This window comes from Sorangium sp. So ce1504 (genome assembly GCF_051521635.1).
GTDB classification, from domain to species: Bacteria; Myxococcota_A; Polyangia; order Polyangiales; family Polyangiaceae; genus Sorangium; species Sorangium cellulosum_B.
The window spans coordinates 4041029-4502401 of record NZ_CP150365.1 but is presented as its reverse complement, the minus strand read 5'-3'; the positions used below and the strand labels follow the sequence as shown (position 1 = coordinate 4502401).

Below are 461373 nucleotides of genomic sequence, written 5' to 3'. Positions count from 1 at the left end.
CGCAGGCGCGCGGCCGCCCCGGCGCGAAGCCACGCCGCCTGAGAGCGGGCCCGGCCCCCTCGCACCCGTTCGGCCGGCGCCCGCGTCAGAACCGAGGGCCGGCCTTCGCCCGGCGTCGCGCGGCCCGACCTCGCGGCCGCGGGCCATGGGGTATAAATGAGCACCAGAGAAGAGACGACTGCGGAGCCGTGCGCAAGCCGAGCTGACGCTTCTATCTTTCCGTAGGTCAGCGTCTCGCGAGAGCGCATTTCCACGCCGCGGAAGCGGCTTGTTAGTGTCGTTGGCTGCCGTCAGCGAAAGATGCAGGATGCCGTCGCTGACCGCAGCGTTTTCGCCGGTAAACTGCGCGAGATTGCCGTCCCAGCTGTGGGTCATCAGCTCCCAGCGAGTGAGATCGATGGTGTCGAACGGATCTTCCCAGGCGAGCTCGAAGCTGCCATCCCCAGCGCCACCTCCAGCGGCGCCACCCGTGCCGCCTGCAGTTGCGCCGCTCGTCCCACCGGAACTTGCGCCGCCCATACCTGCGCCGCCCGTACCACCGGCGCCACCGGTCGTGGATATCTCTGGCGGCATGCCGCCAGTGCCACCGGTCATGGGGCCGGCAGCAGCCCCACTCGTCGCCGTGTTGGGGGGAGCTCCACCAGCGGCGGGGGAGGAGTCCTGATCCGGCGAGTCGTTGGAGCATCCCGAAAAAGCCAGGAGCGCGAGCAAGGCAAGGGCTGATCGACTTTGCATGCCGAGCGAATACTCAGCCGCCGCACGGCGAGCATCAAGGTTTGTGCTTTTTCGCAGCCTGAACGCCGATTCGCGGAGCAGCGGTGCCGGAAACGATGGGTCTGGGTGCGCGAGCTACCCGGGATCTCGGCAATCGTGCTGTGCGCTCAACGGTTCCAACCTGTCGGCGAGTAGTTTCCGGGTGCCTGGGTCGAGGAGCGCGCCGGGCGCCATGCCCAGCAACTCTCTGATCACCTGGTGACAGCGCGAGTAGCTGCCGAACCCGGCTTCGAGCGCCGCATGAGTCAAGTGGCTGCAGCCCTGTTCGAGCAGCTCGAGGAGCTTCAGCGTTTGCAGCCGGTTCTTGTACTCCGTCAAAGACAGGCCCTGGTCGCGGCGAAATTTGCGGCTCACATCGCCGCGGTTGCTGGCCAGGCGTCGCGCCCGGTGTGCGTCGAACGCGGTCTGCGAGCCGCTGTAGAGGATCGCGGAACCCGGGCCGCCAATCATCTCGGGGACGGCCATGATCCCGCCGTCGAGGTAGTCGATGCCATGGGACGCCGACACCTGCGCGAGATGGCGGAGGACGGACTGATTCATCGCGAGGTGTACCGCGTGGTGCCACCCAAGGTCGAGTACTCGCTCACCGAGCACGGCCGCACGCTCAATGAAGCCCTCCGCCCGCCGGGCGCCTGGGGCACCGAGCGGATGAAGCGCCTCGAGGCCGGCCAGCGATGATCTCGCCGGGATCTGGGCAAGAGGGCTCGGAGATCGCCGCCATGTTGATGCTGTCGCGATTTCTGCCTTCGGGAAGCGAGACATCCAGGCTTGACGACGTCCACGGACCGCCGTCACGACTGCCTCGTCGAGAGCTCAGTCAGCGCGTCGGAGCCTCAAGCCGGACGGCCCGCCGTCGAGGCCGCGGCCTCGAGGCTCTGCGCGAGCAGCTGGGCGACGGCGCGCGCATGGGGCTCGGCGAACATCGTCATGTGATCGCCGGGCACCCAGCGGATATCGACGCCGGCGCAGGCGTGCTTGCCCCAGCCCCAGGCCGGGTCGTCCGCCGCGCGCGCGAAGAGGCCAAGGTCCACGAGAGGGTCGAAGCGGCTCGGCTCGGAGGCTCGCAGGAGCACGATGCGATCCACCGTCACGTGGGCTGGATCGTAGCGGCCGTACGCGAGATCGCTCGCCTTCATGACCTCCGCGATGCCGCGCGCGCGATCGGGTCCCGCGTCCGTGGGCAGGACGCCAGCAGCCCCGAGCCGGCGCGCCAAGAGCTCGAGCTGCGCCTCCGGGCTCCTCGCCCGGAGTTCCTCGTCGAGCGAGCGCAGCGCCTCCGAGGACATCGGCTCGAAGAGAGCGAGGATGGCCGTGAGCCAGCGGGCATGGTCCCACCGGAAGCCGATCCAGTCGCTCTCGGCAACGGGCGCCGGGACATCGAGGATCGCGAGCAGGGCGACCTGCTCGCCTTCGCGCTCGAGCTGCCGGGCCATCTCGAAGGCGATGGCGCCGCCGACGGAGTGGCCACCGAGAGCATAGGGGCCATGAGGCCTGAACGCGCGGATCGCGGCGAGGTGATGAGCGGCGAGCGCCTCGATGGTGGCGAGCGGCTGCGACTGCCCGTCAATGCCGGGGTACTGGAGGCCGTAGAAGGGCTGATCCGCGCCGAGGTGCCGCGCGAGCGCGTGGAAGTAGACGACGTTGCCGCCGGAGCCGGCGACGCAGAAGAAGGGCGGGCGCCCGCCGTTCGGCTGGATGGGGACGAGGGGCGTCCAGGGGCGCGCACGCGCGGGCGCGCGCAGGGCGCTCGCGACGCGCTCGACCGTCGAGCCTCCGAACAGGGCGGCGAGCGGGAAGGCCTGCCCGAACTCCTGCTCGATGCGCGCCGTCAGCAGCGTGGCAAGGAGCGAGTGGCCCCCGAGGTCGAAGAAATCGTCGGTCGCACCGACGGGATTGACGCGGAGGACCTCGGACCAGATGCGCGCGAGGCGGAGCTCGACCTCATCGCGAGGAGCGACCCATGCACGGCCGGTCGGGGCCGCGAGCCCCTCGGGCTCCGGGAGCGCGCGCCGATCGGCCTTCCCGCTCGGCGTCAGCGGAAGCGAGCTCAAAGGGACGATCACCGCAGGGACCATGTAATCAGGGACGGTGGCCCTCATGAACTCGCGCAGATCACCGACATCGCAGCCGTCCCGCGGGACGACGTAACCGACCAGCCGCTTGCCGCCGGTCGCGTCGTCTCTGGCGGCGACGGCCGCAGCCTCGACGCCAGGATGGCGGGCCAGGACGGCCTCGACCTCGTCGAGCTCGACACGAAAGCCGCGGATCTTGACCTGCGCGTCCGTGCGGCCGAGAAACGCGATGTTGCCGTCGGGGAGATACCGCGCAAGGTCGCCGGTGCGGTAGAGGCGAGCGTCGGGAGCGGCGGAGAAGCGATCGACGAGGAACCGCTCCGCCGTGAGCTCTGGCCGGTCGAGATAGCCGCGCGCGAGGGCGGCGCCGCCCACGTAGAGCTCGCCGGGGACGCCGATCGGGACGGGGTGCCCCGCAGGGTCGAGGAGGTAGATCCGGGTGTTGTCGATCGGTCGGCCGATCGACGGCAACTCCGGCCATGCGCTGGCCGGGCCAGAGAGCGTGAGCGCGGTCACGACGTGCGTCTCCGAGGGACCATACTGGTTCTGCAGCACGCAATGGGGGAGCTTCTCGAAGAAGCGGCGCACCGCGGGCGTGATCCGGAGCTGCTCGCCCGCGACATAGAGCTCGCGCAGGCTCTCCGGGGTCGGGGCGCCGTGGTCGACGGCCACCGCCATCTGCTGCAAGGCCACGAAGGGGAGGAATATGCGGGCAACGCGGTGATCCGCGATGACCCCGAGCAGCGCGAGCGGATCTCGGCGCGCCGGCTCCGAGATGAGGACCAGGGTGCCGCCCGTCCAGAAGGTGGCGAACAGCTCGAGGAAGGAAGCGTCGAAGCTGATCGGCGCAAACTGCAGGGTGCGGTCGCCCGAACCGAGCGCGGTCTGGCGGAGCTGCCAGGCGAGGAGGTTGACGAGGGGCCCCTGCGGCATCGCGACGCCCTTGGGAGTCCCCGTGGAGCCCGAGGTGTAGAGGACATAGGCAAGCTGATCCGGTGAGGCCTCGTCGTCCAGGTCGTGATCGGGCTCGGCCGAGAGGAGGTCCTGGGCGGCGTCCATGCACAGCGCCTCGGCGCCGTGGTCCGGCAACAGGTGGAGAAGCCCCGCGCGGGTGACGAGCACGCGGACGCCGGCGTCGGCGCACATGAAGCGCAGTCGCTCCGCAGGATAGCTGAGATCGAGCGGGACATAGGCCGCGCCGGCCTTGAGGATCCCGAGCACGCCGACGATCAGCTCCGGCGTCCGGTCCAGGAGCAGGGCGACGCCGGTATCGCGGCGGACCCCGAGCCGGTGCAGGCGACGCGCGAGCTGGTTGGCGCGGCGGTTCAAGGCGTCATAGGTGAGCTCCTCCGCTCCGAAGACGACGGCGGCGGCGTCCGGGGTCCGGCGCACCCGCGCCTCGAAGGGCGCCACGATGGAGCAGGAGGGGCGCTCGATCGCCGTCGCGTTCCAGTCGTCGAGGAGCTGCCGGCGCTCCCCGGGGGTGAGCATGGGCAGCTCGGATATCCGCCTCGCGGGGTCCTCGGCCATCGCGGCGAGCAGCACCTCCAGGTGGCCGGCCATCCGCCGCACGGTCTCTGCCGCGAGCAGATCGCTGCGGTACTCGATCCGACCGAGGATCCCCTCCGCGCGCTCGTCGATCTCGATCATGAGGTCGAACTTCGCGGTGCCTGTGTGGACGCCGAGGCGGTCGAGCGTCCACCCGAGCGGGCCTGCCGCGAGCGGCGGCTGGGAGATGAACGCCACCTGGAAGAGGGGATTCCGGCCGGCGTGGCGCCGAGGATGGAGCGCCGCGACGAGGGCCTCGAACGGGAGCGCTTGATGCTGGAGGGCCTCGAGGCTGAGGCCGCGGACCCGCCGCAGGAGCTCGCCGATCGTGGGATCGCCGGAGAGGTCGGCGCGGAGGACGAGGGTGTTGTCGCAATAGCCCATCACGCGCTCGAGCTCCGGCCGGCCGCGCTGCGCGATGACCGTGCCGAGCGCGAGATCGCGCTGGCCGGTGTAGCGATGGAGGAGAACGTAGATGGCGGCGGTCACGGTCATGAAGAGCGTGACCCCCTCCCTGCGACCGAGGCGCCTCAGGGCCTCGGTGAGGTCGCTCGAGAGCGCCATGCACGCGCGCTCTCCGCTGCAGCGCGGGGCGCTCGGGCGGGGCCGGTCGAGCGGGAGCTCGAGCTCGGGCAAGCCGCGGAGCCGCTCGATCCACCACGGGAGCTCGACCTTCGCGGCCCGCTCGGCCTCGGCCCGCTGGTAGGCGACGAAGTCCGCGTACTGGGCCGGGAGCTGCGGCCACGGCGGCGCCGTCGCGCCGCGGGAGAGGGCGTCATAGGCCACCTCGAGCTCCGCGAGCAGGACGCGGTACAGGGAGATGCCATCGACGATGAGATGGTGAAGGACGAGGTGGAGCTCCTGTTCGTCGTCGGCGAGGCGCACGAAGGTCGCTCTGAGGAGGGGAGGTGCCCCGAGGTCAAAGGAGAGCCGGGCTTGCTCTTCGGCGAGGCGCTGCGCCGCAGGCGCACGGTCCGCCGGAGGGACCGCCCGCAGGTCGACGACGCGCAAAGAAAAGGAAGGGGTGCGAACGAGCCGCACCGGCCGACCCTCCCTCTCGACGAACGCCGTGCGCAGGATCTCGTGACGGCGGATGAGCTCGACCAAGCACCGCTCGAGGACGCCTTCATCGACGGGGCCGCGCATGCGGATCGCGCAAGGCTCGTTGTAGAGCGGCTCTCCGGCGTGGAGGCGGTGCAGGAACCAGATCTGCTCCTGGCCGGGGGAGAGCGGGAGCTCGTGCTGCGGCGCCGCGAGAGCGGTGGCGTCGTCCGCCGGGCGCGCCGCGAGCTGGCTGCCGGCGTCTTCCTCCCGGAGGGCGTGCTTTGCGTCGACGTGCTCGGCGAGCTCGGCGATGCTCGGCGCGCTGAAGAGCGCATCCACCGAGAGCTCGACGCCGAGCGCGCTCCTGATCCGCGCGGCGGCCTGGATCGCGAGCAGCGAGTTGCCGCCGAGATCGAGGAAGTTGTCGTGAACGCCGACCTCCGCGCCGAGGATCTCCTTCCAGATGGCGGCCAGGGCGCGCTCGGTGGCGGTGCGCGGGAGATCCGCCGGATCGATGCCAGTGTCCCCTGCGGGCGCGAGCTCCGCGGGCAGCGACGCCCGCGAGAGCAACGCCTGGCGATCGAGCTTGCGGCTCACCGTGCGAGGGAGGCAGTCCATCGCGTGGAAGGCCGAAGGGATCATGTAGGCGGGCAGCCGCGACGCGAGGAAGCCGCGCAGCTCCTGCGGAAGGTTCGACGAGGGCGTCCGGGGTACGACGAAGGCGACGAGGCGGCGCGAGCCGTCGGCGTGCTCCGGGGCGACCACCGCGGCGTCGCCCACGAGCGGGTTCTCGGCCAGGATGGCCTCGATCTCCTCCGGCTCGACGCGGAAGCCGCGGATCTTGACCTGATGGTCGGCGCGTCCGACGAACTCGAGGTGTCCATCGGCGCGCCAGCGCACGAGGTCTCCTGTCCGGTAGAGGCGAGCGTGCGCTGCTGGATCGAAGGGGCTCGTGATGAAGCGCTCCGCCGTGAGCTCTGGCCGGCCGTGATAGCCGCGCGCGAGGCCGGCCCCGCCGAGGTAGAGCTCCCCTGCGACCCCTCCGGGAACGGGCTCGCCCGCCGGACCGAGCACGTGCGCCTCGACGTGCGGCATCGGGCGCCCGATCGGGACCTCGGCGCCGAGCTCGTCGACGGCGGAGAGGTCGCAGGTGATCGCGACGACCGTAGCCTCGGTGGGCCCGTAGGTGTTCACGAGGCGCGGGGACGGCCCGCAATGCGCCTTCCACGCGAGGACCCGCGCGAGCGACGCGCGCTCGCCGCCGATGATCACGAGGCGGACGCAGGGCGGCAGCTTCAGGCCGGACGCGGTGAGCTCGGCCGTGAGCTGGTGCCAGTAGCCGGTCGGCAGATCGAGGACGGTCAACCCGAGCTCCGCGCAAGCCGCGACGAGCGCGGGCGCCGAGCCGATCATCGCCTCGCTGCGCAGCACGAGCGTGCCGCCGGAGGTCAGGCTGGTGTAGATCTCCTCGACGGCAGCGTCGAAGCTGATCGCGGCGAACTGGAGGACGCGATCGCCCGGGCCGATGCCGTACTCGACGCATGCCGAGCGCGTGAAGCGCGACAGCGCGGCATGCTCCACGACGACGCCCTTCGGTTGGCCGGTGGATCCCGACGTGTAGATGACGTACGCGGCCTGGCCGAGGCCCGCGGCGGCGGCCGGCGCGGCGGTGGGACGAGCCTCGATGGCGGTGCGGTCGGCGTCGAGGCACACGACGTGCGCCGCTTGCGACGCCAGCCGGCAGGCGAGCGCTTCCGACGTGAGGACCGTCACCACGCTCGCGTCCTTGAGGATGTAGGCGCGACGAGGCTCCGGCTCGGCGGGGTCGATGGGGACGTACGCACCTCCCGCCTTCAGCACAGCCAGCATCGCGACGATCTGCTCGATCGAGCGCTCCAGGCAGATGCCGACGAGCGCCTCGCGGCCGACGCCGAGCGCGGCCAGGTGGTGCGCGAGCTGGTTGCTGCGGGCGTCGAGCTCGGCGTAGGTGATGGAACGGGCGCCGGAGACGACCGCGATCGCGCCCGGAGCTCTCTCCGCCGCTCGCGCGAACAGGTCGTGGACGCAGGCCGCGTCGTCGGAGGCGCCACGGGGGTGGGCAGCGCCGTTCTCGCCGGTGCGCGCCGGGCGCGCGCCGCCTGGCCAGAGATCCCCTGCGGGCGCGGCGAGCGTGGTCCGTGGCGCCTCCGCGCGACGCGCGCGCGAAGGCGGCGTCCAGTAGGCAAGATCCTCCTCGAACCTGCGGCGCAGGTAGGGATCGAGCGCGTCGCTGGTGCCCGGCAGCCCCTGCTCGACGTCGCCGACCGCGGCGGCGTAGCGGGAGATGCGGAGCGCGAGCGCGTCGCGGCTCACGAGGGCGGCCTCCTCCCGGGCTCCATCGCACGCCGCCGCGAGCGCCGCGTCGAAGCGTCCCCCGAGCCACGCGGCGGCCGGGCGCAGGGCCGACGCATCTCCGCGGCTGCTCTCGACCGCGGCGAGGAGGAGCGCGTCGGTCGTGGCATCCCCGAGGAGCGCGCTGCCCCAGTAGAGGGCGGTCGACCGGTCGTCGAAGGGCGTCGCGGCATTCCCCGCGCGGGCCCGCACCCGTGCGGCTGCTTCCTCGAGGCGGCGGGCGATCGCTGGCGACGCGCACGTCTCGGCGAGGAAGCGGTACAGGCTCCGGTCCGCGTGCAGCGCGCCCGAGCCGAGCACCATGTTCAAGGCCTCGGTCGGGCCCTCGAAGATGCGCCATGGGCGCGCGTCGCGGTACATCTGCGGCACGAGGTTGCTCTCCTCGTAGCCGCGCGCCCCGAGGAACTGGACGAGCTGATCGACGGCCCAGCCTAGGGACTCGGCGCCGGCGTTCTTGCAGGCCATGTACGCCTCGGCGGGGACGCTCCGGCCCGCGTCGCGCAGCTCGGCGATCCGCGTGGCCAGCGCCTCCACCGACGTGATCCGGGCTGCGAGCTCGCTCATGCGGGCGAGCGTCACGGGGTTGTCGAGGAGGTTGCCTGTCAGGATCTGCCGCCGCTCCGCGTAGCGGAGCATGAGCTGCGCGCAGCGCTTCATCCCGCCGACCGCCATCCCGCCCAAATAGAAGCGGATGAGCATCATCGTGTCCCGGGCTCCCTCCATTCCGCCGCCCGGCGCGCCGAGCATGTCGGCCGTGGTCACGCGGACGCCGTCGAGCACCACCGTGTTCTTGGTGAACCCGCGCAGCCCCAGGGTGAGCGCCTCTGGCCCAATATGGAGCCCGTCCGCGCCCTGGCGGACGATGAAGCCCGTCAGCCCACGAGAGCGGCCGCGCTCGTCGAAGAGCTGGGCATAGACGTGGATGACGCTGGCGGCGGAGCCGGCGCCGACCCAGAGCTTGCTGCCGTGGAGGCGCCACGCGCCCCTACCTTCCGGGACCGCCCTGGTCTCGATGGCGCGGAGGTTGGAGCCCGCCCTGGGCTCGGTCATCGCCACCGCGGCGAAGACTCGGCCGCACGCGACGAGCGGGAGGAACTCGCCGCGCACGGCCTCGGTCGCGTGGTGGCCGATGGTGTGCGCGCCGAGGATGCTGTCCAGAACGACGATCGCGAGCGTGAGATCGATCGCCGAGAGCTGCTCGAGGACGCGGAGGGCGTCGCCGCAGCGGAGGCCGAGCCCGCCATAGCACTCGGGCACCTGCATGCCGAGCAAGCCGCGGTTGCCGAAGTCTAGGATCACGTGCGGCGGGATGCAGCGCCGCTCGTCGATAAGGCGGGAGTTGATCCGCCGCTCGGCGTAATCGCGCACCCACCGGATCAGCTCATCCGCGCGCCGCCGGCTGGTCTCCGGAGAGGCAGCCCAGGGCTCGGGCTGTACGATGTTCGAGTGCTGCTCGACGTGATGGAAGGTGTCGGTGTGCATGTGCAAACTCCCTGCGAAGGCGCGGCGCCTCGTGCGCCGGTCGGAAATGTCTCCTGGTCAGCCGATCCGCTCGTGGGGGAAGTGATCACTCCGTGAGGATGCTCTCGGGGCCGGCGATGACCGGGGTGTAGTCACGGCTCGCGAGGAACTCCGGCCGCGGCGTCGCGACCGGGTGAGCTCGATTGAGAACGCTGTTGTACGTGACCAGGATGAGGCACCGGTCGATCGGCGTGATGTTGTTGCTCGACCCATGTACGAGGTTCGGGTGGAACAGAAGCACGGAGCCGGCGGATCCCACCGCGGTCCGTACGGGGTAGCGAGCCGCGAGGTAGCGCACCTGCTCGCGGCTCAGCACGTACTTGAGGTCCGCGGTCAGGTTGTGGATCCACGCCGGTTCGCCCGCGTAGGCCCCGCCTTGGCTCGCGGACGGGCGCACCTCGATGACGCCCTCGCGGTGCGAGCCGGAGAGGAACATGAGCGGGCCGTTCGCCTCCGTGTTGTCGTCGACCATGACAGCGACGTTGACCAGCCGGGGCTCGGGCAAGCCGTCCTCTTCACGCCAGAAGATGAAGTCCTGGTGCCAGGGCCAGAGCTCGCCGGCGAACGCCGCCTTGAGGTTGATCTTGAACTGATAGACGAACACCTCATCCGCCAGGATCTGGCGGCACGGCTCGACGAGACGAGGGTGGCGGATCAGCCTGGCGAAGCTCTCGAACGTCTTGTGCTGGCCGTGAACACCGCGCACGGTCTGCCCGTCCCGCTCGAGGACGCGGCGCGGCGATTCCTCGGCGAGCGCGACGCGGGCATCGGCCCGGATGCGCCCGAGCTCGGCGTCGGACAGCACATTCGGGATGATCACGAACCCGTCTCGATTGTAGGCGTCCAGCTGAGTCTTCGTGAGCTTCATGAGGATCTCCTCCAGTGGTCATGGCCGTCATCAAAGCGACGGCGAGCCGCAGATACAGCGTCGTGGAACAATGCGACGCAGCGGTGAGCGCTTGTGCGGTCATCCCCTGGCGCACGGCGATGCTGCTGTACCCGGTAGACAATGCACTTTGCAGGCCAATCGCGTATTCGCGCTCACAGAGCGCCGGCCGTGTCCGGCGCCCGTCGGTGGTCCCGGAGGTGGAGGGCACGGCGGAGCGCGGAAGGCGCCGGGCGCGGAGCGCAGGTCCGCGGAAAGGCTCCGCTTTAGGGCGCCGCGCCCATGGGGCGCCGTCTCCGTGACACGTCACGGGATCTATCGCGCTGCCGCCGTGACATGTCACGAGGCCTGTCACGCTGCCGCCGTGACATGTCACGAGGCCTGTCACGCTGCAGCCGTGACATGTCATGGGGCCTGTCACGCTGCCGCCGTGACATGTCATGGGCGCCGAGCCTGGGCCGGCGTCCATCTCGAGGCGCACCCTGGGAACCAGGCTTGTCGCGCCGACGCTCGCGATCATCGCGTGATGGGGCCCTCACGAGAGGCCGGCCCCTGGCCGCTCGGCCGTGAGCGCCGCGGCACCACCACCAAGCGACCTCCGCATTGCTCGAAGGGGATGTTGCCTCGCAGGAGGTTGCGACCGCGGGTATCCGATCGAGACCGGGATCTACGCCGCTGGCGAGCTCCTCGACGGCCCGTTCTTCGCCGAGCCGCGCTGCCGGGGCCTCAAGGCCCGGCTGAGCATGTTCAGCGACAGTACCTACTTGTTTGTTTGATACACACCTTTGGTAAGGATCGAGCGGGCGCAGTCATGACGCAAAGGAGTTCGATGGCAACGACAGCGAGACGTGGTCCGTACATCTGCGGCATCGACGCCGCGATGGACGTGGTGTCAGGCAAGTGGAAATCGCTGATCCTGTGGGAGCTGAACAATCACGGCACCCGCCGCTTCGGCGAGCTGAAGAGTGGCCTGCCGGGCGTCAGCGAGAAGATGCTCATCCAGCACCTGCGCGAGATGGCGGAGGACGGACTGATTCATCGCGAGGTGTACCGCGTGGTGCCACCCAAGGTCGAGTACTCGCTCACCGAGCACGGCCGCACGCTCAATGAAGCCCTCCGCCCGCTGGGCGCCTGGGGCACCGAGCGGATGAAGCGCCTCGAGGCCGGCCAGCGATGGTCTCGCCGGGATCTGGGCAAGAGGGCTCGAAGATCGCCGCCGACTTCCCGGCAGCTACCTCGGTGATCATCGAGGTCCTCGCGCCGGGCGTCGCGATCAGCGCGGCGGGATGGTTCATCTTTCGGCGCTATCGGCCCGAGGCCGGTCAGCGATAAGCTTGCCTCGACGCGCCGACCGGAAGCGCTCCGGCGCGAGATCGGTGACGCCCTCGCCGAGGTGCGCGGACCACGATCTGTGCCAGGCGTTCACGTATGTTCCTCCGGGCGTGCAAGGCGCACAGGCCCGCTGCTGGCTGAAGTCCATCGCCAATCCCCCCACGGCCTTCACGGGGATGGTGTCTGGTCGCATCCTCCGGGAATATCCGTGAACGCGTGGTGATCACCCGTGCGTGGCATGGTCATCAACCCCGGCGAAATGAGGGCGAGGCAGGACATCCATCGTATGGTCAATGGATAGCAAGAATAGAACGACGTGCCTCTCTCGTGTTTTTATGCGCCTTTGGGCCCTGGCGCCTTAGGCGTTGAATTCTCCGCTCTACCGCTGCGCGTGGACGCACCTACGCACCGCCTGCGCGACGACGGTCCGTGAACAGGCGACGCGTCCCACGGATGCCCTCGACGCATCGCTCAGAAGTGCGATGCGGTAGGGCGCCCCGCGGATGCCCGCAAGTCGTTCCGTGCTTGCTCGGCCCGGGCGCCCAAAGTCCTGTGGGGGGAGCCAGAAAAAAGAGCGCCCATTCGACGGCGGGGGGGAAGCCGTCACGGGCGCTCTGCCGTGGTTATCTAGCAGGACACGGGCCAGGGCCCATCCGTACTTGTTTCAAGGACTTGCCCGTAAGGGAGCCCCTGAAGTTTTCGATCCTGAGATGGTCGCTTGCAGACCTGGCGGATGCGCTCGCGCCGCGACCCCAGGGTCGTGCGGCGGCGGTCCAGCGCGATCACCGCTCGTCGTCGTCGCCCGGATCTACGTCTTCCGACGCCTCGGCCTCCGTCTGGCCCTCGTCTGCCGCGCCCTCGCCTTCCACGCCGGCCTCGCCTTCCTCCCCTTCCCCCTCGCGAGCAGCGGGCCGGGCGGCTGGCGGGGGATGCGCAGGACGGGGAGCGTGCCAGGGCTCGCCGAGAGGGGTCGGCTTTCCGGGCGAGGTCACGGTTCAGCGCTTGAGCCCGGTCCGAGCGAGCCCCTCCACGAAGTACCGCTGCGCGAACAGGAAGAGCACCACGAGCGGCAACATCGCGAGGGATGCGCCCGCCATGAGCACGGCCGGCTCGCCGCCGTAGGCGTTCTGGGTGCCGGCGATCATCTGCTGGATGTTCATCTTCTGCGGAGAGGTGATGTAGACGAGCGGCCCGAAGTAGTCGTTCCAGGCGGCCTTGAGCCCGAGGACCGCGAGCGTGGCGACGGCCGGCCCGGCGAGGGGGAAGACCACCCGCGTGAACGTCTGGAAAGGGTTCGCGCCATCCAGCGTCGCGGCCTCGATGAGCTCGTCCGGAATGCTCGCGAAGTACTGCCGCATCAGGAAGATCGCGACCGCGCTGCCCGTCGCGCCCGGCACGATGAGCGGATAGTAGGTGTCGATCCAGCCGATCCGGGCGAAGCCCACGAACTGCGGGATCAACGTGACCACGCCCGGCAGCATCATCGTCGACAGGAGCGCGGCGAAGATCGCGTCACGCCCAGGAAAGCGGAGCTTCGCAAAGGCGTAGCCGGCGAACGAGGCGGTGAGGAGACCGCCGAGGGTGGAGGGGACGGCGATGAGGAGCGTGTTCCAGGTGCCGCGGAGGATGTCGATCTCGGCGAAGGCTTGCCGGTAGTTGGCGAGCGTCGGGCGGGCCGGGATCCAGCGGATCGGGACCGCGTAGATCTCGTCCGCCGGCTTCACGCTGGTGCTGATCATGAACGCGAAGGGCGCGAGCACGAAGACGGCCACCAGCGCGAGGACGGCATAGGAGAGGAGCCGGAGCGCGCGGCGCTCTCGGGACCTCCGGCCGCTACTCATCGTGCACCCAGCGCCGGGCGAGTCGGAACTGGAGCACGGTCACGATCATCACGAGCGCGCCGAGCACCCAGGCCATCGCCGACGCATAACCCATCTGGAAGTACTGAAAGCCGGTGAGGTAGAGATAGAGCATGAACGTCGCCGAGCGGAACTCCGGGCCGCCGCGCGTCATCACGTAGACCTGATCGAAGCTCTGCAGCCCGCCGATGACGCTGGTGACGGCGATGAAGAACGTCATCGGGCTGATGGCCGGCAGGGTCACGTGCCGGAAGCGCTGCCAGGCGTTCGCCCCGTCGAGCTCCGCGGCCTCGAGGAGCGATCGCGGCACGCCCTGGAGCGCGGCCAGGAAGAGGACCATGTTGTAGCCGAGCCCGCTCCAGATCCCCATCACGACGAGCGCGGGCTTGACCAGGCGCGGGCTCGAGAGCCACGCGGGCGGGTCGGCGACGCCGAGGGCGCGGAGGTACGTGTTGATGAGCCCGTAATCGGCGTTGTAGATCCACTTCCAGAGCAGCGCCGCGGCCACGATCGAGCACACGGAGGGGATGAAATAGACGGTGCGGAAGAACCCCTCCAGCCTGAGCTTCTGGTTCAACAGGAGCGCGAGCAAGAGGGAGATGGTGATGCCGATCGGGATGCCGAGGAGGTAAAAGGCCGTGTTGGCGAGCGTCCGCCAGACGAAGAAATCCCGGGCGAAGAGGCGAGCGTAGTTATCGAGGCCGACCCAGCGCGGCGGCGTGAGCACCTCGAAGCGGGTGAAGCTCAGATAGAGCGACGCCAGCATCGGGCCGAGCGCGAATACGACGAAGCCGAGCACGGGGACCGCCACGAACGCACAACCCCATCGCGCCTCGGCGCGGGCGCGCGGTATCTGCTTCTTCAACGCGCTGCCTCCGGTCCGGGGTTGTTCTCCCGCATGGTTTGCTCGACGACCGGCGCGAGGGCCGGGAGCAGCTCGCGCGCGCGCCGTTCGCCGCGCCAGACCTGGGGGATGAAGCTCGAGAAGACCTCGTGCCAGAAGGCGTTGGGCAGCTCGGTCTCGGGGCTCGGACGGCTCGTCTCGGCGGCGCGCAGGAAGACCTCGGCGTGGGCCGGCCGCTGCCCGGGCTGGAGGAAGGCGGCGGTCGCGGCGACCGATCGCTGATTGGGCACCTGGAGCCCGGATCGGGCCAGCTCGCGTTGTCCCTCGGGGCCGGCCAGGTACTCGATCAACGTGAACGCCTCGGCGATGCGCCGGCTCGCGGCGCTGACGGCGAGCCCCACGGAGCCCGACCAGCTCACCGAGGTCATGCCCGGCTTCGGGACCGGCACGGGCGCGACATCCCAGTCGAAGCGCATCCGGCGATAACGCGGGACCATCCAGCGACCATCGATGTGCATGGCGACGAGCCCGGCCTCGAAGAGCTCGCTCTGCCCGGCGCCGCCGCTGCGGGCGAGGTTGGGCGCCACGTGATGGCGGAGGGCCAGATCCGCGCACCACTGCACCGCGTCCATCGACACGTCGGCGTCCATGAGCCACCGGCGCGGCGGCGCGTCCACGATCTCGCCGCCCGCGGACCACACCGCGGCTTCATAGGGATATCCGCTGATCCCCCAGTGCTGGACATACCCTTCGCGGTACGTGAGCGCGCGAAAGGCAGCGATGGCCTGGTCCCAGGTCATCGGCACCTCGGGATCCGGCGCGGGGACGCCGCGGCGGCGCAGCGCGTCCTTGTTGTAGTAGAGCACCGTGGGGCCGATGTCCTTCGGCAGCGCGTAGAGGCTGCCCTCGTGGAGGACGCGGCCATTCCAGCGGTAGCGGTCCAGGGCGGTCGGCCAGATGTCGGCGAGGTCGAGGGTCCGACTCTCCTGCACGAGACCGTCGATGTCGCGCAAGACGCCCTGACTGACCATCTCGCCGAACGCGCCGTCGGGCACGTAGAAGACATCGGGCGCGCGCTTCGCCACGATCATCAGCCGGAGCTTGTTGAGGTAGTCGTAGCCGACGCCGGGCACCTGCGTGTACTCGACGTGGATCTCGGGGTGGATCCGCTCGAAGGCGGCGAGCGCCGACCGCATGATGGCCCGCTCCTCCGGCATCCCCCAGCCGACGAAGGTGATGGTGGTGCGCGCGACGTGCGAGGGGGGATCGGCCTTCGAGGCGCATCCGGCGGGCGAGATGGACGCGCACCAGACCACGAGCCAGAGCGCGCGACGGGCCACCTCAGACCCGCTCCTCGGTGCGCGGATCGAACAGGTGGACGTGCTCCGGCGCGGCGGCCAGCGTCACGCGCGCGCCGACGGCCGGCGTCGTGCCGCGATCCAACCAGCGGGACACGATCGCGGCGTCGCCGACGCGCAGGTGGACGTACGACTCGAACCCCATCGCTTCGACCACCTCGACATCGCCCTGCACGCCGAGCGACGCGCCGGCGGGCGCCGGGCCGAGGTGCTCGGGCCGGACGCCGGCGATCACCCGGCCCTCGCGGTGCTCCGGCGTCCTCGGCAGCGCGAGCCGCACGCTGGGCGCCGAGAGCACCGAGGTCGGGCCGTCGAGGCGGAGCTCGACGGGGATCAGGTTCATCGGGGGTGAGCCGATGAACGTCGCGACGAAGACGTTGGCCGGCCGGTCGTAGAGCTGCTGCGGGCGGTCGTGCTGGAGGAGCGCGCCTCCGCGGAGGACGGCGATCCGCTCCCCGAGGGTGAGCGCCTCCGTCTGATCGTGGGTCACGTACACGAGCGTCGTCCCGAGGCGACGATGCAGGCGGCGCAGCTCGGCGCGCATCGAGCTGCGCAGCGCGGCGTCGAGGTTCGAGAGCGGCTCGTCCATGAGCAGCACGCCCGGCTCGCGCACGATGGCGCGCCCGATGGCCACGCGCTGCTGCTGGCCGCCCGAGAGGGCCCGCGGCTTGCGCTCGAGGAGGTGATCGATCGCCAGCGCGCGCGCCGTGGCCTCCACGCGGCGCTTCACCTCGTCGCGCGGCACGCGGCGGAGCGCGAGCGAGAACGCCATGTTCTCGAAGCACGTCATGTGCGGGTAGAGCGCGTAGCTCTGGAAGACCATGGCGACGTCGCGCTGCTTCGGGGGCACGTCGTTGACCACGCGGCCGCCGATGGAGAGCGTCCCGCCGTCGACGTCCTCGAGGCCCGCGATCATCCGGAGCGTTGTCGACTTGCCGCACCCGGAAGGCCCGACGAGCACGAGGAGCTCGCCGTCCTCGATGCGCAGCGACAGGTCCTCCACGATGGGCGCGCTCCCCTGGTAGCGCTTGTACACATGCTCGAACGCGATCGCGGCCACGCTTCCGCCTCCTCGGCGCCGCTGCTCGTGAACCGCGGCGTGGGCGAGATCAAGCTGCCGGGCGGGCGCCGCCTTCGCGTCGCCGGGCGAGCACCCAGCTGAACGCCGAGCCAAGGATCTCGGCCAGGTCCGCGACGTCGTGACCGCGCGCGACGAGCTCTTCGGTGATCACGCTGCCAATGTAGACGGCTCCGCCGGTGACCAGGATGCGCATGAAACCTCCTAACTTTGTGGCCGGGGGTCACGCTCCGCGACGTAGCGCGCGAGCGCGTCGTCGAGCGACGGCAACAAGAGCCCGCGGCCGCTCCCGAGCGCGCTGTACCGCGGGCGCAGCGCGGCCAGGCCGAGCGCGCGGCTCGGGCAGCGCACGAGCCGCGTCGCGGGGACGCGCGCGAGCGCCGCGCTGCGCGAGGCGAGCTCCGCCCAGCTCGTGGCGTCCCGGTTGGCGAGGTGCCAGATGCCGCGCTCGCCGTCGATCAGCAGATCGAGGGTCACGTGCACGAGATCCGGGACGTAGGTCGGCGATACGATCACGTCGTCGGCCGCGTGGAAGCTCCGGCCCTCGCCGAGGGCACGCAGCGCGGCGCCGACGAAGTTCGCTTCGTCCCAGGGACCGAAGAACGCGGCGGTGCGCACCACCAGCGCCTCCGGGAGGATCGCCAGGACGTTCCACTCCGCCGTCGCCTTGCTCCGGCCGTAGACGTTGAGCGGCCGCGCGGGATCGGTCTCCACGTACGGCGAGCGCTGCGCGCCGTCGAAGACCAGATCGGCCGAGAAGGTCACGAGCCGCGCGTCACGCCGGCGACACGCGATCGCGAGCACGGCGGGCCCCAGCGCGTTCTCGCGCTCGCAGCGGTGCGGCTCGCGCTCGGCCTCGTCGACACGCACGAACCCCGCCGTGTTGACGACGGCCCACGGGGCGAACCGATCGAGGGCGCGCTCGACCGACGCGGGATCGGCGATGTCCATCTCATCGCGCCCGATCGTGCGATGGGGCAGGCCGCGCAGCGCGCACAGGCGCGCGAACGCGCGGCCGAGCGTCCCCTTCGCGCCGGTGATCAGGATGGGCGGGCCGGCGGCGGCAGCCTCGGGCGCGGGCGCGACGGCCGCGACCGGACCGTACGTCAGCCGCCCCGGGCGCCGCCACCAGCCCGGCGCGGCGAGCACGGGATGATCGAAGCGATCGCCGCGCGCGAGCGCGGAGACCAGCCGCGCGAGCGCCGTGGACCGCGGCTCGGGGCCGCGCACATCGAACACGCCCGGCTCGTAGTGCCCGCGCTCCTCGGTGACGAGGCAGCTCCAGTCGAAGCAGCCGAGCAGCGACCACGCGGTGACCGCGCGCACGTCCGCGCCCGCCGCGCGCGCCGCCTCCGCGGCGCGGAACGCCTCGACCAGCCAGCGAAGCTGCTCCTCGCGCGGCCCGCCGAGGTGCACCTCGCTGATCGCCACCGGCCGGCGGTAGCGATCCCAGACCTCCTGGAGCCGCGCGCGGTGCCCGTCGATGCCCTCGGCGACCGCGCGCACGGCCTCGACATCGGCATACGCGTGCTTGCCGTTTCCGCCGTGCGACCAGGCGGGGTAAGAGGCCAGCCGCTCGTCGAGGAATCGCTCGCTCGTGATGTAGTAGTTGATGCCGAGGATGTCCGGCGGACATGGCTCCTCGACGAACCACGCGAGCTCGGCGGGCGAGGCGCCCCACCCGAGGAGCAGCGGAAACAGCGGGTGATCGCCGTTCACGCGCCCCGTGAGCAGATCGAAGCTGAGCCAGCGCCGGTGATTCTCGTGCTCGGCCTGGTAGGCGAGCAGCGGCGTGCTCGTCGTCTTGCCGACATCCTCGGTCTGGATCAGGCGCGCGCGGGGGATCACCTCCCGGATGGCGCGCATGGCGAGCGCGATCGCGCGGCACTCGGTGAGCAGCGCGCGCACGAACGTGCGCGGATCGCGGCCGTGCGGGTACCAATGCCCGTAGAGGCCCGAGAAGCGGGCCGTCGTGAGCGGCTCGTTCACCGGCGTCCAGTCGGTGACCCACGGATAGCGCTCGGCCGCCGCGCGGGCGAAGCGGGCGAGCCCCTCGGAGAAGCCCGGATCGACGAGGCTCGTGTAACGCGGGCCGCTGCCGTGGTGGACGAGCCCGATGATGGGCCGCACATCGAGCGCCCGAAGCCGCTCGATCCGCGCGTCGGCCCAGCCGAAGTCCAGGCGCTCCGGCCGATCGGGAGCCGTCCGCTCCCAGAGCACGGGCATGCGCAGCGCCTGGATCCCGAGCGCGGCGAAGTGATCGAGATCATCGAGGCGGCGCGCGTGCCCGCTCCGATCGATCTGGTGGTGAACCACGTCGCCGACGCGGTTGACCGTGCACTCCACGCCGCCCCAGATCTCGAGGGGCGCCCTCGCCTCGTCCGCCATGGTCAAGCCGCCTTGGCCGCGGCGAGCTGTCGGTTCGGCACGCCGGCTAGCTTGGCATAGAGGGTGAGCGCCTGCGCCACCACCTGGTCCATGTTGTAGTAGCGATAGGTCCCGAGCCGCCCGGCGAAGTGGACACCGGGCGTCTCCTTGGCGAGCTCCTCGTACCTGCGGTAGAGGGCCGCGTTCTCCGGCCGCGGCACGGGGTAATACGGATCGCCCTCGCCCTTCGGGATCTCGTAGACGATGCTCGTCTTCGGGTGCACCTGGCCCGTGAGGTACTTGAACTCGGTGACCCGGGTATAGGGGTTCTCGTTCGGATAGTTGATGACCGGCGCGTCCTGGTACCTCTCTTGATCCTTGGTCTCGAAATGGAACTCCAGGGATCGATACGGCAGCTTTCCGAAGCGATAGTCGAAGAAGGCGTCGACGGGGCCGGTGAAGATCACCTCGCGATGAGGGATCTCGCTCTGCATCTCGCGAAACGAGGCGTTGAGCAAGATCTTGATGTTCGGGTGATCGACCATCCGCTCGAACATGCGCGTGAAGCCGTGGAGCGGCATGGCCTGGTAGGTGTCGGTGAAGTACCGATCGTCGCGGTTGCTCCGCACCGGCACCCGCGCGGTCACGGCGGCGTCGAGCTCGGACGGGTCGAGTCCCCACTGCTTCCGGGTGTAGTGCTTGAAGAACTTCTCGTAGAGCTCGACGCCGACCTTGCTGACGATCACGTCCTCGCTGGTACGGATCTGCTCGCGTCGCACGGCCCGGGAGGCGAGGAACGCCTCCACCTCGGGCGCGCTCAGGCGCAGGCCGTAGAGCTGGTTGATGGTGTCGAGGTTGATGGGGATGGGGACGAGCTGCCCGTCCACCCAGGCGCGCACGCGGTGCTGGTACGGGCGCCACGCGGTGAACTGCGAGAGGTACTCGAAGACCTCCCGCGAGTTGGTGTGGAAGACGTGGGGGCCGTACCTGTGCACCAGGACGCCGGCGGCGTCGTGGTGATCATAGGCGTTGCCGCCGATGTGCGGGCGGACATCGCAGAGCACCACCTTCTTGCCCGAGCCGCGCGCGAGCCGCTCGGCGAGCACGCAGCCGGCGAAGCCGGCGCCGACGATGAGATAGTCAAACATCGGCGCCCTGCCGCGCCGCCGGGCGCCGGCCCACCCTCAGCACGCCATCGAGGAGCTTCTCGATCTTCGACCATGTCGCGTCCCACGATCCCTGGGCGAGCAGCGCGTCGGCCCGCGAGAGCCGCGCGGCGTGATCCTCGGCGAGGTACGCCTCGACGGCGGCCACGAAATCGCCCGCGGTGTCGGCGATGCGCGCGAGGCCGAGCTCGCCGTAGGGCCGGACGACATCGCGGATCGACGTGGAGACGACGGGCTTGCCGCCCGCGAGGTACTCCGGCGTCTTGGTGGGGCTGATGAAGCGCGTGGCCTCGTTGCGCGCGAACGGAAGGAGCGCCACGTCCCAGCCCGCGAGGTAGGCGGGCAGCTCCTCGTAGGTCTTCTTGCCTAGATAGTGAATGTTGGGCGCGCGCGGCAGGCTCGCCGGATCGATCTTCACGACCGGACCGACGAAGACGAGGTGCCACCCAGGCCGGGCGGCGGCCACGCCGGCGATGAGATCGAGATCCATGCGCTCGTCGATGACGCCGAAGTAACCGAGCCGCGGGCCTGGAATCGTGGCCTGATCGGCGGGCGGCGCGAGCGGCCGGCGCGCCGCCGAGAAGTGGGCGATGTCGACGCTGCTCGGGAGCAGGTGCACGTTCGCGTGCAGCGCCCTCTTGGACTCGTAGAGGCTGCGCCCTCCCGTGAAGACCACGTCGGCGCGGCGGAGCAGCTCGGCCTCGTGATGCTTGAGCGCGGGCGGCGCGCCGGCGAACGCGGAGAGCTCGTCCATGCAGTCGTACACGACCGCGCTGGCCGCGAGGTGCCGCGAGAACAGGAGCGCCATCGGCGTGTAGTACCAGAGCACGTGATCGTCGATGCCGAAGCGATCGAGCATGGCGTCGACGAGATCGCGCTGTAACGCGTGGATCCGCGCGTCGTCGAGGCCTGGCGGCAGGTGCGGCGTGACGACGCGCACGCCGTGGCGATCGACGTGCGCGGCCTCGATCCGCGGCGGCCCGTCGCTCCACACCGGCTCCTCGAAGAAGAACACGCGTCGCGTGCGCGCGCAGCGCGAGAGGAGGTGCTGCGGGCGCTGGAAGACGAAGCTCCAGCGCAGGTGCGAGAAGCAGACGACGTCCGGCCGCCGTTTCGGGCTCATGCTTGTCCTCCTCGATGGCGGCCGCGGCGCGGCTGATGTGCACGAGCGTGCCGCCTGGGAGGGGCAATACAAGGAACGTACCTAACGGGAAGTACGTGTCACGAACAGCAGAGCTCGCGAGCGAGTGCTCACGCCCTCGAGATGAGCACCTCGGGGTGAACCCGGATCGGGCGTCGTACGCCCGCGCAACGCGCTCGGCCACGGCGCAACCGGATCCGCGCTTCGCGAGGATCACCACCGCGCCGCCGAAGATGGCCCGCTCGATCGCCCGAGGGCCACCTCCATCGCGGAGCTCGGCCGCCTTTCAGCCATCCGGTTTGGCGAGGCTCCGTTTGAACATCACTCCTCCCCGGCGATCACCTCGTCCATGATGATGCCTTCTTGGCGCGGGCCGGCGCACTCCGCGAGCTCCATCGGGTCGGGGTGCACCTGCCCGGCGGCCCGGCCGCGCGTGGCGGCGGCGATGGCGTCGATCAGGAATTTCGGCGTCCGATCGGCGTAAAGCAGCCCGTTGGCCTCCTGGTAGGTATCGGTGAGCTGCGTGTAGCAGAAGCCCGCGAGCAGCGGTGTCGCGCGCACCACGGCGAGGAGGCGCTCGTACGCCCGCTCCAGCGCCGCTGGGTTGTCGGCGGAGGTATATCCCCACGTGCCGGGGCGGCGGAGCGCGATACCGCCCATCTCCGAGAGCACGATCGGGTGCTCCAGCTTGCGCGAGTGGCCGTCGAGCACGAGCACGCGGCCGCCCGGACGCTCGCGCCGGAAGAGCCGAGGGCGACACTCGCCGCCGTCGTAGCGCTGGGCGATCCGGGCCGGATCCGGATCGTAGTCATGAATACCGATGATGTCGGTGGCCACGGCCTCCCAGCCGTCGTTGCCGATCACCGGGCGCGTCGGGTCGAGCGTCTTGGTGAGGTGATAGAGCGCCTTGACCCCGTGCCGCTCGCGCGGGCTGTCCGGCAAGTTGGGCACGCCCCAGGACTCGTTGAAGGGCACCCAGGCGATGACGCACGGATGGCTGAAATCGCGGTTGATCGCCTCCGTCCACTCGCGCGTCAGGCGCTCGATCGAGAGGGGCGTGAAGCGATAAGCGCTCGGCATCTCCTCCCACACGAGCAAGCCCAGCCGATCGGCCCAGTAGAGATAGCGCGGATCCTCGATCTTCTGGTGCTTCCGTGCGCCGTTGAACCCCATGGCGCGCGTGAGCTCGATGTCGCGCCGGAGCGCGTCGTCGTCGGGCGCGGTCATCCCGGTCTCGGGCCAGTAGCCCTGATCGAGCACCATCCGGAGCACGAGGGGCCGCCCGTTGAGCACCACGCGGTCGCCCTGCACCGCGATGGATCGGAGCGCGGTGTAGCTGTGCACGCGATCGATCGTCTCGCCGTCGCGGGTGACGAGGTCGATCTCGGCCTCGATGAGCGTGGGTGACTCCGGGCTCCAGAGCAGCTGGTTGCGCGAGTCGTCGATGCCCGGATCGGAGAGCGCGATCCGGCGGTGGACCTCGCCGAGCACGACGGCGTAGCTGTCCTCGGCGAGCAGCGCGCCGTTCGCGGTGAGGCGCAGGCGCAGCCGCAGTCCGTCCCGGCGCTCGCCGCCGATCCGAGCGTAGAAATCGAGCTCCCATCGGTCGAGGCTCGACTGCCAGCGGAGCGCCGCGATCGAGCTCGCGGGCACGCACTCCATCCACACCGTCTGCCAGATGCCGGTCGTGCGCGGGTACCAGATGGAGTGCGGTTCGATCTGCCAATCCTGCTTGCCGCGCGGCTTGGCGAGGTCGAGCGGATCGTCCTCTGCGCGCACGACGATCTCGACGGCGCGCGCCGAACCGACAAGGTCGGTGATGTCGACGCTGAAGGGGGTGTAGCCGCCGGCATGATGCGCCGCGCGGCTCCCCGCGATCCAGACCGTCGCGTCGTAGTCGACGGCTCCGAAGTGCAGCATCAGCCGCTCTCCACCGCGGAGCTCCGGCACCGCGATGGTGCGCCGGTACCAGACGGCGCGGAAGAGGCCGCGCGCACATACGCCGCTCCGCGGGGTCTCCGGCGCGAAGGGGACCTCGATGAAGCTCTCCCAGGCGACGTCGGCGGGCTCCCGGAAGCGCGCCTCGGGATCGAGCGCGAAGCTCCAAGTACCGTTGAGTGATTCCCACCCGGCGCGCCGGAGCTGCGGCCGCGGGTAGCCATGCGCGCGCCCGCCGGCGATGGAGAGGTCTGCTCCGGGGGACGGCTCGGCGGTGACGGACGGGCGGTTCATCCTTCGAGGTGCTTCCTTTGCTGTACGGCGGGGCAGACCTTACAGCGCCTAAGACGTCACGCCATGCCGCCAGCGCGAGTTTTGATCCGCGCGGTGGCGCAGATCTCGCCGACGCACGAATCACCGGACAATAACCGTCTCTCCATGAGTCCGCGAATTCCGGCGTTCCGAGCGGGCCCGGCGGCAAGCGGGCAAGTGGCCTCGAACGGTGGGCTGGATCTGACAGGGAAGCTGCTTGCCGCGAGCTGGTCGAGCCTCACTCGGCGTAGACGGCCACCGTCGCGGTGCACGAGGTGTTGCCGACGCAGCCGGCGCGGAAGGTGTAGTAATCCGAGAGCGCCGCGACGTGCGTCGTCTTCGGCATCTCGGAGCAGCCGATCGTCTCGGCGGAGTCCACGGCGACCTGGACGCCGTTGCGATCGAAGAGGCGGATGTACGACATCCCCGAGCGGCTCGCCCCGTAGAGCACCGCCGCGCAGGTGCCGAAGGAGATCGTCTCTCCGGCGGTGAAGAAGTACGCCTGGTCGACGTAGTTGGTCGTGGCGTAGTTCGTGCTGCTCCTCGAGTACGAGAAGGTGCCTTTGCCGCGCGCGATCGCGACCGTCCCGCTGCACGAGGAGAAGCCGTCACAGCCGGCCCGGATCTGGAAGGGCCAGCCCGTCGACGACGTCGTATAGCGGATCTGCGCCGAGATCGACCCCGAGGGGCCGTCGTTCGCCGAGGCCACCTGCACGGGCGACCCGGAGCTCAGGTCGAAGAGGCGGAGGAACGTGTCGCCCGAGGAGCTGGCGCCGACGATGCCGGTCGTGCCGATCATCACGCGCCTGCTCGGGTTGATATCGAGGTTGAAATTGGCCGTGTTCACGGTGGCGTTGTTGGTCGCGCTCCGGCTGAAGGAGAAGACCGATATCGCCTCCTCCGCCTCGCCCACGAAGAGGTGTCGCGTGGCCTGCGCGGTAGCTCGATCGGATTCAGCGTACCGCCAAGCACAGCCGTAGCAAAGCCCTTGCCTGGCACAGAGAGAGCCTTTGCACCCCATTTTTGCGCGGCGCTCGCCCCTCGTCGGGGGGACGCGAGGCTCGCGCTGGCGCTCGGACCCGCCAGCAGTGGAGGCTCTTCCCTCCACCCGCCAGCGCGACGAAGTAAGCGCCGACGCGCTGCCCGCCGCGCAAGCCGAACGCGCGGGTGGACAACGCGATCACCCGACCAGCGGGCGAAGGAAGTCTTCGAGCTGCTCGAGCGTGCCGGAGGAAGCGCGCCATCCGATGTAGCCGTCCGGGCGGACCAGCACGAGCGCATCGCCGTCGACGTCATAGCCGGCGCGCGCGTGCCCGTCCGTGTCGACGAGGGCGCGCCGACCGGCTGGCTCCCCCGGCTGCACCACGGCGCGCGCGTGCACGGCGGGGCCGTACCGGGCGTTCACCCGGGCGACCGTGTCCCCGTGAGCCGCGCCGAAGGCGAGCAGCGTGAAGTGCGGGCCACGGAACACATCGAACAGGCGGACGGGCGCGCCCTCGGCGTCATGACAGGGCGCATCGGGCGCTCGGTCCCCGGCGAGGACGCGCGCCGGCGCGCCGTGATCGCCGCGGGCCTCGTCGCGGGCCAGCGAGCTCCCGCGGTAGCTGATGTCGAGCTGCTGCGTCTCCGGGCCGCGCCGCACCTCGCCCGGGCTTCCCTCCGTGGTCCGGCGATGCAGCCTCGAGGTGAGGCCGAGCATCGCCGCGGCGACGGGAAGCCGCTCCTCCTCGTAGGTGTCGAGCAGCGCCGCGGGCGCTCCCGCCAGCACCTGGCCGAGCTTCCAGCCGAGGTTGTAGGCGTCCTGGATGCCGGTGTTCAGGCCCTGCCCGCCGGCCGCGGGGTGCACGTGCGCGGCGTCGCCGGCCAGGAACACCCGGCCGGCCCGGTACCGGTCCACCATCCGCACGCTGGGCCGGTAGAGCGACAGCCAGCTCGCGTCGTGCAGGCGGACATCCGAGCGCCCCGTCCGCTCGTGGAACAGCCTCTCAACGGCCTCCACCGTCAGCTCGGGCGCCTCGTCGCCGTCGATCGGTATCAGGATCTGGAAGCGCTCGGTGCCGGGCAACGGGCACAGCGCGACCGGGCCGCCGCGCGCTTTCGGCCAGGCGTGCCAGCGCTCGCGGTCCAGCCCGTCGGCGCGGACGTCGCCCACGAGCGCCCGGTCCGCCTCCAGCGTCTCCCCCTGAAAGCCGACGCCGAGCGCGCGCCGCACGAAGCTGCGCCCCCCGTCCGCGCCGACGAGGTAGCCGGCGCGGACCCGCTCCGTCTCGCCCGCCCGGATCAGCGTGGCGGTCACGCCGTCGCCGTCCTGCTCGAAGCCGGTCAGCTCGGTGGCGAGCTCGACACGGACGCCGTGCTCCGCGAGCCGGGCGCGCAGGATCTCCTCCGTCCGCCATTGCCCGAGGAGCAGGATGTTCGGATAGGGCACGTCCGGCGTCGTCGCGCGGCGCTCGAACATGGCCCAGTCGCCCAGCACCGCGCCGCCGTCGTAGGCGCGGATCAGCGGGTAAGGGGCTCCGGCGGCCATCGCCGCGTCGACCACCCCGAGATCGTCGAGGACCTCGAGGGTGCGCGGCTGCACGCCTTTCCCGCGAGAGCCGGCGAAATGGGCTGGTGCCTTGTCGACGATGCGGCACGCCACGCCACGGCGGGCCAGATCGCACGCGAGGGTCAGGCCGGTGGGCCCCGCCCCCGCGATGAGGACATGCGTGCTCAGCGACGGATTCATTGGCTGTCTCCTGTCAGGTGAAGTCACCCCATCTTGGAAGCTGTCGCTTGCCTCGTCAGCTTGTGTTCTGCCAGCATGGATCCATGCGCAAGCGGGACGCCGCCACGCCGAGGAAACAGCCGACGCAGGACCGGTCGCGCGCCACGGTCGAGGCGCTCCTGCAGGCGACGGCTTACATTCTGGTCCGGGACGGGTACGCGCGGCTGACGACGAACCGCGTGGCCCAGCGGGCCGGGGTGAACGTCGCGTCGCTGTACCAGTTCTTTCCGGGCAAGGAGGCGCTCGTGGCCGAGCTCCACCGCCGGCACATCGAGCAGGGCCGCGCGGCCGCGGCCGCGGTGCTCGCAGCGCATCAGGGGCAGTCGCCCGATCGGGTGGTCCGGACGATCGTGGAGGCCGGCATCGCCGCCCACGCCGTGGAGCCCGAGCTGCACCGCGTGTTCCTGGAGCAGATGCCGCGCATCAAGGCGACCCGGTCCGCGGCGAGCGAGGGCTTCCTGCTCGAGGAGGCAAAGCAGCTCCTCTCGGCGTGGGGTTGCCCGGCGCCGGACGTGGAGCTCGCGTGGTGGATCACGCAGACCGCGGCGCACGCGGTCGTGCATCAGGCGATCGTCGAGCGGCCCGACGACCTGCGCTCCGGCGCGCTGGCCGAGGAGCTCGTGCAGCTGCTCGAGCGCTACCTGCGCGGGAAGCAGACCCCAGGGCCCCGCGCCGGCGCCGGGCGGGAGGACATGTGATCTCGCCGAGGGCGCCGAGGGCGACTGCCCCGCGTAGCCTCCGCGCGCTCAGCCGGGCGAGACCATCTCGTCGTAGCCGCGGCCGCTGAACTGGAGGAGGCAGACGCCGTGGCCGAAGGGATCGGCCAGGCGGAGCATGCGCCCCCACGCGGCCACCTCGATCTCGGCTTCGGGGACCGCGCCTGCCTCCTGCGCGCGGCGCGCGGCGGCCTCGAGATCGTCGACCACGAAATCGAGGTGGACCGGCGTCCAGTGACGCCGGTAGTCGCGCGGGGACGCACCGGCGGCAGGCTCGCTGCCGGCCGGCTTCACCAGGAGGTAGATGGGAGCCGCCGCGCCGAGGAGCTCGACCCCGGAAGCACCAAAGCGCCGCCCGACGCGCAACCCGAACGCACGCGTGTAGAACGCGATGGCAGGATCGAGCGCCGGCACATCGATGTTGACGAGCAGGTCGGACATGCGATGAGGATAGCAGCAGGGCACGTCGCGACCTAGCATCCGGTTCACGGCCGCCTCTCGGGTGATCGCCATTCGGGGAGCGCGCCCGCGACCTCGTGAGGGTGTTCCACTCGGATTCGCTCAGAGGGGTGCCTCGTCCAGGGCCGCCTCCGCGATCTCGTCGGAATACAGCTCCGCAAGAGCGGCGAAGCCGGGCTGACACGCATCCATCAACGCGCGTCGCTCTCCGGGCGCGAGCTCGCTGAAGCGCGAGCGCGCCGGACGCACGATGCCCGCCATGCGTTCGATCCAGACGTCATCTACGTCGACGCCGATGAACTCCATCAGGCGAGCGATGGTCGGGCGCGGCGCTCGACCGAAGTCCTCGTAACGAAGCGTCAAGAGCCGCCCGGGCCCGACGCCCGAGAGCTCGTCGAGCCCCGTCACGATCTCGCCGGACCAATAATGACCGCACAGCGGCAGCGGCGTCTCGTAGCGCAGGAAGGCCTCGCGATCGAAGCGCTCGGGCAAGAACGGGAGCAGCTCCTCGGGCACGTCGTCCACGTACGCGCGGTCCCTCGATTCCCACGGGTCGACGCCGAGGATCTCGGTCAACTGAACCGCGATCAACGCCATGCGAAACCCGAGGTGACGGCTCATCGAGATGGCGCAGGTGCGGCCGTCGCGCACCAGATGTACGAAGCGCGCGTCGGGGAAATTCTTGAGCAGCCGGCGAACCAGCCGCAGCGAGCCCCCGGAACGCTCGACCCACGTTCGCTTGCCGAAGCGGTGAGCGAGAAACCCGAACACCTGCTGATAGTGCTGGCCGACCGCCGCCGCCGGCAGGGTGGCGACGAAGCGCTCGAGGTCGTCGAACAGCGCCTCCGGCTCGTCGCACAGATGCGGAAGCGCGGTCTCCAGGATGGCCGGCACGCCCGGTACGCCGCCGAAAGATGGGAGCGCCGCCGGCCGATACAGCACCTCGTCCATCATGACGTCGTGGCGCCGCATCGTCGCCAGCTTGGGCTGGACGCCCGCGACGATCCGCCAGAGCTCGTCCGCGCCGATCGGATGGTCGGGGAAACACAGGGAGATGCGTCCACCGAGGTCGGTGGCCAGCGAGAAGAACTCGGAGATGCTCAGCAGGTCCGGATGCCGGCGCACGAGGTTTGACAGCATGGTCGACCCACAACGCCCCGTCCCCACGATGAAGAGCGGCCCTGGCGCGCTCATGTCAGCGTGCCACCGGGAGGTTCTTGCGGGTCTCTTCGAGGACCTGAAAGTACCACTGGCAGAGCTCCACGAGGGGCACCTCGGCGTACGCAAAACGCTCGCACCCCCGGAGCGCCGCGTCCGTCCGGATTCGCTCGAAATGCTTGTGACCGATGATGTACGAACCGTAGAAGTCCATCCGTTTGTCCAGCTGCTGATCGAGCCAGGAGAAGTCGTCACGCCGGTCGATGAAGATGGGCGCGTGCATGCCGAGCAGCTCGAACATCGCGCGCACCGTCGCGCCGGTCTTCCATGGGGTTGGATGCGTCAGATGAAACACACCCTCACATGCGTCCTGGAGGGCGATCGCGACGGCCTCCTGGACGACCGCATCGACCGGAACGAGGTTCAGGTCGCCATCCGGGTGGACCCGCATCCGCACGGGGGACCGCGAGAGCAAGCCCTTCTGGGTGCGCTCGATCATCCCGCGGAACTGCACGAGCTGGCGAAAGAAGCCATAACAGCCCGAAAACGAGGTCGCCCCGAGCGTGCGGCTGTGCCCCACCACGATGCTGGGACGAAAGATACGAACGCGCCCGTTCGCCCAGGATGTGACGAGCGTCTCGGCGTCGATCTTGCTTTGCTCGTAGTGGTTGTTGGTCGCGTTGCCGCGGCTCTGCGCCTCGGGGATCGACCCCGTCGCTCGCCCTGCAACGTACGCCGTGCTGATGTAATTGAATGTCCCCGCCCCGAGCTGCCCCGCGAGGGTGAGGACGCGGCGGGTGCCTTCGACGTTGGTCGCCCTGATGACGTCCACGTGACGATTCTCATATTGCAGCGATGCCGCCACATGCCACACCTGCGCGACGCGAGCACCGATCGGCTCGCGGATGCCGCAATCTTGCTCGACGACGTCACCGGCGACGACACGGCACCTGTCGAGCTTCGTGAGCACATCGGTCGCTTCGTAAAGCCTTGCAGCATGGTGGATGGACTGGCGGAACCTCTCGACCGCCCCGGTGTCGCCGGGTCGGACCAGCGCCACGATGTCGTCATCGGTCCGCCGCAGCAGCTCCAGGACGAGCGCGCCGCCGATAAACCCGGTCGCCCCGGTCACGAGATGCGCTTCCTTCATGGCGGACAGGGAGCGTATCGCGTGGCCAAGGCGAGCGGAAGGGCCCCTGCCCTCAAGCCGTCATCGCGCTCTGGGCCACCCCGTCCGGGCGCCCTGCCAGGAGCAACCTCGACGCCGGCCGCACGATCTCCTCGATCGCCCGCGCGGCCGCCTCGCCGCGCGCCGCGGCGCCGAACCGCCCGTGCGCCGCGAGCTGCGCACCTCCCGCGCTGTCGCCTCCCCCGAGCTCCGCGCGCCCGAGCCCCGCGAACACCTCTTCCACCGCCGCGCGCACCCGCTCGCCGCCCGCGCGGATCGCCCACGCCACCGTGCCCCACGCGAGCTCCGCGTGCCGCGCTTCGTCCGCGGCGATGATCGCGAGCGCGCTCCGCACCGCCGGGTCCTCCGCGGCGCCGAGCTCCTCGGCCGCGATCACCGCCGCGATGGTCTCTCCGATGCATCCCTCCTTCGCGGCGCGCGCCGCGATCGACGCGAGATCTGCCTCGACCTCCACCCGCCCGTCGAAGGGAAACGCGCCCGGCGCGATCGCCTCGCCCGCATAGGCGCTCGCGAGGGCAAAGCAGAGGCGCGCGTGGCGGGCCTCGTCGAGCGCCGCGCGGTGCGCCTCCTCCACGAGATCGGCCGGCGCGCCCGCGGCGAGCAGCTCGAGCGCGAAGCGGCCGAACGAGGCCACGGACGCGTGCTCGAAGAGCGCGTCGCGCGTCCACGCCGCGGCCAGCGCCGCCCGCAGATCCGCGGCGAGATGATCGATCCGCGGCGCGACGGCCTCCGCCGCGCCCCACCCGGCGCTGCCGCGGGCGCGGACGAACGGCGCTGTCCGCGCCGCCTCCTCGACGAGGTACGGGCGCCCCTCGCACATCGGGATGAAGTACGCCTCATAGCAGCACTGGCCGCCCTGCAAGGCTCCATCGCTCTTGACGCTGTGCGATCCGAAGCCGGACCGATTGAGGATCTCCTGCGCCTCCGGCCGCGAGGGGCACGCGACAGGCTCGCTCCCGCCGGCACCTCCGCCGCCCCCGGCTCCCCCCTCGCCGCCAGCATCTCCGAGGCCGTCAGCATCGTCCTGCGGCCACGCGAAGCAGGCCACCTTGGAGACGGGCTCGGGATCCTCGGGACAGCTGCTATAGGCAGTGATGCAGCCGGCGGCGCCCCCCGCGACGGGGAGCGCGAGCAGGGCGAAGAGGCGATGGGCAAGCGTGCGGCGGAAGGCATGTGCGGTGTTCATCGGGCACCTCGTGGATGAAGAGCAGGTCTGGACGCGCGTGCACGACGCATGCCTCCACCGAATTCAGGCCAACTTCGAGCTCCCGCGCCGGCAGAGTATGGTCGGGCAGTCATGGGGGTGGCGGGCCCGAAGGCGGGGCCCCTCCTGAGGCCGGCCCCTCCACTCCTGTTCATGCATCGTCGCCAGACTGGCGGGGAGAGCCGCGGACTCCCGGGCAACCTGGCCAGCTCCCTTCGCGCACGCCACGCTCACGCAGCTTTACGCCCTCTCGCGGATAGGGCACGTCCCTTTCCATGGAGGAGCCTCGAACCCCGACCGACGCGCAGCCCCCCGCCCCCGAGGCCGAACCGCCGGAGTCGCTCGAGGCGCTCGTGCCGAAGCGCAGGCTCTGGCCGGTCTTCGCGGTGCTCGGCCTCGTGATCGCGGCGGCGGGCCTCCTCGCCTTCCGCTCGATGACGGCGACCGATCCGCTGCGCATCCTCGTGGCGATCGATCTCGACGGGTACTGGTGGGAAGGGTCGCAGCCCGCGGCGAGGCTGGCCGACGAGCTCGGCGAGCACCTCGCGGAGCTCGGGTTCGATCCCGTGAAGGGCGGCGACCCGAAGGTGATGAAGGCGCTCGAGAGCGCGAAGGACCCGAAGGAGGCCGCGAAGGCGCTCGGCGCCGGCTTCATCATCGAGGCGCGCCTCGCGCCCGAGATCGTGGAGCACCCCATCAAGGAGGGTTACTTCGAGCTCCGGGTCGACGCGCCGGTGACGCTCACGTTCCTCGACAAGGGCACATCGACCGAGGGGCGGATCCGCGGCTACTCCGGGGCGACGAAGAAGGACCGCGCGATGGCGCTGCTCGCGAACTCCATGGCCTCTCAGGCGCTCGACGCGGTGATCGCGCAGCTCATGGACCACCCCTCGGTGCGCGAGATCACGGAGGGTTCGGACATCAAGCTGCTGGAGCGGCTGGCGTCGGCGCGCAGGTTCGTGAAGGACCGCGCCGCGAACCTCGACCGGGCCGCCGGCGCGTACGCCGCCCGCGCGAAGGAGATCGAGGCCGAGGAGCAGGGGCGCGTGACCTTCCTGTCGCCCCAGGCGGCGGAGGACCTGCTCGTGGGCACGGCCGAGGGCGGCTATTTCGTCAAGACGGCCGATGTCTCGGTGTTCCACTCGGTGAGGTCCAGGGACCTCGCCCGCAGCGAAGCGCTGGAGACGCTCGAGTGGCGGCCGCTCGATCGGCCGGCCGTCCCCACGACGGATCCCGGCGCGGTCAAGCCGATGTGGAGGGGGTATCACGTGTACTCGTATCCGTCGTCGCAGCGCGACGGCGACCGGGTCGCGCTGGTGGAGGACTTCTTCGGCTGGGCGAAGACGATCACGGTCGTCGACCGATCCGGGCAGAGCAAGCGCGTGCGCGTCGATCCGGAGCACCGCTTCGTCGACCCGAAGCTCGCCCCCGGCGGCAGGTTCGTGGCGGTCTACGATCGCCCGGAGGCGGGCGCGCAGGCCGATCTGATGGTGCTCGACACCGACGGCGGCAAGGAGGTGTTCGGCCTCCACACCGAGAATGAGTCGCTCGGCGGGTTCGCGTGGCTCGACGAGACGAGGCTCGCGTTCGTCTACGTGCCCGACGCGTCGGAGGGCGACGCGCCGCACCTCGCGGTGGTCGACGTGGGCAAGCAGCCGCTGTCGATCGAGCGCCCGTTCCGCGCGAAGCCCGGGGAGGATCTGCGCAACCCGGCGGCGTCGAGCGACGGGACGAAGATCGTGTGCGTCGTCGACGGCGACGAGCCGGGGATCGCGGTCATCGACACGGCGACGTGGCGCCGGAAGGTGTACGCGGCCCCGGGCGGGGCTTCGTGGCCCGCGTTCTCGCCCGACGCCGCGCGCGTCGCGTTCGAGACGCGGGGCGCGGGCGGTACGGACATCGCGGTGCTGGCGCTCTCCACGGGCGAGATCAAGAAGCTGACGGTGGGCTCCGCGACGGAGCGGGTGCCGCGGTTCTCCGCCGATGGGAAGCGCGTGCTGTTCGAGGTGCGGTACCGCGACCCGGTTTTCCCGCAGAAGCGGTCGATCTCGCGCATCGCGAGCGCGGCGGTCGAGCCGTGAGCGCGCCCCGCCTCCCTCCGCAGCACGGCGCCTGCGCCCCGCAGAACGCCGGCGCCCCGCCGCCGGACGCCGCCGCTCCTCCCGGCGAGGAGAGCGCCGCGACCGCGATGTTCTACCGCATGTCGGCCGAGCGCCTCCGCGCGCGCTGCCTGTGGAGCGGCCTCGCGCTCGCGCTGTCGGCGCTGGTGCCGTACGAGGTCGCCTACGGCCACGGGATCTTCGTGTGGAGCGTGCTCCCCGAGCTCGCGCCCGCCGCCCAGGTCGCCGCGCTCGCGCCCGCGATCGCGGGCCTGTGGCTGCTCTTCCTCGGCGCGCGCACCGCGCGGCGCGCGGGCCTGCTCGTCGAGCGGCCGACGTCGCGCGCCATCGCCGTGCTCGCCGCGTTCGTGGCCGTGAACGTCGCCGTGTGGATCGGCCGCCGGAGCTCGGCGTGGGACATGCTGCCGCTGCCGGACAGCCTGGTGACGCGGCCGGCCCCGTTCCTCGCGGTCTTCGCGTTCACCGCGGCGGGCGTGGTGCTGCGCTTCCACGCGCGGACGCGCAGGGGCGGCAGCGCGCTGCTCATCGCGTCGCTCGCCGCGGCGCTCGTCTTCTACTTCTGGCCGTCCCGCGGCGAGATCCCCGCGCAGACGATCGCGCGCGCGGCCGTGCTCGTCGCGACGCTGCCCGACGCCCGCTTCCAGCTCGGCTACGGCATGGTCCTGCTCTTCGTGCTCGGCCCGCTCGCGATCGCCCTGCTGGGCCTCGCGTACGCGCGCAGCGTGCCCCGGCGCGAGCACCCGGGCCTCGCGATCGCGGCCGTGTGGGCCATGCCCGGCCTCATGCTGCTCTTCGTGTACCGCGCGTTCCTCTCGGGCGGCTGGGGCGTCGAGGCGGGCACCGTCGCCTTCTTCGCGCTCCTGCTCGCCGCGGTCGTGGCGGCGCTCGCCTCCGCGATCGAGGTGCTCGCGCTCGGCGTGATGGTGCCCGAAGCCGAGCTGGAGCCAGGCATCGGGGCCAGCGCGGGCGGCGCCCGGCCGATCGTGGCGGCAGGCGCGGCCGCGGCCTCGGTCGCCGCGCTGCTGGGCGCGCTGCTCGTGCTCGGCCGCCCCGCGCCGAAGGGCGTCGACTGGAGGCTCGGCGCGCCCACGGCCGAATGGGACCGGGTGTACGGCGAGCTCTTGCCGAGCTGGGAGCGCGCGCGCATCGCCCGCGACGCGCACGCGCGCAGCGGACGCGCGCAGGGCACGGGCGCGGAGGCGCAGGTGCTGACCAGGGCGCGCAGCCGCGAGATGCTCGCGGTCGCCAGGGCGCAGCCCGACGGCGAGGACGTCGCCGCGGCGCTCGCGACGCTGGCCGCTCAGGTGGACGATCTCGAGCTCTCCGGCCGCGCGTTCGGCCGGCTCGTCGCCGAGGCCAACGACGCAGCGCGACGCGCCGGGCTCGGGTACTACCTCGACGCGGCCGTCAATCTCAGTGTCTCGGCCGACGGCGCCACGCGGCGCTTCTACACCACGCCTTACCGGGTCAGGGAGGTCCACGCCTACCGCGTCGGCGACGACCGCTTCGCGACGCTCCTCGTGGAGCCGATGACGGGCGAGCGCCGTGTCCACCTCGGCTTCTCGCGCGACCAGGATCCCTTCGCGCTCGTCCTCGGCTCCGAGGTCCGGTCCTATGCCGAGCGGTTCGATCAGGAGGGCGCGACGTGCCACGCGGCGGCGGACGGCGCTCACGCCGGCGCCCTCGCGCGCTGCGACGCCGCGCTGGCGAAGCTGCGCGAGCGCCTGGGCTCCACGCTCGAGCGGGCCGTGCTCGCCGGCACCGAGCGGCACGAGCTCCAGCACCAGATCGACGGCCCTCACCTGCCCCTCTCGCCCGCGGTGACCGAGCTGCTCGCCGGCTTCTCCGACGAGGCGCAGGACCGCGTGAGCCGCGAGCTCTCCGCGTACATCGCCGAGATGACGGCCGGCGACGCGCCGCCGCAGCTCACGCTCGTGCACCTGTTCCCCTTCGGCGTCGTGGCCCGCGGCGGCGCCGAGCGCCGGGTGGCCACGCTCGTCCTCGAGACGCTCTCCGGGAAGAAGCTGCGCTTCGGCGCGCGGGAGGTCGACCCAGACACGTACGCGCAGGCCTTCGAGGAGCAGGTCAGCCGCGGCGACGACGAGCTGCGCGAGGCCGCGCGGCGGGGCTACCGCGAGCACTTCGGGGTGGATCTGCAGGAGCCCGTGCGGGAGTGACCGCCCCTCTCGCCTGGAAGCGCCGCCGCGGCAGCCAGCCCCGCTCGCCTGTGCGCCTCAGGGCAGGACGCGCGTCCCCCGCGCCGCCGACAGCGCCGCGCCGCCGGCCCACGGCTCCATCCGGTCTCCCAGCGAGGCGCGCACCTTCGCGACCTCGTCCCGCGTGATGGCGGGCGCGCTGTTCCCCCAGCTCGACCGGACGTAGGTGAGCACCAGCGCGACGTCCTCGTCCGACAGCGTGACGCCGAGGTTCGGCATCACGTCGTTGTAGAGCGCGCCGTTCACCTCCATCGGGCCGGCGGCGCCGAGCAGCGTGATCCGGATCGGCGTCTCCTTGTCCTCGAGCAGCCATGAGGAGCCGGTGAGGGGCGGATAGCGGCCCGGCTTCCCCTCCCCCCTGGCCTGGTGACAGTTGGCGCACGAGCGATAATAGATCTTGCCGCCCTGGGCGAGGTCCTCGTCCGGGACGCCGGAGGCCGCCACGCCGCCCGTCGGCGTCCGGGCGTCCAGCTTCCGGAGGACCATCCACGGCAGCGCGAGCACGCCGAAGGCCACGATCAGCATGATCACCACGACGTGCGCCGTGCTCTGCGCTCCGTCTCGAGCGTCGTCGCGCTTGCTTGTTGGACCCACGGGGTGCTCCTCCGCCGCAGGTGAAGCGCACACGTCCGCGGCCGTCAAGGATCCCCTGACGCCCGCGGACGCGCCTCGGCTCGACGCGACTACGCGGTCGCCGCGGCCACGGCGACCGCGGCGCTCTCGCTCCTCGCGGCGGCGGCGCGCGGCGCCTTCTTGCGGGTGACGCTGCGCCGGCCATCGATGCTGACGGGCGCGTCCCCGTCCACCGTCACGCGGCGCACCACGCGGACCTGATCGCCGTAGTCGTTGATCGCGTAGTGCTGCGTGGCGCGGTTGTCCCAGACCGCCACGTCGCCCGCGGCCCAGCGCCACCGGACGGTGTTCTCGAGGCGCGTGACGTGCTCCTGGAGCACCTGGAAGAGGTGCGTCGAGTCGTGGGACGAGACGCCGAGCAGCCGCTTGACGAAGTGGCCGAGCACGAGCGACCGCTCCCCGGTCTCCGGGTGGACGCGCACGACGGGGTGCTCGGTCTCGTACACGGTCGACGTGAACACCTCCTGATAGCGCCGCACGTCGTCCGCCGACGAGCTCGGCTTCCGCGCCTGGTAGTCGTACTCGTTGCTGTGGACCGCCCACAGCGTGTCCGCGAGCGCGCGCAGCGCGGGCGGCAGATCCTGGTACGCGGCGACCGTGTTGGCCCAGACGGTGTCGCCACCGTACGCCGGGATCACGAGCGCCCGGAGGATCGAGGCCCTCGGGTAGGCGTCCACGAACGTGACGTCGGTGTGCCAGGAGTTCGCGCGCCCGCCCTCCCGCGAGTCGAGCTCATGGATGGTTTCGGTGCCATTGACCACGGGCACCGTCGGGTGCGCGACGGGCTTGGCGCCGAACAGCGTGGTGAGCGCCTCCTGCGAGCCGTCGTCGAGGTGGTGCTGGCCCCTGAAGAAGATGACCTTGTATCGCAGCCAGGCTTTCCGGATCTCGCTCACGGTGGCGGCGTCGAGATCGCCGCTGAGGCGCACGCCGCGCACCTCCGCGCCGATCCGGCCAGCGACGGGGACGATCTCGAGGACACTATTGCTCTGGTTCTGTGTAGCGCTCATGCGGAGTTCTCCTCGTGGCAGAGAAAGCGAAAAGGGTGCTGGGATGGCGTCGCGGTGCGGTGGTCGGCCATCGACCTGTCAGCTCAGTGCGACGCCGGTTTGTGTGCGATGGCGAAGAGCCGCTTCCCCTCGAGCCGGATGCCCTCGGGCGTCCGGAAGGCCTCGAGCTCGCGCTGGATGTCCTCGATGGCCTGGCTGCGCAGCGACTCGGGCAGGTGGCCGAGGAAGTTGCCGAACGAGCTTGCCTGCGAGAAGGCGATGGCGGCGCGCCCGTCCGGCTGATGGTGCACGTTCTCCTGGGCCTCGATCTTCTGCACGGTGAAGCCGGCGCCCCCGAGCAGCCCGGCGAGCTCCACGGCGGTGACCCAGTGGGGCGTCCCATCCCGGGACTCCGGATAACGCGCGTAGGGCTCGCGCGAGAGCACCTCCCGCTTGATGGCCTGCAGGCGGTTCGGGTGATCCTTCGCGCCCGTGGTGAGCCCGATCCGGCCCCCCGGCTTGAGCAGGCGGTGGATCTGCCGCAGCGGCTCGGTCTTCTCGGGGAGCCAGTGGAAGACGGCGTTGAGGTACACGACATCGAAGCTGCCGGAGGGGAGCCCGTCGAGCGCGTAGGCGTTGCCGACCTGGAAGGAGAGGTTCGCCTTCGCCTTCTGCTGGGCGATCTCCACGCGCAGCGGCAGCGGGTCGATCCCGAGCACCTTCCCGGTCGGCCCGACGAGGCCGGCCACGTGCTCTGCGAGCAGCCCGGTGCCGCTGCCGACGTCGAGCACGTGATCGCCGGGGCGGACGCCGAGCTCGGCGATCAGCCGCTTTCCATGGCGGAACTGCCGATCGGCGCTGCGGACCTCGTAGTCCTGCGCGAGCTGGGGCGTATCGAAGACGAGACTGAGACCACTCATGCGACGGCTCCGTGAAAAGGTTGTTCTCGGGCGCGCTCGGCGGGGTGACGGCCCGGGCGGCGCGCCGCCGCGGGCCCGGGCGGCGCGCCGCCGCGCCCTCCGTGCCGGGTCGCTGCTCCGACGCGCGTCGTCGTCGTCGTCGGCGTCGGCGTCGGCGTCGGCGTCGGCGTCGGCGTCGCACGCGCCGTGCCAGGCATTTCCACGCGTTTCGGCCGGACTTCGCGCGCCAGGTGCTGCGTCACGAGCACGCGGTCAGCAGCGCCTGCTGCCGAGGCCGCACCGCGCCCGCCGCGACCGCGCGAGCATGGCGCCAGAGCGGCGCAGGAGCGCGGCGGACAGGCCATGCCGGGTGTCCAAGCCGTGAACGATCCGGCGCTGGACGCGCGGTGTACAGCAAGAGTGGACCATTCGATAGGTTCACCTCTTTCAGAGGGCGCCCTGCCCTCATCGGGCTCTGTCGCCTCCACCGCTTCTGTCCGGCCGATCGTCGATTGATCGACGTTCACATCCCTGTGAACGCAGACGACCGGTGACCGGATGAAGCGCGCGGCGCGGGGGCGATGCGCGATGCGGCATGGCGAAGGCGTGACTCCACGCTCCCAAGCGCTCCTCTCCTGTGGCAGACTGCGCGCATGCTTTTTCATGTCGTGAGGAACGGTTCACTCGTCGGCGCGCTGCTGCTCGCGGCGGGATGCAGCTCGGGCGGCGGGCAGGCGCAGCCCGAGGGCGAAGGGGGGTCGGGCGCCACGGTGGGCAGCGGCGGATCGGGCGCGCAAACGAGCGGCGCAGGTGGCGCCGGGGGCGCGAGCTGCGCGGAGTTCGCGATGCCCACCGACGTGGACTGCGCTGCGCCGCTCGACGGCGTGCTGCCGGTGGACCTGCGCTGTACGGGGCTCTACGGGAACTTCGACCAGCGCGAGCTCGCGTGCGGTGTGCTCGAGTACAAGCCTGCCGTGGAGCTCTGGAGCGACGGCGCCGAGAAGCGGCGCTTCGTGTCGATTCCGAAAGGGCAGCAGGTGGACACGAGCAATCCGGACGCGTTCATCTACCCCGAGGGGACGCAGTTCTGGAAGGAGTTCAGCGTGACGGGCGCGGGCGGCGCGCAGCGCCTCGCGGAGACTCGCCTCCTGCGCAAGACGGCCGCCGGCTGGGTCTACACGAGCTATGTGTGGTCCGAGGACGAGAAGCAGGCGATCCAGATGCAGAACGACTTCGGCGTGACCGATCTCTACGGCACTGGCCACACGGTGCCGAACCGCGATCAGTGCAAGGAGTGCCACGTCGGACGCGTCGATTACGTCCTCGGCTGGGACGCGCTGATGCTCGGCTCTGGCGCCCAGGGGATCTCGGCCGAGACGCTGGTCGAGCTCGGCGTGATCGCGGACGCGAGCCATCTCGCCCTCACGATTCCTGGCAACGAGGTGGAGCGCCAGGCGCTCGGCTACCTACACGCCAACTGCGGCGTGAGCTGTCACAACGACCTGCCCGATGCGGCGGCCCACGATACCGGCCTGTACCTGCGGCTCGAGGCGAGCGAGCTCGGCGATGTGATGGCCACGGACGCCGCCCGGACGGCCATCAACAAGCGCCCCGCGGAAAACGCGAAGTACGAGGGCCTCACGAACCCCGACCCGGCCAACTGGTACGACATCCGGCCGGGGGACCCGTCGCGCAGCTTGCTTGTCGCCCGCCAGGTGCTCCGCGGCTTCGAAGGGCAGATGCCGCGCATCGGGACGCACAAGGTCGACGAGACGGGCGTGGAGGTGGTCTCGCGCTGGATCCAGGAGATGAAGGAAACCTACCCGCCGCCGGGACCCTAGTACGGCCTCGCCCAGGTCAGTCTCCGGTTGCGTGCAAGGTAGTTCCGAGCTGCCCGGCCCCGTGGAGCGCGCCTCATCGGCGTTAACCAAGCTCGTTCGGTCACGCTCAGGGCACGAAGCCTGCCCCCCTCCACCCTCGGTCACCGGCGTGAACGTTTACGTGAACGTAAACGTAAACGTTAGGATGTAGGAGAACGCGGCGCGAAGCGTGGTTAACGCCTATGCCACGGGGCGAGCAACGGGAACGATGTGCGGGATGCCAGGAGGGAGGCGGAGCGCCCTGGGCACTTCTGACGCCTGAGGGTGCGTGGCGGAGGGCGCTGATGGCGCCCCCCGAGCCCCGAATGTCGTGAGGCCGGCAGCTCGGATTCCCGCCGACCTCAAGCGTTCGCCAGGATCAGGTCGGTCCCGGGGCGCCGTCCGCGATCCATTTACGCAAGATCTCGAGCTGCGCCGGGCTGACCGTCGGCCCCCCCGTGCTGGGCGGCATCACGCCCGAGATGCACTGCGCCGTGGAGGACTGCTGGCAACCCGCGGCTTCCGCCTTGCCGGCGGCCTTGAGGTAGAGCCAGCTGTGGTCGGGGTCGCCCGGGACGACGAGCTTGAACTGGCCACCGCCGCGGGAGGCGACGTTGACCAGACCGTCGACGATCTCCTTGGAGCTGAGGCGGCCACCGAGCGACAGCCCCGCGTTGGGGCCCGACTCGGCGTGGCAGCCGCTGCACAGGTTCGTCGCGCTCTCGAAGATGGGCCGCACCTTCTCGTGGAAAACCCCTGACTCCACCGGCAAAGGCGCATTGGGATCCCTGACATCCTCAGGGTCCAGGTTCTCCTTGATGATCTTGATCTCGGTATCCATCTCGCGGCACTGCGCGACGAGATCGTCCTTCAGCTTCTGATCGGTCGGCAACATCCCCTTGGCGCGCCGGTACTTCTCCCACACGTTGTCGATCCAGCCGTGGAGCTTCCAGAACATGTAGTTGTCGATGTTCGCGTTGGTGTTGTTCACACCGTGCGTCGTGTTGCCCGGCCGCGCCCACTTGGCGTGCAGCACGAAGTGGAGACCCACCCACGGCATGTTGGTCGCCCCCGCCAGCTTCTGCCCCACGTTGCACTGAAGCCAGAAGCCGAGCTCGCCTTCGTCCTTGAACCTCGCGAGGTTCTCGGGCTTGTCGATCTCATCGCCGATTTTCCCGGCTTCGAGGGCGGCCGCGTCCCAGTTCTTCCACGCGGAGCGCCACTGAGACGGCACATCTTCCGCCTTGGTTGGGAACTTGGTGAAGCCCGTGAACTGCTCTTTATGATTGGGCCAGAGCTGCTGCAGCGCCTGGATCATGTGGCGGTGGAACACAAGGAACTGATAGCCGTCGCCGGCGCTCTGACAGTTCTGATCCTGCGGGACCAGCTGCTTGAACTTGCAGATGCCCACCTTGCTCCCGGCGCCCCCGAAGTTGCAGGCGCGGATCGCGTGCCACTCGACGTGAGCGTCCTGCCACCTGTTTTCATACATCCAGTCCAGGACCTGGGGCTGCACCGTCGTGTCGACGATGTCCGGACTGTTGTTGCCGGGCGGAAAGAACTCCGCCGGGCCGTCCTTCATGTTGGGATCCGAGTCGCTCGGGTGGGGCATGTACCCGCTCACGCAGTGGTCGTACGCAGGATGGTCGTCCGGACCGCCGCCGACACCGGCACCTCCTGTGCCCGCGCCCGAGCCCGAATCCGCGCCCGTGCTCGCCTGCGAGCCCGCACCGGTGCCCGTGCCCGCGCCCGTGCCCGCGCCTGAGTTCACGCTCGATTGCGAGCCCGCGCCGCCCGTCCCGCCCGTCGCGTCGGGTCCTCCCGCGCCGCCCTCCGACGCGCCGCTCAACGAGTTGCCATCGTCACCGGCGCACGCGCTGAGCAACAACGCGGCCAGCGCGGCGAGCGTGGCCAGGCCCCGCCGGGATGTACGGAGGTCGGTTGCAGAACCCTGGTGCAGGTCGATATATCGCATGTCGCTCTCTCAGGCTCTCAGGCCGTTAGGCTCAGTCCGTCAGGCGCAACCCGCCTCACCTCGGGCAGGTAACACCACTCTACCAGCGCCACGCGAACTTCGTCAACGGTGTTAACGAATGTACTGTACTCGTGTATTTATAAACCTTGTGAACGCTCACAGGCAGGCTGTGCAGTGAGGGCGGCCGATTCGACGCGTGGTGACTCGGTGGCCAGGCCATCGGCTTCAGATGTCGAGTCGAGCGAGGCGACTCGCTAGCGCCGGTGTCTCAGCGGACGTGGATATCCGGCTTCGGCGCCGCAGCCATCCCCTCCCCGATATGGAAGCTCGGGTGAGGCGGCTGGTTGTAGGCGCCGTTTTGCCACGAGATGGCAACGCGGTACTGCGGATCGTGCATCAAGGTGTAGATCCGGTTCGTCGCGACCTGGTTCGTGGTGAAGATGCGGATGGAATCGCCGCAGCGGAAGATCACCTCTTCACGCCAGTCGCCCAGGATATCGGCGCTGAGCGTCGGCGAGCTCTTCGTGCCGTTGTTCGAGGCACACCCGGCGGCCGTGAAGTTCCCCCCTTGGCCGTCGGCCTGGCGGATGCCGTTGCCGTCGAGGAGCTCCCGGCTCGGGTCCGCGTCCCACCAGATGAGGAAGTTGCTCGACGCAGGGCGGCTCCCGACGCCATCGCCGTCCGAGCCGCGCAGCAGCTCGCTGTTGTTGACCCACGCCTCGCTGCCAGGGCTGCGCGGATCGACATCCGCCGCCACGCCCCGGCCAGGGCCCTCCTCGCCGCCGTTGCCTGGCCCCTTCCAGACGACCTCGCACGTGCGGGCGTCGCGCATGGCGTAGGCGGGCGACTCGCTGCCCTCGTACGGCTGGAACACCTCGAGACCAGGGCGCGACGGGATGTGATCCGTGACGTGCAGCGCGTCGCCGTGAGCGTAGTAGTCCACCGCGCAGAGGCCCGTGCCGTCGTTGTCGAACGTGGCGCCCCCGTTGATGATCTCCTGCTGCGGGTCGTCGTCCACGTTCGCGACGCTGATGGAGTGGCAGCCCTTGCCGCCGAACGCCTCGTTGGCGCGGCTAGAGCTGGAGTCGAACGTCCAGAGGCTCGAGAGCGCGCCGTCGCGGTAGTTCCAGGCCGAGAGCGTCGTGCGCGCGTAATAGCCGCGCCCGAATACAACGCTCGGGCGCCCCGTGTCGTCGAGGAACGCGATGGTGCCGACGAAGCGGTCGACGCGGTTGCCGTAGCACTCGTTGTTGCCCCAGCTGCACGGGTCGCCGCGCCCGACCTTGAACTCGGTCGTTGCGAGCTCTGCGCCGGTGTCGCCGGCGAACACGGTGAGGTACTCCGGGCCGGTGAGGATATAGCCGTCGTTGTTGCGGTAATCCTTGGAATCGTCATCGCCGGCCGCGGGCCCCTTGCTCAGGTACTCGCCCCTCCCATCGCGCGTCCCCGGCGCCGTCTTGACGGCCACCTCCGCCTTTCCGTCGCCGTCGAGATCGTACACGAGGAACGGCGAGTAGTGCGCTCCGGCCCGGATGTTCACGCCGAGATCGATGCGCCAGAGCCGTTTGCCGTCGAGCGAGTAAGCGTCGAGGTAGGTCTTGCCGGTGCGGCCGGCCTTCGAGTTGTCCTGGAGGTTCGACGGATCCCACTTGAGGATGATCTCGTAACGCCCGTCGCCGTCCACGTCTCCCACGCTGCCATCGCCGCTCGAGTACGTGTAGCCGTCCCCTGCGGGCGGCGGTGTCGTCGGGATGGACAGGGTTCCATCCTTCCACACGGGCGCGGACTCCGACTCGCCTTGCTCGACGCCGCCGATGACGGCGCGCACGGTGTAGACCGAGCTCGGAGAGCCGTCGCGGTCCACGAGGTTCGTGGAGTCCGCGAGCGGCGCGGCGTTGACCTTGGCGCCGTCGCGGTAGACGTTGAACGCGATGTCGTCGGGGTCGTAGCCGAACAGGCGAAAGCCCACGTACGTGCCGCCGTCCGTGGGCACGGCCACGACACCGCGGTCGAGGTCTTCCATCTGCGCGAACCCCGTCGGCCCGCCGGCGCCCGCGCCGCCGCCCGAGCCGCCGCTGCCGGTCGCGGCGCTGGTCGCAGCGCCGCCGCTGCCGGACGCAGCGCTGGTGCCCGCGCCGCTGCCGCTACCGCTGGACGCCGCGCCGGTCGCGCCGCCGCCCGTCCCGGCGCCCTCCCCGCCGGCGCCGTCCGAGCCGGTTCCGGGTTCACCGCTCGATCCGCATGCCAGGTGAGCGGCGGCGAGCGAAAAGCAAATCAAGAAAATAGGTCGTCTCATGCATACCTCGCGCGGCCCCTCATCGTCCGGTCGGCGCCTCGCCTCCCGGCCGTGAGCGGAATGGTGGCCTCGTTTCTCACCCAGGTTGTGAGAGCAGGACGAAGTCAGTCACAAGAATTGCATGGGACGCACGATTTCTCGGGCATTGAAAATTTACCGCCCCGCACCTTAGGACAACGGGCTCGACTGGCCCGAGCCCCATCAGGGCAGCAGGAGCTCGCGCTCGAACGGCTCGTCGCGAGACCTGTCGTGGCGGGGATGGGGATGGCGCTGCTGCCGTGAAGGCGCGCGCGGCGCTTCTGCAGCGGTTTCCGCCCACCTCTGCACCATCCAGAGCACAGCGGCAGCAGAGCGGCGGTCTCCCGCACAGGAGACGGGCCCAGATCGGCGTTTTCGGCGCGCAAGCGCACTCCGGTGCGCTGAGCACCGAAAACGCCGAGGTGGGCCCGTATCCGAAGCGGGTGACCGCCGCTCTAGCCCTGCCGGGCGACCGTGAGGACGCGGAACGTCTGGTCGGCGGCGGCGCCCGGCTTGCGCCGGGTGCCCCACCCCACCGCGGCCCGGTAGCTCCCGAGCAGCCCGGACGCCTCGAGCCGTCCCTCGTCCACGGCGACCGGCCGCTCCGCCTCCGGGGCCACGTAGAGCGCGTCCACCGGGCAGTAGGCCTCGCACATGAAGCACGTCTGGCAGTCGCCCTGCCGGGCGATGACCGGCGCGCCGCCCGGGACGCGCTCGAACACGTCGGTAGGGCAGACCTCGACGCAGAGATCGCACCCGATGCACCGGGCATCGCTGACGAGCTCGATCATGGCGCCTGCGCCTCCGCCGCGGCCGCGCCGATCGACGCCGGCGCGGCGGACTCGGGGCGCACCCACACGTGGTCCAGACCGCCGGTGATCAGCCGCCGCTGCTGCGCCGGATCGAGCCCGGGATGGTCCGTGTGTTTGTGCATGCCGCGCGTCTCGGTGCGCGCGCGCGCCGCGTTGAACATCCAGCGCGCGGTGGCCACCATCGCGGCGCTCTCCCGCGCCCGCACGGCCCCGCGCACCGCCGCCCCGGGCGAGGCCTGCCGCACCTCCCGCCACAGCCCATCGAGCCTGTCGAGCGAGGCCGCGAGCCCCCGCGCGGTGCGGAAGAGGTTCTTGTCGTACGGGAACACCTCGTCTTGCACCGACCGGATCACCCCCTCCGCGTCGAGCGGCCTCGTCCCGCCCGCCGCCGGGAGCGCGGCGCGGCCGGCCCCCTCGACGACCCGCCGCCCGGCGCGCGGGCCGACGCTGCGCGCGAACAGGGCTGCTCCCTCGCCGGCCCACTGGCCCGAGGAGATGGCCCACGCGGCGTTGTGGCTGCCGCCGCCCGTGAATCCGCCGCAGATGAGCTCTCGTGTCGCGGCGTCTCCGGCGGCGTAGAGCCCCGGCGCCGATGTGGCGCAGCCGTGACTGGTGATGCGGATCCCGCCCGTGCCGCGCACGGTGCCCTCGAGCCGCAGCGTGACGGGGAACCGCTGCCGGAAGGGATCGATGCCGGCGCGATCGAAGGGAAGGAAGAAGTTCGGCTGGGCCGTGCGCATCCACGCCTGGAGCGCCTCATCGGCCTTGTCGAGCCGGGCGTAGACCGGCTGCGTGAGGAGGGTCTCCGCGATCACGGACCGGCCGCGCCGCGAGCCGGCCCCCTCGATGACGCGCCCGTCCTCGTAATAGAACGTCGCCCAGTTGTAGAAGAGGGTCTTGGTGACCGACGCGAAGGCCGGGGCGATCGCGTAGGCGTTGGAGAACTCCATCCCTGACATGTCGGCGCCCGCCTCGGCGGCCATCAGCCCTCCGTCGCCGGTGAGGACGTTGGTGCCGAGCGCCTTGCTCAGGAAGGCGCAGCCGCCGGTGGCGATGACCACGGCCCCGGCCCTCACCACCCACCTGTGCCCGAGCTGCCGGCAGATGCCGGCCGCCCCGGCGACCACGCCGCTCGCGTCGACGAGGAGCTCGATCGCGGGGCTGTGATCGAGGATGCGGACGCCCGCGAGCTTCACCCGCTTGCGCATGAGGCGCATGTACTCGGGGCCTTGCAGGCTGCGGCGGACGGGCTGCCCGCTGTCGTCGACAGGAAACGGATAACCCCAGGTCGCGAGGTCGTTCACGCTGGCCCACGTCTTGTCGAGCACGCGGTCCATCCAGCCGCGGTCCGCCAGGAAGCCGCCCAGCCCCTCTCGGCTGGCCTTGGCCGCCTCGCGCATCTCGGGGACCGGGGGCACGTACCACACGCCGACCCCCGAAGGCGCCGTGGCGCCGCTGCTGCCGCAATACCCCTTGTCCGCGAGCACGACGCGCGCGCCCTTCGCCGCCGCGGCGAGCGCGGCCCAGGTCCCGGCGGGCCCGCCGCCCAGCACCAGGACGTCGGCCTCCAGCGCCAGCGTGTCGCTCCCGTCGAGGACGCGTCCGACCTCGCCCTCAGGCTCCAGTTCCTCGCTCATGATGGGAAGGCTCCCTTGTTCAGGCCAGCTGCCTTGTCCGCCCCTCTTCACTTCACTGCGATTGCAGCCGACATGCCATGGCCCGTTTCCCTGCGTCGAGCCGGCGGGCGGTGCCCTCGTTGCTGGCGAGGCACCAGGGCCTGCTGCCCCGGTGCTGCTCCGGGCGCACCTCCGCGGGCCCCGCGCGCGCCTCCGGGCGCACCTCCGCGGCCCCGCGCGCGCCTCGACCCCTGGGCCGCGGCTACTGCAGCCGGAAACCCATCGCCAGGAGCGCCGCCAGAAAGAGCAAAACCGCTGTGTTCGCCGGGTGAGAGGAGACCCGTACGGGCGCGGGACCGCTTGCGGTTAGCCGATCGTGGCCCAACGCCAGACTTATGAAAGTTTCCACTATAGCTATATCCGGACTCGGCCTCGCTGCGCTGGCGACGGGGTGTGGCAAGGAGGAACGTGCGCTCGCGGAGGAGCGCCCGGCACAGCCCGCCATGGTCGAGCGGCAGCCCGCCGAGCCGCCGCTCGTCGCCACCGAGGTGCCCGTGCCTGGCGATCTGCCGGCGTTCGTCGTCACCGGGCCTCTCGGCGCGTGTCCGCGGATGGTGTTCCTTCACGGCATGTGCGGGCATGGGCTGGGCTACGTGCAAGCTTTCGCGAGGGCGGCGCGGGAGCACGGCGGTGTGCTCGGGCTCCAGGGCAACGTGCCCTGCGGCGCCGGCGGGGTGTTCAGCAAGTACTCGCCCGACGCCGAGGAGCAGGACGGCCGCATCCGGAGCGCGCTGGCGGTGTGCGGCGGCGAGGCGGAGGACCTCGTGGTCATCGGTTACTCGCAGGGTGCCTATATCGCGGAGCGGCTCGCGGAGCGGTGGCCGGAGCGGTACTCGCGGCTGGTGCTGCTCGGCGCCCCCACCACGCCCTCGGCCGCGCGCCTCCGGGACATCCGGGGAGCGGTGATGATCAGCGGCGAGCTCGACGCCACGTACCGCATGAAGGAGGGCGCGAGCGGGCTCCTCGCCGCGAAGATACCGGCGGTCTACCGGGAGATGCCCGGCGCGCACCACGGAGAGCTGCCGGACGCCGAGCGGGTGATGGACGAGGCGCTCGACTGGCTCGACGAGAACGCGCGGCCCCGCCTATGACCGGGGGCCCGGCGCGCGTGTGTTATGGATCTCGCGCAGAGCGTCGAGCGCGCGCCCTCCGAGGCGCCGCGGGGCGTGGCAGGCAAGGAGAGCAGCCGTGGAGCGAAAGAACTATCCTGCGCTGGGTGATCCGGCGGGTCCGTACGTTCATGCCGTCGAGCACAACGGCCTTCTGTTCCTTTCAGGGCTGACGGCCTTCGGCTCGCCCGCTCAGAAGGGCAGCGTGTCCGAGCAGGCAGAGGCGATCTTCTCCCAGATCGCGAGCATCGCGCGCGCCGAAGGGGTCGGCCTGGACGCGATAGCCAAGGTGACGATCTTCGTCACGAGCCTCGACGAGCTCGTGGCGTTGAGAGAGACCCTGTTTCGAATCTATGGCGCCGCGCTGCCGGCGAGCTCTCTGGTCCGTGTCGCCGGGCTCTTCTCCCCTGATCTGACGATCGAGGTGGAGGCAGTGCTCGCCCTCTCTTGAGCGCCTGTCCGGCGGCGCGGGCCGGGATCACACCGCGGGCGCCGCGCCTGCCGCGCGGGAGCACCCCTCGACGTCCTCCCAGAACGTCGGGTACGTCTTCGCGACGCAGGCCGGATCCTCGATGGTGATCCCCGGCCGGCACAGCCCCAGGATCGCGAAGCTCATCGCCATGCGGTGGTCGCTGTAGCTGCGCACGAGCGCGGGCGTCAGCGGCCGAGGCTCGATACGGAGCCAGTCGTCGCCGTGGGTCACCTCCTGGCCCAGGCGGCGGAGCTCCGCGACCGTGGCGGCGAGGCGGTCCGTCTCCTTGATCCGGATGTTCGCCACGTTCCGGATCGTCGTCGGCCCCTCGAGGAGCGGAGCGATCGCGGCCAGCGTCATCACGGTGTCCGAGATGTGGTGCATGTCGACGTCGATGCCGCGCAGGCGCCCGTCGCTGCGCACGGTGGTGGCATCGGCCTGCCGGCTCACGCGCGCGCCTGCCTGCTCCAGGAGCTCGACGAACCGGTAGTCTCCCTGCAACGCCCCCTCGGAAAGTCCGGGCACGGTGATGGCGCCGCCCGCGGCCGCGGCGAGCGCGAACGGATAGCTCGCGGACGACGCGTCGGGCTCGATCGGGTACGCCCGCGGGCGGTACCCCGCGGCGGGATGGACCGTGAACCCGCCCGCGGCCTCGTCGATGCGACCGCCGAAATCCGCGACCATGCGCCGCGTGATCTCGACGTAGGGGCGACTTACCAGCTCGCCGGCCACGCGCAGGTCGATGGCGGCGTCGGCGAAGGGGCCTGCCATCATCACCGCCGAGAAGTACTGGCTGGAGCGATCGCCGCGCATCGTCAGCGTGCCGCCCTTCAGCCGGCCGCCCCGGATCCGGAGCGGCGGGCACCCGGTCGCGCACTCCACGTCCGCCCCGAGCTGCCTCAGGCCGTCGACCAGATCGGCGATCGGCCGCTTGGCCATGTGCTCGTCGCCGACCAGCACCACCTCGCCCGGCACGAGGCACGCGAGCGCCGCGAGGAACCGCACCGTGGTGCCGCTGTTCCCGATGAACAGCTCGCGCCCCGGCGCGCGCAGCCGGCGCCGCCCTCCCTTCACCACCAGCGTGTGCGGCCCGGCGTCCTCGATCCCGATCCCCAGCGCTTCCAGGGCGGATCGCATGTGCCGCGTGTCGTCGCTATGGAGCACCCCCTCCAGCGTGCTCTCACCGTCGGCGAGCGCAGCCAGCACGAGCGCGCGGTTCGTGATGCTCTTCGAGCCAGGGACCCGCCAGATCCGATCCGGCGGCGAGGACAGCGGGGTGATGGGCAGTGGACCGGCAGGGATCATGGGGGCGGCGGACTATAGCGGGGCGCATCTTCGTGCGCCACGGGCTCATCGCGCCGCGCGACGGAGCCCGGATCACACGAATCTGCGCGGCGCCGCGCCGCCGCGCCTCACTGCGGCGCGTACGCCTGGAACTGACCGCCCACGTGCAGCAGCGCCATGAAGTACAGCATGCCGTCGTAGTAGCGGTACTGCCCGCTCGGGGGCTCGAGGTCCCAGAGCGCCTGGACGAAATCGGCGGACCGCGGGCCTTTGGCCGCCAGGCTGGCGGCCGCGTTCATGGCGACGAGCCCCGAGGAGTGGTCGGCGCTCAGCGCCTCGCCGTCGAGAGAGAACTGGTTCCCGTACTCCGCTCCTTGCGCCTCGAAGAACGCCTGGATGCGATCGCTGAGCTCCTGCTGGCGCTCATCCTTCGCCCACCACGCCCAGTCGACGGACCAGTTCATCGCGGTGCGCCACGCGTCGAAGCGGAAGTCCACGGACTCGGGCTTCCACGACGCCGCCTTGGGCGTGCCGTCGAAATTCGCGTAATCGGGCGTGAGCCCCGTCTCCGGGTGGGCCGCGAGGTGGAAGTAGCCGCGGCTCACCTCGGCCGCCTCGCTCCAGAAGGCGCGGTCCGCTTCCGGACCGTACTTGGCCCAGATCTCGTAGAAGGCCGGCAGGTGATACGACGGATCGGTGTGGTCCCCGTTGGTCTCGAAGTTCCCCGTGTCCGGCGTGAAGCGGATCTGGTGGTTCTCGGTGTTGAAGAGCGTCGACCCGGTCGTCGTGCGCGTCTCCCCGTTCCCGAAGGACTCCCCGGTGATCTCCGGTCGGTTCTTCATCAGGTCGAGCAAGCGATCCGCTTCCGCCCGGTAATTGTAGATGCCCTCACCATTGCCCCAGCGCCCCGACGCGAAATAGAGCGCCGTCGCGAAGTACTCCTCGCCGTCCGGCGCCGGCATCTCGTCCAGCGGGGTGCCGTCGAAATTCATCTGCCACGAGAAATACCCGTACGCCGGGTGCGTCTCGTCGGCGTGGAACATGTAGGTCTTCGCCCAGTTCCAGAGCGCGTTGAACTCCGCCTGATGGTCTGTCTGGACGGCGATCATCATGCCGTAGCTCATGCCCTCCGAGCGCACGTCCTCGCTCGCGATGTCGCGGATCTGCGCGAGCGGGCCGTTGTCGTTCTCCTCTTGCGCGAAATAGACGGCCTCTTCGGCCGGATCACCCTTGAAGAGATGGTCCCAGGCGGCCGCGATCTTGGCATTCACCTCGTCCTGCGTGCGCCCGTTCTCGACGAAGAGGTTGCGGTACTCCCCCGTATCGACAGCACCGCTCCCGCCAGGCGTCGACGCGCCGCCCCCGCCGTCGCCGCCCCCGCCCCCACTCCCGCCTCCGCCATCGGCAGAGCCGCCGGTCCCCCCTGCTCCGCCCGTGCCCGAGGACACGCTCCCTGCACCGCCGGAGCCACCGTCGTCATCCCCGCACGCGACGGCCGCCAAGAGCAGACCCACCGAGAGAAACCGCAGCGAATTCCGATTCATAAGATAGACCTCCTGTGACGAAGCCCAGCGTGATCCCCGTGGATCGGGCACCGTTCAGGCCGCCTCGCCGTGCATGACACGCCATGATCCGACGCGCGCAACAGCGCCGCGGCTCGGTTGCGAACACCCCAGCTCAGGACGAACGCTGTTTGACAGTGATGCTCACGACCGCAGACGCGAGAGCGCCCGGGGCGTCACGCGATGAACAGTGACCATGGAATAATCTGGGCTCTCTGTAAAGACAATTCACACACCGCTTTCCTCGCCCCAATCACCGACCGCCGCCCACGACATGGTCGCGGTCGATCGCGCCAGCCCGAACCTCCCAGTCCGATCGAGCGCGATGACGCCCCCGGTGATGTCGAGGCGCTCCGCCAGGTGCGCGATGATCCCGCTCGCCGCGTCGACCGCGCCGATGCCCGCGCGCATCCGCTCCACGGCCGAGTGCGCCACGGCGAGCCGGATCATCCCCTCGCCGTGGCCGGTCGTCGACACGGCCCCGGCCTCGTCGTCAGCGTACGTCCCTGCCCCGATGAGGGGCGAGTCCCCCACCCGCCCGACCCGCTTGTTGACCGTGCCGCCCGTGCTCGTCGCCGCGGCGGTGAGCCCGCCCTCGTCGAGCGCCACCGCGCCGACCGTGTTGCCCGCCCAGGAGGTCGCGCGGATGCCTTGCTGGGCCGCCGCGAGCGCCTCCCGGGCCGCCTCCGTGACGAGCGCCGCCTCGCCCACGGGCGTGAACCCCTTCATCCGCGCGAACCGCGCGGCGCCGTGCGCGGCGTACAGCACGTGCCGGCCGTCCTCCAGCGCCGCGCGCGCGATCGCGATCGGCTCGGCGAAATCCGAGAGCGCGCAGACCGCGCCGGCCCTGAGCCCGCGGCCCTCCATGATCGACGCGTCGAGCTCGATGTGGCCTTCCTCGTTCAGGACCGCGCCCGTACCCGCGTTGAAGAGCGGATCGTCCTCGAGGACGCGCACCGCGCGCTCGACCGCGTCGAGCGCGCTCCCTCCCTCGGAGAGCACGCGCGCTCCCTCGCGCGCCGCGCGGAGGCACCCCGCCGCATGCAGCGGCCGCCGCTCCGGAGCGACGTTGCCCGCGCCGCCGTGGACCAGGACGGTGCGCCGCCCGCCGCGCCCGCCCAGAGAATGGATGACGTGCTTCACGATCGTGGCACCCTACCGCGGCGCGCGCCCGGAGGTCCACGCCCACCCGACGCTCACTCGGGCGGGAGCGCGCTCCGCTTGGCCTTGAGATCGTAGGCCATGCCGCACGGCAGCGCCGCGACCACCGGCGCGACGCTGAGCTCTCCAGCGACGAGGTCCTCGCACCGAGACCCCGCCGTGGGCACGAACTCGAAGGACATCGTCGCCTTGAACCCCGCGACGTCATCCCCTCTGCCGCCGAGCTGCCCGAGCGCCCGGTCGCGGCGCTCGACGGAGCACGGCGGCCCCGGCGGCGCGTCGCCCGCGCGCATGTCCACCACCACGCGCCCGTCGATCGAGAAGCTCACCTCGTCGTCGTCGATGACGCCTGCGATCACGCTGGCGCCGTTGTTCCAGTAGAGGGCGCCGTCGCCGCGCGCGAGCTCGACGTCGAACTCCCACAGGCGCTTCGCGCCGAGCGCCCCCTCCCCGCACGTGTTCGCCGTCTGCGTCCCGACCACGTGGAACGCGCCGAGCGCGGCTCCCAGCTCCGGCGCCTCCCGATCCCCGAAGGCGTCGGCGCACGCTGGAAGCAGGGGCAACGCCGGCAGCAGCGCGAGCAGCAGCATCCGCATCGAGCCCGCGTACCAGACGGGCACGGCGCAGGACAAAAAAGCGCTCGCGGGCAATGGAAATAAAAACGGGTCGGGTGCTTCACTCGCACCCGACCCGTCCCGTGGGCCTCTACCGGAGGCCTTCTGGACCCCGCTTGATCCCGCCTGTGCGGCGCCCACCCTGTCCCATCGCGACGAGCGTTCAGCCCCGAAGCGCCGGTGAGAATCGTTGCCGGAAGACCTGAGTCTTCCTCGATTCCCTCTCTGCCGGCCTCGCGGAGGTCGCGATGGCAGTCAACAGGTTATCGAGCGCCGGACCTGGCCGAGCGCGGTAGCGTTTTGCAAGGCCCCGATGACCCTGCGTCCACGCTCCACGAGGGTCAGCCGTTCCCAGCCTCCGGTATAGAAGAGCCACTGGTACTGTGCATGGTGTCCATCCCTCCTCCGGCTTGCCGGCACCCCGCGCCGGATCGAAAGAGATCGTCCGGCATGGCAAGGGTGTTCGATTGCGGATCAGCGGAGAGCCCGCCGATCTGGTGTCGACCCCAGCACCGTGGTGCTCCACGGCAGGACCATCCTGGAGCTGATGCTCCGTCCGAGGCCGAGGACCAGCGTATCACCGCTGTTCAGGCGAGCAAGGGGCTCACGCACCGAAACATCGAAAGCGATTCTCTTCCATTCCATCCATGTCCACCCACGGTCCGCCTGGTCCCACCGCTCCCACCGCGTCTCGCAGCGCAGCCGGGCAGGCGTCGTTCGACGGCGCACGGCGCACGGCGCACGGCGCACGGCGCACGGCGCACGGCGCACGCGGGCAAGCAGGCGTCACCGGAGGAGCAGCCAGGCAGGGCGAGGTGCAAGGCGCGTCTCGGCAGGACGAGGCGCAGCGCGCTCCAGCGAGACGACGTGCCGGACGCAAGCGCGCAGCTGCCGGAACAGGTCCGGTGGAACGACGGCGAGGACGTCGCGCGGCGGGCCGGCGCGCCGTGACCGGGCCCCGCGCGCGTCAGACGTGTGCGAACCAGCTCGCCTCCTCGCCCTCCGGCAGCGCCGTGGCGAGGACCGCGAGCATCGCGTCGATCTCTTCCTTCGTGTGGACCCCGCTGCGCAGGATGGCCGCCGGGCCGTCGCCCCCGGGCACCACGACCGACTCCACGGCGAGCGCGGTGTTGACTCCGTAGCCGTAGGACGCCAGCGTCACGACCGCGGTGGCTTCGCGGTCGTCGAGCAGCCGGCGGATCGTCAGCGTGCGGCGCACGCGCTCGCTGTCTTCGGCCCACGACGCGAGCCACGCGCGCGCCGCCTCGTCGAGGCCGACGAGCACGAGCTGCGCAGGAGGCAGCGCGTCAGGATCGGCCGCGGCGACGGCGGCGCGGTGGAAGCCCCGCACCTCCCGGCACCAGAGCGGCGGCGCGCCGTCGACCCGCACGAGAAAGCCGTAGGGGCCTCGGGCCCCCTCTCGCTCCGAGCCCCCCGAAGAAGCGGAAGAGAAACTGTCGTTCGACACGAAGGGAGACGATACACGAGCTCTGCTCGGCGGAGGAAGCCCGCTCAATTGCGCAGCACGTCGAGCCGACACGGCTCCGCCCCGGTCACACCGGTCACACGCACGCCACCTGGGTACGCCCACCGATGCCCATGGCGCCCACAACGAGAGCGCCACACTCCTGGGATTTCGGCTAAGGTGGCCCCGCCTCCCCCGTGGAGCCCGTCCGGGACGGGGTGCGTCCTGCACCTACGGCGTCTCCCCGGCCGACGGGCTCCGGCCCGCAGCGACGGGTCGGGGCGGCAGCAGCGCCCGACGCCGGGCGCGCTGCCGCGGAAGGCCGGCGAAGAGGCCCGCCGGCGCATCCCGCGTCACCTCGATCCCGATCCGAACCGCAGGCAATGAAGCTCACGTCACAACAAGTCATCGAGATCGTCATCGCGCTCTGCGCCTACTTCGGCGTCGCGTTCGCGCTCAACTGGTTCGCCCCGTCGCGGCTCCGCATGCTCGCGCGGTACAGCACGGTCGCCGCGGGCGTCGCGCTCTTCTTCCATGGTCTGGACCGGTACATCGACGAGCACGCCCGCGCCGTGGACATGGCGAAGGTGGCGATCGCGATGGGCGCCGCGCTCTGCGTCTTCTACGAGACGCACCGCGAGGGGATGCGCCGGCCGATCGCGGAGCGCTGGAAGCGGTTCGCCGGCGTGGCGCTCGGTGTCGCCGCCATCATCGCGTACTTCAACGGCTTCCGCTTCGGCTATCCCAAGTATTACCACCGCTGGGATCAGTTCCATTATTACATGGGGGCCAAGTACTTCCCGGAGATGGGGTACGACGGCCTCTACAAATGCGCGCTGATCGCGCAGGACGAGCTGGGGCTCGTCACGTACACGAACGAGGACACCGGGCGGCAGGTCAAGCTGGACATGTCGAAGGAGGTCCGCCACCCGGACAAGAAGATCCGGAACCTCGGTGGCGACAACCTCCTCATGCCGGCGAGCGAGGTGCTCAGCACGCCCGAGATGTGCAAGGCGCACTTCTCACCGGAGCGCTGGGACGCGTTCAAGGCCGACGTGCAGTTCTTCCGGACAGCCTCGGACAAGGGCTACTGGGAGGACATGCAGAAGGACCACGGCTACAACCCGCCGCCGGTCTGGACGATCATGGGTAAGTTCTGGGCGGACCTCCAGCCGGCCAGCACCCGCTACCTCCAGTTCCTCGCCAGCTTCGATATTTTCTATCTGCTCGGGATGTTCGCCGCCCTCTACTGGGCCTTCGGGTGGCGGGTCTTCGCCGTCGCGGCGATCTTCTGGGGCTGCCAGTCGTCGGCGCCGTTCTACTGGACGGGCGGCGCGTTCCTCCGGCAGGACTGGCTCTTCTACCTGGTCCTCTCGGCCTGCCTCATCCGGAAGCGCTACTTCAAGCTCGCGGGCGCGAGCATGGTCTACGCGGGCCTCCTGCGCATCTTCCCGGGCCTGCCCGTGATCGGCTGGCTCACCGTCGCCGGGATTCACCTCGTCCGCCACAAGCGCATGGCGAGGTCGCACGTGCAGGTGCTGATCGGCGGCGTCCTCGCGGCCGCCGTGCTCATTCCGGTGAGCATGAAGGTCTCGGGCACGGACTCGTACCGGCAGTTCTACGAGCACACGCTCAAGGTGCACGACCAGACGCCGCTGACGAACCACATGGGCCTCCGCGTGCTCGTCGGCCACGAGCCCGGCACGGGCGTCGAGTCCGGCCGCATGAAGTACACGAAGGATACGAAGCTCGTCGATCCGTTCGAGGTCTGGAAACGGATGCGCAACGAGCGCTACGCGAAATACCGCTGGATCGCCTATGGGATCATCGCCGCGAGCCTGGCGGGCTTCGTCTACGTGTGCCGGCGGGTCCGCTCGCTGTGGGTGGCCCAGTGCCTCGCCCAGATCTTCGTCATCCTGCTCTCGCAGCTCACCTGTTATTACTATTCATTCATGATCTTGAGCGCGCCGCTCACCCGGGTGAAGCGCCAGATCGAGGTACCCCTGTTCGGCCTGGCGGCGCTCAGCCAGTTCATCTGGATCACGTTCAACTACAACGACGACAAGTACACTGCGCTCACCGCTGTCTCACTCGCCTTCTGCTATTACCTGCTCTGGATCTTCTCGGGTAAGACGATGCCGTGGGCGCGGCAGCCCGAGCCGGCGAGCGAGGACGGCGGAAAGCCGACGGCCCAGCAGGCCTGAGGCGCTCGCCTCCTGCTGGGTCGCCACGGCAGCGCCTCCCATGCCTGGAAACAAACGATGACAGAAGCAGAGCGAGAGCATCCCGACGAGCGAAGCGACCTCCAGGGAGACGAGGCCCGGCCCAGCGATCCTGGGGCGGCGGCCGACCGCGGGAACACGCCGGCTCCGCCGCGCGGCGACGACCGGGCGGTCCACGCTTTCCGGAAGGTCCCGCGGACGGGCGTCATCTACGTGACGACCGAGGCCGCGCGCCTCGGCTTTAACCCGGGTCGGGACTCCGCGTCCGCGGGTCCCTCCGAGGCAGGCGCCGACGAGGGGACGGACGGCTGGTGCAACCTCGGGCAGGGCCAGCCGGAGACGGGCCCGCTCCCGGGCTCGCCCGCGCGCTGCGCGGCGGTGCCGATCTCCGGAGACGACCAGGAATACGCGCCCGTGGCCGGCCTCTGGGAGCTGCGCGAGGCGATCGCGTCGCTCTACAACCGCGCGTACCGGCGGGGCATGCCGTCGCGCTACACGGCCGAGAACGTGGCGGTGTCGGGCGGGGGTCGCATCGCCCTCACCCGCGCCGCGGCGGCGCTCGGGCAGATCAACCTCGGCCACTTCCTCCCCGATTACACCGCCTACGAGGAGCTGCTCGACGTCTTCCGGCTGTTCTCGCCGATCCCGATCCTGCTCGAGGGCGAACGCGGCTACTCGTTCTCCGTCGGCGACCTGCGCCGCGAGATCCTGGGCCGCGGCCTGAGCGCGATCCTCGCCTCGAACCCCTGCAATCCGACCGGGAAGCACGTGCGCGGCGAGGAGCTCGCCGCCTGGGTCCGCACCGCGAAGGAGCTCGATTGCGCGCTCTTGCTCGACGAGTTCTACTCGCACTACATCTACGGGATGGGCGACGTCGCCCCGATGGAGAGCGCCGCGCGCTACGTCGAGGAGGTCGACCGCGATCCGGTCGTGATCTTCGACGGCCTGACCAAGAACTGGCGCTACCCCGGCTGGCGCGTCACCTGGACGCTGGGGCCGCGCGAGGTCATCGAGGCGGTGGCGAGCGCCGGCAGCTTCCTCGACGGCGGCGGCTCCAAGCCGATGCAGCGCGCCGCGGCAGAGCTGCTTACCATCGAGCACACCCGCGCCGAGACGACGGCCATCCACCGGACGTTCTCACACAAGCGCGAGATCATGCTCGAGGGGCTGCGCAGGATCGGCGTCACGGTCGACGCGGAGCCCGAGGGCACGTTCTACGTCTGGGGCTCGGTCGCGGATCTGCCCCCGGGGCTCTCCGACGGCTACGGCTTCTTCCGGGCGGCCCTCGGGGAGCGGATCATCGTCGTGCCGGGCGAGTTCTTCGACGTCAACCCCGGCAAGCGCCGGGCGGGGCGGCCGTCGCGGTTCCGTCACCACGTCCGATTTTCTTTCGGCCCGAGCGAGGACGTCCTCGTCCGGGCGCTCGGGCGGCTAGAGCGCATGGTAGGCGAGCGTCGCCGGGCCTGACACCGGCGGCGCCGCGCAGGGGAGCGGGAAGACGGGGCCGAGCGCCAGGTCTTGTCGCGCTGCACGTCTTCCGACATGGTGGGGGAGCGCGTGGCCAAAGATCCGTGGAGTGATTGGAACGACGACGACCCCGGTAACTTCCAGCCGGGCGATACGATCGGCCCCTACGAGCTGCTGTTCCCTGCAGCCGTGGGCGGCATGGCCGCCGTGTGGGCTGCGCGGCTCAGGCGGCCCAACGGCTCCGTCCAGATCGTCGCCGTCAAGCTGCTGTCGGACGCGATGCGCGGGGATGACGACGCGCGGGCGATGTTCCTCGACGAGGCGTGCACCGCGTCGCGGATCCTCCACCCGAACGTCGTGCACATCCTCGCGTACGGCGAGGTCCGCGATCGGCCGTACCTCGCGATGGAGTGGATCGACGGCGCCCCGATCGCGAAGATCTTCTCGAACCAGAAGGCGAAGCGCGCGCTCTTGCCCCTCGGCTGGGTGCTCCACGTGATGATCGACGCGTGCGCCGGGCTGCACGCGGCGCACGAGGTCCGCGACGACACGGGCGAGCTCCTCAACCTGATCCACCGCGACGTCACGCCGGAGAACGTGATGGTGACGTTCGACGGCATGGTCAAGGTCGTCGACTTCGGCGTCGCGAAGACGCGGGCGCGCGCGCAGACCAGCCGCGTCGGCGCGATCAAGGGCAAGACCGGGTATTTCTCGCCCGAGCAGGTCATGGGCGGGGCGCTCGACCGCCGCAGCGATCTCTTCTCGATGGGCGTGCTGCTCTACCTGCTGGTGACGGGCCACACGCCGTTCCGCGGCAAGGGCCCGCTGGAGGCGATGCAGCAGATCGCCAACCGCAACCCGCAGCCGCCGCGCGAGATCATGCCCGAGGTCCACCCGGAGCTCGACCGCATCATCATGCGGGCGCTCGCCAAGAACCCGAACGAACGGTACCAGACGGCCGCGGAGCTGCGCCGCGATCTCGAGCAGGTGAGCGCCGCGGTCCGCGAGAGCTACACCGACAAACAGGTGGGCCAGCTCGTCCGCGATCTGCTCCCCGGGGTCGCCGAGGCACGCAAGGAGCGGATCGATCAGGCGCTCGACGAGCTCGACCGGATCCTCGCCGAGCGCGCCCACCCTCAGAAGCCGCAGGCCTCGCGCCCCGAGGACGCGACCGAGGTGATGCTGCGGCGCATCTCCATGCTGCCGATCCTGCAGGACGGCCCGGAGGCGACGGAGGGCGGCGGCGCGGCCGACGCGGCGCCGCCCTCGTCCCCGGCAGGCCCCGCGAGCTCGCGCATGTCGGGGCCGGCCAGCTCGCGCATGTCGGGACCCGCGAGCTCGCGCATGTCGGGACCCGCGAGCTCGCGCATGTCGGGGCCGGCCAGCTCGCGCATGCCGGCGCCGACGAGCCCGCGCCGCGCGAACGCCGACCCGATGCGCAAGTCGAATCCGGACGCGACGCGCAAATCGACCCCGGATGCGACCCGCAAGTCGAACCCCGACGGCGCAGGCTCGCCGCTCGATTTCCCAGCGGGGCTTTCGCCGCTGCCGCTGCTCCCGCCGCCGCTGCACGTGGGGCCGCCGGTGCCCCCGGGGCCGGCGGCTTACGTCGGTCCGGCGGCGCACGCGAGCGGCCCCACGAGCGCTGTCGCGTCCGCGCCCGAGCGCCGCGCGTCCCCTCCCGCGAAGGGCTCCTTCGTCCGCATGGCGTTGCTCGCGCTGATCGTCCTGGGCGTGGTCGCGGCCGTTGCGTTCCTGCTGCTCGCGCGTTCCGGCCGCATGCCGCTCGGCGGTGTGGTGGTGCCTTCCGCCAGCCCCAGCGCGTCCGCACCGACGGTGCAAGCGCCCGATGCCGGCGCCGATGCCGCGGCGACGCCGAACGCGGCAGCGACGGCGTCGACGGTCGCGAGCGACGCCGTCGCGGACGCCGCGGCCCCGACCGATGCAGCCGCAGCCGAGCTGATCGCCGACGCGGCCGCCCCGGCCGACGCGTCCGCCCTGGCCGACGCGGCCGCGGACGCCGCGGTGCCCGCCGATGCAGCCACCCCCGGGCAGCCGGCGTACGTCCCCGGCGCCGCACCCGCGCCGGGGACGCCGTACCCGGGCTCCTCGGTCACCCCTGCGCCGCGCGTCCCAGGGCCTCTGCCCACGCCGTCCGTCACCGGGTGGCCTCCGCCACGGCCCGCGAGCCAGCCCGGACTGCCGGCGACTCCGCCCGCCTCCACGCTGCCGCGCGGGCCCGTCCCCGGCCAGGCGCCGCCGCGGCCGCGCCCCGCTGCGCCCCCCCTCGACCTGGCGCCGCGGTAGCGCCTCCGGACCGGGCGCGGCTGCCTCCCCCGCAGCCCGCGCGGCCGGCGCATCGCGCTCAGTCCTCCTTCGGCTTCTCCGGCTGCGCCTCGCCGGGCGGCGGGGGCGGAGTGGCGCGGGCCGCAGCTTTCTTCAGCGACGACTCCGCGAGCGACACCAGCATGGCGAGGTTCACCGGCTTCGAGAGCAGGAAGATCGCGTGCCGTCGCAGCGCGCGGATGCGAGCCTGCTGCGACTCATCTGCCGTCACGACGAAGACGGGCGTGTCGCGGTTCAGCGCTCCCTTGGCCGAGAGCGACTCGAGCACGCTGAAGCCGTCGATCAGCGGCATGTGCAGATCGAGCACCACGAGATCGAACTTGCGCGCGGAGAGCCGGCGCAGCGCCGGCGCCCCGCCGTTCGCCTCCTCGACGTCGCCCAGCGTACGGAGCGAACGCGCAAACATGGCCCGGATCGCGGCGTCGTCGTCGATGACGAGGATGCACGTCACAGCGTCATGCTCGCACGGCCGCAGAAGCGCTGGAAGCCCGCCGCCAGCCCCCGCATCGCCCGGAGCGCGCGTACGCAACCGTGCGCAGCGCCGGTCTCCAACTCGCGGCGTCGCCTCCAGTCCCGCGGCTGCTTCGCGCCCCCGCGTCCGCCTGCGCTCGGCGTGACCTCGCGCGCCACGCGATCGGGGCGACGAACGCCCGGCGCGCGCAACGCAGACGGACGCGTCGCCAGCGCAGATCCCGTGTTCAGCGGTCCTGGTCGAGACATGGACGCCACGTACGGGCTGCGGTAAACGCGGAGCTGGACGTCATCGACCCCGCGCACCGCAAAGGAACGATCCCATGGGCAAGTTCACCCTCACACACGAGATCAACTGCAACCTCGAGACGTTCTGGAAGCTGTTCCTGGACAAGACATTCAACGAGGAGCTCTACAGGAAGGAGCTCGGCTTCCCCGAGTTCACGATCACGGAGCAGGTCGAGACGGCGACGGAAATCATCCGGAGGTCGGCCGGGAAGCCGAAGATGAATTTGCCCGGCCCCGTCGAGAAGCTGCTCGGCTCCGGGTTCCGCTACACCGAAGAGGGCAGGCTGAACAAGGCGACGAACGTGTGGACCTTCAAGCTGACGCCAAGCACCCTGGCCGACAAGATGCGGAACGAAGGCGTGGTGCGCGCCGAGGCCATCGGCGACAACAAGGTGCGTCGGATCGCCGAGATCACGATCGAAGCGAAGGTGTTCGGCGTCGGCGGCATGCTCGAGAGCAGCGCCGAGAAGGAGCTGCGGCAAGGGTGGGAGGTCAGCGCGGTCTTCATGAACAAGTGGATCGCCCAGGGCAAAACGGCTTAGCCGGGCCGGTGGCGATCGGCTGGCCCCTGCCGCGCACCGCCTGGGGCGCCTGACGCCGGCGCTGCCCGACGAACGGACGGCGACGCCGACGAGAGGGGGACGAGAGGGGATCGCGAGCGGCCGTCTCGCGGCCTCCATCCCGCGAACAAGCGAGGGCGCACCCCTGCACGTCCAGGGTCAAAGCGGGAGATCTGCGGCTCCCGCTCTTGCTGTGGTGGCGTACGGGAACCAGGGCCACGGCATGGAGCACGTCGTCATCATCGGTGCCGGCTTCGGCGGCCTCTACGCGGCGCGGGCGCTCCGGCGCGAGCCGGTACGGGTGACCGTGATCGACCGGCACAACCATCACACGTTCCAGCCCCTCCTGTATCAGGTCGCGACGGCGGGCCTGAGCGCGAGCGACATCGCCACGCCCATCCGCCACGTGCTGCGCAAGCAGAAGAACACGAGCGTGATCCTCGCCGAGGTGAAGGCGATCGATCCCGTCCAGAAGCGGGTGATCTTCGAGGACGGCGAGCTCGGCTACGACAAGCTGATCGTCGCGGCCGGGGCGTCGCATTCGTACTTCGGGAACGACGCGTGGGCGGCCGTCGCGCCCGGGCTCAAGACCATCGAGGACGCGCTCGAGATCCGCCGGCGCGTCCTCCTCGCCTTCGAGGCGGCCGAGCGCGAGCCCGATCCGGCGCGGCGGAGCGCCTGGATGACGTTCGTGGTGGTCGGCGCGGGCCCGACGGGCGTCGAGCTCGCCGGCGCCCTCTCGGAGCTCGCGAGGCACACGCTCAGGCGCGAGTTCCGGCACATCGATCCGAGCAAGGCCCGCATCCTCCTGCTGGAAGGGGCCGGGCAGGTGCTGCCGTCGTACGTGCCGGAGCTCGGCGAGAAGGCGCGACAGCAGCTGGCCGCGCTCAACGTGGAGGTGCGGACGAACTGCCGCGTCACCGACATCGACGAGGAGGGGGTCTCGATCGGCGACAAGCGGATCGAGGCCAGGACCGTGCTCTGGGGGGCCGGCGTGGCGGCCTCGGCCATCGCCCGCACCCTCGGAGCGCCGCTCGACCGGGCAGGGCGCGTGCTGGTGGCGCCGGACCTGACGGTGCCGGGTCACGAGGACATCTACGTGATCGGCGACCTCGCGTCGCTGAAGCAGGAGGACGGGACGCCCGTGCCCGGCGTGGCGCCCGCGGCGATCCAGGGAGGGCGCCACGCCGCGCGCTGCATCGCGCGCACCCTGCGGGGGCTGCCGCGGCTGCCGTTCCGGTACAACGACCGGGGATCCCTGGCGACGATCGGGCGCGCCGCGGCGGTCGCCGACTTCGGCAAGCTGAAGCTCTCCGGGTTCCTGGCGTGGCTCGCGTGGCTGTTCGTCCATATCCTCTTCCTGATCGGCTTCCGTAACCGCTTCCTGGTGCTGTTCTCGTGGGCCCTCTCCTACGTGACCTACCAGCGCGCCTCGCGGTTGATCACGGGCGAGATCCCGCCGCTCCTGGAGGACCATCACGCGCCGGAGCTCGAGGCGCGCATGGACGGTGGCGCCGTGAGGAGGCACCAGCCGATGGAGCCCGCGCGCACGCGCGCATAGGCGGCGCCAGAGAGCACACACGCCGCCCGCCGGCGTCCTGCGCTCGTCTGGACCTCGGCGACGGAGCTGCGTTAGCGTCATTGATCATGACGACCCATCCCGGACAGGGCGCCTCGACGCACCCGTGGCGAGCGCTCCTCGCCAGCGCAGCACCTCTCGCCGCACTCCTGCTCAGCGCCCCCTCCGCCTTCGCGCAGGCGCCTCCTGCTGCGTCCTCGCCGCGCGCAGGCGCCCCTGCCGGCGCCGAGCCGCAGCCCGCGCCCCACGGGGCCCCTGCGCCGTACGGCGCGCCTGCCCCGTATGGGCAACAGCCCGGCTACTACCCGCCTCCGGGATACGCCCCGCCTCCGGGATACGCCCCGCCTCCGGGATATGCCCCGCCTCCGGGATACGCCCCGCCTCCGGGCTACGCCCCGCCTCCGGGATACGCCTCGCCTTCCGGCTCGTATCCGGTTGGCCCGAGGATCATGAACTACGAGGAAGGGCAGGCCGTCCCGGAAGGTTACCGCGTCGAGGAGAGGGCGCGCCGCGGCCTGGTCATCGGCGGCGCCGTGACGTTCGGCGTCACCTACATCCTCTCGGCGATGGTCGGGCTCGTGGCGGAGAGCGCTGACAGGGCGAGCGGCGGAAGCGGCGAGAGCTACCTCCCGCTCTACATCCCGCTCGCCGGCCCCTTCATCACCGTCGGCACCGCCGATGCGAAGGGCGGCGGCGTCTTCGTCCTCATGGTCGACGGGCTGGCTCAGGTCGCCGGGGCCGCGATGTTCATCGGCGGCCTCGCCGCGCCGGAGAAGAAGCTCGTCCGCAACGACGTCGCCCTGTCGGTGAAGCCGATCGTCACGGGCGACACCGTCGGGCTCGGCGTCTCCGGCTCGCTCTGAGCGCGCGCCGCCCGCGGCCCGGCGTCACGGCACGACGGGCGGCGTCTCATCCATCGTCTTGACGGCGCGCTTGGCCCTGCGGCGCACGTCGACGTGCAGCGACTCGTCGAAGTTGATGGCCGAGAACGCCGCCCGCGCCTCGATGTTCTTGCCGAGCGCGGCGTACGCCTCGGCCTCGTTCCATCGCAGCTTCCAGTCGCGCTTCGCGAGGTCCGAGAGCTTCGCGGCATCGGCGATGATGTCCGGGTACCGCTGCTGCTTCCCGAGCTCGGTCCAGTACTCGGCCCGGAGGTCGTCGTCCCCGGGCGCGAGCGCGACGGCCGCCGCGAAGCCCGCGAGCGCGTCGTCGATCCGACCTGCGACCAGCTCGGCGCGGGCGAGCGAGCGGCGCGCGCCGGCGCTCTCGGGGTGAGCCGCGACGAAGGCGGCGAGCGCGGGGATCGCCTCGTTGACCTTCTGGATGTCCGCGGGATCGCTCGGCCAGAACCGGAGCGAGAGCGCGGCGAGGTCGCCTGGGTCGCTCTCGAGCGCGCGCTCGACCGCGGCGGGCACCTCCGCTCCGCGGCCCGCCTGGGACAGGCACTTGGCGAGCTCGACCCAGGCGCCCGACGAGGACGGCGCCGTCGCGACGAAGGCCTCGGCCGCGGCGAGCGCCTCGTCGGTGCGCCCGAGCGATCGGAGCGCGGCGATCCGCGCGAGGTGCGCGCGCTCGCGGCTCGCCCCTTCGCCCGAGGCGGCGACGGCGCGCTCCGCTGCGGCCAGCGCGACGTCGTGGCGGAGCTCGCGCTCGTGGTAGGCGAGCTGCTCGAGATAGAAGGCGCCGTCGCGCGGCGCCGCGTCCCACTGGCCCGCGAGGTACTCGAGCACCGCGTCGGAGCGCACGTAGACGAGCGAGGCCGCGTCGCGCGGGTTCTCGTAGATCGGCAGGAGGACCCCGAGCTGGACCATCGCGTCCAGCGCCGGCTGGCAGTCGGGCTTCGCCTCGAGCGCGAGCACCATCTCGTCGAGGGCGGCGTCCTTCTTCTGCATCGCCAGGTGCACTTGCCCGAGCGCCACGTGGTAGTCGGCGTCCCCCTGGAACGTCTTTCGGATCGCCTGGAAGCTCTTCAGCGCCGCGGGGTGATCGCCCATGTTCGCCTGCGCCGAGGCGAGGTTCAGCCGCGCGGCGTGATCGTCGGGATCCATCGTGATGATGCGCTTGAGCGCCGAGATCGCCTTCTCGTAATCGCGCTCGCCGAACGCCTTCTGCGCGCGCTCCCAGACCGGAGCCTTGTCGAGGAACGCCTCGAACTGCGAGACGAGCGTGCTGTTCTGCTTGCGCCAGACGCCGCTCTTGCCGGGCTCGGAGTTCGTGAGGAAGTCTTTGATCCACTTGCGGGCGGCGTCGATGCTGAGCCCCTTGTCAGCCAGCCCTTCGAACTCCCCTCGAGGCACCGGCATGCGCGCGGGGATCCCCTGCCGGCGCGCCGTGGTCTCATCCAGGCCGATCAGCACCCAGTCGCTTTGCTCGCTCATGATCCAAGGACGGTAGCCGCCGTGCCCCGCCGGGATCAAGCGACGTCTCGGCGCGTCGGGTGCGCTCGCGCGCGCGCGCAGCGGCGCTTCAGGAATAGAACCAGGCCAGCAAGACGAACGCCATGAAGGCCGCCGCCGCGACGGCGAGCGCGAGCGCGCGCGGCACGCCGAGGAGCATCGGCCGGAGGCTGGCCTGAAACGCGACAGCGTCCGCGGCGGTGGGCGGGCCGATCGCGTCGCCCGCAGCGTCACCCCGGACGGCGAGCGCGGCGGATGGCACGCCTGCCGCGTCGCTCCTCGCGGGGTCGGCGCCCATGAACGGCTGGGCCGCGCCCGCATCCCCGGGCGTCGGAGTGAGCCGATGCTGGGCCGCGCTCACGTCCCCGGGCGCCGGAGTGAGCCGATGCGGGGGCGCGCCGAAATCCGAGGGCCTCGACGCGGCCGGTGACGCCAGGTGCTCGAGGCCGAGCTGGGCGAGGATGGCCCGCTGCTCGTTGCCCCACGCGACAGGCAGCGCCGTCGTCTCGGGCGCGAGCGTGAGCGGCGCGGACATCACCTTGTGCATCGCCCGCTCGAGCGCGAGCGCCTCGTCGAGGCGGTGCGACGCGCGCTCCGGGGCGGCGCTCGCGGAGAGGCGCAGCGCCTCGGTGGCCATCTCGGAGAGGTGAGCAGCCACCTTGGCCAGCGCCAGCTTGCGCTCGGCGTGGGCGACCGCGAAGCGCGCCTCCTCGCGGAGCCGGAGCGCCTCGGTCGTGAGGCGGTCGACCTCCGCGTGCAGCGGCCTCGCCCCTGCCGGCACGCCCTGCGCCGTGAGCGGTGTGTCGGCGTCGTGATCCACGGAGAACGCGGCCACGGGAGAGATCGAGGGCGTCGCCTCGTTCCCGGACGTCGCGCGCAGCTCGTTCCCCGACACCGGCAGCGGCTCGCTGTCCCGATCGGTGAGGGATCCGTACGAGGGCAGGCTGCTGCGGCGCCGTCCTCCGCCCGAGCTGGAGGACCCGGGATCTGCGCGCACCCTGCCGTTGCTGCCGACGACGACCGTCGCCTCGTCGGCCGTCTCGGAGGCCATCGGTCCGCGCCGGCCGAGGTCGTCGTCCGCGGCGTCCGCCTCGCGCGGCGTGAGGCCGGTCGGCGACGGGGACAGCGTCCCGCGGCGCGCCTCGATGTCGGTCGCGTCGTCGTTCTGAGCGCGCGCGCCCCCGCTGCCGCGGAGCCGACCGGGGGCGTTCGCCCCCCTGCCCCGCGGATCGGCCGAGGGCCGGCGCGGGATCGCCTCGGCTGTCGAGAGCGAGGGGCGCGGCGCCTTGGCGACCCCGGCGAAGCCGCCGGTGACGGCGCGCTCGAACCAGCGCATCTGTCTCATCGCGTTGCGCCGCACGAAGCGCCCGAGCGCCTCCTCGTTCCCCTCGTGGTACCCGTGGCTGTGTAGCCAGCCCTCCAGCCGAGCGAGGATCTCGTCCGCGCTCTGGAAGCGCGACGGCGGGTCCCTCTCGAGACAGCGCATCACGATCGACACGAGCTCCTTGTCGATCTTCGGCCGGAGCTCCCGCAGGTCGGCCGCTGGCTGCGTCGACATGCTCCGCAAGAGCTCGTAGTCGCTCGTCGACGGCCACGGGTGCTTGCCGGTGAAGAGCTCGAACAGCACGACGCCGAGCGAGAACAGGTCGGAGCGCCTGTCGGCGGCGCCCCCGCGGGCCTGCTCCGGCGCCATGTACGTCGTCACGCGCCGGCGCGCTCCGACGGCCGTCGTCATCACGCGGAGCGACGATTTGGCGAGCCCGAAATCGGCGATCTTCACCTCGCCCTGGAACCCCACGAGCACGTTGCCCGGCGTCAGATCGCGGTGCACGAGGTTGAGCAGCGCGCCGGCAGGCGAGCGGAGCTCGTGCGCCGCGCTGAGCCCGCGGCAGAGCGTCGCGCCGACGTGGACGACGAGCCGCTCGGAGAACATCTCGCCGGTGTCGAAGACGGTCTTCATGAGCCGCGCGAGGCTCACGCCCTGCACGAGCTCGACGGCGAAGTACCACCCCTGCTCGTCCGTCCCCCAGCCGGCGACCTCGACCACGTTCGGGTGCTTGAGCGCCGCGGTCGTGCGCACCTCGTCGAGGAACCGGGTGGAGACGTTCTGATCCTCGGCGAAGTGCGGGTGCAGCCGCTTGACGGCGAGCAGCTCCCCAGGCCGGTGCGGACCTGCCGACCTGCAGAGATCAACGCGGGTGGTGGCCCCGGACGCAATCTCGGCAAGGAACTGGAACGAGAGCGCAGCCGGCGCGGGCTCGGGGAGCCGAGACATGCACGGAGAAGTCTAGCGGGCGACGGCCCCCACCGGAAAGAGCCTCAGAGACCCGCGCGCACCGCGGCGATCGCGGCGGCGACCCCGGAGGGGGTGGCCTTGAGGTGCACGTCCAGGTGGTCATCCTTGGTCTTGAGCGCACGGACACCGAGCACCGGCGCGCAGATGCGCAGCGCCCGCACGACCGTCGGATTCCCGCCGAGGGCCGGGATTTTGAGGAGATCCAGGGAAATCCTGTCACCCTTCGCGTCGATCAGCGCGGCGGGCCGCTTGGGCATGAAGGAGACGAGATCGCCCGGCTTGTTCAGGTCGATCGCCCCCGAGCCGATCAGCCCGGCGATCGGCGAGGCCTCGTCGCCCAGCACCTGCAGCTTGAGGTCGGCGATCCGCAGGCCGACCTGGATCGCGTCCGCGCGCACGTCGAGCTCCTCGGCGAAGGCCGTGAACGAGGCCCGGATCGGGGCGCCCATGATCTTCACCGTCAGGGCGAGGCGCAGGCCCGGGGGCGCGGCCTCGATCACGATGTCCTTCGGCGCGCGCTTGCCGCCGCTGAGCTCTCGCGCCAGATAGCGCAGCGCATCGATCGGGACGCCGAACCGCAGGCGGAGCGCGCCGCGGAGCGCCCTCGCGATCTCCTCGGGGTGCGCCTTGAGATAGTCACCGGTGTGGCGAAGCAAGACCTTCGGATCGGGCTTGGGCATCGTTGGGGCCGCTACGATTGCCCGGAGTCGGGCCAGCGCGCAAGGGGCGAGCGCGGTCCCCCGGGAGGCCCTCGATGACCGGAGGTCGCTGTTCGAACGGGGGCGACTCGGTCACACTCGGGCCCGATGCAGACCAGGATCCTACTTGTCATGGCGACAACAGCGCTCGCGATCGGCTGCGGATCGGCCGACGCGACGCTCGAGTGGGCGCCGAGCGGAGGCGGGGGCGGTGGCCAGGGAGGCGATGACGATGGCCGGGGCAGCGATGGCGACGGCCAGAACAGCGGCGGGGGCCAGAATGATGGCGGCGGCGGCGCGCCGAGCGGCGAGGACGGCGGTTCGAGCGGCGGCGGGGCGCCGGGAGCCTCCTGCAACCCACCTCCGGCGTGTGACGCGGCGCCGCCCGATCCGGGCGAGGAGCTCGCGTGGAATCACCCGTCTTCGTACCTCATCGCCGGCGCTGGGAGCCCCAACCACCGCGGACGCGACCTCTACCTGACGCCGGACGACCCGCAGTGGATCATCGGAAAGTTCGCCTACGGGATCACGGACAAGGACCTGAAGGATGAGCGGGTCGACATCTATCTGCTCCGCGGCTGCGGCGGCGCGTGGGAGCGCCTCGGCTCGGCGACCACGACGGAAGCGGACTCGGCGCACCGCGCGGTCGAGGGTGTCAGCGATGACGGCGGCCGCGTCTACTTCGAGATCCCCGCGGCGCAGCGGCTCGGTCCGGGCCGGCACCGGGTCCACCTGGTCGTCCGCGGCGACCTCTCGAGCACCGATCTCTTCATCGAGGTCGTCCCGCGGGGCGCGCCGATGTTCGTCAGCGACATCGATGGGACGCTCACCGGCACGGAGACCGAGGAGTTCACCTCGCTCCTCCTCGGCGAGCTGCCCGACGCGCACGCGCACGCCGCGGCGGCGCTCCACCGGCTCACGTCGAAGGGCTACCGCCCGATGTACCTGACCGCGCGGCCGGAGTGGCTCGTCCAGCGCACGCGCGATTTCCTCGAGGCGTACGGCTTCCCGCCTGGCATCGTGCACACCACGCTGGGCCTGACGGGCGCGACGGGCGACGGCGCCGCGGAGTACAAGACAGCGGAGCTGGAGCGGCTGTTCGACGGAAGGGAGATGCTGCCCGCGTGGGCCTTCGGCAACACGGCGACCGACGCCGAGGCCTACGACAACGGCGGCGTGATGCCGGTCGCGCGGCGCGTGTTCTACCGGTTCGACGATGAGGCGCACGGTGGCCGTCGCATCGACGGCTACGACGAGCTGTTCGCCGAGATCGACGCGCTCCCCAGCCTCTGCGATTGATCCGCCCCGCCGGCGCGTCGACCCGTCAGCCGGACGCCTGCTCGGTCCGGGCGCCGCTCGCCGGCGCCTCCGATGCGGCCACGGCTCCGTCCGGCGCTTCGACGCGACCGCCGATCGAGCGGAGGAGCTCGCTCACCGCGGCGTGGGCGCGCTCGCGCAGCTCGTTGACCCGCGCGCCCTCGCGGCCGTCCGGGCGCACGGCGATCGGCGCGCCGACCCGGACACGGACGATCCGCAGGGTGCCGTCGCCGGTGTCGAGGGCGCCCTTCTTCATGAGGAGGTGCGTGCCGTCGATGGCGACCGGCACCACGGGCACGCCGGCGCGGACGGCTGCATAGAAGCCGCCGTTCTTGAACTGCCGGAGGATGCCGTCCTCGCTCCGCGTCCCCTCGGGGAAGACGAGCAGCGGCTTGCCGCTCTTGAGCACCTCTTCGAACCGCGAGATCGCCTCGACCGCGGCGCGGGAGCCGACCGTGCGATCGACCGGCACATGGCCCGCGAGCCGGAGGTGCCAGCCGAGGAATGGGATCTTCATGAGAGAGCGCTTGGCAGCCCACTTGAAATCGCCCGGCAACGCGGCGCCGAGGGCCAGGATGTCAAGAAGGCTCTGGTGGTTGGAGCAGTAGACGAACACCCCGGGAGGGACGTTCTCGAGTCCGCTCGCCTGGATCTCGATATCGAGCCCTCGCGCGCTCGCCTGACACCAGCGGCGCATCGCCCACAGGCTCGCCGAGCGCTGCGGCGTGAGGGGGCCCAGCGTCAGAGACACGGTGCCGTACGCCATGGTCCTGAGGGTGAAAGGGACCCACTGGCGCGTCGCCAGCCATGCGCTCCTGAGATCCATACTACAGCGCTTACCACTCTCCATATCGGGCGAAAACGCGTAGCGTCTTGCGCACCGGCGCTGCGTGCAAGCGGCGTTGCTCGACTCCGGATCGCCGCTTTGCGGCGCGGCGAGATGCGCGATCCGGCGCTCGCCCACCTCGGAAGTTCGCCATGGGCCAGGCGCGCTCCTCGGGCCAGGGTAGAGGCTCGATCGACGCGCTCTTGCGGTGCCGTGCGGCTACTACAGATCGAGCGGCGGCGTGAGCAGCCCCCAGCCGACCGTGGCCGGCCGCCCGGCGCGCTCGAACTTGACCGTGTACAGGCCTGTCTCTTCGGCGCTCTGCACGACGGCGGGGCGCAGCGCGCCGACCCATTCGGCCCAGACGCTCGCCCCGATCTTGAGCTGCGGCTTGACGGGGAGCGGACGGAGCGCCGACTCGTCGGCGAGCAATGCGGCGCCGCCGTAACCGAGGGCAAACCACCGCGCGGAGCTGGTGGGCAGCGACGTCAGGACGGCGCCTGGCTCGGCCGGAGGACCGCCGAGCCGCGACACGAGCAGCACGTGGCGCCACGTCTCGCCGTCCTTCCATGCGGCGAAGTTACCGGGGGCGAGCCCCGCGGTCTGCACGACGAAGCGAACCCCCTTGAGCTGCGCGAGCGGAGTCCGCGGGTCCATGTCGGTGTAGCGGACCTCGATCTTGTCCTTCACGAAGCGGGTGAGGACGGCATGCTTCATGACGCCGTTCCACTCCGTGAGCAGCGGGTCGTGGGGCCGGAGGCGGGGCGCGTCGGGCACGGGGATGACGTAGCCCGGGTGAACCTTGTACGACGGTCCGCCCCTCCCCTCGACGATGAGGTCGTCGCCGTCGAAGCCGACCACGGTCGCCGCGTACAGCACGAGCGTGGACCCGAGCTTGGCCCCGGCGAGCATCCGGTCCGAGAAGGTGAACACGCGGCGGCCTGGCTCTAGCTTGATCGGGTACGGGGGGAGGCCGAGCGGGTTCGACGCGTGCGCCGCGCCGGTCGGCGTCGAGGTCTCCGCGAACGCAGGCCGCGGCAGCGCAGCGACGGGCGGGCTCTGAGAGGGCATCGGCGTCGGGGTCGACACCGGCGCCGACTCGCACGCGGCCGCGAAGCTCGCTCCCAGGAGACAAGCGAGCGCCACGAGCACGCCGCGGGAACGCGGCGCTCGGGCCCGGAGGCATCGCATCGCGCGGCGCTCGCGATCCTTCGAGGTGGCGCGACGCAGCCTGCGGGACCCGGCCCCGAGACCGCCGGGACGTCGGTCAGCCATCGCGGGCGAGCATGGACTGCGAAACGGACGACGGCGAGCAGAAAGGGACAGCAGAACGACCCGGCGAAGCGTCGGCGGTAAGACCTGACCGCCCGCGTCAGAGCTGGAGAAGGAGGGCGCCGCGGTGCGGCGGAGCACCGCGCTCCTCGCGACGTGCTCGGCGCCTCTGCGCTAACCTGCGGCGCGATGAAGCGCGCGTTCAGCGTCGATGAGCTCAAGCAGACCGCGCCGCGCCTCGCCGTGGAGCGCCGCGCCGTGCGCTTCCAGGACGTCGATGCGGCCGGGATCGTCTTCTATCCGCGGGTCCTCGAGTATTTCAGCGACGCGTACATGATCGCGCTGAAGGAGCGAGGCATCGACCTTCCTGCGATGATCGCGGGCGGCACGATCAAGCTGCCGCTCGTCCACGCCGAGGCGGATTACCTCCTGCCGCTCCGGTTCGGTGACACCATCGAGGTCGAGGTGCTCGCGCCGAAGCTCGGCGACACGTCGTTCACGGTGGGCTACCGCGTGACGATGACGACGGCGGGCCGCGTCGCCGCCATCGGGCAGACCGTGCACGTGTGCATCGACGGCGCGCGCTTCACGCCGTGCCCGCTCCCGGGCGATCTGCGCAGCGCGCTCGCCTAACCGCGCCGAGCGACGGCCGCCGGACGGCGCGCCGGGCGCTAGCGTGGTGGGAACGGGGCGAGCGCGGCCGCGAGCTGCGCCGCCGCGCCGGCGCGATCGAGCTTGCCGGCCGCGGTGAGCGGCAGCGCCGCGACGGCGCAGAGGCGCCGCGGGCGCTTGTGCGGGGCGAGCCGCGCCGCGACGACGGCCGCGAGATCGCCGAGCCATGCGGGGGAGGGTGCGGCGCCGCCCGCCTCGCAGGGCGAGGCCTGATCGGGGACGATCGCCGCGGCGACGACCTGACCCCAGCGATCGTCAGGCACGCCGAACACCACCGCGCCGGCGACGCCCTCGCAGGACGCGAGGACCTGCTCCACCTCGGCGGGGTAGACGTTCTCTCCGCCGGTCACGATGAGATCGCTTCGGCGCGCCGCGACGTGCAGCCGCCCGGCGGCGTCGAGCGCGCCGAGATCGCCGGTGCCGAACCACCCGGCGCCGTCGACCGAGAGCTCCGGCGCGCGGTCGGGGCCGCGGTAGTAGCCGCGGAACAGCACCGGGCCGCGGATCTCGATGCGGCCCACGCCGTCGCTGCCGGCGCCCTCGATGCGAAGCTCGACGCCGGCGATCGGGGAGCCGGAGCCCGGCTCTCTCGCGCGCGGATCGCGCGGGCGCTGCACGGTGACCTGCGAGCACGCCTCGGTGAGGCCGTACGTGGTGAGCGCGGGGACCCCGCGGCGCGCGCACTCGTCGAGCGCCCGCTCCGGAGCGCCCGCGCCGCCGACGAGCACCGCGCGGAGCCGGGCGAGGACGTTGTCGCGATCGGCCTCCAGCAGCGCGAGCAGCATCGTCGGCACCACGGAGAGCAGCGTCGCGCGGTCGCGGACGATCGAGGCGAGCACCGAGGTGGGCTCGAAGCGAGGCGCGAGGATGACAGCGCGGCGCGCGAGCAAGCAGCGGGTCACGATCGAGAGGCCACCGACGTGGCAGAGCGGAAGGCAGAGCAGCCAGCGGTCGTCGTCGCGCACGCCGAGGTTGGCCGCGCTCCCCTCGGCGGCGGCGAGGAACGCGCGGCGCGAGAGCACCGCGCCCTTGGGACGCCCGGTGGTGCCCGAGGTGTAGACGATCGCCAGATCGCCGGAAGCGTCCGGCGGCGGGACGCGCGCGGCCTCGGCGGCGCGCGCCCCGCGCTCGCGGAGCGCGCCGATCTCCGGCGCGGCGTCGTCGAGCAGGGCGGCGAGCGCAGGCTCGCGCAGCACGAGGTCGGGGCGCGCGTCGTCGATCAGGAGGCCCGCCTCGCCGGCCGTGAGCCGGGGATGGATCGGGACGAGCACGGCGCCGAGCGCGAGCAGCGCGTGGATGACGACCACGGTCCCGAGCGCGTTCGGGGCGACCAGCGCCACGCGGGCTCCCTGCCCTACCCCCGCGCGGGCGAGCCGGACGGATACGGCCGCGACCGCGGGCGCCAGCTCGCCGAAGCGGAGGGCGCCGCCGGGGCCGACGCCGAGGGCGGGGACGTCGATCGCGCGCGGCGCGTCGTCCTCGGCGCCGCCGAGGACGATCGCTGTCCGGGCGGCGAGCGCGGGATCGCGCGCGGCATCGAGGAGGCTCAGCCCGTCCATGGCCGGATGCCGAGGCCGGGCTGATCGCTGGCCGCGACTAGGCCGCCCTCGCGGAGCTGCGGGATCCGGATCGCGGGCCACGCCTCCAGGCCGGCGTGCGCGTCGAGGCCGCACGCGAGCGGCGCGCGCGGCAAGGCGAGCGCGAGCTCACACGAGGCGGCGAGCGCGATGGGCCCGTCGAAGAGGTGCGTCACCACGGCGTCGAGGCCGCGCGCCTGTGCCCTGCAGCCGAGCGTGTGCGCGCGCAGCAGGCCGAGCATCGCGGGCTTCAGGATGAACGCGGCGCAGCCTTCCGCTTCGAGCAGGCGCTCCGGCATGCCCTCGACCGCGAGCGACTCGTCGGCCGCCCACGGGACCTCGCGCGCGCCGAGGTGGTGGAGGAGCTCCGGCGCGACCGGCTGCTCGACGAAGCGCGGGCCGAGCGGCGCGAGGAGCGCGAGCCGGCGGGGCGCCTCGTCGAGCGACCACGCCGCGTTCGCGTCGAGCCGGAGCTCGACGCCCGGGTGCTCCCGCCGCAGCGCGCGCAGCGCCTCGAGGTCGCGCGCGAAGCCGTCCTCCCCGCGCGAGCGGAGCTTCACCTTGATCGCGCGGACGCCGCGCGCGGCGTCCGCGCGAGCGCGCTCGAGCATCTCCGGCAGCGGCACCGAGGTCGTGAGCAGCCCGTTGACCTGGACCTCGGCGTAGCGCACGTGTCCGCCGAGGCACGCCGACATCGAGAGGCCGAGGCGCTGGCCCAGCAGATCGAGCAGCGCCGTCTCCAGGGCGAAGCGCGCCGCCGGGAGCTCGCGCAGCCGCGATGACAGCGGCGCGAGCGCGCGCAGGATCGCGGACGCCGTCGCCGTCGGCGGAGCGCCCTCGGCCGGAAGGTCGACCGCGCCGAGCGCCCCCGGCAGCTCGGCGAGCGCGCGCTGGTCCTCGTCGGCCGTGTCGGGTGAGAAGCCGGGGAGCGGCGTGGCCTCACCCAGGCCGACGCGTCCCTCGTCGTCGGTGAGCGACAGCACGAGGCCCCGGCGCGCGCCATCAAGGACCCGGGACGCGAGGCGGGCATCGACGACGCGCATGATCTCTACAGGTGGGCCGCGAGGCCGAGCGAGAAGAGCAGCGCGTACGCGAGCAGCAGCTTCGCCGTCCCGGCGAGGCAGTCGTTGAGCGGCCGGCCGTCGGTCGTCGCCAGCACCCGGAGCAGGCGCACCGCGCGAGGGAACGTCGCGAGCACGAGGAGCGTCCACCGCCGGCCCTCGCCGACGGCGAGCGCGACCGGCACCGCGTAGGCGGCGGCGAAGAGCATCGCGTATTCGATGACGCCCGCGCGGCGCCCGAGCCGGACGGCGAGCGTGCGCTTGCCGGCGACGACGTCCGTCTCGCGATCGCGGACGTTGTTGACGACGAGCACGGCGGTGGCGATGGCGCCGATCGGCACGGCCGCCGCCCACGCGAGCGGCGGGACCGAGCCGAGCTGGACGAACGCCGTACCGCAGACGGCGACGAGGCCGAAGAACACGAACACGAAGAGGTCGCCGAGGCCGTGATAGCCGAGCGGGTACGGCCCACCGGTGTACGCGACGCCAGCGAGGATCGAGACGACGCCGATCACCACGATGGGCCACCCGCCCACGAACGCCAGGTACACCCCGAACGGCAGCGTGAGCGCGATCGTGACGAGCAGCCCGGCGCGCACCTGGCGCGGCGTGAGCAGCCCCGCCTGCACGGCGCGCGTCGGGCCGAGCCGCTCGTGCGTGTCGGCGCCCTTCTCGTGATCGAAGACATCGTTCGCGAAGTTCGTCGCGATCTGGATGAGCATCGCGCCCGCGAGCGCCGAGAGCGCCGGGCCGAGCCGCATCCCGCCGAGCGCGTAGGCGACGGCGGTCCCGACCATCACCGGCGCGAGCGCCGCGGTGAGCGTCGCCGGCCGGCACGCGAGGAGCCACGCCCGGAGCGAGCCGGGTCGCACGCCACCCGGGACCGCTGCGCCCGCCGCGCCCGCCGCCTGAGGGGCCGCCGCGGCGCTCACGATCCCCTCCCCGGCTCGCGGGGCCCGCGCGCCCTCGCGGCAGCGCGATCGCTCCCGCGCTGCGCGGCGCCCTCGCCGGACCCGCCGCGAGCGACCTCGTCGGAAGCGGGACTCGTGTTCGCGTTGACCTGGCTCATGATCGTGGATCCCTCTCGGCAAGCTCGGGGTTCTCGGCGCGCGCCGCTCATGGAGTCTGCAGATCGGCCGCCGCGCCGTCCGCGGCCGGCGCGCTGCCCAGGGCTGCGATGTCGCGACGAACGTCGGACCAGAGCCGCGCCACGCGGGCAGCGCCGTCGTGGGGCGGCACCACCGCCTCGATCAGCGTCGCGCCCGTCCGCTGGTAGCCCGCGGCGAGCGCGCGGGCGAGATCCCCGGCGGTGCCGGCGCGCTCGTAGGCGAGCCCGAACATCGCCGCCGCGGGCGCGAAGTCGAGGTGCTGCGGCATCGTGAAGCAGCGCTCGAGCAGCTCGGCGCCGCGCCTGGCGATGGGGAGGTGCTCGAAGATGCGGCCGCCGTCGTTCTGGACCACCACGATGATGAGCGGCCCTCGGCCATCGCCCGCTGCCTTCGAGGCGAGGAGCAGCCCGGTCAGATCGTGCAGCAGGCTGAGATCGCCGAGCAGCAACGTGACCGGCGCGGCGGCCGCCACGCGCGCGCCGGCCGCCGCCGACACGAGGCCGTCGATCCCGCTCGCCCCGCGCTGGTGCAGCACGCGCAGCGCGCGCGCCGACGGCGGGCAGTACGTATCGAGATCGCGCACCGGCATGCTGTTGCCGATCGCGAGCAGCGAGCCCGCAGGGCACGCGCTGGCCACCATCCGGGCGATGGCGCCCTCCGTCAGCTCGTCCCCGGCGCAAGCGCGCGCGGCGTGCGCCGCCGCGATCTCGCCGGCGCGCGCGAACGTCGCGGCCCAGTCCCGCCGCCCGCGCCCCAGGCTCAGCGCCGCCCCGGCGAGGCGCGCCGCGAGCGCCTCGCACACCTCCACGGGCTCACCCATGACGAGGGCAGCCGCGGCGCTCGTCGGGTCGTTCCAGCCGTGCGAGGAGACGACGACGCGGCGGGCGCTCGTGTGCTCGGCGATGTAGGTCGCATAGCCGGCCGACGTCGGCGGGGCGCCGAGCTCGAGGATGAGGTCGGGCGCGTTCGCCGCGCGGAACTCGGGCGCGCGGAGGAACGAATCGAACGACGCCGGCATCACGACGCCCTCGGTGAGGCCGCCAAAGCAGATCTGGCTCGTGCCCTCGGCGAGCACCGGGAAGCCTGTCGCGCGCGAGAGCGCGAGCACCGCGCGGCGCGCGCGCGCGTCGTCCTCTCGGCTCTCGGCGGGGCCGCACACGATGAGCCCCCGCTCCGCGCGCGCGCAGCGCGCGGCGAGCTCCTCGATCGCGCGCCCATCGACCCCGGCGCGGGCCGACACGACCCGCGTGCCGGCGCGGCGCATCAGCGCCTCCCACTCTGCCTGCCATGGCTCGGGCCCGGCCGCGTCGACCGGCTCGAGCGGCTTGCGGAAGCGCGCGTTGATGTGGACCGGGCCCGGCGTCGGCGACAGCGCGCGCGTGACCGCCTGGGCCGCGATGCGCGTCACCGCGCGCATCGCGAGGGGCCACGGATCCGGCAGCCCGAGCTCGGCGAAGTGACGGACATGGTCGCCGAAGAGCTTGGTCTGATCGATGGTCTGCGAGGCCGCGGCGTCGGCGAGCTCCCACGGACGGTCGGCCGTGATCGCGATGAACGGGGTGAAGCTCTGGTGCGCCTCGATGATCGCCGGGAGCGCGTGCGCGCCGGCGGTGCCCGAGGTGCAGAGAAAGACGCTGGGCCGTCCGGTGACGCGCGCCTGCCCGAGCGCGAAGAACGCGGCGGCGCGCTCGTCGACGACGCTGTGGCAGCGCACCTCCTCGCTCTCCATCGCCGCGATCGCGAGCGGCGTGGAGCGCGAGCCGGGGCAGAGGACCAGGTCGCGCACCCCGGCCTGCGCGAGCGCGCGGACGAACAGCTGCGCCCAGGCAGAGTGGAGGTTCGACCCGCCCATCACCGCCCCCCGAGGCCCTCTCTCGCGCGCACCTCAGGCCCCCTCGGGCGTCGCGACGAAGAGGCACACGACGCCCATCGTGAGCGGCTCCACGCGGAGCACGCGCAGCCCCGCGCCGCGCATCAGCTCCGCGAACTCGTCCGGCGGCGGGAACCTCGCGATCGAGTCCTGCAGGTACCGGTACTCGTCCTTGCCGGAGATCGCGCCGCCCACGTACGGGACGACCGTGTGGATGTGGAAGCGCGCGAGCTTGCCCATGAGCCCGCTGCGCGGCTCGCTGAGCTCGAGGATCGCGATGCGCCCCCCGGGCCGCGTGACGCGCGCCATCTCGCGGAGCGCCCGCGCGCGATCCGGGACGTTGCGGATCCCGAACGCCATCGAGATGGCGTCGACGCTCGCGTCGCCGAGCTGGAGCTGCTGCGCGTCGCCGACCTCGAGATCGATCCGCCCGGCGAGCCCCGCGGACTCCACCTTCCGGCGGCCGACGCCGAGCATCCCCTGCGACGGATCGACCCCGATGACCTTCACCTCGTGCGCCCGCGCGATCGCGATCGCGAGATCGGCGGTGCCGGTCGCGAGATCGAGCACCGTCGCGCCGGGCGAGAGCTCGAGCGAGCGCACCGCGCGCCGCCGCCAGCCCTGATCGAGCCCCAGCGAGATGACCCGGTTCAGGAGGTCGTACCGCTCCGCGATGCCGTCGAACATCTCGCCCGTGCCGAAGCGGCGCCCGCCGCGCGGCGCCTGATCCTGGCTCGCCTCGCTCATGTCCCGCTCCCCGCCTGGTGCACCGCGCGCGGCGCCTCGGCGCGCTCTGCGGCGAACCGCTTGCCTTCGCCGGACGGCGGCGCGGCGGACTCCCCGCCCCCTGCGCCGATCGCGCGTTTCCGCTCGTGGAGCCGCATGTGGCCTCGCTGGATGCCCTCGCTCGCGAGCGCGCGCAGCGCCGCCAGGTTGGACGCCAGCCCGACGGACGCCAGCACCACCGCGAGCTCGCGCGCGCTCTTCGCGCCCACGAGCTGCAGCGCGGCGCGCACGCCCGCGTGCACCTCGGTCGCGCCGCCCACCGTGCCGACGGCGAGCGGCAGCTCCGCCCGCCCCACGAGCCCGCCGGGGATGCGCTCCCACGTGCTGAGCGGCCGGTACCGGCCGCCGATCGCCGCGTACGCGTGCGCGCCCGCCTCGATGGCGCGGAAGTCCTGCCCGAGCGCGACCGCGGCCGCGTCGAGCCCGTTCATGAAGCCCTTGTTGTGGGTCGTCGCCCGGTACGGATCGAGCTCCGCGAAGCGGCTCGCCCGCGCGATGCCGCTCGCCACGTCCGCGCCCCCGAGCGCGTCGTCCGTCACGGTGGCCGTCACCCGGACGAGGCGGCGGACGGTCAGGTTGGAGAGGATCCGCAGGCCCAGCGTCCCGCCGGCGATGCGCTGCACGAGCGGCGCCACCGCCTCTGCGACGGTGTCGACCAGGTTCGCGCCCATGGCGTCACCGACCTCGACGTAGAGGTGCACGACGAGCACGCCGAGCTCCGCCGAGAGGACGCGCACCTCGAGATCGCGGCAGCCGCCGCCGCGCGCCACCATCCTGGGGATGGCCGCGTCCCCGGCCGCGAGCAGGCTCGCGCGGGCCGCCTCCAGCCGGCCCGCGGCCGCCTCCGCGTCCGGCACGTCGTCGAGCTGGACCTGGGCGGTCATGATCGGCGGGTCCGCCTCGCCGGAGAAGCCGCCCGACCGCCGGACCATGCGCGCCGCGTTCGACGCGGCGGCGATGACGCTCGGCTCCTCCACCGCCATCGGCACCAGCACGTCGCGCTGGTTCACGCGGAAGTTCAGCGCAAGGCCGAGCGGGAGAGCGTGCGTCGCGATGACGTTCTCGCACATCCGATCGGCCACCGCCGTCGGCAGCCCTCCCCCGCTCGCGAGGTGCGCGAGCGCCTCCTCGTCGAGCAGACCGAGCGCCTGGATCGCGCGGAGCCGCTCCTCAAGGCACCGCTTGTAGAAGCCGCTGATCCGGCTGGACACGTGTTGGCTCATCGGGTGTCTCCGCGCGCCGCGCGCGCTCGCGAGCGGGGCGCGCGCTCCGCGCACTGCATCAAGGGGTTCGTCATCGCCGCTCACCGCTTCCGCCGGGGCGTCGACATCGCGACCCCCTCCAGCGCCGCCTTCGCCGGGCTCTCCGGGAGCGGCTCGATGCTCCGCACCGCGTCCCCGCAGAGGCGGGAGGCGAGCTCCAGGCAGTCGTCCACGACGCGCTTCTCGACCATGATCTGCGCGATGCGCCGGCCGAGCTCCGGCTCGACGGCCGTGTCCTCCGACGCGCAGTGCGCCTCGAGGGCGGGCGTGAGCTCGCGGTCGCGCTCCATGGCGAGGAGCAGCGGGTACGTCATCTTGCCCTCGCGCAGGTCCGTGAGCAGCGCCTTGCCGGTCGCCTCCGGGTCGCCTGCGAAGTCGAGGACGTCGTCGACGAGCTGGAACGCGACCCCGAGGCTCGTCCCGAAGCTCTCGAGCGCCTTGCAGAGCGGCTCGCTCACGCCGCCCGCGCGCGCCCCTGCGAACATCGCCCAGCGGAACAGCGACGCCGTCTTGCCGTCGACGATCTGGAAGTACTCGCTCGAGCTCGTGCGCACGCGGCCCCGCGACGCGAGCTGGAGCGCCTCGGCCACGACCATCTCCTTGATCACGAGGAGCACCCGCTCGAGCACGTCGATCATGCCGACCGCCTGGATCTTGGAGAGCGCGTCGAGCAGGAGGTAGTCGCCGCCGAAGATCGAGGCCGCGTTGCCGTAGATGACCCGCGCCGCGTCCGCGCCGCGCCGGCGGTCGCCGAGGTCGACGACGTCGTCGTGCAACAGCGTCGCGTTGTGGACGAGCTCGACCGCGACCGCGAACGTCCGCGCGGCGTCGTTGAAGCCGCTCCCGATGTGGGAGGCCAGCGCGACGCAGATGGGCCGCAGCCGCTTGCCGTTCAGGCCGAGCAAGTGCCGAGCGCTCCGGTGCGCCGGCGTCTCGCCGTCCAGCCCGACCTTCGCGATCTCGCGCTCGATGTCGCCGAGGTCCCCGTCGAGCAGGCGCCTCAGCTCCGCGAGGCGCGCAGCGAGCGCGTCGAGCCCTCGCCCAGCGCACATGCCTCCGAGGCTCGAGACGACATCGCTCCGCTGGACCGTCCCAGTAAACGTTGTAGTCGCAGTCATCCCATCTCCACCTGGAAGCACGAGCGCACGCTGCGCCCCGCACCGCGCGGGGCCCCCGTGACGGTCGAGCTCTCCGAAATCACGGTCCCGCTAGGCGCCTCGCCGGGAACGCACGGCGCGGATGGGGAACCTGACCAGATCCCCGAACCGCGAGAAATCCACGGTCCTGCTCTTGATGAACCCGTCGAGCGCCGCCTGCGCGACGATCACGAACGAGAGGAGCCGCTCCACCCGATCGAGGCTGAACCGGGCGGCGTCGGTGGGAGGCAGGCCCTCGAGCAGCGCCGAAGCCCGCTCGAGGCGCTCCCTCACGGCGTCGGCGATCAGCCGCTCGCGCTCGGCGAACACTTTGGAAATCATCTTCCAGAAGTCCGTCTCGGCCTCGAAGAACTCCTTCCGCTCGCCCGGTTTCCATACTCTTCGTACTACACCCCACCTTTGCAATTCTGTCAGCGACATACTCATTGCGCCGGAAGAAACCTGCAGCCGCTCGCCGATCTCGGCGGCGGAGAGGGCTCCGCCTTCAATGAACAGGACGGTCCAGATCCGCCCGAGCACCCGGCGAAAGCCCCAGTGCTCGATGACGTCGCCGATCGCGTCCGCCGCGAGCAGCTCCGCCTGGCGATGGATGTCGCTTGCGTGGCTCATGAAAGTTTCAAAATTCTTTGAAAGAACTGTGTGGGCCTACTTGCGCCGGCGTCAAGACATTCCCGACCGTTCTCGCCACGCAGCGCGGACGAACGGGTCGGTTCATGGGCTGGCGCGGGCGCGCGGCTCACTTCCTGGGCCGTGCGCGGCCTGGGGCGTCGAGCGCCGGGGTGCTCCTGTGCAGGGTTCGCGCGTCGCGACCGCGAGCCTTCGGGCCGGGGCCATCCGGGCCTCGCGGCGGTGCGTGGCCTGAACCGCACGTGAACCGCTCTCGACGGCGCTAGCTCACGCCCGGATCCGGGCCATGAGATCCCGGTTTTGCCGGAGCAGCGCCTCGGGCATACGCGAGCCGAACGACTCCAGGAACGCCTCGCGATCGCGCGCCTCCTCCAGCCACGCGTCGCGATCGATGGCGAAGAGCTCGCGCATTGCCTCGTCGTTCACGCCGAGGCCGCTCGTGTCGAGCTCGCCGTCGGTGGGCATGATCCCGACCGCGGTGTCGTGTCCCTTCGCCTCCCCGCGCACGCGCGCGACGATCCAGCGGAGGACGCGGAGGTTCTCGCCGAAGCCTGGCCAGAGGAGCGCGCCCGCCTCGCTCTGCCGGAACCAGTTCACGTGGAAGATCTTCGGGAACGCCGCGCGGTTCTCGCCGAGCTCGATCCAGTGCCGGAAGTAATCGCCCATGTTGTATCCGCAGAAGGGGCGCATCGCCATCGGGTCGCGGCGGACGACCCCGACCTTCCCGGTGGCGGCCGCGGTCGTCTCCGAGGCCATCGTCGCGCCCAGATAGACGCCGTGGGCCCAGCCGCGCGCCTCGCAGACGAGCGGCGCGAGCCGCGCGCGCCGTCCGCCGAAGACGATGGCCGAGATGGGCACGCCCGCTGCGGCGTCGAACTCCGTCGAGATGGACGGGCACTGGCGGGCCGGCGCGGTGAACCGGCTGTTCGGATGCGCCGCGGGCTCCCCGCTGTCGGGCGTCCACCGGCGTCCCCTCCAGTCGGTCAGCACCGGCGGCACCGGACCGTCGAAGCCCTCCCACCACGGCGTCCCCTCCGGCGTGAGCGCCACGTTCGTGAAGATCGAGTTCCTGGCCAGCGTCGCCAGGGCGTTCGGGTTCGTCCTCGAGCTCGTCCCCGGCGCCACGCCGAAGAAGCCGGCCTCGGGGTTGATCGCCCAGAGCCGGCCATCCCGGCCGATCCGCAGCCAGGCGATGTCGTCGCCGACGGTCCACACCTTCCACCCCTTCTGGGACGCCGGCGGCACGAGCATGGCGAGGTTCGTCTTCCCGCAGGCGCTCGGGAACGCCGCGCAGACGTACGTCACCCGCCCTCCCGGGTCCTCCAGGCCGAGGATGAGCATGTGCTCCGCGAACCACCCTTCGTCGCGCGCCATCGTGCTCGCGATGCGCAGCGCGAAACACTTCTTCCCGAGCAGCGCGTTGCCCCCATACCCGGAGCCGACGCTCCAGATGAGCCGCTCCGCCGGGAAATGGCAGACGAAGCGGCGCTCGGGGCTCAGGTCCCCGAGCGAGTGCAGCCCCCTGCAGAAGTCATCCGAGCTGCCCAGCGCATCGAGCGCGACCCGGCCCATACGGGTCATGATCCGCATGCTCGCCACGACATAAGGGCTGTCGGTGATCTCGATTCCGACCTTCGCCGAGGGCGATCCCACTGGGCCCATCAAATACGGGACGACGAACATCGTCCGCCCCCTCATCGCCCCGTCAAACAGCCGTCCGACCCGCTGCGAGGCCTCGTCCGGCGACATCCAGTTGTTCGTCGGGCCCGCGTCTTCCTTGTCGCGAGTGCAGATGAACGTGAGGTGCTCAGTCCGGGCGACGTCGGTCGGGTCGCTCCGGTGAAGATAGCAGTTGGGGTATCTCTCCCCGTCGAGCGCGAGGAGCGTACCGTCGCTCAGCATCCCCTGGATCAGCGTTCGGTTCTCCGCCTCGGAGCCGTCACAGAAGACGACCCGATCAGGCCGCGTCTGATGGGCGACCTCGTCCACCCACGCTGAAAGTTTCCGGTTTTGCATACGACTGCGAGCCTAGCCTGAGCGGGAACCTCCGCCAAGTCACAGTACTATTGTAATACTTCGTCAAATCTGGATGATCTGGCAGAGGGCGTGGCGTGGCAGCCGGCCGGCGTTCACGCGTCGGATGGGCTCAGTTCACGCGAGGCGAACGCAGGGACGTTCGGCTATGCTGGAGACGTGCAGCGTGTCGTCGACCTCCCTGATCGGGGCAGACTGATCGTCGCCACCGACTTCCAGGGCAATGTCGCGGATTTCGAGCGAATCGCCGAGATCTTCGAGCACGCGGCGACCGGCCGTGACGGCGCGGTCCTCGTGATCACGGGCGACCTGGTCCACGGGCCCGAGCTCGACGAGGGTGAATGGCCCGACTATCTGGGCTCGTTCTACCGGGGCGATTCCGTGACCTTGCTGAAAAAGGCGAGGAGTCTCGCGGAACGCCACCCCGGCCGGGTTCACTACCTGCTCGGAAACCACGAGCACGCGCACGTGGGAGGTCCGGTGGTGGCGAAATTCTTCCCGGACGAGGCGCTGCGGCTCGAAGATCTCCTCGGCCCGGAGGACACGCTGGCGATGCGAAGCTGGTTCCGCGGATGGCCGTTCGTGGCGGCCGCGCGCGCGGCCCGGCTGGTCATGCTCCACGCGGCGCCGCACGCCCGCATCCAGAGCCGGCAAGATCTCGATCGGCTCCCGCTCGACGGGTTCCTCGACGTACCGCTCTCGGAGATGAGCCTGCACGGGACGCTCGGCGCGCTGCTCTGGGCGCGGAGCACATCGAGCGACCGTGCCTATGCCTTCCTCCGCGCGATCGACCCGGACGCTCGCGTGGCGATCTACGGGCACGACGTCGCGCGCGAGGGGTATGCCACCGAGCGCGAGCCGCTGCTCTGCCTGTCGACGAGCTTCGGTTGCTACGACGGCGACAAGCTCTACCTGGAGTGGGATCTCGCCGAGCCCGCGGAGAGCGCGGCCGACGTCGCCTGGCGTGGGCTCCGGTCGCTGTACCCCGACGCGCCGCGCGTCCACAGCGAACCGTGATCGTCCCGACGAGAACGTCGCCAGGGCGCTAGCGACCTAGCTCCTCGACGAGGGCCGAGACGCCCTGGTCGATCTCGGCGTCGGTGAGGTAAGGCGCGGGGCCGATGCGGAGCACGTCGCGCCGGGCGTCGACGAGCACGCGCCGGGCGCGGAGCCGCTCCACGACGTCGCCCGCTCGCGCCGAGCGCACGCCGACGAAGCCGCCCCGGCGCTCGGGCTCGCGGGGCGAGACGACGTCGCCGCCGCGGCCCGCGGCGTCGAGGAGGTCGAGGATGCGCCCGGTCTGCCGGAGCGATATCGCGCGCAGCCGCGGGACGGTGAGGCCGAAGCGATCCCAGTGCTCGATCACCGCGGCGGCGCGGTAGAGCGCGGAGGGGTCGAACGTGGAGCCCGCGAATCGCGCGCCCCCGGGCGCGTACGCGACGCCGCCGCTGCTGCCCGCGAGCGAGCCGAAGTCGGCGAACCAACCGGTGAAGACCGGGCGCAGCCCGCAGCCGTGCGGGACGCGCATCCAGCAGATCCCCTCGCCCATCGCCGCGTACTTGTAGCCCCCCGCGACCGAGAACACGTGAGGCGCCGCGCTGCCCCACGCGAGCGGGACGACGTTGAACGCGTGGTAGGCGTCCACGAGCGGGACGGCGCCGATCTCGGCGGCGCGCGCGACGATCTCGTCGAGCCGCGGCACCACCGTCGCGCTCTCGAAGAGCACGGCCGAGATCGCGAGCATCGAGGTGCCCGGCCGGAGCGCGGCGAGCAGCCGGTCGGCGAGCGCGTGGCGCGGCTCGACGCTCACCCAGTCGATCTCGACGCCCTCCTCGGCGAGGCGGGCGAGCTGGCGCCTGAGCGAGTGGAACTCGCCCTGCGTGGTGACGATCCGGAGCCGCTCGCGCCGAGGGAGCGACGTGATCAGCCGGTAGACGAGCTCGTGGGTGTTCTGGCCGAAGGCGATGGCGTCGCCGCGCTCGAAGCCCATCCGCTCCAGGATCGCCGCGCCGACCGCCGCGAGCTTGGGCAACACCGCGGCGTCCCACTTGCCGTCGACGAGCTGCGCGGCGTCGTCGAAGCATGCGCAGAGCGCCTCGCGCGCCACATCCGGCCAGGCCTGGTGGGAGTGCCCCGTGAGCAGGATGCGCGGCGCCACGTCCCCCGCCGGCGCGAGGAACCGTGAGTACGCCGCGCGAAACGCGTCGAGGTCGAGAGAGAAGCCCAGTTCCACGTCTCCTTGCATTCCAGCTCTTCGGTCGCGGCGTCGCGCGGCGAACACGCAGGGCGACGAGGCCCCGCACGCGCTGCCGCTTAACTCACTTCGATGCCCACTTCCACCCAGTCGGTCCGTGGGGTGCGGTGCGTTGCGCAGGATGCGTGGATTGCGTCCTCAACGCGCGTGGATCGGTCTGGGCCCCTCTGCCATCTACCCCACGCGCGCGCCGACAGCCCAGGCGGCCGGACGCGAGAGGACCCGCTTCTGCACGAAATCGAGCATCAACGGGGCTGGCTCCTCGCCCCGCCATGTCGTGCTCGCCGGGGCGAGGCGGCGGAGCGCGCGGCGGGGGCGCGCCTCCGGCCGGTCCGATCATCGTAGGGGGAGGTAGCTCTCTCGGAGCCATGTGGAGCGGCACGCGCTCCGGGTCGGGATGGGAGGTTCCATGACGGGCGAGGATTGCTGCGGCGCGGGAGGGGGGCCGGCGCGTCGGCGCGCTAGACTGCGCAACTTGCCGATGCGACCGCGCGCGGAATACCTCGAAGGGCTCGTCGACCTCACGTCCCACGACGACCCGAACGTCCGGCGCGCGCTCTTCCGGCAGACGATCGCCTCGCTGGCGCTGGTCGATGCGCTCGATGGATCGACCCCGCTCGACTCCCTCAGCCCGGATGGCCTGCTCCGGAGCGTCCAGACCGCCATGGCCGACGGGCTGCTCGACGATCTGAGCTGGCTCGCGCCGGCCGCGGCGAGCGTGGCGCTCTACGAGATCGCCGGGGCGCTCCCGCTCGGGCCGGAGCGGCGCGAGCTGGGCAGGCGCGTCCTGGGACAGCTCTATGCCGGCAACGCAGCGACGTTCGTCGCCCTCGCGACGCGCATGGCGGCCGGCTCGGCCCGCGGCCTGTCCGGGGCGGGGATCCGCGCCCGCGTGATGCTCTCGCTCTGGCTCCCCGCCGGCACCGACATCCCGGTCGAACCGCTCGCGCTCCTGCTCGCCTCGCGGCGCGAGCTGTCGCGCGACTGGATCGCCGCGCCGTCGACCGGCTCGCTCCCGGAGCGACGGCTCGCCGCGCGCCTGATCGAGCGCGCCGCCCGCGAGGCGACCCGCCGGGCCATGCAGGGCGACGACCTCCCGCTCCGGCTGTTCCGCAACGTCGGCGACGGGCGGCGGCGCGACCTCGACCGCAGCGCCGACGGGATCGCGCTCGCCTGGCAGACGCTCCTCGCCGATCGCGAGCCGCTCGTGTGGCGCCACGTCGCCGCGGCGCGAGGGATGCTCGCCGGGGTGCTGCCCGACTTCGCCGAGGAGGTGCGCGCGCTGCTCGCCCAGGATCTCTCCCCCACCGAGTGGCGGCGCGGCGCGGCGTCGCTGGCCGCGAGCATCGCCGTGGATCCGGACGGCGCGCTCGGACGCGCGATCGAGCTCCTCCGGAGCCCGCTGCTCGCCGCGGACCCGGGGATCGCCACGGCGATGGCCTGGGGGCTCCCCGTCGCGGCCGACGCGGAGCCTGAGGCCGCCGACGCGTTGCTCGACGAGATCGCGCGCACGTCCCCGATGGCGACCGCCGAGGCGATCGTCGAGCTCCGGCGCGAGCTGCGCGGCGTGATGAGCCGCGGCGAGCCGTTCGGCGCCCGCGCCGCGGCGCGCTGCGCCCGCGCGCTCGAGGACGCGCTCGAGGCCCCGCCCAGCGCGCACGTCCGCGACGACGGGCTCGCGGCGCTGGCGTGCGTCATCCACCGCGACCTCTCGATGGACAGCGCCGGGGTGGCGCTGCTGCGCGGCGCGCTCGACAGCGCCGTCGCGGCGTTCGTCGAGACCGGCCCGCGCGACGCGCACGGCCGCGCGCTCGAGGCCTACGCCCTCGCGACCGAGGTGGTGGGCGCGCTCGAGGAGATCGAGCTCTGCGAGCACGACGACGCGCAGAGCACCGCGGCGCGCAGGGCCGCGGTGGGGCTCGTGCGCGAGCTGGACGCCGAGCTGCTCGGCTCCGGCCTGCTGAAGAGCCTCCTCCTCCTGAACCGGCGGCCGAGCGAGGACGCGACCGGGGTCGCGTCCCTGGACGATCTCGACGAGCGGCTCGCCCGCTGGCTGCTCCGCGCCGAGGGGCCCGCCGCCCGGGCGAACGCCTCGCCGCCCCTGCACGTCACCGTGCACCAGCGCAACCTGCGCGCGCTCATCCACCTGATCGACGGCGAGAGCACCGACTTCGGCAGCGAGCCAGAGCTCAAGGCGCGGGTGCTCGCCCGCTGGACGGGCGCCATCGGCGTGCTGCTCGACCGGCTGCGCGCCGAACGCGGCTCGTCGCTCCGCCGCGCCATCGCCGCCTCGGTCGCTCGCGGCCTCGACGCGCTCGTGCGCGAAGGCGCCGCCGACGCGGCCGACATCTTCTTGCACGCGGCGATGCGCGGCGGCGACCCCGACGACCTCGACGTGCTCGGTCAGGCGAGCATGCACCCGGATGTCGCCCAGCTGCTGCGCGCCTACGCGCGCTTCGCGCGCGGCGGGCGCGAGGGCGGCGCGCGCGCGCCGGAGGGCGACGCCGCGGCCTCGCGCCGGTCGACCCGGCAAGGCGGCCTCGACGCGGAGCTCGCCGAGGCCGAGCGCGCGCGCGTGGCGCTCGAGCGCATCGCCGCCATCGAGGCGCTCGTCACGGCGCTCCCTGCGGGCGCGTCGCAACGCACGGAGATCGTGCGGGGCGCGCTCGCCCGCCTCGCGCGCGCGCTCGGAGCGCTGAACGCGGCCCGCGCGCTCAGCGCGCTGACCGGCGCGGGTGACGGCGACGTGGACGCCTCGCCGCTCGCCGCCCTGGAGGAGGCCCTGACGCGCCTCGCCCAGCTGACCGCGGGCGCGCGCCGGCGCTGCGGGGAGCACCCGGCCTCCGCGCCCTCCGGCGCGACCGAGCCGCTGCGCCTCGCCATCGAGGTCGCGCTGCAGGAGGAAGGCGACGCGGAGCCGAGCGTCGCCGCGCCGATCGAGGCGCTCGTCTCGGCCGCGCGCGCGAGCATCCCGAGCGCGCTCGCCGATGTGGTCGCCCTCGTCGTGCCGCGCGTCCTGCTGCTCCCGGTCCGGCGGCAGAGCGCGCCAAGCGGGGTCGCCCTGCCCGAGCAGCCGCTGCCCGCGTGGCTGCCGAGCCGGCGCACGCTCGGCGGCTTCTACGTGCACCGCCAGCTCGGCGGCGGCTCGCTGGGGACGGTGTTCGTCGTGACCCGCACCGAGGAACGACACGATCCGTCGGCGGAGCGCTTCGCCCTCAAGGTGCCGGAGTACGATCACACGGCGGCCAGGAGCGTCTCGGAAGCCGACTTCCTCCGCCTGTTCCGGGAGGAGGCGGGCGCGCTGCTCTCGCTGCCCGATCACCCGAACCTCGCCGGCTTCGTCACGTTCGACGCGGGCGCCCGCCCCAAGCCGATCCTCGTGATGGAGCTCATCGAGGGCATCCGCTGCGACAAGCTGCTCGACGCTCGAGGCCTCACCTCGCGGAGCGCGGTGGCGCTGCTCGACGGCATCCTCGCCGGGCTGGAAGCCATGCACGCCGTCGGCGTCGGACACCTCGACATCAAGCCGACGAACGTGATCCTGCGAGGGGGACGCGAACCCGTGCTCGTCGATTTCGGCCTCGCCGGCCGCCACATCCGCCCCGGCTGCGCCACCGGATGCTACGGCGCCCCGGAGATCTGGGGCGTCGTCCCCGCCGGGGTCACGCCCACCCCGCTCACGGCCGACGTCTACAGCTTCGGCTGCCTCGCCTACGAGATCCTCACCGGCAAGACGCTGTTCGACGCGCCCACCGAGGTCGCGCTCATCACGGCGCACGTCACGCACGACGGGCTCCCTGCGCCGATCAAGCGCATCGCCGACGATCCGAGGACCGCAGACATCGCGGCGTTCATGTATGCCTGTTTACGACACAACCCGAACGATCGCGCGAACGCCTCCTCCCTGAGGGAAATGCTGCTGCGGATCACCGGCCAGCTCGCTGACCTGAGATGGCCGCTCGACGACGAGCGGGCTGCCAGGCCCAGCACCTGTGGACCTCGGAAAGTCCATACAGGAAGTTCCTGATGCGTTTTTCCTCTGAATCCTGTCGGCTCAAAGAAGGATTTAAGCAGTAGGTTGTTTCTCGGCGGCGCGTTCGGGGGGGCCGCGTATCAGGCCGCCATGGCCCCCGGGTCAGCGCTGCTCGATCCCCATCGACGTCCCGGCGCACCCCGGCGGCCAACCTTTCTCGATCGCGGCTGGGCGCTGGAGTCGCGCCCCGCGATGCTCTAAGGGCGGCGTCGTTGATCTCTGCGCTGAAACCGCCTCGCGACGAAGCCGAGCTCCGGTGCCGGGCGGCCGCGCTCGCCGGCCTGACGCTCGCCGATCTCGCACGCGCGCTCGGTTGCGCCGTGCCCCGAGGCGGCGTGCGCACGAAGGGCGCCGCCGGCGCGCTCGTCGAGCGCGCGCTCGGCGCGACGGCCGGCTCGACATCGAGGCCCGATTTTCCCCACCTCGGGATCGAGCTCAAGACGATCCCCGTCGAGGTCACCGGGGCGCCGCAGGAGTCGACGTTCGTCTGCTCGATCTCGCTGTCGGACGCAGATCGTGCGGAGTGGGAGACGTCGCGCGCTCGCGCGAAGCTCGCCTGTGTGCTCTGGGTCCCGATCATCGCCGCTCCGGGCCGGCCGAGCGAGGAGCGACGGCTGGGCGCCCCGCGGCTCTGGCAGCCGACGGACGCGCAGGAGCGCGTCCTGCGCGCCGATTTCGAGGACCTGATGGGGCTCATCGGCATCGGCGCCGTCGAGGCGCTCACCGCGCACGCGGGGCGCTGGCTCCAGGTGCGGCCGAAGGCCGCGAGCGGGCGCTCGCGGACGCTCGCGTTCGGACGCGACGGGGAGATGATCGCCGCGCTGCCGCGCGGCTTCTACCTGCGCCCCAGCTTCACCGGCGCGATCCTCAGCGATCCGGCCGCGATCCCGGCGTGACCGGAGAGCCCCCGCCGCACACGGGCGGCCCCGGCGCGCGTCACTTGCAGGGGACGACCTTCTTGGAGCCGTCCGGCATCGTGGCGGTGCATGTCTCCAGCGAGAGATCATCGTTCACCGTCGGGGTGACGGTGCGCGGTGGCGCCGGCGCATCCACGGCAGCTCCCCCAGCTTCCGTTGGGCGCGTGCGCCCTCGCCCGCCCGCGCCGGCGCGCGGCGGCTTGCCAGCGCTGGCGCTCGGCGACGCCGTCCCCGCTGCGGACGGCCCGCTCCCCGCATCCGCCGCTGTCTCGGTGGAGCTGACGCCCGCATCCGATGCGCCTGCGTCCACCTCGCTCGCGCTCGCCGCGCTCGCGCCCGCGTCAGCGATCGCTGCGGTGGCCGCAGGGACAGCCACCGTCGGGATCGCGGCGGCCGTGTCTGGCGCCTGAGGCGCCGTCGCCGTCGGCGCGCCGGGAGCCGCGGTGTCGCCTGACGAAGGCGCGTCCGCCGGAGCGGTCGCCTCGCTCCCTCCCACGGCGAAGCGGCTGCGCTGGAACTGGAGCGCGCCCCACGCGCCCACGAGGACGGCGACGGCCCCGACCCCCACGTAGAGCAGCGTGCGCCCGCGGCGCGGGGCCTCTTCCTCCACCGGAGGCGTAGAGCTGCCCGTGCGCGCGCCCCTGTCGCTCACCGACGGCCCGCCGCTGCTCGTGCGCGAGGCGCGCGAGGTCCGCGTCATGGCCACCCGCGAGGCTGGCGGAGGCAGATCGAGCTCCACGGCGTGCTGGCGAAGGATCCCGCCGATGGTCGTGCGCGTGCCCGGAGCGGCGTACGGCGCGAGCGCCTGAACGAACTCCGCGATCGACTGGAAGCGATCCTCCGGCTCGCGCGCGATCGACTTCTCGATCACCTCGACGAGGCCCTCCGGCACCTCGGGGCGGAGGTCCTGGAGCGCCTCGGGCGGCGACGTGTAGATCTTCGCGCACAGCTCGGGGAAGCTGTCGGCCACGTACGGCGGCCTGCCGCCGATGATCTCGAAGAGGCACACGCCGAGCGCGTAAATGTCGGTGCGAGGATCGACGCTCTTCGAGGAGCGCATCTGCTCGGGGGACATGTAGAGCGCGGACCCGAGGATCGTGGTCGTCTGCGTGAGCGAGACGTTGCCCGTGTCGCCGGTGAGGATCTTCGAGACGCCGAAGTCGAGCACCTTGATGAGCGGGGCGCCGTCCGGGCGCTTCGTCAGGAACAGGTTCGCCGGCTTCAGATCGCGGTGGACGATCCCGAGCGCGTGCGCCTCCGCGAGCGCCTCGCACGCCTGGACGATGTGATCGATGCACTCGCCGATCGCGAGCGTGCCCGCCTCGGCGGCGTGGCCCGCGAGGTCCACGCCGTCGAGCAGCTCCATCACCATGTACGGCTCGCCGCTGTCGAGCGCGGCAACGTCGAGCACGCGCACGACGTGGTGCGTCTGCAGCTTGGCGACCGTACGCGCCTCGCGCATGAACCGCTCCGACGCCTCGGTGTACGACATGAACTCCGGGAGCAGGAACTTGATGGCGACACGCGTATCGAGATCGAGGTGCAGCGCCTCGACGACGAGGCCCATGCCCCCACGGCCGATCGTGCGCTCGACGCGGTACTTGCGCGCAATGACGGTGCCAGGCGCAATCGTGTAGACGTTGTCAGCCTTCGGTTCCCCCGGGCCGAGCGGAAACGCAGCCGTCTCCGGGCCGACCGAGACTTCTCCTTCGGTCGAGTCCGGCTCACCAGAGGAGGACGCCATCGAGCTAAGGTATACACGTCGCGCTTCTCCGAAGCGATTCCCCTCACGCCGCAGGAATGCAAAGAGCTGCGAAAAACCGCCTCCCAGGTGGGACGCCGGCGCGGAACAGGCGGAATCAAGCGCAGCCCAGGGCCAGCCTGCGCGCCTCACGCACCGCCGCACCGCGGACGACGCGCCCCTCCGGTCCGATTGTGAGCGCCGATGACCGCCAGGCCGTTCCTTCAGGTTCGGCTCAGCGGTCGGCCCGCGCTCATGGCCTCTCGATGCCGGTTGACAGCGAGCTCAACGGGTGCGCGCCGGCGGAGTCCGGGATCGGCGCATGTTCGCCGTCGAGGAGGTCCGGTGCGGTCCCTCGGTGCCGTGCGCCGGGGTTTGCCGCGTCGCCTTGAGGTTGCCGAGATCGGCCTCGATCTCGACGCCGAGCGCGCGGCAGCGACGGATGAGCCGCTCCAGATCGACCCCCGCCTCGATCAGCAAGCCCGAGGGGGGCGACGGATCGACGAACATCTCGGCCGCCGGCCTCCGCGTGCGGAGCAGCTCGCGGATCTCGGGATCCTCGATCCAGAGGAAGCCGGAGGCGCCGACGAAGCTCGCCTTGCCGATGACGACGCTCGCCTGGATGAGCATGCGCGAGATGGTGTCCGGCAGCGGCGCGACCGCCTCGATGCGAGAGCGCAGGGCGTCGCTGTCGAGGCCCACCGACAGCGCACGCGCGATCGACGGCGGCGTGAGCAGGAGATCGACCTGATCGCCGACGCGGCCGATCTCCGCGAACGACGAGAGCCCGAGCACGGCAGCGACCTTGGCGCTCAGGCCGACGCGCAGCGCGTGCGCCTCGACGAACTTGCTCTTGCTGTTGTCCGAGCTCGGCGCGGAGCCCGCGAGGAGCGCCCGCCCGCGCGGCGTCAGCCGGAGCGCCAGCTCCGCGCTGGCCACGTCCTCGGCCCCGCCGAGATCGATGATCCCGAGCGCCGGCAGCGACTCCAGCGCGATCCGCCGCGTGATGTCGGGGACCTCCGGCGCCTCGACCGAGGCGCGCTCGGCCCAGCGGCGGACCAGCCGCTCGACCCCGGCGATGCGCTCGTCCGCCGCCAGGTAGCCCTGCAGCGACTGCCAGGGGACCCAGCGGCCCTCGCCGAGGTCGTGCAGCGCATCGAGCACCATCTCGCGGAGCGCGCCGATCGGGCTCGCGTCGCGGTTGTCCGACGCGACCCGGAGCACCTCCCGCTCGGCGCGCGCTTCATCCCACGCGCCGCCGCGGCGCCACGTCGTGAACAGGAGCGGCGTCAGCTCCTGCACCTGGAGCGAGCCGGGCGGCGTCGCCGGCGACGCGGCGGATGCGTCCCAGAGCCCGACGGCGCGCGACAGCGCTGCGACGAGCGCGACGCCCTCGACGTCCCGCCCGAAGCGCTGCGCGAGCCGGACGAGCAGCGAGCGCGGCGTCCCGACGCCGGAGCGCACGTCGCTGCCGGGCTCGCGCACGCAGTACGCGAGCGCCAGCGCGAGCATCCCGGGATCCGAGGCGAAGCGAGCGCGCCGCGGGGCGTGATCCTCCTCCAGGACGAACGACCGGATCTGCTCGCGCCGCTTCTCGCGCATCCGGCGGCGATCCGCGCCGACGATGGCGGCCACCTCGGTCGGCACGACGTGCCGGTTCGGATGGATCGGGATGAGGAAGGCGCGGCGCTCGAGCGCGAAGCCCGCGCCGCGGCGGCTCGCCGTCACCCCGCTCGCGCTGCGCAGGCGCATCGGCTCCCGCTCCAGATCGAGAAGCTCCTGCGTGTCCACCTCGCCGCCGACGGCCTCGATGGACTCGAGCAGGCGGCGCTCGACGGGCGCGAGGCGATCGATCTCCTCGCGGAGCCGCTCCGGATCGCTCAGCGTCTCCCACGCGTTCTCGAGGGACAGCGCGATGGGCGGCGTGGCCGGGCGGCCGAGGTAGTGCGTCGCGATCGCGCTCATCGTCTCGAAGGGCGCCTGCGCGAGCAGCGCCCGGATCGCCCGAGGATCCTCGCTCTCCCAGCTCTTCAGCTGGACCAGGAACGCCGCCGGGAGCACGAGCTCGATGCCCTCGCCGGTCTTGCGCGCGTAGACGACGCCACGGGCGATGAGCGGCTCGAGGCCGGCCGGGAGCGAGGGGACGACGAGCACGCCGCCCGCCTCGGCGATGCGATGGAGCAGCTCGCGGCTGGCGGTCGGGAGCCGCGACGGGTCGCGCACGTCGGGGAGGCCGACCAGCGCCCGCGCCGCCTGGGAAGGCGCGTCGATGCGCTTCGCAGCATCGATACGGATCCCCATGCGTGTGATGAGGCCCTTGAGCTCCGACTCTGGGAGCGCGCGGAGGATGGCGTCGAGCCGCCTCGGCGACTCGTCGAGCTCAGCATCATCACTGCTCGCCATGCCTCCCGATTCGCGTGTCACCCGACCTTGCTCCTCATCTGCAGGATGCTCCCGCCCCGACTGTCGTCCGTTGGTCGTGGTCATGCGCTCGACTTGATCTCCCGGATATCCGATGACCCGCGTTAACCAACGGAATAGTCAGCCTCCTACCGTACACCAGGATGCTCGTCCAGCTTCAAGAAATCGAGCACTTTCCTCCCCCGAACACAATTTTCTCCGATCACAATTTCGCTCGCTGGCATCGCGGCGCCTCCTTTTCGTCTGTTCGCGTCTGTTCGCGTCTGTTCGCGTCTGTTCGCGTCTGTTCGCGTCTGTTCGCGTCTGTTCTTCGTCTGCCCTTCGTCTGTTCGCGCCTGTTCTTCGTCTGTTCACCCCGATGTGGTTCACGTCGTCGTCGCGCGTTCCTCGCGCGTTCTTCGCGCGTTCCTCGCGCGTTCCTCGCATGGTCACGCGCTGTTCGCCCGATTCGCCTCAGGCATCTCAGCCGCGCATCTCGCGCGCTCGTCTCGTGTACCGCGACCGCACGAAGCCGCACGCAACCGCACGCAATCACACGCGCTCGTACGCAATCGCATGCGGCCGCGGGACAGCGTTCGCGGTGCCGTGGTGCGCCACGCGCGCCTTCGCCTCACGCAACGCTCGACACGATTGGCCCCTCGCTCGACGTTGGCGACGTCCGCGACGTCGGCCGCACGACGTCCGCCGCGCGATTCCGCCTCGGCGTGGCTGGCCCCGTCGCGCGGATTCCGTCGCACGCCACGCTCATGGCGCCTCGATGGCGCGCGCCTGCCGTCCTCGTCAGGCGGAGCCGACCGGTTCGCTGGATCGCTCACCAGGAAGGCTCGGCGACGAGCCGCGCTTGCCTTCCCGCGGGCCCACGTGGGAACGTCGCATACCTCCTTGATTTCCCGCCCCTGTTCGACGCGCAGCATGCTGTGCTCCACACCGCACGCCCGAAGCAATGAGCCCTCCCCCCTGCGCGCACGCCCGCAGATCGACGCCATCAGGCGACTCCTGAGTGACTCGGCGCCGTTTGCGCCCATGGCGTCGAGTGGAGACCCATCTTGATTCTGCGCGACCCAGTCCACGGCTTGATCGAGTTCGAGAGCGGCGAAGCGGCCATCGTTCCGCGCTTGCTCGGCGCTCGCGAGGTGCAGCGGCTGCGGCGCATCCGTCAGCTCGGGCTGACGTCGCTCGCCTTCCCGGGCGCCGAGCACACCCGCTTCTCGCACGCGCTCGGGGCCGCCCACGTGATGCGCCTCCTGATCGCGAGGCTCCGTCAAATCGATCGCGACCTTCCGTTCTGGCAGAGAGTGACCAGCGACCGCGCGCGCGACGCGATCGCCGCAGCGTTCCTGCACGATCTCGGCCACGGCCCGCTGTCGCATCTCTTCGAGGAAGCCATGCCGGGTGCGCTCCACCACGAGCGCTGGACCGAGCGCATCCTGCTCGACCCGTCCTCGGACGTGCACCAGGTGCTCGTGCGCCAGGATCCTTACCTCCCGCAGCGGGTCGCCGACCTCATCGGCGGACGGCACGAGCTGCCGTACCTCGCCAAGGCGGTGAGCGGCACCTTTGACGTCGATCGCTGCGACTACCTGCTCCGCGACGCGCACGCGACGGGCGTCAGGTACGGCGAGTACGACCTGCCATGGCTGCTCCGCAGCCTCAGGTTCAGCGACGTCCAGGTGGAGATGCCCGGCGGCGGCGCCGCGTCTGCCCCGCCAGCGCCCGCGCTCGCCATCGACGGGACGAAGGGGATGAGCGCGATAGAGTCGTTCCTGCTCGCCCGCTTCTTCATGTTTCAGCAGGTCTATTTCCACAAGACGACGCGCAGCGCGGAGTGGATGATCGGCGCCATCCTCCGGCGCGTCGTCACCCGCCTCGCCGCCGGGGACCGGATCCCCGAGGTCCCCGCGGCCGTCGCCGCGATGGCCGTCGGTGAGATGCCCACCCTGGAGCAGTACCTCGAGCTCGACGATCAGGTCCTGCTCGGGGCCATCCATGCGTGGGAAGCGGCGCCCGATCCCGTGCTGTCCGATCTCGCCCGCCGCCTGCGCGTGCGCTCGCTCTTCAAGTCGGTCGAGCTGTTCCCGGAGCCCGGCGAGTCGCCGGCCGAGCGTGACGCCCGGCGCGCGGCAGCGCTTGAGACCGTGCGCGAGATCGCGCAGAGCGCCGGGCTCGACCCGGAGGTGTACGTCGGCGTCGACGTGGCCGAGGACACGCCCTACGCCGACGACGGGTCGCTCATGGTCGTCTACTCCAAAGGGCGTCCGCGGCGCCCCGCCGAGGTGTCCTTCTTGCTGGATCGGCTGCGCAACGAGACGATGACACGCACCCGGCTCCTCTTCGCGCCCGAGCTGCGGGATACGGTGCGGGAGGCGCTGATACGGTGATGACCACCAGGAACAAGGCAGCCCGTGGATCGTCCGAGCCCACGCGCCGCGCCATCACCAGAGCGCTCGCCAGCGTCGCAGCGCTCGCGGTGCTCGCGGTGGCGTCCACGGCACATGCGGAAGGCGACGGCGCGTACGGCCGGCTGGACGGAGACCTCGATCTGCGCGCGGGCGCGGGCGCCTCGTTCGCGGACGGCGGTCCGGCGCTCTGCGCGCGCGGCGCCGCGGTGTACCTCTCGACCGCCGGCGTGTACGCGCACTACACCGACGCGCTCGGCGCAGAGGGAGCGCCCGTCGCGCGCTCGATCGCGAGCGGCGTCTTCATCCAGCCGCTCTTCCTCGCCCGCTATGCGAGCGATCTCGAGCGCAGCGCGCCCTGGCTCGACCTCTTCATCGATTCCGTGGCGCTCGGCGTGGGCTCGTTCTGGGAAGCGCCGCCCGGAGCCGGACTCGCCGCGGAGCCCGGGCTGGAGCTCTCGCTGTCGCTCGACGTGCCGCTCCTGGGAGACGCCACGGGCCCGTTCCTCGGCCTGCGGGGTGCGCTCCGCTTTCGCGGGCCGGAGCTCTCGGGCGACGATGGCCCGCGCGATGCGCAGCGGGCGCTCCTCTCGGTCACGCTCGGCTGGCATCACGTCCTCCGCGCGCACCTCGTCGACGCAGGCGACCGCGCCCCCGCCCAGGGGGCGGCGCAGCGCGGCGTGGTCGGCGCGAGGACCCGTTGAGCGCCGCGCTCGGCGAGCTGCGCGCGGCGCTGGTGGCCGCGTTCCACGCCGGGCTGACAGAGCTCGACCCAGCTGGGCTCGTCGAGCGCGCGCTCGACGCCGAGGCCGAAGCGCACCGCGGCCGCGTGTTCGTCATCGCGGCGGGGAAGGCGGCGCCCGGGATGGCCCAGGGGGCGCTCCGCCGCTGGGGTGACAGGATCGCCGGAGGGCTCGTCATCACCGTCGCGGCCCCGGCGCTCGCCGCGCGCGATGAGACGACATCGCTGGCCGACCCCGAGGAGACCGCGCTGCGCCCGCTGCGCGTGATGCGCGCGGCGCACCCCATCCCCGACGCGCACAGCGTGGACGCGGCCGAAGCGGCCCTCGCCATCGCGGCCGCGCTCGGGCCCGAGGATCTGTTGATCGCCCTCCTCTCCGGCGGCGCCTCGGCGCTGCTCGCCGCGCCGCCTCCGGGTGTGTCCCTCGCGGACAAGCAGGCCGTCGTCGCCGAGCTCCTGGAAGCAGGCGCGCCGATCCAGGACGTCAACCTCGTTCGCCGCCACCTGTCGCGGATCAAGGGTGGGCGGCTCGCGGCGGCGGCGGCCCCGGCGCGCGTGCTGACGCTGCTCATGAGCGACGTCGTGGGTGGACTCCCGCACGACGTCGGCTCGGGCCCCACCGTCCCGGACCCGACGCGCGTGGAGGAGGCGCTCGCCGCGCTCGATCGCTGGGCCCCTCGGTTCGCGCGGCTCACGCCCGCGTTCAGCGAGTCGCTGAAGCCAGCGGACGCGCGGCGCCTGGAAGCGCGCGTGCTCGCCGATCCGGACAAGCTCGCGGAGCGCGTGGCGGCGGCCCTCGCCGGCAGGGCAGGGCTCCGCGCCACCGCCGCCCCCGCCGAGGACGGCGACGCACGCGCGATCGTGGAGCGTCGCCTCGCGCTCGCGCGCACCCTCGCTCCCGGTGAAGCGGCCGTGATCCCGTGCGAACCGACGCTGGCGCTGTCGGCCCACCGCGGCGCCGGCGGCCGCGCAGGATGGATCGCGCTCGCTGCCCTGCGCGGCTTGCCACCGGACGTCGCGCTCCTCTGCGCGGCCTCCGACGGCGTCGACGGCAGCTCCGGCGCGGCGGGAGCGGCCGTTGCCCGCGCGGCAGCCGCCGCGATGGACGACCGCACGATCGACGCCGCGCTCGCGCGCTTCGACGACGCTGTCGTTCACCGCGCGCTCGGCACGCGTGTCGAGACGGGCCCGACAGGTCACAACCTCACGGACTTGCACATCGTCGCGCGAGACTTCCTCCGAGGCGCGCGTGTACGCTGACGCGGCAGCGCGCGCTGCGGCGCGGCAGCGCGCGTGAGCTCACGCGGCGACGCGGGCTACGAGGCGAGCTCACGCGCGCAGGCGCGATGAGCGGCACGCACGCCGCGGGGGCGGCGCGCCGTCACTGCGGCTCGGTGACCGCGGCCGTGGTGTCGCCCATCGCTTCGCGCACCGCGAGCGCGAGCGCGCAGCTGTTCGCCTGCCGCTGCCGTGCGTCGAGCACGCTCCCCTCGATCGAGGGCGTCCCGCCGATGAGATTGCCGCTCGCTTCGCGGCGCACCCGCAGGATGGGCTTGCCGTCCGACAGCCGCCATACCCCGACCCGCGCCATGTGCGGCACCCCGAGCAACGCCTCGGTGCTCGCCGCTCCCTCGGCCGGCTCGTCGAGGACGAGGAGGTAATACTGCGCCCGCGTGAGGAGCTCCGCCGCGAGCGGAACATCGTCGCGCATGGTGTCCTCGAAGCTGGACTCCAGCAGCCGCAAGCGGAGCTCGCTCGAGGCATCCTGTGCGTCACGCACCCACTCGTCCGAGAGGACGTGCATCGTCCGGTAAGCGACGCGCAGGTTGAAGGGCTGCGCGGGCCTGGAGCAGCGCTCCGCCTCGTTGCAGTACTCGCCCGCGGGGCAGTCCCGCGTGCGCTTGCACTCCGCGCCGGCCAGCGGGTTCGGGTTCGGCACACGCAAGAGACACGCAGTGAACGCGTCGCGGAGCGACTGCTGCGCGTTCTTCCGGACGGCGTCGGCGCCCGTCGCCTCGTCTACCCGGAGGCGCAGGTAAATACCCGCAAGCTCACGGAAATTCCACGTCTTGAGCGCCTCCCGATCCACGAGATCGGCGCCGGCGCTCCGCGCCAGATCGAGGGTCCAGCCCTCCACGCGCTCGCGCATGGGGAACCAGCGCGGGCCGAGCTCGACGGCGACCGCACGCTGGCGCGCCATCAGCTTCTGGCGCGCGCTCTCCATCTGCCCCTGCGACCACTTCCAGTGGAGGATCGCCGAGACCGCCAGGACGAGGGCCGTGTAACCCCAGAACTTCGCCGGGGGCCAGCGCATCTTGGAGCGCGCCTCGCGCGCCTTGTAGACCGACGGCAGGCCGCGCTCGCGGGGCGGCTGTTCAGAGGACATAGCAGAGGCTCCACGCAGGAGGCCCCAGCCCGATCACCCGAGCAAGGCAGCCTCCTCCACGCGAGCCGCGTGGAGGCGAAGGCCGCGCCGAGCGCGCCGCTGGAGCCACCACGTTCCATGGTGACCGAGGCCGCCGGGAGTCGCCCGGCGTGCCCCATCCTTCTGTGCTCGATAGGTCAAGAAGCGGGGATCACTGCGACTTCGGGAGCTTGCTGACCATGAAGCTGACGTTCGGGTAACCGGCGAACGCCGCGGTCTGGAACACGCTCTTCACGACCAGCGCGGGCACGTTCTGATCGACCTGGAGGATGCACACGCCGGGGAACGGCTTGTTCGGCTGCACCTGCTTCCACAGCTCGCGCTTGTTCTTGAGCAGGTTGAAGAGCTCGTCGATCTTCTGAAGCCGCCCGAGCTCCTCGATCGCGCGGGTCGACCCGGCCAGGGCGCCGTCGACGAGGATCTGGTTGCCGTTCACGGCGACCATCGGCGCGTCGATGACGTCCTCGACGTTCTCCGCCTTCGGGAGCTTGACGTTCTTGTCGACGGCGATCTCGCCTGACGCCGAGAAGGACATCAGGAGGAAGATCACGGTCACGACGAGGAAGTCGATGAAGCTCACGAGGTTGAGCCCCGCGTTCGGGCTGCGAGCGCCGTGTCCGGACACCTTGTTCCACACGAACCGGAGCGGCACGCCCTTCATCAGCCGGCGGCCCGGCTGGTGGATCACGTGGGCGTGGGGGTTCTTGTGGTGCTTCGGATTGAACCTATCCATGTGCGCGCTCCTGCCTCAGCGGACCGAGAACGTCATGTTGAACACGGGGACCTGCTTGTTCCCATCGGGCAGCCGCATCTCGCGCTTGGGCGCGTAGAGCGCGTCGAGCACCGCGACGATCTCCTTGAAGGGCGTCCGGTTGTCGGTGTGGAGGATGGCCTGGTCGAGCTTCTTGTCGCTCGGATCCCGGTGGCCGCCGTGGGTCTTCCACTCCTCCTCGATCCGCTTCGCCAGCTCGGGGTAGCGGACGATCTTCGAGCTCGCGTCGCCGATCTCGACGGGCGACTTGTTCACCTTGACCTCGTTGACCACCGTCGCGCCCTGCTTCCACACGAGCCCGAACTCGCTCTCGCCGATGTGCAGGTTCAGCACCTTCTCCGGCGTCTGCGGGGTGAGCTCCTTGTTCGGGTCCGGAGGGCCAGGGACCTGGGCGTCCGCGTTCATGCGCGAGTTGGTGACCCAGACCGCCGTGATCAACAGGAATGCAATCGTGACCATCAGCAGGTCGATGAACGGGATCATGTTGATATCGCTGTTCGTCGACCGCTTCTTGCCGCCACCGTCGCCGACGTCTACGCCGCCCATATTGCCTTCCCAACGTGAGCCTGAGCTCACCTATCCAAGTTGTTCCGGGGAACGCCCTGCCCGCAGCTCGCGGTGGGCCACCATGCTGGGTCTGACTTCGTCGCTCTTCCGAAGTTCCCGGGGCCCCGGCGGCGGAAGCCGCCGTCCGGGGCTTCGAGGCGCGAGAGCGGGCCCAGGCGGCATCGCGCGCGGAGGGCGCTCGACGACCCGGGCCCGCCGAGGACCATCAGGCAGCCGCCTGACCTACTGCTGCGACATTCACCTTCTGACGGTTCGCGACGACGAGGTTGAGGATCTGCACCGACGCCTCGTTGATGTCGTCCTCGATGTGCTGCGTCTTGCCGTTCAGCACGGCGAAGCCGATGAGGCCGATGATGGCCACGCCGAGGCCGAAGGCGGTGCAGTTCATGGCCTCGGAGATCCCGAGCGCGAGCACGCGGGCCTTCTGGCTGGGGTCGACCGACTCGCCGGCGACGGAGCCGAACGACTTGATGAGGCCCGTCACGGTCCCGAGGAGGCCGGAGAGCATCGCGAGGTTCGCGAGCAGCGCGAGGTACGAGGTGCGCGCCGAGATCTTCGGCAGCTCGCGGAGAGCCGCCTCGTCCATCGCCGCCTGGACCTCCTCGTCGGGACGGTTCACCTTGACAAGGCCGGCCTGGACGATGCGGGCGAGCGGGGCGTTCGCCGCCGAACACATCTTCACGGCCTTGGCAACGTCACCCGCCAGGATGCACTTCTGCATGGTGGCGAGAAAGACGTCCTTGTTGATGGACGAGCCGAACAGGTAGAGGGCGCGTTCGACGATGATGCCGATCGTGAGGATCGACCAGAACAGGATGGGCCACATACCCCACCCACCCTCTTTGAAAGCTTCATACGCTCCGTGCATTGCTTCTGTCCTCCAGTTCGCCTCGCGTCCCCGGGATGAGGTTTCGCGCAACTCGATCGGTTCCCTTTGTCAGACTCGTGTTGCCGAGGGGCGGCAGTCTTTCACTCACACGTAAAGACGGATGAGAGGCCTATTTTGCTTGGCGGCGCTGGCCGTGGACGGCGTGCTGCTGTCGCTCTCTGGCGAGATGCCCACGGGACGCTAGCCGAGCGGCGCTGACCTCTGCAAGAGTCCTGATCGTCTCTTCTGGTGCCGGCGCGCGGCGCCGTCCCAGCTCTCCCACCTGTCGTCCAAGACTGACTTCGCGTCGTCGCCAGGGGCCCTTTCATGGCTCTAGGCGCGGCTCCCCGTTCACCGCAGAGCGTGCCGCCTTGTGGCCGAGCTACGCCGACGCGCCCGGGGGACTCGCGCATCTTCGCGATTGAGACCCGGCGCCGTCAAGAGAGATTTGGCCACACGTGAGCGCTCTGATACGGGCAAAACTTTACAACAATCGCGGGGTTATGTCATGATCGCCCGGGAGCGATGCGGGCCGACCAGCAGCAGATGCCGCGAATTTCAGGGGGCGCAGCGCCCGCATGACCACCGCCGGCCCGACCGCGCGCCGCGGCAGTGCGAGCCGCATCACCCGAGAGCGAGCGCAGCGACTCATCCGCCCGGACGACGCGGCCCGGACGACGCGGCGATGGCAGAGCACGGTAGCCCGCTCGGACGCCGGCAGCCGGAGCGAATCAGGGGTCTCCGGACCTACCTGTCCGGCCTCGGCGCGGACGGCGCCCGTCCGCGTGGCCGGGGCGAGCTCGCCGTGAGATTCGCTGGTTCTTGCGGCGATTTTCGGCGATCCCAGCCTCGCGGCTCGGGGCGCGGCAGCATCGCCGAGCTTGCACACGGGATCGGGCGGCAGTTATAGTCGCCGCGCCTGGAGATTGTCGGGCTTCTGACGACGCTGAGAAAGGGACTTCGAGGATGCGTCATCTGCTGATGTTGGCGGCCGAGGGTGGTGGCGAAGGTGGGATGTGGGAGGCCATCAAGCACAATCCGACCTTCCTGATCGCGAACCTGGTCGTCTCCGCGGTCGTGGTGACCATCATCATCGAACGAACCGCGTTCCAGCTGGGACGCTACCGCGTGAACTCCAAGGAGTTCTTCGCGCAGGTCAAGAAGCTGGTGGCGGCCGGCAACATCGACCGCGCCATCAAGCTCTGCGACGCGAGCGACTACCCGATCCTGCAGCTCGTCAAGGCCGGCCTGACCCACGCGAACAAGGGGGCCGACGAGATCGACGCCGCCCTCAGCGAGAAGCTGTCCGAGCTCAAGCCGGCCGTGGAGAAGCGCATCGGCGCCCTGTGGTCGCTCGCGAACATCGCGACGCTGATCGGCCTCATCGGGACGGTCTCCGGCCTGATCAACACGTTCGCCTCCATCGCCGCCCAGGGCCTCTCGCAGGCCGACAAGCAGCGGATGCTCTCGAACGGCATCGCGGAGGCCATGTACAACACGGCGTTCGGCCTCGCCATCGCGGTCGTGTGCATGATCGCGCACGTGCTACTCCACACCCGCTCCAAGAACATCCAGCACGATCTCGAGTCGACGACCGAGCGCGTCTTCAACCTGCTCACGATCAGCAGCAAGCCTGGCTACTAGCCCATGGCGGACCCGCAAGACGTCCCGCTCAGCTCGGCGCAGCGATCGAAGATCCGGCGCCTATCGCAGCCCAAGGAGCCCGAAGCCGGGGAGGAGGCCGGCGAGCTCAACGTCGTTCCGTACCTCGACATCATCACGAACATCCTCATCTTCGTGCTCGCCAGCGTGTCGGTGACATTCGTGTCGTCGATCGACACGACCCCGCCATCCATCGGCGGCGGCAAGGTGCGCAGCGAGCTCTCGAGCAAGGCGTTGAACCTCTCCGCGTTCATCACCAGCCAGGGGATCTCGCTGAAGACGTCGAGCGGCAACATCGCGACCGGCTGCCAGGACGTGGGCGGCGGGGTCACGGTGCCGAAGGCGAACGACAGCTATGACTACCCCGCGCTCACGGCGTGCGCGAAGCGCCTCAAGAACGCCCGACCCGAGTTCAAAGAGGAGACGCAGGTGACGATCACGGCGAACCCGGGCATCGACTACAAGACGATCATCGACGTGATGGATGCGCTGAGGAGCGACGACGGGGAAGTGCTGTTCCCGGAGGTCCACTTCGGGGTGGCCCGATGAGCGCCGAGCAACGACCTGCCCCGCGGCCGAAGGCGACCGTCGTCCGCTACAAGGCGGCCCTCCGGAAGGCGATCCGAAGGAACCGGCGGGACCCCGAGATCGACTTCTTGAACATCACGGCGATGCTCGACCTGATGACGATCATCCTCGTCTTCTTGCTGAAGAGCGTGGGATCGTCGGCGGCATCCATCCCGCAGTCGAAGGACCTCACCCTGCCGAAGTCGGTGATGCAGGCCGAGCCCTCCCAGGAGGGCGTCGTCGTCATCGTCTCGAAGTCGCAGATCCTGGTCGGCGAGGATCCGACCCCGATCGTCATGCTGCCCAACCGCGAGCAACTCGCGCAGTCGGGCGTCGACGCAAAGTACAAGCGCAGCGGCCCGAACGATCTCTACATCGTGCCGCTGGCGAACGCCCTGTCCCACGCGCGCGAGACGGACAAGGCCATTCGCGCAGCGAAAGGGCTCGATCCGTCGTCGTCGGAGGCGATCATCGTCGCCGACGCAACCACGCCGTACCGCCTCCTGATCGAGGTCCTGTTCACCCTGGGGCAGAGCGAGTTCGGCAAGTACCACCTGATGGTCCTGAGCGGCGGCCGCAAGCCGTAGCCCCCCTCCCCCGCCCTGCGGTGCCGGAAGGCCCCGCGAGGGCCACTCCGAGCGCCGCCATGGATCCACCCGTGCCCCCATGAGGGCGCGCTCCCCTGCGCGCCCTCATGGATCGGCCGGTGCTCCGCGACCGGCGCGCTCCCCCTGCGCGCCGTCGTTCTTTCAGTCCACCGCGAACAGCTCTTCCAGGTCGGCCTTGGTGAGCTTCTTCGCGCCGCCCGCGTCCTCGCTGAGGACGGAGGCGACGAGCTGACGCTTCTTGTCCTTGAGCAGCAGGATCTTCTCCTCGATCGTCCCCTCGGCGATGAGCCGATAGGCCGTCACCACCTTCGTCTGCCCGATGCGGTGGGCGCGGTCGGTGGCCTGCTGCTCGACCGCCGGGTTCCACCACGGATCGAAGTGGATGACCGTGTCGGCCGCGGTGAGGTTCAGGCCCGTGCCGCCCGCCTTGAGGCTGATGAGGAAGACCGGCACGCTCGGATCGTTCTGGAAGCGGTCGACGCGCTCCGCCCGGTCCTTCGTGGAGCCGTCGAGGTACTCGTAGGCGACACCATCCTCCTTCATCGCCTTCTCGATGAGCCTCAGCATCATCACGAACTGGCTGAAGACGAGGACCTTGTGCCCGCCCTCGACGGCGTTCGCGATGAGCTCCCGGACCGCGACGAGCTTGCCCGAGTCGTCGTCGCCGAACTCCCGCGGCAAGCCGAGCAGCCGCGGGTCGCAGGCCGCCTGCCGGAGGCGGGTGAGGCCGGCGAGGATCTGCAGCTGGCTCTTCGCGAGGCCGACGCGCTCGACCTCGCCGAGGACCTGCGCCCGCACCTCGCGCGCGACCTGCATGTAGAGCGCCCGCTGCTCGCCGGTGAGATCGCAGATCTGATCCATCTCGATCTTCTCGGGAAGATCCTTGGCGACCTCCTGCTTCGTGCGGCGCAGGATGAACGGGTGGATGGCGGCGCGGAGCCGCTGCGCGGTCTTGTAGTCGCCCGCCTCGATCGGGCGCGAGAAGCGGGCCTCGAACTTGTCGAGCGAGCCGAGCAGGCCCGGCGAGACGAAGTCGAAGATGGACCAGATCTCCGAGAGCCGGTTCTCGATGGGCGTGCCCGTCAGCGCGAGCCGGCGCTTCGCGCGGAGCCGCTTGGCCGCCGCGGCGGTGGCGCTCATCGGGTTCTTGATGTGCTGCGCCTCGTCGAGGATGGCGTAGCTCAGGTCGAGCTGCGCGAGGAAATCCTCGTCGCGACGGAGGAGCGCATAGCTCGTGATCACCACCTCCGCGGCCTTCACCTCGTCGATCTGATCCTTGCGATCGGCGCCGTGCCAGAGGGCGACCGACAGCGACGGCGCGAACCGGGCGAGCTCGCGCTCCCAGTTCGTGACGACGCTCGTCGGGGCGACGATCAGCGCGCGCATGTGCTTCTCCTCCTGCTTGACGGCGAGCAGGAGGGCGAGCGTCTGGACCGTCTTGCCGAGGCCCATGTCGTCGGCGAGCACGCCGCCCGAGCCGATGTCATGGATGAACTTGAGCCACGAGAGGCCCGCCTCCTGGTAGGGACGGAGCGTCGCCTTCAGGTTCCTGGGCCGCTTGGTGCTGCCGATCTCGTCGATGTTGCTGAGCTTCTGGAACAGCTCGCGCGCGGAGGCGGTCACGCTCGATCCGCTCGCGTGCTGGAGGAGCTCGTGCACCCGCCCGGCCTGCGCGAGGGGCAGCCGGCCGCTCTTGCCGGCCGCCATCATCAGCTCGACCTCGCGATCGAGCATCGCGCGCACGGCGTCGGGATCGAACGCGGCGAACGACCCGTCCTCGAGGCGGACGTAGCGCTTGCCCTCGGCGAGACAGCGGCGCAGCTCGTCGCGATCGACGCCGATGCCCTCGCTCTCGAAGCTGAGCTTGACGTTCAGCCAGTCCATCCCCGAGGTGACCTTGGCGAACATGCCGATCGGCCTGCCGCGCACCTGCGTGTCGACGAGATCCTCGGGGACGAAGAGGTCCCAGTCGTCGGGGAGCTCGGCGAGCCCCTCGGTCCAGAAGGTGAGCGCCTGGTCGCCGTTCGCGATGAAGCCCTGGCCCGTCTCGTCCGGCTTGAGCCCGAGGGCGAGCAGCTTGCTCGCCGCCTCCTGCTGCGCGGCGATGTCCACGCGGATGCAGCGGGCGCGCTTCATCCCCTCCTCGGGCGGCTGCACGAGCACCGGGGGCGACATGCCGTCGGCGCGCACCGCGACCTCGGCGTCGCCGTAGGCGGCGGTCAGCGTGACGCGCGCCTCGATGAGCGAGCCGCCCGCGCGCATGCGGAACGTGGGCACGAGATCGACGACCTCGGCGATCTGATTCAGGTCGGGCAGCTCCGCGCCGACCTCGAGCGCGATCTTGGGCAGCCCCTGCATGATGATGCGGGCCAGCTCGCTCATCGGCTCGCCGATGGTCGGCGAGCGGAGCAGGCGGCGCATCGCCGCGGGGGAGACGCGCTTGTCGATGCGGCGCGCGAGCCCCTCCTGCGTGTCGATGTGCCAGCCCGGCCAGCCCTCGAACCACCCGCCCTGCAGCAGCGAGAAGCGGCGCTTGTCGTTCCCCCGCTCGAAGCTCGTCTTCACGATGATGGTGTCGCCGCCGACGGTCTCGAGATCGAAGCGCGGCCGCAGGCTGTCGTCGCCGAAGCGGAGCTGCATCAGGGCCGGCTCGAGCAGCACGCGCTGGCCCTCGAGCAGCGGGAGCAGCTCGGCCACGTCCTCGCCGCGGATGTCGACGGCTGGGTGGCGCGGGTTGCCGCTCTCGAACCGGGCGAGCAGCCGGAGCGCGTCGCGATCCGGCGTCGGATAGAGCGCCTGCCAGGCGAGCGCCGCAGAGGGCAGCACCGGGACGCGCGCCTCGGCGTCGAGGACGGTGACGGTCAGCGCCCCTTGCCGCACGTGGAGGCGGAACTCCACGCGCCGTGCCCCGGTGACGCCCTCGGGCGGAAGCCAGGCGCCGATCCCGGTCTGCTTGGCCGTCGCGTCCAGGATCGGCGCCGCGAGGGCGACGGATGAGCCCGGCGGCCCGTGGGTGCCGACGACGGTCGGGACAGGCGCCGACGGCGTGATCGCCAGGCGCCCGCGGCGGTCGCGACGGCGCACACGCTTCAGGGCGTCACCGCCGGCGTGGGCGGTCTGCGGGACGAGCGCCGGGATCGGCGGCTCGCGTCGCGGCTGCGCGCCGCGCGCCTGGTCGCGGATGCTGATGAGCAGCGCCGCGACGTGCTTGCAGTGCTGCCCAGCCTTCTGGAACGCCGGACAGGAACATTGCGACTGGATGCCATCGGGCGATAGCTCGACCTTGACCGGATACGGCTCGGAGTCGGCGGCGCGGACGGTGCCGCTCGCCATCGTCTCGTTGATGGAGATGTCCTCGACGACACGGCGGCGGAAGTACTCCAGCCCGCGGAGGAAGGTGCGGGCGCCAAGCAGCCTTCGCAGGCCACGATCGCTGAGGGTGGAGAGTGCGTCGGAGATCGGAGGCGGCACGTCGTGGGCTCGGGATACAGGTGCGGCGGTTATTCGCCGGGATGGGTCGGGTGAACGGGATCTCTTGGCAAATCCCGCTGGGTGAAGAACCGTCATCAGATGAAGAACGGCAAGAACACGATGATCACGGCGGGGAGCATCTTGATGAGCACGTGGATCGCGGGACCGGCCACATCCTTGAGCGGATCGCCGATCGTGTCGCCAACGACGGCGGCACCATAGGTGGGGTTGTCCGCCCGCGCCCCCGTCTCGTCGACAAGGTAGCGCCCACCGTGCGCGCCGGTCGCGATGTACTGCCTCGCATTGTCCCAGATCGCCCCGGTATTCCCCAAGAAGAGCGACCCGAGGACGCCTGCGACCGTCCCGGCCATGATCAAGGCCGCGACTGAATCGGCCGCGACCAGAGGATTATCTTCCGTCCTTGCAAAGCGCAAGGCAAGTCCCACGACGACGGGCACCACCGCGGAGACGAGGGCTGGCGCGATCATATGGCGCAGCGCGGCCCGAGAGACGATCTCGACGCAGGGCTCGTGGTCGCCTACGAAACCCGGCGGACGGGCGCGGGCCTGGCGCCTCACCTCGTCGAGGACGCGTCGGCCAGCCTGGAGGACGTTGCGAATGCAGCGGCCGGCCAGCCAGAAGACAAGGAGGATCCCCACCAGGGCGCCGAGATAGACCTCGGGCCGGTCGAGGCGCAGGACCATCGCGGTCGTCTCGCCGCGGATCGGCGCGCTCGACGTCAACGCGCGGCGCCGGGACTCATCGAGGTAGCCGGCGACGAGCAGCAGCGAGGCGAGCGCGGCCACGCCGGCCGTGTACGCCTTCGTGAGCGCCTTGGTCGTGTTGCCGACGGCATCGAGCACGAGGGTGCGGCCACGCACGTCCGGCCGCTCGCGGGCGACGGTCACGGCGACGATGCCGCCCGCGTTGTCCACGATGGGGCCGAACGCATCCATGGCGAGGACGTACCCCGCGGTGCCCAGCATCCCCATCGTCGCGACCGCTGTGCCGAACAGGCCCCCCCCGGCGAGCCCGGAGCGGGCGCCGAGCAGGTAGGAGCCGAAGGTGGCGCCGACGACGACCAGGAGCGGGGGAACCGAGCTCTCGAGACCGATGGCGAGCCCGCGCAGCACCGCCATCGCGGAGCCGCTGCGGGCCGCCTCGGCGAGCTCGCGCACCGGGCGGTGCCGCTGCTCGGTGTAGTACTGCGTGACGTGCAGCACGCCGATGCCGGTGACGATGCCGATCACGCCGCAGGCGAAGAAGATGACCCAGTGGGCGTCGAGCAGCCACTTGGCGGCCCCGGCGATGCCGACGGCGTGGAGGGTGGCCGTGACGTAGAGCCCCCGCACGAGCGCGTTGAAGGCGTCCTCGCGGTCGTCGGTCTTGACGACCATGACGCCGAAGAGCGTCGCGATGAGGCCGAACGCACGGCTGACGAGCGGGAAAAGCACGACGGCGAGGGCGCTCGGGAGCCCGGCGTTGTTGCGAAAGAGCATCGCGCCGACCACCATGGCGCCCGCGCTCTCGGTGACGGTGGAGGCGAAGACGCCGGCCGCGCGCCCGGCGCAGTCGCCGACCGTATCACCTGCCAGATCGACGATCGTGGCCGGGTTCTGGAGGTCGTCCTCGTCGAGCCCGACCTCCGCGCCGGCGAGGTCCGCGCCGAGGTCGGCCGCCTTGGAGAAGGTGCCGCCTCCGAGCTGCGCCATCAGGGCGGCGAAGGAGGCGCCGAGCGGGTAACCGGCGATGACCCAGGGGATGGTCGGGGCGAGCGCGAGCGCCTCGGCCGGCTCGGCGCCGAAGCCGCCACGGAACGCGAGGACCGCGGCGAACAGGCCGCCGAGGCCGAGGAGGCTCATGCTCGCGACGAAGAGCCCCGACACGGCGCCGCCACGGAGGGCGATCTGCAGGGCGAGATCGAGCGAGCGGCGGGCGCCGCTCGCGGCGCGCACGCTGGTGCGGGGCGCGATCCAGGCAGCGACGCGGCCGGTCGCGACCGCGCTGGCGGCCCCGACCGCGAACGAGAGCGTCAGCCAGACACCCAGCTCCAGCGCTGGCACCGGGTTGTTCTCCCCGGTGCGCCGGAGGAGGCCGTAGGCGAGGAAGATGGCGCCTCCGAGCATCGCGGAGACCGCGCCGATCACGCTGCTCTGGCGGCGAAAGTACGCCTCCGCGACCCCCTGGATGATCGCTGCGATGCGCTGCATCTCGGGCTCGACCGCGGGGCGTGCGACGACCCAGCGAGCGAGGTAAGCCGCAAAGGCGAGCCCGAGCAGGCCGCCGCTGATGATGAGCGCAAGCTCCGTCATGACGGGCGGACCGGGCGCGCACCGTGGACGCGCTGCCTCGGCCGGTGAGGGATGATGCGGGTGATTGCCGCGGTGTCGACAAAGGCGCCGCAGGAACCCGCGCTGCAGCGGCGCACGCCTTCCCTACTCCGGCCAGGAGGGCCGCGCAAGCGAAGAAGACGCGCGCGGCGAGGTCATTTCAGGTCCTTCGCGTCGCGTCCGACCACGTGGTCCAGCCGGGTCTTGGCGACGAGCGCGCCGACGCGCGCGTTGAGCTGCTGGAGCCGCGCGCGCGTCACCTCGCCCTCGGCGTCGACCACGTCGACGCTCGTGGCTCGCCCTGCCCGGAACAGCTCCGACCGGACGCGCATCGACTCCGTGGCCGCCGCGAGCTGGCGCTCTGCAGACTCGATGCTGCTCGCGGTCTTGCTCAGCTCGGAATACGCCGAGACCACCTCGAGGCGGAGGGCGTCGCGCAGCGCGGCCTTCTGCTCCGCGATCTGCGTGGTGCGGGCGTTCGCCTCGGCGGACGCGCCCGCGGTGGTGAAGATGTCGTTGACGACCCACGTGGCGCGGACGCCTGCGGACCACGTCGCATCGAACCTGTCCTGAGCTCCGAAGACGCGTTGGTTGGGGTTCGCGTAGGTGAGATCGGCGAACCCGTCCAACCGCGGGAAGTAGCCGGCCCTCGTGACCGCCTCGGCCTTCTCGAGCGAGTACTGCGTCTCGTCGAGGGCGCGGATCTCGAGGCGCTTCTGAAGCGCCTCCTGGACCAGCGCCGGGAGCGCCTCCGCGGGCGGCTTCGCAGGCGCGCTCCCCATCACATCGATCCCCAACGTGAGCGGCCTGTCCGGCGCGGCGCCGAGCGCGATACGGATCTGGTCGTCCGCGACCAGGAGCGCGGCCTGCGCCTCATTGAGCACCTGCTCCGCGCCGGCCACCTGGGCCTCGAGCCGGAGCACGTCAGCGCGTGAGAGCAGCCCAACTTCGAAGGTGCGGCGCGCGTCCTCGACGTGCGCCCTGGACTGAGACACCGCCTCACCTGCGACGACGACCTGCCCCTTCACGCGGACCCAGTTGAAGAACGCGATCTTCGCGTCGGCCGCGGCTTGCAGCGTCTCCGCCTGCAGCTCGAGCTTCTTCGCGCTCTCTGCGTGGGACGCCGACGCGTACCCCTGCGAGATGCGGAACACGTAATCCGAAATGGGCACGGCGAGGCTCGCCGTCAGGGAGTAGGAGTTGACGGACGAAGGGAGGCTAAGCCCAGGAGAACGGCTGAGGGTCACGAAGCGGCCGTCGCCGTCGACGACACACTGCCCCGCAGCGGCGTCTGCGCAAGGCGCGGTGGAGAGGGGTCCCTCGCTGAATCCAGATTGCCCCGGGCCATTGGTCACGCCGACGACCGGCGCCCCCGCGCCGAGGGCCGGGGTCTCGACCTCTGACAAACGCGTGTAGGTGGCCGTGAGCGTCAGCCGCGGAAAGAAATTGACCATCGCCTGATCGACCTTGGCAGCGGCCGCGCGGAGATCGGCCTGCTTGGCGCGGAGCGACGCGCGCGTCCGCAGCGCAGCCTTCGCGACGTCGTCCGGCGTCAGCCCTCCCGGCTGCGGCGCAAGCGCCGTGGCGAGCGGATCGGCCTTCGGCGCCGCCGGCTGGGCCGCAGCGATAGGAGCGCCCGGGGGCTGCGGTTGGCCCGCGGCAGGAGGCGCCGGGGCGGGCGGCGGGGTGACCGGCTGCGGAGCCGCCGGTCGGGGAGCGGCCGGCTGCCCCGCGGCCGGTGAGGCGATGAGCCCGAGGGCGAGCAGCCCGGCGAGCGTCGAAGCCAGCGAGATGCTGCGTCGAGACGAGGGTGCGGTGCTTTTCATGACCGGTGGGTCACTTATGGGCGGCGAGAGCACCCGTCAAGTCACAGGCGATCCCACGCATCGCGTCTCGGCGATCGCTCGCCTCGCCGTCTGGCGAAGGTGACCGGGAAGCCCGCGCTCTCGGCCCACGGCGCGCCTGCGCCCCCAGGCCCGCGTCATGCCGCGACCGCGACGGGAACCGTCCCGGGCCGCGCCGGACACGGTGGTCTGGCGCGCTCGTCGTGCCGTGCCGCAATGGGCCACGACAGCAGGGACGTCATCACCGATGCGCGGCACGGGACCCTCGCCAGACACGCCATCCAACCCCCGCTCACGCTCGCTATGGACGGCAGGAATACGTCGCTCTCTCCGCGGCAACACGTATTGCCGCGCGCGATCGGATGGAAGAACATCGAATGAAGTGGCCGCCATCTTGCTTGGCGGCGGACCGGAGGCCCTCATGCATCGACTGCTTGCGTCGCGCCGCAGCTTCTCCCCGTTCCTCGCCATCCTTGTGATCGCATCACCCTTTGCCGCCTGCGCTCCGTGGGAGCTCGGTGAGGACGACACCCCCGACATCGGCGATCCTGGGAGCGTCGCGGTCGCGGCGGAGCCGCCGCCCGCCATCAGCGGCGGAACGCTCGCCGTGAGCAAGAGCGCCCTCCGGGCGGTGGCCGCGGATCCGGATCGCGACCGGGTGTGGATCGTCGATCTCCAGGCGCAGAAGCTGACCGCGGAGATCGCCCTGCAGAAGGGCGACGAGCCGGGCAGGGTCGTCGAGGACGACGCGGGTCGCTTCCACGTCGCGCTCCGCCGCGGCGGCGCGATCGTGACCGTCGACGCGGAGAGCGGGACGATCATCGACCGGCGCGACGTGTGCCCGGCCCCGCGGGGGGTCGCCTACGATGCGCAGACCGACGCGCTCCATGTCGCGTGCCTCGGCGGCGAGCTCGTCACGCTCCCGGCCGGTCCCGGCGCGGCGACGCGCCGCCTGAAGCTCGATCGCGACCTGCGCGACGTGGTCGTGGACGGGGACCGGCTCCTGGTCAGCAAGTTCCGGTCTGCCGAGCTGCTCACCATCGGGGCGGACGGCATGGTGATGGAGCAAAAGAAGCTCCCGAATTTCAACCTGTTCGGGCAGGATTTCGCGCCGACCGTCGCCTGGCGGACGATCAAGCTGCCGACAGGCGGTATCGCGATGGTCCACCAGCGCGCCTTGATCGCGCCCGTCGAGATCGTGGAGGGGGGCTACAGCTCCGGCGGATGCGATGGGAGCGTCGTCCACGGCACGGTCTCGGAGGTCGGGACGCCCGACTCCGACGGCCAGCCGAACCTGGCCGCTGCCCTCCCCTCCGCGACCCTGCCGGTCGATGTCGCGGTGTCCGATGACGGTCTCTCGTATGCGGTCGTCGCGGCCGGCAGGAGCGAGATCCTCATGACCAGCCGCGCGAACTTGAACGTAACGATGGGTGCCCCCGAAGGAACGTGCGTCGAGGCGGAGCAGCGCGTGGTCGTGGAAGGCGAGCCCACGGCCGTCGCGTTCGCCGGCGGCTCCGTGGTGGTGCAGACCCGCGAGCCGGCGGGCATCCAGGTCCTCGGGGCTCCCAACACCGCCGGCAACCGCGTCGCCAAGGTCATCACGCTCCCCGGGGAGAGCCGCAGGGACACCGGCCACGAGATGTTCCACCGGAACACTGCCGGCCCGATGGCGTGTGCGTCGTGCCATCCGGAGGGAGGCGAGGACAGCCATACCTGGCACTTCAACCCCATCGGACCGCGGCGCACCCAGTTCGTCAGCGGCGGGATCCTCAACACAGCGCCGTTCCACTGGGACGGCGATATGTCGGGTATCGAAGCCATCATGGACGAGGTCTTCGAGCGGCGCATGGGCGGCATGCACCAGGGACCGCGCCGGGTGAAGGTCTTCGCCCGGTGGATCGACAGCCTCCCCGCTCCGCCGGTGTCGTCGGCGCCCGACGCAGAGGCCGTCGCGCGCGGCGAGGCCCTCTTCCACGACAAGGCCGTCGACTGCGCGAGCTGCCACGCGGGCGCTCAGCTCACGACCAACGACTCGTTCGACGTCGGTACGGGCAAGCCCTTCCAGGTGCCGTCGCTGGTCCGCATCGGCGCGCGCGCGCCGTTCATGCACGACGGATGCGCGCCGACGCTGAAGGACCGGTTCACCAACCCCGCCTGCGGCGGCGGCGACCGGCACGGCAAGACGTCCCAGCTCTCGGACACCCAGCTCGACGATCTGGTCGCCTACCTCGAGACCCTCTGACCCCTTCCAGCGGGATTTTCCGCCGCTGAGCCCGCCCGATCGCGCCCCTTCACCGCGAATGATGTAACGAGCGCCGAGCCGCGATATGCTGGCGCGGCGTGAACGTCGCCGAAAAAGTCGCCACCCTCGAAGCGCTCCTCCACCGGGTGCAGCGGAACGCCGCTGCGCCTCGCACCCGGGCGCAGCTCGCGGCCTCCGCCGAGCTCGTCCCGCATCGCGGCGAGGCGCCCGGCGCCATCGCCAACGACACGGCGGGCGCGGCCTCGCCCGACCCCAGGTTCAGCTCGACGGAAACGTCGCCGGCGAATGAAGCACGGCCGGCAGCGGTCGCCTCGAGCGGACCGTCTGCGCCGCGCGCCATCGAGCCCGTCTTGGACGACGTCGGTGGCATCGACGCCTTCAGCCCGGCGGCCGCGCAGGCATCGCAGACCGCGGCGGCCAGCGCCGCGAAGCAGCCCGCAGCGGCCGCGAAGGCACCGCAGCAATCCCCGGCGAAGACGCCGCAACAGCCGCCGGTGAAGGCGGCCGCAGCGGCCACGCCCGCAGCGAGCGGGGTCAAGGCCGCGGCCGTCAAGCCGGCCGCGGCGACGCCGGCGCGCAACCCTGCGCCGCCTCCCAGCTCACCCGGGAAGCCGGTCGCGAGGCCCGCCGCCTCCATCGATCTCCCGCGGGCTGACGCCGGCCCCTCCGCCGGTGCTCAGGAGACCTTCCGCCCTCCCGCGGAGGCGGCCGAGCTGAAGCCGAGAGAGGCAGCCAGGACCGCGGCCAAGGTCACGGCGCCTGCGGCCAGGTCAGCTGCCCTGGGCAAGGACGCGCCCGGTGCAGGCCCGGCGATGCCCCCGGCCCGGGGCTCCAGCCCGCGCGCAGAGACGAAGCCGTTCTTCCCTCACGAGGACGTCGCTGCGCGGCCGAAGGTGGTGGAGGGCGACAGCGAGCTCTCGTTCGCAGGGCTCCTCCCCGACGAGCCGGAACCCGGCCAGAAGCCCGCCGCGGCGCTGAAGCTCCCGGCCGAGCGCAGGGCGGCGCCGGATGCCGCGGTGCCCGAGGCGCGCGCGGAGCGCAGATCCCTGCCTGACCGCGCGGAGGTACACGCCACGACCGCGTCGGCCGCCGCGGACGACGCCTCCACGCTCGAGGCGGTCACTGCCCGTGGGCCGTCCTCTTCTGGTGAGCCGGTTACCCCCAAGGCGCCGGATCCGATCGCCGCCGCCACGCGGCGCGCGATGGGGGAGCCTGCCACCGAGCGAGAGTTCAGCCGCGAGATGGTCGACGACGAGCCGACCGTGATCCGCGGCATGCTCGAGGACGAGCCCACCGTCATTCGTTCTCGCCCCGAGGGCCTCGAAGACGAGGAGACGGCGATCCGTTCCGCGCGGTCCGAAGCCCAGGCCGTCGCGCGCTCGGTCGCGGAAGAGGCCGGCGATGCGTCGCCTGGAACGCTGTCCAGAGACGCGAGCGACGAAGCGGATCGCAGGTCCAGGCCGAAGGCGGCCGACCGCGACCTTCTCCCGAAGGTCATCACCAAGGACCCGCCCCTCCCGGCCGACAAGGACGTGAAGCCTTCCGACCACGTCACGACGCGGCCCGCCGCGGACGCCGGCATCACCGTGCGACCGCCGCCGCGCCCGCGCTCCCGCGTGGGCATCGTGATCGCCGCCGTGGCGCTCCTCGTGGGCGGCGCAGCGGTCGCGTACCGGCTCAGCGTCTCTGACCCCGAGCCCGCGCCCCTCCCCGACGTCGCCCCCGACACGTCTCCGGGAGCGACCCAGAGCGCGACCGCGCAGCCGCCGGCCACCGCGCCGACGCCGACCGCCGCGCCCACCGAGACGGCGCCCGCTGCACCGTCCGCGGCCGAGACCGCGACGCCGGCAGCGAGCGCTGCACCCGAAGCGAGCGCTGCGCCCGAGGCGAGCGCTGCACCCGAGGCGAGCGCTGCGCCGGCCGCAGGCAAGGCGGAGGATCTGCCGCCGAGCCGGGGCCACCTGACGGTCAATTCGCCAGAGCGCGCGTCGGTGTATGTGAACGGCTCGCTCGCCGGAAGCACCGGAGAGACGCTCGACGTGCCTTGCGGGACGCGTTACGTGCGGCTCGGCAAGCTGACGACGGAGAAGACGTCGACCCCCGCGTGGCTCTCCGCCGGCCAGGCGGTCATCGTCGGTTGCCGCAAGCAAACGGTCGTGTCGATCACGTCCTCCGCGGCGAGCCCGACGCCCGACCGCCCCACGAAGCGGAAAGGCAGCCCCGCCGGCACCGCCACCCCGGACGGTGAGGGCGCTGCGCCCGCGCCCGCTGAAGAGACCGCGCCTGCGCCTGATCCCGCTCCTTAGAAACCCGCGCCCCCGGCCGGTCCGGTCGGGGCCTGCTCCCTAGGGGGCGCAACATGCCCCATGCGGAGGGGCAGGAGCGCGGTGCTAGGCTCCGCGCCCGATGGATTCCGAGACGACTCCCCTTCCCCACGAGGCCTGCGCCGCAGCTGGCGACGCGGCGTCGTCGGCGTCCGTCAGGGTAGCGAGCTCCGGCCCCTTCCCTCTGCGCAGCCCGGCAGGGGGAGCGCCCCTCGACGGCGTGGCAGAGACAGAGCCCAGCGCCCTCGCGACGATCGTTGCCAGCGCACGGGCGGCGCAGATCGCCTGGGCGGAGGTCCCGATCAGGGAGCGCGCCGAGCTCGTCGCGCGCGTCAAGAAGCGCCTGCTCGCGCGGGCCGAGGAGATCGCGACGCTCGTGCACCGCGAGTGCGGCAAGCCGATCGAGGAGGCCGCGCTCGCTGAAGTGCTCCCGAACGCGGATCTCATCGACTACTGGACCCGGTCCATCGAGGAGCTCCTCGACGACTCCCCCGTCGCGCTCGACCCGCTCGCCTACCCCGGCAAAGTCGGGCGCATCCAGAGGGATCCGCGCGGCGTCGTCGCGCTCATCACGCCCTGGAACTACCCTGTCGCGATCCCGCTGCGCACGATCGTGCCGGCGCTGCTCGCGGGCAACGCCGTCGTCTTCAAGCCGAGCGAGGTCACGCCGCGCTCCGGCGCGCTCGTCACTTCGCTGTTCGACGGGCTGCTCCCGGACGGCGTCCTCGCCGTCGCGCAGGGCGGCAGCGACGTCGGCGCCGCGCTCGTCGGGGCCGGCGTCGATCTCGTCGTCTTCACCGGCAGCGTCGCCACCGGCAAGAAGATCGCCGTCGCGTGCGCCGAGCGCCTCATCCCGACGTCCCTGGAGCTCGGCGGGAAGGACGGCGCCATCGTCCTCGGCGACTGCGATCTGGAGCGCGCCGCGCGCGGCGTCCTCTGGGGCGCCTTCACGAACGCCGGACAGAACTGCGCCTCCATCGAGCGCGTCTACGTCGAGCAGGCGATCGCGGACCGCTTCATCGCGCGCGTCATCGCGCTCACGGGGCAGCTCCGAGCCGGCATCGACGTCGGCGTGATGACGACGGCGCGGCAGGCGGAGATCGTGCGGCATCAGCTCGAGGCGGCCGTCGAGGGCGGGGCAGAGATCCTCGCCGGCGGCGCGCCGGAAGAGGGCTCGCTCGCCTTCCCACCGACGGTCCTCAAGGTGGAGCGAGAGGACACGCCGCTGCTCCGGGACGAAACCTTCGGCCCCGTTCTTCCCATCATCGTGGTGAAGGACGCCGAGGAGGCGATCGCGCGCACCAACGCGTCCCGCTTCGCGCTCACGACCAGCCTCTGGACCCGCGGCTACGAGCGGGCCCACGCGCTCGCGCGACGGCTGCGCTCCGGCGTGGTGACGATCAACAACCACGGCTTCACGGGCGCGCTCCCGGCCGCGCCGTGGACGGGGGCGGGAGACAGCGGCTACGGCGTCACGAGCAGCCCACACGCGCTCGCGGAGCTCACGCGGCCGCGCTTCTTGCTCGAGGACCGCAGCAGGGCGAAGAGCGAGCTGTGGTGGTACCCTTATACGCCCGCGCTCCGGACGGTCGCCTTCGCGATGGCGCGGGCGCGAGGGGGAGCCGGATGGTTCGGCCGCGTCAGCGCCCTCGTCGAGCTCGTCGCCGCGCTCGCGAGGCGCCTGCTCGGTCGCTGATCCCGAGACCCATCGAGCGAACGCATGCGCCCTCTGATCCTCCTCTCCAACGATGACGGCTACTCAGCGCCGGGTCTGACCGCGGTGCGGGACGAGCTCGCCCGGCACGCCGACGTGGTGGTGTGCGCCCCCGCGGTCAACCAGAGCGCGACGAGCCACTCCCTGAGCCTGCACCGCGTCCTCCGGCTGCTGGAGGCTGCGCACGGCGTGTTCGCGGTCGACGGCACGCCCGCCGACTGCATCTACGTCGCCCTTCACGCCGGCACGCGCGTGCTGCCGCGGCGCCCCGATCTGGTCGTGTCGGGCATGAACCACGGGCTCAACCTGGGCGCCGACATCTTCTACTCGGGCACCGTGGCCGCCGCGCGCGAAGGAGCGCTCCGCGGCGTCCCCTCGATCGCGCTCTCCGCCGATGCAGGCGCGTCGCTCCCGGCCGCAGCGGCGCTCGGCGTCAAGCTCGCCCTCGCCCTCCACCGCGCCGCCGGGAAGGAGGGACGCCGGCCAGCGCCGCTGCTCAATGTCAACATCCCTGCGGGCAGCAGCTGGCCCGTGCGGGCCACGCGCATGGGCGCGCGCTTGTACACCGAAGAGGTGATCTTTCGCCGGGATCCGCGCGGGCACGAGTACCTCTGGATCGGCGGCGCGGGCGTACGCCACGACCTCGTCCCCGGCTCGGACACCGAGGCCTACGACGCAGGGGCCGTCAGCGTCACGCCGCTGACCCTCGACCTCTTCGCCGCGCAGCACGAGGGCATCGCAGGCCTCCTCGCCGCGGAGCTCAACGACGGCCACATCACCTGACGTAGCTCGCGTCGCGACGCGTGGAGCGCTTTCCGGCTCGAATGCGCTCGCCTACGCTCGGCGTCATGTTCAATCACGACGCCCTGCCCTCCGAGCACGCGCTCCGTTATCTCAAGGCGCACCTCCGGAGCGTCCCGGATTTTCCGAAGCCCGGGATCCTCTTCAAGGACATCACGCCGCTCCTCGCGGATCCGCGGGCGCTCCACATCACGCTGGATCTCCTGGCTCAGCGCTTCGTCGGCGAGCACGTCGACGTCGTGGTCGGCGTCGAGTCCCGGGGCTTCATCTTCGGCGGCGCGCTGTCGGCCCGGCTCAACGCCAGCTTCGTGCCCGTGCGCAAGCCAGGCAAGCTCCCGGCCGCGACCGATCGCGTGGCGTACGCGCTCGAATACGGCAAGGCAGAGCTCGAGATGCACAAGGGCTCGATCAGGCCGGGGGCGAGGGTCCTCATCGTGGACGACCTGCTCGCGACCGGCGGCACGGCCTCGGCCGCGGCCGAGCTCGCGCGCAAGCAGAGCGGCGAGGTCGCCGGCTTCGCCTTCGTCGTCGAGCTCGATTTCCTCGGCGGTCGTGCGCTCCTCGCGGAGCGCGCCGGCGACGCGGCGCCGGTCTTCTCGATCGTGCACTTCGCCGCGGGCGAGTGAGCGTTCACTCCTGGCCCACGCCGACCTGCAGCTTGCGCGCGACGGTGCGGCTCGCGGTCGTCGCCCGGGTCGGCCCGCCGACGGGGAACGTGATGACGACCGCGCCTGACCCGCCCTTGGTGATGCCCCCGCCGTGCGCCCCCACCAGCTTCCCCAGGCTCGCGGCATCGAGCGAGGCGCCAGCGCCGCGCAAGGCGTCGATCGGCCCCACCCCTGGCAGCGCGGCGAGCGCCCCTCGATCGACCGCCGACATCTCGGCGAAGAGTCCGGACGCATAGACGAGCGCCGTCGCCGCCGTGGCCGGATCCGAGCCGCGGAACCAGGCGCCGGCGTCGTGGTAGGGCAGGTGCGCGCAGCGCGCGTACAGGGCGCCCATCGCCGCGGCGGCCGCGTCGGCCATGCGATCGCCGAGCGCGACGAAGCGCGCCCGGTGCGCGGGATCGAAGTATGCCCGCGCGTATCCGCCGGAGAAGCGCGCGGTGATCGCGCGCCACGACGGAGAGCGCCTTGCCTCCTCCGCATCGAACCCGGGGACGATCTCCACGGCCCCGTCGGTGATCGCGGCGAGCTCGGCGTCGGCGCCAGCCGTCAGCTTGCCCTGCGCGATGAGCGCGCCGAGCCCCACGGACTCGGCGGTCAGGGCTGCTGGTTCCCCGGCGCCGGCGGCGAGCTCCGCTGCAGCGGCGCCGCGCGGCATCGCCAGCCAGAGCTCGGCGACCCAGCCCGCGAGCTCGAAGGGCCCCATGGAAGCGCCGGCGTAGATCCGCTTGCGCGCGGCCTCGCAGGTGCGCGCGTTCCGCGCCGCATCCTCGCCGGCGGTCGTCTCCGGCTCTGTGGGCGAGGCGGCCGGCGCCTCTCGCGATCGGAGCATGCGCGACGCGAAGAGCGCGCCGACGACCACCAGCGCGAGCACGCCGACGGGGATCACGAGGTGCCGCGCTGGCCGGACCCGGGCGGCCGGCGCAGGCGGCACGAGCGAGCTCACCGCGCGGTGCGCCTGAGCGAGCCGCCGCGCGATGTCGGACGCCTTACGCGTGCGCAGCTCTTGTGGCAGAAGCGGCCACTGCTCGACCAGCTGCTCCAGATCGATGGCCACGGGCGCACCGCGCCCACGCAGCGCGATCTGGCGTCCCTGCACGCTCACCGAGCCCGATGTTCCAAACAGGCCCAGGGCCTCCTGTACAGCCGCCTCGATCTCCCGCGCGCTGGGGTCGTCCACGATCGCAGGGTAGCCGGATTTGCCGCCGGCATGCCGCCGCTTCTTCACGCCGCCCGGCCGTCACGGTCGCAGGCGCGGGCGGCGATGGAAATGCCGCGGAGGGCCGGCGGACATGGCACATTCCCGCGCGTGCAGAAGACGCGCGTCTACCTGTCGCCGGGCATGTTCGGCTTCGCGACCCTCGCCTCCCTCGAGTATTTCGAGCACTTCATCCGCGCGATCGAGGAGCGGTTCCGCGATCGCGGCCGTATCGTCGAGATCCACGTCTGCGAGGTCCACCCGACGGCCTCCATCCTCCGCCGGGCGGCGAAGCTCGCCCGCCTCGTGGACGAGAGCGCCGGGGACGACGACGGCCCCATCCACATCGTAGGCCACTCGACCGGAGGCCTGGACGCTCGCCTCGTCGCTTCGCCGACGGCGCGGCTCCCCGGGAACGCTCACCGCCGGCTCGGCTGGACGAGCCGGCTGCGGTCCGTCACCACCATCAACACGCCTCATTTCGGCACCCCGCTCGCCGCCTTCTTCGCCACGGTGAGCGGCCAGCGCCTGCTCTACGCCGTCACCGCGCTGACGGTGGCCGGCCTCAAGCTCGGCGCGCCGCCGCTCGCGGCCGCGTCGGCGCTGGTCGCCGCGTTCGGCCGGGCGCAGCTCGGCTTCTTCGAGATCGAGCTCATCGATCGCGCGGTCGAGAGCTTCATCCGCGTGCTCGACGACGCCTCGAGCCGCGAGCTGCGCGCCTGGCTGAAGCTCTTGCGCGACGACCAGGGCGCCATCGTCCAGCTCATGCCCGAGGCGATGGATCTGCTCCACGCCGGCCTCGAGGACCGCGCGGGCTTGCGGTACCAGAGCGTCGCGACGTACGCGCCACGCAACGCCGTGCGCGACTGGGTATCGGCGCTCCGGTCGCCGTGGGGAGCGATGTCGGCTGCCATCTTCACCGCGCTGTCGAACATCACCGCCCGCCTGAACGAGCACTACCCTTGTCGCTCCCATGACGGCTCGATCGAGCAGAAGCTCGCGCGCGTGCTCGGGGAGCTGCCGCCGCCGGACGCCAACGACGGCGTGGTCCCGCTGGCCTCGCAGGTCTGGGGGGAGCTCATCTGGGCCGGCAAGGCCGACCACCTGGACATCGTCGGCCATTTTCCGGGCAAGGGCGGGCACATCGACTGGCTGGCGAGCGGAGCCCGCTTCAATCGCCTGCGCTTCGACGCGGTGCTCGACCGCATCGTGACCGGGATGGTGGCCGGCGAGCAGAGCGGCCTGACAGAGCACGCGGCGGCGCCGCCGCGCCCGCTCGCGGAGGCGCGCGCATCGGAGCGCGGCGTGGACGTGGGGCAGAGCAGCGCCTCGACGAGCTCGGGCGGCGAGCCCGCCGCGTGAGCCGCGGCGGCGCGGCGCGCGCGCTCGATCTGATCACGGCGGAGCTCGTCGAGTGCCGGCGCTGCCCGCGGCTCGTGGCGTGGCGCGAGGACGTCGCGCGAGAGAAGCGGCGCGCTTACCGGGACCAGACCTACTGGGGCCGCCCTGTGCCGGGCTTCGGCGATCCGGATGCGCCGCTCGTGATCGTCGGGCTCGCCCCGGCGGCGCACGGCGGGAACCGCACCGGCCGCATGTTCACGGGCGATCGATCGGGTGACTTCCTCTACGCGGCGCTCTATCGAGCGGGGCTCGCCTCGCAGCCGACGAGCACCTCGCGCGACGATGGGCTCTCGCTCCGGGGCGTGTTCATCACCGCCCCCTGCCGCTGCGCTCCCCCGGACAACAAGCCCACGATCGCCGAGCTCGCGGCGTGCCGCGGGTGGATCGACCGAGAGCTCGCGGCGCTGCATCGGGCGCGCGTCTACCTCGCGCTCGGCAAGATCGGCTATGACGCCGTCGCCGCGCTCGCCCGCTCGCGCGGCGCGTCCGCGGGGGATCGCGCGGAAGCTCACCCACGCCTCCCGCCGTTCGCGCACGGCGTGGAGGCGGCGATCCCCGATCCGCGCGGCGGCGCCAGGGCGGCGCTGCTCTTCGGCAGCTACCACGTCAGCCAGCAGAACACGCAGACGGGGCGGCTCACCGGCGACATGTTCGACGAGGTCCTGCGCCGCGCCGTCAGCGCGGCGGGGCTCCGCGCCCCTGAGCGATCCGGACGTTAGTCCTGCTTCGAGAGGAGCTTCTGCAGATCGCCCGACTGGAACATCTCCGTCAGGATGTCGGAGCCGCCGATGAACTTCCCGTCCACGTAGACCTGCGGGATCGTCGGCCACTGCGAGTAGTCCTTGATGCCTTGGCGCAGCGATGGATCGGACAGCACGTTGACGTCCTTGAAGTCCACGCCGCACTTTTTCAGGATGTCGACGGCTCGCGCCGAGAACCCGCATTGCGGGAAGGTCTTGGTGCCCTTCATGAAGAGGACGACGCGGTTGCTCTCGACGGTATCCTTGATCGCCTGGTGGATGTCGCTCATGGCTCGTTCCTGATCTCCCGCCGCGAGCGGGATCGCCCATTGTTCAATCTACACAGAAGCGGCGCGTGACTGCCGGGCCGCACACCGTGGCGTGCCGGCGGGGCTCGCGACGGGACCGCGCTGGGCTCGCCAAGCAGACCACGTGACCGCTCCGCCCCGCGCGGTTGTGAACGGGGTTTCTGGTGTCGCCCTCCGCCCGCGTCAACTGGGCTGGAGCGCCGCAGGGGTCCGATGGACGTCTGCAGGGACCAGTGGTTCCTCGGGCGGGTGCGCTGACGGCTTGGTGCGTCTTCGCAAGGGACGGGGGCGGTAGGCGGCGCCGGCCAGGCTCAGCGCATCGATCGGGGGGCTCGACGGCCACGGCCGTGCGGGGACACGGCGGGCGATCGACACACCGCACACCGCGCGCGCCCGCCCGCGAACGCGGAAACGTCGAACGCTGGTCGACAACGTGCTCCAGGACCTGTGTACCCAGGCCGCGGCGATGCCGCTTTCCGCTCGCTGAACGCGCATCGTGCCATCTGCACCGCAGCGTCTGGCCTTGCGCCGCCAAGTCGTTGTAGAACACGCCCCCACCTCGGCCGTCTTACCGACCGTGACCAGCGGCGGTGAGCCGCCGCGGGTGCGGCGAGCGTCCCATTGTCGCGGCCTCACTCGCACAACCCTGAAGGAGCCTCGTATGCGCTTGCACGTCCTCATCCCAGCGGCCCTGCTCGGCCTCGCGCCCCTCGCCTGCGGCGGCAGCGACCCGGAGCCGAACAACCCGTCGCAGATGCAGAACCAGTACGGGGCGTCAACCCAGTACCCGCCCGGACAATACCCGCCCGGACAGTACGGTCAGCCCTCCCAGCCGGGCCAGTACGGCCAACCCACCCAGCCGGGCCAGTACCCGCCGCCGGCCACCACGACCCCCACCCCGACGCAGACGACGCCGACCGCAACGGGCACGAGCACCGGCCAGGCGACCCCGATCGCGCCTGCCGCGGTCAGCGCAGCGACCCCGGTCCTCACCGCCATGGCGGCCTCCGAGGTCCAGGGCATGCAGCCGGAGGGCGGCGCGTTCGCCGGGCAGTTCCAGGACGGCCAGACGCTCGAACAGCCGTTCAATATCCAGCCGGGCAAGTGTTACTCGGTGATCGGCGTGGGCCTCGGCGTCCAGGAGCTCAACCTGCAGATCGTCGCGCAGCCCGCGCCGATGCTGCCGCCCGTGGTGCTCTCCCAGGACAACACCACGGGACCGAACGCCACGCTCGGTGGCAAAGGCTCTTGCTTCAAGAATCCGCTCCCCGTGGGAGGCCCCGCGAAGGCCGTCATGACCGTCCGGGGCAGCGGCCTCGCCGTCGCCCAGATCTACGTGAAGTAGTCGCGTCCCTGCGGGCCGGCGCCGTCTGCCTCACGCATCGAGGCGCGGCGCCACCGCTCGCGCCTCGGGCCCTCCGTCGTACGTTTGCCCCTCCACTGTTCGCCGAGGGAGATGCAAGGTACACTCCAAGGGTGAGCTTGCCTTGGAAGTACTCGGCTCCCTGGATCGCCATCGTCGGACTGGCGTCCTGCTCTTTTCGTATGGCCGATGAGTCGACGGGCGGCCCCGATATGCCCGGGGACGCCGCTCGACCCACCGTCCTGGCGTTCGAGGAGGAAGGTACGCTCCAGCTCGTGCCAGGGGAGCTGCGCACGGTCTGGGTCACGGGGCAACCGCCGGCGCCCTACGAGGTGAGCTTCACCCTCCTCGGCGAAGCTGCAGGTGCATGGGTCGACCGCACGACGGCCGTCGCGGACGAAAATGGCAGGGCCTCGGTTCAGCTCCACGCGTCGACCCTGGGAAGCACGTTTCGGCTCCGCGCCGCGACGAAGGGCGGGCCGTCCGCGGAGCTCGGAGTTTCGGTGAGCGCGGAGGGCTTCGGCACGCTCCGCGTCATCCCGGTCTACGAGGGGACGCGCGTCGCGGAGGACTGGACGGCGAGCGTCGTCGCGGAGGCCACCTGCGAGGAGATCGCAGCCGCTGCGCCCGAAGCACCCGTGGGCGCGCTCGTGGCGCACGGCGGTCCAGACGAACCGGTGGTCGTCGAGGGCGCGCCTGTAGGGCCGAGCCTTACCGTCGCTCTGCACAGCGGTCGGATCGTGTGGGGTTGCGTGAGCGAACGCGAGCTGCAGGCCGGCTCCGCGCGCGACGTCTGGGTCCCGATCAAGGACCTGCCGATCGATATGGCGGCGACGCGTCTCGACACGAAGCTGACTTTCGTGACGGCGGAGGGGCTGACCGCGATGCTCGAAGCAGCGACCGAGCAGCTGCTCGACGCATTCTTGCCTGCCGGCGCGGAAGCCGCGTCCCTGCTCGACGCCATGCAGCGCGCGGCGCCGCCGGACCAGGCGCGCGCGTTTGCCGCGCAGCGGATCGAGCGTGACTGGGACGCTGCAGCACAGGCGCACCTCGCCGCGCTCCCGCTCCCCCTGCGCGACAGGTGTCGTGGATGGGCGCGTACCGGGCTCGCGGGTACGCCGCTCGCGCTCGACGGCAAGCTGAGCGGCGTGGCAGACATGCAGGGACGCGCGCTCTTCGAGGCGAGCTGGCTCGGCAGCGTGACCTCTGACAACGCGAGCGTACCACCGGCACATTTCATGTCATGGACGGCGGATCCCGGCGACGTGCTCCGGCTCGCGGGAACGCTGACGTGGTCGCCAACCCGAACCATCGGCGGAGTGACCGGGCTCGGGGTCGCAGCGGAGGCGGCCGCGGAGTCCGTCCCCGCAGCGCTCGCCGCTGCCGCAGAGTGCCAGGCGCTCGGCGAGCTGCTCGGCGGCTACTCCGACTGCACGAGCGACTGCATGGCGATGCTGTGCGCTGGCGGGCTCACGCTCCTGTGGCGCGCTGGAACCGAGGCATCGGAGACGGCCGGGATGATCGGCGAGATCGTCGTGAACGCTTCAGGCCCTGCGCAGCTCAACAGCTCCGCCGCGCCGATCGCATGGACGGCCGACTGGCTCGGGACCATCCGTTACGGAGAAGGCGAGGAGGTCGGCGTCGAGGGACGGGTGAACGCCGTTTCGCCGGAGTCCATCACCCACTAGCGGATCATCTGGCGGCGTCCTTCGGCTCGCAGCGCAACCGCCACCTCCGGCCCGTTGCGCGCTCGGTCGCAGCGAGCGGGATCGCGCTGGCGCCAACGTCGTTCTGCTTCTCGGGTGCCTTCGAGAAGGCGCCCTGCAGCCTCACCGCCATCGCCTCGACGCACGCGCTGCCTGGATCCAGGCGAAGCCGGAACTCGGCGCCGTCGACGGAGGGAGCGCTTCCGCCGACGTCGAAGCTCGGCGAGCCCTCCAGGCTCGTGTCGAGGAGCCAGCCGTCCTGACCCGGAGCACAGCGCTCGATCCGTGTATCCGCGAGGTCCTTGCGGCCGAGCGGCACGGCCTCGCCGAGCGCGCCGGTCTCGCGGTCGATCGGGAGCACGTGCCAGGAGCCGGCGCGCACGCCAGGGTCGGGAGCCGCCGAGATGAGCAGGCCGACGCCGCCGCCCAGCGCACGCCGGACCAGGCGCGGAGGATCCACGCCGTAGCCCGTGCGGCCAGGGCGGTAATAGGTCGCCAGCTGCCGCGCGATCCCGAGGTCGGCGCGCCACAGCGCCACGACGTCATACGAGCCGCCGGGCGTCACGAAGAACCACGTCTCGCCGAGCCGCACGGCGCCGTTCGGAAACGGCCGGAGGAAATTGCCGGCGCGGCCTGCGCTGTCGCGCAACGGAAGGATCGGCAGCCCTTCAGAGGCTGCGAACAGGCTGCATCCGGCGCCCCGACACACGTGGGTCAGCGCGGCCCGTCCGCCAGGATCGAGGTACGCGCCCCAGGACGCCGCCCCCTGAGCCACCACCCCGAGCGCCTCAGCGGCCGACGCCTCATCCGACCAAGGCGAGGCGCTCACGCCGCTGGAACGCACCCCGCCATCCGGGTCGAAGCGATCGTCGAAGCGGAGGAGCCAGCGCCCGGCGCGCGCCCAGTCTGCGCCTCGCTTGCCCCATGCGTAGGCGCGCATCGTCACGATGTCGTACGGAGCCCCGTTATCGAGGCCGATCTCGTCCGCCCCACGCTTGGGCGGGGGCGTGTTGCGGAAAGGAGCCCACGGCGACGTCGGAATCTCCGTCGACGCCGAGCGCGTGACCGACGAGGCCGGGCGCGCTCCCTCGGCGCGCGCGGAGGGCGCGGCGGGAGGCTTGTCCGGCAGCGGTGGCGTCGAGGAGCCGAGGGCCTCGCAGCGCATCGCGATCGGGCTCCCCGCGCGGAGCGGCGTCTGGAGCACCGGCGGCGGCTTCGCCTCGGCCAGATCGTCCGGCAGCGCCGTCTTGCCCCAGCCGACCCGGATCCAGCCCCTGAAGACGCAGCCGACGGGGCCGCACGCGCGCGTCCTCGACGCCGCGGTGTCGTCGTCCCGCTCCGGCAGATCGAGCGAGCGCCAGGTCATGCCGCCGTCCGTCGACTCGGCGGCGCGCTCGCCTTCTCCGAGGGAGAACGCGAACCGCCCAGACAACAGCGCGCCCGTGCCGTCCTGGCGCGGCGCCCCCGCGGTCAGCTTCCCGCTCTTCGCGTCGATCCGAACGCCCACGATCGGGCCGCCTGCCTCCACCCAGCCGCCGATGACGCCGGGCTCACGCTCCTCGAACCCTTCGATCCACATACCGCGCTGCAGATCGCGCGCGGTGCTGCGCGGCTTGGGCGGGAGGATCAGCGGGACGGTCGTGACGTCGCTCCCCTTGAGCAGCGTGAGCTGCCCCGACGCGTCGAGGCGAGGCGGCGAGAGGACGGCGATGCGGCCGTCGGACAGCGCGACGACGCGCTCGATGCCGACGTCTCGCGCGGGCGCGCGGACGTGGATCTCGCGGGTGCGCCCGTCGGCAGCGACGACGCAGTACGCACGCCCGGCACGCACCGCGCTGTCTTCGCTGCAGGAGCCGCGGATCACCAGCGCGCCGTTGCCGCTCGCGACCACGAAGCGGGGCTCGTCGAAGCGCATCAGCCGGCGCATGCCGAGCGGCGGCTGGAAAGCGTACAGGGTCGTCGGCCCCTCGCGCTCGCCGCACACGAACCCGAACGACGCCCCCGCGCGGATCGCATGGCAGGCCGCCTCTCGCTCCGGATAGGCGTCGGGCGCGACGTCGATGACCGCCCCGTCGCGCAGCGAGACGCGCGCCAGGGCGCCGCCGCGAGCCACCACCGCGGTCGTGCTCGAGTCGGGCCACCCGTCCTCGACCGCGGCGCGGAGCGGGCGCCTCCCGAGAGGCCCCTGGGCGCGCGCCGGCGGCTCCAGCACGTCGTCGGAAGCATCCAGCGTGCGGTACGTCACGCCGCCGCGCGCATCGACCGCGTAGAGCCCGCTCGCGGTCATGACGGCAGGATCGCCGCCGACGACGGCGACAGAGGTCGGCCGCGCGTCGATCTCGACCTCACGCCAGGTGGCCCCGGCGTCGAACGTGACGAGCAGGCCGCGCAGATCGGCCTCGACCAGGGCGCGCCATCCGTCGGCGAACGCGATCTGACCGTACGTGCTCGCCGGTGGGAGCGGGCCGAGCGGCATCGCCGCGCCCGTCTGCGCGTCGATCGCGAGGAGCCGGTGGCTGTGCGAGAGCCGAGCGTAGAGGCGATCGAACCCCGCGAGGATCTCGTTCGCCTCCGACGGCAGCTGGACGAGCGGCTCGAGCGGGGCGAGCCACGCCTGGGCCCGCCAGAGCTGCGCGCTGCCGCGGCTCGACGCGTGGAACAGGTACCCGCCACCCAGGCGCGTCGGCAGCTTGAGCGAGGTGACCTGACCTGACGGCAACAGGTCGGCGGCGCGCTCGAGCGATCCGTCGTCGTGCGCGACGACGCGCATGCGATCGATGAGCACCCGCTTGGCCCCCGCCTCGCTGGCCACCACGCCGCGCTCGCCGACGAGATCCGGGAGCAGCCGCGATGGAGTGACCATGGTCACGAGCGCCCCCTGCGAGGATCGCCCGCCCGGAGCCGGGCGCGACGCTTGCCCGGAAGCGCTGCGATCGCGCGACGCCGGTCCTCCGGAGGGCGCCATCGCCGCCTGTCCACCGCACCCTGCCGCGCTCGCGCAGAGGAGCAGCGCCATCGTGGAGCGCCGCGCCGCGCCCGGCATCCGCCGAGGAACCGGCGCGCGCAGCCGCCCGTCGGGCTCACTCATGACGGACGATGCTAGCGCGGCGGTCCAGGCGCCGCACCGTCCTTGCGGGCGCCCACGCCAAGGTTCAGCCGCGGCTCGCGTCGTGCGTGTCTGCAGCGGCTGGCTCACGCCGGTCGCGCATCGCACGCCCAGCGCCGGAGCAGCCGCTGCACGCGCGGCTCCGGCGACGAGGATCTCCGCTCACCGATCGGACGACGGCCGACGCGCGTTCACTTGCCCTTCGCGGAGCACTGCATCGCGCACATCAGATCGCCGACCGCGCACCCGCAGCCGCCGCGCTTCGCGGGGGCCGGAGCGGCCGGCGTCGGGGCGGCCGCAGCAGGCGACTGCTTGCCTGCGGTGCTGCCGCCGGTGCTCGGTCGCGACGAGGGCCTCGTGCTCGGACGCGCCCCTGCTGCCGTCGGCGTGGCGCTCGGCGCGGCGCTCGCGACCGGCTCTGCCGTCGCGGTCGCCGACGCCGTCGCCGACGCGGTGGGCGCCGGCGCTGGCGCCGTGTCGAGGGGCGCCGTCGTCGCCGGCGCGGCGGCCGTGGGCGGCGCGGTCTCGACCGCGGTGGGAACCGGCGTGCTGCCCCCGCCCTTCATCAGGAAGAAGACACCTGCGATCGCGATGCCCGCGATCGCGATGCCCGCGGCGATGATCAACGGGGCGCGGTTCTTGGAAGGGGCCTCGCCGACGTTCGGCGGCGCGACCGACGGCGCTCGCGCCGTGGTCACGATCGGCGCGCTGAGCTGGAACAGGCCGCCATCGTTGGCGACGATGCTCGCGACGGGCGACGGCGCTCGGACGCCAGCTCCCGACGCGAGGGCCTTCAGGTCGATGAGGCCGGAGTCGTCCGAGGCGCTGACGGCCGCCCGCGCCGGGGCCGGAGCGGCGGCCTTCGCCGTGAGGGCGCTCAGCGAGAACAGCATCGAGTTCTCGTCGCGCTGGCCAGGCGCGGCGCCGCTCTTGAAGAGCGGAGCGCTCGTGGCCACGTCGTCGGAGCTGGGCCGGTGCGCCTCGACGCCCGGGCTCGCGCCGAAGAGATCCTGCGTCGGACGCGCCGGATCGCGACGCACCGCCGCTGCTCGAGGAGCGGCCGCCGCGACCGACTCGGCGCCCGGGGAGGTCTGCCCGAGGGCCGCTCCCCCGCTGGGCACCGACGTCGACTGCACCGGCGCCGCCTCCTGCGCGGCCACGGAGGCAGGAGCGCTGCCTGCATGCAGGGCCGCGACGATCGTGTCGATCTGGCCGAGCGGCTGCCAGTCGGCCATGCCGTCCGCCCAGACGTACGTCTCGGCGTTGATCACCCCCGACTGGTAGCTCGTGACGATCTCGGCCAGCGCCATCGAGCGCTGATCGCCGTCCGCCACGTTGACCAGGTACGTCGTCCCGTCATTCGGAACGCTCGTGCCGGAGACCGGATCGGCGAGCCCGCCGTTGGTCGTCACGCCCGAGCTGTTCACGAGGATCGTCGCGCCGCATTTGCGGCACTTGATCTTGACGGTTCTGCCTTGGACCTTCTCGTCCGAGACGGTGTATTTCGACTGACAGGACTGGCAGGTGATCTTCATTGGGGGCTGGCCCGCTGGGGTGTAGTGCCGGCGAGGCGTCGCGTAGAGTTTACCTTGATGCCGCGCCGGTGGCCCGCTCTCTGACGTGCCAGTCGCGCGTCTGATCTCGCAGCTCCGCTTTACGATAGCCGAGGTCGTCGTCCCTTCGTAAAGCACAAAGGGACGGACCTCCGACGGGACCGTTGTCGGGGTGCGGCGCAGCAGCGCGCAGGTCGGGCTCCGGAGTGCGACCAGCCGCCTGGCGCCGCTCAGGCGCCCATCCGCGCGGGGAGGCGCCTCACACTCGACGCGCCCGCGCGACCGACGCGCCCGCGCGACCCGTGATTGCTGCCGTACTGCGAACCTGCGGTGTGGCGGTGTGAGCTCGCGGCGCGGCGCGGTGAGGCCTCGCGGCGCAGAGCGGCAAGGAGGCTCCGTCAGGCGTCGCCGCGCGCGGAACCGAGCTCTTCCAGGGCGGGCTCGTCGGTGACGACCGGCACATCGTCGACCGGGTCTTGCGGCTCGGCGCTCTCGCTGTGCCCCTGGGCCTCGTGGCTCCCCACGTGCTCCCCGTACGCCTGCAGCTTCGAGTACAGGCCGCGGCGGCTGATCCCGAGCACGCGGGCGGCGCGCTGTTTGTTGCCGCGCACCGCCTCGAGGGTCAGAAGGATGAGCTTGCGCTCCGCGTCCGCCAGGCGCGTTCCGACCGGAAGGCGCAGCACGAGCGGGTGCTCGGCCGCTTCGCCGGCGTCCCGCGACGGCTCGGCCTCGTGCGTGCCCGCCTCCCCCGGCCTCCGCGGCATCGAGGCTGGGCCGATGGAGGACGGCACAGGCTGCGCGCCGACGTGCGACGGCACGGGCTCGGAGGGAACCACCAGGTCGGCGGCATGAACGATCGGCACGGAGAGCGGCTCGGCCGGCTCGGCGGGGACGACCGGCGCCGCCACCCTCGCCGACGGGATGCTGTCATAGGAACGCCGGCCCGAGCGCCGCTCGATCCGGCCCTGGCCGAGCTGGACGTCGTTGGCCGAGACCAGCTCGTTCGAGGCGAAGAGCGCCGTCTGCTCGATGACGTTGCGCAGCTCGCGGACGTTGCCCGGCCAGTCGTGCTCGGCCAGCCGCTCGACGGCGGCGTCCGAGAGGCGGCGGGCCGGGGTGCCGTAGCGCTTGGCGAACTTCAGCAGGAAGCGCTCGGCGATGGGCAGGACGTCCTCCCTGCGCTCGCGCAGCGGGGGCAGCGTCACCGTGAACACGTTGAGCCGGTAGTAGAGGTCCTCGCGGAAGACGCAGTCGTCGACGAGGTCGAGCAGGTCCTTGTTCGTGGCGGCGACGACGCGGACGTCGGCCTCGATCTCCTTGCGGCCGCCGACGCGCGTGAACCGGTACGTCTCGAGCACGCGGAGGAGGCTGACCTGCACGGCCGCGTCCATCGTGCCCACCTCGTCGAGGAAGACGGTGCCGCCCGCCGCCGCCTCGAACTTGCCCTCCGCGGCCGCGAACGCGCCGGTGAACGAGCCCTTCTCGTGGCCGAAGAGCTCGCTGCCGATGAGCTCGCGCGGGATCGCGCCCGTGTGGACCGGCACGAACGGGCCCGCGCGGCGGCGGCTCCGGTTGTGGATGGCGCGCGCGACGAGCTCCTTGCCCGTGCCGCTCTCGCCGACGATGAGCACGGGGGCCATCGTCGCGGCGACGCGCTCGATGCGGGTGAAGACCTCCCGCATCCGCAGCGAGCCGCCGATCATCCCCTCGAACACGAGCTGCCCATGGAGGGGATCGTCGTCGTCGAACTCGGTCGGCGGCGACGAGAGGAGCTCGCGCACGAGCAGCACGAGGCGCGCCGGATCGAGCGGCTTCTGGAGGTAGTCGGCCGCTCCCAGCTTGAGCGCGTCGACGGCGCTCGTGATCGACGCCGCGCCGGTGACCATGACCACGTGGGGCGGCGGCGCCTTCGGCTCGGGCCCCTCGAGCTCGCCGGGCGAGAGCCGGCGCATCAGATCGACCCCCGTCATGCCCGGCAGGTTGAGATCCGTGACGAGTACGTCAGCCGGCGTCCGCTGGTGGATCTCGAGCGCTTGCTCGCCGCTCGACGCAACGACGACGTCGAGGCCTTCATGGCGCAGGACCGCCTCGAGGATGGCCGCCTGGTCGGGCTCGTCCTCGACGAGGAGCACACGGCCGTGATGGCTGTGGCTCCGATGCGGCGAGCGCGCTTGTCCGCGCGGAATTGCAGCTGAAACTGCGTTCGGTCCCAAAGCTTCCCTCCCAGCTCGGCGGACGGACGGCTCGGCCCCGTGCGAGTTGAAACGTGCCGTTAAACTTGTACCTCGCGGGGGCCTCGTATCAACTCGGGAGTTGCCTCCTTCTCGAGTGCAAAGCCCCCCTCACATACCGTCCGCGACATGCCGTGCCTGCCCGACGGATGTGGCGCCCCTGGCTCACTGACTCCTGTGGTGACACGCCGCCGCGCGCCTCACCAGCGCTCGATGATGCAGCATGCGATGCGATCGGCCAGCGCCATGCACGTAAGCATCGGATTCACTGCAGGACTTCCAGGAAAGATGCTCGTGTCAGCGACGTACACATTGTCCAGATCGTGGCAGCGCCCCTCCTCATCGACCACCCCGTCCCGCGGGCGCCTCGACATCCGCGCCGTACCGAAGGCGTGATTCGCCGCGGTGATCGTGTCGCGCCCGTCGAGCCGTTTGCTCTTCAGGATCTCGGCTTCTTTCGGCGACGTCAGCTCGTCGGCCACGCCGTGCAGCCCGGGCAGTATCGACGAGGCCCCCGCCGCCCAGCAGATGTCTGACAAGATGCCGAGACCGCGCTGGATCTTCTCGACGTCGCGCGGTGCGTAGTCGAATCGCACATCAGGGTCCCAGCTGCCGCGCTTCGGACGCACCGTCCCGCGCGACCGCTCGGCTGCAATGATGACGTCGAACGGCGCCATCCGGTTGTATGTCCGGAGGTGACGCTGGTAGTCGTGCCCGAGGCCGGGGAATCGCGCGGCGAGCACGGCCGGAGGCGACCAGAGGACCTCCAGCTTGATCCCTTGCTCGATGAAGTGGAGCGAGTGATAGCCCTGGGTCGCGCCCTCCCATGGATCGATGGGCTCCGGGAACACCGCCATGATGGCGAGCCCAGGGTGGAGCTGCAGCTCGTTGCCCACATGGCCGCTCGAGCCGGCGGCGCCGCTGCGGAGCAGGATGAGCGGGGTCGCCATGCAGCCGGCCGCGAGCACGACGAGCTCCGCCCGTATCTCGACGGGCGCCCCCTCGCGCCAGGTGAACGGCTCGATCGTGCGCCCGCGCATCCCGGCGGCGCGCCTGCCGGAGAGCAGCAGGTGCTCGGCGCGCACGCTGGTGAAGACGCGCGCGCCCGCCCGGATCGCGGCGGGGACGTACGAGACGTCGGTCGACATCTTTGCGCGGTTGCGGCACCCCGTGAAGCACTCGCCCGAGCCGCGGCAGCCGCGCACGTTGCGGTGGGTCGGCTCGCTCGACAGCCCCAGCGCGTCGCAGCCGCGCTTGAAGCGCAGGTTGCGCTCGCCCTGCACCTCCATCGGCGTGGGTGAGACGCCGAGCAGGCGCTCGACGCGATCGTAGTGGGGCAGCAGCGCGTCCAGGGTGAGCGAGGACGTGCCGGTCCGCTCTGCCCACTTGTCGAACACCCAGGCGGGCGAGCGCGCGCAGATGGCCGAGTTGACGACCGAGCCGCCCCCGAGCGCGATCGCCTGCATGGTCGGGATGAGCATGCGCCCGCGGGCGGCGCGCATCCCCCCCTCGCGCAGCGTGCGCGAGAGCGACTCGCCCGGCTCCTGGCGGAAATCCTCCACCCCGAACGGCGGCCCCTCCTCGACGAGGATCACGTCGCGCCCCGCCTCGGCGAGCTCCTTGGCGACGACCGCGCCGCCCGGCCCCGAGCCGACCACGAGCACCTCGCACGACGCCCGCACCTCGCCCTCGTAGTCGGCGAACACCTTCACCTGCGAGCGCGGCTCGTCGGGCGCGAGCGGCTCCACCGCGCCCCTCGATCGGAGCGTCGCCTCGGAGAGCGAGCGCCGCTCGCCGCGCTCGCGGCCCACGGCGCGAGGCGGCTCCGGGAAGACGGGGAGCTTCACGCCGTCACCCCCGGCGCGAGCGACGGGGGCGCCGCGGCGGCGGGCTCACCCGCCGCTCTCCCGGCGGTGCGGCGCTCGAAGGGCGTGGCGCAGCAGGCAACGCCGATCGCGCCGGCGACCTTCTCGTTCGCGAGATACCCCATCGAGAGCATCGTCCGCAGCGAGAGGAACGTCACCCGCCGGAGGTAGATGCAGCTCTGCGCCATCGACGCGAGCACCGCGATGCGATCGGCCTGCGGGAGGCGCGTGAAGCGTGCGCGGCGCGGCCCGAAGACCCAGGGCGAGAGCTCGACGAAGTGGAACAGCAGCCGCATGTAGGGCCGGAGAGGCCGCGGTGTGCGCGCGACGTAGCGGTCCACGTACTCGACCAACCCGGCCTCCGTGCCGGAGACCGGGATCGGGCCCCCGGCCGGGAACAGGGCGTCAGCGCAGGCCGCCACGATGGCCCGCTCCTTCACGGACAGCGCGGAAGAGGGCGCACCGGGGGCCGACGCCCTGCGCACGAGGAAGACGGCGGCGAGGGCGAGCGCCGCCAAGACAACGACGGGACCGATCACGGGCAGGTGCGCAACGAGCTCGCTCATCACTCGACTCCTTCCTTGTCAGCACGGGAAGCCGTCGCCGTGGCTGCCTCGACAGCGTAGCCCTACAGCCAGAGTGCGCAATTTCGTTCGCACTGCGTCCGGGTGTTCGCACACCATCCCGTCCCGATTTACGCAGCTCGACGTTGTGGCTGTGACAATCGCGGTATGGTCGGCGCCCGATGAGCGACGAGCCCGTGACCGCAGTGGGGAGGAGCGAGGAGGTGGGACACGACGAGTCCATCGAAGGCGAGGAGCTGTCGGGAGCCGAGCGCCACACCTCGCCGGCGCGCGATCTTCAAACCTGGCTCGCTGGCGCTCCCCTCCCCGCCTCGCTGGAGCTCACGCTCGGACTGCTCGCGCCGATGGTGATCACGATCGCGGCTGCGCTCCGCGTCGCGAGCTTCACGATCGACGACGCGTACATCTCGTTCCGGTACGCGCAGAACCTCGCGAACGGAAACGGGCTCGTTTACAACGTGGGCGAACGCGTCGAGGGCTACACGAACTTCCTCTGGACGGTGCTCCTCGCCGCGGCGGTGAAGCTCGGCGCGGCGCCGGCGGCGGCGTCGAAGGTGCTCGGCGCCGCCTGCGCCGCAGGTGCGCTCGTCCCGACCTACCTCCTCTCCCGACGGCTGCGTCCGTTCTCGAACGTGCCCTGCCTCGCGACCTGGCTGCTCGCGATGAGCGTCCTCTTCTCCGGCTACGCGGTGTTCGGCCTGGAGACGCCGCTGTTCCTCCTGCTCACGCTCGCGGGGACCGAGCTCTTCTTCCGCGAAGAGGACGCCGCCAGCGACGACAGCGGCGCTCGGCCCGCGCTCGTCTTCTCATGGTTCTCCTGGTTCCCCTTCTCCGGCGCGGTGTTCGCGCTCGCCGCGCTCACCCGCCCGGAGGCGCCGCTGTTCCTCGGGCTGCTCGTCGTCTGGCACTCGGAGCAGGCGCTCTCGCGCCGGAGCGTGCTGCGCCTGGTCGCGTTCGCGCTCCCGGTCGCCGCGCACCTCGTGTGGCGGCACAGCTACTACGGCGCGTGGCTCCCGAACACGCTCGCCGCGAAGACGGGCGACTTCGCGCAGCAGATCCAGGGCGGGGGCGACTACGTCCGCAAGTACGCGCAGCACGCCGGCGCCTTCCTGTGGCTCGGGATCCTCTCGGTCGCCTCATCCATCGTCCACCGGCGCCGGAGCGGCCTCGCGATCGCGTCGATCGCGCTGCTGTTCGGCGTGTACGTCGTCGCGGTGGGCGGCGACTGGATGCCTTATTTCCGGTTCCTCGCGCCCGCGGAGCCGTTCGCGTTCCTGCTCGCCGACGACGCGGTCCGCGCGATCGCCGCGCGCCGCGAGCGCGTGGCGTCGCTCGCGATCGCGGCGTTCGGCGCGATCACGATCGCGACCCGCGCCGGCGAGCTCGTGCGGGCCCAGCGGAACCTCCTCGTCAACGACAAGGGCTTCTGGGACGACGCCGCAGGGCGCTCCGCGGAGTGGCTCGTCCAGAACGCGGAGCCTGGCCCCATCGCGCTCGCCGACATCGGCTACGTCGGTTACCGCACGGGCTTCCCGGTCGTGGACATGCTCGGGCTGCTCAGCCCCGAGGTCTCCCGCCTGCCGGGCGCGTACACGCACAAGGTCGGGGCCGGCTACACCGACGCGATCTTCGCGAAGAACCCGCGTTACTTCTTGCTCATCTCCTCCGGGATCGACTGCAAGACCCCGACGGTGCCCTCCTCCCGCGCCTCGTACGAGGACCCCAGGTTCAAGGCGGACTACAGGCTCCGCCAGGTCATCGCCCTCCGGAAGGGCGGCGCCTGGTGCATCTACGGGAAGACGTCGTATCCCTGACGAGCGCGCCGACGCCGCGCGCGCGTCGCCGGAGCGCGCGCCTCATCTCGCGCTTCGCCTCGCGGCCCTTCGCTCCGCGCCTCACGTCCGCGCCGGTGCTCCTCCTCGCTCCGCTTCCGCGTCGGCCGCGCGGGCCGCCCAGAAGGCGCGCACGTCCTCGATACGGTCGGTCCGGCGTGCGTCGGGCAAGCTGTCGAGCAGCACGCGGCCGTAGCCGCGCGTGCGGATCCTGCGGTCCAGGATCGCGACGATGCCGCGATCGGTCCGCGCGCGGATCAGCCGGCCGAAGCCCTGCTTCAAGGTGATCGCGGCCTGCGGCACGCTGTAGGCGATGAACGGGTTGCCGCCGCCCTGCTCGATCGCCGTGCACCGGGCCGCGACGACGGGATCGGTCGGCACCGCGAACGGGAGCTTCTCGATGATCACGAGGCGCAGGGCCTCGCCGGGGACGTCCACCCCTTCCCAGAAGCTCATCGTCGCGACGAGCACCGCGTGCCGCTCTGCGCGGAAGCGGCGGAGCAGCGCGCCCTTCGGCGCGTCCCCCTGCACGAGCAGCGGGGCCTGCCGCCCCGGAGCGCTGCCGTTCGCCCGGGCGACCGCCGCGGCGCGCCCGAGCCGGACGCGGAGGGCCGCGGCGAGCGCGTTCATGGCGCGGATCGACGTGCAGAGGAGGAACGCGCCGCCGCCCGTGATGCCGATGAGCTCGGCCGCGCGATCGGCGGCCCGCTCGACGAACGCCGCGTCGGTCGCCTCGGGGAGGTCGCGCGGCGTGTAGAGCAGCGCGGCGGTCGGGTAGTCGAAGGGCGAAGGGACCTCGAGCTCGTCGACAGGGACCGACACGTCCTCGTCGAGGCCCATCCGCGAGCGGAGGAAGCGGAACCCCGCCCCGGCGGAGCCGCCCGTCGTCAGCGTGGCGCTCGTCAGCACCACGGCGCCGATCCGCTCGAAGACGTGCTCGCGCAGCATGTCCCCGAGATCGACCGGCGACGCGCCGAACGAGACGGCGCGGCCGCGCACCTCGACCCACGTGACCTGGTTCGTCGCGGGGTCGACGATCCGCGCCGCGTCGTCCCGCAGCTGCGCGGCGCGGTTGCCGACGAGCTGCACCGCCTCGCTGATGGCGTTCGCGCTCGCGTAGGCCGCGAGCGCCTCGAGGTGGTCGTCGAGGCGGTGGTACGCGTCGAGCAGCTCGCCGGACCAGGCGTCCCTGGCGAGCGGGCTCCGGGCTTCGCCGCGATCCCCGCTGCCGGCGGCGCCGCCCAGCGAGGCGAGCCGATCGAAGAGCGCGTCCGCGGACTCGCGCACCACGGCCGTGATCGCCGTCCCCTCGCCCCGCCCGAGGATGCGATCGGCGAGGCCCGACGCGATGAAGGCCCGGTCCGCGTCGCGCAGCATCGAGTCGACCCGCGCGCGAGAGACGCGCACGCCGAAGAAGCCCGTCGCGATGTCCTCGAGCTGGTGCGCCTCGTCGAAGATGACCGCGTCGTACGGCGGGAGCGCGCCGGCGCCGGCGAAGCCGCGGCGCGCTCCGGCGATCTTCAGCGCGAGATCCGCGAAGAAGAGGTGGTGGTTGACGACGAGGAGGCGCGCCGCCTCGCTGTCGCGCTTCATCCGCGTGACGAAGCACCTCTCGAAGTACTCGCACGAGGCGCCGAGGCGCGTCTCGCTGGACGACGCGACCTCTCGCCAGAGCGGATCCCCCTCGGCGAGGTGGGCGAGCTCCGCGACGTCGCCCATCTCGGTCTCCTGCGCCCACGCCTCGATCAGCGGCAGCGAGCGCCCCGCGATCCCGGCGCCCGCGCCAGGGCTGGTCCGGAGCTCGCTGAAGCGCCGCAGGCACAGGTAGTTGCCGAGCCCCTTCACCAGCGCCGCGCGCGGATCCAGCCGGAGGTGCTCGGCCACGAGCGGCAGGTCCTTCGTGTAGATCTGGTCCTCGAGCGCCTTCGTCGCGGTCGAGACGACGACCTTGCGACCGCTCAGTATCGCGGGCACCAGGTAGGCGAGCGTCTTGCCGGTCCCGGTGCCCGCCTCGCAGAGGAGGATGCGGTCCTCCGCGAGCGCCCGCTCGACGGCGCTCGCCATCGCCACCTGCCCCTGTCGGTCCTCGTACCCGTCCAGGCCACGCGCGAACGGGCCCGAGGGCCCGAGCAGGCTCGCGGCGCGGTCAAAGGGCATCGCGTACCGCTCAGCGCGGCAGGGCAGTCTTCTCCAGCGAGAGGGCGAACCCCACCTCGCTGACGGCGAGCTCGAGCGAGGCCACGCGCTTCTCGAAGTGGACCTCGCACCACGTATCGAGCGTCCGCTCCGCGTCGCCGGGGTCGCGGACGTGGCGGAGGGCGGCCTCGGCCTCGGCGTAGCCACGCGCCACGGCAGGCTCGGCCATTCCGCGCGCCCGCTCGAAGAGCTGCTCGTCCGCCGCACCCGGGAAGTCGTTGCGCTGGGCGCGCACGACGAACCCGACCCGCAGCGGCTCGGCGCCCACGACGATCCCCGAGTCCATGAGGAGGTTCTCCCGCACCCGCTCCGCGACCTGCACGGCGTCGCCCCGGGTGCGGTAGACCTCGAATCCGGCCTGGAGCAGGGCCTTCTTTATCTCCGCGGGTGTCGGCATCTTCCGCTGGTTTCCGGCTACCCCCAGCTGTCAGCAGGAACATCCATCGCAAAATTGCGGGTGCCTCGTCAAGCCGACAGCGCCGACCACGTGTGGCGCTCTGGCGCGCCGGCGCGCTCCTGTGGGCTCAGGAGCTCGATCGCGGCGATCTCGAGGGGCCTCCTTCCAGGCCCCCCAGACCGTTGATGCCCTCCCGATTCTCCAGACCATCGAGGAAACACACCCCGACGATCGATCCATCGGGCTCGTCCTGGACCCACATTATCCTACCCGGACGTGGGCTTCTGCCGTCGAGCCAGACCGTCAGCTCGGTACCGGGATCGAGTGAATTTTCTATCACCACCCTGAGCCCGCCGACGCTCACGTTCAGCGTCCAGCCGGCGACGGCGCGCTCGCCGGTCTCCAGGCGTACCCGTTCGCTCAGCTCGCGGCGTGGGCTCCTGCGACGGTTGGCCAGGAGCTCGGGTGGAATCTGGAGTGACGGGGGTGTGAGGGTTCTGCGTCGAATCACGAAAGAAAATTACAAGCACACGCCGTGCCCGGGGGACAGAATTGTGGGCTCCGGTCGATATTCAGCATGGACGGGAGCTGCGTCCTGCGCGGTGCACGAGGCTGCGCCCCCTACGGCGGCCGCTCAGTGCGCGTCGGCGTGGTCGGGCTGGTGGCCGGAGCCGTCGCTCGGCTCCTCGAAGACGGAGACGGGCTCGAGCAGGGACAGCTGCTCGCGCTTGATGCCTACGCCCTTGTCGGAGAAGAAGAGGTCGTTCTCCTGAAGCCGCGAACGCACACGGGCGATGAACAGGATAGGCATGCCCGCCTGCGTGTAACCGAGCTGCACGAGCGTGCCCTTCGGCCAGTTGCCGCCGTCGAACGCGAGCTCCTTGCGAAGCGTGTAGAACCCTTCGGCGGGGAGGCGCTGCAGGGAGTCTGCCCACGTCGTGCCCCGGAACGCGACGGCAGGACCGTGGAAGTGCCAGCGGTTGTGGACGTTGTGGTCGGGCGTCGTGACCGTCGGCAGACCGTTGTCCGAGTGGTTGTGGAAGGAGACGAGGGTGCCAGCAGGCACCTTGTCCTCGTGTCCGGGGAGCGGCTTTGTCGTCAGGTAGAGGCCGCAATCAGGGAGCTGTGACTTCGAGCTTGCCATGGCATGTGCCCCTAGCCCCGCTCCCGACCGCCGTAAAGACACGCCGTCGACGCCGTGCTATGCCGCGCCAGGCCAAGGCGGGAGGCCGCTCGAAGAGCGAGCGGCGCACGCCCCGGGAGCGAGCCCTTCGTGAACAGACTGAGCCAAATCTTCGGCGCCGCCATCATCATCGCGATCGCCGTCGTCTTCATCGTCCAGTTCCGCCCGAGCACGGGGCCCGTGCAGTCGGCCGGGAGCACCTGTGCGGTCGAGGTCCGAGGCAGCTGCATCTCCTCGATCGACTTCAACGCGTCGAAGAACCTGCTCGCGATGCGGAGCGTCGACGAAAACCGCCTCCGGGCGATGGGTTACCGGCGGCTCACGGCGGAGGGGCTCTACGAGCGGTGGCTCCTCAACGAGGACGCGAAGCGCCTCGGGATCAGCGTCTCGGACGACGAGCTCACGAACGAGCTCGTGGCTGGCAGGGTGCATGTCTCGCTCCCGGCAGACAAGATCCGCCAGGTCGGTTACGCCCTCAGCCTCCGGGAAGACCTCACTCGCTACCTGGACGTCCGCAACCGGCAAACGAAGAAATTCGACAACAAGCAGTACGAGAAGCAAATCCGGAACATCACGAAGATGAGCCCCACGGACTTCCGCGATTACCAGCGGAAGGAGCTCATCGCCGCGCGGATGCGCGAGCTCATCCGGGCGCGGGTCCGGGTCGGCGAGAATGAGGCGTTCGAGCAGTTCTCGCGCGAGAAATCCACCAGGACGCTCGCCTATGTGCGCTTCGACCGGCGCTTCTACAGCGATCTCATCGTGGACACGTCGGAGAAGGCGATCCAGGCCTGGGCCGACAACAACAAAGAAGAGCTCGACAAGGCCTGGGAGGGGCGGAAGGCGCAGTATCAGCCCGAGTGCCGCGTCGCCCGAGTCCTCGTGGTCGAGGTGAAGCCCGAGGAGGCCGAGCAGGGGCCGGAGGCGGGCAAGGCGGCCGCGAAGGCGCGGATCGAGGGCGCGGTCCAGCGCCTCAAGAAGGGCGAGAGCTTCGCCGACGTGGCCCGCAGCGCGAGCGACGACCCGAGCGCGGCGCGCGGCGGCGAGCTCGGATGCGTGGCCAAGGGGCGCCTGAGCAAGCCTGTCGAGGACAAGCTCTTCGAGATGAAGGCGGGCGATGTGTCGGACCTCATCGAGACCGAGGACGGCTTCCACGTGATCAAGCTCGAACAGATCGCGAAGGACGCCGAGGCCGAGAAGATCGGCCGACAGGAGACGGCGCGCGACTTCTACATCGCCCACGAGTCGGAGCGGCTCGCGGCCGAGGCCGCGAAGCAGGTGCTCGCCGCCGCAGCGGGCGGCAAGTCGCTGGAGGACGCGCTCGCCGCGTACATGGCCCAGCTCACGCCGGCGAATTCGAAGGAGAAGGCAAGCGCGAAGGAGGGTGCCGCCGCGCCGGGCGCAAAGGCGGGCGGCGGGGCCGCCGCAGCGAAGCACGACGGCAACAAGGACGCGGGCGCGAAGGAGGGTGGCCAGGCCGAGGCCGGGGAGGCGCGAGCTCCCTACACGATCGCGACGCACCCGAACCGGCCCACCGTCGAGACGAGCCTGCCGTTCAACGTCTCCGGCTCACCCGTCGCGGACGCGAAGGACAGCACCGAGGCCGCGCGCATCGCCTTCCAGCTCGACAAGCCGGGCGACCTGCCCAAGGACGTCGTGGCGCTGGCGAACGGTTATGCGGTGATCCAGCTCAAGGAGAAGACCTCTGCGAGCCAGGAGCAGTGGGACAAGGATCGCGAGTTCTACACGTCGGCGATGCGCGCCGCGAAGCAGAACGACGCGCTCATCGGGTACGTGCGCCGGCTGAAGTCGACGATCGGCAGCGAGGTGAAGTACGACCAGAACCTCCTGAAGGAGTCCAAGCCAGCCGAGGATGGCTCCGGCGAGCCGCCGCTGCCGCTCGAAGACGAGGGGGAATGACGTCGCTCCCGCTGCGTGACGCGCGCGACGTCGTCCTCTCGAACGGCCTCAAGGTCGTCCTCGTCCCGCAACCGCACGTCCACCGGGCGGTCGCCTCGCTCTACCTGCGCGTCGGCTCGCGGTTCGAGAGCCAGCAGAACAACGGGATCTCCCACTTCCTGGAGCACATGGTGTTCCGGGGGACGCCGACGCTGCCGACCGCGCACGCGCAGGCGCTCGCCTTCGAGCGCCTCGGAGGGACGCTCTACGCGGCGACCCACGTCGACCACGGCGTGATGAGCATCTCCGTGCCGCCGACGAACCTGGAGCCGGTGCTCGCCCTGCTCGGCGAGGTGGCCACGTCGCCTCGCTTCACCGCGATCGAGGTCGAGCGCGGCATCGTGCGCGAGGAGATCCTCGAGGACCTCGACGACGAGGGGCGCGACATCGACGCGGACAACAACGCGCGCGCGCTCATGTACGAGCGACACCCGCTCGGGTTCACGATCACGGGCGACATCGAGGCGCTCGATCGCTTCGACGAGCCGATGCTGCGCGCCCACCACGCCCGGCACTACACGACGGCGAACGCGGTGCTCTGCCTTGCGGGGCGGCTCGATCCCGAGGCGTGCGCGCGGGTCGCCGAGCGGCACTTCGGCGCCATGCCGCGCGGCGAGCAGGTGCCCGCCGCGCCGCCGCCCAACGGGCAGAAGAAGCCGAGGTTCCGCTTCATCGAGAACCAGTCGAGCCAGACCGATCTGCGGATCGCGTTCCGGGGCGTGAGCGAGCGCGATCCGCGCGAGCCCGCCGTGGAGATGCTGCTCCGCGTCCTCGACGACGGCATGTCGACGCGGCTGTACGAGCGGATCTGCGATCGGCTGGGCCTCTGCTACGACGTGTCGGGGATGTTCGAGGCCTACGAGGACGACGGGGTCGTCGACATCGCCGCGGGCGTCCAGCACGACCGCGCGACCGTGGTGGTCCGGGAGATCTTCGCGCTGCTCCGCGAGCTCGCCGAGGTCGGCCCGCGCGAGGACGAGCTCGCCAAGGCGCGGGACCGCCACCTCTGGTCGGTGGAGGCGATGCTCGACGACGCCGACGCGACCGCCGGCTTCCATGGGCTCGCCGCGCTCGCCGACATCACGCGCACCCCGGAGGCGCGGCACGAGGAGCTCGCGCGCGTCAGCGTCGCCGATGTGCGCGACGCCGCGCGCATGCTGTTCCGGCCAGAGCGCCTCACCGTGGTGGCCGTGGGCCTGCTCCGCTCCTCGGAAGAGGCGAAGCTGGAGAAGGCCGTCCGCTCGTTCGGTTGACGCAGCGCGAGCCAGGCGCCGCGGCGCACCACGACAGCGACGATCGCAGAGGAATGCGGAAGGAGCCCCGGAAGGAGGCGGCCGTTGAAGGCCGCCCCCCGTGCCCATCGCTGGACACGGCTGCTCGCTGCACGGGAGCCTGCCCCGCCGCGCGAGCCGGGAGTGCCCGGGCACACATGTCAGCCGGGCTTTCGAGGCAAATCGAGCGCGTTCAGGGCCTTGTTCATACTATTTGCATTAATGCGCATCAACACATATAGATGATCCATGGTCTCGGTCGCAGAGACGCCGGCTCAACCGGAGGAGGCGGTCGCGCGGTGCGAGCTGTACCGGCTGCTGGCGGATCCGGTGCGGGTGCGGCTCCTCGGCCTGGCCGCGGCGGAGGAGCTCGCCGTCGGAGAGCTGGCCGAGCTGCTCCGCGAGGGCCAGCCGAAGATCTCGCGCCACGCGGCCGCGCTCCGCGAGGCGGGGATCCTGCTCGCCAGGCGCCAGGGGACGTGGACGCTGCTCCGCCTGGATCCGCGGGCCACGATCGATCCCGTGATCGACGACGCGGTGCGCGCGGGCCAGCGCGCCTGCGCGGCGGACGGGACGCTCGCGCGCATCGAGGAGGTGCTGGCCGCGCGCGACGCCGAGACGCGCGAGTTCTTCGCGCGCGGCGGGCGGCCGTTGCGCTCGGGGCCGCCGGCCGAGCTCGCCGCCTACCTCGCGGCGCTCGCGCCGCTCCTGCCCCATCGGCGGCTGGCGGTCGACGCGGGCACCGGCGACGGGGCGCTGCTCGAGGTGTTGTCGCCCGTCTTCGATCGCGTCGTCGCGCTCGATCGCGCGAGCGCGCAGCTGCAGCTCGCCGGGGAGCGCCTGCGGCGGCGCAGCCTCGAGAACGTCGAGCTGGTGTGCGGCGAGATCGACGGGCCCGAGGTGATCCGGGCCGTGGCGCGCGCGCTCGGCGGCGATCCTCCGGAGGCCGGCGAGGCCCTCTCCGGGGGCGCCGACGTTGTCTTCGCGGCGCGCGTGCTGCACCACGCGCCTCAGCCGGCGAAGGCGATGCGCGCGCTCGTCGAGCTCGCGCGCCCGGTCGCGCCCGGCCGCGGCGACGGCGCTCACGCCCGCGGGGGCGCGGTGTGCGTGCTCGATTACGAGGCGCACCACGATCAGGCCCTCCGGGAGCAGGAGGCGGACATCTGGCTCGGCTTCTCGCCGGGCGACCTCCGGGGCCTCGCCGAGGAGGCCGGGCTCTCCGGCGTCGAGCTCCGGCGGCTGCCGTCCGCATGGCAGGGCGAAGGCCCGGATCGACACCTGGTTTGGCAGCTGCTCGTCGGCTGGCGCGGCGCGCGCTCAAGCGCATTCACCGAAAAGGCAAAGGGACACCATGACTGCTGAGAAGAAGCTCTCCTACAAGGTCGCCGACATCACGCTCGCGGACTGGGGTCGCAAGGAGATCCGCATCGCCGAGAAGGAGATGCCCGGGCTGATGGCGCTCAGGGCGGAGTACGGCCCGACGCAGCCGCTCAAGGGCGCGCGCATCGCCGGCTGCCTCCACATGACGATCCAGACCGCGGTGCTGATCGAGACGCTGGTGGCGCTCGGCGCGGAGGTCACCTGGACGAGCTGCAACATCTACTCGACGCAGGACCACGCGGCGGCGGCCATCGCGGCGGCCGGCATCCCGGTCTTCGCGTGGAAGGGCGAGACCCTCGAGGAGTACGACTGGTGCATCGAGCAGCAGCTCTACGCCTTCAAGGGCGGCAAGGGGCCCAACATGATCCTCGACGACGGCGGCGATCTCACGATCGTCGCCCACGAGAAGCACCCGGAGCTCTTCACCGGCGCCGACCCGATCCGCGGGCTCTCCGAGGAGACGACGACCGGCGTGCACCGGCTCTACGAGATGCACCGCGCCGGCAAGCTGAAGGTGCCCGCGATCAACGTCAACGACTCGGTGACCAAGAGCAAGTTCGACAACCTCTACGGTTGCCGCGAGTCGCTGGGCGACGGGATCAAGCGGGCCACCGACGTGATGTTCGCCGGCAAGGTCGCCGTCGTGTGCGGCTACGGCGACGTCGGCAAGGGGTGCGCGCAGTCGCTGCGCGGCCTGGGGGCGCGCGTGATCATCACCGAGATCGACCCGATCTGCGCGCTGCAGGCGGCGATGGAGGGCTACGAGGTGAAGCGCCTCGAGACCGTCGCCCCGGTCGGCGACATCTTCGTCACGGCGACCGGCTGCGCCGACGTCGTCCGGGCGGAGCACATGATCGCGATGAAGGACGAGGCGATCCTCTGCAACATCGGGCACTTCGACTCGGAGATCCAGATCGCGTGGCTCGAGAAGAACCCGGAGATCAAGGAGGAGAACATCAAGCCGCAGGTCGATCACTTCATCTTCCCGGACGGCAAGCGGCTGATCGTCCTCGCACGCGGCCGGCTCGTGAACCTCGGGTGCGCCACCGGCCACCCGTCGTTCGTGATGTCGACCTCGTTCTCCAACCAGGTCCTCGCGCAGATCGCCCTGTGGACCGAGAAGCACACGATCGGCGTCCACCTGCTGCCGAAGAAGCTCGACGAGAAGGTCGCGGCGCTGCACCTGCCGAAGCTCGGGGTCGAGCTGACCCAGCTCACGACGGAGCAGGCGAAGTACCTGGGCGTCCCCGCCGAGGGCCCCTTCAAGGCCGAGAACTACCGCTACTGAGCGGCGGGCTTTCGGCGCCTCCGCCGCTGGGGTAGGCGGCCGATCGATGGATCCTCGCCACAGCAAGGACGAAGCCCAGCGCACCCTCGACACCTACGCCTCGACCTGGGGCGAGGATCTCGCCCTCCGCGTCTACACCTCCCGCCTGCTCGGCGCCGATCCGTCGCTCGTCCTCCACGGCGGCGGGAACACGAGCGTCAAGAGCACGGCCGTCGACCTGCTCGGCGATCGCGTCGACGTGCTCTTCATCAAGGGCAGCGGGTGGGACCTCGCGACCATCGAGCCGCGCGGCTTCCCGGCGTGCCGCCTCGCGCCGCTCCAGCGCGCTTGCACGCTGGAGGCGATGACCGACGAGCAGATGGTCGCGCTGCTGCGCGGCCAGATGCTGGATCCGGCGAGCCCGACGCCGTCGGTCGAGGCGCTGCTGCACGCGATCATCCCCGCGAAGTTCGTCGATCACACGCACGCGGACGCCGTGCTCGCGGTCATCGATCAGCCCGGCTCGGCCGAGGTCGTCCAGGCGATCTACGGGGACGGCGCGCTCTTCGTGCCGTACGTCATGCCGGGCTTCGCGCTCGCCCGTCGCGTCGCAGAGCTCGTCCGGGAGCGCCTCGCGCAAGGGGCGCTCCCGTCGCTGATGATCCTCGACAAGCACGGCGTCTTCACGTGGGGAGACACCGCCGAGGAGAGCTACACGCGCATGATCGACGCCGTGACGCGCGCCGAGCACTACATCGCCGAGCGCAGCGTGATCGTCTCGCACCCCACGGTCGTGGCGGATCCGGACCTCCGGGCCGCCATCGGGCCGGTCGTCCGCGGAGCGCTCGCCCGCGTGTCGGGGCGCCCCTGGGTCTGCACGCTCCGCACCGGCCTGGAGCTGCTCGCGTTCTGCGCGCGCGACGATCTGGCCAGGGTCTCGCAGATCGGCTGCGCCACGCCGGATCACGTCATCCGCACCAAGGCGCGGCCGCTCATCATCCACGGCCACGACATCACCGACACGGCGCGCTTCCGCGCGACCGTCGAGCAGGCCATCGCGAGGTACGTGGACGAGTACCACGAGTACTTCCGCCGCTCCTGCGCGGCGCGGGGCGTCGTCCGCGACGAGCTCGATCCGTTCCCGCGGGTGCTGCTGTTCCCCGGGGCGGGCGCGCTGTGCGTGGGCGGCTCCCGCGCCGAGGCGGAGATCGTCGCGGACGTCTACGCCCATACCGTCTCCGTGATCGAGGCCGCCGAGGCGCTCGGCGGGTACCAGCCGGTCCCGGAGCTCGATCTCTTCGACATGGAGTACTGGAGCCTCGAGCAGGCGAAGCTGAAGCTCGGCGCAGGGCAGCGGGGCCCGCTCGATCGGCGGATCGCGCTGATCACGGGCGCCGCCTCGGGGATCGGCCACGCGACGGCGGCGGCGTTCCTCGCCGCGGGGGCGCACGTGGTGCTGGCCGATCGCGACGAGGAGTCGCTCGAGAAGGCCGCCGCCGAGCTCGGGGGCCGCTACCGCGGCCGCTGCATGAAGGTCGCCTGCGACGTGCGCAGCGAGGCGAGCGTGCACCGCGCGTTCGCGCAGAGCGCGGCGCACTTCGGCGGCGTCGACGTCGTCGTGTCGAACGCCGGCCGCGCGTTCTCTGGATCCCTCCACACGTCCGAGGGGCACGAGGCCCTGTGCGCGTCGCTCGAGCTGAACCTTCTCGGCCACCAGAACGTCGCCCGCGCGGCGGCGCGGGTGCTGCTCGCGCAGGGCTCAGGCGGCGCGATCCTGTTCAACGCGTCGAAGAGCGCGTTCAACCAGGGGCCCGATTTCGGTCCCTACGGCGTCGCCAAGGCGGCGCTCGTCTCGCTGATGCGCCAGTACGCGGTGGACCTCGGACCTCAGGGCATCCGGTCCAACGCCGTGAACGCCGACCGGATCCGCACCGCGCTCTTCGGCGCCGGCTTGCTGGAGGCGCGCGCCCGCGCCCGCAACGTCTCGGTCGACGACTACTTCCGCGACAACCTGCTCCGGCGCGAGACCACCGCGGCGGACGTGGCGCAGGCGTTCCTCTATCTCGCGACCGCCGAGGCCACGACGGGCTGCGTCGTGACCGTCGACGGCGGGAACGCCGCCGCTTTCCCCCGCTGAGCCGGTCGGCTCAGAGCCCTACGCGCTCGCCCCGCCGCCGCCCTCGCCGAGCGCGGCTCCGTCGAGGGGCCTCTGGGCGTCGAGATGGATCTTCTTCCAGTCCCCGGAGCGGAACTTCCACACCATGGTCGCGGCGAGGAGGACCACGTAGACGACGCCGGCGCCCCAGATGCCCATCAGGCCGAAGCCGAGCGTGATGCCGAGCAGCCACGCCAGCGGCACGAGGCAGGTGAAGTGCAGGATGAGCTCCACGACCATCACGAACATCGTGTTGCCCGCGCCGAAGAGCGCCTGCGTGAGGATCATGCCGACCGCGACGAGCGGCGTGCAGATGCCCATGATCTGGAGCGGCCGGAGCGCCGCGGCCTGGACGAGCTCGCTGCTGCTGGCGAACGCGAGGATCTGCGGCGCGAAGATCGCCTCGAGCAGGCCGACGACGCCGAAGATCGCGAGCCCCAGCCGGACGCTGGTCCAGCCGAAGCGCGCGGCCTTGTCGCCGTCCTTCTCGCCGAGCGACTGCGCGACCAGCGTCGCCGTCGACGTGCCGAAGGCGAGGCAGGCGGTGAACGTGAGCTTCAGGATCCCGACGATCACCGTGGTCGCTGCGCCGTACACCGGCTCCGCGCGGCCGCCGGGACAGAGCGGCGAGACCACGCCCGCCGGCGCGACCTGGTCGAGCTTGCTGGCGATCGCGTAGAAGAGGGCGAAGCCCGTCATGATCGCGACGGTCGCGACGGCGCTCGGGATCGACAGCCTGAGGATGGACCAGACGAGCGGGGCCGACAGCTTGCTCGTGGCGAACGGGCGGTAGCGGCGCCGGTACTCCGGCAGGAGCGCGTACGCGAGCATGATCGCGAGGCCGACGTAGGTCGAGATGAAGCCGGCCATGCCCGCGCCGGCGATGCCGTACTTCGGGATGCCGAGCGAGGCGTTGCCGAAGATGAGCAGGATGCAGAGCACGATGTTCAGCCCGTTCATCGCGAGGGCCGAGACCAGGTGGATGTGCGTCTTGCCGATCCCGTCGAAGAACGCCTTCAGCGCGAACGTCGCCGCCATCGACGTCACGCCGAGCAGGCGCCAGCCGAGGTAATCGAGCGCCGCCTGCCGCGCGTCCGGCACCTTGATGATGACGGACAGGATGTACGGCATCGTCAGGTACCCGATCGCGGAGAACACGACGCCGGCGACGATCGCGAAGAACAGGGCGTTGGCGAGGACCGCGCCAGCGTCCCCGGGGCGATTCTCGGCGAAGCGGCGCGCCGTGAACGCCTGCGTGCCGACCGAGATCGCGCTGAGCGAGCCGCCGAACAGCCACAGGACGATCAGCGACGGCAAGAGCGCCGCGTGCGCGTTCGAGGACTCGGGGCACGGCAGGTGCGCGAAGAAGACGATGTCGACCTCGTTGACGATGCTCTGGGTGAGCATCGCCGCCACGGTCGGCAGCGCGAGCCGCAGGATGGCGCGATGGGGTGGGCCCGAAGTAACGGCGTTCGAACCCGGCGCGGACAAGGCGATCTGAGCCATCGCAGGCTGCGCGGTATACAACGCCGCAGCCCATGCGCGAGCGAAATGCGCCGCGCGGCGCGCGGCTACTCCGCTTTCGCGACCCGGGACCGCCGCTTGTGACGGCGCCGCTTCGCTTCGCTGCGATCCTCGTGCGCCTCTTTCGCCGCAGTGTCAGCCTCGCCACGCGCGGGTGTCGGCGCGGCCGACTCGCGCGCCACGGACGAGGACGATCGCTCGCGCGCCTTCGGCTCGCGCTTCGCGACCTCGCGGGAGGCGCGATCCGCCGCGCCGCGCGCCGCAGGTTTGGCGGCCTTCGGCGCCGGCGCGCGCGCGGTCATCGCCGCGGAGCGCCGGGCGGACTCGTCCCTCGCAGGCGGCTTCGCCGCGTCGCTCTTCGCGATGGCGGCCTGCGCAGGCGACACGACCGCCGCAGGCTGCGCGGCTCCCTCTCGGGGCGCGGCGGAATCGGAGCCGGCGGCGGGCACAGCCGCGAGGGCCGAAGGCGTGGCGCTCCCCTGCCCTGCCGCGCTGGCCGCTGCGAGAGCTGCCGCGACGGACGCCGGCGCGTAGGAAGCTGCCGCGAGCGCGCCGCCCGCCGGCGCCTCCGCGGCTGCCGCCGGCGCCTCCGCGGCTGCCGCCGGCGCCTCCGCGGCTGCCGCCGGCGCCTCCGCGGCGATCGCCGGCGCGGCGGGCTGCGCCGCATCACCCGACGTCGCGGCCGCCTCGCCCGCAGCGCCGACGAGCGCAGCGACCGCGGGGACACGGGCCACCAGCTCGCGCCCCTTGCCGACGACCAGCACGCCCGCGAGCGTCATCGCGGCGGCGACCGCGGCGAACCCCAGCGCGCGGCGGCGGGTGCGCGCGCGAGCAGGTCGCCCCAGCGCCTCCAGGATGGCCGTTCGCATCTCGGCGGCGCTCTGGAAGCGGACGCTCGGGTGACGGGCCAGCGCGCGCATCACCAGATCGTCGACGAAGGTCGGGATCTGCCGGGTCGGCGCGCGCTCGCGGAGGCGCTCGGGGCTGCCCTTGATCTTCGCGTCGATCAGCGCGACGAGGCTCTGCTCGACGAACGGCAGGCGCCCCGTGAGCATCTCGTAGAGGACGCAGCCGAGCGCGTAGAGGTCGGCGCGCCCGTCGATGCGCCCCGACGCGGCCTGCTCGGGGGCCATGTACTCGGGCGTCCCGACGATCGCGACCGCGGCCCGGGCCGGCCCTTCGCCGGCGCCCGTCTCGTCCGCGACGCCGTCGGCCTCGCCGCGATCCTCGGAGAGGCGCTTCGCGAGCCCGAAATCGAGCAGCTTCAGGCCGGCGTCCGCGAGGGAGAGCGCCCCCTCGGCGCCGCGCGGGCGCGTCATGAAGAGGTTCTCGGGCTTGATGTCCCGGTGGACGAGCCCCTCGGCGTGCGCGAGCTCGAGCGCGCTCAGCACCTTGGCGGCCATCGCGAGCGCGTCCCTCCAGTCGATCGCGCCGCCGCGGACGAGCAGGGCGTCGAGCGTCTCGCCCTCCAGGAGGTCCATGGCGCAGAACAGCCGGCCGTCCGCGGCCATGCCGAAATCGTGGACCTTCACGAGGTGCTCGTGGGAGAGGCGCGAGAGGACGCGGGCCTCGCGGCGGAAACGGCTCGCGATCACGTCGGTCGCCGAGTGCTCCGCCGAGACGACCTTGAGCGCCACGCGGCGCCCCAGATCGACGTGCTCCGCCTCGTGGACGGTGCTGCTCGCGCCCGTCCCGATCTCGCGCAGCAGCCGGTAGCGCGTCCCGGGCAGCGTGCCGTCGTCCACGCGCTCGGCGGAGGCCATGGCCTCGGCGCGCGGGCTCACCGGCGTCACGGCCGTGGCGCGATGGGCCTTGGCGGCGGCGACGAGGGCCGCGAACTCGCCGCGCGAGCGCCCCGGCTCGCCAGGGAACAGGCGCTGCATCAGGTGCGCTGCCCGCGCGCGCACGCCGCGCTCGCCGCCGGGCAGGGCGACCGCCGCCCCGAGGAGCGCGGCGAGGTCGCGCGCGGCGGCGCGGCTCGACGGGTACCGGGCCTCGCGGTCGAAGGCCGTGAGCCGCCCGATGGCGGCGTCGAGCGCCGACGGGGCCCCGAGCGACAGCGCGATCGGCGGCGGGTCGTTCTGGTTGCGCGCGACCGCGGCCATGTGCGTCTGCGCGTCGCCCTGGAGGAACCGGCGCCCCGCGCACAGCTCCCAGAGCATGATCCCGAGCGCATAGAGATCGACCCGCGCGTCGCCCGGGTCGCCGTTGGCGACCTCCGGCGCGACGTAGCCCGGCTTCGCGAAGACGACGCCCGCGACCGTGTGGCAGCGCCGGTTCTGCCCGCGGGCGGTGCCGAAATCGATGATCTTCACGTCGCCCGCGAAGCCGAGCATCACGTTCTGCGGCGACAGATCGCGGTGGACGATGGCGAGCGCGGCGCCCGACGGGTCCCTGCGCTCGTGCACGTGGGCGAGCGCCTCGGCGATCATCGTCGCGATCGCGACCGCCTCCGCCCAGTCGAAGCGGTGCCCGAGCTGCACCGCGCGGGCCCGGAGCTCGCCGAGGCTCCGGCCCTCGACGTGCTCGACCACCGCGTAAGGCTCCCCCGTCGCGGGGTCGACGTCCGCCTCGATGACCTGCGCGACACCGGAGTGCTGGAGCTGCGCCTGCACCCGCGCTTCGTCCAGGAAGCGGGCGATGTAGCTCGGATCGGACGCGTGCTCGCGGCGGATGATCTTCACGACGACGGGGCGCTCCGCCCCTTCCAGCCCGGTCGTGGAGGCGAGGAACACCTCCCCCATGCCTCCCCGAGCGATGCGTCGCAGGAGCACGTAACGGCCGAGCGGCCGGGGAACATCGTCCGCAGCGAAGCCGCTCTTGGTGGGCTCGTGCGAGGGCGGAGGAACCGGGCGAGGCACGGTCGCGGAGGAGTTCGCCATGAAGCGAACCTACCGGATGTAGGACAAGGTGGGCCAAGTTCACGCGAACCGCTGCGCGACGCGGAAACCGGCCGTGCTCCTGCTGGCGCGGGCCGCTCGAACCACCGTTTCGACACAGGGGATCTCCAACTTATCCACAGGGTTATCCACACCCTGTCGACAAGTGGCGTCCTCCGGGCGGTACCCTGGAGAAGCGTCGGGATCCGTCCAGGAAGACCCCGAAGTGCCGCGTTCCCGCGGGGATCCGGGCCATTGCTCTCCCTGCACGCCTCGGCTAATCCTTGGCGAGGGATGTCGCGACACGCTGTCCAGCGCCTGATGACCGTACTGACGTTCGCGTTGGCGCTGGTCCTGCCGCTGACAGCGCGCGCTGCGATCGTCCCGGTGTGCGAGGACGACCGGATGACGATCGTCGCCCCGCCGGACGAGCCGTCGTGCACCGTGTTGACCAGCGTCGACGGCGCGACGGGCGAGACGAGGGACGCGCCGATCTGCGATCCCCGCGGAGCTTCCTCGGTCGCTCCGCCCCGCACCCTCCCGATCACCGACGCGCGGATCGACGCGGCGCCAGGCTGCGCCAGGAGCGATGGCGGCCCGATGGTCGGGCCGAACTCGCGGCACCCCGGCCCTGTGAGCGAGCTCTCCAGCGCCCCGCAGCAGGCGTTGCTCCTTCCTGACCTCGTCCTCCCTGCCCCGTGCGCGCCGCTCTCGCTCTTCTCGTTCGCGGCGGTCTCCGGAGGACCGCGTCCCGGCATCGCGCAGGGCGTTTACCACCCGCCTCGATGAGGCGAGCTCGCCGGCAGCCCGCACCCGATCGCGCCGCGTGGTCTCTCATGGACCGCAGCTCTCGGCGCGAGGGCGGCGCTGCCGCGAGGTCCGGAGCGCTTGCCGGTCTGACCCGAGCCTCCTAGGCGCTGGTCCGGTCCCACGTCGCGCAGGCTCGCCCTCTCGAGGCGACGTGCCAGCGGCGCCCGAGGCCGGTCGCTGGCGCCGGCGTGAGGGGTCGAGAGCGGCCCTGGCGCTCCGCCGGGGGCTGCGCCGCGCGCACGCGGCGGCGGCTCCCTTGGCCCGGGGTGGTTCGCCGCCCCGGGAGCTCACGATTGGCGATCTTGTCGCGGGCGCTGCACCCGGTGCCGCGCCCGCGTTGAAGGAGGGGCCCGCCTGGCGGAGCCCCACCATGTTGAGAGAGGAAATATCATGAACAAGGGAACAGCCATCGTCGGCTTTCTTCTCTGCTTCATCGCAGGGATGGGGCTGATGTGGAGCATCGATCGGAGCGCCGGCTCGCGCGGGCATGAGATCTCGGCGGCCGTCGAGGATGGTCAGCCGTGGACCGACGAGGACGCGGCGGTCCCGGTGTCGTCGAAGGACCCCATGTGGGGCACGCGGGCGGCGCCGGTGACGATGGTCGTCTTCAGCGACTTCGAGTGTCCGTTCTGCAGCAAGGTCGAGACGACGATCAACCAGCTCAAGGACAAGTACGGTCCCGAGAAGCTGCGCATCATCTGGAAGAACAACCCGCTCCCCTTCCACAAGAACGCGCGCCCGGCGTCGCTCGCGGCCGAGACCGTGTTCCGCCTCGGCGGCTCGAAGGCGTTCTGGAAGTTCCACGAGCTCGCCTTCCAGAACCAGAAGAGCCTCACGCCCGAGAACTTCGAGAAGTGGGCCGGCGACGCCGGCGTCGACAGGGCGAAGTTCAAGGCGGCGTTCGATCGGCAGGAGTACATGGCCAAGATCGACGCCGACATGGCGGTCGGCAAGAGCTCGGGCGTCACCGGCACGCCCGCCTCGATCATCAACGGCGTGTTCCTGAGCGGCGCTCAGCCGATCGACAAGTTCACGTCCGTCATCGACGAGCAGCTCAAGGCCGCGCAGACGGCGGTCGCCGCCGGGACCAAGCCCGACAAGGTGTACGCGAAGCTCGCCGCGGAGAACAAGGCGAAGGCGCCGCCGCAGAAGGACCGCGAGCGCCCGCAGGAGGACGACAAGACCGTCTGGAAGGTGCCCGTCGGCGACGCCCCCGCGAAGGGTCCGGCCACCGCGCTGGTCACCATCGTCGAGTGGTCCGACTTCCAGTGCCCGTTCTGCTCCAAGGTCGTCCCGACCCTCGACGAGATCCTCACGACCTACGGGGACAAGGTCCGGTTCGTCTGGAAGAACAACCCGCTCCCGTTCCACCAGCGCGCCGAACCCGCGGCTGAGCTCGCCATGGAGGCCCGCGCGCAGAAGGGCGAGAAGGGCTTCTGGGACGCGTACTACCTGCTCTGGAAGAACCAGCAGAAGCTCAGCGACGACGACCTGCTCGGCTACGCCAAGGAGCTCGGGCTCGACGTCGAGAAGGTGAAGGCCGCGATCGCCACCAAGAAGTTTGGCGCGTCCATCGCCGCCGATCAGGAGCTCGCGGACGACCTGCAGGCGTCCGGTACCCCGCACTTCTTCATCAATGGCCGCCGGCTCGTCGGCGCGCAGCCGATCGACAAGTTCAAGGCGATCATCGACGAGGAGATCAAGAAGTCGGAGGCGCTGCTCGCCAAGGGCGTCGCCGCCAAGGACCTCTACGCCGAGATCATCAAGGACGGCAAGGAGCCGCCGCCGCCCGAGCGCAAGGAGGTCTCCGCGCCGGCGCCGAACAGCCCGTGGAAGGGCGGCGAGAAGGCCAAGGTCGTGATGCAGGTCTTCTCGGACTTCGAGTGCCCGTTCTGCAAGCGCGTCGAGGACACGGTCTCCCAGATCTCGAAGACCTACGGCGACAAGCTGAAGATCGTGTGGCGCCACCGGCCGCTTCCGATGCACAAGAACGCGCCGCTCGCGTCCGAGGCCGCGCAGGAGGCCTACACGCAGAAGGGCAACGCCGGGTTCTGGGCGTACCACGAGGCGCTCTTCAAGAATCAGGGGCAGCCGGACGCCTTCTCGCGCGCCTCGCTCGAGAAGTACGCCGAGGAGCAGGGCCTCGACATGACGAAGTTCAAGAAGGCGCTCGACGCGAACACCCACAAGGCGTTCGTGGACTCCGAGAACTCCGTGGCGGACAAGGCGGGCATCAGCGGGACGCCGGCGTTCGTCGTGAACGGCTACTTCATCAGCGGCGCGCAGCCGTTCTCGAAGTTCAAGAAGCTCATCGACAAGGCCATGAAGGAGGCCGGCGAGACCGCGCCCGCCGGGCTGCCCGTCAAGAAGCCGGCGCCCGCCACGCAGCCGGCCGCCACCCCCGCCGCGCCGAAGTGAACCGCCGCTGCGCGGTTCGCTCTCTCCCCTTCCCCTGACCCTCCCTGATCCCACCCGACGGGCGGCTCCCGCTGAGCGGCTGAGCCGCCCGCCTCCCCGCGCGACGCGGGCTCAATCTCCTTCTGCGCGCGTCGCCCGTGAGGCGTCGGCGCGCCGCTCCCACGGGAGGCGGCGCCGCGAGCCGCCCGCCCGCCGCCACCCGCTCCGTGGTTGCGGCCTCAGCCGGCGGAGCGAAACCGTGAGCGCCCCTCGGAGATCCACCACGCGCGGTAGCGCTCCTGGGCGGCCTCCCGCTCCTGCCGCGGCAGGTCCTCGTAGTAGCCGAAGTACTCCTTAGTGACGCCCTTCAGCTCGTCGATCGCCGCGCGGCGGATGGCAGGCTTCTCGTGCGTGAGCGCGTCGATGATCCACTCGATGCGATGGCGCTCGCCGTTCCTCGACCACCACGACAGCCACCTGCGCGCCTCTCGGCCGTGATCGTCCCGCGTGATGACGACCAGCGCCCGCGCCGCCGCCTCGACGATCGCCTCGTGAGGATCGGTGAGCGCGCTGATGAGCGCCGGCACGCTGGCTCCGGAGCGGATCTCGGACATCGTCTCGATGGCCGCGAGCCGCCGCGCGGACGCCTCCTCGCGGTCGCGCGCAATGTGATCGAGCCCCTGCAGGATGGGGCCGCCCGCAGGCGGCGCCGCGATGAGCGAGGCGGCCGACTGGATCGCGATCCGCCGCACGGCGATGCTGTCGTCGAAGAGCCGTGGGAGCAGCGCGTTGGCGGCCTCCGGGTACGTCAGCTCGCCGAGCACGTGCGTGGCCCACAGGCGCACCTCGGGATCGGGCGAGGCGCTCCGCACGGTCATGAAGGGCAGCGCCGGGCGCCGGATCGCGACGATGAGCTCGAGCAGCGGCCCGCACTGAGAGGCGGGGGGCACGGTGGCGACGATCGCGGCGCCCTCCGGGCCGGCGAGCTGCTCACGGAAGCGCTGACGATCGACCCGGAGCGGACCGGGAAACCGCGCGGCGACGATTGAGATCGCCGTGTCGCCGTTGCGCACGAGCTCGGCGAACGCCCTCGCGCCGGCCTCGCCGCCCGCGAGGACATGTTGAAGGAGCGAGTTGTACTCCGCGCGCAAGTCGCCGGCCGGCGACGGCGAGACCGCGGCGCGCCGCTCGGACGGGGGCCTCGCGTACGCCGTGGCGCTCTCGACGGCAACAGGCGTACGGCGGCGCCATGAGGGCCGCCCCGCGGCCGGCGCCGGCCCGAGCTCCCGGTGCTCTTCTGCGCCCGGCGTGATCGAGCTGTCGAGCATCCACGGAGGCCGTGAGTACCGCTTCGTCCGCGCCTCTTCCGGCTCGCCGAGATCGAGGTCCTCCGACGCCGAAGGGACCGGCGCCGCAGGGATCTCGAGGTCGGGGATCTCGTCGATGATCGCCGGCGCCGACGACGCCGCGGCGCGCGGCGCAGGCAGCGGCGTGACCGTCGGCATCATCGGCGCTGTGACCGCCGGCATCATCGGCGGCGTGACCGCCGGCATCATCGGCGCCGTGACGGCCGTGCCGGACACGACGTCCACGTCCACCTCGAGGCCCGAACGGAACTGCGGCTCGGAGCCCATGCGCTGCGCGTGCTGCGTCGGGGCCGGCGGGATCGTCGAGCTGAAGGCCATCGCATGCGCGACACCTTCGTCCGGCCGCACGGGCTCGGTCTCCACGCCGGTGCCGCGAAGGCCGAAGGCCCGCGCGACGGCGTCGATCCCAGAAGCGCCGTCCTCCGTGGTCCAGCCGCCCTGCGGCCGCACGGCTTGCGGCGCGACGTCAGAGGAGCCGGCGGGCGGGGGCTCTCCCGCGTCGCGGTCTGCATCCGCCGCAGGCAGCTGCGCGCCCGCGGCGGCGACGTGCGCGCCGTGCGCGTCCGCGCGGACCATGCTGCTCAGCTCCATGAGCGCGGCGCGGGTGCGCAGGGAGAGCGGTCCCTCCGTGGCCTGCTCGTCCATCGGCGCAGCGGCGTCCTCCGAACGCGCGGCGGCGTCCTCCGGAGGCACGGGCGCGGGATGCTGCGGCGCGGGCGCCTTCTGCTGAGGCGCGGGCGCCTTCTGCTGAGGCGTGACGGCCTCGTGGGGCGCCGGGCCGTCGCTTTGCTGGGCTCCGCCGCTGCGGTTCTGCTTCTTCCGCAGGATGAGCCGCTCCAGCACCGTCGCCGCGATGCCGGCGAGCGCGATGAGGTCTCCGATGCTCGAGAGCTCGACCGAGGTGGCGCCGTCGTCGCCGTAGACGAGCGCGACGACGCGGCCGCGCACGACGATCGGGACGACCGCCACGGCGGCCGCATGGACCTTCCTGCCGAGCTCGCGCTGGAGCTCGGCGTCAGGCGCGCTGCCGGCGACGGCGGTGACGACCGGCGCGCGGAGCGCGCGCGCCCTGGCGATGGCGCTCGGACGTTCGAAGGGCACGGCGATCTTCGTGACGCGCTCGCGCTCGGCGCCTGGACCTGAAGCGTTGCGGCCTTCAGCGCGCTCGCCGTGCACCGTGAACAGGACCGTGTACTCGAAGTACTGTTGAGCGAAGTCGAAGAGGACGCCGAGCACCTCTTCGCTCGATCCGACGGCGGCGAGCGCCTGCTCGGCCATGGCCAGCGTGAAGGGGCCCTTCCGCCTCTGCGAAGCGGATGCAGACCGTCCCGCCTCGCGCATGGCGACCTTCGCCGCCGGTGCGCTCGAGGAGAGCTCGCGTCGCTCCGCCGGAGTTGCCGCAGGTGCCGACGCCGCGGGTGCCGGCGCCGCAGGCGCTGACGGCACGGGTACCGGCGCCTCAGGTGTCGAACCTGCGGGTACCGATGCCGCCGTTGTCGACGCCGTGGATGCGGATCCGTCGGGCTGCTGCTGGAGCGCCGCAGCGGCTCGCGGCAGCGGCGCTTGCTGAGGCCGGTGTGCAGCAGAGGCCCGCTTCAGCCAGCCCGTCAGGAGCTGAGTGCCTGGCGCTGGCGAACGCACGCCGGACAGCGCCGACGCCGGCGAGGCCGCTGCTGTCGGCGCCGGCTCCGGGATTTCGACCGGCGGCCCCGGGGCTTCCACGCGCTGCGACGTGCGCACGGCCTCCGATGGCGCCAGCAGCGAAAGGTGCGGCGCGAGCTGCTCGGAGCGCGGCGTCGGCACTGCCGGCTCGATCGCCGGCTCTTCCTGCAACGCGGCCGCCTGGCGGGTATGCGCGGCCGCCTCACCAGGAGCTGGCGCGGCGCGCTGTGAAGCGACCGCCTCGATCCGAGGCATGTGCGCCTCGGGATAGCGGAGCAAGGAGAGATCGAGCGGATACGCAGCGACGACCGTCGGCTCGTCATCCATCTCGTGGAGCGGCGGCTTCCTCGGCGTGGGCACCGCCTCGTTGAGCGCGACGTCCGCGACGACCGTGTCCTCGTCGTAGATAGAGGTCAGCGATTCGACCGTCGGTGCATCCTCGATGCTGGGTCGCTTTTGCTGGGTCTCAGCGGCATCCTCGGGCTCATCGACGCTGGCCAGCGAAGCCGCCTCGACTCCTGGAGGCGACGTGGGGCGGACGCCTGCAGGTGAATCCGCATCGGCGCCAGGGGGCGAGGCGGCAACGAGCTCGGCCGATGGATCCGCGACGACCTCGGCGGGCAAACTCGCGTCGATCTGCGCGGACGAGCTGGCGTCGACCGCCGCGTGTGGAGCCGCGTCGGTGCCGGCAGGTGAGGCGGGCGGCGGCGCCGCCGCCGGCGGGACCGCAGCGGCGACCGCAGGGCCAGGCTCGTTCGCCAGGTTCGACGCGCTCGACTCGTTGGGGCTCGGCTCGGCGCGCGCGTCGAGCTGCTTCACCAGCCGCGACAACCGCCGCTCCAGGGCCACGCCGTAGTGCTCGGCGAGCGCCTGGCGGATGCGCACCAGCGGCGCGGCGAGCTGCCGCAGGCTGACCCCCAGCGCGAAGCTCAGCTCCTCCGCCACGGGCAACGCGAGGGGCTCTGCCGTGGCGATGACGAGCGTCGCCTCGCGCTGCGGGGCTCCCGTCGCTGCCACGTCGAGGCCTGCGCGTACGTCGAGGGGGAACACGCGGTGCTGGACCGCGAGATCGACGGGGATCGTCCGGAGCACCTCGGGCGACGCGGGCCGCAGCCGGCCCACGGCGGGCGGGAGCCCGAGGCTCTCCGCGAGCAGCGCCGTGAGCTCTCGCTCACGCACCGCACCCAGCTCCAGCACATTCGTGGCGAGATCGCCGCCGTGGAGCACTTGGCGGGCGATCGCCTCCTCGACCACCCGCATCGAGGTAACCCCATGCTGCACGAGGAGAGAGCTCAGCGTCGGCATCGAGGCGCATTCATCGGTGGGCGGTGGAAGTTGGAGCACGCTCGCGACGTGCGACCCCGTCCATCCTAGACGAAGTCTTCATCGGACACGATCCGCGCGTTGCGAGCCCTGGGCGGGATCTCATCCGTCATCGCCGCTCGCGCTCGCCGCACGGCCGCGACCCGTCGTTTCGGGCGAGCCGGGGGGAGAGCCCCGCCGAACGCCGCCGAGAGAGCACGTGAATCGCAGCCCCGTCGCGGAGAGCCCCGAGGCCGGCTCCGTCGAGCCGCCGTCCGCGCGCTCGGACGACGGCTCCACGGTCAGCCCGCCCCCGTGCGCACCGAGGATACCACGCGCGATCGCGAGCCCGAGGCCCAGCCGCTCTCGACGGCGCGGCGCGACAGGGTCGGCGGGGATCGCCCCCCGCTCGCCGAACGGATCGAGCAGCCGGGCGAGCGGCTCGGGCGCGACGGGGCCGGCCTCGTCGATGACGGTCACCACCGCCTCACCGTCAGCGATCGAGACACGCATCTGCACGGGGCGATCGCGCGAGCGCAGGATGGCGAAGCCGAGCACGTACTCGATCGCCACCCGGAGCAGCTCCGGATCCCCCTCCACGGGCGCGCCCCCGTCGGGCTCGGCATCGAACGAGATGCGCACGCCACGCGCGGTGGCCGCTTCCTCGAGATGCCCCGCCGCGCGGCGGGCGAGCTCGCCAGCATCGCACGCGGCGATCGCCATGGGACGGCTCGCGTCCGCGCGGAGCCAGATGGAGTTGTCGAACTCGTCGAGCAGCCGCTTCAGCCGCTCGCCCGCACCGCGCACGCGCTCCAGCATGTCCCGCGGCGCCGCCCCGAGGTCCTTCTGGTAACGCAGGAGATAGTGGACCCCCGCCAGCATGGTCGCCAGCTCGCCCCGAAGATCGTGGCCCACACGCGCGAAGAACTCGTCATCCATCCACATAAACGCCTGCTCCGAATATGCAGCAGCGCGGACCGCGAGCATCAGACGAGCAAGCCAACTGTCGTCGGGGCTGCCCCGAAACAGCGGTCGCCGGAGGCTGGGGGTGAACCGCGCAGAGACCCCCATCTGCGCTGGACAGTTGATGGTTGCGGATAAGCGACCTGGGCACAAGGTGTACCTGGGGTTCGGGTTCCGCCTCCACCAGCGCGGGGGGGCCTTTCCAGAAACGCCGGCGGGAGGCCGTTGCTCTCCTTCCATGGTTCCATGGTCATGCTTCCGCGCATCAGCGCATCGAAGCCCGAGCACCTGGGGAGCGCTGTCAGCCGAGCCACGAGCGGGGGAGCATGTCCGAGGCAGAGCGCAGAGAGTTCACCGAGCATCACGACGAGCAGGGAGACGAGGATACCCTGGTGATCGAGCGGCGGCGCCGGGTCCTCATCGTCGATGATGATCCCGATTTCCTCGTCATGGCGGAGGCGGCGCTCGCTGCGCACGGCTTCCTGGTAGAGCGGGCAGCCGGCGGGTTGCGTGGCGTGTTCCTCGCGACGCAGGACGTGCCGGATGTGATCCTGTGTGACCTGAGGATGCCCGGCATCGACGGCTTCGTCGTCGCCGAGGCGCTGCGCGCCGATCCGGCGACCCAGCACGTCGCCATCTTCGCGTGCACTGGCCGGCGCGATCTCGAGGCCCGCGCCGCCCTCAACGCCTCGGCGTTCGACGGTGTGCTCGTGAAGCCGGTCGACTGGGACAGCGCCGCTCGTTTGCTCCACGAGATCGTCGGCGTCCGCCGACCCTACGGACCTACCTAGGCCACGTCAGGAGCAACCTGAAACCCCTTCAGGGCAAATGCAGGATAACCCCTGCGCGGGAGGGGAAATGCCCGGCATTATGCCCGCAATCAGGTATACAAACATGACGTGACCCGAGCGGATCGCCCCCCTACATGACCCTGCGTGAGAGGCCGGCCGAGCGATGCCGGAGCCCCTTACGACCGATCGGGCGGCGCGGCGCGCCGAGGAATGGAAAGGTTCACTGGGATGGAAGTGAAGTCTGATGACAACGCGGTCTCGCCGCTCGTCCTGGTCGTGGACGACTTCCAGGACAACCGGGAGATGTTCGCGGAGTACTTGTCTTTCTCCGGGTTCCGCGTGGCCGAGGCGGCGACGGGGCGCGAGGCGCTCGACCGCGCCTTCGAGCTGATCCCGGACCTCATCCTGATGGACCTCTCGCTCCCCGAGATCGACGGCTGGGAGGCGACGCGCCACCTCAAGAGCGATCCTCGCACCATGAGGATCCCCATCGTCGCCCTCACGGGTCACACGCTCGCGGGGCACTCGCGCGAGGCGAAGGACGCGGGGTGCGACGCCTTCCTGACGAAGCCGTGTCTGCCGGACACGCTCGTGCTCGAGATTCGCCGCCTCCTGTCGCGCGGCAGCGCGTCATCGCAGCCGGAAAGCGCGCCCTGACGCGCCGCGAATCCCCTCTCCACGGAATCGACGAAACCTACACAGCGCTCGCCAGATCCGCGAGGCGCGTGCCCGCGGCGAGACCGCGGCGAGACCGCGGCGAGACCGCGGCGAGACCGCGAATAGCGCACCTGCGCTCCCGCGCTGGCAGGACTTGACTGCGGCACCACCTGACTATTCTCGGTGCGGTCTTTCTGGCTAACTGAGGGCTTGAGAGGCACGAGGGGACAAGAATGGCGGGGGTGACGAGAAAAAAAGCCGGGAAGAACGCAACGGACGGCGCGGACGCAGCGCACGGCCGCACGCTCCGCGGGCGCACCACGGCGGCGCCCCTGCGCGCTCCGAAGCGGGGCTCGACGTCCGCTGCGGCGAGCGGGCCTCGATCCGCGGGACCGGCGACCCTGCGCGCCAGGGCGCCCAGGCGATCGAAGGCGGACGCGGAGCGGCTCGCCCCGCGGGGCGACGCGGCCAAGCGCGAGCGGATCATCGAGGAGCAGCGCCAGCTCCTCGAGCGCCGCGCGGAGGCGTCAGAGCGCATCCTGCGCGAGACCGTATCCACCATCTCTCACGACCTCAGGAACTCGCTGAGCGTGATCGTCGTGAGCGCCCGCATGCTGATGCGATCCGTCCCTCAGGAGGGCCCGGGTAGGCGGCAGCTCGAGGCGATCACCCGCGCAGCGGACGAGATCAACCAGCTCGCGCAGGACCTGGTCGACGCGATGAGCATCGAGAACGGCTCGCTGAAGGTCGGCAAAGGCGCGCACGAGGTCGAGCCGATCCTCGACAAGGCGATCGAGCTCGTGGCGCCCACGGTCGCGCTGAAGCCGCTCGAGATCGCGAAGGAGCTACCGCACGAGCTGCCGCCCATCGCGTGCGATCGGGAGCGCATCGTCCAGGTCATCGCCACCCTGCTCGGCAACGCCATGCGCTTCACGCCGAAGGGCGGACGCATCACGGTGCGCGCCGAGCCGTCGGGCACCGACGCGCGATTCTCGATCTCGGATACAGGACCTGGCATCTCCCCGGATCAGCAACCTCTGCTCTTCGCCCGCCACGCGCCCCCTCGAAGGCCGATGGGACAAGGGATGGGGCTCGCGGCGTTCGTCACCAAGGGCATCGTGGAGGCCCACGGCGGTACGATCTGGGTCGAGAGCTCGCCCGGCCAGGGCAGCACGTTCTTCTTCACCATCCCCGCCGCCGGGCTCTCGGTGCGCACAGCCACCTGAAGGGCACGAGGGTCACCGGGGCGCGCCCCGAACGCTGCGCGCGATCAGGCGGGCTCCCCCCCTGACATGGAGCGCGCGCAGCGGGTGCGCGCGGCGTCAGGCCGGTCCGAGCGCCGAGAGCCAGCGGCGGAGGATCGTGCGACCCTCGGACAGCTTTCGAAGCGACGACCACTCGTTGCGCTGGTGCGCCTGGGCGTTCTCGCCGGGGCCGAAGTTGACAGCAGGCACTCCGAGCTCCGCGAAGCGGGCCACGTCGGTCCACGCCTGCTTCGGCTCGACCGCGGCGACGCCCGCCTCGCGTAGCGCGACGACGAGCGGGTGCGACGCGTGCGGCGGCGCCGAAGGGCTGAGGTCGCGCCAGGCGATCTCGGCGCGGCCGTCCACGAGCGCCTCGATGGTCCGCTGCGCCTCCTTGATCGACGTCCCAGGCGGGAAGCGGTGGTTCAGGTTCATCGTGAACTCGTCCGGAACGACGTTCCGCCCGCGCCCGCCCTGCGCCATCGTCGCCGTCGTCACGGCTCGGTAGACGAAGCCGTCGATCTCGACCTCGCGCGGCGCGAGCGCGGCGAGCTCGCACAGGAGCGGGCCTGCCTTGTAGATGGCGTTCTCCCCTTGCCACGGCCGCGCGCTGTGCGCCGTCCGCCCGCGGAACGTCAGCCCCGCGTGGAGCGACCCGCTCGCGCCGAGGCTCAGCCGGTTGTCGCTCGGCTCGAGGCACACCGCGAGATCGAGCGCGCGGAGGTCCGGCTCGCGCTCGATGACCAGCGCGAGCTCGTTCTCCAGGTACGGGCCCTCCTCCCGCGCGTAGAACACGAGCGTCAGATCCACGCCCGCGATCGCCTCCCGCTCGCCCTCGACGAGGTCGAGCATCAGCGCGAGCCCTGACTTCATGTCGCTCGCGCCGGGGCCGTAGAGGCGATCCCCCTCGATCCGCGGCGGCCCGTCGTGCGAGGTGCGCACCACGTCGAGGTGCCCGGCCAGCGCGATCTTCGGGCCGCCCGTGCCCTGCGTCACCTGCACGACGAGCGAGTCGCCGTGGCGGCGCACCGGCGCGGCGAGCCGAGCCCGATCGAGCCGCTCCGCCACCGCGCAGCACAGCTCCTGCTCTTCGCCCGTGGGCGACGGGACGGAGCAGAGCCAGAGCAGCGTGTCCGCGAGATCGGCCGCGGCCGCCGCGGCCGCGTCGGAGCGCGCGCTCACACCGGCACCGCGAAATCTCGCAGCGCCGCGTTCAGCGACACCTTGCGATCCGTCGCCTCGCTCCGCTTGCCGATGATGAGCGCGCAGGGGATCGAGAACTCCCCTGCGGGGAAGCGCTTCGGCCGCGTTCCCGGGATCACCACGCTGCGCGCGGGCACCCGGCCGCGGTGCTCGACGACATCCGGCCCCGTGACGTCCAGGATCGCCGTCGACGCGGTGAGCACCACGCCGGCGCCGAGCACCGCCTCCTCCTCGACCACGACGCCCTCCACGACGATCACACGGGAGCCCACGAAGACGCCGTCCTCGATGATCACCGGCCGCGCCCCCGGCGGCTCGAGCACTCCGCCGATGCCGACGCCCCCGGCGAGGTGCACCCCTCGCCCGATCTGCGCGCAGCTGCCGACCGTCGCCCAGGTGTCGACCATCGACCCCGAGCCGACCCACGCGCCGATGTTCACGTAGCCGGGCATCACGATCGCGCCCTGCTCGAGGAACGCGCCGTAGCGCACCGTCCCCGGCGGGACGACGCGCACGCCCGCCTTGTCGAGGCCGCGCTTGAGCGGGATCTTGTCGTGGAACTCGAAGGGGCCGACCTCCATCACGCTCATGCCGCGGAGCGAGAAGTAGAGCAGGATCGCCTCCTTGATCCACGCGTGCGTCACCCACCTGTGCGGGGCGCCCTCGCCGGTGGACGCCGCGCCTTCGCCGCCCGCCTGCGCCGTCTTGTCGGGCTCGGCGACGCGGAGCAGGCCTTGATCGAGGCACTCGATCGTGCGGAGGACCGCGGCCTCGTGCGCAGGCGAGCGGAGGAGCTCGCGGTCGCGGAACGCCGCCTCAACGAGGGACTTCATGGATTCTTCGGTGGCCATGGCGCCGCCTTTAGCACGGCCGAGCCAGCACCGGCACCGGGGTCAGAACGTCATGGTGACGACGCGCCCGCCCGTCCCCTCGACGAGCTCGATGCGCGCGCGGCGCGCGACGACGCGGGCCACGGCGGCCGCCCGCTCGCCGCCGTCGCGCAGCACCACGTCGAGGGCGACCACCGGCGCGCCCTCGCGCGGGCCGCGCTCGGCGATGCGCACCATCGAGCGCCCGTCCGAGAGGCGAGACACGGTGAGGTGCGGGCTCGCCACGCCCGCGGCGCTGACCATGCCGACCGCGAGCTCCATGAGCCCGCTCACGGCGCGCACGTCGCCCTCCACCTCGTTGGCGCGGCCATCGGAGGAGGCGATCGAGATGCCGACCACGGGGCGCCCCTCGGCCGGGGCGGCGCTCCAGTTGCGGAGCACGTCGATGAGATCGAGCGGCGTCGGGCGCAGCTCGAGGGTCGCGATCACGAGCTCGGACAGGCGAAGCGCGCCGCTCAGCTCCCGGGCAGTCCTGCGCACCGACGCCTCGAGCCCGAGGCGCTGCCGCGCGTCGATGCCGCGCTCGGAGCCGCCGCGATCCGCGCGGCCGCGGCCAGAGCCGCGCGGCGGCGGGGCGCCCGCCGCCGCGCGGGATAGCTCGTCTGTGAGGCGCGCGACCTCGACGCCCGCATGGCCGAGGACCGCGCAGGCGGCGTCGGCCGCCGCGGCGTCGGCCGCCACGGCGGAGTCTGTCTCGACGAAGCCGTCGCGGACCGCCGCGGAGAGGCTGTCGAGGGCAACGACGAGCGCCGCGCACCCCTCGCACACCTCGGGCAGCGCGAGCGCGACCCCGCGCGGTCCGACGCGGCGCGAGCCGAGCAGGTGCGCGAAGCTCTCGATGCCTGCCGCGCCGTCCCGCGCCGCGCCGAGCGCAGCCGCGAGCCGCTCGCCGAGCATCAGGCCGTCGCGCTCGGGGCGACCTCGTAACCCGCGAAGAAGTAGGCGATCTCCCGCGCGGCGGTCGCCGGTTTGTCGGACCCGTGGACCGCGTTCTCGCCCACGTTCGCCCCGTAGAGCTTGCGGATCGTCCCCGCCGCCGCCTTGGCCGGGTCCGTCGCGCCGATGACCTCGCGGTACTTCGCCACCGCGTCCTCGCGCTCAAGCGCCATCACCAGGATGGGGCTGCGCGACATGAACGTCACGAGCTCGTCGAAGAAGCCGCGCCCCCGGTGCTCCGCGTAGAAGCCCTCGGCCTCCGCGCGGGTAAGCTGGATGCGCTTCATCGCTTTGACCGTGAAGCCCTCCTGCTCGAGGCGGGCGACGATCGCGCCGGCCGTGTTCTTTTCCATCGCATCAGGCTTGATGATTGAGAGAGTTCGCTCGAGGGCCATGGGCGGCCCAGTTAGGCGAAAACGCCGAGCGTTGCAAGCGCCACGCATTCCGTCCTGGGAGTCCGCCGCCCGCCTCGCTGCACGATCCGCCGCCCGGCCGCGCTTCCGTCATCGCTGTCCATCCCGCCGCACCGCTCCAGGCTGCTCTCCCGGCCGCGCCCCCGGTTGCGGATCGGCCGCGTCCGATCCGCCCGACGTCTGTCTCGCCTCTCCGCGCTCTCCTCGCGCTAGCGCTCCACCTCGTCCTTGTCGCAATTCCGTCTCGCGAGGGCGACGCACGACACGCGCGATCGCCATCAAGCTGTCACAATGCGCTGCTACATACATCCGCCATGCCGAGCCATGTGCTCATCGTGGAGGACGAGCGCGACCTGCAGCGCGTTCTCACCTACAATTTCCGTCAGGCCGGGTTCGATGTGGTGTCCGCCGGGAGCGGAGAGACCGCGCTCCGGGCGGTCAAGGAGGAGCGGTTCGATCTCGTCCTGCTCGACCTGATGCTCCCGGACATGTCGGGCACGGAGATCTGCCGCCGCCTCAAGCAGAACCCGCAGACCTCGGCGGTGCCCGTCATCATGGTCACGGCCAAGGGCGAGGAGATCGACCGGATCGTCGGCTTCGAGCTCGGGGCCGACGACTACGTCGTCAAGCCGTTCAGCGTGCGCGAGCTCATCCTGCGCGCCCGGGCGATCCTCAAGCGCTCGGAGAGCCCGGCGTCGGCGCCGGAGAAGTTCGACTTCGGCATCTTGCGGGTCGACCGCGCCGCGCACCGGGCCTGGGTTCAGGAGGCCGAGATCGCGCTGACCGCGCTCGAGTTCCGCCTGCTCATGATGCTCTACGATCGCCGCGGGCGCGTGCTGTCGCGCGATCTCCTGCTCGACGAGGTGTGGGGCTCGCACGTCGACGTGACCGCGCGCAACGTGGACACCCACGTGAAGCGCGTCCGCGAGAAGCTCGGGGCGGCGGGCGATTACATCGAGACCGTTCGCGGCGTCGGCTACCGGTTCCGCGCCGAGCCCGAGGTCGCCTAGAGGGCCCATGCGCTTGCCGAGGGGGCTGGGCATCGGCGCGAAGCTCGCGGCGGGGACGGTGCTCGCCCTCCTCGTCGCTGGCGTCCCGATCGAGCGCCTCGCCGCGCGCGATATGGAAGCGGCGCTGCTCGCGGAGCACAGCCCGCGCGCCGCCGTCGACGCCGCCCTGCTTCGCTCGCGGCGCGCCCTGCTGCTCGGCATGGGCGCCGTGATCGTCGTCGCCGTCTCGGTCGGCGCCGCCACGGCCTTCTTCGTCACGCGCCCGATCCGGAGGCTGACCCGCTTCGCGCAGGCGATGTCCGAGGGCGACCTGTCGACGCGCGCCCCGCTGCGCGGCTCGGGCGAGCTCCGCCAGCTCGCGCGCGCGCTGAACCACCTCACGAGCGAGCTCTCCCGCTCGACCGCCGAGGTCCGGACGGAGCGCGCCCTGCTCGCGGGCATCCTCGACGGGATGAGCGAGGGCGTCCTCGTGCTCGATCGCGACGGGAGGATCCTCCTCGCCAACCGCGCGCTCCGCGCGATGGCCTCCCTCGGCGAGGACGCGCTCGGTCGATCGGTCATCGAGTCGATCCGCAACGCGCGGCTCACCGAGGCGATCCAGCTCGCCGGCAAGCGGGACGAGCCGGTCGACGTCGAGGTCGAGCTCGGGCGGACGCTGCCGAGGCGGCTGCTCGTGCGCGTGTCGCGCCGGAAGGGCCCGGAGCGGCTCGGGCACGATGAGCGCGAGGCCCTCGCCGCGTGGGGCGCGGATCACGACGGCGCGTCCGCCGAGCCGGGGCTCATCGCGGTGTTCCACGACGTCACCGACCTCCGCCGGCTGGAGACGATCCGGACCGACTTCGTCGCCAACGTGTCCCATGAGCTGCGCACCCCGGTCACCGCGATCAGCACCGCCGCCGAGACGCTGCAGCTCGGCGCGCTGAAGGACCCCGACGAGGCCGCCGAGTTCGTCGACGTGATCGATCGGCACGCGAAGCGCCTCCGCCACCTCGTCGACGACCTGCTCGACCTCTCCAAGATCGAGGCGAAGAACTTCCGCCTCGCGCTGTCGGAGCTCGACATCGCCCCCGCCATCGAGCACGTCACGCAGCTGCTCGCCGAGGCGGCGCGCCGGCGCAGGGTCACGCTGACGGTCGACGCCTCCGCGCTCCCGCCCGTTCGGTGCGACCGCCGCGCGCTCGAGCAGGTGCTCATGAACCTGCTCGACAACGCCATCAAGTACGCGGGCGAGGGAGCTCACGTCACGGTGAAGGCGCGCTCGGCCGATCAGCAGGTGACGCTCGCCGTCGCCGACGACGGCCCCGGTATTCCGCCTCACCACCTGGGCCGCATCTTCGAGCGGTTCTACCGGGTCGACGCCGGCCGCTCACGCGATCTGGGCGGCACCGGTCTCGGCCTCGCCATCGTGAAGCACCTGGTCGAGCTGATGAACGGCTCGATCGAGGTCGAGAGCGCCATCGGCCGCGGCACCCAGTTCACCGTCCGCCTGGCGCGCGCCGGGTGATCCACGCGAACCACGCAAAGCCAGGAAAGCGCGGTGCTCGCTGTTCCACCTTGCCGTCACGGAGCTGTCACAAACCTCGATTACGCCTTGCTGTGCATGGCTCGAATTCTGCTCACCCTAGCGATGTTCCTCCTGACCGCGGCGTGCGGTCGCTCCGATGCCCCCCAAGAAACCGGCTCTCTCCCCGGCGCGAAGAAGGACACCGCGCCGCAGCCGACCGCTGACGGGGACATCACCTTGACGGGCGCGGGTGCGACGTTCCCGTACCCTCTCTACACGAAGTGGATCGCTGAGTTCCAGAAGGCCAACTCCAAGGTCAAGATCAACTACCAGTCCATCGGCTCCGGGGGTGGGATCCGGCAGATCACCGAGCGGACCGTCGACTTCGGCGCCTCCGACGCGCCGATGAACGAGGAGCAGCTCGGGAAGGCCGCCGGCCTCCTTCACCTGCCGACGTGCCTGGGCGCGGTCGTGCTGACCTACAACCTCGAGGGTGTCGCGTCTGGCCTGAAGCTCACGCCGGAGGCGGCCGCGCACATCTTCCTGGGCAAGATCAAGAAGTGGAACGATCCGGCCCTCCAGAAGGAAAACCCGGACGTGAAGCTCCCCGACAAGGAGATCGCGACGGTCCACCGCTCGGACGGCAGCGGAACGACCAAGATCTTCGTCGATTACCTGAGCGCGGTCAGCCCGGAGTGGAAGAGCGGACCAGGGACCGGGACAAGCGTCAACTGGCCTGGCGGCCTCGGCGCCAAGGGCAACGACGGCGTCTCCGCCCTCATCACGAGCACGCCCGCCTCGATCGGCTACATCGAGCTCGCGTACGCGATGCAGAACAAGCTCACGTTCGCCTCGCTCAAGAACAAGAGCGGGAAGTTCATCACCCCGTCGCTGGAGAGCACGACCGCCGCAGGCGCCGGCGCCGCCGCCAAGATGCCGGACGACCTCCGGATCTCGCTCGTGGATGCCGAGGGCGAGGACGCATACCCCATCGCCGGCTTCACGTACCTCCTTGTGTACCAGGAGCAGAAGGACCTCGCGAAGGGCAAGGTGCTCTCCAACTTCATCAAGTGGGCGATGCAAGACGGCCAGAAGTTCACGAACGACCTCCATTACGCCCCGCTGCCCGCGGCGGTCGTCGAGAAGGTCAACAAGAAGCTCGCCGCGTTGGTCGGCCCTGACGGCAAGCCCCTGCTCGTCCCATGACCCCAGGAATGCGCGTCAGCCGCGCGAACGGCGCCCCGCCGTGCGCGGCTGGCGTGCGCGCAGGAGCGCAGGATAGGTCCATGAGCACCGTAGAAGTCCCGATGCAACAAGCCGCCTCGCCCGCGCCACAGAGCGATGCGCCACATGGCACGCGCGGAGCAGATCGAGCGTTCCGCGCCATCCTGACGATGTTCGGCCTGACGGTGCTCGCGGTGCCAGCGCTGATGGTGCTGGAGCTCATCCGATCGTCGCGGCTCGCCATCGACAAGTTCGGGCTGGGGTTCCTCGGCGGGACCGTATGGGACCCTGCGCGCGAGGAGTTCGGCGCGCTCCCGTTCGTCTACGGCACGGTCGTCACCTCGCTGATCGCCATCGTGATCGCCGTCCCCGTCTCGCTCGGTCTCGCGATCTTCCTGTCGGATCTGGCCCCCCACCGGATCCGCAAGCCGCTCGGGTTCATGGTCGAGCTCCTCGCGGCGATCCCGAGCGTCGTCTACGGCTTCTGGGGCATCGCCGTGCTCCGCCCCTGGCTCCGGGACACCGTCGAGCCGGTCATCATCAAGTACTTCGGCTACATCCCCCTCTTCGAGGGCCCGCCGCTCGGCTTCGGCATGTTCGCCGCAGGCGTCATCCTCGCCATCATGATCGTCCCCACGATCACGTCGGTGTCGCGCGAGGTGATGCAGGCGGTGCCCCAGCTGCACCGCGAGGCGGCGGTCGGCCTGGGCGCGTGCGCGTGGGACACGATCCGCTACGCGGTCCTCCCCTCGGCGCGCTCGGGCATCATCGGGGCCATCATCCTCGGTCTGAACCGGGCGCTCGGCGAGACGATGGCCGTCACGATGATGATCGGCAACGTCCCGAAGGTGAGCGCGTCGATCTTCCACCCCGGCTATTCGATGGCGAGCGTCATCGCCAACGAGTTCGTCGAGGCGACCAGCGACATGTACGTATCGGCGCTGTCCAAGATCGCGCTGCTCCTCTTCGGGGTCGCCCTCCTCCTCAACCTCTTCGCCCGGTGGCTCGTGAGCTCGACCAAGAGCAAGCTGGAGAAGCGCGCATGAACAGCGACACCCCTGTCCCCGTGGCGAGCCCCACGAGCGCCCCCCGGCGCACGCTGCTCGAGCCCGCGCCCGGCGAGACGCTGCGCCGCGTACGCAGCTACTTCTTCGAAGGGCTCTGCGTGTCGAGCGCCGTCGTCGTCCTGGTCCCGCTGTTTCTGATCTTCGTCTACGTCGTCAGCAAAGGCCTTGGCGGGCTGTCCCTCGACTTCTTCACCCAGCTGCCGAAGCCCGTCGGCGACGAGCGGAGCGGCATGGGCAACGCGGTCGTCGGCACGCTCATCCTCGTCGCCATCGGCTGCGGCATCGGGTTGCCGACCGGCATCCTCGCCGGCATCTACCTGGCCGAGATCGGGCGCGGCAAGCTCGCTGCCGCCATCCGGTTCATCGCCGACGTGCTCGGCGGCGTCCCCTCGATCACCATCGGCGTGTTCGTCTACGCCCTCGTCGTGGTCACGATGAAGCGCTTCTCGGCGCTCGCGGGCGGCATCGCGCTCGCGATCGTGATGCTCCCGACGGTGACCCGCACGACGGAGGAGCTGCTCAAGCTGGTGCCCGCCCACCTCCGCGAGGCGTCGCTCGCCCTCGGCGTGCCGGAGTGGCGCACGAGCCTCCTCGTCGTGCTCCGGACCGCCTCGCCCGGGATCGGCACCGGCGTGATGCTCGCCGTGGCCCGCATCGCCGGCGAGACCGCGCCGGTGCTCCTCACCGCGCTCGGCTCATCGTACTGGAGCTTCGCCATCGACCGCCCCATCGCCTCGCTGCCGGTGCAGATCTGGCGGAACGCTACTTCGCCCTACCCGAAATGGCAGCAAGAGGCGTGGACCGGCGCCCTGGTGCTGATCGTCATCGTCTTCCTCCTGAACTTGCTCGCGCGTATCGCCACGTCGCGAAGCGTCAAGGCGCGCTAAAGGCACTCGATGAGCTCGTTTGACTCACTGCACAACAAAGTACGGTCCGGGGAACGTCGCAGCGGGCTCGACACGGACGGCATCGACAGCCGCTCCATGGAGCCAGAGGACGAGGCGCCGCCAGCCAAGATCAGCGTCACGCGGCTCAACGCCTATTTTCATAAGTTCCACGCCATCCACGACATCACGCTGAACATCCCCGACGGCCAGGTCACGGCGGTCATCGGCCCGTCCGGGTGCGGGAAGTCGACGTTCCTGCGCTGTCTCAACCGGATGCACGAGCAGGTGCCCGGGGCCTCGGCGAAGGGCTCGGTCATGATCGACGGCGTGAACATCTATGACAAAGCCGTCGACCCGGTGCGGCTGCGGCGCCGCGTCGGCATGGTGTTCCAGAAACCCAACCCGTTTCCAACGATGTCCATCCGCGAGAACGTCCTCGCCGGACACAAGCTGAACGGCATCTCCGTCAAGGATCCCACAGGCCTCGTCGAGAAGTGCCTGCGCCAGGTGGCGCTCTGGGACGAGGTGAAGGACAAGCTCGATCAGTCCGGGCTATCCCTCTCGGGCGGCCAGCAGCAGCGGCTCTGCATCGCCCGCGTCCTCGCGGTGGAGCCGGAGGTGATCCTGCTCGACGAGCCGTGCTCGGCGCTCGATCCCATCGCGACCGCGCGCGTCGAGGAGCTCATCGACGCGCTGAAAGAGCGATATACTTGCGTGCTCGTAACACACAACATGCAGCAGGCCGCGCGGTGCTCTGACTATACCGCCTTCTTCTACATGGGGGACTTGGTGGAGTTCGACAGGACCCAGACGATCTTCACCAACCCCAAGGAGAGCAAGACGGAAGACTACGTCACCGGGAAGTTCGGCTGATGGAAGCGGGGGATAGAATCATGCCGACGTCGCACACGAGCAAGGTCTACGAGCACGAGCTACGCACGCTTCGCGAGAAGCTGCTGCTCATGGGCAGCCTCGTCGAGGAGATGATCCAGAAAGGCTCGACCGCGCTCACGACGCGCGACACGGGCCTCGCCAAGGCGACGATCCGGCTCGATCGCCGGATCAACCGCCTCGAGTGCGAGGTCGACGAGCTCTGTATGAGGATCCTCGCGACGCGCCAGCCCGTCGCGTCCGACCTGCGCTTCGTCACCACGGCGCTCAAGATCGTCACCGATCTGGAGCGGGTCGGCGACCTCGTGGTGAACGTCTGCGAGCGCGTGCAGGAGCTCAACGAGGAGCCGCCGCTCGCGCCGGTGGCGGATCTGCAAGGCCTCGCGGACGAGGCGATCGAGGTGGTGCACGAGGCGCTGGACGCGCTGGTCGCCCGCGACTGCGAGCGAGCGAACCAACTGCTCACGCGCGATGACGTGATCGACGAGCACTACGCCCGCATCTTCCAGGAGGTGCTCCTCGTCATGAGCCGCGACCCGAGCACGGTGTACAGGGCCACCCGCATCCAGTCGATCGCCAAGTACCTGGAGCGCATCGCCGATCACGCGATGAACATCGCCGAGTCGGTCGTCTTCCTCGTCAAGGGGACGGACATCCGGCACCACAACCGCCTGAAGGAGAACGACCCGCTCTCCTCGCCTCCGCCGGCCGGGCTTCGCCTGCGCTAGGCGCCAGCGCCGCCCGGCCGGCGCCTGCGCTAGGGGCCAGCGCTGGCCGGAGGCGCCGTCCCACCGTGGCCGTGGGGTTCCTCGTCGCCGTGCGCGTGCCCGTGGGGCGCCTCGTGCCCGTGCTCGCCGGCGCAGCGGGCGTCCTCCCATCCGACCCAGTAGGGGCCGTCCGGCCCGTGCTCACGCTTCCAGATCGGCAGGCGCTCCTTGATGCGGTCGATGAGCAGGCGGCACCCGCGGAACGCCTCTCCCCGGTGCGGCGCGCTCGCGGCGCAGGCGACGGCGGCATCGCCGACGTGGAGCGCGCCCACCCGGTGCGTCGCGGCGACGCGCACGCCAGGGAGCTCTGCGGCGATCTCCGACAGGATCCGCTCGAGCTCGGCCTCGGCCATCGTCCCGTAGGCCTCGTACTCCAGCAGCGTGACCGAACGGCCCTCGTTGACGTCGCGCACCACGCCCAGGAACGTGGCGATGCCGCCCGCGCCAGGGTGAGACACCGCGGCGATGAGCTCGTCGAGACCGAGCGGCTCGGCGCGGATCCGGCTCACGGCGCGCTCCGCTGGAAATGGCCGGAGCGGCCCCCGCTCTTCTCGAGGAGCTTGATGTCCGAGATCACCATCTCGCGATCGATCCCCTTGAGCATGTCGTAGATCGTCAAGCACGCGGCGCTCACCGCGACCATGGCCTCCATCTCGACCCCTGTGCGATCCACCGCCTCCGCGGCGGCGGTCACCCGGATCGTCGCGGAGGGCTCGTCCACGTCGAGCGAGACCGAGACGTGCGTGAGCGCGATGCCGTGGCAGAGCGGGATGAGCTCCGGCGTGCGCTTCGCCGCCATGATCCCGGCGATCCGCGCCGCGGCCAGCACGTCGCCCTTCGGCGCGTCGTCGCGCGCGACCCGGGCGATCGTCTCGGGGCGCATCATGACGGCGCCGGACGCGACCGCGCGGCGGTGCGTGACGGGCTTGCCTTCGACAGGCACCATGCGGGCCTCGCCGCTCGGAGAGAGGTGAGTCGAGAGCGCTTCGCCCTCGCCGGGTCGATCAGGGGTTCGCGGCATCGCCCCGGAATCTGACACGGCAGCCGTGAGGACCGGAAGCCGAACGTGATCCGGTCCCGCACGGATCTGCCCGCTCCGTCAGCCGCCGATCGCGCGGATCGACACCGCGGAGGCCGTCTCTTCGGTGCAGCCCTTCCAGACCTTGCCGTCCGGCTTGAGGCGCCACGCCTCGTCCAGGCGCAGGCGGATCGCCGCGTGATCGCCGATCTTCGCCTCGCGCGAGGCGTCGACGCCATCGTCGGTGGCGAGGCACGGCCGGAGCACGCCCGTCGAGGAGACGCGCAGGCGATCACAGCTCTCGCAGAACGTGTCGCTGGTGCCCGTGATGAAGCCCACGCGGAGCGACGGATCGCGGCGAGCGCGGACGTACCTGGCCGGGCCGAGGCCGGGCTCGCCGGCCGCCTCCTCCGGGAGGAGGTGCTCGGCGAGGCGCGCCCTCATCTCGGCCGCGGTGACGAGGTGCTTGCCGACGAGCCGAGCGCCCTCGGCGATCGGCATCACCTCGAGGAAGCGCGGCACCATCCGGCGCTCCCAGGCCCACAGCGCGAGCCGCTCGATCTCGTCGTCGTTCACGCCGCGGAGGACCACCGTGTTCAGCTTGATCGGCGAGAAGCCCGCCGCGATCGCGGCGTCGATGCCGTCGAGCACCCGGGCGAGCTCGCCGCCCCGGGTCATCTCGCCGAAGCGCCCGGGATCGAGGGTGTCGATCGAGACGTTCAGCCGGTGCAGCCCGGCGGCGCGCAGCGCCCCGGCGAGCCGCGCGAGCTGCGACGCGTTCGTCGTGAGGGCCAGATCCTCGAAGCCGAGCGCGGCGAGGCACCCGACGATCGACACGATCTCGGGGTGGAGCAGCGGCTCGCCGCCGGTCAGGCGCACCCGCCGGACGCCGGCGTCGCGCAGCGCCTCGAACATGGTGCGCCAGGCGGCCGTCATGAGCTTGCCGTCGGCGTAGCCGTCATGCCGCGACGGGCGGCAGTAGGTACACGCGAAGTCGCACCGATCCGTGACCGAGATGCGCGCGCTCCGCGGCGCGGGCCCCGCGCGCTCGCCAGCTGCCTCGCGGGCGCCGTCGCGGTACGGGATCACGGCGGCGCGTCGGCCAGCGTCTCCGCCGCCGACGAGCGGCAGCGATCGCCGCCGCTGAGCCGATGCGTCGCCCGCATTGCGCGCAGGATCGAGGCCGCCGATAGAAGAAGCCATGGCGCGTCCCTCTCGGGTCCTCTCGCTAGCCGCCCGCCACCGGCGGGATCAGCGCGACCTCGTCACCGAAACCTACAGGATCGCTCGGCGTCGCATAGACGCCGTTCACCGCCACCCGGATGGATCCCTTGTAGGGGCCGAGCCCCGGATAACGAGCACAGACGTGCTCCAGGAGCTCCGCTGCGGTGCAGGGGCCAGCCAGCGGCAGCGCCACTTCTCCGGTACCCAGCACATCCCTCGCGCCAGCGAATGCAAGCACGCGTACCGCTGCATCCATCACCGCAACCTAGCATCGCTCCGCGGACCCGACACGACGAACTGCCGCCGAGCGACCTCGGGCCGCCCAGGCGCCTGACCCCTGGCCCTGGCCCCTGGCTCCTGGCCCCTGGCGAGATTCGAGTCTACCGAGCCCGGCCGGCACGGCTATCATCGGGCGGCTCACCGTCATGTCGGAAGAAGGCTTTTTACCGGGCACGATCCTGGCCGGTCGCTATCAGGTCCGCCGAGAGCTGGGCCGCGGCGGCATGGGGGTCGTCTATCTCTGCCGCGATCTCGTGATCGACGAGCGCGTGGCCGTGAAGCTGCTCGACCGGCCAGGCGCGGCGGCCCGCCCCGAGGACGCCTGGTGGTTCCAGGAGGAAGCCCGGGCGCTCGCCGGGCTCTCCCATCCGGCGCTCGTCAAGGCCCGCGACTTCGGGGCGCTCACCAACGGGACGCCGTACCTCGTGATGGACGCCGTCCCAGGTCGATCGCTCCACGAGTGGCTCTACCTCGCGCGGCTCGAGGACCCGCTGCCCTGGCCGATCATCTGGAGCGTCATCGACCAGGTGCTCGGCGCGCTGGCGCACGCGCACGCGCGCGGCGTGATCCACGGGGACCTGAAGCCGTCCAACGTCCTCGTCGATCTGCAGCACGGGGGCGAGCCGCCGCTCGTGCACGTGCTCGACCTCGGGCTGGCCTGGCTCATCCAGGACCGGGTCGATCACCGGCTCGACGGCTCCAGGGAGAGCGAACCCACGGTGCGCTGGGGCGCGGGCACCCCGGGCTGGATGGCGCCCGAGCAGATCCGCTTCGCGGCGCCCCACGTGGGACCGCCGACGGACCTCTACGCGCTCGGCTGCATCCTCTACGCCCTGCTCGCCGGCGGCGAGGTCTACGACGGCAACAACGACGAGCTCCTCCAGCAGCACCGGAGCGCGTCGATCCCGGACCTGCCGCTCCCCCCGCCGGTGCCGGGCGACGTCGCGAAGTTCGCGAAGCGGCTGCTCGCGAAGCGGCCCTGGCACCGCTTCGACTTCGCGGGCGACGCGCGGCGGGTGTGGAAGCGGTTCGAGCCGCGCAACAACGCGAACGTGACCGCGACGCCGCTGCCGATCGCCCTCCTGACGAGCGGCCGTCTGCCCCCGAGCCGCAAGGAGCTGCTCACGCCCGAGCTCATCGAGCCTCCAGACGACGACCCGCCGCCCTCCGTGACGACCACCGGGCTGCTCGCGCTCCGGCCGAGCCCGTTCGTCGCGCGGACCGGGGAGCGGGCGCGGCTCATGGAGGTCGTGGCCGAGATGGTCGACGCGCCGAAGGCGATGCACCGGTTCGTCCTGCTCGCGGGCGAGGCCGGCGTCGGCAAGAGCCGGCTGGCCGAGTGGCTCTGCGAGGAGGTCCACGAGCGGGCGCTCATGGTGCCGCTCCGCGCGCGCTACCGGCGCATCGCGGCGCCGCTCGACGGCGTGCTCGGCGCGGTGACCCAGCACTACCGGCTGGAGCGGGCCGAGCGCGAGATCGTCGAGAAGGTGCTGATGAACCTCTGGGAGGTCCCGCCCGAGGACGAGGTCGGCAAGACGTGGGTCGCGGCGACCGCCGAGTGGATCAAGCCGTCGCCCCCGGGGAGCGAGGCGGTCGGCCCGACGGGGAAGCGCTTCCGCCTGGATCGCCCCGAGCTCCGCTGGCTGATCATCCGCAAGACGCTGGAGAGGATCGGCCGGGACCGGCCGGTGCTGCTCTGGCTCGACGACCTGCACTACGCCTCGTCGACGACGTTCGAGGGGCTCCTCACGCTCCACCGCGACGCGCCGAACCTGGGCCTGCTCGTCGTGGCGACCGTCAGGAGCGAGGCGGTCGAGTGCGATCCGGTGGCGGCGAGGCGGATCGAGGGGGCGCTCGCGGCCTACGTCGGGGAGCGGCTCGACGTCGCCCCGCTGAACCCCACGCAGACGCACGCGCTGCTCCGGGAGACGCTTCCGCTCGACGACGCGGCGGCCGAGGCGGCGACGGCCCGCAGCAAGGGGAACCCGCTCTTCGCGCTGCAGCTGCTGCACGCGTGGGCGGGCGGCGGGCACCTCCAGCTCCGCGCGGGCAAGTACTTCGTGCCGAGGGCGTCGATGGCCGTGCAGGCGGCGACGACCGCCGACCTCTGGGAAGAGCGCCTCGCGGCGCTGCCCGAGGAGCTCCGCACCGGCGCGCGCGCCGCCGCCGCGCTCGGCGGCGACATCCGGCGCGAGATCCTGCGCGCGCTGCTCACCTCGCTCGATATCTCGGCGGACCGGGCGATCGCGTCCATGCAGCGCGCCCAGATCCTCCTCGCCGTGGGCGATCGCCTGCGCTGGCCGCACGCGCTGCTCCAGGAGCACCTCCTCTCGCAGCTCTTCCTCGAGCCGGACGCGGCCCGCGTGTTCCGCGCCGCCGCCGACGCGCTCGGGGCGCACCCGGCCGCGTCGAGCCGCCGCATCCTCCGGCACCGGGTCGTCAGCCTCCTGCGCGCCGGCGACACCGACGAGGCCGCGGCGCTCATGCACGCGCACGTGGCGGCGCACTGGCAGAGCTCGCGCGACATCGCGGCGACGCTCCGCGATCTCGCCGTGCTCGACGGCAAGCTGCCCGGGGGGAGCGACTCGCGCCCGGGCCTCCGGGGCGGGGTGGACGCGCGGCCCGTGCTGACGGGGACGCGCCTCGGGACGCAGCTGCGCTTCCGCGGCGAGGCGCTGCGGCTGGCGGGGAGGCTCGACGAGGCGCGGCGCGACGCGGAGGACGCGCGGCGCATCTTCGAGCAAGCCGGCGACCGCGAGAACCAGGCGCACTGCCTGCGCCTGCTCGGGCACATCGCGTCGGACCTCGGCGCGGAGGCGCAGGGCCGGCGGCTCGTGGCGCGGGCGCACGCGATCTTCGACGAGATCGGCCACGGCCACGGGCAGGCGCAGTGCGAGGTGCTGCTCGGCGAGATCGACTACCTGCTCGGCGAGCACGCGCGGGCGCGGGCGGTGCTCGCGTCCGGGGCGTCGAGGTTCATGGACGTCGGCGATCGGCTCGGCCGAGCGCAGTGCCTGCTGCTGCAGAGCATGGTCGAGCAGGCCGGGGCGACCTCGGACGCGGCGCGCGCGCTGCTCACGACCGCGCACGCCGATTTCGACGCCATCGGCTACCGGCTCGGGCTCGCGCAGTGCGACCTCGCGCTGTCGCACTCGGACCACCGCGCCGGCAACTTCGAGGCGGCGCGCTCGGGCGCGCTCGGGGCGCGGCAGAGCTTCCGCGACGTCGCGAACCCGCGCGGCGAGGCCGGGTGCGAGCGCCTGCTCTCGATGGTGGCCCTCGACGCGGGCGCGCCGGAGCTCGCCGAGGAGCACGCGCTCGCCGCCGGCAGGCTCTTCGAGCGGCTCGGGGATCCGTGGGGCCTGGTGGAGGCGCGGCTGCTCTTCGCGCAGATCGCGCTCCACCGCGGGGAGGCGGAGCTCGCTCGCGAGCACCTGATGGCGTGCGAGGCGGTGGCGCTCGCGGAGGCGGAGCCCCGGCAGCACCGGCACCTGACGCTCGCCTGGCTCGCGTACCACGAGGGGCGCTTCCACGAGGCGGCGCGCGAGCTCGACGCGGCGCGCGCGGCCTTCAAGGACAGCCGCACCGGAGACCACACGCCGCAGCTCCTCGAGCGCTTCGCGCGGATGGGCTGGCCCAAGCCGGCGGGGGCGCGGATCAGCGGCTGGATGCGCACCCTCGAGAACACCTGAGGCGGAGTCCGGAGACGGGGAGCACCCGCGCACGGCAACTCCCCCCCACGAGAGCTTTCCAAGGGGATCAGAGGCCGTCGATAGCTGACGTTCTCACGAGCTGCGTCGCCGAGCGGGGCTCACCCGCACAGGAGACGGGTCCAGATCGGCGTTTTCGGCGCGCAAGCGCACTCCCGTGCGCTGAGCACCGAAAACGCCGAGATGGGCCCGTATCCGAAGCGGGTGAGCCCCGCTCAAAGAGGGAGCCAGAAGTCGGGGCCGAAGAGTCGGCGCGCGTCCTCGATGGTGCGGAGGGCACGCGGTAGATCGAGCTTCGCTTGGTGCTCGGCCAGCTGCACGACGTAGGGGATCCAGAGCGGCCTGCAGACGACGAGCGCGGCGAGGTGGAACTCCGCCTCCTCGGTCTGGCCGAGATCCATCGCTACGCGCGCCAGGAGGCTGTGCACCGGGACGGGCGACCCGAGCGGCGCGATGGCCGTGGCGCAGCGCCGCACGCTCTCCGCGGCCTCCTCGCTGGGGTGCCGCCGGAACTCCTGGAACGTCTCCTCGAGCTCGTGCTCGTCGCTCACCTGCTCCGGCAAGTGCTGCGCGACGAGCGCCTTCCAGTGATCGACGAACGGCAGATCGGCGAGGGCGCTCGAGCTGTCGGCGTGGGCAAGGAGCATATCGGCCTCCTTCCAGTCGCCAGCCTCTCGGGCGAACTCGAGCCCCGAGACGACCCGAGCCTCTTCGTGGAGCCCAGGCTCCTTCGTCAGGAGCCAGCGCTGCCAGTAGAGCGCGCCCCGGAAGGCCACGCGCGCGAGCGGCTCTTTGTCGTCCGCACGCATCTGCAGCGCCATGTCCAGGAGCGCACCCTTGTGCCGCTGCACGTCGTCGACGACGAGGCTCGCTGGCCAAGCACAGAGCCCGCACGCCTCGGAGATCATCGCACCCCCCCCTCGCACCGCGCGAGAGCTGCCTGCCGACAGGCAGCGCAGAAGGAACCCCCCCGCGATACAGACCAACGCTACCACGGCGCCCGCGGCACGCGAGAGGTCGTCGCCAGCGGGTGGCAGGCAGACAACATCGACGAAGATAACAGCGCTCGAATGCCACCGCCCGAGCGGCCTGCACCGGGACGGATCCCGGACCAGGGAGACGACGACAACAACCCCCCGCGCCGAGCCGCTCGCGGGCTCATGGACCTCGATCTCCACCGAGGCTTCCTGCACAATGCGCCGCTGGCGGCAGCGGCAGAGAGGGGGTGTCGGCGGCCGCTCGAGGTGCTGATTGGCGATCGAGATCGAGAGGACAACGCGGCGGCACGGCGCTCCTGACCCCCTGCGGCGCCCACGATGAGCCAGCCTGATCTGCACCGCGCCGCATTCGATGCGGCCGAAGACGCGATCCTCCTCCTGGAGAACGGCCGCGTGATCGACGCCAACCCGAGCGCGATCCGGCTGCTCGCGGGATCCGCGGACGGCCTCGTCGGACGGGAGCTCGCGGACCTCGCGCCGCTCCTGCAGCCCGACGGACAGGCCTCCGCCGAACGCCTCGCGCAGCGGCTCGACGCGGCGGGCCGGGGCGAGCCGCAGCGGTTTCGGTGGCTCTACCGGCGCCCGGGCGGGGACTTCATCCAGGCCGACACGCAGATCGCGCGGCTCGCCCTCGCTGACCGCGCAGGGCCGATCCTGCGCGCGGTCGTGCGCGAAGAGGACAAGGAGCAGCGGCGGCTCTACGCGCTCGCCGTCGACATGCTCGGCGCCGCGACGCTCGACGGGCGGTTCAAGGAGCTCAGCCCCTCGTGGGAGCGCACGCTCGGGTTCAGCCGCCAGGAGCTGATGGCGCGGCCCTACCTCGAGTTCATCCACCCCGAGGACAAGGCGCGCACCCTCTCGGAGACAGACACGTTCTCGACGGGCGCGCAGACGATCACCTACGAGAACCGCTTCCTCTGCAAGGACGGCTCGTACCGGTGGCTCGAGTGGAACGCGATGCTCGCGCTCGACGAGGGGCTCGTCTACTTCGTCGCCCGCGACGTCACGCGGCGCAAGACCGCCGAGATTTCGCTCCGTGAGTCCGAGGAGAAGCTGCGGGCGCTGTACGACGGCATCCCGCACTACCTCGTCGTCGTCGACAAGGGCGCGCGCATCGTCTCGGTGAACCGGCCGTATCCCGGGGTCCGGGAGGAGAGCATCATCGGCCGGAGCCTCTACGATTTCACGTCGCCGGAGTACCACGACACGGTGAGGGAGGCGCTCCAGACGGTGCTCCGGGAGGGAGGCCGCGCGAGCTACGAGGTGGTCGGCCTCGGGGTGAACGGCGGGCGGGCGTGGTACGCGAACCACGTCAGCGCGATCCGGGGGGTGGACGAGGTCACGAACGCGCTCATCGTGGGGGAGAACATCACCGAGCGCCGGCGCGCCGAGGAGCAGCGCCGGGAGAGCGAGGCGCGCTTCCACGCGGCCGTCGAGGCCAGCATGGACGCGTTCCTCACGCTGGCCTCCCGCCGCGACGACAGCGAGGAGATCGCCGACTTCGTGATCACGGGGCTCAACGCGCGCGCCGCGACGATGCTGTCGTCGATGCCGCGCGAGCAGCTCCTCGGTCAGCGCCTCTCGGAGCTCGTCCACTCGGTCGAGGCCGGCGTCCTCCGCGAGCGGTGCCTGCGCTGCCTCCGGAAGGGGGCGCCGATCGAGGAGGAGATCCGCCTGCCCGCGCCGAACGCCCAGGCGTCGCGCCCGAGCGTCTGGGTGCACCACCAGATCGTGCCGATCCAGGGCGGCGTCGCCGTGACGATGCGGGACACCACCGAGCGCAAGCGGCTCGAAGATCAGCTGCGCCAGTCGATCGAGCGCCTCGAGGTGTACGCCGAGGAGCTGGAAGGCAAGAACCGGATGCTCTCCGCGGAGAACGCCGAACGCGAGCGGACCGCGAGCGTCCTGCGCCAGCAGCAGGAGGCGATCCGCGCGCTGTCGACGCCGATCATCCAGGCGTGGGAGGGCGTCCTCGTGCTGCCGATCATCGGCGCGCTCGACCGCGTCCGGGCCACGGACGTCATGGAGAAGCTGCTCGGGGAGATCGTCCGCACGCAGGCCCACTTCGCCGTGCTCGATCTGACCGGCGTGGAGGACGTGGACACGCCGACGGTCGACCACCTGTTCCAGGTGGCCCGGGCCGCGAGCCTGCTCGGCAGCCGCTGCCTCGTCTCCGGGATCTCCCCCGGGGTCGCGCAGGCCATCGTGACGCTCGGCAGCGACGCGCGGACGCTCGAGACCTTCGGCGCGCTGGAGGACGCCCTGCGCCACGCGCTGATCGTGTCCGGCGCCCGGCTGCCGAGCGCGCGCGGCAAGGCGCGGTAGCGGCGGCCTCCCTACGCGTCGTCGGCCGCGAGCTCGTCGTGGAGCTCCCGGGCGCGCGCCGCGTGGCGCACCGCCGCGGCGCCCTCGCCCATCGCGGCGGCGTGCGCCGCGGCGCGGTCGTACGCCGCCGCGGCCGCCCGCAGATCGCCGCCCCGCTCGTAGTGATGGGCGAGGAGGGCGGCCCCCTCGTCGCGCGCCTCCACGCTCGACGCGCGGTGCTCGATCCAGTCGGCGACGAGCAGGTGGATCCGCCGGCGGATCTTGAGGCTCAGCATCTCGTAGGCGACCTCGCACGTCGCCTGCTCCACGAAGACGTACTCGCGCTCGCCGGGGAACGACGCGGGGGAGCGGAGCCGGATCAGCTGGCGCTCGCAGAGGCGCGCGAGCAGCTCGGCGGTGGACGCGCTGCCCCCGTGGCGCACCGAGAACGGCGGATCGAGATCCTGGAGCTCCGCGAGGATGCGCTCGCTCGACATCGGCGAGCGCGCCTGCGGGGCGTCGTTCCGGAGCCGCTCGACCGCGCCCTCCCAGAAGGTCCGGCCGACGACCGCCGCCTGCGCGAGGAGGCCGCGCGCGCCTTCGTCCAGGCGGTCGAGGCGCGCCTGGACCACGCCGTGCACCGCCGGCGGCAGGCTCAGCGCGCCGAGCGCGTCGTCACGGACGTGCCACGCGCCGTCCTGGGCCTCGATGGCGCCGGCGTCCACGAGGAGGTGGAGGGTCTCCTCCACGGTTCGCGGGTTGCCCTCGGAGCGCTCGGCGATCGCGCGCACGAGCTCGTGGTCGAGCGCGGAGGCGCCGCGGAGCCGATCCCGGATCATCTCCTCCGCGTGCCGCCGCGCGAGCGGCGACGCGTCGACGCGGACGTACGCTTCCTTCCCGACGCCCCAGTCCGGGCGGCGCTCGTAGAGCTCGGGGCGCGCGGTGCACACCATGCAGAGCGGCAGCCCCTCGGCGTGCGCCACGAGCTCCTCGACGAGGTCGAGCGTCGCGTCGTCGGCCCACTGCAGGTCGTCGCACACGATCACCATCGGCGTCCGCTCGAGCGCGAAGGCGACGAGGAGCGCGAGCGCGGAGGCGATCCGGCGCCTCGCCAGCACGCTGCCGCGCGCCGCGGCCTCGAGGAGCCCGGCGGGCGCAGGCCGCGCGCCAAGGATGGCCGCCAGCCGGGCGAGGATCTCCTCGAGGTCGCTGCCCCCGCTCGGCCTCGACAGCGAGGGGGACGGATCGAGCTCGTCGTCGTCCTCGTACCGCGCCGCCCCGGCTCCCCTGCGCCCGCTGACGGTCGAGCTGATCGGCCCTCGGAGCGGGACGGACGACGCGCGGGTCACGATGGGCGACGCGCCCCCGAGCGCGGCGGCCCTGGCCCCCGCGCCGGCGGCCTCCCGCTCGGCGCGGACGCGGGCGCGCGCGGCGCGCAGCCGGATCCAGCGCAGGCCGCGGCGCAGCTTGCGCAGGATGACCTGGGCCGGATCGGCCTCGTGGATCCCGAACCAGCGGCGGAGCAGCGCGCCGGCCAGGCCATAGCTCGAATCCTGCGCGAGCGCCGAGCACTGCGCCGACAGGACGAGCAGCCCCCCGGGCGGCGCGAGCGCGTACCCTCGCTCCGAGGAGGGCGCGCCGCCTCCGGCGCCGCCGTCGCGGAGGCCCGCCAAGAGCTCTGCGAGCATCCGCGTCCGTCCCACGCCGGGCGCGCCGACCAGCGTGATGAGGCGCGGCCGCCGCTCGTGGAAGGCGGTCTCGACGAGATCACACAGGCGCTGCATCTCCGCGCCGCGCCCGACGAGGCGCGTCGAGAGCCCATGGAAATCGGGCGGCACGAACGCGTGGTGGAGCGGCGCCTCGCCGAGCACCCGGTAGATCGGCGGCGCCGCGCCGTGCGCGGTGGACGCCGGCGGCGCCCGGACCGCGCCGGCGCTCGCGCCCGCGTCGATCGGCTCGACGTGGAAGCGCCCGAGGACGAGGCGGTGGGTGTCGCGGCCGATCACGATCGCGCCGCGCGGCGCGAGCTGCTGCAGGTGCCCCGCGCCGTCGACCGCGTCGCCGATGACGGCGAGATCTTGCCGCGCCGAGCCCCCGGCGCCGACGAAGGCCCGCCCCGTCGCGATCCCGAACCGCACCGAGAGGCGGACCGATCGCGCAGCGCGCGGCAGCGTGAGGCGCGGGATCGCGGCCTGCGCGCCGAGCGCCGCGACGATCGCTCGCTCGGCGTCGCTGTCCGTCGAGCGAGGGACGCCGAAGACCGCCATGACGCGCCCGCCGATCGGCCGCTCGACGATCCCGTGCAGCTGCTCGACGTGCTCCGCGAGCACCTGATAACAGCGGTCGACGACGTCCTTGACGTCCTCGGGATCGAGCCGCGACGAGAGCGCGGTCGCCTCGGACAGATCGGCGAACAGGACGGTGCAGACCCGGTGCTCACCGCCCTCGAACGGCAGCGCGGCCCGGGTCCGCGGCGAGCCGCGATCGGAGCTCACGCTCCCCCTCATGCCGCTGCTGTCCGGCGCCCGCCACGGCGTCGACGACGGCGGCAGCGACGGCGGCGGGACGGACAGCGCCGGCGGCGGCGGCAGCGGCGGCAGGTGGACGGCGGCGAGGTCGAGCAGCCCGTCATCCGCGTCGTCGTTCGCGTCGCCCGGGCCGAAGGCGGGCGCGCGCAGGGTGTCGCGCGCCACGACGACGACGCTGGAGCGGTGGGCGGCCTCCAGGGCGGCCCACATCTCGCCGAGGTTGTGGAACCGCTGCGAGGGGTTGATCGCGAGCGCGCGGCCGAGGACCGCCTCGACGTCGGCGTTCGCGTTCACCCCGCGGGCGCGGAAGCTCGGCCGGATCGCCTCGTCGCTCGAGGCGACGAAGAGCTGGATGACGTCGCCGCCCGAGAGGGCGGGCTGACCGCTCGCGACCTCGACGAGGATGAGGGCCATCGCATAGACGTCGGTCCAGGGCCCTGTCGCGCCGAACCGCGGGCTGAACTGCTCGGGCGCGCCGTACTGCGGCGTGAAGGCGCGGAACGTTCGTCCCGTCTGGACGAGCGCCTCTGCGAACGTCGGCGTCTCGGAGAAGACCTTGGCGAGCCCGAAGTCGAGCACCTTCATGCGGTCGCCGAGCAGGAACAGGTTGGCCGGCTTGACGTCGCGGTGAGACACGTTCTCGTCGTGGGCGACGGCGAGGGCGGAGGCGACGGGCGCGAGGAGCCGGATCGCGTCGCCGAGGCTCCTCGACGGGAGCTTCTCGGCGCTGCGGCGCTTGAGATCCTGCTCGAGCGTCTCGCCCTCCAGCCACTCCATGACGATGTACGGCGTCCATGGCCCCTTCGGAGCGGCGGCGGCGCCGATGTCGAGCGCCTGGACGATGCCCATCGTCCGGCGTGAGAGCTGGTGGAGCAGGCGCGCCTCCTCGCGGAACTTGGCGAGGAAACCGTCCTGCTGGTCAGGGCTTAGACCCGCGGGGATCTTGAGACATTTGACGGCGACCGGCGAATCGAAGCCGAGGTGCCGGGCCCGGTAAACGACGCCGAACGCTCCCTCGCCCGCCAGCGCCTCGACGGCGAACTGGCCGTCGATGATCGACCCCACCCAGCCGAACGGGTCGCTGGCCTGCATCGTTGCCTAGGCTACCTGTTGCGCCGAACCCCGAGCAAGAGAAGCAATGGCCGCGGGCGAGGGGATGTGCGAGGCGGGGCGCGCGTGGGGCCCCGCCGAACTCGCGGCTCCAAGGAGGAAAAAGGGCCATGACGGCCGCAGCGGGCGACTGGCATGGAGCCATCTCCGCTAGCCGGGTAACGGAGGCAGGAGATGCGAGCTCGACAGCACCGCTCCCCCTACATGCGCGCCATGGCGGTGAGCAGCCGCCCGGCGGCGCAAACGCGCCGCGCTCAACGCAAGTTCGCCATCGCGATGACCTGTCGGCCCAGGACACCAACCATAGAAGAGAGACGTTCGCCCAGCAGCCCAGGACTCCTGCCCAGCAACCGGAGGAGCTCCGACAGCAAATCAAGCGCAGCCGCTCCCGGCCATCCTGCCAACGAACGCTACGCGCTCCCCGCGCTGCCGGACGCGCGCCGCATCGCTTCGCCGTCGACCGCCGCGGACGGCGGCGCCATCCTGAACGCATGAACTTCCTGCTTCATCGCCACCTCGCCGCGCGCGACCTCGGCTCGGCCGCCGCGGGTGCGGCGGCGATGCTCCCGGACCTCTGGCGCATGGCCGACCGGCGCGTCAGGCCCTCCCGCGCGCCCGATCGCCCCGCCGCCCCGCCGCCCCGCCTCGCCGAGGTGCTGGCCGGCATCGACCACCACGTCGCCGTCGACCGCTGGTTCCACGCCGCCCCCGTCTTCGTGGAGGGCGAACGCCGCCTCGCCGCCGCGTTGCGCGCCGCCTCGCTCGGCGCGCCGCGGCTCGCGCTCTTCGCCCACGTGCTCTGGGAGATGTGCCTCGACGGCGCGCTCGTCCGCAGGATCGGCCTCGCGCCCCTCCTCGACGACCTCCGCGCCGGCCTCGAGGCCATCGACGGCGCCCCGACCGAGGCCGCCGCCTCGATCCACCACTTCCAGCAGCGCGCCCCCTCCCCCGCCGGCGCCCTCGCCGATCGCGCCGCCTTCGAGTCGCGGCTCCGTCGCATCTGCGACGAGCTCACCCGCGGCCCCTGGATCGCCGGCTACCAGGACGGCGCCGGCCTCGTTCTTCGCCTCTCAGGCGTGCGCGCGCGCTTCGGCATGCCCCCCTTCACCCCGGACCAGCACGCCCGCCTGGCCGCGCTCCTCGACGCCCTCGCCGTCTCCGCAGACGAGGCGCTGATCGACCTCATCCACACCGCGCCCATGCACTGAAGCGCCCCCTCGTCCCTCATTCATCAATGACGACGCCCGCCTCACTCACTCGTGGACGATGATTGTGGTTCCTTCGCCCAGCTCCTCGCCTGTGTTGATCGCGTGCCATCCGGGCGGCACCGGGGGATCGGTCCACAGGAACAGCCGGTGGGCGTCGATGGGCGCCAGGTTGATGCAGCCGTGGCTGCGCGGCGTGCCGAAGACGTCGTGCCAGTACGCTGCGTGGAGCGCGTAGCCGCTCGCGAAGTACTGGATGTACGGCACGTCCTTGAGGGCGTAGGTCCCCTCGCCTCGGCGCCGCGTCACGCCGTACTCCCCGTCGCCCTTCCGGGGGACCACCTTCTCGCCTGCCGCGGGCTTCGCCGCCGCGCTCGCGCCGGGCTTCTTCGAGGCGCGCTCCTTCGAGGAGCCGCCCTTCTCCGGCTTCGCGCCGCGCGAGGCCGACGGCGCGTCGGCGGTCGTCTCCGCGCGGCCGCCGACGCTCGACGACTCGTTCGAGTCCATCGTCGCCGTGATGTGCTTGTTGCGGATGCGGAAGACGCCGCGCACCGTCGCGGTCGTGGTCTTGGGATCGGCCACCCCGGCCTGGCCGGTCGAGACCAGCGTGGCGTAGACCGGGCGCTTGCCCTCCCAGAGGACCAGCGTCTGGTGCGTGATCGACACCTCGATCCACTTCTCGCCCTTCTCGGCGACCTCAGGCCACGCCGACGGCGCGACCGCGATCCCGACGTCCAGCTGGCTCACGTACCGCTGGTCCCGGGTGCGGTAGTACTTCACGCCCTCGATCCGGCGCATCCTGCCGGTCAGCGGGACGATGTCCCGGAACGGCAGCTCCTTGCCCGGCGTCGCCTTGTCGCCCTGGATCTGGACGTCGCGAGCGCCCCGCGCGCGGACGAAGGCGAGCGGCAGCGTGAGCGCATCGGTCAGCTCGACGCCGTGCCAGGGAGAGCCGGTGTCGGGCTTGATCTTCGTCGCAGGCGCGAGCCGCAGATCGGTCGTGATCGCGAAACGCCGGCTCAGCGCCTCCGGTCCGGTCGCGAACGATCCGATCAGCGACAGCCCGGTGAAGCGCCGCGCGCGATCGGCGAAGACCGCGTAGTCCGGGACCTTGAAGTCGCTGATGTTGCGGATGAGGCGCTTGCCGCCCTCGAGCCAGAACGGGATCGGGTCGCCGTCCCCTTCCCCGCCGAGCAGCGCGCCCTCGCCGAGCTCGAGCGAGTTCTTCCCCAGGCCGAGCTCGCCGAGCTGCTTGCCCGGAAGCGGCACGCCGCGCGCGTCGATCGCCACGTCGTTCGCGCCGAGGATGACCCGCTGCACGGTCGCTTTGTTCTCCTCGAACCACGACAGGTGCTCGTCGAGCTTGAACTCCGATTTGCGCTGCTCCTCGGCGGTGGGGACGCGCAGGTAGAGCGGCAGCACCGCGCGGACGAAGGCGTACCGGTACGGGAGCGCGGTCCTCAGGTTCGGCCCGGGGCCGGCGGCCTTGAGGATCGGGTCGTTCAGGTCGAGCGTCGCCTCCTCACCCACGCAGAGGTAGCCGCTGGGCTCGATCGCGTACCAGCCGCCCGGACAGCCCGCGGTGCCGGCGGGCTCGGCGGAGCGGGGCACCCTGGAGCCGACGCGCAGGTACCCGAGCTTCTTCGACGTGTCGCGCGGCTCCTTGTAGACGGTCGCCACGAAGGCCGTCACGCCGAGCAGCGGCTTGTCGCTCGGCGGCCACGCGGGCGCCACGAGCTCCGCGGGCGCGGCCTGTCCGTCGATCGCCGCGAGCTCCGCGGGGGCCGCGTCAGCGCCCGCAGGGGCCGCGGCCCCCGCGTCCGCCGGGACGTCCGCGGGCTTGCGACAGCCGCACGCCGCCGCCGTGAGCGCCGCGAGGTGCGCGAGACAGAGAGCGAGGCGCGCCGCGCGCCGCGCGCCGTGAGGCTTCCCGGAGGACAGCAGGGCGCCCATGCGGGCGTACTTGCCAAAATCGGCGCGCGACGAAAAGCCCAAAACACGCGGCTGGCGCGGGCCGGCGCTGGTTCCTCGGGGCTCCGCCCCGAACCCCGGCGCCCGCTCCGCGGCCGCTCTGGTTGCGCGCGTCAGCGATCCCTGGCGGGATTTCCGGCGCGCGCAACTAGGCCAAGAGGCCGGGCAACACCCCCGTGCAGTAGGCGGGGTTGCCGAACGTCGACACGTCCACGCCCATCGCGTTGCACAGCGCGACGAGCAGGTTGTTGTGGGGATCGCCGGCATAGCGCAAAAATCTTCCCGTCCTGAGCGCCCCGCCGGCGCCCCCCGCGATCACGTACGGCATGTCGCGCCGCGAGTGGCTCTGCCCCTCCGAGATGTCCGTGCACCACAGGACGAGCGTGTTGTCGAGGAGCGTGCCCGTGCCCTCCTGGACGGCGTCGAGCCTCTCGAGCAGGTACGCGAGCTGCTCCGCCTGCCAGCGCCCGATGTCGACGAGCTGCTGCTGCTTTTCCGCGTCGCCGATGTTCGAGTGCGAGAGCGCGTGGTGCGTCTCCGACTGGCCGAGCCACGTGAACACCTTGCCCGCCTGGGTCGCGCTCCACTGGATGGACGCGACCCGCGTGAGATCGCACGCGAGCGCCATCGCGAGCAGGTCGGTCTGCAGCCTCCCGATCGCGGGGAAATTGTCGTTCGCGTAGACGTCCAGCGGCTCGCCCAGCGCCGGCAAGGCGCACGCGCCGCCGAGGAGCGCCGGCACGTCGAGCCGCTGCTCGATGTCGTTCAGCGCGTCGAGGTGCTGCTCCAGCTTCCGCCGGTCCTCGCCCCCCAGCTCGCGCGCGAGGGCGCCGTAGTCCTCCATGACGCCGCCGAGCACCCGGCGGCGCAGGACGCGCCGCCGCGCGAGCTCCGCCGGATCGGCGCTGAGGTCCAGGAACAGCCGGTCGAACGCCGCGCGCGGATCGTCCTCGGGCGGGACCGGCTGGCCCGGGCCGAGGTAGGAGAGGCGCGACGAGACGTTGGCGTACTGGACCTGGACGCCGAGCTCGAGCGACGAGAGCTTCGTGCGATCCCCGAGCCTCGCGGCGAGGAACTGGTCGACCGAGATGCCCCCGCCCCAGCCGACCCGCGCGGCCGGGTTGCAGGCGTACGGGAAGAGGGTCCCCTCCTGGAGCTCCGTGCCCGTGAGCGCCTGGCCGATGCCCTGCTGGTGAGAGTCGCCCGGCCCGTGGTAGGCGGACTCCATGTCGATGCCCTCGACGACGAGCAGCTTGTCCCGGTAGGGAGAGAGCGGCGCGAGGATCTCTCCGAGCTCGAACGACGTCTCGGTCCCGGTCGGCTGCCAGGCCTCCTTCACCGTGCCGAGGCCGGTGAAGAACACGACGAAGCGCTTCGGGAAATCGACGGCGCTCGCCGATCCGGCCATGGCGTCGAGGAAGGGGAGCGCGAGGGCGAGCCCGCCGGCCCCGCGCAGGAAGGCGCGGCGACCGAGGCGCCCCCTCGACGCCCGGCGCTGTGCGGCGCCGCTCACGGCGCACCCCCTGCGTCCCGCGCCGCGCGGCGGTAGCGGAACGCGTCCGTCTGGGTCAGCGCCACGAGCAGCGCCTTGATGTTGTACCCGCTCTCGGCGAACGCCGCCTGGATCTGGCGCATGCTGCACTCGTCCTCCGCCTGCTCGGCGCGGCCGTAGCCGAAGCGGAACCACTGCGTCGCGACGCACTGGCGCACATCGTCGCTCTCCGCGAGGCGGTGCGCGAGCTCCACCGCCCCATCGAAGGGCCCATCGACATCCCGGCTCGCCACGATCTCGCCGCTCGCGTCGACCGGGACGCCCTGGTCGACCTCGCGGTAGAGGCCGATCCCGTCGTAGCGCTCGAACCCGAAGCCGATCGGATCCATGAGCCGGTGGCAGCCAGCGCAGCCCGGGTCCTCCGCGTGCTGCTCGAACTGCCGGCGGGTCGGGATCCCTTCCCGCACCGGCGGCGGCTGGATGTCCACGTCGGGCGGCGGCGGCGGCAGGATCTGGCAGAGCAGCCGCTCCCGGACGAACTTGCCGCGGTGGACGGGCGAAGACTGATCCGGCTTCGCGAGCACCGCGAGCACGCTGGCGTGGGTGAGGAAGCCGGCGCGCTGCGCTGGGTCGAGCGGCACGACCGAGAGCTCGCCGGGCGCCCCCGCGCCGCCCGCCGCTCCCAGCCCGTAGAACGCGCGGAGCTCGGCGTTCATCAGCGAGTAGGGCGCCGTCAGCAGGGTCGCCACGTCGCCGGCGCCGTCCTCGAACACGACGTGATCGAGGAACGCCTCGGTCTCCGCCCGGAGGAGCGCCGGGAGCCCGGCGTGGAAGCCGGGGTAGACCGCCGGATCCTTGGTGAGGGTGTCGATGTTCGAGAGCTGCAGCCATTGCGCGTGGAAGTTCGCGACGGCGGCGCGGGCGCGCGGATCCTCGAGCATGCGGCGGGCCTGCGCGGCGATCTGCTCCGCGGAGCGGAGCTCCCCCGCGTCGGCCGCTGCGAACAGCGCGTCGTCGGGCATCGAGCTCCAGAGCAGGTACGAGAGCCGCGAGGCGATCTCGTGGTCCGAGAGCGCCACCACGCCCTCGCCGGCCGGATCCGGCATGCCGTGCTCGACGCGGTAAAGGAAGTGCGGCGACTGGAGCAGCGCCTGGATCACGAGCTCGACGCCGGTCGAGAAGCCGTGCTCGTCGTTCCCGAAGGCGAAGAGCCGCGCGAGCCGCTCGCTCTCCGCGGGCGCGAGGGGCCGGCGGAACGCGCGCTTGCCGAGGCGCTCGATGAGCTCCGCGGCGCACGCGTCGGGCCCCTGCACCGCCGGGTCGCACCCCGGAAGGAGCTTCCCGAGATCCTTCGCGGCCCGCGCCGCGATCGCCTCGGAGGCCTTCATGAGCTGCTCGGCGAGGAGCTGCGTGACCCCGAGCGCCGCCGCCTGGTTGTTGAACCCGAGCGCCTCCTCCTCGACCACGAAGGCGTCGGCCGGCGCGCTGTCGTCGCCGAGGAGATCGCGGATCGTGTTATTGTACTCGAAGCGCGTCATCCGCCGGAGCGGCGACACGCCCGGCCGGATCTCCGCGCAGCGCGGCGCCTCGCCTTCCGCTCCCCCCGCTCCCCCCGCGGCCCCGCCGCCGCGCCCGCCGGAGCAGGCGGCGGCCGTCGCCACGACGATCGCAAGCCCGAGAGAGCCGCCGGGGCCGCGCGCCGCGCGGCGGTGCCGTCCTCTTGACCGATCCATCTGCCCTCTCCCCTGGGGGACGCGCTGGCCTGCGATGCGGTGCGTTGCGGCGCTGCGCTTCGAGCAACGACATGTCTCACGTCGCGGGGGCCCGTCAAGGCGCCAAGGAAGACGAGGCTCGGTGAGCCCCGCGAGTCCGATTGCAGCGGAGTCTCGTAGCTACACTGCGCGTCATCAGAAATGTCGCTCAGCCCCCTCGAAAGACGCTGGATCCAGCCGCGACATCGCTTGTAGGCTCGCGCGCGTGCAAGCTTCGTTTGATGCCGCTGCCGGCAAAAGGCCCGCGCGGAAGCCGACCAGGTTCACAACGCTGTCCCTCTCTTTGAGCCTCTGCGGGAGGATCCTCCTCGGGCTCTCCGCCGCGACGGTCACGACGTTCGCGCTCTCGCCCATCGCGCTCGCCGCCCCCAAGGGGTCGAAGTCGATCGCGATCCACATCGAGGGGCCGAACGCGGACGATATCCGCGAAGACATCGTGTCCCTCGTCCCGGAGACGCTGAAGGTCGTGGACGACGACGCCTTCTCGAAGTCGCTGCGCAGCGCCGGCCAGACCAAGCCGGTGGGCGACGCGCTGGTGATGAAGGCCCAGCGGAAGAAGGCCATCGACCGCATCCGCAAGGCGGGCAAGGCCGCGAAGGCCGAGGGTGTGATCTATGGCGTCTCGCGGACGAACAAGAAGAAGAAGAAAGAGGTCTACCTCGTCTACGTCGACGAGAACGCCGGCGACCTCGCGGTGGACAGCGCGGTGCCGCTGGGCGGCTCGCGGGACGACCGCAAGAAGGCGCTGGAAGAGCTGCTCGGCCCGACGCTCTCGCAGATCGCGCCGGCGGCCGCCGCGGCCGACGAGGACCAGCCGAAGGACGGCGGCGACGAGGGCGACGGCGAGAAGGACGGCGCCGGCGACGGCGACGGCGACGAGAAGAGCAGCGACGACGGCGACAAGGGCGGCGACGACGGCGACAAGGGCGGGAAGCGCAAGCCCCACGACCCCCGCTCGGCGCTCTTCTCGATCGAGGCCGGCGTCGAGTTTACCGGCCGCTGGTTCGACTACTCCGATCCGGTCACGCAGAACCTCCGGCCCTACGACGTCTTCGGTCAGCCCGCGCTGTCGATCTCCGGCGAGGTGTACCCGCTCGCGTCGACGGACATCCCGGTGCTCAAGGGCCTCGGCATCACCGCGGGGTTCATGATGGCGCCCGGCCTCAACTCGGCGGTGGGCGACGGCGACCCGATCGGCACGACCTACCAGCGCATCAACCTGGGGCTGCGGGAGCGGCTCTCGATCGGCGAGTCGTCCGTGCTCGGCATCTCCGCCGGGCTCCGGCTCCTGACCTTCGAGGTCGACGCGGCGGAGGCCCTGGCCAGTACGGTGCCGAACGTCTCCTACACGCTGATCCGGGCCGGCCTTGACGCGCGGGTGCCGGTCGGCCCGGTCGCGCTGGCGCTCGGCGCCGACTACCTCTTCCCGCTCTCGTCTGGCCCGGTCTACGATCGGTTCGCCGGGGCGAGCGTGCAGGGCATCGGCGCGATGGCCGGGGTGCTCGTGCCCGTCACGACCGGCGTCGAGGCGCGGCTCCTCGTCGAGTACGCGCGGTTCTTCTCGTCGTTCGAGCCCGCGATCGGCGACCGGTACGTCGCCGGCGGGGCGATCGACCAGTACCTTGGGGTGCGGCTCGCCGGAGCCTACGTTTACTGAGCGAGAGAGAGAGGTAGCACGTGACGTACATCGCTTTCCTTGGCGGGCGCACCGCGCTCGCCGCCGCCGTGTTGAGCGGCGCCGCGTTCATCATCAGCTGCGCGGGGACCCTCGAGGACAAGGACCAGTACCTCGCCGGCGGCGACGGGCCTGGCGGCGGAAACGGCCAGGGCACCGGCGCGACCACCGGCGGCGGCGGCGACCCCGCGACCACCAGCGGCGGCGGCGACCCTACGACCACCACCGGCGGCGACGCCGCGACCACCAGCGGCGGCGACGCCGCGACCACCAGCGCGAGCAGCGGCGGTGGGGCCGGATGCGCTGAAGCGCAGGCGCTGGTGATGGCGAAGTGCGCCACCGCGGGCTGCCACGATGGGCAAGCGAACCTTGGGGGCCTCGATCTGACGACGGGCTGGGAGACCAGGGTCGCAGGCCAGGCGTCCGATTGCGGCGGCGAAGCCACGGTGGTCGTGCCGGGCGACCCGGACGCCAGCTTGATGTACCTGAAGGTCACGGACGCCCCGCCGTGCGACAACCGGATGCCGCTCGGCCCGACGCTCAGCGCCGACGAGATGAAGTGTCTCTACGACTACATCGCGGCGCTCCCGCCCTGAGGTAGCGAAGGAGCGTCTGGCCGCGGCAGCGGCGCGGGCGGCGCGGTCGTCCCCTCGATGAGACCGCCTCGTTGGCGCCCCCGTGGCCAGACGCTACGCTCGCCGCGATGCTGCGCCGGCGCTCGTTCTGGATCGCCGCGGCCGCCGTCGCCTACACCGCCTTCGCTGCGCTCCGGGCGTCCGGCGGCCACGGGCCCGCGTGGCTCGCCCTGCTCGGGCTGCCGGTGTTGCTCGCGCTTGGCCTCCGCTGGATAGAGCGGCCGCCGCGGGGAGAGGACCGGATCGAGCCGGCGGCCCGCCGCGCGGCCGCCGTCTGCCTCACCGGCGCCGCGATGCTCGCCGCCGCGCGGAGCGGCCCCGCCGGGCTCGCGCTGATCGCGCTCGGCAACCTCGGCGCGGCGGCCGCGGCGATGGCCGCCCTGGTCGGGCTCGCGCGCATCGCGGGCCTCGGTGGTCTCCTCGAGCCTCCGCCGAGCACGCGGCGCCTCGACGCGGCGGCGTTCGCCTCGCTCTTCTGGACCGTGGCGATCGCCCTGCCCGCCGTCTCCGCGGTGGCGCCCGAGCGCGCGGCGGATCTCGATCCGCTGCTCGTCCACTACGCCACCTCCGCCGCGTCGCTCGGCTCGCTCACGGTGACGCTCGTGGCGATCGCGCGCGTCCGCATCGCGCGGCGGCTCGAGCTCGGCGTGGCCGACCGGGTCGAGGCCGCGCTGCTGCTCACGGCGACCGCGCTGGCGGTCGGCCTCGCGGCGGCCTTCGTCGGCGTCGCGCCCCCCGAGTCGATCCTGCCGGTCACGAGCGTCGTCGCGGCGGTCTGCGTCGCGCTCTGCACCGTGGCCGCGGACGCGGCGCAGGTCTCGCGCGCGCTCCGCGGCACGCTCGCCGTCGCGACGCTCGCGACCCCGCCGGCGCTGCTCGCGGTCTACGCCGTGCACCAGGCGCCGCGCGGCGATCTCGGGCTCCGCGGCGCGCCGCAGTCCTCCGTCGGCGTCGCCGTGTTCGGCGCGTGCGCGCTCTGCGCGCTCGCGGGGCTCGCGGCGCCGGTGCTCGCGCGCCGGTTCGCGCCGGAGGGGGCGCGCTGGCTCGGGGCCTTCGACGCCGCGACGCGCGCGGCGATGAACCCGGAGCCGGAGGCGGCGCTCGAGGCGGCGCTCTCCGCGCTGCGCGAGGCGTCGGACGCCGGCGTCGCCGGGCAGGCTCCGCCGGCGCTCTACCTGCTCTCGCCGCCCGAGCGGGTGACCGTCGATCGCGCCGGCTATGCGCACACCGAGCCGGCGGAGGTGCCGGCGCGCCTCATCGAGCTCGCCCAGATCGAGCCGGAGCGCGTCCTGCGCGTCGAGGCCGCCGAGGCCGTCGAGGTCCGGCGGCCGGAGGTGCGCCCGCTGCTCGCCTGGCTCGCGGAGCGCGACGTCGGCGTGGTCGCCCTTGTGAACGACGCGGAGGGCCCGATCGGGGCCCTCGCCATCCCGCGGGCCCGGCGCGCGTCGCCGATGACGCTGGAGGAGGTGAGCGGCCTGCGCGCGGTCGCCGACCGGCTCGGGGCGGTGATCGCGGTGTCGGCGATGCTGTCGGGGTCGCGCGGCCGCGAGGTCGCCGCCCGCCGCGAGGCGGAGGAGCGCGCGCGCGAGGTGAGCCGGCTCGAGCGCGCCGTGGCGCAGGGCGCGGGGCGGTTCCGCGCGATCGCGGCGCTGCTCGCGCGGCCGGCGCGGGCCGCCGCCTATAGCCCCGCCGCCCGCGCGGCGCTCGAGCAGCTGGAGCGGCTCGGCGTGGCCGGCGGCCCGGTCACGCTGCTGACGGCGCCCGGGATCGACGCGGTGGCGTGGGGCGCGGTCGTCCACCTGACCTCACCGCGCGCGGGCGGCCCGCTGGCGATCGTCGACGGCGCGGCGCCCGTCCCCGAGGGGTTCGCGCAGGCGTTCGCGCAGGCGCGGGGCGCTGCGCAGGCGCGCGACGAGGCGGCTGCGATCGAGGGCTCCGCGGAGACGCCGAGCGCGCTCGCGCTGTGGCGCGATCCGGACAGCTCGCCCATCGAGGCGGCGCGCGGGGGCACGCTGCTCGTGCTCGACGCCCAGGCCTTGCCGTCCGAGGTGCAGAGCTACCTCGGCGCGGCGCTGCCGGACGACGTGGGGCTCGTCGTGGCGGTGCCGCAGACCGTGGACGCGCTCGCGGCGACCGGTCAGCTGAGCGAGCGGCTCGCGGACCGGCTCGGCGACCGGGCCGTCGCGCTGCCCTCGCTGTCGTCGCGCGCCGAGGATCTCCGTGCGCTCGCGCTGGATCACCTCGCGCGCATCGGCGTCCGCCTGCGGGGCCGGCCGTTCGGCCTGGATCTGCGCGCGCTGCAGGCGGTGCTCGACCACCCGTGGCCCGGCAACGACGCCGAGATGGGCGCGGTCCTGCTCCGCGCGGCGCTCGTGGCCAAGGGCGACGTCATCGGCGAGAAGGATCTCGCGGCGATCGGCTTCGCCCCGCCGCCCGAGCCCGCCAGCGGGGCGGACAGCGCCCGCGGCGAGGCGCGCCGCGCCCGACGGCGGCGCGCGGACCCGAGGGGGTAGGCTACGCCTCGGCCCGGGCCCGCCGCGCTGCCCTGGGTGGCACGCCGGGGCGGATCTGCGCGGGCTGCAGCATGTTCTTCCGGAGGAAGTGATCGAACATGTGCTGGCAGCTGGGACAGGGGTCCACGGGATCGCCGGCGTCGAAGTACCTGGACGCCGCTGCCTGGATCGCGATCCCGGCGTCGGGGATCTCGCGCAGCGCCCGTCGCGTCCCTGCTTCGTCGAGGGTGCCGGGCCGGAGCGCATGCTGCCGCTCCCATGAAGCGAGGTAATCGCTGAGCGCCGCGGGCGCCGAGCACCGCCCTGGCTCCAGGGGAACGCGCGCCGGCTCTCCCCTGGAGAGCGCGTCGATCCATCCGCGGTACCACGCGGTGAAGCTGTCGTGGGTCGGGACGACGCCGAGGCCTGCCGCGCGCAGATCCGCCCAGACGCTGCCGGCGCGCGGGCCGCGGATCACGAGCACGGAGAAGTAGCCGCAGCCCATGTGCGCGAGCGCCACGGTCCCGCGGACGACCTCGTCGGACTGGAGCACGGCGCGCTGGGGTGCGGTCAGCGTCCGTGGATCGGGCCGGTAGGGCCTCGTGTGGGGGAACTCGCCGGTCAGGCTCTCGATCTGTCCAGGTCCGTCGAGCGGCAGGAGCCCGTGGTACGGGCCGGCGCCGGAGCTGCCGACGCGGGTCAGGAAGGCGGCGTAGTCGGCGGGGATGCGGGCGCCGCGCGACGCCTCGATGCGCTCGATGTCTCGCCGGGTGAGCGGCGGGTGGAGCCGGTATCCGTGCGCGCGGGCGCCGAAGCGGTTCAGCCACGGATCGTGATCGCGGTGGAGGTGCTCGAGCGCCTCGGCGGCGCCCGCGACGAAGCCCTCGACGACCGCGACGGGGGCGGGATGGTGGAGCCCCTCGGCGCGCAGGCGATCGAGCGACCGCGCGGCGGCGGCGCTCTCCGGGTGCGCCCTGGCGTAGGCCGCGAGCCTGTCGTACGCGGAGGCGTCGCCGTCGCGCGCGGCGCGGTGGTAGGCGTGGATCGGGAAGGCGTTCGGGTGCGCCGGCTGCGCCTCGAGGACGGCCTCGAGGTGGCGCAGGCCCTCGTCGGTGCGGCCGGCCTCGCAGAGCATGGCGCCGAGGTCGCAGCGGGCCGAGACGTCCTGGGGATCGAGGCGAGCGGCGGCCTCGAACGCGTCGCGGGCGGCGTCGATCTCGCCGCGCTCGCGGAGCGCGTAGGCCAGGCTCACGGCGGTCGCGAACGTCGGATCGAGCTCGAACGCCCGGCGGGCGAGCTGCACGGCGTCGTCGAGGCGGCCGAGCTTGCGGAGGATCATCCCGGAGACCCAGGCGACCTGCGGGTGGTCCGGGTGGCTCGCGCGGAGCGCGTCGAGCACGGGCAGCGTCTTTTCCAGGGCGCCGCGGGCCTTCGTGTCGGGGGGCTCGTCCGGGTAGCGGCCAAGGAGCTTCACGAGGCGGTAGACCGCGGCGTCGACCTCCATGCGCGCCACGTTCTTCGGGGTGAGCTCGGGGGCTCCCTGTCGCGGCGTGGGTTTCTGCTTGCGCCGCCCGGTCCTGGACATGGCGGGACGGTAGCCTGCCCCCGCGGGCGCACCAAGGAGCGGCGGAGGCCCGCAGGGATCGCGCGCCGCCGGGGAGATCGGCCGTTGATGCCTCCGGGATCGCGGTCCGCTCGGGCGAGCTCTCGCGGATCCCGGAGCGGGCCGCCGGCGGGGGCGCCCGCCGGCATGCACCGCCGCGTGGGGGGACGCCCGCCGGCGTGCACCGCCGCGTGGGGGGACGCCCGCCGGCGTGCACCGCCGCGTGGGGGGACGCCCGCCGGCGTGCACCGCCGCGTGGGGGGACCGCCGCGGGCGGCGTCGAGGAACCGCCGGCGGGTTGCGGTCGGCACACCCGTCGCCGAGCATGCCCGCATGGCGCGAACGGCCCCGTTTCCGAATGCGGCGGTGATCCCCGGCATGAACCCCGGCGTCTTCATCCTTGGCGGCGGCGGGGGCGGCGGAGGCGGTAACGGTCGCGGCGGAAACGGCCGCGGAGACGGCCAGGGCGGCGACGGGAAGAACGGCGGCAACGGCGCGCGTGGCGGCGGCAAGGACGCTGGCAGCTGCGGGCCGGGCAGAGCGGCGGCGGCTGCCCCAACCCCACGCATGGCAGCGGCGGCGGCACGCACGCGGGCGATCCGGTCGACCCGATCACCGGGCGCGTCTACACAGTGGCGGTCGTCGACCTCGCGCTGCCCGGCCCGATCCCCCTCGTGATCAAGCGCAGCTACAGCTCCGCGCTCGTCGAGGAAGACTGCGGCCTCGGCTTCGGCTGGACGCACTCGCTCGCGTGGCAGGTCGAGGAGCGGCGCCGCGGCCTGCGGGTGCTGGAGCCGCACGCGGCGGCGACGGAGTTGCCGCGGAGGCTCGATCAGGGCGAGTCGGCGCGGCTGCCGTGCGGGATGCTGACGCGGTATCCCTGGGGCTACGCGCTCGCGGCCGAGGGGCTTTCGTACCTGTTCGCGGAGCCGCGCGGCAGCCGCTGGCTGCTGAGCCGGATCGTCGATGCCCATGACAACGCCATCGCCCTCGCCTACGAGGACGGCCGCCTCGTGCAGGTCATCGACAGCGTGGGCCGTGTGGTGCGCGTGCGGCGGCACGGCGACGGGCACATCGCCGCCGTCGAGGTGAAGAACGCCTTCGCACACGGTCGATGGGAGACGCGGCGGCGGTACGCGTTCGACGCGCGCGGCGACCTCGTCGCGGCCGAGGAAGCCGCGGGGCACGCGCACCGCTTCGCGTACGACAAGGACCATCGCCTGGTGCGGCGAGAGGAGCCCGGCGGGCTCGTGGCGGAGTTTCGCTACAAGGACAGCCGCTGCATCGAGGCGTGGTGTCACCGCGAGGGCAACGACGCGCTCGACGACGGCGTGCCGGGGACCTTGAGCGACGGTTCGCCGGCGAAGGGATTCCTGCACGTCAAGGTCGACCATCATGACGGCGTGCTCACGGAGGTGATCACCTCGCGCGCCATCCGGCGGGTCGACGGCAACGCGTTCGGCAGGCTCGACAGGATGGTCTGGGGCGCCGGCGGCGTTCACACCTTCCGGTACAACGACGACACCGCCGCGCTGCGCGAGCACCGGGACGCGCTCGGGTAGGTCTTCCGCTGAGAGCGCGACGCCGAGGGGCGGCTCCTGGCCGAGGTCGATCCAGCGGCGAACAGGACCGCCTACGAGCACGACGCGCGCGGGCTCGTCTCGGCCATGACCGACGCGCTCGGCGGCACCGCGCGCTACGCGCGCGGCGATGTGGTGGCCGTCTATGACGACATGGGGTTCGTCGTCGGATTCGCCTACGACGCGCGCGGCCTGCTGGCCGGCGCGACCCTGCCGAACGGCGGTGAGACGCGCATGGAGTACGACGCGCTCGCTAACCGCATCCGCGTCGTCGAGCCCGACGGCGCCGAGCGGCGCATCCGCTACGACTTCCTCGGCCGGGTGATGGGTTTCGTGGACGAGCGCGGGCACGAGACCCGCTTCGCGTACGACGCCTGCGGCAGGCTCGCGGCCGTGTTCGGGCCGAGCGGCGCGGTGACACGCTACGACTTCGACGCCGACGGCAACGTGGCGAGGATCAGCGACGCCGATGGGCGCACGACCACGCTGCGCTGGGGCGGCTTCCACGTCGTCACCGAGCTCGAGCGGCCCGACGGGAGCAAGGTGCGGTACCGCTACGACCGCGAGCAGGACCTTTCGCGCATCGTCAACGAGGCCGGCGAGGAGCACAGGTTCGAGCGCGACGCCGAGGGGCGCATCACCGGCGAGCGGACCTTCGACGGGCGGGAGATCCGGTACAAGCTCGACCTGCTGGGCAGGATCGTCCGGGGGCAGTGTGGCTCCGAGAGCGTCGACCTCGAGGTCGATCCGCTCGGAAGGCTCGTGAAGCGGAGCACCTCCGACGGGCGCGCGGACGTGTTCGAGTACGATCCGCTCGGCCGGATCGAGCGCGCGGTCAGCGGCGACATCGAGTGCGAGTACACCTACGACCGGCGGGGGCGGGTGACGACCGAGGTGACGCGGCGGGGCGCCGAGGTGCTCGCGGCGTTCGCGTGGACCTACGATGCCATGGGCAAGGCCACCTCCGTGCGCGGGCCGGACGGCGAGATGAGCGTGCAGCGCGACGTCAGGGGGCGGCCCGTCGCCGTGCAGATCGGCGGTGAGAGCGCGCCGCTGCGCCTCGCCTACGACGCGCGCGGGTTCGAGGTCGAGCGGCTCTTGCCAGGCGGTGGCGCCATTGCGACCGAGGTCAACGCGGAGGGGTGGATGGAGCGGCAGCGCGTGCTCGGCAGACCCACCGCGCCGCGCATCGGGCCGGGAGAGCCCGCGTGGGTGGGGCCGCTGCCGTCGCGCGAGACGTGGCGAAGGACGTACGCTTGGTCCCCTGCGGGGCTGCTACGCACCGACGAGGACCTCGGCGGCACGGTGGGAGAGCTGCTCCGCGATGCGAACGGTCGCGTCGTCGAGCGGCGCAAGGCGGGCAAGGCGGCGGAGCGGTTCCGCTTCACCGTGGCAGGGGAGATGGAGAGGGAGGGCGAGCAGCGGACGTACACGCCTGGGGGGCGGTTGACGGCGCGCACGACGGGACAAGAGACCGTGCGTTACGACTACAGCGAGCGTGGCGATGTGGTGCGGAAACGCGTGAGCGAGCTGGACGGCCAAGGCGACGTCCGACGCGAGCTCGTATGGACGTACGACTGGAGCGGCGACGGGCGGCTCATGGCAGCGCGAACCCCGGAAGGGAGAACGATCTCGTTCGCTTATGACGCCTTCGGCCGCAGGATCGAGAAGCGCGTTGCGCGGCTCGGGCAGGTCGAGAGCGTGACGCGGTATGCCTTTCGCGGCGACGTGAGGGTCCACGAGCGCACAGAGCGAGCGCGGGACGGGGAGGCGCCCGTCGTGGACGAGCGGAGCTACGTCACGCTGCCGGAGAGCGTGCTGCCGCTAGCGCAGCGGGAGGGCGCCGGGGGGGCGTTCGGGTACTTCGTCCATGGGGTGAACGGGTTTCCGGAGGCGCTGTTCGGTGGGGATGGGCACGTGGTCGGAGATCTACAGGCCACGATGTACGGGCATGCGCCGGCGGAACAGGCCGCGCTGACGCCGCTGCGGCTGCCGGGGCAGTACGCCGACGAGGAGACCGGGCTCCATTGCAACGGGCACAGGTACTACGACCCGGCGACGGGAGTGTATCTCAGCCCGGAGCCGCTCGGGATCGAGGGGAGCCTCAAGCCGTACGCGTATGTCGACGATCACCCGATGGATTGGGTGGATGTCGACGGGCTCCTTCGCTGCGTGATCACCCGCCGCAACGGCACACAGGTCGTGCGGAGCAGCGGAGGCAGCGAGGAATCAATCCACCCCGCGGTCGCAGCGGCCTTGCCCCGGACGAACGCTCGACAACCAGGCGATCCAAGACCGCCGGAAGGCTGCGCCGAACCGCAAGCCCTCTCCGACCACATCAGGGACTGGGAACGCCGGACCGGCCGCTCATGCGCCCCTGGAGATCGCAACTGGCAAAGGAATCTCAAGAGCGCGCTCGGCGAGGTCGACACCATCCGCTCGGAAACCGGATCGAACGACGCTGTGCCGGCGTGCCCGAACTGCTCTCAGCTCATTCCGCGACTCTGGACGATGGCTGGACGACCACCGCCGAGCGGACGCGTGATCGGTGGAGGCACAAACCCGAGCCAGGGCTATGCATCCCATCCGACCAGCCACCTCAGCCGGCCAAACGCGCACGGTGCCATGAATCTGGGAACCTGGAACGTAGACAACGGCCAGTTTTCGAGGCGACGAGGACCTCCCGCAAGGCGTTCCTCCGTGGCTTCGACACCATCAAGCTGCCGGCGAGCCTCGCGCTGCGGCTCGACCGCCGCGACGAACACACCGAGCTGCGCATCGACGGCGTCCGCGTCACAGAGCGCCCGGTCGGGCGGGGTAGCCGGGTGTCGTTCGATCGGAGCTTCACCAGGGCGTACATCGCAGAAATCGTATTCGACCACCGCCTCGCCAAGCTCCGCGCCGAGGGGTTCGCCGCTGGCGGCCAAGCCGCCACGAGCGCGCCCCCCGACGAAGATATGCTCGCCGCAGCTCACCAGATCGGCGCACAGCTCGAGCGACGCGGCGATCCGATAGGAACGCTGATCGCATTCCAGGTCGAGCAGTTGCGTCACGATGGAGACGACGCACGCGCCCTGGTGCACGAGCTCCTCGACTCGACGAAGGAGATGACCTTCGGCCCGATCCCTGAGTTCGGCGAGCCATGTGCGTGCATCGACGACGGCCAAGGTGGCCTCCTCGGCTGGGTCCATGACGAGGACGCTGCCACCCTCGATGAGGAGCTCCGACCGGAGCTCGATCTCATCGGCCGCGACGCACTCGGCTTCTCACCGGATGCCCCCGACGTCTCGCTCGGCGTTGTCGGCCTGCACCGCTTGCGTCGACTTCTGGCAAGCCCTGCCGGGCGCTCACTCCGGTCTCTTCGCCTCATGACCTTCGGCGCGCTCGGCCCCTTCCTCGATCTGCTCAACGCGCACGGGCGCGCGTCGCTCGTCGCTCGCGGGTCCGGTCCAGCCATCGGCGCCGCGCTGCCCGGCCTCCTGGGGCTGGGCGCGCCGGAGCGGACCCTCGCGACGTTGCTCTCTCAGCCCGCGCCGACGCTGCGCTACCTGACGGTATTTCGCGGAGACGACGACGTGCGAGGAGCCCTCGCGCCGCTCGGCCCCGGGAAGCTCCCGGCGCTCCAACACCTCGGGCTCTGGTATCGCCCCACGCGCCCCGAAGGGCTCCGTGTGCTCGCAGCACACCCCCTCGTCCAACGACTTCAGTCGCTCGAGATCTGGTCGACGGATGACGCCAGGAAGCTTCCGTTCGAGGAGCTCCTCGCACTGCGCCCGGCCCTCTCTCACCTCGCACGGCTCCTCCTCGGAGGACACCTCGTCCCTTCTCAAATCCGGGAACGGTTCGCCAGTTGGCCCGCCGTCGAATTTGTGAGTCACGACCGCCGTGAGGTGATCGCGCTCGACATCGCCACCCTGGGCTGGGCGCGGGCGCTCCGGTGATTCCATGCCGGGCTCTTCAGAGGTGAAAGCGCACGCGCCTCACGCCGGCCCCGCACGGTGCCCTTACCCGGGCGCCCGGCGAGAGAGCGCGATGGGTCGCGAGGCCGGTCAGTAGAAGCGGTAACCGAGGCTCGCCGGCGCCGCGAACACCCAGCCGTCGAGGCCCTTCATGATCGTCGGCGAGACGCTCAGCAGGAGCGCGCCCGACGTCCAGCCCGCGCTCGGAAGGTCCGCGAGCACCAGGGACACGTCGACGCTCCCGCCGAACGCGAGCGTCTCAACGAGCGCGCTCTCGGGGAGGCTGCCCTCGCGCGCGTTCACCGCGACCTCGCTCCGACCGTAGTTGAGATGGACCACCTCGGAGGGGATCTCCCCCTTGATCCCGGTGACCTTCGCCTGCTGCGCCACCGGGCCCACGAGCCCCGAAAGGCCGAGCCAGAGACGCCCGAGGCGCATCGAGACGGAGGGGCCGCCGACAGCGAGATAGCCGCCGCCGAACCGGTAGCCGCCCAGCACACGCGCGCCAAGGTGCAGATCCTCGGAGAGCGCAACCCCGATGAACGCCTCCCCGCCGGCAAACGGCCCGATCGCCGGACCGAAGCTGGCATGGCAGACCTCATCGTCGCAGGGCGCGATGAGCTCCCCCTCCGGGATGTTGTAGCTGTACGAGTACGCGCTCAGATCGCCGAAGCTGCCGGAGTCCATCAGGCCGATCAACGCGCCGCCGGCCACCCCGGCCTGGATCACGAAGCTCCCTGTGTGCCTCGGCGAGGATCCGGAGCTCGGCTCCTGCTCCTCGGCTGCAGGAGGTGCCGCAGGCGGCGCATCGGTCTCCGGCCCCGCAGCAGCCTTCCCCGGCCCCGCAGCGCCCTTCCCTGGCCCAGCTGCGCCCTTCCCTGGCGCCGCAGCAACCGCGCCCTTCTCAGGCGCCGCGGCGCCCCTCCCGGCCCCCGCGGCGCCCTTCCCCGGCGCCGCGGCGCCCTTCCCCGGCTCCGCTGCGCCGTCCCCGGACCCCGCGCTCCCCTTCTCCGGCGCCGCCGGCGCGGGCGCTTCCGCCGCGGGCGCAGGCTGCGCAGCGGCCGAGGCGTCCTTGGCGAGCGCCGGCACCGCCACGGTCTTTCGCTCGCCCCGCTTGATCGAGACCGACTTCTCCCACGGCTTTCTGCCAGGGGCGCTCGCGCTCACCTTGTGCTGGCCAGGATCGATCGGCCTCGCCTGACCCCAGAGCGCGCCGTCGACCGGCGCCCCATCCAGCATCACCTCGAGCCCCTCGATCGCGGCCGCCCGTGGCACGCTCAGCGTCAGCCGGGGGAGCGACAGCTCCAGCTTCGCTCCCCTCGCCTTCGCGTCGGCCTCCAGGCGCTTGTTGCCCTCCTTGCGGGCCGCTGCGCCGAGATCGATGTACTCGGACCACGCCGTCGCGACCTTGCCCTGCTTCTCGTGGCACATCGCCAGCGCAAGGAGCGTCGCCGACCTCGGGCTCAGCCTGTAGCTCTCCTCGAGCTTCGGGCAGGCCTCCGCGACCTTGCCCTTCTTCATCAGGCTCTTGCCCTCGTCGAGCAGCGCCTCCGCCTGCGCGAACGCGACGCCCGGGCTCACCGCGAGCGCGAGCGCGAACGCGACGCCGGCAAGGCGCGCGCAGGAGCGCCCGGCGCGCGGCAACGCATCGAGACAGGAGCCGCGGCGCCGCGCGCGCCAGAGGGAAGCAAGCAACTTGTCGGAAGTCTCAGCGTCTTGCCGGTTCAAACGGTTCGTCGCTCCCAGGGCCATGCGCGTGAGGTGATGTCGAAGGCGCGGGCGCGAGGACGGCGCGCCTCTCCAAGGAGGACGGAGCGTACCACGCCCCGTTTGAGCCGAGCAAAGCCGCGCGCGGTGCGTCGCGATGACAGGACGGGCGCGTGGCGGCGCGGGTCAGCCGGCCGCAGAGCGCTCGTCGAGCAGCTTGATGCCGGCGGCGACCTCGCTGGCGAACGACTCGGCGAGCGCCCGGGCCTGGCCGAACCGCGGCGGGACCTCCCGGGCGGCGCGGGCGAGCGCCGCGACGGCGAGGTCGTGGGGCTGGCGCACGAGGACGCGGTACGCGAGGCTCCGGCCAGGAGGCGTGGCGACGACCGCGAGCGTCGAGGCCGACCACGCGAACGGCGGGTCCTTCCGCGCGGCGGTCGCGAGATCCGTGAGCGGCGTGCGCGTCATCCAGAGGGAGAGCGCCTCGGCGAAGTCCGGCGGGGCGAGCCCCGGGACGCCGTGGCCCATGTCCGCGAGGCCGACGCGCCGGGTCTCGACCTGGACGCCGCGCAGCTGCCGCCACCGGAGCAGCCGCGGGGGCGGGCGCTGGCCGCGGAAGCTCGCGCGGCCCGTCCACCAGGCGACGAGCGCGTCCGTGCGAAAGCAGTCGAGCACCCGCGCGAACGTCGCGTGCCGCGAGAGCGCGGACCCGACGTCCGCCGGCGCGGGCACGAGCTCGCAGAGGTCGCGCACGCTCGCGAGAAGGCGGGGATAGCGGCTGCGCGTGAGCACGCCGGCGAGTTCGTGGTTCGTGAGCTGGAGCAGGTCGTTCAGCGCGGCGAGGAGCGCCCACTCGGCCGCGCCGAGCTCCGGGAGCACGTCGATCGGGGCGATGAGGCGGGCGACGCGGACGCGGACCAGATCGATGCGCGAGCCGAGGTCACGATCGATCGCCGGCGCGCCGTCGCCGAGGAGGAGCGCGAGCCGGACGCCGAAGGGGCGCACCGGGCGCAGCGGGCCGCCGAGGACGAGCGGGGCGAGCACGTTCGCCTGGAGCTCGGAGAGCCGCTCGGCGATCGCTTCAGGCTGGGTCATTGGGGCGTCCGGCCAGGGCCGGGCGGCAGCGCCCTCGGCTCGGGCAGCGCCTCGGACGGGGCGAGGTCGCGCAGCGGCCGGATGCCGACGCCGCCGAGCACGACCTCGGGCAGCTCGGTGGCCAGCGCCGCCGTGAGGCCCGCGGACGACACGGTCACCGCCGACCATTGCTGGGCCTCGAGCAGCGCCGTCTCGAGGGGGACGAACGCCTCCTCCGGCACGCCGATCGCCCCCCCGTCGCGCCCGATGAACAGCGCCTGCCCGGCGGGGGCGCCCAGCGCGCGGAACAGCACGCCGGGCGCGACCGCAGGGACCGCGTCGTACCCGGCAGGGATGTAGAGGCCCGGATGGACCTCCCGGAAGAACTCGCCGACCGGGATCCCCTCGATGCCTGTGGGGTGCCGGAGGAACGCGCCTGCCGCGGTGAAGGCGATGCGGGCGCGGCGCAGGGTCTCGGGGCCGAGCGCGTAGGCGACGTGCCGCAGGAGCGGCATCTCCTGCGGCCGGATCCACGACGCCGTGACCGACCGCCACGGCTCGGAGCTCGGGACGAGGCGGAGCGAGAGCACGACCGACGCGGGGCGCTGCGCGTCGCCCTCCGTCACCTTCGCCGCGACGGGCTCGCGGCCGAGCTCCACCCGGGCGAACGCCGCGACGTCGCCCATCGCCGGAAGCTTCGCGATCTCCAGCGCCTCGCGGCCCCCGCCCCGGAAGAGCACGAGGCCCGCCTCGCCGAACACCGGGCAGGCGCGGAGGTTGACCGGGTGGCGGAACCCCACCTCCACCGCCGCGCCCGGCGCGACCGGGACGAAATACCCGAGCCCCGGCGTGCTCGTGAGCAGCGGGACCATCCGGGCAGGGATGGCCGGCACGCGGAAGAGGTACCGGAGCACCGGGGCGTCGTCGAAGCTCGACTCCGGCGGCCACTCGCACAGGCCGACCTCGGCCTCGACGCTGCTCCGGGAGAAGTAGCGGATCAGCGCCGGGCCGAGCCCCGACTCCGCGAGCAGCCAGCGCGGGCCCGGGTCCTTCCCGGCGGACGGATCGAGGTGCGGCTCGAGCCGGAGCAGCAGCGTGCGCACGTCGACGCGCCGCTCGACCTCGTACGTCTGCGAGAAGGCGTTGTGGTAGAGCGAGAGCGCCGCGTCGCTGGGCAGGATCTGCGGGACGTCGTACCCGAACGGCGCGGCCGCGTCGCGGTACTGGACGAAGTGCCGGCTCGTGCCGGTGAAGCTGTAGCCGCCCGCGAGCCGCGCGATCTCGGCAACACGGTCGAGCCGATCGCTGCTCTCGGCCGCGAACAGGAGGGTGACCTCCCGCGCTCCCAGCTTCGAGCGCACGATCTCGACGACGAGCGAGCGGAGGATGTCCGCGAGCGAGCCCTGCCGCGTGTAGAGCGCCAGGAAGGCGACGAGCCGATCGATCGACGGCAGGAGGACGAGCCCCTTGGCGCCGAGCGCGACCCCCTTGGCGTCGAGCCCGAGGCCGGGCGTGCGCAGCCGGGTCTGGTGAACGGCGACGCGATCGAGCATCGAAATGGCTCCCGCCGCTCGAACGTAACGTAACGGTGAACGTAACGTTGAAGGAGCAGCGGAGCCGACGACCGTAGGAGGAGCCGCCGGATCCGTCAAGAGAGGCCCGCCGCGCGCGCTCCACGACGTCTCCGGCCGGATCGCCGCGTCCGCGGCGCTGCCGGGTTCCCGTGACCGCGACACTGGAACTGCCATGAGCGACGGCGTAGTCTCCTTCGCGAATGCGCCCTGTCGGAACACCGCAGGCCCACGCGGCCCGGCGCCATGAGATCGCCTCTCCGCTGCGCCGGACTCCGCCCGGCGCCCATCCCTCGGACCACGTCGGCTAGCGCATGAGCTCCGCGCGCATCGAGTCCGCACGGCCGCTCGTCGCAGGCCGGTTCCACATCGAGCACGAGGTCGGGCGCGGCGGGATCGGCACCGTGCACCGCGCCTTCGACGTGCAGACAGAGCGGTACGTCGCGCTGAAGATCATCACGGCGGTCGGCGTCGACGCCGAGGGCCAGGCCCGGCTCTCCCGCGAGGGGCAGATCCTCTCCGAGCTCGATCACCCGGGGATCGTGAGGGTCGTTGCGTTCGGGACGCTCGAGGCGAGCGCGGTCGACGCGGAGGGGCGGCGGATCGAGGAGGGCGCGACCTTCATCGCGATGGAGTGGCTCGACGGCGAGGACCTGGCGGCGCGCCAGAAGCGCTCCCCGCTCTCGCTGCGCGAGGGGATCGAGGTCGGGCGGCAGGTCGCGAGCGCGCTCGCGGCCGCGCACGCCGCGGGCGTCGTCCACCGCGACATCAAGCCGTCCAACATCCTCCTCCTGCGCGGCTCGCCGGACGCCCCGCTCCGCACCAAGCTCGTGGACTTCGGCGTCGCGGCGTCGAAGGAGCTCGTGCTCACGACGGACGCGGGCGGCCTCGTCGGCACGCCGGCGTACATCTCGCCGGAGCAGGCGCGCGGCGACGCGACGGTGGACGCGCGCAGCGACCTCTACTCGCTCGGCGCGACGCTGTTCGAGCTGGTCGCCGGCCGACCCCCGCACATGGGGCCGACCTCGATCGCGACCCTCGTCCGCCTGGCGACCACGCCCGCGCCGCGCCTCTCGGAGTTCCTGCTCGACGTGGTCCCGGCGCTCGACGACCTGATCCACGCGCTCCTGCTCGCCGACCGGGAGCTCCGGCCGAGCTCGGCGCGCGAGGTGGCGGACAGGCTCGCGGCGCTCGCCGACGAGCCGTACCTGCCCACCCCGTCGCCGCTGCGCGTGAGCGACAACCCGCCGGGCGCGATGGGGACGCGCCTCGTGACCACGATCGTGGCGCTGCACGTGGCCACCGGCGAGGAGCGCCAGCGGGAGCTCGAGGCGCTGCGCCGCCGCGGGGCCGACGCGCTGCCGCTCGGCACGGACTCGATCGCCGCCCACCTCGGCGTGCGGCAGGCCCACGGCGACGAGGCGTCCCGCGCCCTCGAGCTCGGGCTCGCGCTCGGCGGCCGCGGCGGCCGCGTCGGCGTCGCCTCCGGCCGCATGCGCGTCGACAGGACGCGCGCGGCCGGCGAGGTCGTCGACCGCGCGGTCGCGCTCGCGCGCGAGGCGGGCCTCGGCAGGGTCCTCGCCGACGCCACCACGGTGGAGCTGTCCCGCGGGCGCTTCATGGGCGAGCCCCTGGAGAGCGGCGCCGTGCGGGTGCTCGCGCGCGCGCCGAAGCGGCCCGACGCGCAGACGCCGTTCGTGGGGCGGGACGCCGAGCTCATCACGACCGTCGCGGCGTTCGAGCGCTGCGTGGAGGACGGGACGCCGGTCGTGATGAGCATCTCGGGGCCGCCGGGGATCGGCAAGAGCCGGCTCGCGCGCGAGTTCGTCGCCCGCATCGTGGATCGACCGGATCCGCCGCGGCTCATCCAGCTGCGCTGCGAGTCGTTCGGCCGCGCGCAGGCGCTCGGCGTCGCCACGGACGCGCTGCGGGTCCTCATGGGCCTGCCGAAGGGCGCGTCGCTGGAGCAGGCCGAGGACGCGGTGCGCGCGCGGCGGCCGCTCCACGGCGACGGCGGGCTCCTCGCGCGCCTGCTGGCGAACCAGCCGTTCCCCGACGGCGTCGACCTGCGCGGCGCGCGCGACGCGCTCTACCTCTCGATGACCGACATCGCCGTCGACGCGGCGTCGAGCGAGCCGTGCGCGCTGCTCGTCGAGGACGCGCAGTGGGCCGACCCGGAGAGCGTCGCGTGGCTCGATCACCTCCTCGGGCGGGCGACCGGGAGGGCGCTGTTCATCCTGCTCATGGTGCGCCCCGCGTTCTGGCGCGACCAGGGCCAGCGCTTCGCCGGCCGCGACCACGTGCGCGTGGAGCTGCGCCCCATCGCGCGCCGGGCCACGCGCGAGATCGCGCGGGCGGTCTTCAGCGCAGCCGCGGCCACGCGGCCGTTCGAGGAGGCCACGCTCGACCGCGTCGCGCAGCAGGCGGCCGGCTCGCCGCTCTTCGCCGAGGAGCTCGCGCGGGTCATCGCTTCAGGCAAGGACGCCGCCACGGCGCCGACCATCGAGGCGGCCATCCAGGTGAGCCTCGACGCGCTCGACGAGCCCACCCGGGAGGCGGTGGTGCGCATGAGCGTCTTCGGCCTGTCGGTGTGGGACGTGGGCCTCGCCGAGGTCGGGGTGGCAGAGCCCGCAACGGCGCTGAAGAAGCTCATCGCCGCGGAGCTCCTCGTCGCGCAGCCCGCGTCGCGCTTCCCGGCCGCGCGCGAGTTCCTGTTCAAGCACGCGCTCGTCCGCGACGTCGCGTACGCCTCCGTGGGCGACGAGCTCCGCAAGAGGCTGCACGCCGCCGCGGCGCGCTGGCTCGATCGGCTCGGCGAGGACAGCGCGACGGTGGCGCAGCACTTCGACCTCGGCGGCGAGCACGAGGAGGCCGCGATCCGCTGGGAGGCCGCCGCGCGGCGCGCCCTGGCGACGAACTCGCTCCGCGACGCGGTCACCATGGCCGATCGCGCGCTCGTGTTCTCCCCCGACAAGCCGACGGCGTTCGCGCGCGCGGTCCTCCTCGAGGAGGCGTACTCGCGGCTCGACGCGCGCTCGCCCGAGCGCGACTCGGCGATCCGGGCGATGTGGGAGAACGTCTTCGACGAGGCGAGCGAGCTGCGCACGCTGACGGCCCGCGCGCGCTACGACCACGCGTGCGGCTCGGGGATCGACCTGGAGGAGCGGCTGACGGCGCTGCGCGACCGCGCCCGGTCGATCGATCTCGTCGAGGAGGAGGCGCAGTGCTCGGCGACGCTGGCGCAGGTCCACGCGTTCGCCGGGCAGCTGGCGATGGCCGAGCAGGAGGCCGCGCACCTGCTCGACCTCGCGGCGCGGCGGAACCTCGTCTGGGCGGCGGTCGACGCCTGGCAGACGCGCGCGGTCGCCCACCAGACCCGCGGCGAGCCGGCCGCCGCGCTGGGGGCGCGCCGGAACGCGGCGCGGGCCGCGCGCCGCGCCGGGCTGCAGGAGCGCGAGGCGATGCTGACGATGAACGTCGGCTTCGCGCTGACGACCATCGGCGCCCGGGAAGAGGCGCTCCAGGAGATCGAGGGGGGCATCGCCAGGGCGCAGGCGATCGGCAGCTCCGGGGCGGCGCGGCACGGGCAGATGATCCTGCTCTGCTGGGCGGCGACGTTCGGCCCCGAGCCCCGGCTCGACGCCGTGCTCGCGGAGCCGCGCGCGAGCGCGGACGAGGCCGCGGGGAGCATGTGGGTCGTGCGCGACCGCGTGACGCTCGGCATCCTGTTCTACCGGGGCTGCGAGCTCTTGCGCCTCGAGTCGTCGGGCCTGGCGCGGGCGCGCTCGCTGCTGAAGAAGGCCACCGACGCGTACCGCGTCACGGACAACCGCGACGTCCTGCCCGTGGCGCTCGGGTTCTGCGCCGAGGCGGAGCGCCGCTTCGGCGACGCCGAGCAGGCCCGCGAGATCGCGCGGGAGGCGGCGGCCCTGGTCGAGGCGGGCGCGCCGAGCCTGCTCAACGAGGCGCCGATCTACCTCGCGCTCCACGACGCCTGCGTGGATATGGGCGATCTGGAGGGCGCGCGGGCCGCGATGGAGCGCGCGATGCCCCCGCTCCTGCGCCGGCTGAAGGGCCTCGAGGGGACGCCCTACGCCAGCTCGTTCCTGCTCAACCTGCCGCAGAACTCGGCGCTGCTCGCGGCCGCCGAGGCCTACGGCTGCGTGCCGCCGGAGCTCGAGGTGATGCTGAGCGGCCGGCCGTAACGCCCCGCGCGACGCTCCGACGCCCCCTCGCGCGGCCTCCGGCGGTTACGCCGAGCCCGCGGCGCTGCCGGTCACTTCCGAGGCGCGGTGCCGCCGCCTGCCTTGGGGGACGTCGACGGCACCGGGCGGAGGTTGATGGTCAGCACCTCGTCGCGCGTGAACACCACGAAGCGCGCCTCCGGGGTGTACCCGTCGGCGGCGACCCGGATGCGGTGCCCGGTGCCATCCCGGCTGAACCTCGCGAAGAACGGGTTGCTGGGGAGCTCCACGTCGTCGAGGTAGATCTTCGCGTCCAGCGGCGTGGCGATGATCCGGAGCTCGACGAGGTTGGCGACCGGGGGCGCGTAGGTCGGAGGAGAAGGGGTCGTGGCCTCGCCCCCCCTGGTCTCCGGAGGAACATCGCCCTCCGCCGGGGGCGTCGTGGGGCGGAGCGCGAGGACCGCCCACGCGCCGCCGATCAGCAGCACCGAGAGCACGGCGATCCCCGCGCTCCAGAGCGCCTTTCGCCGGGTCGACTTGGTGTTGGCGACCATGATCGTGGGGATCGTCTGGCGGTTCGAGATGCTGTCCTCGCGCGACGGGTCGTCGCCCAGCATCTGGTCCCCGACCGGCGCGGAGAACTGCTGCGACATCTGCGAGAGCGGCATGCGCTGAGACCACGGCACGGCGCCGCGCTCCTCGAGCACGGGCAGGATCTCGAACTCCTCCCCGCCCTCGGCCGCGCCGGCGTGGAGCCGCCCCAGCTGGTCGCTGATCGCGGACCTCACCTCGGCGCGGCGGTGCGCGAAGGTCTCACCGATGAGGCGACCGATCTCGGCCGAGGAGGGGCGGCGGCCCATCGTCGCCAGGTACGCCTCGACGTCGTCACGCATCTGGGCCGCCGTCGCGTACCGCTCCTCGGGCGCCATCGCGAGCGCGCGCGAGCAGATCCGCTCGAGGGCGTCAGGCGCCGCGGGCCACCGCTCGCGCAGCTTCGGGATCTCGCCGAACGTGAGCCGCTGGAGGATCTGCACGTCGGAGAGATCCCCCCAGAAGCGCTCGCCCACGACGAGCTCCCAGAAGATGAGGCCCATCGAGAAGATGTCCGCGCGGCGATCGACCATCGTCGCGAGGGCCTGCTCCGGCGCCATGTACCGGATCTTCCCCTTCACGACGCCGGTGCTGGTGTCCGCGTCCCGCGTCGCCCACTTCGCGATGCCGAAGTCGACAACCTTCGCCTGCCCGTCGTAGGTGACGAAGATGTTGTGCGGGCTGATGTCGCGGTGGACCACATGGAGCGGCTGACCGTTGAAATCCATGAGGTCGTGCGCGTAGTGGAGCCCGGCGAGCGCGTCGGCGAGGATCGCCAGGTAGACCGCGCGGTGACGCGACGGGTCGATCTTCCTGCAGATCCGATCGAGCGAGTGCCCTTCCAGGTACTCCATCACGATGTAGTACTGTTCGTCGATCTGGCCGCACTCGTACGTCTGCACGACGTTCGGGTGGTTCAGCCGCGCGGCGAGCCTCGCCTCGTCGAGGAACATCGCGTTGACCTCGGGCTCGGTCGCGATCCCCGGCTTGAGCCGCTTGATCACGACCAGCTTCTCGAACCCGAGCGGGCCGCGATGCGCAGCGAGGAAGACCTCGGCCATCCCTCCCTGCCCAAGCTTTGCGATCAGCCTGTATCTCCCGAAGCCTCTCGCGGACTGCACGGGGAGCCGGACGATCATCGATGACGAGGTCACAGCACCTGATCGTTCGTAAGGATTGCTGACTCGTCAAGCAGACTCATGGAGATGTGCATCCCTCCGGCACAGCGGAGCCCCGGGGCGAGGAGCGCGCGCGCGCTCCCCTGAATGCCCCGGGTGCTCCGGTTATTGGGGTGAATTCCGCTACTTAGGCCCTGCTGCCGCGCGGGATCACCCCTCGCCGATGGCGATCCCGAGCGCCTGACGCAGCGCGAAATACTGATCGCTCGTCGAGAAGACGATCAGCTCCTTGAGCCTGTCCTGGGGCGGGAGATCCCCGGGCTGCTGCGGCTCGGCGGCGATGATCTTCTTCGCGATCTCGAGATCGCCCGAGAGGAGCAGGCCGGTGCGCGCCGCGGTGATGTCGACGCACTGGACCCACCGCTTGATGTTGGCCTTCGCGCCCTCCGCAAGGAACTTCTTGACCACCATGCGGAGCCCCTCGAGTTGCATCGGCTGCATGAACCCGCGGAGCGTCTGCGCGGTCGCCGTGATCTGCTTCTCGATGTCCGGCGGGACCGACGTGTCGGGCGCGACGAGCTTGATCCCGGCGAAGAGGAGCACCGTCAGCTCGGTGACCGTCGGGAACAGCGTCTTGATGTAGTGCTCGCCGCGGTACATCGCGAGGTGCTTGCCGACGATGAACGTGAGCTCCTGCGGCGAGAACCCGGTCAGCACGGTCTGACCCGCGACGGACGCCGGCTGCTCGTTCGCCACCGCGACGAGCGCGCCGGGCACGTCGCTCCGCACGTAGAGCCGCGGCGCCGGCAGGCCGAGGACGTTGGCCGCCCACCCGAAGGTCCGGGCGAACGTCACCGTCGAGGTCGCCGGATCCTGCAGGAAGCGCTGATCGAGGACCGGCAGCTCACGGCGCTGCTTGAGCGTCTCGATCTTCGCCCTGAGCGCGGCCCCCGCGATCATCTCGAAGATCTTGCCGACGTAGAGGTTCTCCTCCTCGTGGAACAGGTTCCTGATCCACTGCTCGTTGTCGAGCCGGCTCTTCGCCTGGATGAGCCCCTGCGGGCGGTAGTCCTCGAAGTACTGCTGCTCGTCGGGATCGGCCTTGCGGAGGAACGACAGCGCCGCCGCGACGCACCAGGCCTGGTCGTAGCGCTTGCTGTCCACGTACAGGCGGTAGAGCCGCTTGTACGGGTCGATCTTCATCGGATCGATCTTGACCATCGCCTGGAACTCGCCGGTCGCCAGATCGAACTGCTCCGACTGCTCGTAGAGCTCCGCGAGGATCAGGTGCTCCGTCGCGTCCTCGGGCTTGAGCCGCGACGCCATGCGGAACGTCTCGAGGGCGGCCGTCCTGTCGCCGAGCCGATCGCGGTAGATGAGCCCGAGCGCGTGCCAGAGGCTGTACTCGAGGTCCGTGTTCCCCTTGCCGGCGACCCTGTGCAGCATCTTGCGGTACGCCCGCTCGAGCTGCTTCCACTCCTTCTGCGCCGTGAGGATCTTGTTGATGCGCTCGAAGGCCTCGAGGGAGTGCGGGTTCAGGTCCAGCGTGTCGTTGAACAGCTCCACCGCGCGCGCCGGGTCGTCCAGCTTGTCGCGGTAGATCTGCGCCATCGTGTAGAGGTAACGGCTCTTCCGATCCGGCTGCGGCTCCAGCTCCGCGATGCGCTGGAGGCAGTCCACCATCCGCTCCCACTGCCCCGTGCGCTGGTAGAGCTGGAGCAGCTTGTGGAGCAGCACGTGGTTCTGCGGCTCCAGGTCGAGCGCCTCCTCCAGGGCCTCCACGCCCTTCGGGATGTTGTTCTCCTTGTCGACCCAGATGTCGCCGATGTCGTTCAACATCTTGAACCGCTCGGGGCCGTCCATGATGTTGTCGAGGATCAGCCGCTTGTAGTGGCAGACCTGCTTCCAGTCCTTGAGCGCGTCGTAGACGGCGACCATCGCCTCGAGCGTCGGCCGGTGCGCGGGATCGGCCCCGAGCGCCTTCTCGAAGTTGTTGACCGCCTGCTTCGACTGCCCCTGCGCCTGCTTGATGCAGCCGAGCTTGTAGTAGACGGTCGCGCGCTCCTCGGTCTCGGCCTCGTCGAGGCTGGTGAGCACCTTCTGGTAGTTCGTCAGCGCGCTCGCCCAATCGCCGAGCTTGAAGCTGACGTCCGCCAGGCCCCGGATCGTCTCCTGGTCGGTCAGATCGAGGTTGTGCGCGGCCGTGTACGCCTTGAGCGAGGCGTCGTCCTTGCCGAGCCGATCGAGGACCCGCCCGAAGGTCCGCTGCAGCCGGTGCTGCTCTGACCTATCGCGCTTGCCGCTCTTCCTGACGAGCATCTCCGCGAGCGGCTCGGCCTGGGCCCACCGCTCCGTGGAGACGTACTCGTTGAGGAGCGGCATCGCGGCGTCCTCGTTGTCGGGATCGCTCTGGAGCGCCATCTCGTACGCCTGCACCGCGAGCGCGTGCTCGCCGAGCATGTCGTCCCGGAGCTTGCCGAGCTCGACGAGCAGCCGCGCCTTGGCGCGGGGCGCGTCGGTGTTCATCTGCTCCTGATCGAGGTAACGCGCCGCCCGATCCCAGTCGGCCGCGTCGATCGCGATCACCCGCAGCGCCGCCAGCGTCGGCACGTGCGACGGATCGAGATCGAGCGCCATCTCGAAGCGCTCCTGGGCCTGGACCCGCTCGCCGAGCTTCTCGTCGAGCTGCCGGCCGATCCGGAAGTACATCTCGACGCGCTGCTTGCCGTCGGCCGTCAGGTCGGCGACGCGCGTCATGTACTCGATGGCCTTCGCCGAGTTGTCCTGCTTCTCGTAGAGCTTCGCCAGCGCCTCCAGGGCCGGGATGTGCGTGTCCTGGATGTCGACGATGTTCAGGTACGCGTCGATGGCGCGGTCGAGGTCCTCGATCTCCTCTGCGTAGACCTTGGCCGTGTGGGACCAGAGCTCGATCTTCTTCTGCCGATCCTCCGCCGCGGTGATGTGGCGATCGTAGGTGTTGATGAGATCGTGCCACTGGCGGAGCCGGCGATAGCAGCGCTCCAGGGCCTCGAGCGCGGGCTCGTGGCTCGGGTCGATCTCGACCACCTGCTCGAGGCGCGCGGCCGACAGATCGGGCTTCAGGAACTGCGCCTCCTGGAGGGTCGCGATCTTCATCAGCACGTCGATGCGCTCGCGCTCCGTGGTGACCACGTCGAGCTGCATCTCGAGGACGCGCACGAGATCGGGCCACTGGTGCGTCGCCGTGTAGACGCGCTCGAGCCCCCGCATCGCGAGGAGGTTCGAGGCGTCGATGTCCAGCACCTCGCGGTAGACCGCGCCGGCCTTCTCGATCAGGCCGAGCTTGGACTCGTAGAGGCCGGCCGTGCGCAGCTTCACGGCCGCGACGACGTCGGACTCGTTCACGGCCCGCGCCTTGCGGAGCAGGACGTCGACGAGATCGTTCGACTGATCGCGATCCGTGTAGATCCGCTCCAGCGCCTCGAGGGCCGGCAGGTGCAGCGGATCCACGTCGAGGGCGCGCCGGTAGAAGCTGAGCCCCTGCTCGACCTCGCCCATGTGCTTCTCGAGGACCTCGCCGAGCTCGGTCAGGACCTCCTTCCGATCGACGTCGGTGACCGCGACGTTGAGGGCGCTCGTCAGCATCTGCCCCTGCTGCTGCCACTGGCCGGTCTTCTTGAAGAAGTTCGCCATCTGGCGCAGCACGGCGACGTTGTTCGGGTCGTGCGCGAGGATCTGCTGGTAGTACGGCTGGGCGTACTCGGGGTGACCGAGGTCCTCCGCGTACCACTTGGCGAGGCGCAGGCAGAGCGTGATCTTCTGGAGCGGTGCCGTCTGCTGCTGCAGCCACCCGTTCACCGTCTGCACGAGCTCGGGCCAGCGGTTCGTCGCCTGCGCCATGCGCTCGAGGTAGCGGACCGTGTCCATGTCGGAGAAGTCCATCTCGAACGCCGTGAGCAGCGCGTCGAAGGCCTGCGGCTTGTCCTCGAGCTGCTCCTCGAAGACCCGGGCCACCTTGCGGAGGATGTCGGTCTTGTCGGAGACCTCCTCGCGCGACTCGAGCCGCGCGAGGTAGAGCTCGATGAGCGGCTCGCTCCGTCGGGCCGCGTCGTGGAGCTCCTCGAGCGCCGCGAAGGCCTGGTCGTGCGTCGGCTCGAGCTCCAGGACCTTCTCGTACGCGAGCGTGCCCCGGTCCTTCTCCTCGACCTGGTGCTCCCAGATCTGCGCCACCTCGAGGTACTCGCGCACCTTGTCCGCCGGCGACTCGTAGGCCGCCGCCCGGCCCATCTTCACGTCGATGACCTCGACCCAGCGCCCCTCGGCCCGGAGCAGGTTCTCCAGGGCGGCCATCGCCTCGAAGTCCTTCGGGTCGACCTCGAGCAGCTTCCTCCAGGCGTCGATGGCGTCGTACGCCTGCCCGAGGACGTGCTGGTAGGTCGTCCCGAGCTCGCGGTACAGCGCGATCACGTTCTCGGCCGGCAGCACGTCCCGCGCCCGATCCACCGTCTGGTGGAGAGAGCTCACGATCTGCTCGGGCTCGTTGCGCAGCCGCCAGATCGCCGCGATGGCGTAGAGCGCCTCGAGGTTCGCGTAGTCGATGTCGAGGACGCGCTGGTAGTCGTCGAGCGACGAGTCGTCGCGGCCGAGCTGCTCGTGGAACAGCTTGGCGCGGCGGAGCAGCACCGCGACGCGCGACTCGTCATCGATCGCGATGTCGTAATGCCGCTCGAGGACGTCGCAGAGCTCGGACCACTGCCCCACGCGCTCATAGAGGTTGGACAGCGCCCCGAGCGCCTCCGGATCCTCGCCCCGGAGGTCGAGGACGCGCTTCCAGGTCTCGACCGCGCCCTGGACGTCGTTCAGCCGATCGGCGAGCAGGTGCGCCATCTTGGCGCGGATGTCGGCCTCCTGGCTGTCGCCCATCGCGTTCTCGAGCTCTCGCTCCAGCACGACCTTGAGCTGGGTCCAGGCCCCCTTGGCCGTGTAGATGCGCTCGAGGGCGCTGATCGCCTGCTCGTTCGTCGTCTCGAGCTCGTCGAAGATGCGCCGGAACGCGCGGATGGCGTCGTCGAGCTGACCGAGCCGCTCCTCGTACGTCTGCCCGAGCCGGAGGTACAGGTCGACGAGCTCCGGGCGATCCTCGGTCGCGCGCACCCGCTGCTCGAGCACGCTCGCGAGCTCCGGGTACTGCTCGAGCTGCGTGTAGATCCGATCGAGGTTCGAGAGCGCCTCGGCCTCGAGCGGCTCGATGCCGAGCACGTACCGGTACGTCTCCTCGGCCTTGGCGACGTCGCTGAGGTCGGTCTCGAAGACCCGCGCGAGCCGCTTGCCGATGCCGGTCTGGACGTCCTTGTCGCTGTGGATGCCCAGCACGTCGGCGTACGCGTTGGCGAGCATCTCCCAGCCGCCGTCGACCGAGCCGGCGAGCCGCTCGACCTCCTCGAGCGTCTTCTCGTCGCCCGGGTACTCCTTCAACGCCCGCATGAAGACGGCGAGGGCCCCGTCCGGCGAGATGAGGCGCTCCTCCTGGAGCTCCCCGAGCCGGTAGTACATCGCCTGCCGCTCCTGCGCCTCGGTGAGGTGGGTGAGCTCCGCCTCGAGCACCCCGCCGAGCTTCTCCCACTCCGCCGCCGCCTGGTAGAGCGGCTCCAGGATGGCGCCGATCTCGATCTGCTTGATCCCGGCCGCGAAGAGCCCCTCGAGGGCCTCGAGCGTGGGCGAGTGCTCGGGCGCCGCCGTGAGCACCTCGCGGTACGCCCCGATGGCCGCGGGCAGGTCGTTGAGACGCGTTTGATAGACCACGCCGAGCCGGTACTTGAACTCGAGGATCTCGTCCGGCGACTGCGCGATCTCCGACTCGCGCGACAGGATGGTGACGAGATCGCCCCACCGCTCGGTCGCGGTGAACAGGCGATCGAGCGACGCGATCGCGGTCTGGTTCTCCGGCTCGACCTCGAGCACGCGCCTGTAGCGCGCGACGGCGCTGTCGATGTCGTCGAGCTGCGTCTCGAAGATCTGCGCGAGCCGAAGCCCGAGCTCCACGAAGCGCGCCGGCTCCTCGCCGAGCCGGCCGAGCTCGGTGTCGTACAGCGCGGCCACCTGCGGCCAGCGGTTCACCATCATCGCGAGCCGCTCCAGGTTCGAGAGCGACTCCTCGTTGCCGATATCGCACGTCACCGCCCGCGCGTACGTCTCGAACGCGGTGACGTGGTCGCTCAGCATCTCCTCCGAGAGGCGCGCGATGCGGTGGAGCAGATCGACCCTCTCGTACGGGTCCTCGGCCACCTTGACCCGGACCTCGAGCACGCTGATCAGCTTCTGCCACTCGCCGGACGCGTCGTAGATCGGCTCGAGCACCAGCGCGGCGCCGAGCGGCTCGCGGCTGCCGTCCTTGATCTGCTCGAGCGCCCGCAGCGTCGGCTCGTGATCGGGCATCTGCTGCAAGAGATCGCGGTAGAGCTCGATCGCCCGGGACACGTCGTCGAGGTGCTTCTCGTAGAGCTCCGCGATCCGGTACTGGTAGCTGATGCCCTCCGCCGGATCCGCGGTGATCTCCGCCTCGTGCTGGAGCACGCTGAGCAGCTCGAGCCAGTTCTGCGACGTCTGGTAGAGCACGTCGAGCCGCCCGAGCGCCTGGAGATCGTCCGGATCGATCTCGAGCACGCGCTGGTACGTGTCGATCGCGCTCGCGACGTTGCCGAGCTCGCGCTCGTACACCGCGCCGATCTGGTAGTAGATGCGCTTCTTCTCGTTCGAATCGAGGACGAGATCGGCCTTCTTCGCGTAGACCGAGAGGAGCTCCTGCCAGCGTGAGAGGCTGAGGTAGAGCTTCGTCAGCGCGTCGATCGCCCGCAGATCCTCGGCGTCGAGCTCGAGCACCTTGCCATAGACGGCGATGGCCTGATCGTGCCGCTCGAGCACCTCCTCCTCGAGGCTCGCGGCCTGGAAGAGGGCGAGCTTCTTCTCGCTCAGGTCGTCGAGGATGTCCGCCTTCTGCTGGAGGATCTGCGACAGCTCGTTGTACCGCTCCGAGGTCCTGAACAGCCGCTCGAGCGACTCGGCGGCGTGCAGGTTGCGCGGATCGATCTCGAGCACGCGCCGGTAGTGCCCGACGGCGCTGTCCATGTCGCCGAGGTCTCCCTCGTAGATCCGAGCGCTCATCGTGTAGAGCGAGCTCGCGAGCTCCGCGTCGGTCTGCTGCGCCGCCAGCGTCTCGAACACGCGCGCCAGGTCGGCGAAGCGGCCGGTCGCGCGCGCGAGCCGGTCGAGCCCCTCCTGCGTCGACTCCGAGGCCGGATCCTGGCTCAGCGCCCGCGCGTAGGTGTCGAAGGCCGAGCTGAGGTCGCTGCCCGCGTCCTCGTAGAGCACGGCGATCTGGTGGAGCAGCTCGACGCGACGGGTCACGTCGTCGCTGCGCCGCACCTGCACCTCGTGCACCCCGATGAGCTTCTGGAAGTCGCCCGACTGGCGGTACAGCGGCTCGAGGATCTCCGCGATCGCGAGCTCGTGCTCGGCGACCTTCCCGAGGCGCTCGAGCGCCCCGAGCGCCTCGACGTTGGTCGGCTCGCGCTCGAGCACCTGCCGGTAGATGTCGATCGCCGAGTCGACGAGCCGCATCCGCGACTCCCGCAGCGCGGCGAGCCGGAGCATCAGCCGGATCTGCGCCTCCTCCTCGACCGCGATGCCGAGCTGCGCCTCGAGGTTGTCCGCCAGCTCTTCCCACATGCCCTGGCGGCTGAAGAGCCCGTCGAGCGCCGCAAGCGCCACCAGGCTCGTGTTGTCGATGGAGAGGACCTCGCGGTACGCGGCGATCGCCTCCTCCGGCTGCCCGAGCCGCTGCTCGTAGACCTCGGCCATCTGCGCATAGAGGCCCTCGCGCTCGGACGGCTCGTGCACGAGCTCGATGCGGCGCCGGTAGACGCCGATGAGATCGCCCCAGCGCTCGGTGCGCCGGTAGAGCTCGTCCATCGCCTCCAGCGCCTCCGAGTCGGCGGGATCGATCGAGAGCACGCGGAGGTAGCCGTTCGCCGCCTCCTCGACCTTGCCGAGCCGCTCGTGGATGCTCCCGAGGCGCATCCAGTATTCGCGGCTCAGCCGCGCGTCGCTCAGCGAATCGGCGATCTCGCTGAAGATGACGTCGAGCCTGTCCCAGGCGCCCGCCTGCGCGGCGAGCGACTCGAGCTCCGCCCGCGTCTCGGCGTGCGACGGGTCGTCCTTGAGCGCCCGCGACTGCGCGTCGAACGCGCGGCCCAGGTCGCTCAGGCTCTCGGCCGCCGTCCGCGCCACCTTCCGGAGCAGCGCGACGCGGGTCGCCGTGTCGCCCTCGGCCGCGGCGAGGATCTCCAGCGCCTGGATCAGCTTCTCCCAGTCGCCGCGCCCCTCGTAGATCTCCTGCAGGATGGCCGCCGCCTCGGCCCGCAGCGACTCGTTCGAGAGCAGCGCCTCGAGCGCGAGGCGCGCCGCGTCGTTGCCCGGATCGAGGATCAGGATTTCCTTGTAGTTCTCGAGCGCTCCGGCCGCATCGTTCAGGTGCTTCTCGAGGGTGCTCCCGAGCCGGAACTTGAGGTCGATGAGCGCCTGCTCGTCGAGCGGAGAGTCGATCCGCTTGCGGAGCACGTCGACGTAGGACTCCCAGTCCTGCTGCTCGCGGTAGAGCTTGTCGAGCGCCGCGAGCGCCTGCGGGTCCATCGGCTCGTCGTCGAGCACCTGGCGGTACGTCCCGATCGCCTGCGCCGCGTCGCGCAGCTCCCCTTCGTAGAGCTCCGCGATCGCGTAGAGGATCTGCTTGCGCTCCTCCGGCTCGGTGACGATGCCGAGCTTCTTCTCGTAGATGCCGAGCAGCTCGCCGAACCGGCCCGTCTCGCGGTAGAGCCGCTCCAGCGCGCCGATCGCGGCCTGGTTCTCGCCGTCCGCCTCGTACACGGCGCGGAACTGCGAGAGCGCCTCGTCGATGCGCTTCACCTCGTCGAGCAACACCCGCCCGAGCCGGAGCCGGAGATCGACCCCGAGCGCGATGTCCCCCTCGCCCTCGGCGCGCGAGATCGCCGACGAGTAGGCCTGGATCAGGGCGTCCCACCCCTCCGTCGAGCGCGCGGCGCGCTCGACGTCATCGATGCACTGCTCGTCCTGCGGGGCGATCTGGAAGGCCGAGAGGTAACGCTCGAACGCCCGCTGCGGCTCCTTGAGGCGCGTCTCGTAGAGCGCCGCGACCTGCCGGTAGAGGTCGAGCCGGGAGACGTCGTCCTGGTCGTGCGAGAGCTTCACCTCGATGGCGCCGGCGAGCCCCTTCGGGTTGTTCGCCTGCGTGTAGATCGGGATGAGCGCCTCGGCCGCGGCGAGGTGCGAGCCGTCGATCGAGAGCACCTTCTCGTAGGCGCGCGCGGCGCGATCCGCCTTCTGCTTCTGGACCATCCAGAGCTCGGCGATCTTGACCAGCAGGCTGATCTTGGCCGCGTCGTCGGTCTCCTTGGCCTCCTGCGACTCGAGGACCCGGATGAACTCGTCCCACTTGCCGCTCTCGGCGTAGAACACCTCGAGGTCGTCCCAGCGCTGCAGCTGGAGGTACGCCTTCTTGAGCGCCTCCTGGGCCTTGCGGTCCTGGGGGTTCAGCGCGATCACCTCTTGCCAGGCCTTGACGGCCGCCTCGTCGTCCTTGAGGCGCTCGCCGTAGAGCTGCGCGAGCTTGCTGAGGAGCGCGAGCTTCTGGGTGCTGTCGAAGGTCGTGTCGACCTGCTTCTGCAGCACCCTCGCGAAGGCCTGGTAGTCCTTGTTCTTCTCGTAGAGCCCGGCCAGCGCGTTCAGCGCCTCGGGGTTCTCCGGGTCGTTCGCGAGGACCTCGTCCCAGAGCTCGATGCAGAAGTCGACCTTCTTCACCCGCTCCGACGCGAGCTTCGCGATCTCGAGGTACTTCGCGGCGCGATCGCCGCCCTCCGGGAGCGCCGCTGCCTCGCGGCGGAGCAGCCCGATGAGCTTCTCCCAGTCGCGCCGCTTCTCGTAGCTCTGGCGGAGGAAGTCGATCGCCTGCGCGTGCTCGCCGTCGATCGCGAGGATCGACTCGTAGCACTTCACCGCCTCGGCCGCGTTCGAGAACTTGCCCGAGTAGAGCTCCGCCGCCTTCGCGTAGTTGTCGATCTTCTCGGCAGGATCCGAGACCGCCTCAGCGATCTCGATCAGCGTCTTGACGTACTCGTTGTACCGCTTGGCCTGCTCCTGCTTCTGGGCCTTGGCCTTGAGCTCCTCGACGCGGCCCGCGACCTCCGCGCCGGGAGGCGGCGGCGCTGTCGGCCGCCGGCCGACCTCCGAATCCGCAGGCCTGCTCTCGGCGGGAGCCCGCGCAGGAGGCGGCGGCTCGATGTCGGCCACCGAGGACCTCGCGTCGCGCTCGTCCACCGACGAGGCGTCCACAGGAGCGCTCGCGGGCGCGCTCGCCCTGCCGCTCACCGGGGCCGGCGCGCTCACCGGGGCCGGCGTGCTGAGCGGGGCCGGCACGCTGAGCGGGGCCGGCGCGCTGACGGGCGCAGGCGCGCTCGTGGGAAGCGGCGTGGCGTCCGCAGGCGCGACGGCCACGGGCGCAGGCGCGGCCGGCGCGACGACAACAGGCGCGGGCGCGACGACAACGGGCACGGGCGCGGCAGCAGCCGGTGGAGGCGCGGACGGCGCGACAGGAGCGGCCGTGAGGCGCTCGCCGATCTGCGCTTCGAACGCGCTCACGCTCGGGTGCGTCGGGGCGACCGCCGAGAGCCTCTCGAACCAGCTCCTGGCCCGGATGAGGTTGCCGAGCTGGCGCCAGGCGATGCCGCCCGCCTGCGCGATCATGTACGGGGAGCTGCCGTTCTGGTTGGCAGCGCTCTCCGCCAGCGACGCGACGCGCTCCCAGTTGCCCTCCTTCGTCCCCCAGAGCTCGCGCAGGTAGGCGAACGCAGCCTCGTTCGAGGGGTCGAACCGGAGCGATTCCTCGAGGAGCTTCGATCCGATCTCGACGTTCTGGTGCCGCGTGGCCCAGCGGACGCCGAACTTGAACGCCGCCTCTCCGCGCGCCACGCCGGCGCGCGCGTCGAGGATGCGTCGCTGCGTCTCCACGATCGCCTGCGGCCGCTCCGCCTCGACGAGGAGCCCCTCGAACATCGTCGCGGCCTGCTTGTCGGAAGGCGCCGTCTCGTACGCTCTCCGGAGCAGGTCCTCGAGCTGACCGCGATCGAAGCGCTTCGCGAGGCGCGCCGCGCGGAGCAGCAGCCGCTTGCGCTCGTCGGTGCTCGCGGCCGCGTCGGCCGCATCCACCAGCTCCGCCATGCGCGCCGACCACGACGACTGATCGACCTGCATGTCGAAGAGGCAAGCCCGCGCCTCCTCGCTCGTCCCGCCGGACGCAGCGAGGCCTTTCGCGTACATCTCCGTCGCGCGCTCGAAATCGCCCGCGTCGCAGAGCACGTCGCCGAGCTCCACGCGAAGCTCGGCGGCCGCGGTACCCTCGGGGGCGTTCCTCAGCTCGAGCTCCAGGAGCTTCTGGACCATGTTGGTCTTGCCGAGGTCCCAGTAGATGGAACGAGCCGACTCCAGCGCCTCTAACAGCGCTGGATTCAGCTTGTAGGCGTCCTGGAAGTGCTTCAGCGCCTTGACGGCCTGAAGGAACTTCTCCTCGAGCAGCCGCCCGAGCTTCAGGTGATATGCCGCCTTCCGGGTCGCGTCCCCTTCGGCCGCAATCCCCTTCTCGAGCTCCTCGACGAGCCCTTGCCAGTCATGAACCGACTCGAGATGATTGAGACGCTGCGCAAGATCCATTGATTATCGACCCTCGGCCCCGACCTTCGAACGAATTGAAACGCTTACGTGCCCCGTGCCGCGCGCGGCATCACGGCTATTGACCGCCGAGCCGCGCGACGAGCGTGTTCGCCGTCTCGCACTCGGTCTTGAAGCTCGCCGCCTTCGATCCCTTGCAGGCGCGCGTGGTGAACCCCTTGAGCATCTGGATTGCCTCCTGCTTGCGCGGCGGATCCAGGGTCGCGTAGGTGCTCCCGAGACTCCAGAGAATCTGCACCGACTCGGGACCATCCGTGGGCGCCACCGCCTTGGCGGCCTCGAGCTCGGACACCATCTCCGCCGTGGACCCCCGGTCCTGGTAGACCGACGCGAGCAGGCTGTGGACGCCGAAGAGGTACTTGTCCCCCGGCTTCGCGAACGACTTCGCCTCCTTCAGCACCTGCTCGGCCTCCTTCGTGTACCCGAGACGGGTGTACAGGTCGGCGAGCGCCGCGTAGTAGCGGATTTCGTTCGGATTGTGCTCGATCGCCTTGGTGAGGTTCTCGAGCGCCTTCTGCTCGTCGTCCGTCCAGAGGTAGACGTTCCCGAGCTGGGAGTAGCAATCCGCGAAGTTGGGGTCGTTCTCGATACACTTCTGGTACGGCTCTTTGGCCTCTTCGTACGAGATCGTCTTTTTCTTCGCTTGCTGCTCGAGCGCCCACCCCCGTTCGAACCAGTAGTTGGCGAACTTCGGGGCGATCTGCGTGGCGCGAGCCAGCGTCGATGCGACCTTGTCCCACGACTCCGACTTCTTGTGTGCCATCGCCAGCTTGAAGAAGATGCGGTGGTTGTTCGGGTCGAGCTTGGTCGCCTGCTCGTACTTGTTGGCCGCACCGTCGGGGTTGACGGCGACCTCCTTGTCGGCCTGATTCGCCAGGATGACGGCCTCCTGGCGGTGTCGGCTGCAGCCCAGGCCTGCCGCGCTCGCCGCGACCAGGCCAACCATCAAGAATGCCCCAAGCTTCATCTCGCTCACCTTTCGAATGGCCCCGGCATCGCCGGCCTCTGAGTGACCTGGGCGTCGCGTCGCCCCTCTTCAAAACGTCCCGGAGTCGGCTGCACCGCTCCTTCAGCGTCCCGGAGCCGGCTGCGCCGCTCCGTCCCCAATCCCGGAGCCGGCTGCGCCGCTCCTTCCAGCGTCCCGGAGTCGGCTGCGCCGCTCCGTCCCCAATCCCGGAGCCGGCTGCGCCGCTCCGTCCCCAATCCCGGAGTCGGCTGCGCCGCTCCTTCCAGCGTCCCGGAGACGGCTGCGCCGCTCCGTCAGCAATCTAGGAGACGGGCTGCCCCGCTCCGTGTGGCACCGTCACAAGCGTCCCGAGGTGGCGCGCGTTGAACCTCGCGCGGCGACGCGAGAATAGGCGGAGGCAACCGCGGAAGTCCAGGGCTTCAAACCCCGCGCATGCGCCTCGCTGCAGCGCCTTCACGCGGGGCCCCCCGCCCTACCCCGCGCGGCGGACGCCGAGCTGGCCACCCCACAGCGCTCGCCGCAGACCCCCGGCCGCGCCTGGCGCCGGCCGCATCCAGCGCTGAAACGGAAAACGCCCCGCACTTCGCGTGCGGGGCGTTCGCTCGAACCGAGCGGTGAGGCGGGCTCAGCCGCCGGGGCTGAGCATGATCGGGTAGACGACGGTGACGATACCGCCCTCGGGCTGCGGGAACGACAGGCCGTAGAACGCCCGAACGACGCAGGAAACCACGCCGTTATCGGGCAGATCCGAACCGCCGTTACCCACGTTGGAGACCGCGCCGTCGCGCCCGATGACGAAGCGCACCGCGACACGTCCCTGGAGATTCGGGTTGTTCCTGAGCCCGTTCTCGTAGCAGAGCCGGAATCGACCGAAGTTCTGGCGGACGATACGCTGGATGACCTCGGGGGGCAGACGGCCGCTCACGCTGGTAGCACCCATGCGCACCTGCGGCGGCTTGGTGCGATGCGACCCTCCGAGGCGGCCATGGCCGGAGCCGAAGCCCTGGCCGGTGCCGGTGCCGGCGCCGTGCCCGATGGTGCCGATCGAGCCGAGGCCGATGCCCTCGCCGCGCCCGCCGCCGCCCTCGCCGATGCCGGAGAGGCCGAGGCCGCCAGCGCCGAACGAGTCGCCGATCTGATCGCCCCACATGTTGCCGCGGGCGCTCAGCGGATCGTTCCCGAGCGAATCGTCGCGTCCCCACGGCGCGGTCGGCGCGTTCGGATCGCCGCCGGCGCCGGCGTTCAGCAGCCCGATCATGCCGAACTCCGCGGCGTCGCGGAGCGCGGCCTGGCGGGCGATGTGCGGATCCGGGTTGTCGGCGGGCCCCTGGACGCCGTAGCGGTTGCCGGTGGCCTTGGTGTTCGGGTTACCCATCGAACCCTCTTCACCCTTGGCGCGGGTACCGGTGCCGCCCTCCTTGTTGTCCGCCGCGTTGTCGGCGATCTGCTCGGTCTCCTTCTCCTCCATCTCCTTCTCGGCGGCCGCCGCGAGGTACTGCTGGATGAGGAACTGCTGGTCAGCGGAGATCCCGTCCTCGCCCGTATCGCCGAGGGGCGGCATGAAGAAGGCCATCGCCGCGAGCAGCCCGAGGTGAACCGCCATCGAGAGGCCCGTGTACAGCAGGCTCTGCGTGTCCAGCTGGAGGTGGCCGGCCACGACCTTGCCTGCGTTCACGGCGGACACCTGGAAGACGATGCCGTCGAGCTCTACCTTCGCCTTCCCGCCCGACGGAAGCGCCATCTGATAGGCGCCAGAGAGCTCGGAACACGGCTGCGTGAGGCCCTGATCGATCGCCTGCTGCACCGTCATCTTCGGCCTACCCGGGATCTCGATGGTGCCGGTCGCGCGGGGCAGGAGCACCACGGAGACCGAGCCGGAGCGATCCGCGAGGATGATGGGCGCCCGCGTCGTGCCGAGCTTCTCCGAGGGGATGAAGTAGTCGCACTTGAAGTTCTTCCCCGCCTCCTCACCGACGTAGAAGGAGCGCGGCGGCGTGAGGTGCTCGACGTGGAGCACCGCGGCATCCCACAGAATCATGACCTCGACCGAGGCCGCCGGGACCTCGGTTTCGTCGCTCGGCACGTCCGGCCCGTTCTTCACGAGCGTGTACGTGTAGGAGCCCTCGGGCGCGTCCGGGGGCACCTCGTCGACGGCCGGCGCCGACTGCGCGAACGGGTTGTTGTAGGAGAACGGGTCCGCGCCGCCCGCGGAGGCCGCGGCGAACGGGTTCCCAGGCGGCGCGGCCGCGAACGGATTCCCGGGCGCCGCAGCGCCGAACGGGTTCCCACCAGGCGCCGCCGCAAACGGGTTGGCGGGAACCGGCTTCGCAGGTCCCGCGGCCGCGGCGACCGCCACCGGCTCCGCGCGCTCCAGCATGATCTTCGTGCCGCCGATCTGGAGCTGATCGCCTGGGCTGATCTTGCACTTGTTGACGCGCGCCCCGTTCACCATCGTGCCCGGCTCGTTGCCGAGATCGATGAGCGTGATGTCCTGCGGGGAGGCGACCTCGATGACCGCGTGCATGCGCGAGGCAAGCTCGTCATCGACACGCAGATGGCTCTTCGCGTCCTTGCCTACCTTGACGATATCCTGGGTGATCGTCTCCCGGCGGACGAGCGCCTCGTTTTGGTAGAGCGCAAATGTGAGAGCGACCCTTTGCTTGCCTTCCATCTCCGCCAGCCTTCCCTATGCGCCGCGCGGCGCACGCCCCCAGCACCGGGGGGTAAATCGATAGGGCAGGTGCCAAACCTGCCCGTCACATCAGAGGTTCTCGACCGACTTGAGCATCTCCGGAACGAACGAGGTGCGGGGCCTGATCAGCGTCGTCCGGACAGGGCCGGGCCGCACACGGATGGTGGCGTCGTTGGGGCCGAACCCACCGGCGTTCAGCGGATCGTCCGAGAACTCGTACCCGTAGCCCTCGTCCTTCTTCCCACCACCAGGAGCCGCTCCCTGCGCGAACGCCGATGAGGCAACCACGCTCGTAAGAACGGCAGCCACGACTCCCGCACCCAATCGGGTCAACCCTCTCATTCCAGCCTCCTCACAATGTTTCGACTCGGTTACAGTGCCATTGTACCGCCTTCCGCGGCGGCCGGTCAACCAGCTTCGCATGCTATCGAGGCGTCGGAGAGCACGACCCACACACGCCTCGACAACCGATTCTACCCAAGGTTCCCAGAGAGCTGCGACGAAGACGAAAAGAGCGAGCCCCCTTCTCCTTGATGCAGCTTCGTGCAGCGAGAGAAGGGGGCTCCAGGTGCCGTTGTCTGTCGCACCGCCACGCGGTCCGCCCCGCCCGTCGAGCTCGCCCGGAATACTACCGTATCCCTCGCTCACCCTCGTTGCGACCCGGACCGATCGGGACGTCCGCTGTGGTGGGGCGCATCTTCGTGCGCGACGGGCTCATCCGCGTCGTTCGGCTCGCTGCGGCGTACCTTGTACGCCTCACTTGCCTGCCTAGCGGCTGAGCCCGTGTCACACGAACCTGCACCCCGCCATCGACAGCGCGCAGGACGAGGCTCCGCTACTGGGCAGGAGCCGGGGCCGGGGTCGTCGCTTCGCCCCCTTCGCCCTCGCTCCCGGCAGCTGCCTCCTGCTCGGCTTCCTTCGTCTTCATGTCGGCCTCGGCCGCCTTCCGCTCGGCCTCGGTCTGCTTGTTGAAGGCGATGATCTGGTCGATCTCGCTCATACGCTCCTTCGACCGCTTCACCGCGTCGGCGAACTCGGTGCTAGCGCCCGCCTTCTGGATGAACTGACCGAACAGCCCCTTCGCCGACATGAGGGCGCCCTCGGCCCCCTTGCCGCCCGACTTCGCCTTGTACTCCTGGGTCAGGATCGCCTCGTTGTAGTAGGTCTCGGCGCGCTCGGGGGCGACCTTCTTGGCGGCTTCGAGCTCAGCGCTGGCGGCGGCCACCATGCTGTCGAAGTTCGCGTCATCGATCTGACCGCGCAGGGCGAGCGCGAGGCCCAGATGAGCGTCGTAGTCGTTCGGACGCATCTTCAGGGCCGCGCGGTACGCCTCGTCCGCCTGCTGGAACCCGCGGAACTGGAGGTTCACCGCCGCGTAGTTCATCTGCGCCTCGTAGAAGGTCGGATCGAGCCTCCTCGCGAGGTTGAACTCCTGCACGGCGCCGTTCAGGTTCGCGAGCTCGACCTGGATCATCCCCGCGGTGTTGTGGATCGGCGCGTAGTTGGGGTTCTTGCGGATGGCCTGGGAGCAGACCAGCGCCGCGAGCTCCAGCGCCTGCGTGTCGACCTTCTTCTGCTTGCTGACGTTGGTCGCGACCGCCTTGCCCGTCTTCCTGCCCGCCTTCTGCTTCGCCGTCTCCAGGTAGTAGATCGCGAGCTGGTTGAACGCGGGCATGAAGGCGTCATCGACGGCCAGCGCGCTCTGGATGTACCGCTTCGCGCGCTGGAAGTCGTTGGGGCCATCGTTGTCCGCGACCTGGTTGCCGCGCTTCATGTACAGGAGCGCGAGGTGCACGAGCGCCTCGACGTTCTTGTACTGAGCATCGACGACGGCGGCCTGGCGCATCTCGCTGATCGCCGCGTCGAGGTTCCTCTCGCCCGACTCCGCCAGGTTGTAGAGCGCCACCTGGACCCGCGCGGGGTGGAACTTCGGGTTCTTCTGAAGCGCTTGCGTGAAGTGCTTCTTCGCCTCCGAGTCCTTCTTGCAACGCTGGTACGCGAGCCCCGCGTTGTAGATGGCCTCGGCGAACGTCGTGTCCCCTTGCTCGTCCGCCGCGTCCAGGAACAGCTGGGCCGTCGAGCTGCAAGTCGCCTCGGACCAGTCCCCAGCCTTGTCGTGCTGGACCATGGAGTCCATGGCGGTCTTGAACTTGTTGGCCGCCTCGACCGACACGGCTTGACCCTTGCTGTCCGTGATCGTCTTGCCCGTCGTCGGGTCCTTCGCCCCGTGAGCCGTACCGCCGGTGCTGCCGCCGCCACAACCCGTCGCGGCCAGAAGGAGCACCGCAACCGCTGCCAATGAGGTGATGCTTCTCATGTTTCGCTCCATCACTTCCTGGGTCGGGTCGTGGCCCGATCGAGCGCCGAGCCTTCCTTGGACGCGCCAGCCGCCGCCGGCGCCGCCTTCTTGTCCTCGCCCGCCTTCTTGTCCTCGCCCTCTTCCTTGTCCTTGCTCGCAGCCGGCTTGTCGGTCGCGGTCAGCGCTTCTCGGAAGGCGGTCCCGTCGAGGTTCAGCGGCGCAGGGCGTTCGCTCATGCCGGAGTTGACCCGCGACGGCGAGCCACGGAATTCGTCGATGAGGTGGTACTCGGCGCCGTAGTTCTTCGACAGCCACACCTCGCAGGTACGGGAGTAGTCGTCGAAGTACTGGTACTTCACGGACAGGTCGAGGCAGGTCTTGAACGCGCCCTTCGCCATCTGCTTCTGCGGCTCGCTCGCCTCGTCGAGGCGTGAGTAGTACTCACCCCGGATCTCGTCGTACGAGACGTCGGTGCCCGGGACCATGCCGTGCCCCTTCCATTCCTTCGGGATGGGCGCGGCCCGGAACTCGGCGACGAACTTGCCCCACATCTGACCGACGCGCGCGCCGGCCGCGATGACCCACTTCGGCGGAGGCGTCGGCTCCAGCTTGAGGATCTTCTGGTACTCGACGTCGGCCGCCTCGATCGCCGGGCGCTTCTTCTTCACCCAGTCGGCAACCTTGGTGTTGATGTGCTTGAGGACGTCCTCGCGGTTCCCGGAGCCCTTGTACTCGGGGAACTTGATCTTATCGACGTCCTTCCGCTTCTGCTCGGCGAAGTGGAAGTAGGCCTCGCCGACCGCGGTCAGCACCTTGCCGAGCCGGCGCAGCTTCTCCGGCTCCTCGCCGCCGATCGCGTCGAGCTTCTTGAGCGCGGCCGCAGGGTCCTTCCAGTAGCCGCGGACCTTGTTGTACTCGCCGTTCGCCGGGGTCACGCTCTTCGTCTGCAACAGGACGCGCGCGTACATCGCGTGCGCCTGCACCTGGACGTCGAACGTCGCGTTGCGATCGATCTGCGGCATCGCCGTCGACAGCCGCCGGCGCGCCTGATCCCAGTCCTCGCGATCGATGTAGTGCGCGCCGATCGCGAACGCGATCTGCGCCGTCTGCGCCGGCTTCGCCTTGCCGTAGTTCTTGTTGAAGAGGTCGGCGTCCTTGATCGCCTGGTCCTCCTGACCGAGGCCGAGCCGCAGCACGACCGCGTCCTGGAGCGCCTCGGCGGCCTTCTCCCCCTTCGGGTTCTCGCGGGCGTAGCGCTCGTACCAGTTCGCCGCCTCGTCGTAGACCGCGATCGCCTGGTAGTTGCCGCCGATCTCGTAGATCGACGTCTTCGCCAGCTCGGTGTTGTGGAGGTTGTACCGCGGATCGAGCAGGATCTTGCGGGCCGAGATCGACTTGGCGATGAGGCGGGCGGCCTGGAACGCCTTCGCGGCGTTGTAGAGGACCTCCTCGCTCTTCTCGCACGCGGGCTGCTTCGCCTCGCAGGCGGCCTCGCCGTACTTCTTCCACATGTCCATGTAGGCGACGGCGGCCTTCTCATAGTTCTTGAGGGCCTCGACGCCACCGGCCGCGTCAGCAGCCTCGACGAGCTTCTGCGCGCGCAGGCGCTCGATGTCGCGCTGGATGCGGATCAGGATGCCGCACTGCTCGGCGTTCTCCTTCTCCTTGCCACCCTTGCAGTAGAGATCGATGAACTTGGGCACATCCGCGGCCATGTCGTCGTAACAAGACGGACGCGGCGGGTCCATGTTCGCGCCGAGGACGTTGAGCGACTCGAGGTAGAGCTGCGACGCGTAGATGCCGACTTCCTTGTCGGCGTGGTTCAGCGCCACGTCGCGGAACGCGAGCGCGGCCTCCTCCCAGTGCTGCGCCTCGAAGTACGTGCGGCCGCGCGCGTACTTCACCTCGACGTACTGCTCCTGGGCTTCCTTGTCGTTCGCCGCGGGCTTGATGTAGCAGACGTACCGGTTGAAGGCGGTGATCATGCCCTTCTGGCTGTCACTGAAGTCCTTCGGCTGGAACTTCGCCTTCTCCGCCTTCTTGTCGCCCTTCTTGCTCGTCCCCCCGTCGGGGAGGTTGCCGGACCCCTTCTTGTCGGAGCCGTCCTTGTGGGTCTCGGTGTAGATGTTCTGGTAGCAGAGCACCGAGGCGTACGCGGCCTCAGCCGCCTGCGGGCCGTTCGGATCCTCGGCCACGACCGAGTCGAACGCGGGACCGCACTTGGCCCAGTCCTTCTGGAAGTACAGAAGGTCGGCCATCGCGTACTTGATCTTGAAGATGTTCGGCCAGTCCTCCTTCAGGATGCGGGGGAACTCGAACTTGGCGAACTGCTCCTGCTTGAAGTTGTTGACGACCTTGTCGTAGAGCTGCGCGGCGAGCTGCATCGTCTTCTTGTCGCCGGTGCCGCGCACGCCGCCCGAGCCCACCGCCTCGAGGTGCCAGGCCATCGCCGTCTCGGTCAGCAGACCGGCGGTGATGTTCGAGCACTTCAGCTTGGCGTCCGCCGGGTGCCCCTCGCCCTGGAACTTGTTGTGGACGTCGAGCTGGCGCCCGAGCTCGCCGATGATCTGGTCCTTGTTGCCAGACTTCATGGCGAGCGTCGCCTCCGCGATGTGCCCCTGGTAGACGCAGTACCTCGGGCCCCGATCGCGGGTCATCAGGTCGGTGTAGAGCTCGATGCCCTCCTTGTAGTGACCGGTGTCGAGGTAGTTCTGCCCGAGGTCGTCCATCATCTTGAACGTCTTCTCGGAGCTGCCGCTCGCGTCGCCGCTGAGCGGACGGAGGAAGTCGTGCGACTTGCGCGGGTCGCCCGCGAGCGCGTAGACAGGGATGATGTCGCGCCGCGCCGAGATCGCGAGCTGCGCCGCGTTCGGCATCTGCTGGAACTGCTGCCCGTACTCGATCGTCTTCTTGAACTCGCTGATGGCGCGGGCGAAGTCGCCCTTGTTCCAGTAGACGTACCCGAGCTTGTAGTGGGCGTAGCCCCAGACCTTGTTCTCGGGCGGCGGGTACTGGGTGACCTTGACGTACGACTGCTCCGCCAGGTCCCACTTGGACGGGTCGCCCTGCGCCTCGTTGAAGAAGAGCTCACCGAAGGCGAGGTACGCGTTCGGGATGTACTTCGAGTTCGGCCAGTTCTTGATGAGCTCGAAGTAGACCTTGCGAGCGTCCTCGAGCTGCTGGGCCTGCTCGTACTCATAGGCGAGGTAGTAGAGGACCTCGTCCGTGCAGCCCGTGCTCTTCGCGGGGTCGGCCGCGTTGGTGCTCTGGCAGTACTTCGGATACTGCGTCTTCAGGTCCGTGTAGTACTTGATCGCCTGCTTACGCGCGAGGACGAGGATCTTGTCGGCCTTGGCGATCTCGGCCCGGAGCCCGGCGACCGCCTTCGGGTTCTTCCGCTTGGCCTCGTCCGCCTTGATCTGCCCCTCGGTCTTGTCGCGGAACGCCGCCGACTCGAGCTCGACGTAGCCCTCGGCGAGGCGCCGCATCAGCTTCGGCCGGTCCGGCGCGTTCTTCGGCGTCGAGGAATACAGGCCCTCGAGCCCCTGGATCTCCGTCACGAGCAGGCTCCTCACCTTCGGGGCGAGGCGATTGCGCCGCTCGTCGCGCTGCGCCGAGGCCTGTGACGCGGTCGGATTGGCCGGCTTCGTCAAGTCCTCGCGCTTCTTCAGCTGGATCCCCTGCGGGGCTGACTTGAAGCTGACCTGCGGCTTCTTGCCCGCCGACACCTGGAGCTTGCCGCCCGGACAGGCGGCGATCGCATCCTTCGCCGGCTGCGTGATGCACGCGTCGGCCGCCGACGCGGGGCTCGTTGTGACCGCGCACGCCGCCACGGCCAACGTACCCGCCGCCGCGCGGAGCGCATGCAGTACACCGAACTTCGACTGCTTCATCTCCATCTCCGTCCCTCCGCCACGGACCCCCGTGAGGAAGCGCTGCCTGCCCCGCGACCTCTGGCCGAGGGGCCAACCATGATGAAATCGCTCACTTGCTGCACTTCGACGTCACGACCTGCCGGTAGAAGCCGAGCTCGTCGCGCCAGTATTCGCCGTCGAACGGCCAGAGCACGTGCTCGTCGTCGGGCTTGACGACGCCGTACGTGAGCGCGTCCTCCTTCGACAGCTGGCCGCTGACGACCTGCTGATCGAGCTTGTTCCTCTCGGCCGCGGTGATGTCGATGAGGATCTTCGACGAGTCGCGGAGGTGCTCGTTGAGCTCGTCGAGGTTGCGCTGGTAGCGCTCCCGGCCGAGCGTGCCGGCGTTCCGGATCGCGAGGCTCCTCGCGAACTCGAGCGCGTCGGTCACGTCGCTGCCGACCGGAGAGTTGCGGAAGTTGGCGGGCGCCTTCTTGAACCGATCCCCCTCCTCATCGAGGATGCGCACGTACTCCATGTTGCGGCGGAGCTGGCGGTCGGAGAGCGCGTTCTCGACGATCGGCCGGACCCTCGGCGGGATGTCGCCCTTGCCGGCGCCCACGTCCTTCAGGAACTGGAAGAAGCGCTCCTCGTTCCCCTCCCCCTGGTACCGCACCAGGATCGACTCGAGGTCCTTCTTGATCGGCTCGTACTTCTTCTTCATCTTCGCGACGATCGTGGTCGCGTCGCCGTACTGGCAGATCGTGAACGAGACGACGGCCTTCAGGATGTCGGCCTCGGGATAGAACGAGTTCGGGAAGTAGGGCGACTCGATCGTGTGGATGTTGCCGAGCGCCTGCGGGTACAGCCCGGCCATGAAGTACGCCCAGGACTGCTCGAAGAGGCTGTCCAGCCAGTACTCGCTCGCGACGTCGACGCGGTTCCAGTACTTGACGGCGGCCGAGAGCTTCGCGGCGTCGATCGTCGGAACGTTGTTGTCGTCGAGGCGGACGGAGGCCGAGTAGTAGGTGCGCGCCATCGAGAGGAACGCGAGGTCGCGCATGCGCGCCTCGTCCTCGAGGCCCTCGACGCCCTCGTCGATCGCCTGGACGATGCGCTGGAACGACTTGACAGCCGGCACCGACTTGCGCAGCTGCACGTACGAGATGCCGCTGAAGAACTGGGCCTGGACGTAGTACTTGCTGTTCGGGTCGACCTTGGCGAAGAGGCTGATGGCCTCCTCGTAGTTCCGGTTCCGGTACTTGTAGCGGCCGAGCAGGTAGTTGAGCTGCCAGTAGAGGTCGCGCTGCTGGGGGTTGTTGAACCGCGCGATCTGCTCGGTCTTGTACTTGCCGACGCGCTCGATGATGTCCGCCGGCTCCGGGAGCTGCGTCGCGAGCTTGGACAGCCAGAGCAGCGTCTCGTTGAACTTGAGGTGGTTCGGCTTGTCGGCGATCTGCGAGAAGATCGCATAGCTCGCCTGGTAGAACTGCAGGCGGTAGAGCGCGATCGCGAGGTGGTACTGGGCGATCTGCTTGTTGCCATCGTCATCGCCGGTGTCGCCGTCGACGACGCGCTTCAGCTGCCGCGCGGCGTCGCTCCACCGCTCGCTGTCGAAGAGCCGCTTGCCCTGCGCCGCCTCCTCCGTCATCTGCCCCGCGGTCACGGGGCCCGCATCCTCGTCGGCGCTGACCTCTTTGCTGGGCTTCTTCTCGCCCTTGGCGTCCGCCTTTTCAGCCGCGACGGGCTTACCTTTGCCGGGCTGCGCATGCCCCACGGCGGGGGATAGCAACAGGGCAGAAGCTACAAGGCAGATACTCGCCACCCGGTTCCGCATCGTCGTTCCTCGCTTTCGGCGACGTAAAGATCGTGGCCCCTTCGCCCCGTTCGCGGCTCCACACACGGAGAACGCGCGCCGTAGACCCCCGAGGCAGCTCGGTCAGGAACCAAAAAGTTCAATGAGAATCAACGGATACTTGCGTGTGGCGGGGGATGGTAGGATTGTGGCGCGCAGCTTGTCAAGCGATGCCGGGCGAGGGGCCCCCTCTTGCATTCCCGTCCTGAGACACCGGGCGCCGGGTCGGCCTTGGGGTTGCGCACTGCGTAGGAGTCGACGGTGGAATTATCGAACGGAGGCGCGCTCGCTTCCTTAAGTGCGATCGTCGCGCCTTCGCCGCACTGTTGCCGCCCAGGCGGCAGCCTGACCGTCCGCTGCCAAGGGACCAGCGCGCTCAGGGTCGAACGCCTCGCACCGGCGGCGCCCGCCCACCTCGGCGACGTGGACGGGCGCGCCCCATCCGGCTGTTGACGCTCGAGGCGCGCTTCGTCTAGGGTCCAACCGCTGACGTTGTGCCTTTGAGCACCTCGACTTGAGCGTTTTCTTGCCTCCCGTCCGCGCGCCTCTGCCGAAGCGGTGGCGCGCACCGCCGCCGAAGGAGCACGTTCTGATGACCCGTTCCATTCTGTCCGGCCTGCTCGGCCTGCTCAGCGTCGTCGCAATGGCGAGCCTGCCCTCCGCGTGCGAGAGCGGCGGCGTCGGCGACCCGTGTCTTCCTGAAGATGAGTACGATTCGCAGTTCGCTGGCTTCAAGGTGACGGAAGAGAACATCGAATCGCGATCCTTCCAGTGCCAGACGCGGATCTGCCTGGTGAACCACTTCCAGGGGCGCGTGAGCTGCCCGCTCGGCCAGGAGGCGCCCGCGACGTGCATACCCGGGCAGGGAGGGTGCACCACTTGCGAGGAGTCGGGGACGTACGCGCCCGACTGCGAACCGTCGAGGCCGGATGGTGGCGCGAGCCAGTGCCTCAGCCGCATGTGCGACGCAGCGGGCGCCTTCTGTCGCTGCGGCGTCGACGCGGACTGCCCCGGCAGCGGCTGGAAGTGCGACGAGGGCGTCTGCAAGCTCTACCTCTGCCGCGACGGCTTCACCGGCTGCCAGGACCCGACCAAGTCGGCGGCAGAGAACGAGGGCAAAGCCTGCTGCGTGCCGGGGACCGACGACCAGGTCGCGTCGCCCGTGTGCGGCCAGTGCGCCGCCAACTCGAACCGGAACGCGCAGCAGGCGGTGTACTGCTCGTGCCGGTGCGGCGTTGCCGACGGCGAGCCGGACGACCCGAATTTCAACTTCTGCGAGTGCCCGCAGGGCTTCACCTGCTCGGAGATCCGGCCGAACGTCGGCCTCGGGGACCCGAATATCACCGGCAAGTACTGCATCAAGCAGAACACGGGGTTCGAGAACGAGGGGGCCTGCGGCGACGTGCAGGGCCGCGCCAACTCGGACCAGTGCGAAGGCTTCTAGGCGTCGGGTGACCGGCCGTCGCGGTTCGCGAAGCCCTCGCCCGACGACGGCCGATCTGGCCGGCACCTCCCTCTCCCTCCCTCCCAGCGACGATTCGGGCTCACACGACGGCCGGCCGCCCGGGCGCACCGCAACGCGCAGCGCACCGGCGGCTTCGGCGACGAGCCGGGCCGCGCTCGGGCCCGCTGGCGCTCCGGCAGCCGACGCGCGGCGAGCGCTCGGTGCGCGCGCGGAGGACGCGGTGGTCGCTCACCTCGCCGCGCAGGGCGTGGAGATCGTCGCGCGCAACGCGCGGGTCGGGCGGCTGGAGATCGACGTGGTCGCGCGCGACGGCCCCGTCATCGTGATCATCGAGGTGCGGACGCGCGGCGCCGGCTCATACGTCCGCGCGCTCGACAGCATCGACGCGAGCAAGCGCGCCCGTGTGCGGCGAGCGGGCGAGCGGCTCTGGCGCGCCACGTTCTCGCGCGTGCGCGGCGTGGAGCGGATGCGCTTCGACGCCGCGTCCGTGACGTTCCTCCCGAGCGGAGAAGCGAGCGTCGAGATCATCAAAGCCGCCTTCTAGCGCGGTGACGGTAGGGCCGGAGGGATCCAGTCGAGGCCGTGCGGGGGCGCGCGGCCTGATGTTTCCTAATTTTTTGGCTTGATTTCGGGCTGGATTCGGATGGCGCGTGCGTCGATCGACCGCGCGCGGGCTCGATCACGCGTCGAGCTGCTCCTGCATCTCGCTGCGGAGTCGCTTCAGCTGGGAGAGACCCTCGGGATCGATCTCCATCGTCCCCTTCTGGGCGTGCGCCCCCGCCTCAAGCTTCTCGAGGATCGCATCCATCTTGGCGATCTTGCCCTGCTGGCGCGCCCTCAGGTCCTCGACCATCTTCTCGAACGCCTCGAAGAAGTGCTGGAGCTCGTCGCCCTTCCGGAGCTTCTCGCGCACGATCAGCTTGCCCTCGCCGACCTGACGGAGCAGCCGCTTCATCTTGAAGATCGGCCCGGCGATCTTGTGCGTGAAGACGATGCCCGCGACGCCGACGCCGAGGACGAGCAACGACAGGAGCGCGACGATGAGGCGGAGCAGCATCTGCTGGTTGTTCGCGACGTCGGCGGCCTGCCGCTCGAGCGCCTCCGCCCGCTGCTGCAGCGTGGCCGCGTCGCGCTCGAGCCGCGACTGCTCGTCCTTGAGCTTGCTCTCGTCGAGCTGCGCCGCCTCGCCGAACGTCTTCGCGAGCTCGGGGTCGTCCTTGTACTCCTTCGCGATGTTCATCGCGACGACCTCGCTGACCCGACGGCTCTGGACGAGCACCTCCTGGCCGCGCTTGACGGTCTCCTGACCCTGACGGACGGTCTCCTGCCCCTGCTGCACGGCGCTGCGGCTCTGCTCGATGATCTTCGAGCTCGCGTTCCAGAGGAGGATCCCCAGCGCCACGGAGAGCGCAAGGCTGATCCCCACGAGGAACCCCGTGTATTTCAGCTGGAAGTTCTGGTCGAGCAGGTAGTTCCGCGCGCTCCGCTGGTAGCGCGCTCTGACCTCCGGCGCGGAGGTCTGCGGGGCCGTGCTGGAAGCGTCGCTCATGGGATCCTCGAAGCTGGCTGGAGATGACAGGGGTCGTGAGGCACTGGAAAAGCCAATATCGAGCAGCGAAGGTGCGTCACAGCGAGGCGACGACCTTGTGGAAGGTCTCGACCGCGTTCTCGACGCACATCTTCATCAGGATGTTCTCGCTCTGGACGTCTTTCTTCGGGGTGCCGCTCTGCGTGAGCTTCGGCGCGAACTCACCCTGGAGCGACTTGGACGGATAGGTCCACATGCTGACGCGGACCACCTGGGTGAGGTTGCCGCCCTGGTACACGGCGGGCTCGACCGTGGCGAGGAGATAGAAGCCCTTCAGCTTCTTGCCGTTCAGAATCTTCTTGCCTTGCGCCACCGTCTCGCCCTTGGGGGCGACCGCATAGCCGGCCTTCGCGAGGATCTTCGACTGTATCGCGGCGCGCACGAGCGGCTCGATCTCGGACTCGGGGCGGCCGCTCTTGTTCGTGATCTCGATGGCCACGTAGTACTTCGTGTCCGCGCCCGGAGGCGGCGGCGCCGCCGAGCCGCCGCCGCCGCCGCCGCCGCCGCCGCCAGCGGACAGCGCCGCGATCGACTTCTGCATCTGCGACTTGACGGCCGGCGTCTGCTCGCGCCCCTCGGCGCGCTCCAGGCACGCGAGCCCCGCGGTCTTGCCGAGCTTGCCGAGCGCCGCAGCCGCCGCGACCTTGACGGACGCGTTGCTGTCCGTGAGCGCGTCGCAGAGCGGCCTCGTGGCGGCGTCGTCTCCCGACGCGCCGAGCGCGAGCGCCGCTTGCGTGCGGACGCGATAGTCCTCGTTGGTCCTGAGCTGGTCGGCGAGGTAGCTCGTGCGCTGATCCGCGTAAAGCCTCGTGGGTATCAGCGAGAGTACAAGCGTCACAACCAGCAACACGAGCACTGAAAAGGGCCGACGCATTCCACGTCCGACGATACACGAGCGCATCGCCGCCGTGGCGATCGGATCAGCGGGTCTACACCCGAAAATTGGTGCGCACACGCTCGCACTTTTGCCTTGCATTCGCTCGCTCCTCGCTGCGACCAGACTGGACGGTTTGACGCGGCCTGCCCGCGGCGCTTCAACGCGTGAACCATGTTGGGCTCACGGCGAACACGGCTTCACCATCCGCTTATCTACCCACCCGCTGCCGCCATCGATCCGACGCGCTTCCGCGAGCTCGCGTGCACGTCCGCTCACGTCCGCTTACGTCCGCACTCGCCGCTTGCTCGCTCGCTCGCGCCGGGCGAGCGCGAGCTCGGCACGGCTTCGGATCGGCTTCCCCTTGCCCGTGCCGCGTCGGCGTGACGGATAATGCGCGACCATGACGAGGAGCTCGCCGGAGGCCTTCGGGAGATGCGCGGACTGAGACGATGCCTGCCGTGGGCGCTCCTCGCGGCCACGGCGCTCGCGGCGGCGCCCGCGGCGCACGCGCAGACGCAAGGTGCGCCGCTCCGCATCCATGTGCGCGGAAGCGCGCAGATCGAGGCGGTCGCATGGACCGAGCCCGACGGGTTCGTCGTGCGCGGAAGCGTGGTCGACGACGCGCGGAGCGCGATCGCGGAGGCGCCGCTCTCCATCGATGCCCTCACGAGCGCCGGCGCCCCCGCGGTCCTGCCGGCGGTCGACGGGTGCGCGGCCGACGGCGCGGCGCGCGCCCGCGAGCCCCGCCCCTCGCAAGGCGGCTACGTGATCGCGACAGACGAGCGCGGCGGGTTCTGCCTCCGCGGGCGCTCGCCGCTCGCGGACGCCACGCTGCGCATCCGGTTCGCAGGGGGAAAGCTCTACGACGCGGTCGAGACGAAGATCCCGCTCGAGGCGCACGCGGCCCCGCTCGCGCCGGTGATCCTCCGGTTCGATCCGCCGGTCGACGCGGTCGATCTCGATCGCCCGACGGTGAACGTCACCGTGGCGCTCCGGCTCGATCGCAGCGGCGCGCGCGGCGTCGGGAGCGGCGCGCCGTTCGAGCGCGAACGCCTCCTGGTCGTGCTCGAGGACGAGCGCGGCGCGCGGCTCGCGGAGGCGCCGACCGGCGGCGACGGCCGCGCGCGCTTCGAGCTCCCGACCGAGCGCCTCGACGGCGCCGGCCAGGGCGTGCTGCGCGCGCGCTTCGATGGAACCGCCACGCTCGCGAAGGCGAGCGTCAGCCAGAGCGTCGTCCGGTACGCGCAGGTCACGCTCGATCTGTCGCATCCTGTCGAGCCGGCGCGCGCGGAGGACGGCGTGCCGATCGACGTCGAGGTGCGCTCGTCCCGCGGCCCGGTCGAGGGCGGCGTGGTCGAGGCGCTGCGCGCGGGCGAGCCCGTCGGGGCGGCCACCGTGACCGGCGGCAAGGCGCGGGTGATCGCCGCGTTCACCGCCGAGCGAGAGGGGACGGTCCCGATCTCGCTCCGCTACGTGCCCGCGTCTCCGTGGTGGATCCCCGGCGCGGAGCTCGCGATCGACGTGCCCGTCGCGGGCCCAGGGGCGTGGCGGCAGATCGCGCTCGGCGCCGCCGTCCTCGCCATCGCGGGCTGGGTTCTCGGCGGCTGGCGGCGGGCGCCGAAGCGCGCCGCAACAACGCGCGCGGGCGACGAGCGGCCCGTCGCGCCGCCCGGCCGCGCCGGCGTGCGCGTCATGGGACCGCTCGAGGGCGCGACCGGCTGGCGTGGCGCCGTCGCCGACGCGCATGACGGAACGCCCATCGCGCGCGCCGAGCTCGTGATCGTCGTCCCCGCCTTCGACGGCAGCGGCGTCATCGCCCGCGCGCTGACCGACGACGTCGGCGAGTTCTCGATCGAGGCGCCGTACCGGAGCGACGCGAGGCTCGTGGTCCGCGCGCCGATGCACAGCAGCCATGAGCAGGCGCTCCCGTCGCCGAGCAAGCTGGGCATCGCGCTGGTCACGCGGCGCCGCGCCGTCCTCGATCGCCTCGTCCGCTGGGCGCGGCGCCAGGGAGCCCCCTTCGAGGGGCCGCCGGAGCCGACGCCCGGGCACGTGCGCCGGGTGGCGAGCAGGGTTCAGCAGCGCGAGGTCGAGCTCTGGGCGAACCGGATCGAGCACGCCGCCTTCGGTCCCGATCCCGTGGACGAGCGGATCGAGCAGGACCTCGGGGCATCGGAGCCCAAGCCGGGCGCCTCGCCGCTGGCCCCGTGAGCCAGGCGCACGGGGCCCGCGGAGCGCCGGCCCCGTCGCCGCGCCGATCTGCCGTTTCGCTGGCCGGATCGCGCCCCCGCGCGACCGCACGTTGACGTATGGGGTGCGTCCCATATAGTCGGCTCCCTCGCCGGAGAACGCCAACGTGGAAATCGCCCTAATTATCGTCGGCCTCGTCGTGGTGGCGGCGATCGTCTACTTCGTCATGAAGAAGGCGCCGCCACCGGAGATCGCAGCGCCCCCCGAACCGAAGAAGCTCCAGGAGAAGGCGAAGCAGCCCTCCGAGAAGCCGGCGGACAAGCCGACCGAGAAGCCGCGTGCCCCGAAGAAGCCTCCGGCGGAGGAAGCTCCTCCGGCGAAGGCGAAGGAGCCCGCGCCGCAGGAGGAGCCGCCCGCGGCGGCGCCCGCCCCTGTCGAGGCGCCCGTCGCGCCGCCGCCCGCCATCGAGCCGACGGCGACCGCGGTCACGGAGGCGCCCATCGCGCCCGCGATCGAGGCGCCGGCCGTCAAGCCGGCCGCCAGGCCAGCGCGGGAGACCGCGCCTCCGGCCGCGCGCAAGCGCGACATCGAGGGGCTCCGCAAAGGCCTCACGAAGGTGCGGGAGAGCGAGGGGTTCTTCGGCCGGCTGAAGGCGCTGTTCGCCGGCAAGAAGGAGATCGATCCCAACGTCGTCGAGCAGATCGAAGAGGTGCTGCTCACCTCGGACGTCGGCGTGAAGACGACAGAGCTCCTCCTCGACGAAATCCGGTCGGCGCTCAGCAGGAACGAGCTCGCCGACACCGACAAGGTCTGGGACGCGCTGCGCGAGCACGCGAAGCGGATCCTGCGCGTCGGCGCCGGCGGCGGGCTGCCGCTGAAGGCGCAGCCCACCGTGGTGATGGTGGTCGGCGTGAACGGCGTGGGAAAGACGACCACGATCGGCAAGCTCGCGACGCAGCTCAAGGCCGAGGGCCGGACGGTGGTGCTCGCGGCGGGCGACACGTTCCGGGCAGCGGCGGTGCAGCAGCTCAACGTCTGGGGCAAGCGCGTCGGCTGCGAGGTCGTGCGCGGCAAGGACGGCGCGAACCCCGGCGCGGTGATCTTCGACGCGATCCAGAAGGCGAAGGACACCGGCGCCGACGTCGTGCTCGCCGACACGGCCGGCAGGCTGCACACGAAGACGAACCTCATGGAGGAGCTGTCCCGGGTCGCGCGCACCATGAACAAGGCGCTCGAGGGTGCGCCTCACGAGACGCTGCTCGTGCTCGACGCGACGAACGGCCAGAACGCCATGCAGCAGGCCGCGCTCTTCAAGGAGGCGCTGCCGATCACCGGCATCGTGCTGACGAAGCTCGACGGCACCGCCAAGGGCGGCGTCATCCTCGGCATCTGCGCCGAGCATGGGCTGCCCGTCCGGTACGTCGGCATCGGCGAGCGCGCGGAAGACCTCCGCGAGTTCGAGTCCGACGAGTTCGTTGAGGCGATGCTCGGCCGCGCCAGCGGCTCCGAAGACGCGGCCGCCTGACGCGCGGTCCGCGGCGTGAGCGTCGGCGGCGCTCGATCTCTCCTCACCACCCAATCGCGCGGCTCGACACCGGTCCAACCAACGGGCGATGGCTCCGATGTCTCAGCACGCCGCGCCTCTGCCGCTGAACCCGTCAGGCGTCACCATCGTCGCGCCCTCGGCGCGAGCACACCGGCGATCCGAGCCCGCGGTGATTGTGCAGCGAGTCTGCCGCTCGCCGCGTGCCCACCCGCCGGGCCCCCTCTGCGACGCCGCCGGTCGTCCGTGGCAAAAGGATTTGGTTGTTGATCCTTTTATTTTCGACGTGATATAGTCCGTCGGGCTTGGCGGTTGACCGAATTATTTAATGAATTCGAGTAGTTAGGAAGCTGTACTACCTGGGCGATCGATCGCTCGCATCGCACGGACTTTGGAAGGGATGGCGATGAACCAGGCTCGCGTGGGGCTTCTCGTTGCGGCTGCGCTGGTCGCGATGCCGCTTACGGCGTTGGCTCAGCCAAAAGAGCAACCCAAGGAAATCAACCTCGACGAGCCAGAGACTCCTGCCGAGGGCACGGAGCCGGTGGAGGCGCCTGCGGCCCCTGGCGAGGGCGGCGAGACGACAGGGCTTGGGGACATCTGTGCGATCGACCCGACGGCGTGTCCCACGATCAATTTGGAGAAGGAGGCCGCGAAGGATCTCAAGAACGAGACCTACGCGGTGCAGCAGATCTACGCGCTGCGCTACCACCGCTTCGAGGTGAACCCGTACTTCGGGCTGACGATGAACGATCAGTTCGTCGGCCACAACGGGCCGGGGCTCGCGGTCAACTGGTACCTCACCAACGTCCTCGCGATCGGGGTCAACGGCAACTGGTACGGTGCCCTCAACACGCCGTCGGACTTCAACTTCCAGACGAGCAGGGCGGCGCGTATCGGCGAGCCGATCACCGAGTATCAGTGGAACGCGAATGCGAACTTCACGTACGTCCCCGCGTACGGCAAGTTCGCCGGGTTCAGCGACTTCATCTTCCACTACGACTTCTTCGTGCTGGGCGGTGTCGGCGCGATCTCGACGAGGCCCATGGCCGTCGTCGATCCCGACAACCGCACCTTCGACTGGAAGCCGAAGCTCTCGTTCCACGTCGGCGGTGGCCTCCGCATCTTCTTCAACCGCTGGTTTGCGGCGATGTTCGAGGTCAGCGACTACATCTTCTTCGACGAGCTCGAGAACCCCAGCGTCGACACAAACAACCCTCAGGACAAGAGCACCTGGCTCGCCGAGGGGAAGAGCTTCACCAACAACGTACAGGCGCAGGTCGGGCTGTCGGTCTTCCTGCCGTTCTCCTGGGAATACCGGCTGCCGAAGTGAGGACTTTGGACGCGGGGACGCGCAGACGCCGAGCGCGAGACATAGGATGATTCAGCCAAAGACGGGGACAGGCATGATGCGTCGATTCGTCCAGAGCCTCTGCACCGTGGTGGCAGGGCTTACCGGCTGTGCACTTCTGATGACGGCTGCGCCCGCGGAGGCGCAGGAGATCCAGCTCACGGGCCCTCTGGCCGGCGCGCCGGCCGTGCGGAAGCTCCGGCTCCACCGTGACGGGCGGTTCGAGGTGGCTCCAGGCGCATCGTTCACGCTGCTGGACGAGTACCGGCGGACGATCATGCCGGGCCTGCGGCTCACCTACCACTTCACGGACTGGCTCGGCTTCGGCGCCTGGGGCGGGTACGGGTTTCAGTACAACACCGGGTTGACGGACGAGCTCCAGCGCGTCGCGATCGACGGGCGTAACTGCGACACCCAGCCGTTCACGAAGGCGTGCCAGCTGACCAGGGTCAACCTGACCAAGGGCGACCTGACGAAGGATCAGCTCGGACAGATCCAGTGGGTCGCAGCGCCACAGGTCACGGTCGTTCCCTTCCGCGGAAAGCTGGCGCTGTTCGCCGAGCTCTTCGTTGACACCGACGTGAGCTTCTTCGCGGGAGCCGCGGCGATCGGCGTGAAGGAGCGCAAGGAGTGCGGCACGACCACCCAGAACGCCTGCGCGGAGACCTTCGGGCTCGAGAGCCGCATGGCCTTCGCGCCGACGTTCGGCCTCGGCTGGAACTTCTACCCGTCGGACTTCATCGGCTTCGGCGCGGAGTGGCGCGCCCTGCCGTTCGCATGGAATACTTCGGGCTTCGACAACCACGGGCTCGGAACGGACGAGGCGTTCCCCGACCGCAAGGTGGACGACAAGGACCGCGAATTCCACTTCACGAGCATGGTCACCGTGAGCCTGAGCATTCAACTCCCCACCGGCATCAAGACGACGGAGTAGACGGCTGCGCCGGCTCGCGGTGACCGAGCCGGTCCGCCCGGGGTAGCTCGGGCGGGAAGCACCCTCTGCAGGGAGCCACTCTAGCGGGGTGCAGGTTCGTGTGATACGGGCTCAGCCGCTAGGCAGGCGCGTGAGGCGTACGAGAGTACGCCGCAGCGAGCCGAACGACGCGGATGAGCCCGTAGCTCACGAAGATGCGCCCCGCTATAGATCCGGCGACGATCGCCGGGTAGCTCGGACCGGGCGGCGGGGACAGCCAGCAGAGGTCAGCGTTGGGTATTTTCGATTTTCTCCGCAAAAGCAATCCCCCTGCCGGGGGCGCCCCCTCCGACAAGAAGGTGGCCGGGCCTGCGAAGGTCGTCGCGGACAAGCGCGCTCAGACGTACGACCGCCTCGACGCCATCCAGTCGCTCGCCGCGATGAAGAGCGCGGATGCGGCGGCGGCGCTCCTCCGGCGCTTCACGTTCTCGATCGACCCCTCCATCACGGATCAAGAGGAGAAGGATCTGGCTTTCCGGGGGATCGTCGATGCGGGCAAGGACGCGGTGCCTGCCGTGGTCGAGTTCTGCATCAAGGCCGAGGCGCTCACCTGGCCGCTCAAGATCCTGCGGGCGCTGCTCGACGACACCGGGTACCGGACCGAGCTCGTCCAGCTGCTCGACCGCTTCGACACGGAGTATGCGCGCAACGTCGAGCCGAAGCAGCAGCTCATCATGGCGCTGGGCGACATCAAGGGCGACGACGTGCGGGTGGCGGTCGAGCGGTTCCTCGACGACGTCAACGAGACGGTCCGTTTCCACGCCGTGCAGACCATCTTTTCCCAGGGCGATGAGGCGAGCGTGCCAGCGCTGGTGAAGATGCTCGCGACCGAGGAGTCGGTCCGGGTGAAGAACAAGGTCGCCGAGGGGCTGATGACCCGGGGCTGGACGGTGCCGGCCGAGCTGCGGAGCAGCGCGAGCCAGGCGCTGCAGGATTCGAACGGCTTCAGCGTGGGCTCGGACGGCAAGCTCCGGAAGGGCGCTGGATACAGCTGACCCGGCGCGCATCGTGACAAGTCCGTTCGTCCTGCGATCGGGTTGACAGCATCACCGCGCGTGGACGAAACTCCACGCCATGCTTGTTCAGCCCTCGGCGGTAGCTGAGAGCGAAGCCGCGCAGACCGGCCCGCACAAGACGAAAGCGAGCGCAGTCCGTGATTGAGCACCGCTCATGGATGGCGGAGCTTCCGTCACGACCTCGTCCCCGGCGCCCCAGCGCCGCGCGCCCAGGCACGCTCGTGGGGAGCGCCCGTCGCGTCCCCCTCCGTCGCCTCCCCCTGTCACGCGCGCTGGCCGCGGCGTGCCTGCTGCCTTGCGCGCTCGCCGCGCGCAGCGCGGCCGCAGCCGACTTCGAGGTCGAGTCGACGACCGGCGTCCAGGCCTACGAGGTCGCGGGCCCCTGGGGCGACACGAACATCGAGCGGCGGCGGCTCCTTCAGACGCTGGGGCTCGCCGTCTACAACCTCCAGGGCGACTCCGCCCCAGGCGAGGCCGACTACTCGGCGACCGTGCGGCTCCGGCTCGACGCGGACTTCGGGATGAATGGCCACCTCGACGGCGCGCAGCGGGGCGGCGAGACCGACTACAGCGTCGATGGCGGCTCGCGCTACATCCCGGGGCTGCGCGAGGCGCCCCTCGATCTGATGTACGCGTACGTCGAAGGGCGGAACGTCGCCAGCGGGTGGCTCGGCTTCCGGGTCGGCCGCCAGTACGTGAGCGACGTGCTCGGGTGGTGGTCGTTCGACGGCGCGCTCGTCCGGGTGACGACGCCCTACTACGTTCAACTCGAGGCGTACGGCGGGCTCGAGCAGCGCGGCGGCCTGCCGCTCTCCACATCGCGCTTCGAGCGGCAGGGGATCTGGCGCGGCAGCCACCGAGGATTCGGTGACGACCGGACTCAACCCGGGAGCGCAGCCGATTTCCCGTCGTATCAGGAGGCCGACCTGGCGCCGGCGTTCGGCGTCGCGCTCGAGAGCGCCGGCCCGAACTACATCCACGGTCGCCTGACCTACCGCCGCGTTTACAACCTGGGAACCTCTGTCACCCAGCAGTTCCCGGATCCGGACGGAGGCGTCCGGACGTCCGATGGGTCGCGCATCTCGCAGGATCGCCTCGGGTACGCCGCCAACATCAGCAAGCCGGATCTCGGTGGCATCAAGGGCGGAGTGACCTACGACTTCTACAACCAGCTCGTCGGCTCGTTCTACGGCGGCCTGGAGGTGTACGCCGGGAGCCGCGTCACGCTGGGGGCGGACGTCGACTACTTCGTTCCGACGTTCGACGCTGACTCGATCTGGAACTGGTTCACCCACGATCCCATCACCACGATCACCGGACGGGCGGCGGTGGACATCACCCGCGAGATCGATGTCGCGGCCTGGGGCGGCACGCGGATGTGGATCGCCGAAGGCAACCCGGAGGAGTTCGGCGCTGGCCAGTGCGAGGCGGTGGAGCGACCAGGATGCGTCGGCGCGACGTCGCTCGATCCGAATGACGGCGATCTCCGCGACTACGCGCGCGACGAGAAGAACCGCGCCGCGACGATCTCGACCGATGTGCTCGCGAACCTCGCGGGCCGCTACCGCACGCGCACGACGTCGGTCGAGCTCCGCGGGATGCTGCAGACGGGGGAGCGCGGGCGGCGGACGGGGGCCGATCTCGCGGGAGAGAAGCGGCTGAGCGGGCAGCGCTACGCGCTCGGAGCGCGGATGTCGCTGTACAACTGGGAGGATCCGCTCAGGCCGGACCGGGGCGCGACGTCGTTCGGATATGTCCTCGGGGCCGGGTATCGGCCGGGCGAGGCCGCGGATTTCAAGATCGAGTGGGAGCACGACATGAACCGGCTTGTGGGCCAGCGCTTCCGGGTCGTCGGCCTCGTGAACCTGCGGGTGGCGCCGTGAGCGAGGATCGCATGGACGCAAGACAGGACGGACGCCGCCGCGCTCGGCGAGACGAGGCGAGGTTCGTCCCTGGGTGGGTCGCGATCGTCGCATGCCTGGGCGCGCTGGCGCTCGCGATCGTGGGCCCCGAGGCGGCTGCCCAGCCGAAGCCGCCGGCGGCAGCGGGAGACGACGGCGCCGAGGCGGCAGATGATGACGCGGAGGAGGGCGACGCCGAGGGAGAGGCGCCCGCGAAGGCGCCGCGCGGCGGGTTCACGTCGGGCCTCCACCCGATGCCCGCCGACGCGGAGGTGCCGCTGGCGTGGATGCCGCCTGGGACGAGCGCGACCCCGGTCCCGAGCGACGAGATCTACCCCCCGCAGACGCTGACGATCCGGTTCAACCACAAGAAGCACGTCAAGGGGCTCAAGCAGACGTGCAAATCGTGCCACGGCGCGGCCTACACGAGCGGCGCGGTGACGGACCGGCTGCTGCCGAAGCCGAGCGAGACGTGCGACAACTGTCATGATGTCGATCACTCCGACCTCACCCAGGTGAAGGCGGGGACGAACGAGAACGGACAGTGCGCGTACTGCCATATCGGGGAGAACGCTGGCAGCGACGGAAAGGTGGCGCCGCTCGTGCTGCCGCACGCGAACCTCCGCTTCCCTCATGCGAAGCACGTGAGCCGGAACATCAAGTGCAGCCAGTGCCACGGCCGCGTCGACCGGATCGAGCTCGCTACCCGAGATCAGCTGCCGCGCATGGCCGGCTGCTTCACGTGCCACAACATGAGCGGCGCGGCCCAGGGTGAGGCGAAGAGCGACTGCGACGTCTGCCACCTGACGCGCCCCGACGGGCGGCTCGTGACCGCGTTCGCCACGGGCGATCTGCTGCCGCCCGCGTGGCTGCACAGCGCGGGGCACACGCCCGACTGGCTCGAGCGGCACAAGCAGGTCGCCGCGAACGACAGCGCCTTCTGCGGGTCATGCCACAGCGCGAACTACTGCACCGACTGCCACGACGGGAAGATCCGTCCGCGCAACGTCCACCCGAACGACTTCCTCTCGATGCACCCGCAAGCGGCCCGGCAGGACAATCCCCGCTGCGTGAGCTGCCATCAGGAGCAGACGTTCTGTGCGGACTGTCACCGGCGGACGGGCGTGGCGCGCGACGCGCCGAGCGCAGCGCGGCCTGCGGGGCGCCGCTTCCATCCCCCGCCGGCGGAGTGGACCACAGCGCCGCGCAGCGCGAAGCACCACGCCTGGGAAGCCGAGCGAAACCTGAATGCGTGCGTTTCCTGCCACACCGAGCGGGACTGCGCGACCTGCCACGCGACGCGCGGGGCGTCAGGCGGGCAAGGGCTGAACCCGCACCCGCTCGGGTTCGAGAGCAAGTGCAAGACGGCGTTCTCCCGGAACCCGCGTCCGTGCCTGGTGTGCCATCAGTCGAGCGACAGGTTCGTGCAGCGGTGCCAATGAAAAGTCAAAATCCGTCAGTATATTCCTTGCCCTGGCCTTCCGGCGACGGGTATAGCGAAGTGCGCGCGGCTTCCCTAACGATCGCCGCGAACGCCAAGGAGAACGGGCGTGAAGGAGCTGATCAAGTACCTGATCGACAACCTCTATCTCGATTTCCAGGGGGAAATCACGCTGGAGACAGTGCGGGGCTTCCTCCGCGAGGACGACGGACGGGATGCACGCCAACTTTTGTCGAAGCTCATCGAGGAGAAAGGGGTAGACGACATGCTGATCACGCTGGCCGACTGTCTCAAGGAGCACATTCAGTCCGGGGTAAACGAGAAGGTCGTCCGCGAGCAGCTCTCGCTCTATTCCGAGAGCTGAGCACGCTGGCTCGCGCGACGCGCCTTGCCCCCCTCCCCCTCTGCCTGCAGGCGGCCCTCGCGACGGCCGGCTGCGACGTGGGGGAGGCCACGCTCCAGCCGATCGACGCCCCTCCTGTCCAGCTGATCGAGGCGCGCGCCACGACCAGCCTCGACCAGAACTACCAGCCCGTCCGCACCGCGCTCGATCCCGCCGGCACGACCGAGGTGCTGTCGACCGCGAGCTTCGTGCTGAAGTTCGATCGTTACCTGCTGCCGAGCTCGGTGAGCGCCACGGTCGGTGCCGAATCCGTGTGTGTCTCGGGCGATCTGGCCACGGTCCAGACCTACGCGGACTGCGTCAATCCGATCGCCCTGGCGCCCACGTACAACCCTGTCCAGCGGGAGGTCATCTTCCGCCAGATCGAGGGCATGCCGGGCCTGGTTCCCGGGACCCGGTATGCGCTGACGGTCTTCAAGCCGGCGGACGAGGCTGCGCTGTCCGGCATCCGCGCGTTCGACGGCGCGTCCCTCGGCGGCAACACGCGCATCGAGTTCTCCGTCGCGGCGACGAACCCGCCTCAGGCGATGCCGGAGCGCCCGCCGAGCGGCGACTTCTACTGCCAGCGAGACCTCGAGTGCGTCGCGGAGATGTGCGCGGACGATCCGGTGTGCAGCGTCTGCGTGAAGGGGGCCGCGTACTTCCTCTCCACCTGCGTTGGGTGCCACTTCGACGGAAGCGCCGCCGCAGGGCTGAACCTGAACCTGGGGGGGCCGATGTTCAACCGGATCGATGCGCTCCTCGACACCGCCATCGGGCGCACCGCGCACCAGACCCAGATGGGCGAGAAGGCGCACATGGGGGAGGCATCCCCGGAGCGCTTCGGCAGGGCCATGCCGCTCATCGATCCGGGAAACCCGGGGAACAGCTACCTGCTCTACAAGATCCTCATCGGGCAGAGCGCGTCCGACCCCTCCTTGTCCGCCGATGCGGCGGAGAAGCTCCGCCAGGAGACCGAGCGGCTGCAGGCGGCGTTCGTGGTGGGGATGCCGATGCCTCCCCCGCCTTCAAACCCCGTGTTCTGGTTTCACCCCCAGAGCCCCGAGACGCCGGACGATCCGGACGTCACGCCGTACGTGGACGGCATCGATATCCTGTCCGCGTGGATCCTCAACGGCGCCGCGCCGCGAGACTGCTCCGCCCCGGTTGCCTCGCCCTGACGGCGCCTGCGCGCCGTCACATCACGCAATTCCGCCCGGCCTTCTTCGCACGATAGAGCCGCTCGTCGGCGCGGCGGTAGAGCTCCATCGGCGAGACTGGCGCGTCCGGCGTGACGCCGGCGACCCCGAAGCTCGCGGTGACGGCGACCTCGCCGTCCTCGAAGCGGAACGGCGTGCGCTCCACGAGCGCGCGCAGCTTCTCGGCGACCAGACGGGCGCTGTCGAGGGCGATCTCCGGCACGAGCAGGGCGAACTCCTCCCCGCCGACGCGCGCGAGGATGTCGTCGCGGCGGACGTTCGCAGCGGCGAGCGCGGCCATCTGGCGGAGCACCGCGTCGCCCGTGAGGTGCCCGCGGGTGTCGTTGATGTTCTTGAAGTGATCGATGTCGAACATGATGAGCGCGAGGTGGCGATGGTAGCGACAAGCCCGCGATACCTCGCGCTCCAGCGCGACCTCGAAGGAGCGCTTGTTGTGGACCTGCGTCAGACCGTCGAAGGTCATCAGCCGGTAGATCTCCTCGTGATACGAGAGCTCGACGTTCCCACCCTGGATGAACTTGAAGATCGTCCGGCCGATCTTCACCTGGTCACCGTCCTTGAGGGCGCGCTCATCGACGGAGACGTCGTTCACGTAGGTGCCATTGGTCGAGCCGAGATCGCGGACAACGTAGCTCATCCCCGTCCAGGAGATGCGCGCATGACGACGGCTCACCGCGTCGTCGTCGAGCGGGATGTCGGTCTGTATCGCGCGCCCACACTCGATCGCCCCGGTCCCTAGCGCGATGCGGCGCCCGAGCTCGGTGCCGTAGATCACCACCAGGCACGCGGTGCCCGGCGCCACCGGCAGCACCGGCGGGGCGATCGCGGTGCAGGTGACGAGCGTCTGCCGATGATCGTTCTCTTGCTTCGCCACGCTAGGGGACCCAAGTACACCAGAGCCGACGTGCCAGGGCAACGCGCGTCGCGCGTCGGACATGGTAGGCTTCGGCCATGAAACACTGCGGTTTCGCGCAGATGTGCGTCGCTGCCACGATGGTCGCCGGGCTCGCCGTTCCTCTGAGCGGGTGTGGCACGAGCTCGCCCCCGATCGACGAGGGCGACGCCGCGCCCGCGCCGCAACAACCCGAGACCGTCACGAGCTTTCCGGATGCTCCGCCGCTCCCGGGCGAGACCGAGTGCAAGGTCGTCGTCAAGACGGGGATCCCCGTCACGTCGGCGCAACACGTGGTCACGTGCGCGCCTGTCCAGTACGCGACCAACCCGCCGAGCGGCGGAGATCACTGGGGCCTGTGGGCCGAGTACAAGCGCTTCGAGTCCGAGGTCCCGCGCGAGATGTACGTCCACAACCTCGAGCACGGCGCGATCGTCCTCGCGTACCGGTGCGCCCCGTCCGGCTGCGCAGAGGTGAAGGCGGTGCTGGACGAGGTGCGGGCCGAGGCCGCCTCCGATCCGAAGTGCCTCCTGGTGCCGGGAGGGCCGGAGGCGCGGCTCGTGATGACGCCCGACAGCGCGCTGGACACCCCGGTCGCGGCCGCGGCCTGGGGCGCGACGTACACCGCGACGTGCCTCGACAAAACGTCGCTCGCGCGCTTCGTGGCGGACCACTACGGCATGGGCCCGGAAGACACGTGCAGCGACGCGGGGGCCGTCGATATCGATCTGCCAGATGGCGGCGCGCCGAGCTGCGGCGACGGATCGGGCGGAGGCGGAGGCGGAGGCGGGGCGGGCGCGGCGGGGGGCGCTCCGCCGGATCCGTAACCGGGTTGACAGGTGGCTCCTCGCCCGGGAGCATTCCGGGGATGAGCGAGCCGTCGACCGTGACACCTCGGTTGGCAGAGCGCTTCCGGCTGCTGGACGTCGCGGGGTCCGGCGGGTCGGCCGAGGTCTGGAGGGCCGTCGATCAGGAGCGCGGCGGCGTGGTGGCGCTCAAGATCGAGCCGCGCGAGCGCGGAGCGTCCGCGGCGCAGCGCGCCTCCGTGCGGCGGGTGCTCGGCCGCGAGGCGCTGCACGCGGCGCTGGCGCTCTCGCCGCGGCTGCCGGAGCTCGTCGACGTCGGCTGGCTCGCGGCGCCGTCTGGCGTCGCGCGCGTCGCGCGCGTCGAGGGCGCCCCCGGCGAGGAGGGGCGCGCGTTCGTTGCGATGCGCTGGATCGAAGGGCGAGCCGTCGCCGACGCCCTGCGCGGGCTGCCCCCTGGCGAGCGCGCGGCGCTCGCGCTCGCCGCCGCGCGCGACGCGGGCGAGGCGCTCGCCGACCTGCATGGCATCGGCCTGGCGCACGGAGATCTCAAGCCGGAGAACCTGATCCTGACGCCGGAGGGGCGGATCGCGGTGATCGACCTGGGGCTCGCCTGCTCGATCCACGAGACGTCCGTGGACGGGGCGACGCTGCGGTACATCGCGCGCGGGGACGCGGAGCTCGGAGACGCGCGGGCGAGGGATCTGCTCGCGCTGGGGACGCTGCTCGCCGAGATCGCCTTCCCCGGCGTGGCGGACGCGGACGATCCGATCGGAGCGGCGCGGGCCGCGGCGGCCGCGGAGAGCGCGGCCGGGCCGACGCTCGACGCGATCTGGCGGGCGCTCCTCTCCCCCTCACCCGCGGCGCGCCCGTCGTCCGCGTGGGTCACCGAGTCGGCCCGCGCCGCGATCGCCGGCGCGCAGCGCGCGCGGCCCCCGTTCGCCTCGCCCCCGGGGCGCGCCGGCCGCGATGCGGGGGCGCCCGGCGCAGAGCGCGATCGAGAGGACCGCGACGCGCGCCGCGTGCGCGCCGCCTACCTGCGCCTGCGGCGACACGAGCTCGAGGCGGCGCTCGGGGTGCGCGACGATGTCGCCCCCTGGCTCGTGGACGCGTTCGCGGTGGTCGAGCGGGTGCGCGCGCTCTCCGGCGCGTCGCTCCGCGCGGGCGACGGCGCGGCGCGCGTGGGCCCGCCGCAGAGCGACGCGGCGTGGCTGGGGCGGCTCGGGCCGGACCGCGTCGCGCGGTGGCTCACCGCGCTCGCGGGGACGAGCGCGGCGGCGTGGCCGATGGGGCCGCTCGCGTCTGCGCCGGAGAGGGCGCTCGCGGACGCGCTCGTCGCGCTCGCGCGGCAGGTCCCGCCGCGCGCCTGGACGTTCGCGGACGTCGAGGCGGCCGTGCTGGGAACCCCGGGGAGCGGCGCGCGGCGGCGGGCGAGCGTGGCGCCGAAGGACCGCGGAGCGGCCGAGGGCGCCGCCGAAGCGCACGCCATCGACGCGGCGGAGGCGGCGGCGCTGGCGCTCGCGATCGCGCGTGTGCCGCCGGATCCGCTCGCGCTCGAGGCGATCGAGCAGCGCGACGACGCGCCGGCCAGCCTGGTCGTCGCGGCGGCCAACGCGCTCCGGCTGCACGGCGACGCCGGGCGCGCGCGGAGCCTGATGCTGCGCTCGTGCGTGCGAGGCGCAACGGAGGCCGCGGCGCTCGCGGCCGAGGTGCTGCGGCGCGCCGGCGATCGCGCCCTCGCGGAGGAGCGCGCGCGCGCCGCGATCGACGCCGGCGCGGACCCGGAGGGGCGCGCGCGCGCGGTGCTCGCGCGCGTCGCGATCGACGCGGGGGCGCTGGAGGCGGCCGACGCGCTCGCCGGGGAGGCGGTCACGGCGCCGCTCTGCGAGGTGCGCGCGTTGCTCGCCGTGCTGCGCGGCGACACCGCGCGGGCGCTGTCGGAGGTGGCGCGCGGCGAGGCGCTCGCGAGCTCCGTGGAGGAGCTGGCGCGGATGGCCGCCGTTCGCGGCTATGCGTGGCACGCGAGCGATCCGGAGCGCGCGCACGCGTCGTTCAGCGCCGCCGTCGACTACGCCGTCCGCGCCGGCGCGGTGGTCGAGGAGGCGACCTACCGGACCGGCGAGGCGGCGGCGGCGGTGGATCTCGGCGATCTCGACGGCGCAATCGCGACCTCGACCCGCGCGGCGCTGCTCTGGGAGCACCTCGGCCGGCCGGCGCAGGGCGCCCGGGCGCTGCTCGCCTGCGCCGCCGCCTACGCCACCGCGGGCCTGGTGCACGAGACCTGCCGGACCGCCGAGGACGCCATCGCACGGGCCCGCGACGCGGGCGACGCGAAGGCGGAGGCCTACGCGCTCTGGGCCATCGCCGACGTGGTCGCCGCGAGGGGCGACGGCGTCGTAAGCGCGGACGTCGGATCGCACGTCGACCCGCGCGCGGCGGCGGCGCGCGCGGCGGCGCTCGTCGCCGGAGGCTCCGCGGACGACACGCTCCGGGCGGCCGCGCGGCTCCTCCGCCACGGCGCGGGCGAGCTCGATGGAGCCCGCGTCGAGGAGCTCGATGAGCTCGCGAACGGCCCGGAGCCCGGGGCGGCCTCGCGGCTCGACTGGTGGGGTGCGCGCGCCGCGATCGCGCTCGCCACGGACGACGTCGGCGCCACGATCGCGCTCGCCGCGGACGACGTCAGCGCCGCGCTCGCCGCAGACGACGCGCCGCGCGGCCCGGCGGGCGCGTCGGCGTGGCGCGGCCGCAGCGACCGCGTCCTCCCAGCGATCGCCGCGCTCGCGGGCGCCCGCGCCCCGATCGCGGCGCGCGGCCCGGCGCTGGCCGCGGCGCACGCGCTGGCCGTCAGGGCCGGGCAGACGGACGTCGCGCACCGGGTGCTCGCGGCGCTCGCCGACGCCGCGCGCGAGCTCTGCGGGCGCACCGCGGGCGCAGGCTCGGCGGGCGCCTCCGCTGCCTCACCAGGGGCGTCGGCGCTCTCCGGCGCGGTCCGGTCGCTCCCGTGGGTGGTCCGCGCGCGGGCGATGCCGGAGAGCGGGCTTCGGCCCGAGCAGGCGCGCGATCTGGAGGCCCTCGTCGGCGCGCTCGGCGAGCGCGAGCGGCTCGCGCCGCTGCTCGACCGGGTCGTCGACGCGCTCGTGCTCTGGACGGGGGTCGAGCGGGGGCTCCTGCTTTTGCGCGCCCCGAACGGGCGCCTCGTCCCGCGGGCCGCGCGCAACCTGGCGCGCTCGCGCCTCGGCGCGGAGCAGCTCGCGCTGTCGGAGACGCTCGCGCGCCGCGCCCTGGAGGCGCGCGAGCCGGTGGTCGCGGTCGACGCGGCGGGGGAGCTGCCGAGCGTGCACCACAGCGTGCACGCGCTGAAGCTGCGGAGCGTGCTGGCCGTCCCGCTCGTGGCGCGCGGCGAGGCGCTCGGCGTCGTCTACCTCGACGACCGCGTGCGCCGCGGCGCGTTCGGCGCGCAGGAGCTGCGGTGGGCGCGCGCCATCGCGTCGGTCGCGGCGCTGGCGATCTCCGACGCGCGCGCGCAGGTCGAGCTGCGCCGCGCCGCGCGCCGCGCGGAGCGCGCCTCGTCGCGCCTCGCCGAGGAGCTCGCGCGGCGCGAGGCGGAGCTCGACGCCGCGGCGATCGAGCTCGCCAGGGCGCGCGGCGGCCGCGACACCCGCTACCGGTACGACGCCATCATCGGCGAGAGCGAGCCGCTGCGCGCGATGCTGCGCCTCGTCGATCGGGTGACCGCCTCCGAGGTGCCGGTGCTCGTATGCGGCGAGTCCGGCAGCGGCAAGGAGCTCGTGGCGCGGGCCATCCACCACAACGGCCCGCGCGCCGCGCACGCGTTCGTGAGCGAGAACTGCGGCGCGATCCCCGAAGGGCTCCTCGAGTCGGCGCTCTTCGGGCACGTGCGCGGCGCGTTCACGGGCGCGGATCGCCCGCGCGCCGGGCTCTTCGAGGTGGCCGATCGGGGCACGCTGTTCCTCGACGAGATCGGCGAGATGAGCCTCGCGATGCAGACGAAGCTGCTGCGGGTCATCGAGGACGGCCTCGTGAGGCCGATCGGCTCGGAGCGGACGCGCAAGGTCGACGTGCGCGTCATCGCCGCGACCCACCGGGATCTGGAGGCGCTCGTCCGGGCCCGCGCATTCCGGGAGGATCTGCTCTACAGGCTGAACATCATCACGATCCGGGTGCCGCCGCTGCGCGAGCGCGCGACGGACGTGCCGCTCATCGTCCAGCACTTCGTCGAGAAGCACAGCCGCGGCCCGGTCCGGGTCACGCGCGGGGCGATGGAGCGGCTCTCGGCCTGCGCGTGGCCGGGCAACGTGCGCCAGCTGGAGAACGAGATCCGGCGGGCGATCGTGCTCTGCGACGGGACCATCGATCGGGAGCACCTCTCACCGGAGATCGCGCACGGCGGCACCGCGACGCCCCGCGAGCTCGGCCTCAACGTCCGAGCGAGGATCGACGCGCTGGAGACGGAGCTCGTGCGCGACGCGCTCGAGCGCACGCGCGGGAACCAGACGCAGGCCGCCAAGCTGCTGGGCCTGTCCAGGTTCGGCCTTCAGAAGATGATCAAGCGGCTCTCCATCGAGGCGTGAGGAGGGCCCGAGCGGGTCACCTCGACTTCACGAGGGCGCCCGCGTCGCGCAGGACCGCGTCGATCCCGTCGTCGTTCGCCTCGTAGTAGCCGCGGATCACGCCCTGCTGGTCGACCAGCACGAGGCGCTCGCCATGGAAGATGCTGAAGAGGCCAGGGCTCGACTCCTTCTTGCCCATGGCGATCTTGAAGCCGTCGAGGACCGTCGATTCTATCTGATCGAGGGGGCCTGTCAGGAACGTCCAGCGCTCGAGCGGGAGCCGCTGCGACGCCGCGTAGGCCGCGAGCACCGCCGGGGTGTCGTTCTCCGGATCGACGGTGAATGTCACGAGATGGAGCGCGTCACCGAGATCGCGGCCTCGGCGCTCGATCTCGCTCATGCGCTGCGTGAGCTTGGGACAGACGGTCGGGCAGGTCGTGAAGATGAAGTCCGCGATCCACACGCGGCCCCGGAGCTGCTCCAGCCCGAACCGCGCGCCCCGCTGATCCGTGAGCTCGAAGGCGGGCAGAGGGATGCGGATCGCGGGCGTCTCCGCGGCCTGGCCGTGGAGCGCGCGCCCGGCGATCCCGATGGTGACGAGCACCACGAGCCCGACCAGCGCGAGGAGCGCGGCCCAGAACACCGGCGTGCCCACGAGCCCGCCGCGCCGGGGCCTCCCCACGTCGCCGCGGTCGGACGGAAATGATTGGCCGGTCGGCTCCGCAGGCGGCAGAGCGCCGCTCGCGTGGCGCGTGGGCTCCGTTGAGACCATCCGGTGACGCTTAAGGGCCTGTCGCCAGCGAGTCAAGGCGACGAGGCGCCGCTCAGGCGCCGATCATCAGCGCAGCGAAGAGGAGCACCAGGTAAACCATGGAGGCGAAGAAGACCTGACGCGCCCAGCGAGCGCCGGTGCCCGCGCGGAGACCGTAGACGCCGAGCCCGAAGAACGCGCCGCCGAGGAAGACCGCGGCGCCGAGGTAAACAGGGCCCGCCACGCCGAACGGCACGAACAGCACCGAGGACAGCGCGAGCAGCGCGAGGTAGCCGACGATGTGGCGCCGTGTCGTGAGATCGCCCTTCTCGAGCGGCAGCACCTTGAGCCCCGCGCGCTGGTACTCGTCCTGACGGAAGAGCGATATCGCGAGGAAATGCGGGATCTGCCAGAGGAACATGACAGCGAAGAGCAGGAAGCCGGGCGCGTCGATCTGCCCTGTGACGCTCGTCCACCCGAGCAGCGGCGGGATGGCGCCGGGGATCGCGCCGATCGGCAGCGACAGCGTCGTCCTGCGCTTGAGCGGGGTATAGACGAGGACGTAGCTGAGCAGCGCCGCCGCGGCGAGCACGCCCGTGGTCGCGTTCACCCCGATGAGCAGCACCGGAATCGAGGCGGCCGAGAGCGCGATCCCGAACCAGAGCGCCAGCTCCGGCGAAAGCCGCCGCGCCGGCAAGGGACGGCTCCGCGTCCGCTCCATCAGCAGATCGGTGTCGCGCTCGATGTACATGTTGAGCGCGTTGGCGCCGGACACGACGAGCACCGTCCCCAGCAACGCCAGCGCAAGCTGCGCCGGCGGCACCGCCGCGCGCTCGATCGCGGCCTCTCCCGCCAGTCCGGCGCGGAGATAACGGCTCGCGACCCACATGCCGCCGAGCATCGTCGCGACCACCATCCTCGTGATGCGCGGCTTGGTGAGGCTCACGAGATCGGCCGCTCCCTTGAGCAGCGGGCGCGCGCTCGTGGGGACCGCACAGCCGCCGCCCTCGGACGGCTCGGCCTGGCGAACGTAAGGGACCGGGGCGCGCTCGGCGGCCTGCTCGACGCTCATGGTCACGCGCGCACCTCGCTGCTGTGCCCGGCGCCCGCGCCGCGCGCTCGCGCGACATCCCCGAGGATCCCTGGTCTCGGGACAGCTGCACTGAAAAACGACGTCATCACCGGAGCGCGGGAGGCGGGAGAAAACAGCATCGGGGCCGGGAGACTAGCGCGCACAACACGGCTCGGGGAGTCGAGTTCGTCAGTTGTCGCCCGCCTCCCTTTAGGGCACGAGTCACCTTGCGGCAACCGTCGTGGCGTGCTCATCCGTTCTTTGCGCGTCGAGCGAGCCTGGAAAGGTCGCTCCACCGCGCAGCTCGCCGCCAGCCGGGCGGTCCGGGGCGGGTCGACGCCTGCTGCAGGCGCTGCCATGGATCTCACCAAAGACCCTTGAGCTCGTCCTTGTTTTCCGCCGGCTCAGGCTCGGTGCCGGCGTACGTGAACGCGACCTGGGCGGGCTTGTCGTCCGCGACCGTGACGTCGGCCGTCTTCAGGCCATGGTGGGGGTGCCACGCCTCGAGCTTGTACTTGCCGGCAGGGACCTTCTCGATCGTGAACGAGCCGTCATCGCCGCTCACGGCGAAGAACGGGTGATCCGTCACCACGACAAAGCCGCGCATCCACGGGTGGACGTCGCAGGTGAGCTTGATGATGCCGTCCTTCCACGCCTTCGTGAGCGGCGCGGCGCCCCCCGGCTGCGCCTGGTTGAACAGCGTCTCAGAGCCCTTGTAGGTGTGCACGTTGTGCAGCGTCCGGTCGCTGTTCTTGATGTCGACCTGCTGCTCGGAGACCACGCCCTGGATGCGCGGCACATACATGCAGTCCTGCTGGTCGACCACCGCGTGCGCGTCGGGCGCCTTCCAGCTGCCCGGCACGCCTCCGACCGCGATGCGGACGAAGGTGTCCTTGAGCTTGCCATCGTTGACGACAACAGCGTTGTACAGGACATCTTTGTCCTGGCAGACCGGGGCGTCCTTGCGCGCGGTGGGGACCTTCATCTCGACCGGCTTGCCGGTGAACCTGACGACCCCCTTGATGATCCCCTTGCCCGCGGGGGCAGCCGGGGCGGCCTCCTGCGCCGTGGCCTTCGGCGCTTCAGACCCCTGCGGGGCCGCGGCGGGCTTCTCGACCGAGGCCACCGGGGGCGTCGCCGTGGTGGCGGTCGCGGCCGTGCCGCCGCTGGGCCTCGAGGGCTCCTCGGGGCACCCTGCGAGCGCCAGCGCGGTGAGCGCGAGAGCAGAGAGCGAGGCGAGATCGCGACGATGCATGAGGACTCTCCCGCGCCCGCGGCGCGCCACGCGAGCCTGGTTCGCGCCCCTCCGAGCCTGATCTGGCCTTTTTAAGGAGGGACCGTCTGGACCGGGCGGCGGCTCCCCCCGCGTCCTTCTGGCGAGCAGCGGGTGGCATGCCGCGCGCTGTTCTTCCGCACAGCGAGGGCGTGCTTAACGAGTGTCGTCGCTCGCGTCAACCTGACGCGCCGCCGGTGATGTCCGGTTTCCCGGCGCCCGGGAGCGAGCTCGAGGTGCGCTCGCGCTCGTTCGCGAGCATGGCCGCCCAGAAGCCGCGCTCGTCGCGGGCCACGAGCGCGATGCAGAGGGCGGCGATCACCAGCGACAGCGCGCCGAGCGGCACCTCCGGGGCGCTGCCCGCGACGAGCAGCAACGCGAGCGCGCCGCCCAGCGCCGGCAGCCGCGGCGGGGCGACGATCGCGAGCGCGACGACCACCACCGAGAGGGCGGCGACGAAGAGCTGCATCGAGAGCGGCACGACCGGAGCGGGGCGGGTGAGCAGCCGGTCGAGCGCGCGGCGGAAGAGCGCCTCGACGATGGATGCGTCGTCGGCGGCGCCCGCGAGCGCCGCCCGCGTGGCGAACAGCGCCGACGCGAGCGCCACCAGCGAGAGCGGGCTCACGAGGCGCGGCCGCGGCGGCTCGGCGTCACGCGGCCGCGCCTCGCGGCCCGCGCCGAGCGCGACCGTCGCCGCGAGGACGGCCAGCGCATCGAGCGCGAACGCGGCGGTCGCGACAGAGCTCGTCGCGCCGGCGAGCGCCTTCGAGCCGCGGTCGTTCGCCCAGACGGCAAGGAGGACGCCGGCGAGCCGCACGAGCGCGGAGGCGCCGACGAGCCCGAGCGCGGCCGCGACCGGCCGCACGAACGGGACGCGGAGCGCCTCCCACGCGCTGCCGAGCGCGAGGATCGCGGCGCTCACGCCGATGAGCGCGGCGGATAGATCGGGCACGCGCTGCACGGTCGCGTGCAGCACGACCAGGATGACGAAGCTGCCCGCGACGATCGCGCCGATCCGTAGCGCGTACGGGACGCGGCTCCGCACGACCGCGCTGATCAGCGCCATCGCGACCACGATGGCGCCGATCGCGAAGAGCTGCGAGGCGCCGGCGCCGGCGAGCTCGATCGTGTGGACAGCGCGCTCGATGCCCACCGCCAGGCCGACCATCGCCGGCGCGACCATGCGGCCGAGGATCATCGCGAGCAGGGCGAGGACGGCGAGCGGCCGGATGAGCGCGAGCACAGGCAGGCCGGCGAGCGGAGGCCGCCCGGCGGCGGAGGACCGGCGCTCTGCGGGCGGAGGCTCGCCGCCCTCCTCGCGACGGGGCGAGGCAGCGGTGTCCGGCGCGGCGGAGGGAGGAGGGCCTTTGGGTGGGAGATCGATGGTGAGGAGCATGAAGAACAGCGCCCGTCGCTCAGCCCTTGTCCCAGGCGCGGGGGGCTTCGAGATCCGTGAAGACCGCGGCGGTCGCCGAGGCGTCGATCAGGTCCTGCATCCGCTGGCCGCCGGCCTCCTCGACGATGCGATCGTCGTACTCGTCCGCGAGCACGGACAGATCCCGGAGGGCGACCAGGATCTCGTCGGCGTCGAGCGTCTCGCCGCCGAGGAGCGTGTGGACGATGACCACACACGAGCCCTGCGCGACGTAACCGAAGGCGCCGAAGCGGATGCGCGCGTTCAGGCGGAGCAGCTTCATCGCGAGGTCCGGCGTCATCTCGACGCCGCGGGCGAGCTGCGCGACGAGCCGCACGAGCGCGCGATCGGGCGCCCAGGGAAGGACATGAAGGTAGACGTACGCGGTCCCCTGGCGAACGACGTAGAACTGCGGCTCGACTCGGGTGAACGCCGGGGAATCCGCGAGCGCCGCCTCGATGCGCGCGTTGGTCACTCGAACGGCCTCGTCGGAATCCTTCGGCATGACGCGGAGAATACATCGCCGCGGTCCCGGTGCAGAGCCGGGACCTAACGCCTGAGCGGAAGCAGCGGACCTGGCGGCGCAGGCGCCCCCTCGTCGCCCGGGACGGGGCGCGGCCCCTTGCGCACAGGCGCCGGCTCGATCGGGGCGGCGCCGGAGGGCGCCTTCAGCAGGAACGGGCGGGCATTGCGGGTCGAGCACGCGTCGTACGGATCCCGGTGGAACTCCCAGTGAAGGTACACGTTGCCGTCCGGCGAGACGATCGCGTCCGGCGCCTTGCCGAACGGCGACGCGCGGTGCACCGAGTTCAGCGCGACGATGTCGAAGGCCGTCATCCCGCTCGGCCTCGTGACCCCGAGACGCACGACGCTGCCGCTGTCCTTGTTCAGGACGATCTCCACGTGCGTGACCCGGTTCTGGTTGAACGCGTGCCCGGAGGGCAAGCTCTCGAGCGACGCCAGGAACTCCTCCGCGAAGATCGGGTGGAGCCGGTTGTGGATCATGTTGATGTACGTCGCGAACGGCACCCGCGCGGCGTTGAGCGAGGTCTGGTTGCCGGGCTTGACCGAGGGATCGTAGTTCTCGATCGCGGCACGCCATTTCTTCCACTTGTCCGTCGTCTCCCACGAGCCCCGGTGCGCGCTCCTGCGGGAGGCGCCGTCCGAGGCCCGCTCCGCCCTGAGCTTCTCGTTGCCGACGGCCGCCTGCACGCCGGCCATGTCCAGGTTGAGGTTGGCCCCGCCGGGGAGCCCCGGCGCGCCGAGGCCGATCGAGCCGACGCGGACCGGGCTCTGGTAGGGCTGCGGCGTCGCCTTCTTGCCGGCCACGCGGCTCTTGCCGTCGCCGCCCGGGTTCGCCGGATTGAGGGTATAGCCGCCGCGCGCGCCGTCGATCACCTCGGGCGACGCCGGGCCGGAGCCGCCCGCGGCGCCCTTCTCCGGCGGCGGAAGCGCGGGAGAGGCCTGCGCGACGCGAGCGCCGCCGCTCGCGCCCGGCACGCTCGGGGGGGACGCCGCCCGGGAGGCCTGCGCTGCCTGCGCCGGCGACGCCGGGCTGTGGTGCTCCGCGCTCTCGCTCTCGGGGTTCCCCTCGCCGGGCGCGTGCTGCTCGTTGCCGGCGCGCTCCTCGCTGTGGCCGCTGTGATCGTGGTCGCTGTCGCCGACCCTGTCCGTCGGCGCCTTCGGCCCCGACGGCGTCCCGGGCGTCGGCTCGGGATCGTCCTGATCCTTCGAGCGGATCTGCGCCATGGTCTCCTCGTCGACCTTGTTGGCGTCGTCCGCGATCCGGTTCGCCTCGGGGTTGTCCTGCTGGTCCTTCTGGACATGCTGGCGGACGGCGATCCGTTGATCCGCCGGCGGCAGCGGCGGCGGCGGCGCCGGCTGGACCGGTACGATCTTGGCCACCTCTTCCTTGGGCGGCTCAGGCTTTGGCGGCGCGGGCGGAGGCGCCTTCGCCTGGCGCGGTGGCTCAGCCTTCGGCGGCTTCCGCGGCGGGATCGTCGCCGCCTTGGTCGGCTCGGGCTTCGGCTGCTGCGGATCGGGCGTCGCGTCCTTGTCCGGCTCGCTGTCCGACGGTCGCTCGGGCGGCGCGAGCGGGGCGGGGGGCGGCGTGAGCGCCGCGCCGTCGGTCAGGATCTCGAACGTCGTGTCGCCCGGCCGGAGGCCATCCCTCACCGCGTGGACCATCTGGCGGAGCTGGGCGCGATCCTCGATGACCTGCGCCACCTCGACGGCGCCGCCGCCGCCCGCCATGTGCGCCACGATCGCCGCGCAGATCCACAGGGCGAGCGGGATGTGGGCGTCACGCGACACGGCGCTCAACGCCTCCGCGCTGCAGAGGCCGCACCGCGCGACATGGCGCAGGCGTAACAGCAGCGAAAGACGGTCACCGGTGGCACCTCCAGACTCCGCGTGAACGACCTGCTCGAACAGTGCGCCGATGCGCCAAACGTACCCCGGAAGCGGTTCGAACCTAGCATCCAGGGATCAGCGCAGCAACGGTCGGCTCGCGCGCAGCCGCATCGTCCGCGCCGCGCGTGCGACGCGGTCCGCGGGAAGCAGCCCAGGGCGGGCGCGCCGGTGCCCCGGCCGCGCCCGCCCTCGGCGAGGCGCCCTGCGCCGTCGCGCCGGCGCCACGATCAGAGCTTGATGATCGCGTCCCAGTGATCCGCGATCTCCTGCGCCGTCCAGACGCCGCCCTCGTCCTTGAACTTCCCGGGGCTCTGGACGACCTTGTAAATGTACATCTGCGCACCGGCGACGGCGAGGACGTTGCCGGTCTTGTCGGCGCACAGGTCGGACGCGAGGAACAGCGCCGCAGGCGCCACGTGCGCCGGCGTCAGCGTGTCACCCGCCGATTGGAACATGGGCAGATCCTCCGTCAACCGGGTCTTGGCGATGGGCGCGATCGCGTTGACGGTGATCCGTTGCTTCTGCAGCTCGATCGCGGCGGTGCGGGTGATGCCGTAGATGCCGGCCTTGGCAGCCGCGTAGTTGGCCTGCCCGAAGTTGCCGAGCATCCCGGAGACGCTCGTTGTGTTGACGATCCGCCCTCCCCCGCCCTGCGCGACCATCTGCTTCGCAGCGGCCTGCGTGCAAAGGAACGTCCCCTTCAGGTGAACGGCGATGACGGCGTCCCACATGCCCTCATCCATCTTGAGGAGCGTCTTGTCGCGGACGATTCCCGCGTTGTTCACCAGGATGTCGACCCGGCCGAACGCATCGACAGCGGTCTTCACGATCTTCGCCGCGCCCTCGGGGGTCGCCACGCTGTCGAAGCTCGGCGCGGCCTGCCCGCCCGCGGCCTTGATCTCCTCCGCGACCTGCGCCGCCATCGCGTCGCTCGAGCCCGATCCGTCGCGCGTCCCGCCGAGGTCGTTGACGACGACCTTCGCGCCCTCCCGGGCGAACAGCAGCGCTTCCTCGCGGCCGATCCCGCCGCCGGCTCCCGTGATGATCGCGACCTTTCCGTCGAGCAAGCCCATCGCAGATTCCTCCTGATCCGCGCGCCGGCGCGGTGCGCCGTGCCGTTTTCGCGCGGAGCTTCGCACGGCGGGCCTCGGCCCGGGCACACATTCGTGCGCGCAGGCGCGCGCAACGCAATCGAGCGAGGGCCGAGCGAGGGCCGAGCGAGCGCCGAGCGACGGTGCGCGCGAGCGAGCCCGTCCGGCCAGGGCGACGGCCGCTCGCCCGAGCGCCCGCGCCGCTTCTTTGGCCGATCGAGCGCGGCAGTGATAACGCCGCCTTCGATGCAACTGCCCAGCCGCCTTTCCACGTCGACCCTGGGAGACCTGCTCGGCGCGCTGCACCGCGAGAAGACCACCGGGCTCCTGGAGCTCTGCGAGCTCCGGACGCCGAGCGGCTCGACGGTGCCGGGCCGCCAGCACCGGATCCAGCTCTTCTCCGGCCTCGTCACGGCCGTCGAGACGCCGCTCCGGGTGCCCCGCCTCGGCGAGATCCTCGCGAAGGAGGGCTCCGCGCCCGAGCCGTCGATCCAGCGGCTCGCCGCGCTCGTCGCCGCGCACCGGGGGCGCCGGACCGGCGAGGTGCTCGTGGCGGCGGGGCTCATCCCGGCGACCGCGGTCGACCGCGCGCTCCGGATCCAGCTCCGCGCGCGCCTCGAGGCGCTCTTCAGCATCGAGGAGGCGACCATCTGCTTCCACACGGCGAGGCCCCTCGCCGGGTCGCTGCGGCAGACCGGCCCGCTCCCGCCGAGCGATTTCCTCCACGGCCGCCCGCGCGCGCGGGATCGGCAGCGGCGCGCCGGCTCGTCGGCGCGCGCCGCGCACAGCGGGCCGGCGGGCGCGCCGCCGCGCGCCGCTCGGGCGGACGAGCCGCGCCGCCGGGCGCTCGATGTGATGGGCCTGCGCGAGGGCGCGACCGAGGCCGAGATCCGCCGCGCATTCCGCCGCCTGGCCGCGTCCCTGCACCCCGACCGCGCCGCGCACGCCGGCGACGGCGCCCAGCGCACCGCGCGGTTCGCCGAGCTCTCGGCCGCCTACCACCTGCTCGTCGCCTGACCGCCTACGCCCGGCCCACGAGGCGCTCGATCAGGAACGACGCCACGGTGATCGGCTTGGTGCCCGGGCCGAAGCCAGCGTCGAAGCCGAGCTCGACGGCCAGGTTGTGATCGATGCGCGGGCCGCCGAGCAGCAGGATCACCTTGTCCCGGAAGCCCTGGCGCGTCGCCAGGTCGACGAGCGCCGCCGCGTTCTCCTTGTGGCAGTTCCGCTGGGTGATCACCTGCGAGACCAGGATCGCGTCCGCGCCGAGCGCCTTGGCCTTCTCGCAGAGCTCGGCGTTCTCGACCTGCGCGCCGAGGTTGTGGGCGTCGAAGCACTTGAAGCTCTCGAGCCCCTTCTCGCCAGCAAACCCCTTGTAGTTCAGGATGGCGTCGATGCCCACCGTGTGCGCGTCGCTGCCCGTGCAGGCCCCGACGACCACGATCTTCCGGCCGAGCTTCTTCGCCTGCGCCTCGATGTCGTCCCGCGTGAGCGGCTGGGCGGCGAGCTCCTGGACCTCGATGTCCGAGAGGTCGACCCCGTGCTGGGAGTGCCCGTAAACGACGAAATACGTGTGCTCCCGGCTGGCCTGCTCCATCGCCGTGACCAGCGGCTCGCGCAGGCCGTGCGACTCGGCAAAGCGCTTCGCCGCCTCGCGCGCGCGGTCGCCCGGCAGGACGCGGAGCGTGAACGACATCTGGACCATCCCGTCCCCCTCTCGGTCGCCATACGCACGCAGGATGTTTCGCAGTGTCATGCTCACCTCTGTCTACAGCCAGGGGGCCGAAAGAGCCCATCCATCGTTGACAGTATCGCCATGCGGCGCCGCGCGGCCAGCGCGATCGAGGGGGCGAGAGCGCGCTTCTTCCATGCTTCCATGCTTCCACGCTTCCACGCTTCAGCCATGCTTCGGCGCACAGAAGATGCCAAGTCAGGAAGAATGTCTTCCGGCGCGCTGACGCTCCGGCCCTCTCGGAGGTTGTCCTGGGAATCCCGTCCTTCGCGGCGCGCCCGAAGCTCGAAGGCCCTCGACCGGGACAGCGCAGCAGGCCGGGGCTACGACCGCTCCAGGACCTCGAGGATCGGGTTCAGGTACTCCGGGTGGCGCGCGACGACCCCCGAGTACCCCTTCCCCCCGGTGCGCGTGCGCTTGACGTCGCCGAACGCGCCGCGCCCGATGGCGTCCCAGACGGTCTCCTGCTCGACCTCCCGCAGCAGCTCGTGCGCCTTGTCGAGGACCTCGCGGGCGCGCCGCTCGACGATGCCGCCTGGCTTCCACTGGATCTCGTCGCCGAGGTGCCGCGCCGCGGTGAAGATGTAGCGGGCGCTCTTCAGCGAGAGATACCGGTCCATGAGGAGCGGTGTGTGGACCGCCTCGCTGAACATCCCGAGCAGCTCGATCGACTGGCCGGTCGTGATCCCGACCAGGTTGAACATCGCGTCGTGGACGTGGCTGTGGAAGATGTCGCCTGTCTTGAACTTGGTGGGCGGCATCCACTTGATCGGGTGCCGGTCGAAGATCTGCCGGACGAGCTGGGCCTGGGCGAGCTCGAAGAGGAGGCTGTCCTCGAGCCAGGGGTCGATCTCGAAGGCGTGGCCGAGGCCCATCTGCTCCTCGCGGAGGCCCGCGCGCCGCGCGAACGCCTCGTTGATGAACTGCGACGCGAGCACCGTATGGGCCTTCTCGACCGCGTCGGCGGTCGTGAGGTAGTTGTCCTCTCCCGTGTTGATGACGATGCCGCTCCTCGCGATGATCCTGCGGGAGAAATACTGATCGATGAACGTCCGCTGCATGTTGATGTCGCGGAACAGGATCCCGTACATCGCGTCGTTGAGCAGCATGTCGAGCCGCTCCACCGCCGCCATCCAGGCGATCTCGCTCATGCAGAGGCCGGACGAGTAGTTCGTCTGCGCGAGGTAGGTGCCGGTGTCGCGGGTCGCCTCGTCGGTGGCGCGGCGGATGATCCTGAAGTTCTCCTGGGTCGCGTACGTGCCGCCGTATCCCTCGGTGGTCGGCCCCTCCGGGACGTAGTCGAGGAGCGACTGGGCGGTCGCGCGGATCACGGCGACGATGTCGGCGCCGGCGAACCCGGCGGCCTTGGCCTGCACGGCGTCGTCGTAGATGTTGCCCGTCGCGACGATGACGTACTTGAGCGGCGCGACGCCGACCCGGTGCGCCGCCTTGTTGGCCTCGCGCTCGTCGCGGGCCCCGTCGATCCGGGCGATCGCCTCCCGCGTCGCGGCCTCGAGCGCGCCGCGCGCCTCGGCCGCGGAGGGCCCCGCGCCGAGGTCGGCCGCCTCGCTGAACGCCAGCATCTCCGCGGCCTCCTGCACGGAGCCGGCGCCCTCGTAGAGCGCCCGGCCGAGGTGGTACGCGACGCCGCGGCCGGCTTGCCCCGCCCTGTGGATGCGATCGACGAGCGCGTTCACGAGCGGCGTCCCCTCGGCGTCGGCGCCGACCACGCCGTAGGCGCGGGCGACGGTGCGCTCGACGCCGACCGTTGTGTGGCGGTCGATGAAGCGCTGCACCTCGTCGGCGATGTCGGCGGCAAACGCGCGGCACGCCTCCACCTTTTCCTGCTCCACGGGGACAGTCGTCATGGATTTCTCCGGGGCAAACGGTCTTAGCGCACTCTCACCGCGGCCGGTACTCCGGCGCAGGAACCATGGCGGAGCATGGAACAGCCGGCCTCGCGGGACTCAGCGGCGGCCGATGACGGCGCGGCGCGGTGTGCGATGACGGCGCTCGGCGGCGACGCCGGCGGCGGGCGGCCCCACGCGTGCGCGGCGCGGCGGGCGGCGCTAGACGACGGGGGTCATGGGCAAGCTCATCCTGCTCTTCACGGCGCTCCCGATCCTGGAGCTCTGGCTCCTCCTGTCGATCGGCGACGTCATCGGCTTCTGGCCTACCGTGGCGATCGCGCTCGGGACGGCGGTCCTCGGCGCAGCGCTCGCGAAGCGCGAGGGGCTCAAGGTGCTCGCCTCGTGGCGCGGCGCGATGGCCGCGGGGCGCGTCCCGGACGAGGGGCTCACGGGAGGGCTCTTCGTGCTCCTCGGGGCGGCCCTGCTCGTCACGCCGGGGGTGCTGACCGACGTGGCAGGGCTCCTGCTCCTGCTCCCGCCGGTGCGCCGCCGCATCGCGGCGGCGGTGCGGGAGCGGTTCGAGCGGCGGGTGGCCGCGGCGAGCGCCGCCGGCATCGGTGTTGGCGGCCCCGGCGACGGCGCGTTCTTCAGCATGAGGGTCATCGACCTGAGCGGCGGACCGTTCGGCGAGCGCGCCGAGGGGCGCGCTCGCGCGTCCCGCGGGCAACCGGCGTCATGGCAGGTCATCGACGTCGATGCGGAGGTGACCGAGGGCGCCGACGACGATGAGGCCGGCGGGCCAGCGCGGGCGACGCGACGGCTGCCCGGCTGACACCTCGATGTCATCGATGCCCCGGCGAACGCATGCGCGCTCGCGCTGCCCGGAGCACCAGCGACTCTCACCCACGACACCCGAACACCGGCGTCAGGAGCTCGGCGAGACACGCGAGCGACGACGCAGGACAACGATTCACGTCCGAGCTGCACGACTGAAACGACAAAGAAACAGAGCGCATTGTAGGCTCATCAACGTCGTCGGCGCAGCCCGACATCCCAGGAGAAACGACATGAAGATCTGAACCTGTCCAACATGACGCAACAACGCACAACGACACCAACGCAGCAACCTCTATGAAAGATCCAACTCGAACCTCGATCCCATCGACCCGGCCGCGCCGCCCCGGCAGCAGCGCGAAGAACGATCCTGGCACGACGTCCAGCCCTGAACAGCGCCGACGCGCTCGCCTGAACGCCCGGCGGGCGGTGCTCCAGCGGCCCCGCCGCACGCGCTCGCGGAGGGTGCCCAGATGAGGCTCATCAAGTCGATGGCCGGCTGGCTCCTCGGGTACGTCGATCCACGGGAGCCGCTCGGCAGCTCGCTCATCAACGCTCTTTCCCGGCTCCCCATCCACCTCGCCGCGGACGCCGTATGCCTCCGGAGGAACGCGGACTCTGGCGCCCTCGAGGTGCTCCTGACACAGCGCGGAGCGTCGGCGGCAGGCCCTGGAGAGTGGTGCTGCCCTGGCAGCGTCCTCTCGCCGGGCGAGCAGCCCGAGCACGTCTTCCACCGGGTCGGGATGACGATCTCCGACTTCACGTTCGTCGGCGACTACTTCTCGGCCGCCGCGCGCGGCTGGATGCTCTCCCGGGTCCATCAGGCGAAGCTCGCCGAGGTCCCGGCGACGGGCACCTGGTGGCCAGTCGAGCAGCTGCCGAACAACCTGGTACCCAAGCACCGGGAGCTGGTCATCCCGATGGCGGTCAAGGCCTTCCACGCCCAGCGCGCGAAGCGCTCGCAGAAGGTCGCCAGCGCGCCGCTCACGTGAGGACCCGCGCGGGGGCCCAGCGCCGCCGCGGCGCAGTCGACGGGCGCCCCGCTCAAGGCACATCTCGCACGCTCGCTTTGAGAGGCGCCTGCGGGATCAAAGGAGATGTGCGATCATTCCCCCTTCAGGGTACGGCCATCTCCAGAGCCAGCAGCTCGATGGAGCGCTGCGGTCGTCCGTCTATGCTGCTCCGGGCGAGCGCGGCGCGTGACTGGCGCCTGACTCTTCAAGGACAGAGCATGTAGCGCCCGGACACACCAGGAAAGGAAGCGTGGGGGGGCCGCGCCGTCGGTCCGCGCGCGCCCTGCACGGCCGGCCGCTATGGTTCGCGCGCCGCTTGCGTTACGCTGCGTGGTACGGCTGTGGATCCCCGCGGCGGCGCTCTCCGCGGGTGATTCCGCACGGACATGGAAGACATGACGGTCGACAAGACAGCTCTCATCGTGGGAGGAACGGGCCTCGTCGGCGGCCACTGCCTGCGCCTCCTCGTGCAACAGCCAGCGTACACGAAGGTCGTCGCCCTGCTCCGCCGCCCGGCCCCGATCGAGGATGCGCGGCTCTCGCAGCGCATCGTCGACTTCGACCGGCTCGAAGGCGCGGACTTCGCCGGCGTGAGCGACGTGTTCTGTGCGCTCGGGACGACGATCGCCAAGGCCGGCTCCGAAGAGGCCTTCTACGAGATCGATTATCGCTACCCCATCACCGTCGCCAGGCTCGCCGAGAAGGCCGGGGTGAAGCAGTTCGTCCTGGTCTCCTCCGTGGGCGCCGATCCGCGCTCGACCAGCTTCTACCTGCGCGTGAAGGGCGAGCTCGAGCAGGAGCTCTCGGCGGCGAGCTTCGCGGCGGTCCACGTCCTCAGGCCGAGCCTGCTCCTCGGCGAGCGGGGCGAGGTCAGGAAGGGCGAGGCCATCGGCGTCGCGGCGGCGCAGACGCTCCGGTTCACGATGAAGGGCGGCCTGCGCAGGTACCGGCCCATCGACGCGAGGACCGTCGCCGGCGCGATGGTCGCCGCCGCGCTCGACGGGCGCAGCGGTCGCCACGTCTATCACTTCGACGACATGGAAGCGCTCGCCAAGGGCATCGGCGTCGTCCAGGCCTGATCACCGCCATGGCGCCGCCACCCACCGGGCGACGCAAGCGCGCGAAAATGCTAGGGCTCTCGGCAGGCACGGCGCTCGCTCGATGACGCCGCCATGGTCCTCGCTGAACGCCCCTCGCCGATCGTGACCGAGCGCCTCGCCCCCTCCCCGCTGCGCCCGCCGGAGAGCCCGCCGCCGTCGCTCGACGCCGTGCTCGCGGAGCGGTTCGGCATCGCCGCGTTCCGGCCGTGGCAGCGCGAGGCGATCGAGGCCCTGCTCGGGGGCGCGGGGCGCGTCCTCGTGGTCGCCCCGACCGGCGGCGGCAAGTCGCTCTGTTACCAGCTCCCGGCCGTCGCCCTGCCCGGCACGGCGCTCGTCCTGAGCCCGCTCATCTCCCTGATGGAAGATCAGGTCCGCGCCCTCGAGGCGCGCGGCATCCCGGCGACGTTCATCGCGTCCAGCCTCGCGCGCGAGGAGAACGGCCGCCGCCTCGCCGCCCTCCGCCGCGGCGAGTACAAGCTCGTCTACGCCGCGCCCGAGCGCCTCGCCCTCGACGGGTTCCTCGAGGCGCTCGCCGCGTGCCGCCTCTCGCTCGTCGCCGTCGACGAGGCGCACTGCATCGTCCAGTGGGGGCACGACTTCCGGCCCGACTACCTGCGCATCGGCGCCGCGCTCGCGCGGCTCCGGCCGCCCCGGGTCCTCGCCTGCACCGCGACGGCGACCCCCGACGCGCGCGACGAGATCATCCGCCGGCTCGGCTGGCCGCTGCCCGCGCCCGAAGGCGCGGGCGACGGCGGCGGCGATGCGGTGAGCGGGCGCGGCCCCGAGGAGCCGCCGCCCAAGGTGATCCTGCGCGGCTTCGCCCGGCCCAACCTCCACCTGCAGGTCTCCGCGGTCGACGGCCCGCGCGAGGCCGGGCGCCGCACGGCGCGCGCGCTGCTGGAGGCCCTCGGCGATCCCGGCCGGCCCCGCGGGGCGGGCATCGTCTACGCGGCCACCCGCAAGGGAGCCGAGCGCCTCGCCGAGGCGCTCCGCGACGCCGGCTGGAACGCGGAAGCGTACCACGCCGGGCTCGCCCCCGAGTCCCGCGCGCGCATCTCGGCGGGCTTCGCCGATCGCAGCCTCTCCGTGGTCGTGGCCACGAACGCCTTCGGCATGGGGATCGATCGCCCCGACGTCCGCCTCGTGGTGCACGCCCAGCCGCCGTCGTCGATCGAGGCGTACTACCAGGAGGTCGGCCGCGCCGGGCGGGACGGCGCCCCGGCCCGCGGCCTCCTCTTGTTCGCGCCCGCGGACATCGCGCTGCGCCGCCGGCTCTGCCAGCTCGGCGAGGGGGGCGTCGAGGCGAGCGCCGACGACGCCGCGCGCGCCTGGGGGCTGTTCCGCGAGCTGCTCCGCTACGTCGACGCCGCGACGTGCCGGCACGACTTCATCCTCCGCTACTTCGGCGACGAGGCAGAGTCGCTCGGCGGCTGCGGCCACTGCGACGTCTGCCTGGAGGTCGACGCCCTCGAGGCGAGCGACCCGGCCGCGCTCGCCCGCGACAACGACCTCGTGCGCCGCGCGCTCGCCGGCGTCGCGCGGGTGAAGGGCGGCGCCGGGATGCAGGCGGTCGCGTCGATGCTGATCGGCGAGTCGAACGAGCGCGTCCGACGCATGGGGCTCGACCGGCTCTCGACGTTCGGCGTCCTCGAGAGGAAGAGCCACGACGAGGCGATGTCGATCCTTCGCGCGCTGCTCGCCAACGCGTGGATCGATCTCACGACCGGCGAGTTCCCCGTCCCCCTCATCACGCCGGCGGGCTGGCGCGTGATGCGCGGAGACGTGCCCGCGCGGGTGCGGCTCCCGGTCCCCGCCGCGCGCCGGCGGCCGCGCCGCGCGGCGCCGGGCCCGTCCGCCGCGCGCTCGCCGGCGGCCGCGCCCTCCCCGCGGGCGCGCACGCAGCCGGCCCCGCAGGCGCTCTCGTCCGCCGCGACCCACGACGACGCGGCGCGCCCTGCGCCGGGCGCCCCCCTCCCCGCCTCGCGCGCGCAAGCGGAGCTCGGCGTCGAGCTAGAGGAGCGCGACGTGCCGCTGTTCGAGGCGCTCCGGGCCCACAGGGCCGCGCTCGCGAAGGAGAAGTCGCTGCCCGCCTACGTCATCGCGCACGACCGGACGCTCCGGGAGATCGCGCGGATCCGGCCCGCGTCGCTCGACGACCTCGCGCTCGCACGCGGCATGGGGCAGGCGAAGATCTCGAGCTACGGGGAGGGCATCCTCCGCGTCGTCCGGGAGTTCTCGGGCCCCTGATCGGCCCGGGACCTCAGGCGAGACCCGTGACGCGGAGCTCCGCGATGAGCTGGCCATCCAGGCTGACGAAGGTCGTCAGGCGCCCCTCGACGTTGATGAACACGTCGAGCATCAGGCCCGCGCCGAGATCCAGGACATGGAGGTCACCCTTGAGGACAACCGTCGGGGCCTCGCCTCCCCTCGGCGGCCGTCTGGGTTCCCTCTCCATGGCCTTCTTCGAGTTCATGCCCGCCTCCGCCCGGCCCATCCGCGCCCAGGACCGCCGCCGCACGCCGCGCGGTCGACCCGGACGCGACCACACGCGCGAGGCAGCCCGCCCGCCGGCCACCACGTCAAGCGCGTTCCATGCCGTGCTCGCACGGCTGGAGTGATCCTTCCCTTCACGCAGCCCCCTTTCTCGCCCGCTCCTCACCCGGCCGGCGATGCCTTCATTTCATGGGATCGGCTTCACAGGAAGGTGCGAAGTTCAGCGAGGATCGGACTTTTGTTCCCGGCTTCCCATCCTCCCGATCGAGGCGGGCAACCCCGGTCGAGCTGGGCAGCCACGATCCCTCACCTCTCCCTCGCCCAGGACGAGAGCGACGCTGCCGCGCGCACCGAGACCCGGCCCGAGGCGAGCACCGGCCCCAGCGCTGGCTGCTCCACGAGCAGCGCCTCGACCCGCAGCAGCGCCGGCAGGTAGACGACCTCCCGCGCGAGGCCGCCGCCCCGGTGGACACGCGCCGCGATGCGCAGGGCGTCCCCCGTGGAGCGCGCGCCGCGCGCCTCGAGGAGCCGCGCGGTCTCGACGAAGCCCGCGCCGCGCTCGACGCTCCGCGCGGCGAGGTGGCGCAGCCCGAGCTCGATCCGGCGGGCGCCGACCAGGTACCCCGCGGCGCGCTCTCGCGCGAGCGCCCAGCCCTCCTGATCGTCGCCCCCGTTCGCGGTCCCGATCGCGAAGATCCCGAGCGGGCGCGCCGCGGCGCGCACGCTGGGCGCCGCGTGCCCCTCGATCTCGTGGAGCACCGTGCGCTCGACGTCGTCGCGCGTGAGCATGCGCCCCCGCGCGACCTGGATCACCCCGTCGCCCGTCGCGGCGAGCGGCGCGATGTCGGCGATCACGACCCGGAGGGGCAGGCGCCACTCCCCGATCTCGCGGCGCATCCGCGACACGAGCGACCGGGGCGAGCGCGCGTCATCGCTCCGCACCCGCTCCTCGTCGCTCGACGCGGCGCCCGCCTCCTGCTCGACCCAGGCCGCGGCGAGCGCGTCCGCCTGCTCGTCGAACGCGTCGCGCGCGGCGTAGCGGCGGCGCGCGGCGGCCCAGCACCCGGCCCCGCCCGCGGCCTCGCAGATGGCGGCCTCCGCGGCGAGCTCGCTCGCGCGGCCGGCGTAGACCGCGCCGAGCTCGCCCTGCCCGACGAGGCGCTCGGCCGCCGCCTCCATCGCCTTCCGGAGATCGCTGTGGTCCTGCGCGGGCGCGTAGGCGAACCGCGGGAGCTCCCCGCCGCTCCGAGCCCAGGAGGCGGCGAGCCGCGCGAGCTCCTCGACGAGGTTCACCGGCGTGCTCGACCCGACGACGCGGATCCGCCGCGCCGCGGCGCCGAGGAGCCGATCCGCGTCCGGCACCCACGCCGGAGGCGCCGGCCGCTCGGCCGATCTAGCTCGAGGACGCCGCGCCACGGCCCGCCGCTCCTTCCAAAGACGCCCCCGCCCCGTGTGCCCCTGCTCCGTGAGAGCGCCGCGCGCCCGGTGCCACCCGCCTCAGAGCAGGTTCGCAGCGAGCTCCGCGAGCTCGCTGCGCTCGCCCTTGGCGAGCACCACGTGACCCGCGATGCGCTCGCGCCTGAACCGCTCCGCCACCACGAGCAGGCCGTTCGACGCGTGGTCCACGTACGGGTTGTCGATCTGCTGAGGGTCGCCGGTCAGCACGATCTTGGTCCCCTCGCCGCACCGCGTGATGATCGTCTTCACCTCGTGCGGGGTGAGGTTCTGGGCCTCGTCCACGATGAGGTACTGGTGCGGCAGGCTGCGCCCCCGGATGTAGGTCAGCGGCTCGACCTGGATCTGCCCGCTCTCCAGGAGCTCCACGAAGCCGCGCGCGTCGCGCCCCGGCCTCGTGCCGCCGCTCGAGAACAGGAACTCGAGGTTGTCGAAGATCGGCTGCATCCACGGGTTCAGCTTCTCGTCCACGTCGCCCGGAAGGAAGCCCAGATCGCGCCCGAGCGGCATGATCGGCCGGCTCACGAGCAGGCGGCTGTAGGCGTTGTCCTCGGTCGTCCGCTTGAGCGCCGCCGCGAGCGCGAGGAGCGTCTTGCCCGTCCCGGCCTTGCCGATCAGCGTGATCAGCCGGACCGAATCGTCGAGCAGGAGGTCCAGCGCGAACGCCTGCTCCTTGTTGCGCGGCCGGACCCCCATCACCCCCTCCCGCCCGACGCGGAGCGCGACGATCTGCCCGCGCGCCGCGTCGAACCGGCCGAGCGCCGTGTGGCTCGGCGCCCCCGCGTCGCGGAGCAGCACCGCAGAATTCGGCAACAAATCCGCGAGGTTGGCGCCGGCGAGAAAGCCGTTCTGGAAGAACGCGTCGACCTCGGCGCCGGGCACCTCGAGCTCCACCACCGACTGCTCGATGGCCGGGTCGTGCACCCGCTGGTTCTCGTACGTCTCCGCCGGGATCCCGAGCGCGTCGGCGCGGATCCGGAGGTTCGTGTCCATCGTCACGAAGATGGTCGGCCGATCCTTGTGCCGATCGCGGATGTCGATCGCCGTCTGAAGGATGGCGTTGTCCTGCGATCCGGACTCCAGCCCCACGAGCAGCTCCGGCCGCCGCTCCGGGATCGCGATCCGCAGCGTTCCGCCGCTCTCGAGCAGCACCCCGGTCGCGAGCGTCCCGGCGCCGCGGACCTCGTCGAGCAGCCGGGCGATCGTCCTCGCGTTGCGCCCGCGCTCGGAGCCCTCCCGCTTGAACTGATCGATCTCCTCGATCGCGTAGATCGGGATGATGACGTCGTTGTCCTCGAACCTGAAGATCGCGTGCGGATCGTGGAGGAGGACGTTCGCGTCGAGAACGTAATTCTTCTTCATGGGGGAGCGGGACGACGTAGCCGCCTGAAGCGACGGGCGCAAGAGAGCTGTTGTGCCGCCCGCGCCTGGTTGTCGTCACGCGCGCGGTCACGCGTTGACCCATGCATCGGCGCGGGCCTCGCCCGGACATCTGGAGAATACCGATCTTCGACTCGGCCGGATCTGGAACATCGCCCACAGTCGTCGCGCCGTCGCCGTCGTCCCCGTCGACTCCCAGCCGGCCCGTCGTCGTCAGAGATCGATCCGGTAGTCCTTGATCTTGTAGAGCAGCGCCCGGTGGCTGATCTCCAGCACCTCGGCCGCCTTGGTCCGGTTGCCCTTCGTCTTCTGGAGCGCGCGGCGGATGAGGATCTCCTCGATGACGCGGGACGTCTTCTTGATCGACAGCTCGCCGCTCGTCAGCTGCATCTGGATCGGATCGCGCGCCTCGCGGATCCGCTCGGGCAGGTCGGCCTCGCCGATGCGCTCGCCCTCGCAGAGCACCATGGCGCGCTCGACGGTGTTCTCCAGCTCCCGCACGTTGCCCGGCCAGCGGTACTCCAGGAGCAGCCGCCTCGCCTCGGGCTCGAAGCCGCGGATGTTGATGCCGAACCGCGCGTTGTTCCTCGCGAGGAAGTGATCCATGAGGATCGGGATGTCCTCCCGCCGCTCGCGGAGCGGAGGGATCGCGATCGGGAGCACGTTGATCCGGTAGAAGAGGTCCTCGCGGAACCGGCCGGCCTGCGTCTCGGCCATCAGGTCGCGGTGGGTCGCCGCGAGGATGCGGACGTCGACCTTGATGTCCTTGCTGTCCCCCAGCCGGCGGAGCGTCTCCTCCTGGAGCACCCGGAGCAGCTTCACCTGCAGCGGGAGCGGCAGCTCGCCGATCTCGTCGAGCAGCAGCGTGCCATGGTTCGCCTGCTCGAACAGCCCCGCCCTGTCGTTCACCGCGTCGGTGAACGCGCCCCGCTTGTACCCGAAGAGCTCGCTCTCCAGCAGGTTCTCCGGGATGGCGCCGCAGTTGACCGCGACGAACGGACCGCCGCGGCGGCTCGACCGCCGGTGGATCGCCCGGGCCACGAGCTCCTTGCCGACGCCGCTCTCGCCCGTGATGAGCGCCGTGGTCTTGTAGTCGGCGACCTTCGCGATCGTCTTGAAGATCACCTGCATCGGCGGGCTCTTCGCGAGGATCTCCTCGAAGAGGTTCTCCCGCCGGATCTCCTGGCGCAGCACGCGGTTCTCGCGGCGGAGCGCCTCCCGCTCCTCGGCCTTGCGGAGCGTGAGCAGCACCTCCTCGGCCTTGAACGGCTTCTGGAGGTAATCGTAGGCGCCCGCCTTCATCGCCTCGATCGCCAGGTCGACGTTGCCGTAGGCGCTCATCACGATGACCGTGGCCTCGTTGCCCTTGGCCTTCAGCGTCGCCAGCAGATCGAGCCCGCCCATCCTGGGCATCCGCACGTCGGTCAGGATGACGTCGGGCCCGAACGTCTCGACCATCGCGAGCGCCTCCTCGCCGCTCGAGACCGCCTCGACTTCGTAGCCATCCCGCTTGAGGAAGGTGCGCACCACGAGGCGCAGGTTTTCTTCGTCGTCAACGACTAGGACACGGCGCATACACCCTGAAAACTTTTCCTACACCGGCGCGCACCACTCCGCAACGAGTTGCGTCTTTGCCCCTGCCGCAGCCTGTCATCCGCGGTGTTTGGGAGTCGGGCGCAGCGCGCGCGGGCTCCTGGCGGGCGAGCTCTGCGAACGTCGCCGCGCACCACGCGAACGCCCCTGCGCGACGCGGAATGCGCGTGCGCGGCGACGGCGCTTCGCGGCGCTCGCGGCACGCCGGGACGACGCGGTGGTGGCAGTTGACGCGGCCCGCGCAGGCTGCTTTAGCGGCGACACGCGCAGGGAACCAGCTGGGGCCCGAGAGGCCTCGATCCTGCACGCCGGAGCGGCTTTCGCGGACAGGACCGCGCCCCTTAATTCGATCGCGTGAGGAGCCAGGGCATGAGGATGAAGGATCGTCTGGTCGACCAAGCAAAGAAGCTCACCTCGTCGGGCGTGGTCGTCCGTGTCGTCAGCAACGATCGCGTGATGCGGCTCGCCACGGGGGTCATGGACGCGAAGAACCGCCTGCGCGCCGCCCGGGAGCGGGCCGCGGAGGCCTGGGACATCCTGCTCAACGGGCACGCGCTCCCGAACATCGATCCCGCGCTCGACGACGAGGCCGGCGTCCACGTGGCGACGCCGTCCCGCGCGGCGGCCCGCCAGCCCGCCGCGCCCGGCGCGGGGGGCGCGGGGCTGTCCGTCGTGGAGGACACGGCGAGCAGCGACGCGCTGCGCGAGCGTACCGCCGAGCGCGCCGCCGCCCGCACACACGTGAACGGCGTGGGCTCGAACGGCGCCGGCACCTACGTGGCCGCGGCGGCCGAGCAGCAGCTCGCGACGCAGATGGCGGCGCGGACGTCGCTGTCGCGGATCGGCGGGCGCGACGTGTTCGAGAAGGCGTACAAGTTCATGACCGCGGACAACGCCCGCGCCATGGGCGTCTACCCCTTCTTCCGCCCGCTCGACTTCAACAACGGCCCCGAGGCGCAGCTCGAGGGCCGGACCGTGATCATGCTCGGCTCGAACAACTACCTCGGGCTGACGACCCACCCGAAGGTGCGGGAAGCCGCGCGGAACGCCATCGACAAATACGGCACCAGCATGACCGGCTCGCGGCTCGTGAACGGGTCGATGCGCCTCCACAACGAGCTCGAGCAGAAGCTCGCCGCCTTCCACGGCAAGGAGGCGGGGCTCGTGTTCACGACGGGCTATCAGGTGAACATCGCGACCATCTCGGCGCTCCTCAGCAACAAGCGGAGCGTCGCGATGATCGACAAGGACGATCACGCATCCATCTACGACGGCGTGCGGCTCGCGCAGGCGGCCGGCGCCCGGATGGTGCGCTACAAGCACAGCGATCCCGCCGCGCTCGACAGCGCGCTCTCCGAGCTCGCCGACACCGAGGGCGCCCTCGTGATCACCGACGGCGTCTTCAGCGCCCAGGGCGAGATCGCGAGTCTGCCCGGGATCGTCGAGGTGGTGAAGAAGCACAAGGCGCGGCTCCTCGTCGACGACGCGCACGCGCTCGGCGTCATCGGCCCCGGGGGCCGCGGCACCGCCGCGCACTTCGGCCTCGAGAAGGAGGTCGACCTCATCGGCGGCACCTTCTCGAAGTCGCTCGCCTCGATCGGCGGCTGGCTCGTCGGTGAGCGAAAGGTGCTCGATTATATTCAGCATTTTGCCTACAGCTTCCTCTTCGCGGCGAGCGCCGCGCCGCCCTGCGTGGCCGCCGCCATGGCCTCGCTGGAGGTCATGCAGGAGGAGCCCTGGCGCCAGGAGAAGCTCCGCGAGAACTTCACGTACATGCGCACGGAGCTGCAGCGGCTCGGCTTCGAGCTCGGCAAGACCGAGACGGCCGTCATCCCCATCTACATCCGCGACGATCTCAAGACCGTGATGATGTGGAAGTCGCTCCTCGACGACTACTCGCTCTACGTGAATCCGTTCATCACGCCCGGCGTCCCGCCCAAGCAGCAGGTCCTCCGCACGAGCTACATGGCGACCCACGAGCGCAAGCACCTCGATCACGCGCTCGAGGCGTTCGAGAAGGTCGGCAAGAAGTTCGGCGTCATCTGAGCCGGTAAGCCGGTGAGCCGGGAGGAGCGCCCTCCGGGCCCGCTCCCCGCGCTCGACGTGATCGACGCGCGCCCGCCACGTTCGGCATTTTCGCCGCGCGGCGGGCGTGGTCAGCTGAGCGGTCATGGATCTTCGACCGTTCGCGCAAGGCGTCGCCGGTGCGCTGGGACCTGCGCTCCGCTCTTTCTTCCTGACCGCCGCGGCCATGTCGTTCCTGGCCCTCGTGCTCGCCGCCTCGTCGTATGCCATCGCGGCCGGCGGCTCGGCGCTGCGCGGGGCGCTGGCGGCCGTCGCGGCGCTCGCGCTCTCCGCCGTGATCGGCTTCACGCTGTCGTGGAAGCGGGCGCTCGGCACCGGCATCCTGCAGATCGTGCGGGCGAAGCGCCTCGGCGGGATGCTCGTGAGCTCCGTGTTCGAGCGGCTGCTCGGCGTCTCCGAGCAGGCCGAGGCGGGCGCCCGCGGCGGGCGGATGGCGCAGGCGGTGGAGCGCGTCCCGCTCAACGAGGCGGTGAAGCGCCTGCGCCTCGCCGTGATCCACAGGGTGCAGGCCGCGCCGACAGGGGGCGGCGTGCGGGGGTTCCTGCGGCGCAGGATCGAGGCGCAGCTGCTCGGGACCATCGAGACGCTGACGCTGGCGCGCTTCCGCAACGAGGCCAACCAGGGAGGCGGCATCGACCTGCTGAAGGTGCGGGACGAGCTCGCCCAGGGCGTCGACGGCCTCGTCACGGACCAGCTCGAGGGGACGTTGCTGAAGATGACGCTGCTCCTCGTCGGGGCCGCCGCGCTGGCGTCGCTCGGGGCGGCCGCGGGCATCCAGCACATCCCCCTGTGATCCTCCTCTCAAACCACGCGCAGGCCCTCTCCCCCTGCGCGCCCCCGGCCCTCGGCGAACGGCACCCTCGCCCGGTCGAGCGCCGTCGACGGCTCAAGCCGCTCCCCTGCCCGATCGACGCCTGTGGCCAGCGAGGTGCGCCGGCGCGGGCAGGCCACGCCGCCGCGCGCGCCGCTCGGGGGCTTCCCGTGCACATCGGCTTTGCCTAACCGCTCTCCATTACGTTAGTGTCGACCGACTGCCGCTACGTTTCATGTTGCTCTCACGTTTCATGTTGCTCTCACGTTTCATGTTGCTCTCACGTTTCATGTTGCTTTCACCTCATGCTGCGCAGAGGAGGCAATTCGATGATGGAGAACGATATGCGGAGATGTTGCTCGGCGCTCGCTTGCGTCGTGGGGTTGCTCGCGTCGCCGGCCGCCTGGGCTCAGGATCCCGCGCCGCCCTCGGCTGATCCGGGCGCAGCGGCCGCGGCCGGGGCGACGGCCGCGCCGACGCCCGCGGCGGAGCCCGCCGCGCCGGCGCCGCAGGCGAGCCAGATCCCGAGCTGGTTCCGCTTCGACGCAGACAGCCTCGGTCTCCAGCTCTGGGCCGGCGCCACGCACCAGGTCGGCCCCATCAGCCTCTCGAGCGACATCTACCTCACGACGCAGGGAACCGCGGAGTTCGACATCGGCCCCGCCTTCACGATGGGCCCTGTCATCATCAACCCGATGGTGGGTTTCTCGTTCAACTTCATGACGATGCAGCCGGCGGCGCTGGTCGCCCCGCAGCTGTTCACCTTCGTCGACTCAAAGCCCGTTTACTTCGAGTCGTGGATCCTGGGGTCGTTCTCCAGCATGTTCAACGAGAGCGTCCAGAACTACGTCTACACGCGGGACTTCCTGCTCTACTACCCCATCGACGACTTCGGCATCGGCCCGCACCTCGAGGCCACGGTCGACCTCAACGAGGTCACGCTCGAGGACGACCCGTTGACCGCCGGTGCGGACGTCGACGAGAGCGGCCTCGCCAGCCTGCAGGTCGGCGGCGTGATCGGGCTGAACTACGGCACGGGAAACAAGCTGCTCCTGTACGTCGGCTACGAGACGCAGAAGGAGAGCCAGATCGAGGAGAAGTACAAGCTCGCCGGCCGGTTCACGTTCATCCACAACTTCTGACGACGCGCGCCGCGCGGCGGCGGGTCGAGCTTCCCACCGGCCTCGGGCGCTGGTACCGCAGCGCCATGGCCAGACCGATCTCGTTCTTCACGACCGCGCTGTGCACGTTGCTGGGGCTCGGATGTCAGGCCCGGGATAGCGTCCCGCCGGCCGCGCCGGCCCCGAGCGCGTCCGCGTGCCAGCCCGCCGACTGCGGCCCCCTCGCGATGATCGCCCGCGTCTGCGACGACGGCTCCACCGGCAGCCCGCAGTGCACGCGCGCCGAGGGCGGGGCGTGCCGGTGGGAGCACGTCTGTCCCGGCGCGAAGCCGGCCTCCGAGGCGGCGGCCCCTGGGCCGAGCGAGCCCGCCCTGCCGGACGCTCAGCAGCCGGATCCGCCGCCGCCGGCCACGGCGCTCGCGGACACGAACGCCGCGTTCGCGCAGCGCCTCTACGGCAAGCTCGCCGCCACGAAAGACAAGCTCTTCTTCTCGCCGGCGAGCATCTCGACCGCGCTGGCCATGACCTACGCCGGCGCCCGCGGCGAGACGGCGGCTCAGATGGCGAAGACGCTCGAGTTCACCCTCCCGCCCGAGGCGCTCCACCCCGCGTTCGCCGGGCTCCTCAAGGAGCTGGCGCTGGCGACCGGGCCCAAGGGGCCCGAGCTCCGGATCGCCAACCGGCTGTGGGGCCAGGCGGGGCTGCCGATCGAGCCCGCGTTCCAGAGCACCACCCAGCAGCACTACGGGGCCGGGATCGAGCTCGTCGACTTCAAGGGCGGGAGCGAGCCGGCGCGGGGGCGCATCAATCAATGGGTCGAACAACAGACGAACGGGAAGATCAAGGACCTGATGCCCGCCGGCAGCATCACCGGTCTCACACGGCTCGTCCTCACGAACGCCGTCTACTTCAAGGGGAAGTGGGCGACGCCGTTCGACAAGCAGGCCACCAAGAACGAGCCGTTCACGGTCAAGCCCGGGACGGCGCCGGCCGTGCCGATGATGCGCAAGACGCTCCTGGCGGGCTTTGGAAAGGCCGCTGACGCGTCGGTGCTGGAGCTCGCGTACGAGGCGCAGAGCCCCGAGCGCCGGCTGGCCATGGTCGTCGTCCTGCCCGAGCAGGTGGACGGGCTGGCGAAGGTGGAGCAGCGCCTGGCGGCGGGGGAGCTCAAGTCGTACGTGGAGGCGCTCCATCCGGCGCGGGTCGACGTGGCGCTCCCGCGCTTCAAGATGACCGCCGAGCTCGAGCTGTCGGCGACCCTGAGCGCGCTGGGCATGCCGCTCGCGTTCGACGACAAGAAGGCCGATTTTACCGGGATCACGAGGGCGGAGCCGCTCTTCATCTCCCAGGTCCGCCACAAGGCGTTCGTGGAGGTCAACGAGGAAGGGACCGAGGCCGCCGCGGCCACGGGGGTCGTCATGACGACACGGTCGGCCCCGGCGCTGCCCCAGGTGTTCCGCGCGGATCACCCGTTCGTGTTCCTGATCCGCGACGTCGCGACAGGCGCCGTGCTGTTCATGGGCCGCGTGACCGACCCGCGATGACGTTCCTCCCGGCGGAGGGGGGCCGAAAGTCCGCGCGGAGCGCCAGAGCCGCCGTACGATGAGCCGTTTTGCCGAGCCTTCACGGGCTCCGCCACCCCCATCTCGAGGAGCGAGCGATGAAGAACGAAGACGCCGCGAAGGTGCTGCATGCCGTCCGTGACCTGGCCCCCGCGATCGCCTCACGGAGCGCGGAGATCGAGGAGGCGCGGCGCCTCCCCGCGGATCTCCTCGGCCAGCTCAAGGCGGCGGGTTGCTTCCGGATGTTCGTGCCGAGGAGCCACGGCGGCCACGAGGTCGATCTGCGCACGGGGATGGACGTCCTCGAGACGCTCGCCCGGGCGGACGGGGCCACCGGCTGGACCGTGATGATCGGCTCGGAGAGCCCGAACCTCTTCTCGCTCCTGCCGCGCGAGCGCTTCGACGCCATCTACGCCGGCGGGCCGGATGTGATCATCGGCGGCGGCTTCAACGCGCAGGGGGAAGCCCACGCGACGGACGGCGGCTACCGGGTCACCGGGCGCTGGAGCTTCGCGAGCGGCTGCGAGCACGCCAGCTGGCTGTTCGGGAACTGCGTGATCATGGACGGCGGCCGCCCGCGGATGGGCCCTGCGGGCGAGGCGCCGGAGATGCGGGGCATGCTGTTCCCGGCGAGCGAGGCGCGCATCATCGACACCTGGTCCGTGCTCGGCCTGCGTGGCACGGGCAGCCACGACATCGCGCTGGAAGGGGCCTTCTGCCCCGAGGCGAACACGTTCGATATCTTCCGGGGCCAGCCGTCGGTGGCCGGGCCGGGCTTCGTCGCGCCGGTCCTGCACTTCGTGCTCCACATGGGGGCCGTGGCCGTGGGGATCGCCCAGGGGGCGCTCGACGACGTCGTGACGCTCGCAAGCTCGGGCAAGAAGCGGCTGTATGCGCGCGCCCAGCTGGCGGACTCTCCGCTGTTCCAGGTGAACCTCGGCCGCGCCGAGACGAGCGTCCGCGCGGCGCGCGCCCTGCTGCGCGACACGGAGGACGAGCTCTGGGACGCGTGCGTGAACAACCCTGGCGCCGCCCTCGCGATGGCGCCGCGGATCTCGGGCGCCCTGGCCTGGGTGACGGAGGTGACCGCCCGGGCCGTGGACGCCTGCTATCAGGCGGGCGGAGGCGGAGTCGCCCGAAACGCCTCGCCCGTGCAACGGCGGTTCCGGGACATTCACACCTTCTCGCAGCACGCCGCCGCCGCAGAGGGCTGGTTCGGCCAGGTCGGCGCCGCGCTCCTGGGGCAACCGACCGGCTTCTGGACCTGAACCTTAGCGATCACCGTCGTGGTCGTGAACGTGGTCGTGGTCGTGGTCGTGGTCGTGGTCGTCAACGGCTCGATCGTGAACGTGAACGTCACTCGGAGATCGCCGCTCTCAACTCTCACGATTCACGTCGGCCGGCGCACGACCACGACCACGACCACGACCACGTTCACGACCACGACCAACGCGGTATACGTGGACATGTTGCGCCCCGCCCCGCTCGCCCCGCTGGTCCTCGCCGCCGCGTCGTTCGTCGCCTGCGCCGGTGCCCCGCGCCAGGCGGATGCTCCCGCGCCGCCGCGGCCCCGGGCGGGCGCCTGCTCGGCCCGTCCGGCCTGCGACGCGCCGCCGCCGGCTGCCCTGCCGCGCGGGTTCAGACACACGCGCTCGCGCCTCGTCGCGGCCGGGTGGCCGCGCCACCGCGGGCGCGACCTCTTCGCCCGCGCCGACGGGCCTCAGTGGGCCATGGCGAAGCTCGCTTACGGGCCGCAGGACGACGATCTCGAGGACGAGGACGTCGAGGCCTACCTGCTCCGCGGCTGCAGCGGCGCCTGGGAGCGGCTCGGCACCTTCCGGACGAGCGACGACGACCACCCGCACCCGACCACGGAGGGGATCCCGGACACCGGCGGGCGCGTCTACATCGACCTCGCCGCGGGCCGGCGCCTCGAGGTCGGCCGGCACCGCGTCCACCTCGCCGTGGCCGGCGACGCCACGAGCGCGGATCTGTTCATCGAGATCCTCCCGCCCGGCGCGCAGGTGGCCGTGACCGACGTCGACGGGACGCTCACGTCGAGCGAGGTGGCGGTCGTGAGCGAGCTCGTCGGCGGCGGCCCGCCGGCGGCGCACCCCGGCGCGGCGGAGGCGATGCGCGCCCTCGCCGAGAGCGGGATCTACCTTTTCTATGTGACCGCGCGCCCCGAGTGGCTCGTGGGCAGCACGCGGGTCTGGCTGCGAGAGCAGGGCTTCCCGCCGGGCATCCTCCACACCACCATCGGCGTCACCGGCGCGTTCGGCGGCGCGGCGGCCGAGTACAAGACGATCGAGCTCGGATGGCTCAAGGCGCGCACGGGCATCGTGCCCTCCTTCGGCTTCGGCAACATGCCGAGCGACGTGGCGACGTACACGGCCGCCGGGATCCCCGCCTCGCGGTGTTTTTATTACAAGCTCGGCGGCGATCTCCGCGGCGGCGTGCCCCACGAAGACTACCGGGGCCTCGTCTCGACGCTCTTCAGCCCACAGGCCGCCTGCGCGCCCTGAGGGAAGCGCTCGCGACGCGGGCCTGCGCGCCCCGCGCCACGCCAGCGGCGGGCGTGCCCGGATCAGGGAGCGCCCCCGCCGCCGATCACTGCGGGATGTCGATCACGTCCTCGCAGGTGAAGTCGACGCCCAGGGACGCCTCGGGATCGGACTGTATCGCGCCGCACACGCTCTCGCAGAGCTCGATCTGCGTCGGGTTCGACGGATTGTCGTAGCGCCAGGCGTCGGCGCTCGCGCACTCCTGATCGTACGCGACGGCCTTCGGCTCGCCCCCTCCGCTCGTGTACGTCACGCGCACCCGCTGCTTGTCGAACGTCCGCCCGTCGGGAGCGGCCGGGATCGCGACCGTGCACGACACCGAGGCGCCGCGGATCTCGTCGATCGCCGCCCTGAACGCGGTCGCGGTCGCGTCGGGGTTGCCGGTCTCGATGATGAACGCCTTCCCCGTGCCGCCCGCCACGGCGATGTCGCGCAGGTTGTCGACGTTCCCCGGCTCGTCCTCCGGCGGGTTCGCCACCCCGATCACGTAGGTCGGGACGTTGTCCTGGCGCGCCCCCTCGACGCGCTCGACGACGGCCTCGATGCTGTCCGCGTCTCCGCCGCAGCGCTGCGGGTAGCCGTCGGTCACGAGCACGAGCGCGTACTTCCCGGGGTTCTCCTGGCGCTGCGCCTCGATGAAAGTCACCGTCCCGTCGACCACGAACGCCGTCGGCGTGCTCGTGCGCCAGTCTTCGTCGCGCGCGGGCGTGACATCGTCGATCGCCTCGCCGAACGCCTCGGAGGGCAGCGGCGTCATCTCGACGTCCGGCGCGCGGTAGGTTCTGGCGTCGCACATCCGCCGCTCGCCGGGGAAGAACGTGAGCGAGGCGGTGAGCCCCGCGGACGCCGGATCCTTGAAGAACTGCTTGGTCGCGGCGACGACGGGATCCCACTTGAGCTCCTTGCTGTGCGAGGGCCTGTCGTTCATCCCCATGCTGCCTGACACGTCGAACGCGACAGCCAGGTACACGGGCTGGAGCCCGGCCTGGGCCGATTGCGTGGCGCACGCCTCGCCGGCCCCGGTCGAAGGGCCTGCGCCGCTGCTGGGGTCGCCTGAGCCGGCGCCGCTGCCCGAGGTCACCCCCCCTGAACCGAAGCCGTTGTCGTCGCCTCCGCTCCCATTACCCGAGCTGTTCCCGGCGCCCGAGCCGCTCTGATCGAGACTCTCGTCGTCACCACCGCCGCCGCACGCCGCGCTGGCCACGGCGACCGTGAACAAGGCAATGCCCATCGCAGGCAATCTCATGGCCTGACTCCTTTTTAAGTAAGTGCCGGCGCTGCGCGCCGGTAGCAAAGCAGACCGCCACACGCGACCTCAGGAGCCGGCGCATCGCCGGACCACGCTCCTGAGAACTCGCCACCCATGTCGAGTATAAGCCATCGCGCAGCGCATTGCGAGATGCGCTTGCTCAAAGTTCGTATCAGTTTCGTGACATCGTGTCGGTTCGCGCTGGTTCGCTCTGGTTCGCGCTGGTTCGTGCTGGTTCGCTCTGGTTCGCGCGCCCTCAGCGCAACTCACCCGTGTGGCCGAACGCCTGTGCGCCTGTGTGACCTGTATGCGCACACAGGCGCGCGCCGGTGCTACGGTTCGCGCCTGATGGTCCGCGCAGTGTGTTTCGATCTGATGGACACCGTCCTCTACGACCCGTACCGGGAGGCGCTCGCCGCGGCGATCCGGTCCGCCGCGCCCGCCGCGCGCGCCGCGCCCCCCGAGATTGCAAAGCACCGCGACCCCACGTGCTGGCCTGCGTTCGAGATCGGCGAGATCGATGAGGCCGAGTTCGCTCGCCGGTTCTTTCGTGAAGGCGCCGAGGGGTTCTCGTTCGACCTCGACGCGTTCAACCGGGTGCGCCGCGCGGGATATCGCTTCTTGCCGGGCGTGCGGGAGCTCGTCGCGTCGCTCGAGGGCCGCTCGCTCAGGTTCGTGGCGAGCAATTACCCCGTGTGGGTCGAGGAGGTGCGCGAGGCGTTCGCGCTCGACGTCCTGTTCGAGGGGGTCTATTCGAGCCATCACCTGGGCGTGCGCAAGCCGGCGCGCGAGTTCTTCGATCGGCTCATGACGCGCATCGGGGTCGGCGCGGGCGAGTGCCTGTTCGTCGACGATCGCGCGGAGAACTGCGAGGCGGCGGCCGCGGTCGGGATGCGCGCGCACGTGTTCGACGGGGCCGCGGGGCTGCGCGCGCGGCTGGTCGGCGAGGGGCTGCTCGGCGCGTGACGGGCTCGCCCCGCGCCGCCCCGCGCGTCAGAGCGCCGCGCAGAGCGGGCACGACGCGCCCGCGTGCGGCGCGTCGCCGCGATGGAGATCGAGGATGGCGCGGGAGATCTGCGCGAGCTCGCGCCGCACCTCGCGGCGCATCCCCTTCACGCGCGGGATGACCATCGCGTCGTAGGCCGTGGTCTGGTGCCGCATCCAGGCGATCACGGCCGACTCGGCGCGCTGCGCAACCGGGATCCGCTCGGTGCGGGCGACGGTGCCGCTGCCGACCGGCGTGGCGTGCAGCGTCACCTTGGTCGCGATCGCACGCGCGAGCGCCGCGTAGCGCGGCGAGAACCGGAGGAACGCGGCCACCGCCGCTTCGAACTCGCGCACGTACTCCTCCTGGTCGCGCTCCCTCCGCCGGGCGTCCGCCTCCCGCTTCTTTGCGTACGCGGGCGTGCTGCGCTCGGCCTCGAGCGCCGCGCGGGCGGCCTCGATGGTGGCGGCCGGCGCCCAGAGACCCCGGGAGAACGTCTTTCTCCCGCGCTTCTCGACGACCATCCAGGACGGGCCCGCGAGCTTCACCCGGCGGGTGAGCCCGGGGTCGCCCGGGGGAAGGCACACCCAGCCTTCGGGCGGCGAGAGCAGCGCGCCGTCGGGCGCGCGGAAGCGGCGGGGATCCGGGGTCGGGGCCAGGGTCAGGCACTCGGGCATGGCAAACCGCCGGCGTGCTAGGCCAGCTCATGCCGCGCGTCCAGAAGACGCCGGCCGCCGCCGTCGCCCCGCGCCGAAGCGGCCCCGCTGGAGGATGGTACGCTCCGCGCCAGCGAGGGGCGCTCGCCGGTGTTCGCCCCGGCGCGGCCAACAGGACAGGAGGACAGCGTGTCGGACGACGATCGCACGAGGTGGGACGCCCGCTACCGCGAGGGCGGCGGCGATCCGGGGGAGCCGTCCGCCGTGCTCACGGCGCTCGATCCGCTGCTGCCCCGGCGCGGGCGCGCGCTCGACCTGGCGGGCGGCGCGGGTCGTCACGCCCTGTGGCTCGCGCGGCGCGGGCTCGACGTGACGCTGGCCGACATCTCCGAGGTCGGGCTCGGCATCGCGCGGACCGCCGCGGCGAGAGAAGGGCTCGCGCTGCGCACGGTGGCGCTCGACGTGGAGCGCGACCCGCTCCCTGCCGGGCCGTGGGACCTCCTCCTGATCTTCTACTTCCTCGAGCGCAGGCTCGCGGCCTGCGCGGCGGAGCTCGCCCCGGGCGGCCACCTCGTCGTCGTGCACCCGACGCGATCGAACCTGCTGCGGCACGCGCACCCGAGCGCGCGCTGGCTGCTCGATGACGGCGAGCTGCCGGCGCTCCTCGGCGAGGCGCTCGAGGTGGTCCGTTACGAGGAAGGGTGGCTCGAGGAAGGGCATCACGAGGCTCGCCTCGTCGCGCGACGTCGGGGCGTCGCGGCGCCTCCTCCGTGACGGCGCCTCCTCCGTGACGGCGCCTCCTCCGTGACGGCGGCCCGCCGCCGACGTCGCGCGACGACCATGACGCACGAGCTCCGCGCTGGCGGGCGCCCGGCGCGCGTACGTCGCGGTGCGCGGGTCCCCAACGCTTGCCGCGACGCGAAGATCGCGCTTTGCTCGCGCCATGCGCTTCGCTCGCCTCGCGCCTCCCGATCAGGATCGCCCCCCCTTCTTCGCCCGCCTCGACGGCGCAGCCGCGCTCGTCCTGGACGCTCCGCCCTGGCTCGGCGGCAAGACCACGGGGGAGGCCGTGGCGTGGACCGACATCGATCTCGCCTGCCCCGTGGCTCCCACGAAGATCGTGTGTGTGGGGCGCAATTACGCCGCGCACGCGCAGGAGCTGGGCAACGACGTCCCGGTCGAGCCGCTCCTCTTCCTCAAGCCGCCCTCGGCGCTCATCGGTCCTGGCCAGTCCATCGTGCTCCCTCCGGAGAGCCAGCGGGTCGAGCACGAGGCGGAGCTCGGCGTGATCATCGGCCGCCGCGCCCGGGCCGTGCGGCCGGAGGACGCGCTGGACCACGTGCTCGGGTACACCTGCCTCGGCGACATCACCGCGCGGGATCTGCAACGGAAGGACGTGCAATTCACGCGGGGCAAGGGGTTCGACACGTTCTGCCCCGTGGGGCCGTGGATCGAGACGGCGCTCGATCCTGCGGCGCTCCGCGTGCGGGCAGTCGTGAACTCCCAGGTGCGGCAGGACGGCATGACGGCGCAGATGATCTGGGGAGTGGCCGAGCTGGTCGCGTACATCAGCCGGGTGATGACCCTGGAGCCTGGCGACGTCATCGCGACCGGGACGCCCCAGGGCGTGGGGCCGCTCGTGTCCGGCGACGAGCTCGTCATCGATATCGCCGGCGCCACGGCCGAGGCGCGCGGGATCGGCGCGCTGCGGGTGTCCGTGGCCGCGCGGGGAGACGGCTCATCTCATTGACACGCTCACATCAGCCTTCCCATTGCTCTGGTATCCTTCCACGAACATCGAGACCTCGTTCAAGGTCCCCATGTTCATCCCCAGCGCCTGCCATGCATCAAAGTGGTTGGCGACGGTGATGGTTCCGCTCGTGCGCTTCGCCTTACGGACGCTCCAGAACTGATAAGCGGCGTTGATGCCATCAATCGCAAGCACGATGGTTCGCTGGGTTTTGTAGATGTCATAGGTGCCTCCGTCGCTCGTGACGGTGCCCATGGTTCCCGGTCCGCCCGGGGGACGCCAGGTGCCCCAGCTATCAATGATGTAGTATTCCACCATCGGGCTCTTCGTCCACCCGTAGACACCCAGGAAGGAATTGCCGCCTGGCTGAAAGTCGGCCTCATAGGTCACGATCTGATTCCGTGACCCGGGCCTCAGCCCCTTACGCCCCAGCAAATTATTGATATTGCTCCATTCCACGCTGAAGCCGTCAGCGGTGTTGGTCAGGCATCCGGTCCCCTGGTCCTTCCAGAGTTCATAGAAGAGATCGCAGTGGCTGCCACTTTGATTGCTGCAGACCGGCTGTTCGGGTGTCGTGCACGTGTCGGGTGCGCCGCCGGCCCCACCCTCCCCGCCGGCGCCGCCTGTCCCCGAGCTGCTGCTCGACGATGAGCTCGAGCTGCTGCTCGACGACGAGCTCGAGCTGCTGCTCGACGACGAGCTCGAGCTGCTGCTCGACGACGAGCTCGAGCCTCCGCTGCCGGCGACCGATACGAGCGAAGGCTTGCCGGAGCCGTTCGCGCAGAACCCGAACGTCGTCGAGGCATTCGGCCGCAGATTTCCGTTCCAAGTCAGGTTCGAGGCGGTGAGCTGCCCGTTCGATGAGGCGAAGGTCGCGTTCCACTGGTTGGCCACCGTGGCGCCGTTGAGGCCGACCACCACGCGCCAGCTGGTGGTGTTCTGCTGGCTCGTGTTCTTGACCGTCACGTTCGCGCAGTAGCCACCCTGCCACTGAGACTGAAATGCGAGATCCGCGGACATCCTGCCGTCCGAGCTGTTCAACGCGGAGTCCAGGACATTGAGGTCCTCGTCCACGATGCGCTCGACGTTGCACGCCAGCAGGCTGCATCCGATCGAGGCGGCGAAGTAGCCAAGCAAGGGAGCGATGCGCATTGAAGGTTTCTCCAGGAGGGTCCGGTGGAGTCGCGGGCCTCTGCTCGAGATGGATTCATGAACCATCGAGACACCTGCGTGCCCTCGATCCATTGGTTGAGATTCAGAATTTCCGGCCAGGGCGCTCGTGATCCCGGTGTTCACGAATTCACCCGTGGGCCGGCGCCGACCCCATGCCTGGCGCTCACGACGCTCGTCGAACAGACGCGCACACACGAATACGCCGTGTGATGGTGCCGGGCACCAGCTCGCAGAAAGCAAGAGCAACTCGGACGCGCAGCCGCAAGAAGCAAGTGATCCCGGCAGTAGCCCCCCTCGGAGTCGGCCCCTGAGCGATCCTGCGACCGACTGCGGCGCCCGGCTGAGAGAGGTCCGGACCGCCAAGGGCGGTTTGGAACAGTCTTACAACCATGAGGCGAAAGTCAAGGGTGCTCTCTTCATCTCGGTTAATTCGCCCTGCGGAGTCTTGCAAGATCACAGTCACGCTGCATGCGTGGGTTCAATCATCGAAGCATCATCGAAGCGGCGAGCGCGACGAGGGCATCGCCGAAACCTCCGAAGAGCAGGCCGACGAAGCCGGGGTCCGGCGCTGCGGTAGCCGTGAGCGTGGAGCGCGACGGCGCGCCGCTCGCGCCCCCCTCGGAGGCGAGTGCCCCGGCCGCGGCGAGCTTCCAGCATCGCCCGACGCCCACGCACGCGCCCGTTTCGTGCAGACGGTCCAGAACGGCATGTCAATTCTGGCCCGCGATGGGGCGAGCCGCGCCGAGTTGGAGGCGGTGGCCCGCGTCGCGATGCTGAACTGGGACGTGGTCGGCCGAGTCGCACGCGCGCTCGAAGGTTTCAGCTCCGAGCCCGAGGTCGGCGTCGTGCTCGGCCACCACTGCTCGCTCGATCTGTCAGGATCGCGCTCGTGACAATCTCGAAGAGATGATCGGCGCGTCGACCAATCGACGGTTGGTCGCCGAGCCACGCCAGCGCCGCGATCAGCGCGAACAGCTCCGTGCCGTCGATGTCGCTCCGCGCCTTGCCTTCAGCTTGCGCGCGGGTGAGGAGTCGCGTGCCTGCCGCGCGCACCGCGACGCACGAAGCGTGGAGGGCGGACTTCGGGTCATCGAGGGCGGCGATCATCAACGCCGTGATGCCGTGATAATTGCGCGTGAACGCGACCGCATCGCGTAGCCACGTCACGAGCGCATCGTCCGGCGCGCTCGAAGTTTCGAGCTCGGACGCCTGCGCCGTCATGTCGTCGAGGCTCGTGCGAAGCAGCGCCTCGAGCAACGCCTCTCGCGTCGGGAAGTGACGGTACAGCGTGCCGAGGCCGACGTCGGCTCTGCGGGCGACGTCGCGCAGCGATGCGTCGGCCCCCTGCTCTTTGACGACATCCTCGTGAACAATGCGGGTGGGTCGAACGGGTTCCCGGAAGGCGCCGCCTCGATCCCGGAAGGGGAGTGGCAGGACGTCTTCGCGTTGAACCTCTTCTCGTCGGTCCGCCTCACCAACGCGGTGCTGCCGGCGCTCCGCGAATCGAAGGCGGCCGCGGTCGTGAACATTTCCTCGACGGCCGCGACGATGGGGGCCGGGGCAGGCCCCTTCGCCCACTACAGCGCGGCGAAAGCGGCGCTCGACGCCTACTCGCGCGTCCTCGCCGTCGACCTCGCGCCGAGCAATATCCGCGTGAACGTCGTGACCCCCGGACCGGTGACGACCGTGGGCTCGGACGCGGTCCGGAAGACGTTCGGCGACGCGATGGGCGTCCCCGCCGAGGCCTGGCTCCAGTCGGTGCCGCTCGGCCGCTGGGGTGCCACCGACGACATCGCCGAGGTCGTCGCGCTGCTCGTATCGGATCGCGGCAAGTGGCTGACCGGCGTGAACTACCGCGTCGACGGCGGAATGACGGCGCGCTGACCATCAGGCCCTCATCGAAGCGATTCGGCGATACCGCGGTGAGAACGTTGCAGAGCTTCGACGCCGCGTACGTGCGCATCTGCGCCCTCGCGCTCTGCACCTCGCTGAGCTCGACCTGACCACGCTCCAGCTTCTCGGCGTGCTCCGGTGGCGCGACTCCGTTCGTCCTCGGGTCGTGCAGGTTGCTGGTCGTCAGCGCCACGGCGGCCCCGTGTGCGAGGCGCGGCATCGCGAGCGCGGAGGCCGTGCGGGCGTTCCGGCGCGACGTGGGTCTTCGATCGCGTGAACACATGAACCCGTGATCGCGCGCCGCGTCCTTCCGGCGCGCCAGAATACGCGCGCCGGACGGCGCGTTGAGCCGGGCGTGCTCCCGAAGCCTCGCCCGGCCCTGCCCCGCCTCGGCGCGTCGACCCCTCGACGGCTCGCCTATCGCACGCTCGTGACCCTGGTGTCGCTGCTGCTCGTCGGGGGCGCTGCCCTGGCCTTCGCGCGCCTCTGGGTCCTCCGGTCGGCGCGCATCTACCGCGAGCTCGACGCCGTACCGCGGGGCGAGGTGGCCATCGTCCCGGGCGCGCTCGTGTGGCCGGACGGAACGCCGTCGGCGGCCCTCGAAGATCGGCTCGCCGCGGCCCTCGAGCTGTACCGCGCCGGCAAGGTGCGGCGCGTCCTGGTCTCCGGGGACCACGGGCGTGTCGGGTACGACGAGCCCAACGCCATGCGCGCGTGGCTCGTCAGCCGGGGCGTGCCCTCCGAGGACGTGTTCATGGACCATGCGGGCCTGCGCACGCTCGACACGATGCAGCGCGCCGCGCGCGTCTTCGGCGTGCGCGACGCGGTCGTGTGCACCCAGGGCTTTCACCTGCCGCGTGCCCTGTACCTGGCGCGCGCGGCGGGCTTCCCCGCGGTGGGGTACGCCGCCGACCGGCGCGTCTACGCGAACGCCGACCGCGACGCGCGGCGCGAGCTCCTCGCCACGGCGCTGACGCTCATCGATACCTGGTCAGGCCGCGGGCCGCGTTTCCTGGGGCCGCCGGTGCCCATCCAGGGCGACGCGAGCGCTTCCCACGACGCGTGGACGCGCGGGCTCGTCGTTCGATGAGGCGCGCCGCGCATCCGACAGCGCGCCCTCCAGAAGCTGGCTTGATGGCCCGTCCTGCTCGGTCGCGCCATCACCGGCCCCTGCACGCACGCTCGCCGACATGAGCGAAACGTGCAGCGCGGATCACGCTTCCAGTTTGCTGTACCGCAGGCGTACCGCGACGAAGTCGCTTGACTTTCGGAACGCGTTAAAGTTCCTACCGCCTTCGACCGGGGCAAGGGAGCAAGAGTCTGAAATCCAGCATTCCTCTCCCCTGCGTTCCGCGGTTACCCCCAGGTTAGCGGAGGAGATCGATGGAGTTCAGATTGCTCGGCGGGTCAGGGTTCAAGGTTCCGGTGCTGAGCCTCGGGACGGGGACGTTCGGCGGAGGCAACGAGTTCTGGGACAGCTGCGGCGCGCTCGACGTGGCCGAGGCGACCCGGCTGGTCGACATCTCGCTCGAGGCCGGGATGAACATGTTCGACAGCGCGGACGTCTACTCCAATGGGCTCGCGGAGGAGATCCTCGGCCAGGCGATCAAGGGCCGGCGGGATCAGGTCATCATCTCGACGAAGGCGACCTTCCGGAGCGGCTCCGGGCCGAACGACGTCGGCTCGTCGCGGTACCACCTGGTGAGGTCCGTCGAGGGGGCCCTGCGACGGCTTCAGACGGACCATATCGATCTCTTCCAGCTTCACGGCTTCGACGCGCTCACGCCGCTCGAGGAGACGCTCGGCACGCTCGACGATCTCGTTCGAGCGGGAAAGATTCGCTATCTCGGCTGCTCGAACTTCTCAGGCTGGCACCTGATGAAGTCGCTGGCGGTTTCGGAGAAGTATGGTCTTTCTCGGTACGTGGCGCACCAGGCCTACTACTCGCTGGTGGGGCGCGACTACGAGTGGGAGCTGATGCCGCTTGCGCTCGACCAGAAGGTGGGCGCGGTGGTCTGGAGCCCGCTGGGCTGGGGGCGCCTGACCGGGAAGATCCGGCGCGGGCAGCGGCTGCCGGAGGTCAGCCGGCTCCGGAACAAGCTGGTTGTCGAGGGGGGGCCGCAGATGGACGACGAGGTTCTCTATCGCGTGGTCGACGCGCTCGATGAGGTGGCGAAGGAGACGGGCAAGACCGTCCCGCAGATCGCGATCAACTGGCTACTGCAGCGACCGAGCGTCGCGAACGTGATCATCGGCGCCCGCAACGAGGAACAGCTTCGGCAGAACCTTGGGGCTGTCGGGTGGAGCTTGACACCGGAACAGGCGGCAAAGCTGGATGCCGCCAGCAAGACGAGACTGGCGTACCCCTATTTTCACCAGACCGGGTTCCACGAGCGGAACCCGTTCCCCGTCGCGGTTTGATCGGCTGACCTCACCGTGGCCCGCCGCCGTGCGCGGCGGGTCAGACGACCGGCGGCCCGCGGCGCCGCGCCGTGCGGACCCAAACGTGCGTCGTCGAGGACGGGCTACATGGGCTCCGGTGCTGCACCACGACGTCCGGTGTGGATTATTGCTGGTGCTTCCCGGACGATTCTCTCGCTGGCCCCGCACCCGCGTGAGGCCCGCGAGGAGGGCGCTCGCTCAGACCCCAGCGCCCTCCCGGAGCACGATCGTCACGTGCGACAGCCCTGTCCCGCCGAGGAGCATCGCCTTCACGAGGAACTCGACCATCGTGTCGAGGCACTCGGCGGGCGAGAAGCCCGCCCTCCCCGCCCCGAGCAGCGGCAGCGCCATGCTCCGGAGCTTCATCGTGTCCGCGTGATAAAAGCACCCTTCCAGGAGCCGCAGGATGAGGTCGCGCGTCGGCCTGTAGGTCGCCACGTGATCCCAGTCGAGCGTGATCGCGTGGAACACGAACCGCGCGTTCAACCTGCCAGCGGAGCTGACCACCACCCCGCCGTGCCGCACGGGAACGTACTTGCGCGTCTCCATGTGGCACACGCCGCCGCTCGCGTGGTTCAGGGCGAGCGCCACGCCGCCCGACATGGTGAGCTGCCCGTCGTCCGCGCTCACGAGCGCGTCGGCCGACACGCCTGCGATGTTCGCGCGCACGATCGAGAGCGTCCTGTCCCCGTGGAACTGGAAGGCCGTGACCGGCCCCGCAGGGCCGCCCGACAGGAGGGCGGGCCGGAAGCGCTTGTACTGCTCCATGTACACGCGGAGCGTCAGATCGTGCGGGTCCCCCCAGCGGGTGCTCTGGGCGCCCACGAGGGCGGTGTCGATCTCGTCGAAGGACTGGAAGCGGTCCTTCGGGTCCTTGGCCAGGCAGCGCTCCAGGACGGCCTGCACGTCCTCGTCGAGCTCGGGACGGAGCGCCCGCGGCCGGGCCGGGATGTCCTGCCGGTGCGCGAGCAGGAGCGGCAGGAGCTCCTGCTCCTCGAACGGCCGCTGGCCCGTGGCCGCGTGGTAGAACGACGCGCCATAGCTGTAGATGTCCGCGCGCGTGTCGCTCTCCTGCGGGCTCCACGCCTGCTCCGGCGCCATGTAAAATGGCGTCCCCAGCACGGTGCCCATCGCGGTGAGGGGCTGCTCCCGGAGCGCCGAGGGCCCCGTCGTGGCGGTCAGGCGCGCGAGGCCGAAATCGGCGACCTTCAGCTCCCCTGACGGCGCGATCAGCATGTTCGAAGGCTTCAGGTCGCGGTGCATCACGCCGAGCTCGTTCGCGGCGGCCATCCCCCGCGCCGCATGGAGCATGTAGCGCCGCAGATCGTCGAGCGGCAGCGGCCCATCCTGGAGCCGCGCGGCCAGCGACGGGCCGCCCACGTACTCCATGACCATGAACGGCGATCGGCTCGAAAGGAAGCCGAAGTCGTAGCAGCTCACCACGTGCGGCGACTTGATGAGCGCCGAGATGCGCGCCTCGCGCAGCATCCGCTCCCCGGCGTTCGGATCCGTGTGCCCGGTGAGCACCTTGATCGCGACGACCCGCGCGAGCGCGAGGTGGCGCGCGCGGAAGACGGCGCCCATCGAGCCCACGCCGAGCAGCCCCTCCACGCTGTACCGGCCCGTGAGCTCCTTGCCCAGCGTCGACGCGTCGATCATGAACGGACCATCGCTTGCACCAGCGATGATGTTCGGAACCCCGGGCGCCGCGGTCAAGGGGCACGGCGCGCGACGCGGCTCAGACGGCGTACGCCGCGGGAACGCCGGCCTGCGCGCGCTGGCGCGGCGCCTCGCGCAGCCTCGCGATCTCGGCCTCGACGCGGGCCCTGAGGCGCGGATCGTCGGCGAGGCGCCTGGCCCAGAGCCGCTTCATGCGCACCCACACGGTGCGTCGGATCGCGCGGTCGCCGAGCGCCGCGGCGCCCCCGCTGCGCTCGGTCGCGACGGTCAGCCGGGCATAGTCGGCCGCGTGCAGCGGGCCACAGATGGCTTCCCACGCGCCGACATAGGCGGCGTCGAACCTGTCGCGGAGCGCCCGCTCGCGGCGCCTGGTCTCTTCCGTCATCGCGTCCCTCCACCGCCGCTCGGCCTCTGCCCAGCGCGCCTCCGACAGGCCGTGCGCCCTGAGCACATCGGCGCGGGGGACCGGCTTCTCGGCGAGCTCCGCCGTGACGATGGCGCACCGCTCGAGGCTCACCTCTTCGCCGTCGCCGAGCGGCAGGAGCGACGCGGAGGGCGATTCGTCCTCGCGCCGGAGGACGTGAAAGAAGCGGGACGCGGCGGGTCGCTCGGGCTCGCGCGCGAGGACGCCCGAGGCCGGGGCGGCGTAGGACGAAGACTCGATGGGCGGCGGCGACACCTCGGCGGACGGCGGCGGAATATCCTCCTCCAGCGCGAGGGTCGCGAGCCCCATGGACGGGCCGGGCGCCGGTGAAGCGAGCGCGCCAGACCAGGGCGCGCCGGGGATCGGCGCCCCGAGCTCGACGCGCGGCGCCGGCCTCGGGTCGAAGAAGAACGGGATCGCGGGCCGCTCGCCGACGCGCGCCTCCTCCTCGCTCGACAGCGCGAGCGTCGCGCTCGCGACGGCATCGATCTGCGGTCGCGCTGGCTCGGGCCGGCCCTGCCGCGCCGATCCCGGCGCGGGCGCGAACGGAAGCGCCGGCGCGCGCACCGCCGCCTCGCCCTGCTCGTCGGAGAGCGCGACCGTCTGCAGCGGCGACGGGGGCTGGATCAGGTCGATGAGCTCGATCTCGTCGTCCGAGAGGTGGATGGTGCGCCCGGGATCCACGCCCCGCTGGCGCGCCTGGCCGGGCGCGTCCTTGATGTGCACGGTCCCTCGCGGGCCGATCGGGAGCGCATCCGGAGCCGCTCCCGCGGCGCCCGAGGCCCGCCCGGGGCGCAGGTCGGGCCACGCGAGCGCCTCGCCGTGGACCGAGACGCCGGCCGCGATCCGCACGGCCCCGAGGGCGAGGTCGTCGGGGACGGGGACGATCTGACGCCACACGACCGTGCAGCGCTGCTCGGCGCCGTCGATCCGGAGCGTGTCCGCGTTGAGCTCGATGACGTCGCCCCCCGTCGCAGGAGGCGCGGCGAGCCCGTGGATCCGCGCAACGCCGCGCGCTCGGGGCAGGCGCATCTCCAGCCGGCGAGCGGCCGGATGCAGGTTCTCGAGCACGATCCACTCGTCGCCGCGCAGATACTCGGTCCGCTGGTCCGGGGGCGCCGCCTGGAAGTACGACCAGTCGAAGCCAGCGGGGATCTCCGCGTTCGGACCCTCGAGCGTCTCGCGCCGGGTCTTGCCGAGCAGCCGCTTGCGCACGGGCCAGGCGCGCGCGATCGGGCCGAGCCCCGCGGGCCGCGCGGGGTCCTGGGGATCGAGGACCCTGGCCTCGCCGTCGCCCGCGTCGATGCCGAAGGGGTTCTCCCACCCGTTCGCGCCGCGCGCTGCCTTCTCGTACACGAGGGGCATCCGCTGGAACGGCTTTTTGTCGCGGACGAGGAGGCGTTTGTCGAGCGCGCAGCCGCCCGCGCCGAAGACGGCGAGCCGCACCGGCAAGCACTCGACATGCGCCCCGTCAGGGGCGTGCGCGTCGCCCGTGAAGAGCACGTCCGCGCGGCCCAGGTAGGGCGCGAGATCGCCGGTGAACCGCACGCTCCGCGCGGGGTTCTTGCCGTGATGGACCTCGGCGCGGAGGATCTCCTGCGGCTCCGTCCGCCACATGGCCGCGCCGGGCGTGAACGCGAAGCTCGCCTTGACGATGATCGTGATGTAGCGCTGGCCCTGCGTGCGCCACGAGACGGCGGCGGCCTCGGCGCCCGGGAGCGACGCCACGGCGTCGGGCGGCAGCGCGCTCATGCCCCCGTCCTCCTGCAGAAACACCTCGCCATGGTTCGCATCGCGTCAAGCATCGCTCGGCGACCATTGAACCCGCTCAACGTGACCATCGCGTTGCAATCGCGTGATCTGCGTGTGGAGCCGGCGCGGCGGCGAGGGCGTGAGCGGGCGTGGACCGGAGCCGCCGCTCACCCGCCGCACGGGTTCACCCGGCATGCCCGGACGAAGCCGATCTCGCTCTGCCCCGCCTCGATCCGCTCGATCCACCAGGCGAGCCCCGGATAGGTGGCCCGGATGAACGCCGCCGCCTCCGCGAAGCGCGCCGCGTCTCCCCGCGCGGCGTAGATCTCGGCGCGGAGCGCGTGGGCCTCCGGCTCGTAGACGCCGCGGAGCACGTCGAGGAGAGCCGGGTCCACGTCGCCGAGCGGCTGCGGCCCGTACATCAGGTAACGCAGGATGCGGTCGAAGCGGAGCGGGTCGCCCGGCTCCACGCGGCCCGTGACCGCCGCGCCGCTTTCCGGAGGGAGGCTCGTCCAGCGGCCCCAGGAGCCCGCGCGGGCGGCCTCGGGCGCGAGGCGCCCGAGCTCGAGCTGCTCCTCGGGGCTCGGCGCCGCGAGCTCGATCGGCACCGGCGGGCTCTCCGCGCGGTCCGGCGGCCCGATGTAGACGATCGCCAGCGTGTACTGCCCGGGATCGAGCCCCGCCGGGAGGTACGACGAGACGTCGATGAGCATGCGCCTGCACTCGCCCGGGCACAGGCGGAACACCGGCGTGCCGTGCTCGGGGAGCACGACCGGCCAGGGCTCGGTCCTCGCGACCTCCTCGCCGGTGCCCGCCCGTGCGAGGCGGACGCCGATCGCGCCGGCGTTGCCCGCCCAGCTCGGGCGCGGCAACCGCAGGATACAGGCGCCAGGGCGGTCGGCGCACAGCGTGATGGCCACGTGGAGGGGAAAGCCGAGCACATAGCGGCGATCGTGATCGAGCGAGCGGAGGACCAGCCCAGGCCGGCCGACCGGGTCCCCGGCATTTCGCGCGTGTTCATCCGACATGACAGCCCCTCATCTCCATTGAAGTCCCCTGTTGTTCTCCAGGCGCACGCGCCGGGTCTCCTTCACGTGGCGCCCGCACAGGTCGTTGCCGACCCGCCCGTCAGTTCCAGGGATGAGCTGCTGGTCGGCGTCCACCATCCAGTGGGACCGATAGTTCATGCAGCACGTCGTCTGGCGCGGCGTCCGGTAATCGAAGTAGCCGCACTTGTGCGGCATTCCGAACGCGTGCGTGAGCTCGTGGACGATGGTGTGGAGCGTGGCTTGCTCGAAGCCGCGCCGGGGCTGCGCCCCCTCGGGGTCCCACCACGCCCTGTGATGGGTGAACAGGATGGTCCTGCCGGCGAAGTACCTCGCCGGCCCGACGTCGATCGTGGGGCTCATGCCGGCGGTGTAGGTGGCCCCTGGGCCCCGCACGTCGGCCTCGACGCGCGCGGGGATGCCGTAGCCCGGGGGCTCCCACGCCCCGTCCCTGCGGCGGGCCCGAGGGAAGAAGAAGAGGCGCCGCTCGTACGCGTGCGCCAGCGACCCGTCGCCCGCGGTGAACTGGCTCTGGATGTCGTGCGGCGCGATCCAGAGACGGGTCCGCGGCGGGTCGCCGAGGATGGCCGCGCTCGCGACCGAGAAGCCCATCTGCCAGCCGTCCCAGCGGAACGTGACGTAGCTCGCGTCCGGGTGGGCGCCAGGGATCTCCACGTACTCGCCGCGCCGCTCGCCCTCGCCGCCGTCCAGGATCGTGACGCTGCCGGAGAACAGCGGCTCGCCCCGGACCTCGGGCACGGCGTGCGGCTCGAGCGCGGCGATCAGGCAGAACCAGCCAGGGTCCCCGGCGTGCTCGAACTGCTCGCTCACGAAGCGCGAGGCCATCTCGCCGAGCGTGCTCGCGTCGAGCGCCATGTGCTGCAGGTCCTGGATCACGCGGGCCTCGGTGAAATCGAGCTGGGTGAAGACGGGCTCGAAGTGCTCCGGCGCCTGCTCCACGGGCACCGGGGGCGCGCTCTCCATCCGGATGTACTCGACGTCGATCCGTCGCCAGAGCGTCATGATCCCGGTCTCGTCGCCGGCCGCCTCGGCGATGCCATCGGCGTCGATCTCGGCGCTCACGATCAGGTTGTCTCCGGCGATGTCGGTCATGTGGCGCCGGACCTTGCTCCTCCTCCCGGCGATCGCCGTGCTCGCGCTGGTCTCCGTCGCTTCGGACAGCGCATAGCCCTCCACCTCTTCCCATCCAGGCACCCTGTCCTGCGTTCCCTCGTTGTCGTCTTCAGCCGGCGCCACATAGTCCCCCGCGGCGTCGTAATCGTTCTCGTCGAGGGTGGCAGCCCAGTCCGGGTGCACCTCCGGCGGCTCATTCGAGGGATCGTCTGGATCGCGCGCGCTCCAGCGAATCCGGGCTCCTTCTGGCAGCTCGCCCTCGGAGCTCATCACCTCGACGGTGATCTCGACGAGCTGCGTATTCTTTGCCCACTGCCCATCGAGATCTCGGTTGATGTAGACGCGTCCCCGGTTATCGAGGCTCTTGTAACCGGGCTTATATCCAGCCGCCCGCGTCGTCCCCGGCGGCGCTGTGCTGTCGGGAAAGCCCGGCAGATACAGGCCCTTGATGTCGACAATCCGGACAGCGATCATCGGGACGCAGCATTGCAAATGCCGCGCTCAGCCCGGCCGCCTCCGGGCGTCTCATCCCCGGGGCGCGTGCCTTCCGCTTGTCGCTTTCTCCCGGCGCGCGTTCGTGCGTAGACTCGGCGCCCTCATGAGCTTCGAGCCAGTTGCAGGGTTTCGCTTCGGCGCCGTCAGCGCCGGGATCCGGAAAGACGGGCGCATCGACGTCGCGCTCGCGGTGGCCGATCAGCCGGCGATCGTGGCCGGCATGTTCACGCGGAACGTGGTGCGCGCGGCGCCCGTGGACATCGCGATGCAGCGCGTCCGGTCGGGGCGCGCTCGCGCCGTCGTCGCCAACAGCGGGTGCGCGAACGCGTGCACGGGCGAGGCAGGCTGGAAGGCGACGCTCGATACGACGCGCGCCGTCGCCGAGTCCATCGGCGCCTCGGAGGACGAGGTGCTCCCCGCCTCGACCGGCGTGATCGGCGCCGTCCTGCCCGCGCACCGGATCATCGAGCGTGTCCCCGAGCTGTCGGCGCGCCTGTCGCCGAAGGGCTACCTCGATTTCGCCCAGGCGATCTGCACGACCGACCGCTGGCCGAAGCTCGCGCAACGCAAGCTCGGCGCCGGCGCGACGCTGCTCGGCATCGGCAAGGGCGCCGGGATGATCCACCCCGACGTGGGCCCGCCCCACGCGACGATGCTCGTCTTCCTGTTCACCGACGCCGTGCTCGACGCCGGCGAGGCGAGCGACGCGCTGGCGGCCTCGTGCGACGTGACGTTCAACGCGTGCAGCGTCGACGGGGACACCAGCACCAACGACACGGTGCTCCTCCTGTCCTCCGGCGCGTCCCAGCGCCGCGTCTCGCGCGACGAGCTCTCGGCGGGCCTCACCGAGGTCTGCGGCGAGCTCGCGCGCTCGATGGTGGCGGACGGCGAGGGCAGCACGCACGTCGCCGAGATCCGCGTCCGCGGGCTCGCGACGCGCGACGGTGCGCGCGCCGTCGCGCGCACCGTGGCCACGTCGATGCTCGTGAAGACCGCGCTGTTCGGCAAGGACGCGAACTGGGGGCGGCTGCTCGCCGCCGCGGGCCGCGCAGGCGTCCCCTTCGACCCGCGCGAGGCCCAGATCCTCGTCGGCGGGATCCCGATCGTGCGGAACGGCGCGCCGGTCGGGGCGGAAGCCGAGCTCAAGGCGAACGAGGTGCTCGCGCGCGACACCTACGTCATCGAGCTCGTGCTCGGCGGCGGCCCCGGCGACTTCGCTTACCTCACGAGCGATCTCGGACACGGCTACGTCGACGTGAACGCGGGGTACCGCTCCTGATCCTCGCGGGGTGACCGGCCGGGCTGCTCGCAGGGAGCGCCCCCGCGCCTTCGCCCCGACCGGAAGCGCCGGCTGCGGCCTTCCCCATCGCTCCCGGGCCCCGAGCGCCGGCCGTCCCCCGCCTCACCGCCGCACGATCCCCGCGGATCAGTGAACCTCGCGCGACGAGCGCAGGTGAACGCAGGTTCACAAGCGGGTTCACAAAATGAGCGCCTCGTCGGGCTTCCCGGCGCTCCTCTCCTGCCGCCCCGTGGCACGCTGCGTGTTAGCGCGCGTCATGGTAGTCGTGCGGGAAGGCCGCGCCGGTGCCGGCCGCCGCTGGAGGACTTCGATGCTTCTTCATTCCCCCCTTGCGAAGATCCTGGGTCGAGGCGCGCTGTTCCTGATGATCACCGCGACCGCGACGGGCTGCGGCGGCTGTGGCGATGCGTCGCTCCAGTGCGACCCCGATGGTGAGAACTGTTTCCTCTGCGACGGTTACGGGTGTCGCCCCGTGGAGCCGGACATCGACGCCGCCAGCAGTGGGGGTCAGGGCGGCGCGGGTCCGGCAGACCCGGGCCAGGGCGGCGCGGGCCAAGGCGGCGCGGGGGGCGCGGAGGCCGAGTGCGACGCGGAGCTCACCACGTGTCCCTGCGACGGCGACAGCGCGTGCGAGGACGGCACGCGGTGCGTCGACGGGCTCTGCATCGCGGCGTGCGAGTTCAGCTACGAGTGCGGCGACGGCAGGGTGTGCGTGGACGGCGAGTGCGCCGATGGCTGCTCCAGCGCCGCGCCCTGCGCGGAGCCCGGCACGCGCTGCGACCGCGGGGTCTGCGTCCCCGACCCCGCGAACCCCGAGTGCGGCGACGCGGCCCCGTGCGAGGGCGGCGCGGTCTGCGTCGACGGCGCCTGCACCACCGGCTGCGCGACGCACGCGGACTGCGCGCCCGGCGAGGTGTGCAACGCGGCCACCGGCGCGTGCATGGACGACCCCTCGCCTCAGCCCGGCTGCGGCGCCAAGGCCTGCGCGGCGCAGGGCCAGGAGTGCATGGAGGACGGCTACTGCCACTACCCATGCGAGAACACGCGGGCCTGCCAGCTCATCGACAGCCGCTTCGTCGGCTGCGAGGACGGGTTCTGCAAGACGCGGGAGGAGGTCGCGCCGGAGTGCTCGCTCGACGAGCCTTGCCCCGACGGCGAGAGCTGCATCTCGGGCAAGTGCCTCTGATCCCCCGCACACCTTGACCGTCCGTCACGCGGCGGGTAATCGCCTCCAATGGTCTCCCGCTCTCCCGTCCATCGGCCCGCGCATCGGCCCGCGCCGCTCTTCGCTCGGATCGCCCGCGCCGCCGCCGTGTCGCTCGCCCTCGCCGTGCCGAGCGTCGCCGCCGCCGAGACCCGGATCGCCGTCGTCGACGTGCAGCACGCCGTCATGCAGACGGAGGACGGCATCCGAGCGCAGGCCACGCTGAAGAAGCTCTTCGACCGGCGGCAGCAGGAGCTCGACGCGAAGCAGACCGAGCTCCAGCGGGCGCGCGAGGACATCGAGAAGCAGTCGCGCGTGCTCTCGCGCGAGTCGCTCCAGAAGCGGATGGAGGACTGGCAGCGCCAGATGGTCGAGCTCCAGACCGTCTTCGTCGACTACAACAAGGAGCTCCAGAAGAAGCAAGGCGAGCTCACCGGGCCCATCCTCAAGAAGATGATGCTCATCGTCGGCAGGATCGCGAAGAAGTCGGGCTACGAGATCATCTTCGACAAGCAAGCGGCCCCGTACGTCCGCGCCGATCTCGATCTGACGGAGCAGGTCATCCAGCTCTACAACACCGGCGGCGGCGAGGACGACGCGGGCGGCGACAAGGCAGAGAAGAAGGACGACGCGAAGTAGCGCGCCGCCCGCGCGCTCCACACCGCGGAAAGGAGCCGGCCTTGCCTGAGCGAACCCAAGCGCCCGTCACGCTCGACATTCATCAGATCCTGTCGATCCTGCCGCACCGTTACCCCCTCGTGATGGTCGACCGGGTGACGGAGATCACCGCCAACAAGTGCATCCGCGGCTACAAGTGCGTCGCTTACAACGAGCCCTGGTTTCAGGGGCACTTCCCCCAGCGGCCGATCATGCCCGGGGTGCTGATCCTGGAGTCGCTCACGCAGCTCGGCGGCATCCTCGCCTATGCGTCGGATCCGTTCGACGCCACGTCGAACCTCATGTTCTTCCTCGGCATCGACAAGGCGAAGTTCCGCCACACCGTGACGCCCGGCGATCGGCTCGATCTCTACGCCGAGGTGCTGCACCACCGCTCGAACGTCTGGAAGCTGCGCGGCGAGGCGAGCGTCGACGGGACGCTCTGCGCCGAGGGAGAGATGCTCGCTTCCATCGTCGATCGCGAGCCCTGATCGGGGAGGGAGATCACGTCATGAGGCCCAGTCCATCGCCGTCGTTCGCCCGTGTCCTCGCGGCCCTCTGCGCCTCGCTCGCGCTGTCGCTCGCAAGCGGCTGCGGCGGCGCCGCGCCCATCGCGCCCCCGGCGCCCGAGACGGGCGGCGGCCTGATCGGCTCGGCGGCGCCCGAGCTCGCGGCCGAGGTCGTGAGCGGCGAGGGGCCCTCCACGCTCAAGGAGGCGCGCGGCAAGGTGGTGATCGTCGATTTCTGGGCGACCTACTGCCGCCCCTGCAGAAGATCGTTCCCCAAGTACCAGGAGCTCGTCGACCGCTTCGGCGGCAATCTCGCCGTGCTCGCCGTCTCCCTCGATGCACCCGAGGACGTCTCGACGGAGCAGCTCGCGGGGTTCGCGGACGAGGCGGGCGTCAGGTTCAAGATCCTCTGGGACAAGGACCAGAGCGCGGAGAAGGCGTACAGGCCGCGGCGGATGCCGACCGCGTTCGTCGTCGATCGGGGCGGCATCGTGCGCCATGTCCACGCGGGCTACGAGGACGGCGAGGAGGACAAGATCTCCCGGGAGGTCGAGGCGCTGCTCGGCCCGGCGGCGGCTCCGCCGCCTGCCGACGGCGGCCGCCGATCCCCTTGACGCTCCCGAGGAGGCGACGCTCGTCTTGATGACCCCCACCCTGATCCGGCGCGTCTCGGTCGAGGCGCTCGACATCCCCCTGCACGAGCCGTTCGGCATCGCCGGCGGCGCGCAGGAGCGCGCGGCGAACCTCCTCGTCACCGTGGAGCTCGCCGACGGGACGCTCGGCTTCGGCGAGGCGGCGCCGCTGCCCGCGTTCAACGGCGAGACGCAGGACGGATCGCGCGCCGCCGCCCTCTCCTTGCGCGAGGCCGTGGTGGGCTCGGACGCGCGCGCGTGGCGCGCCGTCGCGCGCGCGCTCCGCGAGGCGTCCGGGGGCGGCGCCGGCGCGGCGCGCTGCGCGATCGAGACCGCGATCCTCGACGCGCTCACGAAGCGCGCGGGCATGCCGCTCTGGGCCTTCTTCGGCGGCTCCGGGACGGCGCTCACGACCGACATCACCATCACCACCGGCTCGCCGGAGCGCGCGGAGGAGGCCGCGCGGCGCGCCGCGGCCATGGGCTTCGGCGCGCTCAAGGTGAAGGTCGGCGGCCGCCTCGCCGCGTCGGACCCCGCGCGCATCGAGGCGATCCACGCGGCCGCGCCCGGGGCGTCGCTGATCCTCGACGGCAACGGCGGGCTCACGGCGGGCGAGGCGCTCGCGCTCGTCGCGCACGCGCGCCGGCTCGGCGCGGACGTCGCGCTGCTGGAGCAGCCGGTGCCGCGGGACGACTGGGACGGCATGAAGGAGGTCACGCGGCGCGCGGGCGTCGACGTGGCCGCCGACGAGAGCGCCGCCTCCGCGGAGGACGTCCTCCGCGTCGCGGCGGAGCGCGCGGCGACCGTGGTCAACATCAAGCTGATGAAGGGCGGCATCGCCGAGGCGCTCGACATCGCGGCGGTCGCCCGCGCCGCGGGGCTCGGGCTCATGATCGGCGGGATGGTCGAGTCGGCGCTCGCGATGACGGCGTCGGCGTGCTTCGCCGCCGGCCTCGGCGGGTTCTCGTTCGTCGATCTCGACACGCCCATGTTCCTCGCCGAGAACCCGTTCGACGGCGGCTTCGTCCAGCGAGGCCCGGCGCTCTCCCTCGAGGGGATCCGCGCCGGCCACGGCGTCACCCCGAAGCGCCGCTCTCCAGGGGCGGGCTAGCGGCCGCGTCGCCGACGGCGCCGATCCACGCCGGCACGCCCAGCTGATCGAACGGGCCCCGCAGGTCGTCGGGCAGCGGCGCGGCGAGGCGCAGCGGCGCGCCCGTCTCGGGGTGGGCGACGGCGAGCTCGGCCGCGTGGAGCGCGAGGCGGTGCAGCGCATACCGCTCGCGGAACAGGCGGTTGTGCTCGCCCTTGCCGTAGTTCACGTCGCCGATGATCGGGTGGCTGATGTGCTTGAGGTGCCTCCGCACCTGGTGCAGGCGGCCCGTGCGCGGGCGCGCCTCGACGACGGCGTAGCGCTCGAGCGCGTGGAGGCGCTCGAAGTCGGTGACGGCCGGCACGCGCGGGCCCCCCTCGCGCCGCGGGATCGGGTGATCGATGCACCCGCGCTCGGGGGGCACGCCGCGGACGAGCGCCAGGTAGCGCTTCCGCGCGAGGCCCTGCTCGAACTGCGCGCAGAGCAGCGCGGCGGCGGCGGCGTCGAGCGCGACGAGCAGCACGCCGCTCGTCGCCCGGTCGAGGCGGTGGACCGGGTAGACCTTCCGGCCCAGCGCGCGCTCGGCGAGGTCGACGAACACGACCGGCGCGTCGCCCCAGCCGCGGTGCACGAGCAGCCCGGACGGCTTCGCGAAGGCCGCGACGCGATCGTCCAGGTGGAGCAGGGAGAGCTGCGTCGCGGCCGCGCTCATCCGGTCCCGAGCGCGAGGTACCGCGCGAGCCGCTGGTACAGGGCGGCCGCGAGCTCCGCGTCGTGCTCGCAGACCTCGGCGAAATCGTCCTTGCGGATCCGGATGAGCCGCGTCCGCGCCGCGGCGACGGGCAGATCGCCCTTGCGCCGCGCCCCCACGAGCGACTCCGGGAAGAGCAGGCCGGAGGACCCGACGCGCCGCCCGTCCGGCAGATTCACGGCCCCGTCGAGCACCAGGTAAGCGACCAGATCGCTGGCGACGTCGCGCGGGATCCGATCCCCCGCGCCGAGCTCCACCTCCACGCCGGCCGCGAGCGCCCCGAGCACCGCCGCGGGGCTCATGCCGGCGAGGAGCGGGCACGCGGAGAGCACCGACAGATCGCGCGAGGACGGGCCGGCGTCGTCCGCGCGCTTGACGAAGCGCTCCTTGATGTCGATGACGATCACGCTCGCGTTGTCGTGGCCTCCCCGCTCGCGCGCGTGGCCGAGGAGGCCGGCGGCGACCTCCTCGGGCCCGCCCTTCGAGCAGAAGCGCGAGAGCGACGCCTCGCTGTCGATCGCGTTGTGCACCCCGTCGGTGCAGAGGAGGATGCGGTCGCCGCGCGACAGATCGACGAACACGGTGTCGACCGCGACGGTGCCCGCGAGCCCGATCGCGTTCACGAGCGGGTTCCGTTGCGGCTTCCTGGCAGGGGTCGGGTTGCCGGCCGCGCGGAGCGTATCGTAGAGGGCGTGGTCCTGGGTGAGCTGGACGGTGGTCGTCGGGCGAACCAGGTACGCGCGGCTGTCGCCCGCGTGGGCGAAGAACGCCCGGCTGTGCGCGAGCACGACGAAATCGAGCGTCGTGCCCATCCCCTGGTAGCTCGGCTCCGTGCGGCGCGCCTCCAGGATGGCCGCGTGCGCGGCCTCGCCCACGCGCCGGAGCAGCGCGAACACCTCGCGCCGCGCCTCGATGTTCGGGTCGGCCACGTACGCGTCGAGGATGGCGGCGGCGGGCGGACGGAGCACCTCGCCGCGCACCGTGTCGACGGCGATCTGAGCCGCGACCTCGCCCGCGGCGTGGCCGCCCATGCCGTCGGCGATGCCGAAGAGGGCGAGCTCGGGGCAACAGAGGATCCGGTCCTCATTGCTCGGGCGGACGAGGCCGACATCGGTCGATGCGGCGAACTCGATGCGATAGTCGAAGCGTGGGAGGATCCGGGACACCGCGACCAGGATAGACACCGTGCGGGCGGCGTCAAAATGGCGCGTCTGTCGGCGACCGCGCGACGGCTCCACGCCCGCTCGCCTGCGTCGGCCGGCGCTCGCCCGGCGCTCGCCCTCCCCCTGCCGCGAGCGCGCGCCACGTTGCCGCCCCGCTGCCCCGCTGGCGCCGCCGCGCCAGAGGGGGGCAGCGGGGCCTCGCCCTGGTCCCGCTGACGCGGGCCGGCGCGCCCTGCGCACCGGCCGAGGCGAGGCCGTGCCTCCGGCGGACACACCAGCGTGCAACGCGCACGGATCCACGGTTGGCCCGACTCTCGCGTCTTCGGGGAGCATGCAACTCATCGAGGTGGACGTCGGGCGCTTTCGGCTCGAATTCGGCGGAGGGCTCGGGCTGGAGGTCATCGTCCTGTTCAGCCGCTCGGTGGCCTTCTGGCGCTGGGGCGGCGAGCTCGTTGCGGAGGTCAGCGTCGGCGTGAGCTGAACCGGACAGCCGTCGTCTCGACCCGAGCCCCGCCGGCCACAGCAGATTCGGGGCGCGCAGCGAAAGAGCCCCAGACGAAAAATTCCGGTAGGATTCGGCTCGACCGCATGAGGCCTCGCTGCTGTCTGACATCCACCACGCTCGCTCCTGCCGCGGCTCTGCCGGAGGCCTGCGAAGCGACTCGGCCATTCACGCTCGAGCTCGACGGTCCGACGCGGACCGCGGGGCGCGCGACCTCGCGCCGCTCGTGGAGCGCGCGATGACGGTAGAACCGCGGATCGACGTCGCCACGATGCGGCGAGCGCTGTCCACCGCCGAGGCGGTGATGGCGCTGAACCCTCCCGAGTCGCCGATGAGCGAGGGGTACCGGCTGTTCCGGGTGTCAGGCGGTGACGTCGCGTGGCTGGACCTGCCCGCGAACAGCGGCGCATATGCCGTCTTCGGCTCGCACCCGCGCTGCGACATGAAGTTCGCGTCGGGCGACGATGTCTGCGTGCGCCACCTGGTCGCCACCTGCTGCAACCTCCCCGACGGCGGCTTCGGGCTGCGGCTCATGGATCTGCAGACCTCGATCCCCTTCTTCGTGGACGACGACGTGCCGCGGCGGTCGATCGTCGTCAGCGGCCCGCTGCTCGTGCGCATCGGCAAGCACGTGGTCGGCGGGCTCCCGGTCGGGCCGCGCGCCTCGTCGAGGGTGCTCGAGGTGAGCTCGTGCGGGATGAGCGAGCCGCCGCGCGGCATCGAGAGCGTCGCGGGCAAGGCCGTCATCGAGGGCGCCGCGCCGCCGGCGGCGACCGAGGGCATCACGACCAGCCACCGCTTCGCCCGCGGGGAGATCTCGCACATCACGTCGGTGCGCCCCGTCTCGCACATCGAGGAGATGGTGGCGCCGCGCGCGAAGAGCGGGTACGTGCGGCTCACGCTGCAATCGAGCGAGCGCAGCGCCGCGGTCGAGCTGCCCCAGCAAGCGCTCGACGACGGCGTGCTGCTCGGGCGCGCCGACAACTGCCTGGACCGCGGCCTGCGCTCCGTCCTGAGCACGCACATCTCGCGGACCCACCTGCTGCTCCTGCGGGACGGCGCGGAGATCATGGCCCTCGATCTCTGCTCGACGAACGGGACGAGGTTCGCAGGCCAGAAGGTCCGCCGCGTGATGGTGCCCGCCGAGGGCCTCGCGCTCACGCTCGGCCCCGAGCTCACGCTGATCTGGCACCCGCAGACCTGACACGCTGGCCGCCCTCGCGGCGAGACGCCTGGCGATCCCCGAAGTGCGGCACGTCCGGCCGAAGCACCGCACTCCCCAGGCCGCGCCGCGAGGAGCGCGGCGCGCTACGCTAGAAGCTGGCGCGCGATGACGAGGCGCTGGATCTGGCTCGTGCCTTCGTAGATCTGGAGGACCTTCGCGTCGCGCATCATCTTCTCGACGGGGTACTCCTTCACGTAGCCGTTGCCGCCGAACACCTGCACGGCGTCCACGGCGGTCTGCATGGCGCTGTCAGCGCCGTAGGCCTTCGCGAAGCTCGAGACGATCGGGTCGCGCACCCCGTGATCGAGGTTCCACGCAGCCTTCTGGTAGAGCAGGCGCGTCCCCTCGACGCGGATCGCCATCTCCGCGAGCATCCACTGGATGAGCTGGTGGTTGCCGATCGGCTGGCCGAAGGTCTTGCGCTCCTTGGCGTAGGCCACGCACTCGTCGACGCAGCGCCGCATCAGGCCCGTCGCGGCCGCGCCGATGTCGGGGCGGGTCTGGTTGAAGGTCTCCATGGCGAGCTTGAAGCCCTGCCCCTCGGGCGCGAGCAGGTTCGCCTTCGGCACCTTCACATCATCGAGGAACACCTGGGCGGTGTCGCTCGCCCGCTGGCCGAGCTTGTCCTCCTTCTTGCCGACGCGAACGCCGGGCGTGTCGCGGTCCACGATGAACGCCGCGATCCCCTTGTGCCGCAGCTCCGGGTTCGACGTCGCGAAGATCACGTAGTAACGCGCGTAGCTCGCGTTCGTGATCCAGCACTTCTGCCCGTTCAGCACGTAGTCGTCCCCGTGCTTCGTGAAGCGCGTCTTGAGGCCCGCGACGTCGCTGCCCGCGTCCGGCTCGCTCGTGCAGTAGCTCGCCATGATCGGCTCGGCGGTGAGCATGCCGAGGTACTTCTTCTTCTGATCCTCGTTGCCGGCGAGCTTGATGGGGGTGAGCGCGAGGCCGTTCGCGAGGAAGCTCGTCTGGATCCCGGTACACCCGTACGAGAGCTCCTCGGCGAGGAGGGCGTTCTCGAGCTCGCCCATCCCCGGGCCGCCGTACTCGGCCGGGCAGGTCGGGTTGACGAGGCCGATGTTCCAGCCCTCCACGAAGACATCCATCGGGAAGTACGATTTCTGATCGCACTCGGCCGCGATCGGGAGGATGCGCTCCTTCGTGAAGCGACGCGCCGTATCGATGAGAGCCTTGTGCTCTTCGCTCACAGAGAAATCGACCACCTTGTGACCTCCGGCTAGTGGGGCGGGGACGGCGCTCACCGGGCCCGCCAGCTACGCGGGACGAGGGCCTGCGCCCCCGTCACTCCTTCATTCTGCGCCTGCGTCGCTCGAGCTCGGCGCGCACGGCGCGGCTGCCCAGAATGTAGCCGACGATCAGCCCAAGCATCAGCACCACGGGGATGTAGAGCGCGTGCTGCGGGGTCATCTCCCCCAGGTTCGGCATCAGCTCGCCCCCTGGCCCGCTCCAGCCCGTGCCTTCTGCACGGCGGCCTCGAGCGCGTCGATGCGCCGGTCGATCTGCTTCTGCCGGCGCCAGGAGACGAAGACCAGCGCGAAGAGGATGAGCCAGATCGCGGCGTACGCCTCGACCAGCAGCTTCTCTCCGCTCTGCATGTCGTTCCCCCCCTGAACGGGGCGGAACGCCTGCGCTCGGTCGTCCGTCGTGGTGCTCGTCGGCTGCTGCAACGCCGCATGGGAGAACAAGGAATGATTGGATTTCACGTTGTCAGTCCTCTCCGATGCCGGCTTCGAGGGCCTCTTGCTCGAGCTCCGCGAGCCGCGCGGACGCGAGATCGACGCGGTAACGCGCCCACACGAGCGCGAGGGTGAGCAGGGTGAACGAGAGGAAGCCGAAGCCGAGCGCCATCTTCATGTCAGGGTGCCCGAGGCCGCCGCCTTTGCCCGTGATGACCGTGGGGTGGTTACCGCCCCACATCTTCACCGAATAATGGATGATCGGCAGGTTGGCCGCGCCGAGGACGCCCAGGGCCGCCGCGAACTTGCGCTCGGCGTCGCTGTCGCCGGTGAAGGCGCGGAGCACGACGTAAGCGATGTAGATAAGCACGCTGAGCAGCGACGTCGTGAGGCGCGGATCCCACGTCCAGTACACGCCCCACGCCTTGGCGGCCCACAGCGGGCCGGTGACGAGGACGATCAGCCCCATCGCCACGGCGACCTCGGCGCCGGCCTTCGCCAGCGAATCCCAGCGCTGGGTGCCGCGCGCGAGGTAGCCGGCGGAGCCGATGAAGCAGACGGTCGCGCCGATGTACATCGCGTACCCGGCGGGGGCGTGGAAGTAGAAGATCTTCTGCACGATCCCCATCGTGGCCTCGGTCGGCACGACGTACGCCACGAAGTGGAGAGTGCCGATGACGGCGAGGGCCGACGCCGCGAGCAGGACGTAAAACGCGATGCTGGCGCCCGCGGACGCGCCGCTCGTCGCGCGCCGCGCCGCATCACCGTTCGCTGCCAAAGCCACCTTGTGCGGCGCCCGCTCGACGTTGACGTTGGCTCCCATGCTGTCGCGCACCGTACTGCCAAGGACGGTCGCGTTCAAGCCGGGGTGACGCGGAGCCGAGCGACGCGGCGCGTGCCTCAGCGCGGCCGCCCCCTCGCTCAGGTGCCGTCCGGCGCGATGGCGTCCCAGCCGGTCGCCTTCGCGAGCCGCGACATCGCCATGTCGAGATCCATCGTCGCGTTCAGCTGGTTAAATCGGTTCGTGGCATATGCCTTGGCTGGATCGATGAGATCCTTGTCCGCCATCGTGCCGACGTCGATTCCTTGCTGCACCATCACGAGCCAGCGCTTCCCGTACTTGGCCGCCTTGGTGTAGGCGTCGAGCCGCTTCTGGGCCTCCACGACCTCGGCATAGGCGGTCTCGACCTCGGTCGCGACCCCGCCCATGGCGAAGCGCTGCGTCGCGGCCATCTCCTCGAGCTGCGCCTCGGCGGCGCGGATGCGCGCCGATTGCGGCAAGAGGTCGAGCTTCCACTGCAGCGCGAGCGCCGCGCTGTAGTGGAAGAAGTTGCCGGGGTCGCTGGTGAACGGGTTCAGCTGATCCGCGACCTCCGGGGCGGCGCTCACCCCGACCTGCAGGGCGATGCCGATGTCGGGGAACAGCTGCGCGCGCGCGAGCCGCACCTGCGCGGACCTCGCGTCGAAGCCGGCGCGCGCCTGCGCGAGCTCCGGCCGGTAGAGGCGCGCGGCGGTCAGGTAACGGGTGACGTGGCCGAGCCGGTGGTTCGGCGGGCGGATCGGGACGTCGGGGATGTCGAGATCCGCGACGCCCGTGTAGAAGCGCAGCCCCGCCAGCGCGACCGAGATGTACTTGTCGACCTCGGCCCCGCGCGCCTCGAGCTCGGCCCCGAAGGTCTGCAGCTTGAGCAGCTCGATGGGATCACCCTCCTCGCTCTCGACCTGCTCCTCGAGGCGCCGGAGGGCCTTGTCCATCTCGGCCCTCACGTCGACGAGCAGGCTCCGCGAGTCGCGCGCGAGCTGGAGGCCGAAATAGGCCTTGCGGACGTCGAGCCGCACCGCGTCCCGCTCCTTCTCGACGCTCGCCTGGTTCACCCGGACGTTCGCCTCGGCGGCGTCCCAGAGGTTCGTGATCTTCCCGAACGTCCAGAGCGGGACGACGCCGTCGATGTTCACGCGCCAGCCGACCCCGAGGCTCGAGGTGAGCGAGACGTCGGTGTTCGGGCTGAAGACGTTGTTCCCGCGGACGGTCGGCGCGAGCGCGACGCCGCCCGTCAGCTTGAACTGCGAGAACGGGGCGTACCGGGCCTCGTCGAGCTGCGCGCGGACCTGGTCGAGCTTCGCGCGCGCGGCGGCGACGTTCGGGTGATTGCGGTCGGCGAGCGCGAGCACGCCGGGGAGATCGTGGACCACCGCCGCTCGCCGCCCGGGCGCCCCGCCGGTGTCGGCGGCGGCAGCAGGGAGCGGCGCGAGCCGGACCGCGAGGGAAACGGCGGCGGCAGCAAGGGCAGCTCGTGCAGCGCGTCGGGCCATTTTCGGCGCAACGTAGCACGAGCCGGCCGCGCGCTTCTGCGACGTGCGCGCGCGACGTGCGCCGCGACGTGCGCCGCGACCGCGCGTCAGCCCGCGCCGCCCTTGCTCGGCCCCGCCCCGTCGCTCTCCCCCTGCGCTGCCTCGTCTCCGCGCGACGCGACCTTTTTCTTCAGCCTCCGGAAGTTCGAGCGATCCATCCCCGCCTGCCGCGCCGCCTCGCTGAGGTTGTTGCCCGTGCGCTCCAGCAGGCGCCCGACGTAGATCTGATCGAACGCGTCGACGGCGCGCTCCTTGGCCTCCGCGTAGGGGAGATCGCAGAGCTCGGCCGGCAAGACGAGCGCGTCCCTCGGAGGGCGAAGCGGCGGCCCGGAGCGCCCCGACACCGAGGGCGGCAGATCCGCGGGCAAGATCGCCTCGCCGCGCGCGGAGATCACGGCGTGCTCGATGGCGCTCTCGAGCTCGCGCGCGTTGCCCGGCCACGCGTGCTCGCGGAGCAGGCGCGCCGCCTCGGGGCCGATCCGCTTGACGTCGCGCCCGTGCCTGCGCGCGCACCGGTTCAGGAAGTGGCTCGCGAGCAGCGCGACGTCCTCCTTGCGCCGCCGGAGCGGCGGCAGCTCGACGACGATGACGCCGAGGCGGTACGCGAGATCCTCCCGGATCTGGCCGGCGGAGGCGAGCTCGCGGAGGTCTTCGCACGTCGACGCGATCACGCGCACGTCGACGCGGCGCGGCTCGCCCCCCACCCTCGCGATCTCGCCGTGCGTGAGGACCCGGAGCACCCTGGCCTGGGCCGCGGGCGGCAGCGCCGAGACCTCGTCGAGGAAGAGCGTGCCCTTGTCCGCCGCCTCGATCAGGCCCCCGCGGGCGCGCCCGTCCTGCGAGGCGTCGCCGCCTTCGCCGAAGAGCTCGACCTCGGCCCGCGACGCCGGCAGCGCGCTGCAGTCGACGGCGACGAACGGCCGCGCGGCGCGCGGGCCGCGCCGGTGGACGGCGCGCGCGACGAGCTCCTTGCCCGTCCCGCGCTCGCCGATCAGCAGGAGGGGCGCGCCGACGGCCGCCACGCCGAGCGCCTTCCTGTAGGCGTCCTGCATCGCGGCGGAGCTCGTGATCACCTCGCCGAGCTGCTCGTGCTCGTCGACCCGCTCCTCGAGGGCCCGCGCGCGGCCCTCGAGCCGCCGGCGCTCGATCGCGCGCTCGATCGCGATCGAGACCGCGGCCTCCGCGTCGACGGGCTTCGTCACGAACCCGTACGCGCCGGCGCGCACGGCCGCGATCGCGGCGTCGAGGTCGGCGTGGCCGGCCATCACGACGACCTCGACGTCGGGGTACGTGGCCCTGATCCGCTCGAGCACCTCGGCGCCGCTCATGCGCGGCATGGCGAGGTCGAGCAGCACCGCCTCGACGCGGGTCGTCGCGAGCAGCCCGAGCGCCGCGGGGCCGTCCTCCGCGGTGAGGACGTCGAAGTCGCGCACGAGCGCGCGCGCCAGGCCGCGGCGCAGGGCCGGCTCGTCGTCGACGAGGAGGATACGGGCGCGATCTGCGGCGTTCACGAGGCGGAGCGGCGGGGCGGGGCTACAGCGGCTTGCGTGAGGCGAAGGGCGGGAGGTCGGTGCCCCGGCGCGTCTGCGGCTCCCTCGGCTCGTCCGCGGCCGTGTGCGCCGCGTGCGTCGCGGCGAAGGCGGGATCGCTGGAGCGGCGGAGCTTCCCTGGCGGCGGCGAGGACTGCGGCTCGCCGCTCGCCGCCGGCGTGTAGATCTGGCCGTGCTGCTGGAAGACGCAGATCCGGTTGCCGCCCTCGCGCTTCGCCTGGTTGAGCGCGCTCTCGGCGGCGCGGATCAGCCCGTCCTTGGAGCGGACGTCGCGCGAGGGGTAGAGCGCGACGCCGATCGATACGCTGCACGGCCTCGCCTCTCCGCCGAACTCGACCGGGTTGCCGGCGGCCTCGCGCCAGATCCGCTCGGCCACCGTCAGCGACCCGGCGAAGTGGGTGCTCGGCAGGACGATGAGGAACTCCTCGCCGCCGTAGCGCGCGACCACGTCGACCTCCCGGACGGAGCGGCGGATCCCATCGGCCACGCGCCGGATCACGGCGTCGCCGAGCGTGCGCCCCCCGGTCTCGTTCATCGCCTTCAGCCGATCGATGTCGACGAGCACGCAGGCGAACGGCTCGTGGTAGCGCTCCGCGCGCTTGAACTCCTCGTTGAGCCGCGTGAAGAGGTAACGGTAGTTGTAGAGCCCCGTCATCTCGTCGTGGATGGAGAGCTGCTCCAGGTAGGCGCGCTGCGCCGCGACCTGGTCGTGCAGCCGCTTGATCCGGAGCATCGCGCCGACCCGCGCGAGGAGCTCCTCCTCCTCGAACGGCTTGCAGACGTAGTCGTCGGCGCCGATCTTGAGCCCCTCGACCCGGTTCGCCGTGTCGCTCTTCACGGTGACCAGCACGACGGGGAGGAACGACTCGGAGGTCATGCTCTTGAGCAGCCTGCACGCCTCGAGGCCGGTGAGCCGGGGCATCACGATGTCGAGGAGCACGAGATCGACCCCTCCCCGCCCGATCAGCTCGATCGCCTCCTGACCGTCGTCGACCGCCTCGACCTGGAAGCCCGCCTTGTGGAGGATGCTCACCAGCATCTGGCGCGCGAGGCGGTCGTCGTCCGCGACGACGATCCTGGCCGGTCGACCGCTCGGGAGCTCGATCGGCGCGGAGAGCGGAGCGCTTCGGAGTTCGTCGCTGTTCGGCACCGGCACATCCTCCCTTCAGCCGGGGCCGGGCGCAACGAGATCGCGCTGCGGCGGACGCAGCCTCGCCGAAGGTCGCGCGCGGTCGCGCGCAATCACGAAGGCAATCGCAGGAGTTGCCCGGGCAAGTCGCCCATGCATCGCCGATCTCTCGCGGGCTGCCGTCGCGCTGGTTTCGCGGTAAGGACCCGGCATGACTCAGGCGCGGTTCTGGAAGCTCGCGGCGCTCGCGCTGGCCTTCACGCTCGGCGTGATCCTGTGGGGCGCGTTCGTGCGCGCGACCGGCTCGGGGGCCGGCTGCGGCAGCCACTGGCCGACGTGCAATGGCGACGTCATCCCACGCGCTCCGAGCGCGGCGACCTTCATCGAGTTCACGCACCGCGCCACCTCGGGCGTCGCGTTCCTGCTCGTCGCGCTGCAGCTCGTCTGGGCCTTCGTCGCGTATCCGTCGGGCCACCCCGTGCGCGGCGGCGCGGCCGCGTCGATGCTGTTCATGATCACCGAGGCGGCGGTCGGCGCCGGGATCGTCCTGCTCGAGTACGTCGCCCACGACGCGTCGGCGGCCCGCGCGATCTGGATGGCGGTGCACCTCATCAACACGTTCCTGCTGGTGGGCGCCATGACCTGCACCCTCTACTGGGCGCGCGGGGGCCGGCGCGTGCGCTTGCGCGGCCAGGGGGTGACGGGCGCGCTGCTCGGCGCCGGGCTCGCGGGGGTCCTGGCGGTGGGCGTGACCGGGGCCATCGCCGCGCTCGGGGACACGCTCTTCGCCGCGGCGTCGCTCCGCGAGGGCCTGGCGCAGGATTTCTCGCCCGCGGCGCACTTCCTGCTGCAGCTGCGCGTGCTGCACCCGACCGTGGCGGCGGCCGTGGGCGTCTACCTCCTCTTCGCCCGCGGCGCCGTCGCTGCCCGGCGCCCCTCGCCCGAGGTCGCGCGGCTCTCGGCGGCGACCGGAGCGCTCGTGCTGCTGCAGATCGGCGCGGGGCTCCTCAACCTCTTCTTGCTCGCGCCGGTGTGGATGCAGCTCGTCCACCTCCTGCTCGCCGATCTCCTGTGGATGGTCCTCGTCACGTTCGCCGCGGCGGCGATGAGCGAGTCGGCCTCGGCGGCGGACGCGGGCCCGCCCGGGGAGAAGGCCCGGCGGGAGGCGGTCGCCATCTAGTTGCCCTCCAGCGGTGAGCTCGGCCGCGGCCCGGGCCCCCGCCGCGGCCAGCCGGAGCTCTAGAGATCCGAGCTCTCCTCGTCGCTCCCGGGGTCCTGCGAGATCGTGCGGCGCTCCGAGCGCTTGCGCGCTCCCTCGGCTGGCGCCGCGGAGCGCTGCTCGGGGACGGACGGGGGGAAGTCGACCTGGAGCACCATCCCTTGATCGGTCTCGAGCACGCGGTAGGTCGCGTCGGCCTGGGTGCGCAGGTCGATCACCATGTCGAGATCGTTGCCCTGGCCGACGAGCTGCACCTGGGTCACCGGGGTCGCGAAGAACGACGTCACGAGCGGGAAGCGGTTCGTCTGGATCGCCCCCGCGCCCTTCAGCCGGTAGACGAGGCGTCCGGCGGCCTTCGACTCGGCGACGTCGACCTTGCCGCCGTGGATCTGCACGAACACGCGCGAGCCGCCGGTCGGGAGCATGCGGAAGCCGGGGAAGGTGGCGACCGGCCGCCCGGCGAGGCTCGCCTGCGCGTCCTTCTTGGGCTTGCGCGCGCGCCCGGGGCGCTTCGGCGCGCCGGCGCTGCCGCCGCGCGGCTTGTTCACCGCCGCCTTCTGCGGGGCCGCGGCCTTCTCCGGCGCCGCGGCCGCCTTCGGGGCCGGCTGGGCGGTGGCGCCCTGCGCGAGGGCCAGCGACGAGGCGAGGCCGAGGGCCAGCGAGAGGCTCAGCGAGAGGTGCCCGGAAGGTCGCATCCTGGCAGTACAGCACGACCGCCTGGCCCGGCAAAGGCGGCAGCACGGTAAGCTCTTCGTGTGCCGGCCCGCGCTCCACGCTTCTCGCACGTCATCGGCGTCGACGACGCGCCGTTCGCCCGCGACCACCGCGGCGACGTGCAGGTCGTCGGGACCGTCTTTTCGGGGCTGCGCCTCGAGGGCGTCCTCTCCACCCGCGTGAGGCGCGACGGGCGGAACGCCACGCCCGCGATCGCCGCGATGATCCGCGGCTCGCGCTTCTACGCCCAGGCCCAGGTGGTCATGCTCCAGGGCATCGCGGTGGCGGGCTTCAACGTCGTCGATCTCGCGGCGCTGCACGACGCCCTCGCCCTGCCGGTCGTGGTGGTGGCGCGGCGCCTCCCGGACCTCGACGCGATCCGCGACGCGCTGCTCTCGCGCGTCCGGGGGGGGCGCCGCAAGTGGGCGCTCATCCAGCGCGCCGGCCCGATGGAGCCGGTCGCGGGCGTGTACGTGCAGCGCGCCGGGATCTCGCTGGACGACGCGAGCGCGCTCATCGCGCGGCTCTCGGTGAACGGCCACCTCCCCGAGCCCCTGCGCGCCGCGCACCTCATCGCGGGCGGGCTGACCACCGGCGAGAGCCGCGGGCGCGCGTAACGGGACGCTGACGAGCCGCTGACGGGCCGCGACGGCTCGCGCGCGTCAGAGCGCCTGCCGGCGCGGAGCGCTGGCGGCGCCCGCCTTCTCGGCCTTCTTCCCGCGGCCTGTCACCTTCGAGTAGATGACGTCGAGGTTGGCGTTGATGTCGAGATAGAACTGAGCGTCAGGGCTGTAGAAGAAGTTCCTGCGCTGGCCGTCCTCCCCGAGCTGCCCCGTGGTGTTGTTGTAGCCGAGCGTGAGGTCGACGACCTCGTAGACCGGGTAGCTGACGTTGATGTCGAACGCCGTGTTCGGGAGGTAGGTGGTCCCGTCGGAGCCATACCGGGCGCAGCCGGTGCTGATCTCGACGCATCCCTCTCCGAGCTCGGGCTTGAACCGGCTGAGCAGCCCGAAGCTCGCCCCCAGCGAGAGATCCTTGTAGAGCGGCACGTCGAGATCGAGGCTCGTGGTCAGGCGATTGAGGACCTGAGCATACCCACTCAGCTGTTCGTCGCGCGCGACCTCACCGCTCGGGTTCTGCCGGAGTCGTCGGATGTCGGGGTTCACCCGCATGATCGATCTGGAGAACAGGTGGGCGTACGTCACGCCGAGCGTCGCCGTCACATGGTTGAGCCCGTCGGCCTTCGAACCGAGCAACTTGATCTTCTGGATCACCTGCGGGCCCACCGACAAGGTGAAGTAGTCGCCCGAGTTCCAGCTCTGCGGCGAGGTCGGCAGGGTCACGCGCAGCCGCATGGCCGCGTCCGTCTTGTACTCGCCTTTGTTCGCGCCGCCGCTCTCCCAGAGCGCGCGGCTGTACCGGGCGCCGAGCGACATGTCCTTGAGCTGCGGCTCCCGGTACGTGGCGGTGGTGTCGCTGTTCGTGAGCTCGACGAGCCAGCCGACCTCGGCCGATAGCGACACCTTCTCCTTGGGGCGATCGAGCAGGTAGTAGCTCGGCCGCAGCGTGAAATCCCAGCCGTAGACCTGGATGTCGGGCGTGTACTCGCCGCCGACGCCGAAGAGGGTCGTGCTGCCGGCCTGGTTCCAGGTGAAGCTCGTCCCGCGCCAGCGCAGGCTCGTCTCTTCGTCTTCCTCCTGCACGGCGTCCGCCGCGGTGGCCTGATTCCACTGCACCACCGGGGAGACCGCCGCTGCATCCGGCCGCGGAGGCTCCGGGGGTGACGGCGGCTCCGCCGGAGGCTGAGGCTGCGCGGGGGGCGCTGGCTCCGCGGGCGGAGCGGCAGCCGGCGCAGCAGCGACGCCCGGCGCAGCAGCCGGCGCGCCGGGAGCCACAGCAGGAGCGCCGGGAGCCACAGCAGGAGCGCCGGGCGCCGCAGCAGCGGGAGCGCCGGGCGCCGCCGGCGCCGGGGCGGCCGGTTGCTCGGTCGGCTGGAGCCGCGTGGGATCGACCGGCGGAGCTGTCGGCGGGGCGGGCGGCGTCTGCGCGGACGCTACCGAGATGCTGCCCAGGACACCGGCAGCCACAAGCAACGATCGGAACGTCATCTCCACTCCCTCTCCTGGTCGCCTCGGACCCTCACGCTCCACCGCGCGCTTGGCCAAACGTCGGCCACACTCCGCGCGCCCCCCGGCGGTCAGCCCGCCGGGGCACCTGCTCGGTCCGCCCCCTGTGCAGAAAACGTACCCTGCCGCAAACATCACCCAAGCATTGGTAATCATTGAATAACAATGACCGCCACCACGCGCCCGTTACGGGGCTGACGCGCACCCCCCGTTGCGAATGTGACGATGCCTGAAGTAAGCCAGCGGGCGATGGAGCCGATGTCCTTCCCGGGCGACAGGGATTCGCCCCTCTCGCCGCGATCCCCAGGAAGCCCCCGCGGCGACGACGGCGGGGGCCACCGGCCCACCGAGATCAACGCCCTCCTGGGCCGCGGTACGCACTTCGAAGGCAAGCTCTTCTTCGAGGGCCGCGTGCGCATCGACGGCAGCTTCCGCGGCGAGATCCGCGGCGAGGACGTGCTCGTGATCGGCGAAGGGGCGCTCGTGATCGGGGAGATCCACGTCGTGACGTGCATCGTCACGGGCGGCGAGGTCCAGGCGAGCATCCGCGCCCGCGATGCCATCGAGCTCTACGCTCCATCCAAGGTGACCGGCGCCCTGCACGCGCCCGCCATCTTCATCGACCGCGGCGTGCAGTTCGACGGCTCCTGCAAGATGGCCCCGCTCGACGAGGAGCCAGGCGAGCGGCCCCTGCGGCCGCCCGCGGCATCGTCCGAGCCCGACGCCGACGCTGCCGCCCAGGCCGCGAGCGCCGCGCCCACGACGCCCACGACGCCCACGACCGATGACAGCGGCGGCAGCGCACAACGCGCGCGGTGAGCGTCAAGCGCGCCGACGCCGACCGCTGAATTCCGACCTCGTCCGAAGAAAGCATGTTTTCTGTAGTGCGCAGGCGTGCGGCCGCGTGCTGACGGGGTTACATCTAGCGAGGGGCTGCGGTCTCGCCGCCCGAGGCGCATGTCCGCGACGTGGGGGGGAGCCCGCGCTGACGGACGTCGCTCGAACAGGAGAGTCCATGAAGAAACTGTGGTCCCTGTCCTTGATCGCCTTCTCGCTCGCCGTCCTCGCCCTCTCCCTCTCGCCGCGCGCGGCCCGCGCCGCCGACGCCGAGTCGGAGAAGCTCGCGTCGCTCGGGAAGGCGCTCCGGTACACGCTGAAGACCACCGGGCCCGTCGCCGCGATCGACACCGGGGGCGCGGCGATCCTCGTGAAAGCGCCCCTGCCGACGGTCCGGAAGATCGTCACCTCCTACGGCAACTACAAGACGTTCATCGGCCCCTTCGACCAGAGCCGCGTGCTCACGAAGCGCAAGGGCACGAGCGAGGTCTATCTCCAGGTGCCGATCCTGAACGGCGCCGCGCACATCTGGACGGTCGCCGACATGTCGCCGCCCACCAAGGACGGCGCCGATGAGGTGATCTCCGGCCGCCACAAGCGCGGCAACGTCGCCGACTTCCGCGCCCGCTGGCGGCTCCGCGCCGTCGACGAGCACCACACGATCCTGAAGCTCGAGCTCTTCGTCGCCCCGAAGCTCCCTTTCCCGCCCTCGGTCGTGACGTCACAGCTCGTCAAGGCGGCCGACAAGGCGGTGACCGCTGTGCGGAATCGCGCACAGTCCGAGGCGCCCCCCGGCGCTGGGGCGACCACCGCCGCCGCCACCGACGTTCCGCCGGGCGCCGCAGCGAGCACGTCCGCCGCCGCGTCCGCTGGCGCCGCTCCCGCCGCGCGAGGCGACGACCAGAGCAGCGTGACGGCGGCCCCCGCCCTGCTGCCAGCGAGCGTGGCCGATCTGCCGCCGGCCGACGACACAAGCGTCCGCCGCGACAAGGACGTGGCGCGCCGCTAGCTCTCCCCGCAACCGACGCAACCGACGCAACCGACAGGGCGCCTCGCGACAGAGCGCCCAGCCACCCCTCCTCCCCTTCTCTCCTTCCGTCCACCCTTCCCCGCTCGGTCTACCGAGGCGGCTCACGCCCCCGTCGTGACGCCCGGTCGCCTCCGATCGCCGCCGCCCACCGCTGAGCCTGTTGAAAACCCCGGAGCGCCCCGGGCGTGCTCCGGCGCGCGCTCGCTGGGTGCAATTCCGCAGATCTACAGAGGCTACGGCCCGGACCGTCCAGGGTTCCCAACAGGTTTTTCAACACGCATTCCGATTTCCCCACAAGAATTCCCACATTCCGCGAGACTTTTTCAACAAGGCGCGCCCCCGGCGGAGGTTGCGAGGGGACGGATGCATGAAGTAAAGCGTCTGCCGTGAGGTACCCCTTGCTGGACGTGCATTCAGATGCGCCGGCGCCCTCTCAGCCTCCTGCCGTGGCGGGCGCCTGCGCTTCCCGGGAGCGGCGCTCGGCCGTCTCGCGGTGGTGAGCAGAACATCGCTCCTCATTGTCCCGACCGAGCGGCACGTTGAACGCGAGCTCGCCTCTCTCGATCTGCGCGACGCGCGCACCGCGGACCAGGAAATCCGCTCACGGTGGAGCTTCGTCTCCGAGGCGCTCGCCCTGCTGGCGCCGGACGCCGCCATAGCGAGCCCTCACACCACCCGCCTCGCCACCCGGCTCGCCCTCGACGCCCTGCCGCCGGATCGGCTGCGGCAGCCGGCCGAGCCTGCCGCGCGCGTCGCGCTCGCGCACGCCCTCGACCGCGCCCTCGGGAGCTTCCGGCGCGCAGGGACCTCCCCGGCGGAGCTGCGGGCGCTCGGGACCCCGTACGCGATCGCCATCGCCGAGGTCCTCGATCGGGCGGACGCCGCCCTGCGGGCAGCGCGCCTCGTCGACCCGCGCTGCGCGGGGTTCCTGCTCGCGCGGGCGCTCCGCTCGGCCGGCGCGTCCGCCGCGCTCCCGCTCCCGCGCAAGGTCGCGATCCGCGGCGCCGTGGCCTGGGAGCCCGACGATCTCGCCTGGGTCGAGGCGCTCCACGCCGCGGTCCGCGCCCGCGGCGGCGCGGGCGTCACCGTCGAGCTGCCCGCGCTGCCGGACGACGGCGCGGCGCCGGTCGCCGACGCCCTGGAGCGGCGCTGGGCCTCGCTCGAGGACGCGCCGGAGATCGCGTGGGTGCCCGACGGCGGAGCGGAGCCGCTCGCCGCCATCGCGGCGAGGACCCCGGAGGGCGAGGCGCGCGCCGCCGCCGCCGAGGTGGCCGCCGCGCTCGGCCGCGGGATCCCGCCCGAGCGGATCGCCCTCATCGTGCCGGCGCTCGACGACGCCGCGCTCGAGCCCCTCCGCGCCGCCCTCGCCGACGCGGGCGTCCGCTCGTCGGAGCCGCGCGGCCGCGCCGCCGCGAGCTGCCCCGACGGGCGCGTCGCGCTCGCCATCCTGCGCCTCGCCGTCGGGCCGGTGCGCCGCGAGCAGGCGATCGAGATCCTCCGTGCCCCCGGGGTCCACGCCGGCGCCTGGATGGACCGCACGTCCGCCGCCGAGGCGGAGCGGCGCTCGACCGACCTCGCCCACCGGCTGCGCGACGTGCCGGTCGAGGTGGATCGCACGGGCCGGCTGCTCATCGACGGCCTCATCTCGGTCGTGGCGGCCCGCCGCGCGGACCGCCGCGCAGGGACGGGGCGGACGCCGCCGGCGACCGCGCAAGAGGCGCCGAGCGACGCGGAGCTCGCCCTGGGCCTTTCGGTGCTGGGCGGCGCGCACGGCGACGAGGACGGCGATGACGAGGCGTGGATGCCGCGCGCGCTGGAGCGGCTGCTCGCCAGCGCCCGCTGGATCGGCGAGGCGACGACGCGGCCCGAGATCGTGCGGCGCTTCCTGTCGCTCCTCGACAAGCTGGGCTTCGGCGAGCCCGGGATCGAGGAGCTCCGCGCCGCGCTGCGCGGCGAGCGGCGGAGCGGCGGCGCGCTCGCGCTCGAGGCGATGGGCGCGATGGGCCAGGGCGCGCGGGCCGCGCGCGCGATCCGCGAGCAGGCCGAGGCGCTCGCGCGGGCCGCGTACGACCTCGGCTGCGAGGAGCGCCCCGCCACCGCGGCCGAGATCTACGCGGAGCTCGAGCGGGCCGCGGCCGAGCAGGGCGCCGGGCCGCGCGGCGACGCCGGCCGCGCCGGCGCGGTGCGCATCGACGTCGCCGCGGGGTTCACGGCGCTCGAGCACGACGTGGTGGTGGTGACCGGGCTCGACGCGCGCGCCTACGGCGGCAGCCCGGGCGCGGACGAGACGCTGCTCGGCGAGGCGCTCCGCGGGAGGCTGCCGGCGCCGAGCCGCCCCGCGACGGGGCGCGAGCGCCAGGCGGCCCAGCGCGCGGAGCTCGGCTGGGCGCTCGCCGGCGCCCGGCGCGTCGCCCTCTGCTTCACGCGCGGGGACGACAGCGAGCCGAACGAGCCGCACCCGCTCTTCATCGCGGCCGCGGCGGCCGGCGCGCACCAGCGGACGGAGCCCGCCTCGCGCGTCGCCCCGGACGCGGCGCCCCTCGGCCCGCGCGACGCGGAGCTCATCGCCCTCGCGGGCGGCGGGAGGCCGGCGGCGGACCTCGCGGAGCGGATCCGGATCGAGCGCGCCCGCGCGGACTTCTTCCTCGATCCGCGCGCGCCGATCGACCTCCACACGGGCCGCGTCCTCGTCGACCGCGATCCCGCGCTCGCCGCGCAGCTCAGGGCGGCGATCGGCGGGGCGCACCCCGGCAGGCCGATCGCCGTCACCCACATCGAGCGCGCCGTGGGCTGCGCCTTCGCGGCGTTCGCCCGCCGCGTCCTGCACGTGCGCCGCGCCGAGGATCTCGCCGAGTCGGCCGACGCGCGCGAGCGCGGCACGCTGATCCACCGCGCCCTGCAGGCCTCGTTCGAGGCGCTGCGCGAGCTCGGCCCGGAGCGCGATCCGGCCGAGCAGCTCGCGGCGGCGCGCGCCGCGGCCGAGGCGGCGCTCGGGGCCTCGGCGCCCATGGCCCCGCTCCGCCGCGAGGCGGTCGAGAAGGCGATCGCGGACGTGATGGAGGTCGTGGCCCGCACCCTCGACGGGGAGGACGCGTCGCCGGAGCTCCGCTTCTTCCTGGCCGAGCGGCGCTTCGGCGCCGGAGAGCCGCCCCCCTGGCAGCCGCTCGAGCTCCCCCCGCTGTCCGACGAGGAGGGCGGCCCGAGCCTGTGGGTCGACGGCCAGATCGACAGGCTCGATCGATCGACCGACCAGCGCGTCGTGCGGGTCGTCGACTACAAGACCGGCAAGCTCCCCGACGCCAAGGAGCGGCGGCGGGCGCTCCAGCTGCCGCTGTACAGCGCCATCGCGGCGCGCGCGCTGGGCGCGGAGGAGGTGCGGGCCGTCTACATCGGCGTGCGCCAGCGCGGGCTGATCGAGCTGTGGCCGCGCACGGCCGAGGACCAGCGCGCGCTCGCCGAGGGCTGGGCCGAGGCCGCGCGCACGGCGCGGGCCGCGGTCGTCGCGCTCTGGGAGGGCAAGGCCGCGCCGCGGCCGACGCTCTCGACGATGTGCGCGCGGTGCGACGCGCGCGACGTGTGCCGCCGCCCCGCGGTCGTGCCGAGCGACGAGGCCGCGGAGGAGGTCGCGTGAGCGACGCCCCGCGCGGAGCCGAGCTCGCCGAGGGCGACGCGCTCATCTACGCCTTCCGCCGCAACGTCGTGGTCGCCGCGAGCGCCGGCACCGGCAAGACCCACCGCCTCACGGCGCTCTACGTGCTGCTCACGCTCGGCCTCACCTCCCTCGGCCTGCCCGACGCAGCGTCCGCCGCGCCGCCTGTGCCGCCGGACCGCATCGTCGCGACGACGTTCTCGCGCGCCGCGGCGCGGGAGATCGCCCACCGCGTCGAGCGCTCGCTCCGCGAGATCGCCCGCTGGAACGGCGAGGCGGACATCCCCTTCGCCGACATCCTCCGGGCGCGGCAGGCGGCCGTCGCCGGCCTCGCTGGCGCGGGCGGCGGCGCGTCGCTGCCCGTCGCCGAGCTGCGCAAGCGGGCGGAGGAGGCGCTCGCCCGCCTCCCCGCCGCGCGCATCGACACGCTCCACGGCGTCGCCAAGCAGATCGTGGACCGGCACGCGATCGCGATGGGGCTCTCGCCCTCGGCCCGGATCCTCGACGAGGAGGAGGCGCAGGCGCTCAGCGATCTCGCGGTCGACGAGGCGCTGAGCCGCGCGCTCGCCGAGGGGGGCGAGCGCGCCGAGGCCGCGCGCGCGCTCATCGCCGCGACGGGCGGCGTCGAGGCCGCGCGGAGCGAGGTCACGCGGCTGCTCGACCGGCTCGACGAGGACGGCCTCGCGCCGCGCCGGCTCGCCGTGTCCGACCACGCCGCCGAGGCCGGCGCGCTCGCGCGGGAGCTCCGCCGCCTCGCCGCCGAGAGCGCCGCGCTCGGCAGCGCCGCCTTCCGCGCGCCGGCGGCGGCGCTCGTGGCGGCGCTCGGCCGCGAGGACGGCGGCGCGCCCTTCCCCGCGAGCGCGGCGAGCGCCTCGCTCATCGAGCTCCTCACGCAGCGCAAGCCGCACAAGAGCAAGTCCACGCCGGCCGACGAGGCGCTCATCGCCTTCCGCGAGGCGCTGCCGGGCGAGACCCACCGCGACAAGGCGCAGCAGCTGCTCGGCTTCCTCCGCGAGGCCCCGGCGCTGTCGCGCCGCGAGGCGCGGATCGTCGAGCTGCTGGAGGAGATCCGCGAGCGGCTCTCGGCGATCCGCCGCACCGAGGGCGGCCTCGGGTTCGGGGATCTCCTGCGCGCCGCCCGCGACGGCCTGCGGGACGATCCGGCGATCGGCGCGGCGGTCCGCGGCTCGGTCGACGTGCTGCTCGTCGACGAGTTCCAGGACACGAGCGCGGTGCAGCGCGATCTCGTGTACCTCCTGCGTGAGCGGGACGACGCCGCCCTCTCGCGCCCGGCCGGCGTGGCCCCGACCGCGGCCAGCCTGTCCGGTCATGGCCTGTTCCTCGTCGGTGATCGCAAGCAATCCATCTACGGGTTCCGCGGTGCCGACGTCTCCATCTTCTGCCGCGTCTGCGCGGAGCTCGCCGGCGCCGCCGCGGGCCGCGCGCTCGAGCTCGCGGCCGCGCTCTGGTCGCCGGACCCGAGCGCCGATTTCGTCGCGCTCCGCGAGAGCCGCCGGTCGACGCCCGAGCTGCTCGCGTTCATCAACGCCTTCTCCGCGCGCGATTTCGCCCAGGATCGCGGCGCGGGCGACGGCGACGCGGGCGCGCCCCCGGCCTGGCCGCGCGAGTTCGAGATCGCCTACAGCGCGGCCGAGCACCTCGTCGCGGCGCCGGGCAGGGCCGCGGAGGGCCCGACGGACGTCGTGCTCGTCAGCGACGGCGGCGGCGCTCCGGACGGGGTCGACGCCCTCGTCCGGGACGCGCGCGGGCAGCTGCGCGAGGCGCTGATCGCGGCCGCCTACATCGCGCGGCGCGTCCGCGGCGCTGGCGGCGACGGCGCCGCTGGCGGCGACGGCGCCACGGACCGCGCCGGCGCCGCGACCGGCGATCTGCGCTTCCGCGACGTCGCCGTGCTCACCCGTCGGAGGAGCACGATCCCGCTCGTCGAGCTGGCGCTCGCGCGCCTCGAGATCCCGTACGTGGTGGCCGGCCGCGCGCTCTTCGACGCGGCCGAGGTCCGCGATCTGGCCGCGATCCTCCGCCTCCTGCTCGATCCGCGCGATCGCCTGGCCCTGGCGACCGTCCTCCGCGGCCCGGTGGTCGCGCTCTCCGACACGTCGCTCGCGCTCCTCGCGCCTCCTGGCCGCGGCCTCTCGGTCCCGTTGCTCGGCCGCTGGCCCGCCGCCGCGCTGGCGCAGGGGGTCTGGTCGCCCTCCCCGGACGACGCCGAGCTCGACGACGGGCGCCCGCTTCCCGTCCTCTCGCGCCTCCCCGGGGGGGATCGCGAGCGGCTCGAGGCGTTCCGCGCCCGCTATGCCGGCCTGCGCCGCGCGGCGCTCCGCTCGACGCCGGGCGAGGCGATCCGCGCCGCGGTCACCGCCTTCGATCTCGACCGCGTCCTCGCGGCGCTCCCTCGCGCCCAGGCCCGCCTCGGCAACGTCGATCGCCTGGTCTCCATCGCCCGCCGCCGGGGCGGCTCGCTCGCGAGCTTCGTCCGCTGGCTCGACCGCCGCATCCGCGACGAGGCGGACGAGCCCGAGGCCGCTGTCTTCTCGCCCGAGGACGACGCCGTGCGGCTCACGACGATCCACGCCAGCAAGGGGCTCGATTTCCCGGCCGTCGTGCTCCTGGATCTCAACGCGGAGCCCCGCGCGGCTCAGCCTGGCCTGAGCTACGTCCCCGCCGCCGGGGACCGGCCTGCCGCCCTGCTCGTGCGCCACTACGCGCGGGTCATCGACGGGCGGTCGCGGACCGGCTCGCTCCACGACGCCGAGGCGTCGGCGCGCGGGCCGTCGTTGCCCGTCAGCACGCCCGCGCTCCAGGCGGCGCGCGCCGAGGTGCGGGCGCGGGAGCGCGCCGAGCGGCAGCGGCTCACGTACGTCGCGATCACGCGCGCCCGCCGCGAGCTCGTGCTCGTCGGCGCCGAGGCGAAGCCGCGGAGCGGCTCGGCGTGGCTCACGCTGAAGGCGGCGGTCGACGCCGAGCCCCGGGCCGCGGCCGCGGTCGACGCCGAGCCCCGCATCACCGCGGCGGACCTCGGCATCGAGGCCTCCACGCTCGCCGGCACCCTCCGCGCGACGCTCGACGCCAGCTCGCTGCTCGCCGGGGCGAAGGCGCCCGCGCCTGGCACCGACGCGTATGCGCGCGCCGCGCCGGCCCCCCGGGCGCCGCCGGCGATGGGGCCTGCCCGCGCGCAGACCGTGCTGGTCGCGGCGGCGTCCCTCGCGGCGTTCCAGGCGTGCCCGCGCCGCTTCCGGCTGCGCCACCTCCTCGGGATCGGCGAGCCTGCCGGCGAGGGCCAGCTCGGCCTGTTCGACGTCGAGGGCCCGCCCGAGCTCCCGGGCGAGGAGCGCGTCGAGCTCGAGGACGGCGCGGACCCTCGCCCTCCTGGCCGCGCCGTGCACCGGGTGCTCCAGCGCTGGCCGCGCGCGCGCTGGGGTGAGCCGACCGAGGCCGAGGAGGTCGTCGCCCGCCTCGCCTTCGAGGGGTTCCCGCCGCACGGCCCCGACGTGCTGCGCACCGCGGAGCGCGTCGCGCGCTTCCTGGACGGCCCCTACGCGCGGCAGGTGCGCGGCGAGGAGGCGTCGCTCCTCCGGGAGGAGGCGCTCGTGCTCGACGTCGAGCCCCAGCGCGCCGGACGGCGGCGCGGCGCGAGGCTCGCGCTCTCGCTCGCCATCGATCTCGCCGTCCTGCACCCGGGCGGCCTCATCGACGTCGTCGAGTACAAGCGCGCGCGCCCCCGGGCGGATCTCTCGCCGTACGAGCTCCGCCTGCGCGCGTGTGCGCTCGCGCTCAGGAGGCGCCACCCCGACCGCCCCGTCCGCGCAGGCGTGCTCTTCGTCGGCGCCGAGGTCGAGCCCGTGTGGCTCGCGGCCTCGGGCCCCATGGGGACCCTCACCGACGACGACCACGCGCGGTTCGAGCGCGAGCTCGCCCGGCTAGCCGAGCGCTTCGCCGAGGCGAGGGCCGAGGATCGCTTCGATGGCGTCCCGGTCGAGGCGTGCCGCAAGCTGCGCTGCGGCTTCGCGCGCGCCTGCCACGGCTAGCGTCGCCGGGGCCCCCGGAACGCGCTCGAAATCGAACGAAGGCGGAACGGCGCTCGTGGAGCGCCCTCCCGCTACGCCCCCGCCTGCTCCTCGAGCTCCTCCTGCGACGCGCTCTGCGCCGGAGCGCGCCGCGGCGGCTCCAGCACGAGCGGCAGGATCTCCTCCATCGACGACACCATCGTGATCTTGATCTGCTCCTTGACGTCCTGCGGCACGTCCTCGAGGTCGCGCCGGTTCTTCACCGGGATGAGCACGTGCCGGATCCCGGCGCGGTGGGCCGCGAGCAGCTTCTCCTTGACGCCGCCGACCGGCATCACCCGCCCGCGCAGCGAGATCTCCCCCGTCATCGCGACGTCGCTGCGCACCGGCGCCCCGAGCAGCAGCGACGCCACCGCGGCGAACATCGTCACGCCCGCGCTCGGCCCGTCCTTCGGCGTGCCGTGCTGCGGGATGTGCACGTGCAGATCGATCTCCTTGAGCCACTCCGGATCGAGGTGCAACCGATCGGCCTTGCTGCGCACGAAGCTCACCGCCGTGCTCGCCGACTCCTGCATCACGTTCCGCATGTTGCCGGTGAGCACCACGTTGCCCTTGCCCGGCATCTTCGTCGCCTCGATGAAGAGGATCTCGCCGCCCGCCGGCGTCCACGCGAGGCCGGTCGCGACCCCGGGCTGGAGCGTCCGCTCGGCGATCTCGGGGCGGTGCTTGTGCGGGCCGAGCACCTGCTCCACGTGCTCGGGCGTCGCCACCTCGCGCACGTCGTGGCCCTCGGCGACCTTCACCGCCGTCGCGCGGCACACCGCCGCGATCTGCCGCTCCAGGCCGCGCACGCCCGCCTCGCGCGTGTAGTGGTCGACGACCGCCTCGATGCCCGGCTCCGTGAACTCCAGGCGCTCGTCCGTGAGCCCGTGCGCCGACAGCTGCTTCGGCACCAGGAACTCCCGCGCGATCCCCAGCTTGTCCGTCCGCGTGTAGCCGGGCACCTCGATGACCTCCATGCGGTCGACGAGCGGCCCCGGGATCCCGTCCCAGTTGTTCGCGGTCGCGAGGAACATCACCTGCGACAGATCGAACGGCAGGTCGAGGTAGTGGTCCTGGAACGTCGAGTTCTGCTCCGGATCGAGCACCTCGAGCAGCGCCGCCGCCGGATCGCCCCGCAGGTCGACGCCCATCTTGTCGACCTCGTCGAGCACGAGCACCGGGTTCTTGGTCCCCGCCTTCTTCAGCGCCTGCAGGATACGCCCGGGCAGCGCGCCCACGTACGTGCGCCGGTGCCCCCGGATCTCCGCCTCGTCGCGCACGCCGCCGAGCGCGATCCGCTCGTAGCGGCGCCCCATGCTGCGCGCGATCGACTTGCCGAGCGACGTCTTGCCGACGCCGGGCGGCCCGATGAAGAGCAGGATCGGCCCCTTCTTGTCGGTGCGAAGCTGCCGGATCGCCGAGTACTCGACGATCCGCTTCTTCACCTTCTCCAGCCCGAGGTGATCCTCGTCGAGGCAGCGCCGAACGCTCTCGACGCTCAGCTTGTCCACCGTCGTCTTGGACCACGGCAGATCCGCGATCCACTCGAGGTACGTCTTGGTCACGTTGAACTCGGCCGACTGCTGCGCCATCGAGCGCAGCCGGCTGAGCTGCTTGCGGACGACCTTGTCGACCTCCGCCGGCACCTTGGCGCGCCGGATGCGCTCGCGGAGCTCCTCGATCTCGTCGTCGTCGCCGCCCTCGCCGAGCTCCTCCTTGATCGACTTCATCTGCTGCCGGAGGATGTACTCGCGCTGCGACTTGCCCATCTCCTCCTGCACCATGGAGGAGATCTCCTTCTTGACCCGCAGCACCTCGAGCTGGCGGCCGACCATCGCGAGCACGAGGCGGACGCGCGCCTTCACGTCGAACGCCTCGAGGATCTCCTGCTTGTCGCCGACCGAGGCCTGCGCCTGCGGGAAGTTCGAGGCGATCAGATCGGCGAGCGCGCCCGGCTCGCGCACGTTGTCGAGGATGCCCGCCGTGTCGCGCGGCAGGTTCGGCATCAGGCCGAGCACCTCGCGCGTCGCCTCGCGCAGGCCCGCGCCGAGCGCCTCGAGCTCCACGTCGCGCACGAGCGACTCCGGGATGCGCTCGATCCGCGCGCGCATGTACGGCTCCAGCGAGAACGCCGACTTCACCCGGAAGCGGCCGAGCCCGTTCAGCACGACCGAGTAGTTGTTCGGGCCGAGCCGGATGACCTTCACAACGCGCGCGACGGTGCCGACGGAGTAGAGCTCCTTGAACGTCGGCTCGTCCACGTCGGGCGACCTCTGGCTGATCACGCCGACCAGCGCGCGCTCGCGGCCGAGGAGATCCTCGACGAGGCGCACGCTCCGCGGCCGGCCGACGTTGATCGGCACGACCGACATCGGGAACAGCACCGAGTTGCGCAGCGGGAGGATCGGGACGCTATCCGCGTCGGGCGAGGGAGGCGTTCGCGAAGAAGGATCGCCGGTCGGCATGCAGACAACCCTAGTACAGCGCTCTTCTCGAAGCCATGACGCGGGCGCGCCGCTAGAAGTCCTTGATCTTCCAGACCCCGTGCTCGCGCGTGAAAGCGACCGTGCCGCCGGCGCCATAGGCCATGGACGCGCTGTCCCCGGTCTCCTCGATGGTCGCGGTCGGCAGCGCCGCCTTGATCGCCTGGACGACCCGGTTGATCTGCTCCTTCTGCGGCCCCTCCCAGGCGCTCTTCAGCTTCTCGGGCGTCAGCTGCGCCGCGGCGGCCGCGGCGCTGACCGTCCCGGGCCGACCGCCAGGCTTCTGCGCCGCGTCAGCTCCCGCGGTCCCCGGCGCGGCTCCAGGTCCGGCGGGCTGCGCCGGGCCCTCGCCGCCGGCGCGCGCAGCGCCCGCCTCGCCGGGCGCGCCTGCCTCATCGGGCGCGGCGCCCGCGGGCTCGACGAGGCCTTCCCTCTCGGCGTCGGGAACGTAGCGCATGATGACGTCGTAGCGCCTCCGCTCGAAGGCCCGCAGGAACCCCACCAGCGCCTGCCGGGGCGTCGCCTGACCGTAGAGATCGACCGCCGCCGCGTCGAGCCGCCAGCGGCCGCCCTCGAAGACGAGCAGGAGCTCCTCGCCGTTCGGCATGGTGACCGTCGCGGTCACCACCGGATCGGCCGCGGGCCGCGCGATGGCGCGGGCGATCTCGAGCGCGTCGTCCGGGTTGTCCCGCACCGCGCGCCGGAAGGCCTCGAGCGACATCGACCGCTTGGCCTCGTCCGAGAGCAGCCGGTAGGCCGCGTCGACGCGCCCCTCCTGGAGCGCCTGCGCGTAGGCCCGGAGCGTGTCGCTCGGGCCCTGCTGTGCGTAGCTCGATCCGCACGCAGGGAGCGCGAGGGCGAGCAGGAGAAGCGCCGTGCGTTTCACGGATCGCGCCATAGCACACGCGGCGGCGAGCGCGCAGGCGGCGCGGCGCCGCCCCCTGCGCTCGCCGCCGTCCCCATCACTTCGCGCGCTTCAGCACCGCCCCGTCCTTCACCGGCGCGCCGTCGCTGCCGTCCGGCGATCCCTCGTTGATCCAGTAGACGGTCGCCTCGTCCACCGCGATGTCGCCCGGCCGCGCCTGCCCCGAGGCAAGCACCTCCTGCTCCCCGCCCCCCTTCGGCATGCGCACGACCGTCCCCGCGTCGCGCCGCGTCCAGTACACGTGCCCCTCGTCCACCGCGAGGCCGTTCAGCTGGCCCTGATCCGACACGATCTCCTCGGGCGCGCCGGCCTCCGCCCCGCTCAGATCCGCCCGGAAGACGCTGCCGCCCTCGAAGCTCGCCCAGTAGACCGCCGCCGCGCTCCCCTCCCCGTCCACGTCGAGCGCGATCTCCCGCGGGGTGAGCTGCTCCGCGGCGATCGTCACCGAGGCCTCTCCCACGCGGCACGCCACCGCCCCGTCGGTCCTGCCCAGCGTGCCCTGGTACGTCCAGCACACGGTGTCCCCCGCGCTGGCCACGCGGTAGGGCGACGAGAACGCCGTGCCGGGCGGCGTCAGCTCCTCCGGCGCGCCGAGCGCGACCTCCGCGCCGCTGCCGCTCAGCTGCGCCCGGAACACGCCGCCTCCCCAGAGCTCGGTCCACGCGAGCGCGTCGCCCGAGAGCGCGAGCCCCTCAGGCTGCTCCAGATCCGCGAGCAGCACGCGCGGCTCGCCGCCCGCGAGCGGGACCACCCTCAGCGTGCCGTCCTCCGCGTTCGTCCAGAAGGCCACCTGCCGCACCTCGTCGATCGCGAGATCCCGCGGCGAGGCCTGCGTCGCGCCGAGGATCAGCGGCTCGCCGCCGTCCACGGGCGCCGTCTTCAGCGCCCCGTCCTCCTGGGCCATCCCCTCGCCGTCGAACGTGGCGCCCGCGATCCACGTCACGCCGCCCGCCGCCACCTGCAGCGACACCGGGTGGACCTGCGCCACCGCCACGGGGACGGGCGCCGACGCGTCGGGCTCCGTGGACTCGCCGCCCCGCAGCGCCGACCACGGGCCGCACGTCGGCAGATCCGTGCCCTTCCTGCGGCACTGCCCCTCGCCCGCCGCCGCGATCGCGAGCCCCGCGAGCTTGCCGCTCTGCGCCCGCCGGCACACCTCGACCGGCAGCCGGAGCACGTTGCCCTCCTCCACCCGGAAGCCCGCGTCGCTCTCCGCGTCGAGCGGCACGAAACACGCGCTCTCGCCGCAGATCCCGCCACCCTGCGTGAGCAGCGCGACGTTCACGTCGCCGCTCGGCGCGGCGGCCCGGCAGACGGTGCCGTCCGCGGCGAACGCCTCGAGATCGACCGGCGCCGACGCGGCGCCGGCGAAGCACTGGAGAGTGTCGAAGCAGAGCCCGTCGCCGTCGCCTGCCCCGCCGCCGAACACGGCCACGGCCTCGTAATCGGGCAGCTCGCGCGAGTCGACCTCGCGCGGCACGCACGAGCCCGCGACGCAGCTCTGGCCCTCGGGGCAGCTGTTCTTGACGAGCACGTTGCCCTCCGCGTCGCGCAGCGCGTTGCCCTGCTCGTCGCGCTCGACCTCGGCCGAGCCGTCGCACAGGAACTGGATGGGCATGTGCAGCGTCGCCGTGCGCCCCTCGGGCACGGTCGTCAGCACCTCACGGAGCAGGCGCACCCCGTCCTTCCCGCCGCGGCTCGCGATGACGCGCACCCGGAGCGCCTGCGACGGGTCGTCGGGCGTGAGGAAGCCCAGCGTCGCCGGCAGGAGGATCGACCCCTCGCTCCCGAGCCGCTCGAACGTCTCGTCGTAGACGACGGACCCATCGAGCGTCGCCTCGATCCGGACCGTATCGATGTCCTTCGGCAGCGACATGTCCGTCTGGAAGACGACCATGAGCTGCCCCTTCTCCCCGCCGCAGGCCGAACCCGCCGCCGCCGCGAGCGAGAGCAACACCACCGCCGACATCGGTCCCGTCCGCTTCGTCCGCTTCGTCCGCTTCGTCCGCTTCGTCCGTTTCATCCGCATCAACGTCTCCCTCCGAAGCCGAGCGGGACCGTGCCCAGGCTGCCCTGCTCCGCCGGCGTCCCCGGCTCGAAGAGCAGCGAGCCCGCGACGAGCGCGCCCGCGAAGATCGCCGCGCCGCCGCCGATCCAGAGCCACTTGCTCGCGCCGCCCCGCTGCGCGGCGCGCTCCAGCGACACGTCGATCCGGCGTCGCTCGTCGTCGCGGACCAGGATCTGCGCCTCGTGCGGCGTCATCCCCGGCGCCGTCACCCGCAGCGCGTGGGTCCCGCTCTGCACCGACCCCTCCCAGCGGCCCTTGCCCACCACCTTGCCGTCGATCGCGATGAGATCGTCCTGCCCCGCCGCGATGGCGAGCCGCCCCCGGTTCACCGCCCGGTCGAGCCGCGCCACGAGCGCGACGCTGCCGCCGCCCACGACCTTCTCCTGCCGGACGAAATCGACGAAGCCCGGCTTCGACACGCGGATGCGGCGCTCGCCGATGTCGATCGGCACCGGCGCGGCGAGCGGCGTCGTCCCGACCGGCTCGTCGTCCACGAACACCGCGGCCCCCGGCTCGCTCGCCGTGATCTCGAGGAGGGACACGAACGCCCCGGCCGCCTGGATCAGGTCGGCGATGTCCTGCTTGTCGCGGGCCGACAGCGCGGCGCCCGCCTCGGCCTCCATCCGGCGCAGCGTCGCGATCATCTTCGCGTAGCGCCGCAGGTTCTTCTGGCAGAGCGCCACCTTCCAGAGCAGGCGGTGATCGCGCGACAGCTCGTAGGCGCGCTCGTACCGCGCGAGCGCGCCCGCGTAGTCGCCGTCGTCGAACAGCGCCGCGCCCGCCCCGTGCTCGGCCCTGGCCATCCCGGTCAGCGACTCCGCGAGCGGCGTCTCCGCGGGCGGCGTCGCGGCGGGCACGGCGGGCGCTGGCTGGGCCGCGGCGACGCCCGCCGCGAGCCACACGCCGAGCGCGGCCGCGATGGCGCGCCCCCAATGGCCCAGGTGCTTCCCTCGCATCGATGCTCCTTGCTGGCGGAGGCACGCCGCGATGGCCGCGCTCCGACTCTCCGACTCTCCACCTCGGATTACCGCGATGCTATCCGATGCACGCGCCGCACGAGCAACTGTTGGAAACGTCTCGGACAAATCGCCTTTGCTCCGCTTGCGGTGGCGGGGATACCATCCGGCGCCCATGAGAGGCTTCATCACGGTGGGCGCGGCGCTCGCGGGCGCGCTGATCGGCATCGCCCTCGGCCCTTCCTCCGCGCGCGCGGAGGGGCCTGGCGCCGTCGCGCTCAGCCGGTTCGAGCCGACACCCGCGGGTGATCCGCTCTTCGGTGTGCCGTCGCCGTTCATCGGCGGGCACCTGGTCCCGCGCGGGCTCGCCCTGTTCGACCACGCGGAGGATCCGCTCACGCTCGGAGGCGGTGCCTCGCCGGAGCGGGCGATCGTCGGCAGCCAGTCGCTCCTCCACATCGGCGGCTCCCTCTCGCTGTGGGATCGGCTGCTCGTCTCGGCGTCGCTGCCGCTCGCGCTCGCCCAGAGCGGCGACGGCGCCGCGGCGGCGGCCGGCGCGGGCGCCCCCGAGGCGCCGTCTTCCCCGGAGCTCGGGGATCTGCGCCTCGGCGTGCGCGTCCGGCTGCTCGGCGACGACGGCGACCCCTTCCAGCTCGGCACGAGCGCGTCCCTGCACGTGCCCACGGGCAGCTCGGACGCGTACGTCGGCGAGGGCGCGGTCCGCGTCACGCCGCAGCTCCTGCTCGGCGGGCGCATCGCGCGCGTCGTGTGGAGCGTCGCGGCCGGCGCGGTGATGCGGAGCTCCGAGAGCCCCTCGACGCTCGCTTATGGCGGCGGCGCGGGCGTGCTCCTCTGGAACGAGCGGCTGCAGCTCGGCCCGGAGGTGTACGCCGAGACGATGCTCCAGGGCGGCTCCCTGTCGCTGACCGCGCGCGAGCGGGTCGAGGTGGAGAGGACGACGAGCGCCGAGCTCCTGCTCGGCGCTCGGCTCCGCCCCCTCGCTGGCCTCGTCGTCGGGGCGGCCGCCGGTCCGGGCATCGGCGACGCGATCGGCACGCCGTCGTTCCGCGCGATGGGGACGGTGGCGTGGGCTCCCCCGGCGCCGCCGCCCGCCGGCGCGGCGGCGGAGGCCGGCGCGAACGCGGATCCGGACATGGACGGCATCCCCGGCGCGCGGGACGCGTGCCCGTACGCGCACGGCCCGGCCAGCGCCGACGCGAAGAGGAACGGCTGCCCCGTCGAGGACGAGGACGAGGACGGCGTCGCCGATCCGGACGACCTCTGCCCCCGGGCGGCCGCGGGCTCCGGGGGCGGCGATCCGTCGCGGCGCGGCTGCCCCGCCGACCAGGACGGCGACGGATTGCCCGACGCGCTCGACGCGTGCCCCGCGGAGAAGGGCGACGCAGCGGGCGGCGCGACGCGCCCTGGCTGCCCCCCTGGTCCTCGCCAGCCCACGGACCAGGACGGCGACGGCCTGCCCGACGACGCCGACGCGTGCCCGCGCGAGAAGGGCCCGGCGAGCGGCGACGCGCCCGCGAGCGGCTGCCCGACGCGGGTGCGTGTGCAGGGCGAGCAGATCGTGCTGCTGGAGCCCGTCGTGTTCCGCGTGCTGAAGAATGATCCGGCGCCGATCGATCCGAAGAGCGAGGCGGTGCTCGCCGAGGTGCGCGACGTCATCGAGCAGCACCCGGAGTGGGTGAAGATCGAGGTCTCCGCGCACACGGACGGCGCCGGCAACGCCAGGTTCAACGAGACGCTCTCGACCGCTCGCGCGGAGGCCGTGCGCCGGTGGCTCGTCGGGAAGGGCATCGCGGCCGAGCGGCTGGTCGCGAAGGGATACGGGGCGAGCCAGCCGATCTCGGACGACAGGAGCGCGGCCGGGCGGGAGAAGAACCGGCGCGTGCAGCTCCTCGTCCTGGAGAAGAGATAGCCGGCGGGCGACGTCGGAGCGCTGACGAGCGCGGTCAAGCCGTCAGGCGCGGCCCGGGGAGCAAGAGAGTGATGATGAAGCGAACCGTCATGGCCACAGCAGTCGGCGCCGCGCTGGCCCTCGCGGCGGCGCCGCGGAGCGCGGCGGCGCAGTGCGCTGTCACAGGGCCCGTTCAGGCGCTCGTCGATGGTCTCAACTTCCGGTGGGACGTCGGGACGGAGGGGGTGATCAGCGACGGGACCGATGACGCCTTCGACAGCGGCATGCTGCTTCGGGTGGACGGGGTCGCCTTTCCTGCCTCGGCCCGGGTGGAGGAGATGGACGGGAGGCAGTTCGTCCACGGGCCGGCGCTCCTCGGCGATCTGGAGGTCACCCGCAAGGTGTACGTGCCGACCGACGAGGGCTGGGCGCGCTTCCTGGAGATCCTCCACAACCCCACCACCCGAGAGCGGGCAACGATCGTGCGGATCGAGACGAACGTCGGATCCGACGGCGCTACCACCATCACGCAGTCGCACACCGGCGATCTGGAGTTCACGCCGGCGGATCGATGGCTCGCCACCGACGACGCCAACGACATGGCGGGGGATCCGAGCCTCTTTTTCAATTTCTACGGACCTTCCGCGGTGATCGCCCCGGGGAGCGTCGGGATGGCCACCTTCGACTGCGCGGAGACGCAGGGGCCCGTCGTCGAGTTCACCCTGCAGCTGCCGCCCGGAGAGACGCGGGTCGTCATGCACTTCGGCGGCCAGCGCGCGAGCCGGGCCGATTCCCACGCGGGTGCGGCCCACCTCGACGCGCTCCCGGCGCCGGCGCTCGCCGGGATATCGGTGGCCGAGCGGGCCTTCGTCGTCAACTGGGACGTGGACGGCGACGGCGACGACGACGGCGTGAAGGACCTCGACGACAACTGCCCGTCCGCGCCGAACCCGGCTCAGGCCGACGCCGACAGCGACGGCGCGGGCGACGTCTGCGATCCCGACGACGACGGCGACGGCGTCCTCGACGGCGACGACGACTGCCCGCTCACGCCGAACGCCGATCAGTCGGACCTCGAGGGCGACGGCGCGGGCGACGCCTGCGATCCCGACGACGACGGAGACGGCGTGCCCGACGACGTCGACAACTGCCCGTCGACGCCCAACGCGGGGCAGGAGAACAACAAGGACGAGTCGCCGCCGGACGACAGCGGCGACGCGTGCGACGACGACGACGACAACGACCGCCGGGGCGACGAGGCCGACAACTGTCCGCTCGTCCCCAACCCCGATCAGGCCGACGCCGACACGGACGGCCGGGGCGACGCGTGCGATCTGAACGCGCTGGACAGGGACGACGACGGCGTGGAGGACGGCGTGGACAACTGCCTCTCCATCCCGAACCCCGACCAGTCCGATCTCGACCGCGACGGCGAGGGCGACGCGTGCGACGGCGACGACGACGGCGACGGCGCGCCCGACGACGGCGACAACTGCCCGCTCACGGCGAACCCGAGCCAGAGCGACGGCGACGACGACGGCTACGGCGACCGGTGCGACGACGACGACGACGGCGACGGCGCGCCTGACGCCGGCGACAACTGCCCGTTCCTCTCGAACGAAGGGCAGGAGGACGCGAACGGCGACGACGTCGGCGACGCGTGCGACTGCAGCGCGCCGGCGAAGCCCGACGGCACGCCCTGCGACGACGGCGACCCCTGCACCCGGACCGACGCCTGCGACGGCGGCGTCTGCAAGGGCGCCGATCCGGTCGTGTGCGCGCCCTCCGGGGACGCCTGCACCTCCGCGCAGTGCCACCCGAGGCACGGCGAGTGCGCGCTCTTCCCCAACGAGGGCGCCCGCTGCCCCGGCGGCACCTGCGTGGCTGGCGGCTGCGTGCCCGATGACGCCGGCAGCGGAGGCGGCGGCGCGGGCGGCAAAGACGGTGCGGGCGGCGGCGACCCGGGCTCGGGCGGTGCCGACGCGGGCTCGGGCGGCGGCGACCCCGGGGCGGGCGGCGGCGGAGGCCACGGCGGCGAAGACGGCTCGGGCGGCGAGGGCGCCACCCTCAGGCCGCTGCGCGGCGATCCCCGGGCGCACGGCAACGGCTGCGGGCTCGCGGCGGGCGCCGACGGGGCGGCGGGCTCGGCAGCGGCGTGGCTCGCCGCCGCGGCGCTCCTCGCGCGGTGGCGGCGGCGGCGCGGGTGACGCGCGCCGACGGCCGCGTCACTCCACGGGCGGGCTGACCCCGGGCGCGCCTCCGGCGGCGGCGCCCCCCTCCCCCGCTGCCGCCGGCTGGCGAGGCCCTTCGGCGCCGGCGCTCCCGGCCTTGCCGCCGGCGTAGCGCCTGCCGGCTCGCTCGGACGCCTTCAGGACGGGGCCGCGGATCGTCTCGATGGCTTCCGCGGGAGCGCTGGAGATCTCCAGGTTGGAGAGCACCGCGGCGACGACGCGGAGCCATTGATTGCGCGCCGCCAGGATCGTCGCGTTCACGACCGGCGCGGTCTTCTCCTTGGCGGCGAGCACGTCCCGCCGGTGCTCGATCGTCGAGAGCTCCTTGCCCGACGCGAGCCACCGCTGCACGGTGTGGAGCAGCGTCGTCTTGCCCGGCGCCGGGATCGCCTTGAGGAACGCGGCGGTCGAGGGCTCCTCGTCGAGGAGCCGGGCGATCCGCGCCGTGTTGCCCGACTCCGCGGTGGGCGACGCCTTGATGATGGCGAGCCCGGTCGGGAACAGCCTGGCCTGGGCCCGATCACACGCCTCCGCCCCCGCGACGTCCGGCGGCTCCTCCGCCAGACAGTGCTCGCGGTGCGCGTCGATGCCGTACGAGACCGCCTTGGCCAGGTGATCGTGGCGCTCGTCGACCTTCGAGAGCTCGTCGTTCAAGGCCGTCATCCCGGCCGACACGCCCGTCCTGCTCGGGCGAACCGCCAGCACGGCGCCGTGGACCTCGGCCACCTTGTCGTGCAGCCCGGCGATCTCCGGGATCGACAGGAACAGCCGCTTCCGCTGGGCATCCTCGATCCACGGAGCGACGAGGGCGACCATCTCTTCAATCGTCAGGTGTTTCAACATGGGACAGACCTCCACGTGGGGGACAGCGCGTCGTGCCAGGGAAGCGCCGCTCTCGTGTCCTGTCGATGACACCCGATTACAGGAGCAACCGCGGAGCGCGCAGCGCGGCCCCAGGGCGCGCCTCGGGGTGACCGACGTGACGTGACGGCCCTCACCAGCGCCCGTCATGGGCCGAGGCTCACAGGAGCCGGAGGAAGGCAGCCCCGATCTGGCGCGCAGCGTAATTTTGAAGGGAAGCCCAGGTGTGGACCTGGGCACCGCGTTCGCGGCAAGGTCCCGGGAAGGTCGCGATCTTGCCGGCACGTCGAGCTCCGACGCTCGGGCAGATCGCGACCTGGGCGAGCGCCTGGCGACGAGCGTCAGCTCAGGTCACGTTCTCGACGGGACACCCGAGTTCGAGCGTCCTCCCAGATCGCGATCTGCCGGAGCGCCGGACGACGAGCGTCAGCTCAGGTCACGTCCTTGACGGCGGGTCGCTATCGACCGCTTTCCCACATCGCGACCTGTCGGAGCGCCGGACGACGAGCGTCAAGTCAGGTCACGCTCTCGACGGCACGTCGATATCGAGCGCTCGCCCAGATCGCGACCTGCCGGAACGCCGGACGGCGAGCGCTCGGTTGGGTGGAGGGGGATTTCGGCCAAAGGGAAGGTCTTTTGAACCGCCAAAAGACGCCCAGATTTTGAGTTTTTCTTGGCGTCTTTTGGCGTCTTGGCGGTTCCATCATCACGGATTCACGGAGCCCGACGCCGACCACGGCCCGCACGTCGGCAGGCCCACGGTCTTCTGGACGCACGCGGCCGTGACCGGCGACGTCACGACGGCCGCGATCTTGCCGGCGGCCACCTGATCACAGACGGCGGTCGGCAGCTGGATCCGCCCGTCCTCCGCTACCCCGAAGCCATCCGCGCTGCCGGCGTCGAGCGCCACCAGGCAACGTTCGGCGTCATCGCAGATCCCGTCGCCCGCCGCGGTCTCCAGCGCCACGTTCAGCGGGACCCCGGCCTCGCCCGCGATCGAGCACGCCGCGTCCACCTCCGCAGGCGTCGTGCCCTGGAAGCAGGCCGTCACGTCGAAGCAATCGCCGTCGCCGTCGCCGTCGCCACCGCCATAGACGTCCGCGGGCGCGTAGTCGGGGAGCGCGCCCGCGTCGACCTCGCTCGATGCACACGCCCCCGCGACGCAGGTCTGCCCCTCCGAGCAGTGCTTGTTCACCACGCCGCCGCTCTCGTCGCTCTCGCCCGAGTCGTCGCAGAGGAAGTTGAGCGGCAGCGTCAGCAGCGCGACGCGGTTCTTCGGGATCCTCGTGACCGCCTCGCGCAAGATGCGCGGCGCGCCGAGCTCGTCCCCGATGAGGGCGCTGACCTTGATCCGGATCGAGTCGCCCCCGCCGCTCGAGGAGTAGAAGCCGATCGTCGCCGGCAGGCGCGCGGCGGCGTCGGGCTCGCCGAGCCGCTCGTAGGACGCCGAGAACTTGGGGGTGCCGCCCTCGAACACCTGCACCTGGAGGGCGCTGAAGTCCTTGGGCATCTCGAGATCCGTCGAGACGGCGAGCATGATCTCGTCCGGCGGAGAGCACCCGCAGGCCGCGACAGCGACGAGCGCGGCGAGCGCCGCCCGGGCGACGGCGCTCATCGGCCACCCCCGAAGGGGATCGTGAACGTGGCGCCGCCCTTCCGGGACAGGGAGACCGAGCCGGGCGACGTGCGGCCGTCGACCGGCGGCTCCGGCCCGAAGACCCCCGTGGCGACCAGGACCGCGCCCGCGAGCACCAGCACACCGCCGCCGATCCAGAGCCAGGTCTCGACGTTCCCTTGCTTGGGCTGCGGGACCAGCGTGACCTGCACGCGGCGCGTCTGGTTGTCCTGGATCATCACCTCGGACTGGTGCGTCACCATGCCGGACGCCGTGACGCGGAGCGCGTGACCGCCGCTCGGCACGGGGCCGTCGTAGCCGCCGCGGCCGACCACGCGACCGTCGATGGAGATGACGGCGTCCGGCGCCGCCGTGACGATGAGCCGCCCTTGATGGACCTCTTTCTCCAGCGTGGCCGTGACCGTCACCTCGCCGCCGCCCGCCACCTGCTGGGAGACCTCGACGTCCTTGAAGCCCTTCTTGGTCACCCGGATCTTCCGGGTGCCGACGTCGAGCAGCACGGGCTCGCTCAGCGGCGTCTGGCCGACCTCCTCGCCGTCGACGAAGACCGTGGCCCCCGCCTCGCTGGCCTTCAGATCGAGCCGGCTCACGTAGGCCTTTGTCGCCTCGATGAGCGCAGCGGCGTCCTTGCGATCCTGCTCCCCGAGCTGGGGGCCGGCGTCCCTGAGGAGCTTCTCGACCGTCCCGAGGAGGCGCGCGTAGCGCTTCAGGTTCTTCTGGCAGAGGGCGATGTTCCAGAGCAGCCGCGGGTCGCCGGAGAGCTCGAAGGAACGCTCGAACTTGATGATGGCGTTGCGGTAGTCGCCGTCGTTGAAGAGGATCCGCGCGGCCTCGTACTCGGCCTTGGCCTCGCCGGTGAGCGTCGCGGACAGCGGCCCCTGGACGGCAGGCGCGCCCGCGGCGGGCGCCGGCTGCGCCCCCGCAGGCGCCGGCTGCGCCCCCGCGGGCGCCGGCTGCGCCCCCGCGGGCGCCGGCTGCGCCCCCGCGGGCGCCGGCTGCGCCCCCGCGGGCGCGAGGGCCGTCAGCACGGCGCCGCCGAGCGCGACCGCGGCGCCGACGCGCAGGCTCCTGCTGCTCCACAGCGGGAGCCGTTCGCTTCCTGGCCAACTCATCTGGGCTTACCTTTGTCGTTCAGCACATCGAAGATGCTCCCCGGCTGCGCGGCGGTCGCGGTCGCGGTCGGCGCGGCGGTCGCGGCCGGTGGGGCCGAGGGCGCGGCGGTGGGCTTCGGCCGAGGCCCCGTGGCGACCGGCGTCGCGCTCGCCGGCGCCTTCGGCCCGGCGGTCGACAGCGGCGCCGCGGTGGCCACCGGCGCGGCGGTCGCCACCGGGGACACCGTCGCTGACGGCGCCGCGGTCGCCGGCGGCTGCGGCTCCGCGGTCACCTCCGGAGGCGCGACCGGCGGGGGCGGGGCCGCCGTCGCGGGCGCCGAGGGCTCGGCGGAGGCGGTCGCCGCAACGGCCGACGGGTCGGCGGGAGGAGCGTCCGCGCCGCCATGGAACGTGACGAAGCGCAGGATCCCGCCGAGCACCACGGCGGCGCCCACCACCGCCAGCGCGAGCACGACGCCGCTCCGCGAGCGCGCCCCGGGCGCGGCGCCGCCGGCCGTCCAGCCAGGCGCGGTGCCCGCCGGGCCAGCGGTATGGCCGACCGCGCCGACCGCGCCGCCCGCCGTCGCGCCGGCAGGCGGCGCCGCGCTGTGCCGCGCCGTCGCCGCGGGGACGCCGCTCACGCGCTCCTGCGACGTCTGCCAGGGGGGCGGCGTGCTCATGCGCTCGCGCACGGAGCTCGCCCGGTCCCGGAAGGAGACCGCGGGGACGAGCCCCAGCGTCCGCTCGATCCGCTCCAGCGAGGCCAGCGCGAGCGGAGGCCCGAAATCGACGATGGCGCCCGCGAGCTCGGCGACCGACTTGAAGCGCTTCGCGACGTCCCTCTCGAGGCAGCGCAGGATCGCCGCCTCGAGGCCCGGCGGCAGATCGCGCCGGAACGTGGCCGGGGTCGGCGGCGGCTCGGTGTTGATCATCAGGATGAGCTCGGACAGCGAGCTCGCGTCGAAGGGGACACGCGCGGTGAGCAGCTGGTAGAGGATGGCGCCGAGCGACCAGACGTCCGCGCGCGCGTCGACCGAGCGCGCCGAGCGCATCTGCTCGGGCGCCATGTAGAGCGGCGAGCCGAGCACCATCGCCGTCTTCGTCAGCCCGAGCTCCGGCTCGGCCCCCGCCGTCGACGGGTCCGCGAGCGCCTTCGAGATGCCGAAGTCGAGCACCTTCACCATGCCGCTGCCGTCCGCCGCGCGCGTGAGGAAGAGGTTCGCCGGCTTGAGATCGCGGTGGATGATGCCGGCCGCGTGCGCCTCGGCGATGGCCTCGCAGGCCTCGAGCACGTAACCCACGGCCTCCTCCAGCTCGAGCGGGCCGCGCCGCCGCAGCGTCTCCTGGAGGTCGCTCCCCTCCAGGTACTCCATCACCATGAACGGCGCGCCCGTCTCGAGCGTCCCGACGTCGAGCACGCGCGCGACGTGCTCGCTCTTCAGGCGCACCGCGGCGCGCGCCTCGCGCACGAAGCGCTCCACCATCTCGTCGTTGGCGCCGGGATGGAGCAGCTTGATGGCGACCCGCTGCTGGAGCTGCTCGTGCAACGCGGCGACGACGACGCCCATGCCCCCTTGCCCGAGGATGCGCTCGACCCGGTATTTCCCCGATAGAACTTGACCTTCGGTGACCGGTGAGCTCACGAACGCTCCCGCGCTGGGGCTGCCTCCAGGGCGCCACCACCGCCACGTTATCCAGGGGGCCACCTTATGCGATCCGGCGCTCGCGTCCAAGGCCATTGCCGCGTTACCTGCGACGTCATCGGGATCACGCCGCTTCCCTTGCCGCGAAGGGCGACTACCCTACGCGCCATGCCCCGCATCGCCAGTGTCGAGCGCAAGACGCGCGAGACCGACATCCGCATCGAGATCGATCTCGACGGCCAGGGCCGCTCGGAGATCAAGACGCCGCTCCCCTTCCTCACGCACATGCTCGATCAGATCGCCCGCCACGGCCTGTTCGATCTCACCATCCACGCCGAGGGCGACGTCGAGATCGACGGCCACCACACGACCGAGGACTGCGGCATCACCCTGGGCACGGCCGTGCAGAAGGCGCTCGGCGACAAGGCGGGCATCGCCCGCTACGGCGAGGCGACGCTCCCCATGGATGAGGCGCTCGCGCAGTGCGCGCTGGACCTCTCCGGCAGGCCCTACTTCGTCTGGCGGGTGCCGCTGCCCAAGGCGAAGCTCGGCACCTGGGACGTCGAGCTCGCCCCGGTGTTCTTCGAGGGCTTCGCGCGCGGCGTCGGCGCGAACCTCCACGTCCGCCTCATCGAGGGGGACAACCTGCACCACATCGTCGAGATCTGCTTCAAGTCGTTCGCCAAGGCGCTGATGAAGGCGACCCGGATCGAGCCGCGCGTCGCCGGCATCCCGTCCACCAAGGGGAGCCTCTGAGCCATGCAAGCCATCGCGCTCGTCGATTTCGGGATGGGCAACCTGCGCTCCGTGGAGCGGGCGCTCCAGAAGGCCGCCGAGGACGCCGGCGCGCCGTGCGCGGTGACGCGCACGGGCGACCCGGAGATCATCGGCCGGGCCGACAAGGTCGTGGTGCCCGGCCAGGGCGCCTTCCGCGACTGCGCCGCGGCGCTGCAGAGCGGCATCGGCGAGGCGCTGCGCGCGCAGATCCGGAAGGGGACGCCCTACCTCGGCATCTGCCTCGGCATGCAGGCGCTCTTCGCCGGGAGCGAGGAGGCGGAGGGCGCGCGCGGGCTCGGCGTGTTCCCCGGCACCGTCAAGCGCCTCACCCCACAGCCGAGCGCGGCCGAGGCGGACGCGGTCGCCGGCCAGCCCTGGGTCGGGATCAAGATCCCCCACATGGGCTGGAACCGCATCGCGTTCGCGCGCGAGGTGCGGGGCCCGCTCGCGGTGTTCGCGGGCGAGCGCCCCTTCGTCTACTTCGTCCACAGCTACCACGCCGTCCCGCTCGACCCCGCGCTGGTCGCGGCGACGACGGAGCACGGCCCGCACCGCATCACCGCCGCGATCGAGCGGGACAACGTCACGGCGACGCAGTTCCACCCCGAGAAGAGCCAGGCCGCCGGCCTGCGCCTGCTCGCCCGCTTCCTGGACGGCTGACCCGCCCGCGCGCGCGTCAGTGCGGGCGCAGCAGGCGCTGGTGCACCTGCTTGACCTGCGCGAGCTTGAGGTGCGCGCCCAGGGGAAGCTCGGGCGCGCGCGCCCCGCCCGCGCCGCGCCCGCGCCGCGCCCGCGCCGGGCGCGAGGGGGGAATCGGCGAGGAGATCGACGAGGAGCGCCGCGCCGCCCTCACCCGCTGCGGCCGCCGCGGGGCGAGCGGGAGATCGACGATGAACGCCGCGCCGCAGCCGAGCTCGCTCTCGACGCGGATCGCGCCGCCGTGCGCGCGCGCCGCGACGTGCGCGATGTACAGGCCGAGCCCCAGGCCGCCGAAGCGCTCCACCGGGACTGCCCGCTCGAAGCGCGCGAAGATCCGCTCCTGGTCCTCCCGCGCGATCCCCATGCCGCGGTCGCGCACGATGAGCCGCGCCCGCGCGCGCGTCGCGCGCACCTCGATCGAGATCGGCTTGCCCTCGCCGAAGGTGAGCGCGTTCTTGATCAGGTGGAACGCCATGCGCTCGATGTGAGACCGGTCCCACCAGCCGATCACCGGGCCCTCGGCCGCGACCGAGATGGCGCCGCACGCGGCCGGCCGGTGCGCGACCGCCGTCGCGAGCACCTCGCGGATGAGCCCGACGAGCTCGACCGGCTCACGGGTCGGGGCGCCGCGGGCCAGGCCGCCGTGCCTCGCCTGGAACATGTCGTCGCAGAGCCGGGCGAGACGGCCGAGCTGACGGTCGAAGACGGCCAGCATCGCCGCCGCCCACGCCGGGGTCTTCTCCGGCTCCCGCTGGCTCATCCGCTTCGTCAGCTGGAGCTGCAGGAGGAGCGAGGTCACGGGCGTCCTGATCTCGTGCGCGGCGAGCACGAGGAAATCCTCCCGGATCCGGGCGGTCTCGTCCCGGATCGGGACAGCGGGGATACGAGGGTCGACGTCGTCCAAAAACGCGGTCATGGCAGAGCCTGCTGGGCGGAGTTGTGGTGTGCCCCCGCGCCCGCAAACGCATGGAGTGTGCCGCCCGCGAGGGCCCGCAGATTGGCACTTCTGGCGGCAGGAGAGCGCCCGATCTGCCGAGCGGACGCGCGTCAAGGCGTCGCATCGCGCCGTCCACTGCGCAAAACCCCGCGAGTGTGAGCCGAGCCGCCTGGACCGTTCTGCAGCGCGCGGCGCCTCGGGTCACGCCGGAGCGCCGCCAGGCTGCTGCGGTACACGGGTCAGGGCGCACCCCTGCTTGCGGGCCAGGGTCCGCGGAGCAGCTTTGTCCGCATGCAACACCAGAGTGGAGAGCAACACCGGAGTGTGGAGCCGGGGGCCAGGGCTCAGGTCCGCGGCTCCATGAGCGAGCTGCACGCGCTCCTCAGGGAGTTCGACACCGCCATGCTCGTCACGATGACCCCCGAGGGGCTGATGCGGGGGCGGCCGATGGAGATCCAGGAGCCGGCCGAGCTGATGGACTGCGATCTCTGGTTCGTGACGGAGGACGAGGCGGCGAAGACAGGCGAGATCGCCCGCGAGCACCAGGTGGCGGTCTGCTGCTACAGGCCGCGGGATCGGGCGTACATCTCGATCTCGGCGCGCGCGACGATCGAGAGGAACGAGGAGAAGATCCGGAGCCTCTGGAAGCCCTCGTGGAAGGCGTGGCTGCCGGCCGGCCCCTCCCACCCTCACGCGGCGCTCCTGAAGCTCTATGTCGAGCGCGCCGAGTACTGGGAGCCCGAGGGCGGGCGGCTGCGGGTCCTCTACGAGAAGGCCAAGGCGCTCGTCCAGCGGAGGTCGGCGGAAGACAAGCTGAACCCACCGAAGCACATCTGAGCCGCGCCGCGCCTGCGGCGGCGATCGAGCAGGCGCAACCCGAGGCGAGAGGGTCCTTGGGCTGGATGAACCTCGGATGGATCAGCCAGGTGTCGGCGTAGCGTCGGCCGCGCGCTGCGCGCGCTCCCCGTCAGGGGTGCCGCTGCTCTCGAGCGCCGCGCAGATCTCGGCAAAGCCGTCAAAGGGTGTGCACGGTATCCCGTCGCGGGAGCAGAGCACGTCGAGGGCGCTGTCCCGCACCGCGAACACGCGATCGCAGCACCGCGCCGCGGGGTAGTCCAGCCGGCCGTCGCCGATGTAGACCGTGGAGGTCTCGCCGGTGGCCGCCTTCAGCTGGTCGAGCACGCGGATCTTGAAGTCCTCGCCGGGACCGAGCGGCACCGTCTCCGGCACGGTCACGCGCCAGCGCCCATCGAAGGCGGCATCGAAGCAAGAGAACGCGGTGCCCGGCGGCAGGAACTCGCGGATGTAGAACGGCAGGCCGTGGCTGATCACGTGGAACACCCACGACCGGCGGGCGCACAGGGCCAGAAGATCCGCGAAGCCCGACCGCAGCTCGGCGTGCGGGCGCAGCTCGGCCAGGAGCTCGGCGGCCGGGCGATCCACGTCGGCGTAGCCGCGGCGGAGGAGCTCGAACGGCGTGAGCTCGCCGGAAGCGGCAGGCGCGAGCAGCGCCTGCCGCCAGTCATAGCGAAGGTGGGCGTCCCAGATCCGGTTCGTCAGGTCGTCGCAGGTGATGGTCCCGTCGAAGTCGCAAAGAATGAGCACGACCGCTGATTTGCACGCCGCCACGCCGGACGCCACCGGCGTGCTGCCCTGACCGGCCCTCGCCACGGGATCGCCATCCACGGCTCGGGTGCGGTACGCGCCCCCGAGCCGGGCCTCCGCGCAGGATCAGCCGCCGGTCGCGGCCAGGCCGCGACCGTCAGAGCGCGACAGGGAACGGATTGCGCTCCGTGAACGCGCCGACCTGGTGAAAGTAGGGATATGGCAGCTTCGTCTTGCTCGCAGCATCCAGCTTCGCGATGTGCTCTGGCGCGAGGTTCCAGCCGACCGCCCCGAGGTTCTGTCGAAGCTGCTCCTCGTTGCGAGCGCCGATGATCACGTTCGCGACGCTCGGCCGCTGCAGCAGCCAGTTGAGCGCGATCTGCGGGACGGTCTTGCCCGTCTCCTTCGCCACCGCGTCGAGCGCGTCGACCACACCATAGAGGTACTCGTCGTCGATCTGCGGCCCCCCCTCGACAGACAGCTTGTTCCGGAGCCGGCTGACCTCCGGCAACGGCTGCCCGCGCCGGATCTTCCCCGTGAGCCGCCCCCAGCCCAGCGGGCTCCAGACCACCGCGCCGACCTTCTGATCGAGCGCCAGCGGCATCAGCTCCCACTCGTAGTCGCGCGCCACCAGCGAATAATACGCCTGGTGCGCCACGTACCGAGAGAGACCATATTTCTCCGACACCGCGAGCGACTTCATCAGGTGCCAGCCGGAGAAATTCGAACATCCGAGGTAGCGGATCTTCCCCGCTCGCACGAGATCGTCCAGCGTGCCGAGCGTCTCTTCGAGCGGCGTGACCGCGTCGAAGCCGTGCAGCTGAAAGAGATCGATATGATCCGTCTGCAGCCGGCGCAGGCTCCCCTCGATCGACCGGATCAGGTGATACCGCGACGAGCCGACGTCGTTGGGGCCCTTGCCGCTCCGGAAGGTCGCCTTGGTGGAGATGATGACCTTGTCGCGCCTGCCCTTGATCGCGTGGCCGAGGATCTCCTCGGCGAGCCCGTCGGAGTAGATGTCGGCCGAATCGAACATGTTCATCCCGGCCTCGAGCGAGACGTCGACCAGCCGAGTCGCCTCGGCCACGTCGCTCGCGCCCCACCCCCGGAAGAACTCGTTGGAGCCACCGAACGTCCCGGTCCCGAGGCTCAGCACCGGTACCTTGAACCCTGACCCGCCGAGCTGTCTGAACTCCATGAATCGCCTCCGCGCCAAATGGGGACAACCTCTGAGCGCGGGGGGAGGAGCGCCGGACATCAGGCTCTCGCCCCCTTGCCGCGGTCGTGGACGGTTAGGAACTCCAAAGCGATCCGGAAGTCAAGCACCACCGTGGCCAGCGCGCGGAGCTGCGGGGAGCGTCGCAGCGGCCCGCCAGCACGGCCCGTCTGGCGCGAGGTCCCGGCGACGTGGAGGAGGAGCCGGCGCCGCCGGAGGGGCGTCGCGGCCGCGCGTCGCGTCGACGAGCGTCGACGAGCGCGAGCGCCGCGCTCCGCGATCACAGCCCGAGATCGAACCGGAACGCCCGCAGCGCCTCCGCGCTCGCAGAGCACCGGAGGCGCTCGTCACGCGGCATCTGCCCGAGCGTGCGCGTGTGCCCGGCCGGGATGAACATCGGCTCCCAGTGGATGCCCTCGTCTCCCCGCCGCTCGACGGCGATCTCGCCGGGGACGCTGCCCGTGTAGACACGAAGCGTCCGGCCGTCGCAATAACACACCTTCTGGACCACGTGCGCCGCGCGCGACTGCCCCGGAGGGATGAGGGAGCAAATCCGGTCCTGCAGCCGCTCCCAGAACGGCATCACGAGCGGGCCCGGGAAGCCGTTCAGGTGCTCGATGAAGAGGCCGCCGTGCTCGACGAAGAGCGGCACGAGGGAGAGCCGGTAGGCGGCGAGGGCCTCCTCGCGTACGACGGTGTCGAGATCCGAGGAGAGGATCTGGGGCACGTCGAGCCGGAGGACGCGGAGCGGCGTCGGGGCGTCCTTCCACACATAGGTCATGTCCGCGAGCTTGCGGTGGTTCGAGGAGACGAAATAGACCATGACCATCGCCCTCACCCGTCCCCTCACGCGTCCAGAGCGTCGAGCAGGTCGACGACGCTCTTCGTCTTGTCGTTCGGGTCGAGCTCGATCACGTCGATGTGCCAGTCCTCGAGCAGCGCCGGCTGGACGAGCCCGGCGCCGAAGGTCGCCCAGTAACCGCGGCGGTTCGACGCGCGCCTCGCGAGCTGCGGGCTGCCCTCGATGCGCATCTGCTCCATGCGGTACCAGATGTACCGGATGTCGACGTCGCCGAAGCTGTAGCCGAGGAAGAGGAAGCTGTTGCTGAGCAGATCGGCCCGCAGGCGCTGATCGGGGGCCGCCTCGAGCCGGAGGCGGCCGAAGTACTGCGATTCGGTGAGCACCACCGTCTCGGGCCAGTCGAGATCTCCATGAAACTTGATGACGTGGCACGCCCCCTGCGCCGGGCACCGCGCGAAGTCGTCGAACCTGGCGAGCGCCACGGCCTCTTTTCCTGCGTCCCGCAGCGCCTCCTCGATGTGGTGCTCGAAGTTGGTCGTGTAGATGGTCGAGAAGTCGCGGCGCGCCAGGGCCTTGTGCTGGCACGAGCTCCTGCGCCGCTCGTCGACCTCGCGCGCGTGGAAGCGCGCGCGCATCTCGGCGATGAAGCTGTCGAGGCCGCCCGCGCACTCGCGGGCGAAGAAGCCGGCGAGCTGCGGGGGCAGGCCGTGCAGCTCGAAGAGCGCTGGCTCGAACCCGAGCGCGGCGCCCATCCACCCCATCAGCTCCTTCCACATCGGCAGCCGGAGCGGGGCAGAGAAGCCCGCGCCCAGAAAGGGAATGAGGCGACCTTCCCGGTACGCCTGCCGGAGCGGGATCGCCGCTTGCTCGAGCGTGAGTACAGCCATCTTCAGCGAGCGATGGTATCTGCCCGACGACCTCGCGCAACCAGCGCCCGCCGGGCCGGAACGCCTCGCCCCGAGCGGATGTCGGCGCGGATGTCGGCCGGCGCGCAAGGACAGAAGCCGCGATGCATCAGGACACGCGCGGCAGAGCCCGGCGCTGCGGAGGAGGGCGCCGGTCGCACCTCCCTCCCCATGGCGGCAGAGCGGCGTCGAGCGGGCCCTCTCGCGAGGCGAAATGTCAGTAGAATCCCGCGCATGGAGATTCTTGGGATGGAGGCTCGGCGTCCGCTGCGCGCGGTCCGGTCCGCGCTGGTCGAGCGCCTCGGAGCGTGGCGCTGATGCAGATCGCAGCGTCTGCCGTGACGATGTGGACGGGGGCATGCCTCGTGATCGGGGGCTGCACGGCGATCGTGGGCGTGGACAAGTCGTACCACCTGGCGGGCGGCGGAAGCGGAGGTGGAGGTGGAGCCGAGACGTGCACGCCAGAGGAGGTGCGGTGCGCGCAGAACAGGCCGCAGACGTGCGACGAAGGCGGAGCGTGGCAGGACGAACCCGAGTGCCCGGCGGAGGCGCCCCTGTGTGACGACGGGCGCTGCATCGTCCCTCGGAGCTGCGCCAAGATGGACGCGATCTGCGGGCCGCGCGGAGACGAGGGCTGCTGCGGGAGCCTGGTGGTGCCCGGAGGCACGTTCGATCGGGGCGACGCCGAGCCGCGGCTGGCGACGGTGAGCGACCTCCGGCTGGATCGATTCGAGGTGACGGTGGGGCGGTTCCGGGCGTTCCTGTCGGAGTACCCGGCGAGCTGGCCAGCGGTGGGGGCAGGAGCACACCCGAAGATTCCGGACAGCGGGTGGCGCGCCGCGTGGGACGCCAACTTGCCCGTGGACCGGGCGGCGCTGTCGGCGTCGCTTCACTGCGAAGATCCCTATTTTTCGTGGACCGACGAGGTGGGCGAGCACGAGCTCCTGCCCGCGGCCTGCGTGAGCTGGTACGTGGCGTTCGCGTTCTGCGCGTGGGACGGCGGTCGGCTGCCCACGGTAGCAGAGCGGCGCTACGCGGCCGCCGGCGGGGACGAGCAGCGCACGTATCCATGGTCGAGCCCGGAGAGCGCCCCGGAGCCCGACGAGAGCTACGCGGTGTACGGTTGCGGCCTCGATGGATCGTGCGAGATCGCGGACCTCCAGCCGGGCGGGTCGAGGTCGCCGCGGGGAGACGGGCGGTGGGGACACGCGGATCTGGGGGGAAACGTGTGGGAGTGGGTGCTGGATTCGTTCGCGGCGGACGACCCGATCGCGTGCGCTGACTGCGCCGTCCTCACCCCCGACACGAACCACATGATCTGGGGCGGGGGCTGGCGCAGCGGGAAGGAGACATTGCTCACCTCCGCCTTCCAGGAGCGCTCGCCGAACGGCCACTTCGCCGGCGCGGGGCTGCGATGCGCACGGGCGCGGTGATGCGCGCAGCTGGGCGTCGCGGCGTCGCGGCCGCCGCTCCGCGCAGCGCGCGCCGCCCTTCGGGGTCCCTGGAACCTTGACGCGACAGCCGCCGCGCGCGACCCTCCCGCCGTGTCGGGCACGCTCGCGGACGGAACGGTCTTCGCGCACCGCTATCGCGTGGCGCGCCTCCTCGCCGTGGGCGCGATGGGGTCCGTCTACGAGGTGGTGCACATCGAGACGAACCGCCGCCGGGCGCTGAAGGTGATGCACGCGTACCTCTTCCAGAGCGAGGAGATGCGCAGCCGCTTCAAGCGCGAAGCGCAGATCACGGCGGACATCGAGAGCGAGTACATCGTCGACGTCTTCGACGCGGGCATCGACGAGGCGACGGGCATGCCGTTCCTCGTGATGGAGCTGCTCCGCGGCGAGGAGCTCGGCCAGCGCCTCAAGCGCCTCGGCAGGCTGCCTCCCGGCGAGGTCGCGACGTACCTCCAGCAGACCGCGTCGGCCCTCGACCGGACCCACGCGGCGTCCATCATCCACCGGGATCTCAAGCCGGAGAACCTGTTCGTCACCCAGCGGGACGACGGGACGCCCCGCATGAAGATCCTCGATTTCGGCGTGGCGAAGCTGCTCGCCGAGGGCGGGACGGCGGCCGGCATCACGCGGAGCCTCGGGACGCCCATCTACATGGCGCCCGAGCAGTTCCGCACCGACACGAAGCTCACCAGCGCCGTGGACATCTACGCGCTCGGGATGATCGCGTACACGCTGCTCGTGGGGACGCCGTACTGGAGCCCGGAGGCGCTCAGCGCGAACGACGTGATCGCGTTCGCGCTCGTGGTCGTCCACGGGCCGCAGGAGCCGCCGGTCCACCGGGCGATGTCGCAGCGGGTGGTGCTGCCGCCGAGCTTCGATGGCTGGTTCGCTCGGGCCACGGCCGTCGATCCAGCGGCGCGGTTCCGCCTCGCGAGCGAGGCGGCGCAGGCGCTCTCCGAGCTGCTCGTCCTCGCCCCGGCCAGCAGCGGGCGTTCGCCCCGCCCGACCACGCCGCCCTGGGCCCTGGCGAGCCCCTCGGCGCACGCGCTCGCCACGCCAGCGCCCGCGCTCACCGCGCCAGCGCTCACCGTGCCGGCGATCACCGCGCCCTCGATGATGCCGCCGGTGGCGACGAGCGTCGGCCCGATGGGGCCGGAGCACCCGTCTCGCTCCCCGGTCGCGCCCCTCGCGGCGACCATGGAGACGTCGGTGACGTCCGTCCCTTCAGGGAACATCACACCGATCGCGCCAAGCCGAGCCCCGCTCGTCGCCGCCGCGGTCGTCCTCGGGCTCGGGGTGCTCGGCGCAGGGACCTGGCTCCTGATGCGCGCCGGGGCCCAGGCCGATCCGGCGGTGGCCGCGCCGCCTTCGGCCGCTGCGCCGGACGCCGGATCGGCGAGCGCCGCCGCGACCGCTGCGCCGAGCGCGACGCTGTCGGCAGAGCCGTCGGCGCCGACGCCCAGCGCCTCCGCGCCAGCGCTCGCCGCGGAGCCCACCCAGCCCGCGACCAGCGCGAGCGCCAGCGCGAGGCCGGCCGCGCGCGGGGCCGCGGGCGCTCCCCCGAAGGCGACGCCGAGGCCCGCTCCGACCGGGCGAACAGGCGCCGCCGCTCGCCCCAAAGTCCCTTTGCTCGGACGAGATTGAGACCGATGTCCGCCGCGCTGCCGGTCCGCCCCTCGCCGACACCGGTCGACACCTTCGCCTGTGGATACCCCAGAACATGACACGTCGCCTGCGCCGGATGGCTCCTCTCGCTCTCGTCCTCTGGCCGCTCGCCGCCGCGACGCCCGCCGCGGCGCAGGACAGCGCGGCCGCGGAAGCCCTCTTCAACCGGGGCCTCGCCGAGATGGAGGCGGGCCAGTACGAGACCGGCTGCAACGCCATCGCCGAGAGCCATCGGCTCGAGCCCAAGCCGGGGGCGCTCTTCACGCTGGCCGTCTGCGAGTCGAGGTGGGGCCGCGTCGCGAGCGCGTTCGCCCACTTCGGGGAGTACCTTGCGCTCCACGAGCAGCTGACGCCGGAGCAGAAGCGCCGGCAAGGAGAGCGGCCCAAGGTCGCCCGGGAGGAGCGCGAGAAGCTGGCCCCGCTCGTGCCGGAGCTCGCGCTCTCCCTCCCGCCCGGAGCCCCCGCAGGGACGGTGGTAAAGCGCGACGGTCGCGCGGTGGACAGCGCCGCGCTGGGCGCGAGCGTGCCGGTGGATCCGGGAGAGCACGTCGTGTCGACGCAGGCGCCGGGAGGGCCTGTCCAGGAGACGCGGATCCACCTCGCTCACGGCGAGAAGAAGCGCGTCGATCTGCAGGTGAGCGGCGCCCCGGCGCCGTCCGCCGAGAGCCTTTCAGGCCGGCGGGCGGCCGTGTACGCGGCCGGCGGCGTCGGCGTCGCGGGGCTCGTGCTCGGCGGGGTGACGGGCGCGCTCACGCTCGGCAAGAAGAGCGTCGTCCGCGAGCACTGCGGCAGCGGGATCGGCCTGAGCGACCCGACGGCCTGCGACCAGACGGGCCTGGACGCGGCGGAGAGCGCGAGCACCACCGGGCTCGTGAGCACGATCGGCTTCGGCGTGGGGCTGGCCGGGCTCGGGGCGGCGGCGGTCCTCTACCTGACCGAGCCGAAGCAGAGCGACATGACCGCCGGCGCGACGTCAAGGCGGATCCGCGCAGGGGTGCTCGCGGCAGGCCCGGAAGGGGTCGTGCTCGGGGCGAGCGGGTCGTGGTGACGCGGCGGGGCAACGGACCTTCGCCGCCTTCGCCGCCTCTACCCACCGGCGCAGAGGCGCGCTAGACCCGCCGCGTGCAGCTCATCCCCGCCATCGATCTCCTCGGAGGCCAGGCCGTGCGCCTCCATCAAGGGCGCTACGATCAGGTCACCGTCTACGACCAGGACCCGGCGGCGCTCGCCGCTCGCCTCCGCCGTGCCTGCGATCGGCTGCACGTGGTCGACCTGGAAGGGGCCCGCGCCGGCCTGCCCGTCCAGGCCGACGCCGTCCGCGCCGTCATCGCGGCCTTCGGCGCGGAGGGCGGCAGCGTGCAGGTGGGGGGCGGCATCCGCTCCGCCGCCGCGGCCGAGAGTTACCTCGCGCTGGGCGCCGATCGCATCGTGCTCGGGACCGCCGCGGTGAACGATCCCGCGCTCGTACGCGACCTCGCCGGCCGCTTCCCGGGGCGCGTCGTGGTCGCCGTGGACGCCAAGGACGGGCGCGTGGCCGTGCAGGGCTGGGAGCAGGTCTCCTCCGTCACCGCCCTCGACGTCGCCCGCGCGCTCGCCGGCGCCCCCGTCGCGGCGCTCCTCTACACCGACGTCTCCCGCGACGGCACGCAGGTCGGCCCCAACCTGGAAGCCACCCGCGAGCTCGCCGCCTCGTGCGGCTTCCCCGTCCTGGCCTCCGGCGGAGTCGGATCGCTCGCTCACCTGCGCGCGCTCGCGCAGATCCCCGGCGTCAGCGGCGTCATCGTGGGCCGCGCGCTCTACGAGGGGGCCTTCACGCTCGCCGAGGCGATCGAGGCGGCGAGCGCCTGACGGCGTGTGTGCGTTTTCGTGTACGATCCCCCCGACAATGCACGAGCGCGACGACCCACGGCCCTCCACACGCGAAGTCGCGGCGGAGGAGTTCCTGTTCCACCTGCACCGGGGCAGCGAGCTCCTGCAGGACAACCGGGTCCACGCCGCGAAGGCGGAGCTCGAGCGCGCGCTGTCGCTCCAGCCGAGCGATCCCAAGGGGCAGGACCTGCTCGGGATCGTCTACTTCCGGCTGGGGCTCTACCCGCGGGCGATCGCGATCTATGAGCGGCTGATCCAGGCCCACCCGGAGGCGGTCGAGCCGCGCATCAACCTCGCGCTCTCGTACCTCAAGACCGGGCAGCCGGCGCAGGCGCGGTCCGAGCTCGAGAAGGCGCTCGAGCAGAACCCGAAGCACCAGCGCGCGTGGGGCTACCTGGGGCTCGCGTTCCAGCGCATGGGCGACTACGAGCGCGCGAGCCACGCGTTCGCGGCGGGCGGCCACGACGCGATGGCGCGCCGCCTTCTCGACATGACGGGCAGCACCACGGGCCGCTACTCGATGGATCCGCCCGACACCGAGGATCAGCCGCCGGTCGAGGCCAAGGCCGAGGTGCAGCGCGCCGCAGGCGAGGCGGTGCAGGCGCTCGATCGCGCCGGCGCGGGCTTCCGGCACGACTCGGATCTGCCGCGCATCCCGTCAGGGACATGGTCGGCCATCGAGCCTGGCCGCGAGATGATGCCGACCATCCCGGCGCCGCCGTCGTTCAAGAGCCTCGGGGCGGACGGCCGCGCGGGAGGCCCGACGAACCCGCTCGGCGCGGGCAAGGCTCCCGGCCCGAGGGTCGGCGCGGCGCCGACGGTCCCGTCGATGCCGGCGGTGCAGGCGCCGCCGGGAGGGAGCGTGGCCCCGACCGTGCGCCGCAGCACGGTGGCGCCCGAGGAGCCCTCCGCGACGGGCCGCTTCGCGATCGCCGTCCCCGCGGCGGCGGACGCGGCGGCGGCGAGCAAGAAGGCGGCGGGGCGGCCGTCGTCGTCCTCGCTGCCGCCTCCCACGGCGGCGCCCGCCGCGCCGCCGCCGGCCGCGACGCCGCCGCTGGAGACGCTCTCGGCGCTCGCGCGCGAGCGGCTGCTCGTCTTCCCGCGCGAGGCCGCTGTCACGCGGCACCCGACCGGCGTCGTGCTCGTGCAGTCGACGAAGGGCTTCGTCGCCCGGCTCGACGCGCTGCGCACCATGAGCGTGCACTCCGGGACCGCCACGCACGTGCTGAAGCGGCAGGCGCGCGGGCGCATCTTCGACGAGCCGCTCGGCGGGCCGAGCACGCCCTTCATCGAGATCGGCGGGCGCTGCGAGCTCGTGCTCGGCGCGCCGGAGGGGCGGCGGCTCCATCCGGTGACGCTCGGGGAAGAGTCCATCTACCTGCGCGAGGACGTCCTCGTCGGCTTCGATCTGCCGATCGGCTACGAGAACGGCCGCCTGCCGGCCGGCGAGGGCGAGGCGGTCGCGATGGTGCAGCTCCGCGGCCGCGGCCACATGGTCCTGTCGGTGCCCGAGCGCGCCGCCGCGCTGGAGATCACCCCGTCGCGGCCGACGTCGACGCGCGCGACCGCGGTGCTCGGGTGGATGGGCCGGCTCCTGCCGCGCACGCTGCCCGCCTCCGAGGCGCCTGGAGGGATGCAGGGCTTCGTGACGTTCGGCGGAGAGGGGATGGTCCTCGTCGATGGTCGCTAGCGCTGGCACGTCCTTGCGGGGCACCAAGGCGCAGCGGCGGCGCACGCTCTGGGAAGACGCGCGGAACCTCCCGAACCTGCTCACGTTCGCCCGGGTCCTCATGATCCCGGCCGTCCTCGTGCTCCTGTCGAGGGGCGCGCCGCGGGACTGCTTCTGGGCCGCGGGCGTCTACTCGCTCGCGGCGATCACCGACATGCTCGACGGCTACCTGGCGCGGCGGCAGGGCCTCGTGAGCGTGCTCGGCAAGTTCCTCGATCCGCTCGCCGACAAGCTCATCGTCGCCGCCACGCTCGTGTGGCTCGTGCCGATGGGCCGGATCCCGGCGTGGGCGGTGGTGCTGCTCATCTCGCGCGAGATCACGATCACGGCGCTCCGATCCATCGCCTCGACCGAGGGGCTCGTCATCGCGGCGGGCGACGGCGGGAAGATCAAGACAGCGCTGCAGATGATCGGGATCGTCTGCTTGATCCTCGGCTACCCGTACCACATCCACCTCGGCGTCGACTTCGGAGAGGTCGACGTGGTGCACGTCGGACGGCTGCTCATCTATCTATCGCTCGTCTTCTCGATCACGAGCGCCGCGCAGTACATGGGCCTGTTCATCGACGCCATCGACGCCAAGAACCGGCCGGCCCCTCCGCAGTAGATGGGCAATAGGCAAGCCCGCCTGGTTCTGCTAGACCAGCGCGCGTGAAAGCCCCGAAGACATCGCGCAACGCCTTGCGCCCCGCGCTCCTCCTGGCCGCGCTCGCCGCGGCGATCGTCGCCTCAGCCGCGAGCTGCAGCCGGCAGCAAGAGGGCGAGCCCTGCGAGATCGCGAACGGCAACGATGACTGCGCCGATGGCCTCGAGTGCATGGGCATCGGTCAGCAGCAGCAACAACACCGTTGCTGCAGGCCGAATGCGATCACGCAGGTCTGCGATCCCAACCAGGATCCGACGACGAGCGGCACGACCAGCGCGAGCGGCACGGGCGGCGGCGGTGGCGACGGTGGCAACGGGACAGCCGGGGGCGGCGGTACTGGCGAGGGCGGAAGCGGGGGCGGTACGGGCGGCGCCGGTGGTACGGGCGGCGCGGGTGGTACCGGCGGCGCGGATGGTACCGGCGGCGCGGGTGGTACCGGCGGCGCGGGTGGTGCCGGCGGCGCGGGTGGCACCGGCGGCGCGGGCGGACGCTAGCGCAGCGAAGGCGGCCCCCGCCTCACACGGCCGCAAGGGAGGGCAGGCGCCGGGTAGGGGTCGACTTTGCCCAGAGAGAGTCCACATGAAGGCGGGAAGGCGGGAAGATCATTAAGGTTTTCTTCCCGCCTTCCCGCCTTCATGTTCAAATTTGACCACTACCAGGCGCCACGGCGGCGCGCGTCGATGCGCCGCCCGCCGCGTGACGCCGGCGGCCTCAGGCCGTCAGGCCCTCACTTCAGCCCAGCGCGCGACGCGCCCGCGCACGCCGCCTCAGCACGGCAGTCCCGGCGAGCGCGACCCCGGCGAGCGCCGTCCACGGCGCGACGGGCGCGCTCGGCTCGGCGGCGCGGCAAGCGCACCCCACGACCGTCTCCGGTTCGGGATCCTCGATCGGATCGGTCGGATCCGGCGTCGCTCCACCCGTGGAGCCGGCGGGCTCCGGCTCGACGGGCTCCGTCGGATCGACCGGCGGCTCCAGCCCGAGATCTTCGCTCTCCACCGTCACGGACGAGGACGGGCAGTTCTTATGGCCGATCACCAGGTAGTACGTCTGCGTGGGATCGAACGGCGGATCGGAGGTCTCGTCGATGACGATCTCGCCGTCCGTCTCCGTGATCCCCTCGACGCTGTAATCGTAATTCGTGGCCTCCGGCAGGAGCTCGCCCAGCGTGAAGCCGACGTGCCGGCCGGTCCTCACGTAGATGCTCCACTCGACGTCGTTGCCGCGGTCGGGATCGAGCTCCACGGTGAAGCGGACGCCCTTCGCGGCCCGATCCGGCTTGCTCTTGAAGTGAAAGAGGCTCTGCAGGCTGAGCTGCGAGCGGTAATCCGCGCACGACGCCCCCGAGCCGAAGACCAGCGAGTCGATCCCGAACATGTTCGTCGTCTGCGACTTGCCCCCGCTCAGATCGAGCACCTCCTCGCAGTCGTCGAGGCCCCGGCTCTCGATCAGCGCGTCGACGGCGCCGGCGTCCGCCTCCGTGAGCTCGCCGGCGGTCACCAGCTTGCCGGTCGCCCGCTTCAGCGCCTTGGCGAAATCGCCGAACGAGGCGTTGGGGGTCAGCAGCGTCACCGTGCCCCAGACGAGCTTGTCGCCCACCTTGGCCCCGAATTTCTCGCGCAAGGACCACGCGAGGCTGCCGATCAGCTCGCCGTCCTCGTGCACCTCGCCCACCAGATCGCCGGGGCACGTCTTGGTGTCCTTCGCGAGGTCGCGCGCCATGCCGAAGGGCGCCAGCGTCGCCTCGCCGAGCGTGGAGTCGCCGTTCACGGTGCAGGCGAAATAGTCCGCGATGCCCTCATCGATGCTGCCGGCCCAGGGGGAGAGCCCGTATTCGTTGATCGCGAACTGGCCTCCATTGTAGCCGACCGCGTTGGCGGAGACGTAATGGGTGAACTCGTGGAGGAACACGTCGGAGTCGTCCGAGAAATCGAAGAACGAGCCCTGGCCGATGGCGATGAGGTTCGGCGCGCGGAAGGGCTCGCCCACGCCCTCTCCCGAGAAGAACGCGTTGTCCATCGGCCGGCCCGCCTCCAGCATGTTGGCGACCGCGACGAGCTTCCAGCCAGGCGCCCCCATGTCGATCTGGTGGGTCGACACGAAGTAATCGCGCATCCGGGTGAGGTGGTAATAGATGCCGACCTGCGCGAACTGGTCGTGCGCATCCTCCGCGCTCGTGGGCGGATCGTAGAGGAAGTCCTCCCCTGTGTTCGGCTCGACGCTCTGCTCCAGGGTGAGCGGGACGCCGGCGGTGAGGTCGCCGTCCACGTAATTCACCACCTTGAAGTTGCCGTTCCAGCCGCTCAAGGTCTGGGGATCCGCCGCGTCGAGGCTGCTGAGCTCGAGATCCTGGACCTCGGGCGTGACCGCCGAGCTGATGGGGTAAACGCGCCCTCGCGCGTGCACGGCCAGCGAGCGCCTGTGGACGAGCTTGCCAGTGTGCGCGTCGACGAGGTAGCGCTCCCCGCCGCGATCCGACCGGACATCGACGACCCAGACGAGCTTGCCGCCCGTCTCCGCCTCGGGAAACACCGCGAGCGCCGCGTTCGGCCGCTCCGCGAGCGTCATTCCGTAGGTCGCCTCGACCGCGCGCCGCGCGGCCTCTTCCCCGTGAGTCGGCGTCGTCGCGACCGACAGGTCCCGCGCCACGTCGAGCACCACGACCTCCGCGCGGTTCTCCCGGGTGAGATCGATCGCCACCGCGGCGCCGAGCACGGGCAGTCCGGCGTGGACCTGCGCAAACCGGACAGTGCGGTGATCGCCATCCACGAGCTCGCTCTGGTAACGCAGCGAGACGCCCTGGAGGCGGAGGTCTGAAGCGGCGTGCTTCAGCGCCGCCTCCGCCGCGCCCCGCGCGCCATCCGTGCCGCGGAAGGACAGCGCCGTCGCTGGCGAGCCCTTCGGTAGCGTGTGCCACTCCGACGCGGCGGCGGGCCCCGCAGCGGTCAAGGCGGCGAGTGCGGTCAACGGAAGCAAGAGCGGCAATCGTCTCATGGGTTCATCTCTCCGGCTGGATTTCTGCTGGCTTTCTGCAAGCAGCGCTCGCGTGAGGCGCGGCAGGGCCGGACCGACGAGCGCGACCAACGTAACGAGTTGCGTTGGCTCATCAAGGAGAAGCGACGCGGCGTCCTCGCGGAAAATCAAGGAGTTGTGGCCGCGATTGCCTCGTTACGTGACCTCCCTGGTCAACCTGCGTGGTATGTCTCCGGCACCTTCAACGCAGGCTGCCGTGGCTCTCTCTGAAACAAACACCTCCATTGGATTCCCGGCGACGTTCGCCCCGAGCGACATCGTCTCCGCCTGTTCCCCGCGCCCCGCCGGTCCCTCCGGTGCGCCGCTGCCCAGCAGGGTTCGCGTCGGCGGCCGCGTGCTCGAGGTCGCGGAGGGCGCGGTCGTCCTCGGCGACGCGTTCGGCGCGCTGCGCGTCGCGCTCGAGGGCGCGCCCGCGCCGCCGCTCGAGGTCGGCGATCTCGCGATCATCGAGGGCGCGCCGGCGCCGGCGCCGACCGACTGCGCGCTCGCGTCCGCGCGGCTCGTCGAGCGGATCACGCCCCGGAGGCCGCCGCGGGCGCGCGCGGGCGCCGCGGCGCCGCCGTCGAGCGAGACGGAGCGCGCGATCCATCGCGGGCGCGGCGCGGCGCTCGCGCAGCGCGCGGCGGCGCTCGCCGCGGTGCGGGCGCTGTTCGCCGAGCGCGGCTTCCTCGAGGTGGAGACGCCGAGCATGGTCCCCTCCCCCGGGCTCGATCTGCACCTCGACGCGTTCGCGGTGCAGGCGGCGCGCCCGACGTTCCTGATCACGAGCCCGGAGTACCAGATGAAGCGGCTGCTCTCGGGGGGCGTCCCGCGCTGCTTCCAGCTCGCGCGCTGCTTCCGGCGCGGAGAGCTCGGGGACAGGCACAACCCGGAGTTCACGATGCTCGAATGGTACCGCGCCTTCGCCGGCGTGGACGAGGTGATGGCCGACACCGAGGCGATCGTGCAGCGCGTCGCGGGCGCGCTCGGCGCGGATGGCACGATCTCGACGTCCGGCAAGCAGGTACGTTTGGAGCGGCCGTTCCCGCGGATCTCGATCGGCGAGGCGTTCGCGCGCTGGGCGGGCGTGCCCGCGGACGACGCGATCGCGCTCGCGTCGAGCGACGAGGAGCGGTTCTTCCGCCTGCTCGTGGACGCGGTGGAGCCGGCGATCGCCGCGCTGCCCCACCCGGTGTTCCTGGTCGATTTCCCCGCGCCGTTCGCGTCGCTCGCGCGGCTCAAGCCGAGCGATCCGCGGGTCTGCGAGCGGTTCGAGCTGTATGTCGCGGGCGTCGAGCTCTGCAACGGCTTCGGCGAGCTGACCGACCCGGTCGAGCAGCGCGCGCGGCTCCTCGCCGATCAGGCCGCGCGGGCCGCCCAGGGCAAGCCGGTTTATCCGATCGACGAGCGCTTCCTCGACGCGCTCGAGGAGGGGATGCCACCCGCGGCGGGCAACGCGCTCGGGGTCGATCGCCTCGTCGCGCTGTGCCTCGGCGCCGCGTCGATCGGCGACGTCCTCGCGTTCCCTCACGGCTGGCTGTGACCGGCGCGGAGGTCCCCGACGGCGACACGCGCCTCTCACCGGAGGTCCTGTCGCAGCTTGCCCGCAAGTACCTCACGCTCGCGGAGCTCCGGCGCGCGCGGGCGGCCGGGGAGCCGATCCCGGGCAAGGAGGTGTTCCGCGCGCTCGCGGGGGAGTTCCCCGGCGCGCTGAACGAGCTCGACAACCTGCCCTTCGACGAGATCGAGCGGCGCCGCGACGCGCTCTCACGGGCCCTCGCCGGGGGCCCGGAGGAGCGCTGGATGGCCTGGATGCACGGCTATCACGCGCTGATGCGGGCGGCGCTCTACGTGAAGATCCGCGTCGCGCGTCGTGAGGAGCTGTCCGACGTCGCCGCGGCGGCGCTCGCGGAGCGGGCGGCGAGGCACGCCGGCACCCCCGTCGACGTCGCGTTCGTGATCGCGGTCAAGGCGCCGCCGGACGGCCGGCTGAACCGCCTCGTCCTCGGCCGGCTCGCGACAACGTTCGGCGCGTCGACGGCGGAGATCCGGGGGACGATCTTCCCACGGCGGCGGGCGGAGGGAGGCTGAAGCGCGGCGCCCCCAGCCGAGCGCCCCCGTGACGCGCTCCGGCCATCGGCTAAGCTCCGCGCCCGATGGAACGTCTCTTCTTCCTGCTCTCGGGCGTTTACGGGTTCCTCGCGGTGGCGCTCGGCGCCTTCGGCGCCCACGGGCTCAAGGCGACGCTCGACGCGGAGCCGGACGGCGCGCTGCGCCTCTCCTGGTGGCAAACAGGCGCCCAGTACCACCTCGCCCACGCGCTCGCGCTGGCGCTCGCCGCCCACCTCGCCGCGCGCACCGGCGGCGTCGCGGCGACGGTCGCCGGCCTCTGCTTCGCGGGCGGCGTGCTCTTCTTCTCTGGCAGCCTCTACGTGATGACCGTGACCGGCGTCCGCGTCCTCGGCATGGTCACGCCGCTCGGCGGGCTGCTCCTGCTCGCGGGCTGGGGCGCGGTGGCCGTGGCCGCGCTCGGGATGGCGAAGGGCTGAGGCGCCCGGCAGCGGGCGCCGCCGCGCCTACGTCGTCCTGCGCGCGAAGAGCCGGCCGAACCGCGCCGACGCGCGCTCGCGGAGGGATGCCATGCGGGACCGCACCCGCCCCCAGCGCTCGCTGCGCGCGAGATCGTCGAGCAGCGAGTACGAGACCGGCGTGACGATCAGGGTGAGCAGCAGGCTCAGGGACTGGCCACCGATGACCACCACGGCGATGGTCTGGCGCTCCTCGGCCCCGGGCCCCGTGCCCAGCCAGAGCGGGAGCATGCCCGCGACCAGGGCCAGCGTGGTCATCAGGATGGGCCGCAGCCGATCGCGGTTCGCCTGGAGGATCGCCTCCTCGCGCGGCACGCCCTCGCTCCGGAGCTTGTTCATGTGATCGACCTGGAGGATCGAGTTCTTCTTCACCACGCCGAACAGCACGAGGAAGCCGAGCGCAGAGTACAGGTTCAGCGTGTTCCCGGTCGCCCACAGGCTGAGCAGCGCGAACGGCACCGACAGCGGCAGCGAGAGCAGGATCGTCACCGGGTGCACAAGGCTCTCGAACTGCGACGCCAGGATCATGTACATGAGCACGATCGACAGGAGGAACGCCCAGATGAACTCGCCGAACGTGCGCTCGAGCTCCGCGCCGCGGCCGCGCACGCTGGTCGTGTACGCCGCGGGCATGTCCATCTCCCGGGCGGCGCCGCGCAGCGCCTCCAGCCGGTCGGCGAGCGCGTAGCCGGGGGCAACGCCGGCGCGCAGGCTCGACACCCGCTGGCGATCGAGCCGGTCGATGCGCGACGGGCTCCTCGCCTCCTCGATGCGCACCAGGTTGTCGAGGCGCACAAGGTCGCCCCGGAGCAGCGGCGTCCCGGCCGAGGGCGCCGTCGCGCCGCCGGCGCCGCCCGGCGACGGCGCGGCCGGCGAGCGCGCCGTCCGGGGCACGTACAGGCGGCGGACGGCCGCCACCCGATCGCGATCCTCCTTGATGAGGCGCAGCTGCACGTCGTAGTTCTCGTTCTCGGCCTCGTCCCGGAAGCGCGAGACCGCCTGATCTCCGCCCACCATCAGGCGCAGCGCGGTCGCGATGTCCTGCGTCCGGACCCCGAGCTGCGCCGCGCGATCGCGCTCGATGAGCACCCGGAGCTCCGGCCGGTCGATCTTCAGCGTCACGTCGGCGTCCACGATGCCGCCGAGCTGCGCGGAGCGGTCGCGGAGCTCGTTCGCATAACGCTCGAGCTGCTCGATGTCGGGGCCCTGGATCGCGAAGTCGATCTCGAAGTTCCCGCCGCCGATGTTGAACGACGGCACGTTGCGCACCGAGATCCGGAGATCGGAGTACTTGCGCAGCTTGCGCCGCACCTCCTGCATCACGTCCTTCTGCGAGTAGTTGTCCTTGAAGGCGCGCCATGGATGGCCGGAGAACGTCTCCCGGAGCAGCCGTGTCAGGGAGAACGTGCGCTCGTCGTGCGGGGCGATCCGCACGAAGGCTTCGCCCGCGCTGACGCCGCCCACGAAGCCGCCGCCCGCGGTGGCGAGCACGCTCCGCACCCCGCGCACCCCGCGGACGTCGTCGCCGATCTGCCGCATCACGTCGTCCATCGCGCCGATGCTCGCGCTGAGCGGGGCCGTGACGCGGATCTCGAACTGCGCGTCGTCCGCGCCCGAGGGGATGTACTCCTGCTTCACGAGCCCGTAGAGCGGCACGGCCGACGCCATCACCAGCGCGCCCGAGACGGCGACGAGCGCCCGGTGCCGCATCGCGAACGCGAGGGCGCGCGTGTACCTGGCCTCGAGCCTCCCGTAGAAGCCCTCCCGCGTCGCCGCCTCGCCCCCGCCGCCCGGCCCGTGCGCGCGGGCGCCCTCCTCGCGGAGCAGGCGCGCGCTCATCATCGGGGTCAGCGTGAAGCTGACGAGCAGGCTCACGAGGATCGCGACCGTGGCCGTGATCCCGAACTGGAACAGGAACCGCCCCGAGATCGACGACATGAACGAGACGGGGACGAAGATGACGACGAGCGACAGCGTCGTCGCGAGCACGGCCAGCCCGATCTCCTGCGTCGCGGCCCTGGCCGCCTCGAAGGAGTCCATCTTCTTCTCCTCGACGAAGCGGAAGATGTTCTCGAGGACGACGATGGCGTCGTCGATGACGATGCCCACCATCAGCACGAGCGCCAGCATCGTCACGCTGTTCAGCGTGAAGTCGAGCAGCCACATCATGCCGAACGTCGCGACGACCGACGTCGGGATGGCGACGCCCGCGATGATCGTGGACCGCCACGACCGCATGAAGAGCAGGACGACCGCGCACGCGAGGATGCTGCCGAGGACGAGGTGCACGTTGATCTCGTGCAGCGCCGTGTAGATGTAGCCCGACTGATCGCGGATCACCTCTAGTCGCACGTCCTCGGGCATCTGCTCGGAGAGCTTCGCCAGGTTGGCCTTCACGGCCTCGATCACCGCGACGGTGTTGGCGCCCGACTGCCGCACGACGTCGAGGACGACGGTGGGCTTGCCGTCGAGGCGGGCCAGCGAGCGCTGCTCGTAGGTGCCGTCCTCGGCGCGGCCGATGTCGCGCACCCGGACGGGCCGCCCGTCGACGGTGGCGACGACCAGATCGTTGAACGCGCCCGCGTCCTCGATGCGGCCCATCGTGCGCAGCGTCCGCTCCTCCTCCTTCCCCGTGACGTTCCCCGCGGGGATGTTCGCGTTCTGCTGCACGATCGCGTCGCGGACGGCGGTGATCGGCAGGCCATACGCGGCGAGGCGATCGGCGTTCAGCCAGATCTTGATGGCGCGCTCCTGCCCCCCCACGACGCGCACCTCACCGACGCCCGACGACCGCTCGAGCTGCACCCGCACGAGCTTGTCGGCCACCTCGGTGAGCTCCCGGATCGAGCGATCGGCCGAGAGGGCGATCGACATGACCGGGGTCGAGTCGTTGTCCTGCTTCGCGATGACGGGCGGCTCGGTGCCCACCGGGAGCCGGCGCAGCGCCGCCTGCACGCGATCGCGGACGTCCTGCGCCGCCGAGTCGATGTCCCGGTCGAGGTTGAAGGTGGCGACGACGACGGAGGTCCCGCTCGTCGAGATCGAGCGGAGCTCGGTGATCCCCTCGACGGTGTTGACCGCCTCCTCGATCTCCTCGGAGATCTCCGACTCGACGTCCTCGGGCGCGCCGCCGGGGAGCGTGGTGCGGACCGAGACCGTCGGCAGGTCCACGGCGGGGAAGCGATCCACGCCCAGCTTGAAGTACGCCACGGCGCCGACCACCACGAGGGCGAGCGTCAGCATGGCGCCGAACACGGGCCGCTGGATGCAGATCCTGGCGAGCGCTTGCACCCTAGCCCCCTTCCACCACGCGCACCGGCTGCCCCTGCTGGAGCGACCCGGGCCGGGAGACCACGGACTCCCCCACCGCGACGCCGGACACGATCTCGACCCGATCCCCCGACGTCTTTCCGGTGGTGACCAGCTTCTCCTTCGCCTTGCCGTCCTCGACCGTGATGACCTTCGCGAGGCCGGCGAACCGGACGACGGCGGTCGCCGGCACGGTCGGCACCGGCCTCGAGCTCACGACGATCTGCGCGCTGACGAGGCTCCCCGGCCGCAGGTGGCCGGGGTTCTTGATGTCGCTCTCCACGAGCAGGGTGCGGCTCTGCGGGTCGATCGCGGGCGCGAGGCGCGCGACCGTCCCCGGATAGGTGGCGCTGTCGCCCTGGAGGGTCACGCGCACGGGCTGGCCCGCGCGCACGCTGGCCGCCTCGAGCTCGGGGATGGCCACGCGCAGCCGCAGCGGGTCGATCCGGACGACGTCCACGATCGACGCCCCCGCGGCGAGGTACTGGCCGACGTTCGCTCTCCGCACCTGGACGACGCCATCGAGCGGCGACCGCACCAGGGTGTCGGCGAGCTGCTGCCGCGCCATGCGCAGCTCGGAGCGCCGCTGGCGGACGGCGGCCTCGCGGATGCGCACCTCCTCCCGCGCCGACTGCACGGCGGTCTCCGCGCGGACCGCCGCCGCCTCGGCCGCGTCGAGGTCCATGCCCGACATCAGCCCTTCCCTGGCGAGCCCCCGCGCCCGGACCTGGTTGGCCTGCGCTTCCTTGAACGTCGCGAGGGCCTGCCTCACCACCGCCGTGCCCTCGATATCGAGCTCGCTGTCAGGCCCGTCCGGGGGCAAACCGAGCTGGGCGCGGCTCTGCGCCAGCGCGGCCGTGGCCTGCTCGATGCGCAGCTCGTAGTCCCGCGCCTCCAGCTGAGCGATGACCTGATCTCGCTGGACCGGGCTCGCCAGGTCGACCGAGATCGAGGCGAGGCGCCCGGCCACCTTGGCCCCGAGCGTCACCTGCTCGTCGGCGTCGAGGGTCCCCGAGATGTCGACGGCCTGCTCCATGACGAGCTCCGTCACGGGGGCGAGCGTCACCTCCTTGACGCTGGCCGCAGGCTTCTCCGCCTTCGCGCCGCCGGGCTGGGACGCTCCCTGATTGCACGCGAGGCACTGCAGAGCGGCCGCGAACGCGACCGCCGATGTCCAGAGCCCCCTTGGCGGGCCGGAGGCGCGGTGACGGGAGTTTTCGGGCTGGCGAAGCTCGGGAAGGACAGTCCACATGGCGGCGGCCTCAGATGACCAGGAACGCCCCCCCGAGCGCGTGTTCGCCGCAGGATATTGACGGTATCAGGGTTGGAGCGCAACGTGCGCGCGGGCACGCCGCAGCGGTGTCCGCTTCGCGAAAGCGGCTCGGATCGGGCTCTCGACGTGTCAGATCGCTCTGCCGTCCTATCGGATCGGCTCTCGGCGTGTCCGATCGCGCTCCCGGCGTGTCCGATCGCGCTCCCGGCGTGTCCGATCGCGCTCCCGGCGTGTCCGATCGCGCTCCTGCCATGTCGGATCGGGCTACCGGCATGTCCGATCGTGCTGCCGTCAGGTCGATTCAGGCTCAGGCGCTGCCGGTGTCGGGCTCGATCCAGTCGTTTCGGGCTCATCCTGCTTCACCGCGCGCCGACGCGCGCGGGCACGCGCGCTCGACGTGCGGAAGAGCGCGAGCACCTTGCGCTCGTCGCGGTAGACATAGCGGCCTGCGGCGCGGATCTCGTCCATGGCCTCGCGCAGCCACCAGAAGGCGCGATTCCGGAGTGCCATCGCGGCGTCGCCGTGGGGATCGACGGCGCGCTCCGCCGCGCCGCTGCTGAGCGCCGCGGCGAGCTCACGGGCGCGCTCCGGGGCGCGCTTCGGAAGATCGGCCCTGGCCAGCGCGTCGCGGTGCTGCTCGAGGAGCTCGGCGAGCTGGCTCAGATCGCTCACCAGATCGGCGACGCCGGCGCCAAGGACGATCCCGTCGACGCGCCGCTCCACGTCCTCGTCCGCCGCGAGGAAGTAACGGAGCGCCGCGATGGCGTCGCGCTTGAGGGCTTCCGCGTCCTTGCGCTGCGCCCGCAGGTCCGAGGAGAGCGGGAGCGTGCGGACCTCGGTCCAGGCGGACTCGGCGGCGGCGAGCTGGTCGCGCCGGGCAGAGATCGAGGTGCCGACCTCCTTCGAGAGCCTGCTCTTCTTGTAGATCTCCTTGCCGAGCTTGCTCAAGGCGACCTCGAGCTCCCGCGCCTCCTGCAACGTATCGGAGACGGGGTGGTCGATCGGCGCCTCATAGGCAGGATCGAGATCGAGCAGCTCCTGCCGCTGGGCGGCCGTGAGCGTCGACTTCTTCTTCTTGCCGCCGCGCTGCGGCTCCGCGGAGGGCTTCTCGCCCTGCGTGTCCGCGTCCGAGGCGGCCTCGGTTCGTGATTTCTTCTTCTTTTCGCTGGCCATCGGCGTGAGCGTACGGCAGCTCGCGCCGTGCGGTCGAGCGTCAAGGGCGCGTGCTGCCGGCCTGCCGAGGGCGCCGGCTACACCCGGTGCAGCAGAAAACCGCCATGACGCCAAGAGAAGAGGGGAAGATCCCGTCACGGCGTCTTCTGCGCCTACTCCGCTCGTTCCTTGGCGCCCTCGGCGTCATGGCGGTTCGCTTCGTCGCCCGACTTCCCGCAGCGATGATGGCTGGTCCGGATAGAGGGGATATCCCTGGCGTCATCGATCGAAAGGTGAACGGAGTCCATCCCAGGCTTCCTTGCTCGAGACGAGAGAGCTGGGGCCGTCGCCCTCACATCGCTGCTCCCGCGGGAGCGGATATCGCCTGTCCCGGCCCGCCCGGCGCGGCCGCGGCCACGGGCAGGAGCGGCACGCCGTCGCGGTAGATGACCACGTTCCCGAGCGCGGCCGGCACCCGCGGCCCCGGCGTGACGATGCCGACCAGGTTCAGCGGGTCGCACGCCGAGAGCTGCACGATCTCGCCGGACAGGGGCTCTCGCCGGACGGCGCGGAGCGCGTCGAGCGCCTCGGGCAGCGCGAAATGCTCGCCCACGAAGCCGGCGACGAGGTGCCCTCCCCGGAGCTGACCCGCCATCTCGAGCCGCCGGTAGACCCGGAGGAGGTCGCGCCACGCGGGCGGCCGCGGCTCGCGCGCGAGCAGCTCGCGACAGACCACGCCGTAGCGGCGGAGGTACTGGTGCGCGAGCGCCTCGACAGCGTCAGGGCCCTCGGCGCCCTCACCAGCAGCGGGCGCGAACGCGTCCGGGCGCGCTCGCAGGAGCGACCACCTGCCCGACGCGACGGGGCCACCCCGGCGCGCCCCGCCGCGCAGGCGGCCCGCGCCCAGCGCGACGGCCGCGCCGCCGCCGAGCAGCGAGCGCAGCGCCGCGAAGCCGTCGCCGGTCACGAGCCCCGCGGCGACGAGCTCCCAGAGCGCCTCCTCGACCTCGTCCCGGGAGCGGCCCGCGCCGACCACGCCGCCCACGCCGGCGGCGAGGTCGTCGAAGAACGACGCGCCCGCGCGCGTCAGGAACGACAGCACGCCCTGCGCCGCCTCGGAGAGCGACGCCGGCGGCGGCGCACCCTCGGCCTCCCGCGGCGCGAGGAGCCACGGGAGATCGCGGCGCAGCGCCAGCGTGATCGGCGCAGCGCGCGTGGGCGCCGCCGCGTCGCGCGGGACCACGCGGCCCCACGCCACCTCGCCGGACAGGCAGAGCGCGTCGAGCAACCCCTCGTCGTAGCCGGCCACGCGCGCGGGCAGCACCGCCTGCTCCCACGCGCCGGCGGCGAGCTCGAAGCCCTGCAGCTGCTCGATCACCCGCCCGAGGCCCCCCGGCCCGCGCGCCTGCGTGCCCGGCCGCACGCCCTGCCACGCCAGGAGGAACCGGAGGAGCTCCGCCGCGGTCGCGGGCTCGATCGCCCTGCGCAGGCCGGTGACGGTGCGGCGGTGGATGCGGGCGAGGAGATGGCGGTCGCACCACTCCGTCGACAGATCGCCTGCGCCGCCCGCGGCGGGCTGCGCCGGCCGCGACGGCGCGCTCGGCAGGAAGCGCCCGCGCAGCGCGCCGCCGGCGAGCTCGATCCGCGCGAGCGCGGACAGCGCCTCGTACGCGGGCACGTCGAGCCGCGACGCGAGATCCTCGGTCGAGATCGGCCCCGCGGCGCTCAGGAAGCCGCGGACGAGCGCCGTGATCGCGGCGCCGCGATCGACCGCCCCGGCGGCCCCGCGCACGGCGGGCGGCACCGCGACGTCGGGCGCAAACACCGCCCCCGGCCAGATCACCTCGACCAGCGGCCGCCGCTCGGTCGCCACCCAGCGCGGCGCGCGCGGCGCGCCGGCCCCCGCGCCCGGAGCAGCGCCCACCTCGGCCGCGCGCCCGGCAGCGCAGAGCGCCTCGAAGTGCCTCGCGAGGCCGCTCCGGATCCCCTCCTCCGCGGGGAGCGCGACCCGGTCGAGCAGGAGCTCGTGCAGCTCGTCCGCGTCGCGCACGTCCGGCCGCGCCTCGGCGACCACCTCGGCGACGACCGCCGGATCGAGCCCGCCCAGCCGCTCGGCGACCTCCGCCGGGAGCCCGCGCCGCACCCGGACCGCCCTCGCGCGGCGCTCCTCCAGCGGGGCGTCGTCGAGGAACGCGTAGGGGTTCGCGTTCAGGATCTCGTGCGAGAAGACGCTCGGCTCCGGCGTGTCGAGCGCGACGACGCGGATCGCCCCGCTGCGCAGGCCGACGAGCAGCGCGCGCAGCCCCTCGACATCCATCAGCTCGGTCAGGCAGTCGCGCAGCGCCTCGCGAACGAGCGGGTGATCCGGCGGATCGACGTGCGCGAAGAGCCCGTGGTTGTCCTGGCAGCCCTGCTGCTCGGGGAAGATCGAGAGCAGGAGGTCGTCGGCGCGCATGCGCTGGAGCGCCGGCGGCACCCGCCGGCCCCCGCGGAACCGGAGCAGCGCGAGCGCGCGGGACGCGGCCCAGCGGAAGCGCGTGCGGAACATCGGGCCCTGGAGAGCGGCCTGGACGAGCACCTCCTCGAGGCCCTCGGGGCGGACCAGATCGAGCACCTCGTCGATCGGGAGCCCGTGCTCCGCCGACAGCGAGAGCAGCACGCCGTCGTCGGTCGCCGCCGCCTGGAGCTCGAAGTCGAACGAGCGGCAGAAGCGCTTGCGCAGCGCGAGCCCGAGCGCGCGGTTCACGCGGCCGCCGAGCGGCGTATGCACGACGATCTGCTGCCCCCCGGCCTCGTCGAAGAAGCGCTCGACCACGACGGTCGCGCCGCCCGGGACCGCGCCGAGCGCCGCGCGCCCCGCCTCGATGTAGTCGCGCACGAGCAGCGCCCCGCGCGCGTCGAGCGCGCACGCCTCCATGAGCCAGCGCGCCGCCCGGGACCACGCCGCCCGCGCCTCCTCGCCGCCCTGACCCCGCTCGGCCGCCGGCCGCGGCCCATCGGCCCGCTCCTCGTCGAGGCGCGCGGCGACCTCGGCGCGGAGCGCGGCGACCTCGGCCGAGAGCTCCGGCGTGCGCGCCGGCGCCTCCCCGAGCCAGAACGGCACCGTCGGCGCGGCGCCGTGGGCGTCCTCGACCCACATCTGGCCGCCCTCCAGCCGGAGCACCCGCCAGGAGGTGTTGCCCAGCAGGAAGACGTCGCCCCCGGACGACTCGATCGCGAAATCCTCGTCGAGCGTGCCGACCTTGGTCCCGTCGGGCTGGAGCACCACGTCAACGGCCGCGATGTCGGGGATCGCCCCGCCCGAGGTGAGCGCCGCGAGCCGCGCGCCGCGCCGCCCGCGCAGCCGGCCGCCGATCGCGTCGCGGTAGACGAGCGACCCGGCCCGCTGCCGCGCGCCACGGGCCGCGGACGCGCCGTCGTCCGCCGCGGCGGCGCCGCCCGAGACCATGGCCACCACCGCGTCGAAGTCGCGGCGCGAGAGGCCTTCGTACGGCGCGGCCCGGCGGACGAGCGCGTAGAGCCCCTCCTCGTCCCGCTCCTCGCAGGCGCACGCGGCGATGATCTGCTGCGCGAGCACGTCGAGCGGCCCCTCGCGCGACGCCATCCGATCGAGCTCGCCGCGGCGCGCCGCGCGCACGATCGCCGCGCACTCGACGAGCTGGTCGCGCGTCAGCGGGAAGAGCCGCCCGCGCGGCGTCGCGGCGAGGGCGTGGCCCGAGCGGCCGATGCGCTGGAGGGCGACGTTGATCGACCGCGGCGAGCCGACGAGGCAGGCGAGGTCGACCGCGCCGACGTCGATGCCGAGCTCGAGAGAAGCGGTCGCGACGACGACCCGGAGCTCCCCGGCCTTGAGGCGCCGCTCCGCCGAGAGGCGCCGGGCCCTGGAGAGGCTCCCGTGGTGGGCCGCCACGACGTCCTCGCCGAGCCGCGCGCCGAGCGCGTGCGCGACCCGCTCGACGAGGCGGCGCGTGTTGACGAACACCAGCGTCGACCGCGCTCCCTCGGCGAGCGCCGCGATGCGGTCGTAGATCTCGGTCCACTGCTCGTGCGTACAGACCGCGCCGAGCTCGTCGCGGGGCACCTCGATGGCGAGATCGAGGTCCCGCCGCTGCCCGACGTCGACGATCTGGGGCAGCTCGCGGGCGCCGGCGACGAGCCGGGCGGCGATCTCGATGGGGCGGACCGTGGCGCTGAGCCCCACGCGCTGCGGCCGGGCGCCGCCCTGGCCGACCACGAGGTCCTCGAGCCGCTCGAGCGAGAGCGCGAGGTGGGCGCCGCGCTTGTCGCCGGCGATCGCGTGGACCTCGTCGAGGATCACGGTGCGCACCCCGGAGAGCGCGCGCCGCCCCGACGCGCTGGTCAGCAGGATGAACGCGGACTCCGGCGTCGTGACGAGCACGTGCGGCGGCCGGGCCGCCATGGCGCGCCGCTCCTGCGCGGGGCTGTCGCCGGTCCGCACGAGGGCCCGGATGCCCGGCGCGGGCAGGCCGGCGGCCTCCATGGCCGCGGAGATCTCGGCGATCGGCTGCTCGAGGTTGCGGTGGACGTCGTGGGAGAGCGCCTTCAGCGGCGAGATGTAAAGGACGTCCGTGCGGTCCTGGAGCACGCCACGCGCCGCGTCGCGGACGAGCCGGTCGAGGCAGAAGAGGAAGGCCGCGAGCGTCTTGCCGGCGCCGGTCGGCGCGCTGATCAGCGCGTCGCGGCCGGCCGCGATGACCGGCCAGGCGCGCTCCTGCGCGGGGGCGGGGGCGCCGAAGCGGTCACGAAACCACCGGTCGACGACGGGGTGAAACATCCTATCGAGGGTAGCCCGCCGGGGGGAGAGGCGAAAGCGAGAGGGGCGGCGGTCGGCGCGGGGGAGCGGCGCTGGGCGAAGGCCCGCGGCGACCTGGGCGAGCGCTCGACGAAAGAAATCGACAGATGCCTGTCGGGTTCCTTTCTGACCTTTCGGATGAAGTAGTGAAGCGCGCGGAGTGCGGGGTGAGACGCACCCCGAGACCGCTCATGCTGCCGGAGCGAGGCGCACGGAAGGCCTCTCTCCCACCCGAGAGGAGAACCTCGATGCCTACCCCCACCACCGCCGAAGTGAAGCTCCCCAACATCCAGCCCCAGCGCACCGAAGCCGTGTACCTCGCAGCCGACGAGTCGCTGATGCAGTTCGTTGTCGACTACTACTACCGGCGCTACGACGAGTACTTCGAGCAGGAGGGCACGCTGCCGGAGCTCGGCGTGAGCTATCTGTACTCCATCCCGGAGTCGCCGAGGCTCAACCTGGCGCCGCTTCCGCCCCAGGTCCAGGCCGGCAGGTCCAACACGCTCTGCACGGTGGAGACGATCCGACTCGCCCTCACCTTCCCGGACCGCAAGGTGGAGTTCATCGCCAGGGCCGACATCCTGGCGACGTGCGTTGTGGCCGGTCCGCGGCTGATCATGAAGGTGGACAAGGCCGTGGCCACCACGCAGGGCCAGGTGGATCCTGTCGCGACCCAGGTGCTCGACAAAGTGGTGGTGCCGGCGCTGGTCAAGTGGCTTGAGCGCCTCCTGATCCCCGAGCTGACGCAGGGGCTCGGCGACATCCGGGCGACCTTGATCAGCGCGCAGGTGGAGGACGATCAGATCAACGGGTATGCACGGGTCTTCGGCGGGAACCAGGCCACGGCACCTGGAATGGCGATCCCGCGCACGGACCTGGAGATGGCCGAGGGGGCGGGTCGCGTGCGCCTCGTCGTCCGCGAGGACGCCATCAACGTGGCCTTCGAGGGGCTCGTCCAGGATCCCTCCTGGAAGGAGAAGGAGAAGGCCAGCTACTCGGTCTTCTCGGGCGAAGCCGAGGTGAAGGCGACCGTCTATTCCCCCAACCTCGAGATCTCCGAGGGCAAGGCCACGTGCACGCTCCGCGTCAAGGCGTACGCCAAGGTCTCGGGGAAAGTGGCCGGCATCGGCGAGTCCATCAAGCTGGAAGGAGAGTGCGTGCTCAAGCCCGTCGTGAGGTTAGAGCGCCTGGACGGAGACGCGAAGGTGGCCATCCACCTCGACGTGAAGCGCTCGGACATCGACATCAAGCTCGATGGGAGCTGGGGCCCGCTCGACTTCGCCCGCAAGTCGCTCAACAAGACCATCGACGCCCTGCTGGACGCCGTGCTGGACCAGGTGGCGCGCTTCGCCTCCAACATCCGGCTCGTCGCGTTCGACATGAACAAGCTCGCGAGATCGGCCGGCCTGGAGGTTGCCGTCGGCCTGGACGAGCTGAGCTTCAAGAAAGAGATGCTCTGCGGGCAGTTCACCCTCCGCGAGCGCCCGTGATCTGATTATTGAGGAGACGTGGTGCGCGGAGCACGGCCCAGTCCGTGTCGCTCTCCATGACGAGCGCGCATGGGCTCACGCAACCCGCTCCAGATGACTTGAAAATAGACCATGGCGTGCTCCTGGTCGAGCCGGCCAAAGGCAACGAGCGCCGCCCGGACCACGGTGAGCCCGTTCGGCCCGTTGCCGTGCGCCACCGCCGAAAGCACCGCCAGCTCGGTGTCCTTCTCCGCGTCGGCTGGGTCGGTGATCTCGGGTACGACGGCCGGACCGAGCACCAGCGGCTCGACGTTGCCGAGGCCCAGGCCGAGGTCGATGTTCTCCGCCGCCCAGTCGGCCACGCCGGCGTCCGGTGCGATCACGAGGACGAAATGGCGGCCTCCACGCTCCATGGCAGGCCGGCCCAACATGGCAGTGCGCCGCGAAGGTTACCGCCACACCAGCCGTGCGGCGCCGTCAGCGCCCGCCGCGGCCTCGCCGGGCCGCGCGATCCGCCTCTTCCTCGCCGAGCTCCTCCGACTCGGCCTCGTCCGCGTCGAGCGGCGCGATCCGCCGCCTGCGCGGCGCGTCTTCGACCGGCGCCGGCGCCGGCGGCGGCGCGCTCCCGCGGATCTCCTGCGCGATCCGCGAGAGCACCGTCGCGACCCCCTCCTCGACGGCGTGCCCGAGGTCCGCCGCGCTCTGCTCGAGGCGCTGCTTGCGCTCGAGGCGCTCGGCCCGGCGCTGCTCCTGCAGCCGCCGGTGCTGCTCTTTCCGCGCCTGCGCGGCGCTGCGCTCGAGCTCCCGGCGGATCTGCCGAGGGGACACGTCGCTGGAGAGCGCGCCGAGCGCGTGGAAGGCGAGCCCCAGGCCACACCCGAGCAGCGGCCAGAAGAACCACCACGGCCCGTCCGTGAGCGCGTTCACCGCGAAGAGGAACGCTTGCACGAGGAGGAACGAGAACAGGTGCGTGCGGAACCCCTTGCGCCGGCGCGCGAGGATGGCCTCGCGCGCCGCCTCCTCGCCCCGGACATGATCGATGTCGCGCGACGCGGCCTCGATCGCGCCCCGGGAGATGCCGATCTCCTCGGCCGCCGCGACCAGCTCGTCATGGCTCACGTCGCGCGTCTGCGCATCCCGGAGGGCGCGCTCCAGGATGGCCCGCACCTCGGCCTCGGTGTACTGCCGCCCGCTCGGCTTGCCCGGTTTCACCATCGCTCTCCTCGCGACCGCGGGGAGCATACGCTTGACCGCGTGCGGCCGCGCCGCTTCCATGAAGGCAAGGATCCCATGAGCAGCGAAACCGCCTCACAACGCGTGGGGACCACGATCCGCAACAAGTGGACGCTGGAGCGGCTGCTCGGCGCCGGCGGCATGGCCGCCGTCTACGTCGGCGTCCACCGGATCGGCCGCCGGGACGCGCTCAAGATCCTGCACCCGCAGGCCGCGAAATCGAAGGAGATCTGCGACCGGTTCGAGCGCGAGGCCCAGGCCGCGAACCGCTTCCGCCACCCTGGCGCCGTCGAGATCCGCGACATCGACGTCGCCGAGGACGGGGCGCCTTTCCTGGTGATGGAGCTCCTCGAGGGCGAGTCGCTCGCCGAGCGCGAGCGCCGCCTCGGGGGCCTCCCGCTGGCCGAGGTGCTCCGCTTCACCGCGCAGGTGCTCGACACGCTCGCCGCGGCGCACGCGCAGGGGATCATCCACCGCGACATCAAGCCGCCCAACCTGTACGTCGTCGGCGACGGCGCAGCGGACACGCCCGCGCACGGCGGCGTCCCGCGCATCAAGGTCCTCGATTTCGGGCTCGCGCGGATCCGCCAGGACTCCAGCCTCCAGGGGGAGCTCACGCGGATGGGCCTGGTGCTCGGCACGACGCCCTACATGCCGCCGGAGCAGGCGAAGGGCCGCGACATCGACACCCGCGCCGACCTCTTCGCGGTCGGCGCCACCATGTTCCGGCTGATCGCCGGCCGCCATGTCCACGAGGCGAGCACCGACTTCGACCTCCTGCTGAAGATGGGCAGGGAGCCGGCGCCGCCGCTCGCGCAGCGCGCGCCGCACGCGCCGCGCGACGTGTGCCTCGTCGTCGATCGCGCGCTCGCCTTCGACCGCGACCAGCGCTACCCCGACGCGCGCCAGATGCTGGAGGACGTGCGCGCCCTCCTGCGCAGCGAGCCGCCGCCGCGCGCGTCGCGGTTCGCGCACGCGCTCGCTCCGGACGCGATCACGCTGCGAGAGCAGCCGTCGCCCCGGGGCGCCACGGACGAGGGCGGGCCCCCCACGATCCCGGTGCACCCCGCGAGCGTGTCGATCTCCCTCGATGGCATCGCCGTCGACTGGAGCGACGAGCCGCCCGTGAGCGGCGGCTCCATCACCAAGGAGTGGGTGCGCCCCGAGGCCGCGAAGGAGGACTCGATCGCCATCGACTGGAGCGACGAGCCGCTGGACGCGGGCGCGCCCGCCTCGCGCCCGGCGCGGCGCTGACCTGGCGGTGGGCGGGTCCGCCAGCCGGGGCGAAAGCGCCGCTGCCGCCCGAGCAAGACGGGAGCCGCTCGGCTAGGATGCGCCGGCCATGCTCGGCGAAGCGAAGCGAATCTACCTGGCCACGCGGAAGAAGCACGATCAGCTCTTCAACACCTACCTGATGCGCCCGCTCGCCGGCGGCGTGGTCGCGCTCCTCGCGCGGACCGCGATCACGCCGAACCAGGTGACGCTGCTCAACCTCGCCGTGTTCGTCGTCGCGGCGGCGCTGCTCGTCGCGCTGCCCACGGCGGCGGGGGGCCTCGTCGCCATCGCCGTGCTCGAGCTGAGCTACCTGCTCGACTGCGCCGACGGGATGCTGGCGCGCCACAAGCAGCTCGCGTCGAAGGAGGGCCACCTCTTCGACTTCTTCACGGACGAGCTCAAGGCGGTGCTCCTCTCGGGCGCGCTCTCGATGCGCCTCTTCAGCGCCGGCGGCCTCGGGCTGGACGGCGGCCGCTGGCCCGGCGGAGATCCGCGCTTCCTGCTCGCCGGCGTCGTCGGGGTCGCGGTGATCGCCTCGGCGATCTCGCTGACGAACTTCGTCCGCCGCCCGGAGATCAGCGGCAAGGAGACCTCGGTCTCCGCCTATTACGAGACCGCCACGGAGGAGCGGCCCCGGTCGCCCGCCGCCCGGGCGGCGGCGCTCGTGATGACGTTCCTGCGCTTCCTGAACCACTACCCGAGCCACATCTGGGCGTTCGCGCTCGCGGACCGGCTCGACGTGTTCTTCTGGATGTATGTGCTGATCAACCTCCTCTACCTGGCGAAGGGCTGGCTCGGGCTGCTGCTCAGGTTCGGACGGTCGTAGCCCCTCTTCGTCCCCCACCGTAGGGCCATGTCCTAGGGCGAGTGCGTCAAGACGACCACCCTGCGTTCGTGTGTGCGATGACCGAACAGCATGATCCGCCCCGACGGACTGGTGGAGATCCTGGGCCCGGTTGCGGTATGAACGCACGATGGAGATCCAAGATCTGTCCGACTTCCTGCGCGCCGATCCTCGCTTCGCCACCCGTCGCAAATGGCTGATCCTGAGCGAGTTCGTGTACACGTCCACGGGTGAGAAGGTGGAAGAAGGCTTCCGCTACTTCACCTGCCCGATCGGAGCGCTCACCGCCGCCCTGGAGAGGCGGGACTTCGCCGCCATCGCGAAGCTCCCCTTCGCCCTGGACGGGGATGGCGACCCGGACACCTCCGCGGTGCGCCTGGATCTCGCCTACACCGCGTCCGGCGCGCTCGCCGCCTTCCAGCCCGTGGAGTTTCGCGACCACGCGCCCACGCCCCTGTCGGCGCCCGTGATCCTCGAGCGTGCCGAGGCCCAGGCGCTCCGCGACGTCCTGCGAGAACTCGACCAGTCCGCCTAGTACTACAGCAGAGGTTCGAAGGCAGCACCCTTGGCACGCACGCAGCCGGGTGCTGCTCCGCTGCGCGCGCCGCGCGGCCATGCTGGCAGCCGCTCCTTGCAAGCTCCCCGGAGGCTCGGTTAAAGCGCCTCGATGCGGAGATCCCTTCCCTGGCTGGCTTGCTTCACCCTCGGCCTCGGGCCCGTCGGCTGCGGCACAGAGGGCGATGACATGACCCCGGCCACACCGTCGGAGTACAAGCACCCTTTGCCGGAAGGCGAGAGCATCTGTGGGCGAGCCGACTTCGAGGAGATGTTCCCTTTCTCCCTTCGATCCTCGACCCTCCCCGTGCTCGTGCACCATTACAAGGCCGAAGAGCGCGACACCGCGCGCCAGGTCCTCGCGTTCATCGAGGAGGGCTGGGACTATCATGTGCGCCAGATCGGCATGCGCCCGCCCATCGGCGATGGCGGAGAGTGCGGGCCGGACGACGCGTTCGATGTGTTCGTGTGGAGAGGCCACCGCAGCTGCCTCGTCGACGTCCTCGGAGGCGAGCCGTCGACCTCATGGGACGACCGGCACCCGTACATGATCGTCGATCCGTGGGGGCCTTACGGCGGCTCCGCTCTCGAGGAGACCGTGGTGCACGAGATGGCGCACGCCTCGCAGGCCGCGGACGACTGGAGCGAAAGCCCCGTCATCTTCGAGATGTCGGCGACGTTCCTCGACCAGGTCCGCGCGGATCGCTATACGAGCGACGGCCTGGCCGATTTCCAGAGGCACCCGGAATGGGCGATCGACCACAACGACCATTACGAGACATGGTCCATGTACGGCGCCTCCATGGTGCTTCTCTACGTCAAAGATCGGTTCTTCGACGGCGATCCGAAGTTCGTCTCGCGCATGTGGCTCGGGGCGCGCGACGCCCCCGCCACAGGCGACGGCGCGCAGCCCAACGAGCCTGACTTCGTCGATGCGCTCGACGCGATGCTCCGAGAGGCGGCGGGCATGAGCTATGTCGAGGCCGTCCCCGAGCTCGCGCGCTGGCGCTGGTACACCGGCGATCACATCGACGATCGCCATTTCCGGCACTTCGCGGGCGGCCTTCAGAACCTCGCGGCGGCGAAGCTCTCGCTGGCAGCCCAGGTCGAGGCCAGGCCGGGCAGGATCGACGTCCGCGAGCGCGCGCCGATGTTGCTCGGCACCAGCTATATCGAGCTCTCGGCAGGAGCGGACACGCCACGATCGCTCCGGGTGTCGCTCGAGGCGCCCGACGACGCGAGGCGCCGCTTCGTCGTCCAGGCCGTCCCCGGTCTGACGCCCGACTCGGACGGCGAGATCCTGGACCTGTCGTCCGGCTCCGCGGAGATGAAGCTCGCGGCGGACGGGAAACGAACGCTCGTGGTGACCGCGCTGCCCACCGGGGCCTACGATCCCGACACGAGAGGTGAAGAGCGGTATCCGTTCACCCTGATCGTGCGCGACGGCGCGGCCGCCGTCGCCGACGTCGAGGCGCGTCGAGGGCGGCTCTCGGCGCCTGATCCGAGGTGAGGCGCCGAGAGCCCACCTCCAGCCGACTGCCGAAAACTGGCCCTCCTCCCCCTCCTGTGCACTACGGTCGGCGCGCCATGGACACGCCGCCTCGAACGCGCGCCGCAGCCACGCTCGCGGCGAGCCACCATGCGCTCGCGCTCCTCGCGCTCGCCGCGTCCCTCTCGGCCTGCGGGCGCTCCGGGAGCGCCGCCGACGCGCCCATCGAGCTCCCCGGCGCCGCCGGAAGCCAGAAGGCCCAGGGCGCCTCCGTCGCCGCCCTCGCTTCCCCCGCGGCCGTCGCCTCCCCCGCCCCGGCCGAGGATGAGCCGCCGCCCGGCCTGCCCGAGGGCCCGCCCATCGTCTCGCTCGGCGGCGTCGCCACCCCGCCGGCGCCGATCCCCGAGGGCCGCCCGCGGCTCGCCAGCACCTCGATGCTCACCCGCGTCCTTGCGCGGCCCAGCGCCGACGCGAAGCCCGTCGGCTTCCTGCGCGCCGGCGCGGTCGTGGAGATGGATCCCGAGCCCGCCGGCACGTCCGGCTGCCCCGGGGGCTTCCGCAAGGTCAAGCCGTTCGGCTACGTGTGCGTCGGCCCCGACGCGACGCTCGACCTCGACGACGAGATCGTCCGCGCCGCGGCCCGCCGCCCCGACGTCACCCACAAGCTCCCGTACATGTACGGGACCGTCACGCGCGGCGGCCCCGCCTACGCGCGCATCCCGACCGCGGACGATCTCGCGCGCTTCGAGCCGAGCCTCAAGAAGCACCTCGATCGCTGGGCCAAGGACGAGGAGAGCGGCGCCACCTACGGCCTCGACGTCTGGCTCAAATGGAGCGCCGAGCCCGCCCCGCCCGCGCTCGACGCGCTCGCGCAGCGCATCACCGATCGCGAGATCCCCTGGTACCTGCGCGACGGCGGGCGCGCCCCCAACCTCTCCGGCCTCATCAAGACCGATGACGCCGTGAAGATCGACGAGGTCTCGCGGCGCAACGGGATGGCCTTCCTCGAGTCGTTCCTCCACGAGGGCCGGCGCTACAACGTCACCACCGATCTGCGCGTCGTCCCGGCCGACAGGTTCCGCCCCATCCGCGGCTCCGAGTTCCACGGCGTCGAGATCGGCAAGGACGTCGACTTCCCGTTCGCGCTCGTGCGCCGCGCCGGGGGCAAGCGATGGCGCGTCGAGGGCAAGAAGCTCGTCGACGGCGGAGAGCTCGAGTGGCGCTCCGCCGTGCCCCTCACCGGCAAACAGCAGTTCTTCGGCGGCAAGCTGCACTACGAGACGAAGGACGGCGACTGGGTCGACGACCGCCACGCCGGCCGAATCGACCCTGCCAAGAAGATGCCTGCCTGGGGCAAGAACGGCGAGAAGTGGCTCGACGTCAACATCACGAAGCAGGTGCTCGTCGCCTACGAGGGCACGAAGCCCGTCTATGCGACGCTGATCTCGAGCGGCGAGGCGGGGCTCGATGACCACGAGTCCAGCACCGCGACCAAGCGCGGGATCTTCCGTATCCACACGAAGTTCGTCACGAGCACCATGGACTCGGACACCGTCGGTGAGGAGTTCGAGCTGCGCGACGTGCCTTACGTGCAGTACTTCGAGGAGGGGTATGCGCTGCACGGCGCGTACTGGCACGACAAGTTCGGCCGGCCCAAGAGCCACGGCTGCATCAACCTGTCTCCAGAGGACGCCCGCCGCCTGTTCTTCTGGACCGAGCCGGCCGTCCCGCCGGGATGGCACGGCGCAGCGCGCTCGCTGACCGGCACCGTGGTGTTCGTCCACCCCTGAGCCGCGCGGCGCCACGGCGCCACGACCACCACGCGCCCGGCAGCCCCTCGGCTCAGGCAGGGCAAGGGCAGCACGAACGCTCGGCGCGCTCGCACGCGAGAGGAGCGGGACAGATCGATCGGAGGTCACACGCCGTGCGACTGCCGGCTCGAACGGCGCCGGGGTCGTGGTAGCGTCCCGCCCATGCAGCTTGCCGTCGTGGGAACAGGGTATGTCGGCCTCGTCGCCGGCGCGGGGTTCGCGGATTTCGGGAATGACGTGGCGTGCGTCGACGTGTCCGCTGCCAAGATCGAGATGCTGAAGCGCGGAGAGGTGCCGATCTACGAGCCCGGCCTCGACGTGCTGATCGCAAAGAACACCCGCGACGGCAGGCTCCGGTTCTCCACCGACGTCGCCAGCGCCATCCGCGACGCCGAGATCGTCTTCATCGCCGTCGGTACGCCCCAGGCGGACGACGGCTCCGCCGACCTCTCCGCCGTCGAGGCCGTCGGCGAGACGATCGGCAAGAACCTGAACAATTTCAAAGTGATCGCCACGAAGAGCACGGTCCCCGTCGGCACGGCGGACCGGCTCCGGCAGATCATCGGCGCGAACGCCACCCAGCCGTTCGCGGTCGCGTCGAACCCGGAGTTTCTCAAGGAGGGTGACGCGGTCAACGACTTCATGAAGCCCGACCGCGTGATCATCGGCTCGGACGACCCGAAGGCGCGCGAGATCCTGCGCCACCTCTACAACCCGTTCGTGCGGGCGAGCGACCGCATCCAGCTCATGGACGCGCGCTCGGCCGAGCTCACCAAGTACGCCGCCAACGCGCTGCTCGCGTCGCGCATCTCGTTCATGAACGATCTGGCCGTGCTCGCGGAGAAGCTCGGCGCGGACATCGAGCTCGTGCGCAAGGGCGTCGGGGCCGACCCGCGCATCGGCACGAAGTTCCTGTTCGCCGGCCCGGGGTTCGGCGGGTCGTGCTTCCCCAAGGACCTCTCGGCCATCCTCTACACCGCGGGCTCCGTCGGGCACGATCTGGAGATCGTCCGGGCGACCGAGCGGATCAACGCGCGGCAGAAGCGGCTGCTCGCTAGCAAGGTGAGCGCCTACTTCGACGGCGCGCTGAAGGGGAAGACGATCGCTGTCTGGGGGCTCGCGTTCAAGCCGCAGACGGACGACATCCGCGAGGCGCCGGCGCTCACGCTCATCGACGCGCTGCTCGAGGCGGGCGCGACGGTCCAGGCGCACGACCCGCAGGCGATGCCGAACGTGCGCGCCATCTACGGGAGCCGCATCCTCCTGAGCGACGGCATGTACGGCGCGGCCGAGGGCGCGGACGCGCTGGTCGTCGTCACCGAGTGGCACGAGTACCGGCGCCCGGACTTCCACCGGCTGAAGCGCATCCTGAGCTCCCCGACGCTCTTCGACGGGCGCAACATCTGGGAGCCGGACGAGCTCCGCGGCATGGGGTTCGTCTACACGGGCATCGGCAGGAAGTAGCGCCCGACGCCGGTAGCGCGGCGCGGCACGCCACCGGCGCCGCGCCCCTCAGGCGTCGTCGTGGTCTGGCGGCGGCACCTGGCGGCGGGTGCTGGGCGCTTCCTCGCCGACGTACCGCGGCGAGCTCGCCGGCGCGTGGATGCGGTTGCCCGGCAGCTCCTCGCCGAGGTGCCGCGTCCCGTTCGCGGGCGTGTGCCGCCGGCTGCTCGGCGGCTCCTCGCCGAGGTGGCGCGCGGCCATCGGCGTCGGCATCGACATCCGCCGGCTGCTCGGCGGCTCCTCGCCGGTGTGCCGGTCCCAGCGCCGCTCGAGCATCTTCCGATCGACGCCGATGAGCCGCGCCGCGGCCGCCTTGTTGCCGCCGCAGCTCTCGATCGCGTGGTGCAGGACGGCGCGCTCGATCACCCGGAGCTTCGATCCCAGCCGCTCGGGCAGCGCGAGCAGGGCGCGCGCCAGCCGGTCGATCTCCGCGGTGGCGTCCACGACCGGCCGTTCGCGCGCGAGCTCCTCGAGCGTGGGGACGTCGATGAGATCGTCGTCCGCGAGCAGCCCCAGCCGCTCGACGACGTTCCGGAGCTCACGCACGTTGCCGGGCCAGGGCCGCCGGACCAGCCATGCGATCGCGTCGTCGGTGTAACGCAGCTTGCGCGGGAGCTCCGCGCTGAACGCGAGCAGGAGCTCGATGAGATCGGCGTCGCGCTCGGCCAGCGACGGGACGTGCACCGTGACGACGTTGAGCCGGTAGAAAAGGTCCTCCCGGAAGCGCCCCTCGCTGATGCGCTTCTCCAGGTCGACGTGGGTCGCGGCGAGGACGCGGGCGCGCAGCGGGATCTCCGACTCGGCGCCGAGGGGGCGGAAGCGGCGATCCTCGACGACGCGGAGGAGCTTCGCCTGGAGCTCGCCGGGCATCTCGGCGATCTCGTCGAGCAGGATGGTGCCCGCGCCCGCGAGCTCGAGCTGGCCGCGCATGCGCTTCTCGGCGCCGGTGAAGGCGCCGCGCTCGTGCCCGAAGATGAGCGACTCGATGAGCGTCCCCGGCAGCGCCGAGCAGTTGACCGCGACGAACGGCTCGCCGCGGCGCGAGCTCATCTCATGCAGCGCGCGGGCGACCATCTCCTTGCCGCTGCCGGTCTCGCCGCGGATGAGCACCGTCTTGCTCGACTCGGCGACCCGCTCGATGATCCGGCGGACGCGCTCCATCCCCGCGGACGAGCCGAGGAGCGCCTTCGTGCCGAACGTGCGGTCGACCCGCTCGCGGAGCCGCACCACCTCGCCCTTCAGGAGCAGCCGCTCGCGCTGCCCCTCGATGATCGGCAGGAGCATCTCCGGGCAGAGCTCATCCTTCAGCACGTAGTCCTGCGCGCCGAGCCGCATGGCCTCCCGGATCTCGGAGAGCTCGCTGACCGACGTGACCATCAGCGCCGGCGTGCTCCGCCCCGAGGCCCGCACCCGCCGCAGGATCTCCAGGCCGCCGCGGTCGCGCGGATCGTCCGACAGGCGCACGTCGAGGAGCAGGAGGTCCGGCGCGCTCCGCTCCACGACCGCCATCGCGTCGTCCAGGCCGACCGCCTCGAGCACCTCGACCTCGTCGAGCGCGGCCAGGATCTGCCGCAGCGTGCGGCGGCCGCTCCGCTGATCATCGACGATCAGGATCTTCACGCGACCTCGTCCTCCGCGGTCATGGAGACGTCGGCGGCGGGGATCGAGATCACGAACCGCGTCGTGCCGTCGCGCCGCTCGGGCTCGATCAACCACCCGTGGGCCCGGACGATGCGGTGCGTGATGGCGAGCCCGAGCCCGGTCCCGCGGGGCTTCGTCGTGTACCAGGGCGCGAAGAGGCGCGACGCGTCCCCCGAGATGCCGGGCCCCGTGTCCCACACGACGAGCTCGGCGCCGCTCTCGGTGGTCTCCCAGACGACCCCGATCGTCCCCTTGTCGCCGGCCGCGTCGAGGCCGTTCGAGAGGAGGTTGACGAGCACCTGCGTGGCCTGATCGGGATCGCAGCGGAGCCTCGATCCAGCGCTCACGCGCGCCTCGATCCGCCGCTTGCCGAGCTGATCGCGCAGGAGCATCTCCGCCCGGCTGACCAGCTCCTCGACCGCGAGGCGGCGGCGCTCGAGCTTCCTGTGCGTCACCCGGCGCAGCCCCATCACGAGGCGCTCGAGGCGCTCGACCTCCTCGCAGCCGATGTCGACCTCCTCGGCGTCCAGGCTCTGGTTCTTCGATCCGCGCTTGAACACGGAGCGGAAGAAGTTGATCGGGTAGCGCACCTCGTGGGTGATCTCGGCCGCGAGCGTCTCGATGAGCGCCGCGCGCTCGTCGCGCCACGCGGCGGCCTGCTCCCGCCGCCGCCGCTCCAGCTCCGCGTAGCTGTGGGCGTGCGCCATGGCGAGCGCGGCCTGGTTGCCGATCGTGCGGAGCAGATCGAGATCTTCGCTGGTGAACAGGGCGCCGCCGCGCTTCTTGCCCACCTCGAGGACGCCGAGCAGCCGGCCGCGGAACATGACGGTCAGCGAGAGCTCGCTCGCGCTCGCGCTCGCCTTGGAGGGCTCGACCTCGATGACCCGCTCGCCGCTCGACTCGTCCGCCCTCGGCGCCGGCTCGCCGGGCGCGGCGCCGGCGCTGCCCGCGCCCGCGCCGTCGGCCGCGTCGACCGCGATGCGACGGAAGGTGACGCGCTCGCAGGAGAGCCAGCGCGCCACCGTGCGCTCGACCGCGAAGGCGACCTCGTCGGGATCGGCGACGAGCGTCAGCTCCTCGCTGAGCTGCTCGACGGTGGGCTTGTACTCCGCGCGCGCCGGGAAGAGCTTCCGATCGCCGGCGCCGAGCGCGGACACGACGAGCGCCGCGCTGACGACGGCGGCCGGCGCCGCGACCTTGATCGCGCCGAGCAGCGGGAGGCCGGCGTACCCCGCGCACGCGGAGCAGAGGATCACCGTGAGCGCGACCATCATGCAGGCGATGATGACGCGCGTGAGCGGGCGCGACAGGAGCGCGCGGCTCCCCCAGAGGTCGTAGCGGATGAACGCGACGACGCTCGAGACGGGCGTGAGGGCGAGCGCGGGGATCGCGAACCACGCGAGCGTCGACGCCGGGGCGCCGAGCATGGCGAGCATGAAGCCGAGGGCGATCACCACGTGCGGCGGCGCCATCGCGAGGAGCAGCGCGCGCAGCGTGCGGCGGCGATCGCCCTCCGCCGCGGCGAAGCGGAGGATCAGCGTGGTCGCGAAGAAGAAGAACGACGCCACGAACAGGATCGCGCAGACGCTCCGGAGCGCGACGGTGGTCCAGCCCATGGCGTGCGAGGCGAGCAGCGCGGCGGCGAGCAGGCCACCGAGCCCGTGCGCGATCCGCGCGAAGACGGGGTAGCGCGCGATGAGCGGGACGTCGTCCGGCAGCCGCAGCGCCAGCGTGAAGAAGCTCATCGGGACGAGCGCGTAGGCGACGTGGAAGAACGGGACGAGGTGGCGCGAGCTGTGGTAGTCGAACAGCGCGAACTGGAAGAGCGCGGCGAACAGCGCGGCGCTCGCGAAGGCGCGGGCGAGCTTGCCGTGGGGGCTCGCGCTGAGGGCGATGAGCGCGGCGCCCACGTAGAGCGAGGCGACGACCATCAGCCCGCCGGCGTAGAACCACCAGGCGAGCGCGTCGAAGGGGACGAGGGAGAGCTCGACGTCGCGCAGCCCCTCCGCCGTCTCGACGCGGGCGTGCACCGAGCGGTGCCCCTCGCGCGCCGCCCGCTCGACCGCGGCGTCCCAGGCGCTCGCGCGGTAGCGCCCCGCGGTGCTCTCGAGGCGCCAGCCGTCGACCTCGACGACGCGATCCGGGTACCGGAGGCCCTTCTGGAAGCCCTCCCAGGACGGCAGGCCCACGCTCGAGACCACGCCGTCCGGATCGACGAGCACGCCAGGGAACGGGCGCTCGTACCAGCTCAGAGCGCTCCTCATCCCCGAGCCGCCCAGCACGAGCGCCGCGAGGACGACCACCGCGAGGAGCCAACGGCGATTCTCGATAGCTGGCATCGGGAGAGCCGACGGCGCGCAAATTGCGCCGCCAGCCGTTCACGATACGCTGGAACTCCGGGTGAACCAACGGGGCTCGCGCGCCGGACGGGGCGCAACGCGCCCGTCACCCGCGATCCCGGCGCCCCAGCGGCGCTACTACGCAATTATCATTACGTTTTCCCGTCGAGATGAGAGCGGGATCACCCCGCGGCGGGACGGCAGCGCGCTCAGGCGGCGCCCTCGTGCGCGTCGCCGTCCGTGGCATCCGCGAACACGACGTCCGCCAGCGCTCCGAAGCGCGACTCGACGTAGGCGACGGCGGCGGCGTCGGTCGCCGATCGCTCGAGCCGGTCGAGCAGGGCGGTGATTTCGTCGCGCACGCGCGGCGAGGGCGGCGGCGCCGCGCGGCTCGCGGCGAGGGCGCGGACGACGAGCGAGAGCTGCCGCAGCACGGCGCCCGCGCCGTGGGCGCGCCGGCGCCGCGGGTCGCCCGCGGTGAGGCGGGCGTGGCGCACGAGCGCGCAGACGCCGTGGCAGAGGCTCGGGTCGGCGAGCAGCGCCCGGACCGCCCAGCGCGCGAGGCGGCGCGAGTACAGGCGGCGGACGAGCGGCCCCTCGGCGCGGGCGTCGTGCCAGATGCGCGCGGCGCCGTCCTCGCCGACGGACACCAGCGCGAGCGCGATCGGATCTCCGGCGGCGAGGCAGGCTCGACCGGCGTCGATGCGGCCGTAGCCGTGCTTGGCGTTGTGGCCGTCGCGATCGCGCCCGTCGGGGAGCACGTCCCACGGGTCGGCGATCGGCTCGGCCGACGCGGGCGCCGCGGGAGGCACCGGGGCGAGCGTGCGCATCACGAGGGCGTCGAGCTCGGGCAGGCGGAGCGACGGGTTCTGCGACAGGACGAGGAGCAGCGAGCCCGCGGCGAGGGCCGAGGCCCCGCTCGACTCGGCATGGCAGAGCCGCTCGAGCGCGGGGGTCGCGCTGGACGCGGACGGCAGCGGGCAGCTGATGTCGTCCCCTGGCGCGAGCCACCGCACCGCCGGGCCGCGGTTGGCGAAGGGGCGGCTGCGCCCCCGCCGGTCCCGCCAGAGGAACCACCCGTCGCCGCGGGCGCCCGGGCCGACGCAGAACACGCGCGGGTCGCTCGCGGGCTCGCCGAACCCGAGCGAGAAGCTCGCGTGCAGCGACTCGGGAGGGCTCGAGGCCTCACGGCCCGTGGGGAACACGACAGGGCAGCCCCGGCCGCGGCGCCCGAGGCGGGCGGCGAACTCGAGCGCGTCGTCGAGCATGGGCGTCGTCGAGCCCTCGACGTACGCGGCGCACACAACGACGTCGGCGCCGTCGCTGACCGCCCGGACGATCGCGACCGGCAGGGCGAGGATGCACGATCCAGGCTTCGGGATCAGGTAGAGCCGGGGCGACGCGTCCGGCGCGACGCCGCGGAACCCGCCGGGGCGACGGCCCCCCACGGCCCACGCGACCATGAACGCGCCGTGCGCCTGGCTGCGCGGCGGCTGCTCCATCATGACGAGCACCTCGCGCTCGAGGCCGAGCTCGTCGGCCGTCCACGCGTCGTCGTCGATGACCCCGAGGCGCGTCCCGGCGCCGCCCCCGCAGCGGCGGCGATCGACCCCGATCCCGCCGCCCTCGTCGCGCAGGAACCAGCGGCCGGGGGTGACGGGCTCGTCCTCGACCGACGCGCGGCGCGCGGTCCACCCCTCCGGCCGCGCCGCGGCGCCGGCGGCCGCGTCGAAGCGCGGGGCGACGGCGGCGCTCGGGCGCCGGGCCGACGCGACGTAGCGCACCGGCAGCGCCGCGGCCGAGAGCGCCGCGGCGACGTCGGCGCGCCGCCCGGGGTCGGGGGACCGGGCGCGGAGCCAGAAGATGGGCGTCCGTTCGATGACGCGCTCGACCGCGACGCCAGACCAGCGCGCCCCGAGCGCCGCGGCGACCGCGTCGGGCGCGACGGGGCACCGCGAGGCGACGACGACGTCGAGGGGACCATCGTCGTCGTCGCCGGCGGCGGTGGGGACCGGGGCATAGCCGAAGTCCCACGGCGGGCGCCGCGGGCGCGCCCTGGGCGTGGCGGACGACGCCGGGGGCGGCGCGCTCTTGCGACCGGGCGCCGGACGCGCGCGCGCGGACCCCTCCTCCGGAGAGCCCGCCCCCCCTCGCGCGGCCGCGCCGCGGCCGCGGCTCATGCCAGCACGGCCTTGGCCCAGGCGTTGAGCGCGTGGGCGCGGTTGGCGAAGCCGGGGCTCTCGGCCTCGCACCGCGCGAGCTCCTGGGCTTGCCCCTCCCTCCCCTCCGCCCAGGCCGCGACGCGGCGAGCGCCGAGCACCGCGGCGCGCCGCCGCGCGGCGCGGAAGCACCGGCGCTCGCCGTCGAGCATCGCCGCGAGGACGCCGGACTCGAGGACCATCCGGCGGACGGGGAGCAAGGACGAGGGCGCGTCGGGGGTCGGCGGCTCGCTCTGCGCCTTCGGCGTCACCGCGATCCCCCAGGGCGGCGTGCCGAGCGGTCCGTACGCGACCGCGCCGCGGTGGCGCGGCTCCGAGGCGCGCTCCCGATCGCGCTCCTCGGCCCGGGGCTCTCCGTGCGCGCGCGATCGGAGCTCCGAGGCCAGGACGACGGCCCAGGCGCCGCCGCGCTGGTAGTCGTCCTGCCAGTCCATGACATCGTCGTGGAGCTGCAGCCCGAGCCACACCGACGACAGCAGCCGCGCGAGCACCTCGCGCCGCTCGGCCGTCCAGCCGGCGGCGTGCGCGAGGGCGATCGACGCCGGGAAGCCGACGCTCTGCTTGCCGAGGGAGAGCGCGTAATAGCGGCTGAAGCCGGCGGGCCCGCCGCTCGCGAGGAGGCTGCGCTCGGTCTCGATGGCGAACAGCGTCGCGTCGTCCGCGCGCGCGAAATCGATGGCCGGGTCGTCGACCCCTGGCGCGACGCGGCGGAGCGCCTCGTCGCGCGCCCGCCGAGCGTGCGCCAGGATGGCCTCGAGCTGCCAGGTCGGGCGGACCTGCTTGTCCTTGATGCGATCGGTGCCGAACGCCTCGATGACGGCGAGCAGGTGCGCGAGGAGCGCGTCCTGCACCGTGGCCCCGCGGACGCCCGGCATGGCCTCCGCGAGCAGCGCGGGCGCGGCCAGCGTGATCTCGTTGCTGAACACGGCGCTCCAGGGCACGTCGCGCGACGGCGACAGGCCGAGCGTGTAGGCCAGCCCCTGCGCGTCGGCGTGCAGCATCCCGGGGAGGGTCCGCCAGAACGCCTTGTAGAGCTCGTCCACCCAGAGGGCGTCATCCATGCGCGGGCACCTCCCTCGCCCGGCGCGGCGCGCCGGGCTCGGCGCTCGCGGTGCGCGGCGCGCTCCGGGCGCCGGTAGATGGCACCGGGGCAGAGCCGCGCCGGTGAGACGTACGCCGATGGCGGTGCAACCCCGCCTGTCGCCTGCGCCGCGGCATCAATAGACGTTCGACTCCTTCCAGGGCGACAGGCACACGTTGAAGCGCTCCTCGACCACGATCGCGCGCCACTGGAGCACCTGGGAGGCGCTCAGCCCATCGAAGAAGCCGCCGATCCAGGAGCGGATGCGGCCGTTGAGCTGCGCGCGGATCCTGGCCGCGTCCACCGGCTCCTCATCTGCCTCGGGCGCGACGACGTAGAGGGCGAGCAGCTGCTTGAACTCATCGAAGTGCTCCTGGTTTCGGAGCAGGGAGATGTAGAGCGCGCGCAGCTGTGCGTGCGGGTCGATCGAATTCACCGTTTGCATGGGCCTCCGCCGCCGGTCCACCGCCGGCGTCGAACGGCACATTGCACGTCACGGGCCGCCGCGGGCCAGCGTGTAAGCCATTGAAATTACTCGATCGCCAGCGGCGGCCGGAGCGGGGCGATACCCGAAACCGACCATCATCTGCCCGAATCCGACCGCTCCGCTCGACGCGATGTCGCCTTTCCACGGAGGTGGACATAGACATGTCCAGTGCTGCTCGTGCCCGACTCGACACCAGCCGGGATCGCAAAGGACGCACCGGCACAGGCCGTTCATTTCATACGCAGCCGAATCGAGCAGTGGAGCTGGATCACTTCCCGCCGCCGAAGCTCGGGCTGCCCCCCCCGCTCGGAATGAAGATGACGCCGCCGCCGCCCCCACCGCAGTCGCTGAGCGCGATGAGAATGAGGAGGACGACGATCAGGACGACGACGATGACGACGATCCGGCCGGCTCCGGCGCCCGTCCCGTCGCCGAACGAGGGGCTCGGCGGGGGTGGCAGGTGGAAGGCGGCGGCGAGCTCCTTCCCTGGAAGCGGTGAGCAGAACGACACGCTCACCTCGGTCGGGGCCTGCTCGATGCTGACCTTGCCGCCCTCGCCCTGGTACTCCGTGGCCTGCACGGCCTCGCCGATCTCGACCTTCCAGTAGAACTCGCCGATGACGTATTCCACCTCGGCGTGGACGCTCTGCTTGAGCGCATACGTCCGCCCTTGATAGCTCGCCGTCGAGCCCATCGGCTGGACCTCGCCGGGCGAGAGAGGCGTCACGAGCTGCCACGCCCCGTCCTCTTCCATGAGCCACAGGTAGCCAATGCTCGGTCCGCCGTAGAGCAGGTACTCGCGCCAGCGGTAACGCTCGCCCTCCACGGTGCAGCCGCGGATGACGAAGCCGATGCAGAGCACGCGCATGCCGCGGAGCTGGCCCTCGGCGCCGAGCGGGACGTACGGCTCCATGGGCGGCCTGGGGACCTGGCCGAGCGCGACGAGCGCGCCCTTCGTGAGGTCGCTCGCAGTACCGCAGTACCGGCAGACGATGCGCTCCGTGGTGCCGGGCGCGGCGAGCGGCAGGTTGCCGCCGCAGCTCGGGCACACGACGGCCGACACCTGCGCCGTGGGCTGGTCCACAGGGGCCCCGGTGTCGAGCTTCATGATGGCCGGGTCGATCTGCCGGCCCAGGTAGAGCTTCGGCGGGATCGTCCGCCCGTCGCCGTAGTCGAGCGTCCCGAACTCGCCCCTCGGCCCCGCGATGTCGACGAAGCCCGTCACCACGCCCGGCGCGGCGACGTGGGGCATCTCTCCTTCGGCCGAGATCACGCGCCGGCGGCCGACCTCGACGACGGTGAACATGCCGTGCCCCTCGAGGTGGACACGGCCGCCCGGCTGGAGGGAGCTCCACTGCGGCAGCCCGTTCAGCGGGAGCGGCGCCTCGGTGGTGGCGTACCAGCGCCCCTGGGCGAACGCGACCCACGTCCAGCGGCCGCTGGCCGGGAACGCGATGAAGATCTCCTGCCAGGGCGCGCCCGGCGCGCTGGCCCGATCGAGCTGGACGCGGCCGTCGACCACGAACGGCTCGTTGCCCCAGCGCCCGGTGACGCCGAGCTGGAGGGGCGTGGGAATCTCGACCAAGTCGGCGACGCGCCCGACGGCGCGGAGGTCCCGATCGGTGCGCGCGACGACGAACTTGCAGTGCTTGCACACCTGCGCCGTCGCGCCCGCGAAGCGAAACGTGATCGGCGCGCCGCAGGAGGGGCACGCGGCTGCTCGGTCGAAGGGCGTGCTCACGCGAGCACCATACTAGAAGCCTCGACGACGAAAGAGGAAGCGTTTCAGGTGCGCCGGCGAGCCCGAACAGGCTGTGGTCCAGCGCGAGCGGTGCTAGGACCGCGCCGATGCCGGCCACCGAGGAGAGCCCTGCGGGAGCTCGGGGCGCCCCTCCCGGGGACGCCCCGGCGCCCTTCCCCGCGGCGCAGCCGCTGCCCCGGCTCGTGCACCCGGCGCTCCTCGCGAGCGTGTTCGTCATCGCCACGTCGGGGCTCGTCTACGAGCTCATCACCGGCACGCTCGCGAGCTACGTCCTCGGCGACTCGGTGACGCAGTTCAGCTTCGTCATCGGCCTCTACCTGTTCGCGATGGGGATCGGCTCGTACCTCTCCCAGTACATCGAGAGCCGGCTCCTCGAGCGCTTCGTCGAGATCGAGCTCGGCCTCGCGCTCGTCGGGGGGCTCTCCGCGCCGATGCTCTTCCGGGTCTACACCGCGCTCGGGTCGTTCCGCGCGCTGCTCTACTCGCTCGTGCTGCTCATCGGGATGCTCGTGGGGCTAGAGATCCCGCTGCTCATCCGGCTGCTCAACTTCTCGCTGGATCTCAAGCGGCTCGTCGCGCGCGTGCTCACGCTCGACTACATCGGCGCGCTGGCCGCGAGCCTGCTCTTCCCCTCGCTCCTCCTGCCGCGCCTCGGGATCCACCAGACGAGCCTGTTCTTCGGCGTGCTCAACGCGGCCGTCGCGCTGACGAGCACGTTCCTGTTCCCGCTCGATCGCGCCGTCGTCGTCCGGCTGCGGGCGCTCTGCCTGATCGTGATCGCCGGGCTCGGGGTCGCCTTCGCGCTCGTCTCGCGGTTCGTCGAGCGCTCGGAGGCGCTCTATTTCGGGGCGCCCATCGTCTACACGGCGCAGTCTCCGTACCAGCGCCTCGTCATCACGAGGAGCCCGCGCACGACGCGCCTCTTCCTCAACGGCAACCTCCAGTTCTCGTCGGACGACGAGCATCGGTACCACGAGGTGCTCGTGCACCCGGCCGTCGCCGCGCTGGGGCGCGAGCCGCGGCGCGCGCTGATCCTCGGCGGCGGCGACGGGCTCGCCGCGCGCGAGCTGCTCCGTTACCCGTCGGTCGAGCAGATCCTGCTCGTCGACCTCGACGGCGCGGTCACCGGCGCCTTCCGCGATCTGCCGCTCGCCGCGGACCTGAACCAGGGCTCGCTGCGCGACCCGCGCGTGGCCGTCCGCAACGAGGATGCGTTCAAGTACCTCGAGGAGTCGACCGAGTCGTTCGATCTCGCGATCGTCGACTTCCCCGATCCCGGCAACTACGCCGTCGGCAAGCTGTACACCGACGCCTTCTATCACCTGCTCCGGCAGCGGCTCTCCATGCGCGGGCTCGCCGTCGTCCAGGCGACGTCGCCCCACTACGCGCGCGAGTCGTTCTGGTGCGTCGTGACGACGCTCGAGGCGGCCGGCTTCAAGACCGCGCCGCTCCACGTCTACGTGCCGAGCTTCGGCGAGTGGGGCTTCATCCTGGCGGGCGGCGAGGGGCTCGCCGCGCCCGGCGCCCTCCGGATCGATCCGTCGAGGCTCCGCTACCTCGACTCGAGCGGCCTGCCGGAGCTCTTCCGGTTCCCCCGCGATCTGGGCCGCGTCGAGGCGCCGATCAACCGGCTGAACGACCAGAAGCTCGTCTCCGTGTACACGCGCGAGTGGGCCGAGTGGACCCGGTGATCCGGTGAACCGCCGCGGCTTCCTGAGCTCCGTGGCCGCGGGCTGGGTCGTGCACACGGCCTCGCCGGGGCGCGCGCCGCTCGCCGGCGAGATCGTCGGCGCGGCCCACGGCGCGGGCCACCTGCTCCGCGGCGGCCCGCTGCCCGCGGCGAGCGGCCCCGCCGAGCGCGCGGACGTCGTGATCGTCGGCGGCGGGGTGAGCGGGTTGTCGGCCGCGTGGCGGCTCGCCGGCGCCGGGCTCGATCTGCGCGTCCTCGAGCTCGAGCCGAGGCCGGGCGGCACGAGCGCGTGGGGCGACGACGGCGTCGTGCCGTACCCGTGGGGCGCGCACTACCTCGCCGCGCCGAACGTCGAGGCGCGCGCGACGCTGCGGCTGCTCGAGCAGATGGGCGTCGTCACCGGGTGGGACGCGGCGGGGCGCCCCGTGTTCGATCCGCGGCGGCTGTGCCACGCGCCGGGCGAGCGGCTGTTCTACGAGGGCGCGTGGCACAGCGGCCTCGCGCCGGTCGACGCGCTCTCGGGCGAGGCGCTGGACGAGCTCGAGAGGTTCCACGCGCTCGAGGAGGAGCTCACGGAGCTCACCGGCAGCGACGGCCGCCCGGCGTTTCAGATCCCGCTCGATCGCTCCTCCCGCGACCCCGAGCTCCTCCAGCTCGACCGGATGAGCATGGCGGCGTGGCTCGATCGCGAGGGGTACCGCACGCCGTTCCTGCGCTGGTACGTGCGCTACGCGATGCTCGACGACTTCGGCGGCGCGCTCGAGGAGATCTCGGCCTGGGCCGGGCTGCACTACTTCGCAGGGCGCAAGGCGCGCGCGCCCGAGCTCGCGGGCAGCCGCTATCTCGTCTGGCCCGAGGGCAACGGCCGGCTCGTGAAGGCGCTGATCGAGCGCGCGGCGCCGCGCGTGTCCCTCGGCGCGCTCGTCACGTCGGTGCGCCCGCAGCCGAGCGGCCGCGTCGAGATCGACTACGTCGACCTGCAGCGCGGCGAGGCGCGCCGCGTCGAGGCCCGCGCGGCGATCCTCGCGGCGCCGGCGTTCGTCGTGCGCCGGATCTTCGCGGGGAGCGCGGCGGGCGAGCTGCCGGAGCGGGTCGCGTCGGCGTGGCTCGTGGCGAACCTGCACGTCGAAAGGCCCATCGATCCCAACCACGCGTGGGATTCCGTCCTCTACGGCGCGGAGGGGCTCGGCTACGTCGACGCGCGCCACCAGCTCACCGATCTCGCGGCGGCGACGACGCAGCGGTCGCGCCTCGCGACGCCGGTGCAGCGCACCGTGCTGACCTACTACCGCGCCTTCGGCGGGCCGGACGTCGCCGCGGCGCGCGCGGCGCTGCTCCGCGCGCCGTGGGCGTCGCTCGCCGACGGCGTGCTGCGCGATCTCGCGCCGGCGCACCCGCACCTGCGCGACGACGTCGAGCGGATGGACGTCATGATCTGGGGGCACGCGATGCCGCGCCCGCGCCCCGGCTTCCTCGGCCCGCGGCCGTTCGAGCCGCGCTGCGCGCTGTCCGAGCGCGTCGCCTGGGCCCACGTCGATCAGCCGGGGATGGCGCTCTTCGAGGAGGCGCACGCGTGCGGCGTGCGCGCCGCCGAGACGATCGCGGCCTCGGCGGGGATCGCGATCGGCGAGAGCTGGCTCTGAGCTCGAGCGCCCGTCGCCTCGGCGCGCGCCGCGCGGAGCCCCACGTCCTCTCCCATCTTTCAAGAGCAAAGTGCGTCCGGCGAGCGAGCGCCTCCGGAAGGGTCCTCTACCCCTGCCGCCGGCCGCTTCCAGCGGCCATGGAGCGGCCGCTGTGGGAGATCAGGCCCAGGATTTCAGCTTTGCCCTCGCCTTGAACTTGCGCTGCCCCCCTGCTCCGCGTCTACTCTCTGCCCATGTTGCGGACCCGGTTTGCCGGGATGACGGATACCGGGCTCCTCCGGGACCACAATGAGGACAACCTCCTCGTCAGCGAGGAGTACCGTGTCGTGGCCGTGGCGGATGGAATGGGCGGACATCGCTCGGGCGACGTTGCGAGCCAGCTTGCCGTGAACACCCTCTCGGACTTCTTGTCCGTGACGGTCGGGAGGGACGCCACCTGGCCCTTCCCAGCCGATCCGAACCTGACCGAGGAGGAGAACTACGTCGTCACCGGCCTCAGGCTGGCGAACCGGCGCATCTTCGATCGCTCGCTGAAGACGCTCGCCGACTTCGGCATGGGCACGACGATCGTGGCGGCGATGTTCTCCAAGGACGCCGAGCACGTGACGGTGGGTCACGTCGGGGACAGCCGCTGCTATCGCCTGCGCGACAGCCAGATCACGCAGCTCACCCGTGACCACTCGCTCGTCAGCGACGCGGCGCACATGGCGCCGTGGATGACCGAGGAGGAGGTCCGGCAGCTGCCGGCCAACGTCATCACGCGCGCGCTTGGCATCCGCGAGGACGTCCTCGTCGATCTCGTGACGGACGAGACGCGGCACGGTGACGTGTACCTCCTCTGCTCGGACGGCCTGTCGGGGCTGGTGAGCGACGATCAGATCCTCGAGCTCGTGATGTCCAGCGGCTCGCTGGACGCTGCGTGCAAGGCGCTCATCGATCGGGCGAACTACTTCGGCGGCACCGACAACATCACGGTCGTCCTCGCCCGCGTCGAAGAGGTGCCCGACGGCAAGCGCCCCTTCAACGACGAGCCCACCCAGGAAAGCCGCTAGCCCGCGCTCCGCGCCGCTCTGCTCTACGGTCGCGTCGCGTCGCGCGCGAGCTCCCGACACCGACACCGACGCCGCGCAGGCCTCACCTCCTGCGCGGTGCGCTCTCGCCCGGAGCAGCGAGCGATCCCCCCTCGGGCCGGGCAGCTCGGCGCGACGATCGCGTCGAGCGCAGCGCCACCATCACCCGCGCGCACACGACGCCGCGGACGCCCCGCGCCGATGCGCCGGCTACAGCCCGCGCCGATGCGCCGGCTACAGGACGAAGTGATCCATGAGCTGAAGGACCTCCAGGTTCAGCCCCTTCAGCGCGGCGCACTCTCGCTCTACCTCGGCCTGGAAGACCGGCTTGATGTGGTAGAGCATCGTCGGCAGATCCCTCGGCGCGCGGAACTTCTGGAGCTCGAGGGCGAGCGTCTGCGGCGTGTGGTGGCCGCTCACGGTGGCGAGGCGCTGCTCCCGGTTGGGGAAGCTGACCTCCATCAGCAGCGCGCGGAGGTCCTGCTGCTGGTTCAGCACCTCCCACAGCCGCTCCGTGGGCCCGGTGTCGCCGCTGTACGCGATCGCGCCGCCGTCCCCTTCGATCACGAACGCCGACGCGTCGATCGTGTGCGTCACGTGGACCGCGCGCACGAGCCGCCCGGCGACCGGCGTGGGGCGCTCCGGCTTGAGCTCGAGGTACTGGATGGTCGGCTGCCCGGCGCTCGGGATCACCGCGAAATCGGGCCAGAGCACGTTGTTGAAGAAGTGCTTCTTGAGCGTGCGCAGCGTCTCGCGGGTGCCCGCGATCACGAGCGGCGGGCACCCGAGCTGGCAACGGTTGTCCGCGATCGTGGCCAGGTCGCGGATGTGATCGAGGTGCGCGTGGCTCACCAGGCACGCCTCGATGCGCGCCTGGTCCTTCACCTCGAGCCCGCTGGTCAGCGAGCCGGCGTCGATCGCGAGGATGTCGTCCACGACGAACGCGCACGTGCGATGCCTGGGGGTCTCCCCGCCGTGGCAGCCGATGACACGCAGCTCCACTGGTTCAGCTCTCTCCGCCGAACTTCTGCGGCATGTCCAGGAACTCGATGAAATCCCGGAACCTGCGCATGTCGGTCACCATGATCGCCGCGGGTCCAGGCGGCCCGTACGAGAGGAGCTTCAGCCGGCGGAGCCGCTTCATCACCTCGTCCACCGTCTCTTGCTCGACGTCGACCTCGCGCGCGATGTCCTCGGGAGAGGAGCGGACGCGTATGCCTTCAGGCGTCTCCTCCCCGAAGGCCTCGGCGTGGCGCGCGAGCGCCAGCATCACGCGCGCCTTCGGGTCACGGTGCATGAGGATCTCGACGAGCGAGTTCGCCGCGTCGAGCCGCTTCGCCAGCTTCTTGAGGAGACGGAGCGCTATCTCGACGTCGCGCTGCAGCATGACCTCCAGCTTCCGCGCGTCGATCACGAGGCAGCGGGACGGCTCGCTCACGGTGGCCGTCGCGTTCCGGGGCTTGCCGTTCAAGATCGCCATCTCGCCGACGAACTCGCCGGGCCCGAACACCGCGAGCACCTTGTCCTCGCCGGCGACCGACTTCGTGATCCGCACGGCGCCCGACTGGATGACGAACATGACGTCGCCGGAGTCACCCTCACGAAAGAGCACGTCGCCCGGCACATACTCGCGGCCATAGCGGGCGAACGACGACTCCGACATTGCCCTGGAGTCTAGCGCCCCACGTGACCGCGGGTCAAAAACCCGGGCAAGAGCGCTGGCGCTCACAAAACGCGAGGGGCCCCCCAAGCCAGCATGCTTTGGAGGACCCCTCGGCCCGCTTCGTCGGGGCAGCGCGCTCGGCGGGCCGGCGCCGCACGGAGGCGGCGGCAGCCCGAGAGCGGCGCGGACAGGCGATCAACCCATGTCGAAGTCGCCCATGCCGCCCATACCCCCCATGCCGCCCATACCCCCCATGCCGCCCATGCCGCCCATGCCGCCGGGAGCCCCGCCGGCCGCGGCCTTCTCCTTCTTGGGCTTCTCGGCGACGAGGGCCTCGGTCGTGAGCATCAGCGCGGCGACGCTGGCCGCGTTGGAGAGCGCGTGCCGCACGACCTTGGCCGGATCGATGACGCCTCCGGCGAGCAGGTCCTCGTACGAGTCGGTCGCGGCGTTGTAGCCGAACGTCGGCGCGCCCGACCGGACCTTCTCCGCGACCACCGTCCCGTCGACCCCCGCGTTCTGGGCGATCTGGCGGAGCGGCGCCTCGACGGCGCGGCGCACGAGCCGCACGCCGACGTCGCGCTCGTCGTTGAACTTGAGCGACTCCAGCGAGGCGGCAGCCCGGAAGAGGGCCACGCCGCCGCCGACCACGATGCCTTCCTCGACGGCGGCGCGGGTCGCGTGCAGCGCGTCCTCGACGCGCGCCTTCTTCTCCTTCATCTCGGTCTCGGTCGCCGCGCCGACCTTCACCACCGCGACGCCGCCGGCGAGCTTCGCGAGCCGCTCCTGGAGCTTCTCGCGATCGTAGTCGCTCGTCGTGTCCGCGATCTGCTTGCGGATCGCCTCGATGCGGCCCTTGATGGCGCCCTTGTCGCCCTGGCCGTCGACGATGACCGTGTTGTCCTTGTCGATCTCGACCCGCTTGGCCGTCCCGAGGTCGCGCACCGTGGCGCTCTCGAGCTTCTGACCGAGGTCCTCCATGAACGGCGTCGCGCCCGTGAGGATGGCGATGTCCTTCAGCATGTCCTTGCGGCGATCGCCGAAGCCGGGCGCCTTCACGGCGGCGACCTTGATCGTGCCGCGCAGCTTGTTCACGACGAGCGTGGCGAGCGCCTCACCCTCGACGTCCTCGGAGAGGATGAGCAGCTCGCGCCCCTGCTTCACCACCTGCTCGAGCAGCGGCAGGAGGTCGGCCATGGCCGAGATCTTCTTCTCGTGCACGAGGATGAGCGGGTTCGTGAGCACCGCGGTCATCTTCTCGGGGTCGGTCACGAAGTAGGGCGAGAGGTAGCCGCGGTCGAACTGCATGCCGTCGACGGTCTCGAGCTCCGTCGTCATGCGCTTGTTCTCCTCGACCGTGATCACGCCCTCCTTACCGACCTTCTCCATGGCGTCGGCGAGGATCTGGCCGATCTCCTTGTCGCCGTTGGCGCTGACCGTGGCGACCTGGGCGATCTGGTCCTTGTCCTTGGTCGGCTTGGCGACCTTCTGCACGGCCTCGATGACCTTCGCGACCGCCGCGTCGATGCCGCGCTTCAGATCCATCGGGTTGTGGCCGGCCTCGACGAGCTTGAGGCCCTCGCCGAAGATCGCCTGCGCCAGCACCGTCGCCGTCGTCGTGCCGTCGCCGGCCTTGTCGCTGGTCTTCGAGGCGACCTCGCGCACCATCTGGGCGCCCATGTTCTCGAGCTTGCCGGCGAGCTCGACCTCCTTGGCGACCGTGACGCCGTCCTTCGTCACGACCGGGGAGCCCCAGCTCTTCTCGATGACGACGTTCCGCCCCTTCGGCCCGAGGGTCACCTTGACCGCATCGGCGAGCGTGTTCACGCCCTTGAGGATCGCGGCGCGGGCGCCGCGGCTAAAAACGATCTGCTTCGCAGCCATCTATCAATCCCCTCGCGGCCGCGCGGCCGCGTGTACGAACGCTTGCGTTCGGTTGCCTCGGACCTGGTTCACGTCGCGGCGGACTCGGTCACGGCGAGCACGTCGTCCTCGCGGATGAGCACGTGCTCCTCGCCGTCGAGCTTCACCTCGGTGCCGCTGTACTTGCCGAACAGCACCTTGTCCCCGACCTTCACATCGAGCGGGCGAACCTTGCCGTCCTTCAGGACCTTGCCGTTGCCCACCGCGACGACGCGCCCCTCGATCGGCTTCTCCTTCGCGGCGTCGGGGATGATGATGCCCCCCTTGGTCTTCGTCTCGCTCTCGACGCGCTTGACGACAATCCGATCCTGCAGCGGCCTGATTTTCATGCTGGCTCCCTCGTCCTCGGCTTGTTGACTGACCATCGGCTCGCCGGAGGTCCCGTTCGCCCCCCCGCTGGGGCGTTCCGCCCGCGCGACGAGAGCTAAGTGCCCGAGATCCCAGTGTCTTGGCACTCTCCTAGGCCGGTGGCTAAACCGCGGGCGAAAGTAAATCAGTCACCCGGCGCGTCAAGGGCACGCAGCAGGGAGCCGCGACTTTTCCGGGGCCGAGAGTCCCGAGCGGCGAAGCCGAGATGCCTGGAGAAGCGACGGCGAGGGCGCGGTCGCGACATCGTGGAGCCTCCTCAGGGACGAGCCCCCCTCCGACAGCGCGGAAACAATCTGGACGGATCATGGCGAGAGCGCGGCGACAGCAGCGCGACGAGGACGAGCGACGAGCGACGAGCGACGAGCGACGAGCGACGAGCGACGAGCGACGAGCGACGGCAACGGACGGCATGCAACGAGGGCGGAGCGGGTTGAGCGAAGGGTTGAGCAGGGGGAGGCCTTGCTCAACCCGCGAAGCGCCCGAACCACCCGAAATATGGGCGATTTTTGGCGGTGGGCATTTTTCTTTGGCGGGTCCGATTTCGATCGCTTGACAATCCAGGCAGCCCGAGTAGATTCCGCGGCCCGTGGCGCTGATGAACACGGCGCTGACCCCTTGGGGGATCGTCTAACGGCAGGACGCAAGATTCTGGCTCTTGCTATCAAGGTTCGAATCCTTGTCCCCCAGCCAGGCCGCTCAGCTTTGCTGTCGGTCTTCTCCACAGAACAAGGTCCCATCGTCTAGCGGTTAGGACATCGGCCTCTCACGCCGGTAACGCGGGTTCGATTCCCGCTGGGATCGCCACTTCACTCCCCTCCCCTCGCCTCGTTCCCTGCTGCTTCCGTCCGATGTCGTGCGTCGAGCACGGCGCGAAGCACAGCGTCATCTGACGAGCGCGAGCACGCAGTTCAGCGAAGACGTCCTGCTCCGTTCACGTTGCGCTACCCTCTAGCGCATGGCGGCGCAGGACGAAGAGGAGCTCTTCGACATCCTCGATGACGGGGGCCGGTCGCTCGGCGTGCGCAAGGCGCGCAGGCTCGTTCACCGCGACGGCGACTGGCACCGGAGCGTTCACGTGTGGGTGCTCCTCGAGCGGGGGCCCGATGGCCTGGAGCCGGACAGCGGCCAGAGCGCCGCGGAGCCCTGGGTGCTCTTCCAGCAGCGCAGCCCCGACAAGGACACCTGGCCCGGCGCGCTCGAGGTCGCCGTGTCGGGGCACTACCACGCCGGAGAGGATCTCGCGGGGGCGCTGCGCGAGGCGGAGGAGGAGATCGGCCTGCCGCTCGCGCCGCGCGACGTGGTCCGGCTCGGCACGCGCCGCAGCCAGGACGATCACGCGCCGGGCATCGTCGATCGCGAGCTGCAGGACGTGCTGCTCGCGACGACCCGACACGCGCTCGAGGAGCTGCGTCCCGATCCGCGCGAGGTGACCGCGCTGCTGTCGCTCCCGCTCGGCGCGGCGCTGCGCCTCGTTCGAGGCGAGGTGCCCCACGCGAGCGGCCTCGTGCGGCGGCCGCCGGACGCCGCGGGCGCCGTGAAGGTCGAGCCGCGCGACGTGCGGCTCGATGAGTTCGTGGTCGCGCGCGACGGCTATTTCGAGCGCGCGCTCGACACGATCCGCCGGCGCCTCGCGGGCGAGGCGCCGGCCCCATGGCTCCTCGGCTAGGGCGGCGGCGCTTTCTCCTCGCGCCCGTGCTGTCAGCCTGAGCCGCGGCGGCCGTCGGCCGGCCGCCGGGGCTTCTCGGGGGGCACCGCCGACGCGACGAGGAACCCTTCGGCGCGGTGCGGGGCGAGCCCGCAACGCGCGTTCATGCGCTTGGCGATCTCGTCGCCGGCCCTGACGAGCGCGTAGAACCACCGGATCCCGAAGCGATCATGCCCTTCCCGGAGCGCCGCGGCCTGCAGGGGGGCCCCGAGCCCCCGCCCGCGGTGGTCCTCGCGCAGAGAGGTGCAGATCGGCATGGCCGTCCACGAGGGCGCCTCGCCCACATCGGAGATCCAGAGCGGCGGGGCGCCCAGCAGCCCGAGCTGGGCGAGCGCCTCGCGCCCGCCGATCTCGGCAGGCTGTGGCCGCGTCATGACGCACAGGGTGGCGCAGCCGATCAACGCCCCCGCGCCGTCGCGCAGCGCGAGCGTCAAGGAGCGCCCCTCGCCGCCGCGCAGGTACCACCCCGGGAGCGGAGCGTGGCCGCTCTCGGCCTGAAGCTCCTGGATCGCGCGGATCGACGCCTCGTCGTCGTCCGGCGACACCCTGGACAGGCGCAGGCCCGGCGGGAATGTGCGAAACCGGCTGAGCCCCTGCACGGCGGCGCGCACCTCGCCGGCCGGGGCGCCCATCACCGAGAGGTCCTCGTCCACGGAGAGCCCCGCCTGGCGCAGCGACGCCGAGAGCGCGGCGAGCTCCGGCCGGGGGGCGTGCAGGATCACGCGCTCGAAGCAGCGCACGAGCGCCTCGCGCCGCTCCGGCGGCGTCCGCTGGGCGTGCAGCAGGATGAGCGAGCGGCCGTCGGTGGTGATGCCGTCCTGCTCGCCGATCCAGTCGCGGGCGGCGTACAGGATCCGCTGAGCACGGTAGTCCGCGGCTTCACCGAAACAACCCGGTCCGTCCGCAGGACCGGGGCCGCGCTGCTGCGGGGCGTCGTCGCGATCGAGGTCGAAGGCAAGCATCATGGCGGCATCCCTCCTGTCGAGAAGCAACGGCGGCTTCCACGCGTGGCGGCCCCTCGAGGAGCCGCCACCCGGCGCGGGACGCCCGCGCCCAGCGCCCGAGCGAGCCCCTGCCGCGCCGCGCAGGTCCACCGGCGAGATGGCCTGACACGGCGGTGCGCGAATGCGGGAGAACTCCGCTCCACCAGCGGCTGTCCAGCCCGCGTGTCGAGACTTCAACTTATCCCTGCTCGGCGATCGCGCAAGCGGCGACATGCCATGATCCGGGCAGCGCTCCAGCTGGGACACGCACGCTCATGCATGCTTACAAGCAATTGGAATCACTAACGAATCACGCCAACATCCACTGTCGATCTCAAGGCACATCGCCGCCCGACGGGGCCGCGGCATGGACATAGAACGACCTAGCCTGGAGAGACCCATGGCCCCGGGCACCCGCGCGTCGGGGGCGGACCGGCGAGGCGCGTCGGACCAGGGTGCTCGCTCGCGGTGACCTTCGGCGGTTGAGGACGATCGCGCGCCCTGGTAGGTTGGCGTCCAGTATTGCGCGATGACCACCGCCCTTGTCACCGACCCCGACGACGACGCGCCCGTGACGCCCCGCCCGTTTCTCAAATGGGCGGGCGGCAAGGGCCAGCTGCTCCGGCAGTTCCAGCCGCTCCTCCCCGCGTCCTACGGGCGCTACTTCGAGCCCTTCATGGGGGGGGCCGCGCTCTTCTTCTGCCTGCAGCCGAAGCGCGCGACGCTGACGGACGTCAACGCCGAGCTCATCGACTGCTACCGGGCGGTGCGCGATCGGGTCGACGAGGTGATCGCCGCGCTGGGCAGCCACGCCTACGAGGAGACGCACTACTACAAGGTTCGCGACGTCGATCCCGCCTCGCTCACGCTGCCCGAGCGCGCCGCGCGGACCATCTTCCTGAACAAGACGGGGTTCAACGGGCTCTACCGGGTCAACAGCGCCGGCCGCTTCAACGTGCCTTTCGGCCGCTACGTCAAGCCGTCCATCTGCAACCCGCCCCAGCTGCGGGCCTGCTCGGCGGCGCTGCAGGGCGTCGAGATCGAGGTCCGCGACTTCGAGCGCGTGCTCGATCACGCCCAAGAAGGCGACTTCGTGTACCTGGACCCGCCGTACTCGCCGGTCTCGTCGACCGCGAACTTCACGTCCTACAGCGCGGGCGGCTTCGGCTTCCGCGACCAGGAGCGCCTCGCCGCCCTCTTCGCGGAGCTCGACGGGCGAGGCGTCCAGGTGATGCTCTCGAACTCCGATGTTCCGGAGATCCCGCCGCTCTACAAGCGGTTCAAGATCGACCGCGTCGCGGCGCTCCGGAGCATCAACGCGAAGAGCGACGCCAGAGGCCGCGTGGGGGAGATCGTGATCCGGAACTACGGGGCCAGGCGGAGCCGCAAGGCGGCGCCCGCAGACAAGGCGGGCTGAGCCCGGCGCCGCCGCGCGGCGCGCGGCTCAATCGACGGTCTTCCCCTCGCGCTTCTCCGGATCGGGGGCCGCGCGCTCCTCGGCGTACGCCATCGCCACCTCGATCTCCTCGTGGATCTCGCGCGAGGTGACCTTGTTCCCCGAGGGATCGACGGCCTCCCACACGAAGCCGCGGACCTCCCCCGGGCGCTCGGGTATCCAGCGGACCCGCAAGGTCCAGCCGTGCAGCTCGGCCGTATAACCACCTTCCTCGTGATCCCGCTGCCATGCAGAGACGGTCGGGTGCTTCACCATCGCGATGTCTCCGCCGCAGAAGGTCGAGAGGACAGAAGAACTGTTCCCGAATGGCCGCGCTCCCCCCCCGAGCAACGCCGCCGTCCGGGAACACGGGGAAGATAGCAGGCGCCCGGCGCGCGGCGATCAGGCAGGCGTGTGTTCCTCATGCGGATGCACCTTACCCGAATCCCAGCGCGCGCCGAAAGGTCCTCCCCTTCCGATGGGGCCGTCGGCGCGAGCAGCGTGAACAGCACAGGCATCGTCGCGCGGACGGGCGGCGCCTGCGACGCGCACCCCATGCTACGAAGCATGCATGGGGGCAGGAATCGTCGTCTTCTTCGGGCTCGCGCTCGTCGGCTATCTCCTGGTTGCCCCGCTCGTCGCCTTCGTGTTCGCCGTCCGGGCCAACCGGCGCAACGAGGACCTGCTGCTTCGGATCCACGCGCTGGAGCACCGGGTGGCCGAGCTCTCCGGGCTGCGCGGCCGCGCAGCGCTCACCGCAGCGGCGGAGAGCCCACGAAGCACACACGACCTGGAGCAAGAGCGGATTGCCCAGGGCGCGATCCCGCCCCCAGCGGCGGCGCACCCCGCGCTCGACGCCGAGGGCGCAGGTGCGCCGCCCGCGCTCGACGCGGCGACCGCCGGCGCGCCGCCCGCGCTCGACATGGCGACCGCCGGCGCGCCTCCCGAGATCGCGCATCCGACCGCCACCGCGCCCCCGGCGGTCGCGTCCACGGCGTTCGCCGCCGCGGAGGCCGCGGCGCCCCCCGCGATCGCGTTCCCGAGTCCCGCCGCTCCTCCGATGCCTCGAGCGCCTCGCCCCGCGGCGACGCTCGACGCGAGCGCGTCCGGCGCCGGCTCGCCCGCGCACCGCGAAGCCCCGGAGCGACCCTCCATCGAGGAGCGGCTCGGCCTCACCTGGCTCACCCGCGCAGGCGCGACCACCTTCTTGCTCGGCGCGCTCTTCTTCTTCAAGTACGCCTCGGACAACGCCTGGATCGGGCCGTTCGGGCGCGTCGCGATCGGCGCCGCGACCGGCGCCGCGCTCCTCGCGATCGCCGAGGTGCTCCGCGGGCGCGCGCAGCGTCGCTTCGTCCACACGCTCATCGGCCTCGGCCTCTCGGTCCTGATCGCGTCGGTGTGGGCGAGCGCCGCGCTGTACGAGCTCGTCCCGATCCCCGCGGCATTCGCGGCGGACACGGCGCTCCTCCTGCTCGGCGCCGGCCTCGCGCTCCGCCACCGCGGCGAGGCCATCCTGATCCTCAGCCTCGTCGCCGGCTTCCTCAACCCCGTCGTGCTGTCGACGGGGCAGGACCGGCCGCTCGTCCTGTTCGGCTACCTCCTGCTCATGACGAGCGTCGCCCACGCCGTCGCAGCGAGGCTCGGCTTCCGCGTCGCGCCGTGGCTCGCGATCGCAGGCCATACGGCGCTGTTCTGGGGCTGGTACGCCACGCACTTCGACGCCAGCGCCGCCCCGGCCGGCGGAGACCCGGACGCGGCGCCCTGGCTCGACTCGCCCGCGCAGGCGCTCCCGGGGCCCTACTTCCCGCTCGCCGCGCGCGCGGCGCCCCTCGCGTTCATCGCGCTCGCCGCGGCGCAGGGCATCCTGCGCGCGCTGTGGCTGCGGCGCGCGCCCGCCTCGAGCCCCGACCGAAGCGCCGCGCCGACCGGCGCGGCAGCGACCGGCCTCCTCCGCGTCGCGGCGCGCGCGGACGCCACGGCGACCAGCATCGCTGCGCTCGTGCTCGCCCACGCGGGCGCGACCGCGCTGCTCTTCGACGCGCCGCGCGCGCTCACAGCCACCGCCGTCGCGCTCGCGCTCGCGGCGCTGGTCGCCCTGCGCGCGCTGGAGGAGAGCGCCTGGCTGCTGGCGCCGATGGGCGCCGCCTTCCTCGCCTTCGCCGCGACGTTCGCGGACGCGCCTGCCGCGCACCGGACGACGCTGGTCGCGCTCGTCGCGGCCTGGACGCTCGTCTACCTCGCGGGGTGGCTCCGCGGCGCCGGGCTCGCGGGTCAGCTCGATCGGAAGACCGCCATCGCGTGCTCCGCCGGCGCAGCGCTCTTCGCCTGCACCGCGGGCATGCTGCTGATCGAGGCCGATGCGGCGCTCTTCGCGCTCGCGCTCGCGGGCGCGGCCGCCCTCGCGGCGTGGACGGCCGCGCGCGCCGCGCTCCCCGCCCTGCTCCTCGCCGCGGCGATCGTCTCGGCAGGCGCGCTCGCGGCGGCCGCGCATTTCGCGATCGCGCCGGCGGACGCGGGCGCCTCGGCGGCCGCCGATGCCGTCGACGCCGTGAGCGCCGTCAACGCAAGTTTCCTCGGCGCATCAGCGCTCGTCATGCTGGTGTTCCTCGGCGCCGCGGGCGCCTCGGCGCGGCGCACGCGCGAGCCCGGCGCGCCGGCGCTCTCGTGGTCCGACGCGCTCGCCGCGTGCGTGGCGACGCTCGGGTTCGTCGCGGCCGCGCTCGGCGCCACGCCGGAGGACACGCCGACGCTCCGCGCGCTGCTCACCGCGGGCGCCGGCGCCCTGGACCTGGCGCTCGGCGCCGCGCTCCTCCGCGCCGGCGTGACCCGCGCCGGCGCCGCGCCCCCCGCCGATCGCATCGCCCTGCTCCTCGGACAGGCGCTCGCCCTGTTCGCCGCGGCCGTCGCGTTCGGGCTCGGCGGCGCGACGGTCACCGTGGTCTGGAGCATCCTCGCGGCCGTGGCGGCCGCGATCGCGGCGCGCACCGGCGAGCGCGCCTGGCTCGCCGTCACCCTGCTGCTCTTCGGCGCCGCCCTCGCGCGGGCGCTCGTCGTCGATCGGGCCGAGGCCGAGGCGCTCGTGACGACCTGGTTCGCGACGCACGGCCGCGATGGGACGATGGCGGTTCCCGTCCTGCTCAACGCGAGGACCTATGCGTTCGCGGGCGTGAGCGCCGCCCTGCTCGCCGCGGGGCGGCTGCTGTCGCGCGCGGCGTTCGCCCGCCCCCTGGACGCCGCGCGCGCCGAGCTGCGCGGCGCCGCGGTGGCGGCGCTGGGCGCGGGGTATGCCCTGCTCATCACGACCGTCGTCCTCGAGGTGCGGAGCGCGATCACCGCGCTCCCCGCCGCCCCCCCTGCCCCGCTCGACGCGGCCGAGTTCGCCGAGCTCACCGTGCAGCACCGCGCCGCCCTCGAGGGCCAGCAAGGCAGCCTCGCGATGGCGACCACGCTCGTGCTCGCCCTCGCGGCGATCGCGCTGCTCACCGCGGGGTTCGCGGCGCGCGACGCCTTCCATCGCTACGCCGGGCTCTCCCTGTTCGCCGTCACCATCGCGAAGCTCGTGACCTGGGACGTCTGGCACGTCGAGCGCATCTACCAGATCGCCCTCTTCACGGGCGTCGGGGCGCTGCTCGTCGGCGGAGGGTTCCTCTACGCGCGGTTCGGCCGGCGCCTCGTGACGCTCCTGCGCGCCGGATCGCGGGGCGCGGCCGGGCCGCTCGCGCTGCTCGCGGCGATGAGCCTCGCGCGGCCCGCCGAGGCGCAGACCGGCGCGGCGCTCCCGACCGAGAGGCACGCGCTCGTCCGGCCCATCGAGGGCGTGGACGCCGCCGGCGACCACCGCGTCGACGTCGATCTCGACCTCTACCGCGAGAGCCGCGCGGAAGAGCTGCTCGCCGACGTCCGCATCGCAGGCCCCGACGGCGCCGAGGTGCCCTACGTGATCCGCGAGCCGGGCGCCGCGCACGCCTCCGGGCGGATCGCGGCCACGATGCTCGATCCGGGGGTCGACGCCGCCGGCGTGGCGCACGCGACCTGGGCGCTCGACGCGCCCGGCACGCGCCACTGCCGCGTCGAGCTCAGCGTCACCGGCGGCAGCTTCCTCCGCGAGGCGCGGGTCGAGACCGGCGCGGCTCCGAGGTCGCTCAGCGAGGTCGCGCGCGGCGCCCACGTGTACCGCATCCCCCAGGGCTCGGAGACGGTCGAGCACCTGTCGGTCCGCTATCCCCTCTCGCGCGCCGCCCTGGTCCGGATCCGCCTTGTCCCCCAGGGCGCCCCGGCGCGCGACGCGGCCGCGGACGTCCGGATCACGGGCGGCGCCGTCTCGTGCGAGCCGCAGGCCCCCACCGAGTCCCCCGCGCTCCCGCCGCTCGCGATCGTCGAGACGCAGCGGGACAGCGAGGCGAAGACGACGCTCGTCACGCTCGACGCCGGCGCCGACGGCGCGCCGCTGGAGGCCGTCCTCCTCGACGTCGCCACGCCGGAGTTCAGCCGCCGCGTCGACGTCGCCTCGACCACGTACCGCGCGGTCTGGCCGGCCGTGGGGAGCGGCATGATCCATCGCATCCGTCCGCACGGTGAGTCAGGGCCCTCGCTCGCGTCGACACGGATCCCGCTCATCCCCACCCGGAAGCGATTCCTCCGGCTCACGATCCACGACGGCGACTCGGCGCCGCTCTCCCTCTCGGGCGCGCAAGGCGAGGTGCGGGCGCGCGAGGTCGTGTTCCGCGCCGCGCGGCCGGGGCCGCACCGGCTCTACGTCGGCGACGCGCTCGGCAAGCGCCCGAGCTACGATCTGGCCGACCTGCTCGACCACACCGTGCGCGAGCGTCCCCCTGCCGCGAGGCTCGGCGCCGCAGCGGCAAACCCGGAGCTCGGCGCCGCCCCTGTCGCGCGCGACCTTCCGTTCACCGAGCGGCACCGCGCGCCGATCGGGGGCGCGCTGGCCGTCGGGTTGCTCGCGCTCTCGCTGTGGGCCGCGCGGCTCCTGAAGCGAGGGGAACGGGAGCGAGGCGCGCCGCCCGACGACCCCGCGCCGCCGCGGCAGCGAACAGAAGACAGCGAGCCCGGGCCGTGATGTGCTCGCATGTTGCCGTGGGTCGCCGGGGACGCGGCGCTCCGGCGGTCCGGACCAACCATCGAGGTGGATGCACCATGAGAGGCGGGCGCTTCGTCTACTTGGGTCTCTGCGCGAGCGTCGGGGCGGCGCTCTGGGCCTCGGGCGCGTGCTCCGCGACGGCGCGCAACCAGCAGGCGCCTGGCGAGGGCGGCGGCGGGGGCGCGACCAGCGCCACGACGGCCGAGGCGGGCGCCGGCGGACGCGTGGAGTCGACGGGCTCCTGGGCTGATTTCGGCGACGGCGGCGCGCCGGAGGAGGAGGGCCCGTCGCCCGACGAGGACGGCGACGGGTTCACCATCGAGGACGGCGACTGCAACGACGGCGACACGAACGTCAACCCAGGCGCCGTCGAGGTCGTGATCACGGAGCCCGACCCGAGCGGCGCGGTGCCCGAGCCGGCCGACGAGGACTGCGATGGCGTGATCGACGACGCGCCGCCGGCCTGCGACAGGAACATCGCTCCCGCCGACTTCGACGCCATCCACGGGGCGCACGCGATCGACCTCTGCGCCAGGGCGTCGCCCGGCGACAGGAAGTGGGGCGTGCTGAGCGCGCAGTACGTGCGCGGCGACGGCTCGCCCGCGGAGCCCTCGCCCGCGGTGGGCGTGCTCGATTCCTTCGGCCCCAACGTGCACCCGCAGGGCGGGACCCGCCTGCTCGTCCTGTCCTCGGGTCGCGCCCGGATCGCCCGGTGGCCGGGCGCGTGCAACGCGGATAGCTGCAAGAACTACGGGCCGGGCGAGGCGCCGCCCGGCTTCCCGCAAGGCAGCCCCGAGTGCGCTCCCTCGGCGAACATCAACGACGACATCGCCCTCGAGCTCGTCATCCGCACGCCGACGAACGCGACAGGCTACGAGTTCGCGTTCAAGTTCTACACCTTCGAATACCCCGAGTTCGTCGAGGACTGCTTCAACGACCAGTTCGTCGCCCTGGCGACGCCGGCCCCGCCAGGGTCGCTCAACGGCAATCTCTCGTTCGATAGCCTTGGCAACCCCGTCAGCGTCAAACTCAGCTTCTTCGAGGTCTGCGAGGACTGCCCGCTCGGGACGGACGAGCTCGAGGGCACCGGCTTCGGGCTCTGGAACGACGCCGGCGCGACCGGCTGGCTGCGCACGCGGGCCCCGGTGACCGGCGGCGAGGAGCTCAAGCTGCGGTTCATGATCTTCGACACCGGCGACGAAAGGCTCGACTCGACCGCGCTCGTCGACGGCTTCAAATGGGTCGCGAACGGCGGCACCGTCCCGCTCGAGACCGCGCCCGTCGAGGATCCCCGGTAGCGGCCCGGGATCCGGACCACCCGAGCCCTCCGGATCACGCGCGCCGGCCGCGGCGCGAGGTGGACCGCGCGCCCTGGCCGGCGCGATCCCGTATTTCATGGCCGGGATTGTTGCGCTGAACGATACGATGCCGCGGTGCTGCTCCCTTCCTTGGAGAACCTCGCCTGCTTCGAGGCCGCGGCGCGGACGCTGAACTTCCGGACCGCAGCGCGCGCCGTGGCGCTCAGCCCCGCCGCGTTCGGCCAGCGCATCCGGCAGATCGAGGAGCAGATCGGCGCTCCGCTGTTCGAGCGCACCACGCGCCGGGTGCAGCTGACGCCGCGCGGGCTCGCCTTGCTGCCGCGCGCCCGCCAGTGCCTGGCGCTCGCCGAGGACTGCCTCCGCAGCGCGATGGGCCCCGCGCCCGCTCCGGTCGAGCTGACGCTCGGCACGCGGTTCGAGCTCGGGATGTCGTGGATCGTCCCCCAGCTCGGCGCGCTGACACGGCGGCGCCCCGAGCTGACGCTCCACCTCTACTTCGGCGCCTCCGACGACCTGCTGAAGCGCCTCTACGACCGCAGCGTCGATTGCGTCGTCACCAGCGCGCGCTGGAGCGCCACGAGCCTGGCGGCGGAGACGCTGCACGAGGAGCGCTACGCGTTCGTCGCCTCCCCCAAGCTGCTCCGGCGCGAGGCGTTCGCCCGCCCGGAGCACGCGTCGCGGCACTGCCTGCTCGACATCGACCCGACCATGCCGCTGTTCCGGTACCTCGCGGATCAGGCGGGCGGCGCCGGCTCCTTCGCGTTCGCGCGGCACCGCTGGGTGGGGCTCGGCGCCGCCATCAAGGCGCTGGTGCTCGCCGGCGAGGGCGTCGCCGTGCTGCCGCGCCACATGGTCGCCGCCGAGCTCCGCGGCGGCAAGCTGAAGCGGATCCTGCCGTCCGCGCCCCTCGCGCGCGATCATTTCCGGCTCATCTACCGGCGCGACGACCCGCGGAGCTCGCTCTACGCGAAGCTCGCCGAGTCGCTGCGCGCGGTGCCGATCCAGTGAGGCGCGCGCTCGCCAGCGCGGCGCGGAGCGGGCTGAACGGCGTAGACTCCCGCCCGAGGACCATGAGCGAGCTCCCCGGCGCCAGCGCGCGCCTCCCCGCGACGCCGATCACGGCGCAGGACATCAACGGCGGACCGGACCCGGAGCGCCGCGTCCCCTTCGTCATCACGGCGCCCGGCGTGTACACCCTCGTGGAAGACGTCGACTGGGTGGCGCACGACGCGAACGCGCGGGCCATCACGATCGCGAGCGACGACGTCACCCTCGACCTGTGCGGCAGGACGCTGCGGCAGATCGACCCTCCGGCGCCCGTCGTCGCCCCCGACCCGGGCGCGAGGTCTTGCCGGGGCGAGGTCGTCTCCGGGAACGTGGGCGTGTTCGCCGAGGGGAGGACGCGGCTCGTCCTCAGGAACGGCAGCGTGCTCGGGATCCAGGGGGTGGGGATCGCCGCCAGGGCGTGCAGCCAGCTGGATCTGCTCGATCTGTCGGTCCGGCGGTGCGGCGGCGACGGCGTGTTCGACACGGGCTTCCTGTGCCGCAACGGCGGGATCTTCGTGATGGGCGCCCGGGACGCGGCCGGCGGCGTCGCCTTCGCCGAAGGGATCCGGATGATCAACTGCGTGTGCTCGGAGAACACGAGCCGGCTCGATTTCGTCGTGACGCTGGGCGCGCTCGTCCTGTTCTGCGACGACGTGCAGGTCAAAGGGTGCGTGTTCAACCGCACGGCGAACACCAGCGCCCAGCCGAGCGGCGTGCAGTTCAACGTCGTCGGCGCCGACTTCGTCATCTGCCGCAACGTACTCGTGGAGGACTGCGAGGCGCACGACAACACGTCGGGCGGAGAGCCGGCCGGCTTCTTCGCGTGGGGAGAGAACTACAAATTCCTGCGCTGCAGGGCGAACCGGAACTTCACGCTCACCGGGAACCGCGCGTGCGGGTTCAACATCTCGACAACGAGCAACCTGGAGATGGTCGAGTGCGAGGCGGACGGGAACTACAACGCGAACCCGGCCGCCTCCGCCGATGCGGTCAAGGACTTCTCCGCGCTCGGCTTTCGCATCGGCAGGGCGGTGTACCGCGGGCTTCTCGAGGGTTGCCGCGCGATCGGCAACCACGGCGCGAGCGCGGACGCGCCCGCCGGCGGCTTCGCGCTCCACGCGACCCGCCACGTGGTGCTGAGGCGCTGCGTGGCCGTGGGGAACAGGAACGCGAGCGGGACCGCCGAGGACGACGGGCTGGCGGCCGGGTTCATCGCGTCGACGCCGCTCGCGGATCCGCAGGGCGGCCTCGTGGGCGGCGAGGGCAACGCGTTCGTCGACTGCATCGCCGACGGCAACACGGTCCACCGCACGCCCCTGTTCGTGCAACCGCCGGCCCCGCCCGTCGACGCCGGTCCGTCGCGCGGCGATCCTCAGAAGGGCGCGGGGTTCCTGCTCGAGAGGCAGAGCGACGCGAGGATCATCGGCTGCCAGTCCGCGAACAACGACGGCAAAGGGATCTGGCTGAGGGCCTGCGCGCGCGCGCTGGTCGAGGGAAACACGCTGTCGAGGAACACGCTTTACGGCATCCAGAACGAGGATCCCGCGGGGCTCAGCGCCTTCACCGGCAACCGGGCGCACCTCAACGGGTCCCGGCACCGCCACAACTACGTCGGCCTGCCGCCGGGCACGCCGGTCCGCAAATGGACGCTCGGCTCCCCTCCCCTCGACGGCCCTCCGGACGGGATAGCCAACCTCAGCATCCGGCTGCCCTGAGCGGCGAGCGCCTCGCGCCGCCGGGGGCGATCACCGGGTACGGGCGAGGGCGCCCGGGGTGATCCCGAACCGCCGCCTGAAGAGCCGTGTCAGGTGGCTCTGGTCGGCGAAGCCGAGCGCGCGCGCGAGCTCCCCGATCGGGACGTCGCCCGCGAGCAGCGCCTCGCGCGCGCGATCGAGCCGCCGCCGCGTCACGTAGGCGAGCGGCGGCTCCCCCAACGCTCGCTTGAACTCCCGCGCCATGTGCGCGGGGCTCAGCCCGGCCACGCCGGAGAGCGCCTCCAGCCCGAAATCGTCGCCGAGGTGCGCCTCGATGTAGTCGAGCAAGCGCCGCAGCGTCGCAGGGGAGAGCCCGCCCCGAGCCGGCCGTTCCGCCTGGACCGCATGGCGGGCGCCGAGGCGCGCCGCGAGCCCGGAGAGCATCGCGTCCGCGAAGAGCGCGCCCGTGGCGCCGCCGCGCGAGACCTCGACCAGCAGCGCGCGGAGCACATGCTCGATCTGGGCGTCCACGAGCCCCACGCGGGGCTCGATCAGCAGCTCCCGCACCCCTGCGAGCCGCGCGAGCCGCGCGGGGTCGAGCACGAGCGCGCCATAGATCGTGGGCTCGCTCACGCGATGGGAGAAAGGGACCTCCGCGGGCTGGAGCCAGAGGCTGCCGGGCGGCATCTCCACGCGCTCGAAGCCGCGCTGGCCCTTTCGCTCGAAGCGCAGCGGCGCGTCCGCGAGGTTGATGGCGATGTAGTGGCCGGCGACGGCGAGGTGGTCTGTCTCCCAGGACGGGTTCACGCCGAGCTCGGCCACCATGCCGGTCCAGCGCAGCGAGCGGCTGGACGCGCGGATCTCCGCCTGCCGGAGCGCCTCGATGGGCTCGCGGGTGCCGGCGCGGACGAACGGGATGGCGCTGCGGGAGACGCGGGACATCATCGGAGAGCCGGCCCCAGCATGCGCCCGCGGCGCGGGGCCGGTCAACGCAGCAGCCCGGTTCCAGGGAGCGCAGCGGCGTTCTATAGCGCCCTTCCCGCCCGCCCTAGGATGCCTGTCGCCGGGCGACGACTGCGCCCGAGGAGGACGACCATGGAGATGCGTTACAAGCTGCTCGGCGGCAGCGGGCTCAAGGTCTCGGAGATCAGCCTTGGCACCATGACCTTCGGCGAGGACTGGGGCTTCGGCGCCTCGGCCGAGGCGTGCCGCGGCATCCTCGAGGCGTACCGCGCCCGCGGCGGCAACTTCATCGACACCGCCAACAAGTACACGAACGGCAGCGCCGAGCGGATCGTCGGGGAGCTCGTCCGCGGAGACCGCGGCGCGTGGGTCATCGCGACGAAGTACTCGCTCTCCATGAACGACGCCGATCCGAGCGCGAGCGGCAACGGCAGGAAGAACCTTGTCCAGTCCGTCGAGGCGAGCCTCAAGCGCCTGGGGACGGACTACATCGATCTGCTCTGGGTCCATGCGTGGGACTGGACGACGCCGGAGGCCGAGCTCATGCGCGCGCTCGACGACGTGGTGCGCGCGGGCAAGGTGCTCTATGTCGGCATGTCCGACGCGCCTGCGTGGGTCGTCTCCCGGGCGAACGCGATCGCCGAGCTCCGGGGCTGGTCGCACTTCATCGGCATCGAGATCGAGTACAGCCTGATCGAGCGCACGGTGGAGCGGGAGCTCGTCCCGATGGCATCCCGGCTCGGCCTGGGCGTGCTCGCGTGGGCGCCCATGGCCGGCGGCGTGCTGACGGGCAAGTACACGCGGGGTGGCGGCAACGACGCCGCGCGCGCGGCGATGAACCAGGGGCGCCTGGACGAGCGGGGCCTGCGCGTCGCGCGCGCGGTCGACGCGGTGGCCGAGGAGCTCGGCTGCTCCTCGGCGCAGGTGGCGCTCGCGTGGCTCAGGTCGCGCCCGGCGCAGGTGATCCCCATCATCGGCGCCCGGAAGCCCGAGCAGATGCAGGACTGCCTGGGCTGCCTCGACGTCGTCTTGCCCGCCGCGGCCCTCGAGAGGCTCGACGCGGCGAGCCGCGTGCCGCTCGGCTTTCCCTACGAGTTCCTGGGCGACCCCGGCACCGAGCGGGTCGTCTACGGCGCCACGGCGGCGCGGCTCGACGTGCCCAACCCCGTCCGGCGGCTCGCCTCGGGCGGGTGACGCCGGCCTCGCCGCCTCTCCGCCTCGCTCGCGCGCGCGTCAGCGATTCCCGTCCTGCGCCTGCTCGACGCGCGCCCGGATGGCTGCGACGGCGCGCGCCGAGCCGTCCAGGTTCTCCGCGTTGAGGAGGCTCTTCGGAAGCGGCAGCTTCGGCCGGAGGAACACCTCGAGGGACAGGCGCGTCGACTGGGCGTCGATCTTCTCGAGCCGCCAGATGGCCTGGAGATCTTGCACATTGCCGGAGATGAAGCGGGACGAGTACGTCTCGACGCCATCCTCGACGACCGGCTTCTGGATCTCGATGCGCGCCCACATCGTGACCGCGCCCGAAAGGGCCGAGACCTCCATGTAGAGATCCCACCCGCCCGCGGGCGTGCGCCCGAGCAGGCGGCACTTCTTGTAGTGCGGCATGAACTCCGGATAACGCTCGAACGAGAGCACCGCGGCGCGCACGCGCTCCAGCGAGCCCTTCACGACCACCGTCGACCGTCCACGCGCAAATCCGGTGCTTCCGATCGGGACTGCCATGCTCGTGATCCCGGTCGTATCGGGCGCCGGCTGCGCGCGCTCGGCCTGCTCGCCGTCGCTCGTGACAGCCGGCAGGACATCACCTCTGTCGCGCTGCGCCGGCAGGCGCGGTACATCCAGGTTGATCCCCCGTTCCCCCGTGCTGCACGCGGTGGCCGCGAGGGCGAGTCCCCCGGCGAGCGCGCGCGGGATCGATGCGTGATGGCCGGTCGTGGTCGAGCGAGTTCTCCGCATGACGGCCCAGCTTGCCAGCGACGTGCCGGCCGCCCCCATCGCCCCGATGATACCGCGCAACACATCCGCTCGGGCCGCCCCCCCACCCCGGCCACCAAGAACGGATCACCCGCCCATCGAGCGCGGAAACCACGGGCTCCTTCCCGATTCTCCACGAGAGCTCGGAAGGCCCCGTGTCTCCTCCTTCCCGCTCCTATCGGTCAGGATTCGCCAGAGAGATAAGCTGTCAGACTCGGAATGGGGATGCCTGTCGGGCGGCCGAACTGCCAGTCCGCCGACTCGACCCCGACGCCGCCGATGTCGAGGTGGATGAACGGCAGCGCCCCCCCCTTGAGCCCCGAGGCGATGTCGAGGAACGCGAAGGGGAACTGGTGCCCGCGCGGCGTGTTCACCGAGGCGAGGCGGTTCGAGGAGACCACGTCCTCGGCGCTCGACCGGGGCGCCACGAACGCGTAGTCCTCGCGCCGCGGCCGGACGCGCTCCATCGGCTCGCCCCAGCGCTCCGCGAGGACGTCGAGCCTGTCGAGCTCCGGCCGCGCGGCGGAGTTGCCGATCGCGCCGGTATAAGGCCCGTGGGCGCGGTAGACGTGCCCGGTCAGCGTCGCGACCGAGAACAGGATAGGGTCGGCCGCGCCGCTCATGGCGAGCTCCCGCCCGAGCGCGAGCAGGTCAGCCAGGATGAGGCGGCCCTCGGCGTCGGTGTTGCCGATCCGAACGCGCACGCCGGCGCGGCTGCGGATGATCTCGTCGCTCACATACGACTCCTCGCCGATGCTGTTGCGCACGAGCCCGAGGAGCCCGACGATGCGCACGCCCTCCAGGCCGAGCGCCGCGGCCGCGCGCACGAGGCCGGCGACCGCGCCGGCGCCGCCCTTGTCCCGGGACATCCCGGCCATGTGCCCGTCGGTCTTCAGATCGACGCCGCCCGTGTCGTAGGTGACGCCCTTGCCCGCGAGCAGCACCGTTCGCCGGATCTCCCCGCGAGGCCTGTAGTCGAGCCGCACGACGCACGGCCGGTGCCGCTCGACGACCCGCGACGCCCGCGAGACCGCGCTGATGAGCGGATAGTCATCGACGTTGCGCTCGATCTTGACGAGCACCCCCGTCCTGGCGAACGCCGCCTCGCACAGCTCGGCGACGCGGCGGGGCGCCATCCGCTCCGGCTCGGTGCCCGTGATGTCGCGGCAGAGCGCCCGACCGACCTCGATGGCCGCGATCTCGCGGGCGCGCGCCTCCGACAGCCCGAGCACGGCGACCGACTCGGCCGAGCGCGGGGCCATCTCCGCCTCCCGCGCCTCGAGCGGCGTCCACTGGCTCCCGAGCGCGGCGAGCGCGCCCACCTCGACGGCCCGCGCGAACCGCGGCGCGGCGCCCACCGGAGCGCGAACGACGAGCAGCGGCCGGCTCGCCCCCGCGTCCACCGCCCGCGCGAAGCCGGCCGCCGCGGCCTCCGCGACGGAGCGGACGTCATCGATGTCCTCCGAGAGCGGCCCCATCGGCGCGAGCACCAGGCGCCCGCCAGGCACCCCCGGCGCCGGCAGGACGACCGGAGCACTCTTGCCCTCGAGCGCGGAGTCGACGCGCGCCGCAGCCTCGACCACCGCGCCCACGGCGGACCCGAGCCCCCCCGCGTACTTCGCGATGGGCGATGGCGCGACGAGGACGACAGCATCGCAAGCCGCGATCGCCGCGGTCGACTCCGCGAGGGCGTTGGCGGGCAGCCCCGCCAGGGAGGTGACATGGACCATGGCGGCGAATGATGTCACATGGGTCAGCATTTTTGCAGCACCCGTCGCCGCCGATAGGGCACCGACACGGCACCGACGTGCGCCCCGAAGAGCAGGCCTGGCGCGCGGGCATGGAGCACGCGCCGCGCCCGGCGCGCGCCAGGCCCGCGCGCCGAGCGGCCTGGCGCGCTCGTCCGCCCCTGCGGTCACGCGCGAGGCGGCCGGCGTCGAGCTCCGCGTCGCTTCAGGAGAAGAGCACGACGCTGCGGATCGACTCGCCTTCGTGCATGAGGTCGAAGGAGTGGTTGATGTCGTCGAGCGGCATCGTGTGGGTGATCAGCTCGTCGATCTTGATCTTGCCCTCCATGTACCAGTCGACGATCTTGGGAACGTCGGTGCGCCCCTTGGCGCCGCCGAACGCGGTGCCCTTCCAGACGCGCCCGGTGACGAGCTGGAAGGGGCGCGTGGCGATCTCCTCGCCGGCCCCCGCGACGCCGATGATGATGCTCGTCCCCCAGCCCTTGTGGCAGCACTCGAGCGCCTGGCGCATCACCTTGACGTTGCCGATGCACTCGAAGCTGAAATCGGCGCCGCCCCGGGTCAGATCGACGAGGTAGGGCACGAGATCCCCCGCCACCTCGCTCGGGTTGACGAAGTGGGTCATGCCGAACCTCTCGGCCAGCTCGCGGCGCTTCGGGTTGATGTCGACGCCGACGATGATGTCGGCGCCGGCCATCCGGGCGCCCTGGATCACGTTCAGCCCGATGCCGCCGAGGCCGAAGACCACGACGTTGTCGCCGGGCCTCACCTGCGCGGTGTTGATGACGGCGCCGATACCCGTCGTCACGCCGCAGCCGATATAACAGACCTTGTCGAACGGCGCGTCCTCGCGGATCTTGGCGACGGCGATCTCGGGCAGGACGGTGAAGCTCGAGAAGGTCGACGTGCCCATGTAATGGTGAATCCGCTCCTTGCCGATCGAGAATCGGCTCGTTCCGTCCGGCATGAGCCCGCGCCCCTGCGTGGCGCGGATGGCCTGGCAGAGGTTGGTTTTTCCGCTCGTACAATAAGAGCACTGCCGGCACTCGGGCGTGTAGAGGGGAATCACGTGATCGCCTTTCTTGAGGCTCTTCACGGACGGCCCGACGTCGACGACGACGCCCGCGCCCTCATGGCCGAGGATCGCGGGGAAGAGTCCCTCCGGATCCTTGCCTGAGAGCGTGTAAGCGTCGGTGTGACAGACGCCCGTTGCCTTGATCTCGATGAGGACCTCGCCCTCGCGAGGGCCCTCCACCTGAACGTCCTCGACCGTCAGCTTCTCGCCGGCCTTGTGGGCCACGGCTGCGCGCGCTTTCATGATCGGTGGTTCTCCTCCCGCAAGCGGGGCGTTCGGGGCCCGAGCGGCGCCCGAGCCCCTCCCATAGCCGGGCGGGGAAGCAGGTTTCAAGGGGAACCCCGCCGGCGCCGCCCCGCGTCGCCCGCCGTCCAGCCTGCCCGCATTGCGCCGCCCGGCCTGCCCGCATCGCGCAGCCCGCTCGCTGCCCGCGCCGCCGCCCGAGGATGGCGTTCGCGTGACAGCACGCGTACGATCACCCCGCTGTCCTTATGAACACACTCCGTTGCCCACCGGGTCTCCGCGCGCTCATCGCAACAGCCGCGCTGGTCCTCGTCGCCTGCACTGGCGGGAGCCCGCCTGCCGGCGGGGCGGCCGGCAAGGGCGCTGGCGGCGCCGGCGGCGCCGGCGGCGAGAGCGCTCCCTCCGACGGTGGCCACGGAGGACAGGGAGGCGCGCCGATCGACACCATGGGGTGTGTCGACGAGTGCCCCGCTGAGAGCGCTGGTATCACGATCGGCTGCAAGAAGCGCTTCATGTTCGGAATGAACTATGCGTGGCACAACTTCGCCGGCGACTTCGGCGGCATCGCCGCGTGGGACAAGCGCGGCGTCGCGGCCGAGGCGGAGACGCACGCGAAGAACCTCGCCGACATCCGTGCTCACGGGGCGAGCGTCGTGCGGTGGTGGATGCTGCCGGAGATCCGGGGCGAGAGCGTCGTCTTCGACACGAGCGAGAACCCGACCGGCCTCGGCGGGACGACGCGGCGCGACGTCCAGAAGGCGCTCGAGCTCGCCGAGCAGGCGGACGTCAACCTGGTGTTCTGCCTGTTCTCCTTCGACAACTTCCACCCGACGCGGCTCGACGCCGACGTGAAGACCGTCGGTATCACCCCCATCGTGAAGGACGCAAAGCGGCGCGCGAAGCTGATAGACAAGGTCGTCCGGCCGATCGCCAGGGCCGTCGCGCAGAGCCCCTACCGGCACCGGATGGTCGCGTGGGACGTGATCAACGAGCCCGAGCTGGCCATGACCGGACCGAGCCCGGACGACGGCCCTCGCTATGAACCCGACGCCCAGGTGGATCCGATCGAGCACGCGCAGATGACGGCGTTCCTCGGCGAGGCCATCCGGGCGCTGCGCGCGGAGAGCACGGCGCTCGTCACGATCGGCTCGGCGTCGATGAAGTGGGCGCGGTCCTGGCGCGACACCGACGTCGATTTCTACACCTTTCATATCAACGACCGGGTCAACCTGTACTGGCCCTACAACCAGTCGCCCGAGGACTACGGCATCACGGACAAGCCCGTCATCATGGGGGATTTCCCCATCGCCGGCCTGGCGACGGCCGCTTTGCCGACGCTCCTGGAGAGCTGGTACAGCCAGGGATACGCGGGCGCGATCAGCTGGGCCTACAGCGACGCGACCACGGCCGAGCTCGAGACGATCAAGGCCTTCGCCGACGCGAAGGGCTGCGGCGTGACGTACTGAGAGCCCCTCTCACGACAGCCAGTAGTCGACGAGGGACGCGCCCGTCACGTCGTGGGCGACCCCGGCCGCGATCGCCCACTGGGCCAGCGCGCGGCCGAGCGCGGCCATGGTCGTGAAGCGCCCGTCAGGGTCCTTGGCCAGGCCGCGCTCGATGATCTCCCAGAGCCGCGGGTGCAGCTCGAGGGCCTCCGGGCGCGGCGGGGCGGCGCGCAGCACGTCGTGCACGATGGAGATGCTGCTCGGGCCGCCGAACGGGCGACAGCTGCTCACGAGCTCGTAGAGCACGACGCACGCGCTCCACACGTCGGCGCGCGCGTCCGACTCCTGCCCGCCGCGGACCTGCTCGGGCGCCATGTAGGCCGGGCTCCCGACCAGCGTTTCCCTCCGCTCGTCGCCCGCCGCGCGCACCGCGGTGAACGCGATCCCGAAGTCGATCAGCTTGGGGACCGTGCGGCGGCCCTCGCGCACGAGGACGATGTTCGCCGGCTTCACGTCCCGGTGCACGACCCCCGCGCCGTGCGCCGCGCCGAGCGCGCCGATCACGGGAAGGAGCAGCTGGACCGCGGAGATGGGCGACATCGCGCCCGACTCGGCGAGCGCCTGGGCGAGCGACCGGCCCTGGAGGAGCTCCATCACCGCGAACGGCTCTCCCTCCTCCGTGAAGCAGAGATCGAAGATCCGCACCGCGGCGCGGTGCGACACCCGCGCCGTCGCCTGCGCCTCCCGGATCAGCCGCGAGGTGGCCTCGGGGACGGCGCAGTCGCGACGGATGAGCTTCAGCGCGACATCGAGGCTCAGGGAGAGATTCCGCGCCTTCCACACGGCGCCCATGCTGCCCTCTCCGAGGAGCTCTGTGAGGCGATAGCGCCCCCCGAGGACGTCGCCTGGGGCGTAGCGCCGCAGCGCGGCGGAGCACGGGTCGTTCGCAGGAACCGCCAGGGCGGCAGCGGAGGGCGCTCCGGCAAGCCCGGTCCGCAGCGTGGCGGGCGGTACGCTCGCCGGGGTGGCCGGAGCGTCGCTCGGCGTCTCCAGCGGCGCGACGTCCCCGCCATGACGGAAGGCCGAGCCGGACGGCCGCGACAGGCGGCCCGACGTCCGGAGGTCGACTGGCTCGAACGGAGGGCGGTGAGACGAGGGCCAGCGCGGAGACCGCGGCGAGCGGTACGCACGCTGAGAGGCTCGGCCCCCGCTCGGGGGGCGGGATCGATTCGACGCGGGATCCATCGAGCCGCCATGTGGCGTCGTGGAGCTGTCAGTTCGGTGGCTGTCCATGTCCTTGCCCACGTGTGCTGCAAGGAGCAGGCCGATGAAAATCGCCGCAGATCCGCCTCTTTCCCGCCCGCCGCGGCGCCGGGATTGCGGTGTGGAGGCATCAGATCCGGCGCCCGCGGCCATCGGCTCGCCCCGGAGGCTGCGCGCCGTCCGCCGCGACCGGCGCGCGCGTCTTCCGTGGCCGCAGCGCGTCGTCCGCCGGCGCGGTCCCGGGACGAGCGCGCGGCCGATCCGCCGGCGCAACGGTCGTCGCACGACGCATTCCCTGCGCGCCACACCGGCGCTCGACGGGTACATCGACACAGGATGTCGGTCAGGATCGCCCGATAGCCAGCGAGGCACCCACGGGGCGCGCGCCGGGATCGCCGCGGCGCGGTCGCCCCCTCGCGCCGCTCAGCGGGCGGAGCCGGGCACGACGCGCCCCTTGAACGCGATCGGCACCTCGAGGGCCCTGGCCGCCTCGACGAGCAGCGCGTGCTCGCTCTCGTGGATCACGCCGTCGGCGGCCACGAGCCGGACGGCCAGCTCGATCGCGGCCTCGCGCATCCGCACGTCGGGCAGGCGGACGCGCAGCGCCGCGAAGCGGCCGCTCCTGCCCTCGTCGCGCACCGATCGCTCGATGATGGAGATCAGCGACTCGACGAGGTCGGCCCCGAGCCGCCCCTCGCTCATGGCCGTCACGTGCCGCGCGAGCTCGGCGCGCTCGGCCTCGTTGATGGATCCGTCAGCGTATGCGGCGAGGAACATGATCTCGACCATCGCCTCGAGCCTGCTGATCTCGAGGTGACGAAACGAAAGCTGCGTTTCTTCCATCATGAGGTCCTCAGGATAGCGTATCACGGCCGCGCTTGACACAGCGCCCCTGGGCCCGCCCGGTAATGGCGCTCGCCGCGTGGCAACGGCGCGTGGCAACGGCCTCCGGCAGCGCGCGGCGAAAGTTCTCGTCGAGCGCGACGCCGGTCGGTGCTCAACTCTCCCCACCATGAGCACCACCACCCCGACCGACCTCTTCCTGTCGCTGACGCCGCACAAGGTGATCGAGGCCGTCGAGGCCGCGGGCGTCCACTGCAACCGCGTCTGCTACCCGCTGAACTCGTTCGAGAACCGCGTCTACGAGGTCGAGCGCGAGGATCGCACCCGCGTCATCGCCAAGTTCTACCGGCCGGGGCGCTGGACTCGGGAGCAGATCCTCGAGGAGCACCGGTTCCTCGCGGAGCTGGCGGACGCCGAGATCCCCGTCTGCCCGACGCGCCCGTTCCCCGACGGCGAGACGCTCAAGCAGATCGACCACATCCCCTACTGCCTCTTCGAGCGCATGGGCGGCCGCGCCCCCGACGAGCTCGGCGACGAGCTGTTCGTGCGCCTCGGCAGGCTCGCCGCCCGCATCCACAACGTGGGCGCGGCCAGCGCCGCCGAGCACCGCGTCCGGCTCTCCGCCGACACCTACGCGCGCGACGACCTCGGCTGGCTCGTCGAGCGCAAGCTCATCCCCGCGGCCGTCGAGCCGCGGTACCTCGCGGCCGCGCGCGCCGTCGCGGACGCGGCCGAGGAGCGCCTGCGCGGCGTCGACGTGCACCGCATCCACGGCGATCTGCACCCGGGCAACCTGCTCCTGCGCGACGGCGCGCTCCGCGTGCTCGACTTCGACGACATGGTCGTCGGCCCCGCCGTGCAGGACCTGTGGCTCCTCCTCCCCGGCCGCGACGAGGCCGCCCGGCAGCAGCGCGAGCTCTTCATCGAGGGCTACGAGGAGCTCCGCCGCTTCGACCGCTCGACCCTCGGGCTGATCGAGCCGCTCCGAGGGCTGCGCATGATCCACTACGCGGCGTGGATCGCGCGGCGATGGCACGACCCCATCTTCCCGAGGACCTTTCCGCACTTCGGCACGGAGGCGTACTGGCGCGAGGAGGCGAGCTCGCTCGAGGAGGTGCTCCAGCTGACGCGCGACGGAGACACGGGCGGCCCCGGCGGCGGCGCGGACGAGCCGCCGCCGAGCGGGGGCAAGTACTTCTGGGACCTGAACTGATCCCGCTGGAAGCGCCCACCGCGGGCGCGCGCGGCGTCGATCAGAGGCGCTTCAGCACCAGGATCAGCCGCCACGCCGCGGCGTGCTCGAACGGCACGTCGACGTTGAAGTCGCCGAGCGTCGCCACCAGCGAGAGCTCCGGCACCCGCTCCGCGACGCGCCGCCACCCGGCGAGGTCAGGGACGTACCACGTCGCCTCCTGCCGGATCGACGAGAGCTCCCTCGGCGCGCCGCCGTTGCGCCGGGCCGAGCACACCACCTCGAGGGTCACGGGCACCACGCGATCGGGCGTCGACCGCTCGATGTGGATGCGGAACCGCGCGTCGATCGACTGCTCGCCGCGCAGCTCGGTCCACTCCGTCCTGTTCACGCCGGACGGCGTGAGATCGGCGGGGTGGGTCGCCTCGATGACGTGGACGCCGCCAGGCAGGAGCAGCGAGGCGGCGAGCCGGAGGTGGCGCTCGAGCGCCGCCGGCGTGGCCAGCTGGTGGATCGCCGAGAGCGGCACGAACGAGAGATCGACCGGCGCGACGTCCGGGCGCTCGTCGAGCTCCGCGCACGAGAAGCGGATGCACGCCCCGGCGCCGCGGGCGCCCGCGGCGCGCTCCGCAAAGGCGATCATCGCCGCCGAGCCGTCCGCGCCGGCGCAGCCGACGCCGAGCTCCGCGAAGGCCTCCAGGTGCCGCGCGGGCCCGCAGGCCCACGAGAGGACGCGCTGCACCGGGCGGCCGCCGAAGCGGCGCGCGCACGCGAGCAGGAAGTCGCGCTCGGCGGCGTAGTCGCGGTAGCCGAACGCCGCGTCGTAGAGCGCAGGCTCGCCCGGCGGCGGCGTATCGCCGCGCGCGGGCGCCTCGCCGCGCGCCGGCGCCTCGCCGCGCGCCGGCGCCTCGCCGCGCGCGGACGCCTCGCCGGCCGAGGGCGCCGGCGGGGCGACCCGCTTCGTGTAGATCATGAGATCGTCGCCCGGCGCGTAGAAGTCGGCGAGGACCGCCGCCCGCGTGAACCGCACCGCGTCGTAGAAGCGCACCGCCGCGCCGTGCCCCTCCCGGCTGCCCGTCTCCACGCGCACGAGGCCGCCGCCCTCGCGCGCGATCTCGCTCTCCATCGTGGACACGAGCCCCCGCGCCACCCCCGACCGGGCGAAATCGGGCGAGGTCGCGATCCAGTACAGGTCGTACGTGGACTGCGTCATCGGCGTGCGGCCGTAGCAGAGGTACCCGAGGAGCCGCGGCGCCCCGTCGCCGCCCGGGGCGCCCTGGAAGCTCAGCACGAACCGGTAGCCATAACCGTCCGTCGAGGGCTGGCCGAGCGTCACGTCGACGAGCTCCAGCGCCACCGCGCGCTCGTCGTCGGTGAACGCCGGGACCGACTCGAGCAGCGCGGCGATGAGCGGCCGATCTTCCGCGCGGAGGCCGCGCTGGGTGATCACGGCGCCTCGGGCGCGGCGGCGAGACCGCCGCGGGCAGCGGAGCGCGCCGCGGCGCGGCCGCGCGCCGGCGCGCGGCCCCGGGCGCGGAGCAGATCGTCGTGGCGCGCGCCGCGGGCGAGCGCCGCGCGGAGGATCTCCCAGACGACGTCGGCGTACGACAGGCCGGCGCGCGCCGCCGCCCGCGCGAAGCCGGCGTCCGGCGAGAGATCGCAGTTCGGGTTGACGTCGATGACGTGCGGCGTGCCGCGCTCGTCGAGCCGCACGTCCACGCGGCCGTAGTCGCGCAGCCCGAGCACCTCGAACGCGCGGCGGCCCACGGCGACGACCCGGCGCAGATCGAGCGGCCGCAGCACCGCCGCCGAGGAGGGCGTCCCGATCGACGCGGCGGTGTCCGGGCGCCACTTCGACTCGTACGTGACCACGTGCGGGTGCCCCTCTGGCAGGCCCTGAAAGGTGACCTCGCCGGGCGGCAGCACGCGCGGCGTCGGCCACCCGAGCAGCGAGACCGAGATCTCCCGCCCGTGCACGTAACGCTGCACCACCACCGGCTGGCGGCACTGCGCGACGACCGCGGCGACCTGGTCGCGGAGCGCCCTGCGATCGTGGACGACCGAGCCACGATCGATGCCCATCGAGCCGTCCTCGCGCTCCGGCTTGACGATGACCGGGAACGCGACCTCCGGGATGCGATCCGGGCCTTCGACCCGCACCGTCGCCGGCACGCGCACGCCGGCGCGCGCGAGGATCCGGTTCGCCTCGGCCTTGTGCAGGCAGCTCCGGAGCGCGACGTGATCGCTGCCCGTGAAGCGGAGATCGAGCCCCGCGAGCAGCCACGCGCACATGACCTCGTGGCGGCTGTCGCCGTCGAGCGCCTCGCACAGGTTGAAGATCACGTCCGGGCGATGGTCGCCGATGGCCGCGAGCACCTCGCTCGGCCGGAGCACAGGCCGGTGCGCCACGCGCACGCCCGGGGCCGCGGCGAGGGCCGCGAGCACGCTCTCCGCGACCACCGCGCTGCCGTCCTCGCGACCGAGCCGGAGCCGCCCGCTCCCCACCCGCTGCGCGAGTGGCGGCTCGTCGACGGCTTCCTCCGGATCTCTGTTCGACAGGATCAGTATCCGAGGCTCAGGCACCGCACGCCTCCCGCGACGGCCGCGCCGGGCTCAGGGAGCGGCCGGAGAGAGGCCTGGCCATCGGCGAACGCGGAGAGGGTGCCCTGTCGAGAGACACGCGAACGAAACGGAATCCATGCATGCAAGTGGCCACACTTCACCAGCTTGCCCGGCAATCGCAAGGGGAGATTTGCCCTCTCCGGACGGAAAAGAAGGCGCGACGCGCCGCGGCTCAAAGCCCCCGCACCGGCTCGGATCCGGCGCGCGCGGCCGGGAAGCGAGCTTTCCGAGCACAACGTATCTCGGACAACAGGCTCTTCACTCGCCAGCCACACGCGCGGGAGCGTCGGAGACGAGAGGAGACGGCTGGGCTGCATGGGGAAGGGTCGAGTCCGGCGGCGAGAGGGGAGAGCGGAGAGCGCCGGACGCGCTCGCGGCGAGCGGGCGGCCTGCCGCCGAGGACGCCTGAAAAGGACTTCCCTTTCCGGCGTCCTCGAGCCTCCGCCGGTCAGGCGGCCTGGCCTTCGGGGCGCGGCCTGCGATCGGCCGGGAAACAGGCCTGGATCTCGTCCATGCCGAGCGTCTCCTTCTCGAGGAGCGCCCTGACGAGCGCCTCGATCTCGCCTCGCCGGGACCTCACGATCTCGATGGCGCGCGAGAGCTGCGCTTCCGTGAGCGCCCGCGCCGTCTCGTCGACCCGGTCGAGCAGGGCCGGGCTCCGCGAGGGGTGCCCGTCGCCGACGCAGATGGGGCCGAGGTGGCTCATGCCGAGCTCCGCGACCATCTTCCACGCGATCGTCGAGGCGCGCTGGATGTCGTCCGAGGCGCCCGCCGTCATCGTCCCGAGGACGACCATCTCGGCGGCGCGGCCGCCCATCAGCATGCAGATCTGATCCTCGAGGTACTCTTTCCGGTACATCAGCCGATCCTTCTCGGGCAGCGCCTGGGTCACGCCGAGCGCGCGGCCCCGCGGCAGGATCGACACCTTGTGCACGGGATCGCAGCTCGGCGCGAGGAGCCCGACCGCGACGTGCCCGGCCTCGTGGACGGCGGTCGCATAACGCTCGTCCTCGTCGACGAGCACCCCCTTGCGCTCGAGCCCCATGAGCACCCGGTCGCGCGCGCGGTCGATGTGCGTCGGGTCCACCGCGTCGGCGCCCTCGCGGGCCGCGAGGATGGCCGCCTCGTTCAGGAGGTTGGCCAGGTCGGCGCCCGAGAAGCCCGGCGTGCCGCGGGCGATGTAGCTGAGATCGACCTCCCCCTGGAGCGGGATCGGCCCGGCGTGGACGTTGAGGATCTCCTCGCGGCCGCGCACGTCGGGGAGCGGCACGGTGACCTTGCGGTCGAAGCGCCCCGGCCGGAGCAGCGCCGGGTCGAGCATGTCGGCGCGGTTGGTCGACGCGATGACCACGATGCCGGTCTCGTGGTCAAACCCGTCCATCTCGACGAGCAGCTGGTTCAGCGTCTGGTCGTGCTCCGCGGAGGCGGAGTCGCCGTGCCCCTTCGCGCGAGCCCGCCCCACGGCGTCGATCTCGTCGATGAAGACGATGCACGGCGCGGACTTGCGCGCCTCGGCGAAGAGCGCGCGGACGCGGGAGGCGCCCACGCCGACGAACATCTCCTGGAAGCTCGACCCCGACGCCGAGAGGAACCGCACGCCCGCCTCGCACGCGACGGCGCGCGCGAGCAGCGTCTTGCCGGTCCCGGGCTCGCCCGTCAGCAGCACGCCGCGCGGCGGGCGGCCGCCGAGGCGCGCGAAGCGATCGGGGCTCTTCAGGAACTCGACCGTCTCGGCGAGCTCCTGCTTGACCTCGTGCATCCCCGCGACGTCGGCGAAGCGCACCACCGCCCGCGCCGCCCCGGCCTTCACGTCCGAGAAGACCTTCGGGCTGCGCCGCCGGCTCACCGTGAAGAGCGCGAAGCCGACCGCGGCGAGCACGACCACCGGGAGCACCGCGGACGCGGCGCGCGACGGATCCTCCCGGGAGGCGAAGTCGACAGAGGCGCCGGCGCCCGCGAACCGGGAGACCAGCTCCTGCCGGAGCGTCGGCTCGTCGACGACGGCCGTCACCGCGGCGCCGCCCGCCTGACGCACGAGGAAGCGATCCCCGCTCACCTCGACCGCGGTCGCTTGCCCCGCCTGCGCGATCTGGAGGAGCTCGGTGTAACTCGCCGTGCGCTGCGCGGACGACTCGCGCGCCGCGCGCAGCGCGAGCCCCAGCGTGACCGCAAGCACCACCCCCATGAACCCAAGCACCCAGAGCCGGCGCCCCGCGGGCCCCAGCCGCTTACTCACCTGCAAGAACCAGGAATTCACTGCTGCGCCACCTTACTGCTCCGGCGTCGGGCCGGAGCGGATCTCAGGTGTAGCAAGGATACGAACCTCAGGAAGTTCCTTCTGCCATCATTCTGACGATCTGAGCCGTAGAAACCTGCGAAAGGATGGCAGCACCGCAAAACGGAATACGGAGAACGGACAGCGGCAGGACAAATGTCTCTGCGGTCCTGGGAGGATTGGGAGAACCGATTGACGAGCTCGCCGATGGCGGATTGACGAGCTCGCCTGAAAGCCCCCTTCTCGGGATGGGGTCGCCGGTGGAGCAGGAAGCAGGAGAGAGGGGCAGAGAGGGGCTGACTGCGCGCTACGCCCCGGCGGCTCGCGCGGCCTCGGGCGCGAACGGCAGCGAGAAGCGGAATGTCGTCGCGCCGCCAGGGCTGCTCTCGACGGAGATGGTGCCCCCGTGGGCCTCGACGAGGCCCTTCGTGATGTAGAGGCCGAGACCGACGCCGCGGACGCTGCGCGGATCGACCTCGGGCGCGCGCGAGAAGCGCTTGAACAGGTACGGGAGCGACGTCTCCGGGATACCACCGCCCCAGTTGGTCACCGCGATGTGCGCGCTGGCCCGCTCTGCGCTGACCGTGACCGCGATGTCGCCCTCCGGTCGACCGTACTTGGCCGCGTTGGAGAGCAGGTTGGTGACGATCTGCTCCAGCCGCCCGGGGTCCGCCAGGACGGCGGGCACATCGCCCTTCACCTCCAGCCGCAGGGCGTGGCCCGCGGTCACCTCGGCCGACTTCTCGAGGATCTCGCCGAGCTGCGCGCGCAGATTGACCGGCGAACGATCCAGCGTGAGCTGCCGCGCCTCGATCCGCGAGGCGTCGAGGAGGTCGTCGATCATGCGGCGCAGCCGCTCGATGGACGAGGTGATCCTGGCGAGCTGCTTCTGGCCGTCCGCGGCGGGCTGCTCGACGGCCGCGCGACCCAGGAGCTGGCTCGCGGTCGCGATGACCTGGATGGGCTGGCGGAGATCGTGCGCGATGACGCCGATCCACTCCTGACGCTGCCGCTCCATCTCCTTGAGCGCCGAGATGTCCTGAAAGACGGCGACGGCGCCCTGGAGCTCACCGTCGTCCGAGCGCACCGGCGCGGCGTTGACCAGCACCGGGACGAGGCCCCGGTCGGGGCGCCGCAAGAGCCCTTCGGCGCCCGTCACGACGTCGCCGCGCTCGAGGGCCCGGATCAGCGGGCGCTCGTCCCAGACGAGGGGCTCTCCCGCCGGCGTCCTGTGCTCGAAGCACAGCCGGTTGCCCCAGGGATCGGGATCGCGCACGCCGCTCGACGCGTACTGGAGCGCGAGCTTGTTGCAGCTGATGAGCCGCCCCTTGGCGTCGACCAGGATCGCCGCTTCAGGCAGCTGCTCGACGACCGCCTCGAGCCGCTTTCGCTCGTTCGCCTCGGCCCGGTACAGCCGCGCGGTCTCGAGGACGCCGCAGGTCCGGTCGACGAGCAGGTCCGCGACCCGCTCGTCGTCCTCGGTGAACGGCGGGCGGCCGGGGCGCTTGCCGAGGTACAGGTTGCCCACGCTCCGGCCGTGAAACCTGATCGGAACGCCCAGGAATGCCTCGATCGGGTGGTGGTGCGGCGGCAGGCCGATATAGGCGGGGTGCGCGCGCACGTCGGCGAGCCGGAGCGTGCGGCCCTCGCGGACCACCGCGCCGAGGACGCCCACGGGCCGCGGGATCGCGCCGATCTGCGCGATCCGCTCCGCGGGGACGCCGCTCGGGACCCAGGCGTCGAACGGCCGCTGGCTGTCCTCTCCGATGCCGAGCGCCGCGTAATCGGCGCCCACGATCTCCTTCGCGTGCCGCGTCAAGACCTCCAGCACGGAGCGCACCCCCGACTCGGAGCGCGGCAGGCTCGCCAGCGCCTCCGAGGCCGCCGCGCTCGCGGCGCCGATCGCCTCGATCTGCGAGCGGAGGCGCCGCTCCGCCTCGTGCGCGCTCGCGACCTCGGCCTCCATCGCCTTGCGGCGCCCGATGTCGCGGCAGATCGTCGAGACGCCGGTGACGCGGCCCGATGCGTCGACGATCGACGACACCGTGACCTCGATATGGATGCTCTGCCCGCGCTTGGTCCGGCACACGGCCTCGAAGCGCTCGACGCGCTCGCCGCGGCGCAGGCGCGCGAGGACGGCCTCCGCCTCGCCGGCACGCTCGTGCGGGTACAGGACGGGCAGCTTCGTCCCGATCACCTCGCCGGCGTCGTAGCCGTAAAGGCGCTCCGCCGCCGGGTTCCAGCTCAGGATGGTCCCGTCGAGGGAGGTGCCGATCACGGCGTCATCCGAGGCCTGCGCGACGGTCGCGAGGAAGGCGCGCGCCTCCTCGGCGCGCTGCCGCGCCTCGTCGAGGAGGTTCATGCGCGCCGCGCTGACCCAGAGCATGGCCCCGAGCAGGAGCGTCGTGATGGCGGAGGCGAACGCGAACGACGCCGCGATGGGGTAAACTCCGAGATCCGCGCCCACCAGGAAGACACGGCCGATCACGAGCGGAATGAGGATGATGTAGGGCAGGAGGCGCCGCAGCAGGATGCCTCCGGGCCCCTTGGCCGTCAGCGTGGAGAGCGTCATGCAATCGGGCCGCGCCATGAGAAGCCCGGAGGAGAGGGCGACAAGGGCGAGCGCGGAGTGGAGCGCCATGCCCGTGAACGGCAAGAGCGGCGGCAGCCCGTAGAAGTAGCCGACGCCGAACACATAACCGGTCAGCGCGGTCATCGCGAACGCCGCGGCGAGGAGCGCGCTCCACTCCAGGAGCAGGCACGCTCGCCGCGTCTTCAGTGGCAGCGAGAGGAGCGAAAGGCCGATCAGGAAGCAGCAGAGCGCGGTGTTCGGCGAGGGCCTGCCGGGGAACTTGCTCGGGAAATCCACGTGCCCCGCGGGCAGCAGGCGATCGATGCCGAGATCCCACGCGAAGACGTACTGCAGGAGGACCGCGAGACCGAGCGCGACGACGACGGCGGCGCACGCCTGTCCCAGCCAGCGGACCGGGGCCGGGCGCTCTCGCACGCCCAGCGCCCAGAGCGACGCCCCCGACAGGACGAAGGCGACCGCGGTGTTGGGCACCATGCTCGGCAGGCCGTCCGCGATGGAGATGAGGGGGGTCGACCCGATCCACCAGCCGAGCAGGGCGACGCACCCAAGGACGAGCGAGCAGGTTGCCGCGACGGCGACACCGCGTCGCGCGCCGCTCGAAGGCACCATCGCCCCGTCTCCCATCGGGTCCTCCCGGCCAGAGCATAGTGCCGGGCTACCGGGACGGCGCGGCTCGACCTGCGCAATTCAGACGCGCAAACCGGACGGCGCACGCGCTGTCCGACGCAGATGGATCAGGCGCTCCGGGCCTGCGCCGACCTCATCCGCCGTGCCGGACGGAGCGCGCAGCGGCGCTCGGCTCCGACGCACGAGCTCTGGCGGCGATGCCCTCGCGCGGATCGCGCGAGGGCGCGCGCGAGCGCTCAGCGCTGCTTCGTCCCGAAGACCGCCGCGTCGACGGAGAGCCTCCCCGGGCCGACGAGGAGGAGCGCAACCGAGATGGCGAGGTAGACCGCCGCCGTCTCGTAGGCGGGTCCGCCCATCGCGAAGAACGGATCGCCGCGCGACACGTGCATCAAGACCGCGACGACCATGGTGGCGGCGAGGCCCAGCGACGCGACCGGCGTCAGGAGGCCGAGGATCCAGGCAAGGCCGCCCCCGAACTCCGAGAGCGCGGCCAGCCCTTGCAAGAACCCCGGAACGGGCGCGGTGGGCCCCATCCAGCTGAAGGGGGCCTGGATCTTCCCCCAGCCGTGAAACATGAACGCGACGCCGATAACGACGCGCAGCGCGAGCAGCCCGACCGAGGCCGAGAACGGCACGTCGGTTACCCGCAGGAATCTCTTGAGCATCGGGATCACTCCTCTCGGCCTCGGTAGTAAGGAGGAACGCCCGGGACATCAAGCGCGTACGAGAGGACCGGAGCCGCCGGCCCGAGGCGCCGCGCCCCCGCGGCCCGGGCACGGCGCGCCGGCCCGCGCCTCACGCGCTGGTCTGGGCCTCCAGGTCGTGGCGGTGCGCGGCGGCCGCGCGCTCGTCGCGGAGGGCCTCGAGGCACCGCCGCTTGATCGCCGCGAACTCGCCGGAGCCCACGATCGCCGCGGTCCTCGGCCTCCCGAACGGCACCGCGATCTCCGCGCCGACGCAGCAGGGGCGGCGGGTCATGAGGGCGATGCGGTCGGACAGGAAGATGGCCTCGTCGATGTCGTGCGTGACGAACAGCACCGTCGTGCGCACCTGGCGGAAGACGTCGAGCAAGAGCTCCTGCATCGAGAGCCTGGTCTGGGCGTCCAGCGCGCTGAACGGCTCGTCCATCAGCACGACGCGCGGCTCCGTGATCAGCACGCGCGCGATCTCCACGCGCTGCTGCATGCCGCCGGAGAGCTGCGCCGGATAGGCGTCCTCGAACCCCGACAGCCCGACCAGCGAGAGCAGGCGCCGGGACGCCTCCCGGCGCTCGCGCTCGGGGACGCCGCGCACCTTGAGGCCGAAGCCGACGTTGTTCAGCACGGTCTTCCAGGGGAGCAGCGAGCTCTGCTGGAAGACCATGCCGCGCGCCGGCCCCGGCCCCTCGACCCGCTCGCCGCCGACGACGATGCTGCCGCGCTCCGGCGCCACGTACCCGGCGACGGCGTTCAGGATCGTCGACTTCCCGCACCCGGACGGGCCGAGGAGGCTCACCAGCTCGCCGCCCTCGACGCGGAGGTCGAGGTCGCGCACCGCCTCGACGCGGCGGGCGCCCGTCCCGAGGGCCACGGACAGGCCGCGGATCTCCACGGCGCCCCCCGGGCTCTCCCGGCGCGCCGCGCGGTTCGCGTCGAGCGTCATCGGCCCTTCTCCTGGGGCTCTTGCCACGGGGTGAGCCACGCGCCGGCCCGCAGGACGAGCGCGCTGCTGACCATGCCGAGCAGGCCGATGAGCAGCATGCCGAGGACGATGTCCGGATAACGCTGCAAGTTGTACGACTCCCAGGTGAAGTAGCCGATGCCGTACTGCCCCCCGATCATCTCGGCGGTCACGAGGCAGAACCAGGACGTCCCCATGCCGATGCTCATCCCCGTGACGATGCTCGGCAGCGCGCCCGGCAGGACCACCTCGAGGAACAGGCGGAGCGGGCGCGCGCCCAGGCTGCGGGAGCTCGCGATGAGCCGCGGATCGAGGGCGCCCACGCCGTGGATCGTCGCGATCAGGATCGGGAACAGCGCGCCCATGTACGTGATGAAGATCATGCTCAGCTCGGCCGACGGGAACATCAGGATCGCGAGCGGGAGCCAGGCGACGCCGGGGATGGGGCGCAGGATCTCGAGCGGCGGCAGCAGGGTGTCCTCGGCGAGCCGCGACCTGCCGATGAGGAGCCCGAGCACGACCCCCGTGGCGCCCGCGGCGGCGAACCCCGCGAGGACGCGGAACACGCTGTTCCCGAGGTGCTGCCACAGCTTCGGCGAGGCGAAGAGCTCCCGCGCCGCGGCGAGGACGTCGGTCGGCGCAGGCACGTTGAGGAACGTGACGACGCCGAGATCCGCGCGGGTCATCGACGCCCACTGCCAGAGGCCGACGCACGCCGCCACGGACACGGCGCGCACGGAGGCGCGGCGGAGGTCGCGGCGCGTCGTCGCCGGCGCGGGGGACGACGCGCCCCGCCGGGCCGCGCTCGCCGGGGCGGGCGCGAAGGCCGCGCCCCCGGCGAGCTCCGCCCCGGCCGGCGCGCTGCGCTCGGAGATCATCGTCATGGCGCCGCCGCCGTGAGCTTCGCGCGCTCGGCCCGCAGGGTCGCGAAGTCGACGACCGCCGCGCCGTTCTCCGCGGCCCACCGCTCCGCGTCCTCCTTCGCCAGGAACGCCGACAGGCCGCCGTCCGGGCGCCTCGCGTACCACGCGCGATCGGCCAGGAGCTTCACCCCGCTCGCGCGATCGTGCACGAACACCGCGCGGATCTCCTTGCCCTCGGTCGTCAGCTGCCCGAGCGCGGCGAGCGCCGTGCCCGGGCTGGCGTACGCGCGCACCTTCGGCTCGCCCGCGACCCAGATCTGCGCGACGAGCGTCGGCTCGGCGATCGGCTCCCCGGACAGCGCGTCCTTCCCGGACAGCGGGAGCTTCGCGTAGCTCGCGAGCCGCGCCTCGTAGTCGAGCCCGAGCTCCGCCGCCGCGCGCCGGATGTACCGGTCGTCCACGAACGTGCCGACATCGAGGGTCGTGTCCGTGCGCTTGAGCAGCGTGAGCGTGTCGACCGCCACCTGGAGGGCGCGGCGGACCTCGGGCTTGATCGTGAAGTCCCGCGTCTGGATGCCGAGCGGACCGTGGAACATGTAGGCGACCTCGGCGTCCACCCCGGTCACCTTCTCGATGAGCTCGCTGTGCTTCTCGGGCTCCTCCGCGAACAGGCGGTCGGCCTCGAGCGCCGCCTTGAGGAAGGCCACGACGATCTCCGGGTATTTCTCCGCGTACGCCTCGCGCACCAGCACGCCGTGCGCCGTCGGCACCTTCACGCCGGAGCCGTCGTAGATCTTCCGGGCGAAGCCGCGGAAGGGGAAGAGCTCAGCGAACGGGACGAAATCCGCGTGCGCGTCGATCTTGTTCGCCTTGAGCGACGAGCCGCCCACCTCCGGCGACTGCGAGACGAGCGTCACGTCCCTGTCCGGGTCCCAGCCGAGATCGCGGATCGCCCGGAGCAGCATGCCGTGGGCCGACGACCCGAACGGCACCGAGATCTGCTTGCCCTTGAGGTCCTTCAGGCCCTGGGCCGGGGAGTCGCTCGGCACGACGATCCCGTTGCCGCTCCCCAGCGCGCTGCCGGAGAGCGTGGCGATGAAGCGGCTGCGGCTCCCCTGCTTCTGGAACGCCACGCCGTTCAGAACGCCGGGGAAGTCGGCCATCGCGCCGATATCGAGCTTCTCGGCCACCATCTCGGTCGTCAGCGGCGGCCCCGAGGTGAAGTCCTTCCACTCGATCTCGTAGGTGACGTCCTTGTACTTGCCGTCCCTCGGCAGGTGCTTCTCGAGCAGCTTGAGCTCCCGGATGAGCAGCCCGCCGGTGGCGCAATTGATGGTCGTGTCCTGCGTCCCGATCGCGATCCGGATCGTCTGCTTCGCCTCGGGCTTGCACGACAGCCCGGCGACGACCGCCGCGAGGAAGCTGAGGAAGGCGAGCGCGCGGAGTGCCCTGGTCATCGGTTCAATCCCTCGCAAAGGTCTCATGTCGTTCGTTGCCTCGTCCGATTCCCGTCCGGATGGCCTCGAGCGCGCGCCCCGCCGCCTTCCGCACCTCGACGTCGGCGTCGCCGAGCAGCCGGCGGAGCGGCGCCTCCGCGGCCGCCGCCTCGATCTCGCCGAGCGCCTGCGCGGCCGCCTTGCGCAGATCCGCGAGATCGCTCCCGAGCAGCCCGACGAGGTCCTCCGTGGCCGAGGCGGCCCGGAGCCGCCCGAGCGCGAGCGCCGCCTCCTTCCGGACCTGCCAGGCGCCGTCGTCGAGCGCGCTCCGGAGGTGCGGCGCCGCGAGGCCGTGCGCCGAGCGGCCGAGCACGATGGCGGCCTCGACCCGCACCCGCCAGTCCGGATCGGAGAGCAGCCCCACGAGGTCCTGGACGAGCGCGGTATTACCCCGCGCGCCGAACGACTCGAGCGCGCCGATCGCCACCTGCCGCACCCGCGCGTCGGGATCGCGCAGGCTCGGGCGGAGCGCCGGCGCGGACTCGGGCCGCCGCAGGTAGGCCAGGGCGAGGACCGCCTCGCGCCGCACCTCGGGATCCGGGTCGCCGAGCGCCCCTTCGAGGGGCGCGAGCGCCCGCGGGTCGCGGATCTCGCGGAGCGCCACGATCACCGAGGTGCGGACGAACGGGCTCGTGTGCCACAGCGCGTCGATGAGGTGCGTGGCGGCGTCTGCCCCGCGGATCTCGCGGAGCGCCGTGGCGGCCGCCTCCCGCACGCGGGCGTCCTCGTCGTCGAGCGCCCCGACGACGGCGGGCACCGCGCGGGCGTCGCCGAGATCCTCGAGGTGCCCGAGCGCGAGCGCCCGCACCGTCGGATCCTCGTCGCGGACGGCCGCGATCAGGGGGTGGAAGATCTCCGGATCCGAGAGATCCTCTATCTGCGTCAGCGCCAGCTGGCGCGCGCCGGGGTCGGGATCCCCGAGGATACCCTCGAGATCCTGCGCGAGCGAAGGCTGTGTCATGTCGTCTCTGCCGTGGGGTCGTTATCGGATGAGAAAGGGGATCTTCACGGTGATGGCCTCTTTGGGGCAATCGATCTCGCACGCGAGGCAATACCAGCACTCGTCGTAGGCCATTCGGGCCTTCTTCGTCTCGGGATCGATCGCGAGGCAATCGACCGGGCACGAGTCGATGCAGATGCGGCAGCCCTTGATGCACGACGCCTCGTCGATGACGACAGGCAGATCGAGCCGCACGGCGGCCTCGGCGTGGCCCACGGACCTGGCGCTCTGCGCCTTGACGGATTCGCGGTTGAGCAGGTGACCCATCGCTTGATTGACCTCGTGTTCTCGCGTTCTCGCTCGCTCGTCAGGCCGACGCGCGCTGCTCCTCGGCCGGGATGCGCAGCCGGTGGTAGGCCGCGCGCTCGCCGTCGTTGATCGGGAAGAGATAAGGCTCCACCGGCCTCTTGAAGGCGACCATCTCGCCGCGCTCGTCCTTCTTCAGGTGCACGTGCGTGAACCAGCTTCGGTCGTCCATCTCGGGGTAATCGAGCCGGTAGTGGTAGAGGCCCCAGCGGCTCTCGGTCCGGTACAGCGACGCGCGCGCCGCCATCTCCGCGCAGTCGCGGATGAAATGGCACTCCATCACCCGCATGAGCTCGTGGGGGCTCTCCGCGGTGACCTCCTCGAGCTCCTCCTTCGCCCGCAGGAAGTACTCGAGCCCGAGCGTCATCTTGTTCCCCGTCTTGGGCGGCTGGAGATAATCGTTCACCAGGCGCCGCACCTTGTATTCGTACTGGTGCGGCGCCACCCCGCTCCGCCGCGAGAGGGGGGCGAGGATGCGCTCCCGCTCGGCGTCGACCGCGGCGGCGAGCGGCTCGACCGCGGGCGCGCGCTCGAGGTAATCGAGCGCGCTCTGGGCGCAGATCTTCCCGTAGGTGAGCGCGCCGAGCAGGTAGTTGTGCGGCACGCACGCCATGTCGCCGGCGGCGTAGAGCCCGGGCACCGTGGTCTCGCCCTTCTCGTTGACCCAGACCCCCGACGCGCTGTGCCCGCTGCACAGGCCGATCTCGGAGATGTGCATCTCGACGAGATCGCTCGCGTAGCTGTGCCCCCTCCCCTCGTGGAAGCGCCCGCGGCTCGGGCGCTCCGTCTGGTGCAGGACCCGCTCGACCTCGGTGATCGTCTCCGGGGCGAGGTGGGTGAGCTTCAGGTACACGGGGCCGTTCGCGGAGTGGAGTTCCCGGTAGAACTCGAGCATCATCTGCCCGCTCCAGTAATCGCTCTCGATGAAGCGGTGCCCCCGCGCGTTGACCGTGTGCCCGCCGAGCGGGCCTGTCACGTACGCGCACGCCGGACCGTTGTAGTCCTTGATGAGCGGGTTCACCTGGAAGCACTCGATGCCCGAGAGCTCGGCGCCCGCGTGGTACGCCATCGAGTAGCCGTCTCCCGCGTTGGACGGGTTCTCGTACGTCCCGTGGAGGTAGCCCGACGCCGGCAGCCCGAGCCGCCCCGAGGCGCCGCAGCACAGGATGACCGCCCTCGCCTTGATGATCTCGAGTTGTCCTTCCCGGGTGTCGAAGCCGATCACCCCGGCGACGTGCCCGTCGGTCACGAGGATCCGCGTCGCCATCACGCGGTTGACGACCTTCACGCCGGCGCGCTTGACCATGCGCGTCAGGATCTTCTTGAGATCGTAGCCCTCGGGCATCGGGAGGACGTAGCTCCCGTTGTGGTGGACCTTCTTGACGTCGAAATCGCCCGATCGCGTCTTCTGGAACTTCACGCCCCAGGAGTCGAGCTCCTGGATCATCGCGAAGCTGTTGCGCGCATATTCATAGACGGCGCGCTGGTTCACGATGCCGTCGTTGGCCACCGTGATCTCCTTCACGTACTGCTCCGGCGTCGCGTGCCCTGGGATGATGGCGTTGTTCAGCCCATCCATGCCTATCGCGATGGCGCCGCTCCGCTTGATATGCGCCTTCTCGAGGAGGACGACCCTCCCCCGGGGCAACCGCTGTTGCGCCTCCACCGCTGCAGTGGAGCCTGCGCTGCCGCCGCCCACGACGACGACGTCCGCCTCTGTCACGCGAATGTCCATTACAAGCCCTCAAGGTTTCAGGCGCGCACACACGACGACCCCACCGCCTCTCGGCCCAATGGGCCAACGGCCAGCGGCCGGGGTCGGACGCCCGGCGTCTCTCATCACAGACGCGACATCCGTTTTAACAGACGGCCTGTGCTTCGGCAATCGCTTTGTTGCTGCTGGCGCAGCACCGGCCGGGTGTCGGGCGCCGTGGGAGGGCGCCTTGCAAGCGACACGTCAGGGCCGGGGTCTGGCGGCGCCGCCATCGCGGATGTGCGGCGCGCGGGCAGGCTCACCACCGCCGGGGATCCCCGAGCCACCCAGAAAGATTCGCCTTTCCACCCTGGTTGTCTCCCCGGAGACGCGGGCGGGACGCTACGATGCGGGTCAACCCGTAGTCCTCCCATGGATCGGGGGAACCGAGCGCGGACCTCGTTCATCACCGGTCACCCGATTCACCGCGCTCGGCGCCTCCCAGCCAGGGCGCCCGCGCGCCGCTTCGCTGCATGGCCAAGCACCCGTCCCAGCTCGCCGACCTAGAGATCCAGCGCCGCCTCGGCGCTGGCGGCATGGCGGAGGTCTTCCTCGCCAAGAAGCGGGGCGCCGAGGGGACATACAAGCTCCTCGTCGTCAAGCGCATCCTCCCCGCGCACGGGGCCTCGCGGCGCTTCCGCGCGATGTTCGTGGAGGAGGCCCACCTCGCCACGCGCCTGAACCACCCGAACATCGTCCAGGTCTACGAGTTCTCCGACCACGGCGAGGACGGGCTGCTCCTCTCGATGGAGTACGTCGAGGGCTTCGACCTCGGCAAGCTGATGCGGGCCGCCCAGCAGAAGGAGTCGCGGATCCCGCCGCTCGTGTCGGCGTTCATCGTCTCCGAGGCGGCGAAGGGGCTGCACTACGCCCACGAGCGCAAGGACGAGGGCGGCATGCCGCTCGCCATCGTCCACCGCGACGTCTCGCCGCAGAACATCCTGCTCTCGCTCGAGGGCGTCGTGAAGATCGCCGACTTCGGCATCGCCAGCGCCAACCTCTTCCGCGAGGAGCCCGGCGTGCTGAAGGGCAAGTTCGGGTACATGTCGCCCGAGCAGGCGCGCGGCGAGCGCGTCGACCGGCGCAGCGACATCTACGCCCTCGGCGTCGTGCTCTACGAGCTGCTCGCCATGCGCTCGCCGTACGGCAAGCTCGACGACGAGGCGCTGCTCCAGGCCGTGAAGGAGGGCCGCTTCGACCCGCCGTCGTCGCACGCGCGCGACATCCCCGCGGAGCTCGAGGCGATCGTGATGCGCGCCATGGAGCGCGAGCCCGAGGCCCGCTTCCAGACCGCGCGCGACCTGGCCGGGGCGGTCGCGCGCGCGCTGCTCGCGAGGCAGGAGCTCGTCGACAACGCCTCGGTCGAGCAGACCGTGGCCCACCTGCTCGGCCGCGACCGCGCGGAGGAGGCGCGCGAGGGCGCCGCGCGCCGCATGGAGGGCGCGGAGGGCGCGGAGGAGCAGCCCGAAGACGACGGCTCCGTGGCGCAGCCGCAGACGCTCGCGGCGGTGCCGGCCGCGCGCACCGGAGGCGACGCCGAGGGCACGGGCGCGCCGCGCGCCGTGCGCGAGGTGCGCCACGTCGCCGTGGTCACGCTGCGCATCGAGGGCGTCGACGCGCTGCTCGGGGCGCAGGGCCGGCTCGCCGGCAAGCGCAGCGGGCGCTCGATCCGCACGACCCTCGACGCGATCGCCTTCAAGCATGGGGCGATCTGGTCGTGGGAGTCGCACGCGAGCGCGCGCGCGGTGGTCGGGCTGCTCGCGAACCCCTCGCGCGCCGCCGCCGACGCCGCCTCGCTGGCGGTCGACGTGCACGAGGCGCTCGCGGGCGCGTCGGAGGACCTGCCCGTCGAGCTCCGCGCCGCGATCGGCATCGTCCGCGGCATCGCGTACGGCGAGCGCGACGAGCAGGGGCACCTCATCAACCACGCGCTCAAGGAGCCCGCGAACTTCCTCGCCGAGCGCATCGGCAGCCGCACCCCGTTCGGCAAGACGTGGGTCGCGGGCGGCGTCTACCGCCTCGTCCGCCGCGACTTCCGCTGGGGCGACGCGCCCTCGCTCGACCTCGACGACGCCCGCGGCTACCCGGTCCCGCACCAGATGCGGCTCTACGCGCTGCAGCGGCCGCTCACGCGCGAGGAGCGGATGGCGGAGATCGCGCTCTCGCCGAACGACCTCGTGGGGCGCGACGCGGAGCGGGCCGACCTGCACGCGGCCTACCACCGGGCGATCTCGCCGCCCGTGAAGGGCAACGTCGAGCCGCCCGCGCGCTTCGGCGAGAGCGAGCCGCCGGGGAGCCGGCAGAGCAGGCCCCCGAGCATCTCGAGCAGGCCCTCGAGCCCGCCGGTCGGCGCGCTCCGCGGCCAGTCCGTGGCGCGCGTCATCGTCGGCGAGATGGGCATCGGCAAGAGCGCGCTCATCTCCACGTTCCTCTCGGAGCTCCCCGGCGACGCGCGCGTGCTCCACGTCGAGTGCTCGCCCGTGAAGAGCGAGCTGCCGCTCGCCACGGTCTGCGACGTGCTCCGCGACGTCACCGGGATGGGGCTCGACCACGCGATCGACGACGCCTCCCACGTGATCCGCGCCCTGCTCGGGCCCATCGCCCGCTCGCCGCTCGGCGCGCGCATCGTCACGCGGCTCGCCGAGCTCGTCACCGGCAAGCAGCTCGAGCACCCCGAGGAGGAAGCGGCCGCCTACGGCCGCGACGTGGTCGTGCGGGGCGTGAAGTACCTGCTCGGCTCGCTGGCGCGCCACCAGCCGCTCGTCGTCGTCATCGACGGCCTCCAGTGGGCCGACCGGCCGAGCCTGGAGCTGCTCTCGGAGCTCCTGAAGCAGCGCGCGGAGCGGCTCCCGGTGCTCGTGCTGCTCCTCACGCGCCCCGAGGAGCGCGTGACCCCGTTCATCGAGGGGCTCGTGCGGATCGAGCTCCGCGGGCTCAGCGCCGAGGAGCAGATGCGCCTCGTCGAGGCCCGCCTCGGCGTGCGCGACGGGGTGGCGGCCGTCTGCGGCGAGCTCGTGCCGCGCGTCGCCGGCAACCCGTTCTTCCTGCTCGAGATGATCGACGCGCTCCTCGAGCGGGGCACGCTGGAGATCGTCGAGCACCCGGGCGGGCGGCACGAGCTCGTGCGCCACGACCGGACGGGGGATCGCGGCGAGCCGCTGCCCTCGACGCTGGAGCAGCTCATCGGCGACCGCCTGCGCGAGCTGCCGCCGGCGGAGCACGACGTCGTGAACTGGCTGGCGGTCGCGGGGGGGCCGCTGCTCAAGGACGACATCCTGAACCTGACGCGGCTCGCCGACGACGAGGCGGTGACGCGCCTCTGCGCCCGCGGCCTGTGCGATCGCCGCGCCGGGGCGGTGGACTTCCGGCACCCGCTCGTGCGCGACGTGGCCTACCTCGCGCTCGACGGCGCGAGCCGCGTGCGCATGCACCGGCGGCTCGGCGAGCACCTCTCGACGACGCCGCTCTCGCAGGGGCTCTCGGCGGCGATCGTGGCGCAGCACCTCGCGCGGGGCGAGGCGCCCGGGCCGGCGGCGGAGCTCTACCTCGACGCCGCGCGGGCCGCGCGCGCGGGGCACCAGGCGCAGCTGTCGCGGCGGTACTACGAGCGCGCGCTGTCGCTCCTGCCGACCGGCGACACGCGGCGGATGATCGCGCACGAGGCGCTGGAGGCGATCTTCCGCCACCTCGGCCGCCGCCGCGACCGGCGGCGGCACCTCGCGGCGCTGCGCCAGCTCGCGAAGGAGAGCGGCCACGCCCGCTGGGCGGCGCTCGCCCTCGTGCGCACCGCGCGGTTCGACCTCGACGACGGCTACCTCGCCCGCGGCCTGCCGGTGGCGCAGCGCGCGGCCGAGATCGCGCGCATCGCGCGCCGCCCCGCGCTCGAGGTCGAGGCGCTCACGATCCTGTCGGAGGTGCTGCGCGAGCTCGGCGACATCCAGGGCGCGATCAGCGCGGCGGATCGCGCGCTCCGGGTGACGCAGGCGGGCGGGCTGACGCCGCGGGCGCGCGCGGAGGTGCTGCGCACCAAGGGGGTGCTCCTGCGCCGGGTCGGCCGCGTGCAGGAGGCGGTGGAGGCCTACGCCGAGGCGATCGCGGTGTTCCGCGCGGTGGGGGCGCGCCGCAGCGAGGCGCGCGCGAAGAACTCGCTCGCGGTGGCGATGTTCGTGCTCGAGCGCTTCGAGGACGCGATCGCGGTCGGGCTCTCGTCGATCTCCATCGATCTCGCGATCGGCGGCCGGTTCCAGATCGCCAAAACGTTGAGCAACATCGGCCACGCCTACGCGAAGCTCGGGGACGTACCGCGGAGCCTGGCGTACATGAAGCGGGCGCGCGAGGCCCACGAGCGCTATGACGATCAGGATGCGCGCGCCGACACGCTCCTCTGCTCGGCAGGGATCCTCCTCGAGGCGGGCGACGTCGACGCCGCGCACACGCTCTGCGCCGATGCGGGCGCGCTCATCGCGGTGACCGGCAGCGTCTACGACATGATCCACGAGCGCAACGTCCGCGGCCTGCTGGCCAGGGCGCGAGGCGATATCCAGGGCGCGATCGCGAACGCCTCCGAGGCGCGGCAGCTCGCCGAGTCGCAGGGGCTGATGAGCTACCACGCCCACGCGACGGCGATCGAGGCGGCGTCGCGGGTGGACGCGGGGGAGGTCCACTCCGGGGTGCTGCTCGCGCGGACGGCGCTCGGCGCTGTCGAGGCGGGCAGCTCGGAGTACGGCATCGAGGTGCGCGACCTCTGCTGCGAGGCGCTGCAGAAGGGCGCGCCGGCGAGCTCGACGGACGCGTACCACCGCGCGGCGGCGCACGTGCGGAGGGTGGCGGGCTACATCCGCGACGCGCGGCTCAGGGCGCTGTTCCTGGAGCGCACCGTGGTGCGGCGGGTCCTCGCCGCGGAGGCGGACGGACCGGCGGCGGCGCACGACCCGCTCCGCCGCGGGGAGATGGCATGACGGGAACGGGCGCGAGGACCGGGGCGAAGCCGCGGCGCAAGGTGGCGGTGATCCTCTCGGGCGGAGGCGCGCGGGGCGCGTACGAGGTCGGCGTGCTGTCGTACGTCCTCGACGCGTTCGCCCGCCTCCGCGGGGCGCCGCCGCGCATCGACATCCTGTGCGGGACGTCGGTGGGCGCGGTGAACGCGTGTTACCTCGCGGCGCACCTCGACGATCCGACGCTGGGGGTGCGGCGCCTCGTCAACCTGTGGACGCAGCTGAAGCTGGAGACGGTGCTCGGCTTCGGGGTCCGGCAGGCGATCTCGATGCCGAAGCTGCTGTTCGGGGGCGGGTCGGAGGGGGTGGGCCTGTTCGATGTCTCGCCGATGCAGCGGCTCGTCGAGCGGGAGATCCCGTGGCGCGCGATCGCGCGGACGCTGCGTCACGGCTACCTCTCGGCGGTGAGCGTGTCGGCGACGGAGATCGGGACGGGCCGCACGGTGATCTTCATGCAGACGGGCCCGGACGGGGCGCTGCCGACGACGGCGCCGCCGCGGACGATCATCCGGGGGGCGCTGATAGGCCCGCAGCACGCGCTCGCGTCCGCGGCGATCCCGATCCTGTTCCCGCCGGTGCGGATCGGCCGCGATCTGTACATGGACGGGGGCGTGCGGCAGAACACGCCGATCGCGCCGGCGCTCCGGCTGGGCGCGACGCACGTCCTGGCGATCGGGCTGTCGCGCGAGGTGCGGAGCATCGACGCGGGGGACAGCGGCAAGCCGCCGGGGATGGCGCTCGTGCTCGGCAAGGTGCTGAACGCGTTCCTGCTCGACCACATCCAGACCGATTTCGAGGTGCTGATGCGGGTGAACCACATGATCGAGGACGGGGAGCAGGCGTTCGGCCCGGATTTCCTGCAATCGATCAACGGAGCGGCGGCGCTGCGCGGGGCGCTGCCGTACCGGCGGGTGGAGACGCTGGTGGTGCGGCCGAGCGCGGATCTCGGGCGCCTGGCGGCGGAGCACGTGAGGGCGGGCAAGCTGCAGGGCGGCCCGGCGATGATGCGGAGGCTGCTCTCGCTGGTGGACGTCGGCGCGGAGAACGACGCGGATCTCGCGAGCTACCTGCTGTTCGACGGCTCGTTCACGCGGAAGCTGATCGAGCTGGGGCGCGCGGACGCGGAGGCGAGGCGGCACGACGTCGCGGACTTCTTCGGGAGCGCGGCGGAGGAGGCGGAGCCCCGGCTGTCGGACAGCGCGGAGTGGTCGATCCCGCCGCCGGTGGGGCCGGGGAGATCCGTGTAGCGCCGCGGCGGCGGAGGTCGTTCGGTCGCGCTCAGGGCCCCAAGCGCGACCCCCTCCCCCAGCGTTCACCAACGTGAACGTGGTCGTGGTCGTGGTCGTCGACGACACGTCAACGTTCCGCCGGTACCTTGATCGACGATTGACGGGACGAGACGTTCACGTTCACGACTGAGCCGTTAACGACCACGACCACGACCACGACCACGTTCACGACCACGTTCACGACCACGACCGCAGGGGTGGCTGCTGGGGGCTGGCTTGGGGCCCTGAACGCGCATGGTTAACACCTATGCCACGGGGGCCTACCGCGGCTGCCGTGGATGGGGAATCAAGGAGGACCTTCGGCGACGTGGGCCCAGGACGCGGACAGTCAGCGCGCGTCGCGGCCCCGGCGGCCCCCTCAACGGTCCGGACCCATTGTGACCCCCTGGCGACGCCCCTCCCAGCGGACTCGATCCGTTGCGCCCCCCTGGCGACGGTAGTGCTCAACTTTGAGCCCGAGTGCTCAAAATAGCCTGATTCGCGTGGCGAACCTCGATCTCGGTCCGTAGCGTTCGGCGCAAGGAAGTGCTGCCCGCGGGTGTCGCAAGCACCCCGGGCAGCGTGGCCGAACCCCGCGACACGAGGTCCGACAGATGCAACTTGTACTCCCGCTGCCCCCTGGCGGCCAAGGCGGAGGTGCGCCCAAGCGCCGCCGCCGAGCCGCCCCGAGCATCTCCCTCACCCCGACCCAGCGCATGCGGCTGCGTGCCGCGCTGCGCCACCTTCGCGCCGCGTACGGCTCGTGGCCATGCCTCGCCGCGGTGATG

General features: G+C 71.9%; 325 protein-coding genes, 2 tRNA genes and 1 pseudogene (2 of these 328 only partly in view). 148 read left to right on the top strand and 180 right to left on the bottom strand.

The features are described 5' to 3' along the window. A protein-coding gene (locus tag WMF39_RS16970; protein WP_437746533.1) for a winged helix-turn-helix transcriptional regulator crosses the window boundary here: on the top strand, nt 1–42 show its final stretch. It extends 372 nt beyond the left edge of the window; the window shows 42 of its 414 coding nt (coding positions 373–414); its start codon lies beyond the left edge, outside the window; the stop codon is at nt 40–42. An 807-nt stretch (nt 43–849) separates the two neighbouring features. On the opposite strand, the gene WMF39_RS16965 is transcribed toward WMF39_RS16970, so the two are convergent. Continuing rightward, the gene (locus tag WMF39_RS16965) at nt 850–1314 is read right to left on the bottom strand and encodes a helix-turn-helix domain-containing protein (protein ID WP_437746532.1); all 465 of its coding nucleotides are present in this window, start codon (nt 1312–1314) and stop codon (nt 850–852) included. Here WMF39_RS16965 and WMF39_RS16960 point away from each other — a divergent pair. Beyond that, nucleotides 1267–1452, top strand: coding sequence for a winged helix-turn-helix transcriptional regulator (locus tag WMF39_RS16960; RefSeq protein WP_437746531.1), 186 nt, complete (start codon nt 1267–1269; stop codon nt 1450–1452). The two genes, WMF39_RS16965 and WMF39_RS16960, sit on opposite strands and share 48 nt — an antisense overlap. A gap of 155 nt (nt 1453–1607) precedes the next feature. Here the strand turns inward: WMF39_RS16960 and WMF39_RS16955 are convergent, their stop codons facing one another. Further along, entirely contained in the window at nt 1608–9311 is a 7704-nt protein-coding gene (locus WMF39_RS16955; protein WP_437746530.1) for an amino acid adenylation domain-containing protein, read from the bottom strand. Between the two features lie 85 nt (nt 9312–9396). Next, complete coding sequence (locus WMF39_RS16950) at nt 9397–10218, bottom strand: phytanoyl-CoA dioxygenase family protein (protein ID WP_437746529.1); 822 nt, start codon at nt 10216–10218, stop codon at nt 9397–9399. A gap of 847 nt (nt 10219–11065) precedes the next feature. Here WMF39_RS16950 and WMF39_RS16945 point away from each other — a divergent pair. Both WMF39_RS16945 and WMF39_RS16940 read left to right on the top strand, forming a co-directional pair. Further along, nucleotides 11066–11479 (top strand): winged helix-turn-helix transcriptional regulator, encoded by a 414-nt coding sequence (locus WMF39_RS16945; protein ID WP_437746528.1) that lies wholly within the window; start codon nt 11066–11068, stop codon nt 11477–11479. Nucleotides 11480–11522: 43 nt separating this feature from the next. Continuing rightward, complete coding sequence (locus WMF39_RS16940; protein ID WP_437746527.1) at nt 11523–11780, top strand: PAN domain-containing protein; 258 nt, start codon at nt 11523–11525, stop codon at nt 11778–11780. A gap of 783 nt (nt 11781–12563) precedes the next feature. Here the strand turns inward: WMF39_RS16940 and WMF39_RS16935 are convergent. The 11 genes from WMF39_RS16935 to WMF39_RS16885 all read right to left on the bottom strand — a co-directional run bounded on the left by WMF39_RS16935 (nt 12564) and on the right by WMF39_RS16885 (nt 26359). After that, nucleotides 12564–13409, bottom strand: coding sequence for a carbohydrate ABC transporter permease (locus WMF39_RS16935; protein ID WP_437746526.1), 846 nt, complete (start codon nt 13407–13409; stop codon nt 12564–12566). Continuing rightward, complete coding sequence (locus WMF39_RS16930; RefSeq protein ID WP_437746525.1) at nt 13402–14292, bottom strand: carbohydrate ABC transporter permease; 891 nt, start codon at nt 14290–14292, stop codon at nt 13402–13404. The genes WMF39_RS16935 and WMF39_RS16930 overlap by 8 nt, the downstream gene beginning before the upstream one ends. Further along, nucleotides 14289–15611, bottom strand: a complete 1323-nt coding sequence (locus WMF39_RS16925; protein WP_437746524.1) for an ABC transporter substrate-binding protein — start codon at nt 15609–15611, stop codon at nt 14289–14291. Before WMF39_RS16925 ends, WMF39_RS16930 begins: the two co-directional genes overlap by 4 nt. Before the next feature lies 1 nt (nt 15612). After that, nucleotides 15613–16689 (bottom strand): ABC transporter ATP-binding protein, encoded by a 1077-nt coding sequence (locus tag WMF39_RS16920; RefSeq protein WP_437746523.1) that lies wholly within the window; start codon nt 16687–16689, stop codon nt 15613–15615. Between the two features lie 49 nt (nt 16690–16738). Beyond that, entirely contained in the window at nt 16739–16903 is a 165-nt protein-coding gene (locus tag WMF39_RS16915) for a hypothetical protein (protein ID WP_437746522.1), read from the bottom strand. Between the two features lie 8 nt (nt 16904–16911). After that, nucleotides 16912–19095: a family 1 glycosylhydrolase gene (locus WMF39_RS16910; protein ID WP_437746521.1), complete on the bottom strand. Its 2184-nt coding sequence runs from the start codon at nt 19093–19095 to the stop codon at nt 16912–16914. A gap of 2 nt (nt 19096–19097) precedes the next feature. Beyond that, nucleotides 19098–20222, bottom strand: a complete 1125-nt coding sequence (gene glf / locus WMF39_RS16905; protein WP_437746520.1) for a UDP-galactopyranose mutase — start codon at nt 20220–20222, stop codon at nt 19098–19100. Further along, the gene (locus WMF39_RS16900; RefSeq protein ID WP_437746519.1) at nt 20215–21363 is read right to left on the bottom strand and encodes a glycosyltransferase family 1 protein; all 1149 of its coding nucleotides are present in this window, start codon (nt 21361–21363) and stop codon (nt 20215–20217) included. Before WMF39_RS16900 ends, glf begins: the two co-directional genes overlap by 8 nt. Nucleotides 21364–21702: 339 nt before the next feature. After that, a complete protein-coding gene (locus WMF39_RS16895; RefSeq protein WP_437746518.1) occupies nt 21703–23613 on the bottom strand; it encodes a glycoside hydrolase family 2 protein in 1911 nt (636 codons plus the stop codon). Between the two features lie 256 nt (nt 23614–23869). Continuing rightward, nucleotides 23870–24544 (bottom strand): hypothetical protein, encoded by a 675-nt coding sequence (locus tag WMF39_RS16890; RefSeq protein ID WP_437746517.1) that lies wholly within the window; start codon nt 24542–24544, stop codon nt 23870–23872. Nucleotides 24545–24811: 267 nt separating this feature from the next. After that, nucleotides 24812–26359 carry an FAD-dependent oxidoreductase gene (locus tag WMF39_RS16885; RefSeq protein WP_437746516.1) on the bottom strand — a complete coding sequence of 516 codons (1548 nt, stop codon included), beginning with the start codon at nt 26357–26359 and terminating at the stop codon, nt 24812–24814. 83 nt (nt 26360–26442) lie between these two features. On the opposite strand from WMF39_RS16885, the gene WMF39_RS16880 reads away from it, so the two are divergent. Next, nucleotides 26443–27096, top strand: a complete 654-nt coding sequence (locus WMF39_RS16880; RefSeq protein WP_437746515.1) for a TetR/AcrR family transcriptional regulator — start codon at nt 26443–26445, stop codon at nt 27094–27096. A 48-nt stretch (nt 27097–27144) separates the two neighbouring features. Here WMF39_RS16880 and WMF39_RS16875 read toward each other — a convergent pair whose 3' ends face one another. From WMF39_RS16875 to WMF39_RS16860, 4 genes are all read right to left on the bottom strand, one after another. Beyond that, complete coding sequence (locus WMF39_RS16875) at nt 27145–27555, bottom strand: VOC family protein (RefSeq protein WP_437746514.1); 411 nt, start codon at nt 27553–27555, stop codon at nt 27145–27147. Between the two features lie 120 nt (nt 27556–27675). Beyond that, the gene (locus WMF39_RS16870; RefSeq protein ID WP_437746513.1) at nt 27676–28767 is read right to left on the bottom strand and encodes a sulfotransferase family protein; all 1092 of its coding nucleotides are present in this window, start codon (nt 28765–28767) and stop codon (nt 27676–27678) included. 1 nt (nt 28768) lies between these two features. Then, a complete protein-coding gene (locus WMF39_RS16865; RefSeq protein WP_437746512.1) occupies nt 28769–29881 on the bottom strand; it encodes an SDR family oxidoreductase in 1113 nt (370 codons plus the stop codon). Nucleotides 29882–29933: 52 nt separating this feature from the next. Further along, the gene (locus WMF39_RS16860; protein WP_437746511.1) at nt 29934–31106 is read right to left on the bottom strand and encodes a ferritin-like domain-containing protein; all 1173 of its coding nucleotides are present in this window, start codon (nt 31104–31106) and stop codon (nt 29934–29936) included. Between the two features lie 293 nt (nt 31107–31399). Here WMF39_RS16860 and WMF39_RS16855 point away from each other — a divergent pair, with 293 nt between their 5' ends. Both WMF39_RS16855 and WMF39_RS16850 read left to right on the top strand, forming a co-directional pair. After that, nucleotides 31400–33205 carry a hypothetical protein gene (locus tag WMF39_RS16855; RefSeq protein ID WP_437746510.1) on the top strand — a complete coding sequence of 602 codons (1806 nt, stop codon included), beginning with the start codon at nt 31400–31402 and terminating at the stop codon, nt 33203–33205. Further along, nucleotides 33202–35421, top strand: coding sequence for a hypothetical protein (locus WMF39_RS16850; protein ID WP_437746509.1), 2220 nt, complete (start codon nt 33202–33204; stop codon nt 35419–35421). Before WMF39_RS16855 ends, WMF39_RS16850 begins: the two co-directional genes overlap by 4 nt. Before the next feature lie 57 nt (nt 35422–35478). Here the strand turns inward: WMF39_RS16850 and WMF39_RS16845 are convergent, their stop codons facing one another. From WMF39_RS16845 to WMF39_RS16835, 3 genes are all read right to left on the bottom strand, one after another. Next, nucleotides 35479–36054, bottom strand: coding sequence for a c-type cytochrome (locus WMF39_RS16845; RefSeq protein WP_437746508.1), 576 nt, complete (start codon nt 36052–36054; stop codon nt 35479–35481). A gap of 89 nt (nt 36055–36143) precedes the next feature. Further along, nucleotides 36144–37103 carry a TauD/TfdA dioxygenase family protein gene (locus WMF39_RS16840; protein ID WP_437746507.1) on the bottom strand — a complete coding sequence of 320 codons (960 nt, stop codon included), beginning with the start codon at nt 37101–37103 and terminating at the stop codon, nt 36144–36146. An 83-nt stretch (nt 37104–37186) separates the two neighbouring features. Further along, nucleotides 37187–38002 carry a class I SAM-dependent methyltransferase gene (locus tag WMF39_RS16835; protein WP_437746506.1) on the bottom strand — a complete coding sequence of 272 codons (816 nt, stop codon included), beginning with the start codon at nt 38000–38002 and terminating at the stop codon, nt 37187–37189. 647 nt (nt 38003–38649) lie between these two features. On the opposite strand from WMF39_RS16835, the gene WMF39_RS16830 reads away from it, so the two are divergent. Then, the gene (locus tag WMF39_RS16830) at nt 38650–39822 is read left to right on the top strand and encodes a hypothetical protein (RefSeq protein WP_437746505.1); all 1173 of its coding nucleotides are present in this window, start codon (nt 38650–38652) and stop codon (nt 39820–39822) included. A gap of 397 nt (nt 39823–40219) precedes the next feature. Here WMF39_RS16830 and WMF39_RS16825 read toward each other — a convergent pair whose 3' ends face one another. From WMF39_RS16825 to WMF39_RS16810, 4 genes are all read right to left on the bottom strand, one after another. After that, nucleotides 40220–41815, bottom strand: a complete 1596-nt coding sequence (locus tag WMF39_RS16825; RefSeq protein ID WP_437746504.1) for a hypothetical protein — start codon at nt 41813–41815, stop codon at nt 40220–40222. Nucleotides 41816–42083: 268 nt separating this feature from the next. Further along, on the bottom strand, nt 42084–44111 hold the full coding sequence (locus WMF39_RS16820) for a rhamnogalacturonan lyase (protein WP_437746503.1): 2028 nt from the start codon (nt 44109–44111) through the stop codon (nt 42084–42086). A gap of 473 nt (nt 44112–44584) precedes the next feature. Then, nucleotides 44585–44920, bottom strand: coding sequence for a 4Fe-4S binding protein (locus tag WMF39_RS16815; RefSeq protein ID WP_437746502.1), 336 nt, complete (start codon nt 44918–44920; stop codon nt 44585–44587). Further along, nucleotides 44917–46578, bottom strand: coding sequence for an FAD-dependent oxidoreductase (locus tag WMF39_RS16810; RefSeq protein ID WP_437746501.1), 1662 nt, complete (start codon nt 46576–46578; stop codon nt 44917–44919). Before WMF39_RS16810 ends, WMF39_RS16815 begins: the two co-directional genes overlap by 4 nt. Nucleotides 46579–47060: 482 nt before the next feature. Between WMF39_RS16810 and WMF39_RS16805 the strand changes: the two genes are divergently transcribed. Together WMF39_RS16805 and WMF39_RS16800 are read left to right on the top strand one after the other, a co-directional pair. Continuing rightward, nucleotides 47061–47708, top strand: coding sequence for an alpha/beta hydrolase (locus WMF39_RS16805; protein ID WP_437746500.1), 648 nt, complete (start codon nt 47061–47063; stop codon nt 47706–47708). A gap of 97 nt (nt 47709–47805) precedes the next feature. After that, entirely contained in the window at nt 47806–48177 is a 372-nt protein-coding gene (locus tag WMF39_RS16800; RefSeq protein WP_437746499.1) for a RidA family protein, read from the top strand. 27 nt (nt 48178–48204) lie between these two features. Here the strand turns inward: WMF39_RS16800 and aroA are convergent, their stop codons facing one another. From aroA to WMF39_RS16775, 5 genes are all read right to left on the bottom strand, one after another. Continuing rightward, nucleotides 48205–49503, bottom strand: coding sequence for a 3-phosphoshikimate 1-carboxyvinyltransferase (gene aroA / locus WMF39_RS16795; RefSeq protein ID WP_437746498.1), 1299 nt, complete (start codon nt 49501–49503; stop codon nt 48205–48207). Nucleotides 49504–49610: 107 nt separating this feature from the next. Next, nucleotides 49611–51026, bottom strand: a complete 1416-nt coding sequence (locus WMF39_RS16790; protein WP_437746497.1) for a glycosyl hydrolase family 8 — start codon at nt 51024–51026, stop codon at nt 49611–49613. Between the two features lie 246 nt (nt 51027–51272). Continuing rightward, nucleotides 51273–52187, bottom strand: coding sequence for an isoaspartyl peptidase/L-asparaginase (locus tag WMF39_RS16785; protein ID WP_437746496.1), 915 nt, complete (start codon nt 52185–52187; stop codon nt 51273–51275). 53 nt (nt 52188–52240) lie between these two features. After that, on the bottom strand, nt 52241–52825 hold the full coding sequence (locus WMF39_RS16780) for a hypothetical protein (protein WP_437746495.1): 585 nt from the start codon (nt 52823–52825) through the stop codon (nt 52241–52243). Between the two features lie 961 nt (nt 52826–53786). Beyond that, nucleotides 53787–54287 carry a hypothetical protein gene (locus WMF39_RS16775; protein WP_162143993.1) on the bottom strand — a complete coding sequence of 167 codons (501 nt, stop codon included), beginning with the start codon at nt 54285–54287 and terminating at the stop codon, nt 53787–53789. Nucleotides 54288–54667: 380 nt separating this feature from the next. On the opposite strand from WMF39_RS16775, the gene WMF39_RS16770 reads away from it, so the two are divergent. From WMF39_RS16770 to WMF39_RS16760, 3 genes are all read left to right on the top strand, one after another. After that, nucleotides 54668–56488, top strand: coding sequence for a hypothetical protein (locus WMF39_RS16770; RefSeq protein ID WP_437746494.1), 1821 nt, complete (start codon nt 54668–54670; stop codon nt 56486–56488). Between the two features lie 57 nt (nt 56489–56545). Then, complete coding sequence (locus WMF39_RS16765) at nt 56546–57973, top strand: pyridoxal phosphate-dependent aminotransferase (protein WP_437746493.1); 1428 nt, start codon at nt 56546–56548, stop codon at nt 57971–57973. A gap of 90 nt (nt 57974–58063) precedes the next feature. Next, nucleotides 58064–60280 (top strand): protein kinase domain-containing protein, encoded by a 2217-nt coding sequence (locus WMF39_RS16760; protein WP_437746492.1) that lies wholly within the window; start codon nt 58064–58066, stop codon nt 60278–60280. 58 nt (nt 60281–60338) lie between these two features. On the opposite strand, the gene WMF39_RS16755 is transcribed toward WMF39_RS16760, so the two are convergent. Next, the gene (locus tag WMF39_RS16755; RefSeq protein ID WP_437746491.1) at nt 60339–60770 is read right to left on the bottom strand and encodes a response regulator; all 432 of its coding nucleotides are present in this window, start codon (nt 60768–60770) and stop codon (nt 60339–60341) included. A 343-nt stretch (nt 60771–61113) separates the two neighbouring features. On the opposite strand from WMF39_RS16755, the gene WMF39_RS16750 reads away from it, so the two are divergent. The 3 genes from WMF39_RS16750 (at nt 61114) to WMF39_RS16740 (ending at nt 64080) form a co-directional block, all read left to right on the top strand. After that, nucleotides 61114–61620, top strand: coding sequence for a DUF2505 domain-containing protein (locus WMF39_RS16750; protein ID WP_437746490.1), 507 nt, complete (start codon nt 61114–61116; stop codon nt 61618–61620). A 241-nt stretch (nt 61621–61861) separates the two neighbouring features. Continuing rightward, nucleotides 61862–63199 (top strand): NAD(P)/FAD-dependent oxidoreductase, encoded by a 1338-nt coding sequence (locus WMF39_RS16745; protein ID WP_437747990.1) that lies wholly within the window; start codon nt 61862–61864, stop codon nt 63197–63199. A gap of 86 nt (nt 63200–63285) precedes the next feature. Next, on the top strand, nt 63286–64080 hold the full coding sequence (locus WMF39_RS16740) for a hypothetical protein (protein WP_437746489.1): 795 nt from the start codon (nt 63286–63288) through the stop codon (nt 64078–64080). Between the two features lie 24 nt (nt 64081–64104). Here the strand turns inward: WMF39_RS16740 and WMF39_RS16735 are convergent, their stop codons facing one another. The 3 genes from WMF39_RS16735 to WMF39_RS16725 all read right to left on the bottom strand — a co-directional run bounded on the left by WMF39_RS16735 (nt 64105) and on the right by WMF39_RS16725 (nt 68589). Then, nucleotides 64105–65595, bottom strand: a complete 1491-nt coding sequence (locus tag WMF39_RS16735) for a tetratricopeptide repeat protein (protein WP_437746488.1) — start codon at nt 65593–65595, stop codon at nt 64105–64107. A gap of 88 nt (nt 65596–65683) precedes the next feature. Continuing rightward, complete coding sequence (locus WMF39_RS16730; protein ID WP_437746487.1) at nt 65684–67888, bottom strand: protein kinase domain-containing protein; 2205 nt, start codon at nt 67886–67888, stop codon at nt 65684–65686. Nucleotides 67889–67932: 44 nt separating this feature from the next. After that, entirely contained in the window at nt 67933–68589 is a 657-nt protein-coding gene (locus WMF39_RS16725) for a hypothetical protein (RefSeq protein WP_437746486.1), read from the bottom strand. Between the two features lie 150 nt (nt 68590–68739). Between WMF39_RS16725 and WMF39_RS16720 the strand changes: the two genes are divergently transcribed. Next, nucleotides 68740–69906, top strand: coding sequence for a lipin/Ned1/Smp2 family protein (locus tag WMF39_RS16720; protein WP_437746485.1), 1167 nt, complete (start codon nt 68740–68742; stop codon nt 69904–69906). 25 nt (nt 69907–69931) lie between these two features. Here WMF39_RS16720 and WMF39_RS16715 read toward each other — a convergent pair whose 3' ends face one another. Further along, the gene (locus WMF39_RS16715) at nt 69932–70750 is read right to left on the bottom strand and encodes a lysophospholipid acyltransferase family protein (RefSeq protein ID WP_437746484.1); all 819 of its coding nucleotides are present in this window, start codon (nt 70748–70750) and stop codon (nt 69932–69934) included. Nucleotides 70751–70972: 222 nt separating this feature from the next. Then, nucleotides 70973–71896 (bottom strand): hypothetical protein, encoded by a 924-nt coding sequence (locus WMF39_RS16710; protein WP_437746483.1) that lies wholly within the window; start codon nt 71894–71896, stop codon nt 70973–70975. 315 nt (nt 71897–72211) lie between these two features. On the opposite strand from WMF39_RS16710, the gene WMF39_RS16705 reads away from it, so the two are divergent. Next, nucleotides 72212–72655, top strand: a complete 444-nt coding sequence (locus WMF39_RS16705; RefSeq protein ID WP_437746482.1) for an acyl-CoA thioesterase — start codon at nt 72212–72214, stop codon at nt 72653–72655. Between the two features lie 38 nt (nt 72656–72693). Here WMF39_RS16705 and WMF39_RS16700 read toward each other — a convergent pair whose 3' ends face one another. The 9 genes from WMF39_RS16700 to WMF39_RS16660 form a co-directional block, all read right to left on the bottom strand. Beyond that, on the bottom strand, nt 72694–74253 hold the full coding sequence (locus WMF39_RS16700) for an AMP-binding protein (RefSeq protein ID WP_437746481.1): 1560 nt from the start codon (nt 74251–74253) through the stop codon (nt 72694–72696). Continuing rightward, nucleotides 74241–75314 (bottom strand): mandelate racemase/muconate lactonizing enzyme family protein, encoded by a 1074-nt coding sequence (locus WMF39_RS16695; protein WP_437746480.1) that lies wholly within the window; start codon nt 75312–75314, stop codon nt 74241–74243. Before WMF39_RS16695 ends, WMF39_RS16700 begins: the two co-directional genes overlap by 13 nt. Before the next feature lie 5 nt (nt 75315–75319). Beyond that, nucleotides 75320–76204, bottom strand: coding sequence for a 1,4-dihydroxy-2-naphthoate polyprenyltransferase (locus WMF39_RS16690; protein WP_437747989.1), 885 nt, complete (start codon nt 76202–76204; stop codon nt 75320–75322). A 244-nt stretch (nt 76205–76448) separates the two neighbouring features. After that, the gene (menD, locus tag WMF39_RS16685) at nt 76449–78293 is read right to left on the bottom strand and encodes a 2-succinyl-5-enolpyruvyl-6-hydroxy-3-cyclohexene-1-carboxylic-acid synthase (protein WP_437746479.1); all 1845 of its coding nucleotides are present in this window, start codon (nt 78291–78293) and stop codon (nt 76449–76451) included. A gap of 33 nt (nt 78294–78326) precedes the next feature. Next, nucleotides 78327–79058 carry a bifunctional demethylmenaquinone methyltransferase/2-methoxy-6-polyprenyl-1,4-benzoquinol methylase UbiE gene (gene ubiE, locus WMF39_RS16680; RefSeq protein ID WP_437746478.1) on the bottom strand — a complete coding sequence of 244 codons (732 nt, stop codon included), beginning with the start codon at nt 79056–79058 and terminating at the stop codon, nt 78327–78329. Then, on the bottom strand, nt 79055–80320 hold the full coding sequence (locus tag WMF39_RS16675) for a hydroxymethylglutaryl-CoA reductase, degradative (RefSeq protein ID WP_437746477.1): 1266 nt from the start codon (nt 80318–80320) through the stop codon (nt 79055–79057). Before WMF39_RS16675 ends, ubiE begins: the two co-directional genes overlap by 4 nt. Before the next feature lie 80 nt (nt 80321–80400). Continuing rightward, nucleotides 80401–81477 (bottom strand): polyprenyl synthetase family protein, encoded by a 1077-nt coding sequence (locus tag WMF39_RS16670; RefSeq protein WP_437746476.1) that lies wholly within the window; start codon nt 81475–81477, stop codon nt 80401–80403. A 90-nt stretch (nt 81478–81567) separates the two neighbouring features. After that, on the bottom strand, nt 81568–82125 hold the full coding sequence (locus tag WMF39_RS16665) for a GbsR/MarR family transcriptional regulator (RefSeq protein WP_437746475.1): 558 nt from the start codon (nt 82123–82125) through the stop codon (nt 81568–81570). A gap of 285 nt (nt 82126–82410) precedes the next feature. Then, nucleotides 82411–84159 carry a phosphoenolpyruvate carboxykinase (GTP) gene (locus tag WMF39_RS16660; protein ID WP_437746474.1) on the bottom strand — a complete coding sequence of 583 codons (1749 nt, stop codon included), beginning with the start codon at nt 84157–84159 and terminating at the stop codon, nt 82411–82413. Between the two features lie 90 nt (nt 84160–84249). Here WMF39_RS16660 and WMF39_RS16655 point away from each other — a divergent pair, with 90 nt between their 5' ends. Beyond that, nucleotides 84250–85194 carry a metallophosphoesterase gene (locus WMF39_RS16655; protein WP_437746473.1) on the top strand — a complete coding sequence of 315 codons (945 nt, stop codon included), beginning with the start codon at nt 84250–84252 and terminating at the stop codon, nt 85192–85194. A gap of 28 nt (nt 85195–85222) precedes the next feature. On the opposite strand, the gene WMF39_RS16650 is transcribed toward WMF39_RS16655, so the two are convergent. Beyond that, nucleotides 85223–86410: an aminotransferase class V-fold PLP-dependent enzyme gene (locus WMF39_RS16650; protein ID WP_437746472.1), complete on the bottom strand. Its 1188-nt coding sequence runs from the start codon at nt 86408–86410 to the stop codon at nt 85223–85225. A 502-nt stretch (nt 86411–86912) separates the two neighbouring features. On the opposite strand from WMF39_RS16650, the gene WMF39_RS16645 reads away from it, so the two are divergent. Beyond that, nucleotides 86913–90458 carry a protein kinase domain-containing protein gene (locus WMF39_RS16645; protein ID WP_437747988.1) on the top strand — a complete coding sequence of 1182 codons (3546 nt, stop codon included), beginning with the start codon at nt 86913–86915 and terminating at the stop codon, nt 90456–90458. Between the two features lie 218 nt (nt 90459–90676). Beyond that, on the top strand, nt 90677–91360 hold the full coding sequence (gene mutH / locus WMF39_RS16640; protein ID WP_437746471.1) for a DNA mismatch repair endonuclease MutH: 684 nt from the start codon (nt 90677–90679) through the stop codon (nt 91358–91360). A gap of 40 nt (nt 91361–91400) precedes the next feature. Here the strand turns inward: mutH and WMF39_RS16635 are convergent, their stop codons facing one another. Both WMF39_RS16635 and WMF39_RS16630 read right to left on the bottom strand, forming a co-directional pair. After that, nucleotides 91401–93125: a protein kinase domain-containing protein gene (locus WMF39_RS16635; RefSeq protein WP_437746470.1), complete on the bottom strand. Its 1725-nt coding sequence runs from the start codon at nt 93123–93125 to the stop codon at nt 91401–91403. 282 nt (nt 93126–93407) lie between these two features. Then, nucleotides 93408–95525, bottom strand: coding sequence for a hypothetical protein (locus WMF39_RS16630; protein ID WP_437746469.1), 2118 nt, complete (start codon nt 95523–95525; stop codon nt 93408–93410). A gap of 1064 nt (nt 95526–96589) precedes the next feature. Here WMF39_RS16630 and WMF39_RS16625 point away from each other — a divergent pair. From WMF39_RS16625 to WMF39_RS16615, 3 genes are read left to right on the top strand one after another with little or no spacing between them, the layout of a single operon-like run. Next, entirely contained in the window at nt 96590–97921 is a 1332-nt protein-coding gene (locus WMF39_RS16625) for an HD domain-containing protein (RefSeq protein ID WP_437746468.1), read from the top strand. Continuing rightward, nucleotides 97921–98643 (top strand): hypothetical protein, encoded by a 723-nt coding sequence (locus WMF39_RS16620; protein ID WP_437746467.1) that lies wholly within the window; start codon nt 97921–97923, stop codon nt 98641–98643. The genes WMF39_RS16625 and WMF39_RS16620 overlap by 1 nt, the downstream gene beginning before the upstream one ends. Next, nucleotides 98640–99941, top strand: coding sequence for a DUF4147 domain-containing protein (locus tag WMF39_RS16615; protein ID WP_437746466.1), 1302 nt, complete (start codon nt 98640–98642; stop codon nt 99939–99941). Before WMF39_RS16620 ends, WMF39_RS16615 begins: the two co-directional genes overlap by 4 nt. Nucleotides 99942–100062: 121 nt before the next feature. On the opposite strand, the gene WMF39_RS16610 is transcribed toward WMF39_RS16615, so the two are convergent. The 4 genes from WMF39_RS16610 to WMF39_RS16595 form a co-directional block, all read right to left on the bottom strand. After that, nucleotides 100063–101067, bottom strand: coding sequence for a hypothetical protein (locus WMF39_RS16610; RefSeq protein WP_437746465.1), 1005 nt, complete (start codon nt 101065–101067; stop codon nt 100063–100065). A 190-nt stretch (nt 101068–101257) separates the two neighbouring features. After that, nucleotides 101258–101839: an ExbD/TolR family protein gene (locus tag WMF39_RS16605; protein ID WP_020735583.1), complete on the bottom strand. Its 582-nt coding sequence runs from the start codon at nt 101837–101839 to the stop codon at nt 101258–101260. Nucleotides 101840–101854: 15 nt separating this feature from the next. Continuing rightward, complete coding sequence (locus WMF39_RS16600) at nt 101855–102424, bottom strand: ExbD/TolR family protein (RefSeq protein ID WP_437300011.1); 570 nt, start codon at nt 102422–102424, stop codon at nt 101855–101857. 226 nt (nt 102425–102650) lie between these two features. After that, the gene (locus tag WMF39_RS16595) at nt 102651–103271 is read right to left on the bottom strand and encodes a MotA/TolQ/ExbB proton channel family protein (RefSeq protein WP_231864858.1); all 621 of its coding nucleotides are present in this window, start codon (nt 103269–103271) and stop codon (nt 102651–102653) included. A gap of 1008 nt (nt 103272–104279) precedes the next feature. Between WMF39_RS16595 and WMF39_RS16590 the strand changes: the two genes are divergently transcribed. The 3 genes from WMF39_RS16590 to WMF39_RS16580 are packed head-to-tail and all read left to right on the top strand — an operon-like array spanning nt 104280 to nt 106129. Continuing rightward, complete coding sequence (locus WMF39_RS16590; protein ID WP_012235624.1) at nt 104280–104957, top strand: MotA/TolQ/ExbB proton channel family protein; 678 nt, start codon at nt 104280–104282, stop codon at nt 104955–104957. A gap of 3 nt (nt 104958–104960) precedes the next feature. Further along, nucleotides 104961–105524: an ExbD/TolR family protein gene (locus WMF39_RS16585; RefSeq protein WP_012235623.1), complete on the top strand. Its 564-nt coding sequence runs from the start codon at nt 104961–104963 to the stop codon at nt 105522–105524. Continuing rightward, entirely contained in the window at nt 105521–106129 is a 609-nt protein-coding gene (locus tag WMF39_RS16580) for an ExbD/TolR family protein (protein ID WP_437746464.1), read from the top strand. The genes WMF39_RS16585 and WMF39_RS16580 overlap by 4 nt, the downstream gene beginning before the upstream one ends. Before the next feature lie 162 nt (nt 106130–106291). On the opposite strand, the gene WMF39_RS16575 is transcribed toward WMF39_RS16580, so the two are convergent. From WMF39_RS16575 to WMF39_RS16565, 3 genes are all read right to left on the bottom strand, one after another. After that, complete coding sequence (locus tag WMF39_RS16575) at nt 106292–109621, bottom strand: SNF2-related protein (protein ID WP_437746463.1); 3330 nt, start codon at nt 109619–109621, stop codon at nt 106292–106294. A gap of 95 nt (nt 109622–109716) precedes the next feature. Beyond that, nucleotides 109717–111933 carry a sodium-translocating pyrophosphatase gene (locus tag WMF39_RS16570; RefSeq protein ID WP_437746462.1) on the bottom strand — a complete coding sequence of 739 codons (2217 nt, stop codon included), beginning with the start codon at nt 111931–111933 and terminating at the stop codon, nt 109717–109719. A gap of 173 nt (nt 111934–112106) precedes the next feature. Then, the gene (locus tag WMF39_RS16565; RefSeq protein WP_437746461.1) at nt 112107–113777 is read right to left on the bottom strand and encodes a TolC family protein; all 1671 of its coding nucleotides are present in this window, start codon (nt 113775–113777) and stop codon (nt 112107–112109) included. Nucleotides 113778–114216: 439 nt separating this feature from the next. On the opposite strand from WMF39_RS16565, the gene WMF39_RS16560 reads away from it, so the two are divergent. The 5 genes from WMF39_RS16560 to WMF39_RS16540 all read left to right on the top strand — a co-directional run bounded on the left by WMF39_RS16560 (nt 114217) and on the right by WMF39_RS16540 (nt 121523). Further along, entirely contained in the window at nt 114217–116037 is a 1821-nt protein-coding gene (locus tag WMF39_RS16560; RefSeq protein WP_437746460.1) for a c-type cytochrome, read from the top strand. Nucleotides 116038–116135: 98 nt separating this feature from the next. Beyond that, on the top strand, nt 116136–118364 hold the full coding sequence (locus tag WMF39_RS16555; RefSeq protein ID WP_437746459.1) for a hypothetical protein: 2229 nt from the start codon (nt 116136–116138) through the stop codon (nt 118362–118364). A gap of 100 nt (nt 118365–118464) precedes the next feature. Further along, a complete protein-coding gene (locus tag WMF39_RS16550) occupies nt 118465–120078 on the top strand; it encodes an aldehyde dehydrogenase family protein (protein ID WP_437746458.1) in 1614 nt (537 codons plus the stop codon). A 24-nt stretch (nt 120079–120102) separates the two neighbouring features. Continuing rightward, on the top strand, nt 120103–120879 hold the full coding sequence (gene surE, locus WMF39_RS16545; RefSeq protein WP_437746457.1) for a 5'/3'-nucleotidase SurE: 777 nt from the start codon (nt 120103–120105) through the stop codon (nt 120877–120879). Nucleotides 120880–120920: 41 nt separating this feature from the next. Continuing rightward, nucleotides 120921–121523 carry an adenine phosphoribosyltransferase gene (locus WMF39_RS16540; RefSeq protein ID WP_437746456.1) on the top strand — a complete coding sequence of 201 codons (603 nt, stop codon included), beginning with the start codon at nt 120921–120923 and terminating at the stop codon, nt 121521–121523. Nucleotides 121524–121527: 4 nt separating this feature from the next. On the opposite strand, the gene WMF39_RS16535 is transcribed toward WMF39_RS16540, so the two are convergent. Then, nucleotides 121528–122742, bottom strand: coding sequence for a hypothetical protein (locus WMF39_RS16535; RefSeq protein ID WP_437746455.1), 1215 nt, complete (start codon nt 122740–122742; stop codon nt 121528–121530). A gap of 129 nt (nt 122743–122871) precedes the next feature. Between WMF39_RS16535 and WMF39_RS16530 the strand changes: the two genes are divergently transcribed. Beyond that, nucleotides 122872–124122: an esterase/lipase family protein gene (locus WMF39_RS16530; protein WP_437746454.1), complete on the top strand. Its 1251-nt coding sequence runs from the start codon at nt 122872–122874 to the stop codon at nt 124120–124122. After that, nucleotides 124119–124880 (top strand): uracil-DNA glycosylase, encoded by a 762-nt coding sequence (locus WMF39_RS16525; RefSeq protein ID WP_437746453.1) that lies wholly within the window; start codon nt 124119–124121, stop codon nt 124878–124880. Before WMF39_RS16530 ends, WMF39_RS16525 begins: the two co-directional genes overlap by 4 nt. On the opposite strand, the gene grxD is transcribed toward WMF39_RS16525, so the two are convergent. Then, on the bottom strand, nt 124877–125191 hold the full coding sequence (gene grxD / locus WMF39_RS16520) for a Grx4 family monothiol glutaredoxin (protein ID WP_437536647.1): 315 nt from the start codon (nt 125189–125191) through the stop codon (nt 124877–124879). The two genes, WMF39_RS16525 and grxD, sit on opposite strands and share 4 nt — an antisense overlap. A 679-nt stretch (nt 125192–125870) precedes the next feature. Between grxD and WMF39_RS16515 the strand changes: the two genes are divergently transcribed. Together WMF39_RS16515 and WMF39_RS16510 are read left to right on the top strand one after the other, a co-directional pair. Then, complete coding sequence (locus tag WMF39_RS16515; RefSeq protein ID WP_437746452.1) at nt 125871–126554, top strand: hypothetical protein; 684 nt, start codon at nt 125871–125873, stop codon at nt 126552–126554. Nucleotides 126555–126685: 131 nt separating this feature from the next. Continuing rightward, complete coding sequence (locus WMF39_RS16510; protein ID WP_437746451.1) at nt 126686–128260, top strand: hypothetical protein; 1575 nt, start codon at nt 126686–126688, stop codon at nt 128258–128260. 4 nt (nt 128261–128264) lie between these two features. Here the strand turns inward: WMF39_RS16510 and WMF39_RS16505 are convergent, their stop codons facing one another. The 5 genes from WMF39_RS16505 to WMF39_RS16485 all read right to left on the bottom strand — a co-directional run bounded on the left by WMF39_RS16505 (nt 128265) and on the right by WMF39_RS16485 (nt 137599). Beyond that, complete coding sequence (locus WMF39_RS16505) at nt 128265–131366, bottom strand: hypothetical protein (protein WP_437746450.1); 3102 nt, start codon at nt 131364–131366, stop codon at nt 128265–128267. Nucleotides 131367–131575: 209 nt separating this feature from the next. Then, nucleotides 131576–132919: a zinc-ribbon domain-containing protein gene (locus WMF39_RS16500; RefSeq protein ID WP_437746449.1), complete on the bottom strand. Its 1344-nt coding sequence runs from the start codon at nt 132917–132919 to the stop codon at nt 131576–131578. 416 nt (nt 132920–133335) lie between these two features. Continuing rightward, nucleotides 133336–135069: a sigma-54-dependent transcriptional regulator gene (locus WMF39_RS16495; RefSeq protein WP_437746448.1), complete on the bottom strand. Its 1734-nt coding sequence runs from the start codon at nt 135067–135069 to the stop codon at nt 133336–133338. Nucleotides 135070–135368: 299 nt separating this feature from the next. Continuing rightward, on the bottom strand, nt 135369–137015 hold the full coding sequence (locus WMF39_RS16490; protein ID WP_437746447.1) for a GMC family oxidoreductase N-terminal domain-containing protein: 1647 nt from the start codon (nt 137013–137015) through the stop codon (nt 135369–135371). After that, nucleotides 137012–137599: a gluconate 2-dehydrogenase subunit 3 family protein gene (locus WMF39_RS16485; protein WP_437746446.1), complete on the bottom strand. Its 588-nt coding sequence runs from the start codon at nt 137597–137599 to the stop codon at nt 137012–137014. Before WMF39_RS16485 ends, WMF39_RS16490 begins: the two co-directional genes overlap by 4 nt. Nucleotides 137600–137778: 179 nt before the next feature. Here WMF39_RS16485 and WMF39_RS16480 point away from each other — a divergent pair, with 179 nt between their 5' ends. Next, a complete protein-coding gene (locus WMF39_RS16480; protein ID WP_437746445.1) occupies nt 137779–139431 on the top strand; it encodes a hypothetical protein in 1653 nt (550 codons plus the stop codon). Nucleotides 139432–139512: 81 nt separating this feature from the next. Here WMF39_RS16480 and WMF39_RS16475 read toward each other — a convergent pair whose 3' ends face one another. From WMF39_RS16475 to WMF39_RS16460, 4 genes are all read right to left on the bottom strand, one after another. After that, nucleotides 139513–141606: an ATP-dependent DNA helicase gene (locus WMF39_RS16475; protein ID WP_437746444.1), complete on the bottom strand. Its 2094-nt coding sequence runs from the start codon at nt 141604–141606 to the stop codon at nt 139513–139515. A gap of 10 nt (nt 141607–141616) precedes the next feature. Further along, nucleotides 141617–142042, bottom strand: coding sequence for a hypothetical protein (locus tag WMF39_RS16470; RefSeq protein ID WP_437746443.1), 426 nt, complete (start codon nt 142040–142042; stop codon nt 141617–141619). A 127-nt stretch (nt 142043–142169) separates the two neighbouring features. Continuing rightward, nucleotides 142170–142553, bottom strand: a complete 384-nt coding sequence (locus tag WMF39_RS16465; protein WP_437746442.1) for a PilZ domain-containing protein — start codon at nt 142551–142553, stop codon at nt 142170–142172. A 123-nt stretch (nt 142554–142676) separates the two neighbouring features. Then, nucleotides 142677–143186 (bottom strand): hypothetical protein, encoded by a 510-nt coding sequence (locus WMF39_RS16460; protein ID WP_272098187.1) that lies wholly within the window; start codon nt 143184–143186, stop codon nt 142677–142679. A 129-nt stretch (nt 143187–143315) separates the two neighbouring features. Here WMF39_RS16460 and WMF39_RS16455 point away from each other — a divergent pair, with 129 nt between their 5' ends. The 5 genes from WMF39_RS16455 to WMF39_RS16435 all read left to right on the top strand — a co-directional run bounded on the left by WMF39_RS16455 (nt 143316) and on the right by WMF39_RS16435 (nt 151239). Next, on the top strand, nt 143316–145145 hold the full coding sequence (locus tag WMF39_RS16455) for a peptidylprolyl isomerase (protein WP_437746441.1): 1830 nt from the start codon (nt 143316–143318) through the stop codon (nt 145143–145145). Beyond that, nucleotides 145142–146437, top strand: a complete 1296-nt coding sequence (locus WMF39_RS16450; protein ID WP_437746440.1) for a M16 family metallopeptidase — start codon at nt 145142–145144, stop codon at nt 146435–146437. The genes WMF39_RS16455 and WMF39_RS16450 overlap by 4 nt, the downstream gene beginning before the upstream one ends. A gap of 267 nt (nt 146438–146704) precedes the next feature. Next, nucleotides 146705–147817 carry an ArsR/SmtB family transcription factor gene (locus WMF39_RS16445; protein WP_437746439.1) on the top strand — a complete coding sequence of 371 codons (1113 nt, stop codon included), beginning with the start codon at nt 146705–146707 and terminating at the stop codon, nt 147815–147817. Continuing rightward, a complete protein-coding gene (ahcY, locus tag WMF39_RS16440; protein ID WP_437746438.1) occupies nt 147807–149123 on the top strand; it encodes an adenosylhomocysteinase in 1317 nt (438 codons plus the stop codon). The genes WMF39_RS16445 and ahcY overlap by 11 nt, the downstream gene beginning before the upstream one ends. Nucleotides 149124–149169: 46 nt before the next feature. Further along, nucleotides 149170–151239, top strand: coding sequence for a bifunctional aldolase/short-chain dehydrogenase (locus WMF39_RS16435; RefSeq protein WP_437746437.1), 2070 nt, complete (start codon nt 149170–149172; stop codon nt 151237–151239). A gap of 18 nt (nt 151240–151257) precedes the next feature. Here the strand turns inward: WMF39_RS16435 and WMF39_RS16430 are convergent, their stop codons facing one another. Both WMF39_RS16430 and WMF39_RS16425 read right to left on the bottom strand, forming a co-directional pair. Next, nucleotides 151258–152763 carry an MATE family efflux transporter gene (locus tag WMF39_RS16430; RefSeq protein ID WP_437746436.1) on the bottom strand — a complete coding sequence of 502 codons (1506 nt, stop codon included), beginning with the start codon at nt 152761–152763 and terminating at the stop codon, nt 151258–151260. 65 nt (nt 152764–152828) lie between these two features. Further along, entirely contained in the window at nt 152829–155663 is a 2835-nt protein-coding gene (locus WMF39_RS16425) for a protein kinase domain-containing protein (protein ID WP_437746435.1), read from the bottom strand. Nucleotides 155664–155981: 318 nt separating this feature from the next. Between WMF39_RS16425 and WMF39_RS16420 the strand changes: the two genes are divergently transcribed. Then, entirely contained in the window at nt 155982–156449 is a 468-nt protein-coding gene (locus WMF39_RS16420; protein WP_437746434.1) for a hypothetical protein, read from the top strand. Between the two features lie 411 nt (nt 156450–156860). Further along, complete coding sequence (locus tag WMF39_RS16415; protein ID WP_437746433.1) at nt 156861–158888, top strand: DsbA family protein; 2028 nt, start codon at nt 156861–156863, stop codon at nt 158886–158888. A gap of 218 nt (nt 158889–159106) precedes the next feature. Here WMF39_RS16415 and WMF39_RS16410 read toward each other — a convergent pair whose 3' ends face one another. Then, nucleotides 159107–163201 (bottom strand): hypothetical protein, encoded by a 4095-nt coding sequence (locus WMF39_RS16410; protein ID WP_437746432.1) that lies wholly within the window; start codon nt 163199–163201, stop codon nt 159107–159109. Nucleotides 163202–163321: 120 nt separating this feature from the next. After that, nucleotides 163322–164143 (bottom strand): sensor histidine kinase, encoded by an 822-nt coding sequence (locus WMF39_RS16405; RefSeq protein ID WP_437746431.1) that lies wholly within the window; start codon nt 164141–164143, stop codon nt 163322–163324. 344 nt (nt 164144–164487) lie between these two features. Between WMF39_RS16405 and WMF39_RS16400 the strand changes: the two genes are divergently transcribed. From WMF39_RS16400 to WMF39_RS16390, 3 genes are all read left to right on the top strand, one after another. Beyond that, the gene (locus WMF39_RS16400; protein ID WP_012235586.1) at nt 164488–164952 is read left to right on the top strand and encodes a response regulator; all 465 of its coding nucleotides are present in this window, start codon (nt 164488–164490) and stop codon (nt 164950–164952) included. A 228-nt stretch (nt 164953–165180) separates the two neighbouring features. After that, nucleotides 165181–165609: a response regulator gene (locus WMF39_RS16395; protein WP_012235585.1), complete on the top strand. Its 429-nt coding sequence runs from the start codon at nt 165181–165183 to the stop codon at nt 165607–165609. A gap of 233 nt (nt 165610–165842) precedes the next feature. Continuing rightward, nucleotides 165843–166835 (top strand): sensor histidine kinase, encoded by a 993-nt coding sequence (locus WMF39_RS16390; protein ID WP_437746430.1) that lies wholly within the window; start codon nt 165843–165845, stop codon nt 166833–166835. Nucleotides 166836–166931: 96 nt separating this feature from the next. On the opposite strand, the gene dapE is transcribed toward WMF39_RS16390, so the two are convergent. Genes dapE through ndk form a run of 4 tightly spaced genes read right to left on the bottom strand, consistent with a single transcriptional unit; the run spans nt 166932 to nt 170277 of the window. Further along, nucleotides 166932–168035 (bottom strand): succinyl-diaminopimelate desuccinylase, encoded by a 1104-nt coding sequence (dapE, locus tag WMF39_RS16385; RefSeq protein ID WP_437746429.1) that lies wholly within the window; start codon nt 168033–168035, stop codon nt 166932–166934. Next, nucleotides 168032–168907: a 2,3,4,5-tetrahydropyridine-2,6-dicarboxylate N-succinyltransferase gene (locus WMF39_RS16380; protein ID WP_437746428.1), complete on the bottom strand. Its 876-nt coding sequence runs from the start codon at nt 168905–168907 to the stop codon at nt 168032–168034. The genes dapE and WMF39_RS16380 overlap by 4 nt, the downstream gene beginning before the upstream one ends. Before the next feature lie 42 nt (nt 168908–168949). After that, nucleotides 168950–169843 carry a hypothetical protein gene (locus WMF39_RS16375; protein WP_437746427.1) on the bottom strand — a complete coding sequence of 298 codons (894 nt, stop codon included), beginning with the start codon at nt 169841–169843 and terminating at the stop codon, nt 168950–168952. After that, on the bottom strand, nt 169843–170277 hold the full coding sequence (gene ndk, locus WMF39_RS16370) for a nucleoside-diphosphate kinase (RefSeq protein ID WP_437746426.1): 435 nt from the start codon (nt 170275–170277) through the stop codon (nt 169843–169845). Before ndk ends, WMF39_RS16375 begins: the two co-directional genes overlap by 1 nt. Nucleotides 170278–170609: 332 nt before the next feature. Here ndk and WMF39_RS16365 point away from each other — a divergent pair, with 332 nt between their 5' ends. The 7 genes from WMF39_RS16365 (at nt 170610) to phoU (ending at nt 177606) form a co-directional block, all read left to right on the top strand. Beyond that, nucleotides 170610–171305, top strand: coding sequence for a response regulator (locus WMF39_RS16365; RefSeq protein ID WP_012235579.1), 696 nt, complete (start codon nt 170610–170612; stop codon nt 171303–171305). A 7-nt stretch (nt 171306–171312) separates the two neighbouring features. Further along, nucleotides 171313–172809, top strand: a complete 1497-nt coding sequence (locus WMF39_RS16360) for an ATP-binding protein (RefSeq protein WP_437746425.1) — start codon at nt 171313–171315, stop codon at nt 172807–172809. A 96-nt stretch (nt 172810–172905) separates the two neighbouring features. Beyond that, entirely contained in the window at nt 172906–174015 is a 1110-nt protein-coding gene (gene pstS, locus WMF39_RS16355; RefSeq protein WP_437746424.1) for a phosphate ABC transporter substrate-binding protein PstS, read from the top strand. Between the two features lie 80 nt (nt 174016–174095). Beyond that, nucleotides 174096–175079 carry a phosphate ABC transporter permease subunit PstC gene (gene pstC / locus WMF39_RS16350; RefSeq protein ID WP_437746423.1) on the top strand — a complete coding sequence of 328 codons (984 nt, stop codon included), beginning with the start codon at nt 174096–174098 and terminating at the stop codon, nt 175077–175079. Continuing rightward, nucleotides 175076–175987 (top strand): phosphate ABC transporter permease PstA, encoded by a 912-nt coding sequence (gene pstA, locus WMF39_RS16345; RefSeq protein WP_437746422.1) that lies wholly within the window; start codon nt 175076–175078, stop codon nt 175985–175987. The genes pstC and pstA overlap by 4 nt, the downstream gene beginning before the upstream one ends. Nucleotides 175988–175996: 9 nt before the next feature. After that, complete coding sequence (gene pstB, locus WMF39_RS16340) at nt 175997–176860, top strand: phosphate ABC transporter ATP-binding protein PstB (protein ID WP_437746421.1); 864 nt, start codon at nt 175997–175999, stop codon at nt 176858–176860. Between the two features lie 20 nt (nt 176861–176880). Continuing rightward, nucleotides 176881–177606, top strand: coding sequence for a phosphate signaling complex protein PhoU (gene phoU, locus WMF39_RS16335; protein ID WP_044964959.1), 726 nt, complete (start codon nt 176881–176883; stop codon nt 177604–177606). 29 nt (nt 177607–177635) lie between these two features. Here the strand turns inward: phoU and WMF39_RS16330 are convergent, their stop codons facing one another. The 4 genes from WMF39_RS16330 to WMF39_RS16315 form a co-directional block, all read right to left on the bottom strand. Next, entirely contained in the window at nt 177636–178154 is a 519-nt protein-coding gene (locus WMF39_RS16330) for a molybdenum cofactor biosynthesis protein MoaE (protein WP_437746420.1), read from the bottom strand. Continuing rightward, nucleotides 178151–178666, bottom strand: a complete 516-nt coding sequence (gene moaC, locus WMF39_RS16325; protein WP_044964956.1) for a cyclic pyranopterin monophosphate synthase MoaC — start codon at nt 178664–178666, stop codon at nt 178151–178153. Before moaC ends, WMF39_RS16330 begins: the two co-directional genes overlap by 4 nt. Nucleotides 178667–178744: 78 nt before the next feature. Further along, nucleotides 178745–179866, bottom strand: coding sequence for a GTP 3',8-cyclase MoaA (locus WMF39_RS16320; protein ID WP_437746419.1), 1122 nt, complete (start codon nt 179864–179866; stop codon nt 178745–178747). A gap of 25 nt (nt 179867–179891) precedes the next feature. Next, nucleotides 179892–180143 (bottom strand): MoaD/ThiS family protein, encoded by a 252-nt coding sequence (locus WMF39_RS16315; protein ID WP_276597196.1) that lies wholly within the window; start codon nt 180141–180143, stop codon nt 179892–179894. A 169-nt stretch (nt 180144–180312) separates the two neighbouring features. Here WMF39_RS16315 and WMF39_RS16310 point away from each other — a divergent pair, with 169 nt between their 5' ends. Further along, nucleotides 180313–183858 (top strand): protein kinase domain-containing protein, encoded by a 3546-nt coding sequence (locus tag WMF39_RS16310; RefSeq protein ID WP_437746418.1) that lies wholly within the window; start codon nt 180313–180315, stop codon nt 183856–183858. Between the two features lie 233 nt (nt 183859–184091). Here WMF39_RS16310 and WMF39_RS16305 read toward each other — a convergent pair whose 3' ends face one another. Continuing rightward, on the bottom strand, nt 184092–184784 hold the full coding sequence (locus WMF39_RS16305) for a hypothetical protein (RefSeq protein WP_437746417.1): 693 nt from the start codon (nt 184782–184784) through the stop codon (nt 184092–184094). Between the two features lie 408 nt (nt 184785–185192). Between WMF39_RS16305 and WMF39_RS16300 the strand changes: the two genes are divergently transcribed. After that, nucleotides 185193–187199, top strand: coding sequence for a PAS domain S-box protein (locus WMF39_RS16300; RefSeq protein ID WP_437746416.1), 2007 nt, complete (start codon nt 185193–185195; stop codon nt 187197–187199). 11 nt (nt 187200–187210) lie between these two features. On the opposite strand, the gene WMF39_RS16295 is transcribed toward WMF39_RS16300, so the two are convergent. After that, nucleotides 187211–190798 carry a protein kinase domain-containing protein gene (locus WMF39_RS16295; RefSeq protein WP_437746415.1) on the bottom strand — a complete coding sequence of 1196 codons (3588 nt, stop codon included), beginning with the start codon at nt 190796–190798 and terminating at the stop codon, nt 187211–187213. Nucleotides 190799–191307: 509 nt separating this feature from the next. Here WMF39_RS16295 and WMF39_RS16290 point away from each other — a divergent pair. Beyond that, on the top strand, nt 191308–192024 hold the full coding sequence (locus WMF39_RS16290; RefSeq protein ID WP_437746414.1) for a hypothetical protein: 717 nt from the start codon (nt 191308–191310) through the stop codon (nt 192022–192024). Between the two features lie 45 nt (nt 192025–192069). On the opposite strand, the gene WMF39_RS16285 is transcribed toward WMF39_RS16290, so the two are convergent. The 3 genes from WMF39_RS16285 to WMF39_RS16275 form a co-directional block, all read right to left on the bottom strand. Further along, nucleotides 192070–193974, bottom strand: a complete 1905-nt coding sequence (locus tag WMF39_RS16285) for a L,D-transpeptidase (protein WP_437746413.1) — start codon at nt 193972–193974, stop codon at nt 192070–192072. 166 nt (nt 193975–194140) lie between these two features. Continuing rightward, complete coding sequence (locus WMF39_RS16280; RefSeq protein WP_437746412.1) at nt 194141–195505, bottom strand: DUF1552 domain-containing protein; 1365 nt, start codon at nt 195503–195505, stop codon at nt 194141–194143. Then, entirely contained in the window at nt 195502–197217 is a 1716-nt protein-coding gene (locus WMF39_RS16275; protein WP_437746411.1) for a DUF1592 domain-containing protein, read from the bottom strand. The genes WMF39_RS16280 and WMF39_RS16275 overlap by 4 nt, the downstream gene beginning before the upstream one ends. Nucleotides 197218–197539: 322 nt before the next feature. On the opposite strand from WMF39_RS16275, the gene WMF39_RS16270 reads away from it, so the two are divergent. From WMF39_RS16270 to WMF39_RS16260, 3 genes are all read left to right on the top strand, one after another. Continuing rightward, on the top strand, nt 197540–198913 hold the full coding sequence (locus tag WMF39_RS16270) for a hypothetical protein (protein ID WP_437746410.1): 1374 nt from the start codon (nt 197540–197542) through the stop codon (nt 198911–198913). A gap of 20 nt (nt 198914–198933) precedes the next feature. Further along, nucleotides 198934–199527 (top strand): hypothetical protein, encoded by a 594-nt coding sequence (locus WMF39_RS16265; RefSeq protein ID WP_437746409.1) that lies wholly within the window; start codon nt 198934–198936, stop codon nt 199525–199527. Nucleotides 199528–199634: 107 nt separating this feature from the next. Continuing rightward, a complete protein-coding gene (locus WMF39_RS16260) occupies nt 199635–202079 on the top strand; it encodes a hypothetical protein (protein ID WP_437746408.1) in 2445 nt (814 codons plus the stop codon). A gap of 1 nt (nt 202080) precedes the next feature. Here WMF39_RS16260 and WMF39_RS16255 read toward each other — a convergent pair whose 3' ends face one another. After that, complete coding sequence (locus tag WMF39_RS16255; protein ID WP_437746407.1) at nt 202081–203643, bottom strand: tetratricopeptide repeat protein; 1563 nt, start codon at nt 203641–203643, stop codon at nt 202081–202083. A 542-nt stretch (nt 203644–204185) separates the two neighbouring features. Here WMF39_RS16255 and WMF39_RS16250 point away from each other — a divergent pair. The 3 genes from WMF39_RS16250 to WMF39_RS16240 all read left to right on the top strand — a co-directional run bounded on the left by WMF39_RS16250 (nt 204186) and on the right by WMF39_RS16240 (nt 209182). Next, nucleotides 204186–205223, top strand: a complete 1038-nt coding sequence (locus tag WMF39_RS16250) for a DUF6531 domain-containing protein (protein ID WP_437747987.1) — start codon at nt 204186–204188, stop codon at nt 205221–205223. A gap of 105 nt (nt 205224–205328) precedes the next feature. Beyond that, the gene (locus WMF39_RS16245; protein WP_437746406.1) at nt 205329–208256 is read left to right on the top strand and encodes an RHS repeat-associated core domain-containing protein; all 2928 of its coding nucleotides are present in this window, start codon (nt 205329–205331) and stop codon (nt 208254–208256) included. Continuing rightward, nucleotides 208199–209182 carry a hypothetical protein gene (locus tag WMF39_RS16240; RefSeq protein ID WP_437746405.1) on the top strand — a complete coding sequence of 328 codons (984 nt, stop codon included), beginning with the start codon at nt 208199–208201 and terminating at the stop codon, nt 209180–209182. The genes WMF39_RS16245 and WMF39_RS16240 overlap by 58 nt, the downstream gene beginning before the upstream one ends. A 108-nt stretch (nt 209183–209290) precedes the next feature. Here the strand turns inward: WMF39_RS16240 and WMF39_RS16235 are convergent, their stop codons facing one another. The 3 genes from WMF39_RS16235 to WMF39_RS16225 all read right to left on the bottom strand — a co-directional run bounded on the left by WMF39_RS16235 (nt 209291) and on the right by WMF39_RS16225 (nt 213534). Further along, complete coding sequence (locus WMF39_RS16235; RefSeq protein ID WP_437746404.1) at nt 209291–210895, bottom strand: tetratricopeptide repeat protein; 1605 nt, start codon at nt 210893–210895, stop codon at nt 209291–209293. 198 nt (nt 210896–211093) lie between these two features. Next, entirely contained in the window at nt 211094–212002 is a 909-nt protein-coding gene (locus tag WMF39_RS16230; RefSeq protein WP_437746403.1) for a hypothetical protein, read from the bottom strand. Further along, the gene (locus tag WMF39_RS16225; protein ID WP_437746402.1) at nt 211999–213534 is read right to left on the bottom strand and encodes a hypothetical protein; all 1536 of its coding nucleotides are present in this window, start codon (nt 213532–213534) and stop codon (nt 211999–212001) included. The genes WMF39_RS16230 and WMF39_RS16225 overlap by 4 nt, the downstream gene beginning before the upstream one ends. 332 nt (nt 213535–213866) lie before the next feature. Here WMF39_RS16225 and WMF39_RS16220 point away from each other — a divergent pair, with 332 nt between their 5' ends. Then, nucleotides 213867–217757 (top strand): serine/threonine-protein kinase, encoded by a 3891-nt coding sequence (locus tag WMF39_RS16220; protein WP_437746401.1) that lies wholly within the window; start codon nt 213867–213869, stop codon nt 217755–217757. Nucleotides 217758–217828: 71 nt separating this feature from the next. Here WMF39_RS16220 and WMF39_RS16215 read toward each other — a convergent pair whose 3' ends face one another. From WMF39_RS16215 to WMF39_RS16180, 8 genes are all read right to left on the bottom strand, one after another. Next, nucleotides 217829–219466: a protein kinase domain-containing protein gene (locus WMF39_RS16215; protein WP_437747986.1), complete on the bottom strand. Its 1638-nt coding sequence runs from the start codon at nt 219464–219466 to the stop codon at nt 217829–217831. A 189-nt stretch (nt 219467–219655) separates the two neighbouring features. Continuing rightward, nucleotides 219656–231202, bottom strand: a complete 11547-nt coding sequence (locus WMF39_RS16210; protein WP_437746400.1) for a tetratricopeptide repeat protein — start codon at nt 231200–231202, stop codon at nt 219656–219658. A gap of 76 nt (nt 231203–231278) precedes the next feature. Further along, nucleotides 231279–232187: a tetratricopeptide repeat protein gene (locus WMF39_RS16205; RefSeq protein ID WP_437552778.1), complete on the bottom strand. Its 909-nt coding sequence runs from the start codon at nt 232185–232187 to the stop codon at nt 231279–231281. Nucleotides 232188–232812: 625 nt separating this feature from the next. Further along, complete coding sequence (locus tag WMF39_RS16200; protein WP_437746399.1) at nt 232813–234858, bottom strand: AgmX/PglI C-terminal domain-containing protein; 2046 nt, start codon at nt 234856–234858, stop codon at nt 232813–232815. Between the two features lie 90 nt (nt 234859–234948). Beyond that, nucleotides 234949–235188 (bottom strand): hypothetical protein, encoded by a 240-nt coding sequence (locus WMF39_RS16195; protein ID WP_157906686.1) that lies wholly within the window; start codon nt 235186–235188, stop codon nt 234949–234951. A 526-nt stretch (nt 235189–235714) separates the two neighbouring features. Continuing rightward, a complete protein-coding gene (locus tag WMF39_RS16190) occupies nt 235715–237196 on the bottom strand; it encodes a tetratricopeptide repeat protein (RefSeq protein ID WP_437746398.1) in 1482 nt (493 codons plus the stop codon). An 11-nt stretch (nt 237197–237207) separates the two neighbouring features. Further along, nucleotides 237208–241071 (bottom strand): tetratricopeptide repeat protein, encoded by a 3864-nt coding sequence (locus WMF39_RS16185; RefSeq protein ID WP_437746397.1) that lies wholly within the window; start codon nt 241069–241071, stop codon nt 237208–237210. Between the two features lie 91 nt (nt 241072–241162). Then, on the bottom strand, nt 241163–242809 hold the full coding sequence (locus WMF39_RS16180) for a tetratricopeptide repeat protein (protein ID WP_437746396.1): 1647 nt from the start codon (nt 242807–242809) through the stop codon (nt 241163–241165). Nucleotides 242810–243479: 670 nt separating this feature from the next. Between WMF39_RS16180 and WMF39_RS16175 the strand changes: the two genes are divergently transcribed. Further along, nucleotides 243480–244331 (top strand): hypothetical protein, encoded by an 852-nt coding sequence (locus tag WMF39_RS16175; protein ID WP_437746395.1) that lies wholly within the window; start codon nt 243480–243482, stop codon nt 244329–244331. A 241-nt stretch (nt 244332–244572) separates the two neighbouring features. Further along, a complete protein-coding gene (locus WMF39_RS16170) occupies nt 244573–244896 on the top strand; it encodes a YraN family protein (protein WP_437746394.1) in 324 nt (107 codons plus the stop codon). A gap of 135 nt (nt 244897–245031) precedes the next feature. On the opposite strand, the gene WMF39_RS16165 is transcribed toward WMF39_RS16170, so the two are convergent. After that, on the bottom strand, nt 245032–245901 hold the full coding sequence (locus WMF39_RS16165) for a HAMP domain-containing protein (protein WP_437552771.1): 870 nt from the start codon (nt 245899–245901) through the stop codon (nt 245032–245034). Nucleotides 245902–245977: 76 nt separating this feature from the next. Further along, nucleotides 245978–246778, bottom strand: a complete 801-nt coding sequence (locus WMF39_RS16160; protein WP_437746393.1) for a HEAT repeat domain-containing protein — start codon at nt 246776–246778, stop codon at nt 245978–245980. Between the two features lie 471 nt (nt 246779–247249). Between WMF39_RS16160 and WMF39_RS16155 the strand changes: the two genes are divergently transcribed. The 9 genes from WMF39_RS16155 (at nt 247250) to WMF39_RS16115 (ending at nt 258795) form a co-directional block, all read left to right on the top strand. Beyond that, complete coding sequence (locus WMF39_RS16155; protein ID WP_437746392.1) at nt 247250–249028, top strand: carboxypeptidase regulatory-like domain-containing protein; 1779 nt, start codon at nt 247250–247252, stop codon at nt 249026–249028. A 145-nt stretch (nt 249029–249173) separates the two neighbouring features. Next, complete coding sequence (gene ftsY, locus WMF39_RS16150; RefSeq protein WP_437746391.1) at nt 249174–250532, top strand: signal recognition particle-docking protein FtsY; 1359 nt, start codon at nt 249174–249176, stop codon at nt 250530–250532. 424 nt (nt 250533–250956) lie between these two features. Further along, nucleotides 250957–251883, top strand: a complete 927-nt coding sequence (locus WMF39_RS16145; protein ID WP_437746390.1) for an outer membrane beta-barrel domain-containing protein — start codon at nt 250957–250959, stop codon at nt 251881–251883. A 139-nt stretch (nt 251884–252022) separates the two neighbouring features. Next, nucleotides 252023–252835: a hypothetical protein gene (locus tag WMF39_RS16140; RefSeq protein ID WP_437746389.1), complete on the top strand. Its 813-nt coding sequence runs from the start codon at nt 252023–252025 to the stop codon at nt 252833–252835. 272 nt (nt 252836–253107) lie between these two features. Then, nucleotides 253108–253869, top strand: coding sequence for a HEAT repeat domain-containing protein (locus WMF39_RS16135; protein WP_437552765.1), 762 nt, complete (start codon nt 253108–253110; stop codon nt 253867–253869). Between the two features lie 242 nt (nt 253870–254111). Continuing rightward, nucleotides 254112–255773 carry a hypothetical protein gene (locus tag WMF39_RS16130; protein ID WP_437746388.1) on the top strand — a complete coding sequence of 554 codons (1662 nt, stop codon included), beginning with the start codon at nt 254112–254114 and terminating at the stop codon, nt 255771–255773. A gap of 11 nt (nt 255774–255784) precedes the next feature. After that, the gene (locus WMF39_RS16125; protein WP_437746387.1) at nt 255785–257233 is read left to right on the top strand and encodes a cytochrome c3 family protein; all 1449 of its coding nucleotides are present in this window, start codon (nt 255785–255787) and stop codon (nt 257231–257233) included. A gap of 108 nt (nt 257234–257341) precedes the next feature. Continuing rightward, nucleotides 257342–257596 (top strand): hypothetical protein, encoded by a 255-nt coding sequence (locus tag WMF39_RS16120; protein ID WP_437746386.1) that lies wholly within the window; start codon nt 257342–257344, stop codon nt 257594–257596. A 77-nt stretch (nt 257597–257673) separates the two neighbouring features. After that, nucleotides 257674–258795, top strand: coding sequence for a hypothetical protein (locus tag WMF39_RS16115; RefSeq protein ID WP_437746385.1), 1122 nt, complete (start codon nt 257674–257676; stop codon nt 258793–258795). A 16-nt stretch (nt 258796–258811) separates the two neighbouring features. On the opposite strand, the gene WMF39_RS16110 is transcribed toward WMF39_RS16115, so the two are convergent. Further along, nucleotides 258812–259708: a diguanylate cyclase gene (locus tag WMF39_RS16110; RefSeq protein ID WP_437746384.1), complete on the bottom strand. Its 897-nt coding sequence runs from the start codon at nt 259706–259708 to the stop codon at nt 258812–258814. Between the two features lie 77 nt (nt 259709–259785). Between WMF39_RS16110 and WMF39_RS16105 the strand changes: the two genes are divergently transcribed. Both WMF39_RS16105 and WMF39_RS16100 read left to right on the top strand, forming a co-directional pair. Next, on the top strand, nt 259786–260553 hold the full coding sequence (locus tag WMF39_RS16105; RefSeq protein WP_437746383.1) for a DUF3105 domain-containing protein: 768 nt from the start codon (nt 259786–259788) through the stop codon (nt 260551–260553). 41 nt (nt 260554–260594) lie between these two features. Further along, nucleotides 260595–265121, top strand: a complete 4527-nt coding sequence (locus tag WMF39_RS16100) for a sigma 54-interacting transcriptional regulator (RefSeq protein WP_437746382.1) — start codon at nt 260595–260597, stop codon at nt 265119–265121. 16 nt (nt 265122–265137) lie between these two features. Here WMF39_RS16100 and WMF39_RS16095 read toward each other — a convergent pair whose 3' ends face one another. The 7 genes from WMF39_RS16095 to WMF39_RS16065 form a co-directional block, all read right to left on the bottom strand. Next, a complete protein-coding gene (locus tag WMF39_RS16095) occupies nt 265138–265872 on the bottom strand; it encodes an SCO family protein (protein WP_437746381.1) in 735 nt (244 codons plus the stop codon). 52 nt (nt 265873–265924) lie between these two features. After that, nucleotides 265925–266923, bottom strand: coding sequence for a heme o synthase (gene cyoE / locus WMF39_RS16090; RefSeq protein ID WP_437747985.1), 999 nt, complete (start codon nt 266921–266923; stop codon nt 265925–265927). A gap of 364 nt (nt 266924–267287) precedes the next feature. Next, complete coding sequence (locus WMF39_RS16085; protein WP_437746380.1) at nt 267288–268178, bottom strand: carboxypeptidase regulatory-like domain-containing protein; 891 nt, start codon at nt 268176–268178, stop codon at nt 267288–267290. A 196-nt stretch (nt 268179–268374) separates the two neighbouring features. Next, nucleotides 268375–269592, bottom strand: coding sequence for a hypothetical protein (locus WMF39_RS16080; protein WP_437746379.1), 1218 nt, complete (start codon nt 269590–269592; stop codon nt 268375–268377). Between the two features lie 19 nt (nt 269593–269611). Then, a complete protein-coding gene (locus tag WMF39_RS16075) occupies nt 269612–270115 on the bottom strand; it encodes a T3SS (YopN, CesT) and YbjN peptide-binding chaperone 1 (RefSeq protein ID WP_012235526.1) in 504 nt (167 codons plus the stop codon). Between the two features lie 44 nt (nt 270116–270159). Further along, the gene (locus WMF39_RS16070; protein ID WP_437746378.1) at nt 270160–271923 is read right to left on the bottom strand and encodes a hypothetical protein; all 1764 of its coding nucleotides are present in this window, start codon (nt 271921–271923) and stop codon (nt 270160–270162) included. Between the two features lie 326 nt (nt 271924–272249). Further along, on the bottom strand, nt 272250–273095 hold the full coding sequence (locus WMF39_RS16065; protein ID WP_437746377.1) for an SDR family NAD(P)-dependent oxidoreductase: 846 nt from the start codon (nt 273093–273095) through the stop codon (nt 272250–272252). A 264-nt stretch (nt 273096–273359) separates the two neighbouring features. Between WMF39_RS16065 and WMF39_RS16060 the strand changes: the two genes are divergently transcribed. Then, nucleotides 273360–274130 carry a J domain-containing protein gene (locus WMF39_RS16060; RefSeq protein ID WP_437746376.1) on the top strand — a complete coding sequence of 257 codons (771 nt, stop codon included), beginning with the start codon at nt 273360–273362 and terminating at the stop codon, nt 274128–274130. Nucleotides 274131–274134: 4 nt separating this feature from the next. Here WMF39_RS16060 and WMF39_RS16055 read toward each other — a convergent pair whose 3' ends face one another. Both WMF39_RS16055 and WMF39_RS16050 read right to left on the bottom strand, forming a co-directional pair. Continuing rightward, nucleotides 274135–274869: an OAM dimerization domain-containing protein gene (locus tag WMF39_RS16055; protein WP_437746375.1), complete on the bottom strand. Its 735-nt coding sequence runs from the start codon at nt 274867–274869 to the stop codon at nt 274135–274137. A gap of 299 nt (nt 274870–275168) precedes the next feature. Further along, complete coding sequence (locus tag WMF39_RS16050) at nt 275169–276713, bottom strand: lysine 5,6-aminomutase subunit alpha (RefSeq protein ID WP_437746374.1); 1545 nt, start codon at nt 276711–276713, stop codon at nt 275169–275171. Nucleotides 276714–276930: 217 nt separating this feature from the next. On the opposite strand from WMF39_RS16050, the gene WMF39_RS16045 reads away from it, so the two are divergent. The 4 genes from WMF39_RS16045 (at nt 276931) to WMF39_RS16030 (ending at nt 281889) form a co-directional block, all read left to right on the top strand. Continuing rightward, nucleotides 276931–277527 (top strand): FxsA family protein, encoded by a 597-nt coding sequence (locus WMF39_RS16045; protein ID WP_437746373.1) that lies wholly within the window; start codon nt 276931–276933, stop codon nt 277525–277527. Between the two features lie 475 nt (nt 277528–278002). Further along, a complete protein-coding gene (locus tag WMF39_RS16040) occupies nt 278003–278521 on the top strand; it encodes an NUDIX hydrolase (protein WP_437746372.1) in 519 nt (172 codons plus the stop codon). A 407-nt stretch (nt 278522–278928) separates the two neighbouring features. Further along, nucleotides 278929–279621, top strand: a complete 693-nt coding sequence (locus tag WMF39_RS16035) for an oxidoreductase (protein WP_437299912.1) — start codon at nt 278929–278931, stop codon at nt 279619–279621. A gap of 93 nt (nt 279622–279714) precedes the next feature. Next, complete coding sequence (locus tag WMF39_RS16030) at nt 279715–281889, top strand: RecQ family ATP-dependent DNA helicase (protein WP_437746371.1); 2175 nt, start codon at nt 279715–279717, stop codon at nt 281887–281889. A gap of 13 nt (nt 281890–281902) precedes the next feature. Here the strand turns inward: WMF39_RS16030 and WMF39_RS16025 are convergent, their stop codons facing one another. The 4 genes from WMF39_RS16025 to WMF39_RS16010 form a co-directional block, all read right to left on the bottom strand. Further along, a complete protein-coding gene (locus WMF39_RS16025) occupies nt 281903–282115 on the bottom strand; it encodes a hypothetical protein (protein WP_437746370.1) in 213 nt (70 codons plus the stop codon). A 326-nt stretch (nt 282116–282441) separates the two neighbouring features. Next, nucleotides 282442–283551, bottom strand: coding sequence for a tyrosine/phenylalanine carboxypeptidase domain-containing protein (locus WMF39_RS16020; RefSeq protein ID WP_437746369.1), 1110 nt, complete (start codon nt 283549–283551; stop codon nt 282442–282444). Nucleotides 283552–283632: 81 nt separating this feature from the next. Beyond that, nucleotides 283633–284952 carry a PhoH family protein gene (locus WMF39_RS16015; RefSeq protein WP_437746368.1) on the bottom strand — a complete coding sequence of 440 codons (1320 nt, stop codon included), beginning with the start codon at nt 284950–284952 and terminating at the stop codon, nt 283633–283635. 231 nt (nt 284953–285183) lie between these two features. Further along, a complete protein-coding gene (locus WMF39_RS16010; protein WP_437746367.1) occupies nt 285184–286545 on the bottom strand; it encodes a sigma-54-dependent transcriptional regulator in 1362 nt (453 codons plus the stop codon). A 387-nt stretch (nt 286546–286932) separates the two neighbouring features. On the opposite strand from WMF39_RS16010, the gene WMF39_RS16005 reads away from it, so the two are divergent. Both WMF39_RS16005 and WMF39_RS16000 read left to right on the top strand, forming a co-directional pair. Continuing rightward, nucleotides 286933–288609 (top strand): aminotransferase class I/II-fold pyridoxal phosphate-dependent enzyme, encoded by a 1677-nt coding sequence (locus WMF39_RS16005; RefSeq protein WP_437746366.1) that lies wholly within the window; start codon nt 286933–286935, stop codon nt 288607–288609. A gap of 124 nt (nt 288610–288733) precedes the next feature. After that, nucleotides 288734–289441 (top strand): hypothetical protein, encoded by a 708-nt coding sequence (locus WMF39_RS16000; RefSeq protein WP_437746365.1) that lies wholly within the window; start codon nt 288734–288736, stop codon nt 289439–289441. A gap of 8 nt (nt 289442–289449) precedes the next feature. Here WMF39_RS16000 and WMF39_RS15995 read toward each other — a convergent pair whose 3' ends face one another. Next, a complete protein-coding gene (locus WMF39_RS15995) occupies nt 289450–289635 on the bottom strand; it encodes a hypothetical protein (protein ID WP_437746364.1) in 186 nt (61 codons plus the stop codon). Nucleotides 289636–289788: 153 nt separating this feature from the next. Here WMF39_RS15995 and WMF39_RS15990 point away from each other — a divergent pair, with 153 nt between their 5' ends. From WMF39_RS15990 to WMF39_RS15975, 4 genes are all read left to right on the top strand, one after another. Then, nucleotides 289789–290601 (top strand): hypothetical protein, encoded by an 813-nt coding sequence (locus WMF39_RS15990; protein WP_437746363.1) that lies wholly within the window; start codon nt 289789–289791, stop codon nt 290599–290601. 65 nt (nt 290602–290666) lie between these two features. Further along, a complete protein-coding gene (locus WMF39_RS15985; protein WP_437746362.1) occupies nt 290667–292124 on the top strand; it encodes a serpin family protein in 1458 nt (485 codons plus the stop codon). A 116-nt stretch (nt 292125–292240) separates the two neighbouring features. Then, nucleotides 292241–293410: an acyl-CoA dehydrogenase family protein gene (locus WMF39_RS15980; protein WP_437746361.1), complete on the top strand. Its 1170-nt coding sequence runs from the start codon at nt 292241–292243 to the stop codon at nt 293408–293410. An 18-nt stretch (nt 293411–293428) separates the two neighbouring features. Next, nucleotides 293429–294667 carry an LNS2 domain-containing protein gene (locus WMF39_RS15975; protein WP_437746360.1) on the top strand — a complete coding sequence of 413 codons (1239 nt, stop codon included), beginning with the start codon at nt 293429–293431 and terminating at the stop codon, nt 294665–294667. Between the two features lie 85 nt (nt 294668–294752). On the opposite strand, the gene WMF39_RS15970 is transcribed toward WMF39_RS15975, so the two are convergent. After that, complete coding sequence (locus tag WMF39_RS15970) at nt 294753–295952, bottom strand: vWA domain-containing protein (protein ID WP_437746359.1); 1200 nt, start codon at nt 295950–295952, stop codon at nt 294753–294755. 351 nt (nt 295953–296303) lie between these two features. Between WMF39_RS15970 and WMF39_RS15965 the strand changes: the two genes are divergently transcribed. Continuing rightward, nucleotides 296304–296921, top strand: coding sequence for an HAD-IA family hydrolase (locus tag WMF39_RS15965; RefSeq protein WP_437746358.1), 618 nt, complete (start codon nt 296304–296306; stop codon nt 296919–296921). Nucleotides 296922–296948: 27 nt separating this feature from the next. Here WMF39_RS15965 and WMF39_RS15960 read toward each other — a convergent pair whose 3' ends face one another. After that, a complete protein-coding gene (locus WMF39_RS15960; RefSeq protein ID WP_437746357.1) occupies nt 296949–297617 on the bottom strand; it encodes a DUF2293 domain-containing protein in 669 nt (222 codons plus the stop codon). Between the two features lie 168 nt (nt 297618–297785). Between WMF39_RS15960 and WMF39_RS15955 the strand changes: the two genes are divergently transcribed. Both WMF39_RS15955 and WMF39_RS15950 read left to right on the top strand, forming a co-directional pair. Next, nucleotides 297786–298370 (top strand): class I SAM-dependent methyltransferase, encoded by a 585-nt coding sequence (locus WMF39_RS15955; RefSeq protein ID WP_437746356.1) that lies wholly within the window; start codon nt 297786–297788, stop codon nt 298368–298370. Between the two features lie 169 nt (nt 298371–298539). Further along, nucleotides 298540–299346 carry a fumarylacetoacetate hydrolase family protein gene (locus WMF39_RS15950; RefSeq protein ID WP_437746355.1) on the top strand — a complete coding sequence of 269 codons (807 nt, stop codon included), beginning with the start codon at nt 298540–298542 and terminating at the stop codon, nt 299344–299346. On the opposite strand, the gene WMF39_RS15945 is transcribed toward WMF39_RS15950, so the two are convergent. After that, nucleotides 299335–300366, bottom strand: a complete 1032-nt coding sequence (locus tag WMF39_RS15945; protein ID WP_437747984.1) for a glycoside hydrolase family 11 protein — start codon at nt 300364–300366, stop codon at nt 299335–299337. The genes WMF39_RS15950 and WMF39_RS15945 overlap by 12 nt on opposite strands. 794 nt (nt 300367–301160) lie before the next feature. On the opposite strand from WMF39_RS15945, the pseudogene WMF39_RS15940 reads away from it, so the two are divergent. Next, nucleotides 301161–301304: pseudogene (locus WMF39_RS15940) on the top strand (TetR/AcrR family transcriptional regulator); the annotation flags it as partial. Nucleotides 301305–301338: 34 nt separating this feature from the next. On the opposite strand, the gene WMF39_RS15935 reads toward WMF39_RS15940, so the two are convergent. Next, complete coding sequence (locus WMF39_RS15935; RefSeq protein WP_437747983.1) at nt 301339–301893, bottom strand: TetR/AcrR family transcriptional regulator; 555 nt, start codon at nt 301891–301893, stop codon at nt 301339–301341. Here WMF39_RS15935 and WMF39_RS15930 point away from each other — a divergent pair. From WMF39_RS15930 to WMF39_RS15920, 3 genes are all read left to right on the top strand, one after another. Further along, nucleotides 301795–302403, top strand: a complete 609-nt coding sequence (locus WMF39_RS15930) for an SDR family oxidoreductase (RefSeq protein ID WP_437746354.1) — start codon at nt 301795–301797, stop codon at nt 302401–302403. The genes WMF39_RS15935 and WMF39_RS15930 overlap by 99 nt on opposite strands. A 364-nt stretch (nt 302404–302767) precedes the next feature. Then, nucleotides 302768–303502 carry a SanA/YdcF family protein gene (locus WMF39_RS15925; RefSeq protein WP_437746353.1) on the top strand — a complete coding sequence of 245 codons (735 nt, stop codon included), beginning with the start codon at nt 302768–302770 and terminating at the stop codon, nt 303500–303502. A 293-nt stretch (nt 303503–303795) separates the two neighbouring features. Then, nucleotides 303796–304833, top strand: a complete 1038-nt coding sequence (locus tag WMF39_RS15920) for an aldo/keto reductase (protein WP_437746352.1) — start codon at nt 303796–303798, stop codon at nt 304831–304833. 219 nt (nt 304834–305052) lie between these two features. Here WMF39_RS15920 and WMF39_RS15915 read toward each other — a convergent pair whose 3' ends face one another. From WMF39_RS15915 to WMF39_RS15900, 4 genes are all read right to left on the bottom strand, one after another. Further along, complete coding sequence (locus WMF39_RS15915) at nt 305053–306513, bottom strand: serine/threonine-protein kinase (RefSeq protein ID WP_437746351.1); 1461 nt, start codon at nt 306511–306513, stop codon at nt 305053–305055. A gap of 79 nt (nt 306514–306592) precedes the next feature. Then, nucleotides 306593–308710 (bottom strand): DUF2169 domain-containing protein, encoded by a 2118-nt coding sequence (locus WMF39_RS15910; RefSeq protein ID WP_437746350.1) that lies wholly within the window; start codon nt 308708–308710, stop codon nt 306593–306595. A gap of 167 nt (nt 308711–308877) precedes the next feature. Then, nucleotides 308878–309738 carry a hypothetical protein gene (locus WMF39_RS15905; protein ID WP_437746349.1) on the bottom strand — a complete coding sequence of 287 codons (861 nt, stop codon included), beginning with the start codon at nt 309736–309738 and terminating at the stop codon, nt 308878–308880. Nucleotides 309739–309747: 9 nt separating this feature from the next. Then, on the bottom strand, nt 309748–311364 hold the full coding sequence (locus WMF39_RS15900) for a hypothetical protein (protein WP_437746348.1): 1617 nt from the start codon (nt 311362–311364) through the stop codon (nt 309748–309750). Nucleotides 311365–311488: 124 nt separating this feature from the next. Between WMF39_RS15900 and argJ the strand changes: the two genes are divergently transcribed. The 6 genes from argJ to WMF39_RS15870 all read left to right on the top strand — a co-directional run bounded on the left by argJ (nt 311489) and on the right by WMF39_RS15870 (nt 316798). Then, on the top strand, nt 311489–312664 hold the full coding sequence (argJ, locus tag WMF39_RS15895) for a bifunctional glutamate N-acetyltransferase/amino-acid acetyltransferase ArgJ (RefSeq protein ID WP_437746347.1): 1176 nt from the start codon (nt 311489–311491) through the stop codon (nt 312662–312664). A gap of 331 nt (nt 312665–312995) precedes the next feature. After that, on the top strand, nt 312996–313871 hold the full coding sequence (locus tag WMF39_RS15890; RefSeq protein WP_437746346.1) for a hypothetical protein: 876 nt from the start codon (nt 312996–312998) through the stop codon (nt 313869–313871). Between the two features lie 48 nt (nt 313872–313919). After that, nucleotides 313920–314528 carry an OmpH family outer membrane protein gene (locus tag WMF39_RS15885; RefSeq protein WP_437746345.1) on the top strand — a complete coding sequence of 203 codons (609 nt, stop codon included), beginning with the start codon at nt 313920–313922 and terminating at the stop codon, nt 314526–314528. Between the two features lie 41 nt (nt 314529–314569). Next, the gene (fabZ, locus tag WMF39_RS15880) at nt 314570–315037 is read left to right on the top strand and encodes a 3-hydroxyacyl-ACP dehydratase FabZ (RefSeq protein ID WP_012235490.1); all 468 of its coding nucleotides are present in this window, start codon (nt 314570–314572) and stop codon (nt 315035–315037) included. A gap of 20 nt (nt 315038–315057) precedes the next feature. Further along, nucleotides 315058–315669, top strand: coding sequence for a TlpA family protein disulfide reductase (locus tag WMF39_RS15875; RefSeq protein WP_437746344.1), 612 nt, complete (start codon nt 315058–315060; stop codon nt 315667–315669). A gap of 28 nt (nt 315670–315697) precedes the next feature. Then, on the top strand, nt 315698–316798 hold the full coding sequence (locus WMF39_RS15870) for a dipeptide epimerase (RefSeq protein ID WP_437746343.1): 1101 nt from the start codon (nt 315698–315700) through the stop codon (nt 316796–316798). Here WMF39_RS15870 and WMF39_RS15865 read toward each other — a convergent pair. Then, a complete protein-coding gene (locus tag WMF39_RS15865) occupies nt 316764–317489 on the bottom strand; it encodes a pseudouridine synthase (protein WP_437746342.1) in 726 nt (241 codons plus the stop codon). The genes WMF39_RS15870 and WMF39_RS15865 overlap by 35 nt on opposite strands. Continuing rightward, complete coding sequence (locus tag WMF39_RS15860) at nt 317486–318694, bottom strand: protein phosphatase 2C domain-containing protein (protein WP_437746341.1); 1209 nt, start codon at nt 318692–318694, stop codon at nt 317486–317488. Before WMF39_RS15860 ends, WMF39_RS15865 begins: the two co-directional genes overlap by 4 nt. A gap of 328 nt (nt 318695–319022) precedes the next feature. On the opposite strand from WMF39_RS15860, the gene WMF39_RS15855 reads away from it, so the two are divergent. Together WMF39_RS15855 and WMF39_RS15850 are read left to right on the top strand one after the other, a co-directional pair. Further along, on the top strand, nt 319023–319172 hold the full coding sequence (locus WMF39_RS15855; RefSeq protein WP_157906681.1) for a hypothetical protein: 150 nt from the start codon (nt 319023–319025) through the stop codon (nt 319170–319172). A gap of 259 nt (nt 319173–319431) precedes the next feature. After that, nucleotides 319432–320397, top strand: a complete 966-nt coding sequence (locus tag WMF39_RS15850) for an FHA domain-containing protein (RefSeq protein ID WP_437746340.1) — start codon at nt 319432–319434, stop codon at nt 320395–320397. Between the two features lie 104 nt (nt 320398–320501). On the opposite strand, the gene WMF39_RS15845 is transcribed toward WMF39_RS15850, so the two are convergent. The 7 genes from WMF39_RS15845 to WMF39_RS15815 form a co-directional block, all read right to left on the bottom strand. Beyond that, nucleotides 320502–321641, bottom strand: a complete 1140-nt coding sequence (locus tag WMF39_RS15845; protein ID WP_437552715.1) for an acyl-CoA dehydrogenase family protein — start codon at nt 321639–321641, stop codon at nt 320502–320504. A 79-nt stretch (nt 321642–321720) separates the two neighbouring features. Further along, nucleotides 321721–321864: a hypothetical protein gene (locus WMF39_RS15840; RefSeq protein WP_012235483.1), complete on the bottom strand. Its 144-nt coding sequence runs from the start codon at nt 321862–321864 to the stop codon at nt 321721–321723. Then, nucleotides 321864–322142 carry a CcmD family protein gene (locus WMF39_RS15835; RefSeq protein ID WP_012235482.1) on the bottom strand — a complete coding sequence of 93 codons (279 nt, stop codon included), beginning with the start codon at nt 322140–322142 and terminating at the stop codon, nt 321864–321866. The genes WMF39_RS15840 and WMF39_RS15835 overlap by 1 nt, the downstream gene beginning before the upstream one ends. Nucleotides 322143–322146: 4 nt before the next feature. Then, nucleotides 322147–322938 carry a cytochrome c biogenesis protein gene (locus WMF39_RS15830; RefSeq protein WP_437746339.1) on the bottom strand — a complete coding sequence of 264 codons (792 nt, stop codon included), beginning with the start codon at nt 322936–322938 and terminating at the stop codon, nt 322147–322149. 98 nt (nt 322939–323036) lie between these two features. After that, complete coding sequence (locus WMF39_RS15825) at nt 323037–324308, bottom strand: TolC family protein (RefSeq protein WP_437746338.1); 1272 nt, start codon at nt 324306–324308, stop codon at nt 323037–323039. A 206-nt stretch (nt 324309–324514) separates the two neighbouring features. Further along, complete coding sequence (locus WMF39_RS15820; RefSeq protein ID WP_437746337.1) at nt 324515–325978, bottom strand: sigma-54-dependent transcriptional regulator; 1464 nt, start codon at nt 325976–325978, stop codon at nt 324515–324517. Between the two features lie 22 nt (nt 325979–326000). After that, nucleotides 326001–327167, bottom strand: coding sequence for a diguanylate cyclase (locus WMF39_RS15815; protein WP_437746336.1), 1167 nt, complete (start codon nt 327165–327167; stop codon nt 326001–326003). A gap of 190 nt (nt 327168–327357) precedes the next feature. On the opposite strand from WMF39_RS15815, the gene WMF39_RS15810 reads away from it, so the two are divergent. After that, nucleotides 327358–328326 carry a COX15/CtaA family protein gene (locus tag WMF39_RS15810; protein WP_437746335.1) on the top strand — a complete coding sequence of 323 codons (969 nt, stop codon included), beginning with the start codon at nt 327358–327360 and terminating at the stop codon, nt 328324–328326. A 59-nt stretch (nt 328327–328385) separates the two neighbouring features. Here WMF39_RS15810 and WMF39_RS15805 read toward each other — a convergent pair whose 3' ends face one another. Further along, nucleotides 328386–329060: a hypothetical protein gene (locus WMF39_RS15805; RefSeq protein WP_437746334.1), complete on the bottom strand. Its 675-nt coding sequence runs from the start codon at nt 329058–329060 to the stop codon at nt 328386–328388. A gap of 60 nt (nt 329061–329120) precedes the next feature. On the opposite strand from WMF39_RS15805, the gene WMF39_RS15800 reads away from it, so the two are divergent. Then, nucleotides 329121–329696 (top strand): DUF99 family protein, encoded by a 576-nt coding sequence (locus WMF39_RS15800; RefSeq protein WP_437746333.1) that lies wholly within the window; start codon nt 329121–329123, stop codon nt 329694–329696. 45 nt (nt 329697–329741) lie between these two features. Here WMF39_RS15800 and WMF39_RS15795 read toward each other — a convergent pair whose 3' ends face one another. Next, nucleotides 329742–331187, bottom strand: a complete 1446-nt coding sequence (locus tag WMF39_RS15795) for a hypothetical protein (protein ID WP_437746332.1) — start codon at nt 331185–331187, stop codon at nt 329742–329744. Between the two features lie 243 nt (nt 331188–331430). Here WMF39_RS15795 and WMF39_RS15790 point away from each other — a divergent pair, with 243 nt between their 5' ends. From WMF39_RS15790 to WMF39_RS15775, 4 genes are all read left to right on the top strand, one after another. After that, nucleotides 331431–332024 (top strand): bactofilin family protein, encoded by a 594-nt coding sequence (locus WMF39_RS15790; protein WP_437746331.1) that lies wholly within the window; start codon nt 331431–331433, stop codon nt 332022–332024. A 196-nt stretch (nt 332025–332220) separates the two neighbouring features. Next, nucleotides 332221–333051 (top strand): SRPBCC family protein, encoded by an 831-nt coding sequence (locus tag WMF39_RS15785; RefSeq protein ID WP_437746330.1) that lies wholly within the window; start codon nt 332221–332223, stop codon nt 333049–333051. Nucleotides 333052–333568: 517 nt separating this feature from the next. Continuing rightward, entirely contained in the window at nt 333569–336703 is a 3135-nt protein-coding gene (locus WMF39_RS15780) for a PD-(D/E)XK nuclease family protein (RefSeq protein WP_437746329.1), read from the top strand. Further along, the gene (locus tag WMF39_RS15775) at nt 336700–340767 is read left to right on the top strand and encodes a UvrD-helicase domain-containing protein (RefSeq protein WP_437746328.1); all 4068 of its coding nucleotides are present in this window, start codon (nt 336700–336702) and stop codon (nt 340765–340767) included. The genes WMF39_RS15780 and WMF39_RS15775 overlap by 4 nt, the downstream gene beginning before the upstream one ends. Before the next feature lie 71 nt (nt 340768–340838). Here the strand turns inward: WMF39_RS15775 and lon are convergent, their stop codons facing one another. The 4 genes from lon to WMF39_RS15755 all read right to left on the bottom strand — a co-directional run bounded on the left by lon (nt 340839) and on the right by WMF39_RS15755 (nt 347220). Next, nucleotides 340839–343253, bottom strand: a complete 2415-nt coding sequence (gene lon, locus WMF39_RS15770; protein ID WP_437746327.1) for an endopeptidase La — start codon at nt 343251–343253, stop codon at nt 340839–340841. A 52-nt stretch (nt 343254–343305) separates the two neighbouring features. Then, a complete protein-coding gene (locus tag WMF39_RS15765) occupies nt 343306–344157 on the bottom strand; it encodes a hypothetical protein (RefSeq protein WP_437746326.1) in 852 nt (283 codons plus the stop codon). A gap of 76 nt (nt 344158–344233) precedes the next feature. Next, nucleotides 344234–346225 (bottom strand): hypothetical protein, encoded by a 1992-nt coding sequence (locus WMF39_RS15760; RefSeq protein WP_437746325.1) that lies wholly within the window; start codon nt 346223–346225, stop codon nt 344234–344236. Next, the gene (locus WMF39_RS15755) at nt 346225–347220 is read right to left on the bottom strand and encodes a PEGA domain-containing protein (protein ID WP_437746324.1); all 996 of its coding nucleotides are present in this window, start codon (nt 347218–347220) and stop codon (nt 346225–346227) included. The genes WMF39_RS15760 and WMF39_RS15755 overlap by 1 nt, the downstream gene beginning before the upstream one ends. A 175-nt stretch (nt 347221–347395) precedes the next feature. Here WMF39_RS15755 and WMF39_RS15750 point away from each other — a divergent pair, with 175 nt between their 5' ends. Beyond that, a complete protein-coding gene (locus tag WMF39_RS15750; protein ID WP_437746323.1) occupies nt 347396–349150 on the top strand; it encodes an OmpA family protein in 1755 nt (584 codons plus the stop codon). A gap of 89 nt (nt 349151–349239) precedes the next feature. Beyond that, nucleotides 349240–351336 (top strand): thrombospondin type 3 repeat-containing protein, encoded by a 2097-nt coding sequence (locus tag WMF39_RS15745; RefSeq protein WP_437746322.1) that lies wholly within the window; start codon nt 349240–349242, stop codon nt 351334–351336. An 18-nt stretch (nt 351337–351354) separates the two neighbouring features. On the opposite strand, the gene WMF39_RS15740 is transcribed toward WMF39_RS15745, so the two are convergent. The 4 genes from WMF39_RS15740 to WMF39_RS15725 form a co-directional block, all read right to left on the bottom strand. Next, the gene (locus tag WMF39_RS15740; protein ID WP_437746321.1) at nt 351355–352203 is read right to left on the bottom strand and encodes a hypothetical protein; all 849 of its coding nucleotides are present in this window, start codon (nt 352201–352203) and stop codon (nt 351355–351357) included. A gap of 724 nt (nt 352204–352927) precedes the next feature. Beyond that, complete coding sequence (locus tag WMF39_RS15735; RefSeq protein ID WP_437746320.1) at nt 352928–353836, bottom strand: hypothetical protein; 909 nt, start codon at nt 353834–353836, stop codon at nt 352928–352930. Next, nucleotides 353833–354969, bottom strand: coding sequence for a PEGA domain-containing protein (locus WMF39_RS15730; RefSeq protein ID WP_437746319.1), 1137 nt, complete (start codon nt 354967–354969; stop codon nt 353833–353835). Before WMF39_RS15730 ends, WMF39_RS15735 begins: the two co-directional genes overlap by 4 nt. After that, complete coding sequence (locus tag WMF39_RS15725) at nt 354966–356591, bottom strand: serine/threonine-protein kinase (protein WP_437746318.1); 1626 nt, start codon at nt 356589–356591, stop codon at nt 354966–354968. The genes WMF39_RS15730 and WMF39_RS15725 overlap by 4 nt, the downstream gene beginning before the upstream one ends. A gap of 168 nt (nt 356592–356759) precedes the next feature. On the opposite strand from WMF39_RS15725, the gene hisB reads away from it, so the two are divergent. Further along, complete coding sequence (gene hisB / locus WMF39_RS15720) at nt 356760–357347, top strand: imidazoleglycerol-phosphate dehydratase HisB (RefSeq protein ID WP_437552686.1); 588 nt, start codon at nt 356760–356762, stop codon at nt 357345–357347. 3 nt (nt 357348–357350) lie between these two features. Beyond that, on the top strand, nt 357351–358028 hold the full coding sequence (hisH, locus tag WMF39_RS15715; RefSeq protein ID WP_437746317.1) for an imidazole glycerol phosphate synthase subunit HisH: 678 nt from the start codon (nt 357351–357353) through the stop codon (nt 358026–358028). A 16-nt stretch (nt 358029–358044) separates the two neighbouring features. Here the strand turns inward: hisH and WMF39_RS15710 are convergent, their stop codons facing one another. After that, nucleotides 358045–358983 (bottom strand): sensor histidine kinase, encoded by a 939-nt coding sequence (locus WMF39_RS15710; RefSeq protein ID WP_437746316.1) that lies wholly within the window; start codon nt 358981–358983, stop codon nt 358045–358047. A 381-nt stretch (nt 358984–359364) separates the two neighbouring features. Between WMF39_RS15710 and WMF39_RS15705 the strand changes: the two genes are divergently transcribed. Further along, nucleotides 359365–359841: a pyridoxamine 5'-phosphate oxidase family protein gene (locus WMF39_RS15705; RefSeq protein ID WP_437299854.1), complete on the top strand. Its 477-nt coding sequence runs from the start codon at nt 359365–359367 to the stop codon at nt 359839–359841. A gap of 81 nt (nt 359842–359922) precedes the next feature. On the opposite strand, the gene WMF39_RS15700 is transcribed toward WMF39_RS15705, so the two are convergent. The 4 genes from WMF39_RS15700 to WMF39_RS15685 all read right to left on the bottom strand — a co-directional run bounded on the left by WMF39_RS15700 (nt 359923) and on the right by WMF39_RS15685 (nt 363514). Beyond that, complete coding sequence (locus tag WMF39_RS15700; RefSeq protein ID WP_437746315.1) at nt 359923–360690, bottom strand: HAD-IB family phosphatase; 768 nt, start codon at nt 360688–360690, stop codon at nt 359923–359925. Between the two features lie 76 nt (nt 360691–360766). Continuing rightward, a complete protein-coding gene (locus WMF39_RS15695) occupies nt 360767–361807 on the bottom strand; it encodes an aldo/keto reductase (protein ID WP_437746314.1) in 1041 nt (346 codons plus the stop codon). 298 nt (nt 361808–362105) lie between these two features. Next, entirely contained in the window at nt 362106–362654 is a 549-nt protein-coding gene (locus WMF39_RS15690; RefSeq protein WP_437747982.1) for a non-canonical purine NTP pyrophosphatase, read from the bottom strand. Nucleotides 362655–362671: 17 nt separating this feature from the next. After that, complete coding sequence (locus WMF39_RS15685; RefSeq protein WP_044964899.1) at nt 362672–363514, bottom strand: SIR2 family NAD-dependent protein deacylase; 843 nt, start codon at nt 363512–363514, stop codon at nt 362672–362674. Nucleotides 363515–363849: 335 nt separating this feature from the next. Between WMF39_RS15685 and WMF39_RS15680 the strand changes: the two genes are divergently transcribed. The 7 genes from WMF39_RS15680 (at nt 363850) to WMF39_RS15650 (ending at nt 371389) form a co-directional block, all read left to right on the top strand. Beyond that, nucleotides 363850–364965, top strand: a complete 1116-nt coding sequence (locus tag WMF39_RS15680; RefSeq protein WP_437746313.1) for a formylglycine-generating enzyme family protein — start codon at nt 363850–363852, stop codon at nt 364963–364965. A 111-nt stretch (nt 364966–365076) separates the two neighbouring features. Further along, nucleotides 365077–366630 carry a protein kinase domain-containing protein gene (locus WMF39_RS15675; RefSeq protein ID WP_437746312.1) on the top strand — a complete coding sequence of 518 codons (1554 nt, stop codon included), beginning with the start codon at nt 365077–365079 and terminating at the stop codon, nt 366628–366630. A 97-nt stretch (nt 366631–366727) separates the two neighbouring features. Next, nucleotides 366728–367699, top strand: coding sequence for a hypothetical protein (locus WMF39_RS15670; protein WP_437746311.1), 972 nt, complete (start codon nt 366728–366730; stop codon nt 367697–367699). 74 nt (nt 367700–367773) lie between these two features. Further along, entirely contained in the window at nt 367774–368499 is a 726-nt protein-coding gene (gene hisA / locus WMF39_RS15665; RefSeq protein ID WP_437746310.1) for a 1-(5-phosphoribosyl)-5-[(5-phosphoribosylamino)methylideneamino]imidazole-4-carboxamide isomerase, read from the top strand. 37 nt (nt 368500–368536) lie between these two features. Continuing rightward, the gene (locus tag WMF39_RS15660) at nt 368537–370210 is read left to right on the top strand and encodes a tetratricopeptide repeat protein (protein WP_437746309.1); all 1674 of its coding nucleotides are present in this window, start codon (nt 368537–368539) and stop codon (nt 370208–370210) included. After that, nucleotides 370200–370856, top strand: a complete 657-nt coding sequence (gene pgsA, locus WMF39_RS15655) for a CDP-diacylglycerol--glycerol-3-phosphate 3-phosphatidyltransferase (RefSeq protein WP_437746308.1) — start codon at nt 370200–370202, stop codon at nt 370854–370856. The genes WMF39_RS15660 and pgsA overlap by 11 nt, the downstream gene beginning before the upstream one ends. Before the next feature lie 44 nt (nt 370857–370900). Next, a complete protein-coding gene (locus WMF39_RS15650) occupies nt 370901–371389 on the top strand; it encodes a hypothetical protein (protein WP_437746307.1) in 489 nt (162 codons plus the stop codon). A gap of 238 nt (nt 371390–371627) precedes the next feature. Here WMF39_RS15650 and WMF39_RS15645 read toward each other — a convergent pair whose 3' ends face one another. Continuing rightward, nucleotides 371628–373886, bottom strand: coding sequence for an MYXO-CTERM sorting domain-containing protein (locus tag WMF39_RS15645; RefSeq protein WP_437746306.1), 2259 nt, complete (start codon nt 373884–373886; stop codon nt 371628–371630). 235 nt (nt 373887–374121) lie between these two features. Here WMF39_RS15645 and epmA point away from each other — a divergent pair, with 235 nt between their 5' ends. The 3 genes from epmA (at nt 374122) to WMF39_RS15630 (ending at nt 376453) form a co-directional block, all read left to right on the top strand. Next, entirely contained in the window at nt 374122–375447 is a 1326-nt protein-coding gene (gene epmA / locus WMF39_RS15640) for an EF-P lysine aminoacylase EpmA (protein ID WP_437746305.1), read from the top strand. Continuing rightward, a complete protein-coding gene (locus WMF39_RS15635) occupies nt 375444–375995 on the top strand; it encodes a hypothetical protein (RefSeq protein WP_437746304.1) in 552 nt (183 codons plus the stop codon). The genes epmA and WMF39_RS15635 overlap by 4 nt, the downstream gene beginning before the upstream one ends. 65 nt (nt 375996–376060) lie before the next feature. After that, on the top strand, nt 376061–376453 hold the full coding sequence (locus WMF39_RS15630; RefSeq protein WP_437746303.1) for a DUF423 domain-containing protein: 393 nt from the start codon (nt 376061–376063) through the stop codon (nt 376451–376453). Between the two features lie 27 nt (nt 376454–376480). Here the strand turns inward: WMF39_RS15630 and WMF39_RS15625 are convergent, their stop codons facing one another. From WMF39_RS15625 to WMF39_RS15610, 4 genes are all read right to left on the bottom strand, one after another. Continuing rightward, nucleotides 376481–379783: an efflux RND transporter permease subunit gene (locus tag WMF39_RS15625; RefSeq protein ID WP_437746302.1), complete on the bottom strand. Its 3303-nt coding sequence runs from the start codon at nt 379781–379783 to the stop codon at nt 376481–376483. 1 nt (nt 379784) lies between these two features. Continuing rightward, nucleotides 379785–381053: an efflux RND transporter periplasmic adaptor subunit gene (locus tag WMF39_RS15620; RefSeq protein WP_437746301.1), complete on the bottom strand. Its 1269-nt coding sequence runs from the start codon at nt 381051–381053 to the stop codon at nt 379785–379787. A gap of 312 nt (nt 381054–381365) precedes the next feature. Next, nucleotides 381366–382247 (bottom strand): hypothetical protein, encoded by an 882-nt coding sequence (locus WMF39_RS15615; RefSeq protein ID WP_437746300.1) that lies wholly within the window; start codon nt 382245–382247, stop codon nt 381366–381368. Nucleotides 382248–382578: 331 nt separating this feature from the next. Then, nucleotides 382579–387021, bottom strand: a complete 4443-nt coding sequence (locus WMF39_RS15610; RefSeq protein ID WP_437746299.1) for a DEAD/DEAH box helicase — start codon at nt 387019–387021, stop codon at nt 382579–382581. Between the two features lie 266 nt (nt 387022–387287). Here WMF39_RS15610 and WMF39_RS15605 point away from each other — a divergent pair, with 266 nt between their 5' ends. Further along, a complete protein-coding gene (locus tag WMF39_RS15605; RefSeq protein ID WP_437746298.1) occupies nt 387288–388529 on the top strand; it encodes a hypothetical protein in 1242 nt (413 codons plus the stop codon). A 5-nt stretch (nt 388530–388534) separates the two neighbouring features. Here the strand turns inward: WMF39_RS15605 and WMF39_RS15600 are convergent, their stop codons facing one another. Further along, nucleotides 388535–388891, bottom strand: coding sequence for a hypothetical protein (locus tag WMF39_RS15600; protein WP_437746297.1), 357 nt, complete (start codon nt 388889–388891; stop codon nt 388535–388537). Between the two features lie 94 nt (nt 388892–388985). Continuing rightward, the gene (locus tag WMF39_RS15595; protein WP_437746296.1) at nt 388986–389723 is read right to left on the bottom strand and encodes a 2TM domain-containing protein; all 738 of its coding nucleotides are present in this window, start codon (nt 389721–389723) and stop codon (nt 388986–388988) included. Between the two features lie 75 nt (nt 389724–389798). Between WMF39_RS15595 and WMF39_RS15590 the strand changes: the two genes are divergently transcribed. The 6 genes from WMF39_RS15590 to WMF39_RS15565 all read left to right on the top strand — a co-directional run bounded on the left by WMF39_RS15590 (nt 389799) and on the right by WMF39_RS15565 (nt 397179). Beyond that, entirely contained in the window at nt 389799–390995 is a 1197-nt protein-coding gene (locus WMF39_RS15590; protein ID WP_437746295.1) for a serine/threonine-protein kinase, read from the top strand. Between the two features lie 88 nt (nt 390996–391083). Then, entirely contained in the window at nt 391084–391842 is a 759-nt protein-coding gene (locus WMF39_RS15585) for a CDP-alcohol phosphatidyltransferase family protein (RefSeq protein WP_437746294.1), read from the top strand. Nucleotides 391843–391990: 148 nt separating this feature from the next. Then, a complete protein-coding gene (locus WMF39_RS15580) occupies nt 391991–392395 on the top strand; it encodes a hypothetical protein (RefSeq protein WP_437746293.1) in 405 nt (134 codons plus the stop codon). Between the two features lie 132 nt (nt 392396–392527). Beyond that, complete coding sequence (locus WMF39_RS15575; RefSeq protein WP_437746292.1) at nt 392528–393925, top strand: hypothetical protein; 1398 nt, start codon at nt 392528–392530, stop codon at nt 393923–393925. A gap of 77 nt (nt 393926–394002) precedes the next feature. Then, nucleotides 394003–395694: a L,D-transpeptidase gene (locus WMF39_RS15570; RefSeq protein ID WP_437746291.1), complete on the top strand. Its 1692-nt coding sequence runs from the start codon at nt 394003–394005 to the stop codon at nt 395692–395694. Between the two features lie 183 nt (nt 395695–395877). Further along, the gene (locus WMF39_RS15565) at nt 395878–397179 is read left to right on the top strand and encodes a UDP-glucose dehydrogenase family protein (protein WP_437746290.1); all 1302 of its coding nucleotides are present in this window, start codon (nt 395878–395880) and stop codon (nt 397177–397179) included. A gap of 48 nt (nt 397180–397227) precedes the next feature. Here the strand turns inward: WMF39_RS15565 and WMF39_RS15560 are convergent, their stop codons facing one another. The 6 genes from WMF39_RS15560 to WMF39_RS15535 form a co-directional block, all read right to left on the bottom strand. Then, the gene (locus WMF39_RS15560; RefSeq protein WP_437746289.1) at nt 397228–398838 is read right to left on the bottom strand and encodes a sigma-54-dependent transcriptional regulator; all 1611 of its coding nucleotides are present in this window, start codon (nt 398836–398838) and stop codon (nt 397228–397230) included. Then, a complete protein-coding gene (locus WMF39_RS15555) occupies nt 398835–401198 on the bottom strand; it encodes an ATP-binding protein (RefSeq protein WP_437746288.1) in 2364 nt (787 codons plus the stop codon). Before WMF39_RS15555 ends, WMF39_RS15560 begins: the two co-directional genes overlap by 4 nt. Nucleotides 401199–401407: 209 nt before the next feature. Then, a complete protein-coding gene (locus WMF39_RS15550; RefSeq protein WP_437746287.1) occupies nt 401408–403378 on the bottom strand; it encodes a S8/S53 family peptidase in 1971 nt (656 codons plus the stop codon). Further along, nucleotides 403375–404478 (bottom strand): hypothetical protein, encoded by a 1104-nt coding sequence (locus tag WMF39_RS15545; protein WP_437746286.1) that lies wholly within the window; start codon nt 404476–404478, stop codon nt 403375–403377. Before WMF39_RS15545 ends, WMF39_RS15550 begins: the two co-directional genes overlap by 4 nt. Nucleotides 404479–404634: 156 nt before the next feature. Then, complete coding sequence (locus WMF39_RS15540; RefSeq protein WP_157906673.1) at nt 404635–404943, bottom strand: hypothetical protein; 309 nt, start codon at nt 404941–404943, stop codon at nt 404635–404637. Nucleotides 404944–405253: 310 nt separating this feature from the next. Then, a complete protein-coding gene (locus WMF39_RS15535) occupies nt 405254–406726 on the bottom strand; it encodes a DUF4178 domain-containing protein (RefSeq protein ID WP_437746285.1) in 1473 nt (490 codons plus the stop codon). Between the two features lie 107 nt (nt 406727–406833). Here WMF39_RS15535 and WMF39_RS15530 point away from each other — a divergent pair, with 107 nt between their 5' ends. From WMF39_RS15530 to WMF39_RS15520, 3 genes are all read left to right on the top strand, one after another. Further along, nucleotides 406834–408438 (top strand): polyamine aminopropyltransferase, encoded by a 1605-nt coding sequence (locus WMF39_RS15530; protein WP_437746284.1) that lies wholly within the window; start codon nt 406834–406836, stop codon nt 408436–408438. Nucleotides 408439–408442: 4 nt separating this feature from the next. Next, nucleotides 408443–410080, top strand: coding sequence for an FAD-dependent oxidoreductase (locus tag WMF39_RS15525; protein ID WP_437746283.1), 1638 nt, complete (start codon nt 408443–408445; stop codon nt 410078–410080). Nucleotides 410081–410313: 233 nt separating this feature from the next. After that, nucleotides 410314–411132: a PP2C family protein-serine/threonine phosphatase gene (locus WMF39_RS15520; RefSeq protein ID WP_437746282.1), complete on the top strand. Its 819-nt coding sequence runs from the start codon at nt 410314–410316 to the stop codon at nt 411130–411132. A gap of 252 nt (nt 411133–411384) precedes the next feature. On the opposite strand, the gene WMF39_RS15515 is transcribed toward WMF39_RS15520, so the two are convergent. From WMF39_RS15515 to groES, 4 genes are all read right to left on the bottom strand, one after another. Continuing rightward, nucleotides 411385–412152, bottom strand: a complete 768-nt coding sequence (locus tag WMF39_RS15515) for an MBL fold metallo-hydrolase (protein WP_437552641.1) — start codon at nt 412150–412152, stop codon at nt 411385–411387. Between the two features lie 4 nt (nt 412153–412156). Further along, nucleotides 412157–412813 carry a Crp/Fnr family transcriptional regulator gene (locus WMF39_RS15510; protein WP_437746281.1) on the bottom strand — a complete coding sequence of 219 codons (657 nt, stop codon included), beginning with the start codon at nt 412811–412813 and terminating at the stop codon, nt 412157–412159. 195 nt (nt 412814–413008) lie between these two features. After that, nucleotides 413009–414697, bottom strand: a complete 1689-nt coding sequence (gene groL / locus WMF39_RS15505; RefSeq protein ID WP_437746280.1) for a chaperonin GroEL — start codon at nt 414695–414697, stop codon at nt 413009–413011. A gap of 68 nt (nt 414698–414765) precedes the next feature. Continuing rightward, a complete protein-coding gene (groES, locus tag WMF39_RS15500; RefSeq protein ID WP_272097991.1) occupies nt 414766–415065 on the bottom strand; it encodes a co-chaperone GroES in 300 nt (99 codons plus the stop codon). 656 nt (nt 415066–415721) lie between these two features. Here groES and WMF39_RS15495 point away from each other — a divergent pair. The 3 genes from WMF39_RS15495 (at nt 415722) to WMF39_RS15485 (ending at nt 416771) form a co-directional block, all read left to right on the top strand. After that, nucleotides 415722–415795, top strand: a tRNA-Gln gene (locus tag WMF39_RS15495). Nucleotides 415796–415834: 39 nt separating this feature from the next. Next, nucleotides 415835–415909: transfer RNA gene (locus tag WMF39_RS15490), tRNA-Glu, on the top strand. A gap of 151 nt (nt 415910–416060) precedes the next feature. Beyond that, nucleotides 416061–416771 (top strand): NUDIX hydrolase, encoded by a 711-nt coding sequence (locus WMF39_RS15485; RefSeq protein ID WP_437746279.1) that lies wholly within the window; start codon nt 416061–416063, stop codon nt 416769–416771. A 32-nt stretch (nt 416772–416803) separates the two neighbouring features. On the opposite strand, the gene WMF39_RS15480 is transcribed toward WMF39_RS15485, so the two are convergent. Continuing rightward, nucleotides 416804–417775: a hypothetical protein gene (locus WMF39_RS15480; RefSeq protein WP_437746278.1), complete on the bottom strand. Its 972-nt coding sequence runs from the start codon at nt 417773–417775 to the stop codon at nt 416804–416806. Nucleotides 417776–418322: 547 nt separating this feature from the next. Between WMF39_RS15480 and WMF39_RS15475 the strand changes: the two genes are divergently transcribed. Beyond that, nucleotides 418323–419210, top strand: a complete 888-nt coding sequence (locus tag WMF39_RS15475; RefSeq protein ID WP_437746277.1) for a DNA adenine methylase — start codon at nt 418323–418325, stop codon at nt 419208–419210. Nucleotides 419211–419237: 27 nt separating this feature from the next. On the opposite strand, the gene WMF39_RS15470 is transcribed toward WMF39_RS15475, so the two are convergent. Further along, entirely contained in the window at nt 419238–419504 is a 267-nt protein-coding gene (locus tag WMF39_RS15470) for a hypothetical protein (RefSeq protein ID WP_157906672.1), read from the bottom strand. A 295-nt stretch (nt 419505–419799) separates the two neighbouring features. Between WMF39_RS15470 and WMF39_RS15465 the strand changes: the two genes are divergently transcribed. The 4 genes from WMF39_RS15465 to WMF39_RS15450 all read left to right on the top strand — a co-directional run bounded on the left by WMF39_RS15465 (nt 419800) and on the right by WMF39_RS15450 (nt 428404). Further along, on the top strand, nt 419800–424302 hold the full coding sequence (locus WMF39_RS15465) for a DUF2339 domain-containing protein (RefSeq protein WP_437746276.1): 4503 nt from the start codon (nt 419800–419802) through the stop codon (nt 424300–424302). A 77-nt stretch (nt 424303–424379) separates the two neighbouring features. Beyond that, nucleotides 424380–425621, top strand: coding sequence for a hypothetical protein (locus tag WMF39_RS15460; protein WP_437746275.1), 1242 nt, complete (start codon nt 424380–424382; stop codon nt 425619–425621). A 135-nt stretch (nt 425622–425756) separates the two neighbouring features. Then, nucleotides 425757–426650 carry a LysR family transcriptional regulator gene (locus WMF39_RS15455; RefSeq protein ID WP_437746274.1) on the top strand — a complete coding sequence of 298 codons (894 nt, stop codon included), beginning with the start codon at nt 425757–425759 and terminating at the stop codon, nt 426648–426650. A gap of 62 nt (nt 426651–426712) precedes the next feature. Next, nucleotides 426713–428404 (top strand): right-handed parallel beta-helix repeat-containing protein, encoded by a 1692-nt coding sequence (locus tag WMF39_RS15450; protein WP_437746273.1) that lies wholly within the window; start codon nt 426713–426715, stop codon nt 428402–428404. A 30-nt stretch (nt 428405–428434) separates the two neighbouring features. On the opposite strand, the gene WMF39_RS15445 is transcribed toward WMF39_RS15450, so the two are convergent. Continuing rightward, a complete protein-coding gene (locus WMF39_RS15445; protein ID WP_437746272.1) occupies nt 428435–429325 on the bottom strand; it encodes a helix-turn-helix domain-containing protein in 891 nt (296 codons plus the stop codon). 159 nt (nt 429326–429484) lie between these two features. On the opposite strand from WMF39_RS15445, the gene WMF39_RS15440 reads away from it, so the two are divergent. Beyond that, nucleotides 429485–430540 carry an aldo/keto reductase gene (locus WMF39_RS15440; protein WP_437747981.1) on the top strand — a complete coding sequence of 352 codons (1056 nt, stop codon included), beginning with the start codon at nt 429485–429487 and terminating at the stop codon, nt 430538–430540. A 39-nt stretch (nt 430541–430579) separates the two neighbouring features. Here the strand turns inward: WMF39_RS15440 and WMF39_RS15435 are convergent, their stop codons facing one another. From WMF39_RS15435 to WMF39_RS15425, 3 genes are all read right to left on the bottom strand, one after another. Continuing rightward, nucleotides 430580–431302, bottom strand: a complete 723-nt coding sequence (locus tag WMF39_RS15435) for a type II toxin-antitoxin system RatA family toxin (protein WP_437746271.1) — start codon at nt 431300–431302, stop codon at nt 430580–430582. A gap of 200 nt (nt 431303–431502) precedes the next feature. Then, on the bottom strand, nt 431503–433050 hold the full coding sequence (locus WMF39_RS15430; RefSeq protein WP_437746270.1) for an aminopeptidase: 1548 nt from the start codon (nt 433048–433050) through the stop codon (nt 431503–431505). A 223-nt stretch (nt 433051–433273) separates the two neighbouring features. Next, nucleotides 433274–434386: an S-(hydroxymethyl)glutathione dehydrogenase/class III alcohol dehydrogenase gene (locus WMF39_RS15425; RefSeq protein WP_437536085.1), complete on the bottom strand. Its 1113-nt coding sequence runs from the start codon at nt 434384–434386 to the stop codon at nt 433274–433276. Between the two features lie 248 nt (nt 434387–434634). Here WMF39_RS15425 and WMF39_RS15420 point away from each other — a divergent pair, with 248 nt between their 5' ends. Further along, nucleotides 434635–435852 (top strand): hypothetical protein, encoded by a 1218-nt coding sequence (locus WMF39_RS15420; protein ID WP_437746269.1) that lies wholly within the window; start codon nt 434635–434637, stop codon nt 435850–435852. A gap of 9 nt (nt 435853–435861) precedes the next feature. Here the strand turns inward: WMF39_RS15420 and WMF39_RS15415 are convergent, their stop codons facing one another. Both WMF39_RS15415 and WMF39_RS15410 read right to left on the bottom strand, forming a co-directional pair. Then, a complete protein-coding gene (locus tag WMF39_RS15415; RefSeq protein WP_437747980.1) occupies nt 435862–436755 on the bottom strand; it encodes a serine/threonine-protein kinase in 894 nt (297 codons plus the stop codon). 762 nt (nt 436756–437517) lie between these two features. Further along, nucleotides 437518–437940, bottom strand: a complete 423-nt coding sequence (locus WMF39_RS15410) for a tellurite resistance TerB family protein (RefSeq protein ID WP_437746268.1) — start codon at nt 437938–437940, stop codon at nt 437518–437520. 166 nt (nt 437941–438106) lie between these two features. Between WMF39_RS15410 and WMF39_RS15405 the strand changes: the two genes are divergently transcribed. Beyond that, nucleotides 438107–439150 carry a serine/threonine protein kinase gene (locus WMF39_RS15405; protein WP_437746267.1) on the top strand — a complete coding sequence of 348 codons (1044 nt, stop codon included), beginning with the start codon at nt 438107–438109 and terminating at the stop codon, nt 439148–439150. Between the two features lie 40 nt (nt 439151–439190). Here the strand turns inward: WMF39_RS15405 and WMF39_RS15400 are convergent, their stop codons facing one another. From WMF39_RS15400 to WMF39_RS15350, 11 genes are all read right to left on the bottom strand, one after another. After that, nucleotides 439191–440579: a GNAT family N-acetyltransferase gene (locus WMF39_RS15400; RefSeq protein WP_437746266.1), complete on the bottom strand. Its 1389-nt coding sequence runs from the start codon at nt 440577–440579 to the stop codon at nt 439191–439193. After that, a complete protein-coding gene (locus WMF39_RS15395) occupies nt 440576–441712 on the bottom strand; it encodes a D-alanine--D-alanine ligase family protein (RefSeq protein WP_437746265.1) in 1137 nt (378 codons plus the stop codon). The genes WMF39_RS15400 and WMF39_RS15395 overlap by 4 nt, the downstream gene beginning before the upstream one ends. A gap of 487 nt (nt 441713–442199) precedes the next feature. Continuing rightward, nucleotides 442200–443987, bottom strand: a complete 1788-nt coding sequence (gene ftsH, locus WMF39_RS15390) for an ATP-dependent zinc metalloprotease FtsH (protein WP_437746264.1) — start codon at nt 443985–443987, stop codon at nt 442200–442202. 346 nt (nt 443988–444333) lie between these two features. After that, nucleotides 444334–447243, bottom strand: a complete 2910-nt coding sequence (locus WMF39_RS15385) for a PAS domain S-box protein (protein ID WP_437746263.1) — start codon at nt 447241–447243, stop codon at nt 444334–444336. Nucleotides 447244–447482: 239 nt separating this feature from the next. Then, a complete protein-coding gene (locus WMF39_RS15380) occupies nt 447483–447911 on the bottom strand; it encodes a DoxX family protein (RefSeq protein ID WP_437746262.1) in 429 nt (142 codons plus the stop codon). A gap of 130 nt (nt 447912–448041) precedes the next feature. Then, nucleotides 448042–448887: an ABC transporter ATP-binding protein gene (locus tag WMF39_RS15375; RefSeq protein WP_437746261.1), complete on the bottom strand. Its 846-nt coding sequence runs from the start codon at nt 448885–448887 to the stop codon at nt 448042–448044. Then, nucleotides 448884–449783, bottom strand: coding sequence for an ABC transporter permease (locus WMF39_RS15370; RefSeq protein ID WP_437747979.1), 900 nt, complete (start codon nt 449781–449783; stop codon nt 448884–448886). The genes WMF39_RS15375 and WMF39_RS15370 overlap by 4 nt, the downstream gene beginning before the upstream one ends. A 2-nt stretch (nt 449784–449785) precedes the next feature. Beyond that, the gene (locus WMF39_RS15365) at nt 449786–451225 is read right to left on the bottom strand and encodes an ABC transporter substrate-binding protein (protein WP_437746260.1); all 1440 of its coding nucleotides are present in this window, start codon (nt 451223–451225) and stop codon (nt 449786–449788) included. 4 nt (nt 451226–451229) lie between these two features. Then, entirely contained in the window at nt 451230–452225 is a 996-nt protein-coding gene (locus WMF39_RS15360) for a HEAT repeat domain-containing protein (RefSeq protein ID WP_437746259.1), read from the bottom strand. A 21-nt stretch (nt 452226–452246) separates the two neighbouring features. Next, on the bottom strand, nt 452247–452531 hold the full coding sequence (locus tag WMF39_RS15355; protein WP_012235387.1) for a 4Fe-4S dicluster domain-containing protein: 285 nt from the start codon (nt 452529–452531) through the stop codon (nt 452247–452249). 40 nt (nt 452532–452571) lie between these two features. After that, entirely contained in the window at nt 452572–454305 is a 1734-nt protein-coding gene (locus WMF39_RS15350) for a fumarate reductase/succinate dehydrogenase flavoprotein subunit (RefSeq protein WP_437746258.1), read from the bottom strand. Nucleotides 454306–454796: 491 nt separating this feature from the next. Between WMF39_RS15350 and WMF39_RS15345 the strand changes: the two genes are divergently transcribed. The 3 genes from WMF39_RS15345 to WMF39_RS15335 form a co-directional block, all read left to right on the top strand. Further along, nucleotides 454797–459281: a serine/threonine-protein kinase gene (locus WMF39_RS15345; protein ID WP_437746257.1), complete on the top strand. Its 4485-nt coding sequence runs from the start codon at nt 454797–454799 to the stop codon at nt 459279–459281. Beyond that, nucleotides 459278–460564: a patatin-like phospholipase family protein gene (locus tag WMF39_RS15340; protein ID WP_437746256.1), complete on the top strand. Its 1287-nt coding sequence runs from the start codon at nt 459278–459280 to the stop codon at nt 460562–460564. Before WMF39_RS15345 ends, WMF39_RS15340 begins: the two co-directional genes overlap by 4 nt. A 635-nt stretch (nt 460565–461199) precedes the next feature. Next, nucleotides 461200–461373 carry the 5' end (the start) of a transcriptional regulator gene (locus WMF39_RS15335; protein ID WP_437746255.1) on the top strand. It continues 177 nt past the right edge of the window, so 174 of the gene's 351 nt are visible here — the first part of the coding sequence; it begins with the start codon at nt 461200–461202; its stop codon lies beyond the right edge, outside the window.

What these genes read in the sequence shown, in the direction of transcription:
- WMF39_RS16960 (WP_437746531.1), top strand. Translation starts at nt 1,267, where the DNA reads ATGGGACGCCGACACCTGCGCGAGATGGCGGAGGACGGACTGATTCAT.
- WMF39_RS16965 (WP_437746532.1), bottom strand. Translation starts at nt 1,314, where the DNA reads ATGAATCAGTCCGTCCTCCGCCATCTCGCGCAGGTGTCGGCGTCCCAT.
- WMF39_RS16955 (WP_437746530.1), bottom strand. Translation starts at nt 9,311, where the DNA reads ATGCACACCGACACCTTCCATCACGTCGAGCAGCACTCGAACATCGTA.
- WMF39_RS16950 (WP_437746529.1), bottom strand. Translation starts at nt 10,218, where the DNA reads ATGAAGCTCACGAAGACTCAGCTGGACGCCTACAATCGAGACGGGTTC.
- WMF39_RS16945 (WP_437746528.1), top strand. Translation starts at nt 11,066, where the DNA reads ATGGCAACGACAGCGAGACGTGGTCCGTACATCTGCGGCATCGACGCC.
- WMF39_RS16940 (WP_437746527.1), top strand. Translation starts at nt 11,523, where the DNA reads ATGGTTCATCTTTCGGCGCTATCGGCCCGAGGCCGGTCAGCGATAAGC.
- WMF39_RS16935 (WP_437746526.1), bottom strand. Translation starts at nt 13,409, where the DNA reads ATGAGTAGCGGCCGGAGGTCCCGAGAGCGCCGCGCGCTCCGGCTCCTC.
- WMF39_RS16915 (WP_437746522.1), bottom strand. Translation starts at nt 16,903, where the DNA reads ATGCGCATCCTGGTCACCGGCGGAGCCGTCTACATTGGCAGCGTGATC.
- WMF39_RS16910 (WP_437746521.1), bottom strand. Translation starts at nt 19,095, where the DNA reads ATGGCGGACGAGGCGAGGGCGCCCCTCGAGATCTGGGGCGGCGTGGAG.
- glf (WP_437746520.1), bottom strand. Translation starts at nt 20,222, where the DNA reads ATGTTTGACTATCTCATCGTCGGCGCCGGCTTCGCCGGCTGCGTGCTC.
- WMF39_RS16900 (WP_437746519.1), bottom strand. Translation starts at nt 21,363, where the DNA reads ATGAGCCCGAAACGGCGGCCGGACGTCGTCTGCTTCTCGCACCTGCGC.
- WMF39_RS16895 (WP_437746518.1), bottom strand. Translation starts at nt 23,613, where the DNA reads ATGAACCGCCCGTCCGTCACCGCCGAGCCGTCCCCCGGAGCAGACCTC.
- WMF39_RS16885 (WP_437746516.1), bottom strand. Translation starts at nt 26,359, where the DNA reads ATGAATCCGTCGCTGAGCACGCATGTCCTCATCGCGGGGGCGGGGCCC.
- WMF39_RS16880 (WP_437746515.1), top strand. Translation starts at nt 26,443, where the DNA reads ATGCGCAAGCGGGACGCCGCCACGCCGAGGAAACAGCCGACGCAGGAC.
- WMF39_RS16875 (WP_437746514.1), bottom strand. Translation starts at nt 27,555, where the DNA reads ATGTCCGACCTGCTCGTCAACATCGATGTGCCGGCGCTCGATCCTGCC.
- WMF39_RS16870 (WP_437746513.1), bottom strand. Translation starts at nt 28,767, where the DNA reads ATGAGCGCGCCAGGGCCGCTCTTCATCGTGGGGACGGGGCGTTGTGGG.
- WMF39_RS16865 (WP_437746512.1), bottom strand. Translation starts at nt 29,881, where the DNA reads ATGAAGGAAGCGCATCTCGTGACCGGGGCGACCGGGTTTATCGGCGGC.
- WMF39_RS16860 (WP_437746511.1), bottom strand. Translation starts at nt 31,106, where the DNA reads ATGAACACCGCACATGCCTTCCGCCGCACGCTTGCCCATCGCCTCTTC.
- WMF39_RS16855 (WP_437746510.1), top strand. Translation starts at nt 31,400, where the DNA reads ATGGAGGAGCCTCGAACCCCGACCGACGCGCAGCCCCCCGCCCCCGAG.
- WMF39_RS16840 (WP_437746507.1), bottom strand. Translation starts at nt 37,103, where the DNA reads ATGAGCGCTACACAGAACCAGAGCAATAGTGTCCTCGAGATCGTCCCC.
- WMF39_RS16835 (WP_437746506.1), bottom strand. Translation starts at nt 38,002, where the DNA reads ATGAGTGGTCTCAGTCTCGTCTTCGATACGCCCCAGCTCGCGCAGGAC.
- WMF39_RS16825 (WP_437746504.1), bottom strand. Translation starts at nt 41,815, where the DNA reads ATGCGATATATCGACCTGCACCAGGGTTCTGCAACCGACCTCCGTACA.
- WMF39_RS16820 (WP_437746503.1), bottom strand. Translation starts at nt 44,111, where the DNA reads ATGAGACGACCTATTTTCTTGATTTGCTTTTCGCTCGCCGCCGCTCAC.
- WMF39_RS16815 (WP_437746502.1), bottom strand. Translation starts at nt 44,920, where the DNA reads ATGATCGAGCTCGTCAGCGATGCCCGGTGCATCGGGTGCGATCTCTGC.
- WMF39_RS16810 (WP_437746501.1), bottom strand. Translation starts at nt 46,578, where the DNA reads ATGAGCGAGGAACTGGAGCCTGAGGGCGAGGTCGGACGCGTCCTCGAC.
- WMF39_RS16805 (WP_437746500.1), top strand. Translation starts at nt 47,061, where the DNA reads ATGGTCGAGCGGCAGCCCGCCGAGCCGCCGCTCGTCGCCACCGAGGTG.
- aroA (WP_437746498.1), bottom strand. Translation starts at nt 49,503, where the DNA reads ATGATCCCTGCCGGTCCACTGCCCATCACCCCGCTGTCCTCGCCGCCG.
- WMF39_RS16790 (WP_437746497.1), bottom strand. Translation starts at nt 51,026, where the DNA reads ATGAATCGGAATTCGCTGCGGTTTCTCTCGGTGGGTCTGCTCTTGGCG.
- WMF39_RS16770 (WP_437746494.1), top strand. Translation starts at nt 54,668, where the DNA reads ATGAAGCTCACGTCACAACAAGTCATCGAGATCGTCATCGCGCTCTGC.
- WMF39_RS16765 (WP_437746493.1), top strand. Translation starts at nt 56,546, where the DNA reads ATGACAGAAGCAGAGCGAGAGCATCCCGACGAGCGAAGCGACCTCCAG.
- WMF39_RS16750 (WP_437746490.1), top strand. Translation starts at nt 61,114, where the DNA reads ATGGGCAAGTTCACCCTCACACACGAGATCAACTGCAACCTCGAGACG.
- WMF39_RS16745 (WP_437747990.1), top strand. Translation starts at nt 61,862, where the DNA reads ATGGAGCACGTCGTCATCATCGGTGCCGGCTTCGGCGGCCTCTACGCG.
- WMF39_RS16740 (WP_437746489.1), top strand. Translation starts at nt 63,286, where the DNA reads ATGACGACCCATCCCGGACAGGGCGCCTCGACGCACCCGTGGCGAGCG.
- WMF39_RS16735 (WP_437746488.1), bottom strand. Translation starts at nt 65,595, where the DNA reads ATGAGCGAGCAAAGCGACTGGGTGCTGATCGGCCTGGATGAGACCACG.
- WMF39_RS16730 (WP_437746487.1), bottom strand. Translation starts at nt 67,888, where the DNA reads ATGTCTCGGCTCCCCGAGCCCGCGCCGGCTGCGCTCTCGTTCCAGTTC.
- WMF39_RS16725 (WP_437746486.1), bottom strand. Translation starts at nt 68,589, where the DNA reads ATGCCCAAGCCCGATCCGAAGGTCTTGCTTCGCCACACCGGTGACTAT.
- WMF39_RS16720 (WP_437746485.1), top strand. Translation starts at nt 68,740, where the DNA reads ATGGCGACAACAGCGCTCGCGATCGGCTGCGGATCGGCCGACGCGACG.
- WMF39_RS16715 (WP_437746484.1), bottom strand. Translation starts at nt 70,750, where the DNA reads ATGGATCTCAGGAGCGCATGGCTGGCGACGCGCCAGTGGGTCCCTTTC.
- WMF39_RS16705 (WP_437746482.1), top strand. Translation starts at nt 72,212, where the DNA reads ATGAAGCGCGCGTTCAGCGTCGATGAGCTCAAGCAGACCGCGCCGCGC.
- WMF39_RS16700 (WP_437746481.1), bottom strand. Translation starts at nt 74,253, where the DNA reads ATGGACGGGCTGAGCCTCCTCGATGCCGCGCGCGATCCCGCGCTCGCC.
- WMF39_RS16695 (WP_437746480.1), bottom strand. Translation starts at nt 75,314, where the DNA reads ATGCGCGTCGTCGATGCCCGCCTCGCGTCCCGGGTCCTTGATGGCGCG.
- menD (WP_437746479.1), bottom strand. Translation starts at nt 78,293, where the DNA reads ATGGGCGGGTCGAACCTCCACTCTGCCTGGGCGCAGCTGTTCGTCCGC.
- ubiE (WP_437746478.1), bottom strand. Translation starts at nt 79,058, where the DNA reads ATGAGCGAGGCGAGCCAGGATCAGGCGCCGCGCGGCGGGCGCCGCTTC.
- WMF39_RS16675 (WP_437746477.1), bottom strand. Translation starts at nt 80,320, where the DNA reads ATGAGCCAACACGTGTCCAGCCGGATCAGCGGCTTCTACAAGCGGTGC.
- WMF39_RS16670 (WP_437746476.1), bottom strand. Translation starts at nt 81,477, where the DNA reads ATGACTGCGACTACAACGTTTACTGGGACGGTCCAGCGGAGCGATGTC.
- WMF39_RS16665 (WP_437746475.1), bottom strand. Translation starts at nt 82,125, where the DNA reads ATGAGCCACGCAAGCGACATCCATCGCCAGGCGGAGCTGCTCGCGGCG.
- WMF39_RS16660 (WP_437746474.1), bottom strand. Translation starts at nt 84,159, where the DNA reads ATGCAAAACCGGAAACTTTCAGCGTGGGTGGACGAGGTCGCCCATCAG.
- WMF39_RS16645 (WP_437747988.1), top strand. Translation starts at nt 86,913, where the DNA reads ATGCGACCGCGCGCGGAATACCTCGAAGGGCTCGTCGACCTCACGTCC.
- WMF39_RS16635 (WP_437746470.1), bottom strand. Translation starts at nt 93,125, where the DNA reads ATGGCGTCCTCCTCTGGTGAGCCGGACTCGACCGAAGGAGAAGTCTCG.
- WMF39_RS16630 (WP_437746469.1), bottom strand. Translation starts at nt 95,525, where the DNA reads ATGGCGAGCAGTGATGATGCTGAGCTCGACGAGTCGCCGAGGCGGCTC.
- WMF39_RS16620 (WP_437746467.1), top strand. Translation starts at nt 97,921, where the DNA reads ATGACCACCAGGAACAAGGCAGCCCGTGGATCGTCCGAGCCCACGCGC.
- WMF39_RS16610 (WP_437746465.1), bottom strand. Translation starts at nt 101,067, where the DNA reads ATGTCCTCTGAACAGCCGCCCCGCGAGCGCGGCCTGCCGTCGGTCTAC.
- WMF39_RS16605 (WP_020735583.1), bottom strand. Translation starts at nt 101,839, where the DNA reads ATGGATAGGTTCAATCCGAAGCACCACAAGAACCCCCACGCCCACGTG.
- WMF39_RS16600 (WP_437300011.1), bottom strand. Translation starts at nt 102,424, where the DNA reads ATGGGCGGCGTAGACGTCGGCGACGGTGGCGGCAAGAAGCGGTCGACG.
- WMF39_RS16595 (WP_231864858.1), bottom strand. Translation starts at nt 103,271, where the DNA reads ATGTGGCCCATCCTGTTCTGGTCGATCCTCACGATCGGCATCATCGTC.
- WMF39_RS16590 (WP_012235624.1), top strand. Translation starts at nt 104,280, where the DNA reads ATGCGTCATCTGCTGATGTTGGCGGCCGAGGGTGGTGGCGAAGGTGGG.
- WMF39_RS16585 (WP_012235623.1), top strand. Translation starts at nt 104,961, where the DNA reads ATGGCGGACCCGCAAGACGTCCCGCTCAGCTCGGCGCAGCGATCGAAG.
- WMF39_RS16580 (WP_437746464.1), top strand. Translation starts at nt 105,521, where the DNA reads ATGAGCGCCGAGCAACGACCTGCCCCGCGGCCGAAGGCGACCGTCGTC.
- WMF39_RS16570 (WP_437746462.1), bottom strand. Translation starts at nt 111,933, where the DNA reads ATGACGGAGCTTGCGCTCATCATCAGCGGCGGCCTGCTCGGGCTCGCC.
- WMF39_RS16565 (WP_437746461.1), bottom strand. Translation starts at nt 113,777, where the DNA reads ATGAAAAGCACCGCACCCTCGTCTCGACGCAGCATCTCGCTGGCTTCG.
- WMF39_RS16560 (WP_437746460.1), top strand. Translation starts at nt 114,217, where the DNA reads ATGCATCGACTGCTTGCGTCGCGCCGCAGCTTCTCCCCGTTCCTCGCC.
- WMF39_RS16550 (WP_437746458.1), top strand. Translation starts at nt 118,465, where the DNA reads ATGGATTCCGAGACGACTCCCCTTCCCCACGAGGCCTGCGCCGCAGCT.
- surE (WP_437746457.1), top strand. Translation starts at nt 120,103, where the DNA reads ATGCGCCCTCTGATCCTCCTCTCCAACGATGACGGCTACTCAGCGCCG.
- WMF39_RS16540 (WP_437746456.1), top strand. Translation starts at nt 120,921, where the DNA reads ATGCGCTCGCCTACGCTCGGCGTCATGTTCAATCACGACGCCCTGCCC.
- grxD (WP_437536647.1), bottom strand. Translation starts at nt 125,191, where the DNA reads ATGAGCGACATCCACCAGGCGATCAAGGATACCGTCGAGAGCAACCGC.
- WMF39_RS16515 (WP_437746452.1), top strand. Translation starts at nt 125,871, where the DNA reads ATGCGCTTGCACGTCCTCATCCCAGCGGCCCTGCTCGGCCTCGCGCCC.
- WMF39_RS16505 (WP_437746450.1), bottom strand. Translation starts at nt 131,366, where the DNA reads ATGAGTGAGCCCGACGGGCGGCTGCGCGCGCCGGTTCCTCGGCGGATG.
- WMF39_RS16500 (WP_437746449.1), bottom strand. Translation starts at nt 132,919, where the DNA reads ATGAAGATCACCTGCCAGTCCTGTCAGTCGAAATACACCGTCTCGGAC.
- WMF39_RS16485 (WP_437746446.1), bottom strand. Translation starts at nt 137,599, where the DNA reads ATGAGCGAGCTCGTTGCGCACCTGCCCGTGATCGGTCCCGTCGTTGTC.
- WMF39_RS16480 (WP_437746445.1), top strand. Translation starts at nt 137,779, where the DNA reads ATGAGCGACGAGCCCGTGACCGCAGTGGGGAGGAGCGAGGAGGTGGGA.
- WMF39_RS16475 (WP_437746444.1), bottom strand. Translation starts at nt 141,606, where the DNA reads ATGCCCTTTGACCGCGCCGCGAGCCTGCTCGGGCCCTCGGGCCCGTTC.
- WMF39_RS16470 (WP_437746443.1), bottom strand. Translation starts at nt 142,042, where the DNA reads ATGCCGACACCCGCGGAGATAAAGAAGGCCCTGCTCCAGGCCGGATTC.
- WMF39_RS16460 (WP_272098187.1), bottom strand. Translation starts at nt 143,186, where the DNA reads ATGGCAAGCTCGAAGTCACAGCTCCCTGATTGCGGCCTCTACCTGACG.
- WMF39_RS16450 (WP_437746440.1), top strand. Translation starts at nt 145,142, where the DNA reads ATGACGTCGCTCCCGCTGCGTGACGCGCGCGACGTCGTCCTCTCGAAC.
- WMF39_RS16445 (WP_437746439.1), top strand. Translation starts at nt 146,705, where the DNA reads ATGGTCTCGGTCGCAGAGACGCCGGCTCAACCGGAGGAGGCGGTCGCG.
- ahcY (WP_437746438.1), top strand. Translation starts at nt 147,807, where the DNA reads ATGACTGCTGAGAAGAAGCTCTCCTACAAGGTCGCCGACATCACGCTC.
- WMF39_RS16435 (WP_437746437.1), top strand. Translation starts at nt 149,170, where the DNA reads ATGGATCCTCGCCACAGCAAGGACGAAGCCCAGCGCACCCTCGACACC.
- WMF39_RS16430 (WP_437746436.1), bottom strand. Translation starts at nt 152,763, where the DNA reads ATGGCTCAGATCGCCTTGTCCGCGCCGGGTTCGAACGCCGTTACTTCG.
- WMF39_RS16425 (WP_437746435.1), bottom strand. Translation starts at nt 155,663, where the DNA reads ATGGCGAACTCCTCCGCGACCGTGCCTCGCCCGGTTCCTCCGCCCTCG.
- WMF39_RS16420 (WP_437746434.1), top strand. Translation starts at nt 155,982, where the DNA reads ATGACCGTACTGACGTTCGCGTTGGCGCTGGTCCTGCCGCTGACAGCG.
- WMF39_RS16415 (WP_437746433.1), top strand. Translation starts at nt 156,861, where the DNA reads ATGAACAAGGGAACAGCCATCGTCGGCTTTCTTCTCTGCTTCATCGCA.
- WMF39_RS16410 (WP_437746432.1), bottom strand. Translation starts at nt 163,201, where the DNA reads ATGCCGACGCTGAGCTCTCTCCTCGTGCAGCATGGGGTTACCTCGATG.
- WMF39_RS16405 (WP_437746431.1), bottom strand. Translation starts at nt 164,143, where the DNA reads ATGTGGATGGATGACGAGTTCTTCGCGCGTGTGGGCCACGATCTTCGG.
- WMF39_RS16400 (WP_012235586.1), top strand. Translation starts at nt 164,488, where the DNA reads ATGTCCGAGGCAGAGCGCAGAGAGTTCACCGAGCATCACGACGAGCAG.
- WMF39_RS16395 (WP_012235585.1), top strand. Translation starts at nt 165,181, where the DNA reads ATGGAAGTGAAGTCTGATGACAACGCGGTCTCGCCGCTCGTCCTGGTC.
- WMF39_RS16390 (WP_437746430.1), top strand. Translation starts at nt 165,843, where the DNA reads ATGGCGGGGGTGACGAGAAAAAAAGCCGGGAAGAACGCAACGGACGGC.
- WMF39_RS16380 (WP_437746428.1), bottom strand. Translation starts at nt 168,907, where the DNA reads ATGGCCACCGAAGAATCCATGAAGTCCCTCGTTGAGGCGGCGTTCCGC.
- WMF39_RS16375 (WP_437746427.1), bottom strand. Translation starts at nt 169,843, where the DNA reads ATGCTCGGCGAGCGGCTCGCGGCTGCGCTCGGCGCGGCGCGGGACGGC.
- ndk (WP_437746426.1), bottom strand. Translation starts at nt 170,277, where the DNA reads ATGGCCCTCGAGCGAACTCTCTCAATCATCAAGCCTGATGCGATGGAA.
- WMF39_RS16365 (WP_012235579.1), top strand. Translation starts at nt 170,610, where the DNA reads ATGCCGAGCCATGTGCTCATCGTGGAGGACGAGCGCGACCTGCAGCGC.
- WMF39_RS16360 (WP_437746425.1), top strand. Translation starts at nt 171,313, where the DNA reads ATGCGCTTGCCGAGGGGGCTGGGCATCGGCGCGAAGCTCGCGGCGGGG.
- pstS (WP_437746424.1), top strand. Translation starts at nt 172,906, where the DNA reads ATGGCTCGAATTCTGCTCACCCTAGCGATGTTCCTCCTGACCGCGGCG.
- pstC (WP_437746423.1), top strand. Translation starts at nt 174,096, where the DNA reads ATGAGCACCGTAGAAGTCCCGATGCAACAAGCCGCCTCGCCCGCGCCA.
- pstA (WP_437746422.1), top strand. Translation starts at nt 175,076, where the DNA reads ATGAACAGCGACACCCCTGTCCCCGTGGCGAGCCCCACGAGCGCCCCC.
- pstB (WP_437746421.1), top strand. Translation starts at nt 175,997, where the DNA reads ATGAGCTCGTTTGACTCACTGCACAACAAAGTACGGTCCGGGGAACGT.
- phoU (WP_044964959.1), top strand. Translation starts at nt 176,881, where the DNA reads ATGCCGACGTCGCACACGAGCAAGGTCTACGAGCACGAGCTACGCACG.
- moaC (WP_044964956.1), bottom strand. Translation starts at nt 178,666, where the DNA reads ATGCCGCGAACCCCTGATCGACCCGGCGAGGGCGAAGCGCTCTCGACT.
- WMF39_RS16320 (WP_437746419.1), bottom strand. Translation starts at nt 179,866, where the DNA reads ATGGCTTCTTCTATCGGCGGCCTCGATCCTGCGCGCAATGCGGGCGAC.
- WMF39_RS16315 (WP_276597196.1), bottom strand. Translation starts at nt 180,143, where the DNA reads ATGGATGCAGCGGTACGCGTGCTTGCATTCGCTGGCGCGAGGGATGTG.
- WMF39_RS16310 (WP_437746418.1), top strand. Translation starts at nt 180,313, where the DNA reads ATGTCGGAAGAAGGCTTTTTACCGGGCACGATCCTGGCCGGTCGCTAT.
- WMF39_RS16305 (WP_437746417.1), bottom strand. Translation starts at nt 184,784, where the DNA reads ATGATCTCCGAGGCGTGCGGGCTCTGTGCTTGGCCAGCGAGCCTCGTC.
- WMF39_RS16300 (WP_437746416.1), top strand. Translation starts at nt 185,193, where the DNA reads ATGAGCCAGCCTGATCTGCACCGCGCCGCATTCGATGCGGCCGAAGAC.
- WMF39_RS16295 (WP_437746415.1), bottom strand. Translation starts at nt 190,798, where the DNA reads ATGCAGGCCAGCGACCCGTTCGGCTGGGTGGGGTCGATCATCGACGGC.
- WMF39_RS16290 (WP_437746414.1), top strand. Translation starts at nt 191,308, where the DNA reads ATGAACTTCCTGCTTCATCGCCACCTCGCCGCGCGCGACCTCGGCTCG.
- WMF39_RS16285 (WP_437746413.1), bottom strand. Translation starts at nt 193,974, where the DNA reads ATGGGCGCCCTGCTGTCCTCCGGGAAGCCTCACGGCGCGCGGCGCGCG.
- WMF39_RS16275 (WP_437746411.1), bottom strand. Translation starts at nt 197,217, where the DNA reads ATGGATCGGTCAAGAGGACGGCACCGCCGCGCGGCGCGCGGCCCCGGC.
- WMF39_RS16260 (WP_437746408.1), top strand. Translation starts at nt 199,635, where the DNA reads ATGCTGCGCCGGCGCTCGTTCTGGATCGCCGCGGCCGCCGTCGCCTAC.
- WMF39_RS16255 (WP_437746407.1), bottom strand. Translation starts at nt 203,643, where the DNA reads ATGTCCAGGACCGGGCGGCGCAAGCAGAAACCCACGCCGCGACAGGGA.
- WMF39_RS16245 (WP_437746406.1), top strand. Translation starts at nt 205,329, where the DNA reads ATGACCGACGCGCTCGGCGGCACCGCGCGCTACGCGCGCGGCGATGTG.
- WMF39_RS16240 (WP_437746405.1), top strand. Translation starts at nt 208,199, where the DNA reads ATGCTCGCCGCAGCTCACCAGATCGGCGCACAGCTCGAGCGACGCGGC.
- WMF39_RS16230 (WP_437746403.1), bottom strand. Translation starts at nt 212,002, where the DNA reads ATGACCCAGCCTGAAGCGATCGCCGAGCGGCTCTCCGAGCTCCAGGCG.
- WMF39_RS16225 (WP_437746402.1), bottom strand. Translation starts at nt 213,534, where the DNA reads ATGCTCGATCGCGTCGCCGTTCACCAGACCCGGCTGCGCACGCCCGGC.
- WMF39_RS16220 (WP_437746401.1), top strand. Translation starts at nt 213,867, where the DNA reads ATGAGCTCCGCGCGCATCGAGTCCGCACGGCCGCTCGTCGCAGGCCGG.
- WMF39_RS16215 (WP_437747986.1), bottom strand. Translation starts at nt 219,466, where the DNA reads ATGATCGTCCGGCTCCCCGTGCAGTCCGCGAGAGGCTTCGGGAGATAC.
- WMF39_RS16210 (WP_437746400.1), bottom strand. Translation starts at nt 231,202, where the DNA reads ATGGATCTTGCGCAGCGTCTCAATCATCTCGAGTCGGTTCATGACTGG.
- WMF39_RS16205 (WP_437552778.1), bottom strand. Translation starts at nt 232,187, where the DNA reads ATGAAGCTTGGGGCATTCTTGATGGTTGGCCTGGTCGCGGCGAGCGCG.
- WMF39_RS16200 (WP_437746399.1), bottom strand. Translation starts at nt 234,858, where the DNA reads ATGGAAGGCAAGCAAAGGGTCGCTCTCACATTTGCGCTCTACCAAAAC.
- WMF39_RS16190 (WP_437746398.1), bottom strand. Translation starts at nt 237,196, where the DNA reads ATGAGAAGCATCACCTCATTGGCAGCGGTTGCGGTGCTCCTTCTGGCC.
- WMF39_RS16185 (WP_437746397.1), bottom strand. Translation starts at nt 241,071, where the DNA reads ATGAAGCAGTCGAAGTTCGGTGTACTGCATGCGCTCCGCGCGGCGGCG.
- WMF39_RS16175 (WP_437746395.1), top strand. Translation starts at nt 243,480, where the DNA reads ATGACCCGTTCCATTCTGTCCGGCCTGCTCGGCCTGCTCAGCGTCGTC.
- WMF39_RS16165 (WP_437552771.1), bottom strand. Translation starts at nt 245,901, where the DNA reads ATGAGCGACGCTTCCAGCACGGCCCCGCAGACCTCCGCGCCGGAGGTC.
- WMF39_RS16155 (WP_437746392.1), top strand. Translation starts at nt 247,250, where the DNA reads ATGCGCGGACTGAGACGATGCCTGCCGTGGGCGCTCCTCGCGGCCACG.
- WMF39_RS16145 (WP_437746390.1), top strand. Translation starts at nt 250,957, where the DNA reads ATGAACCAGGCTCGCGTGGGGCTTCTCGTTGCGGCTGCGCTGGTCGCG.
- WMF39_RS16140 (WP_437746389.1), top strand. Translation starts at nt 252,023, where the DNA reads ATGACGGCTGCGCCCGCGGAGGCGCAGGAGATCCAGCTCACGGGCCCT.
- WMF39_RS16125 (WP_437746387.1), top strand. Translation starts at nt 255,785, where the DNA reads ATGGACGCAAGACAGGACGGACGCCGCCGCGCTCGGCGAGACGAGGCG.
- WMF39_RS16105 (WP_437746383.1), top strand. Translation starts at nt 259,786, where the DNA reads ATGAAACACTGCGGTTTCGCGCAGATGTGCGTCGCTGCCACGATGGTC.
- WMF39_RS16100 (WP_437746382.1), top strand. Translation starts at nt 260,595, where the DNA reads ATGAGCGAGCCGTCGACCGTGACACCTCGGTTGGCAGAGCGCTTCCGG.
- WMF39_RS16095 (WP_437746381.1), bottom strand. Translation starts at nt 265,872, where the DNA reads ATGGTCTCAACGGAGCCCACGCGCCACGCGAGCGGCGCTCTGCCGCCT.
- cyoE (WP_437747985.1), bottom strand. Translation starts at nt 266,923, where the DNA reads ATGAGCGTCGAGCAGGCCGCCGAGCGCGCCCCGGTCCCTTACGTTCGC.
- WMF39_RS16085 (WP_437746380.1), bottom strand. Translation starts at nt 268,178, where the DNA reads ATGCATCGTCGCGATCTCGCCTCGCTCTCTGCTCTCGCGCTCACCGCG.
- WMF39_RS16080 (WP_437746379.1), bottom strand. Translation starts at nt 269,592, where the DNA reads ATGCTCCTCACCATCGATCTCCCACCCAAAGGCCCTCCTCCCTCCGCC.
- WMF39_RS16075 (WP_012235526.1), bottom strand. Translation starts at nt 270,115, where the DNA reads ATGCCGAAGGATTCCGACGAGGCCGTTCGAGTGACCAACGCGCGCATC.
- WMF39_RS16065 (WP_437746377.1), bottom strand. Translation starts at nt 273,095, where the DNA reads ATGGGCTTGCTCGACGGAAAGGTCGCGATCATCACGGGAGCCGGCGGC.
- WMF39_RS16060 (WP_437746376.1), top strand. Translation starts at nt 273,360, where the DNA reads ATGCAACTGCCCAGCCGCCTTTCCACGTCGACCCTGGGAGACCTGCTC.
- WMF39_RS16055 (WP_437746375.1), bottom strand. Translation starts at nt 274,869, where the DNA reads ATGACACTGCGAAACATCCTGCGTGCGTATGGCGACCGAGAGGGGGAC.
- WMF39_RS16050 (WP_437746374.1), bottom strand. Translation starts at nt 276,713, where the DNA reads ATGACGACTGTCCCCGTGGAGCAGGAAAAGGTGGAGGCGTGCCGCGCG.
- WMF39_RS16045 (WP_437746373.1), top strand. Translation starts at nt 276,931, where the DNA reads ATGGGCAAGCTCATCCTGCTCTTCACGGCGCTCCCGATCCTGGAGCTC.
- WMF39_RS16040 (WP_437746372.1), top strand. Translation starts at nt 278,003, where the DNA reads ATGAGGCTCATCAAGTCGATGGCCGGCTGGCTCCTCGGGTACGTCGAT.
- WMF39_RS16035 (WP_437299912.1), top strand. Translation starts at nt 278,929, where the DNA reads ATGGAAGACATGACGGTCGACAAGACAGCTCTCATCGTGGGAGGAACG.
- WMF39_RS16030 (WP_437746371.1), top strand. Translation starts at nt 279,715, where the DNA reads ATGGTCCTCGCTGAACGCCCCTCGCCGATCGTGACCGAGCGCCTCGCC.
- WMF39_RS16025 (WP_437746370.1), bottom strand. Translation starts at nt 282,115, where the DNA reads ATGAACTCGAAGAAGGCCATGGAGAGGGAACCCAGACGGCCGCCGAGG.
- WMF39_RS16015 (WP_437746368.1), bottom strand. Translation starts at nt 284,952, where the DNA reads ATGAAGAAGAATTACGTTCTCGACGCGAACGTCCTCCTCCACGATCCG.
- WMF39_RS16010 (WP_437746367.1), bottom strand. Translation starts at nt 286,545, where the DNA reads ATGCGCCGTGTCCTAGTCGTTGACGACGAAGAAAACCTGCGCCTCGTG.
- WMF39_RS16005 (WP_437746366.1), top strand. Translation starts at nt 286,933, where the DNA reads ATGAGGATGAAGGATCGTCTGGTCGACCAAGCAAAGAAGCTCACCTCG.
- WMF39_RS16000 (WP_437746365.1), top strand. Translation starts at nt 288,734, where the DNA reads ATGGATCTTCGACCGTTCGCGCAAGGCGTCGCCGGTGCGCTGGGACCT.
- WMF39_RS15990 (WP_437746363.1), top strand. Translation starts at nt 289,789, where the DNA reads ATGATGGAGAACGATATGCGGAGATGTTGCTCGGCGCTCGCTTGCGTC.
- WMF39_RS15985 (WP_437746362.1), top strand. Translation starts at nt 290,667, where the DNA reads ATGGCCAGACCGATCTCGTTCTTCACGACCGCGCTGTGCACGTTGCTG.
- WMF39_RS15980 (WP_437746361.1), top strand. Translation starts at nt 292,241, where the DNA reads ATGAAGAACGAAGACGCCGCGAAGGTGCTGCATGCCGTCCGTGACCTG.
- WMF39_RS15970 (WP_437746359.1), bottom strand. Translation starts at nt 295,952, where the DNA reads ATGAGATTGCCTGCGATGGGCATTGCCTTGTTCACGGTCGCCGTGGCC.
- WMF39_RS15965 (WP_437746358.1), top strand. Translation starts at nt 296,304, where the DNA reads ATGGTCCGCGCAGTGTGTTTCGATCTGATGGACACCGTCCTCTACGAC.
- WMF39_RS15960 (WP_437746357.1), bottom strand. Translation starts at nt 297,617, where the DNA reads ATGCCCGAGTGCCTGACCCTGGCCCCGACCCCGGATCCCCGCCGCTTC.
- WMF39_RS15950 (WP_437746355.1), top strand. Translation starts at nt 298,540, where the DNA reads ATGCGCTTCGCTCGCCTCGCGCCTCCCGATCAGGATCGCCCCCCCTTC.
- WMF39_RS15945 (WP_437747984.1), bottom strand. Translation starts at nt 300,366, where the DNA reads ATGTCCGCGGATCTCGCATTTCAGTCTCAGTGGCAGGGTGGCTACTGC.
- WMF39_RS15920 (WP_437746352.1), top strand. Translation starts at nt 303,796, where the DNA reads ATGGAGTTCAGATTGCTCGGCGGGTCAGGGTTCAAGGTTCCGGTGCTG.
- WMF39_RS15915 (WP_437746351.1), bottom strand. Translation starts at nt 306,513, where the DNA reads ATGATCGACGCGTCGACGCTGGGCAAGGAGCTCACGGGCCGGTACAGC.
- WMF39_RS15910 (WP_437746350.1), bottom strand. Translation starts at nt 308,710, where the DNA reads ATGAGCGCGCTGCCGCCCGACGCCGTGGCGTCGCTCCCGGGCGCCGAG.
- WMF39_RS15905 (WP_437746349.1), bottom strand. Translation starts at nt 309,738, where the DNA reads ATGTCGGATGAACACGCGCGAAATGCCGGGGACCCGGTCGGCCGGCCT.
- WMF39_RS15900 (WP_437746348.1), bottom strand. Translation starts at nt 311,364, where the DNA reads ATGATCGCTGTCCGGATTGTCGACATCAAGGGCCTGTATCTGCCGGGC.
- argJ (WP_437746347.1), top strand. Translation starts at nt 311,489, where the DNA reads ATGAGCTTCGAGCCAGTTGCAGGGTTTCGCTTCGGCGCCGTCAGCGCC.
- WMF39_RS15890 (WP_437746346.1), top strand. Translation starts at nt 312,996, where the DNA reads ATGCTTCTTCATTCCCCCCTTGCGAAGATCCTGGGTCGAGGCGCGCTG.
- WMF39_RS15885 (WP_437746345.1), top strand. Translation starts at nt 313,920, where the DNA reads ATGGTCTCCCGCTCTCCCGTCCATCGGCCCGCGCATCGGCCCGCGCCG.
- WMF39_RS15875 (WP_437746344.1), top strand. Translation starts at nt 315,058, where the DNA reads ATGAGGCCCAGTCCATCGCCGTCGTTCGCCCGTGTCCTCGCGGCCCTC.
- WMF39_RS15870 (WP_437746343.1), top strand. Translation starts at nt 315,698, where the DNA reads ATGACCCCCACCCTGATCCGGCGCGTCTCGGTCGAGGCGCTCGACATC.
- WMF39_RS15865 (WP_437746342.1), bottom strand. Translation starts at nt 317,489, where the DNA reads ATGAGCGCGGCCGCGACGCAGCTCTCCCTGCTCCACCTGGACGATCGC.
- WMF39_RS15855 (WP_157906681.1), top strand. Translation starts at nt 319,023, where the DNA reads ATGCAACTCATCGAGGTGGACGTCGGGCGCTTTCGGCTCGAATTCGGC.
- WMF39_RS15850 (WP_437746340.1), top strand. Translation starts at nt 319,432, where the DNA reads ATGACGGTAGAACCGCGGATCGACGTCGCCACGATGCGGCGAGCGCTG.
- WMF39_RS15840 (WP_012235483.1), bottom strand. Translation starts at nt 321,864, where the DNA reads ATGCCGAACCTGGGGGAGATGACCCCGCAGCACGCGCTCTACATCCCC.
- WMF39_RS15830 (WP_437746339.1), bottom strand. Translation starts at nt 322,938, where the DNA reads ATGGGAGCCAACGTCAACGTCGAGCGGGCGCCGCACAAGGTGGCTTTG.
- WMF39_RS15810 (WP_437746335.1), top strand. Translation starts at nt 327,358, where the DNA reads ATGACTCAGGCGCGGTTCTGGAAGCTCGCGGCGCTCGCGCTGGCCTTC.
- WMF39_RS15805 (WP_437746334.1), bottom strand. Translation starts at nt 329,060, where the DNA reads ATGCGACCTTCCGGGCACCTCTCGCTGAGCCTCTCGCTGGCCCTCGGC.
- WMF39_RS15795 (WP_437746332.1), bottom strand. Translation starts at nt 331,187, where the DNA reads ATGACGTTCCGATCGTTGCTTGTGGCTGCCGGTGTCCTGGGCAGCATC.
- WMF39_RS15790 (WP_437746331.1), top strand. Translation starts at nt 331,431, where the DNA reads ATGCCTGAAGTAAGCCAGCGGGCGATGGAGCCGATGTCCTTCCCGGGC.
- WMF39_RS15785 (WP_437746330.1), top strand. Translation starts at nt 332,221, where the DNA reads ATGAAGAAACTGTGGTCCCTGTCCTTGATCGCCTTCTCGCTCGCCGTC.
- lon (WP_437746327.1), bottom strand. Translation starts at nt 343,253, where the DNA reads ATGCCGACCGGCGATCCTTCTTCGCGAACGCCTCCCTCGCCCGACGCG.
- WMF39_RS15760 (WP_437746325.1), bottom strand. Translation starts at nt 346,225, where the DNA reads ATGCGGATGAAACGGACGAAGCGGACGAAGCGGACGAAGCGGACGAAG.
- WMF39_RS15755 (WP_437746324.1), bottom strand. Translation starts at nt 347,220, where the DNA reads ATGCGAGGGAAGCACCTGGGCCATTGGGGGCGCGCCATCGCGGCCGCG.
- WMF39_RS15750 (WP_437746323.1), top strand. Translation starts at nt 347,396, where the DNA reads ATGAGAGGCTTCATCACGGTGGGCGCGGCGCTCGCGGGCGCGCTGATC.
- WMF39_RS15745 (WP_437746322.1), top strand. Translation starts at nt 349,240, where the DNA reads ATGGCCACAGCAGTCGGCGCCGCGCTGGCCCTCGCGGCGGCGCCGCGG.
- WMF39_RS15740 (WP_437746321.1), bottom strand. Translation starts at nt 352,203, where the DNA reads ATGTTGAAACACCTGACGATTGAAGAGATGGTCGCCCTCGTCGCTCCG.
- WMF39_RS15735 (WP_437746320.1), bottom strand. Translation starts at nt 353,836, where the DNA reads ATGAGCGCCGTCGCCCGGGCGGCGCTCGCCGCGCTCGTCGCTGTCGCG.
- WMF39_RS15730 (WP_437746319.1), bottom strand. Translation starts at nt 354,969, where the DNA reads ATGAGTTGGCCAGGAAGCGAACGGCTCCCGCTGTGGAGCAGCAGGAGC.
- hisB (WP_437552686.1), top strand. Translation starts at nt 356,760, where the DNA reads ATGCCCCGCATCGCCAGTGTCGAGCGCAAGACGCGCGAGACCGACATC.
- hisH (WP_437746317.1), top strand. Translation starts at nt 357,351, where the DNA reads ATGCAAGCCATCGCGCTCGTCGATTTCGGGATGGGCAACCTGCGCTCC.
- WMF39_RS15710 (WP_437746316.1), bottom strand. Translation starts at nt 358,983, where the DNA reads ATGACCGCGTTTTTGGACGACGTCGACCCTCGTATCCCCGCTGTCCCG.
- WMF39_RS15705 (WP_437299854.1), top strand. Translation starts at nt 359,365, where the DNA reads ATGAGCGAGCTGCACGCGCTCCTCAGGGAGTTCGACACCGCCATGCTC.
- WMF39_RS15695 (WP_437746314.1), bottom strand. Translation starts at nt 361,807, where the DNA reads ATGGAGTTCAGACAGCTCGGCGGGTCAGGGTTCAAGGTACCGGTGCTG.
- WMF39_RS15690 (WP_437747982.1), bottom strand. Translation starts at nt 362,654, where the DNA reads ATGGTCATGGTCTATTTCGTCTCCTCGAACCACCGCAAGCTCGCGGAC.
- WMF39_RS15685 (WP_044964899.1), bottom strand. Translation starts at nt 363,514, where the DNA reads ATGGCTGTACTCACGCTCGAGCAAGCGGCGATCCCGCTCCGGCAGGCG.
- WMF39_RS15680 (WP_437746313.1), top strand. Translation starts at nt 363,850, where the DNA reads ATGCAGATCGCAGCGTCTGCCGTGACGATGTGGACGGGGGCATGCCTC.
- WMF39_RS15670 (WP_437746311.1), top strand. Translation starts at nt 366,728, where the DNA reads ATGGCTCCTCTCGCTCTCGTCCTCTGGCCGCTCGCCGCCGCGACGCCC.
- WMF39_RS15660 (WP_437746309.1), top strand. Translation starts at nt 368,537, where the DNA reads ATGCACGAGCGCGACGACCCACGGCCCTCCACACGCGAAGTCGCGGCG.
- pgsA (WP_437746308.1), top strand. Translation starts at nt 370,200, where the DNA reads ATGGTCGCTAGCGCTGGCACGTCCTTGCGGGGCACCAAGGCGCAGCGG.
- WMF39_RS15645 (WP_437746306.1), bottom strand. Translation starts at nt 373,886, where the DNA reads ATGAGACGATTGCCGCTCTTGCTTCCGTTGACCGCACTCGCCGCCTTG.
- WMF39_RS15630 (WP_437746303.1), top strand. Translation starts at nt 376,061, where the DNA reads ATGGAACGTCTCTTCTTCCTGCTCTCGGGCGTTTACGGGTTCCTCGCG.
- WMF39_RS15620 (WP_437746301.1), bottom strand. Translation starts at nt 381,053, where the DNA reads ATGTGGACTGTCCTTCCCGAGCTTCGCCAGCCCGAAAACTCCCGTCAC.
- WMF39_RS15615 (WP_437746300.1), bottom strand. Translation starts at nt 382,247, where the DNA reads ATGGCCAGCGAAAAGAAGAAGAAATCACGAACCGAGGCCGCCTCGGAC.
- WMF39_RS15610 (WP_437746299.1), bottom strand. Translation starts at nt 387,021, where the DNA reads ATGTTTCACCCCGTCGTCGACCGGTGGTTTCGTGACCGCTTCGGCGCC.
- WMF39_RS15605 (WP_437746298.1), top strand. Translation starts at nt 387,288, where the DNA reads ATGCCTACCCCCACCACCGCCGAAGTGAAGCTCCCCAACATCCAGCCC.
- WMF39_RS15595 (WP_437746296.1), bottom strand. Translation starts at nt 389,723, where the DNA reads ATGGTGAAACCGGGCAAGCCGAGCGGGCGGCAGTACACCGAGGCCGAG.
- WMF39_RS15590 (WP_437746295.1), top strand. Translation starts at nt 389,799, where the DNA reads ATGAGCAGCGAAACCGCCTCACAACGCGTGGGGACCACGATCCGCAAC.
- WMF39_RS15585 (WP_437746294.1), top strand. Translation starts at nt 391,084, where the DNA reads ATGCTCGGCGAAGCGAAGCGAATCTACCTGGCCACGCGGAAGAAGCAC.
- WMF39_RS15580 (WP_437746293.1), top strand. Translation starts at nt 391,991, where the DNA reads ATGGAGATCCAAGATCTGTCCGACTTCCTGCGCGCCGATCCTCGCTTC.
- WMF39_RS15575 (WP_437746292.1), top strand. Translation starts at nt 392,528, where the DNA reads ATGCGGAGATCCCTTCCCTGGCTGGCTTGCTTCACCCTCGGCCTCGGG.
- WMF39_RS15570 (WP_437746291.1), top strand. Translation starts at nt 394,003, where the DNA reads ATGGACACGCCGCCTCGAACGCGCGCCGCAGCCACGCTCGCGGCGAGC.
- WMF39_RS15565 (WP_437746290.1), top strand. Translation starts at nt 395,878, where the DNA reads ATGCAGCTTGCCGTCGTGGGAACAGGGTATGTCGGCCTCGTCGCCGGC.
- WMF39_RS15555 (WP_437746288.1), bottom strand. Translation starts at nt 401,198, where the DNA reads ATGCCAGCTATCGAGAATCGCCGTTGGCTCCTCGCGGTGGTCGTCCTC.
- WMF39_RS15550 (WP_437746287.1), bottom strand. Translation starts at nt 403,378, where the DNA reads ATGAGCCGCGGCCGCGGCGCGGCCGCGCGAGGGGGGGCGGGCTCTCCG.
- WMF39_RS15545 (WP_437746286.1), bottom strand. Translation starts at nt 404,478, where the DNA reads ATGGATGACGCCCTCTGGGTGGACGAGCTCTACAAGGCGTTCTGGCGG.
- WMF39_RS15540 (WP_157906673.1), bottom strand. Translation starts at nt 404,943, where the DNA reads ATGCAAACGGTGAATTCGATCGACCCGCACGCACAGCTGCGCGCGCTC.
- WMF39_RS15530 (WP_437746284.1), top strand. Translation starts at nt 406,834, where the DNA reads ATGCCGGCCACCGAGGAGAGCCCTGCGGGAGCTCGGGGCGCCCCTCCC.
- WMF39_RS15520 (WP_437746282.1), top strand. Translation starts at nt 410,314, where the DNA reads ATGTTGCGGACCCGGTTTGCCGGGATGACGGATACCGGGCTCCTCCGG.
- WMF39_RS15510 (WP_437746281.1), bottom strand. Translation starts at nt 412,813, where the DNA reads ATGTCGGAGTCGTCGTTCGCCCGCTATGGCCGCGAGTATGTGCCGGGC.
- groL (WP_437746280.1), bottom strand. Translation starts at nt 414,697, where the DNA reads ATGGCTGCGAAGCAGATCGTTTTTAGCCGCGGCGCCCGCGCCGCGATC.
- groES (WP_272097991.1), bottom strand. Translation starts at nt 415,065, where the DNA reads ATGAAAATCAGGCCGCTGCAGGATCGGATTGTCGTCAAGCGCGTCGAG.
- WMF39_RS15485 (WP_437746279.1), top strand. Translation starts at nt 416,061, where the DNA reads ATGGCGGCGCAGGACGAAGAGGAGCTCTTCGACATCCTCGATGACGGG.
- WMF39_RS15480 (WP_437746278.1), bottom strand. Translation starts at nt 417,775, where the DNA reads ATGATGCTTGCCTTCGACCTCGATCGCGACGACGCCCCGCAGCAGCGC.
- WMF39_RS15475 (WP_437746277.1), top strand. Translation starts at nt 418,323, where the DNA reads ATGACCACCGCCCTTGTCACCGACCCCGACGACGACGCGCCCGTGACG.
- WMF39_RS15470 (WP_157906672.1), bottom strand. Translation starts at nt 419,504, where the DNA reads ATGGTGAAGCACCCGACCGTCTCTGCATGGCAGCGGGATCACGAGGAA.
- WMF39_RS15465 (WP_437746276.1), top strand. Translation starts at nt 419,800, where the DNA reads ATGGGGGCAGGAATCGTCGTCTTCTTCGGGCTCGCGCTCGTCGGCTAT.
- WMF39_RS15460 (WP_437746275.1), top strand. Translation starts at nt 424,380, where the DNA reads ATGAGAGGCGGGCGCTTCGTCTACTTGGGTCTCTGCGCGAGCGTCGGG.
- WMF39_RS15450 (WP_437746273.1), top strand. Translation starts at nt 426,713, where the DNA reads ATGAGCGAGCTCCCCGGCGCCAGCGCGCGCCTCCCCGCGACGCCGATC.
- WMF39_RS15445 (WP_437746272.1), bottom strand. Translation starts at nt 429,325, where the DNA reads ATGTCCCGCGTCTCCCGCAGCGCCATCCCGTTCGTCCGCGCCGGCACC.
- WMF39_RS15440 (WP_437747981.1), top strand. Translation starts at nt 429,485, where the DNA reads ATGCGTTACAAGCTGCTCGGCGGCAGCGGGCTCAAGGTCTCGGAGATC.
- WMF39_RS15435 (WP_437746271.1), bottom strand. Translation starts at nt 431,302, where the DNA reads ATGCGGAGAACTCGCTCGACCACGACCGGCCATCACGCATCGATCCCG.
- WMF39_RS15430 (WP_437746270.1), bottom strand. Translation starts at nt 433,050, where the DNA reads ATGGTCCATGTCACCTCCCTGGCGGGGCTGCCCGCCAACGCCCTCGCG.
- WMF39_RS15425 (WP_437536085.1), bottom strand. Translation starts at nt 434,386, where the DNA reads ATGAAAGCGCGCGCAGCCGTGGCCCACAAGGCCGGCGAGAAGCTGACG.
- WMF39_RS15420 (WP_437746269.1), top strand. Translation starts at nt 434,635, where the DNA reads ATGAACACACTCCGTTGCCCACCGGGTCTCCGCGCGCTCATCGCAACA.
- WMF39_RS15410 (WP_437746268.1), bottom strand. Translation starts at nt 437,940, where the DNA reads ATGATGGAAGAAACGCAGCTTTCGTTTCGTCACCTCGAGATCAGCAGG.
- WMF39_RS15405 (WP_437746267.1), top strand. Translation starts at nt 438,107, where the DNA reads ATGAGCACCACCACCCCGACCGACCTCTTCCTGTCGCTGACGCCGCAC.
- WMF39_RS15385 (WP_437746263.1), bottom strand. Translation starts at nt 447,243, where the DNA reads ATGGGAGACGGGGCGATGGTGCCTTCGAGCGGCGCGCGACGCGGTGTC.
- WMF39_RS15380 (WP_437746262.1), bottom strand. Translation starts at nt 447,911, where the DNA reads ATGCTCAAGAGATTCCTGCGGGTAACCGACGTGCCGTTCTCGGCCTCG.
- WMF39_RS15375 (WP_437746261.1), bottom strand. Translation starts at nt 448,887, where the DNA reads ATGACGCTCGACGCGAACCGCGCGGCGCGCCGGGAGAGCCCGGGGGGC.
- WMF39_RS15370 (WP_437747979.1), bottom strand. Translation starts at nt 449,783, where the DNA reads ATGATCTCCGAGCGCAGCGCGCCGGCCGGGGCGGAGCTCGCCGGGGGC.
- WMF39_RS15365 (WP_437746260.1), bottom strand. Translation starts at nt 451,225, where the DNA reads ATGACCAGGGCACTCCGCGCGCTCGCCTTCCTCAGCTTCCTCGCGGCG.
- WMF39_RS15360 (WP_437746259.1), bottom strand. Translation starts at nt 452,225, where the DNA reads ATGACACAGCCTTCGCTCGCGCAGGATCTCGAGGGTATCCTCGGGGAT.
- WMF39_RS15355 (WP_012235387.1), bottom strand. Translation starts at nt 452,531, where the DNA reads ATGGGTCACCTGCTCAACCGCGAATCCGTCAAGGCGCAGAGCGCCAGG.
- WMF39_RS15350 (WP_437746258.1), bottom strand. Translation starts at nt 454,305, where the DNA reads ATGGACATTCGCGTGACAGAGGCGGACGTCGTCGTCGTGGGCGGCGGC.
- WMF39_RS15345 (WP_437746257.1), top strand. Translation starts at nt 454,797, where the DNA reads ATGGCCAAGCACCCGTCCCAGCTCGCCGACCTAGAGATCCAGCGCCGC.
- WMF39_RS15340 (WP_437746256.1), top strand. Translation starts at nt 459,278, where the DNA reads ATGACGGGAACGGGCGCGAGGACCGGGGCGAAGCCGCGGCGCAAGGTG.